Origin of the sequence: Mycobacterium senriense (genome assembly GCF_019668465.1) — a bacterium.
Lineage (GTDB): Bacteria > Actinomycetota > Actinomycetes > Mycobacteriales > Mycobacteriaceae > Mycobacterium > Mycobacterium senriense.
The window spans coordinates 4,228,183-4,685,525 of sequence record NZ_AP024828.1 but is presented as its reverse complement, the minus strand read 5'-3'; the positions used below and the strand labels follow the sequence as shown (position 1 = coordinate 4,685,525).

Sequence of the window (457,343 nt, the reverse complement as noted above, 5' to 3'; positions counted from 1 at the left end):
ACACGGTCGCGGTACAGAAGACCTTCCTCGAGCTGTACAAGCAGCACAAGGGTGAGTACTTCGGCAGCCTGCTGACCGGCATGGTCGAGGGCATGCTGCCGATGATCCAGAACGACGCGCAAGAAGTCGACCTCACGGAAGGCACTTTCAACAAGGGCCTCAACAACGTGGTCAAGGACAACGACATGAACTTCCCGCCGGAGTGGCGCCTCAGCCGCTCGGGCCGCGCGAAGCCCTGACCGTTTTGGCGGGGCGTGCATGTCCGCGCTGACGGGTATCAGGGTCGTTGAGGTAGCCGAATCCGTCGCGGGGGAGTACTGCGGGAAGCTGCTGGCCGACTTCGGCGCCGAGGTCATCAAGATCGAGGCGCCGAAGCGCGGCAGCGCGACCCGCGCCATGGCGCCCCTGCTCGCCGACGGGTGCGAAGGCAGCGCGTTGTTCGCCTACCTCAACACCAACAAGCGCTCCGTCGTCCTCGATCTCGGCTCGACGGCCGACGCCGAGCGCCTGCACCGGTTGATCGAAACCGCGGACGCGGTCATCGATGGCCGGGCCACGGACTGGTCCGCGCGGCACCCGTCGGTGGTCTGCTGCTCCATCACCCCGTACGGCTACGGGGTGGCCGCGGAGTTCGATAATGCCCGGAGCATCAACGTGTTCCACGCGAGCGGGTGGGGGTATCACACGCCGAGCCACCCGGACGTCGGCAAGCCTCCGCTGCAGGGACCGGGCCGCTTTCTGGCCGACTACGAAGCCGGGCTGGAGGCGGCGCTTTGTGTCGCGTCCTCGCTGTGGGGACGGCTGCACACCGGCCAGGGCGAGTTCATCGACATCTCCCAGCAGGCCGTGCTGGTCTCACGCGCCGACTGCATCCTGGGTCGCTTCGTGACCGGCGAGGTACCGGCCGACGGTGAGCGGGGTGATTTCGATCAGGCCGGCCCGGCCTCGTTCTTCGCCTGTGCCGATGGGTTCGTCTACCTCTACATGACCAGCGGCGCGCACTGGGCCGGCATGAAAGCCTTGCTGGGCCATCCCGAATGGCTGGACACGTTCGAGGATGACTGGCTGGAGTTCTCGGTCACCCCCGAGAAGGTCGCCGCGTTTCAGCGGGGCTTCGCCGGCTGGGTCGCCGGGCTGCCCAAAGAGGAGGCCTCGGAACGGGCTCAGCGGCTCGGTGTCCCGCTGGTGCCCGTCAACGGCGCCGCGGACCTGCATCACTCGCCCCAATACCGGCACCGCGGATTCTTCCAGCGGGTTCGCCATCCGGTGCTGGGTGAAGCGGCGTATCCGACCGTGCCGTACGCGTTCAGCGCGTCGCCCGCGCGAATCGTCAGTGCCGCACCCGGTTTCGGTGAGCACACCAGGTCGGTGCTGGAAACCCTCGACTCCCCGCGCACAGGGCCGACGGTCAAGTTGGCGCAACTGAAGCCACCCAGGGATGGCCGGGGCGGACCGCTGGAAGGTGTGCGGGTCGTCGAACTCACCAAGGTGTGGGCCGGTCCGTACGCGGGCAAATTGCTGGCGATGCTGGGCGCCGAGGTCATCAAGATCGAGACGGCCGCCTACCCGGAGGAGATGCGCGCCTACGGCGGCACCGACATCAATCATGCACCGTTTTTCTTGAGCATCAACCCCGAGATCCTCAGCGTGGACCTGGATATCAAGTCGCCCGAGGGAATGGCGAGGCTGCGCGAGCTGATCGCCCGCAGCGACATCGTCATCAACAACCTGCGCCCGGGCGCCATGGAGCGCCAGGGCCTCGGGTACCAACAGCTCGCCGAGATCAAGCCCGACATCATCTCGGTGTCGATCAAGATGTGGGGCAACGACGGGCCAATGGGTCACCAAACCGGTTATGCCCCATGCTTTGCCGCGCTGGCCGGACCGGCCTCACTGGTCGGCTATCCCAGTGGGCCGCCGCTCGGGACCAGCATGCGCTACGGCGACTCGACGGTGGGCGCGGCCGCCGCCTACGCCGCCGTGGTGGCGCTGCTGCATCGGGAACTCAGTGGCGCCGGGCAGTTCGTCGACGTGTCGGCCGTGGAGACCCTGTCTTCGATGATCGGTGACTGCCTGCTGGAGCAATCGCTGACCGGACGACCACTGGGGCCCAGCGGCAACGCCAATCCGGACATGTGCCCGCACGGGTGCTACCCGTGCGCCGATGGCACGTGGATCGCGGTAGCCGTCGCGAACGACGCCGAGTGGCGCCGGTTGTGCGAGGCGCTCGGCGCCGCACCATTGGCCGACGAGCCCCGCTACGCCACGCCCGCGGCGCGACATCGGCACGCCGAAGCGCTCGACGCGGACCTCGCCCGGCTCACCCGAGGCCAGGACGCGGAGCGACTCGCCGAGCAACTGCGCGGGGCGGGGGTGCCGGCCGCCAAGAGCGCCACCGCGGTGGATGTGATTGCCGATCAACGGTTATGGGACCGCGAGCTGTACCGCTTCGTCACGGATCACCGCGAGGGCCAGCGACCGGTGCTGGGTCCATCCTGGCGAATGGCGCGCCGTCCGGCCCGGATCGCGCGTGGTGCGCCGGATCTGGGCGAGGACACCGACTACGTTCTTCACGAGATACTCGGCAGGCAACCGATGGGCGGAACATGACGACACTGGCGCAGACAGCGGCCCTGGTCACCGGCGCCAGCAGCGGCATCGGCGCGGCGACGGCCCGAGCTTTGGCGGACCAGGGAGCGGCGGTGGCCCTGCTCGCGCGCCGTGCCGACCGGTTGGCGGAGCTGAAAGCCGAGATCGAATCCGCCGGTGGCACCGCGCTGGTCGTGACCGCCGACGTCACCGATGCCGAACAGGTGGCGTCGGCGGTGCAGCGCACCGTTGCGGAGCTGGGGCGGCTCGACATCCTGGTGAACAACGCCGGTCTGATGCAATCGGCTCCCGCGACCGAGGCGTCGCTGCAGGATTGGGACCAGATGGTGTCCGTTAATGTGCAGGGTGTCCTCTACGCCACCCGGGCGGGGCTTCCTTACCTGATCGACGCGGCCGCCGACTCGCCGCGCGGCGTGGCGGACCTGGTCACGATCAGTTCCACCGCCGGCTGGGTGGCCCGGCCGAACACGGCGGTGTATTCGCTGACCAAGTTCGGCGTCAACGCCTTCAGCGAGGGTCTTCGCCAGGAGGTGCTCGGGAAGCGGGTGCGGGTCGGAGTGGTGGGCCCCGGAACGGTCGACACCGAAATCTTCAGCCATCTGGCCGAAACGTCACGCGAGGCGTTCGAACGGCAGACCGCCGGTATGGTCATGCTGCGGCCCGAGGACATCGCGGATGCGGTGCTGTTCATGGTGACCCGTGACCGGCGGGTCGCGGTCAATCACATGCTGGTGCGCTCGGCCGAGCAGACCTGGTAGCGGCGTGGACTCGGATTGGGTGATCGGCGATCACCACGGATTGCCGCTGCCGGCTGACCCCGCGGCGTTGCTCGGCGGGGGAGTGTCGTTCCTGACCAACGCGTTTCGGGCCTCCGGCGTGTTCACGGACAACGGCGTCACCCGGATCAGCGAATTCCGGGAGATCGGCGGTGGCAGCACGGGCCGCAAGTCGATGCTGTCGATCGAATACGACCGGCCCGCACCGAATCTGCACACCGAGCTGTTCGTCAAGTTCTCCCGCGATCTCGACAATCCGGTGCGCGACCGCGGAAAGACCCAGATGGAGTCCGAGGTCCGGTTCGCCTCGTTGGCGCGTGCGCCCGAATTCCCCATCGCGGTGCCCAGCCCGCAGTTCGCCGATTACCACGCACAGAGCGGCACCGGGATCTTGATAACCGAACGAATCAGCTTCGGCGTCAACGGGATCGAACCCCAATACCACAAGTGCCTCGACTACGAGATGCCCGAGCCGCTCGAACATTACCGCGCACTGCTGACCGCCCTGGCGCGGCTTGCCGGCACGCACCGCTCCGGCCGGCTGCCCGCGGAACAGACCGAGCACTTTCCGCTGGACGTGCAGGCCGCAACGGTGGGAGAGCGGGCACCGCTGTCGATGGACAAATTGCAGCGACGGGTCAATCAACTCGGTGAATTCCTCGACACCCACCGCGGCCTGGTGCCGGCCGGCGTGGGCTCCCCGGAGTTCCTGGCGCGGTTGGCCGACGAGGCGCCCCTGCTGGCCCTGTTCGAGGACGCGGTCGCGGATCACTTGGCCGCCGACGGCGATTACGTCGCGCTGTGCCACTGGAACGCCAATATCGACAATGCCTGGTTCTGGCGGGATGGCAAGGGCACTCTGCGTTGCGGCCTGATGGACTGGGGCTGTGTGAGCCAGATGAACCTGGGCATGGCCCTGTGGGGGGCGATGTCCGGCGCCGAGAACGAGATATGGGATACCCATCTCGACGACCTGTTGGAACTGTTCGTCGCGGAATTCGAGCGTTGCGGCGGTGCGCGCCTGGAACCGGACCGGCTTCTGCGGCACACGCTGCTGTATGCGGCGGTGATGGGCGTGGCCTGGTTGCTGGACGTACCGGCATTGATACGTAAGCGATTCGACATGGCGCCGAGCAGCCGTACGGACCCGCGGATCAGGGATGACGAGGGCGTGCGCGCGCCCCTGCAGATGCTGTCGAACCTGCTGTTGCTGTGGCACCGGCACCCGCTGGGCGACCTGCTTGACGAGGCGCTGACCGAGGAAGGGCGCGTCGCCTAGGGCGCGTCGTCGTCGCGGTCCTGGAGCAGCTTCTCGGGATGGTGGCGCGGTTGGCTCGTGGCTGCCCATGGTCTGGGTGGGCTGGCGGCCGCCATGCAGTACCCCGCCCGTCAATAACCGTTACCGGACGGAATTGCCAGCAATTCGCACCGCCTTCGTTGGTGAATCACCCGACGCGTCTACGGGGTCAACGCCGCGGGCTGGACCCAGAGTCACAACCCACATCGGGAATTTTCACAATTCCGGATGTAAGTAACCGCGAAAGCGTTTACGCTACCGAATCGGGCAATGTCACTAATACGACAGTCACCAAACAGGGAGGTTTGGAGGCATGTTGTCTCGTGTAAATCTCGTCGCCACAGCTACTTTAGCGGCTGCGGCAGCGATCGCTGGAATCGGGTTCGCACCGCCGGTCCATGCGGACGATGCTGATTTTATACAGTTCCTAACGGAACACGGCCTCGGCTGCGGTGAAGGTTCAATGAAGTGCAAAAGTGCCGACGATCTGATCCAACTTGGCCATTCCGTGTGCTACGACATCGACGTCAACGGTCAAACCCCGGTGCAAGCTGCGGAAAAGGCCGTAGAGAGCGGCGATGGCTGGATCAACAGGGAGCAGGCCGCAGATGTAGTCGCCGCGTCCGTCGTCAACTACTGCCCATGGGATAAAGTCCAAATCTCAAGCGGCACAGGTGACGTCGACACTTAACAGTCGACGGGAGTTTTGGCGGCATGTTCGTCCGCATCATCGGGTTCATCGCGGCTATTATCGCGCCGCTCGGAATTACATCCACTGTTCTGGCGCCCCCGGCCAGTGCGTGCCCGTCAGGCTATTACAAAGCTGCCTCCGGCCACTGCGTTCACCGCCCAGTATGCGCATTGACACCACCACCGGGTGCAACCGCTGAATGCGCTGACGGCTGCTACTCGTTTAGTGAAAACCCGGATGAGGACGACACCTGCCACGGACGCGGGGGCGTTCAGCGGGTGTTGTAGTCGCAGGATCAGCTGCGGGCGTTCGCGTTATTGCCAGACTTCAGTTGCTTGTCGCCGTTGGCCCCTCAACTGACAAAAGCCTGGCTTTGACCACTCGAAATTTGAGTATGCGCCGAAGTGTAGGAAGGCCCTCGATGACGCGACGCACCATGGGCATAGTGACGTTGGCCGGCTCAGAGGAGGTCAATCCGCCTCGTCGTCCTCGTCGCGGTCCTGGAGCAGCTTCTCGGGATGGTGAAACACGTTGACGCGGGGCCTTCCCCGGTCCAGATGCGGAGGCGGAAGCCATTCGGTATCACCCCTGGCATTCTTGCGCGTGGTCCAGCCGCCGGGTCGCAGCAGGCGGTGCTGGGGTCCGCAGGCGAAGGTGAGGTCGTTGACGTCGGTGGTGTGGCACATGGCGTAGTCGGTGACGTGGTGGACTTCGCAGTAGTAGCCGGGCGTGGTGCAGCCGGGCGCCGAGCAGCCACGGTCTTTGGCGTACAACACGATTCGCTGGGCGGGAGAGGCCAGGCGTTTGGTGTGATACAGCGCCAAGGCCTTGCCTTTGTCGAAGATCGCCAAGTAGTGGTGTGCGTGGCGGGCCAGGCGGATCACGTCGCTCATCGGCAGCATGGTGCCGCCGCCGGTCAAACCGCGTCCGGCCGCGGATTCCAGCTCCCGGAGCGTTGTCGTGACGATGATCGAGGCCGGTAAGCCGTTGTGCTGCCCGAGTGTTCCCGATGCCAGCAGCGCGCGCAGACCCGCGTTGAGCGCATCGTGGTTGCGTTGGCCGGCCGATCGCGGATCGCCCTCGATGGCTTCTTGGGTGGGAGCCCCATCCACGCATGGGTTTTCGTCATCCGGATTGCATATGCCCGGCGCGGCGAGTTTCGCGAAGACGGCTTCGACGGTGGCGCGTGCCTCGGGGGTGAGCCAACCGCGCAGCTGCGACATGCCGTCGGCCTGCTGGTTGCCCAGCGTGACGCCACGCTGCCGGGCGCGGTCCTCATCGGTGAAAGTGCCGTCGGGGTTGAGGCAATCGGCCAAGGTGGCGGCCAGCTTGTCGAGTTGTTCGGGCCGATACCGGGTTCCCTCTGTGGCGAGTTTGGCCTCGGCCTGCTCGCGGGTGGTTGCATCTATCCAGCCGGGCAACTGGTGACAGAACTTTCGGATCACCGAGACCTGGCCGGGTCCCAACGTGCCATCCCGTTGCGCGGCCGCGGTGGCGGCCAAGGCCGGCGCCACAGGTTCGCCTGTGAGGCCATGCCGCGGGCCCAGATCCCGCGCCTCCTTGATGCGCCGGAATGCTTCGGAGCGCCTGATCAGCGTGGCCTCGGTGATCGCATGGGTCAGCGTGCCACCGAGTTCTTGGGACGGCGCCTGGCGCGCAAGGGAATTGATCAGGGGGTGCTCGACCGCCGGCAACCGGCGACGCACCTTTTCGGAGCGTTCCAACATCGCCAAACTGCTCGCGGGGGGCCAAGGCTTCGCAGTCGTACCCGACCAGGAAGTCGAGGGCAGCGTCGATGGTGTCAAACGCCGCCGACAAGGCCTCCCGATCTACGCTCACACCCCGAAACTATCGGAGGCCACCGACAAGAATACTGGATTTGTGACCCGTGAAACGAAAGTGGCACACGGGAATTCAGGGTCTCGATCCTCGTGAGCTAGCGGCAGGGGACAGGCTGGCTGCGCTAGCCCCACGATGGACTGTTGGTCAGCACCTCGGCGCCACTCTCGGTGATGTGCACGGTGTCTCGCCGGAACACCGCGCCGTCGCCCTGTTGCCACACATACCCGGTGATCGCCAACACCATCCCGGCCTCGAGCACGTCGTGTTCGCCTGCGGCCACGAGCGATTCGGACACCACGGGCGGGTCGAAACCCAGCCCCAACCCGTGCGCGACCGGCATCGGCGGCACCGGTTCACCCGCCGCCTCGTATGCGGCGAGCAGATCGCGGCTCGACGCGCCCGGACGGCACGCGGCAAGCATCCTGTGGTACAACATGTTCGATCGCTCGAAGAGCGTTCGTGCCTCGCCGGTGACGCTGTCGCCGGCGGGCCACGTTCGGCCGACCTCGGCAACATACCCATTCGCCAGCGCGCCGGCGGCGAACGCGACGAGATCACCCGGACGGATCTCGTGATCGGCCGCGCGACGCCACGGCTGATCCCGCGAGGTGACCCACGCGGCGTCCTGGCTGGCCGGCGTGCTCACCCCGCCCGCGGCCATCGCCTCCATCATCACCCCGGCCAGCGTCCGCTCGGAAACGCCCGGCGCCAATTCGCCCAGGGCGGTGGCCAACCCGTGCTCGGCGACACGCAAGGCCTGATCCATCGCCGCGATTTCGTCGGGCGTCTTGACGCGTCGCGCCGCCCGCATTGCCGGCTCGGCGTCGACGAGCTCGGCATTGGGAAACGCCTCGGGCAGCAGCGCCGCGAAAGTCGGTGTGATCGCGTCGGTTCCGACCCGCCGCGCCGCCTCGGCGCCGTCGATCTTCTTCAGGACATCGATGAGCGTCACCGGGTTCCAGGCCAGCCCGTACAGGTGATCGTGGCCGATCTCCTCCGGAACCCCCTCGTCGTCGGTGCTGTTGAGGTAGATGTCCCCGGTGGCACGTACCAGCACACACATCGGACCGAATGGCCGGGTGCCGGCAATCCACAGCTGCGGCGCGCCGGTGACGTAACGGATGTTGGCCTGCCGGCCGAGCACCAGGATGTCGAGCCCGTGCTCCTGCATTTGGGCGAGCGCCCGTTCCCTGCGGCCCGAGCGCAGTGCGCGTGCGTCGGGCAGAACTTCAGTCGCCATAGGGGGTGTACGGGTAGTCGGTGATCGGCGCGTAGCCGTCTTCGGTGATCACCACGATCTCCTCACTGCGGTAGCCTCCTGTGCCGTCCTCCCACACCACGGGTTCCAGCACCAGCACCATGCCGGGCGGGAAAACGAAGTTGTCGTCGAACTCCTCGCCGAGATCCGTCCCGATCATCGGCGCCTCGGCGGGGTAGGTGCCGATGCCGTGGCCCAGATAGAAATGCGGCAGCCAGGGTTTGCGACCGCCATTGGCCGCGATCGCCGCGCGCGCCAGGTCGCCCGAGGTCACGCCGGCCTTGGTGATCGCGAGCACGGCGTCCAAAATGGTGCGCCACTGCCGGAATTGGTCTTGCTGGCGCGGCGTGGACGACTCGCCGACCACCCAGGTGCGGCCGAAGTCAGAGCAGTATCCGTGGTAGGTGATGCTGATATCGGTCCACAGCACGTCGCCGGCAATCAGTTCCCGATCGGTGGGCAGCAGCGGCAGCGCGAGATCGCCGTGCGTCGTCCACACTCCGGCTTCCCGCGAGGTCGGCATCACCTGCCAGATGGCCTCCAGCATGTTGGTGGTCGCGCCCAGCTCGAACGCGCGGCGCACGAACGTCGCGGAAAGATCGATCTGACGTACACCGGGCTTCAAGGCCTGCTGCACGTCGACGATCGCCCGTTCGGTGATGCGGGCCGACCGACGCAGACAAGACAACTCGTCGCGGGTCTTCACCAGTTGCGCGTCGGCGAGCACGATCGCCGCGTCGGTCGGCGGGCCCGCGGGGAACAGCTTGGCCCCCGCCCGCCGCATCGCACCGGTGAGTTCGTCGACGGCGACGCTGGCCCCCGGCTGGACGAGCCCCGACAACTTCCGCGCGAAATCCTCGACACCATGGTCGAATTCGAGGTAGGCCGGACCGTGCAAATGGTCGTCGGGCACGGGATACTCCGCGGACGCCCCGCTGCGGAACGGCATGAACAGGTGCGGATGCACGTCTTCGGCGAGCACGACGGCGACCGGGCGCTCTACGTGTGACAGGCCGGCGTCCAGGAGCGGCCAGCTGGCACCGGTCGCGTAGCCGACGTAGCCGTTCATCAGCAGGATCAGGGCGTCGACACCGTGTTCGGCCATGGCGGATCGCAGCCGCGCGCCGATCTCGGTGCGCATGCGGGCCCAATCCGGCTCATCCGGGATGTCGAGCACGCGGGCGCGGGCAGTGACCGAATTCGTCATGCGGAGATTCCCAGGAAGTCCTTGATGTTGCCACCGACAACCGCAACGGCATCCTCGGGGCCGACCGCCTCGACCACCGCGGCCAGCGACCGCTCCGAATAGCCGAAAGTGCTTTCGTTGTGCGGGTAATCGGACGACCACATCACCTTGTCGATACCGATCTCGTCGATCTGCCGCAGCCCCAGCGGATCGACCATGAACGAGGCGCACATGTGCGTGTCCCAGTAATGCCGGACGTCACGTGCCGGCTGGTGGGCCAGCATGTGCCGATAGGAGGCCAGAACGTGCTCGGCGTCCTGCAGGGCCGTCGGCACCCAGGCGATTCCACCTTCGAACCAGCCGATCCGCAGTCGCGGATGCCGGTCCAGGATGCCGCCGAAGATGTACTTGGAGAACATCTCCCGAAACGAGTCGATGTTGACCATCATGGCCACCGCGACGCTGTTGACCTCGCTGGGAATCTTGGGCTGACTCTCGCCGATGTGGTGGGTGACGGGCAGCCCGGCCTCCTCGATCTCGTCCCACACCGCGTTCATCGCCGTGCTCGAATAGTCGATGGGCTGCCCGTCGCGATCGTTTCCGGGGTTGATCGGCATCAGAAACGTCGTGAGCCCCAACGCCTTCAGCTCAGCGAGCGTGCGTCGCGCCCCGGCCGGATCCCACCAGTTGATCAGCCCGACCCCGTAGCAATGGCCGTCGGACCGCTCCTGAACGCCGGCGATGTGCTCGTTGTAGACGCGGAAGATCCGCTCACGGATCTCGTGGTCGGGGTGGTGGAACAGCGCGAGCACCGCGTTGGGGAAGGCCAGCTCCTTGTCGACGCCGTCCTCGGCGAGCTCGCGAACCCGGGCGTCGACGTTGTTGGTGGCCGCGCCGGCGAGGTCGTCGTATTGCATGAGCACCGCACTGAAATCGCCCACCACCATCGATTGCCCGGGCGGGCCGAGCAGATAGGCACCGTCCTCGTACCAGATCCGGGGCGCCCGATCCTTCAGCTCGGCGGGAAAGCCTTCGTAGAAGATGTCGTCAGCCACCGAGATGTGATTGTCGGCGGAGAACACCTCGGTGCCCGCCGGCAGGCCGGTGCTGAACTCCGCCGCGTGGCCGCGCCGGTCCTTGGGCGCACCGATCACGCCTTCGGGGTAAAGCGTTGGGGCTGGGCTGGACATCATCGTCCCTTCCTTCGGAGATCGGTTCGCATCAGCGGGTCAGCACACCGATCCGCTGGAGATCGGCCAGGTATTTCTCGATCAGCTCCCGCGACAGGTGTGGGATCGCGCGGCCGGCGGCATGGACGGCCCCCCGGAATCGCTCTCCGGGCACCGGCGATCCCGCCACCGCGGCCATGGGTTCACGGTAGACGTCGAGCACCGCCAACACCGACTGTCCACGCTGATTCTCCGGGAGCGCACGCATCGCCGTCTCGAACCGAGCGAGCCAGGCCGAATAATCGTCGATCTTTTCCACCGGATATCCCGCCGCGATCATCCAGTCGACGAAGGTGTCCAGCGAGATGGCGTCGTCGTGCGGATTGGTCGTGTTGTAGGTGTCCAAGCTGCTGCCATGCTGCGGCCCGATCGCGGCGATCGCGTCGGCCAGGAAGTCGACCGGCAGACCCTCGTAGTGTGGGCGCCCGCCATCCTGGCCTGCAGAGCCCCGATAGAACGAGCGTGGGGCGACTCCGGTGGAGACCAGGCTGAACAGCAGCCGGGTGAAGATATCGGGCACGTTGAGCTGTCCCGCGTAGCGGCTGTCGGCCAGGATCATGCCGGGCCGGAACACCGCAATGGGCACGCCGCACAGGTCGTGTGCCTCGCGCATCAGGACCTCGCCCGCCCACTTGCTGATCCCGTAGCCGTTGGCGTAACCGTCGTCGACCGTGCAGCTGGGCACCGAGCGCCGGATGTCGGTGTCCTCGTCCACGAGCTGATGCGCGACGGCACTGACGCCCATGGTGGAGACGTAGTGAATCGGCTTGAGCCGGCGCGTGATTGCCAGCCGGATGATTTCGGCGGTGCCCACCACGTTCGGCGCGAACAACTGGCGGTAGGGCAGCACGTGGTTGACGTGCGCCGCCGGGTGCACGACGAGATCGACCGTATCCACCAGGCGCCGCCACGTCGCCTCATCCAGCCCGAACCTCGGGTCGCCGATGTCACCCGCGACGACTTCGAGATGATCGGCGGCCAGGGCCCGGAAGCGTTCCAGCAGTGCCGGATCCGAGGCCAGCACCGCTTCGATCCGCTGACGGGCTTGCGCGGCATCGGCGCCCCGGGTCAGACAGATCAGGGTGCCGCCCGATTCGGCGAGGCCCTCGAGCCATTCCATGGCGAGGAACCGGCCCAGGAATCCGGTTGCGCCGGTGAGCAAGACGGTGCGAACTTCGGCCGTCGGCTGCGACAGCAACGTCGCCGATTTCAGGATGTCGTCATCGATGAATTTGTTCAGGGTCAGGTCCTCGGCGTGCACCTCGGTGCTGCCGGTGCCATGCACGGATGCGTACGTGGGCCGGCCGCTGCCCGGAGCGCGCTGCCGTTCGATGTGGCCGGCGATGGTGAGCAGGTCTCCGGTCGGGTCGATCACCACACCGACCGGAACCTCGATGCCATAGATGTCGGCGAGCAGGGTCGAAAAGGTCAGCGCCGAAAGGGAATCACCGCCCAGGTCGATGAACCTCGCCTCCGGCGACACGTCGGCCGCGGCCACGCCCAAAGTGGCCTGAACCGCCTTGGTGACGGTCGCCAGCACCGGCTGATCGGCGCCGCCGGTGCGCAGGACGCGAAGCTGCCCGAGTTGGTCGTCGGCGATGCGCGCATAGAGCTCTTCCAGTCTGTCGCCGCAGCGCGCTTTGAGCTTAGGCCGCAGGAACTTTCCGACGCCGGACAGCAAGCCGTTGGCCAGGCTGAACGGCTCGGTCTCGATGAGGAAGTCGCGGGGGAGTTCGTAGCCGTTGAGCTGGTTGTCGCGGGCGACCTGGCGCAGCGACTGGGCGATCGCGGCCGGGTCGGCGCCGCCGTCGGTCGGCACTACCACGGCGAGCAGGAACGAGCGGGCGCTGTTGCCGTAGATGTAGATCTGGTGGATCAGCGGGCTGGTCGAATACAGCGCCTCCAGGCGGGAGACCGCGACGAACTCACCCTGGGCGAGCTTGATCACGTTGTTGCGGCGATCGACGTAGCGCAACCGGTCCGGGCCGACCTCGGCCATGATGTCGCCGGTCTTGTAGTAGCCGTCCTCGTCGAACATCGTGGCGGTCAGGTCGGGCCGGTTGTAGTAGCCGGCCATGAAGCGCGCCGACTTGACGGCCAATTCCCCTCGCGGATAAGGCTTGTCGGTGGTGAAGTAGCCCAGCTCGGGGACGTCGAGAAGCTTGTAGCCGATGACCGGCGGGCGCAGCACGTGCTCATCGGCCACGATCATTCCGCCGGCGATCTCGGTGGACGAATAGCCGATCAGCAGGTGCTGATCGAGCACCTCTTCCATGAACTCTTTGATCTCCGGCGACAACGCGGCCGAGCCGCAGCCCACCGCCAGCACGCGCCCGCCCAGGATCTCCTCCCGGATGGCCGTGGTGATCTGTGCGCCCGCGGCATCGGGGTCGGCACCGGCCATCAGGGCGCGGTCCAGCTCGCGCTGGTAGTGGTGGAAGAACATCTCGCATACCCGCGGCACCAGGCTCATGGAGGTTGGCCGTACCAGCGCCAGGTCCTCGAACAGGGTCGAGAGGTCGCTCTTGGCGGCGAAATAGCTGGTGCCCCCGTTGGCCAGGGTCAGGATGACGTAGCCGTAACCGATTAGATGGCTCATCGGCATGTAGCTCAAGGTGATCACGGGCTGATCGGACTGCGCCAACCAGGTACCGATACAAAGGCTTTCGGTGAACATCGCGCCCTTGGGTGTGCCGGTGCTGCCCGACGTGTAGAACACCCATGCCAATGGGTCTTCGCCCTCCACGGCGACGTGCAGGGGCGCGGGTGGCAGGACCGCGCCGTGGGTGGCGGCGGCACCGATCGTCTCGATGGTCAGTGCACTGCCCGCCTCGGACAGGCGGGCGACCGCGGCCTCGAAACCGGCCCGCTGGTCGTCGTCGCGCGGTTCGTAGTCGAAGACGATCAGGCGGTCCGGCGCGGTGCCCGCCAGCGTCGCCTCGACGGCGCTCGCGAGATTGTCTATGCCGACGGCCAGGATTCGGGGCCGAGTCTCGGCGATGATCGGCGCGTGTTGCGCGGCCGGCGCGCTGGTCTGCAACGGCACCACCACCGCGCCGAGGTGGATGCAGGCGCACTCGATGGCGGTGTAGTCGATGCTGGCGAATCCAAGCACGCAGACGAAGTCGCCGGCGCGAACCGGGTGGCGTTCGTGGTGATGCCAATCGGCGGCGGTGGCCTGCACGCGCGCCCACAGGTCGGCGTAGGTGATGGTCTCGAAGCGCGGCAGGAAGTGCAGCAGCGAACGCCCGGTTGCCGGGTCGGTGACGATCTCGCGAGCGCGCTGCGCGAGCGCCGGCCGCGCGGCGTAGCCCTGCAGGACGGTGGCCATCACCTCGGCTATCCGCAACCCGGGTGCGCGTGCGGCGGCGGCGATTTCGTCGTCAGGCTTCGTATCGCGGAACTGTTCGTCGTCGGCGTACAACCGCTCGCGTCGGCGCGCCAGCCGTTCCCACTGGTCCTGCTGTGCACCAGGATCTTTGACGTCACTGCGACCGACGAACGCCATCTATCACCACTTTCTGATGTCAGCCCGGGTAGCTGACACCGGTGAGCTGTTCGGAGAGCTGCCACAGCTGTCGCATATTGGCCTCGCTGCGCGCGAGCCGGGGGACACCCGCGAAAGTGACTCCGCCCCTGACCGTTTCGTAGAAGCCGCGAGGTCCGTAGTATTTGGCGCCCTGCGCATCCGGCGACACCGCGGCGTAGAGGGTCGGCTTGATGCCTTCGTCGATGTCGAGCCACATGAACGGCAGCAGCCGCCACGTCAGCCGCGTCAGCCGGGCCTGCAACGTTGGTGCGGTGCGGCCGTACGACGCGCCGCTGAGCAGGTTGGTCTTGGTCAGGCCGGGATGGGCGGCGTTGGATATCAGCCCCCAGTTGCCTGCGCGGCTGCGCCGATCCAATTCGACGGCGAACATCAGCTGCGCCAATTTGGCGACCCCGTAGGAGTGCATGGGTTTGTAGCCTTGTTCCGCGTTGACGTCGCCGAAATGGATACTGTCCTGGGTCGCGGCGATGCTGCTGACCGTCACCACGCGCGCAGATTCCGCCGCCCGCAGCAGACCCAGCAGCCGTCCGGTCAACGCGAAATGCCCCAAATGGTTTGTTCCGAACTGTAATTCGAAGCCGTCACTGGTCTGTTGCCGTTGCGGGGGAGTCATGACGCCCGCGTTGTTGATCAGGATGTCGATCGGGCGACCTTCTGCGGTCAGCTCCTCGCCCAGCGCGGCCACGCTCGGCAGCGACGACAGGTCGAGCTGCCTGATGCTGGGCTTGGCCTCCGGCACCTCCCGGCGGATCTCGGCGACCGCCTGCTCGCCCTTGGCCCGGTCGCGGATCGCCATCACGACGTCGGCACCGGCGGCCGACAGCCGCTTCGCCACCCCGAATCCCAAACCGCTGTTGGCCCCGGTCACTACGGCGAATTTGCCACGCAGATCTGGAACGTCCAGCGACAGATCGGGCTTCACCATGTCACGGGGAGCTCGTAGAGGCCGTACGCCAGTGCGTCATGTTTGAACGGCAGATCATTCAGCGGCACGGCGAGCTGCAGTGTCGGAATACGGCGGAGCAGCGTGGGCAGGACGATCTGCAGTTCCATCCGGGCCAGCTGCTGACCCACGCACTGATGGCGACCGTAGCCGAACCCGACGTGCGGCCCGTCCTCGCGGAGCAGGTCCAGCCGGTCCGGGTTGGGGAACTGGCGGTCATCCCAGTTGGCCGGGGCGACGTCCAGGATGATGCCGTCGCCGGCACGGATGGTCTCGCCGCCGATCTCGATGTCCTCGACGGCGATTCGCCGTTGGCCGGTCTGGATGATGCTCAGGTAGCGCATCAGCTCTTCGACCGCGGTAGCGACGACTTTCGGGTCATCGGTGTCGTGCAGCAGCGCTCGTTGATCCGGGTGTTCGAGCAACGCCGCAATGCTCAGGCTGATCATGTTCGCGGTGGTCTCATGGCCCGCGATCAGCACGCCGGTGGCCAATTGTGCGGCTTCGCGAACGCTGATCTCTTCGCCGTTGACCCGTTCGGCCAGGTCGGATACCAAATCCTCTGAGGGGCTTTGCATTTTGGCGCGAACCAGATTGGCCAGATACTTCGCCAACGAGGCGGCCCCCTGGGCGGTGTCCTCCTCGGTCGCGTAGCGGCCCATGCCCCGCTGGGCCTGGGTTTGGAAGAACTCCGCGTCCTCGTAGGGCACGCCCAGCAGTTCGCTGATGACCAGGGAGGGGACCGGCAGTGAGAGGGTGCTGACGATGTCACCGGGCGTCGGGCCCGCCAGCAGGGCGTCGATGTGGTCTTCGGTGATCTTCTGTACCGCCGGCCGCAGCGCTTCAACTCGCTTGAACGTGAACGGTTTAGACAGCATCCTGCGAAACCGGGTGTGTTCTTCGGCGTCGGAGGTGAACACCGAGCGCGGGCGCTTGTGCACCGTGGCCAGCATGCCGGCGTTCCAGTGCGGATAGCCGGGCAGCCGGTCGTCGACGCTGGTGCGGGAATCGGTGAACAGGGCGCGTATCGCGTCGTAGCCGTGGATGAGCCACGGCGTGCTGTCGTCCCAGATCCGGACCCTGCTCAGCTGCTTGTCGGCGTTGAGCTCCAATACCTTCGGAGGCGGGGCGAACGGGCAGCCTGGCGCCCGTGACATCGGGAAATCCGGGATGTCGGTGGCGGTGGATCCTTCGGTCATCGTGCTCCTCGGTTGTCGGCCTGAGCGGTCGTCTGTGTCGGCTGGCCGCCGGCCGCGCCCACGTGAACCGGCGCGCGCCACAGGCCGACGATCGCGTCGATCAGCCCTTCGCCGGCCACCGGCCACGCCGAACGCGACCGCGGTCCGTGTTCGGCCAGCGCGCCTTCGTGCTCAGCGCAGGTGTGCATGAGCAGGTTGCGCACCATCACCATTCGTTCCGAACGCACCCGCTTGGGCAGCTCCGGCAGGCAGCGGTTGATGCCGTCGAGCGTCTGCACCAGCAACGGCGACGCCAGCGCGTCTTTGGTGACCACATGGTGGTAGGTGGGATCGGCCATGGCCTGCGCGGCGAATCGGGCGTACCAGGTCGGGGTGCCCAGCGCGGACAGGTGATCGGTCAACGGGCGCACCAGGGCGCCGACCCAGTCGCGTAGCTCGGTCGAATCGCCAATGGCGGCCAGCATCTGGGCGCGCAGCTCCTCGATCGGCTCGCGATGCTTGCTTTCGATCGCCCGAAGCAGGTCGACCCTGGTGCCGAAGTGGTAACACGCCGCGGCGTTGTTGCCCTGGCCGGCCGCCTCGCTGATCTGCCGGTTGGACACGGCGTACATGCCGCGTTCGGCAAAAAGCACTTCGGCGGCCGACAAGATCGCCTCGCGGGTGCCCGTCGACCTGTCGGAGCGAGCGGCCCGTTCGGCAGTCATCGCCTCAGTGAACACCTAGCGCCGGGTTAAATCAAGCAATTTATTTATTCCGGTGCGTCGCGCTCCGGTGCTTAACGAAACCTCGGTTCGTCAGCGGCATTTCATCGCCGTGACGCCCTGGCCAGGCGCCCAGCGCCTACAGTCGTGCCCATGAATCCGCTGCAGCGGCTGGCGCGCAACCCGACGGCCTACCGCGTGCTGGTCCTGAACGGTCACCAAATCGTGGAGGGGCTCGAATCCGTGCTTCGGTTCCTGACCGGTGGACGGCTCGGCGCGTTGGATCTGGCCGGCCTGCCCAACGTGCGGATCACCATCTCGGGTCGCAAGACCGGTCTCGCCCGCAGCGCGACCGTGCAGTACGTACCCTTTCGCGACGGCCTGCTGTTGGTCGGATCAAACTGGGGGCGCGTGCGCCACCCGTCCTGGTCGGCGAATCTGAAAGCGGCGCAACGGGTCACCGTGCGCCGTCGGGGCCACCGGTTCGTGGCGGCGGTGCGACTGCTCGGCGGCGAGGAGCGCGCCGATGCGTGGGCCCAGGCGCTGGCGTGCTGGCCGAATTATCGCCTCGCCCAGGAACGCGCCGGCGCGCGCCGGTTCCGGCTGTTTCTGCTCACGCCCGCCCCCTGAGTTTCTCGGCCGGCAGCAGACCGGCGTCGCGCCGGCCCGTGCCGACGGGGCTCCGCCGCGAGGGGCGCCGTCATTCCGGGTGGTTTTTAGTCAGGCGCGCGATCTCGGTGCCCCAGACCGACTGCGCACCGGCGTCGCCCACGCGGTAGATCTGGACCATCGACGCGATCCCGACCGCCAGCACCAGAATCGCGACGAATATCCGGGTAGCGACGCGGCCCTTGTCGGATCGGCCTTCTGTCATGCGCACGACGACCAGCACGACGGCGGCCACCAGCAGTGCGGCGGAGAAGTAGGCCATCAGGCTGCCCCGCTCGGCGTGTTCGCGCAGGATCGGGGTCGGATTCGTTCTCAGGCCGTAGAGCCATCCGCCGGCGTTGATGGTGATGGGCGTCAACACCATGGTGACCACGGCCAGCGCCAGCGTGAGCCACATCAGCTGCCCGCGCCGCGCCGCCGGCCACAACCCGCAGACGATTTCCAGCAGGGCGGTGAGCGGCACCAGCACCAATATGAAATGCAGCAGCAGCGCGTGCGCCGGCATGCCGTTGATGACGTTCATAGCGTCCCCCGGTGGTAGAGGCGCAGCGACTAGCTGCCGAGCCCTTTCTTGATCGCGGCGTCCTGCTTCTGGCCGACGTCGTTGACGAAGTCCGGCGGGGCCAGCGTGTCGGTCGGGCCGTCGAATTCCAGCGTGGCAAACGCCTTACCCTCGGTGAAGAGCAGGATCACCACACCCTTGCTGCGGTCCGGGGTGTTGCCCATCAACATCGTTCCGCCGCTACCGATGTTCGACGGCTGCGTGGAGGGATCCTTGATCAGGCCGCCCTGTTGGCCCTTCGCGGCGTCCAACGCGTTCGTGGCGGAGTCGGGGTCGTCGTAGACCTGGATGGTCACCTTGATCGCGTGGCTACCGTCGTCGTCCTTGAAGGTGGTCGCCACGCCCGGCTGGCCGTTGGGGTTGCCGGTCGGGGGCGCGGCGGTGAAGGGGACCGGGGCGTTGATGTCACTCGGCTGGATGAGCAGCTTGGCGTACTCGTTGGGCTGGGCCGGTGCTGATGACGCCGGTGCCGAGCTGGGGCTGCCGGGGGCCGAGGTTGCCGAGGTGGCCGATCCGGACTTCGACGGCGACGGCTGCGGCTTGTTGCTCCCACAGCCGGCCACCGATACCGCCAGTGCCGTAGTCGCTGCGACACCCGCGATCACCGATCGTGACATCCTCATCGCATCCAGCTCCCTTCCAGGTCTTCCTGGCGACAGTCGGGTTGTCCTTCGGATCGCACAGTACAGGGCTGCGCGGCAGGGTATGCCGCGCAGCGTCCTGGGGGAACTGGCCTGCTATTCGAGTTGATCGCGCAGGCTGCTCAGCGTGTTTGCCAGGATGCGGGACACCTGCATCTGTGACACGCCGATCCGCTCCGCGATCTGGCTTTGCGTCATGGCTTCGAAGAACCGCATGCGCAGCACCTCACGTTCACGCTGCGGGAGGGTGGCAACCAGCACCCGCAGCGCTTCCCGGTTGGTGATGTGCTCGATCTGTGGATCGATGTCACCGACCGAGTCGGCCACCGAGCGCGGCGTTCCCGAACTGTCGGCGCCCAGCGGTGCATCCAGGGAGTCGAGCCGATAGGCGTCGCCCGCGACGAGGCATTCGACGATCTCCTCGTGGGGCACCTCGAGTACCCGAGAGAGCTCGCCCGCGGTGGGCGCGCGCCCGAGCTGTTGGGACAGGTCCGCGGTCGTCCTGCTGATCTGAACGTGCAGCTCGCGCAACCGCCGTGGGACGCGCATTCCCCAGCTGTAGTCGCGGAAGTAACGCCGGACCTCGCCCATCATGGTGGGCACCGCGAACCCGATGAAGCTGGGGCCCTTCGTGGGGTCGAATCGGTTGACGGCGTTCATCAGCCCCAGCCGCGCGACCTGGATCAGATCCTCGAGACCTTCGCCGCGGCGGGCGAAGTGGCTGGCCACGTGGTCCGCCAGCGGCAGGCATCGAGAAACGATGCGTTCGCGCTGGTGGGCGAACTCGTGCGATTCGGCGGGCAACTGGTGTAGCGCCACAAACATGTCGACGACATCGTCGTATGAATCGTCGGTCCTGGTGGTACGCGGTGGCGCGGGACGAGTTGCGGAAATTACATTGGTCATCGGCCGGCGCACCCCGCGTTCACTCGAAAAATCATGTAAACGGTTGCGCGAAAACAAGTTTGCATGCTGACTCTCCTTGAGTCGTGTGCAATGGGAGGTTGCAGATCTGCGCACATCTCGCCCCCACTGCATCTCAATCCGCTGGACGGTCGTTACCCAGCGCACGAAACAAGCGCGGAGATGACTGGGGCTGGTTCGCCGGAGCCATACCAAGCTCGGTAGCCGTGCGGCTGACCGGACCGCTTTTAGCTAAACGGCGACGCGTCCATAGCGACTATACGCCCCTTCGCCTCACCGGGCGATCGCTCGGGGTAGCGGGTCCAGATAAATTTTGAACAGTTTCCAGGGTGTACCACCTGGGCCTCCGCAAACCATCGGCGCGGAGCTGACGGCCTCCCCACAATTGCCCTTATGCTCTGCTAACTGCGACGTTGGCGACGCCGGCCGCTCTGCCGACGAGGAGCCCCGGTGCTGCTGGCAAACGAATTACTCCGAGTCGATGCTACTTCTGAGCGGTGTTGCGTTATTTACCGTTGCCACCCAGGGAGACCGCCGAGGCGATTGCTATCGGGTGCACCGTCGCCGGCATCGAAGTCGACCGCAGGGTGATTACGCAGCAGGACGCCGGCGCCAACTCTTCCGAACGTCGAAGCGGGCAGGGTTGCTGACCGCATCCAGCGCGGTTGCGGCCGGGAAAGCTCGGCTTCCGTTCTCATTTCTGATTCGGCTGGGTACTGTTCGCCTAATGTTCGTGACACCGATCGGCCGCCCGGGCGCCGTTCAACTGCGAGAGAACTTCGCGCGCAACGCATTACGTGATGGCCGGCGGGGCACCCGCGGGAGCGGGCGATGAGCGGCACCGAGGCTGCGCTGGATGGCCGCGGTCTGGTGGTGTCGGGCGGAAGTCGCGGCATCGGACGAGCGGTCGCTGAGCTGCTGGGCAGCCTGGGCGCCGGTGTGGTCGTCAACGGGCGTGACGAACACGCCGTCGAGGAAACGGTCGCGGCGATCACGGCGTCGGGCGGGCAAGCCGCCGCGGTGGTCGGAGCCGCTGACAACGAGACCGTCGCGCGCTCTCTCGTCGACGAATGCCTCAGCGCGTTCGGACGACTAGACACCCTGATCAATTGCGCCGGCATCGCCGAGCCCCCCGGCTCGTCGATCCTGACAATCACCCCGGACGAGTTCGATCGGCTGATCAGTGGCCACCTCGGCACGGCCTTCCACACCTGCCGGGTGGCCGCCCCGGTGCTGGCCGAGCAGGGGCACGGAGCCATCGTCAACACCGGTTCGGTGGCGTATCTGGGTGACTACGGCGGGACGGGATATCCGGCCGGCAAGGGCGCCGTCAACGGCCTGACGATGGCCATCGCCGCCGAACTGAAGCCCTACGGCGTGCGGGCCAACGTGGTCTGTCCCGGCGCCAGGACGCGGCTGTCGACCGGAGCCGCATACGAGCGACACATTGAAGATCTGCACCGCCGTGGGCTGCTCGACGAGATGACCATGCGGGCATCGCTCGACAGCGCTCCACCCGAGTTCGTCGCACCGGTCTACGCTTATCTCGCCGGCGATTTGTCGCGTGACGTGACGGGCCAGATCCTAGTTGCAGCAGGCGGTTTCGTCGGCAGCTTCGACCGTCAGGCCCCGCGGGTGCTGGGCTACCGTGACCACCATCAGGCCGGGCCGTGGTCGGTGCACGACGTGCACAACATGATCGATGGAAGGGCGAATGACGGGCGCGCCTCCGGCGCCTGACGAGAGCGAGTCTTACGAGAGCCGGTTGGCGGCGAAATCGGCCGCCTGGTCCACCATCCCGGCCTCGACGTACTGGCGGTGCGCGGCGGGGTTGCCCGCCCCGGAGCAGACCGGGTCGCCGGGGACACACAACTCGAGCGTTTTCGCCGAATACAGCGGCCCGATGTCGACCGGCGGCTGGTTGATGATGCTCATGAACTGACTCGACGGCTTGCCGAACAGCGTCACCGCGGCCACGTGGCTGGCCACTTCGGCCGGCATCGGCTGGAGCGCCCGCACCAGGTGCACGCCGTCCGGCACAGCGCTTTCGGTCACAAAGCCCATCACCGCGGCGCCCTGCGAGTAGCCACCCAGCACCGTCTTGGTGCGGGGGCAATTCGTCGCCATCTGTTCGACGTGGCTGCCGGCGTCGCTGATGCCGTCGGCGGCGGTGGGGAAGTCGGTGGTGGCCGGATAGTTGACCGGGTACACGCCGACCGACTTACCGCCGACGTGTGAGCGCAAGGTGTCGACGAAGTTCTGGCCGATGCGGCCGACGCCGGGCGGCTCGGTGGTGCCCCGGGCGAACACGACCTCGACGTCGGGGCACGGATCCGCGGACGCCGCCGTGACCGGGCCGATGAGCAGAGTCCAAATCGGCGACAGCACAGCACAAGTCAACACAGCGAGGGGATGTGCCTGCACAGCGCGATCCTGCCACAACACGCCCGGAAGCGCGCGCTGAGCGGTCGGCCATCGCCGCAGATGTGACGGAGACCTCCTGTTCGGCGCCTGTAGACGTGTTCAGGCGGGAGGCGGTCGAGCAGCGGGACACAATGGCGAATACGTATGGCCATGGTTCGCCGCTCCCGCCCGGCCGGTCAGGAGGCTTTCGACGAGCGCCGTCGCGGTCGCGGTGGCTCCGCGGCACCCAGTGCATCCATGGCCCGGACCATCTGCGGGTAGGCGATCGCCGGCCCGATCCAGCGGGTGAGGTAGCGCCGGAGATCGGCGCCGCTGCGCGGCGGCCGTCCCGGGTCGGTCAGGAAGGAATGGAGAACACGCAGCGAGAATTCGTTCAGCTCGTCCAGGCCGGCTTCATCGAAACCGTGGTGCTCCCAGTCGACGTCGTAGCGATGGAGCATCGAACGACCAAAAGCCAGGGCGGTATCGGAGATGATCGAAACCTTCTGGGCGCCGCGGTGGCGCCGGCTGAGCACGAACTCGACCTGGTTGTCCGCGGCCAGCTCCTCGACGGCAAAAGCCATTCCCTCGGTGATGGCCACCACCGGGTCGGTGACGCCCTCCAGGTGGGCCGCCATGCGATCGAGGAAGCCGTCGGCCGACCGCATCGCGGACGCCACCAACAGGGCCTGCGTCCCGGGGAAGTATCGGTAGACGGTCTGCCGGGTCACCCCCAGTGCCCGCGCCACGTCGGCGATCCGCATCGCCGACCCACGTTCGTCGATGATCTTGTCGGCGGCGTCGAGGATGCGCTCGATCGCCTCGGCATCGGACGCCGGCGTGTTTCCTGCCCAACCGTGACTGCGCATGATTAACGGTCGGCAAACCCGCGGCCGGTGAACCCCACAGCTGGATCATAACGTCTGTTGCGACGCCATCGTTGCTGGCCAACCGCTGAGTCGTGCACTGGTGGCGCGGCAGGACAATATGCGCATTATGTATGATCACTGCGGATCCGGAGGGCTCCGGCGCGACAGAGAGGCCGACCGATGCAGTACGACACCGTGATCACCAACGGCCGCTGGTTCGACGGGACAGGCGGGCCGTCGGCGCTGCGGGACATCGGCGTACGGGACGGCCGCGTCGTGACCGTCGCCAAGGGGCCACTCGACACGACCGGAGCCCGGGTCATCGATGCGACGGGCCAGTGGGTGATTCCCGGCATCATCGACATCCACACCCACTACGACATCGAAACACTTTGTGAGCCTGCGCTTTCCGAATCGCTGCGGCACGGCGTGACGACGGTGATGCTGGGCTCCTGCTCGCTGTCCACCGTGTACCTGGACAACGTCGACGCGGGCGACATCTTCGGCCGCGTCGAGGCCATTCCGCGGCGCTACGTCATCGAACAGCTCAACGAAATCCGGTCGTGGAACAGCCCCAAGGAATATGTGGCCTCGCTCGAGCAGCTGAACCTGGGTCCCAACATCGCGGCGTTCATCGGCCACTCCGACATGCGAGCCGCGACGATGGGCCTGGACAGGGCGACCCGCAAGGACACTCGCCCGTCGGCCGCCGAACTCGCGCGGATGGAGTCGATGCTCGAGGAGGCTCTCGACGAAGGCTTCGTCGGGCTGTCCTCGCAGCAACTGATGTTCGACAAACTCGACGGTGAGGTCTGCCGGTCGCGGACCCTGCCGTCGACCTATGCGAAGCCGCGTGAACTCCGGCGCCTGAACGCGATCCTGCGGCGGCGCAACAAAATCCTGCAGTCGGGCCCCGACATCAAGAACCCGCTGTCGGTCGTGTCCCAGCTGGCCACGTCGCTCGGGGTCGGGCGTCGGCGGTTGAAGACCAGCCTGCTGTCGGCCGCCGACGTCAAGTCCCTGCCCCCGGTCATCTATCTGATGGACTGGCTCGCCCGGATGGTCAACGCGCTGGGTGCGGAATTCCGCTGGCAGCACCTGCCCGTGCCGTTCGAGGTCTACGCCGACGGGATCTCGCTGGTGATCTTCGAAGAGTTCGGCTCCGGCGCCGCGGCGCTGCACCTGCAGGACGAGATCACCCGCAACGAGCTGATGCGCGACGAGGACTACCGGCGTCAGTTCCGTAAGGACTACGACCAGAAGTACGGACCCCGGGTGTGGCACCGCGACTTCTTCGACGCCGAGATCGTGGCGTGCCCCGACGAATCGGTGGTCGGTAAGTCCTTCGGACAGGTGGGTCTGGACCGCGGCGGCCTGCATCCGGTCGACGCGTTCCTCGACCTGGTGCTCGAGCACGGCGAAAAGCTCCGCTGGCGCACCACGATCTCCAACCACCGGCCCGAATTGCTCAAGAAGCTCGCGCAAAGCGCAGGCGTTCAGATGGGATTCTCGGACGCGGGCGCGCACCTGCGCAACATGGCGTTCTACAACTCGGGCCTGCGCCTGCTGCGCCACGTGCGCGACGCCGAGAAGCAGGGTAGGCCGTTCATGTCGATGGAGCACGCAGTGCACCGGCTCACCGGTGAACTCGGTGCGTGGTACGAGCTCGATGCCGGCACGCTGCGTGAAGGCGACCGCGCCGACATCGTCATCATCAATCCGGACAAGCTCGACGAGTCACTCGAGCGGTACGCCGAGCATCCGGTCGAGTCCTACGGCGGGCTGTCGCGGATGGTGAACCGCAACGACGAGACGGTCACCGCGGTCCTGGTGTCCGGGAAACTCGCCTTCGGCGCGGGCGAGCCCTCGCCTGAGCTGGGTGAGCAGCGCCTCGGTGAATTCCTCCGGGCCGGCGGCTCGGCACGAAAGCTGGCCCACACGGGCTAGCCGCTCCTATCGCCTTTAGACACAGCGAATTTCACGCGACCGATGCGCCCAGGATGAGGTTGACGGCCTCGTCGAGCTGTCCGGAGATCTCGGCGAAGCTGACGAACCGGGCGGTCATCAGCGCGCCGGAAAAGGTCATCTGCAGCGTGGATTTCACGGCTCGGGGCCAGCCCGGACCGAGCGCGGCCCCGATCCGTTTGGACACTTCTTCGCCGATCTGCTCCCGAAGCGGCGCGACCGCCGGATCGTCGGCCATCAGGGCGGCGCCGCAGGCGGCGGTCAGCTCCGGCTCATCGGCGACCACGACCGCCATGTCCCGCAGGGTGGCGCTGACCCGGGTCTTCGTCGTGTCGTTGACGTCGGTATGCAGCGGCAGGTCGCGCAGGAAGCGCAGGTACACCGCCGCGACCAGCGCGCTCTTCGAGGGAAAGTAGGTGTAGGCGCTGGCCGTCGACACCCCGGCGCGGGTCGCCACCGCGCGCATCGTCAGGTTCGCGTACGAGGATTCCCGCAGCTCCGCCAGCCCGGCATCGAGGACCTTGCGAATGGTCTGCCCAGGGCGGCGATCCGACCGCCGGGCAGCGCCGGCACCCGTCGCCTTCCCGGCGACGACTGGGGACGACGCATCTCTAGACACCCGTCCAGTGTAGAAACGGGACCTGTCGCCAACAACAGCATCCATCCCGGTGGGCTCGCTTGCTTGCGCGACACGGGCGCCGTTTTACGGACAGCTGTCTAAAACGGGACTGACTGTCATCCGCGCACGCCGTTCTAGAGTGGCGCGTATGGGCGAAGCGGACCGGCATCGCTGGGACGAACGGTACGCGGCGAAGGGGCCGCCACTGCTGAGTTCGGTTGCGCCGCCCGCCGTTTTCGCGGGACACACGGATCTGTTTCCCACCGCCGGCAGGGCCCTCGACCTCGCCTGCGGCCAGGGGACCGGCTCGGTCTGGCTGGCCTCCCGCGGCCTGCAAGTGGTGGGGCTGGACGTCTCCCCGGTGGCGATCAGCCACGCGCGCGAGCTGGCCCAGCGCGCCGCGGTGGGCAACCGCTGTCGCTTCGACGTCGTCGATTTCGACGGCGGTCTGCCGGCGGGGGTCCCGGTCGACGTCATCCTGTGCTGCAAGTTCCGCGCCCCCCGCCTCGACCGGGCGATCATCGAACGGCTTGCGCCGGGCGGGCTGCTGGCGATCGCGGCGCTGAGCGAGGTCGGTGCGACCCCCGGCCCCTTCCGCGCCGCGGCCGGCGAGCTGCCCGCGGCCTTCGCCGGCCTGGACCTGCTCGGCGCCGACGAAGGCGACGGTCAGGCGTGGCTACTGGCCCGGCGCTGAGCGTTGACTATCGAGTGCTTCCCTGCGCACGGCTCGAGCGGCGGCGATCCAGCCGTCGCGTGGGCGTTGCCGCACGATGAGATACCACTGACTCGGTGGGGGCGGAATTGCTGTTCGGTGACCGGCTGCCGTTTCGACGGCGCCGTTGCCCGCCGGTGTTCGCTCGGTGCTGCCGAGGCGGCTGCGCGGGAGCCTTGGTGGGAGCGGGCGCCTGGTAGGGCGCGGTCTCACCGACGAGGGCTTGCACCGCCTCCGACGTCGCGGTCACCTGCTGCGGAGCGACCTTGATACCGGCCTTGCGCATCAAGGCCTGGGTGTCGTGCCGCTGCTCGGGCAGGACTACCGTGACGACGTCACCGGCGCTACCCGCCCGCGCGGTGCGTCCCGAGCGGTGCAGATAGGACTTGTGTTCGGCGGGCGGGTCGATGTGTACGACCAGTTCGACCTCGTCGACGTGCACGCCACGCGCGGCGATGTCGGTGGCCACCAGCACCCGGGCCCCGCCCGAGGAGAACATCGCCAGGTTGCGCTCGCGAGCGGGTTGAGACAGGTTGCCGTGCAAGTCGACCGACGGGACTCCCGACTCGGTGAGCTGTTTGGCGAGTTTGCGTGCCTGATGCTTGGTGCGCATGAACAGAATTCGGCGGCCAGTGCCGGATGCAAGCCGGTGCACGACTTCCTTCTTGGCCTCCGCATTGGCGACGTGGAACACGTGATGGGTCATCTCGGATACCGGCGAGTTGGCCTCGTCAACCGAGTGCAGCACCTCGTCTCGCAGGAATCGCTTCACGAGCTTGTCTACGCCGTTGTCCAGCGTTGCCGAAAACAACAGCCGCTGGCCACCATTCGGAGTGGCGGCCAGGATCCGAGTGACGCCGGGCAGAAAACCGAGATCGGCCATGTGGTCGGCTTCGTCGATGACCGTGATCTCCACGGCTTCGAGACTGATCAACCGTTGCTTCATCAGATCCTCGAGCCGACCCGGGCAGGCCACCACAATGTCGACACCGGATTTGAGGGCCGTTACCTGGCGGCTTTGTGAGACACCGCCGAAGATCGTGGTGATCCGCAGGCCGCAGGCTGCCGCCAACGGCTCGAGTGTGGCTGTGATCTGCGTCGCCAGCTCTCGGGTGGGCGCAAGCACCAACCCAGACGGTCGCGAGGGGTTCCGCTTTTTCTCCGACAGGCGGCTGACCAGCGGAATCGAGAAGGCCAGGGTCTTGCCGCTGCCCGTCTTTCCGCGACCGAGCACGTCACGACCGGCGAGCGTGTCGGGCAGGGTCTCGACCTGAATCGGGAATGGGTGTGTGATGCCTCGTTTGGCGAGCGCGTCGATCATCTGTTTGCGCACGCCAAGGTCGGCAAAGGTTTTGTCGGTAGTCACTTTTCGGTGCCTTTCAGGCATCGGTCGTGCCGGACCGCGGCGTTGTCGCGCGCGTCCTCAGCACAAGGTGGCGAGATTGCCGGAGGGCAAAATCGATCGCCGCGAGACAAGCTGGTGCGGATGCACGGATCATCTGAACGTGGTGGCTGAGCCCGAATTGCGGGGCGACACCAGTGGGATGAAGAAGCGTTCCACGACGTGGTTGACATCTTGCTTTGACGCCAACGCTGGTGCCAGCATAGCGCACCCGGTGCACGGCAATGACAAAGCGGCCTGCGCAGAGATGTGATCTCCGTCGCCGAGAGTGATCAGGATTCGAGCCGGGCCCGCACCGCCGCCATGCGTTCGGTGAGTTCGGCCTCGTCGATGACACCGCGTACTAACAGCGAATGCGCCAGCGCAACCAACCGGTTTTCCGGGTACGGCAGGTCGGCGTAAACGGTTGCCGACAGCGCGTCCTCGTCGTTGCGTCGATCGACAAAGGCGAGAACATCTGGGCCGGAAGCACTTCGATCGAGGGCATCGCACATCCCGTCAAGGCTCGTGTGCCACGGCGGTGTTGGATTGTCGACCCCGTACTTCGCGGCCATGCGGCTCCAGACCTGGTTACGCTCAACGATTTTCGTCAGTGACGTAATAGGGGAGACCCCGGTCGAATTCGAGCTTTCGGAACTGACCACCTGTTCACCCACCGAATCACTCGTCGACCGGATGGATGGCGGGTCGGGTTTCGGTGATCGCATTCGTGGTCACCCCGGCCCTGGGTAGTGCTACACCGATCAGGCAATCGCGGGTGACGATGTCGGCGAGCTGGTCCTCTGTCCAGCCATCAGTTCCTTCGGGGCGGACGGGCATCACCATGAATCGATGCTTCTGGTTCGAGTCCTCGACCCGAATCTCTACCGTTTCGGGCAGGAAGAGCCCGAATTCCGCCAGAACTTGGCGCGGCCAGCGCACGATGCGGCGACGGAAGTTCGGCGTCCGATACCACTCGGGGGAGTTGCCCAGGATCGGTCGCGGGTAGCACGAGCACAACGTGCACACGATGACATGGTGCAGCGTCGGCGTGTCGACCAGCACGTGAAAGGCCGTGAAATCGCTTGGCGTGCCAAAACCCGTGGGGTGCAGCCAGTCGACACCGACTTCCTTGCTGGCGGCAAGCGGATCCGAAACGACCATCTCCATGAACGCTGGGTCGAGCCAGGCCCGGGCCACCAGGTGGGCCGCCGGCGTCGGCCCGATCTGTTCGGCGTATTCGGTCATGCGGCGGTGGTCCTCGGCGGTGAAAATCCCTTTCTCGATGCACAATTCGCGAAGGGCGATCTCCAGGACTTCGAAATCGGTGATCTCGTCTACCATCGGCGCGGCGGTGCGATCGTGATCGTGATCGTGAACGGTCATCCTGAGGTCCTTTCGGAGAAACTCACGGCTAGCCTGCCGCTTCGAGCCAGCGCTCGGGGATCTCGGTCTGCAGCGTGTCGTTCGCGGGGCCGGTGTAGCCGTGCCAGAGCTCGGACAGATTGAACCGAACAATGTAGAACCACTCCGGTTTTTGATCGGGGCCTGCCCAGGTCTCGTCCTCGGCGGCCGGGCTTTCGTACGTGACGACGGCGATCTCACCTTTCGCGCCGCGCACGTATTCCTGGGTGCGGGTGTAAAGCAGGATCGGCAGATCCTTCACCACCACCTCGTCGCCTACTCGAAACTTGGGTGCGCCCGCCTGTCCGGCAAAAATCTGCGGATCGCCGGTGCCGACGGCGCGGATGTGGTGTTCATTGCGCGTGACCGTGGTCGGGTCACCTTCGGATTTTGGCTTGGCCTCCAACGGTTTACCCTGCAACCCGCCTTGGTATCGGGCCTTCACCTCGGCCATGCGTTCGGCCAACTCGCTCAGTCCGATGTGGTGTTTCTCGACCAGGACGCGCACGACCGCGAGCAACCAGCGCCCGTAGTAGGGAAGCCCGAGATAGATCGTGCGACCCAGATCCACGTTGCCCATCCGGCGCCGCTCCTCCGACAGCCAGATTCCGCGCCACCCGAGAACCTCGCACATGATGTAGGTGTTCTCTTCCCATATCTCGTACTGCTTGTTCTCGAATTCGAGAGGCGCGTCGGGTTCACCCCCGACGTCGTGTGGGGTCTTGGTGTAAGCGCTGAATCGATCGTGATCAATGAGATCGGGCGTGGGCGCCTCCGGAAGTTCCGGATAGGAAGTCTTCAAGCGGGCCACCAGGTCGAGCTGCCGTACCCGGTCCGAAGGAGTTGTCATAAGAGCTCCATCCGTGGTCGGTGCGCGCTTTGTTACAGCTCACTCCTCGTATCGCGATCACGCAACCGCTGAAAGAGGTACGCGGGGGGTAGTGTCCCGACAATGGAGCGGCGCGAACTCGAAGCTGTCATCTACGAACGCGAACCGCCGATCGCGCGGATCATTCTCAACCGGGTGGACAAGGCCAACACCAAGGATGCGGTCCTGGTCGGCGAGGTCGACAGCTGCCTGCACGAGGCCGACCGCGACAAGGACATCAAGGTCGTGATTCTCAAGGCGAATGGCAAGGGATTCTGCGGCGGCCACGTGGCGCGCTGGGGCCCGGATGAAAATCCCTATCCGGATTTCGGGGACACGTTCGAGGACCTCTACAAAGGCACCGCCGATCTGTTTTTGTGGCCGACCCTGTATCTGTGGGAATTCCCCAAACCGACCATTTCGCAGATCCATGGTTATTGCGTGGGCGGCGGGATCTATCTCGGCTTGCTGACCGACTTCTGCGTCGCCTCCGAGGACGCGTATTTCCAGATGCCACTCGCCCAGAGCCTCGGGGAACCCGGCGGCCACACGATGATCGAGCCGTGGCTGCTGATGAATTGGCATCGCACCATGGATTGGTTGCTGCTGGCGCCGACGCTATCTGCGCAGCAGGCTCTGGAGTGGGGCCTGCTCAACAAGGTGGTCCCGCGCGAGCAGCTCGAGGACACCGTCGAGGAGATGGCGCGCAGGATCGCCCAAATCCCGTTGACCACACTGATGGCGGTCAAGAACAACGTGAAGCGCGCGTGGGAACTGATGGGAATGCGGGTGCATCTGCAGGTCAGCCACATCTTGACGAACATGGTGGGCGCCGCGTCGGATGTGCAGGCGCGGCGGACCGAGCTGATGCAGTCGGGCATGAAGCCGCGTGAATTCGTCGACAAACCCGAGTCGCCGCCAACGTGACGGTGCCCGCTCAGCGGCTCATCTCGCCGGCGAGCCTGCGTCCCGCCGCGTGGCGGGCGGCGACGTACCCGAACACCATCGAACTGGCGATGCTCGCACCGGCCCCCGGATACGTGCGCCCCATCACGGTCGCGGTGGTGTTGCCGGTCGCGTACAAGCCGTCGATCACCCGATCGTCTTCGTCGAGAACCTGGGCGTGCTCGTTGGTGATCACGCCGCCGCACGTCCCGACGTCGGCGGGGAGCACCCGAGTCGCGTAGTACGGGGCGGTGCCCAGCGGACCGATCGCCGCGTTCGGACGGTACCCGGGGTCGCCGAGGCAGTCGTTGTAGGCCGACTGGCCCCGGCCGAAGTCGGGATCCAGCCCCCTGGCCGCGAATTGGTTGAACCGCCGGATCGTGGCCGCCAATTCGTCCGCGGGAAGGTCGATCTCGCGGGCGAGGTCGGAAATCGTCGCGGCGCGCTTGACCGCGCCGGACTCGATCAGCTCGGCGGGCAACGGCTGATTCCGCTTCAGGGGATTGGCGCTGGTGACGTATCGGCGCACGTAGCCCTCGTCGAAGATCATCCAGCACGGCACGGCCTTGTTCGCATACATCGCCTTGCCGACCTCGACGTACGAGTTGGACTCGTTGCAGAACCGCCTCCCGGTCGAGTCGACGTAGATGGCCCCGGGCCGCTGGCGTCCGGACCCCAGTGACGCGGCGACGGCGCCACCGTTGGCGATGAAAACCGAAGGCAGCCACCATGCCTCGTCCAGCAGGTCGGTCTTGGCGCCCAGCCGCATCGCCGCCTCGAGCACCTCGCCGGTGTCGCCGGCGTTGGCGATCGACCACTTCCCTTCGTTGGGCTGGTTACCGCTGTACCGGCGGCGCATCTCCTTGTTGTGGCCGAAACCGCCGGCGGCCAACAGGACTCCCCTCCGGGCCTCGACGTTCACCGGTCTCCCGTCGCGGACGACACGCACGCCGACCACCCGGCCCTCGTCGACGACCAGGTCGGCCATCGCGGCATCGGTCCACAGCGGGGGATTGCCGTCGCTGAGATCGATCAGCGCCTTGAGCATCTGAGCGATCAGCGACGCGCCATTGGTGAGGAGACGGCGTCGCCGGGCCCGCGCCAGCGCGGTGCGCAGGAATACCCGCGATGCGACGGCGAAGGCACCCGGCGCGCGGTTGAAATACTGGACGGACCGCAATTCGTTGGTCAGCACCACATATCCGTAGTTCTTGGCCAGCGGCGGCTGCACCTTGTCGCGCCAGGCGCCGAGCCTCGCGGCATCGAACGGGATACCCTCGACAGCGCGGCCAGAAGCGTTGCCGCCCTTGTGGTTCGGGTAGTAGTCGCTCCAGCCCGCACACCGGATCAGTTGGACACCCTTGCGGGTGAGGAAGTTGATCATCTCGAAGCCGGCGGTCAGGAACATCTCGCGCCGCTCGGGGGAGGAGGGCGCACCGATGTCACCGACCACGTCCGCCAGATAGGCCAGGCCGTCTTCGTGTGAGTCCGCGATGCCGTCGGCCCGCATCAACGGGTTATTCGGTAGCCAGACGATGCCGCCCGACAGCCCCGTCGAACCGCCCACCAGCGGTTGCTTTTCGATGATCAACGGTTGAAGCCCGCAATCCAGCGCGGCCAGGGCGGCGACCATGCCGCCCCCGCCGCTGCCCGCGATGACCAGGTCCGCGGAGTGGTCCCACCGAGTGGTCATGGCGCCTCCGAGCCGAAGCCGAGGTCGGCGATCGGCACATCGATGGTGGTGTTGGTCTTCTGGATGGCCGGCAGCAGGGTGGCATACGGCAGGCCCGCCAGGAAGCCGTCGATGACCCGTTCGAAATTCGAGATCAGGCCCTCGATCTGGTCGGACAGGCGCATGAATTCAAAGCCCTTGGAGTGCAACCCCTTCTGCTGCCGGGGCAGGTTGGAGAAATCCTGAGCGGGGATGGGCGGCCAGCGCGGATCATCGGGCGCCATCGGTTCGGGGGGCGTAGGTTTGCCGGCCGACGCGTCCGCCGGAAACCTGGTGAGAGACCAGATCTCGAACAACGTCTCCTCGGGCCCCAGCGGACGGATGCGATACGAGGACGCGCTGCTGTAGGTCGGCAGGATGAAGTGGTGCGGGAAGGCGAATCCGATCGCGTCGGTGATCCCGCGGCGGACCAGGTCGTTGAGATCGGGCATGGCGCTGCCGCGGGCGCGGTGCCAGTTGACGACGGCATCGTTGAGTGCGCTGCGCCACGCCGCCATCGCCGCAGCGGGGTCGGCCGGCAACTCGATGTTCTGCAGGCCCTCGGCGATCCGGATGTCGTTTTCGTGCGTCATGCCGCCCATGCCGTCGCCGAGCGTGCGCATGAAATACAAGCTGCTCGCGACGACGGGATGCACTGCCGCGGTAGGCTCGCCGGTCTGGGCGGACGGCAGCAGCTGCGGGTGGGTCTGCGGGACATGATAGCCCTCCATGAACGCCGCGCTCGCCAGTTTCCAGTTCACCGGCAGCAGGCACGATTGCCACCACTCCACGCGCAGCGAGTCCACCTGCCACGCGTCGTAGATCGACGCGAACGGCTCCATCCAGTCACGCAAAGCCGGCGCGTCGTCGTCGAGGTTGATCCACGCGCAACCACCCCATAGCTCGCAGCGCACGGACACCAGCCGCAGGTCGTCGTCGGCCATGTTCTCTGCGGCGAACGCGTCGGGCCGCAGGACGAACGTGTTGCGGCCGTCGATGCCCCAGCACCAGCCGTGAAACGGGCACACGAAGGTGCGCCGATTCCCGTTGCCCTCCACCAGCTTCACGCCGCGATGGCGGCAGGCGTTGTGGTAGGCGCGCACGGTGTCGCCGTCCACCCGGGCCACGATGATCGATTCGTCGAGGATTTCGTATTCGACGAAATCGCCGGGCTTGGGGATTTCCTCGAGCCGGCACGCCATCTGCCACACCCGTGGCCAGAACATCTCGGCTTCCAGCGCATAGAATTCCGGGTCGTAGTAGCGCTGCTTGGGGATCCGATCGGCGGTCTGGACCGCCCACGGCACCGGTAGCGGCGTCCAATTCGCCCCGGGCCGGGGCGAGGTTTGTGCGTTGGAGATCTCGTTGCCCATTCCTACAGCCATCTCGTCATCCCTTGTGTCACATCACAAGATCCGCGATACCCGTCCCTGCCAGTAACGGTCGCGGATGCGTCTCTTGTACAGCTTTCCGTTCGGGTCCCGGGGCAGCTCCCGGTCGAACTCGACGGTGCGCGGGCACTTGTACCCGGCCAGGTGAGCCCGGCAGTATTCGATGAGCTCGGCCTCGAGCTCGGGTCCGGCCACCACGCCATCGGCCGGCTGCACGACGGCCTTGACCTCTTCGCCGAAATCGTCATTGGGAACCCCGAAGACCGCCGCATCGACCAGCTTCGGGTGCATGACGAGCAGATTCTCCGCCTCCTGCGGGTAGATGTTGACCCCGCCGGACACGATCGTGAACGTGGACCGGTCGGTGAGATACAGGAACCCGTCTGAGTCGACATAGCCCATGTCGCCGAGCGATCGCCACCCGCGGTCGTTGTATACCGACGCGGTCTTGGCGGGATCCTTGAAGTATTCGAAGTCGGGCCCGCCTTCGAAATAAAGCTCACCGGATTCGCCGGCGGGCAGTTCCTGCCCGTCCTCGCCGACCACGTGCACCGGTGCCATCGGAATCCCCACCGAACCCGGATGCGCGAGCCAATCCTGCGGCCCGATCGTGGTCCCCGCGAATCCCTCGGTGCCACCGTAGTATTCGTGGATGATGGGCCCGAACCACTCCATCATCCGGTGTTTGACCTCGACCGGGCACGGCGCCGCCGCGTGAATGACGCACCGTAGGCTCGACACGTCATAGCGTTCCCGCACCGACGCGGGCAACTTGAGCATGCGCACGAACATCGTCGGCACGAACTGCGCGTGGGTCACCCGGTGGGTCTCGATCAGACGCAACACCGTTTCGGCATCGAACCTGCGCATGATGATCGCCGCGGCGCCCACCCGGTTGGCCGCCATGGTGTAATTCACCCCTGCCGCGTGATACAGCGGCGCGGGGGACAGGTACACACTCGACGGGCTCATCCCGTACTTGTGGATCAGCGCCATCTCGAGCACCGACTGCGCCCAGGATCCGTTGCCGTCGACAGGAAGCGGCCGTCGCACCGCCTTGGGCCGTCCGGTGGTGCCGGACGAATACAGCATCTCCGACCCGTCCGATGCCGGTGGGGCGTCGCCCGCCGCTGCCAACGCGTCCTCGTAGCAGTGCCAGCCCGGCAGGGGTCCGCCGACCGCGATGTGGCTTATCACCGCGGCGTTGGTCTCGCGGATGTGCGCCGCGAATTCGGGCATCGAGGCATCGACGAAGACCGCCTTGGCGTCCGAATCGTCGATGACGTAACCGACTTCGTCGGGCAGGAAATGGGTGTTCACCGCGGTGTAGTAGAGGCCGGAAAGTTGCGCGCCCCAGGTGATTTCGAAGAATTCCGGCCGGTTCGGCAGGACCACTGCCACACCGTCGCCGCGGCGCAGCCCCATCTCGTGCAGCGCCGCGGCCACCCGCTGGCTGCGGGCATGCAGTTCGCCGAACGAGATCGCACCGCCGTCGGTCACCAGTCCCGGCGACTGTGGGGCTGCGCTCGCGTGATCGGCGATGTTCATCGGTGGGCCTATGTTGCTGCGGCGCCGTCGGTCTGAGCGGCGGCCGCGGCCTGGCGGCGGGCGTGCTCGGACGGCAGCACCTTGTCCTTGAACACGGTCTGAATCAGCTGCTGCACGTCCTTGCTGATCGAGGCGAGCGCGACGAGATCGTTGGAGCTCTGCCAGTGCACCCGCATGCCCATCAGCTCCCAGGCCCGCTTCAGGTTGGCCTTGGTGAGCATCAGTGTCGTCAACGGTGCCTGGGCGATGTGGCGGGCGATCGCGTCGACACGGTCGTCGAGTTGGTCTCGCGGGACGACCTCGTTGACGAGGCCGACCTCCAGCGCCTTCTTGGCGTCGATCACCTCCGCGGTGAACAGGTAGTAGGCGGCGCGGCGCCAGTTCATGAACACCCAAGGCTCGATGGAACATTCGCCGGACGGCATGCCGAACCCCTGTAGCGGCGGATAGGAGAAGTACGCGTCCTCCGACGCGATGACGATGTCGGTGGTCAGGCCCATGTGCGTGCCGCCGCCTACGCAGTAGCCGTGCACCTGCGCGATGGTGGGCTTGGAGAACTCCCACAGGTTCAGGGTGGGCTTGACGAACAGGTCCGACTGCGCCTTCCACGGGTGGCCCGTCACCATGGCGTTCTCCACGAACGACGGGTAGTCGACGGCGTTGTTGCCGATCGCGTGGCCGGAGCAGAAGCCCTTGCCGTTGGCCTTGAGTACCAGCACCTTGATGTCGTAGTCGCGGTCGGCGTCCAGCAGTGCGGCGTCGACCTCTTCGGCCAGTTTCTGGTCCTGGGCGTTGGCCTTCTCCGGCCAGTTCAGGGTTATGCGGGCGACGGGTCCCGTTTTTTCGTAGATGATTCTCTCGCGGGTCTCGTTGAGATCCATAGGGCTTACCCTTCCTCGTTAGGACGTGATGACACCGATTTCGGCGCCGATGTCATAGGTGGTCCCGACCTGACCCGTCCAACACACGGTGCCGGACGCTCCCGCTTCGATCTCCTGTTCCACTTTCTCGGTGGCGATCACGTAGATCGGCGTGCCCGCCTCGACGTGCTCACCGGCGCCGACGAGCAGCCCGGTCAGTTCGGCCTCGGACACGGCCACGGAGACCCGGGGTATGCGAATGATGAAGTCAGCCATGCACCTTTGCCTTCTCACATGCGCGCTGGGCCGCCGCCACGATGCGCGCCGGCGACGGATACACCTGTGCCTCGAGCGTCGCCGCGGCCGGGTTGGGCGCGAACCGCGCGGCTACCCGCTCGATCGGCGCGGCGAGTTCGCCGAATAATTCGGTGGACAGCGTCGCGGCGATTTCGGCTCCCGGACCGCCGAATTGGACCGCGTCGTGCACGATGACGGCCCGGCGGGTGCGCCGGACGGATTCGACGATGGTCTCGACATCGAGCGGCACCAGGGTGCGCAGGTCGACGACCTCGGCGCTGACACCCTGCTCGGCCAGCGTGACCGCGGCGGTGAGCGCGTCGTGCACGCAGCGTCCGTAGCCGATCAGGCTCACGTCGGTGCCGGGTCGCTTGATCTCGGCCTGGCCCAACGGAATCGAGAAGCCGGGTTCGACGGGGACGGGACCCTTCTTGCTCTGCAACCGGATGGTCTCGACGAACAGGCAGGGATCGGGGTCGAAGATCGCCGACGTCAGCAGCCCCTTGCCGTCGCGCGGGGTGGACGGCACGATCACCTTCATCCCCGGGATGTGCATGAACCACGCTTCCAGGCTCTGCGAATGTGTCGCGCCGGTCGCCAGGCCGGCGTACACCTGGGTGCGAACGGTGATCGGTGCCGACGTGCGTCCGGCCGTCATGAACCGCAATTTGGCGGCGTTGTTGATCAGCTGATCGGCGGCGATGCCGATGAAATCCATGATCATGATCTCGGCCACGGGCAGCAGGCCGTCGATGGCGGCCCCGATGGCCGCACCCAGGATCGCGGCCTCCGAAATCGGGGTGTCCAGGACACGTTCGTGGCCGTACTTCGTCGACAGCCCCGCGGTCGGACCGGATGCGCCGGGATCGGCGATGTCCTCGCCGAGCAGAAACACCCGATCGTCGGCCGCGAGCGCCTGATCCAGTGCGAGGTTCAGCGCCTCGCGCATCGTCATCTCTTTGTCGTCCATGCCTCTACACCGGGAACTTGATCGGGGTTGCGTACACGTCTCGGTCGAGCTCGGCCTCCGTCGGGGAATCCGCGTTCATCACGGTCTGCAGCGCGGATTCGACCGTCGCCAGCGCCTCGTCGTCGATCCGCGCGAGTTCGTCTTCGCCGCACACGCCGGCGTCGGCGAGATGCCGGCGGAAGCGCGGCACCGGGTCGGCGGCCATCGCCGCTTCGAGTTGTTCCTCAGGGATGTAGGGCATCCGGTCGCCGAAGTAGTGGCCGCGGAATCGGAATGTCACGCACTCGACGAAGGTGGGGCCGGCACCGTCGCGGGCCCGCCTAAGCGCCTCGTCGAGCGTGGCTTTGACCGCCAGTGGGTCGTTGCCGTCGACGCGCACACCCGGCATCCCGTATCCGGCGGCTCGATCGGCCACCCGGTCGAGCTTCATGGTGTCGCCGGTCGGTGTCATCTCGGCGTACAGGTTGTTCTGGCAGACGAACACCATCGGCAGATCCCACAGGGCGGCCATGTTGGCCGCCTCGTGGAAGGAACCGGTGTTGGTGGCGCCGTCACCGAAGCTCACCACGGTGACTCGATCGAGCCGCTTGCGCTTGGCGGCCATCGCCAGCCCCACGGCCACCGGCGGCCCGGCCCCGACGATGCCGGTCGAAAGCATCACGCCGACCTCGGGTTTGGCGATGTGCATGGTGCCGCCCTTGCCCCGGCTCGCGCCGACAGTGCGGCCCATCATTTCGCCGTAGATCTCCTCGAGCGGCACCCCCTTGCCGATGAGATCGTGCAGTCCGCGGTAGGTGGTCACCAGCTGATCGTCGGGCCGCAGCGCGACACCCATCGCGGCGGCGATCGCCTCCTGGCCGCGCGATGGCCAATACACGCACATGAACTCCCCGGTGCCGATTCCCTTGGACAGCCGGTCGTCGGCCGCCTTCATCAGCACCATGAGCGCGTAGAGGCGCCGTTGGACGGAGCGGTCGTCGATCATCGCGTAGTCCCGTTGCGGCGCAGTCTGTTTGGTGCGATGGCGGTCATGCGCCCGACCATGGCTTGACCTTGAGGAAACCGCCGCCGTCCACGCGAAGCTGCTGGCCGGTGATATAGCGGGCGGCGTCGGAGGCGAGGAACAGCACCGCCTCACTGATGTCCTCGGGCTCGACGTAGGGGATCGGCATCGCCTGGACGAACGGGAAGATGGGTTCGGCGTCCTCACGGGTCGGTTCCTTCAGGTCGGGCCGGAAGGCACGGTACATCGGCGGGCTGTGCAACATGTCGGTGTTGACGTTCGTGGGATGCACCGCGTTCATCCGGATGGAGAACGGGGCGAGCGCCAGGGCGAAGTCGTTGACATAGTGCGCAGCAGCCAATTTCGCGAAGGCATAGCCGGCCCCGCCGGGGCCGCCGTCGATGCCGGTGGTGTTCATCGACGACATGAATGCCGCGTTGGAACCGATGACGACGATCGATGCGCCGGCCTGCAGGTGTTTGAGGCTGGCGTGGACGAGGTTGAGCACGCCCACCAAATCCACGTCCACCGCGTCGGCGAAAGCCTTCGGTGGCAGGCCCGCCGTCAGTGGGCAGATGCCGGCGTTGGCCACCACGACGTCGAGGTGCCCGAATTCGGCGACGCCCTCGTCGATGGCCGCGGACAGGGCGACGCGGTCGCGGACGTCGGCGATCGCGGTGTAGGCGCGCTGGCCCTCCTTCTCCACCAGCCGAGCCGTTTCGTCCAGGTCCTCGGGGCGGGCCAGGGGATACTCATTGGTGTCGATGTCCGTGCAGAGGTCCACGGCGATGATGTCGGCACCCTCGGCGGCCAGCATTCGCGCATGTGAACGGCCCTGACCGCGCGCGGCGCCACTGATCACGGCAACCTTGCCCGTCACTCTGCCCATCGCCCGTCCTTCGTCCGTGTGTCTACATCACGACCCGCATTGGGGCCCAACGCCATTCGTCATCACGACTGATACCGCGGCGGGACTGAATCGACTTCTCGCCCGTCTGCGCGGCATCGCGGCGCGCGGTCACCGCGGCGGGCGTCGGAATGCGACCTTCGGTCGGCTCCATCGCATCACTTCCACGAAAAACTGCGCTGACCTGCAGATGGGCTATCACTACGCCCAAGACTAGCTAGAATATCTAAAATAGCAAGGAATGGTCGCGACGAGGGGATTGGCGATGTCTGACGTGCACGGCGGAGTCCTTCGGGGCGTGCGGGTGGTCGAGTTGGCGTCGTGGACCTACGTGCCGTCCGCCGGTGCCGCCCTGTCGGACTGGGGCGCCGACGTCATCAAGGTGGAAGGCGTCGTCACCGGGGATCCCGGCCGCGCGCTGGTCGTCGGCGGATTCACCCGGCAGGCTGCCCGCCCGGACGCCGACTTCATTCTCGAGCTGGGCAACCGGGGCAAGCGCAGCATCGCCATCGACATCAAGTCGGAAACGGGTCGCGAGCTGTTCGGCCGGCTGCTGGCCAGTGCCGATGTGTTCTTGACCAATTGGCTGCCCGGCGCACTCGAGCGGGCCCGGCTGACCGTCGACGACATCCGCGCGTTCAACCCGAAGATCATCATCGCGCGCGGCACCGGGCTGGGGGTCCGTGGGCCCGACCGCGATCGCGGCGGATTCGATGCGGCGACGTATCTGGCGCGCGGCGGGGTCGCCTACACGCTCACCCCATTCGGCAGCGAGACGCCCGCGGTCCAGGGGCCCGGCTTCGGCGACCTGCAGGGCGGGGCGACGCTGGCCGGCGGCGTGTGCGCCGCGCTGTTTCACCGGGAACGCACCGGCGAACCGACGATTGTCGACTCTTCACTGCTGGCGCAGGCGATGTGGTCGATAGCGCCGTCGATATGTGCGGCCGACTTCTTCGATATCGATGGGATCCCGGGCGCACCACCGGGCCTGGCCATCAACCCGCTGGTCAACCGCTACAAGACGAAAGACGACAGGTGGATCCAGCTGGTGTTCTTACAGCCCGACAAATTCTGGGTGGGCTTCTGCGCGCGCATGGGTCTGCCCGAGCTGGCCGACGACGAGCGATTCGTCCCGGCCGGCAACCTGATCGCCAACGCGGCAGCGGCCACCGAGCTGCTGGCGACCACCTTTGCCCGTCACGACCTTGCGCACTGGCAGGCGGTGCTCGCGGACGAGCCGGGCGTGTGGGGTGCGCTGGCAACGCCACGGGAAACCCTCAACGACCCGCAAGTGGAACCCAATGGATATGTGATCACCAATGTCGACGATCACGGTGAGAAATACCGAATCGTCGCCGCGCCAGTCCAATTCGATGAGACGCCACCGTCTCCCGCGCGCGCCCCGGAGCACGGGCAACACACCGAAGAGATCCTGCTGGAACTGGACGTCGACTGGGACGATATCGCCAAGGCGAAGGAGGCCAAGGCGATCCTGTAGCGATCCCGGCGGACGGGGTCAGCAGTTGATCAGGCCGCTTCACCGCCTGTTTCGCTACCATGTGTCGCGAATTTTGTTGATGAGCGGCCGATTTCGAAACGGTCACAGCCGCATATCAATGTCAACGATGGACTGGCACAACCCGACGGATCCGCAAATCATTGCACAGGGCGCCTTTTGGGGATTGCGGCCGCGACGAAGCGTAACGCACGAATTCCTGCCGCTATGCGAATAGTGGTTTCCGCGAGGGCGCAGCAGGAGGTATCAACAACATGACCACGAACTGGGTTCCTGCCCAAACTTCGTGCGGCCCGAACTCCGGCCGCATCCTCGACACCGCTCGGGGCATCCTCATCGGTCTTCGCCGGTGTCCTTCCGACGCCGCTCTGGACGAATTGCACAACGCGGCAATCCGGCACAAAGTACCGGTATTCGCCATGGCGTGGGCGCTCGTCCACCTGGCGGGCGACGGCGAGAAGACTCCCAGCTTCGTCGACGCGCAGTCCGCGGCCCGCCACGAGTGGGGGCCGCTGTTCAAATCCGCCGCGCTGACCTGTTGAGCGCGCGCCAAGACGTTGGGGCGGCCGAGCTTTCGAGGGGTATCCCGGCCGCCTCCAACTACAACTACATCGACGGCAACATCGACCCGAACGCGCGCGCTGAGGGTGGCGCTTTCGGGCTCCGGCTGCACTGGCCGACGCGGGGACGGGGTCTCCGGCGGCGAAGAGGGCGTGCGGTGACCCCACCGGCGTCCGAGATCGACTACGGGATCAGGCTGTTCCGTTAAGGTGCCCCGGTGCGGCGCACCGGAGCACCACGAGGTCTTCGGTTCCCAACAGCGGCAGCCTATTTCGCCGGCGGCAGCTGGCGCGGGCCGTCCGGCGGACCCAGTTCCGGCGGCCCGTCCCGCTTCGTCAGCGCACGCCGACGGCCATCTTCCGCGGACTCCACCGACAAGCGGTCCGCGTCGTTTGCGGCCCGTCGCGGCAAGGACGAGTGGGAATGGCGACCGGTCACCCGCCGGTGCGCCCGGCCGCCGGGCTCCTGCCGCGACGAGGCGACGAAGTCTGTTCGTGGCGAGGGAGTTTCGGCGCTCATCGGCTGTCCGGACAGCTCGGTATCCGAAACCTCGGAGTTGACCGTCACCTTGCGGCTGCGCTTGAGCGTGAACGTGATCTCCTCGGTCTCTTCGAGGACGCCCTCGAACACCTGGCGCGCGCTACGCAATGGCTGGGTGGTGGTGTCGATCACCTTCGCCACGAACGGCGGCACCAGCGGGCGAATCCAGCGGGCCGCGGCCTTGGTGGCGTCCGGAATCGACGGGATCAGCGGGGCATTGCGTTCCTGGTGGGCTTCGACCTCGCCAGCCGGCTGCAGGGGAGCGGGCAGGTTCTCCGGAACGTCGGGCGTCGCAGCATTGCCCAGGCCGGCGGCCGGCTCCGGCGCGGGCAGTTGGGTGAGGGCCCGGCTGGCCGCCTCGGCCTCGGCGGCGATCGGCAGATACACGTCGTCGTCGGCCGGCTCGAAGGCCCGCTGCGACGGCGCGTGCGCCGGAGCGTCGAGGGCTTCCATCACCCGGCGGCGTTGCTGCTCGCGGTCGATCTCGGTCTGCGCCTCGATGGCGAGCCGTGCCTGCGTGAGTTGGTGTTCAGCCCAGAGGATTTCGGCCTCGCGGCGCACCTCGGCCCGTTTGACCGCGATGGCGGTGTCCGCGTCGAGTTCGGCGCGTTCGCGCTCGGCGCGCGAGGTGGTCCGGCGATCGTGGGTGGTCTCACCGCGCCACAACCCGAGGATCAAAGGCGTCAGGTATAGCAGCACGCACAGCGCGACCGTCAGCACCCGCAGGCTCATAGCCCCGGCCTCGGCGAAGGAGAGGTCATTCATCGCGATCCAGCGCGCGCCCAGGCCCCGCCCGGCATCCGCCACGACGGCGTCCCGCGCGTCGCGCAGCGCCGCCTCCCGCCGCGAAATCGTGGCGTCCAGTTCCGGTGCGCGGGCGTCCCGGGCGGCCAGCGCGGTGTCCAGTTCGTGCTGGGCATCGGCGAGAAGGTCGTTGGCCGTGCGTGTTTCGGGACCACCGCCGGGAACGCCGGTGATCCGGGTCTGCGGGCAGTCGGGCGTCGGGTGGTACTCGCAGCGGGCGACGACCAAGGCCTTGTCCTGGCGGTCCCGGGCCTGCGCGACGGCGGCGTCGAGCGCGGCGCGGACATCCCTGGTCTGCTGCAGCGACGCCGATGCCTGCGCCACGGCGGGGACGGATTCGGCGTTGCGCAATGCCTTTTCGTCGAGCCGACGGTCGATGGAGGTGGACAGAATCACCAGTGCCGCGAGCTCACCGACGACGACGCCCACCGCGGCCGCAACCGCGGCGCGCCCGACCACGCCGGAGCGGCTGCGGTCCGGCCCCGGGATCGTGCCGCGGGTGATGGCGCCGACGAGCAGGCCGAAGACGAGGGTCAACCCAACGACCGCCGACAGCGGCCAGCGGGCCGACCCGCAGATCGCCAGGGCCGCGACAACCCAGGCCAGCACCGCGCCCAACAACGCGACCGCTCCCGCGACGGCGTGGGTGGACCGTTCGTGATGCTCACCCAGTTCGCGCCGGTGCCCGCCGCCAAGCCAGATGAGCACCCCCGACACGCGGGCCAGGCCGGTGCGCTGCTCAGATACTTCCTGGGGCATGAGACTGAAAACACCTCCAACATCAAGCCTTGCAGGCCACCGCCCGACACATCGAATCGAAGCGCCCCGCCTGTGGCGCGCTTCACAAAACCGTCGGATCGATGCGGATCGCCCACCGGGTACCGATCGCGTTTGCTGGGTTAACGAGGCGGGATCTGGCGCGGAATCCTGCGACGCGACCAGATCAGCGACCGTTCCGGCAGGTGACATGAGACGGTATAAGCCTATGACGAATCACGATTATGTCACCTACGAGGACTTTGGTCGCAGGTTCTTCGAGGTCGCCGTCACCCCCGAGCGGGTCGCTGCCGCGTTCGCCGACATCGCCGGCAGCGAGTTCGCCATGGAGCCGATCGCGCAGGGGCCGGGCGGGATCGCCAAAGTCAGCGCCAACGTCAAGATTCAGGACCCGCGGGTCACTCGGCGCCTCGGCGACAGCATCACCTTCGTCATCCACATTCCGCTCTCGATCGACCTGCTGGTCGACCTGTGGGTCGATAAGCAGCGATTTGCGGTCTCCGGGGACATCCAATTGCGCGCGACCGCGCGCGCGGCCGAGCCGCTGTTGCTGATCGTCGACGTCGCCAAGCCGCGGCCCTCCGACATCACCGTCAACGTCTCGTCGAAGTCGATCCGCGGCGAGGTGCTGCGGATCCTGGCCGGGGTGGACGGCGAGATCCGGCGGTTCATCGCGCAGTACGTCGCCGCCGAGATCGACGCGCCCCAGTCACAGGCGGCGCAGATCATCGACGTGGCGCAGCAGCTGGAGCAGGCCTGGCCCTGAGCGTCCCGGCCCACGAATACGTGCGACGGTGTCGGGGTACTCAGACACGGATGTGTGTTTGTCGCCGGCACGTGCGGCGACGGCGTAGCTGACTCGCCAGGGGAAGAAGTACTTTGGCTCGCGTAAATGTCTCGGTGAAGTCGCAGGTAGAACCGGAGGCGGCTTGGAAGCTGGCGTCCGACCTGGATCGCTTCGACGAGTGGATGACGATTTTCGCCGGGTGGCGGGGGCCGGTGCCCGACAAGATCGAGAAGGGCACCTGTGTCTCGTCGTGCGTCAAGGTCAAGGGCTTCCGTAACGTCATCCACTGGGAGGTCACCCGGTACGACGAGCCGAAAGCGATTGAGCTGCAGGGCCGCGGACGCGGCGGCATCCGCCTCACGGTGGCGATGACCGTCAGCGACGACCACCCCGGGTCGACGTTCCACCTCAGCGCGGATCTCGGCGGCGGCTTGCTCAGCGGGCCGGTCGGGGGATTGGTCGCCCGGGTGCTGCGCTCCGACGTGCAAAAGTCCGTGAACAACCTAGCCGCCCTGCAGTAGCCGGTCTACCGCGCCACTACCGGGCCGCCGGGTGCCTGATCACCCACTGCCGCTCCGCGTCGCGAATTCGCCTGCGGTCCATCGCAAGCCAGGACAGCCCGGCCCCGAACGCGAGCATCGAGATGATGGCGGCGGCAACACCGGCGCCGGCCTCACCCAGCGCGAAATTCACCACGCACACCGCGAACGCCAGCGCGGCCGCCGCGACCACGACGAGCCCGGGTATTTGCGCAGTGGCAGACACCGATCCGTGCGCATACCGGTCAGTGGTCCGATCCTGGTCGACAGTGTTGTGCCTCATGGCGTCTCCTCTGCTGTCACATCCGTTTCGGCCGATCTGTTGGTGCTACCCGAATGGCCGTTCGGACAAACGACTTGGCGGAGGTGACGCGCGCCGCAGCTCAGAGTGTCTGGTGACGCCCGAAGTACTTGTGGTCTTCGCTGTAGCCGCCATAACCGCTGCCGATGTCGTGGTAGTCGGCGACGAACTCGATGCCCTTGATCCACTTCACCAGTTTGAAACCGTGCTGCAATTCGTTGCGCAGCCGCAACGGTCTGCCGTGCATATAGGGGAGCTGCTGGTCATTCATGTTGTAGGCCAGCATCGTCATATGGTGGTCCATCTGGCCGATGTGGTGGGCGTTGTAGTAGATGCCGCCCGTGGCGCCCAGCCCCATCGAATAGAAGACCGCCCATTTCGCCTCGGGGAGCGGTTTGACGATGTCCATGATCGTTTTCATCTGCACGCCACCCCATTTGGCGACGCCCGACCACGCCTGGATGCAGAAGTGCTGGCTGATCTGCTCGTGGTAGGGCAGCGCCATCAGGTCCTCGAGCGAGAATTCCATCGGGTGTTCGACCAGACCGTAGACGCGCAGCCGCCAGTCCTTGAAGTCGTCGCGCTCCAGCTCTTTGTACTCGACGGTCTCCGGCAGGCGCCCGTTGCGCCAGTGGTGGGGCGAGATGTCCTTTTCGGTGAAGGCGCCGGGCTTGGGGTCCAGCTGCTCGAGCATCCGCTGGAAGGGACCCACCAGCGCGTAGCCGACCCGCTGCACCACTCGGGGATGGCGAATGGTGAAGGGAGTGGCCCACACCCATGCGATCGCGGTCACCACCATGGCCGCGGCGAAGATGCCGAAACCGATCCAGCTGTTGTCATCGCGGGAGGCGAACATGTGGTTGAGGTTTCGTAGCGCGCTGGTCGTCAGGACCATGGTGACGTGCACCAGGATGAAGAACAGGAAGTAGACGAGCACCACGAAGTGCAGCGACCGCGCATGCTGGATGCTCAGCCGCTTGCTGAGCCAGTGCACCCGCTGGGACAGCGCGGGCGACATGCCCAGACCGGTGATCAGCGCGGCCGGGGCGGCGATGAAGACGGTGGTGAAGTAGGACAGCAGCTGCAGGCCGTTGTAGGCGACCCAGCCGTTGTCGGTCGGCCAGTCCAGCGACAGGTACTGAATGGCCACCGACGCCGCGTTCGGGAAGACGTCCCAGCTCATCGGCACGATGTGGCGCCACTGACCGGTGGCGAACAACAGCACGTAGAAGACGGCCCCGTTGACGAGCCACAACACGTCGATGCCCAGATGCCACCAGCGGGCCAGGCCGATGGAGTGCCGGAAGCCGGGCAGCCCCAGCTGCGGTGGCAGGGCGACCGTGTCGGCGTTGGCGGTCCACAGCTCATCGTCCGGAACCGGCGGACCCACCCGCAGCCACTCGTCCTTACCCGGGGTGGCATTGCGGCTGAAGTAAAGCCGGGGATGGTCGCAGAGGATCTGGATCCCCGTCCTGATGATGAACATCATCATGAAGAGGTTGAAAAAGTGCGTCCAGCCGATCCACGCCGGCAGGCCTGGGGGCACGCCGGCGCTGTCCGATCCGGGGTACCGGTGGATGAACGACTGCACCGCCGGCACGTTGTGCAGGCCTTTGCCAACCGCGATCCCGGCGATCAGCACGGCAAACCCGATCGGGATCAACCACAGCAGGTTGAACCATCGGTCGCGGCCGATGCGCAGCTTCGGGGCGGTGGCCCGCCTGGTGAGATCGAAGCCGCCACCGTAGTGCTCCACATCGATGACGTCTTCGGCGGTGTGTATCTCGTTGCGGTAGTCCGGCTTAATCGTCAGCGGCGTGCCGACTGCCAGCGTCGATACCGAGCCGCGCTGCGCTGCTCGCCCTCCACCGGTCCCCGCGGAATCAACGGTGTTCGTCACGCGGCCGAAATTACACGAATGAGCCTGGATTAATTGGAGTCATTCGGGATCGACGGCCCTCGTCGCGGCGCCCACGCGGGGTGCGATGGGCGGTAGGCGCGCCGAGTGCGCAAAAACTGGTCGGACCCGGCAGGTGTTAGCCGCACGTACCCAAAGAAAGCGCCGATTCGCGCCGCAGATACGAACCGATGAGTCTAGCTGTGAGTGTGCGCATAATCTGCTGCCAACACGCTAGGCAGGGTCGTGCGGCAGCACCCGGCGGACCGGGCGGACCTCGATGGCGTGGACCGTCAGTGCCCGGCGGCTGATCCGCCAGCCCGCGTCGGTCAGCACATACTCGTCGTCGTAGCGCAGGTGCCACGCCACGTCCACCAACTCGGCGTCACGCTCATTCCAGTGGTGCGCGACGCACGCGATCCGCCCGCGCGCGGTGCCGGGTTGCGCGGCCGCGTCGTACACCTCACCGATGATCGCGTGCTCGGTGCGCGCGACGGCGGCGACGGCCCCGACCGCTGCGGTGATGGCGTCGCGGCCGCGATGCGAATGGATCGGCAACAGATCGGCCGGCGGCGCCGGCGCCACCAATTCCGCGTCGGCGGCGAAAAGGATTGCAACAGCATCGAATTCGCGATCATCGACGTTGGCGGCATATCGGTGCACCAGATCGCTGAGCGCGGCCCGCTGGTCGGCTGACAGCGTCATGCGTTCAGGGACAGCCGTTGCGCACACGCCGACAAAAGGTCTTTGGCCTGATCGATATCGGTTGTCGGCGGCATGGCCAGCACCAGACGGTCGGCGCCCTGATCGGCGAGGGCGGCCGCGCGCTCGGCATCGATCTTGGCGACGGCATGGCCCAGCGACACCTCGAGCGCCGCCGGATCACGGCCTGACGCCGCCGCCTCGTCGCGCATGAGCGCGATCAGCGACGCGAGACGAGGCCCCGTCACCCCGAGCGGCTGGAAGCCGTCGCCGAGGCGTCCGGCACGGCGCGCGGCGGCTCGGCTGTGCCCGCCAATGTGAATCGGAAGGCCTTCCGCCGTAACGGGTTTCGGGTAGCACATGACATCCTCGAAGTTGAAGAATTCGCCCGCGAACGACGCCCCGCCGGACCGCTGACCCCACAACTCCCGCATCACGGCCAGCTGCTCGTCGGCCCGTCGGCCCCGGCTGCCGAAATCCACATCGCAGGCGGCCAGCTCCTCCTTCAGCCAGCCGACGCCCACACAAAGGCGCAACCTGCCGCCGGACAGGGCGTCGACGGTCGCGGCCCGCTTGGCCAGCACCACCGGGTGGTGGTTGGGCAGGACCAGCACGCCGGTGGCCAGACCCAGGCGGCTGGTCTGGCCGCCCAGAAACGCAAGCAGGTCAAGCGGATCCGGGATGGGGCAGTCCGGCGTTAGTCCGACGCGTCCCGAGTCGTCGTAGGGGTAGACGCTGTCGTAGCGGGTGAGCAATACGGTGTGCTCGACGACGACGATCGACTCGAACCCGCAGGCTTCGAGGTGGCGCGCGAAGGCCACCATCCAATCGGGGTTCGCAGTGACACCGTCGGCGACCGGGGCCACGACTGAGACCTTCATGGCTTTTGAAGCTAACAAGGCACCCGACTCGGTGACTGGCGGGTCGCGCTTTCGGCGGCGACGGGCGCGATCGCGGCGCGCACGGCTTCGGCGAGCGTGGCGGTGCGCGGATCGGTGAACACGTCCTCGAGCAGCACCGCGCTCCCGTCGGGGCCCGTCAGCGGCACCCGCCAGTTGGGGTATTCGTCGGTGGTGCCGGGCTGATTCTGGGTCCGGCGGTCACCCACGGCGTCGGTCAGCGCCACGCCCAGCAGCCGCGACGGCGTCCTGCCCAGGTAGCGGTACAGCGCCAGCACGACCTGCTCGGGGTCCTCCTCGCCCTCCTCGAGCAACCCGACGCGACGCAGCTCGGCCATCCAAGCCGCCAGCTCCGTCCGGTCGGATTCGAGCTCGTCGGCGACGGGACGGGTCAGCAGTCCCAGCGAATCGCGCAGCCGCACATGATCACCCGCCAGATAGCCGGCGGTCGGCGGCAGGTCGTGCGTGGTGACCGAGGACAGGCAGTACTCGCGCCAGCGCTCGGCCGGGAGCGGGCCGCCGCTACCGTCGCGGTCCAGCTCGAACCAGAGGATCGAGGTGCCCAGCAGGCCCCGTAACAAGAGGTAGTCGCGCACCCACGGCTCGACCGTGCCGAGGTCCTCCCCGACGACGACCGCGCTGGCGCGGTGCGCTTCCAGCGCGACGATTCCGATCATGGCTTCGTGGTCGTACCGCACGTAGGTGCCCTCAGTGGGTGAGGTGCCCCGCGGGATCCACCAGAGCCGGAACAAGCCGATGATGTGGTCGATGCGCACGCCGCCGGCGTGCCGCAGCACCGCGCGGATCAGCGCGCGAAACGGCCGATATTCGTGTTCGTCCAATCGGTCTGGCCGCCAGGGCGGTTGGGACCAGTCCTGGCCGAGCTGATTGAACTCGTCCGGCGGCGCGCCCGCCGTGACGCCCAGCGCCATCACGTCCTGCAGCGCCCAGGCGTCGGCGCCATTGGGATGCACGCCGACGGCCAGGTCGTGCATGACGCCCAGCGCCATGCCGGCCCGGATCGCCTGTGACTGCGCCGCGGCCAGCTGCTCGTCGAGCTGCCACTGCAGCCAGCGGTGGAAATCGACTGTGTCCGAATGCTTTTTGACGAAATCCACAACCCCGGACGCGTCCGGGTGCTGTAGCGCCTCGGGCCAGGAGTGCCAGTCGGCGCCATACTTCTCGGCCAGCGCGCACCAGGTGGCGAAGTCGTCCAGCGCGCGGCCCTCCCGGTCGCGGAACGCGGTGTAGGACAGCTCCCGTCCCGCCGACCGCGGTTCCTCGTGCAGCAGCTTGAGCGCTGCCCGTTTGGCCGCCCACGCACTGTCGCGGTCGATGGCGTCGACGCGGGCGGCGCGGTGCTGCACCTCGGAGCGCAGCCTGCGGACCCGGCTGCGCTTGGTCAGGTCGGCGAACTCGGGGATTGCCTCCACGTGAAGATAAATCGGGTTGACGAAGCGGCGCGATGTCGGCAGGTACGGCGACGGCTCCATCGGCTTGGTCGGGGCGGCCGCGTGCAGGGGATTGACCAGGAGATAGTCGGCGCCGTGGCGCGATGCCGACCACAACGCCAGGTCGGTCAGATCGGTCAGGTCGCCGATGCCCCACGACTGTCGCGACCGCACGCTGTAGAGCTGAGCCGCCAGGCCCCACGCGCGCCGGGCGCCGAGCCGCTCCGGTAACCCCAGCCAGTCCGGCGTGACGATCAGTGCGGTGCTGGTCTCGGAGTCGCCGGAGCGCAGGTGCACCCGGTGATAGCCCAGCGGCAGATGGGCGGGCAGCAGAAAGCTGGCCTCGCCCACCCAGCGGCCGTCCAGGTCGAACGGCGGGGTGAAGTTGTCGACCTGTTCGACACCGCCGCGCACCGTGCCGTCTTCGAGCTGCAACCACACCTCGGCGGGATCGCCGTGGGTGACATGCGCCCAGAACCGGATCGGCTCGCCGGTACGCCCGACGATGGTCGCCGGCAACCGGCGCGCCCAATGCGCCCGCAGCTTCGCGGTCAGCGCGACGTTGCGCTCCTGCTCGTTGTCGGCCTCGACGCCGAGAGCACCCAGCACGGCCTTCAGCGTGGTCTCGGAGACCCGCACCCGCCGGCCGGTCCAGTCCTCGTACTCCGTCGCGATGCCGTACCTCCGGGCGAGTTCGATCAGCGACGGTGCGAGTTCAGTCATACGGTCATCTTGCTGCCAGGATTCGCGGCCCTGCGACTCGGACCCGGCGCGAGTTGGCGCATTCTTTGCTGCGTGGTGGCCTGCCATTCATTTACGACTTCTCCCGAGAACGGCGTGGTGCGCTCGACAGGACGAAAGGCCGCGGGGCCACTACGATGCTCCGAGGAGACGAAAAGGATCCGGTCGGCTCGTCCGTGGGGGAAACGAAACTGCCAGCTCAATGGCGCGTGTCGCCGCCGTCGTCGCCGGCGGCCGCGGCGCGGGGAACGCGGCCGGCTCTGGGTGCATAAAGAGATGTAGAAGTGAATGGCTTTGGCGCCGCGTGGCGAGGTCCGCGCAGGTGCCTTACGGTTGTCATGTAATTCGCGATGGATTAGTTCAGCGGGACAATATCCAGGCGCATCAGTAGACCGGATGGTGAAATCAAGTGGCGGAAGAGAGTCGCGGGCAGCGCGGGTCGGGGTACGGCCTCGGGTTGTCGACCCGGACCCAGGTGACCGGCTACCAGTTCCTGGCGCGCCGGACCGCGATGGCCCTGACCCGGTGGCGCGTCCGCATGGAGGTGGAGCCGGGACGGCGTCAGAACCTGGCGGTGGTGGCATCGATCTCCGCCGCGCTGGTGATCTGCCTCGGGGCGCTGCTCTACTCCTTCATCAGCCCGGCCGGCCAGGTAGGGGATTCGCCGATCATCGCCGACCGCGACTCGGGCGCCCTGTACGTTCGCGTCGGCGAGAAGCTGTACCCGGCGTTGAACCTGGCGTCGGCCCGCCTGATCACCGGTCGCCCGGACAACCCGCACCTGGTCAAGTCCAACCAGATCGCCAGCCTGCCGCGCGGTCCGATGGTGGGCATCCCGGGTGCACCGTCCAGCTTCCACCCGACCAGCCCGGACGCCTCGTCCTGGTTGGTCTGCGACACCGTGGCGAACTCGACCGGCGCCGGGGCGCCGTCCGGTGTGACCGTGACGGTGATCAACGGCACCCCCGATCTGAGCAACCACCGGCGGGTGCTGACGGGGTCGGACGCGGTGGTGCTGAATTACGGCGGGGACCCCTGGGTGATCCGGGACGGACGTCGTTCACGCATCGACGGGTCGAACCGTTCGGTGTTGCTGCCGTTGGGTCTCACCCCGGAGCAGGTCAGCATGGCCAAGCCGATGAGCCGCGCCCTGTACGACGCGTTGCCGGTGGGTCCGGAACTGACCGTGCCGCAGATCCAGAATGCCGGCGCCGGGGCGTCCTTCCCGAATGCGCCGGGCCCGATCGGCACGGTGATCGTCACCCCGCAAATCAGTGGGCCGCAACAGTATTCATTGGTGTTGGCCGACGGTGTGCAGACGCTGCCGCCGTTGGTCGCCCAGATCCTGCAGAACGCCGGGCCGGGCAACACCAAGCCGGTGACCGTGGAGCCTTCCGCTCTGGCGAAGATGCCGGTGGTCAACAAGCTGGACCTGTCGTCCTACCCGGACGCGCCCCTGAACGTGATGGACATTCGCGAGAACCCGGCGACCTGCTGGTGGTGGCAGAAGACCTCCGGTGAGAACCGGGCCCGCGTCCAGGTCATCTCCGGCGCGTCCCTTCCGGTCGAGCAGAAGGACGTCAGCAAGGTGGTGTCGCTGGTCAAGGCCGACACCACCGGCCGCGAAGCCGACCAGGTCTTCTTCGGCCCCGACTACGCGAACTTCGTGGCCGTGACCGGAAACGACCCCGGAGCAAAGACGACCGAATCGTTGTGGTGGCTCACGGATGCGGGTGCGCGGTTCGGCGTCGACGACACGCGCGAGGTACGAGAAGCGTTGGGCCTGAAGGCGACGAAACCAGGCCTGGCACCGTGGGTGGCGTTGCGGTTGTTGCCGCAGGGGCCGACGTTGTCGCGGGCGGATGCGCTGGTGGAGCACGACACGCTACCGATGGATATGTCACCAGGAGAGTTGGCGGTACCGAAGTGAAACGTGGATTTGCGCGGCCGACGCCGGAGAAGCCTCCGGTAATCAAGCCGGAGAACATCGTGCTTCCGACGCCGTTGAGCATCCCGCCGCCGGAAGGCAAGCCCTGGTGGCTGATCGTGGTCGGCGTCGTGGTGGTCGGCCTGCTGATCGGTATGGTCGCCATGACCTTCGCCAGCGGTTCGCACGTGTTCGGCGGCGCCGGATCGATCTTCCCGATCTTCATGATCGGTGGCGTCGCCATGATGATGTTCGGCGGCCGGTTCGGCGGCCAGCAGCAGATGAGCCGGCCCAAGCTGGACTCGATGCGCGCCCAGTTCATGCTGATGCTGGACATGCTGCGCGAGACCGCCCACGAGTCGGCCGACAGCATGGACGCCAACTACCGGTGGTTCCACCCGGCGCCCACCACGCTGGCCGCCGCGGTCGGGTCGTCGCGGATGTGGGAACGCAAGCCCGACGGCAAAGACCTCAACTTCGGCGTGGTCCGCGTCGGCGTCGGTATGACGCGCCCCGAGGTGACCTGGGGTGAGCCCCAGAACATGCCGACCGACATCGAGCTGGAGCCGGTGACCGGTAAGGCGCTTCAGGAATTCGGGCGCTACCAAAGCGTCGTCTACAACCTGCCCAAGATGATCTCGGTGCTGGTCGAGCCCTGGTACTCGCTGGCCGGAGATCGCGAGCAGGCGGTGGGACTGATGCGGGCGATCATCTGCCAGCTGGCGTTCTCGCACGGGCCCGACCACATGCGCATGATCGTGGTCAGTTCGAACCTGGACCAATGGGACTGGGTGAAGTGGCTGCCGCACTTCGGTGACCCGCGCCGCCAGGACGCCGCCGGCAACGCGCGGATGGTCTACAGCTCGGTGCGCGAGTTCGCCGCCGAGCAGGCCGAATTGTTCGCCGGCCGTGGCTCTTTCACGCCCCGGCACGCTAGTTCGTCGGCCCAGACGCCTACCCCGCACACCGTGATCATCGCCGACGCCGTCGACCCGCAATGGGAGTACGTGATCAGCGGCGAGGGCGTCGACGGGGTGACGTTCTTCGACCTGACCGGTTCCGCGATGTGGAGCGCCGTCCCGGAGCGCACGCTGCGGTTCGACGAGAAGGGTGTGATCGAGGCGCTGCCCCGCGACCGTGACACCTGGATGGTCATCGACGAGAAGCCCTGGTTCTTCGCCCTCACCGACCACATCAGCACCGTCGAGGCCGAGGAGTTCGCGCAGAAGCTGGCGCGCTGGCGGCTCGCCGAGGCGTACGAGGAGATCGGCCAGCGGGTGGCGCACATCGGCGCCCGAGACATCATGGCCTACTACGGAATCGACGATCCGGGCCGCATCGATTTCGAGGCGCTGTGGGGCAGCCGCAACGACTCGATGGGCAGGTCCCGGTTGCGCGCGCCGTTCGGCGTCCGTTCCGACAACGGCGAGCTGCTGTTCCTGGACATGAAGTCGCTGGACGAAGGCGGCGACGGCCCGCACGGCGTCATGTCCGGTACGACCGGTTCGGGTAAATCGACCCTGGTGCGAACCGTGATCGAGTCGCTGATGCTCAGCCACCCGCCCGACGAGCTGCAGTTCGTGCTGGCCGACCTCAAGGGTGGGTCGGCGGTCAAGCCATTCGCCGGCGTGCCGCACGTATCTCGCATCATCACCGACCTGGAAGAAGACCAGGCGTTGATGGAGCGCTTCCTGGACGCGCTGTGGGGTGAGATCGCCCGCCGCAAGGCGATCTGCGACAGCGCCGGTGTCGACGACGCCAAGGAATACAACTCGGTGCGCAGCCGGATGCGGGCACGCGGCCAGGACATGGCGCCGCTGCCGATGCTCGTGGTCGTCATCGACGAGTTCTACGAGTGGTTCCGCATCATGCCGACCGCGGTCGACGTCCTCGACTCCATCGGCCGTCAGGGTCGCGCGTACTGGATCCACCTGATGATGGCGTCGCAGACCATCGAGAGCCGCGCCGAAAAGCTCATGGAGAACATGGGTTACCGGTTGGTGCTGAAGGCGCGCACCGCCGGTGCGGCGCAGGCGGCCGGTGTGCCGAACGCGGTCAACCTGCCCGCGAAGGCCGGTCTGGGTTACTTCCGCCGCAGCCTGGAAGACATCACCCGGTTCCAGGCCGAATTCCTGTGGCGGGACTACTTCCCGCGCGGCCTCACCGACGACGGAGACGAAGCGCCGGCGCTGGTGCACAGCATCGACTACGTCCGTCCGCAACTGTTCACCAACTCGTTCACCCCGCTGGAAGTCAGCGTCGGGGGACCGGACGTCACCGCTCCCGCCCTCCCCACCGACGGCGACCCGCTTCCGATCGAGGCGGCCGAGGACGACGACTCCGAAGGAATCCGGACGCCCAAGGTCGGCACGGTCATCATCGACCAGCTGCGCAAGATCGACTTCCAGCCGTACCGGCTGTGGCAGCCGCCGCTGAGCCAGCCCGTCGCGATCGACGAATTGGTGAACCGGTTCCTCGGCCGCCCCTGGCAGCAGGACTACGGCACCGCGCAGGATCTGGTCTTCCCGATCGGGATCATCGACCGTCCCTTCAAGCACGACCAGCCGCCATGGACGGTCGACACGTCGGGCCCCGGTGCCAACGTTCTGATTCTGGGTGCCGGTGGTTCGGGTAAGACGACCGCGCTGCAGACCCTGATCTGCTCGGCGGCGCTGACCCACACGCCCGAGCAGATCCAGTTCTACTGCCTGGCCTACAGCAGCACCGCGCTGACCACGGTCGCCCGGCTGCCCCATGTCGGCGAGGTGGCCGGCCCGACCGACCCGTACGGCGTTCGCCGCACGGTGGCCGAGCTGCTGGCGCTGGTGCGGGAGCGCAAGCGCAGCTTCCTCGAGTACGGGATCGCCTCGATGGAGGTGTTCCGGCGGCGCAAGTTCGGCAACGAGCCCGGCCCGGTCCCCAACGACGGCTTCGGCGACGTCTACCTGGTGGTGGACAACTATCGGGCGCTGGCCGAAGAGAACGAGGTGCTGATCGAGCAGGTCAACGTGATCATCAACCAGGGCCCCTCGTTCGGGGTGCACGTGGTGGTCACCGCCGATCGCGAATCGGAGCTGCGGCCGCCGGTGCGCAGCGGTTTCGGCTCCCGGGTCGAGCTGCGGCTGGCCGCCGTGGAAGACGCGAAGCTGGTGCGTTCGCGCTTCGCCAAGGACGTGCCCGTCAAGCCGGGTCGCGGCATGGTGGCGGTCAACTATGTCCGCCTCGATGCCGACCCGCAGTCCGGTCTGCACACGCTGGTGGCGCGTCCCGCGCTGGCCAGCACGCCTGACAACCGATTCGAGTCCGACAGCATCGTCGAAGCCGTCAGCCGCATCACGAGCGCTCAGGCTCCGCCGGTGCGCCGGCTGCCGGCGACCTTCGGGGTGGAACAGCTCCGCGAGCTCGCCGCGCAGGACACCCGCCAGGGCGTCGGTGCGGGCGGAATCGCTTGGGCCATCTCGGAATTGGACCTGTCCCCGGTGTATCTCAACTTCGCCGAGAACGCGCACCTGATGGTGACCGGCCGTCGCGAATGTGGGCGTACCACGACGCTGGCCACGATCATGTCCGAGATCGGGCGGTTGTACGCGCCGGGCGCGAGCAGCGCACCGCCACCGCCGCCGGGGCAGCCCTCGGCCCAGGTGTGGCTGGTGGACCCGCGTCGTCAGCTGCTGACCACGCTCGGCCCCGACTACGTGGAGAAGTTCGCGTACAACCTCGACGGCGTGCAGGCGATGATGGGCGAACTGGCGGCGGCCCTGGCCGGCCGCGAGCCGCCGCCGGGCCTGTCCGCCGAAGAGCTGCTGTCGCGGAACTGGTGGAGTGGGCCGGAGATCTTCCTGATCGTCGACGACATCCAGCAGCTGCCGGCAGGCTTCGACTCGCCGTTGCACAAGGCCGCGCCGTGGGTGACCCGGGCCGCCGACGTCGGCCTGCACGTGATCGTCACGCGGACGTTCGGTGGTTGGTCCTCGGCCGGCAGCGACCCGATGTTGCGGGCACTGGCTCAGGCGAACGCGCCGCTGCTGGTGATGGACGCCGACCCCGACGAGGGCTTCATCCGCGGCAAGATGAAGGGCGGTCCGCTGCCCCGTGGCCGAGGCCTGTTGATGGCCGAGGACACCGGGGTGTTCGTTCAGGTCGCAGCGACCGAGTTCCGCAAGTAAGGCGCGCGCTGCGCTGGGGCCGACCGGGTCAGGTTCAGCCCCAGCGCAGCGGCAATGCCTTGAGCGCGAAACTCTTTGACGGGTAATTGATCTCGGGGGAGTAGTCCTCGGGCAGTTCGAAATCCGGAATCTGGGACAGCCATTCGGCGACGACCACCGTCAGTTCGATGCGCGCCAGGTGGGATCCCAGGCAGCGGTGCGGCCCACCGCCAAACCCCCAGTGCCGGTGGACTTTTCCGTCCATGTTGAGCTCGTTGGTGGACATCGCGTCGCTGTCGTCGCGGTTGACGGCGGCCATGCACAGCCGCACCGACGTGCCCGGGGGCAGTGTCATGCCGCCGACTTCAACGAATTCGGTGGTGATCCGCGGCGCCACCGGGGCCGACGGTTCGAGGCGGACGATCTCCTCGATGAAAACCCTGATCTGCTTTGGCTTGTCGCGCAGCTCTTTGCGCAGCTGCGGCCTGCGCGCCAACTCATACAGCGAGAATCCGATGGCCGCGGTCACCGTGTCCAGACCGGCCAGGATCAGCAGGTGACTCATCCCCAGCAGCTCGAGGTCGGTGAAGTTGCCCTTGCCGGTTATCACCTTCGACAGCATGTCCGACCCCGGGTTCTGCCGGCGCTGCGCGATGGCGTCGGCCAGATACTGCAGCAGTTGATCGGACTTCTCGATGTCGCTCTGGGTGATGAAGGGCTTCTCGCCGACGACGGCGTCCTTCCAATCGATGAGGCGGTCACGATCCTCGACCGGCAGGCCGTAGAGATCCAGGAAGACCTGAAACGGGTACAGGTTGGCGAAGTCCGCCATCACCTCACACCCGCCCCGGCCGGCCAGGTCGCCGATCATCTCGGCGGCGTGGCGCTCCAGCACCGGGCGCGACTTGCTCAACGCGTGCGGGCTGAAATACGGCTGCAGAATCTGGCGGTAGCGGGTGTGCTGCGGGGGATCAAAAGCCAGCGGCAGCACCGGCAATGGGTGGCCGGGGGGCTGCAGCACCGTCGACGAGAAGACCTTGGTGTTGCGCAGTGCGGCCAGCACGTCTTCGCGCCGGGTGATGTAGTAGTGGCCGTTCATGAAGACGACGGGTCCGGCGTCGCGCAAAGTCTTCCACCCGACGCCCCGGTCCACGGTCATCGGCAGCGTGGTGAAGTCGAGTCGGGGTAGGTAGAACGAGCCCTGCTGGCCTTCGCTCATGCGCTTCGATCTCCGGTTGTCTGTAATTGTCCGAAAGCCGCGACGCGATTGCGTTCTCGTCGGACTTGTTCGATATCAACATGTGGCGGCACATCAATATTGCATGCGCGGCAAAGGAACACGAACACGCCTACTCGGGCCGGTCCGGAGCTTCCGGCGCACGGAATCGGCTGGCGAACATCTTCGATACTTTACCGACCGACTAACCTGAGTATCGAACCGCGAAGTGCCAGCCCGGCCATTTCGTGGAGCCGTTCAGGGCCGAACCGGCCGCCTAGGGAGGAAGCCTCGTGAGGGTTCGTCTGGAAAAGTCGAAATGTGTGGGCCACGCCCAGTGCTACGCCGTCGACCCAGACCTGTTTCCCATCGACGAGTCCGGCTATTCGATTCTCGAGGAGCACGAGGTCGCCCCCGAAGACGAGCAAGTGACCCGCGACGGCGTCGCTTCCTGCCCCGAAATGGCACTGATTCTCGAAGAGGACTGACGGCGCAAATCCGTCCTGACGCCTGTCCTGACGCCGTCGGCGAAAGGCAAACGGATGATGAACAATTCGTTGCCTTTTGTGAACTCCCACCGACCGGGAATGAACAGTGGCTGGCCATTGATGAACAGGTGACTTTGGGTGTCGGCGTTTGCCTCGTAACGAACTAATCTCAGTCGCGGGCGGCAGTTCGGGCACACGCGAGCTGTCGCTCGGTTGCTGATAACGGGGATAAGCCGAGGCCAGAAGGTGCATGACGTTCTTGACTGGATGTCCGAGAAGTGCGGTGGCAGACCACCTTTGCGGGCACAGCCAATCGGTCAGTATGCATCGTCCGGCGCGGCTGATGGGGTTGCGGGCGGAAGGCATCGCACAGCGACCCCACCCGGTTTCGGCGGCCGACAAGTGGCGTCGTTTACAGAGCCGTGACCACGACCACTACTGATTCCTATGTGACAGCCGAGATCGCATGCGTTCGCGGCCGACTGAGGAGGACACGGTGTTTGACTTCGCGGCGTTACCGCCCGAAATCAATTCCGGTCGCATGTATGCGGGTCCGGGGTCGGGGCCGATGATGGCCGCGGCCGCCGCCTGGGATGAGATTGCGGCGGAATTGGGTGTAGCAGCCAGCGGCTACAACTCGGTGGTTACCGAGCTCACCAGCGGGCCATGGGTGGGACCGGCATCGATGGAGATGCTTTCGGCGATCACCCCGTACGTGGGCTGGCTCAATACGATGGCCGCGCAGGCCGAGGAAACGGCGGGGCAGGGCCGGGCCGCCGCGGCGGCCTTTGAGGCGGCGTTTGCGATGACGGTGCCACCGCCGGTGATCGCGGCCAATCGAGTGTTGTTGGCGACCCTGGTGGCGACGAATTTCTTCGGGCAGAACACGCCGGCGATTGCGGCCACCGAGGCACAGTACATGGAGATGTGGGCGCAGGACGCGGGCGCTATGGCCGGATACACCGCGTCTTCGGCGGCCGCCTCGACGTTGATTCCGTTCGTCACGCCGCCCAATACGACTACCCCGGAGGCGAGCTCCGACCAAGCGGCCGCGGTGGCTCAGGCCGTCTCCCAGCCGGCGGGCAACACCGCACAGACCACGTCCCAGCTGGTGACCCCACAAGCGTTGTCGGCCAGCACAACTCAGGCGGCGACACAAACGACCGCGGCCACGTCGAATCCGGGACTGCTCTCGAGCTCAATTCAGGACTTGTTGAACTCCGGGCTGCCGACCCCGACCAACAACTGGCTGGGACTGAATCCCACGCTCTACACCGTGATCCTCAAGCAGACCTCGGGCCTTGCCTACTTCTCGAATGGCATACCGACCTTCTGGTCGCAGCTCGCCCAGCAGTTGGTCTTCGGTCCCGGCGGTACTACGGCGGGTGCCAATGGCGCCTGGTTCCCGACCCCGCAGTTCGCGAACCTGGGTCTGGGCAATCTGGGCGGTGTGGGCCACGTGGGTGCGGTCTCGGCGGGGGTCGGCCAGGCCGGCCGGGTGGGGCTGCTCTCGGTGCCCCAGCATTGGGGGACGTTGACCTCGTCGGTCACCCCGGCGGCACTGTCGGAGGAGGCCACTCCGATCCAGGCCGCGGTGACCGGCGGAGCGAACTCCCCGGCCAATGGTCTGTTGCGCGGCATGCCGGTCGGGTCGATGGGGCGGCGCGGCGCGGCCGCCGGTTACGTCAACAAGTACGGCTTCCGCTACAGCGTGCTCACCCGCCCACCATCGGCCGGATAAGAAGAGTCCAGATGAACGGTCAACACAACGCAATGCTCGCCGGGCCCCACCGAAGGGAAGGAAACTAGATGTCCTTTGTGACCACGCAGCCCGAGGCGCTTGCCGCCGCAGCGGGCAATCTGCAGACCATCGGCTCAACGCTGAGCGCTCAAAACGCCGCCGCAGCGGCCCCGACGACGGGGGTGGTGCCGGCGGCTGCCGACGAGGTCTCGGCGCTCACGGCGGCGCAGTTCGCCGCGCACGCGCAGACGTACCAGGCCGTCAGTGCTCAGGCGGCAGCAATTCACGAAATGTTTGTCAACACCCTGAGCACCAGCTCCGGGTCGTACGCGGTGACTGAAGCGGCCAACGCGGCCGCGACTGGTTAAGGAGTCAATGATGTTGGATTACGGAGCGTTTCCGCCGGAGTTCAATTCGGCGCGAATTTATTCTGGTCCGGGGTCGGGGTCCTTGATGGCCGCCGCCTCGGCGTGGAGCGCGCTGGCGGCCGAGCTCAACTCGGCGGCGCTGAGCTACGAGCAAGTCGTCACCGCGCTGAGCAGCGAGGAGTGGACCGGCACGGCCTCGGCGGCGATGGCCCAGGCGGCGACTCCCTACGCCGCATGGATGACCGCCACGGCCGCTCAGGCCGAGGAGGCTGCCACCCAGGCACGTTCGGCCGCCGCGGCCTATGAGACCGCGCTGGCCTCGTCGGTGCCGCCCCCGCTGATCGCCGCCAACCGGATGCAATCGCAGCAGCTGCAGGTGACGAACGTGCTGGGGCAGAACACCCCGCTGATCGCGCAGCTGGAGGCCCAGTACGGCGAGATGTGGGCGCAGGATGCGGGCGCGATGTACAGCTACGCGGGCCAGTCCGCGACGGCGACCAACGTGTCGACCTTCAAGAATGCACCGCAGGTGGCCAACCCGTCCGCTCAGACCACCCAGGCCGCGGCGGTCACCAACGCGACGGCGAACTCGACGGCGACCAACACGTCGAAGACCCTGCAGGCGCTGGCGCAGCCCGCCACAAGCTCGACCGTCAAGGCCGCTGCCGTGACTCCAGCGGCGGCGACGACCACCACCGACCCGCTGTCGGAACTGTGGTTCCTGCTGACCGGGCAGACCAGCCTGCCCACCAGCCTGGGAGCGGCGGTGAACGGCTACAGCCCCTTCGCCAGCCTCTTCTACAACACCGAGGGTCTGCCGTACTTCAGTACCGGTATGGCCAACACCTTCACGCAGATCTCCAAGACCGTCGGCTTGATCGGCGGCGCGCCTGCGGCCGCGGCCAAGGCGCTGCCCGGGCTCGGTGGTTTGGGTGGCATGTTGGGTGGCGCTGCGGGCGCGGCTCACCCGGTGGCGGCGCTGGGCAGCGCGGCCTCGGTCGGTGGCAAGCTGTCGGTGCCGGTGGCCTGGTCGGGTGCTCCTGCGACCCAGGCGCTGGGACATGCGATTCCGGTCAGCAGCATCAGTGCCGCCCCGGAGGCCGCCGGCGGGCCCGGAAACCTGCTCGGTGGTATGCCGCTGGCCGGTGCCGGTGCGGGCGGACACGGAGTGGTCGGTCCCAAATACGGATTCCGGCCCACCGTCATGGCCCGCCCACCGTTCGCGGGATAGCCTCAGCCCGAACAAATCTCGAACGCGCCCCGCCCCGGAAGTACGGGGGCGGGGCGCGTTCGCGTGTGCCGGCGGCAACCTCGGCCCGATGGTTCGGCCCTGCGGCATGCGCAGCGGCGGACGCTCTCACGCGCCGGATCACGGCGCCGTCCTGGGCCACCACCGCAGCGAACCTGGTGCGGCCTTTATCTGCTGCCGGATTTTTATCCCGCGCTGGGGCTTTCGCGTCGGCGCGGTCCCCCCGGAACGGGCCGCGATGCCCGGGCGGTGGGCGGCTCGCGGACGGCGGCACCCCAGTGTTCCCGCAGGTGGTGACCATGGCGGCGGTGCGCGACCGACGTCGGCCCGATCCGGCCGCCGCGACGGACCACCGCCCTCGAAACCGCCGCCGGCGTAGCGGCGGCCGAATCGCGAAGCGGCGATGGGGCGTGTGTCCACCTAGCCTTCCGAAGCAAGCAAATTCTTCAAGGTCATCGCCGAGAGACCAGCTGCGAGGGGATACATGTCGTTCGAGCCCGGTGCTTCGTAACCATGGACTTCGGGGCATTACCGCCGGAGATCAACTCCGGTCGCATGTACGCGGGTCCGGGGTCCGGTCCGATCATGGCCGCGGCCGCGGCCTGGGACGGGCTCGGCGCCGAGTTGGGCTCGGCCGCCAGTGGCTACACGTCGGTGATCTCGGAGCTGACCCATGCGCCCTGGGTGGGTCCGGCGTCGGCGTCGATGTTGTCGGCGGTCACGCCGTACGTGAGCTGGCTGAGCGTCCTGGCCGCGCAGGCCGAGGAGACCGCGGGCCAGGCCAGGGCGGCGGCGGCGGCCTTTGAGGCGGCGTTTGCGATGACGGTGCCGCCACCGGTGATCGCGGCCAATCGAGTGTTGTTGGCGACCCTGGTGGCGACGAATTTCTTGGGGCAGAACACGCCGGCGATCGCGGCCACCGAGGCGCAGTACATGGAGATGTGGGCCCAGGACGCGGCCGCCATGTACGGCTACGCCGGCTCGTCGGCCGCCGCCTCGGAGCTGACGCCGTTCACCTCCCCGCCCAACACGACCACCCCGGAGGCGGACTCCACCCAGGCCGCCGCGGTCGCCAAGGCCGTCGCCGAGCCGGCGGGCAACACCGCGCAGACCACGTCCCAGCTGGTGACCCCACAAGCGTTGTCGGCCAGCACAACTCAAGCGGTGACCCAAGCGTCGACCACGACGACCGCGACCCAGCCGGGGCCGTTTACCTGGCTGCAGAACTTGATCAACGGATTCTTGACTTCCGGGCTGCCCACCCCGACCAACAACTACGCCGGGCTGAACACCGGCATGTACGGCACCCTGCTCAAGCAGACCACAGGACTTGCCTATTTCTCGACGGGCATAACGAGTTTCTGGTCGTCGATTGCCCAACAGTTGACGTTCGGTCCCGGCGGTACTACAGCGGGCGCCGGTGGTGCCTGGTTCCCGACCCCGCAGTTCGCGAGCTTGGGTCTGGGCAATCTGGGCGGTGTGGGCCACGTGGGTGCGGTCTCGGCGGGGGTCGGCCAGGCCGGCCGGGTGGGGCTGCTCTCGGTGCCCCAGCATTGGGGGACGTTGACCTCGTCGGTCACCCCGGCGGCACTGTCGGAGGAGGCCACGCCGATCCAGGCCGCGGCGACCGGTGGGGCCAACTCCCCGGCCAATGGTCTGTTGCGCGGCATGCCGGTCGGGTCGATGGGGCGGCGCGGCGCGGCCGCCGGTTACGTCAACAAGTACGGCTTCCGCTACAGCGTGCTCACCCGCCCACCATCGGCCGGATGAGCGGCGGAATCAGGCATGTATCACCTCACCTTTATCCGCGGCCGGATTTTATCCCCGACCTGGACACATGTGCGCCCGGCTATGCCGGCATCCCGCCGCGGCGCTCGCGTCGCACGGGCGCTGGGCTTGGACCATTCCCGCAGCTCACACCCACTATTACGGCCCCTCGCGGGTGAGTCGGCCGGCATCGAGCGGCCGGCCCTCACAATCGGCGCAACGGCGCGTCGAGCAGCTGCCACTCCACCGACCGGCGTGGCGGTGGCGACCAGCGCATTAACGTCTTTCACTACTCGACGCATCGATTCGAACATCACAGGTTAAGGGGCATATTCGTGGTGGATTATGGGGCGTTCCCACCGGAGTTCAATTCGGCGCGGATCTACTCGGGTCCGGGGTCGGGTTCGTTTGTGGCCGCGGCGTCGGCATGGAGCGCGCTGGCGGCGGAACTCAACTCCGCCGCACTCACCTATGACAGCGTGATCACCTCGCTGAGCAGCGAGGAATGGACCGGCACGGCGTCCGCGGCGATGGCGCAAGCGGCCGAACCGTACGTGACCTGGCTGACCACGACGGCCGCTCAGGCCGAGGAGGCGGCCACCCAGGCACGCGCGGCGGCCGCGGCGTATGAGACCGCGCTGGCCTCCTCGGTGCCGCCCCCGCTGATCGCAGCCAACCGCACGCAATCACAGCAGCTGCAGGCGACGAACGTGCTGGGCCAGAACACCCCGCTGATCGCGCAACTGGAGACCCAGTACGGCGAGTACTGGGCGCAGGATGCGGGCGCGATGTACAGCTACGCGGGCCAGTCCTCCTCGGCGACGAAGGTGACGCAGTTCCAGAAGGCGCCCGAGGTGACCAACCAGTCGGGCCAGGCCACCCAGGCCGCGGCGGTCACCAACGCGACGGCGAACTCGACGGCGACCAACACGTCGAAGACCCTGCAGTCGCTGGCGACCCCGGCCGCGACCACCACCACCACCAACGCGACGACTCAGGCGACGACGGCGGCGACGAGCACCACCGACCCGCTGTCGGAGCTCTGGTTCCTGCTGACCGGGCAGACCAGCCTGCCCACCAGCCTGGGAACCCTCGTCAACGGCTACAGCCCGTTCGCGGGTCTGTTCTACAACACGGAAGGTCTGCCGTACTTCAGTACCGGTATGGCCAACACCTTCACGCAGATCTCCAAGACGGTCGGCTTGATCGGCGGCGCGCCTGCGGCCGCGGCCAAGGCGCTGCCCGGGCTCGGTGGTTTGGGTGGCATGTTGGGTGGCGGGGCGGCCGCGGCTCACCCGGTGGCGGCGCTGGGCAGCGCGGCCTCGGTCGGTGGCAAGTTGTCGGTGCCGGTGGCCTGGTCGGGTGCTCCTGCGACCCAGGCGCTGGGACATGCGATTCCGGTCAGCAGCATCAGTGCCGCCCCGGAGGCCGCCGGCGGGCCCGGAAACCTGCTCGGTGGTATGCCGCTGGCCGGTGCCGGTGCGGGCGGACACGGGGTGGTCGGTCCCAAATACGGATTCCGGCCCACCGTCATGGCCCGCCCACCCTTTGCCGGCTGAGCGCCGCGAGTTGTCCCGACCGCTTCCGGGAGCTGCCTCTGGCGGCCATCGGGCAGTCAAACCGCTGAATGGGCGAAAGGAGGTCCCCGCGACACGCCGCCGGGAATCGTCGTCGCATCGATCCGCTCCGACGAGTAATCGACGACCAGATTTTTATGCCGGGCGACGCGGCCCCGCCATCCCAGGCGCCGATTACCAGCAACTTTTTCGACCGGGGGCTGGTACCGTTTCGTATGACCGCCCTGCGAGGGGCAGCGGTCGAGGTCAGGCGCTGTTACTGTGTCGTTACAAAAAGTGAATTCGCAGTGCCGCTAAGTGAACAATTGCAAACACCGGGCTTCCACACCGACCTGGGAAGCCCCAGTCATCTAGTCTCGCAGAGTCGGGGATTGAACTAGGAGGGAACAATATGTCGTTCGTGACCACACAGCCGGAGGCTTTGGCCGCGGCGGCCGGGAACCTGCAGGCTATCGGGTCGACCTTGAGCGCCCAGAACGCAGCCGCTGCAGCCCCAACGACGGGGGTGGTGCCCGCCGCTGCCGACGAGGTGTCGGCTTTGACCGCGGCTCAGTTCGCCGCACACGCGCAGATGTACCAAGCGGTGAGCGCACAGGCCGCTGCGATTCACGAGATGTTCGTGAACACCCTGTCCACCAGCTCCGGTTCGTACGCTGCGACTGAAGCAGCCAACGCAGCCGCCGCCCTGTAATTCGGACAGCGGTTCGGGGGCTTGGAACAGGTCGTCACCGAAATGGGTGCCAACGTGACCGCCCGACAGGGGACGTGGGCTCTTACCGCGTCTCGAAACGCAACACACACTCCGTCAACTCAAACGTCGCGGTTCGGGTTTGACGTCCGTCTCACCGTGACAGCACCCGGTGGCCGCCGGTTGACGGGAAGGGGGGGTCATTTCTATTCATTCGGCTCGGCGGTTGCGTAACGCGTAAACGATCCGGCCACCGTCTTCACCACATCACCCAATAACCACGTAGCAAGGAGAACAGCCGACATGGCAACACGTTTTATGACCGACCCGCACGAGATGCGGGCGATGGCGGGCCGCTTCGAGGTCCACGCCCAGACCGTTGAGGATGAGGCTCGCAAGATGTGGTCGTCGTCGATGAACATCGCCGGCTCGGGCTGGAGCGGTCAGGCCCAGGCCACCTCGTACGACACCATGGGACAGGTCAACCAGGCCTTCCGCAACATCGTCAACATGCTCCACGGGGTGCGTGACGGACTGATTCGCGACGCGAACAACTACGAGCAGCAAGAGCAGGCCTCGCAGCAAATCCTCGGCAGCTAGCGCTTAAAACCGCAGCTGCGTAACATCTCAAGACATTAGGAGAACACGTTATGAGCATTAACTACCAGTTCGGCGATGTAGACGCCCACGGTGCCTTGATCCGCGCCCAGGCCGCGTCCTTGGAGCAGGAGCACCAGGCCATCGTTCGCGATGTGCTTGCTGCCGGCGACTTCTGGGGCGGTTCGGGTTCGGTGGCATGCCAGGAGTTCATCACCCAGTTGGGTCGCAACTTCCAGGTCATCTACGAGCAGGCCAACTCCCACGGACAGAAGGTCCAGTCCGCGGGCAGCAACATGGCCAGCACCGACAGCGCCGTTGGGTCCTCCTGGGCCTAACCCGCAACTTCAGGCGCGGCAGCACACCACCCGTCGGTGTGCTGCCGCGTCCTGCGGTTACCGTGCAGTTCGGCTTGAGGTAACTAGGGACCAATTGGGGATTTGATGGACCAACAGAGCACCCGCACCGACATCACTGTCAACGTCGACGGCTTCTGGATGCTCCAGGCGTTGCTGGACATCCGGCACGTCGCGCCGGAGCTGCGGTGCCGGCCATATGTATCTACCGACTCGAGCGACTGGCTCAACGAGCATCCCGGAATGGCGGTGATGCGCGAGCAGGGCATAGTCGAGAACGACCAGGTGAATGAGCATGTGGCCGCGCGGATGAAAGTGCTCGCCGCGCCCGACCTCGAAGTTGTCGCCCTGTTGTCCCGGGGCAAGCTGGCCTACGGCGTTCTCGACGACGAAAATCAGCCGCCGGGCTCGCGCGACATCCCCGACAACGAGTTTCGGGTGGTGCTGGCCCGGCGCGGCCAGCACTGGGTGTCGGCGGTCCGGGTGGGCGGCGAGATCACCGTCGACGACGTCGCCGTCGCGGACAGCGCCTCGATCGCTTCCCTGGTGATCGACGCGCTGGAGTCCATCCACCACGCCGAGCCCGCGGCGATCAACGCCGTCAACGTGCCGCTGGAGGAGATGCTGGAAGCGACGAAGTCGTGGCAGGAGTCGGGCTTCAACGTGTTTTCCGGCGGAGACCTGCGCCGGATGGGAATCAGCGCCGCGACGGTTGCCGCGCTGGGTCAGGCGCTGTCCGACCCGGCCGCCGAGGTCGCGGTGTACGCCCGCCAGTACCAGGACGACGCCAAGGGCCCGAGTGCGTCTGTGCTGTCACTCAAGGACGGCTCCGGCGGCCGCATCGCGCTCTACCAGCAGGCCCGCACCGCCGGTTCGGGGGAGGCATGGCTGGCCATCTGTCCCGCCACCCCGCAGCTCGTGCAGGTGGGCGTCAAAACGGTGCTGGACACACTTCCCTATGGCGAGTGGAAAACCCACAGCCGGGTCTGACATTCGCGCGAAACGCAGAGTTCACCAAAGCGATTGCACTCAACATGCGGTTGAGCTGCGAACACGGCATACTTCTCTCAAGACATCAGCAAACGTCAAACCGGTGTCAACGACAACTCTTAATCGCAAGGCGAGGCAGATGGAATTCCAATTACTCGGAATGCACTTTGCGGGGGGCCGCAGCACCTCGGCGAGTACACCGGCGCACGCCCGCGCGCGACTGGCGGCACGGGCTCACACCTTCACCACGATAGGGAGTACAGGGCGATGACTGCGGTAGTTGAAGTACCACAGCCTGACGTAGAGGGAATCTCGCAGCCTCAGGCAGTCGTCGTCGGCGTGATGGCCGGCGCGGGTGTCCAGATCGGCGTCCTGCTGGACGCCAACGCCCCCGTCTCGGTGATGACCGACCCGTTGCTGAAGGTGGTCAACAGCAGGCTGCGCGAGCTCGGTGAGACTCCGCTCGAGGCGTCGGGCCGGGGCCGCTGGGCGCTGTGCCTGGTGGACGGCTCGCCGCTGCGGGTTACCCAATCGCTGAGCGAGCAGGACGTCTACGACGGCGACCGGTTGTGGATCCGGTTCATCCCGGACACCGAGCACCGCTCGCAGGTCATCGAGCACATCTCCACCGCCGTCGCGGCGGATCTCAGCAAGCGCTTCGCCGCCATCGACCCCGTCATCGCGGTGCAGGTCGGTGCGACGATGGTGGCCGTCGGCGTGACGACCGCGGCCGGCCTGCTCGGCTGGTGGCGGTGGCACCACAACTCGTGGCTTCCGACCGTGTACGCGGGCGTGATCGGCGCCGTGGCGCTGGGTGTTTCGCTGCTGTTGTTGATGCGAGCGCAGACCCAACAGGAACGCCGTGTCGCCGACACCATGCTGTTGAGCAGCCTCGCGCCGCTGGCAACCGCTGCGGCGTCGGCACCGCCCGGCGGCGTCGGATCACCGCACGCGGTACTGGGTTTCGGGGTCCTCACCATCGCGGCGATCCTCGCCCTGCGGTTCACCGGACGCCGACTGGCGATCTACACCGCCATCGTCACCGTCAGCCTGATCGCGGCGGTGGCCGCGCTCGCGCGCATGGTCGCCATGACGAGCGCCGTCACGCTGTTCACCTGCGTCGTGCTGGTGTCCGTCATGATCTACCAGAGTGCGCCGGCGATCTCGCGGCGACTGGCCGGCATCCGGCTGCCCGTCTTCCCGTCGGCGACCAGCCGGTGGGTGTTCGAGGCCCGGCCCGACCTGCCCACCACGGTGGTGCGCTCCGACGGTGGCCCGCCGGTCCTGGAGGGGCCCGCCTCGGTCCGCGACGTGTTGACCCAGGCCGAACGCGCCCGCTCCTTCTTGTCGGGTTTGCTGATCGGGCTCGGCGTGCTGATGATCGTCTCCCTCACCGCGCTGTCGGATCCGCACACCGGACAGCGCTGGTTGCCGCTCCTGCTGGCGGGCTTCAGCGCAGGATTCCTGATGCTGCGCGGCCGCTCCTATGTCGACCGCTGGCAGGCGATCACCCTGGCAGGGACGGCGGTGCTGATCGTGGGCGCAGTGGTGTTGCGCTACGCGCTGGTGCTGCAATCGCCCCTGGCGGTCTCGATCAGCGCGGCGATCCTGGTCCTGCTGCCCGTGGCGGGACTGACATCGGCGGCCGTCGTGCCGAACACCGTCTACAGCCCGCTATTCCGCAAATTCGTGGAATGGATTGAATACCTCTGCCTGATGCCAATTTTCCCGCTGGCATTGTGGTTGATGAATGTCTATGCAGCAATCCGCTATCGCTAACGGCAAGGTGTGGCGTGGTCGCGCGTGCGCCGCGACCCTCGCCGCCACGCTTCTCGCGTCGGGCGCCCTAGCCGGCTTGCCGCCCGCGTATGCGATCTCGCCCCCGACGATCGATGCCGGCGCGGTCCCGCCGGACGGTCCGCCGGGACCGGGGGCTCCGATGAAGCAGAACTCGTACTGCACCGAGGTCGGTGTGCTGCCCGGGACGGATTTTCGGCTGCAGCCCAAGTACATGGACATGCTGAATCTGCAGGAGGCGTGGCAGTTCGGTCGCGGTGCCGGCGTGAAAGTGGCCGTCATCGACAGCGGCGTGACGCCGCACCCCAGGTTCCCGCACCTGATTCCCGGCGGTGACTACATCATGTCCGGGGACGGCCTGTCCGACTGCGACGCGCACGGCACCATCGTGGCGTCGATGATCGGTGCGGCGCCGGCCAACGGCGCGGGCGTGCCGCCGGCCGCGCCGCGCAAGCCGGTCACCATTCCCACCACCGAGCCCCCGCCGAAAGCGCCGCCACCGCAGACGGTGACGCTGTCACCGCTGCCGCAGACCGTGACGATGGTCCCGCCGAAACCGCCGGAGGAACAGCAGCAGCAGCAGCAGCCCCCCGGTCCTTTCGGTGCGCCACCGCCGGCACCGGCGGCTCCGCCGCCCGCAGGCCCACCCCCGGGACCGGGACCGGCGCCGGGTGGCCAGGGTCCCAATGGGCAAGCGCCGGCGGCCAGCCACGGCGGCGGCACGGTGACCATCCCCGGCTACGCCGGTGGCGGGCACGTGGCCAACGTCGACAACCTGCGGGGCCCGCGCCCGCTTGACCCGCCGCCACCACCACCGCCGCCCCCTCCGCCGCCAAACGCCGGTCCGGACGCGTTCAGCGGGGTGGCCCCGGATGTCGACATCATCGCGATCCGGCAGTCCAGCCAGGCCTTCGGCCTCAAGGACGCCTACACAGGTGACGAGGATCCGCAGACGTCGGCCAAGATCGACAACGTGCAGACGATGGCGCGGGCGATCGTGCACGCGGCCAACATGGGCGCTCAGGTCATCAACATCTCCGACGTGACCTGCATGAGCGCGCGCAACATCATCGACCAGCGTTCCCTGGGAGCGGCGGTGCGCTACGCGGCCGTCGACAAGAACGCCGTCATCGTGGCCGCCGCCGGCGACACCAGCAAGAAGGACTGCAAGCAGAACCCGACCCATGATCCGTTGCAGCCCAACGATCCTCGCAACTGGCACGCGGTCACCACGGTCGTGACGCCGTCCTGGTTCAGCGACTACGTCCTGACGGTCGGCGCGGTTGACAACGACGGCCGCCCGATGAGCCAGGGCAACCAGGGCCAGGCGTCGACCAGCGTGGCCGGGCCATGGGTCGGGATCGCCGCGCCCGGAACCGACGTCATCGGACTGTCGCCCCGGGACGACGGCCTGATCAACGCGATCGACGGACCCGACAACACGCTGTTGGTTCCGGCCGGTACCAGCTTCTCGGCGGCGATCGTGTCCGGCGTTGCGGCACTCGTGCGGGCCAAGTTCCCGCAGCTGTCGGCGTATCAGGTCATCAACCGGTTGACCCGGACCGCCCGCGCGCCGGCGCGCGGCGTGGACAACCAGGTCGGTCACGGCGTCGTCGACCCGGTGGCCGCACTGACCTGGGATGTACCCGACGGTCCGGTGAAGCCGCCGCAGCAACTGTCGGCACCCCTGAACATTCCGAAACCCGTGCCGCACCGCGATATGGTGCCGGTGTGGGTGGCCGCCGGCGGCTTGCTCGGTGCGCTACTCATCGGCGGCGGAGTGTTCGGTACGGCGATGCTGATGAAGCGATCGCGGAAAGAGCAATAGGGGCGGAGCAGCTTTCATGAAGCGTCAGCGCAGGTTTGGGTTGTCTTTGTCGTGGCCGCGGCTGACCACCGTGTTTTTGGTCGACGTCCTGATCATGGTGGTGGCCAGCCATTGCCCCGAGTCCTGGCAGGGCACCTATCGCATCGCGTTCTGGGTCGGTGTCGGCCTGGCGTTGCTGGTGACGCTGCTGTCGCTGGTCACCTACCACGGCCTCACCGTCACGTCGGGGCTGGCCACGTGGCTGTGGGATTGGTCCGCCGATCCGGGCTCCGCGCTGGCCGCGGGTTGCACCCCGGCCCTGGACTACCAGCGCAAGTACGGGCGCGACAAGGTCGGCGTGCGGCAGCATGACGGCCAGCTGGTCACCGTGATCGCCATCAGCGGCGGTGACGACGACTCGGCCTCCCGCCTTCGTCACCGGCACTCGGCGCCCACGCTGTTGGTGTCAGCCGTCGCTTCGGGCCTGCGCCAGTTCGACGTCCACCTCGATGACGTCGACATCGTGTCGGTTAAGGTGCGCCGCGGCGGCAACGCCGCCGAGTTGTCCAAGCTGGACGACTGGGGCCCCGAAGAGTGGGAGGTGGCCAACGACAAGCCCACCTCGTACATTCGGCGCACCTGGCTGGTGTTGCGGATGAACCCCCAGCGCAACGTCGCCGCCGTCGCGGCCCGCGATTCGCTGGCGTCGACCCTGGTGGCCGCCACCGAACGGCTCGCCCAGGATCTCGACGGGCTGACCTGTGCGGCCCGGCCGCTGACCGCGGAGGAGCTGGCCGAAGTCGACCGTGCGGTCCTTGCCGATCTGGAACCGACCTGGAGCCGTCCCGGCTGGCGCCGACTCAAGCACTTCAACGGGTTCGTCACCAGCCTGTGGTTGTCGCCGTCCGACATCACCACCGAGAAGCTGGATGAGGTGTGGGACGACGAGACCGTCGCCACGGTGCTCACGATCCGGCTCACCTCGCGCGGCGGCAGGCCGCAGGTATCGGCCTGGGTGCGTTACCACACCGAAAAGCGGTTGCGGAGAAACGTCTCGTCGGGCCTCAACCGCCTCACCGGACGCCAGCTGGCCGCGGTGCGAGCCAGCCTGCCCGCCCCAACGGCGCGCCCCCTGCTGGTCGTGCCGAGCCGCCCGTTGCGCGCCGACGATGACGACCTTGCGCTATCCGTCGACCAGCTGCGAGGGAGCTCGGCGGGCGTAGCTGTAACGCAATGACGAGGCCGCAATCAACCGCTGAAGGTGCGCGTAACGCGATGGTCGCGGGCCTGCTGGCCTCGGGCGTCTCGGTCAATGGGCTGCAGCCCAGCCACAATCCGCAGGTTGCGGCGCAGATGTTCACCACCGCGACCAACCTGGATCCGGGGATGTGCGACGCCTGGCTGGCCCGGATCCTGGCGGGGGAGCACAGCATCGATGTGCTGTCCGGTGCGTGGTCCTCGATCCGGACGTTCGGTTGGGAGACCCGCCGCCTCGGGGTGACCGAGTTACAGTTCCGGCCCGAGGTGTCCGACGGGTTGTTCCTGCGGCTGGCCGTCACCACCGTGGAGACGCTGGCGTGTGCGTACGCCGCGGTCCTCGCCGAAGCGAAACGCTACGAGGAAGCCGCGAAACTGATCGACGGCGTCGTACCCCGACAACCGGTCGATGAGGAACTGGTCAGCTACGTGCGCGGCGTGCTGTATTTCCGCACGGCTCGCTGGCCGGATGTGCTGCATCAGTTCGCCGAGGGGAAGACCTGGCGGCAGCCCGAACTGAAGGCCGCGGGCGCGGCGATGGCGACCACGGCGCTGGCATCGCTGGGTGTGTTCGAGGAGGCGTTGCGCCGGGGCCAGGAGGCCATCGAGGGCGACCGGGTGCCGGGCGCGGCCAACATCGCCCTGTACACCCAGGGCATGTGCTTGCGGCATCTGGGCCGCGAGGACGAGGCTGTCGAACTGCTGCGCCGGGTGTACTCGCGGGACCCCAAGTTCACGCCGGCCCGCGAAGCGCTGGACAACCCGAACTTCCGCCTGGTCCTGACCGACCCGGAGACGATCGAGGCGAGGACCGACCCGTGGGATCCGGACAGCGCGCCGACCCGGGCCGAGACCGAGGCCGCCCGTCACGCCGAAGAGGCGGCGAAGTACCTCGCGGAAGGCGACGCCGAACTCAACGCCATGCTCGGCATGGAACGCGCCAAGCGCGAGATCAAGCTCATCAAATCGACGACCAAGGTGAATCTGGCGCGCGCCAAGATGGGCCTGCCGGTGCCGGTCACGTCGCGCCACACGTTGTTGCTCGGCCCGCCCGGCACCGGAAAAACCTCGGTGGCAAGGGCTTTCAGCAAGCAGCTGTGCGGATTGACCGTGCTGCGCAAGCCCGTGGTGGTGGAAACCAGTCGCACCAAGCTACTCGGCCGCTACATGGCCGACGCCGAGAAGAACACCGAGGAGCTCCTGGAGGGCGCGTTGGGCGGCGCCGTCTTCTTCGATGAGATGCACACGCTGCACGAGAAGGGCTACCAGCAGGGCGACCCCTACGGCAACGCGATCATCAACACGTTGCTGTTGTACATGGAGAATCATCGCGACGAGCTGGTGGTCTTCGGCGCCGGCTACGCCAAGGCCATGGACAAGATGCTCGAAGTGAATCAGGGTCTGCGACGGCGTTTTTCGACCGTCATCGAGTTTTTCAGCTATACCCCGGACGAGCTGGTGGCGCTGACCCGGTTGATGGGCCAGGAGAACGAAGACGTGATCACCGACGAATCGGCGCAGGGGCTGTTGCCGTCGTACACGAAGTTCTACCTCGACGAAAGTTATTCGGAGGACGGCGATCTCATCCGCGGCATCGATACGCTCGGCAACGCCGGTTTCGTGCGCAACGTGGTGGAGAAGGCGCGCGATCACCGCAGTTTCCGTCTGGACGACGAAGACCTGGATGCGGTGCTGTCCAGCGACGTGACCGAGTTCAGCGAGCGGCAACTGCTGCGTTTCAAAGAACTGACCCAGGAGGATCTCGCCGAGGGCCTCAGCGCGGCGGTCGCCGAGAAAAAGTCAGACTGAACCGTCGTTGCCGGGTCCGCGTGCCCTCCGCGCCGAGGCCCGCGCAGGTGCCCTGCAGGTGACGGCGGGGTGAACCACTGGGAATGCGTTGTACGTCAGCTTGACTCAGCGCAGGTCGAGTGCCACCATTGCCAATGCAAGCACCTCGCTAGGTGAGGCGTCTGCACGGACATAGGCCACTGACCTCGAACGTCGAAAGACGCCCAGGGTCAGGACAGCTCTTCCCGGATTAAGGGTTGAGCCCAAGTGGCTTCCGGCTTTGGTTGGCCGGATACGCCGTGTGGTGCCGAAGCTCTGACGAGAGGGGTGCCGCAATCGGCTGTTTTGCCTGGTTGTTTCTCCCCAATGTGCAAGGTGTGGCACCCCCGCGTGCCCTGGCTTTGAGGAGGTGAGAGCGAATTAGTCCCGATGACAGTCCGTATGCCAGATCGTTGACCATTTCGCGTCGATCCGACCTCGGCATCGTATTTTCCTGAATTGGCTTGCATTTAGCCGATTTTCGTAGCACGCGCGCTCGCTGACATGTGGCGTAGGCGCGCGCCCGCGGCCGGCCAGAGTCCCTGGCATGCCGACTTCTTCGTGGGGAGATTTGTGATGAACTTTGTTACCGCACAGCCGGAATTGCTGGCCATTGCCGCCGGCCAGCTGCAAGTGATCGGTACGGCCCTGACCGCCCAGAACTCGGCCACCGCCATCCCGATGACGGGAGTGCTGCCCGCCGCCGCCGACGAGGTGTCGCTGGTGACCGCCGCGCAGTTCGCACGGCACGGTCAGATGTTTCAAGCGCTGAGCGCCCAGGCTGCGGCAATACACGAAAACTTCGTGACCACCTTGCAGACCAGCGCCGGATCGTATGCGGCCACCGAGGCGGCCAACGCCGTCGCTGCCCGCTGAGCCCCAAAGGGGGGACCATGTTGGACTTTGCGGCGCTGCCGCCGGAAATCAATTCGGCCAGAATGTATTCCGGCCCGGGATCGGGCCCGATGTTGGCCGCCGCTGCTGCTTGGAACACAATGGCCGCTGAGTTGCGGTCCGCAGCAGCCTCTTACGGCTCGGTGGTCACTGAGCTCAGCAGTGAAGGCTGGCTGGGTCCTTCATCGATGTCGATGTTGGCCGCGGCGACACCCTATCTGGCTTGGTTGGATGGCACCGCCACCCAGGCCGAGGAGGTCGGCGGTCAGGCCTTCGCCGCCGCGACCGCTTACGAGGCGGCGTTTGCGATAACGGTGCCCCCGGCGGTCGTCGCGGCCAATCGCGCTCAGCTGGCGATGCTGGTTGCTACCAACATTTTTGGTCAGAACACCCCTGCAATCGCCGCCACCGAAGCGCAGTATGCCGAGATGTGGGCTCAGGACGCGGGCGCGATGAACGGATATGCCACTGCATCGAGTGCGGCGGCACAATTTACGCCGTTGGCCACGCCGCAGTCGAACACCAACGCCGACGGTGTGGCCGGCCAAACAAACACGGTGGCTCAGGTGGCTCAAACGCCGGCCGGTGCCGTGCAGTCGAACCTGTCGTCGGCAGCTAGCGGTTCCACCTCCTCGTCCTCGGGGTCGGTGTCGTCATATTTGGCGGGCCTGCTGAGCGGCTCGGACAATTCGGCCTTGGGCACCTTCACGAATGGCAACTTCTTCAGTACCGCGGTGGTGAACGGCGCTCTTGCCGGTGGCCCCTTCAACCCGCAATTCATCATCGCATCGCTCCAAGGCGTCCTGGCAGCGCAGCACGCCACGACGCTGGGGGGTCTAGGAGACTTCGCCGCCGACGCCGAAGGCGTCGCGACTGCCGACCTGGCATCGAACACGGTGGGGTCGGCCGGCCTCGGTGGCGCATCTGCGGGGGTAGGCAACGCGCATCTGGTCGGGTCGATGTCGGTGCCGCAAAGCTGGGCGTCGGCGGCCAATATCACCCCCGGCCAATCGGCCGCGCAGGCCACCGGCGTCACCGGTCTCACTGACACGAGGGCAGCCCCCGCGGCAGGCGGGCCCGGAGGCGTCGCGGGGCCGATGGGCGGCACCGGCAGGCGACTGCGCCGCGCCATCCCCAAATACGGGTTCCGACCCGTCGTCATGCCACGTCCGCCGGCTGCCGGCTGAGAACTCTGGAGAAGATGTCATGTCGCTTTATGCGGGATTGCCGCCGGAAATCAACTCGGCCAGAATGTATTCCGGCCCAGGCTCGGAATCAATGCTGGCCGCCGCGGCCGCGTGGAACGCCATTTCTGCTGAAATGCGCTCGGCTGCAACAAACTATGAATCGGTGATCGCAGCGCTTACCAGCGAAGGCTGGTTCGGACCGTCCTCGACGAAGATGTCGGCTGCGGTCGCGCCTTTCATCGAGTGGCTCAACACCACCGCCGCGCAGGCCGAGCGGGCCGGCACACAGTCCAACGCGGCCGCAGCCGCCTACGAGGCCGCGTTTGCCGCCACCGTCCCCCCGGCCGTTGTCGCGGCCAATCGCACCCAGCTGACGAATTTGGTGGCAGGCAACCTCTTCGGCCAGAACACTGGGTTGATTGCGGCCAACGAGGCCCAATACGGCGAGATGTGGGCTCAAGACGCCTCCGCAATGACCAGTTACAGCACCGCCTCGCGCGCAGCAACCGAACTGACGCCGTTTCAACAACCGCAATCCGACACCACCAGCGGCGGAACGGCGCAACAAACCGCCGCGGTTGTCAACGCGGCCAATGGCGCCTCGAGCAGCAGCACCACCCCCTCGGGCGAGAGTCTGCTGGAGTGGCTTGGCCTCGCGCCCAATACGAATACCTCCACCACCGGGCTTGCCGGGTTGATGAACTACCTGGACGGCAGCAATGGGTCACTGTTGGGAAGCTTCCTCAACAACGCCTCGGTCGCCAACTTCTCCAACGCCTTCACCACTAGTGGGCTGCTGAACCCGACGTCGTTCATCGATTCGGCGATGAACATGAACTCCATCTCGGCGTTGAACGCCGTCGACTCGACCACGTCGGGACTGGGAGTTCTGGCCGCCGGCCTGGGGGGTACCGCGAACCTGGCGTCAGTCACCGCGCCCGGCGCTGCGGCGGTGGCGGGCGTCGGGCAGGCGAGCTTGGTTGGGGCGCTGTCGGTTCCGCCGGGCTGGGGTGCAACCGGAGCCGCGATCACGCCAGTGGCGGCGACGACTCAGGTCGGCCTGGGGGCGTATCACGGCTTCGGCTCCGCCACCCCGATGGTGATGGAAGATGCTGGGGCAGTGGGCATGCCGGGTGTGCCCCTGGCGGGCATCCCCGGCGGGCATGCGGACGACTTCGCTGAGCCGATGTACGGGTTCCGTCCCCGCATCATGGGTCGCCCTCCGGCCGCAGGCTAGGACAGCGAACGTGAGGTTCCTAACGTTTCTTGCCGGCGCAGTTGCCTTCGCCCTGATGGCCATACCAGCGCACGCCGACTCCGATGACGACGCATTCATCGCCGCCCTGAACAAGGCTGGCATCACCTATCAGAGCCCCGACCGCGCGATAAAAGCGGGCCAAAAGGTGTGCGACTTGGCCAAGTCGGGCACCACAGAACTCGACATCATCAGAGATGTCCACGAGCTCAACCCGGCATTCACCACAGCAAAAGCCGCCCTGTTCGTCCAGGCCGCCGCCAGCGTCTACTGCCCCGAGCGTCTGTCCAGCGGCGATGGCGGAACAAACCCCCAGAGCAGTAGCTAACCGGCAATACGAGGCCGCGGCTCGGCTGTCGACGTGCGCAAGGCGGGTCGGCGAACTCGGTTTCCGGTCACGGAGCGAGCGGCGCGTGGGATCCATCACCGCCGACCGCCACCAGCGATCGCCGTCACAGCAATGAGTTTTAGGCATTACGCCTGGCTCACAACGGGCCGAAAGCCCTTGTGAGCGCCCAATATCGGCCCACAGGAAATTGTCAGTAGCTAATCAGTGCCACAGCAGACTGACCGCGTCTACTCGTATGGGTGAACCTTGGGAGAACGATGTGGACGATCAACGATCCGTTCGGCGATATGGACGCCCGTCGTCGCCGATGGGTGCCTGGGGCCCGCCGCTCGGGTTCGGTGGCGCGCGACGAGTTCATCAACGGTGCTGGGTCGCAACTTCCAGGTCACCTACCAGCGGGTCAACGCCCACCGGCGGAAAGTCCCGCCCGCGTGCAGCGACCACCGCACCGACAGCGCGGTCGATTCGGGTTGGTCTCATTGACATTACGTCACAAATGGCGGATTTCCGTAGTGAAGTCGCGGTAGGCGACGGCGTCGTCAAGTCCCTGTAATGCTATTCGGGATAGCCGCAGGTATTAGCTTAGTGGGAGGTTGCAAAATTTCGCGGTCGGACAGTTAAAACACAGTTCTGAGTACGTATAAGGCCGCGGCAATGGCGCCGATCTATGGGTGGTAATTCGCCATCCTGCGGATCAATATTCTCACGGGTTATTGATGCGTAGCTGAAGGCTGCCCGTAGGCGTCTCACCAGCCAAAACGGAGATACCGGGCGTTTCAGCCCTCATACGGTCCACGCATCCGGGAGATGAACATTTAACAAACGTTTACCCAACGGGAGCACGCGACGAAATAAGCGATAGGCAGCATCGTCAGTGCAAAAGCAGCGTGGCTTGACTAGTCGTTCGCACGCCATTTAGGCGCCGATTCAGAGCTAGGAGCAGCATGGTTTTGTTGTCTGCAGCACATGGAATCTGCACATGTAACCGGTGGCAGATCTGATGAATTCCCTTAGAGCTGCGACTTCGTCGATGCCGGGGCGGCGAAGCCGTGCCTACCATGGCCGCCAGCAGCGGGACCGGAGGTATTAAATGTTGGATTTCGGGGCTTATCCGCCGGAATACAACTCGGGGCGGATGTACGTCGGGGCGGGGTCGGGGCCGCTGCTGGCCGCGGCCGCAGCGTGGGACGAATTGGCCGCGGAGCTGCAAAGCACTGGGGCGTCGTACAACTCGACGATCGAAACTCTGGCAACGGGTCCGTGGACGGGACCCTCATCCATCGCGATGGCGGCCGCGGCAGCCCCGTACGTGGCGTGGATCCACGCCACCGGCGCGCAAGCCGAGCAGGCGGGCGTCCAGGCCAAACTCGCGGCCGGCGCCTACGAGGCGGCGTTCGCGGCGACGGTCCCGCCGCCGGTGATCGCCGCCAACCGCTCGCTGCTCGCGACCTTGGTCGCCACCAACATCCTCGGCCAGAACACCCCGGCGATCGCCGCCACCGAAGCCCACTACATGGAGATGTGGGCGCAGGATGCCGCCGCCATGTACGCGTACACGGCGGCGTCGGCGAGCGCCTCGCAGCTGACCCCGTTCACCCAGCCGCCTCACACCACCAACGAGTCGGCCGGACCCACCCAAGCGGCCGCGGTCGCCCAGAGCACCGGGCAGTCCAGCGCGAACACCGTCAGCCACCTGTCCCAGCTGAGCACCACGATCCAGCCGGCGGCACAGGCCGTGACGAATGCCAGCTCAACCACCACGGCGGCGTCCGGTTCGTCACTTACCCTGCCGAATGCCGTGACGAACTGGAACGAGTTCTGGTCGGTCCTCACCGGGCCGTACTCCCCGCAGTCATGGAGCAGCATCCCTGGCGGTCCGTTCCTGTCGTTCGGCCAGGCGTACTCCTGGGGCCAGAACGGGCAGGGTGCTGCCGCATATTTGGCTGGGCCCAAAGCCATTTCCGGGGCTTTGGCGCCATTGGCCAGCGGCACCGACGCCGTCAGGCCGATGCTCAGCTCGGCCGTCGGCGCGGGGCAGGCGTCGGGGTCGATGGGCAAAGCCGCTCTGGTGGGCGGCATGTCGGTGCCGCAGGGCTGGACGGAAGCCGCCCCGGCGATCCGAACACTCGCCCAGGGGATCCCGACCGACATGGCGGCGCTGCCGGCCGCGATGGCCGGCGAGGAGGGCGTCTTCAACCAGATGGCCCTGTCCAGCCTGGCTGGACGCGCCGTCGCGGCCGCCGCAACCCGACCCGTCGGGGGCGCCGCCTCGGTGGCGGGTTCGCTGGGCGGCGTCGCCGCCGAAGCCGATCCGGCCGCGGCCACCATCATCGTGATCCCCTGCATCGAGGAGTGACCGCGATGACCAAACCGCATGGCAGCCAGGCGCTGTCGACCCATGCAGGCAGGTAGGGGGTAGCACAGATGTTTTACGGAGCCTTTCCGCCGGAGTTCAACTCGGGCCGGATGTACAGCGGTCCGGGACCGGGGTCCTTGGTGGCGGCGGCGACGGCATGGCAGAACCTGGCCACCGAATTGCATTCCACCGCAACGTCGTACTCGTCGGTGCTCTCCAGCCTGACGGGCGGACCCTGGGTAGGTCCGTCCTCAATCGCCATGGCGAGCGCGGCCGCCCCGTATGTGGCCTGGATGCAGCAAACCGCCACGCAGGCCGCACAATCGGCGACCCAGGCCACCGAGGCGGCCGCCGCCTACGAGACGGCTTTCGCGGCCCACGTGCCGCCCGCGGTGATCGCGGAAAACCGGACCCTGCTCGCACAGCTGGTGGCCACCAACCTGCTCGGGCAGAACACCGCGGCGATCGCCGCGAATGAGGCTCAATACGGCGAGTTTTGGGCCCAGGACGCCACCGCGATGGACACGTACTTCGCCGCGTCGGCGACCGCAGTCAACAACCTGACGGCATTCACCCCCGCGCCCAAGACCACCAATGAAGCTGCCGAGCCGATGCAAGCGGCCGCGGTGAGTTCGGCGGCGAGCACCCCGGCCGCCAACGTCGCGAATACCGCGGCTTCGGCGGCGACGACCACGTTGCCCTACACCGGGGCATTCTCACTGCCGGCCAATCTCGCCTATCTCTACAACAACTTCGTCACTGGCCTATTGAACGGACTCCCAGGGGGGTCCAGTTTTTACACCGGCTTGTACAACGCAGTGAAGGTGCCCCTGGGGCTCACCACGCAGTTCAACGACATCGGGTTGCTGATCAACTTCCCGTTGTCGCAGTGGCTCAAGTTCGCCCCACCCGTCGCGTACGGGGCGTTGCCGAAAGATGCGCTGGGCGCCGGGCTGGGGGCGCTGGGCTTCGGCCGCGGCACGCTATTCAGCGCGATCAACCCGATCGCCGGTATGGGCAACGCCGGCACCCTGGTCGGGAAGCTGTCGATCCCGCCGAGTTGGGCCACGTCCACTCCGGCCATCAGGACCGTCGCCGCCGCGCTGTCGGCCGCCGGAACCGAGGCTGTGCCCGCGGCGGCGCTGGGGCAGGGGAGTCTGTTCAGCTCGATGGGGCTGGCCGGGATGCTGGGTAGCGCCGTGGGCGCGGGCGGACCCACCGTGGCACAGGCGGGCATGCGTAACCGGATGACTCCGATCAAGGATCTCAAAGACAAGCAATCGCCGGAACAGCTGAAACGCCTTGTCGCGCAGATCTCGGAGAAACCCGAAACCGTGCAGCACCACAATGTCGATCAGGAGAACCTCGACGCACTCCTCGAACAGCTGGCCAAGAAGCCGGGCATCCACGCGGTGCACCTGAAAAAGGGCGACAAGTCGAAGGTCATGCCCGCCGATGCCCAGTCAGGTTGACGGCCAAGATAACTCAGCGTGGTTCAGCATGCTTCGGAACAACGGAAGGGCGATAGAGATGAAACCGCTACTGGCGCTACTTGGTGTTTCGGCGATGATCGGCCTTGCCGCACCGGCATACGCCGATCCTCCGCCTGCGCCGGACGGTGACGACGGCGGCTTCGTCGCCGCGCTGCAGCAAGCCGGGTTCAGCTTCAACAGCCCGGGTTCGGCCGCCGCCGCCGGCAGAGCGGTGTGTTCCTGCCTGAACAACGGCGAGTCGGGCCTGGCGGTGGTCCACGACGTGAAAACCCACAATCCCGGGATGGACATGGAAATGGCCTCGAACTTCGCCGTACTTTCCGCGAAGTACTACTGCCCCCAACAGCTCTCCAAGGCCTGAGCCGACGCGGGCGGGTGGTAAACGCGCGGGTCGGTAATCTCGAATACCCTGCGGCGCAGTGGATCTGCGGATCATCGCCGTCCGCTGCGAACATCGCCGCGACATGCGACAATCACCAGTCATGAGACTGCAGCTGGCACTGAGCGTTGGCGTTTCGGTCGCGATCGGAATGGCCCCGCTCGCGCATGGCGACCCAGTGGCACCCAACGGCGACGAGGCCGGTTTCCTTGCCTCGCTGCATGGTGCGGGCATCAACTACTCAACCCCCGAGTCAGCCATCACGTTCGCCAAATCGGTGTGCGTGTCGATGGGCGACGGCGAGGCCGGCCCGCAAATGGTTGACGAACTGAAGAGCCAAAACCCCGGACTCACCAACGATCAAGCCGCATCGTTCTTGGCTATCGCGGCGAAATACTTTTGCCCGCAGCGACTTAACCGAGGGTAGCCCCGGGCCGCTCCCATGTGGCGGCCGGGCAACCGAGTGGCAACGCGCAGGTTTCGCCGATGTGGCGGCCCGGCGCCCGATTCGGCTGCGGTCCATCTGCCGTTCACCTCCACGTGTTTAGCTGCGCCGACTGGCACCACGCCGGGGCCGCCACCGTCATCGCCCGGCACGGCCCGGGGGATACTCGAGAACGAGTCCCAGGGGAGGAGTGAGTCGTTGGAGACGCTGAGCGCTCTCGATTTCCTGCTCCGACTGGGCGTCGGCGTGGGGTGCGGGTCCCTCATCGGCCTGGAACGGCAATGGCGGGCGCGGCGGGCCGGCCTACGCACCAACGCACTCGTGGCCGGCGGCGCGACGCTTTTCGTGCTCTACGCGGCGGCCACCTCCGACACCAGCCCCACCCGGGTCGCCTCCTATGTCGTGTCAGGCATCGGGTTCCTCGGTGGTGGCGTGATCCTCCGGGAGGGGGTCAACGTCCGGGGCCTCAACACCGCCGCGACCCTGTGGTGCTCGGCGGCGATCGGCGTGCTGGCCGCTTCCGGGCACCTGGTGTTCGCGCTGATCGGCACCGGCACCGTCATCGGCATCCACCTGCTGGGGCGCCCACTGGGCCGGCTGATCGACCGCGACAACAGCGCCGAAGAAGACGAGAGCCTGGTGCCGTACCTCGTGCAGGTGGTCTGCCGTCCGAAGCACGAGAAGTACGCGCGGGCCCAGATCGTCCAGCACGCCGGCAGCAACGACATCACGCTTCGCGGAATCCATACCGGCAACCCGGACGGCGACGAGGTCACCCTGACCGCCCACCTCCTGATGAACGGCGACGCCCCGGCCCGGCTGGAGCGGCTGGTGGCGGAACTGTCGCTGCTACCGGGCGTCCGTGCGGTGCAGTGGTATGCCGGAGACGAAGCGCAGTCCGACGATCGTCGCTGAGGGGCGCCCGGCCGATGCAGCGCTCGTCGTAGTCTTACCCGTGTGAGTGCCCTGTCAGGCTTCCTGTCCGCCCTGCCTCCGCAGATGCGGGATCCGGTGCTGGTGGCCATCCCGTTCTTTCTGCTGCTGTTGACCCTCGAATGGACCGCGGCCAGGAAACTGGAACACTTCACGGCCGAGGCCGCCGACACGGCGCGGCCGGCATCGGGGGCGCACCTGACCCGCGATTCGGTGGCGAGCATCTCGATGGGGCTGGTGTCGGTGGCCACCACGGCCGGCTGGAAGACCCTGGCTCTGCTCGGCTATGCCGCGATCTATGCCTACGTGGCACCCTGGCACCTGTCGGCGACGCATTGGTACACCTGGGTCGTCGCGATTCTCGGCGTGGACCTGCTGTACTACGCCTATCACCGGATCGCGCACCGGGTGCGATTGATCTGGGCGACCCACCAGGCCCATCACTCCAGCGAGTACTACAACTTCGCTACGGCGCTGCGCCAGAAATGGAACAACAGCGGCGAGATCTTGATGTGGATCCCGTTGCCGCTGTTGGGAATTTCGCCGTGGATGGTGTTTTTCAGCTTCTCGTTGAACTTGATCTACCAGTTCTGGATTCACACCGAGCGGATCGACAAGTTGCCGCGGCCGTTCGAGTTCCTGTTCAACACGCCGTCGCATCACCGGGTGCATCACGGGATGGACAAGATCTACCTCGACAAGAACTACGGCGGCATCTTCATCGTCTGGGACCGGCTCTTCGGGACCTTCCAGGCCGAGCTGTTCCGGCCGCATTACGGCCTCACGAAGCGCGTGGACACGTTCAACATCTGGACGTTGCAGACCCGGGAATACGTCGCGATCGCCCGCGACTGGCGATCGGCGACGCGCCTGCGCGATCGGTTGGGTTACGTGTTCGGCCCGCCGGGCTGGTTGCCGCGGGCGGCCCGTCACACCGAGGCCGGAACCCCGGCCGTGACCTCCCTGTAACATTTGCGCGGGCCCGCGCGAAAAGCTGAGCGTGGAGGAACGGTTACGCCGTAACCTCGGCCTCCCGTCGGTATCGGCCCGATGGATCGGAGTTCATGGTGCGTCGTCTGGCAACGCGCGCGTTCGCCGCGTCGGCCACGGTCGTGGCCCTCGCCTCCGTTGTGTCGGCCGCGCCGGCCAAAGCCGACGTCGTGGTGTATCCGGGCATGGAGATTCGCCAGGACAACCGCGTCTGCACGCTGGGATACGTCGACCCCGGCCTGAAAATCGCGTTCACCGCGGGGCACTGCCGGGGCGGGGGCAGCGGTGTGGTGACGGATCGGGGCGGTGCCGTCATCGGCCGGATGGCGGCGTTCCGGGACAACACCCCCAGCGGAACCACGGTGTCCACGAGCCAGGTGATCAACGACTACGAAGCGATCGTGCTGGACAACAGCGTCATGGCGAACAACATCCTGCCGGGCGGCCGGCCGTTGGTCTCCGATCCCGGCCTGACGCTTGCGCCCGGGCAGCCGGTCTGCCATTTCGGCGTGATCACCGGGGAAACCTGCGGGACGGTGGAGAGCGTGAACAACGGTTGGTTCACCATGTCGCACGGCGTGCAGAGCCATAACGGGGATTCGGGCGGACCGGTGTATCTGGCGCCCAGTGGCGGTCCCGGCCAGATCGTCGGCATCTTCAACAGCGTGTGGGGGGACTTTCCGGCCGCGGTGTCGTGGGGGGCTACTTCGGAAGAGGTCCGCGAGGACCTCGGAGTGCGCGACAACGCGCACTAGGGTCGGTCAGCCCGTCGGGGTTAGCGCGAAGACCGGAATCGAAGGTGCGCCGGCGCGGAACTGTTCGTCGGTGCTGTCCGGGGTCAACCCGGCGACATAGTCCTTGACCTGCCAATACCATCTGGCCAGGTAGCACCGCAGCAGCTCGGGCTTGGCCGCGTCGTCGACCTCGTCGGCCCGCATGCGTCGCCGGTGCCAGCGAGGACCCACCTCGACGACGGATGCGGCCCGGACATTGCGCGCCCACTGGGTATTGCCGCGCGGCGAGACCAGGTAGTCCACGCCGTCGACGGTCAGCAGGTTGATCACCACCGCGCGTTGTTTACCGGTTTTGCGGCCGCGGACGCGCAGCGCCCGGGTCCCGGCGATGCTGATGCCCGCCTCGGCAAGCCAGCGGATGACCCCGTTGGCGGCGCGGGCGACCCGGTTCGGTTCTTCATAGCGGGTGGACATGATGCGTGCCTCTCAGCGAATTCTGCTCAAACTTTTGAGAGCGGTGCTCTCTGATCTGAACACGCTGCCACAACCCGCCGCGGAAAGCAAGAGCGGTGTTCTCGGTTGTGTCAGACTGGCCGCGTGGGCAAACGTCAGGAATCGCGGGAGCAGATCGAGGCACGCATCATCGAACTCGGTCACCGCCAACTGGCGGAGCGCGGCGCGGCCCGATTGTCGGTCCGGGCCATAGCCCGCGACCTGGGCATGGTGTCCTCGGCGGTGTACCGCTACGTGTCCAGCCGCGACGAATTGCTGACCCTGCTGCTGGTCGACGCCTATTCCGACCTGGCCGACGCCGTGGATCGCGCCCGCGAGAAGGCGGGCGACCTGTGGACCGACGACGTCGTCGCCATCGCGCGGGCGACGCGGGGCTGGGCGATCGCACACCCGGCGTGCTGGGCCCTGCTGTACGGCAGTCCCGTTCCCGGATATCACGCGCCGCCCGAGCGCACGGTCGCGGTGGGGACCCGGGTGGTCGCGGCGTTGTTCGACGCGGTGGCGGCAGGAATCACCACCGGCGATATCCGGCTGACGAATGATCTTGCCCCGCAACCGATGTCATCCGACTTCGAGCGGATTCGTCACGAATTCGGATTCCCCGGTGATGACCGGGTGCTCGCCAAGTGCTTTTTGCTGTGGGCGGGGGTCCTGGGTGCGATCAGCCTCGAGGTGTTCGGGCAGTACGGCGCCGATACGCTGACCGACCCGGAGACCGTCTTCGACGCCCAGCTGCGGCTGCTGGTGGATGTCCTGACCCAGCATTGATGACTCGCGACGACCGCGGGCATTAAGAATTAGAACGTGTTCATCCGACGATTCGACGGCGCGAACGGCTCGTCATGGCAAATTTATCGGGCCCTTTCTGGCGGCCCCGGGACTCGACTATTCTGCGAGGCGATGACGCTTCCCGTTCAATCACCGACGCAGATCGCCTGGGTCACCGCCGACCTTGATGCCACCGAAACGGCCCTCACCGGCCTGTTAGGTGCGCGAAAGTGGGTGCGCATACCCGATGTGCACTTTGCTCCGGACGCGTGCAGCTACCACGGCCGGCCCGCCGACTTCTTTGCCAGCATCTCGTTGAGCTACCTCGGCGACATGCAACTGGAACTGATCCAACCGGTCCGTGGCGAGAACATCTATAGTGACTTTCTGTCCGAGTGCGGGCCCGGTTTGCACCACATCTGCATGGAGGTCGAAAGCCCCGAGCGACTGGAGGCAGCGGTGACCGAGGCCGCCGAGCGGGGCGCCGTGGTTGTGCAGCGAGGCGCGATGCCCGGCGGCATCCAATTCGCCTACCTATCAGCGCCGCAGGCGGCCGTGCCATATGTGGAGCTTGCGTACGTTTCGCCCGAGATGAGGGCGTTTTACGACTACATCAAAAAGGAGCAGCGGTGAGCCGCGCCGGCGACGGCGCGGAACACAGCGATGAAAAGGAGTGGCGCCAATGAGCACGGAGGTACCGGCGACAGTCAGTGCGGACGGCATGACCGAGTGGTCGGACGACGTCGACGTCTTGGTGATCGGTTTCGGCATCGCCGGCGGGTGTGCCGCGGTGAGCGCGGCTGCGGCCGGCGCGCGGGTGCTGGTGCTCGAACGTGCGGCCGCGGCGGGCGGCACCACTTCGCTTGCCGGGGGCCACTTTTACCTCGGTGGCGGGACGGCGGTGCAGCAGGCGACCGGCCAGGACGATTCCGTCGAGGAGATGTACAAGTACCTGGTCGAGGTGTCGCGTGAACCCGAATTGGACAAGATCCGCGCCTACTGCGACGGCAGCGTCGAGCATTTCAACTGGCTGGAAGACCTGGGTTTCCAGTTCGAGCGCAGCTACTACCCGGGCAAGGTCGTCGTCCCACCGGGCACCGAGGGGCTGAGCTACACCGGCAATGAGAAGGTCTGGCCCTTCTGCGAGCGGGCCAAGCCGGCGCCGCGCGGGCACTCGGTGCCGGTGCCCGGCGAATTGGGCGGTGCCAGCATGGTTGTCGACCTGCTGCTCAAGCGCGCCGACGACCTGGGCGTGCAGATCCGTTACGAGACCGGGGTCACCAACCTGGTCACCGACAACGACGGCGCCGTGGTCGGCGTCGCGTGGAAGCATTTCACCGAAACCGGTGCCACCAAGGCCAAGTCCGTCATCATCGCGGCGGGCGGATTCGCGATGAACCCGGAGATGGTCGCCGAGCACACACCCGCGCTGGGCCAGGAGCGACGCACCAAACATCACGGCACGGTGGCGCCCTACATCCTGGGCAATCCCAACGACGACGGGCTGGGCATCCGGATGGGTGTGTCGGCGGGCGGCGCGACCAAGAACATGGACGAGCTGTTCATCACCGCCGCGGCCTATCCGCCCGAGGTTTTGCTGACCGGTGTGATCGTCAACAAGGAGGGCCGGCGGTTCGTCGCCGAGGACTCCTACCACTCGCGGACTTCGGCTTTCGTGCTGGAGCAGCCGGAGCAGACGGCGTATCTGATCGTCGACGAGGCGCACACGGAGATGCCGGCCATGCCGCTGATCCGGTTCCTCGATGGGTACGAGACGATCGCGGAAATGGAAGCGGCGCTTGGCATTCCGGCGGGAAACCTCGCCGCCACGCTGGATCGCTACAACAACCACGCCGCGGCGGGCGAGGATCCCGATTTCCACAAGCAGCCGGAATTCCTTGCACCCCAAGACAATGAACCCTGGGCGGTGTTCGATCTGTCGCTGGGTCGGGCGATGTACTCGGGATTCACCATCGGCGGGCTCGCGGTGACGGTCGACGGTGAGGTGCAGCGGGCCGACGGCAGCGTGGTGCCCGGTTTGTACGCGGCGGGCGCGTGCGCGTCCAACCTCGCCCAGGACGGCAAGGGCTACGCCAGCGGGACGCAGCTGGGCGAGGGGTCGTTCTTCGGGCGCCGCGCCGGAGCGCACGCGGCCCAGCGGGCCGGGGAAGCCTGAGCGCTAGACCTGCGCGGGTTCCTTCTCGACCGGGCCCAGTTGCCAGGGGCCGCCGCCGAGCAGGTGCAGCTGCTGCTCGTGGTGCTGCTCGACGGTGGGCCGGTGGCTCACGCTGACCATGACGCACTCCGGCAGCTCGGCCCGAACCAATTGATACAGCGCGAATTCCAGGCCCTCGTCCAGCGCGGAGGTGGCCTCGTCGAGGAAGACGGCCTTGGGCTTGGTGAGCAGGATGCGCGCGAAGGCGACGCGCTGCTGCTCGCCCGGCGACAGCACCTTGGCCCAATCGTGGTCTTCGTCCAGCCGGCTGATCAGCGGCGCCAGCGCCACCTTGGTGAGCACGTCGTGCAGCTGCTCATCGGAAATCTCGTCCGGCGAATTCGGATAGGCCACCACGGTGCGCAGGTTGCCGAGCGGCACATACGGCAGCTGTGACAGAAACATCGTCGCGTTGTCGCCGTCCGGGCGGCACAGGGTTCCCGAGGCGTACGGCCACAGCTCGGCCAGGCTGCGCAGCAGCGTCGTCTTGCCGGCCCCGGAGCGGCCGGTGATCACCAGCGTGTCGCCGTGATCGAGCTGGATGTCCAGCGAGTCGACCAGTTGGTCGCCGTCCGGCGTGCGCACCTCGATGCCGCGGAGTTCGACGGCCGTCTCTTCGCTGGGTTTGACCAGAATGGCCGGCAGCGCGCGGCCCTTGCTGTTGGCGTCCACCAGCCCGTGCAATCGGATGATCGCGGCCCGAAAGGAGGCGAACGCGTCGTAGTTGTTGCGGAAGAACGACAACGACTCCTCGATCTGCCCGAAGGCCACCGCGGTCTGGGTGACATCGCCGAAGTGAATCCGGCCGGCGAACAACCGCGGCGCCTGAATCACCCAGGGCAGCGGAACGATCGCCTGGGTCATCGACCAGTTCCATCCGTTGAAGATGATGGTTCGGCGAACGAATCTGCGGTAGTTCTCGATGATCGGCGTGAAGCGGCGCCCCAGCTGTCGGCGCTCGACCCGTTCACCGCGGTAGAAGCCCACCGCCTCGGCCGCATCGCGCAAGCGGACCAGCGCGTAACGAAATGCCGCATTGAGCTTTTCGTTGTTGAAGCTGAGCCAGATCAACGGCCGCCCCAGCCAGAACGCGACCACCGTGGCCACCAGCACGTAGACCAACACCACCCAGAACATGGCACGCGGCAGGTTGACGCCCGCGACGGTCAGGTCGCCGGACAGATTCCACAGGATCGCGGCGAATGAGATCACGGAGGCCATCGCGTTGACGGCGCCGAAGAGCAATGTGTTGGTCGTACCGTTGGTCGGGGCGTTCGGAGTGCCGCCGGCATTGGCGGTGAAGATGTCGATGTCCTGCTGGATGCGCTGGTCGGGGTTGTCGATGGTGTTGTCGATGAAGAGGTCCCGGTAGTACGCCCTGCCACCGAGCCAGTCGTCGGTGAGGCTGCCGGTCAGCCAGACCCGCCAGGCGATGATGAAGCGCTGGGTCAGGTAGATGTCCGCCATGACCCGGATGACGAACAGCGTCGCGAGCAGGATGAATATCGCGATCGACACCCAAAAGCCATGCACCCCAGACTGTTTGACGCTCTCCTCGCCGGACGCCATGCCTTGCACCGCTATCTGCACCGCCGTGCTCAAGTCGTTGGACTGATAGCTGAGTAATACGTTGAGCCGCACGGACAGAACGACCGATAACAGCAAGACACCGAGCATCAGCCACACCTTGATGCTCGCCGAGCCGACAAAGTATCCCCGCGTGATCCGCCAGAACTGCTGGCCCCAGGGGGTGAGGTAGCGCAAGCCGACCAGCACAACCAGGAGGCAGACGGCGCCGATCACCCACGCTATGACGATCCACCGCAACGAATCCATGAGTGCCGCCGACCAGTCGATCGATGGCGTGAACGGCTTCGAGCCCACGGTCGTGCCTCCTTAACGTGGCGGTGGTCGGACTCTGGTCGACTTCAAATCCTTCGGCGAAGGTACCCGACGGATCTGGCTAGGCTGCGGTCATGACTACCGACGCCATCCCCGCACAAACATTGCACGCCGGCCGACTTGTCGCGCGGCGCCTGCGGGCCAGCGGCGTGGACACCGTCTTCACGCTGTCCGGCGGCCATCTGTTTTCCATCTACGACGGCTGCCGCGAGGAGGGCATTCGGCTGATCGACACCCGTCATGAGCAGACGGCGACCTTCGCCGCCGAGGGGTGGTCGAAGGTGACGCGGTCGCCGGGCGTGGCCGCGCTGACGGCGGGACCGGGCATCACTAACGGGATGAGCGCGATGGCGGCGGCACAGCAGAACCAATCGCCGCTGGTGGTGCTGGGCGGACGCGCGCCGGCGCAGCGCTGGGGCATGGGCTCGCTGCAGGAGATCGACCACGTGCCGTTCGTGGCGCCGCTTTCCCGCTACGCCGCCACCGCACAGTCGGCCGGCGACGCCGGCCGGCTCGTCGACGACGCGCTGCGGGCGGCGGTCGGTGCGCCGTCGGGCGTGGGGTTCGTGGACTTCCCGATGGACCATGCGTTCTCCATGTCCGACGATGACGGCCGGCCCGGCGCCCTCGTCGACCTGCCGCCGGGCCCGGCACCCGACGGCCAAGCGCTGAGCCGCGCCGCCGCGTTGCTGTCCGGGGCGCAGCGGCCGGTGATCATGGCGGGCACCAACGTCTGGTGGGGACACGGGGAGGCGGCCCTGCTGCGCCTTGCCGAGGAACTCCAGATCCCGGTGCTGATGAATGGGATGGCCCGCGGCGCCGTTCCCGCCGATCATCCATTGGCGTTCTCCCGGGTTCGCGGAAAAGCGTTGGGGGAGGCCGACGTTGCGCTGATCGTCGGCGTGCCGATGGATTTCCGGCTCGGCTTCGGCGCGGTGTTCGGGGCGCAAACCCAGCTCATCGTGGCGGACCGGGTCGAGCCCGAACGCCGCCACCCGCGGCCGGTGCAGGCCGAGCTCTACGGCGACCTGTTGACGATCCTCGCGGCCTTGGCCCCCGCCACGGGGACCGATCACCGGGACTGGATCGGCGAACTGCGAACCGCCGAGACCGCCTCGCGCGCCGCGGAGAAGGCCGAGCTGGCCGACGAGCGCATCCCGCTGCACCCCATGCGGGTCTACGCGGAGCTCGCACCCATGCTGGATCGCGACGCGATCATCGTCATCGACGCCGGTGATTTCGGGTCGTACGCCGGCCGGGTGATCGACAGCTATCAACCGGGGTGCTGGCTGGACAGCGGCCCCTTCGGCTGCCTGGGATCGGGCCCCGGCTACGCGCTGGCCGCCAAGCTGGCCCACCCGGATCGTCAGGTGGTGCTGCTGCAGGGCGACGGCGCGTTCGGCTTCAGCGGCATGGAATGGGACACCCTGGTCCGGCACAACGTGCCCGTCGTGTCCGTGATCGGCAACAACGGCATCTGGGGGCTCGAACACCACCCGATGAAAGCTCTCTATGGCTATTCGGTGGTGGCCGAGTTGCGCCCGGGGACACGCTACGACGAGGTGGTGCGCGCCCTGGGCGGCCACGGCGAGCTGGTCGCCGCACCCGGCGAGCTGCGGCCCGCGCTGGAGCGCGCCTTCGCCAGCGGGCTGCCCGCCGTCGTCAATGTGCTCACCGACCCCGACGTCGCGTATCCACGCCGCTCGAACCTCGCCTGAGTTGCGCGCGGCCTGCAGTGTCGCCCGACTGGCTTGAGCCCGCGCGGGAAGTCACCGCGTACCGTTGACCTGTGCCTAAGACGACCCGCGCTCAACCCGGCCGGCTGAGCAGCCGCTTTTGGAAGCTGCTCGGCGCCAGCACCGAAAAGGACCGCAGCCGCTCCCTCACCCAGGTCACCGACTCGTCGGAGTACGACGACGAGGCGGCCGGGCTGACCGACGAGCAGCTACGCAAGGCGGCCGGGCTGCTCAACCTCGAGGACCTGGCGGATTCCGAGGACATCCCGCAGTTCCTCGCCATCGCGCGCGAGGCGGGCGAGCGGGCCAGTGGGCTGCGGCCGTTCGACGTGCAGCTGCTGGGCGCGTTGCGGATGCTGGCCGGCGACGTCATCGAGATGGCCACGGGTGAGGGCAAGACGCTCGCGGGCGCGATCGCCGCGGCCGGATACGCACTGGCCGGGCGGCACGTGCACGTCGTGACCATCAACGACTACCTGGCCCGTCGCGACGCGGAATGGATGGGCCCCGTCATCGAGGCCATGGGCCTGACGGTCGGCTGGATCACCGCCGAGTCCAGCAGCGAGGAACGACGGGCCGCCTACGGCTGCGACGTCACCTATGCCTCGGTCAACGAGATCGGCTTCGACGTCCTGCGCGATCAACTGGTGACCGATGTCGCCGACCTGGTGTCGCCCAACCCCGACGTGGCCCTGATCGACGAGGCCGACTCGGTGCTGGTCGACGAGGCGCTGGTGCCGTTGGTGCTGGCCGGAACCACCCACCGGGAGACGCCGCGCCTGGAGATCATCGAGCTGGCCGGCCGGCTGGAGGCCGGCACCGATTACGACACCGACGCCGACAGCCGCAACGTGCACCTGACCGAGGTCGGCGCCCGCAAGGTCGAAAAGGCGCTCGGCGGGATAGACCTGTACTCCGAGGAACACGTCGTCACCACCCTGACCGAGATCAACGTCGCGCTGCACGCGCACGTGCTGCTGCAGCGCGATGTGCACTACATCGTCCGCGACGACGCGGTGCACCTGATCAACGCCGCGCGGGGCCGCATCGCGCAGCTGCAGCGCTGGCCCGACGGCCTGCAGGCCGCCGTCGAGGCCAAGGAGGGCATCGAGACCACCGAAACCGGCGAGGTGCTCGACACCATCACCGTCCAGGCGCTGATCAATCGCTACGCGACCGTGTGCGGCATGACCGGCACCGCGCTGGCCGCCGGCGAGCAGCTGCGCCAGTTCTACAAGCTCGGCGTATCCCCAATTCCGCCGAATGAGCCCAACATTCGCGAGGACGAATCCGATCGGGTGTACATCACCGCGGCGGCCAAGAACGACGCGATCGTCGCGCACATCGCCGAGGTGAACGAGACCGGGCAGCCGGTACTGGTGGGCACCCGCGACGTGGCCGAATCCGAGGACCTGCACGAGCGGCTGCTGCGCCGCGGCGTGCCCGCGGTGGTGCTGAACGCGAAAAACGACGCCGAGGAAGCCCAGGTGATCGCCGAGGCGGGCAAGTTCGGCGTGGTCACCGTCTCGACGCAGATGGCCGGGCGCGGCACCGACATCCGGCTCGGTGGCTCCGACGAAGCCGACCACGACCGGGTCGCCGAGCTGGGCGGCCTGCACGTCGTCGGAACGGGGCGGCACCACACCCAGCGCCTGGACAACCAGCTGCGCGGCCGGGCCGGCCGTCAGGGCGACCCGGGGTCGTCCGTCTTCTTCTCCAGTTGGGAGGACGACGTCGTCGCCGCCAACCTCGATTACAACAAGCTGCCGACCCAGACCGACGAGGACGGAAAGATCGTCAGCCCGAAGGCGGCGGGCCTGCTCGACCACGCCCAGCGCGTGGCCGAGGGCCGGATGCTGGACGTGCACGCCAACACCTGGCGCTACAACCAGTTGATCGCCCAGCAGCGCGCCATCATCGTGGACCGGCGTAATACGTTGCTGCGCAACCCGACCGCGCGTGAGGAGCTCGCTGAGCTGGCACCCAAGCGCTACAAGGAGCTGGCCGAGGTGGGGGTACCTCCCGCTCGCGGGGGAATCTCCGAAGAGCGGCTGGAGACGATCTGCCGGCAGATCATGCTCTATCACCTCGACCGCGGCTGGGCCGACCACCTGGCGTATCTGGCCGACATCCGCGAGAGCATCCACCTGCGGGCGCTGGGCCGGCAGAACCCGCTGGACGAGTTTCACCGGTTGGCCGTGGACGCGTTCGCGTCGCTGGCCGCGGACGCGATCGAGGCGGCCCAGCAGACGTTCGAAACGGCCAACGTCCTCGAAGAGGAGCCCGGTCTGGACCTGTCCAAACTGGCGCGGCCGACGTCGACGTGGACCTACATGGTCAACGACAACCCGCTGTCGGACGACACCCTGTCCACCCTGAGCCTGCCCGGGGTCTTCCGCTAGTCCGTCGTGCGGACCGCGGCGCTTCCGCGTTAAGGTCACGGCTCATGGAGCCGGTGCTTCCGCCCAACCGGGTGCTGACCGTACCCAACGTGCTCAGCGCTGTCCGCCTGGCGCTGATCCCGGTGTTCATCTACGTCCTACTGGTCGCGCACGCCAATGGGTGGGCCGTTGCGATTCTCATGTTCAGCGGCGCCTCGGACTGGGCCGACGGGAAGATCGCCCGGCTGCTCGACCAGTCCTCCCGGCTCGGCGTGCTGCTCGACCCGGCGGTCGACCGCCTCTACATGGTGGCCGTGCCCATCGTGCTGGCATTCAGCGGGATCGTGCCCTGGTGGTTCGTCATCGTGCTGCTCGCGCGCGACGGACTGTTGGCTGCGACGCTGCCACTGCTGTGGAGCCGCGGACTGTCGGCGCTGCCGGTGACCTACATCGGCAAGGCCGCGACGTTCGCGCTGATGTCCGGTTTTCCGCTGGTGCTGCTGGGCACCTGGGACGCACTGTGGAGCCGGGTGATCGGGGCCTGCGGGTGGGCCTTCCTGATCTGGGGCATGTACGGCTATCTGTGGGCGTTCGTGCAATATGCGGTCCAGATGGTGCTCGTGGTGCGGCGCATGCCCAAGGTCGACCGCGGTTCTCGCCCGTCGACCGCGGCGAAGGTGGCCGACCATGGCTGACGTGGACCGCCTGCTCGGCGGTTATGACCCCAACGCCGGCCACGCCGCGCATGGGGCGCCGCGGCCCAAACGAATCCCGGTGCCGTCGCTGTTGCGCGCGCTGCTGTCCGAGCACCTCGACCCGGGGTACGCGGCGGCGGCGGCCAGGCGCGAGGCCGCCGGCGCACCGCTTGACGGACGCCGGCGCGTCTTCGGTTGGCTCTGGCAGGCGCTGGCGGCGCTGCTGATCGCGACGGTCTTCGCCGCCGCGGTCACCCAGGCCCGCTCGGTGGCCCCCGGCGTGCGTTCCGAAAAGCAGCTGCTGTTGGGCAACGTGCGGTCCACCGAGGGCTCTGCGGCCAAGCTGAACAAGCGCCGCAGCGAGCTGTCGACACGGGTCGACGAGGTGCAGCGCCACGCGCTGGTCGACGACGCCGAGGGCCAGCGGCTGCTGAAACGCCTTGACGCGCTGAGCCTGCCCGCGGCGAGCACCGCGGTCATCGGACCCGGCCTGAAGGTGACCGTAACCGATCCCGGTGCCAGCCCGAACCTTTCCGATGTGTCCAAGCAACGGGTCAGTGGCAGCAGGCAGATCATCCTGGACCGCGATCTGCAGTTAGTGGTCAACTCGTTGTGGGCGAGCGGAGCCGAGGCCATTTCCGTCGGCGGGGTGCGGATCGGGCCTAATGTGACCATCCGGCAGGCCGGCGGCGCGATCCTGGTCGACAACAACCCGACCAGCAGTCCGTACGCGGTCCTGGCGATCGGGCCGCCGCGCGCGATGCGCGATGTCTTCGACAGCAGCCCCGGCATGCAGCGACTGAGGCTCCTGCAGATCTCCTACGGTGTCGTGGTTACGGTGGACGTCGCCGACGGACTAACGCTTCCTGCCGGATCGATCCGGGATGTCAAGTTCGCCAAGCAGATTGGGCCACAGTGAGAAAAGTCCTGAACAGACACCTCCCCCTGTGTGAGATGCGGGCGGGAAGTCGAGCATGATCGGTATCGCTGCCCTGGCGATCGGCATCGTGCTCGGCCTGGTTTTTCACCCTGCGGTGCCCGAGGTGGTGCAGCCGTATCTGCCGATCGCGGTGGTCGCGGCGCTGGACGCGGTGTTCGGCGGGTTACGTGCATACCTGGAACGGATTTTCGACCCGAAGGTGTTCGTGATTTCGTTCGTGTTCAACGTCTTCGTGGCCGCCCTGATCGTCTACGTCGGCGACCAATTGGGCGTCGGTACGCAGTTGTCCACGGCCATCATCGTCGTGCTGGGCATCCGCATCTTCGGCAACGCCGCCGCCCTGCGCCGCAGGCTGTTCGGGGCGTGAGGCGCGCCGGCGGCGATGCGGAGTAGAAAAGCGATGTGGGGGCACGCCCCCACAGGGAGGTACCCTCACCCGCGTGCGGGGGAGAGGAGCGCCGCCATCACCCCCGTGAGGTCAACGTGAGCCAGGATCCGGAAGACCGCAACGCCGGGCAAAGCGCCGCCGGCGGCCAAAGTGATGACGGACCAACCGGGCCTGGGCGCCCCAGGGCCGGTACGACGCCGGAACAGGGCGCACCGCGCGGCCGTCACGAACTGGCCGCGAAGAGCCCCCGCCCGGAAATCGACCCGCTGCACCGCACCGGGCTGACCGGCATGGTGCGCGGCGGTCGGTCCCGGATGGCGTTCGGGACGCTGGCCGCCATGCTGTGCCTGCTGCTGGGCCTGGCGATCGTCACCCAGGTTCGCCAAACCGAATCGGGTGACTCGCTGGAGACTGCCCGTCCCGCAGACCTTTTGGTGCTGCTGGATTCGCTGCGACAGCGCGAAGGAACGCTCAACACCGAAGTGAACGAGCTACAGAACACGCTGAATTCATTGCAGGCGTCCGGGAACAACGACCAGGCCGCCATCCAATCCGCGCAGTCCAGGCTGGCGGCGCTGTCCATTCTGGTCGGGGCGGTCGGCGCCACCGGCCCCGGCGTCACCATCACCATCGAGGACCCCGGACCCGGGGTTTCGCCCGAGGCGATGCTCGACGTGATCAACGAGTTGCGCGCCGCCGGCGCCGAGGCGATCGAAGTCAATGACGCCCACCAATCGGTGCGGGTAGGTGTCGACACGTGGGTGGTGGGTGTGCCCGGGTCGCTGACCATCGACTCCAAAACCCTGTCCCCGTCGTATTCGATTCTGGCAATTGGCGATCCACCCACCCTGGCCGCGGCCATGAACATTCCCGGCGGCGCGCAGGACGCCGTCAAGCGCGTCGGTGGGCGAATGTCCGTTCAGCAGGCCGACCGGGTGGACGTCACCACCTTGCGGCAACCAAAACCGCACCAATACGCTCAGCCCGTCAAGTGAGCACCACCCGAACAGAACAGGATCACCCGTGAGCGATATCCCGCCCGATCTGCGCTACACCGCCGAACACGAATGGGTTCGCCGAAGTGGGGATGACACCGTGCGCGTGGGCATCACCGATTTTGCGCAGTCGGCGTTGGGCGATGTCGTTTTCGTTCAGCTGCCCGACGTGGGCACCGAACTGACCGCGGGCGAATCCTTCGGTGAGGTCGAATCGACGAAATCGGTGTCGGACCTCTACGCCCCGGTGTCGGGCAAAGTGTCCGCGGTCAACAGCGATCTGGACGGCAGTCCGCAACTGGTGAACTCCGACCCGTACGGGGGCGGTTGGTTGCTGGATGTGCAGGTATCCGATGTCGGCGAATTGGAGTCGGCCATTTCTTCGCTGCTCGACGCGGAGGCCTACCGCGGAACGCTCACCGAATGACGATTGCTAATGTCCCTGCAGCCCCGCGCGGCCAGCGCGCGGTGCAGCCAGGGTGCGGGGAAATCGAAGTTTCGGATCGTCAGGTGGTGGGCGCATTGGAAGCCGGTGCGCGGTACCGTCGACACATCGACCTTTGAAGTCTCTCGAAGATCGCTGAAAGACACGTGAAAGACTCTTGAACGTACGAAACGGCAGTAATCGGCATATCGGGCAAACAAACCTGATGCACAAGCCGGCCGAGCGGCCCGGCCAGACAACGCCACAGCAGCCAGTGAGGAGCAGCGCGTGACGGACATGGACAACGACCAGAATTCGGACGAAGTCACGGTAGAGACGACTTCTGTCTTCCGTGCCGACTTCCTCAACGAGCTGGACGCTCCCGCACAGGCGGGAACCGAGAGCGCGGTATCCGGAGTCGAAGGACTCCCCGCCGGCTCGGCGTTGCTGGTCGTCAAACGTGGACCGAATGCGGGATCGCGGTTTTTGCTGGACCAGCCCACCACGTCCGCCGGCCGCCACCCCGACAGCGACATTTTCCTCGACGACGTGACCGTCAGCCGCCGGCACGCCGAATTCAGGTTGGAAAACAACGAATTCAGCGTGGTCGACGTTGGTAGTCTCAACGGCACTTACGTCAATCGTGAGCCCGTGGACTCCGCGGTGCTTGCCAACGGTGACGAGGTGCAGATTGGCAAGTTCCGCTTGGTGTTTCTGACCGGACCCAAGCAGGGTGAGGATGGAGGATCTTCAGGCTAGTGAGCGCACCCGATAGCTCGGCACTGGCCGGGATGTCGATTGGGGCGGTCCTGGAACTGCTGAGGCCGGACTTCCCCGATGTCACCATCTCCAAGATCCGCTTCTTGGAGGCCGAGGGGCTGGTGACGCCGCAGCGGGCCGCGTCGGGGTATCGAAGGTTCACCGCGTACGACTGCGCGCGGTTGCGGTTCATCCTTACCGCGCAACGTGATCACTACCTGCCGCTGAAGGTCATCAGGGCGCAACTGGACGCCCAGCCCGACGGTGAGCTGCCGCCCGTCAAGGGTCCGTATTCCGTCCCGCGGCTGGTCTCCGTGGCGGGCACCGGGGAAGCCACCGGGGCGGACGTGCGCTCCGACACCTCGGCAGTGGCCCCCAGCCACGTGCGGCTGAGCCGCGAAGAGCTGCTCAACCGCGCGGGCGTGGCGGACGACCTGCTGATCGCGCTCCTCAAGGCCGGAGTCATCACCACCGGGCCGGCCGGTTTTTTCGACGAGCACGCCGTCGTCATCCTGCAGTGCGCGCGGGCACTGTCGGATTACGGTGTCGAGCCGCGGCATCTGCGCGCTTTCCGCTCGGCCGCCGATCGCCAGTCGGACCTGATCGCCCAAATCGCCGGGCCGGTAGTCAAAGCCGGCAAGGCCGGTGCGCGCGACCGCGCAGACGATTTGGCGCGCGAAGTCGCGGCGCTCGCGATCACGTTGCACACGTCGCTGATCAAATCCGCCGTTCGCGACGTTCTGGATCGCTGAGGACTAGACTTCGGTCGACAGCTTGGTTTTCGGCAGCAGGGCGGACTTTTGACCTCGCCGTCCACTGCCGGGCACCAATCCAACCGGCGCACTAATGCGGAGGGCAGACACAAATGGGTGAAGTTCGTGTTGTCGGCATTCGCGTAGAGCAGCCGCAGAACCAGCCGGTGTTGTTGCTGCGCGAAACCAACGGTGACCGTTACCTTCCGATCTGGATCGGTCAGTCGGAGGCCGCCGCCATCGCCCTCGAGCAGCAAGGCGTTGAGCCCCCGCGCCCGTTGACGCACGATCTGATCAGGGATGTCATTGCCGCGCTTGGGCATTCGCTGAAAGAGGTGCGGATCGTCGATCTGCAAGAGGGCACTTTCTACGCTGACCTGGTGTTCGACCGCAACATCACCGTGTCGGCGCGGCCCTCGGACTCGGTGGCGATCGCGTTGCGTGTCGGCGTTCCGATCTATGTCGAAGAAGGCGTGCTTGCCCAGGCCGGCCTGCTGATTCCCGACGAGACCGACGAGGAAGGTGGCACCGCCGTCCGGGAGGACGAGGTGGAGAAGTTCAAAGAATTTCTCGACAGCGTGTCCCCGGACGATTTCAAAGCCACCTAGCGGGCAGTCCGGCCTCGCGCAAACGCGCTACCACAGCGCTTGGGAACGGCGGGTGGCTGGTTTAGCCTGGATGACGACATCACGGATCCATCTCAAACCACACCGTGATGTCGACACGCTGGCGGATAGCCCGCCCACTTGACCCCGCGGCGGCCATACTTTGATCGCGACAACAGGCGCGGCGGCTGTGAAAAAGCGTAAGCTCTACTAGCACTCGGGCCTGAGCAAACGTGGCTGCAATGCAGTGCAGCCTTAGACGCAGCTAACGACGAGAGCGCGATCGCGGAGAGGAACCACCGTGAGCGAGCAGCCACGCCAAGAGCAGCTCAACTTAGCCGACAGCGGTAGCCCGGCGGCCAGTGACCGCCCCGTCACCGTAGCCAGCGCACCCGTGCAGCCGGGGCTTTTCCCGGACGACTCCGTGCCCGACGAGCTGGTCGGCTACCGCGGTCCGAGCGCCTGCCAGATCGCCGGCATCACGTACCGGCAGCTGGACTACTGGGCACGCACCTCGCTGGTGGTCCCGTCGATCCGCAGCGCGGCCGGCTCCGGCAGCCAGCGGCTCTACTCGTTCAAGGACATCCTCGTCCTCAAGATCGTCAAGCGGTTGCTGGACACCGGGATCTCGTTGCACAACATCCGCGTCGCGGTCGATCACCTGCGTCAGCGCGGTGTCCAGGATCTGGCCAACATCACCCTGTTCTCCGACGGCACCACCGTTTACGAGTGCACGTCGGCCGAAGAGGTCGTCGACCTGCTGCAGGGCGGGCAGGGCGTCTTCGGCATCGCGGTCTCGGGCGCCATGCGCGAGCTGACCGGCGTCATCGCGGACTTCCCCGGTGAGCGGGCCGACGGCGGCGAGTCGATCGCCGAGCCCGAGGACGAGCTGGCGTCCCGGCGCAAGCACCGCGACCGCAAAATCGGCTGAGCGGCGCGCCCGCACCTGGCCCGAGCGGCCGAGTAAACTGGGCTGCGCATCGCATTCGAGCGGGAGAGTTCCGTGGCTGCCAGCCACGGACGCCGAAGGAGCAACACCTCTCCGTCAACCTCTCAGGCACCCGGACCGCGCGAAATCATGATGCCTCTGGAAAGCGGCGAGGACCACGGTCTGCGCCCGCCGATGGGGAAAGGCGCTCGGGCAGCATCGGGCACCGAATCTCTCAGGCGCCCGGCGAACGGGTGAAGACAGAGGGAGAGGGCCGTTAGTCCTCTGCCTTCATATGTCTTCGCCCGCCTACCCAGGAGTTTCCAGTGTCCGATCAATTCACTTTCGCGGCTCGGCACATCGGCCCGGACGGCCAGGCTGTGGCGGCCATGCTCGCCGTCATCGGCGTCGACTCGCTCGACGAGCTGGCCGCCAAGGCGCTTCCGGCCGGCATCCTGGACCGGCTCACCGCCGGTGGCGCCGCGCCCGGTCTCGACCAGCTGCCGCCGGCCGCCACTGAGACCGAGGCGCTATCCGAGCTGCGGTCATTGGCCGAGGCCAACACGGTGGCCGTGTCCATGATCGGGCAGGGCTACTACGACACGCTCACGCCGCCGGTGTTGCTGCGCAACATCTTGGAGAACCCGGCTTGGTACACGGCCTACACGCCGTACCAGCCCGAGATCAGCCAGGGCCGGCTCGAGGCGCTGCTGAATTTCCAGACCATGGTCGCCGACCTGACCGGCCTTGAGGTCGCCAACGCCTCGATGCTCGACGAGGGTACCGCGGCGGCCGAGGCCATGACGTTGATGCACCGCGCGGCGCGTGGAAAGGCCACCCGCCTGGCGGTGGACGCCGACGTCTTCGCCCAGACCGCGGCCATCCTGGCCACCCGGGCGAAGCCGCTGGGCATCGAGATCGTGACCGCCGACCTGCGCGACGGGCTGCCGGACGGCGACTTCTTCGGCGTCATCGCACAGCTGCCCGGGGCCAGTGGTCGGGTCACCGACTGGACGGGCCTGGTGGAGCAGGCGCACGACCGGGGCGCGCTGGTTGCCATCGGCGCCGACCTGCTCGCCATGACGCTGATCACGCCGCCCGGTGAGATCGGCGCCGACGTCGCCTTCGGCACCACCCAAAGATTCGGTGTGCCAATGGGATTCGGTGGACCGCACGCCGGCTACCTGGCGGTGCATGCCAACCACGCGCGTCAGCTGCCCGGCCGGCTGGTGGGTGTGTCGCTGGACGCCGACGGGACGCCGGCCTACCGGCTGGCGTTGCAGACGCGCGAGCAGCACATTCGCCGTGACAAGGCGACCAGCAACATCTGTACCGCGCAGGTGCTGCTGGCCGTGATGGCGGCGATGTACGCCAGCTACCACGGCGCCGAGGGGCTGACCGCGATCGCGCGCCGGGTGCACGGTTACGCCGAGGCGATCGCCGCCGCCCTCGGCGATGCGTTGGTGCACGACACGTACTTCGACACCGTGCTGGCCCGGGTGCCCGGACGCGCCGCCGAGGTGATCGCCGCGGCCAAAGCGCACGGCATCAACCTCTGGCAGGTCGACGACGACCACGTGTCGGTGGCCTGCGACGAGGTCACCACCGGCGAGCACGTCGCCGCCGTGCTCGAGGCCTTCGGACTGCACGCCACTGGGCAGGTCGGTGCCGGTGCCGGCATCATCACCCGCACCTCGGAGTTCCTCACCCATCCCGCGTTCACCCAGTACCGCACCGAGACCGCAATGATGCGCTACCTGCGCGCGCTGGCCGACAAAGACATTGCCTTGGACCGCAGCATGATTCCGCTGGGTTCGTGCACCATGAAGCTGAACGCCGCCGCGGAGATGGAGCCCATCACCTGGCCCGAGTTCGCCCGCCAGCACCCCTTCGCGCCGGCGTCGGACACCCCCGGGCTGCGGCGTCTGATCGCCGACCTGGAGACCTGGCTGGTGCAGATCACCGGCTACGACGCCGTCTCCCTGCAACCCAACGCCGGGTCGCAGGGCGAGTACGCCGGCCTGCTGGCCATTCACGACTACCACGCCAGCCGCGGCGAACCGCACCGCGACATCTGCCTCATCCCGTCCAGTGCGCACGGCACCAACGCGGCATCGGCGGCGCTGGCCGGGATGCGGGTGGTGGTGGTGGCCTGCCTGGACAACGGCGACGTCGACCTCGACGACCTGCGGGCCAAGGTCAGCGAACACGCCGAGCGGCTGTCGACGCTGATGATCACCTATCCGTCCACGCACGGCGTGTACGAGCACGACATCGCCGAGATCTGTGCGGCCGTGCACGACGCCGGCGGCCAGGTGTACGTCGACGGCGCCAATCTCAACGCCCTGGTCGGCCTGGCGCGGCCGGGCAAGTTCGGCGGCGACGTCAGCCACCTGAACCTGCACAAAACGTTCTGCATCCCGCACGGCGGTGGTGGACCCGGCGTCGGGCCGGTGGCGGTGCGGTCGCATCTGGCGCCGTTCCTGCCGGGGCACCCGCACGCCCCCGAGCTGCCCCAGGGGCATCCGGTGTCCGCGGCGCCCTACGGCTCGGCCTCGATCCTGCCGATCAGCTGGGCCTACATCAGGATGATGGGCGCCGACGGCCTGCGCGCGGCATCGCTGACCGCGATCGCGTCGGCCAACTACATCGCCCGCCGCCTCGACGAGTACTTCCCGGTGCTCTACACGGGTGAGAACGGCATGGTCGCCCACGAGTGCATCCTGGATCTGCGTGGCATCACCAAGTCCACCGGCGTCACGGTCGACGACGTGGCGAAGCGCTTGGCGGACTACGGTTTTCACGCCCCTACCATGAGTTTCCCGGTGGCCGGCACGCTGATGGTGGAACCCACCGAGAGCGAGACCCTGACCGAAGTCGACGCGTTCTGCGACGCCATGATCGCCATCCGCGGCGAGATCGACCAGGTGGGTGCGGGGGAGTGGACCGTCGACGACAACCCGCTGCGGGGTGCACCGCATACGGCCGAATGCCTGGTGGTCAGCGACTGGGACCATCCGTACACCCGGGAGCGGGCCGCCTATCCGCTGGGCAAGGAGTTCCGGCCCAAGGTGTGGCCGCCGGTGCGTCGCATCGACGGCGCCTACGGCGACCGCAACCTGGTCTGCTCGTGTCCGCCGGTGGAGGCGTTCGCCTAGCCGACGGTTGAGTCAGCCGAACCGATCGATGATCGCCGCGGCGATCTGATCCGGTGCGTCCTCTTGGATGAAGTGCTTGGCGTCGGGCAGTTCGACGAGGACATGGTCGGGAAAGGCCGCGCGCAGCCGCGGGAGGGTAGGGCCGGGCCTGAAGGCGAAGTCCTTCATGCCCCAAACGAACAGGGCGGGTTTGGCGCCTAGCTTGGCCGGCACCTCCCGGGCGAGCCGCGCCAGCAGGGGATGGGCGGCCAAGATCTGCTTGGGCATCTCGGCGACACCCCTGCGCGCCTCGGGGGTGGGCTGCACGGCCCGATAGTGCTCCATCACCGCGTCGCTGGGGCGGTGCTGGGTTCCCGCTGGAACGAGGCGCTCGACGAAGAAATTGTGGCGCAGGATCGCGTACTGCAGCGGCGGGCTGCCCATCACCCGGCTGAAGATCTTGGTGGTCAGCACGTCCGCCGGCCAGAACCAGGTGTTGCCCAGGACGACGCCGCGGACCCGCTCGGCGCGCTCCACCGCGACCGCCATGCCGATGGGGCCACCCCAGTCCTGACCCATCGTGAGGTAGCCGGCGAGGCCCAGATGATCGACCAACTCGCCGACCACCCGGGCGTGCTGGTCCACCTTGTAACCGAACCCCGCGGGTCGATCCGAGAGGCCGAAACCCAGGTAATCCGGTGCGATGCAACGGAACTTGTCGCGCAACGCGATGACGACGTTGCGATACAGAAAGCTCCATGTCGGGTTCCCGTGACACAGCAGGATCGACGGGCCGTCACCTTCGTCGATGTAGTGGATGCGCCCCTGCGAGCTGTCGAACCAGCGGGATTGAAACGGGTACAGGGTGGGGTCCGGCGTGAAATCGATGCTCATGGCGCTCCTTCGGGTAGCGCTCATGATGGTAGGCCCGGGGTGTGACATGACGGAGACCTCGAGTCCGGCCGCGAGCGTAACGCCACTGCGAATTTCAGCCCGATTTTTCGCCGCCAGGTTACGCTCGCGAACGATTTACACCCGGCAAGCGGTTGGTAGCCGCCGTCGGGCGGCGCCGACTCGCGCCGTCAGCTCAGGAAGGCGTTGACCGCCGACGCGAGATCGGGGGACGCCGACGTCGCCAGGTTCTGATAGCCGCCGCCGCTGAGCTGGGCGACCGCTTCCCACGTTGCCCGGTCCGGGTCGGCTCCGAAGTCGATGACATTCACCGCGATGGGTTTGGCCGGATCGGCGCTCTTGCGGATGAAGTCCTGCAGCCCCGGCCCGTCCAGTGACTGGTCGGTGTGCGGTCCCGCGGTGATCAGCAGGATCGAATTGGTCTGTCCCGCATGGTAGTTAGTCTGCATATCTTGGTAGAGCATCCGCAGCGTGGTGAAGGACACCGCGCCGCCGCCCGACGAGTACTGCTTGTCCAGTGCGGCGGTCAGCGCCGCCGAACGCGGCTGGCCGTTGACCGCGTCGGACAGCGGCCCGCTCGCCACCTCGGAGCGGCCCTCGTGGCCGTCGAACGTCCACAGCCCAACCACCGCCGTGCCGGGCAGCGCCTTGATCTTGTCCTGCAGCGTCCCGATCACGTTGGCCAGCCGGGACTTTCCGCCTTCCTGGCCGGGCATCGACTGGTCGAGCATGATGGTCGTGGCCTGTCCGCTCGACGGGCTCGCCATCGCCTCGGCGAGGGTGGCCCGCATCGGCTCATCGCCAACCGACAGCGCGGCCGGCAACGCGGGGAAGTCGGTGACCGGACTGCTGGGCGGTTTGACCCCGTTGACGCGGAAGCCGGCCTTCGCCAGCTTGGCCAGCTGATCGGACTTGTGCATGAAACGCGAGAACTCACTTGCCGCCGAGGCCTGCTCCCGGCTGACCCAGGAGCCACTGAGCAGCACGGTGGGGTAGTCGGCCACCGCGGCAGAGCCGGGCGGCAGCCAGAACCCCAAGGCGCCCTTGGCGTCTGGCAACGATTGGCCGCGCTGGAACAGCTGCTGCTCGGTGGTGACGACCGCGTGCACGGGCGCGGTCGCGGGGTCGCCGGACTTCAGCAGCGTGTTCATCGCCTCGTTGAGCGAGTTGTCGGCCAGCTTGGGTTGGGCGCTCAGCAGGCTGCGCACCGCGCCGGTGCCCTGCGTCACCGGGGCGCCGGGCGGGACCGATGCGGCCGCCACCGCCTCTCCGGCCAGAAACGATGCGTCCCCGTTGCCGTTCATCGGCAGCGCCAGGCGCAGCGAGCCCCACGCGGGTAGGTTCGACCCGGCCAACGCATTCGGGTTGGTTTGCAGCCCGGGCAGTGCCGCCCAGTTCTGGTTGGACAGGGCCGGGGCGAGTTGGGGGCGGATGGCCAGCACCACCGGCGAGGTGACCAGCGAATGGCTCTCGGTGACGGTCTTCTGGGCCGTCGCCCCGGCGAGCCGCGCGGCCGAGATCGAGCTGCCCGGAATCCACAGCGCCGGTTGGCCGCCCAGCTCCGCCGGCCACTTGCCGATGAAGCCGTTCAGCACGGCGTCGGAGTTGGCCGGCTTGACGCTCACCACCACGCAGCGGTCACCGATCGGCCCGGCGGATTTGTTGTAGCTTTCCGCGAATTGCTGAATGGAATCGGCGATCGACGGGTCTGCGACGACGGCCACCGTCTCCTGGCCGCCCGTGCAGCGGCCCGCCGCCGTGTGCGACCGCTTGGACAGCGCGTCACCGAAGAAGCTCCACAGGATGACCGATCCCACCACGACCACGACCGCAACCAGCGCCACGATCACGCCGATGCTGACGCCGCGGCGGCCGCCCTCGCTGCGGTGACCACCCAGCCGATCGGCGAGCCCACGATGCCCGCCCCGGAAGAGCGACGGTGTGGAGGCCGGCGGCTCCTGGCTCGAGGCGGCAGCCGGGCGCGACGGAAACTCCGGGTAATCGTCAGCGGCGCTGTCTTCGAACGAATCCTCGGCCGCGTAGAGATCGTCGCCCGCCGCGAAGCGCCCGTCATCGTCGGGATGGCGACGTTCGTCGGAGTAATAGCCCTCGTCCGAGTACTCACCCTCGCCGGAATAGTCACCCTCGTCCGAGTAGAGGTCGGCTTCTTCGTCGTCGCCCGCATCGCGGTGGCGGTGTCCCGCCTCGTCACCGCGCGACGGCTCGTCGACGCCGTCGTCGTGAGATGGCTCGTCGAGGAAGTCGTCAGGGTCGGGCGCACTGTGCCTACCCATAGCAGTGCCCGCGGCCTTTCCGTCGATCCATCGTTAACTCGGCGCCGATTTTAGTCATCGCCGGCACTATTACACGTTCGAGCCCGATTTGAGCGCAGGCTCAATTCGACTGCGCGGCGTGTGCCTTGGCCTCACGCCGGCGGCGATGCAGGATCGGCTCGGTGTAGCCGTTGGGTTGCTGCGTTCCGGTGAGGATCAGGTCCTGCGCGGCCAGGAAGGCCAGGCTGTCGTCGAAGTTGGGCGCCATCGGCTGGTAGGCCGCGTCCTTGGCGTTCTGCTCGTCGACCAGCGGGGCCATCCGCTCCAGGCTGGCCCGCACGTCCTCCTCGGTGATCACGCCGTGGCGCAGCCAGTTGGCCAGCAGCTGGCTCGAAATCCGCAACGTGGCACGGTCCTCCATGAGCGCCACGTCGTGGATGTCGGGCACCTTGGAGCAGCCGACGCCCTGCGCCACCCAGCGCACGACGTAGCCGAGGATGGACTGGCAGTTGTTGTCGACCTCCTCGCGAATCTCCTCGGAAGCCCACGCCAGTTCCTTGGCCAGCGGGATGGTCAGCAGTTCCTCGATCGTGGTGCGCTTCTTGCCCGCGAGCTCCTCCTGCACGGCACCCACGTCGACGTAGTGGTAGTGCATCGCGTGCAGGGTGGCCGCCGTCGGTGAGGGCACCCACGCGGTGGTCGCGCCAGCCTTCGGCTGGCTGATCTTCTGCTCGACCATGTCGGCCATCAGCTCGGTCATCGCCCACATGCCCTTGCCGATCTGCGCCTTGCCCTTGAAGCCGGCGGCCAGGCCGATGTCGACGTTGGCGTCCTCGTACGCCTTGATCCACGTGGTGTTCTTCATCGCGCCCTTGCGGATCATCGGGCCGGCTTCCATCGAGGTGTGGATCTCGTCGCCGGTGCGGTCCAGGAAGCCGGTGTTGATGAACACGACCCGGTCGGCCGCGGCCTTGATGCAGGCCTTGAGGTTGACGGTGGTGCGCCGCTCCTCGTCCATGATGCCCACCTTGAGGGTGCCCTGGGGCAGGCCGAGGACGTCTTCGACGCGGCTGAACAGCTCGCAGGTGTAGGCGACCTCGTCGGGTCCGTGCATCTTGGGCTTGACGATGTAGATGGATCCGGTGCGGCTGTTGGCCAGGGGTCCGTTCGCGTCACCGGTCTTGAGCCCGTGGATCGCGGTCAGGCCGGTGAACAGCGCATCCATGATGCCCTCGAACACCTCGTTGCCTTCGGCATCGACAATCGCGTCGTTGGTCATCAGGTGGCCGACGTTGCGGACGAACATCAGGCTGCGGCCGGGCAGAACCAGTTCGCCCTCGCCGTCCGGGGTGGTGTAGGTGCGGTCCTCATTGAGCACCCGGGCAAACGTCTTGCCGTCCTTTTCGACGTCCTCGGACAGATCGCCCTTGTTCAGCCCGAGCCAGTTGCGGTAGCCGAGCACCTTGTCGTCGGCGTCGACGGCGGCCACCGAGTCCTCGAAGTCCATGATGGTGGTGATCGCCGATTCCAGGACGACGTCCTTGATGCCCGCGGAGTCGGTCTTGCCGATCGGCGATTCCGGGTCGATCAGGATCTCGATGTGCAGGCCGTGGTTGACCAGTAACACCGACCAGTTGGGGGAGCCGAGCTCGCCGGTGTAGCCGGCGAACTTCTCCGGGTCGGCCAGTCCGACGGAGCCGTCGGCGGTCGCGACCTTGAGCTGGCCGTCGTCGACACTGAGGCCCGTCGCGTCGGCCCACGACCCGGATTCCAGGGGCACGGCCTCATCGAGGAACTTGCGCGCGTAGGCGATCACCTTGTCGCCGCGCACCTTGTTGTAGCTGGTGCCCTTCTCGGCGCCGTCGCTCTCGGGGATGACGTCGGTGCCGTACAAGGCGTCGTAGAGCGAGCCCCAGCGCGCGTTGGCGGCGTTCAGCGCGAACCGCGCGTTGAGCACCGGCACCACCAGCTGCGGGCCGGCGGTGGTGGTGATCTCGTCGTCCACACCGGAGGTGGTGATGGTGAAGTCCGCGGGTTCGGGCTGCAGATAACCGATTTCGATGAGGAACTCACGGTACGCCTCGATGTCGAGCGGCTCGATGACGCGCTGCCGGTGCCACTTGTCGATCTGGGCCTGCAGCTCGTCGCGCCGGCGCAGCAAGTCCTGGTTCTTGGGGGTGAGGTCGGTGACCACCTTGTCGACGCCCGCCCAGAAGCTGTCCGGGTCGATGTCGGTGCCGGGCAAGGCCTCGTTGTTAACGAAGTCGTAGAGCACTCGGGCGACGCGCAAGTTCCCCGCCGACACGCGATCAGTCATGATTCTCCTCCGTCATGGGCCGCACCGGACCATCGTCGGGCCAGATTGGCTATGTCACAAGCCTACCGAGCGCAGCCTGGTGAGCGTTATTTGCCCGACCCGGCAGGCGCAGGTCAGGCGGCGCTGACAGCTCCAGGAACGACGCTGCGGCGAGCACCGGGATCTGTTTCCAGCAACGCATGTTCCGCGCGCCACGGTCCCCTGCCCTCCAGCACTTTCTTAACTGGTAGCCGTGAAAGATCATACGGGCTGCGCAGAGTCGTCCCGGCCGGCCAGTGCCGCTACGCGTCGCGCATGGTGCCGACGAGGTCTTCAACCAGGTCTTCCATGGCCACCATGGCCACCACCGCGCCGGTTTCGTCGGTCACCAACGCCAGATGGCTGTTGCTGCGCCGCATCCGGGACAGGGCATCGGCCAGCGGCAGCGATTGGGACAGTCGCGGCAGCGGGCGCACTTTCGCCAGATCGATCACCGTCTGCGGATCGTCGTCGAGCGTCAGCACGTCCTTGATGTGCAGGTATCCGAGGAAGACGCCGCTGACGCTGGCCACCGGGAATCGCGAGTATCCGGTCTGGGCCAGGGCCTGCTCGACCGCCCCGACGGTGGGGCCCGAGCCCGCCGCGGCGACCGGTACCGCGTGCACGCCGGCGAGGGGGACCGCCACGTCACCGACCACCCGGTGGCGAATTTGCAGCGCCCGGGTGAGCCGGGTGCGTTCCTCGCGGTCCAGCAAGCCCTCGGACTCCGATTCGGCGATCATCTCGCTGAGCTCGACGGGGGAGACTGTGATCTCCAGCTCGTCCTTGGGTTCGACCCCGAACGCGCGCACCACCAGGTTGGCGCACTTGTTGTAGAACACGATGAACGGCCGGGCGGCCCGCACGTAGGCCAGATACGGCGGGACGAGCAGCATCGCGGTGCGTTCCGGTCCGGCCAGCGCGATGTTCTTCGGCACCATCTCGCCCAGCAGCACGTGCAGCGTCACCACGATGGCCAGCGCGATCGCGAACGACAACGTGTGCAGCAGCGCCGGGTGAACTCCGGTGAGCCCCAGCGCTGTTCGCAGCAGATTGGACACCGCCGACTCGCCGATGCGCCCGAGCAGCAGGGACGCGGCCGTGACGCCCAACTGGGCACCGGCCAACATAGACGGCAGCTGTTCCCCGGCGCGGATCACCGTGACCGCGGCCGCCTTGCCCTGTTCGGCCAGCGCCTCGAGGCGGTCGCGCCGCGCCGAGATCAGCGAGAACTCCGCCCCGACGAAGAACGCGTTCACCCCGATCAACAGGCAGGCCACCAGCAGGCCCATGGTGTCGCTCATCGGCGCGCCCCGATCGCAGGGGCGTCACCGTGACTGCTCAGTTCGATCAGCTCGAGCAGGTCGATCCGGCGGCCATCCATCCGGATCACCGTTGCCTGCCAACGCGTCGCCGCGTCCAGCAAGCCGTCGGAGTCCAGCGCGGGCAGCTTGACCGTGTCGCCGGCCACCGGGATGTGACCGATCTCGCGCAGCACTAGCCCGCCGATGGTCTCGTAGGGGCCTTCCGGGGCCCGAAAACCGGTCGCGGCGGCAACCTCGTCGATGCGCAGCAGGCCCGAGACTCGCCAGCCGGAGCCGGCGGGCACCACATCCGGAGTCGCGTCGTCGTGTTCGTCGCGGACATCGCCGACGATTTCCTCGATCAGGTCCTCGACGGTCACCATGCCGGCGGTGCCGCCGTATTCGTCGACGACCAGCGCGGTTTGCAGGTTGTTGGCCCGGATCTCGGCCATCACCGCGTCGCCGTCCAGGGTTGACGGCACCTTGGGAACGGGTTGGGCCACCGTGATCAGCCGAGTGCGGGCGCGTTCGGTCCGCGGGATGGCGAACACCTGCTTGACGTGCACGATGCCGACCGTCTCGTCGAGGTCGCCGTCGACGATCGGGAAGCGGGAGAATCCGGACTCGGCGGCCGCGGTCACCAGGTCGGCGACCGTGTCGTCGGTCTGCAGGGCCACGATCTTGGACCGGGGCGTCATCAGCTCCTCGGCGCTCAGGGCGCCGAACTGCAACGAACGCCGCACCAGGGCCGCCGTCGCGGCGTCCAGGGCGCCGCTGCGCGCCGACGAACGCACCAGCGACAACAGCTCCTGCGGGGACCGGGCCGAGCGCAGCTCTTCGGCCGGTTCGACGCCGAGCCGACGCACGATCCAGTTCGCCGCCCCGTTGGTCAGCCGGATCGCGGGGGTCAGCAGCAACGAAAACAGCAGCTGGGCGCTTACGACGGCGCGGGCCGCCGACAGCGGGCGCGCCACCGCCAGGTACTTGGGCACCAGCTCGCCGAACACCATCGACACCGACGTCACGATCACCAGCACCAGGAAGGCCATGATCGCGTCGCCGACCTTGTCGGGTACGCCGATGGCATCCAGCCACGGATGCGGCAAGTCCTCTACCATCGGATCGGTCAGGTAACCGGCCGCCAGCGTGGTGATCGAGATACCCAACTGGGCGCCCGACAGCTGAAACGACAGCCGGTGGTGCGCGTGACGAATCCAGCGGTCGCGGCGTCCGCCGCCACGCGCGTTGGCCTCGACTGCGCTGCGGTCCAGGGTGGTCAGCGAGAACTCCGCGGCGACGAAGACGGCGTTGCCGAAGATGAGCACCGCGATCGCCACAACGCTGATCACGGTGACGGTGACGTTCATGAACAACGCCGCCGGCCGGCCGACGAGAAAGGCTTCATGAGCGAAGACGGTGCCGAAGGAGGCTCCGCATCGGGCGATTCGGCTGACGGCCCGTGCGCCCGCAAGCCGATGGCTGGCACGGGTGCCTGCGGCACGTCGATCCTTTCGCTGCCTGATGGCTGAGCGGCCGCGGTTGCGTCCGTCTTTGCTGTCATATGCTAGCCCGGGCCGTGGCCGCACGGCGCTGCCCAACCCTGGCCATGGGGTCGCTTATTCGAATTCGGCCGCCGACCGGCCCAACTAAAGTATGGCTAACCTTACTCAGGTACGCTCTGCGCACTATGCCCGACGCTCAGACGCCGTCCATTCAGATCCTTCCGCGCGAACGCTTCGACATTCCCGACGAGATAGCGCGCATCGCCCGGCCACCGGTTCCCACCCTCGATCCACCGTTCGACATCCGCGTGGCGCAGCTCGAGGACGTGGACATGGTGACCGAGTGGATGAACCGCCCGCATTTGGCGCAAGCCTGGGAATACGACTGGCCGGCGCGCCGGTGGCGCCAGCACCTCGGCGCCCAGCTGGACGGGACGTATTCGCTGCCGTTGCTCGGCAGCATACGAGGCATACCGCGCGCCTACCTCGAATTCTATTGGGGCGCAAAGGATCTGATATCCCGATACTACGACGCCGAGCCTTACGACCTGGGGCTGCACGCCGCCGTCGCCGACCTGAGCCTGGTGAACCGCGGCCTGGGCGCGATGCTGTTGCCCCGCATCGTGGCCAGCGTCTTCTCGGCGGAGCCCCGGTGTCGGCGGATCATGTTCGACCCCGATCACCGCAACACCGCCGCGCGCCGGCTGTGCGAGTACGCCGGGTGCCAGTTCCTGGGCGAGTACGAGACGACGAACCGGCGCATGGCGCTCTACGCGCTCGAGGCACCGCTCACGGACTCGTAGCCGCTGCAGTCGGGGGCGCCTACCCCCGCGTCACCAGCCCTGTGGCAGCGGATGCCCCTCGGCGAAGCCGGCGGTCGACTGCACGCCGACCACCACCCGGTCGTACAGCTGCGCCAGGTTGGCCGCGCCGACATAGGTGCAGGTGCTGCGCACGCCCGAGGTGATGTGATCGAGCAGGTCCTCGACCCCGCCGCGTCCCGGGTCCAGCCCCATCCGGGACGTCGAAATGCCTTCCTCGAACAACGCCTTACGGGCCCGATCGAAAGCGCTGTCCGCCCCGCTGCGCGCGACCACCGCCCGTTTGGAGGCCATGCCGTAGCTCTCCTTGTACGGCTGGTCGTCGCGGTCGCGCATCAGGTCGCCGGGCGACTCGTAGGTGCCGGCGAACCACGACCCGATCATCACGTTGGACGCCCCGGCGGCTAGCGCCAGCGCCACGTCCCGGGGATGCCGGACGCCGCCATCGGCCCACACATGTCCGCCCAATTCCCTTGCTGCCGAGGCACATTCAACGACTGCGGAGAATTGCGGGCGGCCGACGCCGGTCATCATCCGGGTGGTGCACATCGCGCCGGGCCCGACGCCGACCTTGACGATGTTCGCCCCGGCGCCCAGCAGGTCGCGGGTGCCCTCCGCCGACACGACGTTGCCCGCCGCCAACGGCACTCCCGATTCGAGTGTCGCGACAGTCCGGATCGCCTCGATCGTCTTGACCTGATGTCCGTGCGCCGTGTCGATCACCAGCAGGTCGACGCCGGCCTCGACCAGCGACCGCGCCTTGGCCCCGACGTCGCCGTTGATGCCGATGGCCGCGCCTATCCGCAGCCGGCCCCGCGCGTCGACGGCCGGCGTGTACAGGCCCGCGCGGATGGCGCCGGTGCGGGTCAGCACGCCGGCCAGCGTGCCGTCGGCATTCGTCACGACAGCGACACCGATGTGCGACTGCTCGAGCAGGTCGAAGACCTTGCGCGGCTCGGTTCCCACCGGGGCCGTGACGAAGTCGGTCATCGCGACGTCCCGCACGCGGGTGAAGCGATCAACCCCCAGGCACGACGATTCGCTCACCAGGCCCAGCGGACGGCCCTCGAAGGCGACCACCGCGACACCGTGCGCGCGCTTGTGGATCAGGGCCGTCGCGTCGGACACCGAGTCGTCGGGCCCGAGCACCACCGGGGTGTCGAGAACCAGGTCGCGACTCTTGACGAACTCGACCGTCTGCTGCACCGCGGTGATCGGCAGATCCTGCGGCAAGATGACGAGTCCGCCACGACGCGCGACGGTTTCGGCCATCCGCCGGCCCGCCACCGCGGTCATGTTGGCGACGACGACCGGGATCGTGGTGCCCGAGCCGTCACCGGTGGACAGGTCGACGTCAAACCGCGACGCGATCTCCGAGCGGTTCGGCATCACGAACACGTCGTTGTACGTCAGGTCGTATGCGGGTCTGTGCCCGTCGAGAAACCTCATCGCAGTCGCCCCACCAATTCAAGCCCCCTTCACGCCCTCTGCTGTCGCCCGGCTAGGCGGGCACTTCGGAGCGGTCTCCGCTCCACAGTGTGTGGAACCGCTTGTCCGGGTCGTCATCGATGCGGCCGTAGGTGTGTGCGCCGAAGAAGTCCCGCAAGCCCTGGGTGAGTGCCGCGGGCAACCGCTCGGTCCGCAGCGCGTCGTAATAGGACAGCGCGGAGGCGAAGCCGGGGATCGGGATGCCGAGTTCGGTGGCCTTCACCACCACGCGACGCCAGCTGTCGATGGATTCCTCGATGGCACTGCGGAAGTAGGGCGCGACAATCAGGGTCGGCAGGTCGGGGTTCTCGTCGAACGCCTCCTTGATCCGGTTGAGGAACTTCGCCCGGATGATGCAGCCGCCGCGCCAGATCGTCGCCATGTCGCCGGGCGTGATGCCCCAGTCGTATTCGGCGCTGCCCGCCTGGATCTGGTTGAAGCCCTGCGCGTAGGCGATGATCTTCGACGCGTACAGCGCCTTGCTCACGTCGTCGATGAATTGCGTTGCGTCGCTGGGCTTCTCGCCGAGCTGCCCGGAGGCCAGCCCGGTAGTGGCCTTGCGCTGGGCGACCGAGCCGGACAGGGCGCGGGCGAACACCGCCTCGGCGATACCGGTCACCGGCACACCGAGATCGAGCGCCGACTTCACGGTCCAGCGGCCGGTGCCCTTCTGCTCGGCCTCGTCGAGGATGAGGTCGACCAGCGGCTTGCCCGTCTTGGCATCGGTCTGGCGCAGCACCTGCGCGGTGATCTCGATCAGGAAGCTGTCCAGGTCGCCCTTGTTCCACTCGGCGAACACGTCGGCGATCTCGGGAGCGGTCTTGCCCAGGCCGTCGCGCAGCAGCTGGTAGGCCTCGCCGATCAGCTGCATGTCGGAGTACTCGATGCCGTTGTGCACCATCTTGACGAAGTGACCGGCGCCGTCGGGGCCGATGTGGGTGCAGCACGGCACGCCGTCGACGTGTGCGGAGATCTCCTCGAGCAGCGGGCCCAGCGACTTGTACGACTCGGCGGGGCCGCCCGGCATGATCGACGGGCCGTTGAGCGCGCCCTCCTCGCCGCCGGAGATGCCTGCACCGACGAAGTGCAGGCCGCGCTCGCGGATCGCCTTCTCGCGGCGGATGGTGTCGGTGTAGAGCGCGTTGCCGCCGTCGATGATGATGTCGCCTTCTTCCATGGCGTCGGCGAGCTCGTTGATGACGGCGTCCGTGGGGTCGCCCGCCTTGACCATGATGATCACCCGGCGCGGCTTCTCCAGCGCGTCCAGAAATTGTTCGATCGTCTCGGAGCGGACGAAGTTGCCCTCGTCGCCATGCTCTTTGAGCAGCGCATCGGTTTTGGCGATCGAGCGGTTGTGCAGCGCCACGGTGTAGCCGTGGTGGGCGAAGTTGCGCGCGAGGTTCGAGCCCATGACGGCCAGGCCCGTGACGCCGATCTGCGCGGTGCCGGTCGTGGAACTGGAGTGGGCATCCGACGAACTCATGTTTTCGCCTCTCAATTTGGAGAACTTTTCCGAAAAGCTTTCGGTGACACTGTGGCACAGCGAACAGCTGGACGCCCGGGGTGATCGGCCCTCGGCTGCGTCAGAGGTTGAACAGGCGTTCCAGCTCGGTGAGCCACGGGACAGCCAGCGCGATGGTGGGCACCACGAATACCGCCGCCGCTGCCAGGTATGCGGCCGCCGAGAGCAGCGGGCTGTTGCCGCGTCCGCCCAGGCGGCGCACTCTGAGCACCGTGCTGGGCCCGCTGGCCGCGAGCGCGCCCGACGGGGCCCGCCCCGATGCGCACGCGACCAGCGCCCGGGCCAGGGGAGCGCGACCGGCGGCGCGGACCGCCGCGTCGTCGGCGAGCAGCTCGACCAGAAGCTGGACCGCGCCGAGCGCGTTGGCGCTGCGGACCAGCCGCGGGAAGGCCGCGTGCACGGCGGTGAAGGCCTCCAGCACCAGGTCGTGCCGCGCCCGCAGGTGGGCGCGCTCGTGGGTGAGGATCGCCTCGACCTCGGGGTCGGCGAGAGTGCTCAGCGTTCCCTCACTGACCACCACCCGGCTGCGCACGCCGGGCAGGCAGTAGGCGAGCGGCTGCGGGACGTCTAGCACGCGCAGGTCGCGCGTGCGGGCGCAGGGCTGCGACAGCGCTGCGCCGTGGCCGACTCCGACCAGGTCGACCACCATGCGGTGGTGGGCCCGTCGTTTGCGGTTGGCGATGGCCACCCGGATCACCGCGACCATCAGCCGGGCGCCGACCAGCACGGTCAGGGCGAAGACGCTGACGTAGACCGTCCACAGCGGCCAGCCGAGGCGGTCGGCGGCGCCGACGATGCTGGTCGTGGGGCGCCCGTCGCGACCGGGCACCAACAACCGGGTGGCGATCGCGATGCCGGCGCTGAATGCCGACAGGACCGCGGCCAGCGCGACGGCTTGCCAGAGCACCATGGCGGCGCGGGGAGCGCGCAGCGGCCAGCGCGCGCGTGCCAACATCGCCGGCACCGGGCCGGTCAGTAGCACCGCGAGAATGGTGAAAGCCAGCGCGGACACACAGTTAGTGTCCCTCAGCCCTCCGGTCCAGCGCCAGCAGATGGCGAGTTATTGCGTTGATTGGCTTCCAGTTCGGCGAGTGCGCGCCGCAGCGCCTCCGCCTCGTCGGCGCCGACGCGTTCGACGAAGTGCACCAGCGCGGCCTGACGGCCACCGGAATCCTCGGCCTGGGCCAGCGCGTCCACCATGAGTCCGGCCACCAGTTCGTCGCGTCCGTGCACCGGTGCGTACCGGTGTGCCCGGTCGTCGCGGATCTGGGAGACGAGGTTCTTCTTGGCGAGCCGTTGCAGCACGGTCATGATCGTGGTGTAGGCCAGGTCACGCTGCGCCGCCAACGCCTCATGGACCTGGCGGACGGTCTGAGGCTCGGGCGTCGACCAGAGATGGTCCATGACGGCCCGTTCCAGGTCTCCCAGCCGAGTCAGTTTGGCCATAGTTGGTTCATCTCCTGAGCGTCGAATCAAGCGTACTCCGGCTTACTACCGACGGTCGTACGGAAGGCTGACAAATCATTGTGTCGGCCGCCCGCGCGCCCCCGCCGCGAACAAGAAGAACAATACCCCTTGCAAAGTTAGGGCAGCCTTGCCTATTCTGAGGGAGTCGAGCGATAACGGACCGTGTGAGAGTCCTGAGGGCTGCAGCGACCCCCGGTCTACTCGATCGGCGAGCCCCGTGCCTTCGAGGCACGGGGTTCAGCCGTTTTCTGGGTCAGAATCCGCCGCGAGAGCGCGCCGGGGCCATGGTGTAGACACATGGACGTGCCAGAGCCGCAGAACACGATCCTCCCGCCGGACTTCGCCGCACCCTTCGACCGCGAGATCGGGCTTCAATTCACCGAACTCAGCCCCGACGGCGCCCGGGCCCAGCTGGAGGTCACGCCCAAGCTGCTGCAGCCGATGGGTTTGGTTCACGGTGGCGTTTACTGCTCGATGATCGAAAGCATGGCCAGCGTGGCCGCCTACACGTGGCTGGCCACCCGCGGCGGTGGGAACGTGGTGGGCGTCAACAACAACACCGATTTTTTGCGCTCCATCGGCTCGGGCATGGTGTATGGCACCGTCGAACCGATCCACCGCGGCCGTAGCCAGCAATTGTGGTTGGTCACCATCACCGACAGCGACGACCGGGTGGTCGCCCGCGGTCAGGTGCGGCTGCAGAATCTCGAGATTCGCCAAGGCTGACCGAACCCGCCGGGCCGCGATGAAATAGGTTGACCGGCAACCTCGTTGGAGGTACCGACGACGAACGGCTAGCTCGCCCGCCTGGCTGCCGGCCGCTTGGTCTCCGCGGCGAGCACCGCCAACTGTTCGAGCCGGGTCCGGGCGAACGCCTGCTGCTCGGTGATGGTCAGCTGGCCGCGGCGGGTGCTCAGGAACGTCACCGTCCAGGACAGCAGCGTGCTGATCTTGGTCTTGAAACCGACCAGGTACACGAGGTGCAGCACCAGCCAGGCGAACCAGGCGAACAGGCCGCTGAACTCGACCGGGCCGATCTTGGCCACCGCGGAGAACCGCGACACCGTCGCCATGGAGCCCTTGTCGAAGTACTGGAACGGTTCCCGGTCGGCCGGGTTCGCACCGCCCAGTTCGGCCTTGATGGTGCTCGCGACGTACTTGGCGCCCTGAATCGCGCCCTGCGCCACTCCCGGCACGCCTTCGACGGCGGCCAGGTCCCCGATGACGAACACGTTCGGGTGGCCGGGGACCGACAGGTCGGGCAGCACCTTGACGCGGCCGGCCCGGTCCAGTTCGACCGACGACTGATCGGCGAGGTCGCGGCCCAGCGGGCTGGCGGACACCCCGGCGGACCACACCTTGCAGGCCGACTCGATGCGCCGGACGGTACCGTCGGAATCCTTCACGGTGATGCCGTTGCGGTCGACGTCGGTGACCATCGCACCCAGCTGGATCTCCACGCCCATCTTCTCCAGCCGGGCCGCCGCGCGCTGACCGAGCTTGTCGCCGAACGGCGGCAGCACGGCGGGCGCGGCATCGAGCAGGATCACCCGCGCCTTCGTCGAGTCGATGTGCCGGAACGAGCCCCTCAATGTGTCCTTCGCCAATTCCGCTATCTGCCCGGCCATTTCGACGCCGGTGGGACCGGCGCCGATCACGGTGAACGTCAGCAGCTTGGCTCGCCGTTCCGGATCGCGAGACCGCTCGGCCTGCTCGAACGCGCTGAGGATGCGCCCGCGCACCTCGAGGGCGTCGTCGATCGACTTCATGCCGGGCGCGAACTCGGCGAAATGGTCGTTGCCGAAATACGACTGGCCGGCGCCGGCGGCGATGATCAGGCTGTCGTAGGGGGTGTCGTAGGTGTGTCCGAGCAAGTCGGACACCACGAACTTGCCCTCCAAATCGATGTGGGTGACGTCGCCCAGCAGCACCTGAACGTTGCGCTGCCTGCGCAGCACGACGCGGGTGGGCGGCGCGATATCGCCTTCGGACACAATGCCCGTCGCCACTTGGTACAGCAGCGGCTGGAAGAGGTGGTGCGTCGTCCGGGCGATCAGTTTGATGTCAACGTTGGCGTGCCTGAGTTTCTTTGCCGCGTTCAGTCCGCCGAACCCGGAGCCGATGATGACGACCTGGTGACGGCGCTCCGGTCCAGCTGTGGTACCTGGCTGGGGGCTCATGTTTCCGCTGCTCCTGACGGGGGCTTCTGGACGCGCGACTGCGATCAGCCACCACGCTAGTCAGGCGGATACCCCCAAACCTAGCTGGCACCATGTGTAATCAAACACAGCACCAGTATCACTGCTGGTCATCGAACGTGATACTCGTCATGTTCGCCCGACCGGTCGGCTGCGGCCCCGAAATCCCTACAGTCCCACGAGCGGACGCAGCGCTGCGCCGGCCGCCTCGATGACGCCGGGCGTGTAGAAGGGCAGGTTGATGATCACGCCGTCGACGCCCGCGTCGATCACCTTGGTCTTGATCTGATCGGCGATCGAATCCGGTGTGCCGACCACCGCGCGCTGCGTCATGTCAGCGGGAAGCTGGTCGAGGCTCGCGTTTTCGTCGATCAGCACCGTGGTCAGCGTGCTGGTCTCCAGGGTTGCGGGGTCGCGGCCCACCTCGGCGCAGGCCCGCCGCACCGCATCCAGCTTGCGCGGCAGCTCGTCGAAACCGGCGATCACGTTGAGATGGTCGAAATGCCGTGCGGCGAGCGGGATCGTCTTCTTCTCGCCGCTGCCGCCGATCATCAGCGGAATGTGGTCCCGGAAGCGAGGATTGGCGAATGCCTCGCTGGCTTGATACCACTTGCCCGAGAAGGTGGCCCGCTCGCCCTTGATCATCGGCAGGATGATTTGCAGGGCCTCGTCGAGCCGGTTGAACCTGTCGGTGAAGGTGCCGAATTCGAAGCCCAGCTGATCGTGCTCGAGCTGGAACCAGCCGGTGCCGATCCCGAGGATCGCCCGGCCCTGGCTCACCACGTCCAGCGTGGTGATGATTTTGGCCAGCAGGGCTGGGTTGCGATACGTGTTGCCGGTGACCAGCGTGCCCAACTGCACCCGCTCGGTGGCGGTGGCCAGCGCCCCCAGGGCGGTGTAGGCCTCCAGCATCGGTTGATCGGGGGTTCCCAACACGGGCAGTTGGTAAAGATGGTCCATCACGAAAACCGAATCAAATCCGGCGGATTCGGCTTCGCGGGCTTGGGCGATGACGGTGGGGAAGAGTTGCTCAACCCCGGTGCCGTAGGAGAAGTTGGGAATCTGCAGACCGAGTCGAATAGCCACGGGATTTACCGTAGCGATCGGCCCGGCCCCGGAGAAGGGTGCGCGCTACGCCTCAGGCGAAACGCGCCAGCGCGCCGTGACTCACATGCAGCGTCTGCCCGGTGATGTGGCGAGCCGCCGACGTGGTCAGGAACAACGCCAACCGGGCGGCCTCCGCGGCCACCGGCGCAGGTGTGCGGGACAGCCCGTCATAGCCGGCCTCGGCGCTGCGCCCACTCGCCACCACGTTGACCGTGATTCCGCGGGTGCCGAAAATGCCCGCCTGCCCGGCGGTCCAGTTCGAGAGCGTGGCCTTTATGGCCGCGTCGGCGCTGCCCGACGGCGGGTTCTCGGGCACCAGACTGATGATGGAGCCGCCCGAGCGCAGGTGATCACCCACGGCCTGCACGGTCAACACTGCCGAAAGCACCGTCGCGTCAAGGGCATTGCGCCAGGCGTTGGCCGTGTCGGCGATCGAATACGTGCGCGGGTCGCCGGCGTCCCAGATGGGGGCCGGCACGTTGACGATGGTGTCCAGATGATGCGGGAACAGCGGACGGGCTTCTTCGAGGCTGGCCGGGTCGGTGGTGTCGCAGACGATCGCCTCGACCTCGAGCTCCTTCGCGGCGATCTCCAGTTCGCTCTTGCGTGCGCCCACCAGGGTCACCTTGTGGCCGTCATCGCGGAAGCTCTCGGCCACCGTGCGCCCCAGGTCCGTGTCTCCGCCGGTAACCAGCACCTCCACTGCCATGACCTCCTCGTGTTCACGCGCGTTATGGCATCAATTCCCACCTATGTTACTGGACAGTAGCTAGTCGGCGAAACTTACGCCGACTCGACGCGCGGATCATTTGCGTAACTATTCGGGCGCCACTTTCTTGCGGCGATTCAACAGCCGAGCGGACCGCATCATCGGCGGGCTAGGGTGCATCCATGCGTCGGATCGGGATCCTGGCCGCTCTAATTTCGACCGTGCTGATGGCAGGCCTGATCGGGTGTGGTTCGAAGTCGCCCTCCTCGCAGACCTCGTCGACTTCCGGCGGCAAGGTCATGGTGTTCGCCGCGGCGTCGCTCAAGCCGTCGTTCACCCAGATCAGCCAGCAGTTCAAGAACCAGAATCCGGGCGTCGGCGTCGACTTCGAGTTCGCCGGCTCCTCCGACCTGGCGACCCAGCTGACGCAGGGCGCGACGGCCGACGTGTTCGCTTCGGCCGACACCGCGCAGATGGACACCGTCAGCAAGGCCGGCCTGCTGAACGGCAATCCGACGAACTTCGCGTCCAACACCCTGGTCATCGTCACCGCGCCGGGCAACCCGAAGAAGATCGGCTCCTTCGCCGACCTGGCCAGGCCCGGCCTCAACGTGGTGACCTGCCAGCAGCCGGTGCCGTGCGGGGCGGCGACACACCGCGTCGAGGACAGCACCGGGGTACGCCTCAACCCCGTCAGCGAGGAACTCAGCGTGACCGACGCCCTCAACAAGGTCACCAGCGGCCAGGCCGACGCCGCGCTGGTCTACGTCACCGACGCCAAGTCCGCCGGCAGCAAGGTCGCGACCGTGCAGTTCCCGGAGGCCGCCAGCGCGGTGAACGTCTATCCCATCGGCGTGCTGAAGAACGCGCCGCTCACCGCGCAGGCGCAGAAGTTCGTCGACCTGGTGACGTCACCGACCGGGCAGCAGATCCTGGCCCAAGCGGGCTTCGCGAAACCCTGACGCCGACCATGCACCGGCCGACGGGTCTGCCCCGCTGGGTGTACGTCCCCGCCGCAGTCGGGACCGTCTTCGTGGTGCTGCCGTTGCTGGCCATCGCGGTCAAGGTCGACTGGCCGCATTTCGGGTCGCTGATCAGCAGCCCGTCGTCGCGGACAGCGTTGTTGCTGAGCCTGAAGACCGCCGCCGCCAGCACGGTGCTGTGCCTGGCTCTGGGGGTGCCGATGGCGCTCGTGCTGGCGCGCAGCGCGGCGCGCGTGATCCGGTTGCTGCGGCCGCTGATCCTGCTGCCGCTGGTGCTGCCGCCCGTGGTGGGCGGAATCGTGTTGCTGTACGCGTTCGGCCGGCTCGGGCTGCTCGGCCGGTACCTGGAAGCCGCCGGGGTCAGCATCGCGTTCAGCACGACCGCCGTGGTGCTGGCCCAGACGTTCGTTTCGCTGCCATTTCTGGTGATTTCCCTGGAGGGCGCCGCGCGCACCGCAGGGGCCGACTTCGAGCTGGTGGCCGCGACGCTGGGGGCGCGCCCGAGCGTCGTCTGGTGGCGCGTCACCCTGCCGCTGCTATTGCCGGGTGTGGCGTCGGGCGCGGTGCTGGCCTTCGCCCGCTCGCTGGGCGAATTCGGCGCGACGCTGACGTTCGCCGGATCTCGGCAGGGGGTGACCCGCACGCTGCCGCTGGAGATCTATCTGCAACGGGTGACCGACGCCAATGCCGCTGTGGCACTATCGATCCTGTTGGTGGTGGTGGCGGCCCTGGTGGTCTTGGGCCTGGGTACTCGCCGGCTGACCGGCACCGGGCAAACATGAGCGAACTGCAGCTGCGCGCGGCCGTCTCGGATCGCCATGTGGACGTGGAGTTCTCCGTGTCCGCGGGCGAGCTGCTCGCGGTGCTCGGCCCCAACGGCGCGGGCAAATCGACCGTCCTGCATGTCATCGCGGGGCTCCTTCGACCGGACGACGGAGTGGTGCGGCTGGGGGACCGGATCTTGACCGACACCGCGGCCGGGATAGATGTGGCGACGCACGACCGCCGGGTCGGGCTGCTACTGCAGGACGCGTTGCTGTTCCCGCACATGAGCGTTGCCGCCAATGTCGCGTTCGGTCCGCACAGTCGGCGCGCGAGGCGGCGCCCGACTCGCGCCGCCCGGGAGGCGACCGCGCTGCGCTGGCTGCGCGAGGTGGACGCCGAGCGCTTCGCCGACCGGAAACCGCGACAGCTTTCCGGCGGGCAGGCCCAGCGGGTCGCAATCGCCCGGGCACTGGCGGCCGAACCCGACGTGTTGTTACTCGACGAACCTCTGGCCGGGCTCGACGTCGCCGCCGCCGCGGCGATCCGGGCGGTGTTGCGCAAAATCATCACCCGCATCGGCTGCGCGGCGATCCTGGTCACCCACGACCTGCTGGACGTGTTCACCCTGGCCGATCGCGTCCTGGTGCTGGAATCCGGCAGGATCGCCGAAGTCGGCCCGGTGCCTGAGGTTCTCACCGCACCCCGCAGTCATTTCGCGGCCCGCATCGCGGGCATCAACCTGGTGAACGGAACCGTCGACCGCGACGGCTCGCTGCGCGCGGCGTCCGGCGACCGCTGGCATGCGGCACCGCCGGGGGGCGTCGTGGCGCCGGACCAGCATGCGATCGCGGTGTTCCCGCCGACGGCCGTGGCCGTCTACCGGGATCGCCCGCACGGCAGCCCCCGCAACACCGTTGAGGTCACCGTGGCCGAGATGGATGTCCGCGGGGCGGCCGTGTGGGTGCGTGGCGCGCAGCAACCCAACGGTGCCCCGGGCCTCGCCGCGGAGATCACCGTCGACGCCGCATCCGAGCTGCAACTGGTGCCCGGGGATCGAGTGTGGTTCTCGGTCAAGGCCCACGAGGTGGCGCTATATTCCGCCGCGCGGTGAGGCGCTGAGTGCGCGCGTCGCACCCTCGAAAAGATTGCACATTGGCAACATCGGTAAATCCGCACCGCATTAGTCCGCAATGCATCCTTGCGTCACAGCGGTAACACGGTAGGTTCGTCGCCATGGAGCAGGTGGATCCGACTTCGACCCGTCGCAAAGGACTGTGGACGACGCTGGCGATCACCACGGTGACCGGTGCCAGCGCAGTCGCCATCGCGTTGCCCGCGAGTTCCAGCGCCGATCCCGAGGTGCCGACCCCGGTCCCGCCGACCACGGCCGCGGCCCCGCCGGGGGCGCCGGCGACCAACGCGCCGCCCGCGGCCCAGGCGCCGAATGGGCAACCGGCACCGGGTGATCCCAACGCAGTCCCGCCGGCGGCCAACCCCAACGCGGTCCCGCCGCCGGCCAACCCCAACGGGGCACCGCCGCCGCCGGTCGACCCGAATGCGCCGCCGCCTCCACCGGCCGACCCGAACGCCGGGCGGATCACCAACGCGGTCGGGGGATTCAGCTACGTCCTGCCGGCCGGCTGGGTGGAGTCGGACGCGTCGCACCTCGACTACGGCTCGGCGCTGCTGAGCAAGGTCACCGGTCCGCCGCCGGCGCCCGACCAGCCACCAGCGGTCGCCAACGACACCCGCATCGTGATGGGTCGCCTGGACCAAAAGCTCTATGCCAGTGCGGAAGCCAACAATGCCAAGGCCGCGGTGCGGCTGGGCTCGGACATGGGCGAGTTCTTCATGCCCTATCCCGGCACCCGGATCAACCAGGACGCCACTCCGCTCAACGGGAGCAACGGAAGCACCGGCAGCGCCTCGTACTACGAAGTCAAGTTCAGCGATGCGTCCAAGCCCAACGGCCAGATCTGGACGGGCGTCATCGGTTCCGCCAACGGTGGGACCGCCCAACGCTGGTTCGTGGTGTGGCTCGGAACCTCGAACGACCCGGTGGACCGGGGCGCGGCCAAGGCGCTCACCGAGTCGATCCAGGCGTGGACACCGCCGGCCGCTCCAGGCGTCCCCGCGGCGCCGGGGGCGCCGGGAACAGCACCGGGTGCCCCTGGAACGGCGCCTGCTCCCGGCGCGCCGGCACCGGCTCCCGCTGCTCCGGCGGCGCCGGGGGCACCCGCGCCCGCTGCTCCGGCGGCGCCCGGGGCACCCGCGCCGGTTCCCGGTGGTGCGCCGGCCTCCTCCGGGGTCAGCCCGACGCCCACACCGACGCCGCAGCAGACCTTCTCGGCCTGACCGCGCCGCTCGCCGGCGCGCTCCTACCCGAAACCGACTGGTCAACCGTCTCCAATTCGGCACTCATTTCGTGACCCAAACTGGGTATACCGAGATGACGGCCCAGCAAATAGCTGGGCCTTGCCAGCGATTGCAAGGAGTCTTCCATGTACGTCATTGCTGCTACCGAATATCTGGCCCGCTCCTCGACGCTGACCAGCGTCGGCTGGATCGGCTACATCATCATCGGCGGTCTGGCGGGCGCGATCGCCAGCCGGATCATCCGCGGTAGCGGTGCCGGCATCCTGATGGACATCGTCATCGGAATTGTCGGCGCGTTGATCGGCGGGTTCATCCTGAGCTTCTTCGTCAACACCGCGGGTGGTGGCCTGATCTTCACCTTCTTCACCGCACTGCTCGGAGCCCTCCTTCTGCTCTGGGTCGTCGGCCTGGTGCGCCACAGGACCTAACCGGCTTAAGGCGTTGCGGCCGTGGTGGTTAGCGGCATGATGGATTGATGCCTCCACCGGTGACCACCACGGCAATGCGCGCCTGGCGCGTGCGTCGGCCCGGGCCGATGAACACCGGTCCACTGGAGCGAGTCACCGCCGAGGTGCCGCACCCCGGCCCCGCCGAACTGTTGGTGGCGGTGCACGCATGCGGCGTGTGCCGCACCGACCTGCACGTCACCGAAGGCGACCTGCCCGTGCACCGCGCCGGGGTAACTCCCGGTCATGAGGTGGTCGGCGAGGTCATCAGGATGGGTGATCAGGCGGGCGACGAATTCCGGGTGGGAGACCGGGTGGGCATCGCCTGGCTTCGCCACACCTGCGGCGTGTGCACCTACTGCCGTCGCGGCGACGAAAACCTATGCCCCGATTCCCGTTACACCGGCTGGGACGCCGACGGCGGTTACGCCGAATTCGCCACGGTCCCGGCCGCTTTCGCCCACCCCTTGCCGAGCGGCTACAGCGACAGCGAGCTCGCACCTTTGTTGTGTGCGGGCATCATCGGCTACCGCTCGCTACAGCGCGCCGAGCTGCCGCCCGGTGGCCGCCTGGGGCTCTACGGCTTCGGCGGTAGCGCGCACATCACCGCGCAGGTGGCGCTGGCGCAAGGCGCCGAGGTGCACGTGATGACCCGTGGGATCAAGCCGCAGGAACTGGCGTTGGACCTCGGCGCGGCGTCGGCGCAGGGTGCGGCCGACCCGCCCCCGGTGCCGCTGGATGCCGCGATTTTGTTTGCCCCGGTCGGTGATCTGGTGCTGCCCGCGCTGGAAGCGCTGGACCGCGGCGGCACCCTGGCGATCGCGGGGATTCACCTGTCCGATATCCCGGCCCTGAACTACCAGCGTCACCTGTTCCAGGAACGCCAGGTCCGGTCGGTCACGTCCAACACCCGGGCGGACGCGCGGGCCTTCCTGGACTTCGCGGGCAAGCACCACATCGAGGTGACGACGCCGGAATATCCGCTCGGGCAGGCCGATCGGGCGCTGGCGGATCTGAGTGCGGGCCGCATCGCCGGCGCGGCGGTGCTGCTGGTCTGATCCCGCGTCAGGTGGACAGGTGCCACACCAGCGCGGCGGCCAGCGCGCCGAGCCCGTTCAACGACCAGTGCAACGCGATGGGTGCGATCAGGCTGCCGCTGCGCCGGCGCAGCCAGCTGAAGACGAATCCGGCGGCCCCGGTCGCCAGGACGGCCCCGGTCACGCCAGCCATCATGCCCACGATTCCGCCACCGAACATCCGGGTGAAGCCAACGTTGCTGCTGGTCAGCCCGAGCGACGTGGCGACATGCCATAGCCCGAACAACAGCGAACCCGCCAGCGCGACACCGCGGAAGCCCCAGGCCCGGTTGAGCGTGCAGTGCAGGACCCCCCGGAAGGCCAGTTCCTCGGGGATGACGGTCTGCAGTGGGATGACGACCATCGAGGCGATCATCGCCCCGGAGATCGTGGCGTAGCGGTTGTTCATGAACAGCGGCCGGGTCTCTGGCAGCAGCACGCCCAGCGCGATCATCGACGCGACTACGGCCACCGCGGCCAGCGCGTAGCCCATGCCGGGCTTCCAGTGCTCGCGGCCCAGGCCGAGGTCCGCCCAGCCCAGACCGCGCCAGCGCATCAAAATGACCAGCCCGACCGCCGCGGCCGGCACGGTGGCGATGCTCGCCCACGGGGTGGTGAAGTGCGCGATCAGGTTGGTCAGCACCAGCACCACGACGACGACGCCGATGTCGAGGTGGATCCGGAATCGGTGCAGCACCGAGAGCTGGGACACCGCGGGGTGGATATCGGCTGTCCCGGTGGCGTCAGGCATCCGACCAGTTTACCGGCGCAGGCGGGACCGCCCGGGTTGCTCGCGTCACTCGGCGGCCCAGTCCGATGGGTCGTCTCGCTCCATCACTGCCTGCGTTCGTTCTGCCCGCTCGACTCCCAGTCTGATGGGTCGTCTCGCTCCCATCACTGCCTGCGTTCGTTCTGCTCGCTCGACTCCCAGGTCCAGCCGGCGATCTCCGGGTCGTCCTCACCGTGCTCGCGGGTGTACATCCGCGCGGCGAGGCGGGCGTCGGCCATCCGCTGCCGCAGCATGGCGGCGCGACTGGCCAGCCCGTCCACCCGGTCGATGACGTCCATGACCAGGTGGAAGCGGTCCAGATCGTTGAGCATCACCATGTCGAACGGCGTGGTCGTGGTGCCGCGCTCCTTGAAGCCACGCACGTGTAGGTGCGCGTGGTTGGTGCGGCTGTAGGTGAGCCGGTGGATCAGCCAGGGATAGCCGTGGTAGGCGAAGATGACCGGCTTGTCGCGGGTGAACAGCGCGTCGAACTCGCGGTCCGGCAGGCCGTGCGGGTGCTCGGAATCCGGCTGCAGCCGCATCAGGTCGACGACGTTGACCACCCGGACGCCCAGCTCCGGCAGCTCGCGGCGCAGGATATCGGCGGCGGCCAGGGTCTCCAGCGTGGGAATGTCGCCGGCGCAGGCCAGCACCACATCGGGCTCGTCGGTGGCGGTGCTCGCCCACGGCCAGATGCCCAGGCCGCGGGTGCAGTGCGCGATGGCCTCGTCCATGTCGAGGTAGGCGAGCGCGGGCTGCTTGCCGGCGACGATGACGTTGATGTAGTCGCGGCTGCGCAGGCAGTGATCGGCCACCGAGAGCAGCGTGTTGCCGTCCGGCGGCAGGTAGACGCGGGTCAGCTCCGGGCGCTTGTTGGCGACGAGGTCGATGAAGCCCGGGTCCTGATGGGACGCGCCGTTGTGGTCCTGACGCCAGACGTGCGAACTGAGCAGATAGTTGAGCGACGCGATCGGCCGGCGCCACGGCAATTCCCGGCTGGTGGCAAGCCATTTCGCGTGCTGGTTGAGCATCGAGTCGACGATGTGCACGAACGCTTCGTAGCAGTTGAACAGCCCGTGCCGCCCGGTCAGCAGATAGCCCTCCAGCCAGCCCTGGCACAGGTGCTCGGAGAGCACCTCCATCACCCGGCCGTCGGGCGCCAAATGCTCGTCGTCGGGTTCGACCTCCGAAAGCCACACCTTGTCGGTCGACCCGAAGACGGCGTCGAGCCGGTTGGAAGCCGTCTCGTCGGGCCCCATCAGCCGGAACCGGTCCCGGTTGCGGGCGATCACGTCGCGCAGGAACGCGCCCAGCACCCGGGTGGCCTCGTGCATGGCCGCCGCCGGCCGCTCGACGGCCACGGCGTAGTCGCGAAAGTCCGGCAGGTCCAGATCGTGCAGCAACAGCCCGCCGTTGGCGTGCGGGTTGGCGCTCATCCGGCGATCGCCTTTGGGTGCCAGCGCCCGCAATTCCTCGCGCAGCCTGCCGTTGTCGTCGAAGAGCTGCTCGGGCGCATAGCTGCGCAGCCAGTCCTCCAGCTGGGCGCGGTGCTCGGGATTGTCGTGCGTCTCGGACAGCGGCACCTGATGCGAGCGCCAGGTGCCCTCGACCTTCTTGCCGTCCACCACCTTGGGCCCGGTCCAGCCCTTGGGCGTGCGCAGCACGATCATCGGCCATACCGGTCGTTGCGACGCACCGCCGCCGCGGGCCGCGCTCTGGATCGCCGCGATGTCGTCGAAGGCGTCGTCGAATGCGGCGGCCAGTTGCCGGTGCACATCGGCGGGGTCGTCCCCGGCGACGGTGATCGGCCGGTAGCCATAGCCGCGCAACAACGACTCCAGCTCGTCGTGCGGGATGCGGGCCAGCACCGTCGGGTTGGCGATCTTGTAGCCGTTGAGCGCCAGGATGGGCAGCACGGCGCCGTCGGTCACCGGGTTGAGGAACTTGTTGGAGTGCCAGCTGGCGGCCAGCGGCCCGGTCTCGGCCTCGCCGTCGCCGACGACGCAGGCCACCACCAGGTACGGGTTGTCCAGGGCCGCGCCGTAGGCGTGCACCAGCGCGTAGCCGAGCTCACCGCCCTCGTGGATGGATCCCGGCGTCTGCGCCGCAACGTGGCTGGGGATGCCGCCGGGGAAGGAGAACTGCCGGAACAGCTTGCGCAGCCCTTCGGCGTCCTCCTCGATGCCGGTGTACACCTCGCTGTAGGTGCCTTCCAGGTAGGCGTTGGCGACCAGCCCGGGGCCGCCGTGACCCGGCCCGGTCACGTAGATGACGTCGGCGTCGCGGTTGCGGATGATCCGGTTCAGGTGGGCGTAGACGAGGTTGAGCCCGGGCGTCGTGCCCCAGTGCCCCAGCAACCGCGGTTTGACGTGCTCGGTGGTCAGCGGCTCGGTGAGCAGCGGGTTGTCCAGGAGGTAGATCTGCCCGACCGACAGATAATTGGCGGCGCGCCAATACTTGTCGAGCAGAGCGAGTTCGTCGTCGGAGAGCGGAGATTCGGTGGGCGCGGAGGTGCGGGTTTCTAGGCTCACCCGCCCGATTGTCCGCGCCTTCGGTGAACAATGCTCGTGCGCCGTTACTCCTCGCCGCGGGCGCGGGCCTCGTACGCCCGGCGCTTGGCGACGTCGACGTCGTCGGTGAAGACGTGATCACCACCGAGCATCCGGTTGAGCCCCTCGGCGATTCGGCGCGGCCAGAATTTCTGGGACACCACCATGGCGCCCGCCGCCTTGGTGATCCGCACCCGGGGTTTGGGGTGGGCCACCAGGTTGACGATCGCGTCGGAGATCTCGGTGGGTTCGGCGTTGCGGAACCCCTTCATGCCGGGAGTTCCGGCGACCAACTCGGTGTTGACGAACGTCGGCAACACAAGCGAGAACTTCACGCCGGCGTCGTGGTACTCGAGGCGGGCCGAGTCGGTGAATCCGACCACCGCGTGCTTGCTGGCGCAGTAGGTGGCCAGCCCGACGATGTTGAGTTCACCGGCCAGCGAGGCGACGTTGATGACGTGCCCCTTGCCGCGTGGCGCCATGCGCTGGGCGGCCAGTTTGCTGCCGACGATCACGCCGTAGACGTTGATGTCGAGGATCCGCCGGGTGACCGCGTCCGGCTCGTCGACGATCTTGCCGACGGGCATGATGCCGGCGTTGTTGATCAGCACGTCGATCGGGCCGAGCCGGCGCTCGACCTCGTCCAGGAAATCGGAGAACGAGTGCGGATCGGTGACGTCGAGCTTCCCGTAGACGTCCAGGCCCAGGTCGGCGCCCGACTCCTTCACGCGCCTCTCGTCGACGTCGCCGATGGCGACCTTGGCGCCCAGATTGTGCAGCGCGGTGGCGGTGGCCAGCCCGATGCCCCGGGCGCCACCGGTGATCACGACGACCTTGCCGCGGACCTTCAGGCCAATCGACGCCGTGTCTGCCATTCCGGTCCCCCCAGCTTCTTGACGGGTGTCAACTAGCCAACGGGCTAAGCACAGCACTCGAAGTCGCCCTAGCGCAACAATCCCCGGTGACCGGGGCGGGCCGTTCAGCGCAGGGCGAACCAGATCAGGCTGGCGCCGCCGGTCAGGGCACAGTAGATCGCGAACGGCGTCAGCGTGCGGGTCTCGAAATACCGTGTCAGGAAACGCACGGCGAGATAGGCGCACACGAATGAGGCGACGCTGCCGGCCAGTACCTGGCCGCCGATTCCGGCGCCGAGCGGCCCGAAGAGTTCCGGGATCTTGTACACGCCCGCGGCCAGGATGATCGGGGTCGCAAGCAAAAAGGAGAATCGGGCCGCGTCTTCGTGCGACAAGCCCCGCCACAGCCCGGCCACGATGGTGATTCCCGAGCGGCTGATGCCGGGCAGTAACGCGAGGATTTGCGCCGCGCCGATCACCACGCCGCGGGGCAGGGAGAGTTGGGCGAGCCGGCGGTCGGAGGCCTCGTCGCCGTGTTCGGGTTCCCCGCGGTCCATCACGGCCTGATCCGGTGCGGGAGCGATGCGCCGGCGCAGCACCTCGCCGACATATAGGGCGATGCCGTTGAGCAACAGGAAGGCCGCCGCGGGTACGGGCTTGCCGAGCGTGGTGCGGAACAGCTGTTCCAGCAAAAGCCCCGCCAGGCCCACCGGGATGGTGCCCGCCACGATCAGCCAGGCGAGCCGTTCGTCGGGCGTCTGGATCCGCCGATGCCGCAGCGAGGTGACAAACCCCGTCAGGATGCGCACCCAGTCGCGCCAGAAGAACACCAGCAGGGCGGCGGCGGTGGCCACATGCAGGCCCACGATGAACGCGAGGTACGGCGACTTGGGCGCGGACACGCTGAGGTCCTGGGCCCATCGCCCGCCTACCAGCGCCGGCACCAGCACCGCGTGCCCCAGGCTGGACACCGGGAACAGCTCGGTCACGCCTTGGAATGCGCCGACCACCACGGCCTCCACGTAGCTCAGGTGCGCGGTCATAGTGATGCCTCCATGCGACGACGGACGGGTCGGGCTGATCGGCCTGTGACGATAGCCGACGCCGACCATCGACTGAACCGTGCGCCAAAGCCGACCACGCGCCCGCCGAATCAGCTTGCCCACCCGGCACTTTGGCTGCCGCGGTGGCCGATCGGCGCCGGCAACGGCCGCCGGGCAAGGCCTGACCAGGCAGGTACGGTGTCCAGATGGCCGACGGATTGCTCGATGCCGTTCGCGTCCTCGACTTGTCGAGCGGCGTCGCGGACGCGGTCACCCGGCTGTTCGCCGACCTGGGCGCCGACGTCCTCAAGGTGGAGCCGCCGGGCGGTGGCCTGGGACGCGATGCGCTGCCCACGCTACGGGGAGCAAGCATTCCGTTCGCGGTGCACAACGCGAACAAGCGGAGCGCGGTGCTCGATCCGTTCGACGACGAGGACTGCGACCGCTTCCTGGACTTGGCCGCCGAGGCCGACATCGTCGTGGACACCGGCGCCGACGAACGCGGAGCCATGTTCGGGACCTCGGGCGAGGAGCTGGCGGCCCGCTATCCGCACCTGGTGGTGCTGTCGATCACCGACTTCGGTGCGACGGGTTCGCGGTCGTCGTGGCGTGCCACCGATCCCGTGTTGTATGCAATGGGTGGCGCGTTGTCGCGCTCCGGTCCCACCACCGGCACCCCCGTGCTGCCGCCGGACGGTATCGCATCGGCGACCGCCGCGGTTCAGGCGGCGTGGGCAGCGCTCGCGGCGTACTATAACCGATTACGTTGCGGCACAGGCGATTACATCGACTTCTCCTGGTTCGACGCCGTCGTCATGGCCCTCGATCCCGCCTTCGGAGCACACGGTCAGGCCGCCGCCGGGGTCCGTCGCAGCGGGCGGTGGCGCGGCCGGCCGAAGAACCAGGACGCCTACCCGATCTACCCCTGCCAGGACGGCTACGTCCGGCTGTGCGTGATGGCGCCGCGGCAGTGGCGCGGCCTGCGGTGCTGGCTGGGGGAGCCGGAGGAGTTCCAGGACCCGAAATACGACGCGATCGGTGCGCGGTTCGCGGCCTGGCCCCGGATCAGCGAACTCATCCGGGAACTGTTCGCCGCGCAGACCATGAAGGACCTGGTGGCCGCCGGACAGGCGAACGGGGTGCCGATCGCCGCGGTGCTGACACCGGCGCGGATCCTGGGGTCCGAGCACTTTCAGGCGGTGGGCGCCATCACCGACGCCGAACTCGTCCCCGGCGTGCGCACCAGCGTGCCGACCGGATATTTCGTCGTCGACGGCCGGCGCGCGGGTTTTCGCACGCCGGCGCCGGCCGCGGGCCACGACGAACCCTATTGGCGGGGCACTCCGTCGGTGGTCCCGTCGTCCTCGGGCCGGCTCGGCGACTACCCCTTTGCCGGGCTGCGGATCCTCGATCTGGGCATCATCGTCGCCGGTGGTGAGCTGAGCCGGTTGTTCGGCGACCTGGGCGCCGACGTCATCAAGGTCGAAAGCGTCGATTACCCGGACGGATTGCGGCAGGCCCGGGTCGGCGACGCCATCAGCGAGTCGTTCGCCTGGACGCACCGCAACAACCGCGGATTGGGACTGGATCTGCGCAGCACCGAGGGCAAGAAGATCTTCGCCCGCCTGGTGGCCGAGGCCGACGCAGTGTTCGCCAACTTCAAGCCGGGAACCCTTACGGCACTGGGGTTTTCCTACGATCAGCTGCGCGCCGTCAACCCGCGGATCGTGCTGGCCGAAAGCAGCGCGTTCGGCGACACGGGCCCGTGGAGCGCCCGATTGGGCTACGGCCCGCTGGTCCGCGCCACCACCGGGGTTACCCGGCTCTGGACGTCCGACGGCGCGCCGGGCGAAGCCGACACCGGCAGGCACGGGTTTTACGACGCGACGACGGTATTCCCCGACCACGTGGTGGGGCGGGTCACGGCGATCGGCGCGCTGGCCGCGCTGATCCACCGCAACCGGACCGGGCGCGGAGCCCACGTGCACATCTCGCAGGCCGAAGTCGTGGTCAACCAGCTCGACACGCTGTACGTCACCCAGGCCGCGCTGGCCGCGGGTGTCGCACAGATCCGCGAGGACACCAGCCTGCATGCGGTCTACCCCTGCGCGGGCGAGGACGAATGGTGCGTCATCTCGATCCGCTCTGACGACGAATGGCGCCGCGCCGCTTCGGTATTCGACCATGCCGGATGGGCAGACGATCCGCGCTTCGCCACCGGTGAAGCGCGGCTGAACCATCGCGACGAGCTGGTGGAGCTGGTCTCCGGCTGGACCCGCACGCGCACCCCGCTGCGGGCGGCCGAGCTGCTGCAGTCCGCCGGGGTGCCCGCCGGGCCGATGAACCGCCCGCCGGATGTGCTCGAGGACCCACAGCTGATCGCGCGGAACGTGTACAGCCCCATGACGCATCCGCTGATCGAGAGCCCGTTGCCGGCCGAGACGGGCCCGGCGCCGTACCGCCACATCCCGGCGGCCCGGCAGGCCCCGGCGCCGCTGCCCGGCCAGGACACCGTCGAGATCTGCCGAAGCGTGCTGGGAATGAACCCCGCGGACATCCAGCGCCTGATCGACGACGGCGTCCTGTCCGTCCCGCCCGACGGCGCGGATTCATAGCCACGCTAAATTCGTTTGCATGAGTGTCGACCCCAGGACCCCGGTGTTGATCGGCTTCGGCCAGGTCAACCATCGCGACGAGATCGACCCGGAGACCCGCTCGGTCGAGCCGATGGACCTGATGGTGGCGGCGGCCGAGCAAGCCGCCGATGCCGCGGTGATCGAGGCCGTCGATTCGATCCGCATCGTGAACATCCTGTCGGCCCAGTACCGCGACGCGGGCCTGTTGCTCGGCCAGCGGATCGGCGCGTCCGACTTCAGCACGCTGTACAGCCCCGTCGGCGGCAACGTGCCGCAGTCACTGGTCAACCAGGCCTGCCTGGACATCCAGCGCGGCCACGCCGGGGTGGTGCTGCTGGCGGGCGCCGAAACCTGGCGTACCAGGCGGGGACTGCGCGCCAACGGCGGCAAGCTGGTGTGGACCGAGCAGGACCGCTCGGTCCCGATGGCCGAGATCAGCGGTGACGACGTCGCGATGGCCGGCGACGCCGAGATCAGGATCTCGCTCGACCGGCCGGCTTACGTCTATCCGATTTTCGAGGAGGCGCTTCGGGTAGCGAACGACGAGTCGATCGACGACCACCTCAAGCGCATCGGGGCGCTGTGGGCACGGTTCAACGCCGTGGCGGTGGACAACCCGAACGCCTGGATCCGCAAAGCGTCGAGCGCCGAGGACATCAGCCAGGCGGGTCCGCAGAACCGGATGATCAGTTGGCCCTACACCAAGCTGATGAACTCGAACAACATGGTCGACCAGGGTGCGGCGCTGGTCCTGACGTCGGTCGGGGAGGCCACCCGGCTGAAGATCCCGGCCGAGCGCTGGGTGTACCCGCACGCGGGCACCGACGCCCACGACACCGCGTCCATCGCCGAGCGCCACCAACTGCACCGGTCGACGGCGATCCGGATCGCCGGCGCGCGGGCGCTGGAGCTGGCCGGGCTCGGCATCGACGACATCGATTACGTCGACCTGTACTCCTGCTTTCCGTCCGCGGTTCAAGTGGCGGCGGCCGAGCTCGGGCTGAGCGACGACGATCCCGCCCGACCGCTGACGGTCACCGGCGGGTTGACGTTCGCGGGCGGGCCGTGGAGCAACTACGTGATGCATTCGATTGCCACCATGGCGGAGTTGCTGATCGCCAATCCGGGCCGGCGCGGCCTGATCACCGCAAACGGCGGCTACCTGACCAAACACAGCTTCGGGGTCTACAGCACCGAGCCGCCGGCCGAATTCCGTTGGGAAGACACGCAACCGGCCGTCGATCGGGAGCCGACGACGGACGCGGTGGTGGAGTGGGAAGGCGTCGGCACCGTCGAGGCCTGGACGACGCCGTTCGACCGCGACGGTCAGCCCGAGAAGGCCTTTCTGGCCGTACGTACGCCCGACGGATCGCGCGCGCTGGCCGTCGTCACCGATCGCGCCGCGGCGCAGGCCTCGGTGCGTGAAGATATCGGTGGCGCCAAGGTTGCCGTCGCCGCGGACGGCAGCGCGACGCTGCGGTAGTCCCGGCCCACGGCATCACGGCAGGTCACCGAACTGTTATCGGACTAACGGTCGCGTAGCCAGTGCCTACTTGCCTATTGTTGAGTACTGAGGGTTGGGGGAGGTGAGCCCAGGTGCACATCCTGGTTACCGACGCCACCGGCGCACTCGGGCGGCTGGTCGCTGGGCAGCTGGTCGCTGCGGGGCACACGGTCACCGGCATTGCTGAGCTTCCCCATCCGTGCCTGGACCGCAACGTCGAGTTCGTTTGCGCGCCGCTGCGCGACCGGGTCCTGCGGGAGCTGACCGACGAGGCCGACGCGGTGATCCACCTGGCCCCCATCGACCCGTCCGTTCCCGGCAGCGCGGACATGGACGGCCTCGCGCGGGTGACCGATGCGGCCGCCCGCGCCGGCTCCCGGCTGCTGTTCGTGTCGCAGGCCGCCGGGCGTCCCGAGCTGTACCGGCCGGCCGAGGACCTGGTGTCCTCGAGCTGGGGACCCACCGTGGTCGTCCGGATCGCGCCACCGGTCGGTCGCCAGCTCGACTGGATGGTGTGCCGTACCGTGGCCACCCTGGTGCGCGCGAAGGTCTCGGCCCAGCCCTTGCGGGTGCTTCATCTCGACGACCTGATGCGCTTTCTGGTGCTGGCACTCAACACCGACCGCACTGGTGTGGTGGACCTCGCCAGCCCGGACACCGTCAATCTGATCACCGCCTGGCGGATGTTGCGAGCCACCGACGCGCGGGCCCGGCTGCATCGGGTGCGCAGCTGGTCGCAGCTGGTCCCGGACATGAATATCTCTGCAGCACAGGAAGATTGGCTGTTCGAGTTCGGCTGGCACGCGCTCGACGCGGTGGCCGACACCGCGCGCGGGCTCGTCGGCCGCCGACTCGATACCGCCGGCGCGATCAACCACGGCGGACGGCTCGCGCTCCCGGTTGAGGTGCTGGCGCACGCCCGGCGGCCGGCCGATGACGCGCACAGCGCGGCGCCCGAAGGCATCGAGGGCGAATTCGACGACCAGATCGATCCGCGGTTTCCGGTCTTCAGCAACTCCGCCCTCAACCGGGCGCTGCCCGGACCTCTCACGCCGATAACGCTGGACGTCCAGCTGAGCGGGCTGCGCGCCGCGAGCCGGGCGTTGGGTCGGGCGCTTGCGCTCGGCGACGCGATCGACGAGGAGTGGGGCAGCAGGGCCATCGCGGTCTTCGGCCACCGCCCCTACGTCGGGGTGTCCGTCAACCTGGTCGCCGCCTCCCAGCTGCCCGGTTGGGACCACGAGGCCCTCGCCCGCGACGCCCTGGTCGGCCGGCCCCACGTCGGGGATCCGCTGCCGTTCGGTGAGCCGGCCTTGGCGAGCGGAGCGCTCGGCTCGGTCGCCAAGGCGGTGGCGGCGGGACGGTCGGTGGGCCTGCTGCGCCATCTGCGGGCCGACACCCGCGCCTACGCCGCCGCGGCCGCCGCGGAGCACCTCGATGCCGGCCAACTCTCGCTGTTGCCGGAGGCGGCACTGGAAGTTCGGCTCCGGCTGTTGCGCGACCGCATCCATCAAGGCTGGATCCTCAACGCGCTGTGGCTGATCGATGCCGGCGTCAGCGCCGCGACGCCGGTACGCAGCCAGGTGCATCGCAGCGTGCCCGGGGTGGGCATGATCACCGACAGCGGCCTCGTCGCCGCCGAAATCGCCGGGTTGGCGGCCGCGCTGCGGTCCGACCCGCCGTTGAGTGCGCTGGCCCAGGAGGGCAACCTCGGGAGCATTCGCGCCTTGTCGCCGAAGACCGCGGCCGTCGTGGATGCCGCCGTCGCACGGATCGGGCACCGCGGTCCGGGCGAGGCCGAGTTGTCCAGCAGGACGTTCGCCGACGACCCGACGATGTTGCTCATCGCCGCCGCGGCCGCCGCCGCAGTGCCCGCACCGTCGCCGACGCCGACGCCGGGCGAACCTCCCGCCGGCGCCCGGGGCTCCCGGGAGCTGGCCCACGACGCCACGATGCGGTTCACGCACGAACTCCGAATGACACTGCGCGCCTTGGGTTCCCTGCGAGTCGAGGCCGATCTGATCGACGACGTCGACGACATGTATTACTTGACCTGCAACGAATTGGTCACCCTGCCCGGTGACGCGCGGCTGCGAATCAAGCGCCGCCGCACCGAGCGGGAACGGTTACAGGTGCAATGCCCGCCTGACGTCATCGACGGGACCTGGGCCCCGGTGCCGCGCAGCGCCGACGCGCCCGACCGCGAGCGCACCGCCGGTTGACACTCAGCCGAGCAGGTCGGCCAGCGGCGACTGCGGATCGCGCAATTTGTCGACGTCGACCGGGGTTTGGGCCCGGATCAGAGCTTTGACGTCGTCGAGCACATCCCAGACATTGACGTTCATTCCGGCCAGTACCCGGTCGTCGCCGTCGAGCCAGAACGCGACGAACTCGCGGCCGGCGACGTCGCCGCGGAACACCACCCGTTCGAATTCGGGTGCGTGCCCGGCGTATTCCATGCCGAGGTCGTATTGGTCGGTGAAGAAATACGGCAGCTCCGCGTATTCGCCTGGCGTGCCCAGCATTCCGGCCACCGCGACCGCGGGTTGCTTGAGGGCGTTGGCCCAGTGCTCGGTGCGGATCCGGGTGCCGAAGAGCGGATGCTGGGCCGCGGCGATGTCGCCGACCGCATAGATGTCGGGGTCGCTGCTGCGCAACGAGGCATCGACGAGTACCCCACCGTCGCCCATGGACAGACCCGCCTGTTCGGCGAGTTCGGTGTTCGGCTTGGCGCCAACGGCCACCAGCACGGCGTCGGCCGCGATCGTGGCGCCGTCGCGGGTGCGCAAGCCGGTCGCGGCTCCGTCTGCCCTGGTGATCTCCTCGACCTGGGTCTCGAGCCGCAGATCCACACCGTGCTCGCGATGCAGGGTGGCGAACACGTCGCCGACGGTTTCGCCCAGCGCGGCCAGCAGAGGTTGGCTGGCCGCCTCGACCACGGTGACGTCGACGCCGCGCTGGCGCGCGCCCGCGGCCACTTCCAGGCCGATCCATCCGGCGCCCACGACGGCCAGCGAAGCGCCTTCGGCCAGAACGGAATTCAATGCCACCGCGTCTTCATAGGTGCGCAGGTAATGGACGCCGCCGGCGTCCGAGCCCGGTATCGGCGGACGCCGCGACGCCGAGCCGGTCGCCAGCAGCAGCTTGTCGTAACCCACGGTGGTGCCGTCGGCAAGACTCACGGTGTGGCCGGCGGCGTCCAGCTCCGATGCGCGGGTGCTCAGCCGCAAGTCGACGTTGTTGTCCCGATACCAGTCGGAGTTCTGCACGGTGAAATCGGTCAATGACTTCTTGCCGGCCAGATACTCCTTCGACAGCGGGGGCCGCTCGTAGGGCAGATGCTCCTCTTCGGCGAACACCGTGATGCGACCGTCGAAGTTGTTGTCGCGCAATGCTTCTACGGCTTTGGCTGCCGCGAGTCCACCGCCGACGATCACGAAGCTGGTCGAGCTGACCATGATGGCGCTCCCTTCTTTCGAAGAATTCCAGCCTACGCGCGAGCGCTCAACCCAAAAGATCGCGCAAGGCCAGCGCGTTGCGGACCGCATGCCCGCCCAGGTCGTTGTTGAAATACATCCACACGTCTCTCCCGTCGCCGTCCCACCCGGCGATGCGATCGGCCCAGCGCCGTAGGTCGTCGTCGGAATAGGAACCGGCATAGTTGGCGTCCGGATCCGGGCCATGCATCCGGATGTACACCAGGTCGGTCGTCGCCCGGGGGATGCACTCCAGCCCGAGGCCGCTCATCACCACATAGGCGGCGCGTCGGCGTTCCAGCAACTCGAACACGGCGGGATCGTTCCACGACGGGTGACGCAATTCGACCGCGACGCGGATCGATTCGGGCACAAGGGCCAGGAACGAATCCAGGCGCGCGTCGTCGCGCTGCTGCTCGGGGTGCAACTGCACGAGCAACACCCCGTGCCGATCACCAAGCAGATTCCAACAACGCTCGAACCGCTCGATCCACGGCTCGGGTGAGGCCAACCGGCGGTAGTGCGTCAAGCCGCGGTGCGCCTTGACCGACATGGTGAAGCCCTCCGGCAACTGCTGGCGCCAGCCGGTGAACGTCGAATCCTGGGGCCACCGGTAGAAACTCGCGTTGAGCTCGACGGTGTCGAACACCTCGATGTAGCGGGCGAGCCGGCGTCCCGACGGCGTTCCGGTCGGGTACAGCACGTTCACCCAGTGGTTGTACGACCACCCCGAGGTACCGATGTGTATGGTCACGGGCCGCTCAGCCGGTCACCCGCTGACGCACATCGTCGTCCAGCGACACCCTGACCAAAGCGGCGGCTAGCCGTGCATTGTCCCGCGGCGCAAGCGATCCCAGTTCCTTCGGCTCGGCGGGCAAGCCCAGCTGCTTGGCGGTGCCGGTGGCGCGGTCGTCGAAGTGCGGCCGCACCCACGTCCACACGTCCTGAACTTCACGAAGGTAGATGTCGGCACCGGTGTCGCCGATCCCCTTGAATTGCTTGAGCATTCGTTTGGCCGCGGCCGGGTCGTGCTGGCTGCGCTCGGCCAGCCGGCGCAGATCACCGGCGTAGTCGTCGCGAACCCGCCCGGCCATATCGGCCAGCCGGGTCGCCGAGCTCTCGTCGTAACGCACATAGTGCGCGCGTCCGAACGCGTCGATCATGGTCTGCCGGTCCGCCTGCTGCACGGCCTTGGGTGTCCGTAGGCCGGCTTTGAACAGTTCACGCGCGGCGGCCATGGCGATGCCCGCATCGATCGGCTTGCTGGCCAGCATGCACAGCACCAAAAGCTGGAACAGCGGCATCGGCTTGTCGCTCATCGTGATACGCGCCTGCGCGGCGTACGTCGTGCCGGCAACGTCGAGCAGTCGTCGCACCCGCTTGTCCATACGCACCCGCGTACCCGCGCCCTGCGCGAACAAACGGACCCGCTATTTGGGCGGCAGGCTGCGCGCGTAACCGACTCCGCGGGCGACCCAACTGTCAAGCTGGCGTTTGGTTTGCACGCCGCCGGCTGCAACGCGCAGTCAGCCGCGGGCTTCCCGCCCGGCCATCACCATCGGGCTGACGTGCGCACGCTCGACGAGCTTGTCGGTGTCCTGCGGCGGCACCCGCACCAGCAGCCCGCCCTGCCCGCTGACGGCCACCGACATGTTGCCGTTGATCAGAAATGCCAGGCCGCCGAACATGCGCTTTTCCTCGACGCCCGATTCGGTGCCCACGAGTTCGCGGATCCGGTTGGCCAGGTCTTCGTCGTAGGCCATGTTGCGACCCTAATCCCGCGGCCCGACATGTGTGGCCGCGTCAGTCCAGATCGACGCGGATTGTCAGCAGGTCGCTGCCCATCAGGCGCACCACCGCACTGTTCAGTCGCGGCAGGTTGCCCAGCCGCTGCACGGCGTCGTCGTCGGGCAGCAGGTGCGCGGTGCCGTTGCGCCACCGGCCGCCGACCCGCACGCGGACGGCGGGATCGGCTTTGATGTTGCGGACATAGTCCGAGTGCTCGCCGTGCTCGGAGACCATCCAGAACTGGTTGCCCACCACGCGCCCGCCCACCGCGGTGCGCCGGGGTTGTCCGCTCTTGCGGCCGGTGGTTTCCAACATGGTCATGGGCAACTGACGACCCACCGGGTTGACCACCAGCCGTTGAACGCGATGGACGACTTGCCGTTTCAGTTTCGCGAAGTCACTCATACCCCGCGATTCTGCCGCAACGGGAACGGCCGCCGCATGCGCGGCGGCCGTCTCGTTGTGCGGTACTACGTCACGTAGGCGACGAATTGACCACCGGGCAGGGAAAACGCCCACTGGTTTACGTCCGGGTCAAATACGCCCGGGTAGTCGCCCGGTTGGCCCCGCCCCGGGGAGACCGAAACCCTCTCGGCATCCGCCGGGGCGCGGCGTCAGCAACGGCTGAACCTGGGTTCAATCGGCGTCAGGCCGCCGCCGTGGCGGCGTTGGCCGCCGGTTCCAGCGCCTGCGCCACGATCTCGGCGACATCGGTCATGGGCCGCACGTCCAGCGTGTCGAGCACCTCGGCCGGCACGTCATCCAGGTCGGGCTCGTTGCGCGCCGGGATGAAAACCGTTGACAGACCGGCACGTTGGGCCGCGAGCAACTTCTGCTTGACGCCACCGATGGGCAGCACGCGGCCGTTCAGCGTGACCTCGCCGGTCATCCCGACGTCGGAGCGAACCTGGCGTCCGGTCGCCATCGACACCAGCGCGGTGACCATGGTGACACCGGCCGACGGGCCGTCCTTGGGCACCGCACCCGCGGGCACGTGCACGTGGATGCGCCGGTCCAGCGCCTCGGGGTCGACACCCAGCTCGGCAGCGTGGGAACGCACGTAGGACAGCGCAATCTGCGCCGACTCCTTCATCACGTCACCCAGCTGACCGGTCAGTTGCAGACCCGGCTCACCGTCGGTTGCGCCGGCCTCGATGTAGAGCACGTCGCCGCCAAGGCCCGTCACGGCCAGGCCGGTGGCTACGCCCGGCACCGCCGTGCGTTCGGCCGATTCCGGCATGAACCGCGGACGACCCAGGTAGTCAACGAGATCCGGCTCGTCGATGGACAGCGGCGCCGGGTCGGCGGCCAGCTTGGTGGTCGCCTTGCGCAGCGCCTTGGCCAGCAGTCGTTCGAACTGCCGCACTCCCGGCTCGCGGGTGTAGTCGGCGGCGATCTTGCGCAACGCGGCGTCTGTCACCGCGACCTCGTCCTCGGTCAGCGCCGCGCGCTCCCGCTGCCGGGGCAGCAGGTAGTCACGCGCGATGGCGACCTTGTCGTCCTCGGTGTAGCCGTCGATCTGCACCAGCTCCATGCGGTCCAGCAACGCCGACGGGATGTTCTCGATCACGTTGGCGGTGGCCAGGAACACCACGTCGGACAGATCCAGGTCCAAATCCAGGTAGTGATCCCGGAATGTGTGGTTCTGCGCGGGGTCCAGCACCTCGAGCAGCGCCGCGCTCGGGTCGCCGCGGTAGTCGGAACCGACCTTGTCGATTTCGTCTAGCAGCACAACGGGATTCATCGACCCGGCCTCGCCGATCGCACGCACGATGCGGCCCGGCAGCGCGCCGACGTAGGTGCGCCGGTGCCCGCGGATCTCGGCCTCGTCGCGCACACCGCCCAGGGCGACGCGAACGAACTTGCGGCCCAACGCCCGGGCCACGCTCTCGCCCAGCGATGTCTTACCGACGCCGGGAGGGCCGGCCAGCACCATCACCGCACCGGAGCCGCGGCCGCCGACCACCTGCAGCCCGCGCTGCGCGCGGCGCGCGCGCACGGCCAGGTATTCGACGATGCGGTCCTTGACGTCGTCCAGCCCGTGGTGGTCGGCGTCCAGGATCTCGCGCGCGGCCTGCAGATCCGTCGAGTCCTCGCTCTTGACGTTCCAGGGCAGGTCGAGCACGGTGTCCAGCCAGGTGCGGATCCAGCCGCTTTCCGGGCTCTGGTCGCTGGAGCGTTCCAGCTTGCCGACCTCACGCATGGCGGCTTCGCGCACCTTTTCGGGCAGCTCTGCCGCCTCCACGCGGGCGCGGTAGTCGTCCGAACCGTCGGGTTCGCCCTCGCCCAGTTCCTTGCGGATGGCGGCGAGCTGTTGGCGCAGCAGGAACTCCTTCTGCGTCTTCTCCATGCCCTCGCGCACGTCCTCGGCGATCTTGTCGCTGACCTCCACTTCGGCGAGATGGTCGCTGGTCCAATCGATCAGCACGCGCAACCGCTCGGCGACATCGACGGTCTCCAGCAGCTGCCGCTTCTGCGCGTTGGTCAGGTAGGACGCGTAACCGGAGGTGTCGGCCAACGCCGACGGGTCGGTCAGCCGATTGACGTAGTCGATGATCTCCCAGGCCTCGCGCCGTTGCAGCATGGCCAGCAGCAGCTTCTTGTACTCCGCCGTCATGGCCTTGATCTCGTCGGTCGTCTCGGCCTCGGGGACCTCGGTCACCTCGACCCACAGCGCCGCGCCGGGTCCGGACGCGCCCGCCCCGATCTGGGCCCTGCGCTCGCCGCGCACCACCGCGGCGGTGCCGCCGCCGGCGATGCGTCCGACCTGCAGGATCTTGGCGATCACGCCGTGTGAGGGGTAGCGGTCCTCGAGCCGGGGGGCGATCAGCAGCTGTCCCGATTCGCTCGCCTGAGCGGCGTCGATCGCCGCGCGGGCGGCGTCGTCCAGGGCGATCGGCACCACCATTCCGGGCAGCACGATGGTGTCAGTGACAAACAGCACCGGCACCGACTTGGCTTCAGCCATCAAATCCTCCAAAAGTTGAGTCTGATGCGCTTAACCCAGCCCGGCCACGGTTTGTTCCCGGCGACGCCTGGCCGTCACGAGTGTGCGGCCAGCCTCACATCGGGCAGCGAGTGTGCGGTTGGCTTCACACTGGCGGCTCGACCGGCCCCAACCGCTGCAGCTGCGTTACGTGGGTGGGCGACAACTCTTCGAGACAGGTGACGCCGAGTAACGCCATGGTCCGCAGAATTCCGCTGCGAAGGATCTCGATCGCGCGGCTCACCCCGGCCTCGCCGCCGGCCATCAGGCCGTACAGGTAGGCCCGCCCGACCAGCGTGCAGTGGGCGCCCAGCGCGATCGCGGCGACGATGTCGGCGCCGGACATGATGCCGGTGTCGACCAGGATCTCGGTGTGATTGCCGACTTCGCGCGCGACCGTGGGCAGCAGGTGGAAGGGGACCGGAGCCCGGTCCAATTGGCGCCCGCCATGATTGGACAACACAATGCCGTCGACGCCGCGGTCGACGACGGCGCGCGCATCCTCGAGTGTCTGAATCCCTTTCACCACGAGCTTGCCGGGCCACTGCGCCTTGATCCACTCCAGGTCGTCGAAGGTGAGGCTGGGATCGAACATGGTACTGAGGTATTCGGCGACCGTGCCCGGCCAGCGATCCAGCGAGGCGAATGCCAGCGGCTCGGTGGTCAGCAGATCGAACCACCATTTCGGGTGTGGCACCGCGTCGAGCACGGTGCGCAGCGTCAGCGTCGGCGGGATCGTCATGCCGTTGCGGTTATCGCGCAGCCGGGCACCGGAGACGGGAACGTCGACGGTGGCCAGCAATGTGTCGAATCCCGCGGCGGCGGCGCGCTTCACCAGCGTCATCGAGCGCTCGCGATCGCGCCACATGTAGAGCTGGAACCACTTTCGGCCCTGCGGGACGGCGGTGACCAGATCTTCGATCGCGCAGGTGCCCAGCGTGGACAGGGAAAACGGGATGCCCGCCCGGGCCGCCGCTTGCGCGCCGGCGATCTCGCCCTCGGTGTGCATCAATCGGGTGAAACCGGTGGGCGCGACCGCGAACGGCAACGCGACCGGCTGGCCCAGGACGTTCCAGCCGGCGGTGACTTGGGAGACGTCGCGCAGGATTGTCGGATGAAATTCGATGTCGCGGAACGCTTGTCGCGCACGTCGGATGGACAACTCGTCCTCGGCGGCGCCGTCGGTGTAGTCGAATGCCGCCCTGGGGGTGCGCCGTTTGGCGATCGCCCGCAGATCCTCGATGGTGTAGGCGGCCTCGAGCCGGCGCCTGGTCGCGTTGAACCTCGGCCGCTTGAATTGCAGCAGGGGCGTGAGGTCGCGCACTTTGGGCACTCGTCGTCGGACTGCCATATGTGCAACCGTAGTCATATGGAATCGGCAGGCGACCCGTTCGGTCTCAAACGATTTGTGGACGCACAGGAGCCGGTGTACGGCGACGTCGTGGCCGAGCTGCGGGCCGGCCGAAAACGCAGTCACTGGATGTGGTTCGTCTTCCCGCAACTGCGCGGGCTCGGCGGCAGCGCCATGGCGGTCCGGTTCGGCATCGCCTCACTCGAGGAAGCCGGCGCATACCTGGACCATGAGCTGCTGGGCCCGCGGTTGCGTGAGTGCTCCCGGCTGGTCACCGCCGTGCAGGGGCGCTCGATCGGCCAGATTTTCGGCTCGCCGGACGACCTCAAGCTGTGCTCGTCCATGACGCTGTTCGCCCGCGCCACCGACGACAACCAGGACTTCGTCGCGGTGCTCGACAAGTATTACGACGGCCGCCTGGACCCGCTGACCCTAGAGCGGCTGCCGACGGCCTGAACCCCGGCCTTAGGCCGGGCTCAGGATCCGCCAGCCCCCGGCCTCGACGATGACGGTGTCGACGACCTCGGGCGGCGGTGCCGCCGATCCGGCGATCACCTGCGCGCGGGCCGTGCCCAGCTTCGGCAGCGAAACGCGCAGCGGTTCGTCGTCGATGTTGAGCACCACCAGCAGCGCATCGTCGCCGTTGCGGGTCTCGTACACGTAGTGCCGGTTTTCCAGCAGCCGTGCGCTGGTGGACGCCGCATGCAGCCAGGGGTAGAGGCGACGCAACCCGACCAGATACTGGTGCAACCGCCAGGTGTCGACACCGAAGTCATCCAGTTGCAGTGGGGGAGAGCCGAACTCGGGTCGCACCGCATCGTCACCGCCGTACCGTTCTTCCTTCACACCACGGAAGCCGAGCTCGTCGCCGGCGTACACGCTGGGCACACCGCCGATGGTCAACAGCAGCACCAGCGCGTGGGCCACGTGCCCGGCGGAGTCCAACCGGCTGACGATGCGGGTGACGTCGTGGTTGCCGATGAACGTCAACGGCGAGAAGCAGGTCAGCAAGTCGTTGTGGCGCTGCAGCGCCCAATCGAGTTCGAAGAAGTTGCCGTCGTTGAGGCTGCTCCAGATCGCCTTCCACAGCTCGTATTGCGTGGCCGAGTCGAAGGTGGCGGCTTGCACGACGGCGGCGTAGTCGCCGTGGATGAGTTCGCCGACGAACCAGGCGTCCGGGTAGCGTTCGCGCACCCTCGGCAGCGTCGAGGCCCAGAAGTGTTGCGGCACGGCGTAAGCCGCATCGAGTCGCCAGCCGTCAGCGCCCCGCCCCAACCAGTGCGCCATCACGTCGACGGTGTAGTCGGCGACCTCGGGGTTGTCGTGGTTGAGGGTGATCAGCCCGGAGTGGCCCTCGAAGGTGTGAAAGCGGCCGGGGCGCCCGCGAAACCAGCGTGCGGCCGCGTCGTCGTCGGCCGCCGCGCGATAGCGTGCGAAATCCTCCCCGACGTGATTGAACACGCCGTCGAGCAGCACGCGCAGTCCGCGGCTATGTGCCTCGGCCACCAGCTGGTCGAAGTCGGCGTCATCACCCAACCGCGGATCGATGCGGTAATGGTCGGTTGTGTCGTAACCGTGTGTGCGCGAGGCGAAGACGGGTCCCAACGCGATGCCGGACGCCCCGAGTTCGATGGCATGGTCCAACCAGTCGACGAGCCGCCGCAACCGGTGTTGCTCCGGTTGCGGCGGCTCGTTTGACTGCGGTGCGGGGAATGCTCCCACGAACCCCAGCGGGTAGACCTGCCACCAGATGGCGTGCTGGACCCAGGCGGGTCCCCTCACGGCATTGGACACGGCGGCGCGATCAGCCGACGGTCGCCAGCGTCTGGGACGCGATGATCGCTTGTGCCACGCCGGAAACGATCGCCGCGGTCTTCAACGCCTCCTGGATGGTTTCCCGGCTGACCCCGGCTTCGCGCAGCGTGTGCTCGTGGGCGGCCACGCAGTCCGGGCATCCGTTGATCGACGACACCGCGAACGACCACAGTTCGAAGTTCACCTTGTCCACGCCCGGATTGGCGATGATGTTCATCCGCAACCCCGCGCGCAGGTCGTCGTACTTGCCGTCCAGGAAGCCGCGGCCACGGTAGAACACGTTGTTCATGCCCATGATCGAGGCGGCTCCCAGCGCCGCGTTGTATGCCTCGGCGGACAGGATGTCGGCCGCCTCGGATCCAATCTCGTTGAGCACCTGCGTATTCCGGGTCGCTGCGGCGCTGGCCAGCAACGTGCCCCACAGCTGCTCCTCGTTGAGCTCGGTGGTGCGGGTGATCGAGCCCAGGTTGAGCTTGAGATCCTTGGCGTACTCCGGTAGCGCTTCCTTGAGGTTTTCTACGCTCATCTCGCCTCCCAATCCGACCTTATGCGATCAGGCCGACTGCTTGAGCAGCTCGGTGGCGTCCAGCGTCGGGTCACCCTTACGCCAGTTGCAGGCGCACAGCTCGTCGGACTGCAGGGCGTCGAGGACGCGCAGCACCTCTTCGACGTTGCGGCCCACGGAACCCGCGGTGACCGAAACGAACTGGATCTCGTTGTTCGGGTCGACGAGGAAGGTCGCCCGGTCGGCCACGCCGTCGGCGTTGAGCACACCGGTGCCCAGGCTGAGCTCCCGCTTGATGTCCGAGAGCATCGGGAAGGGCAGCTTCTTCAGGTCCTCGTGCTGGGCACGCCAGTTGAAGTGCACGAACTCGCTGTCGATCGAGACACCCAGCACCTGCGCGTCGCGGTCTTCGAACTCGTCGTTGAGCTTGCCGAACGCGGCAATCTCGGTGGGGCATACGAAGGTGAAGTCCTTCGGCCAGAAGAACACCACGCGCCACTTGCCGGCGTGGTCCTCGTTGGTGACGGTGGTGAAGTAGTCCTCAGGCTGCTTGGCGTCGACCTTGGACAGATCGCCCGCGATCAACGCAGTGAGCTCGTAGGCGGGGAACTGGTCGCCGATGGTCAGCAGAGGCATGTCGCTCCTTTTTTGGATTTACTCAAGATTAGCTTTCCTTCACCATGCTGCCGCGTACCCTAGTTGAAGTAAAGGTGATATTTCCCACTAGACTTATAGGCATGCCCGATAAGAGTTATCAGCCCACTATTGCCGGCCTGCGCGCGTTCGTCGCAGTCGCCGAGAAGCGCCAATTCAGCAGCGCTGCAACGTTTCTCGGCGTAAGCCAGTCGACGTTGTCGCAGGCACTGGCGGCGCTGGAAGCCGGGCTGGGCACCCAGCTCGTTGAGCGCTCCACCCGGCGTGTCTTCTTGACAGCGGAAGGAGCCCAGCTGCTGGCGCGCGCCCAGGCCGTCGTCGAGGCGGCGGATGCATTCAGCGCCGCGGCCGCGGGCTCGTCGGACCCGCTGCGGGCAGGCATTCGGCTGGGGCTGATACCCACGGTGGCGCCCTATGTGCTGCCGACCGTGCTGGCCGGCGTCGTCGAGGAGCTGCCGGGGCTCACGCTGCGGGTGACCGAAGACCAGACCGAGCGCCTGTTGGCGGTGTTGCGCGAGGGCGCCCTGGACGCGGCCCTGATCGCCTTGCCCGCCGAGGGCGCAGGCGTCACCGCGATCCCGATCTATGACGAGGATTTCGTGCTCGCCCTGCCTCCGGGCCATCCGCTGGCGGGCAAGCGCCGGGTGCCGGCCACCGCCCTGGCCGACCTGCCGCTGCTGTTGCTGGATGAGGGACATTGCCTGCGCGATCAGGCACTCGACGTCTGCCACAAGGCGGGTGTGCGGGCGGAGCTGGCCAACACCCGGGCCGCGTCATTGGCGACCGCGGTGCAATGTGTGACCGGCGGTCTGGGCGTCACGCTCATACCCCAGAGCGCGGTGCCGGTCGAGGCGTCCCGAAGCCGTCTGGGCCTCGCGCAGTTCGCGGCACCGCGCCCGGGGCGGCGGATCGGTTTGGTTTTCCGCTCGTCGAGCGGACGCGACGAGTCCTATCGCCGGCTGGCCGCGCTCATCGGCCGGTTGATCGGCAGCCAGCACCAGGTCCGGCTGGTCAAATAGCCGGCCGGCGACTGTAAGTTCTGCGTATGGAGAAGGTCATCGCTGTGCTGATGCGTGCCGAGCCGGACGACGCGTGGTGCGCCCGGCAACGGGGCCACGTCGCCGACGCGCTGCTGCAACTGGGCGTCGCCGGGCTGCAGTTGAACGTTCGTGACAGCACCGTGCGCCACTCGCTGATGACACTGACAACCTTGGACCCACCGGTGGCCGCCGTGGTGAGCATGTGGACCCAGCAGTGCTACGGCGACCAGACGACGGCGGCACTCAAATTCCTCGCCCAGGAATGTGAGCAGCTGGCCGCTTACCTGGTGACCGAGTCGGTCCCGTTGAGTGCGCCCGCCGTCGAAGCCGGTTCTCGCACACCGGGCTTGGCCAACATCGCACTGCTGCGCCGGCCCGCCGACATGGACCAGGCAACGTGGCTGAACCGTTGGCAACGCGACCACACCTCGGTGGCCATCGAAACGCAGTCGACGTTCGGCTACACCCAGAATTGGGTGGTACGGGCGCTTACCCCGGATGCGCCGGGAATCGCGGGCATCGTCGAGGAGTTGTTCCCGATCGAGGCCATCACCGACCTCCACACGTTCTTCGGAGCCGCCGATGACAAGGAGCTACAGGACCGGCTGGGCCGGATGGTTGCCAGCACAACCGCATTCGGCGCCAACGAGAACATCGACACGGTGCCGACCAGCCGCTACGTGTTCGAGACACCTTTCCGGGAAGTGAGGACCAGCCATGACAACACTTGACGAGGCTGTGGCACTGGCCAAGGGAGAAAGCGGTCTGGCGGTGATCTCCACGGTTCGTGCCGACGGAACCGTGCAGGCTTCGCTGGTCAATGTGGGCCTGTTGCCGCACCCGGCGAATGGCCAACCCGTCCTGGGCTTTACCACCTACGGCCGGGTCAAGCTGGCCAACCTGCGCGCCCGGCCACAGCTGGCCGTGACCTTCCGCAGCGGGTGGCAGTGGGCGACGGTCGAGGGACGCGCGGAGTTGGCCGGCCCCGACGACACCCGCCCCTGGCTGACCGACGCCGACCAGTTGCGATTGCTGCTCCGCGACGTGTTCACCGCCGCGGGCGGCAGCCACGACGACTGGGACGAGTACGACAGGGTGATGGCCGCCGAGGGCCGCGCCGTCGTGCTCATCGCTCCAACCCGCGTCTACAGCAACGGCTAGCCTCGCTAGGCTGCTCGCGTGACGCTGCAAATCGATGACCAGAACCGGGTACGCACCCTCACGCTGAACCGGCCCGAGGCGCTCAACGCGTTCAACGAAGCCCTCTACGACGCCACTGCCGAGGCCCTGCTGGCCGCCGCCGAGGATCCCGAGGTCGCGGTCGTGCTGCTGACCGGCGCGGGGCGCGGCTTCTCCGCCGGCACCGACCTGGGCGAGATGCAGGCCCGCATCACAGACCCCGACTTCACCCTGGGCAAGCACGGTTTCATCGGGCTGATCGATGCGCTCAGCGCGTTTCCCAAGCCCCTGATCTGCGCGGTGAACGGCGTGGGGGTCGGAATCGGGGCCACCATCCTCGGCTATGCCGATCTGGCGTTCATGTCGTCGACCGCCCGGCTGAAGTGCCCGTTCACCAGTCTGGGCGTGGCGCCGGAAGCGGCGTCGTCATATCTGCTGCCCCAGCTGGTGGGCCGGCAGAACGCGGCCTGGCTGTTGTTGTCGTCGGAATGGGTCGGCGCCGAAGAGGCGCTGCGGATGGGCCTGGTCTGGCGTGTCTGCGAACCGGACGAGCTGCTGGCACAGGCCCGTCAGCACGCGGAAATCCTTGCCTCCCGGCCGATTTCGAGCCTGATGGCCGTCAAGCACACCATGATGGAACCCGTCAGGCCGGAGATCGTGGCGGCCACCGCCCGGGAAAACGCGCACTTCGCCGAGTTGATGGGCGCACACGCCAACGCCGCGGCCCTGGCCGACTTCAACAAACGCTGACGCGCTAGATCGACGGAGCCGTCTCCAGCTTCGCCTGGGCGGCGAGGATCGCGCGCAACGTGCGTCGGCAGCGGCCGCAGTCACCGCCGGCGCCACACGCGGCTGCGATCTCTTTGGAGGTCGATGCGCCCTGTGCGACCACGTCGCACACGGTCTGGTTGGTTGCCCCAACACAGAGGCACACGTACATCAGCGCACCTCCTGCACGTCGGAATCCCCTTCGTCGAGAGCTCTGTCCAGCGTGTGCGATTTCGTCCCCGGCTTTGGCGTTCCCAGTCATCGGGCACCATGGCGATGAGGCCGAATGCGCATGCCGCTTATTAGTGGAGTCTAACCTAAGTCCGTAAGCCGAGTCTAACCTAACCAAGGGGCGACTTACTTCACTCGGGACGTCACTGAGTGCAGCCAAACCTTGCTGGAACATTCCAAGCGGCCGTGGCAAAGTGCTGCTACAGCCCAGGTTTGTGCGCTCCAGCCCAGCGCGCCCGCCGCGGAACACACGACAGCCGCTCACACCTTAGGAGTGACAATGCAAGGGGATCCGGAAGTTTTGCGTCTGCTCAACGAGCAGTTGACCAGCGAGCTCACCGCGATCAACCAATACTTCCTGCACTCCAAGATGCAGGACAACTGGGGTTTCACCGAGTTAGCTGAGCACACCCGGGCCGAGTCCTTCGACGAGATGCGACACGCAGAGGCAATCACCGACCGCATCCTGTTGCTCGACGGGTTGCCGAACTATCAGCGCCTCTTCTCACTGCGCATCGGCCAGACGCTGCGCGAGCAGTTCGAGGCCGACCTGGCCATCGAATACGACGTGATGGAGCGGCTCAAGCCGGCGATCATCGTGTGCCGGGAAAAGCAGGACTCCACCACCGCGAACCTCTTCGAAGAGATCGTGGCCGACGAGGAAAAGCACATCGACTACCTCGAGACCCAGCTCGAGTTGATGGACAAGCTGGGCGTCGAGCTGTACTCGGCGCAGTGCGTGTCGCGGCCGCCCAGCTAATTCTCGAAGCGCCGCCTTACGCGGGGGTTTGGTTGCCACCGGTTGACCGTGGGCACTCATTACCATCGAACGCCGTGGGAAGGCAGGCATGACGAGGGCGACACCAGCAGCGGCTCGGGACGGCCACGCTTCGGATTCGCAACCCGGCAATGTCGTGGCCGACTCGCGGCGACGCAATTTCATCTTCGTGGCGATCCTGCTCGGCATGCTGATGGCCGCGCTGGACCAGACGATCGTGGCGACCGCGTTGCCGACCATCGTCGCCAATCTCGGTGGCGCAGGCCATCAATCGTGGGTGGTCACCAGCTATCTCCTCGCTTCGACCATCATCACCGCCCTCGTCGGCAAGTTCGGTGACCTGTTCGGCCGCAAGCGGGTGTTCCAAACGGCCGTCGTGTTCTTTGTCGCCGGATCCGTGCTGTGCGGGCTCTCGAGTTCGATGGGCATGCTCGTCGCGTCGCGCGCACTGCAGGGCATCGGCGGCGGCGGGCTCATGGTGACGGCCATGGCCCTGATCGGCGAGGTGATCCCGCTGCGGGACCGCGGCCGCTACCAAGGCGCGATGGGAGCGGTGTTCGGTGTCACCACCGTGATCGGTCCCTTGCTCGGCGGCTACTTCACCGACCACTTCACCTGGCGGTGGGCGTTCTGGATCAACGTGCCGATCTCGGTCGTGGTCTTCTTCGTGGCGGCCGCCGCCATCCCGGCGCTGACTGAGCGCACCAAACCGGTCATCGATTATGCCGGGATCGTGTTGGTAGGCCTGGGCGCCGCCGGCCTGACACTGGCCACCAGTTGGGGCGGGACCACCTATCCGTGGGGGTCGCCCACGATCATCGGCCTGTTCGTCGGCTCGGTGATCGCGTTGTGCATCTTCGCCTGGGTGGAGAGCCGCGCCGCCGCGCCGATCCTGCCGGTCCGGCTGTTTCGGAGTTCGGTGTTCACCGTCTGCTGTGTGCTGTCTTTCGTGGTCGGGTTTGCGATGCTGGGCGCCCTGACGTTCCTGCCGACGTACATGCAATTCGTCGACGGTGTCTCGGCCACCACGTCGGGCCTGCGCACGTTGCCGATGGTGATCGGGATGCTGACCACCTCGATGGGCAGTGGTGTCATCGTGGGCCGCACGGGCAGATACAAAGTCTTCCCCATCGCCGGCACCGCCGTCATGGCGGTGGCGTTCTTTTTGATGTCGCGGATGGACCCGTCGACATCCGCTGTCGTCCAATCGGTGTTCCTCGTCATCCTCGGCGCCGGGATCGGGATGTGCATGCAGACCCTGGTCCTGATCGTGCAGAACACTTCGAGCTTCGATGACCTGGGCGTCGCGACCTCCGGCGTCACCTTCTTCCGCACCATCGGCAGCTCGTTCGGAGCCGCCATCTTCGGTTCGCTGTTCACGAACTTTCTGCACAGCCGGATCGGCCCGGCGATGCTGGCCAGCCGCGCGCCGGCCGCAGCCGCCGCGTCGCCGGAGGCGTTGCACCGGCTGCCTCGCCAGGTGGCCGCCCCGATAGTCGCCGCCTATGCCGAGTCGCTCACCCAGGTTTTCCTCTGGGCGGTTCCGGTCGCGCTGGTGGGGTTCGTGCTGGCGTTGTTCCTGCGCGAGGTCCCGCTCCAGGAATTCCACGACAGCACAGTCGATCTCGGTGATGCGTTCGGAATGCCGACCAGCGAGACGCCGGACCAGATGCTGGAGAACGCGATCGCACGGATGATGCGCGGTGAAACCGGAATGCGGTTGCGCAGCATCGCGATGCGACCCGATTGCCGGCTCGACGTCGCCGGGCTGTGGGGAGTCCTGCGGATCAATCGGTACACACAGATGTACGGGACCGCCCGGCTCACCGACATGGCCGACTATCTGCAGGTACCGTTCGAGGTTCTCGAGCCCACCTTCGCCCGCTTGGTGTCCGGCGGCTACGTGCAGCGCGACGGCGAGCAGTTGTGGCTCACGCCGGCCGGGGGGCAGCAAGTCGCCTACGTACAGTCGCTGCTGCTGGCGTGGCTCGTCGACAAGCTCGCCCGGTCACCGGGTTTCGAGGGACGCCCGGACCGTCGCGCGGTAGAGGCCGCACTGGAACGTGTTGCGCATCGCGTTCTGGCTCAACGTGATTGGCATGAGGAGCAGCCAACCGTGGCGATCCCGTCGGCCGCTCGCTAGCGGGTACCCATCCGCATTCGCCGACATCCCCGACCGGGGTCTTGACGCGGGCGTACCATCACGCCATGAGCCGAATCGGAACATTTGCTGACGACGACCTGGCCGGCTGGTTTGCGAAGTCTCCGGACATCGGCGGCGCGCTGGGTGGCTTCAGCCAGGCGGTCTACACCAAGAACCGGTTGCCGTTACGCACCCGCGAACTGGCCCGCGCCGTGATCGCCCATCGCAACGAATGCGTCGTCTGCGTCAACACCCGTGACGAAGACGGACCCGCCGCCGGCGTCGACGAGGAGTTGTACGACCACGTCCACGAATGGCCCACCTGGCCCGGCTACAGCGACCAGGAGCGGCTGGCCGCCGAGTTCGCGGACCGATTCGCCACCGACCACACCGCCCTGCGCGACGACGAAGACTTCTGGAGCCGTTGCGCAGAACACTTCTCGGACGAGCTGTTGGCCGACCTGGCCCTGTCCTGCGCGCTGTGGGTGGGCATGGGTCGAGTGCTGCGGACCCTCGACATCGGCCAGGCCTGCAAGCTCACCATCCCCAGCCGCGGCTAGCTTCCCGCCCTCTGAGCCCGGGCAACCCGCGATGACGCGCGCGCCGGGCACAAATGGTGGCGCGGTGATGTTGCGGTGTGGGTGAGAGAACTCAGAGGGAGGCGCGGGTGAAGATTCGCTTCGGCGTCGGCCTGGGTGCCGACACCGCGCCGGATCAGCTGGCCGCCATCGTCGATCAGCTCGAGGCCGGCGGGGTGGACTCGCTGTGGTTTTCCGAACTGGTGTATTCGCCGGCGGTCGATCCGGTGGTCGGCATGGCGTATGCGCTCGCGCGGACGACCCGGCTGAAGGTGGGCACGTCGGTGGCCGTGCTGCCGGGGCGGCATCCGGTGCTGGTGGCGAAGCAATTGGCGTCCCTGGCGGCCGTCGCGCCCAAGCGGGTGCTTCCCGTCTTCGGTCTGCGCTCGGCGATACCGGCCGAACGCGAGGTGTTCGTGGTCCCCGACGGCGAGCGCGCGGCAGTGTTCGACGAGTCGCTGCGACTGCTGCGGGCAGCGCTGGTCGAGGAGTCGGCGACATTCAACGGCCGGTATTTCAGCGTCACCGACGTGGCCGTCGCCCCGAGACCGACACCGCCGCTGGACATCTGGGTGGGCGGTTCGGCGCCGGCGGCGTTTCGGCGCATCGGCGCGCTGGGCGACGGTTGGCTGGGCAGCTTCCTCACCCCGGCGGAGGCCCGGGCCGGGCGCGAAGCGATCGAGCGGGCCGCCGCGGACGCCGGCAGGAGCATCGAACCCGACCACTTCGGGATCTCGTTGGCCGTCGCCGACGCGGAATTGCCCGCCGATCTGGCTGCGGCGGTGCGCCGACGTCGCCCGGACCGCGACCCCGGCGAGCTGATCGCCGCCGGGTGGGATCAGCTGCATCGGCGACTCGACGCCTACATCGAGGCGGGATTGACGAAATTCGTCATCCGACCGGTGGGCAGGCCGCCGGTGGATGGCTTCCTCGATCGGTTCGTCGCCGAATTGGTTACCCGGCAGAACTGAGCGTGCGGGTACGCCGTTTACCGTAGGGCGAGATCCGAGGTTGGGAGAATGACAGCCATGACCGGCACACCGCTTGCCGCCGCGGCCATTGCCCGACTTGAAGCCGAAGGCGTCGACACGGTGATCGGCACCGTGGTCAATCCTGCCGGGCTCACCCTGGCCAAAACCGTGCCGATCCAGCGAATCAACACCTTCGCAGATCCCGGGCTGGGGGCCAGCCCGTCCTGGCACGCGTTCGCCATCGATCAGACCGGCATCGCCTTCACCGCCGACGTGGGCGTGGTGGGGGACCAACGTCTTTGTATCGATCTGTCCGCGTTGCGCATCGTCGGTGACGGTCTGGCGTGGGCGCCCGCCGCGTTCTTCGCTCAGGACGGCACGCCGGTTCCCGCCTGCAGCCGGGGAACGTTGCGACGTCTCGAGGCCGCACTCACCGAAGCCGGGGTAGAGGCCGCGATCGGGCACGAGATCGAATTCCTTCTGGTCGGCCAGCACGGGGACCGGCTGCCGTCGACATTGTGGGCGCAGTACGGCCTGGCCGGCGTGCTGGAGCACGAGGCGTTCGTGCGCGACGTGATCGGGTCGGCGACGGCTGCCGGCATCGCGATCGAACAATTTCACCCCGAGTACGGCGCCAACCAGTTCGAGATCTCGCTGTCACCGCAAAGCCCGGTGGCCGCAGCCGATCAGCTGATCCTGATGCGGCTCATCATTGGCCGCGCCGCCCGTCGCCACGGGCTGCGCATCAGCCTGTCGCCCGCGCCGTTCGCCGACGGCGTCGGATCCGGTGCCCACCAGCACTTTTCGCTGGCGACGTCGGAAGGCCCGCTGTTCTCCGAAGGCCCCGAAACCCACGGCATGACGGAGGAGGGGGAGAACGCGATAGCGGGCGTGGTCCGCGGTCTGCCGGAGGCCCAGGGCGTGCTGTGCGGCTCCATTGTCTCCGGGCTGCGGATGCGTCCCGGCAACTGGGCCGGCGCCTATGCGTGCTGGGGCACCGAAAACCGCGAAGCCGCGGTGCGATTCGTCGTCGGCGGGCCGGGAAATCCGCGCGGCGGCAATGTCGAGGTGAAGATCGTCGACCCGTCGGCGAACCCGTACCTCGCCTCGGCCGCCGTCCTCGGGCTGGCCCTGGACGGCATCAAGTGCCAGGCGGCGCTGCCACCGGAGATCACGGTCGACCCGGCCGTCCTGTCCGATTCCGACCGGGACCGCGACGGCGTCGTGCGCCTGACCGATTCGCAGGCCGAAGCGATTGCGGCACTTGACGGTTCGGAGGCCATGCGCCGTATCCTGGGCGATCCGGCGGTCGACATGGTGGTCGCGGTTCGCCGCCTGGAACAGGAGCGCTACGGCGACCTGGCGCCCGAGCAGCTGGCGGACCAATTCCGCATGGCCTGGAGCCTGTGACCGGTTATGGTCTCCGACACCCGCGCCCTGTCCCAGCACATCGGTCAAGTGGCGCTGGTCGATCAGCATGTCCACGGTTGCTGGCTGACGCCCGGAGACCGGCAGCGATTCGAGAACGCACTCAACGAGGCCAACAACGAACCGATCGATTACTCGGGCTTCGACTCACAACTCGGATTCGCGATGCGCGCGCACTGCGCCCCCGTCCTGGGGCTGCCCAAACACGCCGACCCGCAGGCCTATTGGGAGCGGCGCAGTCAATTCGAGGAGCAGGAGCTGGCGCGGCTGTTCCTGGCAGCCGCCGGCGTGAGCGACTGGCTGGTGGACACCGGGATCGGCAGCAGTGATATCGCCGGGGTCGCGGACATGGCCCGGCTGTCCGGCGATCGTGCGCGCGAGGTCGTCCGCCTCGAGGAGGTGGCCGAGCAGGCCGCACAGGCGCCGGGTGACTACGCCGGCGCGTTCGAGGAGATCCTGCACCGGCGCGCCGTCGGCGCGGTCGGCACCAAATCGATTCTGGCCTACCGCGGCGGGTTTGACGGCGACCTGAGCGAACCGTCGAGGGCGGAGGTCGCCGAAGCCGCGAGCCGGTGGCGCGAGCGCGGCGGCACCCGATTGCAGGACAGGGGCCTGTTGCGGTTCGGGTTGCATCAGGCGCTGCGACTGGGCAAACCGCTGCAGTTCCACGTCGGGTTCGGCGATCGTGATTGCGACCTCCAGAAGGCCAATCCGCTGCTGCTGGTTGACTTTCTGCGCGACACGGCGGACGTCCCGATCGTCCTGCTGCACTGCTATCCCTACGAGCGCGAGGCCGGCTACCTCGCCCAGGCGTTCAACAACGTCTATCTCGACGGCGGCTTGAGCGTCAACCACCTGGGGGCGCGGTCACCAGCCTTCCTTGCTCGATTGCTGGAGATGGCGCCCTTTTCCAAGATCCTGTATTCGTCCGACGGATTCGGCCCGGCAGAACTGCACTTCCTCGGCACGGCCTTGTGGCGCAGGGGCATTGATCGGGTGTTGCGAGAATTCGTGGACCGCGACGACTGGAACGAGGCGGACGCCATCCGGGTGGTCGACCTGATCGCCCGCGAGAACGCCGCGCGCATCTACGACCTGGTACCGCAGGGTTGTCGGTCGTGACAGTGAGCCCAGACCGAACCGGCTCCTGGCGTCGCAGGCCGATGGATGTACGCCGGGGATCGAGGCTCCGTACGGCCAACTGGCTCATGCATCTGGCGTTGCCCATGCTGGCGTTGTGGCTGCTGCTGGACAAACCCCAGATCGACCTGGAGTGGGCCAATCGGGTGGCCCATTTCATCTTGGTGCTGGCCGCCTCGACCGTGAGTGTCGTGTTGGGCGCGCTGATCGCCCGGGCATCACGAGCGCGGGATGACGCCCGCCTCTGGCTGGTGTCGCTGGTGTTCATCACGACCGCCGGCTTTTTCGGAGTGCACGCCGTCTTCACCCCCGGCGTCCTGTTCGACACGTCCGATGCGGATTTCATGTTGCCGACCCGAATGGGCCTGGTGCTGGCGGGAATAGCGGCGCTGGGTTCGTCGATGAGATTCAGCCCCGAGAGAAGCGTCCGCCTGTGGGCACTGCGCCGCTCGTTGATGGTCCTGGTGGGCGCGTCGATGGCAGCCTGCGCGGTCACCATCCTGTTCGGATCGCTCGACCGGCTCCCTAATCAAGAGCTGGTGGAACGCGTGGAGGAGGGTGCGGCGCTGGTTGGTGCCGCTCTTTTCGCTATCGCTGCGCTTGCCTACCTTCCGATCTACCGGCGTCGCCCGGCGGTGGTAGTCATCTCGGTGCTGACGGCGTTCATGTTGCTTTCCGAGTCGGCGGTGGCCCTTGCGTTCGGGATGAGCTGGCATGCCTCCTGGTGGCTGTGGCACGTGCTGATGACGACCGCCTTCTGCTTCATCGCGTATAGCGCCCGAGTCCAATTCCGCCGCGAGGGCACCGTCAAGGGGCTTTTCGATGCGCTTGCCACGCAACAGACCATCGCCACTTTGCGCCGCGACTACACGGCGGCGCTGGAATCGATGGTTGACATGCTGCAGCGCCGCGAGCGGGGTGAGCGGGTGCCGGCCGCCGCGGCCACCGCCGCCCTTGCCGACCGGTTCGAAATCACCGAGCAGCAGATGGCAGTGCTCAAACGCAGCGCCGAAACCGTGGGCGCCGAACGAGAACGCGTCCGCAAGCTCGGCGAGCTCGTGGCTTTGGGCCAGGAAACCAGCGTCATCCAGGACGAGGATGCCTTGCTTGCCCGCGTGCTGGCGGCCCTCGCGGAAGCCTTCCCGGACATCGTTTTTCGGATCGGCCGGATGAGCGCCGGCGAACTCAGCTTTGCGGAGGGGTCCGCCGCCAGGCGTAGCGACAGCTGTCCGGATCCCGCAGTTCTCGAACTTCCACTGACGGTCAAGGGCCAGGTCGCGGGGATGATTGAGGCCCGAACACCGGCCGGCGCCTTCTCGGACGCCGATATCGCACTGCTGTGGTCGTTCGCCATGCAGTCTTCGATGGCATTGGAGAACGCGCGGCTTTACCAGAACCTCGACGGCCTGTTTCGCAGCTACATGTCACCCGCGGTTGCTACCGCCCTGGTCGCGGATCCCGACCAGGCGGGCCTGGGAGGCGCGATCGCAGACATCACTGTGTTGATGGCCGACTTGCACGGGTTCACCGCATTCACCGAAGCGACCTCGCCGGCGCAGGTTGTCGACATGCTCAACGCCTACTATGGCGCGGTCGTTCCAGTCATCCTCGAGGCCGGCGGCACCGTCCTGCCCTTTGCCGGCGATGCGGTGGTGGCGATCTGGAATGCTCCGGTGCGCCAGCCCGATCACGTGTTGCGGGCCGCCCGCGCCGGGCTGGCGCTGCACGCCGTCGTCGAGGAGGTGGCCGCCGGACACGATGAGTGGCCGCGCTTTCGGGTCGGCATCAACACGGGTGCTGCGCTGGTGGGCAACGTCGGCGCGCTGCAGGTACGCAACTTCACCGCAATTGGCGACACGATGAACCTGGCGGCACGGCTGCAGGGCCTGGCCCACCCGGGCCAGGTGGTCATCGGCCCCGATACCGAAGCGGCGCTTGGTGATTCGGCACAAGTAACCATGCACGGATGGGTGGCAGTGAAAGGCAAGCGCGATCCCGTCCGGCTCCGGGTGCTGCACGGGCTCGGGGACTAGCAAAAGCTCTCATCGACCGCCGGCCGAAGGATTTCACGAATTCCCATGTGGTCAGCCGTTCGGACGCATAGGCTTCGAGCGACGAATCGGGAAAACGTCACCAAACTGTCGGTAGAAGACGGAGGTTTGGGCACGTGTTGTCCCGTGCTGCATTCGTCATCGCAGCCATCGTCACAGCCGCCACCGCGTTGGTGCCATCGGCCTACGCGTCACCCAGCGGCGGGTGCTACACCGCCAGTTCAGGTGACTGCGTGCCGTATCCGCAAAAAGGTGGCCCACAACCGCAGGGCGCCACGGCCCAGTGCTCAGATGGAAGTTGGTCTTTCAGCGAACACCCGCATGCCAGTGGCACCTGCCACGGCCACGGAGGCGTCCAGCAGTACTTGTAGCTGACGGTAGAACGTTGGATGGTCAAAATACGAGGGTGACCATCTCCACGTGGTTAGGCAGGGTTCGAACTCAAGGGGTGGTCGATCTCATCGCCCGCAAGAAAGCCGCGCGCACCTACCGCGTTTGACCCCCGGTAACGCCGGGGTATGCCTCCCGTCATGGCGACCGCGAAGGGCGTCCTGAATTGGGCTCGCGACAAGGTTGTGTCGTGGGTGCCCAAAGCCGACCTTGACCAGCGGGATCCGGATTACATTCGCGACCAGCTACCTGGAACCTGGCTGCTGGCGTCGTTCTACTTCAGGGCGGACGTACGGGGCCTGGATCGCATTCCGGCCGAGGGGCCGGTGCTGCTGGTGGGCAACCACAGCGGCGGCAACGTGCCGCCCGACACCTTCGTGTTCACGCTCGCCTTCTGCTCCTATTTCGGCGTCGAGCGGCCGTTCTACCAGTTGGCCCACAACCTGGTCGTCTCCGCACCGCCACTGGGATGGTTGCGCAAATTCGGCACGGTCGCCGCCAATCCCGAGAATGCTCGTCTCGCACTGGATTCCGGCGCCGCGCTGCTGGTCTACCCCGGCGGTGATTACGAGGTGTTCCGACCCTCCTGGGAACGCCACAAAGTCGACTTCGGCGGGCGCATGGGCTATGTCAAGCTGGCCCGCGAGGCCGGGGTACCGATCGTCCCCGTCGCGAGCATCGGTGGGCAGGAAAGCGCGCTCTTCCTCAACCGCGGGCAGTGGCTGGCCAAGTTGCTGATGGCCGACAGGTTGCTCCGACTCAAGAGCATTCCGATATCGCTGGCGCTGCCCTGGGGCCTCAACATCAGCGACCTGGCGGGCCACATCCCGTTGCCCACCAAGATCGTGATCGAGGTTCAAGACCCGATCGAGGTCGACGGCGACGATCAAGCGGTGCACGACAAGGTGATGGCCTCCCTGCAGGGGGGTGTCGACCGGCTGGCCGCCGAACGACGATTCCCGGTGATCGGCTGATGCGCGTCGAACGCCGTTGCGTCATCAACGCCGACCGTGCCGCCGTCTGGAAAATTGTCAGCGACCCGGACTGTTACCCGTCGTTCATGGCGAATCTGGAGCGATGGGAGTCGTCGAACGACCAACCACCCGGCGTCGGTGCGCGGTACACCGTCCACTGGAAGATCGGCTCCGTACCCGTTGGCGGGGTGATCGAGGTGGTCGAGTTCGACGACGGCCGCGACCTCGCCTGGGTGGGAATCACCGGCGTAACGCTGCGCGGGCGAATGCGGTTGCGCGACAGAGGCGACGGCTGCACAAGGGTGACATTTCGGCTGTCGTATCAGGCGCCCGGGGGAATACTTGGGTATATCGCCGATCGGATCGCCGTGCGCCAGGTGGGGCGCACGCTGACCGAAACGTTGAAACGCCTCCGGAAACTGGCCGAGTCATAGCCGCGAAAAGCGTTGTCAGACCAGTGCTGAGGCGTCGAACACCCAACTCACGTCGCCCGTCGCCAAGCCCTCGAAGTGGTTCGGGGGAGCGAAGGCCACCAGGCTGTTCATGTCCCATAGTCTTTCCGTAGCCATGACGAAGCGCAATACCCTGAGCTGCGAAAACAAGGTCGCAAGCGGACGCTGAGGGCCGAACTATTTGGACGTCAGCAAACGATCCTTCGAGGCGATTCACCCTTCCGCCCGCTTGCCCAGCCGGAATGTGCAGTCCTGGGGGCGCTACATGACTGCGGAATCGATTGCAGGAATTTTCACAATTTCCCGTGTGAGCAACTCCGCGGTCGAATACGCTCCCATCGACGAATCGGGCGACGTCACCGAACATCGACGGCACCATAGGGAGGTTTGGGGGTATGTTGCGCCGCGCGATATACCGTGCTGTAGGCATCCCTGTCGCAATCCTGCCGATGTTCGGATTGGGACAAGGCCTCGCCCATGCTGATCCGAATCAGACTTGTACGGCTCCTGTTTGGGTGACCGACATGGGCGTCCCCATCGGTTCGCGCACCACCTGCTTTAACCCGGACGGGAGCTATCAGGTTTGCACCTCCCTGGGAACGGCCGGCAACGGTCCCGGAACGTGCATAAACTACCCGGCTGCCCCCGCCCCCAGTCCTGGGGGACTGATCCCGATAAACCCGCCCGTTCCGGGAGCCCCACCACCTCCTCAGCCGTAGTCACGGGTGAAGATTTGGTCGTGATCTTCCGTCATGCGCATCTGGCATCGCAGCAGCAATCGCCCCGGCCCCTTGGGGTTTGGCGTCATCGGTCCACTGGGTAGGAGGGCGATCAGGTCGTGGCAGGGCGCATAAAGCAGATAATCGCCATCGCCGCCATCGGCCTGGTCGCTGCCGGGTGCGCGCCATGGTTTCCAACGTCACGGCCGAACAGCGCCAAGACAGAAACTGTCATACCGACGACTATGCCGGTCAGTGCGCAGGTCCGCAGGTGGTATGCCGACGTCCAGCCGTACTTCGCAGAATTGGCTGATGCAAGCCGCAACATGGTGACAGCCGCCCAGGCTAAGGATCTGGTCGGCTTCGGGTTTGCGTGCGAGAAGCTGCACGACGCCGCCGGGAATATTCAGGCGCATATGCCGACGCCCGACCTCGATCTGACGAGGGAGTTGCAAGGCGCAATCAGCGATTACGATGCTGCCAGTCGTTTCTGCATCGCCGGCAGTCAGAACCTAAACGTCGGTGAATTGGAGGACAGTCTCCCTCTGCTCCGATCCGCAAGCGTGAAAATGGATACCGCTACCGGCATCCTGCACAGAGATACAGGTGATATCAACGCGATTCCACCCACAAGCACGCAGCCGACCGTCTCAACTCCTTCGTACGGCCTGCCAGGAACTGATGGGCAAGGCTTCGTGGCCTCCTACGCCCGATGCGAACCGGGAAATTCACCGGCTTTGATGGCGCAGACCACCAAATCTCAAGTGGTGGTTTGTCAAACCGGACCAGGCGACTATTACTACCGTGGCGTGCGCATGAGCGACGGAGCCAGTATCGAACTCGCTAACGCCGTCCGCACATCCAGCGGATTCGACATCACCAACCCAGCCGACGGAACGCGCTATCAAGTACGGCCCAATGTGCTCAACATCATCTCACCGGGCGGCCATGTGGACTCGGAACCTATGGTCCAATACGCGCCTAGCTACTTCGACCTGAAAAACGGTTGATGGTCTGAGGGCGCTCGAGCTGACGGCCGAGGCTGGTCGATCGGGCTGCTGGTCTGCGCTGTTCATGCGGCCAGGGCGCTGATCTTGACCAGGTTGTGGGCGAAGACTCCGTGTCCGCACCAGGTTCGAGCTCCCGTCAGGGTGGTCAACTCGGTGCGGTTCCAACCGTAGCTGCGTTTGAGGTGGTTGATCCGGCCTTCACATCCGGTTCGCCATTTGATCTTGGTGCGGAATGCTCTTCGGTGTTCGAACTCCCGGCGGGTGGCACTGGGCTTATTGGCACGCGGGATCGCGACGCGGCGAACCCCGAGGTCGTGCAGTTCGGTTTCCACCGACGCGTATCCATAGCCGCGATCAGCAGTCACCGCTGTTGGTGCACCACCGGTGCGTTCTGTTATGCGTGCGATGGCCGGCACCAATTGCGGTGCATCAGCAGGGTTTCCGGTCTCGACGGTGTGGTCGAGGATGACCCCGTCGGCGTTGTCTACGACCTGGGCTTTGTAACCGAACTCCACCGGCTTACCGAGCCGACCCTTGCGGATGGGGCGGGCATCGACGTCATGGAAACTGACCATCCGGGTCGCTGAATCAGGCATCACTCCGGCCAGCCGGCTGCGGGTCTGAGCCACCACTAGAGCGGTGCGTTGCAACAGCGTATCGAGGTCATTGATCGCTCGGCGCAATTGGCCGCAACGCCGACCGGTCGCGGTGGGCAGACTCCGTCGGGCGTTGCGCAGCACCGCCTGGGCATCACGCACCGTCGATTCGGCGATACCGGCCAGATCCCCGGTAATCCGCAGCACCGCAGCCTGGCCCTCCTCGCGCGCCGCTGCACCGCGCAGACGCAGCTTGGCCGCGATCGAACGGGCCCGCTGCCCCGCGGAGCGACTGCGGTCGCGCACCCGGGTGCGCGTCGCTCCGCCGGCGGCTTGAATACGCGTGATCGTGCCAGCGATGCTGCCCACGGCCTTGGCCAACAAACCCGAGTCGGTCGGATAGGCCACCGCCGCTGGCACCACGGTGGTATCCGCACGGACCTTGTCGGTTCGCAGCAATTTGCGCTCGGTGGCTTTGGCCAACAGCGCATCGTTGAGCCCGGCCACCGCAGCATCGCCGCACCGGCGGGTCAGCTTCATCAACGTGGTCGGATGCGGGACCCGTGTGCCGAACGGGATTCGGCAAAACCGTTGCCAGGAAATCGAATCACCCACCTCACGACACAGCGACTCATAACCCAGCCCGTAACGGAACTTCAGGAACATCATCCGCAGATAGGTCTCCATCGGTACCGACGGACGCCCCCATTCGTGCGTCGAAAAACGACACGAAAGGCGCGAAGAACGCTGGGTCGTCGAGCAGCCTGTCCACCCGCGCCAATTCGTCGGGCAACACCAGCAGCTCCGACGGCAGTATCGCGTCCCACAACGACGGCTGGTCGTTTAAAGTTCTCAGCACGATGGCCTCGATCCCTTCTTGCCCAAGGGTTCGAGGCCATCATCTCGTCAAACAACGGCCACTTCAGCCACCGCCACACCCCGACTTTTTCAGGTCGAAGTAGCTAGGGGATAGCCAGTGACCAACAGGTCCGGTGCTGCTTCGGTAGTTGCCCCAAAATCTCAAGTGCGCGCTATGCTTCCTTGGCATGAACCTAACACCCGAAATACGTTGTGTTGCAGTGCGATTCGGATCTTTCTGTTGATGCGAAACGCATTGCAGGGGTTGGGGATTCGGGCACATTATCCGAAAACGTGGTTCGCACAGCGAACGACCCGGAGGGTCGCGGAAGTGTTGTCCGGCTAGGGATCTTGCCCCACCCCCTGGCCTGAGGGCACCTAACTTTACTTCTGAGGTATTCGATCCGAATCCTCGGTGGTATAGAGGTTGTGAAACGCCTCTCTCATTGTGCCACTTGCTTTCTCATTCGAGTCGAGGATTCCTGTTATGGGTTCTAATCCATGCAGGTGCCTATGACGATTCATGATGATCATCGCGTAGAAGACTACGGCGCTGAGATAATTTACTAGTTGCTGCGTATCGACGGTAACGAGATCCCCTTCGCTGAATCCAAGTCGTTTCGCCTTCTGAACAAACTGCGCATCAGCGATGCCAACGCGGTGTGCCCAGATATGTCTGATCATCTGAGAGTGGTAAACCTGATCCTTGATCTCTGGAGGTACCGGACCACTCAGATCCAGGTACTTCAGGATCGCCTCGCACCGGGAGGCCCCTGCACCTTTCCCGATAGCATCTTTGATTCCGTCCAATACGACTGCTGCCTTGTCCTCACCGTCTGCGAAGAGCTGAGTTATCGGGACCTTGATTCTCGAGATGTCCTTGTCCCTCAGAGCCTCTGGGCGTTCTATGATCAGTCCCTTTACGAAGTCATCAAACGAGGACTCGAATGCGCTCCATATGGCGACGATGATCAAACCATTGCGGCGGGGGTCTTCGCGGTTAGGGTCCAACTGTTGACGCAGCTTCTGTGTGAGCTTGTCGTCCGGACCGGTATCTCCACGCTCTGCCTTTCCCTCATCCATGAGGTACGTGAGGAACGAAGTACCTATCTTCGTCAGGATCCCGCCGATCGTTCCGCCCATTCCGCTTGCGAGCGTGCCCATAATCACCGCCAGGAAGTTGGTGATTGCGTCAGCGGCGGGGGTTTCGAGCCACTCATCTTGTGTCATTTTTGGCACCCTTAGTCCCTGGTAACAAGCACCGCTAATAAGACCACGGTGGCGAATGCGGTTTCTCAGATCTACTTTCAGGTCGTCCCACTATGGTCAACTGCTACGAACATCGCATGATCTGGGAAACCGTGTTCTAGTGGCGCTCCCCATCACCACTCGCCCAAGGCGGTCTGGCCCGGTGAGACGGCCCAGCATCTACGCCGGAATATTGCCGCTCCACCCGGTAGGTAATAACTGTCTCGGGGTCGAGCGCGAGCGCTGGTTCAGCGCCGACGTCACCGTCGAACGGGTCATCTACGTCATACTCGGCGGCTGGATCACCAAGTGTGGCGCACTCCGATCGACTGAAGAAGAGCACGTAGGTGCAGTTTTCTGTCTGCGCACTCGGTAGTGCGATCCCGTCGAGCTTGGGCTCGGGCACCCACCGCAGGTACTCGGTCAGTAGCTGAGTTGGGGCGTACTCGACGTGTTGCCGACCGTCCGGGATCACGGGTGCAGCGATGTAACGGACGAACGACGAAAGGAACCGTCCCATCCGGGCGTGCTCACGCTTTTCAAGGCAGAACGGCGAGATAGGCGCCGGCGAGCTTGTTAGGTCAAGGATTCGGAGTCCCCGCGTATTAGTGAACTTGCCGATGACGGCCAGAGGCTCGACACCATGGCCTGCTATTTCGGCGACGGCGGTCTGCGGATCACCTGACGCGTAGAAGAGTGCAACTCCCGCTGGCGACATCCGATTCGCGGCTGCCTTCTTGGGAGGAGCGGGTCCTAGATCGTCACTGTGTCGGTTGAGTAAATCAGGGTTTTCACAAAGACGGCCACGATAGAACCCTGTTCCGGGTGGCAGCTGTCTAACGAGTCCCAGATCTGACGTCGCGTACAACAGCACGGACTCTAGGAAGCGGGCCAGCCTGGCGGGAGGATCGGTGGGCGAGCCCATGCCGACAACCATCCGAGACTGGTGCATCGCAGTCTGGGCGAACTGTTCCCACGCATAATCGAGGCCGTCGGTGTCGGAGGCCGTGAACCACGATGTCCACGTAGTTTGATAGCCGATAGCCGAACTGATCAGTTCGATGATTCGGTCGGAGTACGCATTGTCGAATGCCCCATCAGCAATGTCTTCGACGACGTCCCATGTGTCGATCTGGGGTCCGACAAGTACACCGTCCTCGCTGTCCCACGGCAACACCGCTTCTGCATCTGCGTAGAAGTGCCTGACGGTTTCGACCACTGCATACATGAGTTTCTCTAGCGGAACGGCGAACGAGGCATTCTTCTCCGAAGGCCGAGCCGTGCCGCAGACCGCGCAGTTGTGCTCCGTGACGAAGTCTTCAAGACGTTGGGACAGGCAGGGATCGGTGATGTGATCAATGCACACGCCACCCTCGATCTCACCAAATCTCCGGTCTTCGAGCTCAGCCGCTCGGTTCTTAACGAGTCCCATGAACTGATCGAAGCATCGATGAGGCCCGCGTGGAGGTATTGACCAAGCCGAGTCACGTCGACGTCGTGAATCCGCGATGTCCGACCACCCTAATTACATAGGGGAGGGCGCGCGCACAGTGTCTCATTTCTAAAGAATTGAGACATCCCCGTCGGGATCGCCCGGCTTTCAGACAGTGCCAGTTCATGATGTCTCATAAGTTGACTCAAAAACATTGTCGCAATACTTGAAGTTCTGAGACTTCTGAGACATCCTCGGTACATGACCGCTTCTGCAACCGCCCCGGGTACTCAACTTGGATACGCCCGTGTTAGCACCGGGCACCAGTCCCTCGACCAGCAAGTCGATGCCCTGACCGCAGCGGGTGTCGATGCCGATCGGGTCTACTCCGACAGACTTTCGGGAACCTCGACGCGGGAGCAGAGGCCAGGCCTCGCTGCGCTCTTGGACTACGCACGGGAGGGCGACGCCATTGTGGTTGTCGGCATCGACCGTTTGGGCCGTAACGCTGCGGAAGTTATGGCGACAATCCGTGAGCTTGGAGAGGGTGGGATCGTTTTGCGCTCTCTCCGTGAAGGTATTGACACGTCCAACGCGACGGGTCGGATGGTGGCCGGCGTCCTGGCGAGTCTCGCGGAACTTGAGCTGGAGTTGGGCCGGGAGCGCCGCTCGGCGGCGCGTGAGGCGCGTCGAGCACGCGGTCAGGCGATTGGTCGGCCCAAAGCGTTGGACGCATCGAAATCTGCGCTGGCGCAGCGGATGCATGCGAGCGGCGAATCGGCCAGCACCATCGCGAACGCGCTGGGTGTCAGTCGAGCCACCGTCTACCGCGTGCTGGGAGAAAAGACTTGACGACTAAAGCTGGGCTTCTGTCTGTCCACGAACGGCCAGTTGGGGTCTGATTTGGACCAGGTGGGTGGCCTTCCGTGCGAGATGATGGTGTCAGGCCAAAAGGTGTCCGGTGAAAGCCGCGACAGCGAGCTGAGCGTCAGCCGCAGCAGTGGCCCTGTCAATTTCGGGATGGTCCAAAGTGATTTGGGTTGCGTAGGCAACAGTTCCCTGTGCGTCGCTAGCCTCAAAGTTGGCTTGGAGATCTAAAACCTGCGTACGGATTGTGCTAATTACGGACGTGCCGAAGACCTCGAACACTCGCTCGGCGGCCGCGGTAGGGCTGCCGTGATCGTTGTTGAGCAGCACGAACGCGATGTCGTACCAGTCCTTTGCTTTACGCCGTCCATGCGCTGCGGCCATCTTGGCAAGCAGAAAACCTGCAAGGCCGGTGACATTGATTTCAGCCTCACGCCAGGTTCCGTGGTCGTTAGCCCCAATTTTGTGAACCGTCGTGTCCTGAGCTGCGTAGCCCGTCCCACGCAGATTCACAGCTCCGAGTTCGTTACATTCCGCGAACTCAATGATGGCCTCGTTCGGTTGGTTGCCAAGGTCGGCGAGCAGTTCGAATTTGACGACGGTCGGCGAATCAGCGAGCTTCCATCGCCAGATGTACTCACCGCCCGGCTTGAATCCGGCGTTAAGCAGAGCAGTTTCGAGCCGACCGGCTTCGACAGAGCCTCCGGCGATCTCGAGATCGACCTGGACATCGACATCGGTTGTACCCGCATGCCGCTGATCGGAGTGGGCGCACAGCAGCGCCGGCACCAGGCCACCAAGCAGGACAAATCCTGGGCGTCCACCGTAATGGTGTGCTACGCGCACGAGGGCAAGCTCGGCGGCTTGCCGCGCCGCCTCTGACCGCTCTGGTTCTTCTTCGCTCATTTGGTCATCTCCTGACGTAGATGTTCAGCGGCGTCTTCTCCGCGTACGCCAGTTGTGCGCAAATCCGCGTAGACACGCGGCCACAACACCGATCTGAACCCGTGGACGTCCTCGACGGTTAACTTATCTCCGGCTGGCGTTGGAAATGGGCGCAATAAGAGTCGGCCGCCATCCATTTCTCGTAGGCCAGCGGCGTAGGCCGCACGGCGAAGGTCGCTCGGCGCACGCCCCGGTAGGTAAATCTCCATGGGAGATACCTCGGTCTGCACGGGTGCCATCACCCTCGCCGACAGAGCGCCGGTGGCGGCCCATGAAATGCGGTTCTTCGTCATGATCTGACCGAAGTCAATCGCGTCTGCGACCGGGTGCCGCCAGAGAACTCCTACACGTAACGCAATTGGTGACCGCAGCCGCTCAGCGGCGACGGCGTAGGCGTCCAGCAACTCATTGCGGTCCAAAATTTGGCGAGCAGACCCAGGGCCGCGAGCCTCAGTTCTGGCGAGGTGTCCATCCTTTTCAAGGAACTTCAGGGCTTCTGCAGCGCTGCCCGTCGAGATGCCTGTGACCTCCACTACCGAGGAGACAGTCGGAAGGGCGACTTCAGCGAGCAGTGCCTCACATACGGCCAGAGTTGCAGGGCGCCAGCCCACTCGACTATCAAGCGGAACAGGCGGGATGCCCTCGGTTTCGATCCTGATGGTCGTTCTCGTTGATGGGTCCCGGTAGTGGAGGAAGGCGGCGCCAGATTCGTCAACCCATCCCATGCCAGCGTCACGCGCCGCCTTTCGTGCACCGGGCGACATCGATGGGGCGACCAATATATCGGGCCGTAGGTCATCTTGCACCGCGTCAGCAACCTGTTGCGGCCAGCCGACCGGCAGCCATCGAACGCGGAACTCTACGTCGTCTAAGGTCACGATCGTGTCGCGCCTGCGGTCCTTTGCCGGACGCCCCCGTACCGCCCCGCGATACACAGCTCGCAGTGCGTTTACAGCTCGGTCAGATGACAGCACAGCAAAATTATACTTCATCTGGGCGCCATACTTCACTCTTACAGTGAAGTAACGCAATACAGTGAAGTATACAAATCGCTTGATCGCTTCTACCAGGTAAATCAGCCTAGAGCTCGTTAATAAGGGGTAGACGGGAGCCTGGATCTCCTGCGATCGCCACAGCATTCAGCTAACTAACCGTTGACCGGGCGCGCCGAACGTGGTCCCGTGCAGGTATCTCTACGTGCGCGGTAACCCCTGCCGCCTCTGTGTCACGATGAAACAAGCCCTGCGATGGTGTCACGACGCTGTCACAAGTAGTGGCGACGGCAACGCCCAATCGTCGACATGCACGGACGCCGAGCTGCAGGTCACCCGACTCCGTCGACAACCGGAAGCCTTCTGGACCTACCAAATCGACTCCCCGAGCTTGGATACGCGGGTTCGATTGCTCTCATCAGCTCTGCCTTGAACGCTGCTAGGCGAGCCAGATGTCGAACGCCGTTCTCCTACAGGCACCGTACCGGTGCTCGGGTTGCCGGCTTGAGTCGAGCGGCGCTGGTAGCGTTTAAGTCGCGATGCACGGCCGCAGCCAAGTCCGTGCGAGGGATACGGCCCGGCAATGTATTCCTATGGCCGTCGAACGCCGTAACAACCAACGATGACCCTCCGCTCCGGTGCGGCAGAGGCAAGTTGTCGGAGGTTGTCCATGCTCACCTGCATCGTCGTCTATGCGGCCGCAACGCTGATCGCAAGGTTGTCCTGGCTCGTCTACTGCGCGTGGGTCTCCCAGAGCCAACCCAAGCAGGCCGCGGCAATAATTTCGGCCGCGGGTCAACACTTTCCGTTCAAGCGTTCTCCGCGGCGGAAGTCCCGCAGCTGACCCCACGCCTTAATCGCGTTGCTCCCCTTAGCAGTCAGCTGGACGAGGACGGCCACCACATCGGTGTACTCCTCGTCCGAGTGGATGGACAAGAGCGCGTTACCTGATTATTTCTCATGGGCGGCGACGCTGGACGCCTCCAAAACGGCGGCGACGGCCTCAAACTCGGCGAGCGCGGCAGTCAGGTCCTCGACGATCTCGCGGGCGATGATTTCAGGGGCAGGGAGGTTATCGGCATCCTCGAGCGACTCGTCGCGCAGCCAGGTGATATCGAGGTTGACCTTGTCACGGGCCAGCAGGTCGCTGTAGGCATATCGCTGCCACCGCTCGGACTCGGCGCGCTCGTCGCGCTTGCCGACGAGGTACGAGTCGACGAACTCGTCGAGGTGATGCCGGCGTAGCGGGTTCTGTTTTAGCGTGAAGCGCTGGTTGGTGCGAAGGTCATAGACCCACAAGGCCGCCGTCCACGGCTTTTCGGAGGCGGGTTTCTTGTCGAAGAAGAGCACGTTCGCCTTCACGCCCTGGGCGTAGAAGATTCCCGTCGGCAGGCGAAGCATGGTGTGTAGGTCGAAGTCGGCCAACAGCTTTCGTCGCAATGTCTCTCCTGCACCGCCTTCGAACAACACGTTGTCAGGGAGAACGACTGCAGCGCGGCCGTTGATGTCGAGGATTGTCATGATGTGTTGCAGGAAGTTCAGCTGCTTGTTACTGGTCGTCACAACGAAGTCCTGGCGCTCGATCTCCACGTCCTCGCGGGCTTCTCGCCCGTCTGCCCCGACCGTCATTAGCGACGATTTGCGTCCGAACGGCGGGTTGGACAGCACCACCGACCAGCGCATGCCGGGGTCGGCGATGAGCGCATCACGGACTTCGATTAGCGAAGCACCGTCGGCGGTGCCGATTCCGTGCAGCAGGAGATTCATCGCCGCCAGTCGCGCGGTGCCGTCGACCAGTTCGTAGCCGCTGACGAACGTGTCGCGCAGATGATCGCGTTGGCTCGGCGTGAGGTCGCCGGCGTCCTCAGCGACGTGCTCGTGGGCAACCAACAGGAAGCCTCCGGTGCCGCAGGCCGGGTCGATAACGGAGTCATCAATCGTCGGATCGACGACATCGACGATGGCGTGGATGAGGTCACGGGGCGTGAAATACTGGCCAGCCCCAGACCCCTTGTCGGAGGCGCCTTTAGCCAGCAGTTCTTCGTAGGCGTCGCCCTTGAGGTCAGTGCCCGAGGCCGACCAGTTCTCATTATTGATGAGGTCCACGATGAGCCGCTTCAGTTTGGCGGGATCCTGAATCCTGTTCTGCGCCTTGCGGTAAATGGTGCCCAGCGTGCCGGGCTGCTGAGCCAGGCCAACGAGGATCTTGGTGTACTCGACTTCTAGATCAACGCCCTCGGTGTCCAGCAGCTTCTGCCAGGAGAACTCGTCGGGGACGATCTTCTGTGGGTTGAGCGCCCGCGTCGCGCGCTCGTGCGCCATCTTGAGGAACAGGAGGTACGTCAACTGCTCTGTGTACTCGATGACCCCGACGCCGTCGTCACGAAGCACATTGCAGTAGGACCACAGCTTGTCGACCAGGCGGCGTGAGTCAGTCATGCGTTCCTCAAGTTTGGTGTGAAGGGTATACGTCCCGCGTCTAAAAATTGACTACGCACTTTTGTCGATACCTGCCGAACAATCACGACTTTGCTAACCGCCCGAGAACGCAGACGCCAGTAGAGAGCGACGAAGGCGACTGGAACGGGTCTCCGTCGTACTCAATTCAGCGTTAAGTCGCCGACGTCGGTCTTCGATTTCATTCAACCGAGAGAGGAGCGCGGTGCGAACGGGCTCAGGCGGGACTGGCACCTGTATTGACCGCACTAGCGATAAGTTGAGGTTGGGCTGTACACCGCCCGCCGCCATCCGCCGCATTGCGCCGTATTTCGCTTCTAGGACAAGCCTTACCCAAGGACGAAGCACTTGATCGTGTAATAACACAGCAGCGCAGGCCTGGTTTGTTGACGCCTCGATCGCCAGCTCAGCGACAGTGCCACGTGTTCGACCTTCGCCATACATTGCGATAAGGAGCGCGCCGGCCGGAACGAGCTTGAGCGAGGTCTCTCGCAATGCGAGTTCGGTAACGAACTGCGAAGCCCCCGTAACTACACCCTTGTGTAGGTCACCGCTCGTGATCCATGGAATTGTTCCGTTCTCGTAGAACGCCGGATTCCCCCTGATCGGAGTAGTACCCGTCATCACCTCCGCAAGTTCACCGAGCGCAACCGCAGATGTACCGGGAGCCGAGCGCGCCTCCTCGACACACCTAGCAAGAAAGCTCTCTCGCATCGACGCAGCACGCTTGGTGCATCGAGTTAGGGCAGCATTCGCGGCATCCAAGCGGGACAGGTGACTCTCAAGGAACTCGACGGTGTGCCGCTGTTCCCCAAGTGTAGGCGGGACTGGCACGGGGAGATTGAGAAACTTAGCCTGCGCCATGCGCATGCCACTGTCACTACTGCCCGTCTTCATCGACTCCAGGCCACGTTGCGCCGCCGGGCTCATTAACCAGAACTGGAGGAACTCTGGTTCGATCAGGTCAGCAGGACGAAACCGAAACATCTTGTCAGACAGAGTAAGTCGCGGGCGTGTTCGACGAACGAATGTAGACACTCCGCAACGAGATCGCGGGCCGCCAGAAGTGATCAGCAGATCACCAGCAGCCACCTCAAGTGCCGGCCGCGGCGCCAAGGACTCAGGCAACTCCTTGTTTTGCGATTCGTCGAAATAACCGGCTTGAATCGCGCTGGTTTTCAAGACTCCCCACGCGTTGGGGCCACGTGCCGCATGCGGAAGGCATCGCGGACTCCAGCCCTGTTGAAGAAGGCGACCGTTAGGCTGCGGGGCGAGAACTTCACCAAGCCGCAGCACTTTCCAGCCTGAGGGGAAATCCATCACGCCGTCAGCTTTGTATTTAACTCATCAATCAACGCCTGCGCCTTCGTTCCCAAATCCCTTATCGCACCGTCGGTCCCACCGCGCTCGGTGAACGGTGCGTCGTCCAGATCCTCGACCCGGATACCCGCGGACGACGCGATCACCGACACCATGCGATCCAACCACCACTGCTCGGTCTTGGTGAACGTTACGCCCGCCTGTTCCTGTTGCGTTAGCCACTCGGCGTACTTCTCGCGCACTCGGTCGCCGTAGGGAACAAGTTCGTCGTCTAGACCGGTCGAGTACCGGATTAACGACACAAGATCTGCGACGGTGTGCGTGGCACACTTGCGCACTTTGCCGGCGTCGAGCGCGGCGTACGCGTCCCAGAGCACATACGGGGTCCAATTATGTGGTGGCCGTGCAATTCTCGCGGCCAGGCTTTCGATGAAGCCGAAATCGATGCGGCGCTCACCGGCCTCGTAGCCAAGCTGAAGGGCGGTGATCTCGTCGCGGTGCTCGTTCAGGTAGCTCTGCCACGACTGCACGATCGACCGGGCCCGGTCTGTGTTGACTACACCACCGGTATCGAGCAACTGATCAGCACTCACCTCGTCAATCACTCGGTCGTGAGCTTCACGCAGCTCCAAAATTCGCGCGCGTAGGTCCGGATTGGACGCGATCGGCTGCAACGCCGCCTCCCTGGCCTCGGGAGTAGTACTCGATGGCTCGACCGCATCGACGAGTTCCTTGACGATGCCGCGCACCGACTGGCCCGCGACCGCATCCAGCTCGGCACGCTCGGCGTCCGTTAGATCCAACTCGAGCTTTGCTAAACGTGAAGCGAGCGTGGCTGCTTCGTCCTCCGTGATCGTCAGGTTAGCGGCCCTATCGAGCAGCTTCTTCAGCGGCACAGACTTATCGCGATTTAGCGGCGGCTCGACAAAGTCGTGCTCGGTGACGCCGACCGCGTCGACGATCACGAACCGGGTCTTCGCCTTCGCATCCGGCGTCACGGCTTGGAAGTCCGCGGGCGAGATGGTGCGCGCACCGCGTCCCTTCATTTGCTCGAAGTACTGAGCCGACCGCACGTCGCGCATGAAGAAGACGCATTCCAAAGGCTTGACGTCGGTACCCGTAGCGATCATGTCCACCGTCACCGCGATGCGCAGAGTGGGACTGGTGCGCAGCGCCTGCAATTGTTCCTTCGGGTTGCGTGCGTTGTAGGTGATCTTCGCGGCGAACTCGTTCCCTTTGCCTAATACTTCCCGCACCTGCTTGACGATCTCCTCGGCATGGTTGTCGTCCTTGGCGAAGATCAGTGTCTTCGGTACCGTGCTACGGCCCGGGAAGATCTCGGTGAACAGCCGATCCCGGAACGCCTCGAGCACCGTGCGGATCTGGTCGGTCGCAGTGACCGCTCGGTCGAGCTGTCCGGAGCCGTATTCGAGGTCTTCGTCGAGTGCTTCGAGCCGCTGCTGGCGTGTCCGCCGGTCGACCTTCGGCACAATCGTCCCAGCGTCGATCGTGGAGCCCTCCTCACTGATCTTCGTGCGGATGCGATACACGTCGAAGTCGACGTTGACGCCATCGGCCACCGACTCCGGGTACGTGTAGTCGGACACCAAGTTCTGTCGGAAAAATGCAAACGTCTGCTTTCCGGGTGTGGCGGTCAGTCCAATTACGTGCGCGTCGAAATATTCGAGCACGCCACGCCACACCCCGTAGATGCTGCGATGCGCTTCATCGACGATCAACAGGTCGAACGATTCCGGCGGCAACGCCTCGCTGTACGACACCGTGACGGGGACGTCCGGCACGTATCCGTCGATGCCCTCGTCGTCCTCGTCGCTGACTTCGCCGGCCTTGATGAACTGAAAAACCCGTTGGATCGTCGAGATCACGACCTTCGTCGCGCCAAGCGACCCGGTGCTCGTCAGCTTGGCCACGTTGTAGAGCTCGGTGAAGCGGCGGCCGTCATCGGGCGTCCGGTAGTTCTGGAACTCGCCCAGCGTCTGCGTACCCAGGTTGTTGCGGTCGACCAGGAAAAGGACGCGATTGAAGCCGCCATGCTTCAGCAGCCGATAGGACTGTGTCACCGCTGTATAAGTCTTGCCGGCGCCGGTCGCCATCTGGATCAGGGAGCGATCGAATTGCTGTGCAGCCAAGCTCTTTTCGGTCCCGTTGATCGCCTCAATCTGCGCGGGGCGCAGCGATGCGGTGTCGAGTTCTGGCAAGTCCTGCACCTTGGCGCGCCATGCCGCCCGCTCCGGGTCCGCCTCGGCGTCCCGCAACCAACGAGCAAGCGTTTCCGGCCGGGGCACGTTGAAGATCAGCCGCGCTCGCGGTTCTGGGTCGAACCCGTTGGTGAAGTGCGTTTCGACTCCCGACGCCTCAAAAACGAACGGCAACCGTCCCGCGCGAGTCCGGGCGGCGAGCCTCCCGTCGGCCGGCAGCCCAGTTGCATACATCGCTGACTGCCACTCAACGCCTGACAGCGGCGTACCCACCGGCTTAGCTTCAATCACGCCGACAACCGCCTTGTCGACATACAGGAGGTAATCAACTCGACCGTGGCCAGGCTTCATGATGACTTCTCGCACGGCGACGCCCTGACCCGCGAAGAGGTTGAGATCTTTCTTGTCCTGCACGATCCAACCCGCCCGTACGAGCTGCTCGTCGATGAGCTTGCGTGCGCGCGCCTCGGCTGCAACACCGATCTCGCTTCCCCCGTCACTCATCGTGGGCAAAGGATAGCGAGTCGTGACCAGGAACGACCCTCGAATGGTTAGCGACTCGCGGATCCGGAGTCGTTGGGAAAGTTTTCATCGCGCTGGGACAAATGGCGACCGCATACTGCCGGTAGCCTTCATCCGGCGTTTCGGTGTCATGACGCTGTCACAGGTGCGGGCGACTTCGCTAGACGACTGCAGACTTCCACGGATGGTTTTCCCAGCTTGACGGTCATGCACAGACGACCGCAGACTCGTCCGAAACGGATGGATCGACTTCCCAAGCTGAATATGCGGGTTCGATCCGTCTGCGATCTATAGGAAACAGCGCCACGCCGCACAGTGGACTCGTCTCGGGCATTTACCAGAAGCCGTGATGGAACCCGCGTCGCTTGCGGAATTCCTCTATCTCGGAGTACCCAGGCTCCTTCACTTTCGGCCGTCGGATGGGCTTTGCGAAGGGGTCGAGCTTCGCCGTGTAGTCCTCACACCAGATCAGCCAGTTGGTCGCCGCGGCGCGATCGTCACTGTCGGCGATCTGTTCGACCCTGGTTGTCATCTCCGCCAAGTAGCGCCGAAGCCGTCCCGCTAGCTCCCACTCCTTGAGGTCTGCCTTGAGCCGTTCGCTGAGCGCCTGCTGGATGTAGGACTCACGGGCAAGTTCTTCTTCGCGTGCCTCGCGTTCCCTCCGCTCGATGTCGGCACGTCGTTCAGCTTCCTTGCCCTCGGCGTCGATAACGGCCCACCGCTCGAACATCATCATCACGTCCGGCAGCCGACTCTGCAGCGACAGCGTCTTTGTCTCGGTCCAGGACTCCTTCGAAGAGAATCTGCTGGTGGTATCGACAGTCAAACTCAGCCGGTTGGATGGCACGTAGTCATAGCGCCGGGGCGGCCAGTCGTACTTCTTGTGGCGGTCCACCTCTTCCCCGGTCGGCGTGTGGTCGATGCGATCCTTCGGCTGCCAGATATTCACAGAGCAGTCAATGTCACCAACCTTGAAGATCAAGTCGCCGCTCAGCTTGGTGTTTTCCTGTTCATATCCGCGATAATTCTGACGAGGCACGCGCACGGAGTGGCCGCGGGCTTCCGCTTCACCCGCCAAAGCATGCAACAGCCGAAAGGCTCTGCCTCGCAACTCTTTTTCGATCGATTCGAGCCGCTTGTCACCGCGGAGCGACGCCACCACAGGGTGCCACCGCCCGATGCGATCAACAGCAACGACTTCAGACGGCGGTTTCGTTTGCCAATTCGACACCGACGACAGCCGGAAGACAATGTGGTGATAAGTCTTGCCGCACAACATGATGACCTCCTGGCCGTCTGGCGCCATCCCTCGTCGATTGATGATGCCGACCAGGCCTCGGTAGCTGGTCTTGTCATTCGTGGTGTCGATCTCCAGCAAGCCGCCCCCATCAACGATGTCCTTGACCAGCTTGCGCGTCGGAGTCAAACCATCAGGTGATGCTTTGTCCTTGGGTCGGCTCGCCACAGCATCTGGTGAAAGTGGTTTATCCGGCCGTCGAGCGACCACCGCCGGCCGAGCTGGGGCGTCGAGATCCAGCTGCTGTCCGCGACGGCGCTTGGCCCAATGGCCGGGCGGATACTGGCCATTGGTCAGGTAATGCTCCCCAGCGGGCAAAACAGTTGCACCCCATAGGCCACCGCGCTTCGAGATCGTTATCAGCCGCCGCGAGGCAAGCGCGGTCGCCGTCGTCTTGAATGTGAAATCCACCCACCGACCATCTGGGCAGCCGTCGCTGATCCAACGCAGGACTTCTACTTGACGATGATTGAGCGGAGTCTCGATTGTCATGTCGGAGATTGTCGGCGAGGCAGTCAAGGCTCGCGAGCGGGGGAGCTGCTCGCATTGGGTGGGCCTCCGACTCCGTCCGCAATAGCTTCACCCAACGTGATCGCAAACCAACGGAATCACGTGTGACACCCGGTAGTCGGGTCCGATCATGGGTTGGGCAACCAGCTGCTGCGGCTGCGCCAGCCCGTTTCCGCGGATCACGAGCGCCGTGTTGTCGCCGCGGAGCTTGCGCCTGGCGGTCTGGCGGACCTGAATCCACGTCCGCGACTTTTGGACAATCACCGACGCGCCCATGGGCGTGGCGCCCGCCACCGATGCCCCGTGCTCGCTCTCGTGGTGGATTATCACGACCGGGACACCGAGATTGGTTAGCCGGGTCAGGCCGTCGAACACGGTCGTGACTGTCTCCGGATTGTTCGTGTCTCCCGTGGCCCCCATGAGGTTATCCAGCACAACGAAGTTGAACCCGTCGTCGACCAGAAGGTCGATTAGGGCCTCCCACTCGCCCGCCGAGACGGTCCGGCCGATATGGAACATGGGGATGTCGACTTCGACGGGTGAATGCTTGCAGATGCGCTCTGCGTACTCCTCGTCGGATCCCGGATCGGTCCACAAAATGGCCGGCTTCCACAACTTGGTGATGTCGGTCGGCTGCATGCGCAGAAACTCGCGTCCGTCGATTAAGAGGGAAAGCAGCATCGCGGCAACCAGGTACGACTTGCCGACATTGGAACGCCCGTAGATCAGCGTGACCGAGGAACAGACGGTTTCCGAGAACACCCACCGTTCAGCACGTTTCGAGCGTTCGTATGCTTCTTGGAGCGATGTCCGGGGGAACCGGATGTCGACCTTGAGGGGGTGAACCCGGACGTTGCTCACGACGCCACCCGCGAGATCTGCGAGCCGTTAGAGGCCTCGCCGGTACCTTGCCTCTCGGCGAGTACTCCTGAGCCGTCTGACGCAAACCCATGCACCGAAAACCGCCACTTGCCAGGATGACCCCAGCATTCGTAGCGCCGGCCAGCACCCACCAGTCCCACGCTCATGGGCTGCAGGCAACGGCCACCTCGGCGGTGCAGATCGAAGGCGCGGATGCCGATGAACGTCAGGTGGCACCGCGAGCAGTGACAGGTGTCGAAGCCGTTCCAGCGGCTGACGCAGCCGTTGCAGTGGTGGGGCAGGTCCGCCACCACGCGCGTGGACGCGGTGATCTCGCTCATGTTCATTAGGCAGCACCGTCCTTGCGAAGGCGACGGGCGCGGGCAGACTTCAAGGCGAGTTGGGCGTAGTACGCCTTCCGCAGGCTCGCGGCACGCTTGGCGCGCTCGGCGGGCATGAGCTTGTTGTCCGGGTCGACCCGATTCTCGAACTTGGCTTCCAGCGCCATGCGCGCCGGAAGTGTGCGGGCGGAACGGTTTTCGGTACGCGCCCAGCTTTCATAGGCGCCGATCTGTGAGCGCAGCCGGCGCTCAGCGAGTGTGGTCACGATAGGAGTACTCCAGAAGGTAGAGATGGCACGAAAGGTCAGAACCATCCGTTTCGCTCAGGCCGGATGGGACCACGGCAACGTGCCTCTGCAGCTTACGGCGGTATGACGCCGCTTCAGCCCTGCGCGGGCCGCTGGCTTACGAGGACCGAGGCTTGCCGTCTCTTCGTGGAGCCGAGGCCACATTACAGCATGGCCGGGACATGTTCTACAGGTCGCCTAAGTTCAGCGTGCGGGCTTCATCGGCGGCGCGTTCGGATGCGCTGGCGCCGGTGTAACGGTCGATCATCTGTCGGTTCGACCATCCGGCTACCGCCATCAACCCGGCCTCGGACCCCTGCGCCCGCAGCCACCGGGTGGCCATCGTGTGCCGCATCAGGTGGACATGGAATCCCTCGATGCCCGCTTCCCTAGCCCGGCGGCGCAACGTCTGCGCCAGCGCCCAATAGCTGAACGTCTTGATGTGCCCGCCGACGAACAGCTGAGTCGTACCGGGACTGACGTGCTGCCGGCGCATGCGGAGATAGCGGTCCAATGCCGTGGCGACCTGGGGGCTGAAGGGAGCGAACCTGCCCTTGCCGCCCTTGCCGCGCCGCACGGTAAGCAGACCTCGCGTCAGATCCACATCGGCGACCTGCAGGTCGACGACCTCGCTGGCCCGCATGCCGGTCTCTGCCAGAAGCCGGATGATTGCCTCGTCACGGCGGTCGCGAAGCGTCTTGCTCGAACAGGTCGCCAGCAGCGCCTTCAATTGGTCATCCGTTAGGGCGTGGGTGACTTTCCGATCGAGCTTCGGAGGCTTGACGCCCAGCAGTGGATCCGACGGGATCTCATCCTCCTCGGCCAGCCATGCCGAAAAGCGCTTCAGCGCACCCAACCACGTTGCCCCCGTGGAGGGTTGGGCGCCGCCTTCGAGCATGCCGGCCACCCAACCTTGCGCGTTCCGCTTGGTCAGTTCTGGGGGAGTGCCGGTGCGGTCGCACCATGAGAGAAACGAGTTGACCCCGGCAAGGTAGGTGGTGATGGTGCGCGGCGATCTGTTGGCCGAACGTAGCGCCAGTTCCCACGAAGGGATTAACGCAGTGATCTTGGGCAAATGTTCAGGCACTTCAGTATTGTGACATACTGCGTTGTGGCGTCCGAATTCGTCCGAGAATCGAGTGCCAGGCCGCTTGATTCAGACCAGCGCTGAAGCGTCAAACACCCAGCTAGTATCCCCATTTGCCAGACCCTCGAAGTGGTTCGGGGGAGCGAAGGCCACCAGGCTGTTCATGTCCCAATAGTCTTTCCAGACAGTCACTTTGCCGTCGACGACCTTGTGCACCGTGACGAATCGCAGCACACCCTGCTCGCCGGTGGAGAATGTCCAGGTCTCGGAGTGCTCGTAGAGCACGTCGGAGCCGTTGGACACCAGCACGCCGGTGTGGTTCTCATAGCCGGCCAGCTGCTCGAGACCCATCCGGAGGCGTTTGACGATGTCTTCCGGACCGCGGGCCGACAACGCGGGAACCGGCATGTCGACATAGAGGCAGTCCTCGGATAGGAAGGTCTTGATCGCTTCCCAATCGCGCCGTGAAAGGGCCTGCCACAGCCCACGTACGACATCCTCGACTGCGATCATAGACACCTCTGTCATAAGGGCAAATAAAACTCTGTTGCCGCCTCGGTGTCAATGAGTTGACCGGGGTTCGTGTCGCGTGGACCGCTAGCCGTCCACCGCAGCCATCGACCGGGCCGGCCCCAGGTTCACCGGCAACGATGACCAGCCCCGCAGCACGCGGGTTTCGCGCCTGCTTCCGGCACCCGCCGCGCGCACCCCGGGGAAGCGTTCGAAAAACGTGCGCAGTCCGACTTCGCCCTCGGCACGCGCGAGGGCGGCGCCAAGGCAGAAGTGCCGGCCACCGGAGAAGGCGAGATGCCTTCCGGCATTCTCTCTCTCGATGTCGAAGCGGTGCGGGTCGGGAAACACGGCGGGATCCCGATTGGCGGCGGCCAGATACACCAGCACCAAATCGCCGCGTTCCAACTGGCGGCCGGCTATCTCGACATCGTTGAGCGCTAACCGTGCGGTGAGTTGCACCGGCGACTCCAGGCGCAGGATCTCTTCGACGGCGTTGGGCCACAGCTCGGGGCGCCGTCGCAGGGTGTCGAGGTGCGCAGGCGCGTCCATCAGCATGCGGATCCCATTGCCGAGCAGATTCACCGTGGTCTCGAAACCTGCCGCCAACACCAGACCGGCGATCGCTCGCAACTCTTTCTCGTTGAGATACGTTTCCGCAGAGCCGCTTTCGGCGGTCTGGATCAGCTGACTCATCAAATTGTCGCTGGGGTCCAGGCGCAACTGCTGCAGGTGTTGGTCAAGCCAGGAACTGAAGCCGGCGATGCCTTGCTGCACGCTGCGGTACTGCCGCCACGGCAATCCGATGTCGAGACTCGGCGCGGCCAGTTCACCGAATTCCAGCACGCGCCGCCGCTCGGGCTCCGGCACGCCGAGGATCTCGCTGATGATCGAAACCGGAAGCTGCGCGCAGTACCGCTGGACGATGTCCACGACACCCACGTCGCCGGCCAGCCGATCCAACAATTCGGCGGCGGTTTCCTCCACCCGATCACGCAGCGCGGCAACCGCTCTGGGGGTGAACACCGCCGATACGGTTTTGCGGTAGCGGGTGTGGTCGGGCGGCTCGACCGCCAGCAACGACGGCGCCCGCAGCGGATGCAGGAAGTCGTCACGGGTGCGGCGCTCTAGCCATCGCAGCGGCGCCGGCAGGTTCGATCCGAAGATCAGCACCCGGAAATCATCGGACCGCAGCAGCTCATAAGCGAGCGCGTGATCCGCCGTCAGATAGGCGACGCGGCCCTTCACCAGCTTGCCCCGCGCCCGAACCTCGTCGTAGTAGGGGACCGGGTCGGCGGTTACCGCCGGATCGGCGATCAGCCTGGCCTGGACATCACCGCGCCGGGCCCCGAGCGCGGCAACTCCCCGGATGAAGCCATGCATCGCGAACCAGTGCAATCGCTCCTTCACTGGCCCCTCCCCGGTCCGGATGTCGTATCGAGCCTAGGCCCCGACCACCCCGAAAGTCAGCACTGCGCGACGATTTTGAAGTCGGTGGTCACCACTTTGTTGGGGTTGCTGCTGTTGATGCCGTAGGCGCTGCCCGTGATTGTGTATGCGTCGTTGGTGAGGTCGACGTGCGCGTCTCCCACCCCGCCTTGCCAGAAGCTTCCGGTGAAGCCGTCGACATTGCGAATCTTCACCCACTGCGGCATCACCCGATAACCGCTGAGCAGCACAACCGCCTCGACTCCGCCATCGCGGTCCGGGATGTTGATGCTGCGGTACATCTGGTCCTGGTGGCACGCCGGGGGGCGCGTCGTGTGGGTGGCGCCGTCGATGGTCAGACGAGCTGCCCGGCGCGGTGTCGTCTGCGCCGCGCTGCACCCCGCCACGTTGGCGACGACCGCCGCCAGGACCAAAGCGACTGTGAGCAACCGATTTTGCACCAGCCGACCTCCTTATTGTTGCTTGGGCGCGAGCTTGGGCAGTGACTTGACGATGCTGCGTCGCACGAATTCCGGACTCAAACCTTTGAAAAAGTCAATCAGGCGAATGCTCTTCGGCACATACCAATGCAACCGCTTCTGATTGTGGTAGGCCTGCCACGCCGTCTCGGCCACGCTGCTTGCCGGCATCAACCGAAGCATGCCCTTCTTGGGCGCGGTGGCCCGCAGTTGCTCGGCCGTTATGGGCGCGCCGCGGTCGTCGGAGTGGTTGGTAGTCGTCGTGAGGATGGCGGTGTCGATCAGACCGGGCAGCACGTCGGCGACGCGCACCCCGTGTCGCTGCCACTCCACGCTCAGGGCTTCGGTCAGACCTTTGACCGCGTGTTTGGTGGACGAGTAGACGGCCAGGCGCGGCATGCCATAGGTACCCGAGGACGACGACGTCGAGAACATCAGGCTGCCGGGGGTTTTCTTGAGGTACGGCAGGGAGGCGTAGGCGCCGGTCAGGACCGCCTTGAAGTTCACGTCGACGACGCGCATCGCGGCGTCATAGGGCACGTCCTCGAACCAGCCGGATTCGCCGATGCCGGCGTTGTTCCACATCATGTCCAGGCCGCCACCGGTGTTGCCGGCGCAGAAATCGGCCAGGGCGCCGTCGAGGGCCGCCTTGTCGGTCACATCGACGGCACGGGTCCACAGCCGATCGCCGCCGAGTTCGTCGGTCAGGGTCGCCAGACCGGCGTCGTTGCGGTCGACCGCGCCCACGCGCCAACCCTTGGCGTGGAACAGCTTTGCTCCCTCGCGGCCCATGCCGCTGGCCGCGCCGGTGATGAAGACCGATTTCACGAGCGTCAGTCCGACTCGGCCACGTCTTTGATGCGGTTCAGCGTCTTAGTCATGTCGCGGACGTTGCGGCGCTTGCGCAGAAAGCCGCCGAACAACCAGTACACGCCGAGCCATGGCGCCGGGTTGAGCCGAAACGACTCGGTGACGTCGGTCCCGCCGCCGCTGGGAGCGAGGCGGTAGTGCCAGTTGTTGACCGGCCTGTCACCGAGCAGCACCGCAAAGCCGAATTCGCGACCCGGTTCGCACGCGGTGACCTGGCACGTCGTCCAATAGACCGGGCCCATCTCGTTGCGCTTGACGTGGCCGCGGAATTTCGCGCCCAGGGCCGGGCCGGACGCGTCGCCCAGCCACTCGGCCTCAAAAACTTCCGGAGAGAACTTTCCGGTGTTGCGGACGTCTGCGATGAGATCCCAGATCTTGGCCGCAGGCGCAGCCATATGAACAGTCGCCGAACCTTCCATGGGCTGATCCAAACACAGCTAGGCGCTGGGACATAGACCACGGGTGCGTTTCATCAGTGCGGGACGGCCGCCTGGATCAGGCCGTTGATGATCTGCTTGATGCCCTGGGCTGGGTGCGAGTACCAGCCGATTGGCAGGCCGGACTGCGCGCCGCACTTTGGCCACGCCTCCACCCCCTCTTCGGCGAAAACCCGGTTGGCCACGGCGATTTGCTGCTCCCTGGATGCGGCAGCGGGGTTACCGACGCCGCCGTAGCGGGTCCAGGTGCTCGGTTTGAATTGCAGCCCACCGTATTCGCCGTTCCCGGTGTTGGCCTGCCAGTTGCCACCGGATTCGCATTGAGCGATCGCGTCCCAGTTGGGAGCGGGTTCCGCGCTCACCACACCCGTGGACGAAGCCATCGACGCTGCAATGAACCCGCCGACCGCTACGGACTTGACGAGAAGCTTGCAGAGATATTTCATGTCCAGGATTTCGGCGCGTGTGGCCAAAGCGTTACCTATTCGAAAATGGCGCGAGATATGCCATCTATCTGCGGAAACCGCTTTTTTCGGCAGGCCAAATCGGACCGTTAGAAATCGGTGAGGAAAAATTAAATTATCGCTGGCAATATGACTGCGTCGCTGATGACAGGGCCTTTTGGTACAGGCTGTCGAGCTGACGGTCCCGGATGACGCCGCTTCGTGCGGCGTCGCGTTCGGCGGCACATTCCGGCGAGTGCAGCAGGTTCCAGTTGGCCAAGATCTGGGTCAGCATCGTCCGGTTGAAGCCGTCGATCGCTGACCGCGACGCCGACAGGTCCGGCGAGTCGGCCGGGGCGCTCGCCGGGTTCAGCTTCCAGTCCGCGAACCGGCTGTATTCGATGGCCTCGGTGGCACTGATCTGGTCCCCGAAAACCCGGGTGACGTAGTCGCGGTCGACGTGCCCGGCGTCGGCCTCGTCGCCCAGCCTGGCCAGCTCCTGCTGGACGCGGGCCGGGTCTTCGATGGCGCCGTGCTGGTTCCATTTGTAGGCGGCGACGGGCTCGGCAACCTGCAGCCGTTGCGCGGCGGCGTCGACCAACGCGGTCAGCGGGCTCGCCGGGTCGGCCCGAACCGGCGCCACGAGCATCGCCAGGGCTCCGATCACGGCACCACAGCGCGCGGCCAGCGGCAGCCGAGTCGAGTCGCCCCTGCGGTGCATGACGACGATTCTGGCGTGTTTGTGGGCCGCGCGGGCTAAGACGCGCTCTGCGAGATAAGGGTATCGACCTCTTAACGCACTACTGCGCCTGACGTTGTCGTCAAGCGCAGTAGTGCTGTTCGGGTCGCGTGGGTTATCCGCCGCCACCGGGGGTGGCGCCCAAGCTGCCCTGCAGGTCGGGCTTCATGGCGTTGAGCTGGGCTCCCCAGTACTCCCAGCTGTGCGTTCCGTTGGCGTCGAAATTGAATGTCGCGTTGTGGCCACCGGCCCCGTTGTAGGCGTCGCGGAACTTCAGGTTGCTGCTGCGCACGAAGTTCTCCAGGAACTCGGCGGGCATGTTGGCCCCACCCAACTCAGACGGCGTGCCGTTACCGCAGTAGACCCACAGGCGGGTGTTGTTGCCAACCAGCTTCCCGACTTGAAGCGTTGGGTCGTTGCGCTGCCACGCCGGATCGCTCGACGGGCCCCACATGGCGTCGGGCTTGTAGCCGCCGGCATCGCCCATTGCCAGACCGATCAGCTGTGGGCCCATCCCCTGGGAGGGGTCCATCAGCGCTGACAGCGAGCCGGCGTAGATGAACTGCCCCGGGTGGTATGCGGCCAGAATCAGCGCCGAGGAGCCGGACATGGAGATACCCACCGCGGCGCTGCCGTTGGACTTGACGCTCTTGTTAGAGGCCAGATACCCGGGCAGTTCGCTCGTCAGGAAGGTCTCCCACTTGTAGGTAGAGCAGCCGGCCTTACCGCACGCCGGACCGTACCAGTCGGCGTAGAAGCTGGACTGGCCGCCGACCGGCATGACGACCGACAGACCCGACTTGTAATACCACTCGAATGCGGGAGTGTTGATGTCCCAGCCGTTGTAGTCATCTTGAGCCCGCAGCCCGTCCAGCAGGTACACCGCGGGAGAGCCGTTGCCGCCGCTTTGGAATTGGACCTTGATGTCGCGGCCCATACCAGCGGACGGCACTTGCAGGTACTCGACAGGCAGACCCGGACGCGAAAATGCGTTCGCTGTCGGGGCGCCGCCGGCAAGACCGATCAGGCCCGGCAGTGTGGCTGCCGCCGCTGTGCCGACCAAAAGCCGGCGCCCCCAGGCCCGGACCTTCTCGCTCAGATCTGTCATACCTGCCCCTTGTCGATGTGGTCAGTGTGATCGTGGTCTCAGAGGAATTTACCGTGTGAGTCCGCGAAATGTCGATTGGGACGCGAACGCGTCTCGTTTCGGCATCTCTTTTCACCTCTTAATTTCGCCACCCGCGCACCCGCGCGGCGACAGCCGACGCGTACCCGCTCGACGTTGGGTCCAACCCGCCGGATCAAATAATTCCAGGCAGCACCGCATTTCAGCGCGGTGAACGCCGAGCACCCCCGCGCGATACGCCGCTTAATAGAAAGCACCCGAAATGAAGGCCGCGCCGGATTCCGGCGCGGATCGGCACCCGACAGCTGCGCGTCGTTTGCAGGCGTCGCCGCCGTACCGTATCGGCCGATAAATATTTTCTCGGCCGATAAAACGATGTGGCTTTTGCGGCCGCGGTTCCCCGCGCCGCACCGTTCATCTGGCGATTCCCAGGCGTTGGCTGGCCGGGGCAGCCGGACTTGCGCCGACCGCGTAGGCTCTCTCGGAGCAAGCCGATGAAGACCACGCTATCCCGTGTCTGTTCCGGCTCTCACGAATCACCGCACCTGCGGCTTCATGGTGCGCGTCGGTGCGACTGAGGGCGTCGGGCGCGGGACCGATTGGGGCATAGATTTTGGACACGGTTCTTGGCCTATCAGTGACGCCGACCGCCGTTGGTTGGGTCCTCGCTGAAGGACACGGCGCCGACGGCACCATCCTGGATCACCAGGAGTTGGCGCTGCGCGCAGGCCACGGCGTGCGCGCGGTGGGTATTGCAGAGCAGGTGGTAGACGAGGTATTGCGGGCCGAGACGGCGGCGGCGGCAAGCGATCACCGCCTGCGTGTCATCGGAGTGACGTGGAACGACGAAGCGTCCGCAGAGGCTGCGCTGGTGCTGGAGGCGTTGACCGACGCGGGATTCGACAACGTCGTGCCGATCCGGTTTCTGGACGCCGTAGAGAGGTTGGCTCAGGCCATCGCGCCCGTCATCGGCTACGAGCAGACGGCGGTCTGCATTCTCGACCACGACGCGACGACCGTCGTCATGGTCGACACCCATGACGGGGAGACGCAGACGGCGACCAAGCACGTGCGCGGCGGCTTCGACGGCCTGACGCGCTGGCTGACCGGCATGTTCGAGCGCAACGGATGGCAACCGGGCGGCGTTGTGGTCGTCGGCGCCCACGACGACATCGACGGACTCTCCTGGCAACTCGAAAAGACTTTGCCGGTACCGGTTTTCGTGCAGTCGATGGCCCAGGTGACGATAGCGCGCGGCGCCGCGCTGTCCGCGGCCCGCAGCACCGAGTTCACCGACGAACAGTTGGTGGAGGATGTCAGCGAACCCGTTCCGGCACCCGCCCAGAAACGGCAGTTGTCCTATGCCGGGGCGGTGACCGCGCTGGCGGCCGGCGCCATCACCTTCGTCGGCTCGGTGTCACTCGCGGTGGGGATTCACGTCGGTCCCGCCAGCGCGGCGCCCGCGCCGAAGCACGCCACGCACCCGCCGACACCGCAAATCGCCGAGGCAGTCACGGCCGCCGCGCCGCTTCCGGCGGCCCCACCGGCCAAGCCGGCGGCCCCTCAGGCCAACCCGTCTGTCGGGGAACCGATTTCGGAGACCAACGCTCCGGAAGAGCTGCCGGGGTCCGGCGGCGACCGACAGCCGTACCTGACCCGGGTATTGGAGCACATTCCCGGCGACACCGGCGAGCCGGCGGCTGATTCAGCCCCGCGCGCGGCGACCGACCCGCAGCCCTGATCTTTCTTCCGACGCGGCGCCGGTAGCTCAATTGCCTTGGGCGCGAACCGCGGAGAAAGTCAACGACACCTCGTCTGCGACCTGGACCGAACCCATCAGCAGCGAGTACGGCTTGATGCCGTAGTCGGACTGACGGATGGTGGATTCGACCGACATCCGCCATGAGTCCCCGAGATCTTCTGTGTGCACGTCGATCACGCGGTCTCGCAATTTTCCCCGGATCTGCAGCGCGCCGGTCAGGCGGTACCCGTCGTCGGACTTCTCGATGACGTCCGCGGTGTAGCGGATTTCGGGGAATCGACTGGCGGACAATGCCTTCAGCGCGTTCGATCGCACCAGTGCCTTCTCGGTCCCGGACAGCCCTTTGACCCCGCCGTCGCCGCGCAGCACCTCGAACGAATCGGTCTCGACGACAAGCTCCGCGCCGACGGGCCGAGAATCCGCCCAGCTTACGGTGACGCGCCAGCGGGTCATCGCGATGGTGAGACGATGCCCCATCCGTGCCGCCCTACCGGCAACACCGGTGTGCAACAACAATTCGCCGTCAGCCTGGCCGATCGTCCACACCGAGTTTTTGTCGGAAGTCACGGAGCGACTGTGTCACATGGTTAAAACGGTGCGATAGTGTGCCCGACCCTCTTCCAGGGCCGCATAGCCCTCCTTGGCCTGCGACAGCGGAAGTTCCTCGATCCACGCCCGCACACCGGACAAGACCGCGAAATGCATTGTGTCTTCGACGTCCTTGGCCGTCCCGGAGGGATGGCCGACGATGCTGATGCCCGGCGTTATCAGCTGCACCGGGCTGATCGGCAGCGGCTCGGGCGTGACCCCGATGGTGACCAGTTCACCTTGGGGGAGTATGCCGCCGACCGTGGCGGCCATGGCTTTTGAATTACCGGCGGTGGCCAGGACAACGGTCGCGCCACCAAGATCCTTCAGCGCCTCGGCGGGATCGTTGGCGGTGGAGTCGATGTAGTGATGGGCGCCCAGCTTTCGGGCATCGTCGGCCTTCCCGGTACCACGGTTGATCGCGATGGTTTCGAAGCCCATCGCCCGGGCGAACTGCACACCGAGATGGCCCAGTCCGCCGACACCGAGAATCGCCACCCGATCGCCGGGCAGCGCCTTGGTGTGCCGCAAGGCGTTGTAGGTGGTCACGCCCGCACAACCCATCGGGGCGGCGTCGGCGTCGGAAAGCTCGTCCGGGATCCGGGCCAGCGCGGTCACCGGCACGGTCACCGACTCCGCGTATCCACCGGGATACTGCCAACTCGGCACCTTGCCGTTCTCGCAGTGAATGAACAGGCCCTTGCGGCATTGGTTGCAGCGCTGGCAACAACCGCCGAACCAGCCGACCGCGACGCGATCACCGATCGCGAAATCCTGTACGCCATCGCCGATCTCGGCGACCTTGCCGGCGATTTCATGCCCGGGAGTCAGCGGCCAGGACATGCCGGGGAACCCACCGTTGACGAAGTGCGCGTCGGTGCCGCAGACGCCGCACGCGGCGACCGTCAGGCGTACCTCGTCGCGACCCGGTGGTTTGGTTTCGGCGTCGACCAGCTCCAAAGCTGCACCTGCGGACGGGACATGGACGGCACGATGAGTGGGCATGACCCTAGCTTGTCACCCCTGCGCCTGATGCGCGACAGGACATTTCTCGGCACCGTTGGTGTGATAGTCGACCTGCCAGTGCTTGATTCCGTTGAGCCAGCCCGACCGGAGGCGCTCGGGCTTGCCCGCCGATTTCAGATCGGGCATGGCGTCGGCGATCGCATTGAACATCAGGTCGATGGTCATCCGCGCCAGGTTGGCCCCGAGGCAGTAGTGCGCGCCGGTGCCACCGAAGCCCACGTGCGGGTTGGGATCCCGCAGGATGTTGAAGGTGAACGGGTCGTCGAACACGTCCTCGTCGAAATTGGCTGAGCGATAGACCATTACGACCCGCTGGCCTTTTTTGATCTGGACGCCGGACAGCTCGTAGTCCTCCAGGGCGGTCCGCTGGAATGAGGTGACCGGCGTCGCCCAGCGCACGATCTCATCGGCTGTGGTGACGGGACGCTCGCGCTTGTACAGCTCCCACTGATCCGGGAAGTCGGTGAAGGCCATCATGCCTTGGGTGATCGAGTTGCGGGTGGTCTCGTTGCCCGCGACCGCCAGCAGTATCACGAAGAAGCCGAACTCGTCGTCGGAGAGCTTGTGCCCGTCGACGTCGGCCTCGATCAGCTTGGTGACGATGTCGTCCCCGGGGTTTTGCTTGCGGTCGGCGGCCATCTGCATGGCGTAGGTGATCAGTTCGACCGAGGCGCCCATCGCGTCGTTGCGGGCGAACTCGGGATCCTGATCGCCCACCATTTCGTTCGACCAGTGGAACAGCTTCATACGGTCCTCTTGCGGCACCCCCATCAGCCCGGCGATCGCCTGCAGCGGCAGCTCGCAGGACACCTGCTCGACGAAGTCGCCGGACCCCTCGGCCGCGGCGGCCGCGACGATGCGCCGGGCGCGCTCGTTCAGGTCGTCGCGCAGGAGCTCGACGGCGCGTGGCGTGAATCCGCGGGAAATTATCTTGCGGAGGTGGGTGTGCTGCGGGGCGTCCATGTTGAGCAATACAAACTTGCCCGTCTCGCGCTGCTCGCGCACCGTGCCCTCTTTGTATCGGGGCAGCGCGGTGTTCTCCAGGCTGGAGAACACGTCGCTGCGCCGCGAAATCTCTTTGACGTCCTTGTGCTTGGACACCACCCAGAAGCCGCCGTCATCCCATCCGCCGACCCCGTCCGGCTGTTCGTTCCACCAGATCGGTGCGGTCCGGCGCAGCTCGGCCAGTTCTTCCACCGGCAGTCGCTCGGCGTGGATGTCCGGGTCGGTGAAGTCGAAGCCGGGAGGCAGATTCGGGACCGGCTTGGCAGTTGGCTCGACGGTTGGCATGGCCCGCTCCTCGATGACGAAGTGGTCTAGTCGTCCTTGTGCAAGGAAACCACTGCTGCACCTTGGTTGGGAAGCATTGACGCAAGATCCCCGGGTGCGAATTGGAACGTGTTCTCCACCGGCGGTTTTTCGCCGGGGAGCGGGTCAAGGCCGGCGATCGCCGTCGTACGCCGGAACGGTCTTGTGGCCGGCGGTCCGACCGATATGCTTTGGTGCAGGTCACCGGCGACGACAGGCGGGGTAGGACATGATTCGGGAACTGTTCAGCGCCGCTGCGATAGCGGGCATCACGATCGGCTTGGCGCCGTGCGCGGCCGCCGGATATGACGGCGACGTACCGGGGATGAACTATCAGGCTTCGTTGGGCGCCCCGTGCGACAACTACGAGCGCTTCATCTTCGGGCGAGGCCCCAGCGGCCAGGCCGAGGCCTGCCACTTCCCGCCGCCCAACCAGTTCCCGGCCGCCACCACCGGCTATTGGGTAGTGTCGTACCCGCTGTACGGGGTCCAGCAGACCGGCGCGAAATGCCCGGGGTCGCAGGCCGCGGCGCAGACTCCGGACGGACTTCCCATGTTGTGCCTGGGAGCCCAGGGGTGGCAGCCCGGATGGTTCACCGGCGCAGGCTTCTTCCCGCCTTCGGGATAACGACGATGCGCGAACGCCCGCAGGCCCGAAATCCGATTCCCCGCTGGCTGCGTTTCGTGCTGACGTCCGATCGCGCCGGGTCGGCGTGGTACATCGGCACGGGGTTCTTCTTCGCGCCGCTGCTCGCCGTGCTCTCGCCGTGGCCCACGGTCACCGCCGTGCTGTGGGGCGTCATCGCGCTGGCCGGGCTGTGGCTGGGACTGCTGGGCATCGCAATGGCCATCGGGCTGGCCCGAATAATGCGCTCGGGGGCCGAAATTCCCGAGGACTACTGGCGTTCGTTGGTGCACTACTAGGTCGCGACGCCGATGAGAAATGGTGCGTGACCCCGTCTAGAGTCAAAGCGACCGCCCTGCAATAAAAGGAGACTCGAGATGGCCTTCAATCCCAAAGATGCAGTCGACGCGGCGAGGGACATCGCGACCAACGCCGTCGAGAAAGCCTCCGACATTGTCGAACACGCCAGCGACATCATTCGTGGCGACCTCGCCGGCGGCGCCAGCGGCATCGTTCAGAATTCGATCGACATCGGCACGTACGCGCTGGACCGGACGAAGGAAGTGTTCACCGGCCGCGACGAAGTCGACGACGTCTAGGCGCGACGCCTCCGCTAAACGGAGGCGGCCTCGTTCAGTTCGTCGAGCCGGTTGGTGGCTTCCAGGTATTCCTGCACCCACCGCTCGATGACCGTTGAGGTCTTCTCCACCTTGGTGAACTGCCCGACCACCTGACCGACGGGGTTGAATGCCACGTCGACGGATTCGTTGGGGTACCTGTTGGTGGCGCGGACGGCCATGCCGGAAACCATGTACTGCAACGGCATTCCGAGCGGCTTCGGGTTGTCCGGCGCCTCCCATGCCTCCGTCCAGTCGTTGCGCAGCATGCGGGCCGGTTTGCCGGTGAACGAGCGGCTGCGGACGGTGTCGCGGCTGCCTGCCTTGACGTAGGCCTCCTGCTGGACCGGGGTGTTCGAGGACTCCTCGACCATCAGCCACTGCGATCCGGTCCACGCGCCCTGCGCACCGAGCGCCAGTGCGGCCGCGATCTGCTCACCGCTGCCGATGCCGCCCGCGGCCAGCACCGGAACCGGGGCGACCTCCTTGACGACCTGCGGCCACAGCACGATCGAGCCCACCTCGCCGCAGTGTCCGCCGGCCTCACCGCCCTGGGCGATGATGATGTCAACGCCGGCATCGGCGTGCTTGCGCGCCTGCGAGGGGGAGCCGCACAGCGCCGCCACCTTGAGCCCGGCGTCGTGGATGTGCTTGATCATCTCGGCCGGCGGGGTGCCCAGCGCGTTGGCGATCATCTTCACCTTCGGGTGCTGGAGCGCCACCTCGACCTGAGGCGTGGCCGTCGCCTCGGTCCAGCCGAGCAGCTGCAAGGTGTCGCCGTCGCTGTCCTCGACCGGCACGCCGTGGTCGGCCAGAATCTTCTTGCCGAAGTCCAAGTGCTCCTGCGGCACCATCTTGCGCAGCGTCTCGGCCAGCTCCTCCGCCGACAGGTGGGAGTCCATGCCCTCGTACTTGTTCGGGATGACGATGTCGACCCCGTACGGGTGGTCGCCGATGTTCTCGTCGATCCACTTCAGCTCGATCTCCAGCTGCTCGGGCGTGAAGCCGACCGCTCCGAGCACGCCGAACCCCCCGGCCTTGCTGACCGCCACGACGACGTCGCGGCAGTGGGTGAAGGCGAAAATCGGGAACTCGATCCCGAGTTCGTCGCAGATAGGGGTGTGCATTACAACTCCTGGGAGCTCGCCGAATTGGAACGTGTTCTAGTTTAGTACGTGGCTCACTGACGTGGCCAGCGGGTCCTGACCTGTGCCTTGTTACTACGCCCCGTCGTGCAGTCAGATCGCAATGCTGGTCGCCACCCAGAGGATGAGAAACGCGAGCATGCAGGCGGCGGATAGCAGATGGTCTCGGCAGATCGATCGCGCCAGGCGCGTCTGCTCGGACGGGCTGTCCGTGCGGCGCCCGAGTTGTACCGCATCGGGAACGGTGTGCGTCAACGCCAGCATGGTCGGGATGCCGGCAATCGGGGCCGAGGTCACCAGCAGCCAGCCTGGGTCGTGTCCGCGCGCGGCCTGCAGCACGAGCGTTCCCAGCAACGTGAGCATGGCGAGCGCTATCAGGCGGTTCATCGGCCGCGACGTGGTGGTCACGCGGTGGTAGTACGCCGCGATGGACGCGAGCACGGGCTCGGGCAGTTCGTCCGAGCTCGTCCGGTGGCGGAGGACTTGGACGTCGAAGATCAAGTCCATCCATAAGACGGCGAACAGGAACCCGCCGCAGGCCATGAGCAGCGAGGCCATGGCTCTCACCCACCTCTGATCCATCCCGGGCACCGCGCCGCAGCACAGTCGCCACTTGGACCCATTGTTCTCGGCAGCGCAAGAGGCACGGGGGCGTCGGCAAGCCTGGGGTCGCTCGTCGCGATTTGCATGCGGGCCGACACTCATGAGCCTAGGGTCTACGAATGAACTGGATGACGCTGGTGGTCAACGCCGTCGTACCGCTTGCATCCGTGATTTCGAGCGCAACCGTCGCGATCTGGACGAAGCGCATCGACGCCAAGAACAAGGCGGAAGACCGCCGCCACGAACGTGTGCTCGACTTCGAGAAGCGGGCGGCCGATGACAAAAAGGCCGTACTGAAGTCGCTTATCTCCGCGACCATATACGTCAAACGCGCGGCCCAATACGAAGGCGTCGGCACCGCCGAGGAGATCGCCAGCCAGCGGCGCGCCGAGGCCATCCGAGAGCTCTATGACTTCCGCATGCGGCTCGGCCTGGACGACGGGATAGCCGAGCTGTTGGTCTACGCCGCACCGCCGGTGCGCGACGTGGTGAATCTGCTACTCGACGAGTGGGATCGTCAGTTCCGCGAGCATGGCTACTCACTAACCCAGTTGGATTCGTGCAAGCGGGAACTGGCGCAGACCACGGCCTGCTCCGCCCCGCGTGAAGACGTGACCGTGTATTACGAGGGCGAACTCAAGTGGTCGGAGCTGAGGAAGGTGGAGACGGTCTGGCTGGAGAGGCTGGGCAGCGAATCGGATCTCGATCTCGACGCGCTCGTGGAGCTATGCGACCGCACTCTAGAGGCCGCGCATAAGGATTTGCGCGGCGGATACGGGCTCGAGTGTTGAACAAAGCGCACCGAAACGCCTCGCACATGGGACCGCGGCGCCGACGGGCTGTCGCGCCGGATCCCTTGATCCGGCGCCGCGCGACCGGGTACGGTAAGGCTGCCAATTACGAAACTACGCGTAGCGTAATTGGCTTCCAAACCATCGAGAGGATCGGCTTGATGCGCAGCCGCTACGCGGGCGATCCCTTCACCACATCCACGTCCGAAATCGCCGCCGCGCTAGAGGATGTCAGCGTCCCCACGCTGTTGCTCTCGCTCGTCCACATCACCGGCGACCCCAGGTTCATCCGCGACTTCAAGCAGATGGGCATCTTCCTCAACGAGGTCCAGGGGTTCATGTCGGAGGAGGACAAGGCGCGTGCCCGCGCCGAAGCCCTGACGGTGATCACCGAGTACCGGGATCGCGGATGCCCCGAACCGCAGCCGCTGAGCCCGGAACTCATCAGGGAGATGATGGATTGGGCGGCGTGCGAGCACGTTCCGGACGACTACCTGCCGCTGGTTGCCGAGGAGCTCGATCTCGACGGCGTCGACCCCCGGCGTCCCGTCGCGTTGCCGGCCGGGCGCGCCGCCGAGCTTCCGGTCCTGGTCGTCGGGTGTGGCGAATCCGGCATCCTGGCCGCTGTGCGCCTCAAGCAGGCCAACATCCCGTTCACCATCGTGGAGAAGAACGCCGGCCCCGGCGGAACATGGTGGGAGAACAGCTATCCCGGCGCCCGTGTGGATGTGGCGAATCATTTTTATTGCTACAGCTTCGAGCCCAACAACGACTGGACACATTTCTTCGCCGAGCAATACGAGCTGCAGGACTATTTCACCAAGGTCATCGACAAACATGACCTGGGTGAGCACGTGCGGTGGCGGACCGAGGTCGTCGAGGCGGAGTGGAATGACGACGACGGCACGTGGAGCGTGTCGCTGCGCTCGGCCGACGGCGAGACGACCACCGTGCGGGCACGTGCGCTCATCACCGCGGTGGGCCAGCTGAACCGTCCCAACATTCCGGCCTTCGATGGATCGGACACGTTCCAGGGACCGTCCTTTCACTCGGCGGCCTGGGATCACTCGGTGGACCTGAAGGGTAAGCGGGTCGCGCTCGTCGGCGCGGGCGCCAGCGGCTTCCAGATCGCCCCCGCCATCGCCGGGGACGTCGAGCACCTCACCGTGTTCCAGCGGACCGCGCAGTGGATGTTCCCCAACCCGATGTATCACGACGAGGTCGGCGACGGGGTGCGCTGGGCGATGCGCCACCTTCCGTTCTACGGCCGGTGGTATCGCTTCCTGGTGCTCTGGCCCGGATCGGACAAAGGCCTCGACGCCGCCGAAGGCGACCCGGGCTACGCCGACCAGGATCACGCCGTCAGCGAGATCAACGCCGCCGCGCACATGATGTTCTCGCAATGGATCACCAGCCAGGTCGGCGAGGATTCAACGTTGCTGGCCAAGGTGATGCCCGACTATCCGGCTTGCGGCAAACGGACCCTGCAGGACAACGGCAGCTGGCTGCGAACGCTGCAGCGCGACAACGTCGAATTGGTGCGCACCGGCATCGCGAAGATCACGCCGCACGGCATCGTCACCGATGACGGCGTGACACACGACATCGATGTCATCGTGTACGCCACCGGGTTTCGGCACACCGAGGTGCTGTGGCCGCTGAAGGTCATCGGTCGAAACGGCACCGACCTGCATGAGATGTGGGGGAGCCGCCCCTATGCCTACCTCGGGATCACCGTCCCGCAATTTCCGAACTTCTTCATCGTCTACGGCCCCGGAACTCACCTGGCGCACGGCGGCAGCCTGATTTTCCAGTCCGAACTGCAGATGCGCTACGTCGATCAGTGCCTGGCGCGACTGGCCGAGCCCGACGTGCACTCCATCGAACCCAAGCCCGGGGCCGCCACCGATTGGCACCGGCGGACGCAGACCCAGATCAAGAAGATGGTGTGGTCGCATCCGGCGGTGAAGCATTCGTACTTCAAGAACGCCGACGGAGAGATCCACACGGTGAGCCCGTGGCGGCTCAACGAATACTGGTCGGCGGTGCGCGAACCCGACTGGTCGGATTTTTCAGTGCGAACGAAAGATTCAGCACGACAAGGAAAGTGAGCACCGCACCATGCGCACCGTAGTCGTCGACGGGCCCCGCAGCATCCGGGTGGACACCCGACCCGACCCAACCCTGCCCGGCTCCGACGGGGCGATCGTCGAGGTGACCGCCGCCGGCATCTGCGGATCCGACCTGCACTTCTACGAGGCCGACTTCCCGATGCCCGAACCGATTGCGCTCGGCCACGAGGCCATCGGCATCGTGGTGGACGCCGGGCCGGACGTGCGCAACGTCAAGGTCGGCGATCAGGTCCTGGTGTCGTCGGTCACCGGCTGCGGCGCGTGCGCGGGATGCGCCACCCACGATCCGGTGATGTGCCACTCCGGCTTTCAGATCTTCGGTGGCGGTGTGCTAGGCGGTGCACAGGCCGACCTGCTCGCGGTGCCCGCCGCAGATTTCCAACTGCTGAAGATGCCCGAGGGCATCAGCACCGAGCAGGCGCTGCTGCTGACCGACAACCTGGCCACCGGTTGGGCCGCGGCGCAGCGGGCCGATCTCCCGTTCGGCAGCACGGTGGCGGTCATCGGCCTGGGCGCGGTTGGTCTGTGTTCGCTGCGCAGTGCGCTTTTCCAGGGTGCGGCAACGGTTTTCGCGGTGGACCAGGTCGATGGCCGACTGGAGCGCGCCGCCCGGTGGGGTGCGACGCCGCTCAAAGCGCCGGCGCTCGAGGCGATCATGGCCGCCACCGGCGGCCGCGGTGCCGACGCGGTGATCGACGCCGTTGCCACGGACGCCTCGCTGACCGACGCGATCAACGCCGTACGGCCCGGCGGTACGGTCTCGGTCGTCGGTGTGCACGACATGAATCCGTTTCCGCTCAACGCGCTGGGCTGCCTGATCCGCAGCACGACGATTCGTTTCACCACCGCGCCGGTGCAACGCACCTGGCCGGAGCTGATCCCGCTGCTGCAGTCGGGCCGGCTCGATGTCGACGGCATCTTCACCACCACAATGCCGTTGGACGAAGCGGCCACCGGCTACGCGACTGCCGAGTCGCGATCGGGCGACGACGTCAAGATCCTGCTGAGGCCTTAATCCCTCTCGCGGCGAACATGATTCGCCAGCTGACGCAGCATCCGCATCGGCCGGCGGCGGCCCGACATCAGGCACATCACCGGCCAGCCGTGCACCGCCGCGTCGGTCCGCGTCCTCACCTGGTCGCCGTGATGTATTGCGACCGCATGAAACTGTCGATCTTCACGTCGACGTCCGGCGGGGTCATGCCGTACCCGGCTTGCAGATCGAGCGTGTTGCGGACGGGCTCGACGTTCCAGCCGTGGGCCGTGAGCCACTCCGCGGGATCCGACTGGGGTTCGTAGGTCAACGCCGAAAAGTCGACGTTGCCCGACACATTGACGCCCGGGTGGTTGGTCTCCAAAGCGTTGAGCTGGTCGTGGTCCAGGCGCGATCCCAGCGCACCGATGGCGATCCGGCTGCCCGGCGCGCTCAGCCCGCTGATCCGGGTGAACAGCGCGTGTTGCGCCTCGTCGGTCAGGTAGGGCAGCAGCCCCTCCACCGACCAGGCGCTCGGACTCTCCACGTCAAACCCGGCTGCTTCCAGCGGCCGCGACCAGTCGGTGCGCAGATCGGCGGCGACCTCGATCCGGCTGGCCTTCGGGGTGGCGCCCTGATCGCCGAGAACCCGGCCCTTGAATTCGAGTACCTTCGGCAGGTCGACTTCGAAGACCCTTGTGCCTTCCGGCCATTCGAGCCGATACGCCCGCGAATCCAACCCCGCGGCGACGATCACCGCCTGCCGGATGCCCGCCGCGCCGGCCGCCTCGAAGAAGTCGTCGAAGAACCGGGTCTGCACGCCGTACAGGCGCGGAAAGGCCAGCTCATCGTCGGAGCTACCCGGGTTGGCAAGCACGCCCGCCAAATACGGGTCCTGCGACGCGGCGATGAAAACTTTCGCGTATTCGTCGCGCACCAAGGGCCGCGGGCTTACGGCATGCAGCGCACGCCATCCCGCCACCAGCAGCGCGGTGTACCCGACGCTGCTGACGATGTCCCAGTTGTCATCGTCGGAACGGAGCGACCCGAATTCGGGTGTCGTGCTCATGCTTGCCCCTCCCATCGGCGTCGGCCGCGAAGTGCCGACGTTCCCACGGTACCTGCCGAGGCGGCCTCAGAGCTCCAAAATCACCGTGACGGGACCGTCATTCACGAGTTCGACCTGCATGTTCGCACCGAACACGCCGGTCTGCACCTCGGCACCGAGTTGCCGCAACGCCTCGGCGAACTCCCCGACCAGCGGCTCGGCGACCGCTCCGGGAGCGGCAGCATTCCATGACGGGCGGCGGCCCTTGGCGGTGTCGGCGTACAGCGTGAACTGGCTGACGACCAAGATTGGTGCCTGGACGTCGGCCGCGGAACGCTCGTCGTCGAGAATCCTTAGCTGCCATAGCTTCTCGGCGAGCCGTCGGGCCTTGTCGCGGTCGTCGCTATGGGTGACGCCGACGAATGCCAGCAGGCCCTGGCCATCCGGACTGATCGCCCCGACCACCGCGCCCTCCACCGAGACGGTTGCCGCCGAGACTCGTTGCACCAACACCCGCATGGGCCTCGATGGTGCCAGATCGGTGTTTCACGGGTTGGGTACGCTCGTGGGGTGTCCGTGCTCGTCGCGTTTTCCGTCACCCCGATGGGAGTGGGCGAGGGTGTCGGCGAGATCGTCGCCGAAGCGGTTCGCGTGGTTCGCGAATCCGGGCTGCCCAACAAAACGGATTCGATGTTCACCGTCATCGAAGGCGAAAGCTGGGCAGAAGTCATGGCCGTGGTGCAGCGCGCGGTGGAGGCCGTGGCCGCCCGCGCGCCCAGGGTCAGCACGGTGATCAAGGCGGATTGGCGTGCCGGAACCAGCGACGCGATGACCCAGAAGGTCGCCACCGTCGAGCGCTACCTCTCCGAGGGTCAGCCGCGTACCGCGGACTGAAACGCCCGTTCGGCCTCCTCGCCGTGTACGGCGAACACCACCTTTCGCAGCGAACCCGGTTGGTGCTGCCGCACAGCTTCGACCATCAGCCGCGCCGCCTCGTCCAGTGGGAAGCCGCCCACACCGGTACCGAAGGCCACCAGCCCGAGCGAGCGGCAACCGAGCTCGTCGGCCTTGCGCAGCGTCGACGCCGTGGCGGCGGCGATGATCTCGGCCGACGTCGGGCCGCCAAGCTCCATCGTCGCCGCATGGATGACATAGCGCGCCGGCATGTCGCCGCCCGTGGTCTCGATCGCTTCACCGAGACCGATCGGCGCCTTCTGGCTCGATTCCCGCTGCACGGCGGGTCCGCCCGCGCGCGAGATGGCCGCGGCGACACCGCCACCATGTCGCAGCTCTGTATTGGCCGCGTTCGTGATCGCGTCGACTTCGAGCTTGGTTACGTCGGCCTGAAGCACCTCTAACTCGATCATGGGCTCATTGTCCTCGCAATGAACGCCCCCGCACCCATGCGTAGGCTCAGGGCGGTGAGCGCACGCGCAGGAATCGTTGTCACCGGAACCGAGGTCCTCACCGGACGCGTCCAAGACGCGAACGGCCCCTGGATCGCCGATCGCCTCCTGGAACTGGGCGTCGAACTGGCGCACACCACCATCTGCGGCGACCGGCCGGCCGACATCGAGGCGCAGCTTCGATTCCTCGCCGACCAGGGCGTGGACCTGATCGTCACCAGCGGCGGCCTGGGACCCACGGCCGACGATATGACCGTCGAGGTGGTGGCCCGCTTCTGCGAACGCGAGCTGGTGCTGGACGCGGACGTCGAAGAGAAGATCGCCAACATCCTCAAGAAGCTGATGGCGCGTAACCCCGCGTTCCAATCCGCCTTGGATCCCGGCACTTTCGAGTCGCTGCGCGCCGCCAACCGCAAGCAGGCCATGGTGCCCACGGGGGCGCAGGTGCTCGACCCGGTCGGCACCGCACCCGGCGTCGTCGTGCCCGGCAGGCCGACGGTGATCGTGCTGCCCGGGCCGCCGCGCGAGCTGCAGCCCATGTGGCACACCGCCATCGAGACACCCGCGGCGCAGGACGCGATCGCCGGCCGAACCGTCTACCGGCAGGAGATGCTGCGCATGTTCGGGCTGCCCGAGTCGGGGCTGGCCGAAACACTGCGCGACGCCGAACAGGCCGTCCCCGGCTTCGGGCGACTCGAGATCACCACCTGCCTGCGGCGCGGGGAGATCGAAATGGTCACCCGCTATGAGCCGGACGCCGCCGACGCGTACACACAGCTGGTCAAGCTGCTGCGGGAGAGGCACGGACATCAGCTCTACTCCGAGGACGGCTCCCGCGTCGACGATCTGGTCGCGCAACTCCTCGCCGGCCACCTGATCGCGACGGCGGAGTCCTGCACCGCGGGACTGCTGGCGGCCCGCCTGACCGATCGGCCCGGATCGTCGGATTATGTGGCCGGCGGTGTGGTGTCCTACTCGAACGAAGCGAAGGCGGAGCTGCTGTGCGTCGACCCGGCGCTGATCGAAGCGCATGGTGCGGTGTCTGAGCCGGTGGCCGAGGCGATGGCGGCGGGCGCGCTGCAGCGCTTCGGGGCCGACACCGCGGTCGCGATTACGGGCATCGCCGGCCCAGGCGGCGGTACGCCGGAAAAGCCCGTCGGGACAGTCTGTTTCACCGTGATGCTCGCCGACGGATACACCGACACCCGGACTCTGCGCCTGCCCGGCAACAGGTCCGACGTCCGCGAGCGCTCGACGACGGTAGCCATGCATCTGCTGCGTCGCGCGCTGAGCGACGCCGAGTAAGGCGGCGAGTAACCTTACCTGGCTTCGGTTGGCAGGAAAGCGCTTTCGGCCGTGCCGAAGCGAATCCCCGTGGCGTCCTTGCCGATCAGCGTCAGGAACGCCACCGCGATCAACACCGGGACGATCGTCGCCGCCAGCGCGAAGGGATAGCCGTGCGACTCGGCCAGGCGCTCCTGGATGGGCAGGTTGAACGCCGCCAGCAGGTTGCCCAGCTGATACGTCACGCCAGGGTAGAGGCCGCGGATCGCGTCGGGCGACATCTCCGTCAGGTGCGCCGGGATCACGCCCCACGCGCCCTGCACACACACCTGCATCAGGAAGGAGCCGAGGCACAGCATCGCCGCGGTGTGCGAGAAGGCGAACAACGGCACGATCGGCAGGCCCAGCAACGCACAGAAGATAATGGTGTGGCGTCGGCCGAACCGCTGCGACAGGGTGCCGAAGACCAGGCCGCCGATGATGGCGCCCAGGTTGTAGACGATCACGATCCACTTGACGGTGACGCTGGACAGGCCTGCGCCGTGGTTCGCGGTCGCCGTCAGGAAGCTGGGGTAGACGTCCTGGGTGCCGTGGCTCATCCAGTTGAAGGCGGTCATCAGCAGGATCAGGTAGACGAACCGGCGGATGATGGCGGCGTCGCGCAGCACGTCGCGAATCCTGGTGCTGGTCAACTTCATCTGGTCCTGGGCGGCCTCCCACACCTCGGATTCCTCGACCCGGTAGCGGATGATCAGGCTGACCAGGGCCGGGATGATGCTCAGCGCGAACAGCCAGCGCCACGACAAGCCAAGCCAGTTCATCACCACCAGCGACGCGACGCTGGCCAGCAGATAGCCGAACGCGTAGCCCTCTTGGAGCAGGCCGGAGAAGAAGCCGCGCCGCTCGACGGGCACCTTCTCCATCGCTAGGGCGGCGCCCAGCCCCCACTCACCGCCCATGCCGATGCCGTACAGCAGGCGCAGGATCACCAGCACGGTGAAGTTGGGCGCGAACGCGCACAGGAAGCCCACCACGGAGTAGAACATCACGTCGACCATCAGCGGCAGCCGCCGGCCGACGCGGTCGGCCCACAACCCGAACAGCAGAGCGCCGACCGGGCGCATGACCAGGGTGGCCGTCGTGACGAAGGCGACCTCGGCCTTGCTGATGTGGAACGTCTTCGCGATGTCGGCATAGACGAGCACCACGATGAAGTAGTCGAAGGCGTCCATCGTCCAGCCCAGCAGCGCGGCGATGAAGGAGTTCCGCTGATCGGCGGTCAACCGTTGTGTGGTCACGTCAGCATCGTGCAGGACGCGGCGCGATAGCGCGACCTGTTCCACCATGCGGGCTCCGGGAGTAAGTTCCGGATACATGCGGATCATCGATGCCGACGGGCATGTGGCCGAGAATTCTTCGCTGGCAATTGAAGCGATCAAACGCTGGCCGCAGCACGTCAAGCTCAGCACGGACGGGCGGCCGGGGCTGACGCTCGAAGGCCGCAATTACCCGGAGGACACGGGCCCGGGCGCGGGTTGCCCGCCCGAGCATGGGATCAGCAAGGCGCCCGACATCAATTGCCGCTCACCCGAGGGCGTGCTGGGCGACGCGGATCGCGATCACATCGACACGATGGTGCTGTATCCGAGCATGGGGCTGTGCGCGCCCAGTCTCGAGGATCCGGAATTCGCCGCGGGATTCTCCCGTCTGTACAACGAGTGGATCGCGGACTACTGCGCCTCCTCGGGCGGGCGGTTGCGCGGCGTCGCCGTGACACCGATCGAGCACGGCCGGGTGGCCATCGACGTCATGACGGAGGCCAAAGAGCTTGGGCTGATTGCGACTTTGGTGCCACCGGCGCTCAAGAGCCGCAACCTCGACCATCCCGACCTGGACCCGTTCTACGCCGCCGCCGTCGAACTCGGCATGCCGCTGGGCGTGCACGGCGCCCCTGGTATCCATCTGCCCAAGATCGGCGTGGACCGCTTCACGAACTACATCCAGGTGCACTGCATCAGTTTTCCGTTCGACCAGATGACGGCGATGACCGCGATGGTCTCCGGCGGCGTCTTCGAGCGCCACCCGCAGTTGCGGGTCGCCTTCCTGGAGGCGGGCGCGGGCTGGGTGCCCTTCTTCATGGATCGGCTGCACGAGCACTACGAGAAGCGCGGCGACTGGGTGGAGCGCGGCTGGCGTCGCGACCCGCACGACTATCTGGCCGCGGGCAACATCTGGGTGACGTGTGAGCCGGAGGAACCGATCCTGCCCGGCGTGATCGACGTGCTGGGCGACGATTTCATCATGTTCGCCAGCGACTACCCGCACTGGGACGGCGAGTGGCCGGAGAGCACCAAGCACCTGCGCACGCGAGGCGACATCAGCGAGGGCTCCCGGGAAAAGATCGGTGGCTTGAACGCGCAGCGCTTCTACAACCTGAACTGAGCGGCCACGCATCCTCGTGGCAGTCGGCCGGATAGCCTGAGGAAGAAAGCCGGGAATTCTTGGAAGGCGACGATCTCAGATGACTGATAAATGGTTCTCCGATAGCAGCGCGCCGGGACAGTTGACCCTCACGGATCTGTGCGACCAGATCGAGCAAAAAATGCACCTCAACGCGGACAACCAGAAAGCCCCGCAAGAGTTCCCCGATTGGCAGTCGTGTGTGGCGGAAAGGGACGCCACCATCAATAAGTTGAGCGCGGCCGTTGTGAACCTGTGCCAGATGGTGAAGTACCTGGCGTCGCAGCGCGGCGACGCTTAGCGAGGAATATCAGCAGTCAACTCAACAGGCCGCTCGTGCACGCCTGGTGAGAGGATCGTGGGCATGGGCCCTTTCCTGCTTCGCGCCGCACTGACCGGTTTCGCGCTATGGCTGGTCACGAAATTCGTCCATGGGATCACGTTCGTGGGTGGCGACACGAAGCTGGAGCGGGTCGGCATCATCTTCGTCGTCGCCGTGATCTTCGGTCTGGTCAACGCCTTCATCAAGCCGATCGTCCAGATCTTGTCGATACCGCTATACATCCTGACGCTCGGCCTGTTCCATGTCGTCGTCAATGCGCTGATGCTCTGGATCACCGCGCGGATCACCGCGCACACCACGCACTGGGGGCTGCAGATCGATCACTTCTGGTGGACCGCGATCTGGGCCGCGATCGTGCTGTCGATCGTTAGTTGGTTGCTGTCCTTGGTGATTCGGCACACCGGCGCGGGGCGCTAATTAGTGTTTGCCAGGTTCACCACGTCGCGCGCGCAGCCCCAGGACAAGGTGACACCGTTGCCGCCGTGCCCGTAATTGTGGACGCAGCGCACCCGGGCCAGCGGCTGTGCCTCCACTCGCACCGACGGACGGTCGGGACGCAACCCGGTGATCACCTCGATCACCTCGGCGTCGTTGAGTCGCGGCTCGATGACACGGCAGCGCTGCAGGATGCGTTCGGTCAACGCGGGGTCGGCTGCGGTGTCCCAGCGACCGGCGATGCTGATGCCGCCGCAGACCACCCGCTCCGGGTGGGGAAAGTAGCAGGTCCATTCGGGACCGTCGTTGATTTGCACAAACGCTTGCCGCAGACCGGGATTGGTGAGCACCACGTGCTGGCCGAACAACGGTCGCACGGTGTCGTCACCGGTCAGCGCGCCCGCAGCGAGCCCGGCGCAGTTGACGACGATTCCGGCGGCGTCGGCGGCCTCGTCGAGAGATTGCACGGGACGATCCTCGATTTCGCAGCCGGCCGACGCCAGCCGCCTCGTCAGATAGTCGAGGTAATGCGGCATGTCGATCATCGGCACGGTCGCGCGAAATCCGGCGCCGAAGCCCTCGGGGACATCGGCCGGGTCGGCCGGGCGCAGGCCGGGGATCAGCGCCGCCGCCGACGATGACATCGCCTGGCTCGCGCTCAGTTCACCGACGGCCAGCGTCGGCGCCAGCTGCACCCCGGAGTCGGGATCCTGGGCAAGATCGGTGAAGACCCGCAGCGAGTGCTCGACCCAGCCCAGCGTCTCGGCCGCACGCTCGGCGGGCCGTGGGGGAAGCCAGATCGCGCCGGCCACCGCCGACGTCGTCTGCTTCAGCGTCGCGGTCGCCCATACCCGGACCGGCCGGCCCGCCTCGGCCAGACAGATGGCCGACGTCAATCCGCTGACGCCCGCACCGACGACGACAATCTGCTGCGAATGTGCCACGGCGCCACGGTAGCGAAAAGAGGCCCGTGGCGCGTTGCGCCGGGGTCAGCGTCGAGTGCTCTCGAGGCGGCTCAGGAATGCGCGGCCTGCGAGGTCGCCGGTGCCTGCGGGGCCGCCGAGGTCGCCGGCGCGGCCGGCGCCTGCGGAGCCGGTGAGGCGGCCGGCGCTTGCGGCGCCGGTGAAGCCGCCGGCGCTTGCGGCGCCGGTGAAGCCGCCGGCGCTTGCGGGGCCGGTGAGGCCGGCCGCGCCTGCTGCTGACCGCCCAGCAGGCTGTTGAGGATGCCGAGCGTGCCCTGCACACCCGCCGGCGGCGCGGTCGAAGGCGGAACGGCGTCCGGCGTCAGCTGCCAGGGCTGGCAGCCCGAGGTCTTGAACGCCTTATCGCCGGGGTCGATCTGCACTACCTGCGGCTTCTTGGACATCGCGTTGTCGATCAGGGCGCCGTCGGGGTTGCTGGTCCGCTTCCAGTAGCAGGTGCCGTTGTCGACGGGGCCCCCGGAGCTGTAGATGCCCGGCACGATATCCGTTCCCACCGCGTAGATGCCGTCCTTGTCGATGGACGTCTTCGGCCCGGCGGGCGCCGGTGAGGCGCCCGGCGCCGGTGACGCCGCTGCCCCCGGTGCCGGCCCCGGTGTCTCGTCCGGATCGGCGTTGGCGACTACGGTGGACGCGGCCCAGCCCGCGACCATCAGGCTCGCAGCAACCAACCTTGCCGCAGTAGGTACTCCACCCATAGACACCGAGGGTACCGGGGTCAAGAACCTAATTCATATCGTTGTGAAATCGGCCCTGCCGCAAATACCGCCTAGGAGAGCCGCCGCACTCGGCCCGCGTAACCGAGCGCGTGCTCGTAGGTCTCGAGGTTGTCGCGGGAAATCTTCGCGTGCACCGGGCGTTCGAGGAAGAAGCGCAGTACCGGGTTGTAGGCGTGATAGGTCTCGTGAAACGTCAGCACCGTGGTGCCGTCGGGCTGCTCTTCGAGCCGGTGATAGCCCTCGGCGCGCGACCACAGCGGGGCGCCGACGGCCACGTAGCGCGACAGCTTGTTGAGTTCTGCCTCGGTCACCGTTTCCCACGATCGCGCCCTGCCGCCGGTCAGCAGGTATTTGGGCACTTCGAAGATGCAGGTGCGGACCAGGCCCTCACCGGCTTCGTTGCCCTCGTTGAGGATTTCCATGCTGCCGGTGGGCCAGGTGAGCACCCGCGGGCGTGGGGCGTTCGGTGGCGCCGGGGGATGCAGCACCCGCCAGACCTTCCGCGGTGGAGCGTCGATGTGGAATCGCACGGTGTAGGACTGCATCAGCCTTCTCCATCAGCCGGTATCCATTTGTTCCAGAGCGTGATGGTCTCGGCGGGGGGCCGCTTGGCCGGCCGGAAGTCGGTGCCGATCGTGTATGCGACGGGGAACAGCGCGGCCTGCGTGACGGTGGGCGGAATGCCGAGCAACTCGGCGACCTCCTGCTCCTTGAACAGATGCATCGTCGTCCACACCGATCCCAGCCCTCGCGACCGCAGCGCCAGCAGAAAGCTCCAGCCCGCCGGGATGATCGAGGCCCAGGCCGCGGCGGCGATGCCCAATTCGGCGCCGTCGATGCGCTGTTCGATACACGGGATGACGTGCACCGGCACGTCGGCCAGCGTCTCGGTCAGGCTCATCGCGCTCTGGTACACCCGCCGCGTCTGAGGATCCGTCGCGTTGTCGGCCGCGTACGCCAGGTATTGCGCGCCGATGCTGCGGTAGATCTCGGCGATCGCGGCTCGCTTGTCCGCATCGGTGATCACCAGCCAGCGCCAGTCCTGCGTGTTGCTGGCCGTCGGCGCCTGCATCGCCAGCTGAATGCACTCCAGGATCACCTCGCGACTCACCGGGCGGGTCAGGTCGAGGCGTTTGCGAACCGACCGCGTGGTGCTCAGCAGTTCGTCGACGGTGGCGATGTCCATTAGTTCCTTCCGAGTCGTCAGAAGGTCGATGGCGCAGGACTGGTCGACGCCCAGCACGCTCAGCGAGCGCCCCAGGCCGAGAAAGACGGCAACGCACAGCGTGAGATCCAGGATCTCCTCGTCGGAGAACAACTCCCGAAGTCGTTGGAAGAAGGCGTCATCCAGAGACGCGTGGTCGGTGGCGAAGCGCTCGGCGTACTCGATGCAAAGGCGTTGGCGCGGCGTGTATCCCGGGTAGCTGGCGTACGCGGCGACGTTGTCGTACAGCTCGGGTGACACACCGGCGTCCAGCACCGACTGGGCACGAAAATCCGCGCAAGCCATGCAGTCGTTGATCTGTGCGATGCGCATCCGGGCCAGCTCCCGCTCGTCGGCCGGAAGGATGCTCTGCTGATAGGCGCCGCGGATCATGTGTTCGACCATGTCGCCGAGTTGCGGCCGCAGACTCCAGATCATGGCGGCTTCGCCGCCGGGGCCATCCGGCACGTTGAGACGGGCCATCAGCGAACTCCTGCCCGGTGAAGAGACGTACTGAGCTGAGCAAACCAGATCGTGGTCGTCGAGGCCAGGCATAGACCGGACAATCGGTTTGGAGTTACCGTCTCGGCGTGCTGTTCATGCACGAGGTGCATAAAGTGCGGGGCCGCCACGAAGACGACTTCGAGGCCGCGTTCCGGGACGGCTGGATGCCCAAGCTCGCCGCCGGCGACGATGCGCGGCTGCTGTGGTACGCCGACCACGCCCAAGGCAGTGGCCCGTCCTACACCGTCGTCACCGTCACCGCCGTCCGGGACGGGTCGGCATGGGAGCGCCTTGCACTCCGGGTCCAAGGAGGCGATCTACAGACCTGGATGCGCGGACTGGACGAACTGCGGTACGACGTCGAGGCCAAACTGCTGGTAGCGCTTCCGTGGTCGCCGATGCAGAACGTGATGTTCCACGAACTCCCGGTCGACGGGCGGAAACACGAACTGAGCCTCTACATGGAAGACACCATGTGGCCCTACCAAGACAAGCTCGAGGAATACATCGACCTCTGCAGCGATGTGTATGCCCCAGGCCTCGAACGGCCCTCCGCAATGCTAACGATCCAGGCGGCTTTCCAGCCCGCTCTGGGTAGCCACCTTCGGCGCGAGGTCATCCTGATGCAGCGCATCCAGCGACCCGAGCAACTCCTCGGACTCCTCCGAACCCGGATTCCCTCTGAGTACCGCGCGCCGGGAACCTGGATGCATGACGCTCTGGACCTGCGCGACCAGTGGAGCAGCCGGCTGTTGCGCACCTCCGCGTGGTCACCCTTGTACTGAACAGGCACCTATGAACATCGGGACGATCCTTGACACCGCCGAAACCAGCGATCCCGCCCGGACCGCGCTGATCGTCGATGGGCAGCCCATCAGTTACAGCGAAGTGGCGCATACGGTCCGCCAGTGCGCTGCCGGCCTGACCGCCGCTGGGGTGCGGGGCGGCCAGCGTGTCGCCGTCCTCGACGGCGGAAGCCTGTTGTCGATCGCGACCTTGCTCGGAGCAGCGCGCATAGGTGCCGCGGCCGCGCTGATGAACCCCGCGCTGACCCCGCCGGAGATACGCAGGCTTCTCGACAACGCCGGTTGCGCCGGCGTGGCTGTGGCGGGCGCGACTTACGCCGACCGGCTCCGCGAAGCCGGCGTACCCACGGTGTTGACCGTCGCGGACCTCGCCGCGATCACCGTCGGGCCCGGCGACGAAGCCGTCGACGCTGTCGACGACCGGGACGCCTTGATCCTTTTCACCAGCGGGACAACCGGACTCCCCAAGGCCGTCGGCATCACCAGCGCGCAGCTCACCAGACGAATCAAAGGCATGGCGGCGCCATTTCGCGCGCAGGCCAAGCCGTCGGTGGGGATGATGTGCGTCCCGTTCTTCCATGTCGGGGGCGCGCTGGGCATCCTCGGCAGCTTGTACTCCGGCAATACCTCGGTGGTTCAGCAGCGATTTGACGCCGGCGAGTGGCTACGGCTGGTGTCACAGCACCGCGTGACGACCACGTTCATGGTGCCGACGATGCTGCAGCGCATCATCGACCATCCCGACTTCGCGGGAACGGATTTGACGTCGCTGGTGGCCATCGCCTACGGGGCCGCCGCCGCGCCCGTCAGTTTGGTGCGCAGGGCGATGACCGCGCTTCCGCATGTGGCCTTCGCCAACGTATTCGGTCAGACCGAGACCCTCGGCGCGTATACGACACTGATGCCTGACGATCACCGAGATCCCGCTCGCGCGGGCTCCGTCGGGCGACCGCTCCCCGGAGTCGAGGTGCGCGTCGTGGATCCCGACACGGGAAGCGACGTCGCAATCGGAACAGTCGGCGAGTTGTGGGTGAACACTACCCAGAACGTCATCGCGGGCTGGTTGCGCACCGGCGATCTCGCTCGCCAGGACTCCGACGGATACATCTTCCCCAGTGGCCGGCTGAGCGACACCATCAACCGCGGGGGAGAGAAGTTCGGCCCGACCGAAGTCGAGGAGGCGCTGCGTTCCCATGCGGCGGTGCGCGATGTCGCGGTTATCGGCGTCGCTGACGAGGAGCTCGGCCAACAGGTGGGGGCCGCGGTTGTGGTATGCGCCCCAGTCACTCTCGAGGAGCTGCGCGCGCACTGTCGTGACTTGATCGCTTACTTCAAGCTGCCCGAGCGGCTGGCGATCGTGGACAACATCCCCTACAACTCAACCGGGAAAATCAACCGCCGCGAGCTCGCCGCGCTGATTGCGACGAACGCCTGAAACCCTGGGAGTTCCAATGCTGTTCCTTCACGAGACCCACAAAGTGGTCGGTGCGCGCCAAGACGACTTCGAGGCCGCCTACAGGGATGGCTGGATGCCGACCTTGGCCAAGGAGGGCGACGCGCGATTGCTCTGGTACACCAACCACGCCCACGGGTCCGGGCTGTCGTACAACGTGGTCACGATCACCGGAATCGCCGACGGCGCGGCCTGGGAGAAGCTTGTCCGCCGCGCGCAGAGCGGTGACCTCCGGCCCTGGATGCGCGAGCTGGACGACCTGCGCCACGAAGTGAGCGGCAAAATCCTGCTGCCGGTCTCCTGGTCACCGCTTCAGACCGTGGACTTGGCGACCGTGCCCACCGATGGCTCCACTCACCCCCTGGCACTGTTCATGGAAGACACCGGGTGGCCCTACGCGCCGCTCGACGACTACATCCGCTCCTGGGACGAGATCTACTACCGGCCGCTGTCTCGGGCACCGGAACGGATGCGAATCCTTGATATTCAGGCCTGCTTTCAGGTCGCGCACGGGAGTTATCGTCGGCGAGAAGCGATGCTCTGGCAACGGATTGACGACTCCAACAACTACGCGGCGCTCGTCCACCTGCTCACCAAGGAGATCCCGCCCGAGCACCGGGCGCCGGGCAGCTACATGTTCGACGCTTTGAAGTTCCGCGATCAATGGGAAAGCCGGCTGTTGCGCACCTCGGACTGGTCGCCCCTTTACTGAGCTGCGGATCCTCCGGACCGATTCAGGATGCGCTTGGCGTCGCCGACCATGTCGGCGACGATGTCGGCGGCCGGACGGACTTCGCGTATGCGGCCCACCCCCTCGCCGATCAGTATGGCGGCGGTGTCGAAATCCTCTGCACCGACGGCTTTTTCGTAGGTGCTGATCGCTTCGGGCAGTTGTGCCGACAGCCCGGCCTCGTTGCCGTGCCAGGTGTCCAGGAAGGCGTTGCTCAGCGCCCGCGCGTTGTATCCGGCGGGCCATTCGAGGCGGCGCACAAGGTCATAGACGCGGGTGCGCACCGTCTCGTCGCCGCCGGCTGCCACAGCGCGTTGCTGCGCGCGCGGTGAGACCAGCGCCTCCGGCGTCGCCCAGAACCGGGTTCCCACGACCACGCCATCGGCACCCAGTGCCAGCGCGGCGGCCAACCCGCGACCATCGCTCACGCCGCCCGCGGCCACCACCAATGTGTCGGGCGAGCGGTCCGCCACGAAATCGACGACCTCGGGCACCAGGGTGAAGGTCGACCGCACGCTCATGCCATGGCCGCCGGCCTCGCCGCCCTGAGCCACGATGACTTCCGCCCCGGCGTCCAAGGCCTGGCCTGCCTGATCGAGGGTCTGCACCTGCGCGAGCAGCGGGACGCCGGCAGCGTGAACGCGGTCGGCGAAAGGTCGCAGCTCGCCGAACGACAACATCACGGCCGCCGGCCGCTGCTCCAGCGCCAGGTCGAGCACCCCCGGGTTTCGGGCCAGGCTCCAGGTGATGAAGCCATATCCGACCCGGGCACCGTCGGCGCGGTCGATCTCGGTTTGCAGCCAATCGGCGTCGGCGTAGCCGCCGCCGATCAGGCCCAGACCGCCCGCCTTCGTCACCGCCGCCGCGAGCCGGCCCCCTGAGGCCAGCGCCATCGGCGCGAGCACGACCGGCTGCTCGATGCCGAACAGCTCGGTGAGCCGCGTCGTCAAACCAATCGCGCTCACTTGAGCTCACCGGTGAGGAACTGCGCCCTACCGTGGCCGAAAGACCAGTCCTCGTCGTCATTTTCGGTGACCGAGACGATCAGGTCGGCAGGGTCGAGCCCGCAGCGGTCCGCGAGACGGGACGCAAGCAACTCATAGAACTTCTGCTTGAGCTCGCGCGGACGTCGCCGGCTCACCACGTGCAAGACCACCTGACGAGACGAACGATCGATGCCGAGACCGGTATCCAGCGTGACGATCTCGTGTGCCGGGTGGGTGTGCACCACCTGGTAGCGATCCCGCTCCGGGACACCGAACGCTTCAACCACCGTCTCGTGGATCGCGTCCAGCAGCGCGCGAACCTCCGACGGCGAACGGCCCTCGACGAGGTCGACATACAACAGCGGCATTTTTCCTCCTACGAAGAACGCGCGGATTGCGCATCCGTTGCAACCGACGGTAGGTCCGCGGAAATCCCGCGTGAAATGCCTTGTGTAGGGCATCTATGCTCATCAGGCATGGACGTGGTGCAGGCCGGCCGAGTCGAGTTACGCCACCTGCGGGCATTCGAAGCGGTGGCACGCCTCGCATCGTTCACACAGGCCGCCCAGGAACTCAGCATCACCCAGCCCGCGCTGAGCAGAACCATCCAGCAGCTCGAGGACGCGCTCGAAGCGACGCTGTTGGACCGGAGTTCGCGACACGTGGCGACCACCCAGGCCGGGCGCATCTTCCTCGACCACGTCGAACGCGTCCTCGCCGAATTGGGCCGCGGTGTGGACGCCGTCCGGCAACAGGCGAGCATTCGCCTCGGGTTCAGCTGGCTGCTGCCCGACCCGTGGGCGCAGGACACCGTCGCGCGATTCGAGCGGGCCGCGCAGACCAGGGTCAGCCTGATCCGCACCGACGACGCGCTCGGGGCCGTCCAGCAGGGGAGGGTCGACGTTGCGCTGGTGCGCGGGCAAGTCACCTCGACCTCCGTTCGGATCGTGCACCTTTTCGACGAGCCACGCGTGGCGGTGTGTTCCGTTCATTCGCCCCTTGCGTTGCGGGCGAAGTTGGACTGGGCCGAGGTGCCACGGTGGCCGCTGGTGGTGAACACCGCCAGCGGCACGACCGGACCCTGGTCGTGGCCCGCGGGTGCGGGGCCCGAAACCGTGGTCGAGACAACGAACTTCGATGAATGGATCGAATCCGTCGCCGCCGACCGGGGCATCGGGGTGATTCCCGACGTCGCCGTCAGACGCAACATCCACCCGGGCGTGCGGTTCGTCGCGCTGCGGGGCGCCCCCGACATTCCCGTCTCACTGGCGTTTTTGAAGCGGGCCAACGCACCCGTGCTGCGCCGCTTCATCGAGGCGGCCGTGGACGCCGCGACCGACTGATGACGGATCGTCGCCGGGGGCTCGAACCGTCAGGCGAGCGACGCCAGACCGGAACGCACCAGATCCAAACTCGCGCTCACGTCTGCGCCGAGGTCGCCGGAACAACCTCTACGTCCCCAATTCTCCACTGCCGCAACGAGAGCCGCGGCAATCGTGGAACCCGCGACCTCGGCGGCCAGGTCGATGTTCGGCAGATCCGGATTGCGTCCCCTGACGAAGTCGGTGAGCACGCGGGCAAACGACGACTGCACGACCCGCAGGTGACCGGCGATCCGCTCGGCGCTGATCAGCTCGGCCCGGGCGGTCGCGGCCTGGCGCACCACTTCGAGGTCGTGCGGGAATGCGGCGACGCTGGCCAGCACCGCGTCGAACAGTGATTCCGAGGCCGGCCGCTGGGCGAGCGCTTCGGCCAGCCACTCCAACTGGGTTTCGTAGTCCTGGAAGAGCACTGCTTCCTTGGTCGGGAAGTGCCGGAAGAAGGTGCGTTCGGTGACACCGGCCTCGCGGGCCAGCTCGGTCACGGTGACGTTCGCAAACCCCTTGTGGGCAAAGCTCTTCAACGCCGCTTGGCGAAGTGCCTCATGCGTCGATCGTCGTCGTTGTTCATGACGGTTGCCCGGGGCGGTCATCTCAGCGGTGATCGTATCCCAGGCGAACGGGTCACGACTGACATCTTTCAATTATGTCAGTACTGACATATTCTGGGCAATGCGATCACCCGACGGAGGCGAGGGCCGACATCATGACCAACACCGAGTACGACGCAATCGTGGTGGGCGCCGGGCACAACGGGCTGACCGCCGCGGCGATCCTGCAACGCGCGGGCCTGCGCACTGCCTGCCTGGAGGCCAACACTTACGCGGGCGGCATGGCCGCGACCGTCGAGTTGATCGACGGTTTCCGGTACGAGATCGCCGGTTCGGTGCAGTTCCCGATGGCCAGCCAGCTCACCAAGGACCTCGGGTTGGACACGCTGCCGGCGGTGGAGCCGGACGTGATGTCCATCAATATCGGCGAACACGGGGAAGAGCCGATGATCTTCTACCGCGACCCGATGCGGCTGATGACGCATCTGAGCGAGAGGCACGGCCTCGAGGCGGTCACCGGCATGGCCGAATTGATCGGCTGGAGTCAGGGGCCGGCGAAGGCGCTGGGCCGGTTCGACGTCCGCCGGCCGCCCAAGACGCTCGATGAGATGTACGCCTGCGCGACCGACGACGCCGAACGCCGGGCGATTCACGAGATGCTGTTCGGCTCGGCCATGGACGTGATCGACCGCTACCTGCCCGACAAAGACAAGCACGCGGTCATGCGCGGAATGCTGGCATTCCTGGCCGTCAACTCGACCTACCGCGGCCCGTACACACCAGGCAGCGCGACCTGTTTGGCCTTTGCTTTGGCGGTGCCCGACGACAGCACCGCGATGATGACGAAGCTGAAGGGCGGCATCGGCGCACTCACCGAACACCTGCGCGAGCTCTTCGTCGCCCACGGCGGCGAGATCCGGTTTCGCACCAAGGCCGAGGAGATCCTCGTCGACCACGGCAAGGTGACCGGTGTGCGACTGCGCGACGGATCGACGATCTCGGCGCCCATCGTGGTGTCCAACCTGTCGCCGGATATCACGCTCACCGAAATGATTGCGCCCGAACACGTTCCGGTACAGCTGGTCTCACGCGTCTCCGGCCGCGACCACCGGGCCTCGTTCGTGCAGATCCACTTCGCCCTGGATGGGCTGCCCGAATTCGCCCCGCCGTATGAGTTCCTCAACGCCGACGGAATGCAACAGTCGGTCGGAATCTTCGGATCGCCCGAATCCCAGCAGCTGCACTGGGAAAACTGCCGGCGGGGGATCGTTCCGGACAACCCGTCGATGGGAATGCAGATCCCGTCGGTGCACGACCCCGGCATGGCGCCGCCCGGCAAGCACGCGGCGAGCGCGTTCGCCTACGCGTTCCCGATCGAGGTCAGCCGCGACCAGCATGGGCATCTCAAAAACGAGATGGCGCAACGGGTTATCGACAAGATCACCCGCCTGGCACCCAACTTCAAGGACATCGTCATACGCCACATCACGTTCGCGCCTTACCACATGAACACCATGTTCGGCGCGCCATCGGGCGACTTCTGCCACGGGCTGCTGCACCCCGACCTGATGGGTCCCAACCGGCCCGGCCCGAAGGGCTTCCTCGATATGCCCATCGGAATCGAGGGCCTGTACCTGGCCGGCGCCGGATGCCACGGCGGACCGGGCATCACCTTCACCCCGGGTTACAACGCCGCCTATCAGGTGCTCGACGACGCGTCCTGAGTTGTCAGGGTTTGCATGCGGCTTCCAGGGGAAGTGCGGGGCCACCGGATTGCAGTGACAACAGATACAGGTAGGTCGCGAGCGAATGTTCGCATGACACCGTGTATTTGACCAGGACCTCGGGCGGAAACGGCACTAACCGGACCGGGTTGAGCTCGACCGGATTGAGCACGTGCTCGTAGTCGAGCGGCGGGGGCAGCGCGGGGACGATGTCCAGCCGGTTTGCCACGCGCCAGGAGTTTTTGACTACCTGGTCGAAGGTGGCCGCAAACAGCGAATCGCCGGTCCGTGGGCTGCCGTAGGTGTAAACGGCGGGGTTGGTAAGCGTTGTGTTCGCGGCTACGTCAAGGGCGAGCAGTGTCGCGAGTGCCCCTCCCAGGCTGTGCCCGCAGATTGTCACCGAGCCGACGGGTTGAGCGAACGTAAGTTTCCCGAGCGCGTCGACCACAGTCGGCGAACCCGGCGCGGTTCCGGTCCGCAGGGACTCGTACATGTCGGTGAAGCCGTCTTCTGTGTGGCCTGCGCCGGCCAGGAACGGGCATGGCACCTGGAGAAAGTCGGCGTCGTGAATCCATTCCAGCCATCCCTCGGTGCCGCGGATTGCGATCGCGACGTCGCCCGTCTTGTCCTCCTGGCAGATCAGCCCAATGGACACTTCGTCGAGGGCGCGGGCCGGGTTCATGTCGGTCGCCAGATCGTTGGCGTAGATCGTGGTGACCACGGTGTAGTCGACGCCGCCTGCGCTCAAGGCCTGACCGGCCTTGTTCGTCAGGTCGCCGGGCGGCGTCCCGTAGGTCGCATTGACGAGCTGGGCGAATTGTATTGCCTGCGTTAGGTCTAACGTCGGTTGTGTTGGCATGGCGGGCCCGCTCGCGTTCAGCCGCCGAACATTCCGGTGAGCTGCGCCTGTGCGGTCGCAGCACCGGCGATCGTCTGCGCCGCCTGAACACCGGCCAGGCCGCCGGGCAGTTGATAGTCGTTGGGCAGCTGGTAGAGGGTGAACCGGTAATGATGCATGCCGGATCCGGCCGGGGGACAGGGCCCCTTGTACGCGGGCTGGCCCGCCGTGTTCGGCAGGGTGGTCGCCCCGGCCGGGGTCTGACCGTCGGCGGTGCTGCCCGAGCCCGGGGCGATCCCCACGACGACCCAGTGGATGTACAGGCCGTTGACGGCGTCGGGGTCGGCGACGACGAGGGCCGCACCCAGCGGCGCCGACCAGGCCAGCGGCGGCGCGATGTCGGCGCCTTTGCAGGTGTACTGCACCGGAATCGGCGCACCGTCGGCGAAAGCCGGGCTGCTGATCGTCAGCGGCCCGTCCGCGGGCGCGTTGGGCGCCGTGCGGCCGAGCGTGGTGATCTTCGGCGTCGACGGTGTGGTCTGGTGGCTATGACCTTGGCCGCCGCAGCCGGCCAGCCCCGGCGTGATCGCCAGCGCACCGATGATCGCCGCGATTTGGTGAAGCGTGCCCGGCGTCGATTCCATGCATAACAGTCTGACTCGCGCGCCCGCGGTGGGGAAGGACCCGATTTTCACCCGGGCGCGGTCATGTTACTTGCCGCGCTTCTCGACTTCGAGCACCCGCTTGCGCAGCCCCTCGGTAGCCGTGTCCATCAGGCTCTTGGCGCCCTTCTTGACCAGGAACCCGGGCACGGGCGCCACCAGGTCCACCGTCAGCTCGAAGTGAACCCGGGTGGAGTCGCCCTCGGGCGTCAGCGTGTACCGACCCTCCTGAGCGCGTTGCTGTTTGGCGCTGATCAGGGTCCAGCCCACGCCGTCGTCGTGAACGGTGTACGCCAGCTCCTGTTCGTCGCTGACCCCGACGAGTTTGACGACCTGGCGAGATCTGGTCGGGTGATTCTGGTCGTCGCGCTCGAGCACTTCGACCATCTTGTGGGCCGACGACCACTCGGTCAGCGACTCGATGTCGAACAGCACGTCCAGGATTTCGTCGGGCGTCGCCTCGATGACGACTTCGCGGGAATCGGTGATAGCCATGCCGGGGAAATAGCCAGTGCGGTGCGGCTCGAAACCAGCCGCACGGCGCGTCAGGGACCTGGTTGGGCGCCGATCCGAGCGAGCCGGGGCAGGACGACGTCGCGCCACCCCGGCCCCATCCGCTCGAACGCCTGCGCCATGCGATTGTCGTCGAGGTCAAAGCCGCTGTGTTCCAAGAACACTCGGGTACCGTTGCCTTCGGCTTCCAATCGCCAGGTCAGTGTCCAGGCGGCGGTGAACGTGTAGACGAACCGATGCGGCGGGTCGACCTCGAGCACCGTGCACGGCTGCTTGCCGTAGCCCGGCATGTCGAGAGTGAACCGATGCCCGACCACCGCGGCCACCTGCCCCTCGGCCCACCACAGCTTCATCAGCGCGGGTTCGGTCAGCAATCGCCACACCTTGGCCGGTGGCGCCGCCACGAATTGATCCACCCGGATTGTCGCGAAGCGTGACGTTTCGGTCATTTCAGCTCCTCTGCCACCTCGGCGAGCTTGGTCAGTCGAGCGCGCCAGAACTTTTCGAAGGGATGCAGCCACTCACCGAGCTGCGCCAACGGCTCCGCGGTCAGGCGGTAGATGCGATGGCGCCCGTGCGGCTGGTCGGCCACCAGCCCTGCTTCACGCAGCACCTTGAGGTGCTCGGCGACCGCGGGCCGGCTCAGCTCGAACCGTTGGCTGAGTTCGCCCGCCGAGAGCGGTTGGTCGAAAAGGATCTCCAGCAGTTCGCGCCGCACCGGGTTGGCCAAGGCGAGAAATACACGGTCGACGCTGGCCACATCCGCCAACATATGTCGGATATACCCGACATGTCAACTATTTCCGACACAATGACGCTGGAGAAATGGCGGTGACGGGCGCGGGCGCCGCTACCTTCGGAGGGTGTGCATCTCGCCTGGGAACGACTGAGCGGCGGTGTGCATCGCTGCCGGCTCCCGTTGTGCGACGTTACCATCGGGCTGGTTTGCGGTAGTGACGGGGCGTTGCTCGTCGACACCGGAACCACGCTCACCGAGGCGGCCGCGATCGACGCCGACGTCCGGCTGCTCGCCGGGCGCCCGGTGAACCATATTGTCTTGACGCACAAGCACTTCGACCATGTGCTGGGTTCGTCGTTGTTCACCGGGGCGCGGGTGCACTGTGCCCCCGAGGTGGCTCAACACCTTTCCTCGGCAACCGACCAGCTCCGCGAGGACGCCCTGCGGCATGGCGCCGACCCCGCCGAGGTAGAGGCGGCGATCGCCGCCCTGCGGCCCGCCCACAGCGGCGGTTACGACGCCGTCGTCGACCTGGGGGACCGGACGGCGGCGATCGCCCACCTCGGCCGTGGCCATACCGCGTCGGATTTGGTGGTGGTCGCGCCTGGGGCCGACGATGGCGAGCGGGTCGTGGTGTTCACCGGTGACTTGGTGGAGGAGTCCGGCGACCCCGCGATCGATGACGACTCCGATGTCGCGGCCTGGCCCGCGACCCTGGACCGGCTGCTGGCGATCGGTGGCCCCGAAGCGATCTACGTCCCGGGCCATGGCGGCGTCGTCGACGCGGGGTTCGTCCGGCGCCAGCGGGACTGGCTGACCCGCCGCGCAGCCGCCCCCTGATCGACACGGCACCGAAAAGTATTGTCTCCCAAGGCATTGACGTCCCACTAGGGCGCGCCATCCCGGTCGGCGAGCGTCACGGGCAGGGAGACCACCCCCACCGATACACCGGCCCGTCGCCGAAAGCTCTCGCAAGTACTGGCTGCGGCAACAGTTTTGGCTCGAGTCCTGCGACCCCTGATTGAACTGCCGTTCCCGGGGATAGACTCACGTTCAGTGGACTCGTGCTGCAGAGGAGCGGAAGACATGGCGATCATCGACAGGGACACGCAAGTCCGGCCATCGTTTGACGACGAGGTCGCTGCCACGCAGCAATACTTCGACGACCCGCGCTTTTCTCGCATCACGCGCCTCTTCACGGCCCGCCAGGTAGCCGAGCAGCGGGGCACCATCCCCACCGACTACACCGTCGCCCGCAACGCGGCGGCCGCCTTCTACGAGCGGCTGCGCGAGCTGTTCGCCGAGAAGAAGAGCATCACCACGTTCGGCCCGTACTCGCCCGGCCAGGCCGTCGCGATGAAGCGCATGGGCATCGAGGGGATCTATCTGGGTGGTTGGGCGACGTCCGCCAAGGGCTCCACCACCGAGGATCCCGGACCCGACCTCGCCAGCTACCCGCTGAGTCAGGTGCCCGACGACGCCGCGGTGCTGGTGCGCGCGCTGCTGACCGCCGACCGCAACCAGCAATACCAGCGCCTGAACATGAGCGAGCAGCAGCGGGCCACCGCCACGCAATACGACTACCGGCCGTTCATCATCGCCGACGCGGACACCGGCCACGGCGGTGACCCGCACGTGCGCAACCTGATCCGCCGGTTCGTCGAGGTCGGCGTGCCCGGGTACCACATCGAAGATCAGCGCCCCGGCACGAAGAAGTGTGGCCACCAGGGTGGCAAGGTGTTGGTGCCGTCGGACGAGCAGATCAAACGCCTCAACGCCGCGCGCTTCCAGCTCGACATCATGAAGGTGCCGGGCATCATCGTCGCCCGCACCGATGCCGAGGCGGCCAACCTGCTGGACAGCCGGGCCGACGAGCGCGACCAGCCGTTCTTGCTCGGCGCCACCAACCTGAACATCCCGTCGTACAAGTCGTGCTTCCTGGCGATGGTGCGCCGCTTCTACGAGCTGGGTGTCAAGGACCTCAACGGTCACCTGCTCTACGCGCTGCCCGAGGGGGAGTACGCCGAGGCCGGCGCCTGGCTCGAGCGGCAGGGCATTCAGGGCGTGATCTCCGACGCCGTCAACGCGTGGCGCGAGAACGGTGAGAAGTCGATCGACGACCTGTTCGACCAGGTCGAGTCGCGGTTCGTGGCGGCCTGGGAGGATGATGCCGGGCTGATGACCTACGGCGAGGCCGTGGCCGACGTGCTCGAATTCGATGCCAGCGAGGGCGAGCCGGCCGACATGAGCGCAGAGGAGTGGCGCGCTTTCGCGGCGCGTGCGTCGCTGTACTCCGCCAAGACCAAGGCGAAGGAGTTGGGCGTCGACCCCGGTTGGGACTGCGAGCTGTCCAAGACCCCCGAGGGCTACTACCAGATCCGCGGCGGCATCCCGTACGCGATCGCCAAATCACTGGCGGCCGCGCCGTTCGCCGACATCCTCTGGATGGAGACCAAGACCGCCGACCTGGCCGACGCCAAGCAGTTCGCCGACGCCATCCACGCCGAGTTCCCCGACCAGATGCTGGCCTACAACCTGTCGCCGTCGTTCAACTGGGACACCACCGGCATGACCGACGAGCAGATGAAGCAGTTCCCCGAGGAACTGGGCAAGATGGGCTTCGTCTTCAACTTCATCACCTACGGCGGCCACCAGATCGACGGCGTCGCGGCCGAGGAGTTCGCCACCTCGTTGCAACAAGACGGCATGCTGGCGCTGGCCCGCCTGCAGCGCAAGATGCGGCTGGTCGAATCGCCTTATCGCACACCGCAAACCCTGGTCGGCGGGCCGCGCAGCGACGCGGCGCTGACCGCCTCCTCGGGCCGGACCGCGACCACCAAGGCGATGGGCGAGGGCTCGACCCAGCACCAGCACCTGGTGCAGACCGAGGTGCCGAAGAAGCTGCTCGAGGAGTGGCTGGCGATGTGGAGCGAGAACTACAACCTCGGCGAGAAACTCCGTGTGCAACTGCGGCCCCGGCGGGCCGGCTCGGACGTGCTCGAGCTGGGCATCTACGGCAACGACGACGAGCAGCTGGCCAACGTCGTCGTCGACCCGATCAAGGACCGGCACGGCCGCAGCATCCTTCAGGTGCGCGACCAGAACACCTTCGCTGAGAAGCTCCGGCAGAAGCGGCTGATGACGCTGATCCACCTCTGGCTGGTCAACCGCTTCAAGGCCGACGCGGTGATCTATGTGACGCCGACCGAGGACAACCAATATCAGACCGCGAAGATGAAATCGCACGGCATCTTCAGCGAGGTCTACCAGGAGGTCGGCGAGATCATCGTTGCCGAGGTGAACCGGCCCCGCATCGCCGAGCTGCTGCAGCCCGACCGGGTCGCGCTGCGCAAGCTGATCACCAAAGAAAGTTAGCCAGCGGATCCACAGCGGCCGCCCCGTCGACCAGCGGGGCGGACGCTCACCGTTGCCATCGGCGCAGGCCGACACGCTTTCGCGGGGTGGCGCGGGCCCCGCTCGCGCCGCTGCGTCGCGCGCGTGTCCGGCCCGCGTCGTTTCGCCACCGCGCCCGATGTCAAAAATTTACCTTGCGAACAGTTGCCCAAGTGTAGAATTAGCTTGTAACAAATGCGCAGTCAGATTTAACAAACACACCCGAACAGACAGGAGCGCCTGATGAGAACCCCGATCACGAAGGCGATCGCCATGTTCGGTGGTGCGGCAGCGGTTGTTTTGACGGTCGGATTCGGTGCCGACGGTGTTAGCCCGACGGGCAGCGCATCGACGATGGCACCGCATCCGTCACCCGGTGTCACGACGACGCAGCCCGGCACACCCGGGCCAGGCGTGCACATCGCCACGCTCGCCGGTTGCATCCCGGGAGCTAACTGCTGACCGTTCACCGTTCGCGATGGCCCATCACACCGGAGTGATGGGCCATCTTCTTCTGGCGCAATCTCGGCGCCGAAATCTGTTTGCGCGGCCACCCCCGGGGGTAAGAAAAAGTGGGCGGGGCGAAGTGGCGCAAGTGGAGATTGGGGATCTGATGAGATCTGGACCGAGGACGACGATCGCGCTGTTCGGCGGTGCGGCGATGCTCGTGCTGTCGGTCGCCTGCGGCGGCGGTCATAAAGGCGGCCCGAGCAGCACCACCACTCCGACGACCACCCCGTCGTCCAGCGTTGCGCCAACCACTGCCCCCGGCGGCGGCGAGCCAGGCGGCCCGAATGGCGGCGGCGGTCCCGGCGGAGGCGGCGGCGGTGTGCCCGGCGGCCCGACCGGTGGCGGCGGTCCCGGCGGAGGCGGCGGCAGCATTCCCGGCGTCGGCGGTGGCGGCGGCGGACCGGGCGGCGGTGGCGGTTGCGTCGGCAACGTCTGCGGCGGCTACTGATCGCCGAGCCGTGTTGAGCAGGCGCTGAAACGAACCACGAAGACTTGTTTCCCTAGCCGGTGGGGCCGGGATTACCTGGCCCCACCGGCTGATCCCTTCTCTGGGGCCTAGGGCGAGCCCGCGATCCGAGTTATGGTTCTCCGCAACTCGGATGCAAAGGGACTTCAATGTCGAAGCTCAGGTTCGGATACTTCATCGCCCCGTTCCACCGCGCGGGCACCAACCCGACGCTGGCCTTGCAGCGAGATCTGGCGTTCGTCGAGCACCTCGACGCCCTCGGCTTCGACGAAGTGTGGTTGGGCGAACACCATTCGGCCGGCAGCGAAATCATCAGTTCCCCAGAGATTTTCATCGCCGCCGCCGCAGAACGGGCAAAGCGGATCCGGTTCGGCACCGGGGTCATCTCGTTGTCGTATCACAACCCGCTCTGGGTCGCGGACCGGCTGATGCTGCTGGATCACCTGACGCACGGACGCATTATCGGCGGAGTGGGGCCCGGCTCGCTGCCCAGCGACTCGTCGATGATCGGACTCACCCCTACCGACACACGAGAGCTGCTGGAAACCAACCTCGACATCGTCGCGCGATTGCTGGCGGGAGAGACCGTCAGCGCCAAGACCGCAACCCACCAACTCTTCGATGCCAAGCTGCAGCTTGCCCCGTACTCCGACGGCGGGATCCCGCTGTCCGTCGCGGCCGTCGCGTCGCCGACGGGCGCGCGGCTGGCCGGCAAGCACGGCATCGGCCTGCTGTCCATCGGCGCAACGCTGACGGTCGAGGGCTTCAATGCACTGTCCTACCACTGGGGCATCGTCGAGGAGCGCGCCGCCGCCTTCGGCACGCAGGTAGACCGCAAGAACTGGAGCCTGGTCGGGCTGTTCCACCTCGCCGAGACCGAGAAGCAGGCCCGTGAAGAGGTCAAGTTCGGCATCGAGCCGTGGTTCCGGTACTTCCAGAAGGTGGCCGCGTTCCCGCAGATGACGATGCCCGGCGAGCAGCTCGACGAAATGATCGACGTCATCAACGAGAACGGGGCGGGCGTGATCGGCACGCCCGAGCGGGCGCGCGAACAGGTGCAGCGGTTGTGGGATCAGTCCGGCGGTTTCGGCTGCATGCTGCAGATGGGTCACGAGTGGGCCAACCCGGCCGCCACCCGGCGGTCGGCCGAGTTGTTCGCCGCCGAAGTGATGCCGCACTTCCAGGGGCAGGCGCAGCCGACGCTGGACGCCGCCGCGCGCGCCGGCCAGGCCCGGGAGAACCTCGCGCAGTCGCAGTTGGACGCGGTGGCGCACATGACCAGGAAGTACCAGGACGAGGTCGACGCGAAGTAGCGCTGCACACCTGCCCGCGCGAATTCTCCTCGCGGCCCGCCTATTTCGCCGGGGTGCGGCGTGGCCCCCGACCACGGCGGGGTGGCGGCCATCGCGCGGCTTCATATCCAGGCGACAGGCGGGTCCCAGGGGGCAGCTAGGGATGCGGCGCATACCTGGAGGATGACCGCCAAGACCCCTCACTCCACGACCGCCGGCGGAGGCCGCCGGCGACTACTGCGCCTCGCTCTCGCGGGCGCCGCGACCCTGGCCGTCCTGGCCCTCTACGACGCGGCGCAGCCCCAGACCCCCGGAAGCACGCTGGGATCCGGATCGGTGCGCCTGGCGGCCGACGGTGACGACGACCAGGCCCAGCTGCAACAGCAGCTGAATCAACAGCAGCTACAGCAGTCGATGCAACAGGCCGAAGAGCAAAACGAGCAGGCCCAGCAGCAATTCAATCAGGACATGCAGCAGCAACAGACCTACGAGAACCAGTTCAACAACCCGTAAAATCGTGATTCGAAGCGTGGCGGCCGCTGTGCGCGGCCGTCATGCGTCTTGCGAGAACCTAACGGCCGCCGGTGGATTCGCGATCGGCCGCCTTCACCAGCCGGCCCGCGAAAAACCGGACCGCCCCGCCCATGGCGGCGCGCATCAGCGGGCCCGTCCCGCGAACGCCTTCGGTGAAAGAGCCGGTCCAGCGGATGTCGGTCCCGCCCGACGCGTTCGGCGTGAGGACCACCTCGCCGCCGTAGTCCTTGGCCGGGGTGGCCGGGCCCACCAGCTTGTAGGCGTGGCGACGGTCCGGCTCGTACTCGACCGTCTCCTCCTGCACATAGACCGGCCACATGCCCACCTTGCGGATCGCCCCGACGCCACCCGGCGCGGGATCGCCCTGGCGAGCCCAACTCGAGTGCATGACAATCGGCTTGGCCCACTGCGACCAGTTGGCGCCGTCGGCTACCAGCCGGAACACGGTCGCGGGGGGCGCGCTGCTGGTGCGGGTGATCTCGAAGGAAAAGTTCCGGCCCGGCATGACAACTCCTGGTGGTAGCAACGGACGGCCCTGGACGCCGCTCGCCGGTAGGCTACCGCCCACGCCGGGCGTCGGCCGGATCGGGTGGACCGCCGCTGTCAGCCCGGTGACCGGACGTCCGCCGGGATCGGCGAATGCGCCCGCCGCTCTTGATGTTTGCCGATTCACCGCACGGGGCCCGTCGCATCGACTTGCCTAGACTGCAGTTATGGATCGCGGTTCGCGGCGGGACGGCCCAAGTGCCGATGGTCTACTTCGGATCGAGGACTGCCTGGACGCGGCCGGTCGGGTCGCGCTGCCGCCCGGGGTCAACCTGATCTCGCTCATCGACCGCAACATCGCGAACGTCGGTGACACCGTGGCGTATCGCTACCTCGACTACAGCCGTTCGGCCGACGGCGATGCCGAAGAGGTGACATGGAGCCGGTTCGGCATCCGGCTGGAGGCCATCGGCGCGCGCATCCAGCAAGCGGCCAGTCACGGTGAGCGCGTTGCGGTCCTCGCGCCGCAGGGCATCGACTACGTCGCCGCCTTCTACGCGGCGGTCAAGGCCGGAACCATCGCCGTGCCGTTGTTCGCCCCGGAGCTGCCCGGCCACGCCGAGCGGCTTGACACCGCGCTGCGCGATTCCGAGCCCACCGTCGTACTCACGACGGCGCCCGCCCGAGAGGCGGTGGAGAAGTTTCTGGCCGGCCACCCGCGCCTGCGCCGGCCGCGGGTGCTCGCGGTCGACCAGATACCCGATTCGGCGGGGGAGTCGTTCGTGCCCACCGAGCTCGGCATGGACGACGTCTCACACCTGCAGTACACGTCGGGCTCGACCCGGCCGCCGGTCGGCGTCGAGATCACCCACCGCGCGGTAGGCACCAACCTGGTGCAGATGATCCTGTCGATCGACTTGCTGGACCGAAACACCCACGGCGTCAGCTGGTTACCGCTCTACCACGACATGGGTTTGTCGATGATCGGCTTCCCAGCCGTCTACGGCGGGCACTCCACGCTGATGTCTCCCACCGCGTTCGTCCGCCGCCCCCAGCGATGGATCCAGGCCCTGTCCGACGGGTCGCGGCAGGGCAACGTCGTCACCGCCGCACCGAACTTCGCCTACGAGTGGGCCGCGCAGCGCGGCCTGCCCGGCCGCGGCGCGGACATCGACCTGCGCAACGTCGTGATGATCATCGGCTCCGAACCCGTCAGCATCGATGCGATCAGGACCTTCAACAAGGCGTTCGCGCCGTACGGGTTGCCGCGGACCGCATTCAAGCCGTCCTACGGCATCGCCGAGGCCACGTTGTTCGTCGCGACCATCGCCCCCGCCGCCGAGGCGACGGCGGTGTACTTCGACCGGGAAAAGCTGGGTGCGGGACACGCGGTACGCGTCGACGCCGTTGATCCCAACGCCGTCGCGCAGGTGTCGTGCGGCCAGGTCGCGCGCAGCGAATGGGCCGTCATCGTCGATCCCGCCAGCGGATCCGAGTTGCCGGACGGGGGGGTGGGCGAAATCTGGTTACAGGGCAACAACGTCGGACGCGGCTACTGGCGGCTGCCCGACGAGACGCGGCGCGCATTCGGTGCCGAGCTGCGATCCCGGCTCGCCGAGGGCAGCCACGCCGACGGCGCCGATCCCGACCGCTCCTGGCTGCGCACCGGCGACCTGGGGGTGTACCTGGACGGTGAGCTGTACGTGACCGGCCGGATCGCGGACCTGGTGACGATCGACGGCCGCAGCCACTACCCGCAACATATCGAGGCCACCGTCGCCGATGCGTCGGAAATCGTCCGGCGCGGATACGTGACGGCGGTTTCCGCACCGGACGGCGACGACCCGGATGCCGCGCGGCTCGTCGTGATCGCCGAACGCGCCGCCGGCACCAGCCGTCAGGATCCGCAACCGGCGATCGAGGCGATCCGCGCGGCGGTCGCGCAGCGGCACGGGCTGACCGTCTCGGACATGCGTCTCCTGCCGGCCGGCGCCATCCCACGCACCACCAGCGGCAAGCTGGCCCGCAGGGCCTGCCGGGCGGAATACCTCGACGGCACGCTGGGCGTCCGCTGACGGACGAACGTTCAAATGGGCCTGCGCACGAACCGGACTGGTTAGTCTCCACTCGGAGGCGCGAGATGGTTCTCAAGTTGAGGGTGTCGCCGGATTTGATCGGCGGCGACGTGGAGGCCGGCTACGGCAGGGTGGCCGACGCTTTTCGCGCGACCTTTCGCGACGGCGCCGAAGTCGGCGCCGCCGTCGCCGTCTACCGCGACGGCGTGAAAGTGGTCGACCTGTGGGGCGGCTACCGCAACGGGCTGACCAAGGATCCGTGGCAGGCCGACACGATGGTGAACATGTTCTCCACGACCAAAGGCGTCGCCGCCCTGGTCGTGGCGGTGGCGGCGTCGCGCGGACTCCTCTCCTACGACGCCAAGGTCGCCGACTACTGGCCGGAATTCGCGCAGGCCGGCAAGGGCGACGTCACCGTCCGCCAACTTCTGGCGCATCAGGCCGGAGTCTGCGCGCTCAAGCCGAAGCCGACGCTGGCCGATGTGGCCGATCCGCAACGGCTGTCGTCGATCCTGGCGGCGCAGGTGCCGGCGTGGCGGCCGGGCACCCGGCACGGCTATCACGCGATCACGCTCGGCTGGTACGAGTCCGAGTTGATCCGCCGGACAGATCCGGCCGCGCGCACACTGGGCCGGTTTTTGGCCGACGAGATCGTCGCGCCGGCGGGACTCGACCTGCACATCGGCCTGCCCGATTCGGTCGACCGCGCCCGAATCGCCCATATTCACAATTGGGCGCGCGCGGAGACGATGCTGCATCTGGGCGTGATGCCCCCTGGCTTTGTCGGCGCGTCGCTGAACCCGGTCGGCCTGACGGCGCGCACCATCGCGGTGCCGCGCGGCGTCAACCCGTTCGACGGGGACTACAACCGCGACGACGTCCGGGCCGTCGAGATCCCGTCGGCCAACGGGATCGGCACCGCCCGGTCGGTGGCGCGGATGTACGCCGGCGCGGCGCGCGGCGGTGCCGAGGTTCCGCTGAGCCCGGGCATCCTCGAGGCGCTGATGGCACCGGCGGTTCCGCCGAGCCACGGCGTGCGCGACAAAGTGATGCACATCGACGTGGCATATTCGCTGGGATTCTGTAAGCCGGTGCCGCAGTTCGTGTTCGGCTCGTCCGACAGGGCCTTCGGCACGCCGGGGTTCGGCGGGTCCTTCGGGTGCGCCGACCCGCATACCGGCATCGGGTTCGCCTACGTCATGAACCGGCTCGGGTTCCACCTGTGGAGCGATCCACGGGAACTCGCGTTGCGGCAGGCATTGTTTCGCGATGTGCTCGGGGCGCGCCCGCAGAGTTGACCGAACGCCGGCCGTCGCGGGTGGCATCCTGGCCAGGTGGGGTTGATATTCCGGTTGGCGGAGCTGTTGATCTTGATCCTGCCGCTGACGGGCGCGGTCGTCGCCGCGGTGCGCGCGTTCGGCGCCTACCGCCGGCGCACGGACGAGCGGTCGCGGGAAATCGACCGGCCACCACTACCCGAGACGCCCGCCGCGGATGCGGCCGGGGTGAATCAGGCCGCCCAGTGGCGCTCGATCCGCCGCGTTCTCGACGAGCACGGCCGAACCGACGCGCGCTGGCTCGAGTACGAACTCGACGTCGCCAAGCTGCTGGACTTCCCACTGATGACCGACATGCGCGACGCACACACGATCGCGTTCCACAAAGCCAAGCTGCGGGCCGACTTCCTGCGCCCCATCAAGGCCGAGGATCTGCTCGACGACCGCGACGGCGCCGCGCGATACATGGCCGCCGTCGAGGACTACGTCACCGCGTTCAACGCCGCCGAGGCCGAAGCGATTCGCCGGCGACGCAACGATTTCTCCCGGACGGATCAGCAGCGAATTGCACGGGCGCAGAGCCTGTTACGGGTCGCGGCCGACCCCGCAGCGGCGTCGCACGAACGCCAGCGCGCCTATGACGTGGCCCGAAACGAACTCGACGGTCTGCTGGTGTTGCCGTCGGCGACACAGGCGAAGCTCGAGCGCGGGATATCCGGCGAGCTGGAGCCATAGCCGGCTGGGCTAGGGGCAGGTGTAGCCGCCGTCGATCACGACGTCCGAACCGGTCATGTAGCTGGAGGCCTCGCTGGCCAGATAGACGTAGAGGCCGGTGAGCTCTTCGGGGCGGCCGATGCGACCGAGCGGGATTTTCGGCTCCCACTGGGGGTGATACTCGGTCAACGGCTCGACGAGCTCGGTGAGGATGTAGCCGGGGCTGACGCTGTTGACCCGAATGTTGTACGGCGCGAATTCGACCGCCATGGCTTTGGTCAGGTGGATGACGGCCGCCTTGGAGGCGCAGTAGTGGCCGACCTGTTGTGGGACGTTGATGATGCTGCCCGACATCGAGGCGGTGGTGATGATGACCCCGCCGCGCCCCTGGGCCACCATCGCCCGGGCCGATGCCTGCGCCGTCAGGAAGACACCGGTGACGTTGGTGTCCTGGATGCGCCGGAATTCTTCGGGCGACATGTCCAGCATCGGGACGACATCGATGACGCCGGCGTTGCAGACCGCGACGTCGATGCCGCCCAGCTCCGCGATCGCCCGGTCCACCATGCCGGTCACCTGGTCGGGCCGGGTCACGTCGCATCGGATCGGCACCACCTTGCCGTCACCGTCCGCCGCCAGCTCGCCGGCGATGCGTTCCAGCGCCTCGACGTTGCGCGCGGCGATGGCGACGTCGGCGCCGGCCTGCAGGTAGGCCTGGGCCACTTTCCTGCCGATGCCGCTGGACGCCCCGGTGACCAACGCCCTCTTGCCGCGCAGGCGGAACAAGTCCATCACGTTCATCTGAGATCCCCATCCATAGGAGCGACCCAAAACCAGAACACGTTCTAGTGTGTCCGCTATGGGCAAATTCACCAGGGCGGAAATCGATAAAGCGGTCGACAACTACACCAAAGTCGTCGAAGGGTGCAGCGCTTCGGGCGACTGGCGGCCGTTCGCGGACCTCTTCACCGAGGACGTCGTCTACACCGAGCACCACTACGGCGTGTTCCACGGGCGCGAGGCGGTCCGCGACTGGATCGTCGCGGTGATGGCGCCCTTCCCGCACATGCGTTTTCCCAATGACTGGGTCGCTCACGACGAGGACAACGACGCCGTCGTCGTCATGATCAAGAACCTGCTGGATCACCCGACCGATCCGAACGGCGAACCCTTCTGGTTCCCGAACTGGACCCGGCTGGTGTACGCCGGCGACGGGCTGTTCTCCAGCGAGGAAGACATTTACAACCCCGAGCGGGACGCTCCCGGCGTCGTTGCGGCGTGGATGCAGGCCGGCGGCCAACTCGCCACCACCGACATCCTGCAGCCCGGCGCCTAGCCTCGGGGAGCGACAGTGCTTGCGCGCGAAGCGCTGTCACCGTCGCCGGCTTTTTTCTGACTCACCTGCCGGACCGGACGCGACTGCCCGCCCGCGGCGCCGCGACCGGACCCTGCCCAGCGCCTGCTCCCAGGCGAGCAGGGTCGTGGCTTTCACGTTGGCGGGCTTCACGCTGTCGCGGGACAGCAGCGCCGTCGCGGCGGCCTTCGTGGTGGCCGACGCCTTCGACATGTGACCCGAGTCGAACGGCGGCTGCGGGTCGTATTCGAGCGCGAGCTGGATTGCCTTCGCGCGGGGTTCGCCGGCGATCTGGCCGGCCAGCCACAGCGCGAGGTCGAGCCCGGCGGACACGCCCGCACTGGTGACGATGTCATCCTGGTGCACGATGCGTTCGTCGGCCACGGGAACCGCGCCGAATGCCTTCAGCGCGGGGACCGTCAGCCAATGCGACGTCGCCCGGCGCCCGTCCAGCAGGCCGGCGGCCGCGAGGATCACCGATCCCGAGCACACCGACGTGGTCCAGCTCGCGCGGTGGTGGGCTTGGCGCAGCCAGTCGAGCAGCGCGTCGTCACGGGCATGGACCGGCGTCGACGGGCCCCCGGGAACGAGAATCACCTCGGGGGAGGGGGTCTCGGCCAGCGAGTGGGTGGCGCCGATGACCAGCACCCCGGAGTCGGCGGTGATCGGCCCGGCTTCGTGCCACACGAAGCGCACCTCGGCGCCCGGCAGATTGCGCAGCACCTCGTAGGGACCGATCATGTCCAGCGCGGTGAATCCGGGATAGGCCACGATGGCGATTTGGGTCATCAGAGTCGTCCTTTCGATGTCAGGCGAAGGCCTTGCGGTATTGGTCGGGCGAAATACCAACGCGGCGAAGGAAATTGCGTCGCATGGTTTCCGCGGTGCCGAAGCCACACCGGGCGGCGATTGCGACGACGGTGTCGTTGGTCTCCTCCAACTGCCGGCGTGCGGCCTCGGTGCGGATGCGTTCGACGTATTGGCCAGGCGCTTCACCGATTTCGGCGGTAAACACCCGGGTGAAGTGCCGCGGGCTCATCGCGGCGCGGCGAGCCAACTCGTCGATGCTGTGCGGACGGCCCGGCTCGGCCTCGATCGTCTCCTGCACCTCGCGGATCAAGTCCCGTCTGGCCCGCGGCATCCACACCGGCGCGGCGAACTGGGTCTGGCCGCCCGGCCGGCGCAGATACAGCACGAGCCAGCGGGCAACCGTCTGCGCGAGCTCGGTGCCGTGGTCGTCTTCGATCAGCGCGAGCGTGAGGTCGATACCCGCGGTGACGCCGGCGGCGGTCCATAGGGTGTCCGTGCTTCGCACGAAGATCGGGTCGGCATCGACGTCGATGGCGGGGAATTCACTCGCCAACCGCTCGGCGAAGGCCCAATGGGTGGTCACCCGGCGCCCATCCAGCAGGCCCGCCTGGGCGGCGAGGAACGCGCCGGTGCACACCGTGACCATCCGGCGCGCATGGGTGGCGACGGACTTGATCCAGGCGACCAGGTCGGCGTCGGAGCGGGCCGCGTCGACGCCGGCCCCACCCGGGAGAACGACCGTGTCGATCGGGTCGCCCGGGTCCGGTAACGGGGTCGCCACGAACGCCAGCCAGGTGGCCGTCTGCACCGGTTGGCCACCGACCGAGGCCATCGCGACGTCGTAGCCGCCGCCCGTCAACAGCGAGGCGCCGGTGAACACGTCATACGGGCCCACCACGTCTAGCGCCTGCACGCCGGGAAAACCGACGATGACCACCTTGCGAGGCATGGATTCAGTGTTGGGCACGCCGGGGTCTGTCGTCTACGCCATGTATCCCACTGATCAGGACATGGGACCTGCCCCACGGCGGCCGCGGCGGCCTTGGCAGACTGTTGCCCATGGCACAGATAACGTTGCGTGGAAACCCGATCAACACTGTCGGCGAGCTGCCTGCCGTCGGATCCAAAGCCCCGGCCTTCAGTCTGGTCGGCGGCGATCTGGCCCCGGTGAGCAGCGAGCAGTTCGGCGGTAAGCCCTTGGTGCTCAATATCTTTCCGTCCATCGACACGCCGGTGTGCGCCACCAGCGTGCGGACCTTCAACGAGCGCGCCGCCGGGGGCGGGGCGACCGTGGTGAACGTCTCGAAGGATCTGCCGTTCGCGCAGGCGCGGTTCTGTGGCGCCGAGGGCATCGAGAACGTCAAGAGCGGTTCGGCGTTCCGCGACAGCTTCGGCGAGGACTACGGGGTCACCATCACCGACGGTCCGATGGCCGGATTGCTCGCCCGGGCCATCGTGGTGATCGGCGCCGACGGCAACGTCTCCTACACCGAACTGGTGCCCGAAATCGCGCAGGAGCCCAACTACGACGCGGCGCTGGCGGCGGCGGGCTGATCTCCGCGCCCGCCTCGGGCTAGGCCTCTTCGAGTTCGGCCCGGCCCACCCTCTCCGACGTGGCCGCCAGCAGCTCGCGGCAGCCTCGCCACATCTCGTTGATGATGTCGGCGGCCGGCGGCAGATCCTGAATGCGCCCGGCCACCTGACCGGTGTTGGCGACGCTGGCATCCAGGTCGCCCTCGAAGTAGAGCCGCTGCACGCGTTGTAGCGCCGCGGCGCCCTCTTCGGCGGATGTCGTGGTGTCGAGCCGCTCGGCGGCCGGGGTGCGGATGACGCGCATCATCCGCGTGCCGTCCAAGGGGAGCATCACCGTGCCGGTCTCGTCGGCGTCGACGACCGCCTGTTTGAGGTTGCCGTGCACCGGCGAGTCCGCCGAGGCCAGCAGCCTGGTGCCCATCTGCACCGCTTCGGCGCCGAGAACAAACGCGGCCGCCATGGACCGCGCGTCGCAGATCCCTCCGGCGGCCACGATCGGGATATCGACGTGCGCGGCCACCAGCGGCAGCAGCACCATGGTCGATGCGCCGAACCGGTTCTTGAATCCGCCCCCTTCGACGCCCTCGACTACCAGCCCGTCCACTCCGGCATCGACGGCCTTCTTGGCCGCGGCCAGTGTGCCCACCACGTGGAACACGGTGATACCCGCGTCGTGGAGACGTTCGGTGAACACCGATGGGCTGCCGGCCGAGGTGGTGACGAACCGAATGTCGTTGGCGACAAGCAGATCCAGCATCGCCGGGTCGCGGTTGAACAGCAACGCGATGTTCGCGCCGACGGTACCGCCGGTCAGTTCGCGCACCCGTCGCAGGTCGGCGCGACCCTGGTCCGAGGTGGTCTCGATGATGCCCAGGGCGCCGGCATTGGATACCGCGGCGGCGAGCTGGGCGCCCGCGATGTAGGTCATCGGGGCCTGGATGATCGGGACGTCGATGTGTGCGAGCCCGCAGACCCGGTTGGGTGCCGGACTCGGGCAGCCGGTGGTCATCGGTCCCGCGGATCGATCAGGTCGCGGAAGGCCTCCGACCGGTGGACCGATGCGCCGAGACTTCGCACTCGCTCGGTCAACGCTCGGTCGGACGTCACCACGCGAATCTCGTGCGGCGCAGCATCGGCCGCGACCAGCCGGACGATCTCGTCGTCGGCCGAATTCGCGGCCGCCCTGGGTGCGTGCGCAACCTCGACCACCGATGACGCGATGGCCGCCGACGGCGGTCGTTCAAAAACCACCGTCACCGTTTCTCCTTGACCCGACGCCCATCGGTCCAGGCTTTCCACCAATGTGACCATGGCACCGTTACGGTCTTTCCACCAGCCATCGGGACGACTTCCGATCACATTCATGCCGTCGACGATCCAGCGCACAACCCACACCGTAAACGACCCGGCGCGACCGATTGATTTTCGTTCGAGAAGCCATCAGTGGTTGATACGGTCACCGTCATGACCTCGCTCGCCGACACCGAAGACCGGGTGATCGCGCTGGCCCGCGGTATGCGGGACCTGGTGCGCGCCGAAGCCGCCGAATCCGAGCGGGCGCGAACCCTCACCCCGGCGATCGTGGACGCGATGTGGGCCAGCGGGCTGATGTCGGCGTTCAACCCGATCGTGGCCGGCGGTGTCGAGCCGTCGTTCACCGAGATGATCGAAACCTGGATCGAAATGGCTTGGCAGGATGGCTCATTCGGCTGGGTCGGGATCGCCAATCTGCCGTCCTCCTTCGCCGCGGCGGCCTACCTGCCCGACGATGGCTTCGCCGAAGTGTTTACCGCGCACGACAACCGGGTCACTTTGGGTGGCCAGTTCTTTCCCAACGGGCAAGGCGCCGCCGTCGACGGCGGCTACCAGGTGACCGGCGCGTGGAACTTCGGTTCGGGCACCGGTCACGCGCAATACGTTGCGGCCGGCTTCCTGCCGATGGACAACGGCGAGATGCGCTGGATCAGTGAGGGTTTCCCGGAGATGCGGGTCGCGGTGATTCCGCGGGAGGAGATCAGTTTCAACGACGGCTGGTTCGTGCAAGGGCTGAAGGGAACCGGCTCCTACGACTACAGCGCTCAGGAGTTGTTCGTGCCCGAGAGCCGCACGTTCGAGCTGTTCGCGCGGCAGCCCTACCGGGGGACCTCGCCGGCCACCCGGATGGGGCTGATGCCCGTGACCGCCGCCGGGCACGCCTCGTGGGCGCTGGGCGTGGCCAAGAGCATGCTCGACGACGTCCAAGAGTTGGCCGCGACGAAATTCCGGATGAGTGACATGGCGTCGCTGGCCAGCCGCCCCACCTTCCAGAAGGGGCTGGCGCACCACCGCGCCGCCTGGCGTGCCGCCCGCCTCTTGGTGCTCGACGCGTTCACCACCGCCGAGGCGGCGGTGGCGTCCGGGCAGGACCTGACGCCGGCGCTTCGCGCCGACATGCGGGTGGCCGCCGTCTATGCCACCGACACCGCCCGCAGCTGCGCCGAATGGGCCCACCTGGTCGCCGGGACCAGCTCGATACGGGAGGGTAGCCGGCTGGAGCGCGCCTTCCGGGACATCTACACCGGAACGCAGCACGCCTTCATCAGCGAGAAGGTCGCCATCGACGTCGCCCAGATCTGGCTGGGCATCATCGACGACCAGCCCGGGTTGTAAGTCACCGACCTCGGCTCGAATCGGCGTCGGCTCGACTGAGCCGGGGCCGAGCACAATGCGCAAAACCCCGAAATCGTGGGTTATCCCGACTATCGCCTAAAAGCGCGACACTGGTGCGGGCGCGCCGTAACTTCGGTTTCACCGATAAGCAGATGAGCAGAATGCGCGAAAGCACGATCATCTCTGTCGGGATGCGCGCCTCCTCGCTACCATTCACCGCATGCGCGGCTCAAAAATCCTGATCACCGGCCCGACCGGTCAAATCGCCACCCCCATAGCCCGGGCGCTTGCCGCCGACAACGAGGTCTGGGGAATCGCGCGATTCACCGACCCCGCCGCACGCGAACGCCTCGAGAAGGCCGGGATTCGTTGCGAGAAGGTCAATCTGGCGGCCGGTGACTTCACCACTCTGCCAACGGATTTCGATTATGTCCTGAACTTGGCGGTGGCCAAGAGCGGAAGCTGGGACAAGGACCTGGCGGCCAACGCGGAGTCGGTCGGCCTGCTGATGGCCCACTGCCGCAACGCGAAGGCTTTTCTGCACTGCTCGTCGGCCGCCGTGTACGACCCGCCGGACGACGACCCCCGCAGCGAGCGATCCGCCCTGGGCGACAACCACAAGCCGTTGTTCCCCACCTATTCCATCTCCAAGATCGCCGGGGAAGTGGTCGCCCGGTCGGTGGCGCGCGTCGTCGGCGTGCCCACCACGATCGCCCGGCTCAACGTTCCCTACGGCGACAACGGCGGCTGGCCGTTCTACCACATGGAGATGATGTTGGGCGGCATCCCGATTCCCGTTCCGCCCGGAGAACCCGCGCGCTACAACCCCATTCACGAGGACGACATCATCGGGACCATCCCGAAGCTGCTCGAGGTCGCGTCGGTCCCGGCGACCACCGTCAACTGGTGCGGCGACCAGACGGTCAGCCTGCAGGAGTGGTGCGACTACCTCGGCTCGCTCGTCGGCAGGGAACCGATCTTCGAGGCGAGCGACCAAGCGCTGCGCGGCAATCCCACCACCATCGACCGGATGCACGAACTCATCGGCGGCACCTCGGTCGACTGGCGCGACGGAATACGCCGCATGGCGGCCAAATTCCACCCCGAGCTCGTCGGCGTTTAGCGGCGGCATCGCAAGTGACCAGCACATCCGAGGCGGCGGCGCAGCGCCTGCGCACGCTGGTCCTGTTGCGCCGCGTCCGCGACCGCATCGACCGGGACTACACGCAACCGTTGGACGTCGAAGCGCTCGCGAGCGGGGTGCACATGTCCGCCGGCCACCTCAGCCGCGAATTCCGGCGCGCCTACGGCGAATCGCCGTACTCCTATTTGATGACTCGCCGCATCGAGCGCGCCATGGCGCTGCTGCGCCGCGGCGACCTGAGCGTCACCGAGGTGTGCTTCGCAGTCGGGTGCTCGTCCTTGGGCACCTTCAGCACCCGGTTCACCGAACTGGTCGGTGTGCCACCCAGCGCGTATCGGCGCCGAGCGGCCGGCGCGCTGGCCGGCATGCCGCCATGCGTGGCCAAACAGGTGACGAGACCGATCAGGAATCGAGAAGCATCCGCCGTCGGGCCGCACCTAGCCTGACCGCATGACCATCACCATTCACTCGAGCTTCCTTCCCCATGAGGACCCCGAAGCATCGCTCGCCTTCTATCGCGACGTCCTCGGGTTCGAGGTTCGCCTCGACGTCGGCAAGGGCACGATGCGGTGGATCACGGTCGGTCCGCCGAACCAACCCGATACGTCCATCGTCTTGAACCCGCCCGCCGCCAACCCGGGCATCACCGACGACGAGCGCCGCACCATCGCCGAGATGATGGCCAAGGGCAGCTACGCCACACTGCTACTGGCCACCACGGACCTCGACGGCACCTTCGAACGGCTGCAGGCGGGCGACGTCGACATCGTCCAGGAGCCCACCGACCAGCCGTACGGGCTGCGGGACTGCGCGGTCCGCGATCCCGCGGGGAATCTCATTCGGATCCAACAACTGCGCTGAGCCGATCGTGCTTGACCAGCCGTGTGCACAATGCTAAGCAAGTGCTCAGCACTGAGCGCATTGGGCGCCGGGGCGCCACGACTGGCGATACGAAGGGGATCAGATGACGGTGCAGGCGGTATTGGATGACATTCGCAAGCGCCCCGGAACGGGTGACGTCATCTCGGTCATCGATCCCGCGACCGAGGAGACGATCACCGAATTCACCGACTGCGGCCAAGAAGCGGTCAACGACGCCGCGGCGAAAGCGAAGGCGACCTTCGAGTCGGGGGTCTGGGCGGACCTTCCCGGCCGCGAGCGGGCCAAGATCCTGTGGCGGATCGGCGAGCTGATCGACGAGCACGCCGAGGAGTTCGCGCAACTCGACTCGCTCAACACCGGCATGCCGCTGATGCAGGCCCAACTGCAGATGTCGACCTGCTCGGAGTTCTTCCGCTACTACGCCGGTTGGTGTTCCAAGATCAACGGCGTCGCGTACGACGTGAAGACCGACGGCATCGCCACCGACAACTACGTCAACATGCACGCCTACACGCTCAAAGAGCCGTACAGCGTGGTGGGCCTGATCTTCCCGTGGAACGGCCCGATCTTCAACGCCAGCGCGAAACTTGCGCCGGCTTTGGCCGCGGGCGGCAGCCTGCTGGTCAAGCCGGCCGAGGAGACGCCGCTGTCGGCGCTGCTGTTGGACAGGCTCATTCACGAGGCCGGCGTGCCCGAGGGGGTCGTCAACCTGTTGACCGGTTACGGCCACACCGCGGGCGCCGCGATCACCGCGCACCCCGATGTCCAGAAAGTCGCCTTCACCGGCTCGACCGAGGTCGGCAAGGAGATCGTGCGAGCCTCGGCTGACAACCTGAAAAAGGTCACGCTCGAACTCGGCGGAAAATCGCCGGTGCTGATCTTCGACGACGCCAACCTGGACAACGCGATCATGATGGCGTCGCTGGGCATCTTCGTGCACTCCGGCCAAGGCTGCGTGTGCGGGTCGCGCATCTTCGCCCAGCGCGGCGTCTACGACCGGGTCGTGGAAGGCATTGCGATGATGGCGAATTCGTTCAAGCTGGGCGCCCCCAGCGAGGAGGGCTGCGTCAGCGGCCCGCTGATCAGCCAGAAGCAACTGACCCGCGTCATGGGCTTCATCGACGAGGGCAAGAGGGACGGCGTCGAGGTGGTCACCGGGGGCCACCGGCTGGACCGCAAGGGCTACTTCGTGCACCCGACGGTGCTCACCAACGTCGACACCAGGATGCGGCTGTACCAACAGGAGATCTTCGGGCCGGTGGTCACCATCCTGCCGTTCGACGACGAGGACGAGGCCGTGGCCCTGGCCAACGACACCACCTACGGCCTGGCGGCCACCGCCTGGACGGAGAACCTGGGCCGGGCCCACCGCATCATGAGGCGGCTGCAGGCCGGCAGTGTCCAGGTCAACTGCCAGTTGGTCTTCGACCACGATGTGCCGTTCGGCGGCTACAAGCAATCCGGCTGGGGTCACGAGTTCGGAAAAGAGGGCCTCGAGATCTACCTGAAGACGAAGTCGGTCTGGGCTCAGCTCTAACCTGTTGTCTCACAACCGAAGGCCCCGGACCCTTTGCAGCGGGTGAGGAACCCGACGGAGGCCACCGCGGCGACGGTCCCGCCGAATATTGGGCGGCGGCCTCGCGGGCGCTCTAGTCTGCACAACAGGGGGAGAAGGGTTGGCCCGATGAACGTGGTGCCCCGGATGGCGCAGGTCTGGATCGCGTTGCCGGCCGCGCTGATGGCGACCTCGACGGCCGGCCCCGCGGGTGCCGATCCGCCGGCCACCCAGGTGATCACCGTGATGGCCGTCGGACCCAGCGGCGAAGCGATCAACGGGTACAAGGTGGCATCCGGGCCGGGCAACGTCGCGCAGGCCGGCGACTGCTCGGAACCGTCACCGTCGGCGGTTGCCGACAACGTCTACCACTGTTCGCCGAGTGCGGCCGGAGCCGGCACCTGCTGGCCGTCGACGCCGGGATCGCTTCTGTGCGTGGACAATCCGTGGGACATGCAGATGCACCGGGTGATGTTCGACGGTCAGCTTCCGCCCGTGCACCCGACCGCCACCCCGGACCCGTTCGCGCTCACCCTCGACGACGGCACCCGCTGCCTGCTGCGCAACGGCGGCGCGTGGGGTGGGCGAGCCGACGGATACACCGGCGTCTACGGATGCGGCAGCGACCTTGCCGTGCTGTGGTTGCCCAGCCAGGGCGCCGGATCCTGCATCGACCGCTCATCGCCGGCGTGGACCGTCAAGGTCGGTCGCCTCGGCGCGCCGGACGCGGCTCTTCCGCCTCCTGCGACCCGCACCGTGACCGAGGCCTGGCTCGCCGGAGGCAGGGCTGGTCAGTAGGGCCCAGACGGTAGTGCTATAACGCAACGTATGTCTGGTCCAGCGCACACCATTACCCACGTTTCCGACACGGCCCGGTGGACGGCGCTGCACCGTGCAACCGAATCGGCCCGCCCCGATGCGCTGTTCAACGATCACCTTGCGGAACGCCTCGCCGGTGAACAGGGCCGCGCGATCGTCGACAACGTTCCATGGACAGATCGCAGCGGTTGGTGGCTGGTCGCACGAACCAAGCTCATCGACGATGCCATTGCCAACGCACTCGCGCACGGCTGTGACCGCGTTCTGAACCTGGCCGCCGGTCTGGACACCCGGCCCTATCGCCTCGACCTCCCACCAAACCTCACCTGGATCGAGGCCGATCTACCCAAGCTGCTCGCCGAAAAGACGCAAGTACTTGCCGATCAGGCCCCGCGCTGCCGGCTCAACCGCATAGCGGTTGACCTGGCCGACCCCCACGCCCGAGACAGCTTCTTCAGTGAAGCGCTGGACGGCGCGACGAAGGCCTTTGTGCTGACGGAGGGGCTGTCGATGTACCTGGAGGCCTCCGACATCGCGGCCCTTTCGGGTGCGATCAAACGACCCCAGGTCGCCTGGTGGATGATCGATTTCGCCTTTCCCGGCCTGAAAAAGCGGATCAACAAGAATGTCGCCGGGATTTCGGAGAACGCACCCTTCAGGTTCGCCCCCGAAAACGGGCTCGCCTTCTTCGAAGACCTCGGCTGGCGAGCCGTCGAAGCGGAATCGCTGCTGGTGGCCGCCAGACGGTTCGGCCGCTTACCGATATGGATGCGCCCGGTTTCCTGGCTGCGATCTGATTTGCGGCATCCGGGTGGCAGGCCCACGACTGCGGTCGCGCTGCTGACGCACTGAGACGTGCCGCCTACCAGACGCGTATCCAGTCGATGAGCATGTCGGCGGGGTAGGTGCCGGGGCCCGGGTCTTCGCCACCAGATCCGGCCACTGCCAGGTTGAACACCGGATAGACCGTGTATCCCGCCCCGTTGAACGGCCAGTCGGGCAGCGAGCTCGCCGGCACGTCGAAGTAGGGCGCAGCGCCGTCGGTGTAGTCCTTCCAGAACCGGATGCCCGCCTCGTCCCACTGAGTGCGCCAGGTATGCCAGGCGCTGTCCACTGCGATGTTGTGCGTCTTCCATTCGCCGCCGTTGGCCTTGGCGTGCACGGTCGTGGCCGACGGCCATTTGCCGTTGCCGTACCACTCCATGACGTCGATCTCGCCCTGATCGTCGTTGCCGAGCCAGTACGCGGGCCAGGCGCCCGGGGTCAGGCAGTTCAGTTTGATCCGGGCTTCCCAGGTGTGGCCGACGCCGCCGCGCCACACGCTTTGCACCTTGCCGCTGTAGTAGGTGGGCCCGTCCTTGGCCGCGCGCAGCACCAGGTTGGAATTGCCGTCGACGAACACGTTGCCACGATCATCGCGATACTGCCCGATGCGCTCGGGCTGCTCCCAAAAGGTCGGGTCCTTGATTGTCTCGCGGGCTTTGGCGATCGCCCATTTCGACGCATCGGGGGCGGAGCCAGCCGGACCGTCGAATTCGTCCGAGAAGATGTAGCTCGCGGATTGGCCGCTGGGCGCCGCCGGCGGCGGTATCCGACCGGCAGGTTCGTCCTGTCGTCGCGGATAGGCCCCGGCTTTCGGGGCCGGCAGCGCGGCTGCCAGCACGCCGATCCCGGTTGTCAGAATCATGCGACGGCGATCGATCTCCGGCATAAGCAATGGACCCTAGCAGCCAACCGGGCATGAGGCTCAAACGGGAATTCTGTCGGTGCCCGTCGCTATGGTTCTGATCGCGGTCGTTCCAGCACGGACGACAGCGCGCAGTGGCAACGGATTACGTTCGCAAATTCATGGCCAATTCTCACCTAGACGGGTGGTTTGGTCTCAGGATTCGGCGGGCATTCTGGAATCACGATCCGATAACCACACTGTTGTAGCTTTTGCGGGTGGTACTGAGAGGAGTGACGATCGTGGCGAATACACAAGAAGGCACGGTTATATTCCTCCAGTCCCATCCAGCATGGGCTGCCGCTCAACGTCGCGAACGCGAACGCAATGAAGCAATGCGCCGTCATCCGTCTTTCCGCGCCCGCCAGCGCGCCGCAGTTGGTAACCCGGTGGTTCCGATGGTCCGTAACTTCAAGCTGTACTCGAGCGGGAACACTCCCGCCTGAATTCGCCGTCAAATTGGCGCGATCCCGTTCGCATCCGGATCCTAAAAGCACGCCGCGGAGCAAATAGTTAATCCGTCGGCGTCGGAGAAACTCTCAAGTCCTAGTTGAGGTATTTAGAGGCGTCCCCAAAGCTACTACCATTCGTAGTAGTCATTGGTTGGGAGCTGACAATGCCCGACGACTCGGACGCGGTGACAACATGGGTGCGCTACCCGCAGCAAAGGGCCTTTGCCGCCGCATTTGACCCGGTGCCGTCGATCATTCGCGGATCGGCTCCGCGGGCCCCGCGAGGCGCGAAGAGGCCTTGATGCGTCGACGCGACCCCGCCGCGAAATGATTTAGCCTACTGACTGGCCGGTGACGCCGACCGTCGACGCGATTGCATACAACCGGCCGGGTGTCCCGGCAACCGGCAGGCTTTCGGTTATTGACACCCGTCAAATCGGCTCTACTGTATACAAAATGGCCGTCTCGCTCGACGCGCTGTCGTCTGCCTCCGAACTCGACGAACTGCGCGCCATGGTGCGCAAATTTGTCAGCAAGCGCCTACCCCTGCACCAAACGCGGCACACCGATCCCGCGGCGGCACGTGAGGCGGGGTGGACCGAGCTCGCCGAATTGGGACTGCTCGGGATCGCCGTTCCGGAGCGGTACGGCGGCAGCGGTGCCGGCCTGGACGAGCAGGCGGTCGTCTGCGAGGAACTCGCGCGCGAGCTGGCGGCACTGCCCTATTTGGCCACCACCTGCCTGGCGGCCGAAGCGCTGCTGGCCTCCGGCGACGACACCGCGTGCGCGGAACTGCTGCCGAAACTCGTCGCCGGTGAGCTGACCGCCACACTGGCCGACGGCACCGGCCGGGCCGAGCGCCAGGGGACGGATTGGGTGATATCCGGCGAATTCCAGCACGTTCCCGACGGCGCCGACGCGCACGTCGTCCTGGTCGCCGCGGATACCGACGGCGGCACCACGCTGTACGCCGTGACAGGCCCCGACGGTATGGACCGCGAGCGGCTGTCCACCCTGGACCCCAGCAGCGGACTCGCGAATCTCCGGTTGACCGCCGCCCCGGCCCGTCAGGTCGGCGCGGCGGGTGCGGCCGAGGCGGTGCTGGCCCGGGTGCGCCTGCGCGCGACGGCACTGCTGGCCGCCGAGCAGGCGGTACTCGCCGAGCATTGCGTCACGCTCACCAAGCAGTATCTGTTGGATCGCCGGCAGTTCGGCCGGCAGATCGGGGCGTTCCAAGCCCTCAAGCACCGCCTCGCCGACGCCACGGTGCGGGCCGAATTGTGCGCCGGTAGCGCCTGGTATGCGATCCGGCAGCTGGCCGACGATGCTGCCGACGCGGAGTTCGCCGTGACGGTGGCCGCGGCGGGGTCCGGGGACGCAGCCGTCCAGAACGCGGCCGAGATGATCCAGCTGCACGGCGGCATCGGCTACACCTGGGAGCATGTCGCGCACCTGTACCTGCGGCGCGCCAAGGCCAACCAGTACGTGTTCGCGACGCCGTCGGCGCACCGCGACCGGCTCGGCGTGGCGGTTGCCGAAAACCGTTCGGCGGCAACGGCAACCGTTTCGGCCGAGGTCCAAGGCCAATCGCCTGCGCTCGACGAGCTGCGCCGGTGGCTGGCCGACAACGCGACCGACGAGCTCGCCAACGACCACACACCGCCGCCACCCGGCGAGAGATATTCGCCCGTGCGGCGCGACTGGTATCGCCGCCTCGGCGAGGCCGGCTGGGCCACGCCGACCTGGCCGGCCGAATACGGCGGGCGCGGCCTGGGCCGCGACGAAGGCGGTGCCGCAGTGGAGGAGCTGCGCCGCCGCGGCATCGACCGGCCCGAGGAGGATTTCGTCGGCGTGTGGCTGGCGGGGCCGACGATTCTGCAGTGGGGCACCGACGAACAGCGTGATACCTACCTACGACCGCTGGCTCGCGGGGATCACCGGTGGTGTCAGCTGTTCAGCGAGCCCGGCGCCGGGTCGGACCTGGCGTCGCTGTCCACCTCGGCCGTGCGGATCGACGACGACCGCTGGCTGGTCAACGGGCAGAAGATCTGGAGTTCGTTCGCCAACACGGCCGACTTCGGGCTGCTGATGGCCCGCACCGATCCGACGCTGCCCAAGCATGCCGGCATCACGTATTTCCTGCTCGATATGCGCACGCGGGGCGTGGAGGTGCGGCCGCTTCGGCAGATGACCGGCGACGCCGAATTCAACGAGGTCTTCCTGACCGAGGTGTACTGCCGGACTCGGCGCGCCTGGGCCCACTGAACGCCGGATGGAAGGTCGGTATCAGCACGCTGATGCAGGAGCGCAACAGCCTCACCGGGCCTCCCGTCGTCGGGCCTGGAGTGGCCGACCAGCTGATCGCCGAAGCGGTGGACAGCGGGGCGTGGCTGCGCGCCGACGTGCGAGATCGCTTGCAGCACATGCTCGTCGACGAACGCGCGCTGCAGAGCGCTAGCTTCCGGGCCAGCGTCGCCGCGGACCGCAACCCCGGGGCCATCGACTCGATCCGCAAACTCGTCAGCGCGGACCTGCATGAGCGCGCGGGCCGCATCCGTATCGACCTGCAGCCCGAACTCACCATGGGCTGGCCCACCGGTACCGAAATGCCGCCGGGCACAAGGTCATTCCTGGAGATGAAGAAATACTGCATCGCAGGTGGCACCTCGGAGATCCAACGCAACATCATCGCCGAGCGCGTGCTCGGACTCCCCCGCGAAGCCGACCCCGACCGTGACAAGCCCTTCAACCAGCGGACCAGTCGATAGAGGAGAGCGCACCGACCATGATGACCGGCGAGCAGTACAAAAATTCACTTCGCGACGGACGGCGGATCTACCAGGACGGCAAGCTGGTCACCGACATGGACACCGATCCGCTGCTGGCGCCCGCGCTCGACGCGGTGGCCGCGGGCTACGACGAGTACTACCGCCCCGACGCCGACGCGGTGAACCCGTTGGTGGAGGCGCCGCGCAGCGTCGAGGAACTGCGCGATCGGGTGCCGATCCTCACCGCCATGGACCTGCTGCTCAACGTCACCTACCAGTCGCTGATGACGCTCGTGGTGGCGGCGGCGCGACTGGCCGACGCCCATCCCGAGTTGGTCGCCCGCATCGATGGCTATGTGGCACAGGCACGCCGGGACGACATCCGAATCGCCGAATGCATCACCGACTCCAAGGGCGACCGATCGAAGGCGCCGTCCGCGCAGGACGACGCCGACCAATACGTGCGGGTGGTGGAGCGCCGCGACGACGGCGTGGTGATCCGCGGCGCCAAGCTGCACATCAGCGCCGCACCGTTCGCCCATCACCTGATGGTGATGCCGACCAAGTCGATGAAGCCGGGGGAGGAGGACTACGCCATCGCCTGCGCGGTCCCGGTCAACGCCCCCGGCGTACACGTCATCAGCCGCACCGTGCAGGCCCGCGGCGGCGACGAGCGCGACTACCCGGTGAGCGCGCGGCGCAGCATGCCCGACGGGTTCGTGATCTTCGACGACGTGTTCGTCCCGACCGAGCACGTCTTCCTCGATGGCGTTGCGACACAGGCCGGAATCTTCGCGCACTCACTGGGCCTGTGGGAGCGCCTCGGCGGCACCGCGGTGATGGTGGAACAGGCCGACGAGATGGTGGGCCTGGCTCAGTTGATGGCCGAGGCCAACGGCACCGCCCGGGTGTCGCACATCCGGGAGAAGATCGACGAGATGATGATCCATGCCACCAACCTGCGGGCCGGCATGGAGGCCGCGATCAGCAACGCGCACACCACGCCCGAGGGCTACTACTATCCCGACGACCTGTACACGAACGCGACCAAATACCTTGGCGCGGCGAACTTCAACTTGATGGTGCGGCACTTACACGACATCGCCGGCGGCGGAGTGATCACCACGCCGTCCATGGCGGACCTGGACAACCCGGACATCGGCCCGCAGTTGCGCAAGTATTTGACCGGGGCATCCGAGGTATCCGGAGACGCGCGCGCCAAACTGTTCCACGCCATCCGTGACACCACCGCCGATTCCTACGGCGGCTGGCACCTGGTGACCAATGTGCAATCCGGCGGCGGGCTGTTCGCGCAGCGGCTCGTGACGCGCAAGCACTACGACATGGAACGCGCCAAGCGCCTGGCGCGGCACGCCGCCGCCCTGGACTAGTGGCGATCGCAAGCGCGGCGTTGCCGGGCGCGGCGGGTCGCCACCATTGGACTTAGGCCGGTACCCCAACCGTGCCCTCGCGCCCGCACGGCACGACCGCTTGCATGAACGTGAACGTAGACGTAGATTCAAGCCATGCGCTTTGGTGTCTTCATCGCCCCGTATCACATGGTCGGCGACAATCCGACGCTCGCATTCGAGCGTGACCTGCAATTAGTCGAGGCCGTAGAGGAGCTCGGCTACGAGGAGGCCTGGTTCGGCGAACACCACTCGGGCGGAACGGAAATCATCGGCGCGCCGGACCTGATGATCGCGACGGCCGCCGCCCGCACCAAGCGCATCCGGTTGGGCACCGGGGTGGCGTCGTTGCCGTACCACCACCCGTTCATGTTCGCCGACCGCATGGTGCAACTCGACCACCTGACCCGTGGGCGCCTGATCGTCGGCGTCGGGCCGGGCGCGCTGCCCGGGGACGCCTACATGATGGGCATCGAGACCACGCGCCAGCGCGACATGATGCTCGAGTCCCTCGAGGCGGTACTTGAACTGTGGCGCGACGAGGCACCGGTGAACCGGCAGACCGACTGGTTCACGCTGCGTGACGCCCGATTGCAGCTGCGCCCCTACAGCAAGCCCAACATCGAGGTCAGCGTGGCGGTGACCGCATCCCCGTCCGGCCCGGTGGCGGCGGGCAAATTCGGCATCGGGCTGCTGTCGATCGCGGCCACCCAGAAGAAGGCCTTCGATGCGCTGGCCCGAAATTGGCGCACCGCAACAGAAACCGCCGCCGCGCACGGAACCACCGTGAGCCGGCAGGGCTGGCGGATGTGCGGGCCGATGCACATCGCCGAATCCGAGGAACAGGCCCGCAAGGACGTCGAAGCCGGTCTGGCGCAATGGGTCGACTACTTCCAGAACGTCGGGGCCATACCGATTCTGGGTGATTTCGATCCCGGCGAAGACATCGTGTCCGCCGTCAACGAGACCGGTGTGGGCGTCATCGGCACACCCGACATGGCGATCGAGCAGCTGCGCCGGCTGGAGAAGCAGTCCGGGGGCTTCGGCACCTATCTGCTGATGGCCCACGAATGGGCCAACCGCGAGGCCACGCTGCGCTCCTACGAGATGATCAGCCGCTACGTCATGCCCGCGTTTCAGGATTCCCTCGAGCCGCTCGAGCGCAGCCGCGACTGGACGATCTTCCATCGTGAAACGCTGATGGGCAACATCACCAACGCGATCGTCGGTGCGACACAGCAATTCCTGGAAGAGCGCGACGCCCGTCGCCGCGCCGAGAACGAGGCCGAGACCGACGCCCTGCACGCGGGCCGGTGACCGACTTCGGAGCGCTGCTGTTTCCCAACGTCGCCTGGGCCACGCTGGCGGCCCGTTGCGAGCGGGCCGAGGAGTTGGGCTTTCGCAGCCTGTGGATCGACGACCACGGCGCCAATCCGCAAGCGCCCCGGTCGAATTGGTTCGACGCCTTCACCACGCTGGCCGGTTTGGCCAACTGCACCCGCCGCATTCTGCTGGGGCCGTTGGTGTCCAATGTCATCCTGCGCCATCCGGTGATGCTGGCCCGTCAGGCCATCACCGTCGAGAACATGTCCGGCGGCCGCCTGCAACTGGGTATCGGAGCCGGATACGCGCCCACCGATCACGAGTTCGTCGGCACCGAACCCTGGGCGCGCGACGAACGCGCGGCCCGATTCGCCGAAGCGGTCGAGCTGGTCGATGGGTTGCTGCGTGCCGAACCGGTGGACTTTTCCGGCGCCCACTACGCCGTACGCAACTTCCGGTTGCGGCCCGCGCCGCTGCAACGGCCCCGGCCGCCGATCTGCGTTGCCGCACATGATCGTTCGAGCCTGCGATTGGCCGCGCGGTTCGGTGACATCTGGAGCTCCTTCGGCGGATGGGGGCTGTCGTCGTCGGAGTTGCTGGACATCACCGCGCGGCGGTCGGCTTCCCTCGACGAGTTCTGCGCCGAATTGGGCCGCGACCCGGCCACCATCCGCCGACAGATCCTGGCCGGCAGCCCGGCCACCACGCCGGATCCGATCTGGTCGTCGGTCCAGGCGTTCGATGAATGGGTGGCCGGCTGGCAGCAGCTGGGCATCGACGAGATTGTGCTGTACTTTCCGCCGGACCTGCTCTACGAGCCGGACCTGATCGACCCCGCCGTCACCGAACACCTGCGGGGCCTGTTATTCGCCCGCCGGTCAGGTGATCAGGGCGCCGCCGTCAACAGGCAGCACCGCCCCACTGACAAATGAGGACGCCGGGCTCGCCAGGAACAACACCGCGGCGGCGACCTCGTCGGGTTCGCCCAACCGCGCCGCCGGTACCCGGGACGCCACGAAGTCGTCGTTGAACCCGTCCGGCGTGAGTTCGGTCAGCCCGGTGGACAGGAACCCCGGCGCCAGGGCATTGACCCGAATACCCTTGCGGCCGGTCCACTGTCGGGCCAGATCGCGGGTGAGTCCCAGCAGCCCGGCCTTGCTCGACACGTAGCCCGCCTGCGGCAGCGTCGTCGTGGTCACCCCCAGGATGCTGCTGATCATCACCACGGCTGAACCGGGCCGCATCACCCGCCCGCACGCCTGGCTCATCCAGTAGGCGCCCATCAGGTTCACCTCGATGGTGTGCCGGAACTGTTCGGGATCTTCACGCGTCGCCGGAGCGGCGGTGCCCACTCCGGCGTTGTTGACCAGCACGTCCACGCCGCCGAACCGATCGACGACCTGATCCGTCGCGGCCGCGCATGATCCGGGATCGGCGACGTTCACCCGGAAGGCCGCCGCGTCGATGCCGTCATCACGCAGCTCCGCGCAGCGCGCTTCGACCTGCTCGAGACGCCGGCTCGCCAGGGCAATCCGCGCCCCCGCGGCGCCCAGCGCCCGCGCGATCGCCAGCCCCAATTCGGACGTCGCCCCCGTCACGACGGCGACGCGATCGTCCAACCGGAACCGCTCGCCGACGCCGACGGTCACGAAGCGTGCGTTTCGGACTCGCGATCGTGCTGCGACCTCAACGAGAGCAGGGAATCGCGGCCCTGCAGGATGTGCTCGGCCATCAGCGCGCCGGCTCGCACCGGCTCACCGACCGCGATGGCGTCGCGCACCATGCGGTGGAATAGGTTCGACCGCTCACGTTCGTCCCGGGTCTGATGCCGAAACACCTGGTATACCAAGGGAATATCGACGGCGTGTTCCAGCAGCGCGGACAATCGCCGATGCTGCGCGCCCACGACGATGGCCTGATGAAAGTTGCTGTTGGCGGTGGTAATACGACGCAGTCCGTCGTCGGCCGAACCGCCGGACATCAGCTCGATACCGTGGTCGAACTCGGCGATCGCGGCGTCGAGCGCCGCGATGCCGTCGGCCCCCATTCGGGTCGCGGCGCGTTCGGCGGCCAGCGACTCCAACCGGGCGCGCAGCTCATACTGGTCACGGATGTCGGTGTCGGACATGGTCGCGACGATCGCACCCCGGTTGCGCTCGATGGTGACCAGCCCGTCTGCCGCCAAGGCCCGCAACGCTTCTCGGACGGGGGTTCGGGACAGGTCGAACATCTCACCGATGCGTTGTTCGACCAGGCGCGACCCCGGCTCGAATTCACCCTCGGCGATGGCACGCCTGATCAGCCGGTACGCCAGCTGCGAGCGGCCATCCATTTCGCTCACGTCAGTCACGCCCGGACGTCGCGGCGCCGATGTCGAGCACACCGCCGCCTTCCGTATCGACAACCTCGACCGTCGGGTCGTCCACGTCGTCGAACTCCAGCCGCAAGGCACGCGACATGATCGCGTGCATCACGTACATCGTGGTGGTGTAGGTGAATTCGAGGATCTCGGTATCGGTGAAGACTTCCCGCAACTGGGTCATCAGCCGCTCCGGCACCCGGCCATGCTGTCCCGCAAGGCAATCCGCGTAGGCCAGCAACAGGCGCTCGGTCTGATCGAAACAATCCGCGGTCTGCCACGACGGAATGGCCTCGATCTTCTCCTCGGACAGCCCCGCGGACCGGCATGCCTTGCAGTGCTGGGAGTAGACGAACTGGCTGCCGACCACCCAGCCCGCCCGGATCTGGCCGAGCTCGCGGTGATCGGCCCGAATGGAGACCTCTTCGCGGTAGAAGCGGAAGCCACGCACGGCGTGGCGCAGGGCGGCGGGGGATTGCGCCATCACCGTCCACCAGTTGCCCGGAGTGCCGCCGAGGGTGCCGGGCTCGGCCACCGGGTCACGATCGCCGAACATGAAGTCGTACATCTTCAGGGTGAACTCGTCGGTGACTTCATCGCGCGGGATCGGCTTCAGACGCGGCATTGCGTCTCCTCTCGGCAGGCAGCAGGGACTCGCGATTGCATTCAATCTTAGGCTCGGTCACCGCGTCAACGCAGCTCGCCGCCGCACAAATCGCGCGATTGCGTACAGTCTGGGGTCAGGGCCGCAAGCCGGAGAGCACCATGGCGGCAAAGGCGTCGCCGATCTCGTTCAGCGAGTTGCGCCCGCCGGGGACATACCACCGGTGAATCCAGTTGTGCATGCCCAGGATGCCGAGCATCGTCAGGCGCGGGTCCAGATCCGAGCGGAACACGCCGCCCGCCACCCCCTCTTCGATGATCGCCAGCAGCGTCTTGCCGTAGGCGTCGGCGTTGGTGACGATGCCCTGCGCCTCGGGAATGGTTGCGATGTGCTGACTTTCGCCGAACAACAGGAAGAGCTCGGGGTAGGTGGCGAGGTCGGTGATGTAGGAGTCCAGTGCGCGACGCAACTTCTCATCGGGTGACGCGTCCGATTCGAGCGCTTCGCGGCAGTGCCGGGTCATCTCGTAGGCCGGCTGCTCGATGAGCGCGACCAGCAGTTCCTCTTTGGTGCCCACGTAGTAGTACAACGAGGCCCGGTTGATGCCCACCTCGGCGGCGACGTCTTCGAGCCGCGCCCGGGCGAAGCCCTCGCGACGGAAGACTTCCGCGGCTCCCTTGAGGATCGTCTGCCACCGCTCGTTGGACGCGCGGCGGTCGGCGTTGCGCCGTTCGTGGCGGCGCCGAGCGTTATCGCTCTGCTGGCGTACGGCTGGAATCGTCGGCCTCCTGGTGTGCGGGTGCTGCGATGTCAAAATACGCCATCGGGCGAGCTGACCTGAGCATTAACACGTTTATCAACGTGAACGTTGACGTTGACAAATCTCGGGCGGCGTCTTAGCGTCGCTACTGATGCAAGCCTCACGCGCGGCCCAGCTTCGCCATCGCGGCGCGGAAATCATCGTGCTCCATGGCGGCCGCCTCGAGGGCCAACGAGAACGGCAGCACCGCACCCGAGGCCATCGCGAGCAGCCGATTCACCGCCGCCTTGGTGCCCTGCACCGCCTGGGGGGCCAGCGCTGCGAGTCGTTGCGCCATCGCCATGGACGACGGCAGAACGTCGGCCGGCGGGACGACGCGGGAGACCAGCCCGAAGCGTTCGGCTTCCGCGGCACTGAGCAACTCACCCGTCATCAGCAGGTATTTGGCGCGGTTGAGCCCGACGAGCAGCGGCCAGATCACCGCGGCCCCGTTGCCCGCCGGCAGCGCGGCGTGCACGTGCAGGTCGCCGAGTTTGGCCGCCTCCGACATGTACGAGACGTCGGCCAGGGTCGCCAGCACCGCACCGAGCCCGATCGCGTGGCCGTTGACCGCGGCGACCAGCGGCTTGGTCAGCCCCACGATGTCGTCGACGATGTGGCGCGCCTCCTCGATAGGGGTTCGCCCCGAGCTGGGCGAGTACTCGCGATCGCTGGATTCGTCGCCGCCGGCGGAGAAGGTTCGGCCCGCCCCGGTCAGCACGACGGCACGCACCCGGACGTCGTCCTGGGCCGCCGCGAACACCCGCGACAGTTCCGAATGCATCACGTCGTCAACGGCGTTGGCCTTCTGCGGGCGGTTCAGCGTCAGCACCGCGACGGCGGTCGCGCCGTTCACGGCGACGTCGATGGTGCGGTACGCGGCGGGATCGAGCATCAGGCGCCCCCTTGCTTGGACATATTGAGCATGAACGTTGACGTAGACTATAGGAGCTGGACGGCATGTTGAGGTTCGGAACATTCATCGCCCCGTACCACCCGGTGCGGGAAAGCCCGCTGACCACCTACGAGCGCGACCTCGAGCTGATCGAGTTGTGCGACCGGTGGGGCTTCGACGAGGCATGGGTGGGCGAGCACCACTCGGCGGCGTGGGAGAACATCGCCGACCCGGCGATGTTCCTGGCGGCGGCCGGGCAACGGACCCAGCGGATCAAGCTCGGTTCCGGAGTGGTCAGCCTGCCGTACCACCACCCGATGATGGTGGCCGACCGATTCGTGCAGCTGGACTACCTGACGCACGGCCGGGCGATGCTCGGCGTGGGCCCGGGGGCGCTGATCTCCGACGCCACGATGATGGGCATCGACCCGAGCACGCAGCGACCCCGAATGAACGAGGCCCTGGGCGTGATCATCCGGCTGCTCGCCGGTGAGATCGTCACGCATCACAGCGACTGGTTCACCCTGAATGAGGCTCGGCTGCAAATGCTTCCGGTGAACGGGACGATGCCGATAGCCGTCGCGTCCAGCACCTCGCCGTCGGGCATGACCGCGGCCGGCACACACGGGGTGGGCGTTCTTTCGCTGGGCGCCGGGCTGATCGGCGGCAAGAAGGACCTCGCGGCGCACTGGGCGCTCGGCGAGAAGGCCGCCGCGGAAACCGGCAAGCAACTCCGCCGCGACGAGTGGCGCCTGGTGATCCGGGCCCACCTCGCGCACACTCGCGAACAGGCCAAGGCCGAGGTGATCGAAGGGCGTGAAGCCGAACGCGTCGGGTACTTCAAGCGGGTCGCCGGGCTGAAGAACGACTACACGCTGGAGCAGGAAATCGAAGAGGACGCCGCGATCGTGGGTACGCCGGACGACATGATCGAGGCGTTGCACCGGCTGCAGAACATCACCGGTGGATTCGGTGGCTTCCTGGTGCTGGCCGGGGATTGGGCGGACCGGGAGGCCACCCTGCGCAGCTATGAATTGATGGGCCGCTACGTGATTCCCGAATTCCGGGGCCACATGGATCCGCTGCGCGCCAGCTACGACATGGTGGTCGCGAAGAAGCGCGACTACGGCGCGCCCGCGATGGCCGCGATCAAGAAGGCCTACGAGGACGCCGGACAGCAGATGCCCGAGGACCTCAACCCCACCAACCTGCGTTAGGCGTGGGCCGGGCTCGGGCAGCCCCGGCGCCGAACAGCGGCCACGCGTGAATCCGCTAGCACATCTGCTAGCGGATTCGAGCCTTGCGTAGTGGTCAAGGGATGCGCCGTTGGGTCAGAGCTTGCCGGCGACGAAGTCGGCGGCCTGGTCGGCCATGCCGGCGTCTATGTAGGCGCCGGCGAGATGCTGTGGCCAGTTTTCCTTCCAGGTGTTCGGGTCGGCCGGGTTGCAGATGGGATCGGCGCCGTGGCACAACTCGATGGTCCGGTCGTTATAGGTCGGGTTGAAGTTGGTGATCGGACCCACCCACTGGCTTCCGTTGCCGAACAGGGCGACGGCGGCGACGTGCTGATCGACCCCGGGCGGTAGCGGGCTGTCGAAACCGAAGGCGCCGATGGGCGCCGCCAGCACGACGTCGGTGACCGCCGCACCCAGCGAGTACCCGCCCAGCACCAGCCGGGTGTCGGGGCAGTTGTTGACCATGTCCTGAATGTGGTGGCTCATGTCGTTGGCACCCTGGGCCACCTCGGTGTCGGCCGGGTATTGCACGGCGTACACGCCGACGGTCCTGTTGACCTTGCTGCGCACGTCACTGATGAACGCATTGCCCAGCACGCCCGGCCCGGGTGATTCGTTACGGCCGCGGGCGAACACGATCTGCACCGGCGGGCAGTTCGCGGCCGCGGCCGGCGGTGCCGCCCCCGGCGTCCCGGGCGGCAGCACCGCGGCGGGCAACGTCAGGGCGGCCGCGGCCATGACCGCGGCAAAGCCCACACCAGCAAATTTACGGATAAGCAACGCGCACACGCAGATGATGTTAGAGCGAACCCGCTCCGCCCGCTGGGCAGGCCGGATACAGATCGCGGGTGATCGCTCAGCGCGAACAACGACCACGGTGTCGGCGGCGTCGATCCAGACGATAGGTTCAGCTGATGAGTCACGTCGACGCGCATGCGCCCGAGCGCTTGTTCGCGCTGGCCGAACAGGTGCAAGGTTTCATGCCGGCCGATGAGGGCCGCGCGCTGTACGACGCCGCGCTGCGGTATCTCGGCGGCGGTATCGGCGTCGAGATCGGCACGTACTGCGGTAAATCCACTCTTTTGCTTGGTGCGGCGGCGCAACAGACCGGCGGCGTGGTCTACACGGTCGACCACCATCACGGTTCCGAGGAGCACCAGGCCGGGTGGGAGTATCACGACGCGTCGATGGTGGATGAGGTCACGGGCCTGTTCGACACGCTGCCGGCCTTTCGCCGTGCGCTCGATACCGCCCGGTTGGACGACCACGTCGTCGCGATCGTCGGCAAGTCACCGCTGGTGGCGCGGGCCTGGCGCGCGCCGCTGCAGTTCCTGTTCATCGACGGCGGCCACAGCGAGGCCGCGGCGAACCAGGACTTCGACGGCTGGGCCAAATGGGTCGACACCGGTGGGGCGCTGGTCATTCACGACGTGTTCCCCGACCCGAAGGACGGCGGCCGGCCACCGTATTACATCTACTGTCGCGCACTTGATTCCGGACAGTTCCGGGAGGTCTCGGCCACCGGGTCGCTGCGGCTGCTCGAACGTGTCAGTGGTGAGCCGGGGGAGCAGCTCTAGCGGAGCAGCGGGTTATCGGCCCGGACCGGTGACAACGCATTCGCAATCGAAGTCGGTCTGCAGGCCCACCGGGAGTTCGTCGCCGCGGAAGATTCCCGCCCCGGCGGTGGTGTTCGATAGGGCGTCCGCCGCCAGGATCATCGCCGCACCGGTCCAGGTGGTGCGCTCCTCGGGCCACCGCTTGCCGTCCGCGAAAACCAGCCCCGTCCAATAAGACCCGTCGTCTTCGCGCAGATGCTGCATCGCCGCGAACTGTTGATGAGCATCCGCATCCTGCCCGATGGCGTCCAGCGCCATCACCAGCTCGCAGGTTTCGGCCCCGGTCACCCACGGACGGTCGCCGACACACCGGATGCCAAGGCCGTCAACCACGAAGGCGTCCCAACGCTGCTTGATGCGCGCGGCCGCCGCCGGGCCCCGCAGGACGCTACCGAGGATGGGGTAGTACCACTCCATCGAGTAACGGTCCTTTTCGGTGAACGCCTCCGGGTGCGCGGAGATGGCGTGACCCAGGCGGCCCAGCGCCAATTCCCACTCCGGCTGCGGGTCCTCGACCCAGGCAGCCAGGGCGAGCGCGCAGCGGATGCTGTGAAAGATGCTCGAGCATCCGGTCAGCAGGGCTTCCGGCAGCACACCGGCTTCGCTTCGCGCCCAACCGATCTCGCCATAGCCGAGTTGCATGTCGATGACGAAGTCGATCGCTTTGTGCACCACCGGCCACATCTCGGCCGCGAACGTCTCGTCGCCGGTGACCAGCACGTGATGCCACACGCCCGCGCCGATATAGGCGCAGAAGTTGCTGTCGCTGTTAGCGTCTTCGATGACACCCGCGCGGAACTGGATGGGCCACGAGCCATCGGGCCGCTGGGTGCGGCGGCTCCAGTCGAAGGCGGCCCGCGCCGGCTCCAACAGACCGGCGGTGGTGAGCGCCATCGCGCACTCGATGTGATCCCACGGATCGGTATGGCCGCCCTCGAACCAGGGGATGGCACCCGATGGTTCCTGTGCGGTGGCGATGGAAAGCGCGGTCTGTCGGCATTGTTCGGGAGTGAGGACCCCCGGAATTGCGGGCACGTTAGACCGATGCAACTGAGTATCCTTCAGTCGCTTCGCTTTTCGCCTCCTGCGGTTTGACGAAGTACATCGCTACGCTCTTGCCCAGCAGCGGATTGAGCAGCGACTCCGCCAGCTGGGTGATCTTGGGCCGTTGCATCAGGTCCCACACCAGCAGCTTGTGGTAGGTGGTCACAGCGCGGTGGTCGGTGTTGTCCACGCCCACAGCGCATTTGAGCCACCAGAACGGGGAGTGCAAGGCGTGGGCGTGATGGGTGTGGGTCAATGCCAGTCCGCCGCCCAGGATCTTGCCGCGCAACTCGTTGGCCCGGTAGATGCGTACGTGGCCGCCCTCGTTGGCGTGGTACTCGTCGGACAACCACCAGCACACCTGCTCGGGCAGCCACCGCGGCACGCTGACCGCCAGCGTGCCACCGACTTTGAGCACCCTGATCAGCTCGGCGATCGCCGCGTCGTCGTGGGGGATGTGCTCCAGGATCTCCGAAGCGATGACGCAGTCGAACGTCTTATCGGCGTAGGGCAGCTTGAGCGCGTCACCGACGACCACCTTCGCCGACGCGCCGGCGGGCGCCTGGCCGGTTTCGGCCATCGCGCGCAGAATGGTGTCCACCGACCGCAGTTCGGCTTCGTCGCGGTCGAAGGCGACGACGTCTGCGCCGCGCCGATACGCTTCGAACGCGTGCCGGCCGGCTCCGCATCCCACGTCGATGACCTTGGTCGACGGCCCGATCCCGAGCCGGTCGAAATCGACCGTCAGCATGGCGCTCCGCCCTGCGTGTTGCGCGCGATCGCGCGCTCGTAGACCCGAACGGTCTGCGCGGCCACCGCTTCCCAGCTGAAGACGTTGACGGCACGGGTGCGGCCCGCCTTGCCGAGGCTGCGGCGCTTTTCCGGGGAGTCCAGGAGTTCACCGAGTGCGTGCGTCAGCGCATCCACGTCGGCGGGCGGCACCAGCTCGGCGCAAGTGCCGTCTGTCCCAAGGACTTCCGGTAGCGCGCCGACCCGGCTGGCGACGATCGGGGTGCCGCTGGCCATGGCTTCCACCGCGGGCAGCGAAAACCCTTCGTAGAGCGAGGGGATGCAGGCGACCTCGGCGGACGCGAACAAGGCGGCCAACTCCGCGTCGGACAGCCCGCTGGTGATGTGCACGATGTCGGAGATCCCGAGTTCGGCAATGAGCTTGTGGGTCGGACCGTTGGGCTCCACCTTGGCGACCAACCGCAACTCGAGATCACGGACGGTGCGCAGCCGGGCGACCGCCTGCAGCAGGGTGCGCACGCCCTTGAGCGGGGTGTCGGCGCTGGCGATCGCGATGATGCGGCCAGGCTCGCGGGGACCGGATCCCGGTTTGAACAGCTCGGTCTTCACCCCCAGCGGCACGACGTGAAGTTGCTCGGGTGCCACGCCGAAGTCGGCGATGATGTCCGAGGCCGACGACGACGAGACGGTCAACAGGTCGGGGATGTGCCGGGCGACCTCTTGTTGCATGTCCAAGAACCCATACCAGCGGCGCACCAACGGCTTTCGCCACCATCGCGCGGCGGCAAGGTCGAGCACGCGATCGCGGGTGATCGGGTGGTGCACGGTGGCCACGACCGGCAGTCCCGCCTCGGCGATGCTGAGCAGTCCGGTGCCCAGGCTCTGATTGTCGTGGACGACATCGAAATCGGCTGTCCGCTGGGCAAGTAACCGCGCGGCCCGCATGGTGAACGTTCGCGGTTCGGGAAAGCCCGCGGTCCACGTGGTGAGCAATTCCAAGAGGTCGATGGAATTACGAATCTCGCTCGGCCGCGGCACCCGGAAGGGGTCGGGTTCGCGATACAGATCAAGGCTGGGCACCTCGGTGAGCCGGACCCGCGGGTCGAGCAGGTCAGGATACGGCTGTCCGGAAAACACCTCGACGTCGTGACCGAGTTCCACCAGACCGTGGCTGAGATGGCGCACGTAGACGCCCTGTCCGCCGCAATGGGTCTTACTACGGTAGGACAGCAGGGCAATTCGCATACTCAACTCTTCTTTGCTGGAAAATGACCGCGGAATGGCGCCGAATCCATCGCGGTCAACGGACTCCCGAACTCCGTGACAGCAAACTGGACATGTGTCCAGACTATAGTTCGATCACCTAAGCGAGCGCAACGAGCCGAAGATCCGCCGTGCCGTCCGTAGGCGGCCCCCAGGATGTCCGACACGCAAAGATCATGCCATTGCCCGACCTCCGCGATCTTTCCGACCGGCCGGTTCCGCCCGCGCGGCACCCGGAGTCGACCCGCGCTGACCGGCGAAATCGGCCGAAAGGGGGTGCGGGCATTTTGTTACCATCGCGCGGTGCGGGATTCGGCCGGACCAGGTGGACGCGGCGATCGTCGATCGCCTTCGAGGCGCGACCTCTTCAAATATGCCGGCGCCTATGTCATGGCGCCGACGTTACTGGGCCTGGGCGCGGGCGCCGAGGCCCCGAAGGCGTCGGCTGCCGGCATGCGGCTGATCGATTTCGCCGAGCGCCGGATCGCTCCCGACGAGATCAAGTCGGCCGGCTACGACGGCGTGGTGAATTACGTATCGCAGTCGCGGCCGGGCGCAAACTTCGAGGCCAAACCGCTCACCCGGGACTACGCCGACGCGCTGCGCGCGGCGGGGCTGCATATCGTCAGCAACTTTCAGTACGGCAAGCCCGGCTGGCCCGACCCGTCGGATTTGACCCGGGGCTATGACGGCGGCGTGGCCGACGCGCGCACGGCCATGCAGTTGCACTCCGCCGCGGGAGGCCCGAACTCGGCGCCCATCTTTTTCAGCGTCGATGACGACATCGACGGCAACGTTTGGAATAACGCTGCGGTCCAATGGTTTCGAGGGATCAACTCGGTGTTGGGTGTGGGCCGTACCGGCATCTACGGAGACGCCCAGGTGTGTAGGTGGGCGATCAGGGACGGCGTCGTCGGTCCGTCCACCAGCGCGGGACACCAATGGGTGTGGCAGACGAGGTCCTGGTCGCACGGCGATCGCGAACCGGCCGCGGTCCTCTACCAAACGGTGGTCAACAGCCCGGGAAATCCGGGGCCGCTGCTGGGCGGCATCAATGTCGATGTCGACGACGTCCTCGCCGCCGATTTCGGGCAGTGGGATCTCGATCGCTGACCCAGACGCGAAAGAACGGCACCCCGCGAGCGGATCGCTCGCGGGGTGCCGCTTTTGATCAAGCCCCTCTTACTTGAGATCGAATCGGTCGTTGTTCATGACCTTGACCCACGCCGCGACGAAGTCCTCGACGAACTTGCCCTGGGCGTCGTCCTGGGCGTAGACCTCGGCCAGTGCACGCAGCACCGAGTTCGAGCCGAACACAAGGTCATTCGGGGTTGCGGTCCACTTGAGCGCGCCGGAGGCCCGGTCATGCCCTTCGTAGACGTTCTCCGCGGTCTCCGACGCCTTCCACTCGGTGCCCATGTCGAGCAGGTTGACGAAGAAGTCGTTGGTCAACTCGCCCGGCCGGTCGGTGAACACGCCGTGCTTGCTGCCGCCGTGGTTGGCGCCGAGGGCACGCAGACCACCGACGAGCACCGTCATCTCCGGGCCGGACACCCCCAGCAGGTAGGCCCGCTCCTGCAGCAGCTGCTCGAGGGGTGCCTTCTCGCCGGGACGGATGTAATTGCGGAACCCGTCGGCCCGCGGTTCGAGCACCGCGAACGACTCCACGTCGGTGTTCTCCTGCGTGGCGTCGGTGCGCCCGGGGGCGAAATGCACCGAGATCTCGTAGCCCGCGTCCTTGGCCGCCTTCTCGACCACCGCCGAGCCGGCCAGCACGATCAGGTCGGCCAGCGAGATCTTCTTGCCGCCGGAGGCCGAGGCGTTGAAGTCCTGCTGGATCTGCTGCAGCACCGGCAGCACCTTGTCCAACTCGGAGGGCTCGTTGACCTCCCAGCTCCGCTGCGGCTCGAGACGCAACCGCGCCCCGTTCGCCCCACCCCGCTTGTCGGTGCGCCGGTAGCTGGACGCCGCCGACCACGCCGTCTTGACCAACTGCGGGACCGACAGACCCGACTCGAGCACCCTGCTCTTGAGCGCGGCGACGTCGCTCTCATCGACCAGTTCGTGGTCGACGGCCGGGACCGGGTCCTGCCACAACTGCGGTTCGGCAACCCACGGCCCAAGGTAGCGGGTGATGGGGCCCATATCGCGGTGCAGCAGCTTGTACCACGCCTTGGCGAACGCGTCGGCCAGCTCCTCGGGGTGGTCCAACCAGCGCCGGGTGATGTCGCGGTAGATCGGCGACTCCCGCAACGCAATGTCGGTGACCAGCATCGTCGGGGCGCGCCCCGGCCCACCGAACGGATCGGGGATGGTCCCCGCGCCGGCGCCATCCTTGGCGGCGAACTGCCAGGCACCCGCCGGACTCTTGGTCAGCTCCCACTCGTAGCCGTACAGCGTCTCCAAGAAAGTGTTATCCCACTTGGTCGGCGTCGGCGTCCAGACGACCTCCAGCCCGCTGGTGATGGCGTCCTTGCCCACGCCGGTCCCGTAGGAGCTCTTCCAGCCAAGCCCCTGCTGTTCGATCGGGGCGCCCTCCGGCTCGGGACCCACCAGGTCGGCGTCGCCGGCGCCGTGGGTCTTGCCGAAGCTGTGGCCGCCGACAATCAGCGCTGCCGTCTCCTCGTCGTTCATCGCCATCCGGCCGAAGGTCTCGCGGATGTCGATCGCGGCAGCGATCGGGTCGGGCTTGCCTTCGGGTCCTTCGGGATTGACGTAGATCAGTCCCATGGTGGTCGCACCATAGGGCTGGGCGAGGTCGCGCTCACCGGAGTAGCGCTTGTCAGTGCCCAGCCAGGTGTCCTCCTCACCCCAAAGGATCTCCTCGGGTGCCCAGACGTCCTCGCGGCCGAAGCCGAACCCAAACGTCTTGAATCCCATCGACTCCAGGGCGCAGTTGCCGGCGAAGATGATCAGGTCGGCCCAGGAGATCTTGTTGCCGTACTTCTTCTTGACCGGCCACAGCAGCCGGCGGGCCTTGTCCAGGCTCGCGTTGTCCGGCCAGCTGTTGAGCGGGGCGAAGCGCTGCATTCCCTGCCCGCCGCCGCCGCGGCCGTCGAAGATGCGATAGGTGCCGGCGGCGTGCCAGCTCATGCGGATGAACAGGCCGCCGTAATGGCCGTAATCGGCGGGCCACCAGTCCTGCGAGGTGGTCATCACCGAGTACAGGTCGCGCTTGAGCTCCTCGACATCGAGCTTGGCGAACTCGTCGGCATAGTCGAAATCCTGGCCGAACGGGCTCGCCTGCGGGTTGTTCGGGTGCAACGTCGATATGTCGATCTGGTCGGGCCACCAGTCCCGGTTAGTCAGCGGCGCATGCTCTTTCGGCTGCGGTGAAGGGATTGCTGGGTTTTCGCTTTCGCTTTTGCTCGCCGTCCCGGCGTCGGGTTGGGGTGGACGGCTTGCGGATGTATCAGATGACACAGCATTCCTTTCGGGGGTGGGTGAATCGGGCTGCGATCACGGCGTGATCTAGGAACCTGTCGCCGAGCAATCGGCACATAGGCCCCAGTAGATGACTTCGGCCTCGTCGAGAACGAAGCCATCAAGAACGTTGTCGTCGTCGGAGGGTGTGAGGCAGGGAGCGTCGCCGACGGCGCAGTCGATGTCGGCGATGATCCCGCAGGACCGGCAGACGACGTGGTGGTGGTTGTCGCCGACACGCGATTCATAGCGCGCGACCATGCCCAGGGGCTGGATGCGCCGCACCAAACCGACGGCGGTCAGCGCATTGAGCACGTCGTAGACGGCTTGGCGCGACACATCGGGCAGGCCGACGCGGACCTCCGAGAAGATCGTCTCGGTGTCGGCGTGCGGATTGGCGTCCACGACCTCCAGCACGGCAACCCTGGGCCGGGTCACCCGCAGATCGGCCATCCGCAGCTTGTCCGCGTAATCGGCCGTCGATGACACGCCACCAATATGACGCACTTATTTGGAACGAGTCAAGAGTTTATTGTGAAGTGGGGCACAACTACCGGTGACAAATGGGTTGGATCACGGTCAGGTCGGCTTCAGCGCGCTGCCTTTGCGCCAGTCGTCCCAGCTGAGCGTCCAGTCGCCGTTCTGCGCCAGCGTCAGCGGAGGCCCGCCGCTGTTGCGGACCTCGACCACGTCGCCGGGCACCGAAAAGTCGAAGAACCATTTCGCGTTGTCGGCATTGAGGTTCAGGCAGCCGTGCGACGTGTCGCGGTGCCCCTGGGCCCATACCGTCGCGTCGAGCTCGTGCAGATAGATGCCGTCCGAGCTGATCTTGGTGGCCCAATTGATGGTCTCGCGGTAGCCGAGCCTCGAGTTCTTGGGCAGGCCGAACGTCGAGGAGTCCATGATGACGGGATTGCCCTTGTCCAGGACGGTGTAGACCCCGGACGGGGTCCACAGCGAGATCGTTTTCCCGCCGACCTCTTCGGTACCGCCCATTCCCATGCTGGTGGGCATCGTGCGCTGCAGGATTCCGTTGCTGAAGACGCTGACCTGGTGGGTGGCGTCGTCGGCGATCGATACGTGCGCATCGCCGACACGGAAGGACACCTTGGTGTCGTCTTGCCCGAACAGGCCGTCGCCCAAGGCGATTCCGTAGATCTTCGCCTCGGCGGTGACGTTCGTGCCCGGCGCGTAGTAGCGCTCGGGCCGCCAATGCGCGTTCTGGCCGTCGACCCAGTACCAGGAGCCCTCGACTTTCGGGTCAGTGGTCACCGACAGCTGCCGCTCGGCGGTGGCGCGATCGGCGATCTTTTCGTCGAAGTGCGCCACGATCACCGTTCCGACGCCGTAGGTGCCGCCGTCGCGCAGCGCGGCTTCCGACGTGGTGGTGAACGACACCTTGGTCTGGTTGGACGGCTTCAGCGTGGAGAACGACGAAACCTGCTTGGCCGCAACGCCACTGACGCCAGTGCTGGTGACCGTTAGCGTGTAGGTGCGGCCATAGCCCAGCGGGACGGTGGGCTTCCACACCGTGTTGTCCGGGGTCATGACGCCCTCGACCGGTTTGCCGCTCTCGTTGACCATGTCGACGCCGGTCAGGGTCCCGTTCTCGGCTTTGACCGTGACCGGGGCAACCGGGTCGACGTCATGGGCACCGGGGCCAGGGGTGATCGATATCTGGGCCGGCCCAGCGGTTTTCGCTGGTGCATCGCTTTGACCGCAGTGGCCGCCGGGGCAATGTGACGTCGACGCAACGTATATCGCGGCGACCGCGGCGACGATCACACACACCGCAAGCAAGAGTCGGCGGGGCCGGCTGACTCGCATGATCCGGCCGACGAGCTGATCACTGTTCTTGGACATCATGAAGCTGCCGAAACCCTGCTTTCTGTTTACTCGCAGGCCGCGAACTTCTGCCCGGCGATGTCGATGTTGTAGAGAGGTATCCCGCGACGTGCGGTTTTTAAACCGTCGCGGGGTTGGGCTTCGTCACTCCGAGCCGCCACCGGCCGTCCACGAGAGATCATGGCCTTATGGCCGATGCGGAACTCGACAGCCTCTACGAGGTGCCACCCAAGGAGTTCACCGCGGAGCGCGCCAGGTTGGCCGCCGCGGCCAGGCAGCGCGGCGATACCGCGGCAGCGAAACGGATTTCCGCCGCCAACAAACCGACGACGGCGGCGTGGATTGTGAACCGCCTGGCACTCCGGCACGCCGACACCCGCCAGCGGCTGACAGACCTGGGGGAGCGATTGCGCGCCGCGCACGCCGCGATGCAGGGCGGGCGCATCCGGGAACTGTCGGCCGAGCAACACGAACTCATCGATGAACTCACCCACAAGGCCCTGCGGGCGGCCGACCTGACGCAACCGTCGGCGACCGTGCGCGAAGACCTGGCCAGCACCCTGCAAGCCGCGATCGCCGACCCGCAGATCAGCGCGCGGTTGGGCAGGTTGACCCGACCCGAGCAGTGGTCGGGTTTCGGCGCCTTCGGCGATGGCGATGCGGTGCCGGAATCGGCGGATACGCCCAGCGAACCGGCGAAGCCGCGGAGCACCCCCGCTCGGAAGCGGCCCGCGAAGCAGTCGGGGGAAGAGAAGGCACAGGCCCGACGACGCGAGAAGCTGAGCGCGGCCGTTACCACCGCCGAACGCGCCAAGGCCGAGGCCGACGACCTGGTGACCGAGCTCCTGAGCCAGCGGGATGCAGCCCGGCAGCAACGCGACGATGCGGCCCGGGCACTGCGGGCGGCCGAGCGGGAACTCAGCGCCGCCGAAAAGCACTACGACAAGGCAAGGGAAGCGGCCCGAACCGCCGCGGACGCCGTGAAAGAGGCGAAAGCCCGGTTGAGGCGGGCGTGAGCGAGTAGCGGCGTTTCCCAGGGCGGGGCCGGGGTATCAGGTCAGCCGTGACTTCTTTATGGATGACCGAACGAACCGACCAGCCTTGGACTGCAAACCAGCTTGACCAAGAGTCCGGGTCCGCCGATGTCATCGTCGTGGGCGCCGGCATTACCGGTCTGATGACGGCGGTGCTGCTGGCCCGCGCGGGCAAGGATGTGCTGGTGCTGGAGGCCCGCACGGTGGGGGCGTGCGCGACCGGCAACACCACCGCCAAAATCAGCCTGCTGCAGGGCAGCCAGCTTTCCAAGGTGCTGCCGCGGCACGGCAGGGACGTGGCACGCGCGTATGTCGACGGCAATCGGGAAGGCCAGGAGTGGGTGCTGAGCCACTGCGAGGCGCACGACGTGGCGGTGCAGCGCGAAGATGCCTACACCTACGCCCAGTCGGTGCGGGGCGTCCCGTCGGCGCGAGCCGAACTCGCGGCGTGTCAGGCGGTCGGCCTGCCCGCGGTGTGGGACGACGACGCCGACGTGCCGTTCTCGTATCACGGCGGTGTGCGGCTGGCGGACCAGGCGCAGTTCGACCCGATGTCATTCCTCGACTCGTTGGTTGTCGAGCTGCTGGGTCGCGGTGGGCGGCTGGTCGAGCACACGCGAGTGCGGCGGGTCTCTTGGCGCGGCAAGAAGGTGCGCCTGCATGTCAACGACGCCGCCCAGCGCGACGTCCAACTTCAGGCCGGCCAGCTGGTGCTGGCGACGGGCATCCCGATCCTGGATCGCGGCGGCTACTTCGCGCGGGTGAAGCCGAGCCGGTCCTACTGCTTGGCCTTCAAGGTTCCGGGCAACATCACCCGGCCGATGATGATCTCCACCGACTCGCCGACGCGGTCGGTGCGCTACGCGCCGGTCGCGGACGGTGAGCGGCTGATCGTGGGCGGGGCCGGCCACACTGTGGGCCGTGAGAAGAGCCCGTCCGAGGCGCTGGACGAGTTATCGAAGTGGACGCGCAAGCACTACCCGGGTGCCGTGCAGACCCACTTCTGGTCGGCGCAGGACTACACGCCCATCGACCATCTGCCCTATGTTGGGCCCATCCTGCCGAACACCGAAAGCATCTTTATCGCAACGGGTTTCAACAAGTGGGGGATGACCAACGGTCCGGCCGCGGCGTCGGCGCTGTCGAGCCGCATCCTGGGTGGGCGGATGGATTGGGCCCGGGCCTTCGCCAGCTGGAGTCCGCACGAGCTGACGGGCCTGGCGACGGCCCTGCAGGCCAACCTCGAGGTCGGCTTCAACCTGACGAAGGGCTGGATCACCCCGGCGGTACGCACCCACCGCCGCAGCCCCGTCGACGGCGAAGGCGGGGTGGTGAGTGGCCCGCCGTGGCATCTGGAGGCCCGCTGCCGCGTCGATGGGACCGAGCACCGCGTCTCACCGGTGTGCCCACACCTGGGCGGCATCGTGAACTGGAACGACGCCGACAACGCGTGGGAGTGTCCGCTGCACGGGTCGCGGTTCGCGCCCGACGGCACCTTGCTGGAAGGGCCGGCCACTCGCGACTTGACCGCCTAGACCCGCGGGTCAACCCGCTTTCTGAAACACCAGCCAGCGCAACTCTATTGGGGAATCGTCGCGCTGAACGTCGAACACATCGAGGCCGCCGGCCCACCCCTCGAACCAGCCCGTCGGCGGCCAGGCGTCCGACGGTAACCGCGCCTTCTCGTATTCGTAGGCGGCGTCGTCGGCGATCGGCTCGAGAGGCAGGCCGGCCGCCGCGGCGGTCACCTCGTCGCGGGTGAAGATCATGCTGTTGCACTGCTGACTGAGTTGCACCGCGACGTCGTCGGGAACGTAGCCATCGCGAGCCAGGAAGGTGTTGAAGACCAAGCGCCCACCTTGGGCCAGGCAATCGGTGGCGAGTTCGAACATGCCGCGCAACTCGTGCGGCGTGCGGAAGTCGGACACCACCTCCGAGAGCACCATCAGCTGATACCGATCGCGTACACCCTCCATCGCCGTGAACACGTCGCTTTGAATGACGTTCACGCCCAACGATTCGCCGGCGGCTTCTGCGACGATGACCTCCGCGAACTTCGCGGTCATCTCGACTGCGTCGACCGGGTGTCCGCGCCGGGCCAGGGCCAGCGCGTTGCGTCCGGTTCCGGCGCCGACGTCGAGCACGCGATAGACCGAAGGATCGGCCGCCTCCGCCGCCAGCGCGAGCACGCGCGCATCGGGCTCGGTCCCGAACAGCGGCGGCGGGCGGATCGCCATCCACTGGTCGTAATCGGCCTCGACCGTGCGCCATTCGGCTTGGACCCGGAAATTCACGCCGGTCCCGAATGGAGCCTCATACGAGATGAGGACCTCGGAACGGGGGGAGGCCTTGAAGGCCTTCGCCAACTCAGCTACCAGCGCGGCCCGCAACTGTGCGGACTGCTCGGGTGGGCACCAGACGCCCAGGGTGGCGCAGACGTTGTTGCACAACTGGACGTACTCGTCGATCAAGCCCGGCACCGCCGGCACCCGGATGTGGCCCTCGGCCGACAATCGTCGATACAGCCGCCTGATCATCGCCTCGCGCAGCATCGACGGGTCGAACGACTTATTCGGCGGATCCTGCACCAGAACCTTTTACATGACCGGCGGGCTTTGCACCACCGCTGGGCGAAACGGGCGGCGCGGCTACACCCGGCGGGCGGCGGATTCGAGAAGATCGGCCGCCTTGGCGACGCTTTCGGCGGGTGTGCTCATTTGGGTGGCCATTTCCCTGGCTCGGCTGAGGTAGTGCGCCGACCGCACCGAGCGCAGGTCGGCGACAAGCGAATCCAAGGTGGAGGCCGAGAACGCCCGCCCCACGCCGACTTCCAACCTGCGGACCGCGTCGGCCCAGATCGGCTGATCGAGCCAGAGCCAGAGAATCAACATGGGCACGCCCGCCCGCATAGCCGCGGCGGTGGTGCCTGCGCCGCCGTGGTGCACGATTGCACGGCACGCCGGAAAGACGGCGGCGTGATTCACCGCCTCCACGATCTTCACGTGATCGGCGGGCGGGATACGGGTGAAATCGTTTGGGCCACTGCAAATCAACGCTCGCTCGCCTATCTGGGTGCAGGCCGCGCTGATCACGGCGACCGTCTCGGCGGGTGAGGTGACCGGCGTGCTGCCGAATCCGAAATAGATCGGTGGCGTCCCGTCGGCTATCCAGGACAGCACCGCGTCGTCCGCCTCCGCCGGCAGCCCCAGGGTCAGCGAACCGACGAAGGGGCGTCGGTATCCCGGCCCGGCCCACTGCTTCGCCAGTTCGGGCGCCCACAGCTCGTCGTAGGTCTGGATCTCGAGCGCCGGCTGCGTCGACGGGTTGTCGGGCAGACCGAGCGCTCGACGCTGGGACGTTGCGGCCGCGCCGGTGACTTCTGACTGCAGCCGGCCGAGTTCCAAGGTCTCGGCGGGAAAGAAGTGCAGCGCGGCCAGCGGTACGCCGAAATGCTCCCCGACGTTGGCGACCAGCCGCTGCTCGTTCATCCCGGCCACCAGTAGGTCGGCGCCGGCCGCCACCGAGGTCAGCGTCTCGCTCTTGCCGGTCCACACCGTGGTGACGCGCTCGATGAGTTGCGGCAACGCGCTCATCGGATTCTGGACGTTGCGGACGAAGTTGGTCGCCATGTTGATCTGCTCGCGGCTGTCGGGCCCGTACGCGACCGCGGCGAGCCCCGCCGACTCGGTCATGCCTAGCTTGTCGGGCGGCACCGCGATCAGGACGTCGTGCCCTCGGCGGTGCAACTCTTGCGCGACGGCGACGCAGGGCTCGACGTCGCCACGGCTGCCATAGGCGGCCAGCGTAATTTTCATCAACAACCTCACTCGCGGGGACGCCACAAATCCAAGCAGAACCGGCACCGCCAGACCCGCTGGGCGCGCCCCCGCGGCTCTGAACTGGCTTCTTGACGAGTCCTGCCGCATGAATAGCGGCCGGCTGACGCTGGGTGGGATCGGTCCGGTCCCGTTGAGAGCCGGCTGAGAGTGATTTGCGCAATACGCGCCTAACCCTTGTGAGTTTCGGCCGTCATGTGCAGGTAACCTATCGTTAACCATCGGCAACAATTTCGCTGTATTCGTTGACGTGGGAGCACCTGCAAACGAGTGAGGCCGGCCCGCTAGCACTGGGGACGGTCACATTCGGTCGTCTTCGTTCGCGGCATTGGCGGCACGGGAGGGAATGCGATTTGTTTGCTGCTGGGTTGGCTATCCCCATACGACGCGCATCGTGGGCGTCGATGCCTTCGCGGCTGACGTAAGCGATCGGAGGAGATCGACATGGACTTCGCGGTACTACCGCCGGAGGTTAACTCCGCGCGGATGTACGCCGGTCCGGGGTCGGGACCGATGCTGGCCGCCGCGATGGCCTGGGATGAATTGGCCGCCGCGCTGCAAACCACCGCGAACTCCTATCAGGCCGAGATCACGGCCCTGACCTCCGGTCCATGGGTCGGCCCATCATCGGCCTCCATGGTCGCGGCGATCACCCCCTATCTGGAGTGGATGAGGACCACTGGCGCCCAGGCCGAAGAGACCGCCAACCAGGCCAGGACCGCGGCCTTCGCCTACGAGACGGCGTTCGCCGAGACGGTGCCGCCTCCGGTGGTCACGGCCAACCGCACCCAGCTGGCGGCGCTCGTCGCGACCAATCTCCTCGGCCAGAACACCCCGGCGATCGCCGCGACCGAGGCGGAGTACGGCGAGATGTGGGCGCGAGACACCGCGGCCATGTTCGGCTACGCGGGTACGGCGGCCTCGGCGACGCGGTTGACGCCGTTCGCTCAACCCGACCCGACCAGCAATTCCGGCGCCGGCCAGTCCGAAGCGGTGGGCCAGGCCACCGGCGCGGCCGCAGGAAGCACGCGTAACGCCGTGCAGCAATCGTTCTCGGCGGTTCCCAACCTGCTGAGCAATTTCTCGGCGGCGCCGCTGGCCGCAGCAGACCCTCCGTCGGTAACGGACGTGCTGGGGCTGGGAAGCGATCTCGTCACATTCTTTCTCGACGCGCCGGCCAGCGTGGCCGGGCTCGGCATCGACGCGCCGGGTACGTTGATCGCCCTTCCCTTCGACATCGCCGGTGCCCTGACCGGTTTCCACACCGACGACATCGTCAGCGGCTGGGCCGGGGTGCAGTCCTGGCCCGGCATGGGCGCGGTGCCGCCATCGCCATTTCCGGTCATCACGAACCCGGCGGGTGGATTCGGAACGTTGGCGTCGGCCGGGCTGGGCCAGGCCAACACGGTCGGCAACTTGTCGGTGCCGCCGGGCTGGACGGCGGCCGCCCCGGCAATTCGTCCGGCCGCCTTGGTGCTGCCGGCCACCGGTGCCGGCGCCCAGGCCGCCGCCGCGGCCGCGGCCGCTCCCGGCGGAACCGGGAGTTTGTTCGGCGAGATGGCTACGGCCAGCATGGCCGGGCGCGCCATGGCCGGTACCGGGGGAGCCCTGGGTCGCGAGCGGGCCCGGGCCGGTGAGATCGAGAAGGCGACGCGCGAGGCGCCGAAGAAGCCGACCACCGAGTCGACGACACCACCGCAGGTTGCCGCAGGCGGACCGATCACGAGCATCGCCGCCGAGCTGCGCGAACTGGCTTCGCTACGAGACGCGGGAATTTTGACGCAGCAGGAATTCGAAGAACAGAAAAAGCGCCTGCTGCCAGGCTGATCCGAGGCCCGGCGCTGTGCGTTCGTCGGTAATCCGGACGAGCACAAAGGTTCACGTTCTTTCGGCAATAGCGGTGCGCTGCAGGTGCTACCGTTTGCTGGCCATTCGACCGTCGACGGCACCTTGCTCGCTGATGCTCACATTTCGGATCGCCCTTACGGCCCGCGCCGCAGTGAACGGCGCATGTATGGCTTTGGCCGCCGCGGCGCTCGTCTCGGGGTGCGGCGGCGCCCCGCCGGCGACCACGGCTGCCACCACCTCGGTGACCACAGTTGTTGCGGCACAGACAAATTCATTGCCCGGGCCAGGAGTCGGCCCCGCGACAACAACCGCTCCCGGCGTATACGGCAACCCCGCCGCCGCTGCGAAATACTGGGCGGCGCAGTCGCTCGAGGACAACTGCGGACTCGTGTCGCTCGCCGACGTGGTGGGCGAGGCCACCGGCAACGCACCCACCGAACGGCAGATGCTGGACCTGGCGGAGTCGACGCCGTCGGGGGCCAATCCCGGACCGATCTACGCGCCGCGGAACGATCCGAGCCACTCCGGACCGAACGCCGGCAACTCGATGTCGGACCTGGTGATCCTGCTCGACCACTTCGGGATCAAATCCGAGATGACCTCCACCTCCGACCGGGACAAGAACGGGCTGCCGCTCCTCGAGCAATACCTGGCCAACGACCGCAAGATCATCGCCTTCGTCAACTCCTCGGTCATCTTGAACGGTGACGACCAGCGCACCACGGCCGACCATTTCCTGGTCGTGACCGGCATCGACACCGGCAAAGAGATCGTGCACCTCAACGACCCCGGCATCGACCACGCGGACGAACAGGTGAGCTTCGGCACGTTCGCGACGGCCTGGCAGACCAGTGATCAGTCGATCGTGGTGACCGCGGTGCCTGGCTGATCCCTGGTGGTGCCAGGCCATTTCGGGCACAGTGAGCAGTGGAACTTCAGTGAAGGCGCGTGATGGACAACTCGACCGCCCAAGCCTCCGACTTCGCCGGGATGCGGGTGCAGGCGTTGCTTCGCTATCCGGTGAAGTCGATGCTCGGCGAAGCCGTAGATCGCTTGCTGGTCGACGAGCGCGGCGCCGAGGGCGACCGGCGGCTGGCGCTCCTCGACGGCGAGACCGGGCACGTGGCCAGCGCCAAGAATCCGCGGCTGTGGCGTGACCTGTTGACGTGCACCGCACATGCCGATGCACAGGGCGTGCGCATCAGCCTGCCCGACGGGACCGATGTGGCCGCCGACGATCCGGGCGTCGACGAGCTGATCTCGCGGCTGACCGGCCGGCGGGTCCGGTTGGTCACCCAACGCCCCGACGGCGCGACACTGGTGCGCCCCGATCCGGAGCAATTGCTGGAACTCGGTCTCGACGCCGAGGTCGACGGCCGCATCCTGCGGATCGCCGCGGCCACCCCGGGCGAGTCGTTCACCGACGAAGCCCCGTTGCATGCGATCACGACGGCTACCCTCGGGCACATCGGCGTGGAGGCGTTGCGCTACCGCCCGAATCTGGTGATCGCGACGCCGCCCGACTATCGGCCCTATGCCGAAAACGACTGGGTGGGCAGTGAAATCGCCATCGGAGAGGCACGACTGCGCGTCCTGACGGCCACATCGCGCTGCGTGGTCCCCACGCTCGAGCACGGGCCGTTGCCACGAGCGCCACAGGCGCTTCGGGTACCCGCGGCCGAAAACCGTTTGAATACAGGCGGTCACGGCGCGCAGCCATGTGCGGGCGCCTACCTGGCGGTGGTGGCCCAGGGCGTTGTCCGCGTCGGTGACCGCGTCACCATCGGACCGTAGCGGCTGCGCAGCAACGCGTCAGCCGCCCAGGTTGCGCAGCGCCGTGTCGAGTTCCTCGGCCTGCTCGGTCACCTCGCGGTCGGATAACTCCGCGTGTCCGACTCGCTGCACCAATTCCTGGCGCGTCGTAACCTGCAGGGCACCTCGGAATTCGGCCGAGTCCAGATCAGCAGGCGCGACGACCGCGGCACGGCCCTCGATCACCACCAGGGTTGCGTCCGCGTCCGGGCTGGCGAGTAGCCGTCGCACGTGCTCGGCATCGATGGTCATGAGCCAGCGCCCCGCCCGGTTCGCTGTTGCAGCTGGTCGAAGAGGCTGGAGGCCTGGGCCTTGGTGAGGTTGTCCGGGATCTCTTCGCCCGCTTCGTGTGCCAGCGTGTTCAAGTAGCTGCGCTGCGGCCCGGTCATGGGTTCGTCGCCGGTCACCCACTGCGATTGGTCCTTTTCCGGATTCTCCTGTGGCGCCTGCGCGGCATCGTCGGCCATGCATGTGGCTATGCCCGCTACCGAGGCGACGTAATCAAGACGTGTCGTGGACGGATTCGGCATGCTAGCCCGTCGCCCCGACCATCTTCATCACCATCAGCACCGCCACCGCGATGAACGCGACGACGAAGATACAGACGGCGACCACGGCGAGCACGGAGCTGGGGGGAATCGCCGGGTGTTCGGCGGTTGCGGCTCGGACACCCCGGAGGTTTGGGGCGCGGCCGGGGGGGTGGTGCCCGGGGCGGCACCTCCTCCTGGCTCCAGCCCGGGTATTTGCGTCGGGTCAGGATCGGGGGGTTGCGCGGTCATGGGTGACACCGGCCCCGTCGTGGTGGGCGGCGCCGCAGGCGTTCGGCCATGTCACCACCCAGAAGCAAGTGTTCTTTTGGCTCGTGAACAGGTCTCATCGCGTGCTCCGTCCGTCGGGGCATGGCGGTACCCGCCCAGGCGCCACCCAAACGGCCCGTGCCGGAGGAGATTGCCGACGCCCCCCGGCGTCAGCGCCCGGCCCTCCGCGATGCGTCGGTGACGATGCGGACGTCAGTCATCGAAAGTACTGTCCGCCAACATGTTCGGCGTGGGCCTGTGCTGACCGGCGGGCCTCAGTTCTCCGAGTTGGGGGTCGGGCTCTGTGCGGATTCCCACTTCGCCCCGAGGGACCGTTTCACCCGGGTGCCGGCCGCCAGATCGAGCTGAAAGGTCTCACCGCCGTCGGTCTCGAATGTGACGAGGTACCCCGCGTCGCTGGTGTCCTTGAAGACGACTTTGTAGGGCTGTTCGCCCGAGCCGCGGTCCACCGCGATGATGTCGCCAGGGGTGACGTCGTCGATCAGGTCGTTGCCGGAGACTTTGGACATACGGTCGACGTTAGCCGAAAAGGCGCGATGGGCGTCCGGTCGGCCGGAGCAGTGACCGACCTCACCTACGGCTGCAGGAAGGCCTTGATGGCGCGGCGCTCATCCATGGCCCGATAGGCGTCGGCGACCTGCTCAAGAGGCAGGCGCAGGTCAAATACCTTGCCGGGGTTGATTTTTCCGTCGAGCACCGAGTCGATCAGCGAGGGCAGGAAGTGCCGGACGGGGGCGGGTCCGCCGCGCAGCCCGACCTGGGTGCTGAAGAGTTGCTCGCCGGTGATGGCGACATCGTGGGGGACACCGACGAACCCGACAAAGGCGCCCGGGCGAGCGGACTGGATGGCTTGTTGCATGGCCTGGCCGGTGCCCACGCATTCCAGCACCGCGTCGGCACCGACGCCTTCGGTCATCTCCTTGATGACCGCCACTCCGTCGTCGCCGCGTTCGGTGACGATGTCGGTGGCGCCGAATTCACGGGCCAGCTTCTGCCGCGGCTCGTGCCGGCTCATCGCGATGATCCGCTCGGCGCCTTTTTCGCGGGCGGCCAGCACCGCGCACAACCCCACCGCTCCGTCACCCACCACGGCGACCGTCATGCCGGCGACGACGTTGGCCGCTTCGGTGGCAAACCACCCGGTGCCCATCACGTCCGAGAGGGTCAGTAAGTCCGGGATCAATTCCCCGTCGGGCTGGTCGGGCAGTGCCACGAGACTGCCGTCAGCCCAGGGGATGCGCACGGACTCCGCTTGGCAACCGCCCATCAGCACGCGGTTTACGCACGAACTCTGGACTCCGTTGCGGCAATTCGGACAGGTGCCGTCGGAGGCGTAGAAAGATCCGATGACGAACTGGCCGGGCTTGACCGAGGTGACGTCGCTGCCGACGGCTTCGACGACGCCGCAGTACTCGTGACCGAACGGCTTGGGCTCGGGAACGGGGTTGATGCCGCGGTAGTCCCAAAGATCCGAGCCGCACACGCACGTCGCGGTGGTGCGGATGATCGCATCGGTGGGGGCGACGATCTCGGGTTCCGGCAGGTCTTCGAATCGGACATCGCCTGCGCCGTAGATGACAGCTCCGCGCATAACGCCTCCCTCTCGCGGTAGTGGAGCCCAGCTACCGAGTCGATGTTTTCAACCGCGCCTCAGCGCCACTTGATGCCGCACCCGATGGACGGGCGCTGTTCGGGATTCACCGGTTGCCCGGCCAATACCGCGTCGACCGCGGCGCGGACGTCCGCGGCCGTGACCGGCCGGCCGTTTTTGGGCCGGGAGTCGTCGAGCTGGCCGCGGTAGACCAGCCGGCGTTCGCCGTCGAACACGAAGTTGTCGGGTGTGCAGGCGGCCGAGTAAGCGCGGGCGACCTCTTGGGTTTCGTCGTAGAGGTACGGGAACGTCCAGCCGTGGCTGCGGGCCTCCGCGACCATCTGATCGGGGCCGTCCTGCGGGTAGGTGCCCACGTCATTGCTCGAAATGCCCACCATCGCAACGCCTTGCCCGGCGAGGTCACGACCGAGCGCGGCGAGCCCGTCGGCGACGTGCTTCACATACGGGCAGTGATTGCAGATGAAGGTGACGACCAGGGCGGGGCCCGTCAGATCGTCGCGACTGAGCATGCGGCCGGTGGCCGGCTCGGGCAGCGTGAAGGCCGGGGCGACGGTACCGAGGGCGAGCATGGTGGACTCGATGGCCATGCCGGCCAGGGTATCGCCATATGACCCGTTCGCGCACTACACGGAGCCGTGACCGCAAAACATGTTGTGTTGCTGGTCAATTCGAATCTATTAGCACGATTTTCGGGTGCGGCGCCCCGTGACGCGTTGAATGTCCGTGTTTGATCGGCCCAGTTCGTGGAATTACACACCTGACACGAACGAACGTTTTGGCCAAACGCCTCAAGGGAGAATGATGAGTGAGCAGAACAAGGCCGATGAAGCGCGTAGGGGCCTGATCGACTCGGTCAAGGGCAAAGCCAAAGAGGTCGTCGGCGCAGTCACGGGCAACGAATCGCTGACCGCCGAGGGGCAGCTCGAGCAGACCCAGGCGCATGAACGCAAAGAAGCGAATGCGACCGAGGCCGTGGCCGAAGCCCAGGCCAAACAGGCCCAGGAAGAGGCTGCCGAAGCCAGGGCCGAAGGCGCCCAACACCGCCTGGCGGCGAACGCTCAGGCCGTGGCCGCCGAGGATTCGATCGAGGCCCAGGAGGCCGCCCAGAAGCGTGCGGCCGACCGGGCGGCGCATCAGCAGGCGACCGCCGAGAAGACCCAGGCCGAGATGGACGCCCAGCGCGACATCCACCTCGCGAAGGCCGAAGAACGCGCGGAGATCCGCGAGGCGTCCGAGGAGATTGTCGATGCCGTCGCCGAGCACCAGAGCTCGGTTCAGGTGGCCCGCAACGAAGAATCAGAGGCCGACCGGCTGCGGCGGCAGGCCCAGAACGTGACCGACCAAGCCGACCTGCCCTGACGGCGGGCCTCACCCAGGAGAAGTTGATGAAAATTTCCGAAGTCCCGCTGGCAGTCCTGCGGTTTCACTACCAACTCGCCCGATTCCCGTTGCAGCTGATCGAGGACCAGGTGGTCAACCGCATCCCCACCGAGGCGCCGGCGCGACTGCTATACGAGCGCTCGCTGGGCAAGCTCGACAGCACCGTCGGAACTGTGCTCGGCGACGCGACGCTCGCCGAGCGGGGAGCCGCCCTGGTCGAACGCAGCGACACGCTGGGCCGCGCGGCTCAGCTGGACGGCCAAGCCGCGGTCCGCAAGGCACAGGCCGACGCCAAGCTCAAGAGCGCCCGCGACGAGGCGATCCAGGAGCGCGAGGAAGCGCACAAAGCCACCCAGCAGCAAGTCAAAGAGGCCCGAATCGGCGCCGAGCAGCGCAAACGCGAGGCGGCGCAGTCGGCGCAACAACAGAGCGCCGCGGCCAAGCGGCGCGCCGACGAGACCGCCTCCCAGCGCAAGCAGACGGTCGAATCGGCCAAGCGCCAGGTGGAAGACAGGACTCGGGCCGCCGAGAAGGCCGCGGCCAAGGCTTCCGCGGCCAAAGTCGATGAGGCCGAGGACAAGCTCGGCGAGGCCGTCGAGAAGCGCGCCGAGGCGGATCGGGTGGCGCAGCTGGCAGCCGCCGAGAAGCGGCAACGCCAGGAGGAGCGGGCTAACGACTGACGGGTGTCAGACGCTCGGGGCACCCTGGTTGATCTTGTTGGCCGCAAACGTCGCGGCCTGGGCGGTCATCCCGGCATCGATGTAGGAAACGTGCGCCATGATGTTGCCGCCGCCCGAGCAGATCGGATCGTCGGGCGCGCAAATGCTGGTGACCTTGGAGCCATATGCCGGGTTGATCGTCGGTAGCGGCTGGCCGCCCCACAGCATGGTGGAGAACTGACTGGTGGGCTCGCCGAAGAGCGCGACGGCCGCGACGTGGTTGGCCACCGAGGGTGGCATCGCGTTGGTGGCCAGGTCGATCACCGTCGAGCCCTGGGAGTAGCCGCCGAGCACGATCTTCGAGTTCGGGCAGCTGGCGACGACGTCCTGGATGTGTGCGCTGGCGTCGTTGGATCCGGCGTTTGCGCTGTTGTGGTAGTCGTCGTTGGCGGGATAGTTGACCGCGTAGACGTCGACGGATTTACCGCCGAGCTGCGACGTGAGCGAGTCGACGAACGCCTGACCGATGTTGCCCAGACCGGGCTCTTGGTGGGTACCCCGGGCGAAAACCACCGATACGTCCGAGCAGCCATCGGCGACGGCGGTGGGCGTTCCGACGGGTGCACTCACCAGCGCCCACGTCGTCACAACCGCGATACCAACCCAGCGAGCTAATCTGCGTGCACTCATGGGAGAAATCCTGTCATATCGTCGGTCATGGACGTGCCGGCGGTTGACGCCAGGACGGGGAGCAGGCGCTCGAGCGGACGAATGACGTTGCAGCGCAACGCCAATGCCTACGACCCGGTGGTTCGGATGCGAATCGGGCCGCCCCAGTCGTCGTCGGGGTCGACGACCTCGCCGCGCTGCGTGATCTCCACGTCGCCCGACCTGGCGAGCCGCCGCGCCGCCGCCCGGGCGTCGTCCATCAGCTCGCGCCAACCGTCGCCGCCGACCGCGCGGGCGGCGTCCGACGGGCAGATGCTGCTCCGTGGGCCACGATGCATGACCAGCGCCCGGATCGACGCTTCGAGCCGCTGCCTGATCGGTCCGTCGCCGAGGGCGGTCTCGGCGTGGTCGGCCCCACGGCCCCCGCCGTCGAGCACACGACTTAGTTCGGCACGCAATCGCTCACCCGCCCGGCTCGTCAAAGCCACGGCGCCGCCGTCGCGACGCCGCCCGCACCGGCCGTCACCGGCCGCGCCACTGCGGTTTGCGCTTCTCGGCCCAGGCGCGCAGCCCCTCGGCGACGTCTTCGGTCGCACCCGCCACCTTGCGCATGGTCTCGCCGAACCGCACGGATTCGATCCAGCCCATGTCGGCGGTTCGCCACGCCACTTCCTTGGTCGCCCGCTGGGCCAGTGGCGCGGCCTCGGTAAGGGTGCGCGCCCAGGACTGGGCCTCGGCCTGCAGCCGCTCGGGCTCGACCAGCTTCCAGACCAAACCGATTTCCTTGGCCCGCTCGGCGCTCATGGGTTTACCGGTCAGCAGCAGCTCCATCGCGTTGGCCCAGCCCACCCGGTGCGGGAGCCGAATGGCTCCGACGATGGTGGGCACGCCGATGGACACCTCGGGAAAGCAGAACGTCGCCTCGGTGCTGGCGATGACGAAGTCGCAGAACAACACGCCGGTCACGCCGTAGCCGATGCACGGGCCGTGCACGGCGGCGATGGTCGGCTTGAACAATTCCATGCCGGACTCGAAGGAGTTGATGGTCGGTTTCTCCCAGAAGGTGCCGCCGAAGGTGCCGACCGAGCCTGCACCGTCCTTGAGGTCGCCGCCCGCGCAGAAAACGCTGCCGTTGGCTGTCAGGATCCCGACCCACGCGTCCAGGTCGTCACGGAAGCGATCCCAGGCGGCGTTGAGGTCCTGGCGCAGCGCGCCGTTGATGGCGTTGCGCGCCTCGGGGCGGTTCAGGGTGATGGTGGCAACGTGGTCTTGCAGCTCATAGGTGACCAGACTCATGACTGCAGACTATTGCGCGGGCCTACAGCCTCGCCAAAAGCCGGGAACAAACCGTTCTCATGGCGTGCGTGGGCGGCGAGAATCATGAAATACCGCAAGGCGCCCAATGGTTTTCGAGGGAAGGCGCTTGACGTCGTCGAAATGCACGTGGACCCGCTCGAAGGCTTTGACCCGCTCGGCTTTGACCTTGTTCGTATAGGTCCGCCGATCCGCCGACGTCAGATCCGCGTCCTCGCTGAATGCGCCGAGCAGCGCGCGCGGGTAGAGCCGCTCCACCAAGACGACATTGATCTCGGCGCACATCACCAGCGCCACCGATGCCAGGAACAGAAATGCCAGCGCCCCCAACACCAGAGCGAACACGCTGTTGGTGGCGCTGGCCCTTCTCACGGTATGTGCGACGTAGCCTGCCCCGAACCACTGCAGCATCTGCCAAATCAACGCTGCTGCAACCGCTCCCGGTAACACCTGCCGGTAGGTCAGGGCCCGCGCGGTCGTCACGCGAAAGGCCACCAGGCAGATCAGTGTGTTGATCGCCACCGCCGCAAGTACGAGGCCGATCTTGCTGAAGACGCCAAGTGCCCCGGTGGCATGGCCGACCGCGGCCAATACCGTCGCCGCGACGCCGGCAGAGCCGAGCACCAACAACAGCATCAGGCTGCGCACGCGGGATCGAATCGGGTCGGGGCGCTTGTGCTTCGGCACCGCCCACACCGTGTCCATTGCGTTTTGCAGCGCCTGTCCCACGCCCAGACCGCCGTACAGCGCGCCGAGCAGGCCCACCACCACGCCCACCGCTCCACCGCTGAGCCCCTGCGGGTGGTGCAGCTGGTCGCCGATCACCGGGAACTGACTCAAGGTGCTGTGCAACACCTGGGCCTGCAGATCGGGCCGGCCGGCCAGCACGACGCCCAGGCCGGTGGTCAACAGCAGCAGCATCGGAAACAGCGACACCAGCCCGTAGTAGGTGATCAGGGCGGCCAGGTAGCCGCCTTGATCGTCGTTGTACTTGTACACAACACCGACGATCACGCCGACGACTCGATTACGTCGCTGCAGCTCGTCCAGCCAACCGACCATCGCCGATCACTTCCCCCGCAAGCCGGCATCCCTTTCGATGCACTCGCCCCCTGATACCCGGATTCGGCTGTCGCCAACCCGGCCGGTCGCCTCGATGCGTTGGGGATGCGGGCGCGCGAGTGCCTATTCTGTGCGGGGTGGCCGAACCGTCTGCAGCGCAGTTGCGCAACCAACTCGACGGTTTGACCTTGCGCGACGCGGCCCGCCTCGGCCGGCGGCTCAAGAACTTGCGCGGCGCCTCGCCCGAAAAGCTGCGACAGCTCGCCGAACAGGTCGCCGCGGCGCACACGGTCGTCGCCGCCCGTCAAGCCGCCGTCCCCACCATCGCCTACCCCGACCTGCCGGTCAGCGACCGACGGCAGGAAATCGCCGCAGCCATCCGGACGCATCAGGTGGTGGTGATCGCGGGGGAGACCGGGTCGGGGAAGACCACCCAGCTGCCGAAGATCTGTCTCGAGGCCGGCCGCGGTGTCCGCGGAACCATCGGCCACACCCAGCCTCGCCGGCTGGCCGCCCGCACCGTCGCCCAGCGCATCGCCGACGAATTGGGCAGCCCACTCGGCGACATCGTGGGCTATACCGTGCGTTTCACCGACCAGGTCAGCGATCGCACGCTGATCAAGCTGATGACCGACGGCATTTTGCTCGCCGAGATCCAGCGCGATCGTCGCCTGCTGCGCTACGACACGCTGATCCTCGACGAGGCGCACGAGCGCAGCCTCAACATCGACTTCCTCCTCGGTTACCTGCGTGAGTTGCTGCCTCGCCGACCCGATCTGAAGGTGATCATCACCTCGGCGACGATCGAGCCGCAGCGCTTCGCGGCGCACTTCGAGAACGCGCCGATCATCGAGGTGTCCGGGCGGACGTATCCGGTCGAGGTGCGCTACCGGCCACTGGAGGTTGCCGTGCCTTCGGCCTCCGACGACGACCCGGACGACCCGGACCACGAGATCGTGCGTACCGAGACCCGCGATGAGGTCGAGGCGATCGTCGACGCGATCGGTGAACTCGAGGCCGAGCCGCCGGGGGACATCCTGGTCTTTCTTTCCGGAGAGCGCGAAATCCGTGATACCGCAGAGGCTTTGAGCGGACTCGAACACACCGAGGTGCTCCCGCTGTACGCGCGGCTGCCCACCGCCGAGCAGCAGAAGGTGTTCGCCCCCCATACCGGGCGCCGCGTCGTGCTGGCGACCAACGTCGCCGAAACGTCGTTGACCGTGCCCGGGATCCGCTACGTCATCGACCCGGGCAATGCCCGGATTTCGCGCTACAGCCGGCGTTTGAAGGTGCAGCGGCTGCCGATCGAGCCGATCTCGCAGGCGTCGGCCGCGCAGCGGGCCGGCCGTTGCGGCCGGGTCGCGCCCGGCGTGTGCATCCGGCTCTACTCCGAGCAGGACTTCGCGGCGCGACCGCGTTACACCGAACCCGAGATACTGCGGACGAACCTCGCCGCCGTGCTGCTGCAGATGGCGGCCCTGCAGATCGGCGACATCGAGCAGTTTCCCTTCCTGGATCCACCGGACCGGCGCAGCGTCCGCGACGGCGTGCAGCTGCTGGCCGAACTCGGCGCGTTCGACCAGCACGGCGCCATCACCGATCTCGGCCGCCGCCTCGCGCGACTGCCCGTCGATCCGAGGCTGGGCCGGATGATTCTGCAGGCACAGACCGAGGGGTGCGTCCGCGAGATGCTGGTCTTGACCGCGGCGTTGACGATCCCGGACCCGCGGGAGCGCCCGAGTGACCGCGAGGAGGCGGCCCGGGCAAAGCACGCCCGTTTCGCCGACGAGCACTCCGACTTCATGTCCTATTTCAACCTGTGGCGCTATCTGCGTGAGCAGCGGACGTCATTATCCGGCAATGCATTTCGCCGGATGTGTCGTTCGGAGTTTCTGCATTATCTGCGCATCCGAGAGTGGCAGGATCTGGTCGGGCAGCTGCGCAGCATCGCCCGCGACCTCGGCATCGTCGAAGACGCCGCATCCGAGGAGCCCGCCGATGCTGCGCGGGTGCACGCGGCGCTGCTGGCGGGGTTGTTGTCGCATGTGGGTATGCGCCGCGAGGACACCCGCGAGTACCTGGGCGCCCGCAACTCGCACTTCGTGCTCGCGCCCGGCTCGGCGCTCACCAAACGGCCGCCGCGCTGGGTCGTCGTGGCGGAGCTGGTCGAGACCAGCCGCCTGTACGGGCGCACCGCCGCCCGCGTTCAGCCCGAGGTCGTGGAGCGGGTCGCCGGCGAGTTGGTGCAGCGCACCTACAGCGAACCGCATTGGGACGCCAAACGCGGCGAGGTGATGGCCTACGAGCGGGTGACGTTGTACGGCCTGCCGCTGGCCGCGCGCCGCCGCGTCGGATACGCGCGCATCGAGCCGGTGGTGGCGCGCGAGTTGTTTATCCGCCACGCGCTGGTCGAGAGACAGTGGCACACCCGCCATCACTTCTTCGCCGACAACGCGCGGCTGCGGGCCGAGCTCGAGGAGCTGGAGGAGCGGGCCCGCCGCCGCGACCTGATGGTCGGCGACGACGACGTTTATGCGCTCTATGACGCCCGCATCCCCACCGACGTCGTCTCCGCGCGGCACTTCGACGCGTGGTGGAAGAAGCAGCGGCACAAGACACCGGACCTGCTGACGTTTACTCGCACCGACCTGCTGCGCACCGACGAGGCCGCCGACGCGGATCGGCCGAGCGCCTGGCGCACCGGCGATGTCGCGTTGCCGTTGACCTACCGGTTCGAGCCCGGTGCCGCTGACGACGGCGTCACCGTGCACGTGCCGATGGACGTGCTGGCGCGCTTGGGCGGCGACGAGTTCGCGTGGCAGGTGCCGGCGCTGCGCGAGGAACTGGTGACCGCGCTCATCCGCTCGCTGCCAAAAGACTTGCGCCGCAACTTCGTTCCCGCTCCCGACACGGCCCGCGCGGTGCTGGCGGCAATCGATCCGGCCGCCGAGCCGCTGCTACCGGCGCTGCAACGCGAATTACGCCGCCGCACCGGCGTTTTGGTGCCCATCGAGGCCTTCGACCTGGACAAGCTGCCCTCGCATCTGCGGGTGACATTCGTGGTCGAGTCCGGCGACGGTGCCGAGGTGGCCCGGGGCAAGGATCTGCGGGCGCTGCAGGAGCGGCTCACGGCGCCGGCCCGGCAGGCCGTCGCGCATGCTGTCGCGGGCGAGCTGGAGCGGACGGGATTGCGTGGCTGGCCCGAGGACCTCGACGAACTGCCGCGTGTGGTCGAGCGCACGATTGATGGACGCACCGTGCGGGGTTTTCCCGCGTTCGTCGACGCGGGCGGCGCCGTCGACCTTCGCGTGTTCGCCACATCGGCCGAGCAGGGCCAGGCGATGGGGCCCGGCATCCGGCGGTTGGTGCGGCTCGGCGTCTCCTCCCCGATCAAAGCCATTGCGCGTCAGCTTGATCCACGGACCCGGCTCGCTCTCGGCACCAATCCCGATGGTGATCTCTCCGCGCTGCTGGACGACTGCGCCGACGCCGCGACCGACGCGCTCGTGTCGGCTCCGGTGTGGACGCGCGCGGAGTTCGTCGCGCTGCAACAGCGGGCCGGAAAGTCCCTGCTGCCCGCCACCGTCGACATCGTGGGCCGTGTCGAGAAGGTGCTGACCGCCGCTCAGGAGGTGCAACTCCTGCTGCCCGCGAGCCCGCCGCCCGCGCACACCGACGCGATCGCCGACATCCGTGCGCAACTGGATCGGCTGTTGCCGGCCGGTTTCGTCACCGCCACCGGGGCCGCGCGGCTCGCCGATCTCACCCGCTACCTGCTCGGGATTCGTCGCCGCCTCGACGGGCTGCCGCGCGCCGCCCAGGCCGATCGGGAGCGCATGCAACGAGTGCACGCCGTGCAGGAGGCCTTCGACGAGCTGGTGCATCAGCTGCCGCCGCCGGCGAGGGCGGCCGTCGAGGTTCGCGATGTCGCCCGGCAGATCGAGGAACTCAGGGTGAGCCTGTGGGCCCAGCAACTCGGCACGCCGCGCCCGGTCAGCGAGCAGCGGATCTACCGCGCGATCGACGCGGTGCGCGAGCGTTGGTGATTGTTTTCCCCGCCACTTTCAACCTATAGCGCATACCGGGGCTTGCCGCAAGACCCGGGTGCTGATGCAAAATCGCTGTCCTCGACCAGAATTCAGGCGAATCGGGGTGGCGAAGTGGATGTTTCGGGGGTAGCGGAAAATGGCGGCACCGAGCAAGCGGTGATCATCGCCGGGGGCGGCCCGACCGGCCTCATGCTGGCGGGCGAGTTGGCTTTGGCGGGGGTCGACGCCGCCATTGTGGAGCGGCGCACCAGCCAGGACCTGATCGGAACTCGGGCCGGCGGCCTGCATTCCCGCACCATCGAAGTTCTCGATCAGCGTGGCATCGCCGATCGGTTCCTGTCCCGGGGCCAGGTCGCGCAGGTCGCCGGGTTCTCCCAGATCCGGCTGGACATCAGTGACTTTCCCACCCGGCACCCCTACGGACTCGCGCTGTGGCAGAACGAGATCGAACGCGTCCTGGCCGACTGGGTCGGCGAGCTCGGCGTGCCGATCTACCGCGGCGGGCAGGTGGCAACGTTTGCCCAGGACGGCAGCGGCGTCGACGTCGGCCTGTCCGACGGCCGCGTGATGCGGGGGGAGTATCTCGTCGGGTGCGACGGAGGACGCAGCGTGATCCGCAAAGCGGCCGGCATCGAATTCCCCGGATGGGACGCGACGACCAGTTATCTGCTCGCCGAGGTCGAAATCGATTTCGGGACCGGACAATCCCCGCAGTGGGGGATCCGCCACGACGCGATCGGCGTCCATGCCCTGTCCAGCGCCGAGGAGGGTGGACCCGTTCGGGTGATGGTCACCGAGGCGCAGCTTGGACCGGCCACCGAACCCACGCTGCGCGACCTGAGCCAGGCGCTCGTCGCCGTCTACGGGACGGACTACGGAATCCACAGTCCCACTTGGCTTTCCCGGTTCACCGACGCGGCGCGGCAGGCCGCCGCCTACCGCCGCGGGCGAGTTCTGCTGGCCGGCGACGCCGCGCATATCCACCACCCGGTGGGCGGGCAGGGCCTCAACACCGGCGTGCAGGATGCGGTGAATCTGGGCTGGAAGCTGGGCCAGGTTGTCAACAAGACGTCGCACGACGGCCTGCTGGACAGCTACCACGCCGAACGGCACCCGGTTGCCCGGCGGGTGCTGCGCAACGCGTTGGCGCAGATGGCGCTCCTTCGCCCCGACGAACGCACCCAGGCACTGCGCGACACCGTGTCCGGCCTTTTCGCCATGGACGAACCCCGCACCTGTTTCGCCGCGATGATGTCCGGCCTGGACATCCGTTACGACCTGGGCGGGGGACACCCGCTGGTGGGGCGCCGCATGCCCGACCTGGACCTGGTCACCACCGACGGGTCGCTGCGCGTGTTCGACCTGCTGCGCGACGCCCGTCCGGTGCTGCTCAACTTCGGCGAGACCGGTCTCATCGAGGTCACGCCCTGGGCGGACCGGGTTCCGACGGTAGACGCGAAACATATTGACCGGTGCGTGCTTCCGGTGCTCGGTGCCGTGACCATGCCGCCCGCGGTGTTGATCCGGCCGGACGGACACGTCGCCTGGGCCGGCACCGGCAACGACCCGGCGCTACGCGACTCCCTCGCCACCTGGTTCGGGCCGGCCGCCGCGACGTGAGGCAGCCAAAAAGGGTGACTTGTGTCGGCCGGCGCAGCGTGTAACGTGCGTGTTCGCTGTTCAAGAGCAGGAAGACCGAGCGTGGACATGGCAACCGAGCAACCGCCGACTCCGCCTATGGATTGGGCCGAGGCCCAACCCTTGCTCCGGCCGGTGCTGCGCCCGCAAAGCTACGTCAACGGCTTGGTCAACACCGGTGCCCAGCCCTGGGTCCGTCCGGTGTTCCCGTTCATCAACGAGATGGTGGTCGTCGATCTCCCCACCGTGCGGACCATCGTGTCGCCGGCGGAAACGGGCGCCTGGGGCATCACCGGCGATCAGGCGTTCGCGGTGGCCAGGGAGAACCTTTCCGCGCGTCAGCAGGCCTTCCAGCCTGGCGAGAAGTACCTGATGAAAGACGCCGACGGCGGCACCTACATCGATTCGATGATCCTGGCCACCGGCTGGCTGGGTGCGCTGGCGGTCGCCGGCGGCCCCCGCCCCCTGGTGTTTTTCCCGGGCGATGGCGTGCTGCTGCTGGGCACCGACGCGCCCGACAACGCAGCGGACCTCTTCGAGGTCGCCGAGCAGATGTACCTCGACGCCGAGCAACCCATCTCGCCGCAGGGCTACACCATCGGAGGCAGCATCATCGCGCCGTTCGATCAGGCCGGTCCCCACCCGTTGCGCGGGTTGGCGTTGAGGGCCCGAACGCTGTTGGCCACAACCGAATACACGCACCAGGTGGAGTTCTTGCGGGAGCATTATGAGCGCGAGCTGTTCCCGCAATATGTCGGCGACGCGCAGATGATCGAGACGGCGTGGGGTCGGCGCACCAATGCGGTGTGGGGGCAGGGGATCCCGTGGGAGCTGCCGCAGACCGATTACGTGACGTTCCTGGTCGGCGACCCGTCCAACGTATCCGACAAGTTCACCGTGCCGTTCCCGACTGTGGTCGATGCGGTGGGCATCCTTCCCGTCGCGGGAATCAATCCGGTCCGTTACCGGGCGGAGGACTGGCCGACGCCCGAGCTGCTGGCGACGCTGAAGGCGCACGCCATCGACGTGCCGAGCGAATGACCTGTTCGGCGACCCGCTAGTCCGGCGGCTCGCTGGTGGTACCGCGGACAGCCGCTTGTTCCCGGTCGCTGCGGTTGCCGGGAACGCCTTCGGCTTCGCTCTCCTCGGTAACCTTTTCCTCGAGCTGATCGACGATGTTTTCCAGCTCCTGAGCGCGGCTCAGCGGGTCTTTGTCGGGTTTGGTCATGTCGCTTTCCATGGGCGTTGGTGGGGGACGGGCCCCGGCGCCGGGAACCCGCCGCTATTCCATACCCGATCGCGCGTTCGCTAACCAGATCCGGCGGTCGCTAAACGAACGAGACACAGCGCCGTGGCGATGGAAGTATCGCAAGAGTGGCTACCGAGAAACCTCAGACCATCGCTTACCCCGCTGCCGACGCCCGCCCGCGTCGCGACCATTCCGATCCGCTCGACCCGCACGTCATCGTCCTTTTCGGGGCGACGGGCGACCTGGCGAAACGAAAACTGATCCCCGGTCTGGCGTATCTGGACCAGTCCGAATTGGCGCCCGATATTCAGATCGTCGCCACGTCGCTCGAAGACCTGAGTCAAGAAGAATTCCGCGATCTCGCCAAGAAGGCGATCGATTCCTTCGGCACGCACAAGCTCACGCCCGAACAGTGGTCGAACTTCGCCGACATCGTCACCTACGTCCCGCAGAGCGCCGGACCCGAGGCGCTGGCCGAGGCGGTGGCGCAGGCCGAAGACAACCTGGGGCCCGACGTCCGGCGGCTGCATTACCTGTCGGTGCCGCCCAAGGCGGCGCGCGCCGTCATCACCATGCTGAGCGACGCCAAGCTGGTCGAACGCTCACGGGTGGTGATGGAGAAGCCGTTTGGCACCGACCTGGCCAGCGCGGTAGCGCTGAACGACTTCGTGCACGAAACCTTCGAGGAAACACAGATTTTCCGCATCGACCACTTCTTGGGCAAGGAGGCCGCGCAGAACATCCTGGCGTTCCGCTTCGCCAACGGCCTGTTCGAGCCGATCTGGAACCGCAACTTCATCGACCACATTCAGATCGACATCCCCGAAGAAAAGGGCCTGGATCAGCGGGCGAACTTTTACGAAGATACCGGCGCTTACAAGGACATGGTGGTGACCCACCTGTTCCAGGTGATGGCGTTCGTGGTGATGGAGCCGCCGACGGCGCTCGAGCCGTTTGCCATCAGCGAGGAAAAGAACAAGGTGTTCCGGTCGATGCTGCCGGTCAAGCCGTCGAACGTGGTGCGCGGTCAGTACAGCGGATACCGCGACGAGGACGGCGTGGCAAAGGATTCCGACACCGAGACGTTCATCGCCCTCAAGGTCGGCATCGACAACTGGCGATGGGCCGGGGTACCCATCTACCTGCGCACCGGCAAGAAGATGGCCGAGGGCATCCGCGTTATCTCCATCGCGTTCAAGGAGGCCCCGCGGACCATGTTCCCGCCCGGATCCGGGGTGGGCACCCAGGGTCCCGATCACCTCACCTTCGACCTTGCCGACAACTCGAAGGTTTCGCTGTCGTTCTATGGCAAGCGGCCCGGCCCCGGCATGAAGCTGGACAAACTGTCCATGCAGTTTTCCTCGCAGGAGATCGATACCGTCGTGGACGTGCTGGAGGCCTACGAACGATTGATTCTCGATGCGATGCGGGGCGACCACACGCTGTTCAACACCGCCGAAGGCATCGAATCATTATGGGAGCGCTCGGAAGACCTGCTCACCGATCCGCCGCCGGCCAAGCTGTATCAGCCCGGCACATGGGGCCCCAACGCGATTCACCAATTGATCGCACCGAACGCGTGGCGGCTGCCGTTCGAGCGGGAGTGGCGCGAGGCCAAGCCTTAGCGAAAGCGCCGAAACTCCTCGGGCTCAGCGCGATTCGGCACTGAGGTAGCTGATTGCGTGACGAAATTGCCTGAGGATTTCGTTGTCCGGCAGCGCGAACCCGTAACCGGCATAGACCTGTTCGGTGGGGTGGCGGGTGACGTCCCAGCCGGTGGCACCCAGGTGCTCAGCGGCGGGGCGGCGATCCCCGAGCCAAATCAGCTCGGCGACATCGATGTCCAGTCCGTGCTGCCGCCAGGCGCTGCGCATCGCCCGCGCCCGTTCGTCGGTGAAGACGCTCATGTCGGTGATGTTCTCGGTGGCCAGCCGGCTGCCCGGCGCGCTGAGCGCGGTGATGTTGTCCAACAGCCGGTCCTGGGCATCGGGCGGTAGATAGGGCAGCAAGCCTTCGGCGATCCACGCCGTGCGGGCGTCGGTGTCAAAGCCGCTGTCGCGCAGCGCCGTTGGCCAATCATCGCGGAGATCGATGGCGACGGTCCGGCGCTCGGCAGCGGGTTCCGCGCCGATCTGGGCGAGCGTGGCGGTCTTGAAGGCGATCACCTCAGGCTGGTCGACCTCGAAAACCACCGTGCCCGATGGCCACGGCAACCGATAGGCCCGCGCGTCCAGCCCGGCGGCCAAGATGACGGCCTGCCGGATGCCTGCGGCGGTGGCGGCGCCGAAGAAATCATCGAAAAACCTGGTCCGCACTGTCATCTGCTCGCGCCGCTGTTGCAGCGTCATCGGCATGTCGTCGGTGTCGAGCGGGATCTGACCGTCCAGCATGCGGGTGAAGAAGGGGTGCCCGACCGCCCGCACCAACGGCTCGGCGAACCGGTCATCGAGTAGTGGATCCGGCTCGCGCGATGCCAGCGCTCGGGAGGCCGCGACCATCGTCGCGGTCGCGCCCACGCTGGAGGCCAGGTCCCAGCTGTCGCCCTCGGTACGCGCCGAGCCAGATGATGACATTCGATTTCCCCTTCCGGGATATACCCGCCGCGTCGGCCAATTCGCCCTCGGGGCCGCTCACCGCCGGCGCCTACAGCACCGATACCGAAGGGTACTTTCTGGCTATGCCGCGCGCACCACGCACCCGTCGCGCGGGCATTTGACTGCCGGCCCGCTGCACGACGACTCCGAAAGTGAATCACTCCATGGCACCGACCCTGCGCCCGCGCCGATCCGCCCTGTACCTGCCCGGCAATAAGCCCCGCGCGCTGGAGAAGGGCAAGTCGCTGCCGGCGGACGTGCTGATATTCGACCTCGAGGATGCGGTGGGACCCGACGCGAAAGCCGATTCGAGGGCGACGGTGTGCGACGCGATCTCGTCGGAGAGCTACCGGCCTCGCGAGGTTGTGGTGCGGATCAACGGGTTGGACACCGAATGGCACCGGGACGACCTGGCCGCGGTGGCCGGGTCTTCGGCCGACGGCGTGCTGGTGCCGAAAGTCGATACGGGCCAACAGGTTCAAGCGCTGGCCGAGGCGCTCGCCGCCTTGGGAGCGCCGAAGTCGTTGCAGCTGTGGGTGATGATCGAAACGCCCCGCGCCTTTCTGCGGGCCGAGGAGGTCGCGTCGGCCAGCGATCGCCTGGCCGGGTTGGTGGTGGGCACCAACGACCTGGTCAACGAGCTGCACGGCCTGCACGTCCCCGGGCGTGCGCCCGCCGTGCCCGCCCTCGGCCTGGCGTTGTTGGGAGCGAGGGCGGCCGGAAAGGTGATCTTGGATGGCGTGTTCAACGACATCACCGACCAGGGCGCATTCCGGGCCGAGGCCCAGCAGGGCCGGGAAATGGGATTCGACGGCAAGACCCTGATCCACCCGTCGCAGATCGCCCCCGCCAACGAGCTGTTCGGTCCGTCACACCAGGAGCTGGAGGACGCCCGCAAGATCGTGTCGGCCTACGAGCAGGCGCAGGCGGCCGGGACCAGCGTGATCACGGTCGATGGCCGCATGATCGAGAGCCTGCACGTCCGCGACGCCAAGCGAATCCTCACCCTCGCGGATTTGATCTCGGAGATGGAATCCGCTTCCTAGGGCAGCGGATACGTCGGGCGCGCGGTGGCGGGTGCGCGACGGCGGCCCGCAACGGGCGTCGGGTGCCGGACACACGGTAGGTTGAACGCGTTCGCGACGACTCGAGAGGAGATAACGTGGGCCAGACCGCGGGCATGGCCGAGGCCGACCGCACCTGGATGATCGACACACTGCTCGCGCTGCTGCAGACCCCGAGCCCGTCGGGACGCACGGATGCGGTGATGCAGGTGATCGGCGACATCTTCGACCATTTCGGGGTGCCGTTCACGCTGACCCGCCGGGGAGCGCTGACCGCCGAATTGCCCGGTGAGTCCGCGACCATCGACCGGGCCCTGGTGGTGCACTCCGACACCATCGGCTGCATGGTCCGCGAGCTCAAGGACAACGGCCGCCTCGAGATCGTTCCGGTCGGCACCTTTTCGGCGCGGTTCGCCGCCGGCGCCCGGGTGCGCATCTTCATCGACGACCCCGACGAGTTCATCACCGGCACGGTCATGCCCCTCAAGGCCAGTGGGCACGCGTTCGGCGACGCGATCGACACCCAACCCACGGACTGGGAGCACGTCGAGGTTCGCATCGACCGCAGGGTATCGACGCGGGAGGACCTGGTTCGGCTCGGCCTGCAGGTCGGTGATTTCGTGGCCTTGATCACCAGCCCTGAGCTCACCGCCGACGGTTTCGTCGTCTCCCGTCATCTGGACGGGAAGGCGGGCGTCGCGATCGCGCTGGCACTGGCCAAGAACTTCTCCGAGAACAAGGTGGTGCTGCCGCACCGCACCACGATCATGGTCACCATCACCGAGGAGGTCGGCCACGGAGCCAGCCACGGCCTGCCCGCGGATGTCGCCGAGTTGGTCTCGGTGGACAACGCGGTGTGCGCGCCCGGCCAGCATTCCCTCGAGGACGGCGTGACGATCCCGATGGCCGACATGCACGGCCCGTTCGACTACCACCTGACCCGCAAACTCTGCCGGCTCGCACAGGAGCAGGGAATTCCGTTCGCCCGCGACATTTTTCGCTACTACCGCTCCGATGCCGCGGCGGCTATCGAGGCAGGGGCCAACACCCGCGCGGCGCTGGTCGGCTTCGGGCTCGACGGCAGTCATGGCTGGGAACGCACGCACATCGATTCGCTGGAGGCCGCCTACAACCTCCTGCACTGCTGGCTGCAGACACCGTTGACGTTCGCCAAGTGGGACGCCAAGCCGACGGGCGATCTGCGCGACTTTCCGTCGTCGGAGCAGCCCGCGCCCAGCGAGCGGTGGGTGCCGCTGGCCCGCGGCGATTTCGAAAGCCCCGGCGACGCGTCGCCCGGAACGGTCTGGCCACCCTCGGAGGGCCCCCAGGCCTGACGCCGCTACATCTGGGCCCACACGATCTTCGTCTGTAGGTAGGTCTCGATGCCGGCCTTGCCGGACTCGTGGCCCCAACCGGACTGCTTGTAGCCGCCGAACGGCATCGAGTGGTCATACGGGAAAGCGCAATTGAGTCCGACGGTTCCGGCCTTGAGCCGCTTGGCCAGCCGGTGCGAGCGGCCGAGGTCCTTGGTCCACACCGTGGCGGCCAGCCCGTAGCTGCTGTTGTTGGCCAACGCGACGGCCTCGTCCTCGTCGTCGAACGGCAGAATCGTGACAACCGGACCGAAGATCTCCTCCTGGAACAATCGGCTGGTGTCGGGGTCGACGTTGGTGACGACCGTCGGGTGCACGAAGTAGCCCTTGCGGTCCAGCCGGTGTCCGCCGGTGACGATCTCCGCGCCGTCGGACCTGCCCTGTTCGAGGTAACCCAGCACGCGATTGAGTTGCTTCTCGCTGATCAGCGGGCCGCTCATGGTGCCTTCTTCTTTCGGCCCGCCCATCTTCATGGCGTTGGCAACCATCGCCATGCCCTCGACGACCTGGTCGTAGACGCCGCGCTGCACCAGGATGCGGGAACCGCACACGCAGGCCTGCCCCGAGTGGACGAAGGTGCCGAACGCCGACATCGGGATCGCCTTCTTCAGCTTCGCGTCGTCGAAGATCAGCACCGGCGACTTGCCGCCGAGCTCCAGGGTGACCTTGTTGAGGTTGCTGTCCGCCGAGGCGTGCACGATCGCGCGGCCGACCTCCGTCGAGCCGGTGAAGGCGACCTTCTCCACGTCGGGGTGCGCGGTGATGGCCGCGCCGACGGTGTGCCCGTAGCCGTTGACCAGGTTGGCCACCCCGTCGGGCACCCCGGCCTGGGCCAGCAGGCGCATCAGGACATGTGCCGAAAGTGGCGTCTCCTCAGCGGGTTTGACCACGCTGTTGCAGCCCGCCGCCAGCGCCGGCGCGAGCTTGGCGCAGAAATTGAACACCGGTCCGTTCCACGGGAAGATTAGCCCGACCACCCCGTAGGGCTCGCGCACCGTGTAGGTGTGCATGTGCGAGTCGACGCCGGTCAGGCCGCCGGTGTTCACATCCCGCGCGATGCCGTCGATCTTGGTACACCAGCCGGCGTAATAGCGGAACCACTCGGCACCGATCTTCACCTGCATCTGGGCCTGAGCGGGATACATTCCGGCGTTGAGCATTTCGAGCTCGGCGAGCAGCTCGGCGTTCTCGTCGATCAGGTCGGCGACGCGCCACAGGATCTTGGCCCGCTCATAATCGGGCTTGCCGGACCAGATTTCGGACTCCGCGCTGGTTTTCGCGCGCGCAACCGCCTCGCCGACGGCTTCGGTGCCACAGTCGGTGAACGAGCCGATCTGTTCCTCGGTGGAGGGATCGAAGATCGGGATCACGTCACCGCTACCGGGGCGTTCCCGAACCTCGTCCAGTACGGATTGCACCGTCATGCGTCTCCTCCTCGCCCGGGCTTGGTTGCGGCAGAAGTTACGCGCTTAACCCCGTGCTGTCTACGACATTCGGAAGAAAGCAGACCCGGGCGCTGCGGCTAGCGGACGCGGGCGATCCGGTCGGCGCGCCAGCACCGGGACTGCATCGGGATGTCGATGGCTTCGGCGCCGGGGAATCGCTCGGCCAGGACGGCTCGGGCGCTGTCGAGCCGCTGCGCGCGGTCATCCGGAGAGGCGATGATCACCCGGCTGTAGGTGCCGAGCATCGCGACGACGTCGTCGATCTTCATGGTCCGCACGAACCCGAACGTCTCCCGCGCGACGTTGTGGAAAATCTGCGGATCGGGCAGGACGACGTTCTCATGGCGCCGGCGGAAGCGGTCGGGCGCATCCAGTTCGGACGTGTCGTCCCTGGGCAGCACCTCGAGGTCGCGGACCCAGTCGACGTCGCGATCTCGACTGGTCCAGATCAGCCCGAACCGCCCGCCATCGCGCAATACCCGGCCGATCTCCGGCACCGCCCGTTCGGGGTCCATCCAATGCCACGCCGACGAGACGAACACCGCGTCGGCGGAATCGTCGGGAAGGGGAATCGCCTCGCCGGTGCCCGCCACGGCGCGAACCCCGGGAGACCGCTCGGCCAGCACCGCACGCATCCGCGCATCGGGTTCGACGGCGACGACCTGCGCGGCCCGGCCGACGAGCGTGCGGGTGAACAACCCGGTGCCCGCACCGACGTCGACGGCCACTTCACAGCCGGATGGCACCAGCCAATCCACCGCCTGCTGCGGCGGGTGCGGCCGCAGCCCGTCATAGTCTTCGGCGATCGAACCGAAGGACAACGCGCGCTCTCGTCGATCAGTCACACGCGACAAGGTAATCCGGCTCGCTGTGCAACAGATGAGAAGGTGTGGCGCATCACCACAGTGCGCTGTGGTTGACGAGTGCATCGGCGATGAGCCCGGTTCCGAAAACCAGGAACAACAGCCGCACCGACATCGGCCCGTAGCGGGTGACGCCGCCGGTTGTCGCCGGTGATGCGGGGGGCGATGGCGGTGGGGCAGGTATTGCGCGGCATTATCGATGCGTCGGCGGCGCGCGTATTTCGGTACCGCGAGCGACGCGGTCAAGCGATCACGGCAATCACGAAGGGGTGCCAACGATGACGACACTCACCACGCAGGATCTACGTGAGTACCTCGTCGGGGCCTGGACGTTGGAGTCCTACGAAAGCTCCGACGTGGATGGCTCGAACGTGCGCTACCCGTTGGGAACCGACGCCCGCGGAATCATCATGTACACCGCCGACGGCTACATGTCCGCCCAGCTCATGCGCGCGGACCGCCCGCCGATCGCCCGCGGCGACCTTCAAATCGCCACGGACGACGAATTGGCCGCGGCAGCCAGGGGTTATCTGGCCTATGCCGGCCCGTACAGCGTTCTCGAAGACGGCGTGATCGCCCACCACGTCGACGTCAGCCTGCTGCCCAACTGGATCGGCGGAACCCAGTACCGCGCAGCGCAAGTCGGTGATGACCGCCTGCAACTCGGCCCCGCCGAGCCGGTGCGCATCAAGGGCAAGCTCCGCAACGGACGCCTGATCTGGCAGCGCGCGAAACGGGGATAGCGGGGGAGCAGAACGCCAACCGGCCGCGCACCGCAGGAGAACCGAATGGGATTGCTCGACAACAAGATCGCCGTCATCACCGGCGCCAACTCCGGGATCGGGCTGGCCACCGCACAGCGGTTCCTTGACGAAGGCGCCGACCGGGTCTTCATCACCGGCCGGCGCCAGCCCGAACTCGACGATGCGGCAAGCAAATTGGGCCCGCGTGCCACCGCGGTGCGCGGTGACGTCGGAAGACCGGAGGACCTGGATCGGCTCTACCTCGAGGTCGCGGCCGCCCGTGGCGGTCTCGACATCGTGATGGCCAACGCCGGATCCACGAGGGTGGCGCGACTGGGGGAGATCACCGACGACGATCTGGATGCGCTGCTGACCACCAACGTCAGGGGAGTCGTCTACACCGTGCAGAAAGCGCTGCCGCTGCTCAACGACGGCGCCTCCATCATCTTGACCGGCTCCACCACGGCAGACCGGGGCCGCGCCGGGCTCAGCATCTACGCCGCCACCAAGGCGGCCGTCCGGTCACTGGCGCGGGCCTGGGCCAACGAACTCGCCGACCGCAACATCCGGGTCAATGTCATCGTGGCAGGCTCGACGGCCACGCCGGGAAGCAACGCGCTGGCCGCGCAGACCGATCCCGACGCCTCGATCGAAGCGTTCCGCGCCGAACGCATCGCCTCGATCCCGCTGGGCCGCTTCGCCGATCCCACCGAGATCGCCAATGCCGCAGTATTTTTGGCCAGCGATCTGTCCAGCTTCAGCACCGGATCCACGGTTACCGCCGACGGCGGATTCAACCAGGTTTGACGGTTCGCTGGGTAGGCCCATGGGCGTGCGTCAGCGCTGGGGTTCCGCGATGCGGTCGGCCAATTCATCGAAGATGGCCTGGTTCAGGCCGAAGGCGAACTTCACCTCGCCGACGATGCGATCGATTTCGCCGGTGTCGGCGCGAAGGGCGTCGAGGCGAGCTCGATAGGCGTCTTTGTAGGGTTTGGGCCGCACCGGGAAGTCGTAGAACGCAAGGCCGACGCCACCGAGATCGAATGTGCGATCCAGGATTTTGCCGATGCCCCGGCCTCCGGAGAGATCCCCGAGATAGCGCGTGTAGTGGTGGGCCACCAACGCCCCACCCCACGTGAGCGCGCCGAGCCGCTCGGCGTAGACCGCCGCCGCGGGGGAGTCGACGTCCCGTGGGGCACCCTGGGGCAGCCAATGCTCGAGGTCGGCATCGATAGCCGTCAGGCGCTCCAGCGCGGGGTCGTACACGGCGGCAACCATGGAATCGTCACGGCGCGCCCGCACGGCGTCCTCCAGGGCGGCGTACACCACGCGCAACCGCAGCAGGTAGTCGGAATAGCCCGGCGCGCCAATCCGTCCGGCGAGCAGCTCGGACATGAACGGACTCTGCTCGGCGGCATCGTGTTCGGCCGCCGAGCCCTCCTTCATCGCGACCGACAGGCGGCGGCTTGCTGGGACGGCGATCGAGCACATGACCTGCTCAGATTACATTGGTGATCGCGGCGGCGCGGGTTACCGCGGCGGATGCGAATCAGTGCCGGGCGAATCCGCTTGGAAGTGCCAACCGCGGCCGACCTGGTCCAGAATGGCGACACACATCGATAACTTGGAGGTCTGGCTGCTACCCCCCATCGATCCGAGAAAGCCGCTCGCGTGACCGACGATGAGCGGTCCGTCCGGCCATCGGCACCCGCGGATCAGTCGATCGACGATCTCGTACCGGTCGGCACCCCGATCGACCTGGACAATTGCGCCCGTGAGCCGATCCACATTCCCGGCAGCATCCAGCCGCGCGGTCTGCTCGCGGTGGTGCGTGAGCCCGCGTACGAGGTGCGCCAGGTCAGCGCCAACGTCGCCGACCTGCTCGGCCGTCCCGTCGACGCCGTCCTGGGCCGGCACCTGTCGGCGCTCATCGGTTCCCCGCAAGCCGCCCGGATCGAGCAGGCCGCGGCAACCTTCGGCAGCCTGCGCCAGAACAATCCGCTCGAGGTCACCATCGAGGTCGCCGGCGAGCCGCGGGCCTTCGACGCGATCCTGCACCGCGAGCCGGGCGGTGTGCTGCTGGTGGAGCTCGAGATCGCCTACGGCGAGCGGCCGTTCTCCTTCCCGAACACGTATCAGGCGGTCCGCGGCGCGGTGGAGGAGTTGAACCGAGCCGCCACGCTGACCGAGCTGTACGCCATAGCCGCGCGCGCCGTCCGCGATCTGACCGGCTTCGACCGGGTCATGGTGTACCGCTACGACGAGGAATACAACGGCGAGGTTGTTGCCGAGTCCAGGCGCGAGGACCTCAACTCGTTCCTCGGCCTGCATTACCCGTCGACCGACATCCCGGCGCAGGCGCGCGCTCTGTACGAGAAGAACTGGATTCGGCTGATATCCGACGTCAACTACACGCCGGCACCGCTGGTGCCGAGCATCGACCCGCTGACCGATACGCCGCTGGACCTGACGTATGCCACGTTGCGCAGCGTGTCGCCCATCCATGTCGAATATCTGCAGAACATGGGTGTGCACGCATCGATGTCGATCTCGTTGTTGCGGCAGGGGAGGCTGTGGGGGCTGATCGCCTGCCACCATTACGCCGGTGCGCACCTGCCGCCGTTCGGCACCCGGGCGGCGGCCGAGTTCCTCGGTTCGACCCTGTCGCTGCGACTCGTCGACCGGTTCGAGGACGAACGACTACACAAGCGGTTGGCCGCGCAGGCCGTCTTGGCCAAGCTCACCGCCGCCACGCTGGACGATGGCGAACCGCTGTCGGCGGCGCTGCTCGGCGCTCCCGACCTGCTCGACCTCGTGCCCGCCGACGGTGTGGTCATCGACATCGGGGGCGATCTGCGGATGCGTGGCTCGGTTCCACCGCCGGACATCGTGTCGGCCGTCGCAGCCTGGGCGCGTGGCGTGGACGACGAGATCGCGAGCAGCGAGTGCCTGTCGGGTGCGCTACCCGAGCTCGATCTCGATCCCCAGGTGGCCGCCGGCGCGCTGGTGCTCAACCTGCCTGACGGCCAATCCGCCATCTGGTTCCGGCGAGAGGTGCTGCGCTCGGTCGACTGGGGCGGCGACCCGTACAACAAGGCGATCGCGGTCAGCGAGGGTGACCAACTTCGGCTCAGCCCGCGCAAATCGTTCGACCGCTGGCGCGAGATCGTCCACCAGCGCAGCGAGCCGTGGTCGCTGAGCGAGACCGAATCCGCGGGATCATTGCGACGCCACCTGGTCGAGTCGCTGTACCGCCGCACGCGCGGGGCGCTGCGCGTGGCCGAGACGCTGCAGCGCAGCCTGTTGCCCGAATGGATCCCGGCGCTCGAAACTTGGGAACTGTCGGCGCATTACGAGCCCGCGGCGGGCGACAACGTCGGCGGCGACTGGTACGACGCGTTCGAGCTCCGCGACGGCCGGCTCATCGTGCTGATCGGCGACGTCGCCGGCCACGGCATCGCCGCGGCCGGCACCATGGCCGCCCTCCGCAACGCCCTGCGGGCGCAATTGTTCGCCGGCGCCGCACCGGCCGAGGCGCTCGCGCAGCTCAACGATTTCTGCCTGCACATGCTTCGCGGCGCGTTCGCCACCGTCATCGCCGCGCGGGTCGATCTCGGTTCGGGCCGGGTGGAGGCGGCGTCTGCCGGTCACTTGATGCCGTACCTGACGAAGCCCTCGGCGCCGGCGGCACCGGCGCCGATCAAGCTCTCGCCACCCATCGGCGTCAAAGGCGTGAAATACGCACCCAGCACCTTCACCGTCGAACCCGGACACGGCATGGTCCTGTTCTCCGACGGCCTGGTGGAACGTCGCGGTGAATCGATCGACGACGGCCTCGACCTGCTGGCCGAAAACCTCGGCCGGGCCGGCGACATCGCGGCGACTGGAATCTGGACGGCGATGGCATCGGCCCACACCGACGACGACGTCACCATCATCACGCTGCGCCGTCCCTAAGCTTCAGTGGCAAACAAACCTTGTGCACTACAAGGGATTTCATCGACACCGGCGACTCACGGCACCATCCACGAGAGGACGAAGGCCTGCAGCCCGGACAGGGCGCAGATGAACGCCAGGAACACCAAGCTCCAGACGACCACGCGGCGGAACAGATCACCTTCCTTGCCGTGCATTTCGACTGCCGCGGCGCCGATGGCGAGATTTTGCGGCGAGATCATCTTGCCCAGCACACCGCCGGAGCTGTTGCTGGCGGCCATCAGCACGGGGGAGAGTCCCGCCTTGGCCGCCGCTGTCACCTGGAGCGCACCGAACAATGAATTCGCCGAGGTATCGGAGCCCGTCACCGCTGTTCCGAGCCAACCCAGTACGGGAGAGATCACGGCGAACGCACCACCCGCGCCGGCCATCCACGTGCCGAGGGTGATCGTCTGGCCGGAGGCATTCATCACGAAAGCTACTGCCAGCACGGCCATTACGGTGACGATTGCCCACCGCAGCTGATATAGCGTCGCGCCGTAGGCTTTGAGTGCAGTCGGTACCGACAGGCGCAGCGCCGCCATGGTGAGAACGCCCGCCACGAGCATCTGGGTGCCTGGGGTGGTCAGTAGGTTCAGGGTGAAGTTCGGCAGGGCCGACGGGCTTCCCTTCGCGGTGTACAGGTGCAGTCCCGGCCAGTGCACGGTGGAGGTCGCGCGGTCGAGGAGTTTGGCGACCGCCGGGATCTGACACACCACAAACACGGCGATGACGATCGCGTAGGGCACGTACGCCCGCAGCACCTGGGCGCGGGTATCAGCAGGAGCGCCGTCCGCAACACTCTCCGCCGTTTGGATGCCGGGACCGCCCGCGGTCACCACCGCGGGAGAAGGTTTCGCACGCTTAGCCTTGACGCGCATCAGCAAAACGAGGGCACACGCCGACAGTAAAGAGGCGATGACGTCGGCCAGTGGCACGGACAAGAAGTTTGACGTGGCGTATTGGCCAAGGCCGAACACCACGCCACCGGTGAGAGCGGCGCCCCAGGTTTCGCGCAGGCCGCGCCTACCGTCGACGATGACTACCAGTACCAGGGGGACGAAGACGGACATGATGGGGGTTTGCCGTCCGACCATGGCGCCCAAGGTGTCCGTCGACAATCCCGAAACGCGGGCGAGGGTGATGATGGGCGTGGCCATCGCCCCGAACGCAACCGGAGCGGTGTTCGCCACCAGAGCCAGCGCCGCCGCCTTGAGTGGCTTGAACCCCAGGCCGAGCAGCATCACCGAGGTGACCGCGACCGGCGTACCGAATCCCGCCAAAGCTTCCAGCAGTGCGCCGAATGAAAACGCGATGATGACCGCCTGGATGCGGTGATCGTCACTGACGGTCGCGAAGCTGCGTCGAAGCACGTCGAAATGACCTGTCTGGACTGTCATCTGGTACACCCAGATCGCGTTGATCACGATCCAGAGAATTGGGAAGAATCCGAAGACGGCTCCCTGGCTGGCGGCCAGCGTAGCTTGGCCGGTCGGCATGCCGTAGACGAGGACGGCGACCGCAATCGCGAAAGCCAAAGACACCACCGAGGCGACCCATGCTCGCACGCGCAACAGACCAAGCAGCACGAACAGCGCCGCCAGGGGTATCGCAGCCACGAGCGAACTCCAACCCAGCGAGTGGGCCACAGGATCAAGGACCTGGCGATACATGGTGGCCACCTTCCGGCTATGTGCGCAGCCCACGGAGCGTCGATTCGACGCTGCCTCATAAGGACTACGAGATTGGTGCGCTCCTGGATCGACGCAAGACCGTCGCCGAGATGTCTTTTCAGTAAACGAAAAGCAACGCTGCGATCAATACGTAACCGTCCACCGCACCTGCCGGGCGCAGGCTGGACAGGTTCTCACCCGCCCTCGCAGTGTTGCAGGGACGAAAGACAATTGGCGGTATTCACTGCGGCCGCGTTCGACGGAGTCAGCCAGAACAGTTGGTGCCGCGCCAATCAGTGAGGCGCAGTACCCGGTAGCTCAGCCCGCGGCACTCAGAATCTTGATCGCGAAGACGAGCGAGTCGCCGGGCTGGATCCCCGCACTGGGCTGGCCTTGGGGGTAGCCGTCGGCGGGGACCATCGCGACGGCGACAGTCGACCCCACCTTCTGCCCTGCGATGGCCTTCTGGAAGCCCGGCACGACTCCGGTCAGCGGGAAGTCGACCGGGGCGCCGCGCTGGTAGCTGCTGTCGAACACCGACCCGTCACGTCCGTTGACGCCCATGTAGCAGACGGAGACCTTAGCGGTGTTGGACACCACCGGCCCGTCTCCGGCGTGCAGCGTATGCACCTGGGTCTGGGCCACGCTGAACGGTGCGGTCACGTTCACCAGCGGAGCGGTCGTGTCCGTGGATCCGGTGACCGCGACGCTGCCGGTGGTGCCTGCCAGAGTCCAGTCGGGCGTTCCGCCGTTCTGCGGCGCCGCCGTGGGGCATGAGCCGGCCGCGATGGCCGTGCCGGCGCCGGCGAGCGCCGTAACGGTGGCCGCGACGGAAGCCGCAAGCGCGACGGAGGAGTACGCCCAGGAGGATTTCACGGCCGTCACGCTACAGCCACGTTGCTTCTCACGAGTCGCGGGGCGCCACAAATCGCCCGGTCAATCATCGGTTGGGCGCGGCGTGAGTTGTTGAAGAATGCGCAAGAACGACTTGCGGTCCGCGGGAGTCAATTGGCAAAGCCAACCCTCTTCGCCACGCTGAATCGCCTGCTGCACCTGTCTTTTGATCGTCCGTCCGCGCTCGGACAGCTCAAGCAGCCGGACCCGACGGTCGTCAGGATCGGGGCGGCGGTCGATGTATCCGAGCTGCTGCAGATTGTCGAGGACGGCGATGATGCGTGTCTTGTCGGCGCCGATAGCCGCGGCCAGGGCGGCTTGAGTGCGCACCGGTGAGTTGTCCAGCTCGGTCAGCACGGTGTAACCCCACATCGATAGGCCGTGGCGCTCGAGGATCGGCAGCTCGGCAGCCACGAGTTCGCGCACCAACGGTCCGAGCATCGCCGCAAGATCAGGTCGGGACTGCCCTTTGGCCATGGCGCGATAGTAGAGTAAACACGATTATATGCGTATGCTTATGGTATGACTCCGCTTATGATAGATGTTCTGCGAACACACCACCGCGAGGCCGTGCTGGCCACCATCGACATCGTTCAGAGGGTCAGCACTGGCGACCTCGAGCGCCCAACTCCATGCAGCGACTGGAATCTGCTGGAACTGGTGGCCCATATGACCGCGCAGCATCGAGGGTTCGCCGCGGCGGCTCACGGTGACGGCGCCGATCCCGCGGTGTGGGAGACCTCTGCGGTGATCGACGCGGTAGCGGCCGACCCCGCAGGCAGTTATGGTGCCGCGGCTTGCGAGTTGCTCACGGCCGTCGCCAAGGACGAGGCGCTCACCCAGCTTTTCGCATTACCCGACTTCGGCCAGGGTGCCGTGTTTCCCTTCGAGCAAGCGATCGGGTTTCACTTCATCGACTACGTCGTGCACGGCTGGGATGTGGCCCGCGCGGTTGGCCTCCCATTCGAGTTGCCCGACAACGTGATTGACGCGGCGCTGGCGCTCGGATTGCAAGTTCCGAGCGGGGACTACCGCACCGGCGCTTCCGCTCCGTTTGGGCCGGCGCTCGAGCGAGTGTCGGACGGCACTGGCTTCGACCGACTATTGCGCCACCTCGGTCGCTCGCCGGCATGGAGCGCACCCGACAAACAGCCGGCGTGACCTCCTGCGGCCAACCGCGTCCGGCCGTCAGGTGCAAAGGCTCGGGGCGTCACACACGTTGCCGGGACAATAGATCGAATGCGCGGCGTTGACCAGGCTTCCGACGTCTAGCAACGTCACGCCCTTGGTGTCCAAGCGGGCGTGCAGGTCGTCGGCGATCTGTTGCGGCGTCCAACCCCAAGTGAGGTCGTAACACACGTCGTGCGCCTCGGCGATGAGTGCCTCATCCGTCTTCGGCGGCCAGGTGAGGCCGACGGCACGCAATTGCGCGAGGTAGGCATCGTCCTGGGGGGAGGCGGCCGCGATGCCGGCGCTACTCACAACTGCAGCGGCAACCATGCTGGGGACTGCGATCCTGGCCAGCCGTCGAGGTGAGGGCATGTGATTCCCGTCCAATCTTCGTGGCGCGATGAAGGCCGCCAAAACTGTCCGGCTGCAGAGCGAGACAGACAGCAGAATAGCCAAAGTTCGCGGCGCCGGCTCGCCGAAATTCCCGGTGCGCACCGGGGCCAGCGGTCAAACCAATTCGCGGGCCACCGCATCGAATGCCCGCAACGTGTCGAGCATGTGCGGTTCGTGCGAGTCCGGCTGAGTGGACAGCTTGGCGGCGACCAGCTGCACGCGACGGTTGATGTAGATCATCTGACCGCACATGCCCTGACACAACACGACGTCGTTGCCCGGATAGGGGAACCACATTTGGTTGCGATACATCCCGCCGGGCATTTCGTTGTCGTCGGGGCTGGCGGCGAACGCCTGACGCGAGTCGGGCCCGCCGTCGAGGGTGTCGGCGATCCACGCCGCCGGCACCACTTGCTGGCCGGTCAACGAAACACCGTCGCGCAGGAACAGCGAACCGAACCGGATCATGTCGGTGAGGCAAGCGCTGATGCCGCCGTCGAAGAACCCAGTGCCCACCGCGTCGACGCCGATGGTGGCATCGCATTGGGCGCCGATGCGGCTCCACAGGAGTTGCGACATGAGTTCGGGCATTCGCCGACCGCCGGCCACCTCGCAGATCCAGCCCAGCACATCGGTTTCACACGAGCGATATTGGAACGGGCCGCCGTGAGTGGACTTCTGCCGCAAGGTCAATAGGAACTCGTGCAGCGTGGCGGGGGCATCGGGACTGTTCGTGGGCGCCCAGCCCATCGCCTGGTCGAGAAGATGTATCTCCGCGGTCGGGTCGTGATAATTCTCCGAGAAGCCGATGCCCGACCTCATGTCCAGCAGGTGACGCACCGTCGCGCCCGCGTAGCCGCAAGACTCTAGTGCCGGAACATATTTCGTGACCGGCGCATCGAGCGCGATCGCACCGGCCTCGTGCAGCGCACCGACGACCGCTCCCACCAGCGACTTGCTCACCGAGAACAGGAGGTGCCGGGTCTGCGCGCCCATCCCGCCGAGGTACTCTTCGGCCACCAACGATCCCCGGTGCGCGACGGCCCATCCGTCCGTCGCGGTGGCGGCCAGCACCCCGCCCACGGTGGTGGCGACCTCGCCCGCGCTGACCAGAGGTATCTCGGTCAGGGGGGAAGGGGTTGAGGGCAACGCCGCGACCGGCCGGGTCCCGCGCGAGATCACCGCGGTCGGAACGAAGTCTTCGACGTGCTGGAAGGACCACTGCGCATAGGGGGCCGACAGCCAGTTGTCCAGTGAGATACCGGCCGGGGCGCTCACGCCCGTGCGACGAGCCGGGAGACGATCGGCGCGGCCGGCGTCAGGGGTGTCGAGACGAACTTCGCCTTCATGCCCTTGACCCAGCGCTGGCAGCGCTCGCTGAGCTTATAGTCGTCCGTCTGCAGGTGTGAGCGAGTGACGAGCACGCCCAGTTGGGCGCCCTCGGAACGTAAGTCGCCAGGCGCCGCGACCCGCATGTAAAAGGCCTCGGAGCCGTCGAGCAGCGTGGCCCAGTCGTTGGCGGTCCGCGAAAACGAGACCCGGCCGTCGTCGTCGATGCGCCATACCCCGGTGCGTGGCGTCGCGGTGAAGATCTCGATATCCGGCGAAGTCTCGGTGAGTATCACCTGACCCCAGACCTCGTCTTCGCCGTAGCCGCGCTCCCAGCGCGAGTTGATCTCATCGATGTCGAGTTCGTACTCCACGTCCATGTACTCGAGCAGGTGAAAGAGGAACAGCGGCATGTCGGCGTAGGCCTCGGTCGTCAAGTTCGTCATCGGGCTGGCGCCGGACAGGCGGGGGTTCACCTCGCCGAGGTAGAGCTCGTTGGAGTCGAGGTCATGCAGAAGGTCCACCTCGAAGTAGCCGAGGTAACCCTCGCGGCGCATGAGGTCGCCCAGCTTTGTCACCATTTCTCGCGCGGCGTGGGTCTGGGCGGGCGGCAGCACCTCGTGCCAGATGTCATTGCCACACCAGCTGCCCCGGCTGGGAGTCAGCTCCGAATAACCGACGAGACTCGTCATCGCGGGGCCGACGACGGTGCCGTGGCGGGTCACGGCACCCTCGAGGCACACCTCGACGTTGCGGATGCGCTTCATGACTTTGACTTCTTGCTGCGAGGTCAGGTCACGGGCATGCTCGTCCCAGTCGCGCTGACCGTGCACAAAGAAAGTTCCGCTGCCGGCGTTGCCGTAAGCGACGGAGACGACGAGGTCATCTCCCAATCCGGCGTTTTGTGCGAGCGCCAGTAGTTCGTCGTAGGAGCCGGCACGTCCGATTGCGTGCGGCACGCTCGGGATACCCGCCTCGTTGGCCAGGCGCGTCATGACGATCTTGGAGCCCAGGCGCTGGCGCAGCTCGATCGGCGGATGCATGACCTCGAGGCCTGCCGAACGGGCGAGGGCCTGGATTTCCTCGTTCAGCATGACAAAGCAGCACTTGCCGCCGGGACCTTTACCGGCGATGAACTCCAGCGTCTCGGGATCGGACAGGAGGTGGCTGCACACCTGGTCCATGGAGTCGAAGTCACGGCGGTCGCGCCGTCGGGGCACGAATACGCGCGAATGTGTGCCCTCGAACGAGTCAAAGTAGGTCAGGTAGAAGAAGTTTCGTATCCAGCGGTCAACGCCGAGCAGATTGAACGGCGTCGGCGAGATGAAGTAGAGCGGCACTTTGTTCGTGTGAAAGAACGCGCGTATGTCCGACAGCCCGTTCAGCGTGCGCGGCGGCCCGGAACCCGTCACGTCGGTCGCGGTGACGTCGAGGTGCGAAACCGGTTCGAGGGTTGCGGCGCGACCAGAGGTGGTGCGGACGACGCAACGCCGCTGGGATGACCTGCCTCCATCCGACAAGTGTGCGCCCTGTCGAAGATTGTGGCCAGCCAACGAGAAGATGGCATTCGCGGCGTTTCCCGGTTTGGGCTCGGTAGGGCGCGGGGAAAGGGGGCTTGCATTGTGCCTCCTTTTCATCGCGCTGATGGCATACCTGAAATGCGGGAGGTGATGCGGCTGTTCGTCAGATCTCTGCTGCCGAGCGCCGCTGCGGAGCGCGGCTGGATTAGACGGCGCCGACGCCGGCGGGTCCCAGATGGACGGGGAGGCACTTGATTCCGTGCAACAGGGTGCTGTCGTTCGGGACTGGTTCGCCCGCCAGAGTGAGATTTGGAAAGCGTTCGAAGAGCGCCGGTAGACCGACGTTCAGTTCCATGCGGGCGAGCGGCGCGCCGAGGCAGGCGTGAACACCGGTGCCAAAGCCGATGTGCTCGCGGGCGTTGACACGGGTGGTGTCGAATTCGTCGGGGCGCTCGAAGACGGCTGGATCGCGGTTGGCTCCGGCGATGCTGAGGAAGACGGTCGAGCCTTCGAGCACGGTGTGACCGTCGATCTGCAGCGTTTGGGTGGCCACCCGGGCGCCGAATTGAGCGACGCAGTTGTAGCGCAGCGTCTCTTCGACGGCGTTGGGCCAGCCCTCGGGATGCGCGTGAAGGCGGGCCAACTGGTCGGGGTGATCGACGAGCGTCACCACGGCGTTACCGAATGCGTGGGTGGTGGTGATGAAACCGGCACCGAGCAGCAGGCCCGCGAACATCCTGACTTCGAGGGCGGTGAGCTCGGTTTCTCGAAGGACCGCAGACAAGATGCTGCGGTCGCCGCCACTGCGGCGGAGCCGCTCGATGTGCGCGTCACTGTAGCGTTCGAACTCGCGCAATGCCGTGAGGGCTGTCTGGAAATCCTCCCACGACGGCACCGTGGTGGTGAGCAGTTTGGCGCCCGGTTCGGCCAATGCGTGTAGATAGGGGATTTCCTCGTCGGGGATGCCCAGCATCTCGGCGATGACCTCGATGGGCACTCGGGAGGCGTAGCCGGCGATCAAGTCGCAGTCAATGTGGTCGGCGAGATCGTCGAGCGCGGCGTCGACAATCTCCTGAATGCGCTCACGCAGTCGGTCGATCGCCCGCGGAGTGAATGCCCGCGACACCAGGCGTCGTAGGCGCTCATGCTCGGGTGGATCGATGACCAGCAGAGACGGCGGCTCCAGACCATTCAGCACGCCGGGATTGGTTCTCGCCAGTGCCCGCTGAGCGATACGAAACGGCGACCGATCGTGGGGTTTAGCCGTCCGGAACCTGTCGTCACGCAACACCTCACGTACGAGCTGCGCATCAGCGGTGGCCCAGCCGCCGATCACCCGCGATATACGCCCCCGCCCACGGATCTGCTCAATCAGGTGGTGCGCTTTATCGGGCTGGTTGTTGTCGATCACCAACTGGGCGAAGGGATCGCCCCGACGAGCGAGCAGCTTCAGCGTCGCGCGAGCAAGTCCGTACCCGAGCAGCCAATGCGACCGGGTTTTGAGAGCCATCCCCGCATTGTTCGCCCCTGCCGTGCCCGATGGGTAGAGGCGCGCGCCGAAGTCGCCGACACCTCATGCTGGCGGGCGATCAGGAATCCCTCTGATATTCGTCGTTCATCAAGACCTCGACACCACGCCAACCCCAATACACCCGGTGGGCCTGGATCAAGCCACCCTCGATCTCCATCACTTCGACGAAGTCCATTTGTTCGCCTCGGGGCGACACACGCGGGTACTCCCAGGTCACTCGCCGACCGTCGGTGAAAAAGCCGGACCGGTGATAGGCGCGCAGCTTCGGAGTGCGAGCTACCACCTCGGCGAGAAACGGCCGTAGCTGCGTATGCCCTCGGCGGATCCCATCGCCGCGGGTGATATGTGCGACCAGCGGACTTTCCAAGGTCGCATCGGGGGCATAACAGGCCAGCAAAGCGTCCAGGTCATGAGCGGCCAGGGCGCTTTCCCACGCCTGCATCACCGCCTTCATCGCGTCGGGCGAGGCAGTCGTGTTTGCCGTGCTGTCGTGGGTGTCCATAACCCCATCGTGACGCCGAATCGCTTCGGCGCGGCCCGAAATGTCCGCCGCCTATCGTGGTGGCATGTCCAGCGATCCCGCCATCACTACCGCCGCCGGGCATGGAGGTGACGCCGATATCGGCGGTGTCGCCGCACTGATCGGCGAGCGTGCTCGTGCCCGGGTGTTGATGGCGTTACTCGATGGCCGCGCACTGCCGGCCAGCGTGCTGGCTGCCGAAGCTGGGGTGGCGGCGTCGACAGCCAGCGAACATCTTGCCCAGCTCGTCGACGCCGGGCTGCTCACCGTGAACCGTCAAGGCCGTGGCCGCTATTTCCGTCTGGCCGGCCCGCCCGTCGCGGAAGCTCTAGAGGCACTCGCCAGGATCTCTGCGCCCGAGCCGATCCGCTCCCTGCGTCAAGGGACCCGTGCGCACGCGCTGCGCCGCGCCCGCACTTGCTACAACCACCTGGCAGGGCGGCTGGGAGTTGCGATCCTGAGTGCGCTGCTCGACCAGGACCTGCTCGTGGGCGGCGACGGACGCCATCACCCCGACGAGGCCGCCGCCGACCGACTGTCGGCTCCCGGAACCGACCTGACTTACCGGCTCACCGCAAAAGGGCGAGACACCTTCAGCGCCTTCGGTATAGACCTGGCCGACCTTAGCCACAGCAAGTCCATGATCCGCTACTGCGTGGACTGGTCCGAACAACGCCACCACCTCGCCGGAGCGCTCGGAGCCGCGCTTACCCGACGCCTGTTCGAACTGGACTGGATCCGTCACATCAATCAACGCCGGGCAGTTGTGCTCACCGACGCCGGACGGCAAGGGCTCAACGAAACCTTCGGACTACCGCAGAACTGGGATTGACCGGACCGGCGGCGAATTCAGCCGCAGGTCAGACAGTCGCGAAATCCGTTGTGCGGCTGTGATTATCGTCGCCTCACCGATCAACTCGACACCGAGCGCTCCAGCTCGGCCAGCGACGCGACGAGGTAATCCTCGCCGAAGATGGGCATCTCGCCGACGCGGTCCCGGAAGGTCTGCGGCGTGCCGCTCCAGTCGTACGTGAGGGTGACGTCGGTGCGATCACCTTTCGGGGCAAGGTCGTAACGCCAGAACCAGCCGCCCGGCGAGTGGTTGCCCGTGTCGTCGAGCACCCCCGGCATCCAGCCAATGGCGCGGTCCGGCTCGAACACGTTGACCAGGTTGTGCGTGATGTAGTCGCCGCCCGCTTGCGTCAGGTACATGTTCATCGCGAACGTCTGTCCCGCGCCGGTGATCGGCGCGGTGTCCACCGAGTCGCGGACCCAATCGGTGGGCTCGGTGTTCCGGTGGCGGGATGGGTCCGCCAGGACGGCGAAAATCTCAGCCGGGGCGGCGGCGATGGTTCGGGTGACGACGTAGCGTTCGGCGTTGGCACTCATGATTCGTCCGGTCCGTACGCGGCCGCGATATCGGGGGAGTCGAGCCACCCCGAGTAGGTGGGCCGCGAGGGCCAACCCTTGGGCGAATCGAGCCATTCCTCTTGGCGACCCCACGGCAGAATGTCGATCAGCCCGAAGGAGTGACTGAGCTGCTCGGTGCCTCGCCCGTTCGTGTGCCACGTGCGGTACACCGTGTCGCCGTCACGTAAGAACACGTTGACTCCGAAACCACCGCCTGGCGGAGCGTCCATGTCGGCGGCAAACGTGCTCTGCGATGAGGAGTACCAGTCCATGCGATTGCCGACCCGGTGCTTGTACGCGAGTGCTTCCTGGATCGGTCCGTTGGTGACGATGACGAATCGAGCGTCGTAGTTGTCGAGGAACTCCAGCCGGGTGAATTGCGATGTGAAGCCCGTGCAACCGCCGCATTGCCACTGCGCGCCGTCGGACCACATGTGGTGGTACACGATCAGCTGCGATCGGCCGTCGAAGACGTCGGCCAGCCGGATTGGACCGTCGGCACCGACCAGCGTGTAGTCGGCCAATTCGACCATCGGCAGCCGCCGCCGCTGGGCGGCGATCGCATCCAGTTCGCGGGTGGCGGCTTTCTCGCGTTTGCGCAATTCGTCGAGCGCGGCCCGCCAGGTGTGGTGATCGACGACCGGCGGCAACGCCGTGTTTTTCGTGGCCATGTCTCCACCTTTGCTCTCGATTTGTCCGTCTGGAAGGTCTGACCGGTGGACGGCGCCAAATTCATCGGGGAAAGGCGCCCCCGCACGGCTCGATCGCAAGAAATGTCCTTGACCCGCATGCCCGGTGCTCGGTTCGATATTGCAAGAACGACGGGAGGCCCACGATGAGGACGTTCATTCGCCACTGTGTAGTCATCGTCATGTTGACGTTCGCGTCGATGGCAGCCGTGACCATCGTGACGCCCGCGGTGAGTAAGGCCGACTGCGGAGACGGCGAGTGGTGGGACCCCACCGGCAAGGTCTGCCGACCGCTCGGAGTCGGGCCGCAACCCCTGGCCTGTGACCCGGGCCAGTGGTGGGACCCGACGGCCAACGTGTGCCGGCCCCTCGGTGTCGGGCCGCAACCGCTGGCGTGTGACAACGGCTGGTGGTGGGATCCAGGCGCCAACGAATGCCGTCCGCCCGCGGTACCGCCGGGCGGCTGATACGAACCCATCTCCACGCCTCGCGGGCATCGCGCGGCGCCAAGCATGACCGGTAGTCACCGCGAAAATGCAAGGCCCGCAACGCCGATGCGGCTGCCGCTGCCGCACCGTTGGCTGGGTAGCAGGCCTGTGCTGCGAGCGGTGTCAGCAGGCGGTGGCGAGACAGCGACTGTAGACTTCTAACTCTTTGAGAGCGCGCGAAAGGCGTTGACCGTATGTCATGCACCCCAGCCCGTGCGCTTACCGCCAAGGCACTGATGGCACCGGACCAGTGGGCGGGTCACCGACAGGTCCTTCCATGGTGATTCGCGAGCACGACCGCGCTGACGACGTGCTGCCGTCTACCTGGGCGCCGTTGCGCAATCGGGTATTTCGCGCGTTGTTCATTGCGCAGTTCGTGTCGAACATCGGCACCTGGATGCAGATCGTGGCCGCCCAGTGGTTCTTGGTGGAAACGCAGAGCAGTGACGTCACCGTTGCCCTGATCCAGACAGCCAGCCTTGGGCCGACGCTGGTGCTGGGATTGTTCGCCGGGGCGCTGGCTGACCTGTTCGACCGGCGCCGTCTCCTCATCGTGCTGCAGTCCTACGCAGTGCTGATGACGCTGGCGATGGCGCTAATGGCTTACCTCGGGCGGCTGAACCCGGCCTCGTTGTTGACGTTCACCGTGGCCATTGGCTGCGCCTCCGCGCTCACCGCGCCCGCCTGGCAGGCGATCCAACCCGAGGTCGTCGCACGCGAGCAGATACACGCCGGCGCAACGCTGGCCAGCGTTTCAATCAACGTCGCCCGTGCGGTCGGGCCTGCCATCGGCGGTGTCGTTGTCGCGCTGGTGGGGCCCGCCGCGGTTTTCGCGATCAACGCTGTGTCGTTCGCGGGCATCATCGTCGCCCTTATGTCGTGGCGCAGATCCACCGAGCCGGCGTCCGTCGAGCGCGAACATCTGAACCAAGCCATCATCAGCGGACTTCAGTACGTCCGCAACGGGCCCATCTTTCGCCGGATCCTCCTGCGCGCCGCGTTGTTCCTCTTTCCTGCGTCGGCATTGGTGGCGCTGTTGCCGGTTGCCGCCGCGCAACGGTGGGAGTCGGGGGCCAGCGGTTATGGTGTCGCGTTGGGCGCCATCGGGTTTGGCGCTGTCTTGGCCGTGGCTGCGGCGGCACCGCTGCACCGGAGGTTCTCGGACAACGTTTTGTTGGCGGCGTGCGCGGCCGTCTATGCCCTGGCTCCGCCGGCCGTGGTATGGCTGCCATTCGCCGCGGCGACGCCGTTTCTGGTGTTGTCGGGGATGGCGTGGTTGGTCACCTTGACCACGCTCAACGCCGCGGCACAGCTGTCGTTGCCGCGCTGGGTTCGGGCCCGCGCGCTGTCGATCTACCTGCTGGTCTTCACGGGCTCCCAAGCGATCGGCTCGTATGTCTGGGGGCTTATCGCCACGCACGAAGGTCTCGACATCGCGATGGTCTGCTCCGCGGTCCTGATGGGGGCGGTGGCCCTCAGCGTCGGCCTGCTCCCGTTGCGGCCGGCCACCGGGAAGGTGAATGTCGTCGACGTTGCCACCACCCTGCCGGTACCGAGACTGGTGTTCGAGCCGTCCCCCAACGATGGGCCGGTGCTGGTGACCGTCCGCTATCAGGTCGAGGCCGACAAAGCACAGGACTTCGTGACGGCGATGAGCGCGGTCAGGCGGTCGAGGCTGCGCACGGGCGGTCACAGTTGGCAGCTGTATCAGAATGTGGGACAACCGGACTCGTTCATCGAGAGATTCACCGTGGCGTCGTGGACGGAATTCGAGCGTCAGCGCACGGAGCGCTGGCTGGCCTACGATTCGCAAGGCACCGCGGAGGCAGTCAGCTATACGGTCGACCACAAGCGCAGACCCGAGTATTACCTCGCGGTGCCTGTGCCTCGCTGACCTCGCGATGGCAGCTCAGTCGACGACGATCCGCCGTGCTCGCGGTGCGTGCCCCATCTGAGCCAAGGGCGTCACACCCCGGCGGGGACCAGCGCGGCCGACGTCCGCATCTCGTGCCGGAGCGCGGTGAAGTCCGTGATCGTCTTGGTGCTCACGGTCGCCACCGGACGAGAGTTGCGGCCGGTGGCTTCGCGCTTGGACACCATCACCACGCTGTCGATGTAGGGCTGGATGGTGGTGGCGTTCTGCACGGTCGCCACGATCACCAGTTGGAAGCCGAACTTGCGGAACGCCTGCAGAGCCTGCTGCGCGAACTGTGGGTCGGACTTGGAGAAGGCCTCATCGAGCATCAACTGCGCGAAAACCGGTTTGTTGTCGGCACTTTCGGGGTTGGCCAGGTTGAAGCTCAACGCACCGGCCAGGCAGAAAGCCATCAGCTTCTCCTGCTCGCCACCCGAGTTGTCTCCGGCATTGCTGTGGGTGCGGATCAGCTCATCGCTGCTGACGTCCCATTCGGCGCAGTCGAAGGTGAATCGGTTGCGGACGTCGAGGGCGTCGCGGGTCCAGGCCTTGTCTTCCGGTGCGGTCGAAGCCAACCGGTTGCGCAGCCGCAAGATGTCGGCGTACTGGTCCAGGATGGCTTGCTTGTCGCCGAGGCCGACCTCGGCGATGCGCCGTGAGATGGCCCGAACGATCTCGGTGAGTTCGGCGACCGCGGTCAGGCTGCGCGAGGTGGCGCGCAGGGTGAGCCGGGTGCCGCGGTTGAACTCCACCGCCCCCAGACCGGTGTTGACCCGTTCGATCTGCTCGCTGATCCGCCGGGCCTCCTGCTCGGCAACCCGGTGCAGGGTCAGGATGGCGTCGGGCGCCTGCTCGGTGACCAGCCGCATCATGCGTTCGTAAGCCTCGGGCAGTTCCCGCTCGTCGATGTGACGGCATAGCGCGACGTAGTCGTGCACGCGTTCGTCGAACACGTCGCTGTCGTTGGGGATCGCGTCGGGGAACGCGGTGTCGAACGTGTTGAGGATGCGCGCGAGCTCATCGTATGAGCGCCTACGGCTTTCGCGCAGTTGCTCACGCTCGCGCCGGATCGCGGTGAAGACCGCGTCGCGGTGCGGCTCCGGGTTGAGCATGTCGAGGGAAACCGGCACGTCGGCGGCGTAGCGGTTCAGCAGGTCGGTCAGCGGTTCGGACACAAATGCCGGAGCGAGCCGATCCTGCAGTTCGAGCAGCTGGGTGCGTCGACCGTCGAGGTCGTCGCGGCGGGTCTGGATGGCGCCTCGACGGGTCATCAGCGCCTGGATTTGTTCCCAGCACTCCTCGGCGCGCGCGGTGAGCGCCTCGATGTCGGGATTGTCGGCCAGCAGCAGCTCGAACTGCTCGCGCAGCCGGTCGGCGTGCCCGTCGGCGGTCTCGGTGTCGACGTGGGTCCACTGCTCGAACTGCTCGCAGATCGTCTTGAACGCCGCGGCCCGGTCGCGCCACTGCTGACGCTCGGCGGCGATCTCGTCGGCGACGCCGCGGGCCCGTCGAAACGCCTCTTCGGCGTTGGCGAGATCCACGGTCAGCGCGTCGACCTTGGCGGCGACATCGCCCTGGTAGATGTAGTCGGCCTGCTTGAGCGGCCGGCGGTCGTCCTTGATGGCCAGGCGCTCGGAGTCCTTGTACAGGCCGGTGTGGGTCACGGCGCGCCGGAACCGGGAGAACACGTCGGGGGTGTCGACGCAGATGTGATCACCGGCCGCGGCGATGACGTCGGCGGCCTCGGCGGCGCAGTGATGCGTCGGGTCGACCACGAACAGCTTGCCCGCCAACGTGTTCGGCTCGGCCTCGGTGATCTCGGCGCCGACGAACCGGGTGCGGACGTGGTGCAGCTGCAGCCGCCCACCCATGTTGGTCTCGTTGACGAACCGCAGCACCGCCGCGTAGTGACTGTCGGGGACGAGCAGCCGCAGGCCCACACCGCGCAGTACCTTTTCGACAGCGACGCGCCACCGGCTCTGTTCGGGCCGCAGATCCATCAGCTCGGCGATATAGGGCAGCTCGCCGGGATCGATATCCACAGCGGCGCAGATGTGTTCGCGCATGGTGAGCGCGAACTCGGGCAGTGCCGAGCCGACGCGCTCGACGCGTTTGAGTTCCTTGGCGGCGTCGTCGCGGGCAATGCGGGCGACCTTCTGGGCGTACTCGGCATCGGTGGAGGCTTCCCGGCCGCGATCCAGTTTGGCCAGCAGCTCGGTGGCCCGCGTGCTGAGTTCCTCGCGCAGGTTCCAGAATTCGTCGGCGGTGTCCGGGATCTCGAGACCGTGCGTGTTGAGCATGGATTCGTACGCGGTGCGCCGGCGCGACACCTGCTCGGCGTGCGCCTCGGCGGCGGCCACCTGTGACTGCAGCGGCCCCAGGCTGGTGCTGGATCCGCTGATCTGTGCGTTCAGCGAATCACCCTCAGCCTTGGCAAGATTGAGCTGGCGGGTGACGTCTTCGTATTCGTTGCCGAGCTGATCGATGGTGGCGTCGAGCGATTCGATCTGTGCGGGGCACTGCGCGAGCCGGACGTGATCGGTGTAGGCGCGGACCATCGGCTGGTCGACGAGATCGATGATGCCCAGGTCGGAGGACTCCGAGGCGTAGCGCTGCTGGATCTTTTCGATGTCGCCGAGGATCTTGCGTTTGCGTTGCGCGACGGCCAGCAGTTCACGGGCGTCGACCAACGGGTCGATCTGCTTGAGCGCTTCGGGCAACCGGCTCAGACTGCTGGGTTCGTCGAGCATGAACTCCCGGACGAACTGCTCAAGCCCACCAACGCTTTTCAGCGATTTGGCCTTGCCGAGCAGCTGCTGCGCGGCGTCGGAGGCGCGGATGCCGATGGTGGCGTACAGCTGGGCAAGGTACTGCGATTCCACTTTGGTGGAGAACCGCCAGTCGTCTTTGAACACCGCGGCGTCGAAGCGGCCCGCAGCCCAGCGGTTGCAGACGCTCTCGATATCGCGGTCGCCGTCGGCCAGCACGAACCGGCTCGAGGAATCCGACCGAGATTCGCCGGTCAGCCACTTGAGCACCAGGCCGGTGACGGTGCGGCCGGTGTTGCTGCGGTAGGTGACGGCGATCGCCGACCACGCGGTGCCGTCACCGCGCAGGTACATGACCTTGCTGGTGCCGGCATCGCTGCGCTGGCCCCAGGCGCCGCGAACGTATTTGTCGACGGTCCGCCGGCCCGCGCTCGACCCGGCGGCGGTGTTGTCGCCCGAGGCGTTGAAGTTACGCCGGTTGAACGGCAGGAAGCCGAGCGAAATAGCGTCCAGCAGTGAGGATTTGCCACTGCCGGAGGCGCCGGCGATCAGTGCGCCGCCTTCGCTGAATCCGATGGAGTGATACCCGTCGAAGACACCCCAGTTGATGACCTGCAGGCGCGACAGGTGGAACTGTTCAGTCATCCTCGCGTTCCTCCTCGTCGTCGAGGCCCTGCTCCTCGGGCACGGCGCCGCCCAGAAGGATCTCGAACTGCTGCTGCAGCTCGCTGATCACCGAGGCCGTCATGACGGCGTTGATGACCGGGCTCACGGTGTAGCTGTCCTCGTCGTCGCGGGTCTTCCGCAAGATCTCCAGCGACGCCAGTCGCGCGATGGCGCCGTCGATGCGCGCGGTGAAGGTGACGGCGTCACGGTCGACATCGTTGAGCACGCCGGAGAACAGCCCGTGCATTTCGTCGCGGCTGATCACGACCGCCTGATCACCCGAGGCGCGCATCATCTGCGCCAGGTGCAGCGCCAGGATCGAGTCATAGGTGCCCAGCGGCTCGCGACGCAAAAGCTTTACCCCCCGGGCGGATTCGTAGCGCGCCTGCTCGACGAACGCGACGTCAGCGCCCTCGACGACGCGTAGCAGAAGATCCAGCTCGGACAGTCTGACCGACAGTTGGGCGCGGTACTCCAGCACCCAGGTGTAGACGTCGCGATCGGCTTCGGCACTGAGGTAGCGGCGAGTCAGCAGCTGCTGCAGCGCCCAGCAGGCCCGGTCGGGCAGCTCGGATACGTCGCCGTCGAACCGGGGTCGGCGCTGGTGCGGGGCGCGGGCCGTCTGGTCGACCTGGGGGAGTGCGGAGAACCCGCTGTAGTCGACGGTCTCTTCGACGGTCACGCGGTAGCCCCCAGCAGGGTGGAAACCGGCTCGGTGAACATCAAGTGCGGCACCTCCATTTCGCGGTCGCGCCCGTCCAGGGACTGAAAGCGGACCGTGACCGACTCGGAACCCTGTGCGGATTCCGGTTGTTTGAGCGCCCAGGACCACAGCACGATGACGTGGCCGAGGTAGGCCGAATCGAGCATCGCGACCGCGTCCGGAAGGGACAGTTTCGCCCCGGAGCTGATTGCGGTGTTGATCATCTCCGACATCGCAGGAGCGTCGACCTGGGTGGTGAGCGCGGCGAAGCTGGTCAGGTCGACCTCGCCCTCGGCGACCTGAGCGGGCTTCGGGTTGGACAGGTCGCCGATCCGGAAGCTCAGCGCGCCAACCGAACTGAACGCGTGGCGGGCCAGGGGGAGTTCGATGTCCAGTCGAGAGTCGGTCAGCGATGCCTTGAGCAGGTTGCGCGCGGCGCCGATAGCCTCGTTGAGCTGACGGGCCACGCCGCGGCTCTGTTCGAGGGTGCCGAACGCGGTGAACCGTTTGACGCGCTGCGCGCAGCGCTGCTGGATGCGTTCCACCTCGTCGATCTGATGGCCGACCAGTTCGAAGAAGCCGGCCATCACCTTGCGCAGGGCGGGGTCGAGCGCGGGCAGAGCCTCGGCGACGGCGGCCACGTCGGCCTCGAACTCGGCGCGTTGGTCGGGGTCGTTGATCATGCACAGGAAGGCGCGGTGCGAGTCACGGCCCTGGGAGTCCCAGGCGGCCTCGTAGTCGGCGTACATGCGCCGCTGCCGGTCGCGGTATTCGACGTTGCTGTCGATTGGCTCGTCCAGGGCGGCGGTTGCGCGTTCGATCATGGTCCCGTACTGGCCGATGTCGGTGATCAGGCGTTCCATCTGCAGGGCGATGGCGTGGGCTTCGTCGTAGGCGTCGGTGAGGTCGACGTCATGGCTGTGGTCGTCTGAGGTGACGCCTTGTTCCAGCGCGTCGAGTTCGGTTTGGAGCACCGCGATTTCGGCTTCGATACCGGCGCGGATGCGATCGGGGTCATTGCCGACGCGCAGCGCGACCTGCTTGAGGCGGGATGCGATGCCGTTGATCGAGCCGCCGGTGGCGATGGTGTCCTGCCTGCGCATGCCGCGCATGAAGTCGAGCGCCCGGCGCGCCTCCTGAGTCAGGTAACAGAGGTTGCGTTCGACGCCGGAGCGCTGGTCGGCGACGCGGTGCAGCCAGCCCTGGCTGGCCCAGGACTTGATCAGGGCCAGGCCGGACTGCTCGCCGGCCTGATCGAGTTCGGCGAGGTCGCGCTCGAGGCGTACGACCAGGTCGGTCTCGGGGACCACGCCGCCGCTGAGTTGACGCTCCATCAGGGTGGCGTAGAGGTTGAGGTTCAGCGTGGCCAGCAGGCGGACCGTCGGCGAGCCCTGAAGGCCACGATTGAGTTCGAGCAGGTCGGCAGGCGACAGCGTGGTGTCGTCGTCCAGCACATGCCCTCCGTCTCGATCGAAGTCTCGGACGATCCAAGATATGGCACGGAGGCGACAATGGGCCTCCAGCGGGTGGGGTGTCGGGGGATGGTTTGGGTGAGTCGGTCCCAGTGGTCTCAGGCATCGCTCAAACCCCAGTGGTCACCGTTTCCGGACCGCCACTCGGTGACATGTTTCGAACAAGTGTGCGATGGCTATTCCGCGGTGGGAGGTGATGCTACATGAGCGAAGACACGCGTCAGGCGCCGAACGAAACGGCGGAAAAGGACCCATCCGAATGGACCACCGGCGATGAGCCGATGACGGGACCACAGCGCAGTTACCTGCACACACTCGCACAGGAGGCCGGCCGGGAAGTCCCCGATGACCTGACCAAAGCCCAGGCGTCCAGCATGATTGATGAATTGCAGCAGATCACCGGCCGCGGGGCGGACTGAGCGCGTCGCACGCCGTTGGCTGAAAGGCCAAGAATCGCGGTGGTATTCGTCGTTCATCAGGACCTCGACGAATTCCATCCGCTCGCCTCGGGGGCGCACGCGGATACTCCCGAGTCGCGCGGCGATCGTTGGTGAAAAGGCCGGCCTGGGCGCCCCGCTGGAGCCCACCCGCCCACGGGCAGGGGAGCGTCTCAGGCCCGCGGACGGCTGGGTCGGCTCGCCACGCGGGTGGTCGAGACCAAATTTCATCACGGTTTCGGTTGAGCAAAGGTATTGCAGCTTACCCGCGAGGCGAGAGTCGATATCGCCTGTTGGACTCTAGTGTTGGCTGCTATGGCCCGACTGAACAATCGCGTGAAGCGCTGGCGCACAGCGCTTCACGTAGCCGTGTCGACATTGATGGTTGCCGCCCTCGGACTCGCCGTCACCCCCGCAGCGCACGCGGCCGCGGCCGCGGCGACGTTCTCGGTGGAACATACGTGGCAGACCGGTTTCATCGCCCGCTTCACCATCACCAACGCGAGTATGGCGCCGCTATCCGATTGGAAGCTTGAATTCGACATGCCGGCGGGACAATCCGTCGTGCACACGTGGAATAGCACCGTCACCCAATCGGGCACGCACTTTGTTCTCGCCCCCGCGAACTGGAATCGCGTCATTGCGCCCGGCGGTTCGGCGACAGGTGGCCTCAGAGGCGTGCTGAGCGGTTCCTACTCGCCACCGGCGAATTGTGTGCTCAACGGGCAATACCCCTGCACCTGACGGCGAAGGCCTACTACGGCTTGATGGCTTGCGCGAACGCCGCCTCCCAGATATCCGCTTAGTAGACGCTAGCGTATATTCTCGCCGCGAAGTATGCATGCGGTAAAATAGTGGACGTAGCCGTCTTCAATTTACGGCGAACGAAGGCATCATGTACACCGCACCATCGCCCTTTGACGAGCCCACGACGCCGATCGACGTTGAAACCTTGCGGGCATGGTGGCAACACCGACGTCCAGACACGCAACCTGTCGAGCGCCGCGCACCAGAGCGTGACTCGTTGATCCCTCGGCGGTAGGAACACTTACCGCGGGCCGGCACCATCGCTCATCACGTCACATATCGATGTCCTATTCCGTCTAGCGAGAAGGGGGGAGAAGCAAGCACTTACGGAAGGACGGCATGATGCCTCGCTCGAGTACGCCGGCGCAGATATACCTGATCACCGTCGCAGCCGCCGTTGGAGCGGTCACCGCGGGGATCGGGGTGTGGTGCCTGGTTGATCCGAATTCCTTCGCCGATGCCGTCGGATTCGGTACGCACCGGCACTTCTTGCATGACGTGGGCGCGTTCCAGGTGGGCCTGGGCGTCACCCTGCTGTTAGCGCTGATCTGGCAGGACGCGCTGGCCACTGCGCTCGCCGGATTTCTTGTCGCGAACACGGTGCATACGGTGAACCATGCTGTCGACCTCGACGTAGGTGGTTCCGTCGGCCAAGCGTGGATTTTGGGTGTGGTGTCGTTTGCGCTGGCGCTTGCGTTCGCGTTGCGGTTACATCAACTCGGCTATGTCTTGGGCTCCGTCGGCACGGCAACCACCTCGACGTTGGCCCCATTCGTGCGCCAGAAGACCATCGCGCTCACCACCTTTCGCAAAGACGGCACTCCGGGTTCCAGTCCGGTCAGCATCGTGGTGGAAGGAGATCGCGCCTACTTTCGAAGTTTCGAACGGGCGGTCAAAGTGCGCCGGATGCGCCGCAACCCAAGCGTCGAATTCGGCCCGGCAACGGCATCGGGCAAGCCGACGGGAGCTGCGCTACCTGGCCACGTCCGTCTGTTGGAGGGGGCGGAATATCTGAAGGCGGCACGTCTGCTGCGGCAGAAATACCCTTTCCTGCATGGTGTGCTCGTGCCATCGGCACACCGGCTCATGCGGTCCAAGTTCGGCCGCACGGTCCACCTGGAGTTGACTCCACTTCCTGAATCTCGGACATCGCCCGTTACCCGCCAGTCAGCCTGATGGCGATGGTGTCCGTTGAATTGACGAGCAGTCAGGTGAGGGTGATGCGCCGTTCACGAAGTGTGACCTCGGATGGGCAGCGCCCAAGATTGAAGTTGCGTGCCCGGCAAAGGACTACCGCACCGAATCCAGCGGTATCGGCGGGCCGACGAGCCGTCGCGGCGGGCGCACGGAAAACGATTGGGACGCTAGGGGTCCGCGGATGGCCGGCGTACCGCGCCAGGCGACGAGGGGGAGTAGTTCGGGCTTGCGGGTCAGGATCTGGCGCAAGGCCACCGTGGTTTCCAGTCTCGCCAGAGCTGCGCCGAGGTAGTAGCGGGCTCCTTAGCCGAATGCCAGGGCTGCGCTCTGGGTGCAGCTGGTCGGGGTGATCGAAGACGGTCGGATCGCGGTTGGCGGCCACGACGATCGCAAGCGCTCGCACGGCAGCCTGTCGATGAACCGAGCGCTGATAGCCGCCGGCCTGGTCGACCGCGTCACGGTTGCGGGTCCATGTGAATCATTGACCAGTCGACCCTGTGACCACTACACCGCTATCGACTTCGTGGACGAACACACAGCTCCGTGCGCTGCGGCGGCGTACAGGCAACCTCACACCACAGGTCGGCGTATTCCGCATCTCGGCTAAGGCTTAAACCTCTTCCCGTTCAATAGATTTCACTTATAAGACGATAAGCAACGCAATATTGACCCGGCGGTTTCGCAGATCCGATAGTGACGACGGGACGAAATTCCCGCCCAGCGACCCGAGACGAGGGATTCATGGCAACCGTTGGTTTGCTCGACCGTTCGCGAATCGTTGCCAACCCCGGATGGAACCGCTGGCTGGTGCCCCCGGCGGCGCTTTCCATCCACTTGGCCATCGGCTCGGTCTACGCCTGGAGCGTATTCAAGATTCCCCTGGAGAAAACCCTGCACATCTCCGGTACCGCCAGCGCGCTGCCCTTCACGGTCGGCATCGTGATGCTGGGTCTTTCGGCGGCAGCGTTGGGCACGCGCGTCGACCACCGCGGCCCCCGCTGGGCGATGTTCGTGGCCACCGCCTGCTTCTGCAGCGGGCTGGTGGTCGCGGCAGCCGGCGTCATGGTGCATCAATACTGGCTTGTTGTGTTCGGTTACGGAGTGGTTGGCGGCGTCGGGCTCGGTATCGGCTACATCTCGCCGGTCTCCACGCTGATCAAGTGGTTCCCAGATCGCCCGGGCATGGCGACCGGCCTGGCAATCATGGGCTTCGGCGGTGGAGCGCTGATCGCATCGCCGTGGACAAGCACCTTGCTCGACGCGTTCGGCCGCACCACTGACGGTGTTGCCAGAACGTTCCTCGTAATGGGCTGCGCCTACGCGGTTTTCATGTCGATGGGCTCGATGCTGGTGCGGGTGCCGGCCCCGGGTTGGACGCCGGACGGCTGGGAACCCACACCCTACAAGCCCAGGACGTTGATCAGCGCCGCCAACGTATCGGCTGCCAACGCGATCAAAACGCCCCAGTTCTGGCTGCTGTGGGTGGTGTTGTGCTTCAACGTGACCGCTGGGATCGGCATCCTCGAAAAGGCTGCACCGATCTATCAGGACTTCTTCCCGACTGTCCCCAAATCGGCTGCGCTGGCGTCGGCCGCCGCCGGGTATGTCGCATTGCTGTCGCTGGCCAATATGTTGGGCCGGATCGGCTGGTCGTCATTGTCAGATCTGCTGGGCCGCAAGAACATGTATCGGTTTTATCTGGGCGGTGGCGCTCTGTTGTACCTGGCCATGGAATTGACGACCAACTCCAATAAGGTGACCTTCCTCGTCTGCACGCTGCTGATTCTGTCGTTCTACGGCGCGGGGTTCTCCACCATCCCGGCCTACCTGCGCGACCTGTTTGGCACGTACGAGGTTGGTGCCATCCACGGCAGACTGCTCACCGCCTGGTCGGTTGCTGGCGTGCTGGGACCACTGATCGTCAACGCGATCGCCGACTCGCAGAAAGCGATGGGAAAACACGGCCCGGATCTTTACGTCGTGTCGTTCGCGGCGATGATCGCCCTGCTACTCGTCGGCGTGGTCTGCAACGAACTGATCAGGCCCGTGGCTACCAAACACCACGAGCTCGCGTTGCCCGAGAACGCCTTACTCGAGCCCACAACCGTCTTCCAACGGCAAACGGAGAAACAACGATGACCGACTCAGATAGCGACCGCCGCGTCCAACCCGCGCTCGTGGCGTTGCCGTGGCTATGGGTCGGCCTCCCGTTCGGGTATGGCGTCGTGGAGCTGGTGACGAAGGCGACCCAGCTGTTCAGCAATTGATGGGCCGCACAGTGGCCGAGGGCAGGGACTACCGCACCGAATCCAGCGGTATCGGCGGGCTGATGAGCCGAAAACTCGATTCATTGCGTTGCATGAACCGGCGCTCGAACATGCCCCTGATCTGCCTGCCGTCCAATTCGCCCGTCAGCTCCAGGTGATCCTTATCTGACTGGGTCGCGCGCAGCAGGACCTGCGCCGAATCGGACTCGCGCGTGCGCAACTCCAGGCGGTCCCCGTTGACCTTGAGCAGCCACGTGGTGGTGTAACCAGCCGGCACCTGGCTGACAAACCTGACCACGCCGATCTCCGGCACCTTGTTGCGGTCGGCGATCGCCACGTTGGCCCACGGCTGCGGGCTCGTCTGGTTCAGCGTTGCTTCGCGTCCGTCGACAGTGAATGACGTTGCGCGCCAGACCCCGTCGAGGGTTGAGGTCGGAGTGTGATAGACGGTGAACAACACGGCACCCCGCGCGGCGGTGAACACCAGCATCATCCCGGCGACGCCGAACTTGGCGGCCACGCCGGTTCGCCGTAGCCAACCTTTGTCCGCGCCGAGCGGTAGCCAGGGCTCGACCGGGCGAGTCTCGCCGCGATTGAACACCACGCGCGCCAGGTTCGACCAGTACGGCACCGTGATACCTACTGCTACCAACAATAATTCGCCGACAGCCAGCTTGACCGGCACATCGTAAGCCATGTTCAGGATGAACACCTGCGCCATGGCCATCACCGACCCGAGCGCCCCCAGCAGCTGCGTACGGTTCCACAGCAGCAGCACTCCCGACACCACTTCCACCAGCCCGGTCGCAACCGAGTACGGCTCAGAGGCCGCCATGAAGCCCCACAGTGTCTCGAACAGGCTGGTATCGCCCACCAACCGCAGCTGGTGATACGGCAGCGCCATGAACCCCATCTGCACGGGAATCACCTTGCCCAGCCCGTAGAGGATCATGACCACCGCTAAGCCGAAGCGCGCGAAGACAATCAGCGATGCGGCCAGACGCCGGTACTCCGAACGCCGCCGATCCATGACCGTCCACACCGCGGCAATTGGCAGTGCCACCACGATCCAACCGAGATGCAAACACCAGAACCACAACAAGTCTGAGCCGGCCGACTTGGTGATCTCGACGCCGCGACCGCGAATCAGGTAGCTGCCGATCTGGGCGAGCAGCCAGATCCCCGATTGGAGTGGATACCGGCCCGCATTGTTGAGCACCACATTGACATCCACTGTGACCAGCAGGATCACACCACCTGTGACCAAAAGCATTCCAGCACCCACGATGAAAAGCAGTCGGAAACCCAACTGCTGAAGCCACGTCCACTGCGGCGCGGCTCCGGCCGGATCGGGTGTTTCAGCGGTCGCAACCGACGAGCGCGCGGCGGTAGTCACGGCAGAGTCCTTTCCAAAGACGGCACGTGATACCGACGATTAGCTCGCCGCGGGCGCATGGAAAACGATTGGGACGCTGAGTGGTCCGCGGATGGCTGGCGTATCGCGCCAGGTGACGGGGTCGAGCAGTTCGGGCTTGCGGGTCAGGACCTGACGCAAGGCCGCCGTGATTTCCAGTCTCGCCAGCGCTGCACCGAGGCAGTAGTGGGCTCCGTAGCCGAATGCCAGGGGCGCGGGCCCGCCGCGGTCTGGGTGCAGCTGGTCGGGGTGATCGAAGACGGTCGGATCGCGGTTGGCGGCCGCGACGATCACAAGGGCCTGCTGGCCGGCCGCGATTACCGAGCCGTCCACGTGCTGGTCCTGGGTGGCGGTGCGGGCGGTGGCTTGTACTGGCCCGTCGAGACGTAGCAGTTCGGTGAGCACCTCCGGGTCGGTTGGGTCGAGGGTGTCAATTTGTCGGTGGCCGTCCGCCATGGGTTCCAAGAGCCGAATCATGGCTGTACCCAACAGGTTTGCGGTGGTCTCGTGGCCAGCGACCGCGATGAGGATTGCAGTGATGACGACGTCGTCGAGCTGCAGTGCTGGGGCGGCGGCGATGAAGCTGAGTAGATCTTCGCCGGGGTGTGCTCGGCGATCCGCGGCTAGTGGCAAGAATTCGGCGACCATTGCCGCAAAGGCCGCCGCGCCGGCGTTGATTTCCTCAGAGTCGGCCAGTGCGCCGAGCATACGGATGATCGCCGGTGACTCTGCGCGTAGCAGTTCGGCCGTGCCGGGATCCAGACCTAACCACTCCGCTGCCACGGTCAGCGGCAGCGGCAGAGCGACCTCGCTCATGAAGTCCAATGGAGCGCCCGCCGTGGGATAGTCGATCACGTTCTGGGCAATGGCCTGGACGCCGTCGGTCAGGCCGGCGATGAAAGCCGGTGTGAACACATCACGCACCGAGTCCCGCAGACGACGGTGGTTGGCCCCGTCGGTGAGCAGCATGGACCGGTCGATCATTTCCGAACCCAAGGCATCTATCGCTGCTCGTGTGTTCGGGTTTGCCCGTGGATCACTGGTCCATCCCGGTTCGCCCAGCACTTGTCGGGCCGCGTGGTAGCCGACTACCAGCCAGGCGTGTGCGGTGTCGTCCCACACCACGTTGCCGTCGCGACGACACCGCTCGTAAAACGGGTAGGGGTCTGCAGGATCCCACGGAAGCCGCGCCGTAGTCGTGGTCTCAGGTGTGTTCATCGGGCATCCAGCCCAAAAGGCAGGCCGCGCTTGCGCACCCACGCGACGTGCTCTTTACCCAGCGGTGTAATCGGCTCGGCCGCACCATCAAGGTCGTCGATCAGGGCGCGAATGTGAACGGTTCCACGCAACGCTGCGCATATTGTGTTGACGCTGAGATTGATCCGGGTCGTGAACACCAAGTCTTGGGGGACCGACATGCGACGGACCAGGTGATCTGGCGACCGGACGTCAATGAACGCACGAATCGCCCGCTGGGCGGTGTCTGGCAAATAGGTGACTGGTTGCGGCGCAAGCAGTTCAAAGAAAATTTCGGCATACCACCGGTACGCCTCCTCGGTGGTAATGGTGGAGTCAATCGTGAAAAACCCGATTGCGATCATCAAGTCGCGTACGTCGTGCTTGCGGCCCTCCGCCATCGCCCGAGCCACCGCGATTACATTGCGGCGTAGCGATTCGGGGAGGACCTTGACGCAGCCAAAGTCAAGGAACCCGACTTGGCCGTCGGGAAGGAACCGGTAGTTGCCCGGATGCGGATCGGCGTGAAATAAGCTCGAGTGCCGATAATTACCCGCAACAAATCGCCAAATCACCTCGCTCCAGGTGTTCTTGAGCCCTTGGTCAGCCTGCTGGGCTGCAGCCCAGTCCATGCCGTCGAGGTAGGACATCGTCAATACCCGATCACCGGACGCCTCGGGAATGACCTCGGGGATGCGGATGAACGGGTGATCGCGGTAGAGCCGGCTGAATGAGGTGATGGTGGCGGCTTCGTGCCGGTAGTCGATTTCCTCGGATATGCGCGCGGCGATCTCCCGCGTCGCCGACCGCAAATCAGGGATGGTGGTACCTGACGTCGAAGCCGCGAATCGATAGAACGTGGTCAACAATTCGGTGTTGGCCAGATCGTCGCGGATCGCTTCTGCCACACCGGGATACTGGATCTTCACGGCGACCTCGCGGCCGTCCGGCAGCACCGCATAGTGGACCTGGCCGATGGAGGCCGCCGCCATAGGCTCATCGCTGAATTTGGCGAACAACTCCTCGACGCTTTGCCCTAAATCGGCCTGCAGGACTTCTCTGGCGAGCTGTGGATCCATCGGTGGCGCATCAGCCTGCAGCCGGGTCAACGCTTTCTGGTAGGGCGACAGTTCGCCATTGCCAACGGCACTGGAGTCAACCATCGAGAAGATTTGCCCGGCCTTCATCAGCACGCCCTTGGAGTGTCCGAGCAGCTGGGCATAACGCTCGGCGGTGCGCTCATGAAAGCGATCCACCGCCCCGGCACTGCCGGCCTTCTCCCGCAGTCCGGCCACAATTCGTCCGCCGGCAGCGCGCGCGGTGAACCCCGCCAGCGGCATGGTGCGCCGGACTCGACCCTGCGGGAGGGGATTTTCCGTGCTCGGCATCAGGATCTCCTAGCAGCGTGTCGACCGGTGCGCTAAAGTAATCTCTGCCTGATATTAAGAGCTCACTTTGGAGTCGTCAATGCCGTCAGCGCCCACACGAGATCGGTTGGTCACCGAGGCCATGCGCCTCTTCGGCGAACAGGGCTTCCAAGCGACAAGCGTCACCCAGATCGAAGCCGCCGCAGGCCTGGCACCGGGCTCTGGAGCGCTCTACCACCACTTCAAGTCCAAGGAAGCGCTCCTCGAGGCAGGCATCGACCGCCAACTCGACCGACGCCGTGCGATGCACGACATCCGCACGCTCTTCGCCGGCCTTGGTGATCTGCGCATCGAACTGACCATGCTCGGCCGCTACGTCCTCACAGTGCTCGACGAAGAAACTCAGCTCCTCCAAATCACCGCGCGCACACCACCAGAGCAATCCCCGCGGCTCAACAGTGCTTACGCCGCTCTTATCGAAGGCCTCTACGCCGAAGTCGCCGACTGGGTCGACGGCTGGGCCCCGAAAGCGAGCCATCAGGACGTTAAGACGATCGCAGCTATCGGCGTAGATGCACTGCTGGGCAAGCAGTCGACAAACACCGTCTTCCGCGTGCCTGCGACGGATACAGACGATGAGCGCTACATCGCCGGGTGGACAGCGATGCTGGCCCGCCACATCGAGTCGCTCAGGACGACGTCCTAACCCCAGCCAGTCTTATGTCGAAACGATGGGCCACTCGTTTGAAGCTGAGTTACATTTTCGCGAGTACACACCTTGGCAGCAGGTTATGTACTTTTAAGTTCGCCGCATATAGACAGCAGGGTGCTCAAATGCTTCCGACACTCGGTTTTTGGCATCTCGACGCCGGATCCAAAAAACCGAAATTCAGTTCGGCATCGCCGATTAGACATCGACGTATCTGCACGTGTTATCCAAGACGCGAGGGGCACCCACATGGCAGACCAAGAACCGAATATCGGGCGTTACCAGGCACGACCCGATTACGAGCTTTACGAGGCGCGTCGTTTACCCAGTCTCTTTGTGTGCAGCGATTGCGGTTCAGTCGTCCATAACATGAAAATCCACGACGCTTGGCATCGCGGGATCGCTGGGCGGCGCTCGCAAGCTACCGATGGTGAGCTCGCCGACAGCCCACCACGATCTGCACGGCGAGCCTGAATAACAAGCGTAGAACCGGCGGGAGAACGGCGGGGGAGCCGTGCCCGGTCCGCGTCGCTGGGCCGAGCGGTGCTCTGGCTCGCCGTCTATGACCGCGGCGTAAGTTCGTTCGGAGCTACGAAGACGCCGACCGCCTGCGCCACTCACGTGGTTCGTCATACGACCCCGCCGGGCGAGGAGGTCATCCGCAACTTGACCCGCAACTACAGCAAGACTGAGAGGAAGCCCATGAGAACGATCGCATACCGCTACCCGGCAGTCGTCGGCCTGGCCGCCGTCGCGCTGATTACCGCCGTCGGCTGCAGTAATGGCAAGAGCGTCGATGCGTCGGCACCGCCTCACGTCGCGGTGAGCGCCACCTCCACGTCCAAATCCCCAGCGCAGCCCACCGAGGTAAAGCTCATCGGGGAGCGCGACATCGAGGTAACTCTCACCGGCCCGATCGCTGCCAAGTACTCGACGGCAACCGAGGACCAGAAGAAGGCTCTCGGCAAGCCGCTGACGGGCGACCGGAACGCGGGAACACGCGACAGCGGCCTGGTATTCCAGCAGTTCCAGGGTGGCGTGATCACCGCCAAGAACGACGAGGCCGGCACGCCCGCATATATCACTTTGGGGAAGATCCGGGAGGCCTGGAATGTCCCACGCGATCCCGATGGCGTGCCTGCGGTCACGGGCACAAACGGTTCGGCAGGTCCGCTGGGCTTTCCCACCAGCGATGTGAACACCGTCAGTGATTTGCTCGTGTCGAATTTCGAGCACGGCAAGATCGAGTTCAATCCGAAGACCGGGCAGGTCGGGGTGACGGTAAATGGCCAAACTGTACCGTCCGGGCTGTAGCCCGAATCAGGCGTTCATCGACCGTGTAGGCGAGTCGCTAGCTTTTCCAGACGACCTTGTCCGTGCCTCCGGCGTCCCGGTAGACGACACTGTCGGGGTTCGTACCGTTGCGCACGTCGAAGTAAATGCGCCCCGTGACGGGGGTGCCCAAGGGGAGGGGCCCCTCAGGAAGGCCGTCGGTCTGGTTGCCCTTCAGCACCGCGAACGTGGAGCTGTTGACGGCCCGGGCGTTGAAGTCGGCAATGTTCGGAGTGGCGTTGCCGCTCACACCTTTGGCCGTGACGTCGGAGTACCACACGCCGTCGTTGTGGCCGCTGGGCTGCAGGTTGCTCACGGTGTAGTCGATAGTGCCACCATTACTGGAAAGCTCGGCCATCTGGCCGAATTGCAGCACTTGCGGATCGGCGAATGCCGGCGTCGCCGCGAGGATTCCGGCTGCCGCCAATACAGCCGTTGCTGCCGTTGTTTTCGATGCAATGTGTGAGAACGCCACGACGGGCTCCCTTCGTGAGGTGCCGGCTATCCAGGAGCGGCAACTTCCTTGAGGTCTATCCAAAGCCCGAAATTTCAAACCCAACGTTTGCTGAATAGCGCTTGCCGATACTGCTCGTTTGTTCCGCTAACCCAGAGAGCCATTCTTGTGTACTTCTGGCATCGCTGAGAAGGGTGCATCACGCGAGATGTACCGCATCCCGCGCATCAGTGAGACGCCCCTCACCGGCAATCGTGGCCGGCGTGGTCATCGTCATCGTCGGGCTGTGCAAAATTGGTCGGCGCCAAACCATGTGGTTCTTTCTCTTTGGCGGCGTCCTTGCCTGGTCGCGGGCACGGTGACTACGGGTCATGATCACCGACTGCTTCGGATTCGGCGGACGCAGCGCGGCGTTGGTATTCGGCGCGCTGTGATCACCCCTTGACCAGTGTGAACTGCCCCAACTCGCTGATTCCCCGGGCGAAGAAGTCGCTGCAGCCCCGCAGATACTTGTTGTACCGCTGGTAGACCTCCTCGGAGGTCGCGGCGACCGCGGCGTCGTGGTGGGCTTCCAGTGCCGAGGCCCACAAGTCGAGCGTGCGGACGTAGTGCTCGTCCAAAAGTTCCTTCTGCTCGACCGCGAACCCCGCGTCCCGCGACAGGTTGACGATGTCCTCGTCGCACGGCACCGACCCGCCCGGGAAGATCTCCTTGGCGATGAACCGCATAAACCGCAGATCGGTCATCGTGATGGGAATGCCCATTTCTGGCCAGCGCTTCAGCGGGTGGCCGAGAATCGCCTGCAACACCATCCGTCCGCCGCTGGGCAGCATCTTGCTGCACGCCTGGAAGAACGGCGCGTACCGCTCCTGGGGAAACGCCTCGATGGCCTCGATGCTGACGATTCGGTCGACGGATTCGTCGAACTGCTCCCAGCCGCGCAACAACACGCGGCGCGAGTGCGCGGAGTCCACCCGATCCAGCAGCTTCTGGGCGAACCTGCACTGGTTCTTGGACAGCGTCAGGCCAACGACGTTGACGTCGTACTTCTCGACTGCACGCTTCATCACCGAGCCCCACCCGCATCCGACGTCGAGCAGCGTCATGCCGGGTTTCAGGTCCAGCTTGCCCAAAGCCAGATCGATCTTGGCGAGCTGCGCTTCCTCCAGCGACATGTCGTCGCGGGCGAAGTACGCGCAGCTATAGGTGCGGGACGGGTCCTGGAAGGTTCCGAAGAAATCGTCGGAGAGGTCGTAGTGCGCCTGAACCTCTTCGAAGTGCGGCTCCATCGCCGTCGCTGATTCTGTCTCGTCCGCCGCTTTCACAGCCGTCTCCACGCCGCTCCGCCATTGCTTAACATGCGCAATAACGCTACGCCATCGGAACCAACCCTGCCTTCACGCAAATGAATTGGCAGACTTCCGATTCGATCGCCTAATCGTTTTTTGCCGCCCGGGTGGGTCCTTGTCGGTGCGATCGAGGACGCAAACTGTCAGTCCACGGCGAGCGAGCATGGTGGCCAGGGGCGAGCCGGCGTCCTTTCACCGGACGGTCAGGATTACCGGGCCGCGGTCGACCGTGTCTACGCCGATGATCCCAACTGCGACGAAGAGGTCGACGCCGAATTAGGCACCCTGGCCAGGAGACTAGCTTTGACGTTGTCACGCGGGGACGTGCGCAGCCGTGAGCAGAAGCACGCGCTGAAACCGGTTGGGGTGCTTTAGTTGTAGTCATTTGCCGCCCGACCACCCAGCCCGCACCGTGTAGGGCCGCGTCAACGGTCGTAGCGGTCGATCTCCTTGGCGGTTTTACGGATATAGGTGATCGTGTCGCCGGTGAGAATGTCATCGACCCCCGCTGCTTCAAGGCTCGTTTCTAGCCCGTCAGCAATGTCGTTCAAGAGTGCAACCAGATCAGTGGGCGGTGGCTCGAGGAGCTTGCGTCGTTGGGTGGCGATCCTTTCCGCCAGATCCTTGCGTCCATTTTCAAGGGCCGTTTTCTCGTCTTCTTCTAGATATTGCAGGACGGCTGCTAGCTCATCGTTTTCGTCGGTCATGGTGGGAATGCTAGGCCAGAAGCGCCGGATCGCGTTTGCGCAGTTGTTCAACGGCGCTGTGTTGTCCGCGTGGGTTCGGTCAAGTTGATGTAGACGGCATTGACGTTGAATTAGCGGCCGCCCGTGACACCCCGGGCAGTTGGGCTGCCTGCGGTCGTCCTAACGTGCCGGCTGAATGGAAAGACTCGTTTGCTCGATCCCGCCGTATTCGTTTCCGCCGTATCCCGCCCGCCAAATAGCCGCCGGGTCGGTCAAAATCCAAGCAGGGGACAGAGTGTCATCTCTCCGGCAGCTCGGCGAACCGCTTCTGACACCGGTCGTACCAGCTCATCGACTTCGGGTGGCGCCAGCGGGCCTTCATGTCGTCGACAGAAGGCGTCTGCACAGACTGATGGCTCAAAGACCGATCAGCTGCGCTAGACGTTCGCGGTGCACCTCAGCCTCCCCTAGCAACAACGGGCTAGACCGCGCCCCCTTGAGGTACAGGTGCGCGGACAATTCCCACGTGAATCCCATCCCGCCGTGGATTGGATCATCTGGTGGGGGCGCAAGGGAGTGGACACCCGGGCCATGGCGATCGTGGCGATCGGGTTCCCTTGTGTCACAACCACGAACTCGCCCAACCTGCCGCTTAGCGGCGCCACGCAATCATTTCCTTGTGCTGACTGAAGTCATAGCCGTCGTCGGTGGGATGGATCTCGGTGGTGAACAGGGTGACGCCTTCGGCGGCGTAGGCGTTGCCGTCGATGCCTGGCAACCAGCCAACGGAGCGTTGGATGTCGGCCGGCGATTCCGTTTCCCTCGTCGATTCGGCCGGCGGCGGGCCTGCACGTCGTCGCTGTCGATGATCGTGACGGTGCCGTCGTACCAGCGGCGGCCACCTTGACGCACACGCGGATTCGCGCTGAGGCTCTTGACGTAGCCACCTCGGCGACTGTGTCAGATTACGTACCCCAAAGCGTTCCCGCCGCACTGCTCCGGGTGGCCGCGCTAATCTCCCCGGTCCCCTCCATTGCCCTTGCCGTGTCCTTTACCAGGGCCGTGCCATGGCGGGGCGGGAGGCTGTTGCGTCGGCGGCGGGTGTGGTGGTAGCTCGGCGTTACCAACGGGGACCGGCGCCGTCGTGCTGGTGGTCGTGGCCGGTTCTCCGGGAGCGTGCGAGGACGACGCATCAAGCGCGAGGGCCAGCGGGACAAGGATCAGTACCGCCAAGACCGCCAGGACGCTCAGCACCTTTCTCCTGCGGCTTGTCGTCGAAGAGACCAGTGCCGGGGAAAAAGTGTTCGTGGGCGGGTCGGGAACCGGCACTTCCAGCAACTTGGTGACCGGGTACGGCGGCGGGGCGACCGGGATGGCTGCGGCCGCGGTATGACGGTGGTGCAGCCCGTCGCGCATCTCCTCTGCACTAACGAACCGCTGGCGCGGGTCGTGCGCCATCGCGCGTTCGATCAGCATGATCAGGCCGGGTTCGACGTCGGGTCGCAGTTCGGCCAGCTTCGGCGGCCGTCCGTGCAGAATGGCACCGGCGAGTTCCGCCATATTTTCTTGTGGGAACGGGCGATGCCCGGCGAGTGCTTCATAGCCCACGACGCCCACCGCGTAAAGATCGTCAGCAACACACGCAGGCGCACCGGCGAGTCGCTCGGGGCTCAGATAAGCAACGGTGCCGAGAATGTGGCCGGTCAGCGTCTTGGTGGCTTCTGGAGTCTTGGCAATCCCGAAGTCTGCAACCTTCATGGTCGCGCCGCCCGGGCCAAGCAGGATGTTTCCGGGCTTGATGTCGCGATGCAAGATGGCGGCGCGGTGTGCCTCAGTCAGCGCGGCCAGGACGTTGTCGAGCATGGCGTGGACCCGCTGCTGTGACAGTGGGCCATGGCACACCTCGTCAGCCAGGGTTCCACCGGGCAACCGCTCCATGACGATGAACGGCCTGCCGTCATGCTCGCCGCTATCGTAGACAGCGACGATATTCGGGTGGTTGAGTGCCGCGGCCGCGTGGGCCTCCGCGTCAAATCGGTTTCGCATGCCGCTTTGGGCGCTCACGGCCGGGTGGAGGAGCTTGATCGCGACCGGTCGGCGCAGTCGGGTATCCCAGCCGTCATAAACCTCGGCCATGCCACCACGACCCAGCCTGCCGCGCACCTCGTAGCGGCCGGCGAGCAACACGCGGGTGTCCATTCGCCCTGCTAACTTCGCGCCCCTGCGGTCACAATTGTGGGCGTCGTGTACCCGAACAGCGGCGGCTCAAAACGCTCCCGTGCTCGACACAGGTAGAGCGAGCGCACAGGCGCGCACATTTGCTCGGCCTGCGGTTTGCGATGGCAGGGCGCCTTGTGCATCGTGCTGGCCCCTTCCGAAGGGGCAAGACATAGGCAGGGATGGGCAACGAAGATCGATCACTGGCATGGCCTATGGGCCACCACCGCCAGCCACCGAGGGCCGTGCGAACCTGCTATGAAAGCGCTTGGCGCGCAGTGTGATAACGAACAAGCTGAGGTTTACTGGTAACCCGGCATATTCGGTTTTTGCATATTGCTCCGGCACGACGTCGCCGGGGGAGAGGACGGGCCGGCGTTGCAATTGGCAATTCGTAACCCTTTAACACATCACCTGACGGAGATCACGGCACACCAGGGCGCCGAAAGATTATCGGCCATAAGCCTTCTCACGCAGTGGGTCGAGGTGTGCGATCTGGTTAAAGCGAAGGAAGCTGGTCAGCTCGACATACCCTGTAACTGAGGACATCGGCTCACTCTATGTAGGACGTCGGGGTCTGGAACCAACCGCTAGCTGCGTTGACAAGATCTCAAACGCAGTGCGGGAGCACGACTGTGTGCTGTGACTGTTAAGGATCGTTACCGCAATCGTGATCTCGCACTTGTATCTTCGGATATACGAGAAGGCCGAAGCTTTCGACCTTCAATAGCGCCTATCGGCGTCCGCAAGCCTGGGGGCTGACATGACCACTGCAACCGCCGCGCACGACCCAGTCGAGACAGACGCGGCTCACGGGCATGACGATGTCCTTTTGGCGGTCGCAAAACTGAACGCGATGGCCTGTCGAGGGGACACCATTCTCGCCGAATTGAAGCCGCGCTGGCGACTCACGGAAGAAGAGATCGTGCGCGCGGCGATCACGGTGATTTTAGTAGCCCTCTTGGCGGTGATCGGCGTCGCCACGGGCGCGATCTTGACAATGGGTTAGCAGCGGATTCGGCGCGTCGCCTTAAGCCACACGAGAGAATTCGGGCAGACCGCACTAAACTCATCGGCATGGCCGAGTAGTTTGAAAGGTGCTGCAGCACAACGTATGTAGATGTGCAGAAAGCCCCGAAAAATCGAGGCTAAACGTGTATTAACGTGCCAGATCACACAGTGCGCCGTCGAAGCGGGCACGCGCCTCATGGATATCGGAATAACGGGTGTCGGCCCAATCGATGAGGCTCGCCATCGGCTCGAGGAGGGATTCGCCCAGCGGGGAGAGGCGATATTCAACGCTCGGCGGCTTGGTCGGAAAGACATGGCGGGTGATCAGTCCGTCTCGCTCCAAATCGCGCAGCGTCTGGGTGAGCATGCGCTTGGAGATGTCGCGAATAGCTCGGTGAAGCTCGCTGAAGCGCTGGGGTCGCGCCGCAAGGGTCATGATCATGAGGATGCTCCACTTGTCGCCAATGCGGTCGAGCACGTCGCGCACCGGGCAATACACGGGTCCTACCGACTCGGCGTCGTCGGATTGGTATCGGCTGAAACGCTCGATCGCGCTCACTGCGGAGTTCACGGAGTTCATACGGGTTCCCTTGATCTCACCTGGTTACAAATAACTGCCTCCTTACGGCGCAGCCTCAGGGTCCATATATTAGACCTGGTCTAGAAGATAGACCAGGTCTAACACGTAGACCATCGTGCGTTAGGAGAGAATGCATGAAGATTCTGGTTTTGGGGGCAACCGGCGCAACCGGTCGACTGATCGTCCGCGACGCCACGGCCAGCGGTCACTACGTAGTGGCGCTGGTCCGTGCGAAGGCGCGCTCTGATCTGCCGGGCGCCGAGGTGATCGAGGGCGATGTCCGCGACGAGGGGACCCTCGCGCGCGCGTTGGACGGCTGCGATGCCGTCGTCAGCGCGTTGGGCACCGGTATGGGCTTGCGCGAGGTCGACCTGCTGACCGTCGCGACCCGAGCCCTCGTCTCGGCGATGACCCGCGCCGGCGTGCGCCGTCTAATCTGTATCTCCGCGCTCGGCGTCGGCGACAGTCGCTACCACGGCGGCTTCGTCTTCGACCGGCTGTTCCAGCCGTTGCTGCTCGGCCGCGCCTATAAGGACAAGGAGCGCCAAGAGGCCGCGATCCGCGCCAGTGCGTTGGACTGGGTTGTTATCCGCCCCGCCATGCTTACCAACGGCTCACCACGTGGCCGCATGCGGGCCACCACCGACCTCGCAGGCGTCCACGGCGGCAAGATAGCGCGCGCCGATGTCGCGCAGTTCGTGGTCGAGCAACTGACGAGCGACGCCTGGTTGCGACGCACACCCGTCATCCTGTGGTGAACGGCGGTTCCGTACATCGCTTTCGAGCCGCAACTACCGGAATAGATGACGGTGTTAAAAAGGGCGCACGGAAAACTAACTCAACACTCGGGGGATTCTCGTTCAGACTGGCGGCGGTGTCTCACTCCGACTGGGGGAGAGATCGGACCTATCGCACATCGCCATTCGGATAACTCGACCGATGGAGGTCCCACTGGCCGCAATCGGGCGCTAGGACATCGTTGACGTCGACTTCGAGTCCGCCGACCCGTGGGCCGGGATTGGACGCGGTGCTCACGACGCGCTGGTAGAGAACAGCGGCGGGGTGGACCCGATTGCCGGACCACGCGCGAGTTTGCCAGGCCCACCGGCGGCCAGCTGTGCTCGAAGACCCGATAACCCCATCGGTCGCGGCCCACTGGCACACATCGATGCCCCCGTAGACTCCGGTGCGTTGAACGCCGAGAACCGAGTTGATTCCCCGAAACCACTGCAGCGCGAAGCGATTCCAGGTGTCGCGGTTGATGCCTTCGTCGATCGTGAAGAAAATCGGCGCACCCTCGCCGCCGCCAGCCGCGGTGTGCAGCTGCCAAGCGGTGCGCGCGTCCGCGATGCCGCCGACGTAGCCCCGCGTGAAGTCGGACGGTGCCGACCCACCTGGCTTGCCGTATTGGTAGTTACTCACGATCACCAAGCCCGCGGCTTTCAATGAGTCGGCGTAGGACCGAGTGATTGGCTTGGCCCCAAAAGACGAGCCAGGGCGTGACAGCGAGACGTAATTGACCACCCCGCTATAGCCGGCAGCTCGGATCTCCTGCGCCGGAATCTGGCGCGCGGCAAAGTCGATCAGTTGAGGAGGAGAAGCGGCGGCCGCCGTATGCGTGCCGCAGGCTACCGATACGGCACCCAGACCGGCCAACGCGGTGGCGTAACGCAGCGCGTCGCGCCGGGAAACCGTGCGCAATCGCACATCGCTTGCCGTTGGAGGCAAATCGTGCATCGCGCGATGTTAACGAGGTGACTGCAGTTGCCGATAGGCCTGTGCCAGCCGAAACACGGGTGCGTTTCCAAATGGATATCGAGCGGTGACCGTTTCGACCGTTTAGGGCCTCGAAAGCCGCGCGCGAACCGACTAGATCACCGGTAGCCCTGCGTATTCGATCCGTGCGTATTTCTCGACCAATCTACAAAAAATATGAGAGGCAGGACCGTCAGAACATTTCTTGCGCGACATTCTTGCGCGCCGTCAGCCTGGGTTACGCTACCGGCCCATTCGTGCGCGATGTAGTAACGATCTACGCACCCAACGGCACAATCAAGACTTCCTTCGCCTGGGCGCTTGCGGATCTATCCGACGGCCACGAGACAGCCGACCACATGTTTCCCGCGCGTCAGAGCGCAGCGTGACCGATGAGAACGGGATCGAGCTCGATTCGAACGGCATGGTTGTCAGAGCAGGAGGTTGCGGCCTGAACTTGAACTCGAAGTGGAGAGAGCGACCTCTTCACCGATGTCTTCGTGCCACCCGTGGCCAACGATTCCGGTTCGGCAATTGGGTACGGCGATTGATGCTCAGCAGGGGGTCGCCGGGGTGATTCATCCGATGAACGCGGCGTACTTAAGTTGACATAATGTCGCTTATCGGCACAAAGCTATTGCGAGCTCACGCCGTCCTGGGCCGGTGACCTGCCGTTTTACGCTGTCGCGTCACCTCCGTACGGTCTCACCTGACGCCGAGGATAAGCGTCATCGACGGGCTGCCGTCGCGGGGCAATGGCGGCGCGATGAGCTCAAGCGCCGACCACCGATGGACCGGTTTCGCCTAGAACGGGCGGCCGCTTACCCCTTCCGCCGTCAGGGCGGTACAGGGATCAATACGTCACTGTGACGAATATCGTTGCGGCGCAGGGGTGTTGAGACGCGGTGTTGGCCGGCGTTAGTTCGGCTTGTGCCTCCACGACCTGGGGCGCGTGCGACGGTGCGTGTCGGTCGACCAGAGATGGCCGCAATCCGAGCACTGCAGATGCACCAGGGTGCCTCTGTTGCTCAGCAGATACTGCCAGTGCGTATCGCAGTTGCGACTGCTCCGACAATCACCACACTCGGCGCGGTGATCGCAGCGCGGGCATGGCAACCATGCGCGACGGCCGCGATCCGCGGTCGGATCAATCGGTAGCACGAGCAGCCGTCCGTTCGGGAAGAACGCCGGCGCGGACCAACTCGTCGTAGACCCGCTGCTGCTCCTCATCGAGATTCGAGTACAGCATGTCGTACGCCCGATCTTCCTCGCTCAGCACAGCAATGGGGTCCCAGTCGTCACCCATCGCTTCGAACATGGCGCTGCGCCTACGCGCCTCGTCGAGGGTCAGATCGTAGGCAAAGTCGAGGTCGGCCATCGTGCTCCCAGCCATTAGATACGCAAACGAAGAAATCAGGATGACCTTATTGACGCTGATAGGTCTATGACCTACGTCACGGTTGCCGGTTGACATTCGTCACACTCGGTGCTGACCACCGACAATTCAGCGGCCGCGGCGCGACGGCGACGACACGGGCGCCAGGTTCCCGCACGCTCGAAGCCGGTCCGCGCCCCCTACTCCCCCTCCCCGCCTATCGCCCGCAATACGTCACTGTGACGAATATCTTTGTGGGACAGGGTCTTTGATGACGGGCTAATGGTTGCCGGCCTAGCGCGATGCAACCCCCGAGGCGGAGTCTCAGCCGGTGTGCGGCGGGAAGTACATCTCTTGTTTGACCGTGCAGACCAGATCGCCGCTGCGGTTGAACATCGTCCCGCTCGCCAGTGCCAGCGAACCCGCGCTACTCGGCGACGAGCGATCGTAAAGAAGCCAGTCCGACAACGCGGCCGGCGCGTGGAACCACACCGAATGATCACGCTGAGCCGACGCCCCAACACCACCGCGTGCGGCGTATGCCGGTTCGGTCAACGTCACCGCCGACAGGTACGCCACCAGGCTGGCGGTGAGCGCCGGATCGTCGGGAACCTCGCCGTCGGGCCGCCACCACATCGGCGCCCGTGCAGGTGGCGCGACGTCGGTGTCGATGATGCGGCGCTCGAACCAGCGCAGGCTCGACCACCGCCCTGGGGCGCTCTCGGCGGACTCCGCCAGATGCGGCGCAACCCACGGCAGGGACTCCGGGCCGCAAGCCTCCGGCATGGGTGGTTGATAGACGACCTGAGTGGGCGCGGAATCGGCGACCTTGAACGACGACATCGCCTCCATCAGAATCTTGCCTTCCTGGCGGGCAGTGACCCGTCGCGCCGAAAACGTCCGGCCTTCCTGGAGGTCGACGACCTCGAAGTCCACCGGCTGACGCGAATCGCCGGGCCGCAGGAAGTACGTGTGGACGCTGTGCGGGGTGCGACCCGGCGCGGTGTGGCTTGCCGCCAACAAAGCCTGAGCGGAGATGTGACCGCCGAGAATGTGGTTGGCGGGTGCAGGTAATTGCTGCCCGACGAAGACCCACTGGTCCACCCTCTCGAGCTCCAAGGTGGCAAGCACGTCGCCCAGCGAAGATGGCATCACGACGTATCTTGCCGGATACCTTCTCACCCGCCGAACCGCCGGTACCTCTGTAGTCGCCGTAGCGCCTGCGCCGACGCCGGCCCGGACGCCGGCTGCAGCGCGTCGTCGAGCCGCGCACGGACGCCGTCGATGTCGAGATGCATCCCGATCGCCACCAGACAATTGGCCGCGACCCCCGGCGGTGTCTTCCCGATATCGATCGCGCTGCCCACCAGGTTGACGACGTAGTCGCGGACGGTCGCGCGGTGGCGCACCGCCACAACGCCTTTCATCCTGAATACCCGCGACGGTGGATCTTCGAGAAGATCGAGCAGGGCATCGGGGTCGACGCAACCGGTGCTGCTGACGGTGATGGCATCGGCATCGGCATGGACGTGGTCGTGGTCGTGCTCGGGCTCCAAATCTAGAAACGAGAGCTGCCCAGTCTGGCCGGGCGCGGCGGGCGCGTCGAAGAGTAACCCCGGGTCTATCCGGCCACCCGTGGCGCCGACGACATGTACGCGCGGATTGCGTTGTGCCGCCCGTTGCGCGACGCGTTGCACCACTGCCGACCGCTCATCCTCAGCAATCTGGTCGAGCTTGTTGACCACGATCAGCGAGGCCGCACCGTAGCGCACCGGCGGCAATGCGCCGCAGTCGACGGTGTCGAAGTGATTCACGGCGTCGATGACATCGACAAGCCCGCCCGCCCGGACGCCGCGGATCTCACTGAAGCCGATGATCCGCGCGATCGCCACCGGGTCGGCCAGACCGCTGGCCTCGACGACGATGGCATCGAGGCCCCGGGCCGGGTCGGCGAGCTTGACCAGCGCTTCATCGAGCCCACCGTCGTCGGGCAGACAGCAGATGCATCCTCCTGCTATCGAGGCCGGCTCGTCGACCTGGCCCGCGACCAGACCTGCGTCGATGTTGATATCCCCGAAGTCGTTGACCACCACACCGATTCGCGTGCCAGGATGCCGCAACAGGTGGTTGAGCAGCGTCGTCTTGCCGGCTCCGAGATGGCCAGTGAGCGCGATGACGGGTATCGCAGCCAAAACTCTTGCCCTCCACATCGCTATCCGGACACCCGATGCTAACGGGCGTACGTTCATGGTCCCCATTCATCCATTAGGCATAGGTAAGCCCGACAGCGGCCCGGGCCGACTATAACAGAGCATGCGCTCTGTTATAGTGGCCGCATGCCACGCCCACGTGTCCACGATCGCGACGTTGTGCTTGACGCCGTCGAGGAGCTGGTGGCGCGGTCGGGCCCAACCGCGGTGACCATCCGGGCGATCAGCGCGGCAGTGGGTATGTCCAACGGCGCTGTCTATCACACGTTTACGTCACGGGGCGGCCTGATGGGCCAGGCTTGGCTGCGGGCCGGTCAGCGATTTTTGGCGGTGCAGACTTCGTTGGCCGACGAAGCACTGGCCGGCGCAGGCCCCATCGATGCCGTGGTCGCCGCCGCCGACGCGGCGGCGGTGTTCGCCCAGCGGTATCCCGGCTCATCGACCCTCGTGCTGCGCGTACGCCGCGAGGAAGTGCTCGCCGACGACGTTCCCGACGACATTGCCGATGAACTGGGGCGACTCGACAAGCTTCTCGTCGCGCTGATGGTGCGGCTTGCCATCGCAGTCTGGGACCGCAAGGACGCCGCGGCGGTGGACGCGATAACGAGCTGTGTCGTCGACCTGCCCACCGCGCTGCTGCTGCGCCGGGACCGGCTCGGGAGTGCCACGGCGCGTGCGCAGCTGAACGCGGCCGTACGCGCCGTGCTGACCGTGGGGCCCCAACCGCCAAAGCGGCGCGGCTGACGAATCATCTTAACTACCAGCGCAACTCAGGAGGAACGCATGACAGTGGTATTGGACTACGCCGACAAAATCGCCATCGTCCGCTTAGGCGAGGACGAGAACCGTTTCTCCCCTAGGTTTCTGGATGACATCGAGGATGCGCTCAACCAAGCCGTCTCCGACGGCGCACAGGGACTGATCACAACCGCCGTCGGCAAGTTCTACTCCAACGGCCTGGATCTGGAATGGCTGGGCGCTCACACCGACCAGGGCCAGTGGTATATCGGCCGGGTGCACCAGCTGCTGGCACGCATGCTGACCCTGCCGCTGCCCACCGCGGCCGCCGTGGTGGGTCACGCGTTCGGCGCCGGCGCGATGCTGGCCGTCGCGCACGACTTTCGCGTGATGCGCGCCGATCGCGGGTACTTCTGTTTTCCCGAGGTCGACATCCGCATCCCGCTCAACCCCGGCATGGCCGCGCTCATCCAAGCCAAACTCACGCCCCGCGCCGCCGTCGTCTCGATGACCACCGGCCGTCGTTTCAGTGGCGCCGACGCGGAAGGATTCGGCATCGTCGACGCCACCTGCCCCGAGGACGCGGTCACCGACACGGCCCTCGGTTTGATCCGCCCCCTGCAGGGCAAAGATCCGGGCACGCTGGGCGCGATTAAGCAGACCATGTTCGATCACGCCGTGCGCGCACTGATCGAAGACGGAGCGAAATCATGACCGGACCGAAAGCCGTCACCGCACCCAGTTTCACCCTGGGGATCTGGAACAGGCTGCAGCAATTCCCCTTCGGCAACAAGATATTCAGCTGGGCAGTGTGTTGGAAGGCGCCATACTTCTCCAGCGTTCACCCCACCATCACCGTGTTGCAGCCCTGCCGCTGCGAAGTGCGCGCGCCCAACCGGCGAGGCAGCCACAACCACTTAGGCACCTATCACGCGATTGCCTCATGCAACCTTGCCGAATTGGCCGCCGGCATGATGACCGAAGCCACCCTGCCAACCACCCACCGCTGGATCCCGGTGGGAATGACTGTCCAGTATTTGGCCAAGGCCGGCACAGACATGCACGCCACCGCGTCGCTGGATTCCATGCCGGAACTCGGCGATGAGCCCACGACGCTGGTCGTGCCGGTGCAGGTCACCACGGCCGACGGAACCCTGGCGGTGCGCGCGGAAATCACCATGCACATCTCACCGCGGCCATCCCGGCGTGGCTGATCCGCCGCTCACCCTCATTGAAGTTTCCGCCTTGGACACTAAGCCCGTTCCTGTATGGTCAGCGATGTCCGCCGGCGCGAGGGAACAGGGGCTTTTCGATGGCAAACAGGCTCCCCGACAACGCCTTCACGTCCCCACATGTTCTAGACCTCAGCCTTCGCAAGGTCGCGCGATTCGTGCCGCGCGGCTACGCCCTGCACCGCGGTATGAAGTTTCAGCGCGCCGTCATGAACCTGATGGGCAATGCGGGACGCCTCCGCAGCGTGCCCGTCGCCGCCGTCAACGAGCACGTCACCGTCCGTCTGCACCGCCCGGCGGGCCTTCCCGAGTGCGCACCCGCGCTGCTGTGGATCCACGGCGGCGGGACCCTCATGGGGCACGCGGCCCAGGACGATAAGTACCTGCGCAAGCTGTCTCACTGCACCGGGTTCGCGATTGCGGCGGTAGAACACCGCTTGGCTCCCGAACACCCCTACCCGATACCGGTCGAAGACTGTTATGCAGCCCTGTTGTGGCTGGCCCGCCAACCGTGGGTCGACCCGGATCGCGTCGCCATCGGTGGCGCCAGTGCCGGTGGGCATTTCGCGGCCGCGGTCGCCCAGCGAGCGCACGACCGCAACGACGTACGAATCGCCTTCCAAATGCTGGTTTATCCGATGCTCGACGATCGCACCGGCGCCAAGCGCGACGGCCCCAGGCGCATCATGTGGACCGAATCCGACAATCAACTCGCCTGGCAGTGGTACCTCAACGGGGCCGATCCCGAAGAGGCGGCACCGGCTCGCCGAAAGGATTTTTCGGGCTTGCCGCCCGCCTGGATCGGGGTCGGGACGCTGGACCTCTTCTATCAGGAGAGCCTGGAGTACGCGCGACGCCTGCGCGAGGCGGGCGTGCCGGTCCACGAGGAGATCGTCCCGGGCGCGTTTCATGCGTTCGATCAGATTGCGGAGAAGGCGCCGATATCGACGCGGTTCTTCGAAAGTCAATGCGATTACCTGCGGGGCGCGCTCGCACCCAGCGGATGACCGCTATCAGCCAACCCTCATCCGCCGCACTCAGACGAACTAGGTTGTGCGACAACGGCTTACGTCCCGATGTCGGGACGGCCCGCGCGTCGCTTCAGCCACCGAGCTCGATCAGCCAAACTTGGCCGCCGGGCATGACCCGCGCCGCCATCGACCCCGAACGCGGCACCTTTTGACTGCAAAGTGTGCACAACGTGCAACTATATGGGGTATGGGCAATCCCGTGGGGCTACGAGAGCGCCGTCGCCGCCAGACGAGCGCCGACATCCGCGATGCCGCGGTGCGCCTCACGCTGCAACGCGGATTCGACAAAGTCACCGTCGACGAGATCTGCGCCGAAGCCGGAATTGCCACACGCACGTTCTTCAACTACTTCCCGAACAAGGAGTCTGCGCTCGCCTACGGCCCCTCGGACATACCTCCCGAACTGGTGGCGGACTTCGTCGCCGCAGGTCCCGCCCCCTACTCGGTGGTGCTGGCGGAGCTGATCACCCTGGCCGCACACCACCTCCGCGACGTGCCGCCGCGACGCGAACACGCGGCCCACATGCTCGAACTCGCCAAGACCTCTCCAGCCGTGTTGGCGGCGTTCCTCGCCGACTTGGAGCGATTTCAGAACCAGTTGACCGACATCATTGTGCGTCGCCAGGCGATGAGACCGGACGACGAGATGGCGGCGCTGATTTCCGCGCTGGCGCTGACGGCGGTGCGTTCCGGCATCGAGAGGTGGGCGAGCGGCGAGGCAAACGAAACCGCCGACACGCCGATGCCCTATGTTGAGCGTGCCGCGGCGCTGGTGAACAGCATCTTCACAAAGTGATCTGAAACACCAGTAGCAAATGTTGCATGCACTGCAAGATATGCACATCATGTACTATGCGCTGGTGGCGGTGCCCGGGGAGGCTTCAGCAACAGGCTGAGCCGGGCATCGGCACCGAGGACGTCAGCCGTTGTGGGTGGGCAGCATTCACCGCGTTTGAGGCTCCAGCGCGCGAACCGTAGCAATCGCCGTACTTCGTTGTTGAGCAATGCGACCTGTGGGCACTCACCTGCCCACGACCTCCGGTCGCGCAAACGCTGACCCGCGTCACGACCGCGTGGCGGGGAAGGGATCACCTAGGTGCAGATATCCAGACTTGTGCGCAACGCCTGGTTGCCGCTGTTGATCGTGGCGGTCGTGGTGGTCGGCGGCTTTGCGGTCGTCAGGGTGAAATCTTTTTTCGGTGCCCACGACACCGGCATTTTGAGCAGCCCGCGGCTCGATGACTCGAAGCCGTTCAAGCCCAAGGTCGTCAAATACGAGGTCTTCGGCTCGGCCAGCCAGGCCAACGTGAACTACTTGGACCTGTCCGCCGATCCGAGGCGGGTCGACGGCGCGCCGCTGCCGTGGACGCTGGTCCTCAGTACCACCGCCCCCTCGGTGTTCCCGAACCTTTCGGCACAAAGCGATGGCAATTCCCTCGGCTGCCGCATCACGATCGATGACGAAGTCAAGGCCGAGAACATCACCCACGGAGTGCACGCCCTGACATTCTGCTTGGTGAAATCCGCATGAGCACAACAGTCGACGACACCCGCACCGACGCCATCCCCGTCGTCAAAGAACCCGTGCATGACAAGATCCCGCGGATCATCCGAACGCTCGCCGTGCCGATCATCCTGGGCTGGATTGCGATCATCGCGGTGCTCAATGTCGCTGTACCCCAGCTGGACGAGGTCGGCAAGATGCGTTCGGTGTCAATGGCACCCGAGGATGCGCAGTCGGTGGTCGCGACCAAGCGCATGGGCGCGATATTCAACGAGTACAAGTCCAACAGCTCGGTGATGATCGTCCTCGAGGGGCAGAATCCCCTGGGCGCCGACGCGCACGCCTACTACGACCAGATCGTCCGCAAGCTCGACACCGACACCAAACACGTTGAACACGTTCAGGATATGTGGAGCGATCCACTGACCGGGGCGGGCGCGCAAAGCAACGACGGCAAGGCCGCCTACGTTCAGGTCTACCTGGCGGGTAACCAGGGTGAGGCCTTGGCCAACGAGTCGGTCGAATCCGTCCAGAACATCGTCAAGAGTGTGCCGACACCCAAGGGGGTCAAGACCTACGTCACCGGCCCGGCGGCGTTGTCGGCTGACCAGCACGAGGCCGGCGACCGCAGCCTGCAACTCATCACACTGGCCACGTTCACCGTGATCATCGGCATGCTGCTGTTGGTCTATCGGTCCATCGTCACGGTGCTGCTGACGCTGGTGATGGTGGTGCTCGAGTTGTCGGCCGCGCGCGGCATGGTGGCGTTCCTCGGCTACTTCAACCTCATCGGGCTCTCGACATTCGCCACAAACCTGTTGGTCACGTTGGGAATCGCGGCCGCCACCGACTACGCGATCTTCTTGATAGGCCGATATCAGGAAGCCCGCGCTATCGGCGAGACCCGCGAAGAAGCGTACTACACCATGTACAAGGGCACCGCGCACGTGGTGCTCGGGTCGGGTATGACCATCGCTGGCGCGACATTCTGCCTGCACTTCACCAACCTGCCCTATTTCCAGACGCTGGGTATCCCGCTGGCCATCGGCATGGTGGTGGTGGTCGCGGCGGCACTGACGCTCGGCGCCGCCGTCATCGCGGTGGCGACGCGCTTCGGCAAGACACTTGAACCCAAACGGACGCAACGGATTCGCGGGTGGCGCAAGGTCGGCGCGCTCGTCGTCCGCTGGCCCGGCCCGATCCTGGTGATGACGATCGGGGTCGCACTGGTCGGCTTGCTGACGCTGCCGGGCTATCGCACCAATTACAACGACCGCAACTATCTACCAGCGGATCTGCCCGCCAACGAGGGCTACGCCGCAGCGGACCGGCACTTCTCCCAGGCCCGGATGAATCCGGAAGTGTTGATGATCGAAAGCGATCACGATCTGCGGAACTCGGCGGACTTTCTGGTGATCGACAAGATCGCGAAGACGGTCTTCCGGGTACCGGGAATCGGCCGCGTGCAGGCCATCACCCGTCCGCAGGGCACGCCGATCGAGCACACCTCGATCCCCTTCCAGATCAGCATGCAGGGCGTCACCCAGCAGATGAACCAGAAGTACCAGGAAGATCAGATGGCCGACATGCTGCATCAGGCCGACATGATGCAGACGACCATCGACAGCATGCAGAAGATGTCGAGCATCACGGCGCAAATGACCAATGACATGCACCAGATGGTCAAAAAGATGCACGACATGACCATCGACATCAACGAATTGCGCGACCACATGGCGGATTTCGAGGACTTCTTCCGCCCGATCCGCAGCTATCTGTACTGGGAAAAGCACTGCTACGACATCCCGGTGTGCTGGTCACTTCGCTCGGTCTTCGACGGCCTCGACGGCATAGACACGATGACCGACGACATCGAGAGCCTGCTGCCGATCATGGATCATCTCGACACCCTGATGCCCCAGATGGTGGCGCTGATGCCTTCCATGATCGAAAACATGAAGGCCATGAAAACGACGATGCTGACCATGTATTCGACCCAGAAGGGTCTGCAGGATCAGCAGAAGGAGGCGCAGAAGAACTCCAACGCGATGGGCAAGGCGTTCGATGCCTCCAAGAACGACGACTCGTTTTACCTGCCCCCGGAAACGTTCAATAATGCCGAGTTTAAAAAGGGCATGAAGAACTTCATCTCCCCCGACGGGCATGCCGTGCGCTTCATCATCAGCCATGACGGCGATCCGATGTCGGCCGAAGGCATTTCGCACATCCCCTTGATCAAGAAGGCCGCCTACGAAGCGTTGAAGGGCACGCCGCTGGAGGGCTCGAAGATCTATTTGGCCGGCACCGCATCCATGTACAAAGACCTCAGCGACGGCAACACGTATGACCTGTTGATCGCCGGAATCGCCTCGCTGTGTCTGATTTTCATCATCATGCTGATCATCACCCGAGGTGTAGTGGCATCGGCGGTCATCGTGGGAACCGTCTTGCTCTCGCTGGGCGCGTCCTTCGGGCTTTCGGTACTGATTTGGCAGCACCTGATCGGCATCGAGCTGCACTGGATGGTGCTGGCGATGTCGGTCATCATCCTGCTGGCGGTCGGCGCCGACTACAACCTGCTGCTGGTGGCGCGGTTCAAGGAGGAGATCCACGCCGGCCTGAACACCGGGATCATCCGGTCGATGGGCGGCACCGGTTCGGTGGTGACGTCGGCGGGGCTGGTGTTCGCTTTCACGATGATGACGATGGCGGTCAGCGAGCTGACGGTGATCGGACAGGTCGGCACCACGATCGGATTGGGTCTGCTGTTCGACACCCTGGTCGTGCGGTCGTTGATGACGCCGTCGATTGCCGCGCTGCTGGGTAAGTGGTTCTGGTGGCCGCAACGGGTCCGTCAGCGCCCGGTTCCGTCGCCCTGGCCCCAGCCGGCGAAGGAACGCGAATCGGTAGGCGCCGCTACGTAACCCAGTCCGGCTGCGCGTCGGTCTCGACGTTGGAGAAGTCCTTGTGTCCCAGGCCGGCGGTGGTGCCGCCGTCGACGACGAACTCCGAGCCGGTGGAATAGCTGGACTCGTCGCTGGCCAGATAGACCACGAGGTTGGAGACCTCCACCGGTTGGGCCGCGCGGCCCAGCGCGGTCTGGAAGATGTCGTCGGGAACCCAATCGGTCATCGGGGTCTTGATGAGCCCGGGATGGATTGAGTTGACCCGGATTCCGCTTGGGCCCAGTTCGAGCGCGGCCGACTTGGTGAGTCCCCGGACGGCGAATTTGGTTGCGGTGTAGCCGTGGCAGGCGATGGTGCCGGCCATGCCTTCGATCGAGGAGATGTTGATGATCGATCCCCGGCCCGCTTCCTTCATGGGCTTGACCACGGCGCGGATGCCGAGAAACACACCCGTCAGGTTGATGTCGAGGATGCGCTGCCATTCCGAGAGCGCGTAATCCTCCAGCGTGCCGATGTTGATGATGCCGGCGTTGTTGACCAGCACGTCGATGCGGCCGAACTCGCCCAGGGCGGTGGCCACCGCCGCATCCCAGTCCTCGGGCTTGGTGACGTCGAGGTGCAGGTAGCGGGCTGCGTCACCGACCTCCGCCGCCACCGCCTTGCCCTCGTCGTCGAGGATGTCGCCGAACACCACCCTGGCCCCTTCGGCGACCAGCGACCGCACGTGCGATGCGCCCATCCCCCGGGCACCCCCACTGATGAGGGCGACCTTGCCCGCCAACCGTCCTGCCACTGCGTTCTCCTGTCGTGTGAGTACGTCTATGCACCATACGTACCGGAGGCTATGTATGGCCATAGCCAAAAGGACTGGGCGGGACGATCTCTTCGGGTCAGGAGTCGTACGCCCGCAGCAGCGCCCGCGTGCGCGCCCGGCCCTCCGGCGATGGATCGAATGCCGCCGCGACGTACTCGTCGACACCCGCGGCACGCAGTTCGTCGAGCCGGCCGCGGACCGTGTCCTCGTCACCGATGATCGCGGCATCCTCCGGCCCCGCGTAGCCCTCGCGGTCGAGCATCGCGCGGTACGACGGCAGCTGGCCGTAGATGGCGAACTGTTCGGCCGCCTGTTTGCGGGCGGCGTCGACGTCGTCGGTGACGCTGACGGGCAACGACGCCGCGACGCGCACCTGACCCTCACGTCCGGCATCGGCGGCGGCCTGGCGCAGCGTCGGCGCGACGTGCCCGGCCAGCGTCGTGGGGCCGGTCATCCAGGTGCAGGTGCCCGACGTGCGCCGCCCCGCGAGCTTCAGCATTTGGGGACCCAGCGCCGCGATGTAGACGTCGGGCCGCGGCGCCCCTGCAATCATCAGCGCACCCCGAGTGGTCACCGTCTCCCCTGCCGCATCGGCGCGTTCACCGGCCAGCAGGGGCAGCAGCCCGTCGAGGTATTCGTTCAGCCTGCGCACCGGCTTGTCCCACGGGATGCCCCACATCCCCTCGGTGACCGCCTGGTGGGTCATGCCGAGCCCGAGCGTGAACCGGCCACCCGAGGCGAGGCTGAGCGTGAGGGCGCGCTGCGCCATCTGCATCGGATGCTGATTTTGGATGGGCACCACGCCGCTGGCCGCCTCAATTGTGTCGACCTCGTGCAAGGCGATGGCCAGGACCGTGAGAAGGTCTGGCTCGTAGGGCAATTGACTCATCCACACGCGTTTGAAGCCTTCATCGCGAAGCATCGCGAGGTTTGCGATGGTCGCGTCGATCGGCGATGCATCGCCAGACCCGCTGAGTTGCCCGAACATACTGACCTGCATGACCACCACGCTCCTCTGCGTCGCCTTCCGCGGTGGAACGTCGTCGTCCGCTGTCCCGCCAGGCTTTCCCCATCATGCTCTCAAGCGGCGGCCGCAATCGCGACAGTGGCGGCGGCGGCCGGCGAACCCGGGCTCAGCCGACGATGTCAAAGACCGCGGCGGCCGAGGTGACGGCCTTGTCGGCGTTGCCCTCGTCATGCAGGAGCATGCGCACGCCGACGCGCCCGGGTCCGCCCGAATGGGCGGTGCCCTCGACCCGGAACGGCCCCACCTTCCCGCGCGACATGAACATCACATGCCAGCTGACGACCTGCAGCTTCTTGGTCCCGGCGACCTCGGCGGCGAGATCGATCGCCGCGGTTTCGAGGACAACGTGCTGAGGCCCGATGTGCAGCGCGGCATCCGGCGACGCGAGTTCGGTGCTGAGCTCGGGCAGTATCCAGTGGCCGTCGCCCCGACGGCTGGCACCGAAGGCCTGCCACATCGGCGGCAAATCGGGAGAGTCCTCGACCACCAGTTCGGTCCCCGAAACATCCATGCGGTCCAGGCCTTCCGGCGGGACGCCGATGATCGCGCCCTGCCCCTCGTTGAAGGCGATCACCCGAGTGGGGTTGTCGGCGTCGACGATGGTGCAGCGCCCGTAGCCCATGGTGCGGCCCTGGTGCACGATGCCCGACCCGACGATCTCGATCCTCTCGACGTCGTAGCCGGGATCGACGATCTGCACCGACGCGATGACCGGATTGGGCACGGCGACCATGTCGGTCTGGCAACCCTCCGGGGAGGAAATGGCCAATGGCGCCACCATGATTCCGCCCGCGTCGTTGCGCATGTCGCGGCGGATGGTGACGGTGTCGTCGGTCTCTCCCAGGTTCATTGACGAATGTTTGCGACCGATGTAGCGGTAACTCAGCAGGCCCGTCCAACGCCGGTACAGTTCGTCGCGGTAGGCGTCGGAGTCTCCCATCAGCTCTCGGATGTCACGAAGTTGGCCGCTCAATTCGTTCGCCTCCTTAGCTTTTGCCGTGGCGCACCTGATTGAAAGGCACACCGCGGTCGTCGGCACGCTCGCGCGGGAAGTTCAGCACCCGCTCGCCGATCACATTGCGCGCCATCTCGGTGGTACCGCCGCCGATGCTGGCGGTCTGGCGGCCCAGATAGCGCGTCCCGATATCGACCAACCCGCCGTCGTCGTCAACCACCGCCGCCGGGCCCGCCACGGCCAGCGCGGTGTCGGTCTCGACGTCGTGCACCTCGGCCATGTACAGCCGGATGATCGACCCGGCGGCGGGCGGAAGCGATCCGCCGGCCACGGCGTGGAAGACGTGTTCACTGAGTTGGCCATGCACGGCCCGGTGTACCAGCGCGCGGCCGACCATCTCCTCGAGTCGTCGGTTCCCAGCCTGATTGGTCTTTTCGAGCAGCGATACCAGGTCGACCGAAACGTCGTGGGCCTCAGCGATTCCCGGCCCGCTGGTGTACTCCGAGCCGTCCCCCATCGTGCGCCGCTCGTGGTACAGCTGCCGTGACGCGACGTCCCATCCCTTGCCCGGTTCACCCACCACCGCGTCGTCGCCCACGTCGACGTCGTCAAAGAACTCTTCGCAGAATTCGATGGAGCCGTTGACCTGCTTTATGCGGTTGATGGTGACGCCGGGATGGTGCAGCGGCACCAGGAACATCGTCAGCCCATCGTGTTTGGGCACGTCCCAGTTGGTCCTGGCCAGGCACAGGCCATAGTCGGCGGCGAACGCCCACGTGCTCCATGTCTTGGCGCCGTTGATGATCCATCGTCCGTCCCGCCGCTCGGCGCGGGTGATGACGCCCGCCAGATCCGATCCCCCGTTGGGCTCGGACAGTAATTGCACCAGCACCTCGTCGCCGCGCAACGCGGCGGCAATGTGCGTACGCTTCTGCTCCGCGCTGCCCATGTCGAGAATCGTTGCGCAGCAGATGGCGAACGACGGGACGTTGAGCAGGAGCGGAGTCTCATACTCCTGGGACTCGACGTCGAACGCCTTTTTGTATTCGTAGCTCAGTCCGAGGCCGCCATACTCGCGCGGGAAGCAGATCCCGGCGAATCCGCCCTCCCACAGCAGCTTTTGCAGTTCGCGAGCCCGATGCCAGGACGGCAACTCATCGCGCTCCAGCTGGGCCGCCTTGGCCGGATCGAGTCGTGGCATGGTCGCGGCCAGCCAGGCCCTGGCCCGGCTCCGAAATTCTGCGACCGACTCGGAAGTCACCGGCTGGCCTCCCGTTCGAGCGTCGACCTTGTGCTGGGCGACTGTACAGCACCGCCCCACGGGTGTACAGGTTGGCGCCTCAGGAGCGGTTCAACGTCACCGCGGCGCGAATGAGGGCCGTCAAAGCCTTCTCATCGATCTTGTCGCCCTCGTGGAAGTCAATCGCGCGCCTGGTGTTTCCGTCCAGGCTGGAGTTGAACAGGCCCGCGGGATCCTGCAGCGACGCGCCCTTGGTGAACGTCATCTTCACGACGTTCTTGTACGTCTCGCCGGTGCAGATCATCCCGTCGTGATACCAGGTGGGAACGCCCCGCCACTTCCACTCTTCGATCACCTCGGGGTCGGCCTTCTTGATCAGTTGCCTGATGCGCGCGAGCATCTCACCGCGCCAATCCCCCAACTCCTTGATCCTGCCGTCGATCAGTTCAGCGGGAGACTTTGCTGCGGCGTCGTCCTTGGGGTTCGCCATCGTGGCTCGCTTTCGGTGAGGTTGTCGCTCGCCGGACCGTACATCAATCGATGGTGTTCGCCACGCCCACACGCCAACACCCAGTGTCCGGCCGCGAGGCCGCCGGCAAGTAATCTGCGGTCGACTCGTGCCAGGGCGTGTGACGATGCGCGGCCCGGCCGTATGGCCGCTGCCCGCCCTGGCGAACAAGGAGCCTCCATGACCGATACACATCCCTTCGACGAAGCCCTCCAGCTCGAGTCGATCGGCGCGGACGTCAGGCGCGGCCGCACGCACCCGGAGTGGGCCAACATGGTCGGACCGTTCGGAGGGATCACCGCCGCCGTCCTGCTGCGCGCCGTCGAGGCACACCCCGATCGCATCGGGGAACCGCTGGCCCTGACCGTCAACTACGCCGCTCCCATCGCCGACGGCGACTTCGACATCACGCTGCGGGCCGCGCGCACCAACCGGACCAATCAGCACTGGATCGTCGAGCTCAGGCAGGAGGAGGTGGTCAAGACGACCGCAACCGCGATCTTCGCGGTACGGCGCGAGAGTTGGGCCGACACGGAGAGCCACCCGCCGAGTGCGCCGGCGCCCGAACAGGTGCCTGCGGTCGATCCGGGCCTCGTTCGATGGACCAGCCGCTACGACACCCGATACGTCGAGGGCGCGATGCCCGGCAAAGGCGGGGATCCGAGCCCGTCGTCGACCTCTACCTTGTGGGTCCGCGACGGCGCGGGACGCCCGGTCGACTATCCCGCCCTCGCCGCGTTGTGCGACATCTTCTACCCGCGGGTGTTCCTGCGCCGCGGCGGCTTCGTCCCGTCCGGGACCATCTCCCTGACCATGTATTTCCACGCCGATCAGCCTCAGCTCGACGCCCTTCACGACGACTTCGTGCTGGCCACCGCGCACGCGAACCGCTTTTCCCGCGGCTATTTCGACCAGAGCGCGAAAGTGTGGACCGCCGACGGCGGGCTGCTGGCCACCACACATCAGATCGTCTACTTCAAAGGGTGACGGGTTTACACTTCGCCAGTGAAACGTCACGCCGGGACGCTTACCGAAAGAATCGAGCCGCAATGACAGAGCACGCGGAGGGCCTGGCGGCCGAGACGCTGCCGGCGATCGAATCCATCAAGCAGCTCAAAGCCCGCTACTGCCGGTACCTGGACACCAAGGACTGGGTGGCATGGCGGACGATCTTCGCCGACGACTTCGTCAGCGACACGTCGGAAGCCGGCGGCAAGGTGATCGCCGGCGCCGACGATTTCGTGGCGTTCACCCGCCGGGCCCTTGGCCGCCCGACGCAGCCCACCGCCCACCAGGTGCACACACCCGAAATCGAGCTCACCTCGGCGACGACGGCGCGCGGAACATGGGCGCTGCAAGACGTGGTCCGATTCGGGCCCGGGGTAACCTTGGTCGGCTACGGCCACTACCACGAGACCTACGAGAGCATCGCCGGCCAGTGGCTTATTAAGAGCTCCAAGCTAACTCGACTCCGCGAGGACATCGTGACGCCGTTCTTCTCGATCTACATTTCGCCCCGGGTCCGCACGGCGATCGGCCGGATCGCCGCCCGGCTGATGGATCGGTGACGCATCCATGACAGTCGACACCGTGTTGGTCACCGGCGCATTCGGGCAAATCGGTAAGCGCTGCACGCAGATCCTGCTGCAGCGGGGACGGACCGTCGTCGCGATGGACCTGCGCAACGACAACACCGTCGCCGCCGAAAAAGAACTCGCCGCCGGCGGACAGCCGGGGACGCTGGTTCCCGCGTACACCGATCTTCTGGACGCCGAGGCGGTGAGCGAGCTCGTCGCCGCTCACAACCCCGGCGCGGTCGTTCACCTGGCCGCCGTCGTCTCCCCGCTTTCGTACCGCAACCCCGCGCTGGCCCGGCGCGTCAATGTCGGTGGGACCGAGAATCTTTTGGCTGCCTGCTCGGCGCTCCCGCGCCCGCCACTGTTCCTGATGGCCTCCAGCGCCGCGGTATACGGATCGCGCAACCCCTACCGTCAGCCCGAGCGCATCACCCCGGACACCCCGGTGAACCCCATCGATCAATATGGCCAGGACAAAGTGCTCGCCGAGGCGGCCATCCGTGGCAGCGGACTGCCGTACGCGCTCTTGCGGCTGGGCGGCGTCATCTCGCCGGACACCCACTCGACCGTCAACGGCGATTCCCTGCTGCTGATGCGGTCGATGCCGGGTGACAACCGCATGCATGCGGTGGACGCGCGCGACGTGGCGCTGGCCTTCGCCAACGGGGTCGATCGCGAGGCGACCATTTCCGGCAGAGTCGTGCTCATCGGCGGCAACGAGTCCTACGTGCTGACGCAGCGCGGGCTCGAAGACAGCCTGATGCGGGCCGTCGGCCTGGGCTCGCTGGGCCCGTCGACCAGCCTGCCCGGCGACCCGGCCGATGACCGAGGCTGGAGTTTCACCGGCTGGTACGACACCACCGAAGCGCAGGCGCTGCTGGACTTCCAGGAGCACGACTGGAGCCAGACGATGGCGTGGGTTGCCGAATCGCAGGGCCACCTGCGCCTGCTGCTGCGGGTGCTTGCCCCGGTGCTGCGGCCGGCGTTGCGTGCGGTTTTGATCGTTCAGCGCCGGCTCGAGGGACGCGGCCCCTACGCCGACCCGTGGACGCTGATCGAAAAGAAGTACGGCACAGCGGCATTGGCGACCGTCGACTAGCGGGGCTAGCGGTCGATCCAGGCCATTTGCGCTTCGGCGTGATGCCCTCCGACGGGCGGGGTGAGTCCATCGAGTCTGGCCAGTTGGTCGGCACTGAGTTCCACCGCGTCGGCACCGACGTTTTCTCCCAGACGCGTGACACGCTTGGTACCCGGAATAGGCACGATGTCAGGGCCTTTCGCGAGTAGCCAGGCCAAGGCGACCTGGGCCGGCGTCGCGCCGACGTCCGCGCTGATGTCGCGCACCTCGTCCGCGCACCGCAGGTTGTGCTGAAAGTTGTCGTCGAAGAACCGCGGGTTGGTCTTGCGGTAGTCGGTATCGGGCAGCTCCTGGGTGGAGCGGATGGCGCCGGTGAGGAAGCCACGGCCCAACGGCGAATAGGCAACAAACCCGATCCCCAACTCGCGCAGCGCCGGCAGGATCTCGTCTTCTTGATCGCGTGTCCACAGCGAGTACTCCGATTGAACGGCCGTAAGTGGGTGCACCGCGTGGGCGCGACGAATCGTGTCCACGCCGACTTCGGACAGGCCGATGTGGCGGATCTTCCCGGCGGCGACCAGCTCGGCCAGCGCACCGACCGTCTCCTCGATCGGGGTCTGGCGGTCGAGACGGTGCTGGTAATACAGATCGATGTGGTCGGTCGCCAACCGTTGCAGCGAACCATCCACGGCCACGCGGATGCTGGCGGGGCTGCTATCGAGGCCGTCGCGACCGGTGTGCGAAATCAGGCCGAATTTGGTTGCCAGGACTACTTGATCGCGTCGCCCCCGCAGGGCACGGGCCAACAGTTCCTCGTTGACGTACGGGCCGTAGACCTCGGCGGTATCGATCAGCGTGACACCCAGGTCGATGGCGCGATGAACGGTGCGGATCGATTCGGCGTCGTCACTGCCCGCGCCGGCATAGGCCACCGACATCCCCATCGCGCCCAATCCGAGGCGACCGACCTGTAATTCGGCGAGTTGAGCCAATTTCATGAGTTGTCTCCTGTTCGACGGTTGCGCGAGACTCCGCTGAGTGCCGGACGGTACCGTGGCGCTGTGTGCCGCGTCGAGCTTCCCCCGATCTGATGGACCGCGCAAACACCGCGCGGCCGGCACGCAATCTGGCGGTCGACTACTACCGGGTATCGGGCGTGGTGCTGATCGTGCTGGGACACTGGCTGGCCGGATCGGTGACCTACCACGACGGGCAATTCGGCCGGCAGAACCCGCTCGTCGACCTGCCCTGGACCCAGTGGCTGACGTGGCCCTTCCAGGCGGTCCCGGCGTTCTTCCTGGTTGCCGGCTACGCCGCCGCGGTGTCCTGGACCCATCGGCACGACGCCGACGGGGTATCGCGTCGAACCTGGGTGCAGCACCGGTTGGCGCGGGTCCTCGGACCGACAGCGGTCTACGTCGTGCTGGTGTCGCTGGTGGTGGTGGTCCTTGGCGCCTGCGGAGTGGCGGGCTCGGTGCTCGAGTACGCCGGCTGGGCGGTGGCGATGCACCTGTGGTTCCTGGCCGTGTATCTGGTGGTGGTATCGCTGACACCGATTGCGATTGCCGCACAACGCCGTTGGGGACTGCTGGTGCCGGGCCTGCTCGGGTTGGCCGTCGCGGCGGTGGATGTCGCCCGGCTCGCCGGGCACGTGCCCCACCTCAACTGGGTGAACTATCTGCTGGGTTGGGGCACCCTGTATCAGCTCGGGATCGCTTGGCATGGCGGGGCATTGGCCGGCCGCAAACCCTGGCTATTGGCCGGCGCTTCCGCGGTGGCGCTGGCGCTGCTGGTTTGGCTCAAGGCTTATCCGGTCAGCATGATCGGCGTCCCCGGACAGACCATCGACAACACGACACCACCGACCGTGGCCCTGTTGGCATTCGGATGCGCCCAAACCGGAATCGCGATGGCGGTCGCGCCCGCGCTCAACCGTGCGCTACGCGCCATCCGCGTGGAGCGCGCGTTGTCCGTCGCCAACAACAACATCATGGCCCTCTACCTGTGGCACATGATTCCCGTCGTGATCGTGGCGATCGTCGGTTACCCGGCCGGGCTGTTGCCGCAGCCGCCCGAAGGTAGCGCGGACTGGTGGCTGGCCCGGCTCGAGTGGGTGGTCATCCTCAGCGTCGTGACCGCTGTCGAGATGGTGCTGCTGTTCTGGGCGCGAAGGCTTTTCGCCGCGCCCCTGCCCCTGCTCGGTGTCCCGCTGACCGAGCGCTGGGTGGAGCCGGTGATGCTGGCCGGTGCCGCGATGGCGGCCTACGCGCTGTCCATGATTGCCGCCGAGGGCTTCGCCCCCGACGGGCGTTTTCCGTGGCTGACCGCCGCGGTCTTCGCGGCCGGAGCGCTATTGGCGGCGTTTCGCCCCACTCGGCAGCCGGGAGCGGCCTGACCCTGGCGTTGACAGCCTCTGGGCTCGCCCGTACCGCGAGGAAGCATTGCGCCGGTGAGGTTGTTACGACGGGTATGACCGCGACGGGATTCCACGAGGGAGAACTCGCAGTGCAGCGCCGAGCGGGTGTCGAAGCCGAGGCCGGGCGGCTCGAGAGCATGCTTGACTCGTCGGATCTGTCCCGAGGCGCCGCAAGCTTTCTCGCGTCGCAGCGGTTCGCCGCGCTGACCGGACGCGACCACGACGGCCTCCTGTGGGTCTCGCCGTTGGCCGCGCCACCAGGTTTTCTCCGCGGTCAAGAAGGTGTGTTGCACGTGTCTGCCGCTCCCCGTGACGGGGATCCCCTGCATGAGATTCAGACCGGTCAGCAAGTCGGACTGATCGCCATCGACTTCGCCACCCGCCGCAGGCTACGGATAAACGGCGAACTTGTCGGTGCTGACCACAACGGCATGACCGTCCGCGTCGACCAGTCGTACGGCAATTGCCCCAAGTACATTCACCGCCGCGCGATTGATGTCGCTAGCCTTGCCGCCCCTCCTTCGAAACGCCCGGGACGCGCAACGGTTCTCGGTCCCTCCGATCGAGCAATGATCGCAACGTCCGACACGTTCTTCTTGGGCACCAGCCATCCCACACGCGGTAGCGATGCATCACACCGCGGCGGACCACCCGGATTTGTCCGCGTCGACTCACCGGATTTGCTGTGGTGGCCGGATTTCCCGGGGAACAACATGTTCAACAGTTATGGCAACCTGGCGGTCGACGACAGAGCCGCATTGCTGTTCCTCGATTTCGATACCGGCGCCACTGTGCAGATCAGTGGGACCGCTTACGTGCGGTGGACCACCGGCGCGGCTGGTGATGAGGGCGATGTTGGCAGGAATGTCGCATTCTCGGTCGACGCCGTCGCAACACTAGCCGGTCCGGCCGTGCATAAATAGCGACGCCCATCGACATGCCTTGAGCCACAACGCGTTCGGCCGTCGGATCCCAACGGCTAAACCTCTCCGAAGATGCTGTCAAGCAACGGACGTCGACACACTGCGCGTGCCTCAGCGGCGCTGAGCCCGAACAGCCGAAGAAGGCTTTCGGTGACCGTGTCGGCGGCGTGAGCGTCGTCGCGGTCCGGCTGATCCCGCAATAGATTGCCCAGGCCCAACAACGCACCCCCGGCCATGGCGAGGGCGAGTTCGGGATCGTCCACGGTGAACCTGCCGGCCTCGACGCCGGCTTTGATGTCGCGCAGAGCGCGTGGCGCCAACCCGTTGGGCGACGACAACAGCGCCAACCCGTTGGCCAACAAAATCTGGCTCTCCTGCGGGCGTCGCCGGAAGAGCCGGCCGGTCAGCCGGAAACTGGTGGCGAACGTCTCGGCCGGATCGTCGAGGGATTCTGTGAGGCGGTCCAGCATCGCACCGTACGCGTCGAGTACGTCGGCGACTGCCGCGTCGAACAGCTGCTCCTTGCTGTCGAAGTGGTTGTAGAACGAACCCATCCCGACGTCGGCGGCCTGGGTGATCTCCAAGACCGGCACGTTGACCTTGCCCTCGGCGATCAGCCGCTGCGCGGCGCTGACCAGCGCCGCTCGGGTGCGCTGCTTACGCCGCGCCAAGCGGTTGGGCGTCTGACTGTCGGGCATCGCGCTCATCTCCAGCAGTATGCATCAGTTATGAGGATTCCATCAGAAACTTGACTGAGCGTTAACTCGCATGTGACGATTTCGTCAGTTAGTGTGGGAGACAGCTGATGAACTTGACCAACAGCGCCCAGCGGGATGCGCACAGCCCGCAGGGCGCGCTACCTGGCGAACACCCCGGCCGGTCGCGCAACCCCGTGATCAAGGTCGTCGACATCGCCTGGCTGGTGTTCGAGCGACCGGACCTGACGCGCGCGGAGGCATTCGCGCGGGCCTTCGGTTTTCAGACGGCCCAGCGCACCCCGGACGAAGTGCAGTTGCGTGGCACATTGCCTGGCGGACCGTGCCTCATCCTTCGTCGCGGCCCGAGGCAATGCTTCGCCGGGGTGACGTTTCGTGCCTGCGACGAGACGGACGTGTCGAGGTTGGCCGACGCCCACGACGCTCTCACGCGGCCGCTGCCCGACGCCGTCGGTGGCATCGCGGTCGATCTGGTCGACCCCAGCGGGACACCGGTCAGCGTTGCCGCCGGCATGATCGATCTACCGGAATTGTGTGCGCAGCAACCTCTTTCGCTCAATTTCGGAGCCGCCCCGCAGCGCCTCAACGAAACCCAGCGTCCGCGACGGGCGCCGGCCCGCGTGTTGCGTCTGGGCCATCTGGTCATGCAGTCGACGAAGTACCGCGAGGCGCTGAACTGGTACCTGGACAACCTGGGGATGATCGTCAGCGACTTCTTGTACTTCCCCGGCCAGCGTGACCGGGGACCGACGATGAGCTTCATCCGCTGCGATCGCGGGCTCACCCCGGCCGACCATCACACGCTCGCGTTGGCGCTGGGCCCGGCCAACCGTTACGTCCATTCGGCGTATCAGGTCAGCGACCTCGACGCCCTGGCCGCCGGCGGCGAATACCTGCGCGAACGCGGCTATTTCCGGTCCTGGGGAATCGGCAGACACATTCAGGGCAGCCAGATCTTCGACTACTGGCGCGATCCCGACGGCTACCTGTTCGAGCACTTCGCCGACGGCGACCTCTTCGACAACACGCTCGAACCCGGATGGGCGCCGTTCACCGCCTCCGGATTGGCCCAATGGGGACCCGCGGCGAGCAGGGACTTCCTCGGCACAGAACTCAAATCTGTTCGACACGAACTAGTTTCGATCGCCACCGCACTGCGAGCACGCAACGAATTCGATTTCGGCCGCCTGGCCGGACTACTGAAAGTGCCAACCTCATGACCGTTTCCGTCCTGCGCACCGCCGACGCCTGGTGGCTCAAAACCCCGAACGGTGCCGCGAAGATCGACACCGCCGCCACCAGCACCGCCGGGCTGCTGGCCGACCGGACCGCTATCGATGCGGCGGCCAACAGCGCCGACATCGTAAAGCTCGACGGTCTGCGATTGGCCTCGCCGGTAACCAGGCCGTGCCGGGTGATCGCCCAGATGACCAACTTCGAGTCGCACGTCAAGGACGCGGGCATGGATTCGTCGTCGGTTCCACTGACCTTCTTTCGCAAGGCGTCGGCGTCGATCAACGGCCCGTTCGACGACATCGTCAAACCGGCACACGTCAAGCTCCTCGACTACGAGGTGGAGATCGGCCTGGTGATCGGGCGCACGATCCCGGTCGGCACCAACATCTCCGATGCCAACCTCGGCGACCTCATCGCCGGGCTGGTCGTCACCAACGACGTCTCGGCGCGCGATGTCCAACTTCCGCAAACCCAGTTCTACGAGGCCAAGTCGTATCCCACGTTCACCCCGGTGGGCCCGGAGCTGGTGCTGCTCAGTGCGGACGAACTCAAGCGGTTCGGCGATCTGCGGCTGCGGTTGAGCGTCAACGGCGACGAGCGCCAGAACGCGCTCGTCGACCCCGACATGCTCTACCGGCCGCTGCAGGCCCTGCAGTCACTGACCCAGTTTCAGGAACTCGCGCCCGGCGATCTGGTACTCACCGGGACCCCGGCCGGAACCGCATTGAGCGCTCCGCCGAAGCCGCTGCAGATCATCGGGAACCTGTTGCCGCCCAAGCTCAAGTGGAAGGTCTTCTTCTCACGCCAGGCGGACAACACGAACTACCTGCACGACGGTGACATCGTGGAGGCATCGATCGGCACCGACGACGGTGCTGTCGATCTCGGAACGCAGCGCGCCACAGTACGATTCGCGTGAGCGGCGGAGACGGTCGGCGTAGCTCGGTTGTCATAGTCGGCGCCGGACCGACCGGCGTCACTGCCGCGACCCTGCTGGCGCAACACGACGTGGATTGCCTGGTGCTCGATCGTTGGCCCGCCGTGTACCCGCAGCCGCGGGCCGTGCACCTGGACGACGAGGTCTATCGCATCCTCGCCCGCCTTGGCATTGCCGACGACTTCGCGTCGATCTCCCGGCCCACGCTCGGGTTGCGGTTGCTGGCCGCGGATTTCGGTGTCCTCGCCCAGTTCAACCGCGACCAATCCCGCGTCGCGAACGGCTTCCCGCCGGCCAACATGTTCGACCAGCCGGAGCTGGAGACGCTGCTGCGCGCCAACCTCGAGCGCTACCCCAACGCGCGATTGCGCGGCAACGCCGAGGTCACCGCGATCACCGACGCCAGCGACGGTATCCGCGTCACGTTCGCCGACCGTGCCGACGGCCGCCTGCACCACGTGGACACCGACTATGTGCTGGGATGCGACGGCGCCAACAGCATGGTGCGTGCCCACATCGATGCCACGATGCGGGACTTGAACTTTGAGCAACGCTGGCTGGTCCTCGATGTCGCCACCGATGCCGATCTGGGCCAGTGGGAGGGCGTGCATCAGGTTTGCGACCCCGCCCGCGCCGCAACCTACATGCGCATCGGAGATGCACGATACCGATGGGAATTCCAGCTGTTGGCCGACGAAAACGCCGAGCAGTACGGCACATTGGACGCAGTGCGGCCGTTGATCGCACCGTGGACGGCAACGGTGGCCGACAGCGAGCTGACCCTGCTGCGCGTCGCCGAGTACACCTTTCGCGCTCAGATCACCGACCGGTGGCGCCGAGGCAACGTGTTCCTTCTCGGCGACGCGGCGCACCTCACTCCCCCGTTCATCGGTCAAGGTATGGGGGCAGGGGTTCGGGACGCGGCGAACCTGGCGTGGAAGCTCGCCGCGGTCCATCACGGCACCATGGGTGCGGACGTTCTGGACAGCTACGAGCAGGAGCGCGCGCCACATACCCGACAGATGATCCGCTTCGCGTTGGGTATCGGCTGGGCGATGACCGGCGGTGGCCGCGCGGGCGACGCGGCGCGGCGGGTGGTGTTGCCGCGGCTGCGCTTCATCCCGGGCCTACGCCACCGGATCGTCGATTCCAGCACGCCGCCGCTGCATCGCTCTGCGCTGGTGTGCAATTCGGGCCGGCTCACCGGCAGGCTCTGCCCGAATCCCTTGCTGCGCGATGGCTGGCGCGTCGATGAAGAGCTCGGCGCGCATTTCGCGCTGATCACCACGGTTCGTCCGTCGGCCACCGACGAAGCATCCCTGCGGCGCCGCGGCGTCGTCGTCCTGATCCCCCAACCCGGTGATGACCTGGCGGCGTGGTTGCGCCGGGGGCGCGCCCGCGCTGCCGTGGTGCGCCCCGACCGGACCGTCGCCCGGGCCGGACGTGATGTTGCGGCATTGTGCGCGTGGACAACCGGAGTGCTGCGCGAGCCGCAGTGACAGGTTTATGCGGACGGTGGCCGAGCGACGATGACCGGTACCCGGACCGAGTGCAGGACCGCGTTGCTGACCGAGCCCAATAGCATCCTGCTCAGACCGCCCCGACCGTGACTGCCGACGACCACCAGCTGTGCAGCACCCGCCTTGTCGATGAGGTGCCGCGCCGCCCGGTCCCGAGCGACGAATCGATGTACGGAGACGTCGGGATAGCGTTCTTGCCAGCCCGCCAGGCTCTCGGCCAGGCTGCGTTGCGCTTCGCCTTCGACCGCCGGCCAGTCGATGTCGAAGACTTCGACCACCGCGGCGTCACTCCATGCGTGAATGGCCACCAGATCCACACCGCGACGCGACGCCTCGTCGAACGCGATTTCCGTCGCGAGTTCGGACGCCGGTGAGCCATCGGTGCCCAACAGGACGTAACCATTCCGCGGATCCGGCAGCTCACCGTCCCGGACAACCGCGACCGGACAATTCGCGTGCCGCACCACCGCCGAGCTCACCGACCCGAGCAGCCCACGTGCCAACAGCCCGCGGCCGGAGCTGCCCATGACGATCAGCTCCGCCGCATCTGACATCTTCAGCAGGGTCGGCACCGGAGGCGAATACATGAGTTTCCGGCCGATGGACACACCGCGGTTGGCCGGCATCGCGTCTTCGGCGACTTTCGTCGCGTGCATGATCGCCTTTTTGCCTTCGTCTTCCAGGCTGGTGACGAGTGACTCCGGGTACGGAACCGGCGGGAATGTCGCGGTGGGAGTCGACACCGCGTGCACGACGGTCAGCGGGATGTTTCTCATCGCCGCCTCCCGGGCCGCCCAGGCAGCAGCGGCGGTTGACGCCGGCGAACCGTCGACCGCGACGACGATACCGAGTTCTTTGACGGGTGCGGACATTACGTTCTCCCTCCATCGTTACCGACGCTATCCCGAGAAGGGCGAGTCAGTCGTGAGGCTTTAGTCCTCAACCGTCGGGCCGGAGGTCTCCCGTCGCCGGCTAGATCTTGCGGCGCTGCAGTTGCGCGATGATCCAGAACGGCAACGCCACGAACACGGTGCCGCCGATGAGGTTGCCCAACGTGGTGATGCCGATGTTGGTGAGCAAACCGTGTTGGCCGAAACCCCAACCAATCGCGCCTCGGGGTGCGACCGGGTGAAAGAGGTTGAGCAACAGGGGAAGACCGAGAAATCCGACATTGGCGATTACGTGCTGGGTACCGCCGATGACGAAGGCGAACGGCCCGTAGAACGCGAATGCCATCCGGGCGACGTCACTGCGGGCCTTGAAGAACATGCACATCGAGGTCTGCAGGAACCACGTGCACACCACGGCGAGCAGCAGCGCCGTCCAGAAGGGTTGGCCGGCCTTCAGCGTGCCGACGGTCGCCGCTCGCTCGGCGAACGCGCCCAGGTAGGGGCCGCCCGCCGCGGCGCACACCGTGACGAACACCAGCGCGCCGAGAATGTTGCCGATGAGTCCGACGGTCACCAGCACGATGTAGCCGCGCACGCTCAGCGTGCGCTTGAGCACTGCGAGAAAGCCGGCGGCCATGTCCGCGGTGATCAGCGACATGCCCGACACCAGGATGAGGACGAAGGACATCCCGAAGGCCAGGCCCATCAAAAGGCTTGCCACACCGGGGGTCTTGACGCCGGTGCTCACCACCAGCGACAGCAGGGCGCCGAACGCCACCATCACACCGCCCACCAACGAGCGCATCAGGAATGCCCAGGGGTGCGCGGCCTTTTCCACCGCCATGGCCACCACCCGATCCACCATGGCGCCCACCGACAGCGGCTCGAACGGATCCGCCGGCGGGCCGCTTGCCGTGACGCCAGAACGGAACGCGGTCACGTTATCCGCAACCACAGCGTCGCTCTGAAGCTGCGGCGCTTCAGCGTTGATCGTCATCCGTGTTCGCCTTTCCTCAAGGTGTTGATCGCGCTGAAGACACCCGCAATGTGGTCCTCGCTGAGCTGCTCCCCGTCGAAGACGTGGCCGAGCAGGATCTTGAGGTCGAGCATCTGCTGCAGGTAGATCAGGCAGGGCGGGCATTCGTCGAGGTGTTTGGCCACGATCGGTCCCCACTGTTGCGGGTCGGCGTCGACGAGATCGTCGACCAGGCGCACGAAGTCGACGCAATCGATCGCGGGAACGGCGTTGTCATGAACGGTCATGGTTGATACCGCTTTTCCAATTCGGCTCGGAGATTTCCCCGGGCGCGATAGAGCAGCGCCCGCTGCGCCTCGGCGGACAGTTCGAGAAGCGCGGCCGCCTCGTCGGCCGAGGTTCCGACGATGTCACGCAAGATGACCAGTTGCCGCTGCCGTTCGGGTAACGCATCCAGCGCCGCCCGCACGTAGCCGAGGAGTTCGCTTTCGACGGTGTGGTCTTCGGGGAGAAAACGCCGCGACGGGGGCAGGCGCCAGTGTCCGGCATCGGGGTGACCGGCGGGATGCATGCGGCCCGACAGGGGGTCGTCGGCTTCACCCTCCGCGGCGGCCAGCACCTCATGGTGGCGAATCCGCGATTCCCGCTGCCGGTGCCGCGATGCGGTGTGTCTGACGATGCCGAACAGCCAGGTGCTCACCGACGAGCGACCCTGAAACGAATCCGACGACTGCAGCACCTGCACCCATGCCTCCTGCACGGCTTCCTCGGCGACCGTCGTTGAATCCACCATGGTGCGAGCGAAATTCACCATTGGCCGGTGAAAGTCGCGCACCAGGCTGGCCAGCGGGACACCGCCGACCAGCCGTTCGGATTCGGTGCCCTCCGGCGGCACCGCCACCGGAGTCACCATCGACCCGCGCTCAGGCGCATCTGGCCAGTTCCCAGCGCAGTTGCCCTTCGGACGGGGACTGCACGGGGATGAACGCGGCCTCCCGATAGCGCCGGCTTGCCGGCGTCCTGCTCGCGTACCCCTTTCCGCCGGCGGTCCGGATCTCCAGGTCAGCGCTGGCGCTGGACAATTCGGCCGCCGCGAGCCGCAGGGACAGCAGCTCCTTCTTAGTCGGCGGTTCGGCTCCTCCGACGGCCGCGGCCAGGTTCACCAGGGTGGCTTCGGCGTCGATCAGCTTCTGCGTGACGCGGTCGACATCGTGACCGAACACCGCGTTGACGCCATCGAGCCCCAACCGGGCCTGATCCAGGGTCGTCCGGGTCAGCCCCAGGCACATGGCGGACTGCAGGACAAGGAAAGTCGGGCGCACCGCCTGCAGGAAGCCATCGAAGTCGCGCGACAGCACCTGTTTGGCGGGAACGTAGGCACCGTCCAGGTTCAGGTAGGAAGAGGCGGTGCTGCCCATGGCCAGCAGATCGAAATGCTCGCCAACGACCACGCCGGGCGTGCCCAGGGCCAGCGCGACGATCAGTTTCTCGCCGGCATCTGTACGCACCGCGGTCACCATCGTCGAGTCGGGATACAGGTTGCTGGCCCACCTGATCGGCCCCGACACCTGGTAGCCGCCCGCCACGGACGTAGCGGTCAACTCCACGCTGCCGCAACCGGCCGCCTCCTTGAACGCCGCGGCCATCGCGGTGACGCCCAGCACCGTTCCCGAAAGCAACGGCGCGACCGCAGCATCACTGAATTCGGTTGCGGCCGTGAGCAGATACTCGATCGCCATGCGATGCGCCCACAACGAGAAACCGGTGCTCATGCATGCCCCGGCGATCAACCGAATCACGTCGGCCATCACCGGAAGCTGGTTGTCGATGTTGCCCGGGGCGCCGATCCCGAGCAGTCCGGCCTCTCCCAGCCCGGTGAAGCTGCGACGGGAATGATCTTCGCCGCGGTCCAGCGCACCGGCGTGAGCCCGAATATCCGCCAACAGTTCGACATCCAGCGTGCCGGCCGCAGGATCGATGGTCGCCGTCATCTCGCTTATTCCGTGCTCAGAGCCGAGTCGACAATCACCGGGTTGCGAAACGTGTTCAGCACCGGTGACCAGGCGATGGCGTTGTCGTGGATCTCTTTCAGCGTGGCATCGTCGGCGTCGCCGGTCAGGCTCACCCTGCAGCGGACCGCGCTGAATCCCAGGCGCTTGTCCTGTGGGGTGTCCCCCACGCCCCATACCGCGGAGATGTCGATGTCGCCTTCCATCTCGACCTCGATCTTGGTCAACGTCACGCCACGATGGGTCGCGTTGGCCAACAGGCCAACCGACACGCATGAGCCCAGCGCGGCCAGCGCGGTCTCCGAAGGATTGGGGGCCGAGTCATCACCCAGCAGCGCGGGCGGCTCGCCCACCAACATCGGCGCCAGGCCGCGGACGTAGGTCATGTTGCGGAACCCGTTCTCGCACACCGTCTTGGCTTTCAGTGTCTTCCTGCCTGTCTCAGGGTTGGCCTTGGCGTTACAGGACAGCCGGTCAAGGCCTTCGGCGTCGATGACGAGCGCATCGGTCATGTGACTCTCTCCGTTTCTCGCTGATTCTGCGGCTTCACGGAGTTAGTGCGCGGCGGGCGCCGATGCGTGACGGCGGGCGCGCTTGAATTACCGGCCCGACACGAAACTTCACCCGTCTGAAACGCTGCCCCGTCGAACGGCCACCGCCGATCGGCGAGATTTGCTCAGCTGAACAGGCTTTGCCCGATGTAGTGGCCTTCAGCCGGCGGCGGCGGCACCGCGAAGATTGCTGACCCGATGTGGCGGATGTATTCGTTGAGCAGGTCGTGTGCGCCCAGCCGGTTCTGGAGGCGAATAAAATCTTGGGGATCTTTTTGGTACGAGATGAACAGCAGACCGGCGTTGAGTTGGCCGTTGGCGTCGAGACCGTCCGTGTAGTTGTAGGAGCGTCGACGGATCATGATGCCGTCGTTGTTCTCCCGGGCGGCAAGGCCGACGTGAGACATCGGATCGATGAGCGGGTTGCCGTCGGTGCCTTTGGCGGCGAAATTCGGTGTGTCGAATTCGTGCTTGCCGCTCAGCGGCGCCCCTTCTTCTTTGGTGCGCCCGAAGATCCTCTGCTGATGGCCGATCCGGTCGACATCCCATGTCTCCATCAACATCCGGATCTTGCGTACGACCTGGTACGTCCCGCCATTCATCCAGGGCTGGTCGCTGTTGTCGACCCAGACGAATTTGGCGTACTCCTCGTCGGTGGCGATGTTGCGGGTACCGTCCTTGAATCCCAAGAGGTTTCGTGGCGTGTGCTGGCCGGGGCCGGCGGAGGCGCGACCGAAACCCAATACCGCCCAGTATGGCGAGACGATGTTGCGGCCGAGCCGGGCCAGGTTGCGCACGGCGTGGTAGCAGACCTGGGGGTCGTCAGCGCACGCCTGCACGGACAGGTCGCCGCCGTGCAGGCGCGGATCCAGGTTGTCGCCGTTGATCGGCGGCAGGTCGGTGAACACGGCGGGTCGCCGGGCGGCCAGTCCGAACCGGTCGCCGAACAGCGACGGGCCCAACCCGATAGTGACGGTGAGACTGGCGGGGCTCAGACCGTAGGCCTCGCCGGTGTCGACCGGCGGCTGCACCTCGACCTGGGGCTGCACGGTTCCTACCGGCTTGCCCTGCTGCAGGATCGCGGCGGCCGCCGACCAGCGTGCCAACAGGGTCTGCAGCTCGGTGCGGCCCGCGCCGCCGGCCACGGAGAACGACATGAACATGGCGTAACGCTGTGGCGGCGTCTCGATTCCGCCTTGGTGGGGCTGACCGTAGAAGGGGTAGCTGCGGCGTAGATCGACGGTGTCATCGTCGTCACCGCGTTGTCCCGCCGCCATCGCGTGACCAGCGAAACCGCCACCGACGGCGCCGAGGGCGGCGCCGCCGAGCCCGGCCAGCATGGCGCCGCCGAGCGCGCGCCGACGCGACACCGTGGTGGCGTCGGCCGGTGTGCCGGCGTTGTTCGCGTCGCCGTCGGAGGGTCCGGTGATGTCGTCGGTCATGATCAGCCGGCCGTGACTACTTTTTGGGCGACGGTGGACAGGCTCTGGTGTAGCGGCTGGATCACCGCGGTCAACTTCGGTGCGTCGCTGGCCTTCAGCGCCGCGGTGTAGGTCTTGTAGCCGCCGAGTGCGGCCGGGTCGCGATACCCGTCCAGCGTGGCGAGCACGGTCTGGAACTGCTGATCGATCTGGTGGACCAGATTGGCATCGATCTTCTCCAGGCCCGGCCGTAGCGACGCATACGCCTGCTGGGCACCTTCGACATTGCCCGAAAAGTCCACCAGGTCAATGTGACTGAAGGCCTCTTCCTCTCCGGTGATCTTGGTGTTCTGGATCTCTTCGATCAGGTCGCTGGCGCCGTTGGCCAGATCCTCGGGCTTGTACTGCAGGCCCGCGACGATGCCGTTCAGTTTGCCGACGTTGCCCAGCAATTCGGTGCTGAGCGCCTTCGTCCCGGGCGTGATCGCGCCACCCTGCCACAGATCGCGCTCGATGGCGTGGAAGCCCTTCCAGCCGACCTTCGCGTCGACCGGCGTCGACTCACGCATGTCGATCAGATAGTCCAGGCTGCCGGCATTGTCGCCGACCGAAAAGCCCGGCAGCACGAAACCCTCCACGGTGGATTCCGAACGCTCCCAAAACAATCGGGCTTTGGCGTAGGCCGTCTTTGCAGCGTCGACGTTGCCCGATTGCACGGCCGCATCGAGTGCCTTCACGCCGTCGTTGAGCTGACCGATCTGGTTCACGATGTAGGCGGCGTAGTCCTTGGTGCCCTGGCCGAGGATGCTGGCCACGGTGCCCGTCGGCGTCGCCGGCGCTTTACCCGTCACCGTCAGGGTCTGGTATTCGGTGCTGGCCCCCGGGCAGTAGAGCTGGTAGGCGCCGCCGTCCAGCGAGACCGTGAACGACACCGGGTCCAGCCCGGGCGCGAGGTTTTCCTTCTCGCCCACAATCCGCTGGTCCCTGAGCAATTCGACCTCACTGATGCCCGGTGCGTTCGTGTTGGCGACCGTGAACGTCACCGGCCCGGCGGGCACGCTGGTGGTGTCCAGTGCGCAGCCGTCCGCGCCGCCGTTGTTGGCCAGGCTCACCTTGACCGCATCAGCGGTCCCCGGCTTCGGCTGCTGAGCATGGTTCGAGTTGTCGCCCGAGTGGCCGCACGCGGTCACCGGCAACACCGCCGTGGCAACAAGAACCGTTGCGGTCAAGCAGAAGTCACGGGACCGGCACGTTGCCGAGGCGATGCGACTCACCATCAATCGATTTCCTCTCATCCTCTTGCCTGCGGTCCACGCGCACCGAGGCTATTGCTGACAGCGCGCACGCCAACGCAAATCCCGCTAACGCCAATGGAAGCCAGACAGTCCAGAGCTGCCGCTCCCCGCGATCGCGGTCGCGGGCGACGATCTGAGCCACCGCCGCGTGGTCTTCGGCAGCGGACGTGGACCAGTCCGTCGCCAGCCCACCGAGACTGACAGTCTTGGCCCCCGTCAAGCCACCGCCGGTCAGAATCGCCGTGCGGTTGCTCGTCGTGTGCGCACTGATCACGGAATCACCCCGCGCGAACACGGTGTACATCGTGGTCGTCGACCATTGACCCTGGAACGGTCCCGGAGTACGGCCGGCCGCGAGACCGACCGGCAGCCGGCCTCCCGCCATGCTCAGCAACTGATCCAGCGTGACGTCTGGCGCGCCGTCGGCCCCCGCCGCGTCGGTAGCCAGCCATACCTGTACCGGCACACCGTCCACCGTCTGGTCGTCTGCGGGGATGAGCACGACGTTGCGGGCGGTCGAGGTGCTGTCCTGGGGGGCGACGGCCAGCTCACGTCCGTGCGGCCCCGTCACCATCGACACCGCAGCGGTGTGGCCGTCGCGGTCGGTGACGGTGCGCACCCGCGGCGTCTGCGACGAGCCGGCGGCGGGCGTCATCAGGGTCAGCCCCGCCCCGACGACGATCAGCACCGCCGACGTCGCCGTCAGCAGCCTGCTCCGGGCTCGCGGCGTGGCGGCGAGCCGAGCGGGCCAGAGAAAGACGACCAGTACCGGCACGGCATAGAGCAGCCAGCCGAGCACCTCGATGAGGCGAGGGTCGGCGGGGATGCCGAACACGCCGGTCGTCGCCGCGCCCAGCACCGAATTGCTGGGTATCCAGCCGGACAGGTCGAGCACCTGTTGCTGGCCGATGGTTACCCATCCGGCCTCGTGCGCGGTGCGTAGCGCACCCAGCACCAGCCCGGCGGCGATCAGCACCAGAAACACCCCGGTGACCCGGAAGAACCGGCCAAGGTTGATCCGCAGACCGCCGTAGTACAGCCCCACCCCGAGCCCGACCGACGTGACGATGCCCACGGCGCCGCCCAGCACGGCGAACCACCGGTTGCCATGCGACGTCTCGGCGGCCGCCAGCAGGAACACCGACGTCTCGAAGCCCTCTTTCAGAACGGCCAGGAACGCCATGACGACCAGGGCGAACGCCCCACCACGGTTGACGGCCTGGCGCGCTTCGCGCTCGAGTTCCCCCTTGAGCTGCGCGGCGTTGCCGTTCATCCAGATGATCATCGACGTCACGAACACCACCGCGATGGCGTTGATGACAGTCTCCATCATCTCTTGCTGGGCCTGCGGCAGGCTGGCGGCGAACAGGTCGAGGCCGACGCCCACGCCGACGCTGAGCAGCACGGCCAGGGCGACACCGGCGAACATCGGGCGGATCGACTGGCCGTTTCGCTTGAGGAAGGCACCGACGATGCTCACGATGAGCGACGCCTCTAGGCCTTCACGAAGACCGATGAGGAACGTGCCGATAAATACGCCGAATACGCCCTGCATACGCCCTGTTTCCGTCCCGCCGATCGGGACTGTCGGCTTAGCGTAGCCTAACTAAGCCATGGGCATTAGCCCTGGTCCGCTGGCTGCCGCATCAGGGGACCGGTGCCGTCACGAAGTCGATCAGTTCTTCGACCCGACTGATCAGTGCCGGCTCCAGATCGTTCCAGTCGCGCACCCGCGAACGGATATGCCGCCATGCCCTGGCGATGTCCGCCTGGTCGTTGTGCGGCAAGCCAAGCGCCTGGCATACGCCGTGTTTCCATTCCACCTGCCGCGGCACCTTCGGCCAGGCGCCCAGGCCCAACCGCTGCGGCTTCACGGCCTGCCAGATATCGACATAGGGATGACCGACGACCAGCGTGTCGCTGCCGCCAGGCCCCCGCCGCACCGCATCGGCGATCCGCGCCTCCTTGGAACCCGCGACAAGGTGATCGACGAGCACCCCCAGCCGGCGCCCCGGCCCGGGGGCGAATTCGGCGACGATGTCCACCAGGTCGTCCACGCCACCGAGTTGTTCGACGACGACGCCTTCGATTCGCAAATCCTCACCCCACACCTGCGCGATGAGCTCGGCGTCGTGGCGACCCTCGACGTAGATGCGGCTGGCCCGCGCGACGCAGGCGCGAACACCGGACACGGCGACCGAACCGGACGCGGTCCTGCCCCCGGCGGTCGACGCCGGCCGGCGCGGCGCGGTGAGGATGACGGGACGCCCCTCGAGCAAATACCCAGGGCCCAAAGGGAAGCCACGCACGTGACCGCGCCGGTCTTCCAGGTCCACTCGACCGTATTCCACGCGCACGATCGCGCCGACATAACCCGTCTCCACGTCCTCGACCACCAGGCCCAGTTCGGCCGGGTGCTCGGTCGAGCGCGGCTTGCGTCGCCCCGCGGCGAGGACATCGGTTCCATAGCGATCCACCACGCGGCAATACTAGAAAGCCTTGCGGCCAAACACCGTTACGGCGCGCCACGTTCGGCGAATCGTCGCCCAAGTCACTCTCGGCGCGCCCGCGGCTGCCGCCGTAAAAAATGCGTTTAACTGTGTGGCGTTACGCAGCTGATGAGCTCGCCGATGGTACGTTGCTAGCTAAGCAAGCACTGCCGCTTACGCGCAACGTGCGGCGGTTAGCGAGGTGGACATATGGACCTGTCGCATTGGGTGACGAGCATTGTGGCTTTTGTGCGGGCCGGCTACCCCGCCGGCATGCCGGCCACCGGGTACGTCCCGCTGGCGGCTTTGACGCGCCGACGGCTCTGCGACGACGACATCAACGACATCGCAAGGGATCTCATCGCGCGTCGGCTCTGGCCGATCGGTTCAGTTGATATCGGCGTCCAGATCACCCGGATCACCAACCAGCTGCCCTCCCCCGACGACGTCGCGCGCATCCAGCGACGCGTTCATGCGCTTCGCTGCTCCCGCGGATAGGCGTCGCCGAACGATTCACCACCGTCACGGTGCTTTACGCAACGGGGCGCCGCAGGCCACCAGGTAATCCGTGTAGCTCCAGGTCCGCAGAAACTGTTGGCCCGCTTGCAATCCTCGCGCGTAGAGGGCCTCGCGTTGCTGCGTGGTGAGGGCGGGATGCCGGGGCCGAACACCAAGTCGGCACGGTTTGCATCCACCCGCAAAGCCCCTCACCGGGTCGAGCCGGACGTGCCTGTACGGCGCGCCGAAAATTACTTCGATGGCGGGAACACGATCAACAGATTCGGCGGCCATCCACACCGAAGAAGTGCAAGTGCCCGGGTTCCGGATGCAGACGTACCCTGCTGCCTTTCCGTGGTGGGTTGCGCCCGTCGGCCCGGGCGACGATGGGCGCGTCGATTACCTTGCCGGAGCCGGTGATTCGCCCATACAGGTAGGCGTCTGCGCCCAGCTCCTCCACCACGTCGACCTCCATCTCGACACCGAGGCCACCCAGCTCGAAATGTTCGGGACGGACCCCGACCACGACCTCACCCGCGCTGCCGGCGATCTCCCGGGGCAGAGTGATGGGCCAATCGCCCAACGACACAGCTGAATCCACGATGGGAAGGGTGAACAGGTTCATCGCCGGCGATCCGATGAAACCCGCCACGAAGACGTTGTCCGGGTTCCGATACAGCTCGCGCGGTGGCGCGAACTGCTGCAGTACCCCGTCGCGCAGGACGGCAACGCGGTCGCCCATGGTCATGGCCTCGACCTGGTCGTGGGTGACGTAGACGGTGGTGGTGCCCAGCCGCCGTTGTAACGCGGCGATCTGGTTACGCGTCTGCACCCGGAGTTTGGCGTCGAGATTGGAAAGCGGTTCGTCCATCAGGAACACGTGTGGCCGGCGCACGATCGCGCGGCCCATCGCCACGCGCTGGCGTTGCCCACCGGAAAGATCCTTCGGCTTACGATCGAGATAGGGTTGCAGGTCAAGCAGTTTCGCCGCATCCAACACCCGCTCACGAATCTGGTTTTTCGGGGTCTTGGCGATCTTCATGGCAAAGCCCATGTTCTGGGCCACCGTCATGTGCGGGTAGAGCGCATAGTTCTGAAAGACCATCGCGACGTCGCGATCCTTGGGGTCTACGTTGGTCACGTCCCGGTCGCCGATCCGGATATGCCCGGAGTCCACGGCTTCCAACCCGGCCACCATGCGCAGCGACGTGGTCTTGCCGCACCCGGACGGTCCGACCAGGACGACGAATTCGCCGTCTGCCACCACGAGGTCCAGGTTGTCCAGGGCCGGGCGGTCGGCTCCCGGGTAGCGCCGCGTCGCTTGCTCGAATGTCACCGAGGCCATGGCTAGCCGCCCATTCCGGTGACGGCGATTCCACGAACAAACGAGCGTTGCGCGATGGCGTAGATGACGACCAGGGGCAGCATGATAAGCATCGAGGTTGCCATCAGAACCGGCCACCGGGCAACATATTCGCCCTTCATCCTGACCAGGCCCAGGGTCAGGGTGGCCAGGCTGTTGCGCTGAATCATCAGCAACGGCCACAGGAAATCGTTCCAGACGTTGACCCAGGTGAGCACGGCGAGCACCATCACCGCCGGCCGTGCGTGGGGCAGCAGGATTCGCCAATAGACCTGCCACGGCGTACAACCGTCGAGTATCGCGGCCTCCTCCAGATCGGTGGGCAGGGTGCGAAAGAACTGGCGCATCAGGTAGGTGCCGAATGCGCTGCCGAAGAAACCCGGTGCGATCATCGCCCACGGGGTGTCGACCCAGCCCAGGGTTCGCATCACCAGGAATTGCGGGATCACAGTCACCGTGAGGGGCACCATCAACGTGCCGAGATACACGACGAACAGCGCATCGCGGCCGCGAAAATCCAGTCGCGCAAAGGCATATCCGGCCAGGGAGCAAAAGAAGACATGGCCCGCGGTGACGCACCCCGCATAGAAGACGGTGTTGAGGAACATCCGCCCGAACGGCATCAGTGCGAACACCTCGGTGTAGTTGGACCACCGCGGGTGGGCCGGCAGCAGCGTGGGCTCGCTAACCTCGCCTTCCGTTTTCAGCGAACCCGACACCGCCCACGCGATCGGGAACAACGCACACCACGCGACGGCGAGCAGCGCGCCATAGACGATGCCGCCGCGCACCACGGTGTGCCTGATGACGCCCTCACTTGAGGCCACGCGAAGTCTCCAAAGATCGTCGATGGCTGACGCGCAACTGCACCACGGTCAGCACCAGCAAGACGGCGAACATCACCCACGCCAGCGCGGATGCGTATCCGAATTCGAGGAACGAGAACGCGTGCTGGAACAGCATGATGCCCAGGACGTAGGTCGCCGATTCCGGCCCGCCGCTGGGGCCGTTGAGGACATAGACCATGTCAAACGCCTGGAAGGCGTGGATGACCGAGATGATGATCACGAACGATATCGACCCGCGGATCAACGGGACGGTGATGGAGACGAATTGCCTTATCTCGCTGGCGCCGTCGATCTTGGCCGCCTCGTAGACCGTTCCCGGTACGCCTTGCATCGCGGCCAACAGGACGACGGTGGCGAAGGGCACGCTGCGCCAGACGCTGACGATGCACAACGAGGCCATGGCCCAGTGCGGGTCGACCAACCACGGGACCGGGCCGAGCCCGACCCAGCCGAGCATGATGTTGAGCAGGCCGTTGTCGGTGTTGAAGACGAACTGCCACACCACCGCCATCACGACCGACGAGATGGCCAGCGGCAGAAAGACGATCGTTCGGAAGAGGCCGATGCCCCGGACCTTCTGATTCAGCACCCCCGCGACGGCGAGGCTGATGAGGACCGTCGGCACCACCGTTCCGAGGGTGAAGATCACCGTGTTGCGGATGGCGATCGGGAAGAGCGGGTCGGAAGTGAACAGGTCTGAAAAGTTCTTCAGGCCCACAAACTTTGGCGGGGTGAACACATCCCATTGCTGAAAACTCATGTACAGCGAAAAGCCCAGCGGAAACAGCATGAACACGGCGACCGCCACCATGTTGGGGGCGACGAACAGCCGGCCGGCCCAGCCGTGTCGGCGCCATGGGCTCGGATCGTCCGGGACCTTTCGCGTCCTCCCGGCCGGGGCGGTCGCGCCAGGTGCGTCCATCGAGGTCATGGGCTGCGCAGCACTTCGTCGACGGAGCGGGACAACCCGCTCAGGGAGGTGGCCGGCTGGCGGCCCCGCAGTACGGGGCCAAAGTTGCGGTCCATCAAGGCGTTGACCTTCTCCCATGCCGGCGTGATCGGCAAGCCCTGCGAGAAAGCCGGCCCTTCGGTGAGCACGCTGAGATTGCCGAGCCGGCGATGGGCCTTGGCGAATCCGTTTGATCGCAGCGCCGACCGCAGCACCGGAACGAACAGACAGGATTCACCGATCAAGGCTTGGCCGATGGGCCCGGTCGCGAACTTCACGAATTCCCACGCCTGCTCCTTGCGGGGGCTGCTCGCCGAGATGGCCAGTCCGGTGGCGCCGATATCGGAACACGCGGCGTGCCCCTTCGGCAGCGCCGGGCCGACGGGCAACGGGGCGACATCGAAATCCAGGTCCTCGGCGCGGATGTAGGTCTGGTAGCGCCAGTGTCCGCCGAGCGCGATCGCCGCCCGCCCCACCGCAAACAAGTTGGGCGTCGACATCGACTGCGTCTCCGATGCGTTCGGCGCAACCCGGTACTTGTTGGCCAGATCGGCATAGAACTGCACCGCTTCCTGGAACGCCGCGTTGTCGAAGTTGAAGTGGGTAGGGTTCAGCCGCGGGTTGGACCAGGCGACGCCGTTGTTCATCGCGAACAGGCCGGCCGAGTAGTAGGAACCCCAGGTGTTGACGAAACCGTACTGCGCGGCCCGCCCGGATGCGTCACGCTTGGTCAGCGCGCGCGCCACGTCCAGGAATTCGGTGAAATCCCAAGGCTGTTCCCACGTCTTGGCCGGTGCGGGCACCCCGGCTTCGGCGAAGAGCCGCTTGTTGTAGAACAAGTAGTTACCCGACCACTGTTCGGGCAGCGCGTACTGCTTGCCGTTGAAGGTGAAGGTTTCGTACAGCGCCGGAATGCTGTCCGCCTTGAGCTGGTCGGCAAACGCCTTGTCGCGCGCCAACAGCGTGTTCATATCCAGCAGCACACCGCGGTCGGCGAGTTCGGCGTAGGACAGTTCCCACGTCATCAGCACATCCGGGCATTTCCCGCCGACACAAAACGTCGAAAGCTGTTGCATGACGCCCGGACCGGACTGCACCGGCCGAACCTTGATATCGGGATGGCGGCGCGCGAACTCGTCGACGATGCGCATCCTGGCGTCACGTTCGTCCGGGTTGGCCGCGAAAAAGAACGTGAGGGCGTCCTCGTCGTCGGAAGCGCACCCGGCCGGCCACGGTGCCAGCGCAGCCGCGGAAAGCGCGCCGGCGCCCCGCAACAGGTTGCGCCGTCCGAACGGCTTATCGAGCATGGCTCTCCCGGTCTTGCCCCGTGGCCGGTTTACCGGCCGACTGTGTCTGACGTCCTTGGTACCCGACGAGCTTGTGATGTTCCTGGATCGGCCACCGCGGCAGCGTCAGCGCGGCCCGACGGATTCGCTCGGCGTTGTCCGTGATGTCGATCGTGTGAATGCGATCGTCGGCGCCGATGCCGATCACCAGCAGGACCTGAGCGCGCCCGCGGGCCGCGAGCACGATGCCCGGTGCCCCGTCGATGAGCATGACAGCGCCGGCGCGCGCCCGCTGAGCGAACCGGCGAGTCTCCTCGGCGACCCGGCGGGCGCCGCGCAGCGTGGTTGGCACGCCCGCCGGAACGAGGGTCGGATCGACCGTGCGCACCACCTCGGGGGCGAGCAGGTCGAGCAGGCCGGCGATGTCACCGCCGCGCGAGGCCGTCAGAAAGGCCTCGACCACCTGCAGGTGGTCGGCCGTGCGACGGGGCGGGGCGGCCGGGTCGCCGTGCAGGCGAACGCGCGCCCTGCTGGCCAGCTTCTTGGTGGCCTCCGGTGACCGATCCATCAGCCCGGCGATCTGCTCGAACGGCATGGCGAAGACGTCGTGCAGCACGAACGCAACACGCTGCGCCGGGGACAGCCGGTCGAGCACGACGAGCAGGGCGCTGCTCACCGACTCCGCCAGCAGTGCGTCCTCGTCGGCCGCCGCCGACGCCGTCTGGGCCAGTCGGTCCAGTTCGTCGGCCCCGCCGAGTGGTTGCTCGGCGCGACGCTTGCGCACCCGAAGCTGGTCGAACGCCTCGCGCGCGGTGATTGTTGTGAACCAGCCGGAGAGGTTGTCGACAGCGTCGAAGTCCGCACGACTGGCCTTGAGCCACGCCGATTGCACGGCGTCGTCGGCGTCGGCCACCGAGCCCAGCAGCTGGAACGCGACGGACCTGAGGTGTCGTCGATCGGCGTCGAAACGCCGTGCAAGGTCCGCCAAATCCTTTGTTGCGCTCATGGGTCACCTTTTCCGCACGGAAGTCGTCAAGAAGATGACCGCGTCCAACGGACTTCCTGTGGCAAAGGAGACAAGCACCATGATCTTACCGATTGTGCGCCGCGGCGCGCACTGCACGCATTGGACTCGCCGCTGCGGAAATCGCTGCGCGACAAGGGATTGATCCAGATGAACATCGCCCTTGTCGTCATCACGGTGATCACCGCCGCCGTCACCGCCGCGATCGCCATCGCCGACTTCGTTCCGGCGCGATTCGTTCTGGCGAACTCTGCGGAGGTAGGGGTGCCGCGGTCGTGGTTACCTGCGCTGGGCGCAGTGAAGCTGGCCGGAGCCGCCGGGATCGTTGTCGGCCTGCTGGGCCTGCGGGAATTGGGCATCGCGGCCGCCGCCGGCCTGGTTGCGTTTTTCGTCGGAGCGGTGGCAACGCACCTGAGGGCCCGCGTCCTGTACAACATCGCCTTTCCCGGCGCGTATTTGTGCCTGTCCGTGGCTTCGCTGGCGCTGATGGTGGTCCGGTGAGGCATGCGGTGCTCAGGCGGGAAAGTACCTGATCCGGTTGATCGCGTTGCCGCGCCAGGCCACATCGGCGAACATGATGGCGCGCCCATGACCCGAGTGGAGCGACACCGCGACGGTGGGGCCCGCGCTGTTCATCTTGGTCGCACCGGCCCCGTCCAGTTGCTCCGCCAGCTCGGCCAGCTCGAGTGGGTCGCGATCGCCCAAAGTTATTGCGGCATCCGAGGACAGCACGCGTGCAGCGGAAAACGTGTCTTTCCGCGCGACGGCGTCGAGGAACGTGGTCACCAGCCGCTGGTGACGGGCTCCCACCCGACGGAATCCGGTCATGAAACCGGCGGTCCCCCGCCAGCCTTGGTTGCTCATCAGCCCCCTGCACAGGTTCAGCGCGGGGCCCACCGCGCCGGAGCCGGTGCGCAGGAACTGCACCATCATGGCGGGAAGCTCCCAGTAGGCTCGTAGTTCGCCAATCTTCCACTCGCCGTTAGTTTCTCGGAGGTCGTAGCGCAGGAACGCCGGAATGTACATCGTCACGGCCGAACCCATCGCCACCTCGAGCTCGAGGTCACGCAGCACCGCCGTGCCGACGACGATGTCGAGATCGCGATGGAACTTGATGTCACGCGGACCGATGAATGTGTCGTAGAAGCGGCCGATCTGCTCATGCCCCACGTGGGGTCGCGAGCCCACCGGGTCCTCGATCCGGCCGTCACCGGTGAACAGACCCACCCACCCGGCGCGGTCATGGGCGGCGGCCGCCTGCGGCGAACGCTCCGCGGCGGCCAGCAGATGCTCCCGATCCAGCGGCACCACCATTACGACCCTCCAACCAACTCGATGCCGGCCGAGCGCATTTCCGCCAGTGCCTCGGCAGTGGAGTCCACCCCCGCGGCCGCGGTCAGGTCCACCAGCACCCGAGTCTTCAGACCCGCCGCCGCCGCGTCCTCGGCGGTTCGGCGGACGCAAAAGTCGGTGGCGATGCCGACCACGTCGACCTCGTCGACCTCCCGCCGCCGCAACCATTCAAGTAGCGTCGTCCCATTCTGGTCGGCGCCCTCGAAACCGCTGTAGGCGGCGGCGTGCGCGCCCTTGCGAAAGACCGCATCGATGCGCCGCATGTCTAGATCGGGCCGAAGATTCGCGCCCGTGCTTCCGGCGACGCAGTGCACTGGCCACGAGGATGTAAAGTCCGGCCGGTCGGAGAAATGATCACCCGGATCGATGTGGAAGTCCTGGGTGGCCACGACGTAGTGGTAGCCCGGATCGCCGGACAGGTAGTCGTTGATCGCGGGCGCCACCGCGGCACCGCGGGCCGTCGGCACGGAGCCGCCCTGGCAGAAATCGTTTTGCACGTCGACGATGATCAACGCTCGCACGCGCTCCACCCTATCGGTGTGCACCTCTATGTCTATCCCGGTCTAGCTGGGGATATCGACGCCGCGGTTTGCTCGACAGGCAGCCGGGTAATACACCGGCCATGGTGCTCAGGAGAATCGCGCGACCCCTGTTATCAGTGGCTTTCATCGGGCAAGGAGTCAATTCACTGCTCAATCCCAAATCCGCGGCGGAGGCCGCGGCGCCGGCGGTGGACGGTCTTCAGGCGTTGCCGGATGCGGTGAGCAGCAGCATTCCGAGCGACCCCGAGACGGTCGCGCAGATCACCGCGGCCGTTCAAATCGGCGGCGGCCTGCTGCTTGCCACCGGCAAACTCCCCCGCATCGCGTCGGCGGCGCTCGCGGTGACGGTGTTGCCGGCCAACCTTGGGACGCACTCGTTCTGGAACGAGAGCGACCCGGTGGCCAAAGCCCAGAAACGTCAACAATTTCTCACCGACCTCAGCCTGTTGGGCGGCCTGTTGATCGCCTCCGCCGACACCGCCGGCAAGCCCTCACTCGGGTGGCGTGGCCGGCGCGCGGCGGAACGGCTCTCCGAGCGGGTGTCGTCGGCGTGGCCCGGTTCTGACGACTCCGCCTTCGATGCCGATTTCTCCGAGCTGGGTGATCGGATCGCACACGGCTTGCAGATCGGCGCCGAGCGGGGCCGCGAACTGGCCAGCACCGCGGCGGAACGCGGCGCGCCCTACGCCGAGGCCGCACTCGAACGCGGCCGCGAACTCGCCAGCACCGCGGCGGAACGCGGCGCGCCCTACGCCGAGGCCGCACTCGAACGCGGCCGCGAACTGGCCAGCACCGCGGCCGACCGCAGCAGGCCGTTGGCGAAGAAGGCGCGTAAGCGCGGCGAGGAGTGGGCTGACGAGGCCGCCGACCGCGCCGCGTACCTGGCCGAGAAGGCCCGCAAGCGCAGCGAAGAACTCGCCGACGAGGCCGCCGACCGGGCCGCGCCGCTGGCCAAGAAGGCCCGCAAGCGCAGCGAGAAACTCGCCAAGAAGGCGCGCAAACGCAGCGAGAAGCTGGCCAGCACGGCGCGGGCGCGTGGCGAGGAATTCGCCGACACGGCCCGGCAGCGCGGCAGCGACTTGGCCGACACCGCGCGCGAGCGGGTCGGCAGTCAGGTCGAGACCGGCCGCCGCAAGTTGTCCTGGTGACCGCGAAAGTCGCGGCCCGCTAGCGCGTCGAGCTAGCCGGGCCAGCGCGCCCGCAGGTTCTCCGGCGTAAACGTCGGCCAATCCGGCGCGCCGATGGTCAGGCCGCCGCTGAGCCGGGCAACGATGCGCGGGCCGCGCAGCCGGCTGTTGTCGTAGACCGTCGCGAGGTCAGACAAGGCGATGGCGTCGGCGACCGGCGTCCACAACCGGCGGTGGCGCTCGCGGATCTTGACTTCCGGCACGTCATGACCGCCGGCCCGCACGCGATGCCGGACGCGTTCCACCGCAAGGTCTTCCGGGATGAGCAGCACATGCAGCACGACGGTGAAGCGCGCGAGGCGTGCGGTGTGGATGAGGTCCAACTTGGACGGATGGGAAAATACCGTCTCGGCGATGAAGGACCGACCCAGTTCGATCAGCTTGGCGCGGGTGTCTGCCGCGATGCGCGCGGCGTCGTAGGAGTGCGAGGCCGGATCCTCCGGCCAGCGTTGCCTCGCGATCTCGTCGGCGTTGACCACCAGGCTTCCCGGCAACAGCGGCGCCAGGGTGAACGCGATGAAGGTGGATTTTCCGGCACCGTTCGGCCCGACTACCAGGTCAAGTCGATCCATCGGGCCGCCGAACCGCCGACAATCGCCGGGTCAGCGCCTACCCGCGAGCACCACCGCGGCGCCGTCGGGGCGGTGCTCGACGATCTCGCCGTCGTCGTTGAGGGCCACCGTGGTGACGCCCTGCCCGGCCAGCGTCGCCCCGTAGTTGGTGCGCGCCAGGCTTTCCTCGATGGCCGCGGAGATCTCGGCGTTGAACACCACGCCCTCCTCGACGGTGAGCTCGCTGGTCGGGACCTGGCCGGCGAGGGCGGCTTCCACCCGTCGCCGCGAGGCGGTGTGCTGGCTGGACACCGCGCGTCCGACCCGAGCCCAGTGGTCGAGTTGCTGCTTGGCCGAACGGCTCTGCCGGGCACCCTCAGCCGCCGCGCTGTCCATCAGGTCGGATGCGACCCGCGTGACACGATCGAGAGCCTCGGCCATGGCTTCCTCCAATGCAACACTCCGTTACAAGCTGTAGCATAATGCTACACGGTGGGCCCGCCCCGGCTACCTGCGAGCCTGCACGACGGTATCCACGATCGCGTCGACGCCGGGGCCGACGTCGACGGTCATGCCGGCCTCGTCGGGACCGAGGGGTTCCAGCGTGTCCAATTGCGAGCGCAGCAGCGCGGCCGGCATGAAGTGATCGGTCCGGGTCGCCAGCCGGCCGCCGATCAGCTCCGCCGAGCCCGAGAGGTGCAGGAACTCCACGCCCGGGCAGTGCGTGCGCAACTGGTCGCGGTATTTCCGCTTCAGCGCCGAACAGCTCACGACGCCGCCGTCGCGGTGGGCCGCCAACCAGTCACCGACCCGCTCCAACCAGGGATAGCGGTCACCGTCGTCGAGCGGTTCGCCGGCCGCCATTTTGGCGATGTTGGCGGCCGGGTGCAGGGTGTCGGCGTCGACGAATGGGACCCGCAAGCGCTGCGCGAGCGCCGCCCCCACCGTCGACTTGCCCGATCCGGAGACGCCCATCACCACGACGGGGGCCGATCCGTTCACCTACGTGTGGTCGCCGAGGTTGCGGTTCCATTCCAGCCAACCCACACCGCTGCGCCCGTCGGCCGTGCTGATCGCGGCCCAGACGCGGGGAAACTGGCTGACCCGCCCGTCCGTCGCGACGAGCCGGACCGGCGCCTGACCGCGCACGTTCACGTCCGCGGTGATCTCCGCCGGAGTGAGCCGCAAAGTCGCGTCAAGCGGTAACCCGTTGTCGGCGAACGACTCTCGCGAATCAACGCTCTGCAGCTCGGTGACCTTGCCGTCGGCGCCCTGTTCGTAGCCGATGCTGAACGCGGGCGCCCCGGGTATCCGGATGTTCACACCGTGCAGGTGGGTGCCGTCGTCCAGGTGCAGCGCGCTCCAGATCCAGTCCATGCCCCACCAATCGCGCACGCCCCATGAGTGATCACGTTGTCCCGGAACGGATTCCACCCGGTATTCGGTGTCGTCGATCGTGACGGTGCCCGAGACGGTGCACGGAATCTCATAACGCGTCGTCAGCCCGTACTTGTACGGCGTGCCGTCGGTGGCCCACACCAGGTTCATGTTCGTAGCGACCGGCGTTCCGGGCTCGCCGCGCAACAACGCGGACGGATCGGCGTAGGTCTGGCCCAGCGCCCGCACGTCAACGCGGTAGGTCTGCAGCGGTACCTCGGCGGAATGGCCGAGCTCGAAGTCCTCGGTGTGCACCGCCCACGGGTCAGACGGCAGCGGCACCTGCGCGTCGACGGCCACGGTCGGCATGTCGGGGCCGCACAACAGCACGTGCACCCAGGCGGTCTGCTCATTGACCACCCGGCCGAGGCGGAACCAGCCGCCCAAACCCTGTGCAGCGTCGGCGAAGTCGGCGTACCAGCTCTCGCTCCACAGCGGTTCGGCGGTGGGTTCGTGGGCGAGTTCGTCCTCGTCCGACGGCTGCAACGGCTCGGGCGCGACCGGCGCGGGCAGCGTCGACAGCGCGTCGGTGTCGAGCACATGGTCGCAGTGCCGTTGCAGCATCGTCATGAACATCCGGTCGCCGCGGTCGGTGCGCTCGACCAGCATGGGCGAGACGATCGCCATCATCACGCCGAAGAAGCTCTGCCGGCGCACCCCGTCGGCGACGTCGGCCAGGGTGAGTGGTGCCCGCGGACCCAGCGCCTCATGGTAGGCGCGCAGCAGCGCGTCGTAGTGCTGCCTGCGGTCCTCGGTGGGCAGCGCGCCACCGAGGAAGTAGGCGAGGTCGGTCAGGGCCGGACCCCACGACACGGTCTGCCAATCGACCACCGTCAGCGCGCGATCGGCGCCGTCGGTACCGAACAGCATGTTGTCCAGGCGGTAGTCGCCGTGCACCAGGCCCTGGAGGCGGCCCCGCTCGGACACCTCCGCGTCCTGGGCCAGGTAGCCGTCGAACGCGGCCACCAGGCGTTCACACACCACGCGGTGCTCCGGCGCGATCTGGTCGCCGTAGCGGTCGACGAAACCCGCGTACAGCGGGGTGATCATGGCCTGGTTCAGCGGAGGCTCACGGTTGAGCCACAGCGCCTCGGCCAGCGAGGCGTCGCCGAGCAACGGCCCATGCAGCCTCCCCAGTTCGACGGCCCCCAGGCGGGCTTGTTCGACTGTGGCGCCAGCGATTTCGTCGCCGACGACGGCCGGCCCGGCATCGCCCAGCAGCAAGTCGAACACGCCCGTCGAGGTGTCGACCGCCGCGTGGTAGCAGGGCGCGATCGGCCCACCCAGCCGCGGGGCGATGTCGCCGTAGAAGCGCACCTCCCGCTCGTAGAGTCCCAGCGCCAGCCCCGTCTGCCGGCTGACCGGGTCGGTGGCCGCGACCTTCAGCACCACCGACTCCGGTCCCTCCGACGGCCCCCCGGCATAGCTGAGCCGGACGCGGTAGCACTCGCTCATCTGACCGGTACCGATGCGTTCTACCGAGAAGTCGGCGATGGGTCCGGTGCCGATGACCGCGGCCAGCCAGGAGGCGGTGAGGTCACTGGGTCGTTCGATGACTTGCTCGGTCTCGGCATGCATGAGGGTTAGCGTGCCAGGTCAACGCGCCAGTGAGAAGCCGTCCCAGGCCATCCGGCGATGCGGATGCGGATCGAACTCGACGCGGGATTTGCGGTCGAAGACCATCACGGCCCGCTCGTCGGCGGTGTAGAGGGGCCAGTCCTCCCCCGGCACGCCGGTGCGGCTGAATGCCCGCCAGCGCCGCTGCACCTGATTGCTCACCCGCAACGCGGCCCGCCGGTCCGCCGCCGCGGTCAACAACGCGCCGAATCTGGTGCGGTAGACGTCGAAAACCGCGAGCAGCTCGGTGGCATGGGTGGCTCCGAAACCCGACCAGCGCAGTGTGCGCGGCGCGTAGTCGTACCGGTAGAGGTAAGTCGGCGCGTGCGTGCCGTGGGCCTCCGCGATCTGCCAGGCCGCCGACGCGAACGCGAAGTCACCGCCGAGCTGGATGCATGCCGCCCGCTCGGGATAGTCGGGATATGCGGCGGTAATGCGTTCGCGGATAGCGGGTTCCGCCTCGGCGAGCAGCTCCTCGACCATCGCCTCGTTGGTCGGCAACATCGCCAGGAACCGGGTGAACAACCGACCTTCCTCGGCGTTCGTGCCCACGATCAGCGGGACCCGGTGGGCCTCGCCGCGCCGCATCGCCTCCACCGGATCCAGCGGCAGGATGTCGTCACCGAAGACGGGGCCGATCGGGAAGGCGCCCAGCCTGTTCCGCATGCCCTCGTCGATCAATTGGTGCTGGGTTTCCACCAGTTGGGCGGCGGACACCGACATCAGCGCGCTGGCCGCGTCCTGCCGGCGCACCCCGGGCAGGTTGGCGAAGCGGTTAGCGAACTCCGCGGCAACCTCTTTCGACCGCACCAGACCCGATGCCGGACTTTCCGAAATCGCCTGTGCGAATAGGCCTTTGGCGGCGGGCACCGCCAGCAGTGAGGCGGTGATGCAGGCACCGGCGCTCTCGCCGAAGATGGTGACGTTGTCCGGGTCACCGCCGAATCCCGCAATGTTGTCGCGAATCCACTGCAGCGCCAGCACCAGGTCGCGCAGGTACAAGTTGCTGTCGATGGTGATCTCCGGCGTCGACAGGGACGAGAAGTCAATGCACCCCAGCGCGCCCAGCCGGTAGTTCACCGATACGTACACGCATCCCCGGCGCGCCAGGGCAGCGCCGTCGTACAGCGGCGTCGCCGAGCTGCCCAGGAAGTAGCCGCCGCCGTGGATGAACACCATGACGGGCAGTGGCCCCTCGGCCGCACCCTCGGGCGCCACGACGTTGAGAGTGAGGCAGTCCTCGCTCATCGGCTGGTAGCGGCCTCCAAAACCCGACATGCCGAGCAGGGTGTAGCGGCGCTGCTGGGGCGCGCAGTTGCCGAAGCCATGGCAGTGCCGGACACCCGACCACGGCTGGGCCGGCTGCGGCGCCCGGAAGCGCAGATTTCCCACCGGTGGGCGGGCGTAGGGGATCGACCGCCACCGAGTGACCCCGTCGCGGGTGAAGCCTTCGACGGTGCCGATGGCGGTGCGTGCGCGGACAGTGCGCTGATGCATAACCCGACGGTATCCGACATGACCGTCGTAACGCGCGCGCAGCGCCTTAATTGCCGGGCGCGCCGGTTAGCCTGACTTCATGCGGATAGCTGCGGTGATCGCCGCGTCATTACTGGTCGCCGGGTGCTCACACACCACGGGCGGCCATTCGGAGCCCACCGGAAGCACCACCCCGGCATCGACGGGCGCCGCGGCTCCGGGCAGCAAATCACCGGGACCGGCGGCCGCGCCGGCCGCGGGAGCGGCAATCTCCGACGTCATTGCGTGGATCGAGGGCGGTCACCAGGCCGATCCGGGCCGCTTTCACACGGCCACGCGCGACGGGGCGGCCACACCACTGGGCGACGACATCGCGCTGACGGCGATGGCGGGCAAGGTCTCCTGCATGACCGATGCCAAACACACCGCCGGCGCGCTGGCCTGCCTGGTGAGTCTGACCAACCCGCCGCCGGCACCCGCGACGGCCTATGGCCAGTGGCAAGGCGGCTGGGTCGGCTTTGACGGGGTGAACCTGCAGGTGGGATCCGCCCGAGCCGATCCTGGTCCGTTCATCAATGGCCACGGCCCGGAACTGGCGAACGGGGATTCGCTGTCGTTCGGTGACTACCGATGCCGCGCCGACCAGTCCGGTCTGTATTGCGTGAACTACGCGCACCAGTCGGCGGCCAAATTCAGCCCCGCCGGCATCGAGCCGTTCGGCTGCCTGAAGCCGGCGCCACCCCCGGACGGTGTCGGCACGGCGTTCAGCTGCTGAGGCCGGCCATGATGGTCGCGAAAAGCTCGCTCCGCTCGTCGGCGGCTCCGCCCCGGCACCGTATAGCCGGTTTCGTCGCGGATTCCCCCGAGGTGATCGTCAAACCTCAGCTCGCCGCTCACCAGCTCACCGGAAGCTCTTTCATGCCATAGATGTTGGCGTCTTTGAACCTCAGCTGCTCCGGCGGCACCGCCAGTCCGAGCCCGGGCAGGCGGCGCGCCAGCGTGGCGAATGCGACCTGCATTTCGACGCGGGCCAGGTTCGCACCGATGCATTGGTGCACGCCATAGCCGAAGCCCAAGTGCCCGCGCGTGTTTCGGTCGACGTCGAAGTTTTCGGGATTGTCGACGAACTCTGCGTCCCAGTTCCCGGCGAGCAGGCTCATCATGACGTACTCCCCCGCCCGAATCAGCTGGCCACCGATTATCAGATCTTCGGTCGCGATGCGGTCGACCTGGCTGTGCACGATGCTGAGGTAGCGCATGAGTTCTTCGACGATGTTGGCGACGACGGCGGGGTCGTCGGTTTGTCCGAGTCGCTCGAACACGTCGGGATGTTCTAGCAGCGCAACCGTTCCCAAAGAGATCATGTTGGCGGTCGTTTCGTGGCCGGCCTGCATCATGATCACACCGTTCATGGCGGTGGTGGCATGGTCGAGTTGGCCGGTCGCCACGTATTCGGTGACCAGCCGGCTGATCAAATCATTTCCGGGTTCGCGCGCTTTGCGCTCCACAAGTTCCTGGATGTAGGCGTACATGGCTCCGAACGCCTGACCCTTGTCCGCATCGGTGGATTTCTGGTCGAGCCCCTTGGTGGTGTTGAACTGGAAGAGTTCGAGGTCTTCGGGCGGCACTCCAAGCAACAACGCGATCACCATTGATGGGACCGGCAGGGCGAATTCACGGACCAGATCGGCCGGCGCACCGTTGTCGACCATCTGGCCGAGATAGTGGTCGACCCATTCCTGAATGTGCGGTCGCATCCATTCGCAACGCCGGAAGGTGAAGTTGCTGGTCATCATGCGGCGCAACCGATGATGCTCGGGATCGTCGGTCCGCGCGAACATCACCGGAACCTTGTTGTCGGCGTCGGTCGGCAAGATCGAGGCCGGAATTGTTTTCGCGGACAAGCGCGGATCGACCAGCGCCGCCCTGATGTCCTGGTAACGGCTGACTACCCAGACCGGGTTACCCTGGAACATCGCCCTGCGGAGCCCGGGTTGTTCCCGCCAGTCCCCGAATTCGGACGGCGGCGCGAGTGGGCAGCGTGCGGGCCGCGGTAGGGGCAGCTCCGGCAAACCGGCGTCGGAGCAGGAGTCGGAAGTCTCGAATGATATTGACATAAGCCGCATTTCCCATTAAGTGTCAGATATCTGCCAGTTGGTCGAGCGTAAAGCGACGGTTGTTGACAGTCAACTGTCAGTTACGCTGTCACCATGACCGCGGTGGAAGACCGGCCGTTGCGGGCCGACGCGGCGCGCAACGTAGAGCGCATCCTGCGCGCGGCGCGTGAGGTCTATAGCGAGCTGGGGCCCGACGCCCCTGTGGAAGCAGTCGCCCGCCGGGCGGGCGTCGGTGAGCGCACCCTCTATCGCAGGTTTCCGGCTAAAGCCGACCTGGTCCGCGCCGCCCTGGATCAAAGCATCGCCGAGAACCTCACGCCGGTGATCGACAAGGCGCGTCGCACCGAGGATCCGCTGCAAGATTTGACCCAGCTGATCGAAGCGGCGATCTCGCTGGGGGCGCGGGAACACAGTCTGCTGACCGCCGCGCGCCGGGCCGGGTCGCTCACGTCCGACGTTTCGGTATCACTCAACGACGCACTCGGCGACCTTGCCCGTGCGGGCCAGCGAGCCGGTCGCATCCGCGCCGACCTGGTCACCGACGACCTGCCTCGCCTGATTGCGATGCTCTTCAGCGTGCTCTCGACCATGGATGCGGGCAGCGACGGCTGGCGACGCTATGTCGCCCTCGTCATCGACGCGATCTCGGTCAACGACCGTCAGCCGCTGCCTCCGGCCGCCGCGTTGCGTTACGAGGTGCAGCCGGACAGCTGGCCACTATGACGACTGGCGGCTCAGCTAGCCGGTAGGCCCGCCTTGACCGCGGCCTCTTGCTTACGGGCGAGATCGAGCATGATGTCGTCCGGCGTGGGATTGCCGATGACACAGTCGGACTCCAGATCGACCATGGCCCTGCCCTCGACGAACACTGCCTCGGAGATCTCCATCGGGTTGGCCGGGTCGGTTCCCTGCCCGATCACCATGAACCCGTTGGTGCCGACGTCGATGGGCTGCTGCTGCCCGTTGACCTTCTTACCGACGACGTCACGCATGTTGGCCGCGGTCTGGGTGGCCGTGGCCGCGTCGGGAAACACCGCGATCGTGTCGATGATGGTGCGCTTGCCGTCGGGGTTCTTGAAAACCTGTCCCACGCCGGTGATGCCGCTGGGATTCTGGCTCGGCGGCCCGTCCGCGGTGGCGTTGGGACCGACGTCGCTGGGCTTGATCAGCAGGTTGCTATAGTCCGCCGGCGCTCCCGGTGACGCGCTGGTCGGGGACCCCGACGAGGCGGCCGAACCGGACGACGTGGCCGAACCCGATGACGCCGTGGGGCTCTTATCCCCGCCGCAGCCCACCACCGCCGCGCCGATCAACATCGCGGTAGCCGTCAAGCCGAGCGCGGAGGTCCGGACCGTATTCATAAGGCTCTCCTTTTAGAAGTCAGCTATTTGTATCCGTTACCGCGCGCGACGGCAGCGCGAACACGCAAAATTCGGCCGCCAGATGAATGCCCATCTGACAGCCCAGCCTATGGGCTTGACGCGATCTCAGTAAGGGTGCGCGTTGACAGGGACCTAGTGTCGTCCTAGTTGATGGTCACTCCCGCGTCGACCTTGAACTCCAGCCCCGTCACATACCTGGACTCATCCGATAGCAGGAAAAGCACTGCGTTACTGACGTCGACGGGCTCGACGGCCGGCGTGGGCATCGCATTGACGAAGATGGGAACCAGGTCGGACCGTTGCTCACCCAAGAGTGGTCCGAACGACGGTGGGACCATCCCGGTGGGGACGCCGGTGGGCAGCACTGTGTTGACGCGCACGTTCTGTGCCGCCAGTTCGTTGGCCAAGGCCAGCGTCAAGCCGACGACGCCGTGCTTGGCCGCCGTGTAGGGCGTCTGCAGCGGAAATCCCTTGATGGCTCCCGCCGAGCTGACGTTGACCAGGCTGCCTCCGCCCCGATCGAGCAAGTGAGGTATCGCCGCCGCGCAGGTGTTCCACACCCCGATGAGATTGACGTCGACCACGGTGCGCCACTGGTCGGCCGTCGTCTGGTCCCAGGCCGCCACCGTGAGCACGCCGGCATTGGCCACCGCGCCATCGAGGCCCCCGAGCTCGCCGACGGCGTCGTCGACCGCAGACCGCAGTTGCGCCTCGTCGCGAACGTCGACGATGCCGCTCACGCAGCGGCGATCGAAACCCCTTACCAATCTTACTGTTTCGGCCAGGTCGTCCCTTGTGGCCAAGGGATATTCGATCTGGGGCAGAGATTCGCATATGTCGAGCAGGATGACGTCGGCGCCCTCCTGCGCAAGCCGCAGCGCATGGCTGCGGCCCATGCCGCGGGCGGCGCCGGTAATCAGAATGCGTTTACCGGCAACGCGTCCCGAAGGTGATGTCGTCATGCCACAAATCCGGCTAGTGCTCGTTCCACATCAGGCCACGCATCGTGGCGGAGAGTGGGATATCCTCCACGCCGATCAGCCCCTGGGGCGCTCGGCACACCCAATCGATCGCATTGACGGCTCGACCGGCCGTCGAGATGCAGCCGGCCTCAGTGGAATCGAATAGCGGGTGCGAAACGTGGGTGTTGATCTCCACTCGCGGTTCGCCCTCCACGACGACGCGGTGCACACCGGTGTGGCCGTCGGGCGGGAACTGCCAGTCGGGCGCCGCGGTCTGGGTGAGCCTGGTGACGTGCTCGAGCGTGATCACCGGCTTGCCGCCGCGCACCCCCTCGGTGGCGAAGCGCACCGCGGCCATCTGCCCGGGCTCGACCGTCATCATCGTGCAGTCGATTCGTTCTGGCGTGTACCAAGGTTCGACGCGCTGGCGCACGTCCTCGAGTTTGATGTCCAAGTTGTCGGCCAGGCTGCGGACCTGGCCTCCCCACATCGACACGATCACTCCCGGCAGAAACATCATCGGCGAATCGTCGTCGGGCGTCGACCCGAAACCCATTGCTGCACCGGTGAATTCGGCATCATCGTAGTTCCCGTAGTCGAAGATCTCCTGCACGGTGATCGAGTCGATCCGGGTGGTCAGGCTGGCCGCCGAGTGCACCAGCGTATCGCCGGAAAAGCCGGGATCGATGCCGTTGACGTAGAGCGAGGCGTTGCCGGCCGCGCAGGCGCGCTCCAAGGGCTCTCGCAACCAGTCGTCGGCGTGGCGCGGCGTGACCAGCCAGACCATCGACGTACCGACGACGTTGATCCCCGCAGCCAGCAACTTGGCCATCTGTTCGATGGCTTCCATCGGGCGCGTTTCGCCCTGCGAGGTGTACACCACGCAGTCGGCGCCGAGGGCCACCAGCGCGTCGATGTCGTCGGTGGCGATGATGCCGGTCGGTTCGTTCAGTCCGCACAACTGCGCCGCATCCTTGCCGATCTTTTCGCCGGTGGCGGCGTGCACGCCGACCAGCTCGAGATCGGGTCTGCCGATGATGGCTCGCAACGAATGCCGGCCCACGTTACCGGTGGAGAATTGAATGACTTTGCGCATGGTTACCCTCGTCCTTCCGGCGGTGGGTGATGACCCATCATGATGTGTTCAATCCCAGCGCAGGTCAGTAATCGGGTATCGGCAGCGGCGAATTGTTCGAGTCGATGCCACCATCGACATGGAACGTCGCATTGGTCGCGTAGCAGTCGCGGGTGGACAGGTACACCGCGAGCCGTCCGAGATCCTCGACGTCGCCCAGCCGATGCAACGGTGTCGCGTCTTGCATCTTTTCCAACGACCCGGGCATCAGGTCCAGGCTGCCCTTGAGACCGTCGGTTGCGAACGACCCCAGGGCGATGGCGTTGACGCGAATCTTCGGGGCGAGTTCTTGTGCCATGGCGCGGGTAAGCGCTTCGAGGCCGCCCTTCGCAACGCAATAGGCGGTCAGCGCCCGGATGCCGAACCGCGCGGAGCCCGACGAGATGTTGATGATGGAACCGTGTCCGGCGCTGAGCATGTGTGGCGCCGCAAGCTGACTCATGATGAAGGCGGAGGTCACACACCAGTCGAACGTGTGCCGGAAGTCTTCGTCGGTGATGTCGAGGAATCGCGCGTAGGTGGACCCGCCAACATTGTTGACCAGAATGTCGATACGGCCGAAACGCTGCATGGCCGTGTTCACGACCCGTTCTCCGTCCGGACGACTCATCGCGTCCGCGACGAGTGCCAGTCCTTTACCGCCCGCCGCTTCGATACCCTCAATCGTGCCAACGATATCCGCCTCGGTCCGTGCGGTCCCAACCACCGTGGCGCCCGCCTCCGCCAACACCCGGGCGATGCCCGCCCCCACACCCTTCCCGGCTCCCGTGACGATTGCGACCTGTTCGTCCAGTCTGAACTGCTCCAATGCCATGCTGGGCTCCTCGGATGTGTGGTGTGGTGCGCCGCCCAATCTATGAAGTATATTGACTGAAGTCAACGAGTTCGTGGGGAGCCGATATCTGTCGGGGCGCTTACGGTCCAACAATAGTCAAGTTGTACAAGCCTTTTTGGCCAGAACACGGCATACTGGTCGAGTTATCTTCGAGACTCTCGCATGAGTTGGGTCAACTGTGAGGAAATATGGCTGTGACGGATCGGCTATCGGCACGAGAAGCTAAGCGCCTGCAGACGAGAGAGCGGTTGATGGGCGCCGCGATCGGCGAGTTCGCCCGCGCCGGGATGGCCGAGGCCGACGTGGGGGCCATTGTGGCGGCGGCCGGCGTCGCCCACGGGACCTTCTTCTTCCACTTCCCCACCAAGGAGCACGTGCTGTTCGAGCTGGAGCGTCGCGAAGAGGACCGCATCGCCAAACTGTTCGCGCAGTTCCTGAGGTCCAAGCACGATCTCGCTTCCGCGCTGAATGAGGCGGTCCGATTGGTGGTCGGATTGGAACGCCGATTGGGCGACCGGCTCTTCAATGACTTTCTCGCGCTGCACTTCTCCCAAACCCGGCCGCAGACCGAAGACGGCAGGGATCACCCGCTGATCGTGCTGGTCGCCCAGGAGATCGCACGGGCCCAAGAACGCGGCGAGACGGATCCGGATGTCAACCCCATGAACAGTGCGGTGTTCTTCTTGCTGGGTCTGTACGCCCTGTTGATCACCACCAACCACTGGCCGACTGGCCGCGCCCTGCTCGAAGACTACGTCGCGAGGACATTGCGGAGCTTGAAAGCATGACACGCGGGCGTTAGGGCCGTATGACGCCACGCAGCGGCATAAGCCCGAGTTCATTGTGGGACATGAACCCCGGCGAAGCGTCGCAGACCGCGGGAATGGCGTTCGCGGGGCCCATCGCGGTCCAGGTGTAGCCGGGCAGCGCGTAGCCACCATTCGGGTCCTGCGCCCCCTGCAGGATCAGCTCCGTGGATGAATCGCCCTCAATCACGATGCGGTAGTGATAATGCTGAGGCCAATCTTCTTGCGGCTCAATGGCATCGAAGGTGTCCATGGTGTATATCTCATGAAAGACCACCAGGGGCCTACCCTCCACCCAAGCCGTCCACTTGTGATGCTGACGAGCGACCCTGCCCTTCTTGATCACGCCCTTGAAGCCCGGCATATCGCTGGTCTCTCCCCCTTCGAAATGGATGTCACGTGTGGCGCACCCTAGCTCCACCTCAGTCGTGTATTTCTCGACTGTCTTACCCATTCCCTCCACAACCATTGCCATCGACTGCGCGAACAATGGCCATGCCTGACCCAACAGATTCGGACCTTCCTCGAACCCGACCGGATCGCTCCCCATTCCCATCTCATACAGGTACTTCAGCGTGTCCCGTCCGAAGTTCACCACCTCGTAAATGTGAATGGTGTCGATCTGACTGACGATTCGGGCCAGCGTCAGAACGAGTAAGTCTCCGGCAAAGCCGGGGTTGACGCCACCGGCATGAAACGACGTCCCACCCTCGTGACAGGCGGCATCGATCTTGTCGATGTCCGCCTTGCTGTGTTCGGTTCGATACCACCAGGCGCCACCTGAGGCGACGACGTTCTTGCCGCCGCGCAGCAAGCGGCACACCTCATCAGGGTCAGACCATAACGGCGCATAGAACACGCAATCGGCGTCGAGCGCCTCGATGGCGGCCTTGTCCGTGGTCGCGCGCACCCCGGTCGGCGCTTTGCCGCAGAGTTCGCCGGCGTCCTTGCCAATCTTCTCGGGACGATTGCACAGCACCCCGACCAGTTCGTAGGCAGGATTGTGCACGAATGACGGAGCGCGATCGTTCCGACATTGCCGACGCCCCACTGGATTACGCGATACTTCTTTTCGGCAGGCAACTTGGGCGTCATTGCCACTCCTTGCATGATCGCAACGGCTGAGCGCTCGCTGAGCGTAGGCGTCGCTGGAAGGTTGTGTCAACGATCCAAAGCTGACTTTCATCAGTAGAAGTGGCTCGGAGTTATGGCTGGCAGTCTCGTGAGTCGCTGCGAATCACGCTGTCTTGCACGTTGGCGCACTGCGAAGTAGTGCGCTGCGTATCCCAGTTGTCTCGAGCCCGGCGCGAACTCGCTCGTCGTCTTTTGCTGACTTTAGTCAGCCTGCTATAGTGCAGACGCCGATCCAATCAGTGTCGATGCCGGGGAGGGTTCGTGAATCTGCCGAAGCTCGAGTCAAGCGGCGCCGGGCAGGCGAGCCTGACCATCGACGAGCACATGGAACGCTCGCAACTCGCGCAGCGCCAGGCCGACAAGTGGCTCATCTCCGGCAGTCTGCTGATCGGCACCGCGGCGCTCGGCATCTTCGGCTTGCCGCTATTCCTCTGGGGGGTTCGGCTGCTGCGTCGCGCCCAACGCGACGGCCTCTCGGTGCGGCCGATGCTGGTCACGTTGCTCGGCTACCTCGTGATCATCGATGCCGCGATCAATACCGTCGGGTGGGCGCTCGACCTGGTGGCAAACCACACGATTCTGGCCCGCGTGCTGCTCAATGGCTGGGGCAACATGTTCGATGCCGGTTACTTCTGGCACTACAACGAACTGTGGGTCGGCGGCGCGGCCGGCCCCGGCGAAAAGGCCTTGGAAGTCGGTTTGATTCTGACCGTCTTCACCATGCGCATCGCCGCCGCCATCGGCTTCCTGCAGATGAAGCGCTGGGGTCATCAGTGGATGGTGGTCACCTGCTGGATGGGCGTGGTGATCTGGATTACCTACGTCTTCAACATGACGATGTTCGCCGACGTGCGCTTCGCCGGCGTCGTGCTGCCGGTGGTCGGCTGGTGGCTATACGACATTTTCTACATCACCCCGTTCCTTGCCATCCCCTACCTGCACACCGTCAACCGCGAACTCTTCTCCGACTGAGATGCGCGAGCCGAAATTCACTACGTCACCGAGGAAGTCACATCATGGGTTATCTGTGGGAGATCCTTCGTTATGTCGCCGCGTGGGGTGGCACCGGACTGATCATCTGGTTCTGGTACTGGCTGTTCTCCAACATCGGCACGTTCTGAGCCGCGGGTCGGGTAGGTGGGACGCGGGGGGTTCGTCCGATGAGTGAGCAGTTTGATGCGCATGCGATGGCGCTGGAACGCAGTTGCGCCGTGACGGCGGTCGCGCTGAGCGAGCAGCGTCGCGAGGGCGTCCGGCTCGTCACGGGCGAACGGCGGGGCTTCGGCTTGAACGCGGGGCTCACCTTCGTCCACATGCCCTATCCCCTGCCGCCGGGCTGGACGCGCCGAACCTTGACCTGCGGTGTGGCCCTGCAATGTTCACCATCGAAGGAACGCATCGCCGAATATCGTCTCAACAAGCTGGCCGCTCGTGAGCTGCGCGCGCTCACACTTGTCGAAGCCGGCGTCGCGCTCGGCTGGCTCGCGTCGCGATGGCCGGGCCTGCTTCCCGACTTTCAGCGGCTGCTGCCCGACCTCCGCGCAGCGTCCGGCGACATGGACGGCGCCGAAATACTCAGCCGGGCAATCGCATTGGCGGCCTCCGGTCAGGCGTTGACGATCCATCCGCTGCTGGGCGCCTTGCCGCTGGCTTATACCGCGCCCCACGGATTGACCGACAAGCTACGGCGCAGCTTCGGCAGGATGCCCTGGACAACGACGCAGAAGCGCATTCCGCGGCCGTATTCGGTTCCGGTCGGCGGCGACGGCGGCGTCCGCAACCCCAACCTGCCGCCACCGAGCCGGCCGCAGGACAACGATCTCGATGTGACACCGGAACACCGACCCGGCATCCCCTATCCCGAATGGAACATGTGGACCCAGCGTTTCATGCGCGACCACGTCGCCGTCGTCGAGCGTGCAGATAGCCGACAGGCCCGCCGCCCGGTGCCGGTGGCCGTCGACGTGCGTAGGTGGTTCGAGGAACACACCCACCGGGCGATGACCAACCGCCTCGAAGACGGCTCAGACCTCGACGTCGACCAATACGTCAACCACTACATCGACCTGTCCACCGGTGAGGCCAAGGAGCCGAGGGTGTTCCGCGACCTGCTGCCCAGCAGCCGCGATGTCACCACGGCCCTACTGCTCGACGGCAGTTCGTCGCTGGGCGTGCACGGCGGTCGCGTGTTCGAGCTTGAATTGTCCTGTGCCGATGCGCTTTCGCGTGCCATGACGCAGGCACGAGAGCGCCATGGTGTTTTCGTATTCACCGGCAACACCCGTCATCGCGTCGAAGTCCGCTGCTTGAAGGACTTCGAAGACCACCGGTTCGTACCGCCGAGCGGGCTGGGCTTGTCTACCCGCGGATACACCAGACTCGGTGCGCCGCTTCGCCATCTGACGAGCCGACTGCTGGCGCAGGCATCCGAGCGCCGCCTGCTGATCGTCATCGGTGACGGCCTGATCTCCGACGAGGGCTACGAGGGCCGGTATGCCTGGGCCGACGCCGCGCACGCCGTCGAGGAGGCCAACGAGGCCGGGGTGTCGATGTACTACGTGGGGGTGGGGCCGACCCGCGTCGATCCCCTCCCCGAGGTGTTCGGGCCTCGCCGATCGCAGCGGATCCGGCGCGTAGAGGAACTGCCGCGGGTGCTGGCCCATGTCCATCGCGAACTGGTCGCCGCATGAACGACGACCGGCTGAGGAAGAGATGACCACCGAAACATACTTCGCCAACGGCAACGAAGTTCAGCTGTTCGAGCAGGCCTTCCACCGGCGCATCCCGGTGATGCTCACCGGCCCAACCGGGTGCGGCAAGACGCGGTTCGTCGAGCACATGGGTTCACTGCTGCAGCGGCCCGTGGTCACCATCAGTTGCCACGACGACCTCACCAGCTCCGATCTCGTCGGCCGCTTCATGGTGACCGGCGGTGACGTCGTCTGGACCGATGGTCCGCTGACCCGGGCGGTCAAGGCCGGCGCGATCTGCTACCTCGACGAGGTCGTCGAGGCCCGCCACGACTCCCTGGCGATCCTCCATTCGCTCACCGATCACCGACGCTCGCTGTATCTCGACCGCGCCGGCGAGGTTGTGCAAGCACCCGAGGGGTTCATGCTGGTGTGTTCGTACAACCCGGCTTATCGCAGCTCGCTCAAGGAGCTCAAACCGTCATTCCGGCAACGCTTCGCCACGCTGGCGATGAACTATTTGCCGCCGGACCGGGAGGCCGAGGTGATCGTCGCCGAATCCGGAATCCCGTCGGCTACGGCCCGGCGGCTGGTCGCGTGCGCGGTCGCGATCCGCACCGCCGACCAAGCCTTCCACTTCGAGCCGCCGTCGACTCGGGTGCTGGTCACCGCGGCCCAGCTGATCGCTGCCGGCGCAACCGAATTCGATGCGTCCGACGCCTGCATACTTGCGCCGCTAAGCACCGACGGTGCCGTCACCGACGGTCTCCGTGAAGTTGCGGCCGCCAGCCTGGGTGCCGCCGACGCCTCGAGCAGTTCTTAGAAAGGAGCAACCGGCATGGACCGACAAGAGGAGAAGCGCAAGAGGGCGCTCATCATCTTCCAGATCTTCATCTACGGCTACCTGCTGGCGATGTTCGGCGTCCAGCTGTACATGTCGTTCGCCCGTGGGTGGTGGGACCTGTGACTCTTTCTGCCGCGCAGGCGGGTTCGGTCGGCCTCGAGGATCACCACGACGAATCACGCAAGGCCCAGCGCCGCGCCGACAAGTGGATGATCGTCGGCGCGGCGCTGATGGGCATGTGGGCACCGGGCCTGATCGGATTTCCCATCTTCATGCGCGGGGTGTGGCTGCAACGCCAGGCCCTGCGCGCCGGCCTGTCGGTTCGGCCCATGATCGTCACCCTGATCGGCTACCTGACCCTGATCGACGGAATGCTCAACAGCCTGGGCTGGGCTCTGGACCTGGTCGCCAACCACACGTTGATCAACCGCGTGCTGATGGTCGGCTGGGGCAACATGTTCGACGCCGGCTATTTCTGGCATTACAACGAGCTGTGGGTCGGGGGCGCGGCGGGACCGGGCGAAAAGGCCTATGTGGCCGGCCTTATCCTCACCGTCTTCTCCATGCGGGTGGCCGCGGCGATCGGCTTCTTGCAGATGAAGCGGTGGGGCCATCAGTGGATGGTCGTCACCTGCTGGATGGGCGTGGTCATCTGGTCGGCCTACGTCTTCAACATGACCATGTTCGCCGACGTGCGCTACGCCGGTGTCGTCTTCCCGGTCATCGGCTGGTGGCTCTACGACATCTTCTACATCACACCCTTCCTCGCCATCCCCTATCTGCACACCGTCAACCGCGAAATCTTCTCCGACTAGCAAGGAGTAGTGCCATGACAAGCCCTTCCGCACCGGCATCCGCCGAAGACAAAGACCCCGCAGCCGATCTCGAGCCCGGCACCACGCCGTACTACGCGCGAATGCACAAATGGATCAAGCGTGCCGTGTTGGTGTGCCTGGTCGCCCTGGTGATCGAGGGTGCCTTCACGCTGCCGTTCATGGCGGTCTACTACGGCTACCCGACCCTGAGCCTGACCCAGATCTGTAGTGAGCTCCTCAAGATCCGGTACTCCAACGACACTTTGGAGTGCAAGTACCCCTACCCGCCGTTCGGACCGCCCGAGGGCGCCGAGGGCAAGGCCACCGCGCAAGACGTCTGGGGCATCCAGCCGATACCGAAGTATCACCGGCTCGGATTCCGCGAACTCGTCAAGATCCACAACGACAGGCTGGCTCGACAGGCCGCGCAACAGCACGCGACGTCGCACCCATGAGAGGATCGGCCCGTTGACCTATCGGGTGGTCCAGTGGACGACCGGTAACGTCGGCAAGAGTTCCGTCAGGGCGATTGCCGCCAACCCGACGCTCGAGCTTGTCGGATGTTACGCGTGGTCGCCGGAGAAGGCCGGCCGCGATGTCGGCGAGCTGTGCGGGATCGCGCCGCTCGATGTCAAGGCCACCAGCGATATTGAGGCGCTGCTCGCGCTCAAGCCGGACTGCGTGGTCTACAACCCGATGTTCGCGGACGTCGATGAGCTGATCCGCATCCTCGGCGCGGGCATAAACGTCGTAGGCACCGCCGAGTTCATCACCGGCCACTTCCTCGGCGCGGGGCGGGAGCGCATCGCCCAGGCGTGCGAAGCGGGCAGATCGACCATCTTCGGCACCGGCATCAACCCCGGCTTCATCCAACTGTTCACCATCGTGTCGGCGGGGCTCTCGGACCGGGTGGACAAGGTGTCGGTACTGGAATCCTTCGATACTACGATCTACAACTCGCCCGCGACCGAAATACCCATGGGCTTCGGCTATCCCATCGATCAACCGGACCTCCCGGCCATCACCGAGAAAGGATCCGGCATCTTCCGCGACGGCGTGTTGCTGCTCGCCGACGCCCTCGGCGTCGAGCTCGACGAAGTCCGCTGCGAAGCCGAGTACGCCCAGACCACGGAGGATCTGCACCTGCCCGGCGACTGGACCATCGCGAAGGGTTGCGTCGCCGGCATCCACGTTCGCTGGAAAGGGATGTTGGCTGGCCGAGAGGTCATCGAAATCGGTGGGCGATGGCGCAAAGGCCAAGCGCTGGAACCGGACTGGCTGCTGGACATGGGCTACACGGTCGAGGTGCAGGGTCGACCGACGATCAAGACCACGCTGAGCTTCCTGCCACCGCCGGACTTTGAGGGCCAGACACTGGACGACTACATCATGTTGGGACTGACCATCACCGCGGTGCCGGCGATCACCGCGATACCCGCTGTCGTCGCCGCCCCTCCCGGCATCGTCACCTACAACGACCTGCCGCTGCTACTGCCGCGCGGGGTGCTGCGCGCTGATCCTCGATAGGGAGAGACCCCGATGCCTCAAGAACCCTCGCTTCACCACGTCGTGTTCGCCGTGGTGCCGGAACGCCATGCCGCAGTGACACAAATGTTCAGCGACCTCGGATTCCTCTTCGAACCCCTGCAGCTGGCCGAGCTCGGCCTGGACATCCACCTCGACTGGAATCGGGGCATCGAACTGATCAGCCCGATCCCCGGGTCGACCGGCGAGGTCGCCGTCACGGTGACGGAGTTCCTCGAGCGCCACGGCGACGGCGTGTTCACCGTGGTGATCGGAGTACCGGAAGCCGCCAAGGCCGACGCCGTCGCCGAGCGCTACGGCGCGACAACGCGATTCCGGCAACACATGGAGGGCGACGGCACCTTCCTCGACGAAAACGACGTGTCGATCCTGGGACTGCCACTGACATTCCTGGCGACCAACATCCCGTGATTGGAGACGGCATGGCTCACGATCTGCGCGAACTTCCGGAGAGCGCCTCATGACCGAGGTCCGCTTTGACGGAAGAGTCGCGATCGTCACCGGCGCCGGGGGCCAGGAGCCGAGCCTGGGGCGCTCGCACGCCAAACTGCTGGCCGAGCGGGGAGCCAAGGTCGTGGTCAACGACCGCGGCGTCGGACCCGACGGACGGAACCTCCTGCGGGCCAACGCCGAGCAGGTTGCCGACGAGATCTGCGCGGCGGGCGGTGAGGCGGTGCCAGACCTGCACAGCGTCGCCGATCAAGACAGCGCGCGCCGGGTTGTCCAGACCGCGCTGGACACGTGGGGTCGCCTCGACATCATGGTGAACAATGCCGGGGTCTGCTTCATGGCGCACTTCGACGAGATCTCCGACACCGACATCCGCAACGTCATCGACGTACACCTGATGGGAACCGTGTGGATGTGCCGGGCGGCATGGCCCCACATGCGGGACGCCGGTTACGGCCGCATCGTGAACACGACATCCGGGGCGATGTTCGGGCTGGAATACCTGTCCATCTACGGCGCCGCCAAGGGTGGAATCTTCGGGCTGACACGTGGTCTCGCCGTCGAGGGCGCTCCACTGGGCATCAAGGTCAACGCGTTGGGCCCGGCGGCAAACACCAGCGCCGTGCGGCATTTCAACGACCCGTCCGCTTTCACGAAGCTGATGGAGGAACACTTTCCGACCGGCCTGGTGTCACCGGCCGTGGCCTTCCTGGTTCACGAGAGCTGTCCGGTGTCCGGCGCCAACCTCGAAGCCGGCGGCGGGAACGTGGGCATCCGGGTCTTCGGCCAGACCACGGGCCACTATGACTCAGGTCTCACCCTCGAGAATGTGCGGGACAACTTCGCTGCGATCGTCGACACGTCCACGGCCAGGTTGATGCCCGACTTGGCGGAGTCCGGGGAGTTGGCCCCCGGTCAAGCCATTTCGGCGCCGATCGAAGTACTGCCAAAGCGCTACCAACCGAGCTGATTTCGGCCGAAGGAGACACGCGATGACCGTCGAGACCGCATCACCCAGCGTCTTCGACGCCGGCCTCCCGAGGCTGCACTACGACATCGCCGACACCGTGCACGAAGTCGCGCCGCGCATCCACGAGGTGCGCAAGCGGTCGCCGATGGCCATCGGGCCGCTGGGACCCGAGGTGCTCGGTTACGAACTCGCCCGCGGGATACTTCGCGACCCCCGGTTCGTTTTCCCGCCCGGCATGCACATGACCGCGCGCGGAATAACGTCCGGCCCGCTCTATGACCGGGTCCTCGGCACCATCCTGGGCATGGAAGGCGAGGAACATCGACGGCTGCGCGGTCTGGTGTCCAAGGCATTCACGCCGCGGGCATCCGCGCGCATGGAAGGCACCATCGACACGGTGATCAACGAGCTGATCGACCAGGTCGCCGACGCCGGCCGATGCGAATTCGTCACCGACATCGCCCGTCCGTACCCGATTCCGATCATCTGCGCGCTGTTGGGCGCGCCTCCGGAAGACTGGGAACAGTTTTCCCTATGGGCCGAGGACATTTTCAAAATCGTCAGGTTCGACTCCGACCTGGCGAATGAGCAGCACATAGTGATGCGAGCGTGGGACCAGTTCGACGCCTACATCGACGACATGATCGCCGAACGGCGCAGCCGGTTGACCGATGACTTGATCTCCGAACTGATCCGCGCCCAGGACGACGGCGACCGGCTGAGCAACGCGGAGATGCGCATGCTGGCGTTCAGCATCCTCAGCGCCGGCACCGACACCACTCGCAATCAACTGGCCGCGTGCATGCACGCGCTGTGTGATCATCCCGATGAGCTGGCGATGTTGCGCGACGATTCCGGCCTCGCGATGCGAGCCGTCGAGGAATGCATGCGCCATTCGCCGGCGGTCTGCACCACCCTGCGCACCGTCCTGGACGACGTCACGTTCGCGGGCTACAGGTTTCCGACGGGCACCTTCATTTCGGTGAATACCTTTGCCGCCAATTGTGATCCAGAGGTCTATCCACACCCGGACCGGTTCGACATCACCCGCGAAGACCCGCCGCCCATTTTGACGTTCGGCGGCGGCGCCCACTATTGCCTTGGCGCCAACCTCGCCCGAACGGAACTCGCTGGAGCTCTCAAGGTCATCGCCCGGCGCATGACCAACCCGCGCCGCGTGGCCATTGCACGGTGGAAACCGATGCTGGGACTGAGCGGGCCGGTAGAGCTCGAGATGGAGTTCGACTAGCTCGGCGCGTCGTCCACGGCGAGCTCCAGGACGTGAATCTCGCCCGTCGCGCCATCGACCTCGACGAGGGCGCCCGACGGCAGTGCCCTGGTGGCGCCCTGAACGTCGACGACGCAGGGGAAGCCGAATTCGCGGGCCACCACCGCGGCGTGCGACATCGGGCCGCCGAGTTCGGTTACGACGGCGGCGGCGTAGCAGAACGCCGCGGTATAGCCGACGTCGGTGACCTCTGCGACAAGGATTTCGCCGGGTTGCAGGTCGTCGATCGTCTCGGGCCGCACGATCCGCACCCGGCCGCGCACCCGTCCCCCGCACACACCGACACCACGCATGGTGTCCCCGCTGGTCAGCGCGTGCGATGAGCTCGCGGTGGGCTGCCAGCTCCCGCTGAAGACCGTTGGCGGCGCCACCGCGACCAGTCGGCGTTGTTCGGCCCGGCGTCGTGCCACCAGCGCGCCCACATCCGCCGGGAGGGCGTCGAGTTCGTCGACGAGCAGATAGAACACGTCATCGGCGGTGTCGAAGATCCCGGCCTCGACCGACCTACGCCCATATTCGCGAAGCAGCCCTCGTAGCACCCAGTTAGCCCGCACCACCTTGTCGCGACGGACTTCTCGGTCGCGCAGTTGTTGCGTGGTCAGAGCCGCAATAGGCCTGGCGTGCAGTGGAATCCGGGGCCGCTCGGGCGCCGGCGCGGACCGGGCGCTCATCGCTCGGGTCACCATCCGGACCAATAGCTCGGGATCGTCAGCGTAGCTGATTGACCGCATCTCGAGCTCGGCCGGACCGCGGTGTCCGATCAACGCCAGCTCGGCCAGCAGCGCCGCGTGGAATTCCGGTGTCTCGACGGCGAGCTTGTCCAGCCGGTCCCCCGGCTCGGCCAGCAGGGCCGTCACTTTCGGATCACGCTGTGCGGCAATCACCAACCGCTGCATCGCCTCGACCGAACGCGCGCTGACCAATTCCGGCCCGCCGGGCGCGGCGATGTCTCGCCCGCACAACCCGCGCAGCAGCACATTGAACGCGGCGCACAACAGGAACGAGCCCGCGGCCAGCACCCAGCCGTGCACCACCTGGTCACGTGCCAACGAGATCAGGCTCAGCAGCCGACGTTCGTCGAGCCGAGTGAGGTCGCCGTCGGACAGGCGTTCCAGGCGATCGACATCGGCAACGAACTCGCGGGTGTCCAAAGATGCGCCGGCACTGAGACCGATCAGGTTGACCCCGAAGACCCCGATGTTGCGGACGGTCCGCAGTTGCTTGCGGATTCGGCTGGTGTCGGAGTGCGGACGTTCCCCACCGAAGATCGGCAGTGCGGCCATACTCGGACCGAAGAACCCGCTGTTGCTCACCACCGTCGCCGGCTTGACGAAAGGCACGGTCTCAGCCATGAAATGCGCGGTCGTGATGGCGCCGTACAGCCGGTGGGCGAACACCGCGACCATGCGCATGGCGATTTCGCGCTGGATCATCCCCCCAGGCCGCAAACGCTCGGCGACGCACACGGCGCTGGCCCGCAGCCCGCGAACCGTCGCCGACGCCGATGCCGGCGAAAACGGTCCGGGCAGCGCCTCCGACAAGTTCGTGGCCAGAAACGTGGGAAAGCGCGGATCAATCGGCGTGTCGAATTCCCCGTTATCCCCTTCTGCACCGGCCCAATTGGGCTTCACGCCGTCGTCGCTGGGCGCGTCGACCGACGGTAGTTCCTGGATGTTGGCCAGTCGCCAGGGTAGCGATACCACCCGCTTGCCCACCGTGACCCGGCCGCGCACCGCCAGCGCGAAATCATGGGCACATTCGCCGGCTTCCCACGCGGGCTGGAACCCCCACTGTTCGCGCAACCGGGCCGTGTCCATGACCGCGGCACTTCGCACCAGCCGCAACTCGGCCGGCTCAAAGCCCAGCCGCATCACCGGTCGGCGCAGCGCGGCGGCGATCTGCCGGAAGGTCAGTTCGCCGGGAGCGGCGAGATTGACCGGCCCGCTGGCGATTTCGGCCTCCACGATGGCCCGGTTGAACAGCCGAAGCGCGTCGTCGAGGTGGACGACCTGCAGGTGGCGATCACCCGACCGGTCAGGGAAGGCCGGTAATGCCAGCAGGCGGCGCACCCAGTTGTCGACGCTTCGGCCCAGGATCAGGGCGGAGCGGATCGCGACCCATTCCGCGCCCGATTCCGCGAGCATCTGTTCCACTCGGGTTTTGAACCGGCCTTCGGCATTGACCGGAGTCGTGTCCTCGTGCTCGGTCTTCGGCGCGTCTGTCCCGCCGTACACATGGGCCGACGACGCGAAAACGATTCGTCTGGAACCGGTCTCGGCCATCGCGTCGAGCACGTTGCGGGTGCCGCCGATGTTGACCTGCTCGTCGTACCGGGACCCCGTCGCCCACGCGCAGTGCGCGACGACGTCCGCACCGGCCAGGGCGCGCCGGACAGCATCCGCGTCGCGGATGTCGGCCGAGACGAAATCCGCTGCACTCGGCCAGCTGTCGGGCCGATGGCGGGCGATCCCCGCGACATCGTGGCCCTGGCTGAGCAGCCGCGTGGCGAGGCCGCGACCGAGCACGCCGCTGGCCCCGGTGACCGCGATTCTCACGTCATGCCTACTCGTCGTCGTCGCGCAATGCCGCGTTGACCAGAGCGTCGAGGTCCATATCCGCGATGTCCTTTTCAGTGGTCACCGCGGAGGCCTGCGCGGCGCCCTCGGCCTCGCTTGCCAACGCCAGCAACAACTCCAGCACGCCGGCCTGGCGCAGCCGCTTGACCGGAATCGACCCGACGACCCGCTGAATCTCGGCTTCGCCCGGTGCGGCCGCCACCGCGGGCTGGTCCGACGAGCCGACCAATTCTCGATACATGTAGCCGGCCAGCGCGGCGGAGTTCGGGTAGTCGAAGATGAGCGTCGGTGAAAGCGCCAGTCCGGTTGCGGCTTTGAGTCGGTTGCGCATCTCGACGGCCGTCAGCGAGTCGAAACCCAGTTCCTGGAACGCCCGGTCCGGGTGGATTGCCTCCGGGCTGGCGCTGCCCAGCACGGTGGCGATGTTGGCGCGCACCAAGTCCAGCAGGATGGCCTGTTGTTCGTCCTCAGGCAAACCTTCGAGGCGTTGCAGCAGAGCGGATTTCGACTTGGCGGCGGCCAGCGAGTCGTCGACCTGGCGCCTCGTCGGCGCGTTGATCAGGTCGACGAACATCGGCGGCAGCGTGCCCCCGTCGAACTTGACCCGCAGCGCCGCGAGGTCGATGTGGGCGGGCAGCATGAATGGCTCGTCCACGATCAGCGCGGTGTCCATCAGGTCCAGCGCCTGGTCCGAGGACATGGCGACGATCCCGTCCCGGCCGAACCGGGCGCGGTCGGCGGCGCCCAACCCCCCGGTCATGGCGCTGGCCTGATCCCACAGACCCCAACCCAGCGAGATCGCCGGCAGCCCGTGCGCCCGCCGGTGCGCGGCCAACCCGTCCAGGAACGAGTTGCCGGCCGCGTAGTTGGCCTGACCCGACGCACCCGCGAGCCCGGCGATCGACGAGAACATCACGAACGCCGACACATCCAGGTCGCGGGTCAATTCGTGCAGGTTCCACGCCGCGTCCACCTTGGAGCGCAGCACGGATTCGATCCGGTCGGGCGTCAGCGACGTCACCACGGCGTCTTGCAGGACCCCGGCGGCATGGATCACCCCGGTCAGCGGGTGCTGCATCGGGATTTCGGCAATCACCTTGGCCAGGGCCTCGCGATCGGCGGCATCGCAGGCCACCGCCTCCACGTGCGCACCGGCCGCGCTGAGTTCGGCGACCAGCTCCGCGGCTCCCGGCGCATCCAGGCCGCGGCGGCTGACCAGCACCAGATTCCGTGCACCGTGGCGGGTTACGACGTGACGCGCGACCGCCGAACCGGCCATGCCGGTGGCGCCGGTGATCAACACGGTGCCGGCCGTCCAGGCGTCGGGCATGGTCATCACGACCTTGCCGACGTGGCGGGCCTGGCTCAGATAGCGCAGCGCGGCGGGCGCGCGCCGCACATCGAACCTGGTGACCGGCAACGGCCGCAGCACGTCTTCGCCGAACATGGCGGCCAGTTCGTCGAGCATCTGCGCGATCCGATCCGGTCCGGCTTCGAACAGATCGAAGGCGCGGTAGCGCACGCCCGAGTGGTCCCCGGCCACGGTCTCGGGGTCGCGGATGTCGGTCTTGCCCATCTCCAGGAAGACCCCGCCGGGGGCCATCAGGCGTAGGGAAGCGTCGACGAAATCGCCGGAGAGCGAGTCGAGGACGATATCCATCCCGCGCCCACCGGTGACCGCCTGGAACTTGTCCTCGAACTCGAGGCTACGCGAGTCGGCGATGTGATCATCGTCAAAGCCCATGTCCCGCAGCGTGTCCCACTTGCCGCGGCTGGCGGTCGCGAACACTTCCAGACCGATGTGACGGGCCAGCTGGACCGCGGCCATCCCGACCCCACCGGCCGCGGCGTGCACCAGCACCCGCTGACCGGGCTTGGCGCCGGCCAGGTCCATCAGAGCATAGTTCGCCGTGGCGAACACCACCGACGCCGTCGCGGCAGCGGTGTGCGACCATCCGGCGGGCACCTTGACGAGCAGGCGCTGGTCAGTCTTGGCGATGGTTCCGGTGCCGTCCGGGAAAAGCCCCATCACGCGGTCGCCGACCGCGAAACGCCGGTCTGTCGAAGCGGTTTCGATCACCACGCCGGAGGCCTCGATGCCCATGATCGCCTCCGGGTCGGGATAGAGCCCCAACGCGATCATGACGTCACGGAAGTTGGCCGCGATGGCCCACAGCGCAACCCGCACCTGACCGGGCCTCAACGGCGCGTCGGCGTCGGGAATGCGCTCTATCCGCAGATTCTCGATGGTGCCGTAGCTGCTCATGCCGAGTCGCCACGGTCCGTCGTCGGGGGGCAGCAACAGATTGCCGACAGCGCGACTGCCGAGCACCCGCGCGGTGTAGACCGTCCCCTTGCGCAGTATCGCCTGCGGCTCGCTGAGCGCCAGAACCGCTGCGATCGCCTCGGAATCCAGGGACGCGTCCGTGTCGACGAGCACGATTCGGCCGGGATGCTCGGTCTGCGCCGAGCGCACCAGCCCCCACACCGCCGCGCCGGCCAGATCGGTGACGTCCTCCCCCGGCAGCGTCATCGCGCCCCGGGTCGCTACCACCAGGGTCCCGGCGCCGTCGCGGGACAACCACGTCTGCAGCACGGGCAGCACCGCTCGCGTCGCCGCGTACACCTCGGTGATCACATCGCCGGACACCGGCTGCGATTCGAACAGCACCGCGGACCGCTCGGCCTCGGCGTCGTCCAATTCCGGTGCACCCCAAGCGGACAGCGATACCGGCTGCACCGCCGCCGACGGCTGCGCTGACCAGATGACCTCGAAGAGCCGGTCCGGTCCCGAATTCGACACCGCGGCCAGCAGTTGTTTGTCGGTGACCGGGCGGGCAACCATCGACGCCACCGAGAGCACCGGCAGCCCCAGTCCGTCGGCCAACTCGATCGACACGGTGGAGGGGCTGACCGGCACGATCCGTGCGCGCACCGCGCCCGCCCCCGCGGCGTGCAACGACACCTGCTGCCACGAGAACGGGACCAGCATCGAGCCTTCGGGCAGTTCGTCGCTGTCGGCGGCCAACATGACCGCGTGCAACGCCGCGTCGAGCATCGCCGGGTGGACGCCGAACCCGGCCGGCGAAACGCCGGCATCGGTGGGCAGCGACACTTCGGCGAAGACCTCGTCGCCGCGACGCCACATCGACGTCAGGCCGCGGAACGCCGGCCCGTACCCGTAACCACGCTCGGCCAGTTGCTCGTACCCGTCGCCGACATCCACCGGGACCGCACCCACCGGCGGCCACGCCGACAGGTCCGCGCTCGGCTGCACCGAGCCCGCCCGCAGCACGCCTTCGGCGTGCAGCGACCAGCCCGAGCCCGCTTCGGTCCGCGAAAACACCGACACCGCACGGGCGCCCGAATCATCCGGGCCGCCGACAACGACCTGAACGGCAACCGACCCACCGGCCGGCAACACCAGCGGCGCCGCCAGATTCAGCTCATCGACCACTCCGCAGCCCACCTCGTCGCCGGCGCGGATCGCCAACTCGACAAATCCCGCGCCCGGGAACAGCACCACTCCGCCGACGGCGTGATCGGCCAACCAGCCCTGGGTGCCGGACGACAGCCGGCCGGTGAGCACCACCCCGCCCGAGCCCGGCAATTCCACCACCGCGCCCAACAACGCGTGCTCACTGGCGGCCAGGCCCAGGCCCGCGGCATCGGCCGGGGCGCCGTCGGCGGCAAGCCAAAAGCGCCGCCTGTCAAAGGCATACGTGGGCAGCTCGACGAAATGGGCGTCGCCCAGGGCACCGCGCCAGTCCACATCCATCCCCGCGACGTACCCCTGCGCGACGGCGTTGACCAGGGCGACCGGCTCGGGGCGGTCCTTGCGCAGGGCGGACATGGTGGTCACCGACGCTGCCGTCGGATCGGAAGCCAGGGTCTCTTCGATGGATGCCGTCAGGCCGCTGCCGGGCCCGACTTCGAGGAAGCGGTTTGCCCCGGCCGAGTGCACGAAACGCACGCTGTCGGCGAATCGCACCGCCTCGCGCACGTGTCGCTTCCAGTACGCGACCGACGCGAAGTCGTCGCCGGCCAGCCGTCCGGTCACGTTGGACACGATCGGAATGGTGGGCCTGCAGACGGTCAGTCCGGCTGCGACGGTGCCGAATTCGTCGGTCATCGGGTCCATCAACGGCGAGTGGAAGGCGCGCGACACGGAGAGCCGATGCACGCGGTGGCCGTCGTCGCGGAGTCGGTCCGCGAGCGCGATCACCGCGTCTTCGGCGCCCGAGATCACCACCGAGGTGGGTCCGTTGACCGCGGCGATGCCAGCGGTCGCTTGTTCGGAGGACACCAGCAGCGCCCGCACCTCGTCCTCGGTGGCCTGCACCGCGACCATCGCGCCGCCCTCCGGCAGCGCCTGCATGAATCGGCCCCGCGCCGCCACCAGCACCGCGGCGTTCTGCAGGGACAACACGCCGGCGACGTGCGCGGCCGCCAGCTCCCCGATCGAGTGGCCCATCACGAAGTCGGGCCGCACACCCCAGGATTCGAGCAGCCGGAATAACGCGACTTCCACCGCGAACAGCGCGGGCTGCGCGAACTCGGTGCTGTTCAACAGGCTTTCATCGTGCCCCCACATCACCTCGCGCAGCGGGCGAAGCAGATGCTGATCCAGTTCGGCCACGACCGTGTTGAACGCCTCGGCGAAGACCGGATAGCCGGCGTGCAATCCCATTCCCATGCCCAATATCTGGGAGCCCTGGCCCGGGAACACGAAGACCGTCTTGCCGGCGGTCGCCGTGCCACGAACGATCGAGCCGGCCAGGTCGTCGCCGACGAGCTCGTCGAGCCCCGCCAGCAGCCGGTCGCGGTCGCTGCCGACGACGACGGCTCGTTGTTCGAAGGCCGACCGGCCCGCCAGCGACCATCCCACATCGGCGATGTTCAGGTCCGGGTGGGCGCGCAGGTGGGTCGCCAGCCGTGCGGCCTGAGAGTTCAACGCCGACAGCGATTTCGCCGAGACCGGCCACGGCACCACCGGTGCCTTCGGGCCGTCCACGATGCGCGGCGACTCGGCCGGCACCGCCTCGACGATGACGTGCGCGTTGGTGCCGCTGATGCCGAAGGACGACACACCCGCCCGGCGCGGACGGCTGCCGGGCCACGCCCGCGCCTCGGTCAGCAACGACACCGAACCGGTCGACCAGTCGACGTGCGGGCTGGGCTCGTCGACGTGCAATGTCGCGGGCAACATCTCGTGGCGCATCGCCAGGACCATCTTGATGACACCGGCCACCCCGGCGGCGGCCTGCGTGTGACCCATGTTCGACTTGATCGAACCCAGCCACAGCGGCTCGTCGCGGTCCTGCCCATAGGTGGCCAGCAACGCCTGCGCCTCGATCGGGTCACCCAATGTGGTTCCGGTGCCGTGTCCTTCGACGACGTCCACCTCCGCCGGCGTCAATCCGGCGCTGGCCAACGCGGCACGTACCACCCGCTGCTGCGAGGGACCATTGGGCGCGGTCAGCCCGTTGGAGGCGCCGTCCTGATTGATGGCCGAGCCGCGCACCATCGCCAGCACCGGATGCCCCAGGCGCTGGGCGTCGGACAGGCGCTCCACCACGAGCATGCCGCCGCCCTCGGAGAATCCGGTGCCGTCGGCCGCGCCGGCGTAAGCCTTGCATCGGCCGTCCTCGGACAACCCGCGCATGCGGCTGAACTCGACGAAGATGTCGGGCGTGGCGTTGACGGTGACGCCGCCGGCCAGGGCCAGGTCACACTCGCCAGCGCGCAGCGACTGCGCGGCCATGTGCAACGCCACCAACGACGACGAGCACGCCGTGTCCACCGACACCGCCGGGCCTTCCAGGCCCAGCACATAGGACACCCGGCCCGACGCCACACTCGACGACTGGCCGGTCAGCCGGAAGCCCTCCGCGGTCGGTGCCGCGCCCATGCCGTAGCCCTGCGTGTACACCCCGGCGAACATTCCGGTGGCGCTGCCGCGCAGCTGGCCGGGCTCAATTCCCGCCCGCTCCAACGCTTCCCAGGACAGCTCGAGGAACATGCGCTGCTGCGGATCCATGGACAGCGCCTCGCTGGGCGCGATGCCGAAGAAGGCCGGGTCGAAGTCCGCGACCCCGTCCACGAAGCCGCCGGTGCGGGTGTAGCAGGTGCCCGGAACATCGGGGTCCGGGTTGTACACGCCGGCCAGGTCCCAGCCACGATCGGTCGGGAATTCGGAGAGCACGTCGCGGCGCTCGGTCAGCATGTCCCACAGGTCCTCGGGGGAATCCACCCCACCCGGATAGCGGCACGCCATGCCGACGATGACGATCGGATCGTCGTCGGTGGCGCGAGCCACCGGGGCATGCTTGACCTCTTGCGGAACTCCGGCGAGTTGGGTGCGGATGTAGCCGGCCAGGCCGTTGGGCGTCGGGTAGTCGAAGATCAGGGTGGGCGAAAGCGCCAGTCCGGTAGCGGTTTTGAGCCGGTTGCGCATTTCGACCGCGGTCAGCGAGTCGAAGCCCAACTCCTGGAACGCCTTGTCGGGGTCGATCGCCTCGGCGGTGGTGTTGCCGAGCACCGTGGCGATGTGTGAACGCACCAGATCCAGCAGCACGGCGTGCTGCTCGGCTTCGGACAGACCGTCCAGGCGATGCGCCAGCGCCGATTTCGATTTCGCGGCGGCCAGCGAGTCGTCGACCCGGCGGCGCGTCGGGGCGTTGACCAGATCGGTGAACATCGGCGGCACCGCAACCGCGTGGGCCCGCAGCGCGCCGAGATCGATACGGGCCGGCGCCAGGAACGGCTCGTCGACGATCAATGCGGTGTCGAAGAGTTCCATGGCCTCGTCCGAGGACAGGGCCAAGATCCCGTCGCGACCCAACCGGGCGAGATCGGCGGCGTCCAGTCCGCCGGTCATGGCGCTGGCCTGCTCCCACAGACCCCAGGCCAGCGAGATCGCAGGCAGCCCGTGTGCCCGGCGGTGCGCGGCCAACCCGTCCAGGAACGAGTTCGCCGCCCCGTAGTTGCCCTGGCCCGACGAGCCGACCAGCCCGGCCATCGACGAAAACATCACGAAGGCAGACAGATTCAGGTCGCGGGTCAACTCGTGCAGATTCCAGGCAGCGTCGACCTTGGCCCGCAACACCGCGTCGAGACGGTCGGGGGTCAGCGACGTGACCATAGCGTCGTCCAGCACGCCGGTTGCGTGAATCACGCCCGACAGCGGCCGCTGCGCCGAAATGTCGTTGATAACGTGCGCCAGTGCCGCCCGGTCGGCCGCGTCGCACGCGACCACCCGCGCCCGGGCACCGGCGGATTGCAGCTCCGCGATCAACTCGGTGGCCGCGGGTGCGTCCGGACCGCGCCGGCTCAGCAGCACCAGGTCCTCGACGCCGTGGTGTGCCACCAGGTGGCGGGCCAACGTCGAGCCCGCCATGCCGGTTCCGCCGGTGATGAGTACCGTGCCTGCCGACAGCCCGGACGGGAGCGTCATGACGACCTTGCCGATGTGGCGGGCCTGACTCAAGTACCGCAGCGCCGTACGGGCGCGTCGCACGTCAAACGTCGTGACCGGCAACGGCTCCAGCACGCCGGCGTCGAACATCCCGGCGAGCTGGTGCATCCACTGATGCATCCGGGGACGGCCGGGCTCGAACAGGTCGAAGGCGCGGTAGCGGACACCCGGGTACTCCTGGGCGACCACTCCCGGGTCGCGGATGTCGGTCTTGCCCATCTCCAGGAACACCCCGCCGGGAGCGACGAGCCGCAGCGAGGCGTCGACGAATTCGCCGGCCAGCGAGTCCAGCACCACATCCATGCCGCGGCCGCCGGTGACCGCCCGGAACTTCTCCTCGAACTCCAGGCTGCGCGAATCCGAGATGTGATCGTCGTCAAAGCCCATGGCCCGCAACGTGTCCCACTTGCCGCGACTGGCGGTCGCGAACACCTCCAGGCCCAGGTGCCTGCCCAGCTGCACCGCGGCCATCCCGACACCGCCGGCCGCGGCGTGCACCAGCACCCGCTGCCCGGGCTTGACGTCGGCGAGGTGGATGAACGCCATGTAGGCGGTGGTGAACACCGCCGAGATGCCGGCGGCTTCGGCGTAGGACCAGTGAGTCGGCTTGTGCTGCAGCAGGCGCACGTCGCCGGGCACCAGCGTGCCGCTGCCGTCGGGGAAGAAGCCGTACACCGAATCCCCGACCGCGAACTCGGTGACTTCCGGCCCGACTTCGACCACCACCCCGGCGCCTTCGCCACCGAGCAGGGCCTCGTGGGTGAACATGCCCAGCGTGATCATGACGTCGCGGAAGTTGGTGGCGATGGCGCGCAGGGCCACCCGAACCTGGCCGGGTTCCAGCGCGGCGCCGGCGTTGGGAACCGGTTCCAATTGCAGGTTTTCGAACGTGCCCGCGCTGCTGATTCCCAGCCGCCAGGGCCCGTCCGACGGGGGCACCATGATCCCGTCGACCGCGCGGCTGCCGCGCACCCGCGCGACGTAGGCCGTGCCGTCGCGCAGCAACACCGCGGGCTCGCCGACTGCCAGGACGGTCGCTATCGCGTTATCGTCAAGCGCCGCATCTGAATCCACCAGCACGATCCGGCCGGGATGCTCGGTCTGCGCCGACCGCACCAGCCCCCATACCGTCGCACCGGCCAGATCGGGGACGTCCTCCCCCGCCAGTCCCATCGCGCCCCGGGTCGCGACGATCAGCACCCCGGCGTCGTGCTCGGTCAGCCACGACTGCACGGCCGCCAGCGCCCGATGCGTGCGCTCATACGATCCGGAGACCGGATCTTCGCCGGCCGCAACGGATTCGAACACCTCGTGTGCGGGCGCCTCGGTGCCGGCGGCCGTCGTCGCGGCCGGCGACCACGCCAGCTCGAACAGCCGGTCCGGGCCCGACGCCGACACCGCCGCGCGCAGTTGCCGCTCGCTCACCGGGCGCGCGACCATCGCGCGCACCGACAGCACCGGCAATCCGAGTCCGTCGGCGAGCTCGATCGAGACCGCCCTCGAGGTCGCGGACGTGGCCTCCGACGCCGCTGCCGGCGCGATGCGTGCACGCACCGCGGACGCGCCCGCGGCGTGCAACGATACGCCCTGCCACGAGAACGGCAGCACCACTTCGTCGGTCTGGCCGATGATGTCGTGGCTGACGACCAGCGCGTGCATCGCCGCATCAAGCAGCGCCGGGTGGACACCGAAACCGTTGACACCCCCGGCCGCGTCGGGCAGCCGCACCTCGGCGAACACCTCATCGTCGCGCACCCACGTCGCGGTCAGGCCGCGGAATGCCGGGCCGTAGCCGTAGCCGAGCGCCGCCAACTGCTCGTAGCCGTCCGCCGCGTCTACCTTGACCGCGCCCGCCGGCGGCCACGCCGACAGATCCGCGCCCGGCTCGACCGAGCCGGTGCTCAGCGTTCCTTCGGCGTGGCACACCCAGCCGGCGCCGCGGTCGGGGCGCGAGAAGATCGACACCCCGCGCTGGCCGGATTCATCCGCGGGGCCGACCACCACCTGCACGGCGACCGATGCCGACCCGGAATCCTTGGCCGGCAACATCAACGGCGCCTGCAGCGTCAGCTCGTCGACCGTCGAGCAACCGACCTCGTCGCCGGCGCGAATCGCCAGCTCCACGAAGCCGGACCCGGGGAACACGACCGTGCCGGACACGGCGTGGTCGGTCAGCCAGCCCTGCGAACTCGGCGACAGGCGGCCCGTCAGCACCACCCCGCCCGAAGACGGCAGCTCGATGACCGCGCCCAGCAGCGGGTGCTCGCTGGTGCCCAGGCCCAGGCCCGAGGCGTCGGCCGCGACGCCTTCCCCGGACAGCCAAAATCGGCGCCGGTCAAAGGCATACGTCGGCAGCTCGACGAAGCCGGCCCCGTCCAGCGCACCGCGCCAGCACACGCTCACGCCCGCGACGAACGCGGTGGCGGCCGACGTCAGGAACCTGTCGAGACCGCCATCGTCGCGGCCCAGAGTCGGGATGACTATGGCCTCGCTGTCGCCGCCGTGGTCGTTGGCGGTGTCCTCGATGCCCGCGACCAGCGCCGGGTGCGGACTGGATTCGATGAACGTCCGGTATCCGTGCTCGCAGGCGCTGCGCACCGCCTGGTCGAACTGCACGGTCTGCCGGATGTTGCGATACCAGTAGTCGGCGTCCAATCCTGCCGTATCCAAACGGTTTCCGGTCACCGTGGAGAAGAACGCGATGCGCGAGGAGCGCGGCTCGATGCCGGCCAGAACCTCGGAGAGGTCGGCGCGGATCGCCTCGACCTCAACCGAGTGCGAGGCATAGTCCACGTCGATCCGCCGGGTCCGCAGCTCGAGGTCGGCGCAGAAGCCGACGAGCTCGTCGAGCGCGGCCCCCTCACCGGACACCACGACGGCCGACCGGCCGTTGACGGCGGCGATGCTGGCTCGACTCCCGTAGGGCGCCAACAACTCCCGGGCCCGTTCGGTGCTGCACGCGATGGACAGCATCCCGCCGGGGCCCGCCAGAGCCGTCAGCAGCTTGCTGCGCAGCGTGACCACCCGGGCCGCGTCCTGCAGCGACAGTGCCCCGGCGACGTACGCGGCGGCGATCTCACCCTGCGAATGCCCGATCACCGCGTCCGGATTCACCCCGACCGACTTCCACAGTTCGGCCAGCGACACCATCACCGCGAAGAGCACCGGCTGCACGACGTCGACGCGGTCCAGTCCCGGAGCATCGGGGACGCCGCGCAGCACACCTGTCAGCGACCAGTCGACGAATTCTGCGAAGGCCTCTTCGCATTCCCGGATCTGTTGGGCGAATACCGGTGCGGTGTCCAGCAATTCAATCGCCATGCCCAGCCATTGGGAACCCTGCCCGGGAAAGACGAACACGGTCTTGCCCGCCGGCGCCGCGGTGCCCCGAATCACCGAGCCGGTGGGGTCGTCGTTGGCCAACTCGTCGAGGCCAGCCAGCAGCCGGTCGCGGTCGCCGCCGACAACGACCGCGCGGTGCTCGAATGTCGCGCGGCCCGCCAAAGACCAGCCGATGTCGGCGACATCCAGATCATTGTGCGCGCGAACGTATTCGGCCAACCGCGCCGCTTGCGCCGCCAACGCCGACGGCGATTTCGCCGACACCGCCCACGGAACCACCGGCCGCACCGGTCCGGCCTCTCGCGCCGGCGCCGCCGGCACAGCCTCGACGATGACGTGCGCGTTCGTGCCGCTGATGCCGAACGACGACACACCCGCACGGCGCGGCCGCTCGGCGTTCCAGGGTTGCGCCTCGGTCAGCAGCGACACCGAGCCCGCCGACCAGTCCACGTGCGGGCTCGGCGCGTCCACGTGCAGCGTCGCGGGCAGCGTCTCGTGACGCATCGCCTGCACCATCTTGATGACGCCGGCTACCCCGGCGGCGGCCTGGGTGTGGCCCATGTTCGACTTGATGGAACCCAGCCACAGTGGCTCGCTGCGGTCCTGCCCATAGGTGGCCAGCAGCGCCTGCGCCTCGATCGGGTCACCCAATGTGGTTCCGGTGCCGTGGCCCTCGACGACGTCGACGTCGGCCGCGGACAACCCGGCATTGGCCAGCGCCGCACGCACTACCCGCTGCTGCGAGGGACCATTGGGCGCGGTCAGCCCGTTGGAGGCGCCATCCTGATTGACCGCCGAGCCGCGGACCACGGCCAGCACCGGGTGCCCCAGCCGCTGCGCATCCGACAGGCGTTCCACGACCAGGAGGGCTCCGCCTTCGGACCAGCCGACGCCGTCGGCCGCGCCCGCGTAGGCCTTGCATCGTCCGTCCGGCGCCAACCCGCGGTGGCGGCTGAACTCCACGAAGACCGTCGGCGTCGCGTTCACGGTGGCGCCGCCGGCCAGGGCCAGGTCACACTCCCCCGAGCGCAGCGATTGCACGGCCATGTGCAAGGCCACCAGCGACGACGAGCACGCCGTGTCCACGGAAACCGCGGGGCCCTCCAGGCCCAGCACGTAGGACACCCGCCCCGAGGCGACGCTGGATGTCATGCCGGTCAGCCGGTAACCCTCGATCTCCTCGGCGAGCATGCCGTAGCCCTGAACGATCAGCCCGGCGAACACGCCGGTGGCGCTGCCGCGCAAGCCGCTGGGGTCAATTCCGGCCCGTTCCAACGCTTCCCACGACAGTTCGAGCAGCATTCGATGCTGAGGGTCCATCGCGAGCGCCTCGCTCGGCGCGATGCCGAAGAAGGCCGGATCGAAGTCCGCAACGCCGTCGACGAAACCGCCGGTGTTCACGTAGCACTTGTGCCGCGCGTCGGGGTCGGGGTCGTAGAGGCCGGCGACGTCCCAACCTCGGTCGGCGGGAAACTCCGAGATGACGTCGCGGCCGTCGGCGACCATTCGCCACAGCGCCTCCGGGCTGTCGACGCCACCCGGGAAGCGGCACGACATACCGACGATCGCGATCGGCTCGTTGGACCGCTCCAGCAGCGCCCGGTTGGTGCGCTTCAGGCGCTCAACCTGGACCAGCGCTTTACGCAGCGCTTCGGTCGCATGCTGGAGTTGATCAACCATTACAAACCTCACCTAACGACGTTCGGCCGTCTTTCACCGCTGGATGCGGTTTTCGCCGACTGACGGACTTTGCTGTACGAGGCGATGCCGTTTCCCGTTCGACCAGCGTCGTGCCGCTCTCCGACCCAAGAATATTGCTGGTGAGTATGGCCAACTCCGCCTGGATTTCAAAACCTCCGCTGCTCCCGGCTGCTACGGGAGGACCGGCGTGGACCGCTGCGCCGCGCCGCGCAAAGAAGTTGTGAGGCCGGGTGCCCGGTGTGCTCGCTGGCCAGCGGTGCGCTGTAGACATGGCCCGACGTCCATGGCGCGACTGTACCCGGCTGACCATAGCTGGTGGTCAGGAGCATGTCGTGGAGGGTCGGGTGCGGCGCCGGGTCCGGGCCGGTGCGGGCGGGCGGTCACACACCCGCTCGGCGCCAGCCGTCGGCGGCCCTGGCGGCTTGGATCAGCGCGTCGCATAACTGACGAAGCTCGGCGGCCCCGGCGCCTTCGTCGACCGCCGTGGCGACGTCCTCGGCCGCGCATCGCACCTGGTAGACGCGATCCGACAGGTCGGCGGCCTCCTCGGCCGACAGGACTACCGCGTCCTCAGGCACGGCTGCCGCGCCGTTCCGGTTCAGCGAGGCCCGTTGTTCGTACGCGCGCTGCCGGCACGACTGCCGGCAGTACTGGCGGCGACGTCCCATTCCCGCATCGGTAACGTCTCGGCCGCACCAGCGACAGGGCTGCGGGTGGGTACGGCGGCTCACGCCTGCCGACTTTAGTCGGGATTTCTCGGCGCTCCCGGTATCATTGAGGGTCGCGTCGCGTATGCCGGTCCCGCCCGGGAACTGCGCAGATCGCCGCAGCGTTTGCTAACTGGACAGATTGCGCTGAACTGCAGTAAGGGAGCCGGAGAGCTCCGAGAAGAAGACCTGAAGGAGTAGCAGCCATGGCTGATCGCGTACTGAGAGGCAGTCGCCTCGGGGCCGTGAGCTACGAGACTGACCGCAACCACGACCTGGCGCCGCGTCAGCTCGCGAAGTACCGGACCGACAACGGCGAGGAGTTCGAGGTTCCCTTCGCCGACGACGCCGAGATCCCCGGCACCTGGCTGTGCCGCAACGGCCTGGAAGGCACCCTGATCGAGGGCGACCTGCCCGAGCCGAAGAAGGTGAAGCCGCCGCGGACGCACTGGGACATGCTGCTGGAGCGTCGCTCGGTCGAGGAGCTCGAAGAGCTGCTCAAGGAGCGCCTCGAGATCATCAAGACCCGCCGCCGGGGCTGACCGCGGCTCGAGCCCGGCCGGACCGCGACCTAAGTGCGGTTGTCTGCCCTGGTGGCCCTGGCACCCGACCGTCGGCCCTGAACACCCCAGCGGGTGACTTTGACCAGGGCTTCGCGGATGTTGGAGCCGCTCATCTTCGACACGCCGAGTTCGCGCTCGGTGAAGGTGATGGGCACCTCGGCGATGGTGAATCCGTTGCAGATCGTGCGCCAGGTCAGATCGATCTGGAAGCAGTAGCCCTTGGAGTCGACGCCGTCGAGGTCGATCGCTTCGAGCACTTCGCGGCGGTAGGCGCGGTAGCCGGCGGTGATGTCGTGCACGCCGATCCCAAGGGCCAGCCGCGCGTAGGTGTTCGCGGTCCAGGACAGCGCCCAGCGCCGCCATGGCCAGTTGCGCACCGTCCCGCCCTCGACGTAGCGCGACCCGATGGCCAGGTCGGCGCCGGCGTCCACGGCGTCCAGCAGGCGGTGCAGCTGTTCGGGCGCGTGGCTGCCGTCGGCGTCCATTTCGACCAGGACCGCGTAGTCACGGCTCAACCCCCACGCGAAACCCGCCAGGTACGCCGCGCCCAGGCCGTCCTTGGCGGTGCGGTGCATGACGTGCGTGCGGCCGGCGTCGGACGCCGCCAGCTCGTCGGCGAGCCGTCCGGTGCCGTCGGGGCTGCTGTCGTCCACCACCAGCAGATGCACGTGCGGGCACGCCTCTTTGAGCCGCCGGTGGATGACCGGAAGGTTCTCCAGCTCGTTGTAGGTGGGGATGATCACCAAGACGCGCTGGCTGGGACGGTTGCTTGGGACTTGGGGCGCCGGCTGGCCGGTGGTCATGTAACTCCTCTGTGTCGCCCGAAATCGAAAGTGTGTCGGCCGTCCTGGTCGGACGGCGGGGTGGTCAGTCGCCGTCGTCTGCCGGCGTGCGGTCCCGAGAGTCGGGCGCAGTGTCTTCAGTCGTGCTCGTCTGGCGGGGGTTTGCCCGAGGTTGCACCGGCCCCGTGCGATTGGCGTGTGGACCTGAGACGTGCCGACCGCGGGAACCATCCATTGTGCCGTATCCCGGCCAGAATCACCGCGACGGCCGCCAGCACCATGACCCACTGCATCAGCGGCCCCCACTGCGTCGCCGGCGTCAGCCTGGTCTTGAGCCGGACCTGCATGTCCAGATAGGCGGGCTGGAAGAAGTCGGTGCGGGCCAGCTCGCCGCCGTCGGGGGCCACCACGGCGCTGATTCCCGTGGTGCCGGAAACCACCACGTACCGGTCGTGCTCGACCGCCCGGACCTTGGCGAATGCCAGCTGCTGCTCGCTCATCCTCTTGTTGAAGGTGGCGTTGTTGGCCGGCACGGCCAGCAGCTGGGCACCGCCGAGCACGGCTTGTCGCGGCACGCGGTCGAAGATCACTTCCCAACAGGTGGCGACGCCGAGCGGCACTCCCGCGATGTGCACCACCCCGGAGCCCTGCCGGGGCACGAAGCTTCCGGCGCGGCCCGCGTAGCCGGACAGGTGTGTGAACAGCCAGGGCATCGGCAGGTACTCGCCGAACGGCTGCACGATTTCCTTGTCGTGGCGGTCCGACGGGCCGGTGGCCGGATTCCACACGATCATGGTGTTGGTGTAGTTCGGATCCTGCGGCGAGCGTCCGGGCACTTCGAGCACGCTGCCGATCAGGATAGGAGCGCCGATCGCCGACGCGGCCTGCGAGATCTCCAGGGCGGCATCGTGGTTGACCAACGGGTCGATGTCCGACGAGTCCTCCGGCCAGATCACGAACTGCGGTTGCGGGGCGGCCCCGGAGCGCACGTCCTCGGCCAGCCGCAGGGTTTCCTGGACGTGGTTGTCCAGCACCGCGCGCCGCTGTTGGTTGAACTCGAAGCCCAGCCGCGGCACGTTGCCCTGCACGGCCGCGACGGTCACCGCCGGCTCGCCGCCCGACCCGGTGCCGGCGTGGCGCACCTGCGGCCAGACGATGAGCGACGCGAAGAGCACCAGGCAGATGCAGACGCCGGGCAGCACCACCGCGGGAGGCGCCTGGTCGGGGGCGGCGGCATCCGCGGCGCCGCTGTCGCCGGCCGCGCGGGGCGCCGGGTGACCGGAGTGCCACCACTTCACGATCTCCAGCGCGATGGCCGTCGCGCTGAAGCCCACCAGCATGATCGCCATCGACAGCAGCGCCACGCCGCCGAGCTGGACCAGCGGCAGGAACGGACCATGCGTCTGACCGAACGCCACCGCCCCCCAGGGGAAACCCCCGAACGGGAGGATCGACTTGAGCCACTCCTGGGCCGCCCAGATCAGCGCGAACCAGATGGGCCAGCCGGGCAGCCGGCGCACGGTGACGGCGCACAGGCCGAAGAGGGCGGGAAACAGCGCGCAGACGGTCGCGAGCGCGATCCACGGGATGGGGCCGACCAGGAGCCCGACCCACGGCAACAGCGGCAGGTAGAAAGCCAGCCCGAACAGGAACGCGTAACCCAGGCCGCCCACCGGCGTGGTCGCGGGGTGCGTCAACACCCACGCCAGCAACGCGGCGGCCACCACGGCACCCCACCACCAATTGAGCGACGGGAAACTGGCGCAGAACAATAGACCGCCCATCACGACGCAACTCAGCCGGGTCAGGCGGGGCAGCATCGCGGCCTGGGCGGCGGGCAGCCGCGCGATCACCGCGGCCAGTAGTCCGGTTACCGCGCCGCGCGCCGCGGCCCCGAGCCGACCACCCGGGCTCGCGCCGCGCGGCGCGTGCCCCTCGGGCGATCCCGGTTCCGCGGCGTCCTGGCCGCTGTCGGGTTCGCCGTCGCGCTCGTCGTCCCCGGCTTCGGGCTCGACGCGGACCTGGGCGGCCTCGTCATCGCGGTCCGACTCTGCCTCGTCGCTGACGGGGTCGGTGTCAGGCCGCCGCGGCAGGTCCTCGCCGGTCGTATCGGTTTGGTCCGCGGGCTCGTCGTCGCCCGGCCGGTACCTAGCCATGGATGACAGCGCCCCGATGCACCGTTCGCCGGCACCGCGGTAGGGCATCATCGTCACCCAATCGCGGCAGCGCCGGCACGCGCGACCGCGGGTCCGTCGACCAGCGCTGGACGGTGTCACGCGGGGCGTGCACCTCGAGGTCCCCGGCATCCCAGACGACGTAGGACGCCGGCGCTCCCGGCACCAACGTGCCCGCCTTGCCGTCGCGGACACCTGCCGCCCGCCAGCCGCCGCGGGTGGCCGCAGCAAACGCGGCCCGCGCCGAGACCCCGCTGCCGGGGGTGCGGTGGTCGACGGCAGCGCGCACGCTCACCCACGGGTCGAAGCCCGTGACCGGAGCGTCGGAACCGAGCGCGAGGGGCACGCCTTGGGATGCTAACAGCGCAAAGGGGTTGAGCCGACTGCCTCGCTGGGCACCGAGCCGTCGCGCGTACATGCCGTCGACGCCGCCCCAGAGCGCATCGAAATTGGGCTGCACGCTGGCGATGACGCCCCACTGGCCCAGTTTGGCGGCCTGATCGGCGCTGACCATCTCGACGTGCTCGAGGCGGTGCCCGCAGCGGGCGACGGCGACCGGCCCGAGGTCGGCGACGACGCGCTCGAAAGCGTCCACCACAGTCGCGACCGCGGCGTCCCCGATGACGTGGAACCCGGCGGTGACCTCGGCCTGGGTACACGCCCGAACGTGCGCCTCGACGGCATCGGGATTCAGATAGCAGGTTCCGGTGCACTCCGGCGCGTCCGTGTACGGCTCGTGCAGCCACGCGGTGCGCGACCCAAGGGCCCCGTCGACGAACAGGTCACCGGCCAGCCCGTGGGCTCCGGTCGCCGCGATCAGCTCGCGCGCCTGTGCGGGGCTGCTCACCGGTTCGCCCCAATAACCGATCACCTCGACGCCGTGATCGAGGGCACGCAACTGCAGCCAGTCGTCGATCCCACCGATCTCCGGGCCGGCGCATTCGTGAACCGCGACGATGCCGGCCGCGGCGGCGGCTCGCAGCGCTGCGGTGCGGGCTTCGGCGAGCTGTTCGGCCGTCAGCAGGCCCCGGGCGACGGCCCGCACCAGATGGTGTGCGTCACCGACCAGCGGCCCCTCGGCGCTGAAACCCGCCGCCGCCGAAAGTTCCGTGACCAGCCGCCGCAGCCCCGTTGACGCCAGCGCGGAGTGCACGTCCACCCGAGCGAGGTAGGCGGGCCGGTCGCCGAGAACGGCGTCCAGGCCCCCGGCGCTGGGTGGGGCGTTCTCCGGCCACGAGGTTTCGTCCCAGCCATGGCCCCACACCGGTTGGCCGGGGTGTGCGGCCGCGTACTCGGCGACCATCCGCAGGCATTGGGCGCGCGAGGCCGCCGGGCGCAGGTCCAGCCCGCTGAGCGTCAGCCCGGTGGCGGTGAGATGGATGTGGCTGTCTACGAACCCCGGTGCCACGAATCCGCCCCGAAGATCTTCGACGTCGGCGTCGGGAAACATGCGGTGGCCGACCTCGTCGCTGCCCAGCCATGCCACCACGCCGTCGCGGACGGCCATCGCGGTCGCATCGGGCTGGGCCGGGCTGTGCACCCGGCCATTGATCAGCAGGGTCACCGGTGCGGGACTAACGGTCACGATCGGTCACAGCCCAAAACTACGTGCAAGTGCTCGGATGGCGATAACGGTCGGCGGGCGCCCCGCGCCCGCGTCAGCGTCCGTCGAATCGTTGCGGCTGCGCCGGCGCCTCGACGTCGTGGACATCGATGACCTCGCCGTCGATGTAGTCGCCGTGGCCGCCGCCGGCCTCCGAGTAGTGCCCGCCCGGATACGACGCCGGGTGAGGCTGCGGGCGAAGGACGCTCGCATAACTGAGTCCCGGCATTTGTTGTTGCAGCTTGCGCACCGCCATGGCCGTCAACCCGGGGCCGACGGCCGACCGCACCGGCGGGATCAGCAGCAACAGGCCCAGCGCGGTGCTGACCAGGCCGGGAACGAGGACGAGGAGTGCGGCCAGGCTGACCAGCGCACCGTCGCCCGCCGCCCGTTGGTCGGTCAGGCCCGAGCGCAGGTGCCCGATCCGGCGGATGAGGTGCGACCCGGCCAGCGGGGCCACGATGCCCCAGCCGAGCACGAAGGTGCCCACCAGCGCCAACAGGGTCCAGCCCCATCCGATCGTCGACACCAACGCGAAGATCACCGCCAGTTCGACGACGGCGTAGATCAGCAGCAGCCGCGACACCATGCCAGACCAACGTGTGCCGACCACGCCCAAGTTCCCGTGGTGCTCGCCGGTGTGATTGCAGTTAGATGACGCTATGACGACGATTGAGATCGACACTCCCGACGGACCGATCGATGCGTTACTGAGCACGCCCTCGGGCCAAGGCCCGTGGCCGGGTGTGGTGGTGATCCACGACGCGATCGGCTACGGCCGGGACAAGCAGTCGATTAATGACCGCATCGCCGCGGGGGGTTATCTGGCGCTCACCCCGAATCTGTATTCGCGCGGTGGCCGCATCCGCTGCGTCACCCGCGTCATGAAGGAGTTGCAGACGCAGCGCGGCCGCGCAATCGATGACATCCTGGCCGCGCGCGATCACCTGAAGGCCATGCCGCAATGTTCCGGCCAGGTGGGCATCGCGGGTTTCTGCATGGGCGGCCAGTTCGCTCTTGTCATGTCGCCCAAGGGTTTCGGTGCCTCTGCTCCGTTCTATGGCACTCCCCTGCCCCGCAACCTGGACAAGACGCTGGACGGCGCGTGCCCGGTCGTGGCCAGCTTCGGCGGCCGTGACCCGCTGGGCCGGGGTGCGCCCGAGAAGCTGAACAAGACGATCGCCGCCAAGAACATCACCGCCGACGTGAAGACGTATCCGGGCGTCGGGCACAGCTTCGCCAACGAGCTGCCCGCCCAACCACTGCTTCGCATCGCGGGTTTCGGCTACGACCGGGACGCCACCGAGGACGCATGGCGGCGGGTGTTCGCGTTCTTCGGCGAGCATCTGGGCACGGGCGCCGCGACGTAACGGGTCAGCGCGTGGCGTTGAGCTTCTGCGCCAACACCGTTGCGAACGTGTGGGTATCACCGGGCCAGCGCGCCGACACGTAGCCGCCGTCATCGACGACGAACGCGGGCCGCGAGTCGGTCGCCGTATCGCGCGCCATGCCCGAGGTTTTCCGCCGCCAGTACGGTGTTCCGCGGGCGACATCGCGGAAGTCAGCGGGATCTTTCAGCGCGCGTGTGACTTCCGACTGCACCGACATGTACCCGGCCGGTTGGCCCGGCTCCTCGGTATAGGTCCGGTAATAGTCGCGATCCCAGAACCGGGTCAATCGGGTGATGCGCCAGGCCGACCGCTCCATCGCCCAAGTCAGCGCGGTCGTCTTGCGTCCGTACAGCACGGAACGGCCGGTTTCGGGATCGACGCTGCGCGCGGCGAGCAGCACCCCGTGACAAATGGCGGCCACCGCGAGCTCGCGGGCGAAGGCCTCCGCCACCAGCCGGTGCAGGATGCCGCTGTCGATGTAGCTACGCATCCCGCGGGCGCGGTGCCCGCCCGGCAACAACAGTGCGCCGACGTCGTCGAGGCTGACCCCCGCCCAGGTGACCGGATGCTGGAACTCGTTGGAGTGCACCATGTCTCGGTAGGCCTCGCGCCCTTCTTTGTTGGCGCGCAGTGTCAAGCCCACCAGCGGGATGGCGCCCAGCAGTGGCAGCGCGGACCAGATGTCGAGTCCACGGCCCGTCACCATGATGCCGTCGGCCACCCCGGGCGTGCCGGTTTCGGTCGCGAAGACCACCCGGTGGCCGCTTCGCGTCAATACCCTCCAGCTGACCGCGACCTCGGTCGGGTCGAAGTCGCGGTCCGGAATCGGGATGAGGACGGTGGCCACGGCGCCTTGGCGTTCAGGCCACTTTCAGTTCGAGGCCGACGTTGTTCTCCATGCCGCCGCGCAGCTTGCTGAAGAAGTTGAACACCTTACCCACGACGCCGTAGCGCTTGCCGATCGCGTCGTAGACGGCGGCGGTTTCCGACTTGTCCAGGATGGCTGCGGTCCCCTCGACGGCCTCGCTGGTCGGGCGGCCGTTCATGGTGCAGGTGGCCAGCGTGACCCGCGGGGTATTGCGGATTCGCTTGACCTTCCACGACTTTTCCTGGGTGATCACCAGAAGTCGATCCCCGTGCTGCTTGTCCAGGGCGGCCCAGATCGGCGTCGGCTTGGGTTTGCCGTCTTTGGTGAACGTGGTCAGCAGGATGTACTGCGTCTTGGCAAGGTCGTCGAAGGTCGGCGTCACGAGAACAACTTACCGCCGCGGGACCTCAACGTTGACATTCTCAGCGCTCGGCTGCGATAGTCATGACAGCTTAAATGAAAACATTATTTTCAATTAAGAGATGCAGAGCACCGATCGAAGTAGGCAATGATGGGCGATCCGAAGAAGCCGCTGGCGTGGTTGCCGTTCACGATCGCCGAGGCGGCCTTGGAATCGTCGGGCGAGGCGAGCAATCCCGATCTGTTTGCGGGGTGGTCACAACTCTTGAACCGGCTCAATGAGGCCGCGCAGACCGTCGAATCCGAGCCGGCAAGCCGCAATCGGATCGATCTCGCCGCCGGAATCCGGCACCTGCTGGTGCTGCTCACCGCGGGTATCGACGAGGCGCTGCGGTTCGATCCAGATCCGGTACTGCGCGTCCAACGTACGAGCACCGATGACATCGTGACCTGGGGAATGGAGTGCCCGGACTGCCTCTACACCCGCGCCGCGCTCCACGGCGGGGAGAGCTATCGGCTGTACGGCAACCGCGGGACCGCTCGCTACGTCGGACTCCAGACGATGAACGGCATCACCGCCACCGCCAACGAGTTGGTCGACGAGCTAGAAACCGATCCCGACGGAAACTTCGAGGTGGTGCTGTCGGCCTCGAAACAGTCGGGGCGAGCGGGCAATTGGATGCGCATCGAAGGTGGGCATCCCACGTTGACGGTGCGGCACTTCTTCTACGACTGGGATACCGAGGTGGCCTCGTCGCTGCGCATCGAGCGACTCGGTGACGCGGTCCGGGCCGCACCCGGTCCAGTCGATTCCTATTCAGCGATGACGCGGCAACTGACCGCGCTCGGCGACTTCGTCGCCGACAACCTGGCGTTCTTTTTGCAGTTCGGGTCGGTCGCACCGCCCAACGGCTTCTTGCCTCCCATCGATCGCACCGACATGGGAGCTGCCGCGGAGAACCGGCCGGTGATCGGCCGGTGGGAACTACATCCGGGCGAGGCCCTCATCGTCGAAGTGGAACCACCACAGGGCATCTATTGGAGCTTCTCGATCGGCAACCCGTGGTGGGAGACGATCCATTACGGGCGCCACCAGTCCAGCCTGAATGCCCATCAGGCCGCGATGGATTCCGATGGATTGGTCCGCGTGGTGCTGTGCGATCGCGACCCCGGGATCGCCAACTGGCTCGACACCGCTGGCCACAGCAACGGGCCCATTATCCTGCGCTGCGTGCGGACTGAAACGGCGCCCACACCGACGACACGAGTGGTGCAGTTCGACAATGTCCACACCGAGTTACCTTCGGACACCGCACAAGTCACCCCCGAACAGCGCGCACCAATCCTTGCGGCAAGGCGCCGCGCTGTGCACGAAAGGTTCGGACGGTGACCTTCGATGCTGATGAGTTGGAGGACGGCGCTCGAACAGCGACCGGCCTCGACGATTTCGGATCGTCCTACTACCGCGAGGGACTCGAACGCATCGTCGACGCGCTGAACAACGAGGCGGACCTCAACGACATCGGGCGGGTCATCCAGCACGCCACCATCAGCAACGCCCTGATCCAACGTCTCAACGTCGAGGACGCCTACCGTCACCACCCCGAGATCGACGACCAGACGGTCGGGGGCCCCGTCTTCGTCATCGGCTTGCCCCGCACCGGAACCACCGCGCTGAGCCAACTGGTGGCCGCCGATCCCCAGTTCCGATCGCTGCGGATGTGGGAGTCGCAAGCGCCTACCCCACCACCGGAGGCCGCGACCGAACACAGCGACCCGCGGATCGCGCAGGCCGAGGCCGGCCTGAAGATGCTCGACGACATGTTCCCGCTGATGAAAACCTTGTATAACTCCGAGGCCACAGCGCCGACCGAATGCCAGGACCTGATGGGAATGAGCTTTCGCACCTTCCACTTTGACGGCGCCGTGCGCGCGCCCGGGTATCTCGCGTGGTTGATGGACTGCGACATGCGCGAGACCTACGTCTTTCATCGACGAGTGCTCCGGCTGTTGCAATGGCACTGTCCGCCCGTGCTGTGGCATCTCAAGACGCCCGTGCACATGTTCGCCCTCGACGCTCTCGTCGAGGCATATCCCGACGCCAAATTCCTTTGGAGTCATCGCGATCCGGCGAAAGTTATGGGTTCGGTCTGCAGCCTGATCCGGTATGTGCGTAGCTGGAGCAGCGACCGCGACGACGCCAGGGAACTCGGCGCCGAGCAGGTCGACAGCTGGGTCGAAGGCGTCCGCCGGGCAATGGATTTCCGCGGCCGGATGGGCGATGACCGATTCGCCGACGTCTCGTTCGCGGACCTGCAGACGGATCCGGTTGGCACGCTGCAAACGAGCTACGAGGCCCTGGGCTTGACCTTCACCGATGCCACCCTCGGCGCGGTCACGCGTTGGGCCTCAGACCACCGGCCGGGCTCCCGCGGCGCACATGGCTACGACCTGGTCGACTACGGCCTGACACCCGAAGGCGTGCGCGGGCGGTTTGGGGACTATCTCGCCGCGTACGACGCGACGGCCTGAAGCGTGAGCACCCCTCGCACGCGGCGACGCGAAAAACTCGGTCCAGACGCAGCGGTGCGCCGTGAGATCCTGGCTGCCGCTTCAACCATTCTGCGGGAGAACGGAATTGGGAAGCTCAGCATCGGCGCGGTGCTGGACCGGGCTGCGCTGGGCACCCGGGCGTTCTATCGGCACTTCGAATCCAAGGACGATTTGGTGGCCGCGCTGTTTCTCGACATGGCCCGCGTGGAGGAACGGCGACTGCGACGCCGGATGGCACCTGCCGCCACGGAGGTCGACGCGGTCGCGGCGTGGATCGATGGACGACTCGACCTGGCGTTCGATGACAAGGTCAAATCCGACTTGCGTCGTCTGTCGATGGAAGCTCAGTCGCAGTCCTTTGCACTTGTTCAGCCCGCGTACGCGGAGATGCTCAGGCCGCTGACCGAGGCGCTGCAACGCGGCCTGCAAAGCGGGGTGTTCCACCACGTCGATCCGATGACGGACGCCCAGTTCATTCACGGGGTGGTCTGGGCGGGCATCAACCAACACTGGGCGACAGGCAATTTCGACCGCAACGTGCTCCGCGAACGCATGCTGCAGTTCTGCCTGCGTGCGCTGGGCGTGCGGGTCACAGAACCAATCAAAGGAGACTAGCGATGGACCTGGGCTTCGCCGGATCGACGGCCGTGGTCACCGGCGGCAGTAAGGGCATGGGACTGGCCATCGCCGAAGCCCTTGCGGCCGAAGGAGCCAGCGTGGCGGTGATGGCCAGGGGCCGCGAGACGCTCGATGCCGCCGTCTCGTCGCTGCGGCGGGCGGGTGCTCCGGATGCCGTGGGCATCAGCGTGGATATGACCGACGCCGAATCCATCACCGCCGGCTTCGCCGCCGTCGCGCAACGCTGGGGGCGACTCAACAGCCTGGTCCACACGATCGGACCGGGCGACGGCTATTTCGAGCAGATGGACGACGCACAATGGGACGAGGCGTTCACCCTCGGCACGATGTCGGCCGTCCGATCGATTCGCGCAGCCTTACCGCAGCTGCGCTCCGCGGACTGGGCCCGCATCGTGACGTTGTCCGCGCATTCGATTCAGCGTCAAAATCCGCGGATCATCGCCTACACGGCATCGAAATCGGCGTTGGCCAGTGTGACCAAGAACCTATCGAAAAGCCTTGCCAGGGACGGCATTCTGGTCAACTGCGTGTGTCCGGGAACTATCGTCACCGCGAGCTTCACCGAAGCGCTCAAGGGGGTCCTCGCCGCCGATGGCCTCGACGCCACCAACCCGGTCGACGTCATGACCTGGATCGACAACAACTTTCACCAGCCCTGTGACCTCGGCCGCGCCGGACTGCCCGAAGAGGTCGCCTCCGTTACCGCCTACCTGGCGTCGCGGCGCAACGGCTATGTCACCGGTGCGACAGTCAACGTCGATGGCGGGTCGGACTTCATCTAGGCCGTCGCGCTCGAGCGTAACAGCGGAGGGCTAGCCTTCCAGATCGCCCTCGGTTTCCAGTAGCGCCTGACGCAGCCCGTCGAGGGTTTCCGGTTGCGGCTCCGCCCACATGCCACGCCCGGCCGCCTCCAGCAGCCGTTCGGCCATGCCGTGCAGCGCCCAGGGATTGGATTCCGACATGAACTTGCGGTTCTCCGGGTCCAGCACGTAGCGCTCGGTGAGCTGTTCGTACATCCAGTCGGCCATCACGCCGGCCGTCGCGTCATAGCCGAACAGGTAGTCCACCGTCGCCGCCATCTCGAACGCGCCCTTGTACCCGTGCCGCCGCATCGCCGACATCCAGCGCGGATTGACGACGCGCGCCCGGAAGACGCGGGTGGTCTCCTCTGACAGCGTGCGGGTGCGGATCGCGTCGGGGCGGGTGTTGTCGCCGATATAGGCGGCGGGCGCCTGCCCGGTCAGTGCGCGCACCGTGGCCACCATGCCGCCGTGGTACTGGAAATAGTCGTCGGAGTCGGCGATGTCATGCTCGCGGGTGTCGGTGTTCTTGGCCGCCACCGCGATGCGACGATATTGGCGGTTCATATCGTCGACCGCCTCGCGGCCATCGAGGTCCCGGCCGTAGGCGAAGCCGCCCCAGGCGGTGTATACCTGAGCGAGGTCGGCGTCGTCACGCCAGTTGCGGCTGTCGATCAGCTGCAGCAACCCCGCGCCGTACGTACCCGGCTTGGATCCGAAAATTCTTGTGGTGGAACGGCGTTGATCGCCGTGCTGAGCCAGGTCGGCCTGGGCGTGGGCGCGGACGAAGTTGTCCTCGGCGGGCTCGTCCAGGTCGGCGACCAGCCGCACCGCGTCGTCGAGCATCGTCACCACGTGCGGGAAGGCATCCCGGAAGAAACCGGAGATGCGCACCGTGACGTCGATGCGCGGGCGGCCCAGCTCGGCCGGCGGAATCGCCGCCAGATCGACGACGCGCCGCGACGCGTCATCCCACACCGGGCGAACACCGAGCAGGGCGAGGACTTCGGCGATGTCATCACCGGCGGTGCGCATCGCCGAGGTGCCCCACACCGACAGCCCGACCGATTGCGGCCACTGGCCGTGGTCGTCTCGGTAGCGGGTGAGCAGCGAATCCGCCAGTGCCACACCGGCTTCCCAGGCCAGCCGGGACGGCACCGCCTTGGGGTCGACGGAATAGAAGTTGCGGCCGGTGGGCAGCACATTGACCAGGCCGCGCAGCGGGGATCCGGACGGGCCGGCCGGGATGAACCGGCCGTCCAGGGCGCGCAGCACCTGCGTGATTTCGGCGGCGGTGCCGGCGAGGCGTGGCACCACTTCGGTGGCCGCGAATCGCAGCACCGCGGCGACGTCGGCGTTGTCGGCGATCCGTTCGGCCGCATCGGCGTCCCAGCCGGTCGCCTGCAAGGCGGCGATGAGTTCGCGGGCCACGGCCTCGGTGTGATCGACCGTGGTCCGGTCGTCGGTGCCGTCTTCGGCCAGACCCAGGGCCTGTCGCAATCCGGGCAGGGTGTGCTCGCCGCCGAACAGTTGGCGGGCCCGCAGGATCGCCAGCACCAGGTCCAGTTCGGCTTGCCCCGTGGGCTTTTGCCCCAGGATATGCAGGCCGTCGCGGATCTGGACATCCTTGATCTCGCACAGCCAGCCGTCGACATGCAGCAGCATGTCGTCGAACGAGTCTTCCTCGGGTCGTTCGGTCAGCCCTAGATCGTGGTCCATCTTGGCGGCCCGCATCAGCGTCCAGATCTGCTGGCGGATGGCGGGTAGCTTGCCGGGGTCCAGCGCGGCGACGTTGGCGTGCTCGTCGAGCAGTTGCTCCAAACGTGCGATGTCACCGTAGGATTCGGCGCGCGCCATCGGTGGAATCAGATGGTCGACCAGAACGGCGTGCGCGCGCCTTTTGGCCTGGGTGCCCTCGCCGGGGTCGTTAACCAGGAAGGGGTAGATCATCGGCAGGTCGCCCAGCGCGGCGTCGGGGCCGCAGGCCGCCGACATGCCCAGCGTCTTGCCGGGCAGCCATTCCAGGTTGCCGTGCTTGCCCAGATGCACCACCGCGTGCGACCCGAAGCCGACGTCCAGCCAGTGATAGGCGGCCAGGTAGTGGTGGCTGGGCGGCAGGTCCGGGTCGTGATAGATGGCGACCGGGTTTTCCCCGAAGCCGCGGGGCGGCTGCACCATCAGTACCAGGTTCTCCGATTGCATTGCGGCGATGACGATTTCGCCGTCGGGATCGTTGCTGCGGTCCACGAACAGGTTACCGGGTGCCGGGCCCCAGTGCTCGGTGACGGCGTCGGTGAAGCCGGTGGGCAGGGTCGCAAACCATTCGCCGTAGTCCTTGGCGGACACCCGGATCGGGTTGCCCGCCAGCTGGCCTTCGGTGAGCCAATCGGGGTCCTGTCCTCCCCGCTCGATCAGCGCGTGGATCAGGGCGTCGCCGTCGTTGGCCTCGACGCCCGGCAGCTCACCCACCCGGTAGCCGTGCTCGCGCATCGCCTGCAGCAGCGCGACGGCGCTCGCCGGCGTGTCCAACCCGACCGCGTTACCGATGCGGGCGTGCTTGGTGGGATAGGCCGAGAACACCAGGGCCACCCGCTTGTCCGCCGGGGCGACTTGGCGCAGCCGCGCGTGGCGGACCGCCAAGCCCGCGACTCGGGCGCAGCGCTCCGCGTCGGCGACGTAAGAGATCAGGCCGTCGTCGTCAATCTCTTTGAAGGAGAACGGCACAGTGATGATACGGCCGTCGAACTCGGGCACGGCCACTTGACTGGCCACGTCGAGCGGGCTCAGTCCGTCGTCGTTCGCGCGCCATTGGGCGCGCGGGCTGGTCAGGCACAGCCCCTGCAGGATCGGGATATCTAGCGCGGCAAGGTGTTCGACGTTCCAGCTGTCATCGGCACCGCCGGCGGCGGCCTCAGCAGGTCGCAGTCCCCCGGCGGCGAGGACGGTGACCACCATGGCGTCGGCGTCGCCCAGCCGTTGCAGCAGTTCGGGTTCGGCGGTGCGCAGGGACGCGCAGTAGACCGGCATCGCCCGCGCGCCGGCGTCCTCGATGGCCCGGCACAGCGCCTCGACGTAGCCGGTGTTGCCGGCCAGGTGCTGCGCGCGGTAGTACAACACGGCGATCGTCGGGCCGTCGGCATCAATTGCGTGCGGCCGCGGCAGATCCCCCCACGTCGGGGTCACGACCGGCGGGGTGAATCCGAACCCGGTCATCAACACGGTGTCCGAGAGGAAGGCGTGCAGCTGGCGCAGGTTGTCCACGCCGCCGTGGGCCAGGTAGATGTGCGCCTGCACCGCGATGCCCGCGGCCAGCGTGGACAGGCCGGTCAATTCGGCGTCGGCGGCCTGCTCGCCGCTGACCAACACCGTGGGCACCCCACTGGCGATCACCGTGTCGATGCCGCTCTGCCATGCGCGGTAGCCGCCGAGGATCCGCACCACCACGATGGCGGCGTCGGCCAGCAGGTCGGGCAGTTCGTCTTCCGACAGTCGCGACGGATTGGCCCACCGATAGTTCTTCCCGCTGGAACGGGCGCTGATCAGGTCGGTATCGGATGTCGACAGCAGCAGGATGGTCGGCTCAGCCACCCGTCATTCGTACCGCAACCAGGCGCACGCGCCCCTACTGGGACCGCTCAACCGCCCAGCATCGCCGCGATCCGGTCGGCGACCTGTTGCGCCACGATCCGGGCCGGTCCGTCCTTCGCCGGTTCGTAGCGGTCCGCGAGGGCGTCGTAGTCGGCGCCGGCGATCGACCCGTGATCGGCCGCCAGTTCGACCATCTCCACCGGCCAGCCGACACTTTCCAGGCGGGCGGCAAATTCTCGGCTGGCGGCCACCGGCACGACGTCATCATCGAGACCGTGCAGCAACGAGAACGGCGAACCGACGCCGGCGGCGTTCAGCCCATCGGTCAGCGGCGCACCGGAGATCGGATCGGGGACCATGAACGCTCCGGCGAGGCAGACCGTGTGCGCGGGAGCGAAGTCGAATTGCGCCGCGTTCAGCGTCACGCCCGCCGCGGCGGCCCCGCCCATCGACCATCCGACAAGCAGGATGCGCTCGGCATCGGTGGCGAGGTTGCGGGTGAACTCCAGCGACCGCAGCAGATCCGCCCGCCCGCCGTCAGCGGCATGGGAGTTCCAGTCCGGTGCCACCACCACGGCGGAGCGCCCGCCCAGCATGCCGGCCAGTGGGCCGACGGCGGCGCGGGCATCGGTTTGCGCGCCATGCCACAACAAGATCGTGGACGGCGCCGGCTCGCCGAAGACATCGGCCAGCCGGCCAGGGGCATATTCCACCGTCCTCACGGGCACGAGGATGCCCGCGCTGACGTGTGTTCAATCCTCGATCAGGCAACGCCCTTGTTGCGCAGGATCGGCAAGACGCCCTCGGCGAACCAGTAGGCCTCTTCCAAATGCGGATAACCCGACAGGATGAATTCGTCGAAGCCCAACGCGTGGTATTCGGCGATGAGGTCGGCGACCTCCTGGTGGCTACCGACTAGCGCGGTCCCCGCACCGCCGCGCACCAGCCCCACCCCGGCCCACAGGTTCGGGTAGATCTCCAGCTTGTCGAGACGGCCGCCGTGCAGCGCGGTCATCCGGCGCTGCCCCTCGGATTCCGAACGAGCATGCTGCTCGGTGGCATTCGCGATCTGCTCGGGGCTCAGTTCGTTGACCAGTTCCTCGGCCACCGCCCATGCCGCCGCGGAGGTGTCGCGGCTGATGGTGTGCAACCGGATTCCGAACCGCATCTCGCGGCCCCGCTCGTGGGCCAGCGTCCGAACCGTGCTGATCTTCTCGGCGGCGGCCTGCGGCGGCTCACCCCAGGTGAGATACACGTCCACGTATTCGGAAGCGATGGCCAGCGCCGGTGGTGAGGATCCGCCGAAATAGATCTGCGGCAACGGATCCGGCGGCTCGGACACGCGCGCGTCTTCGACGTGGTAGTACTTGCCCTCGAAGTCGACGGATTCCTGCCGCCACACGGAGCTGACGATGTGCAGGAATTCGCCGGTGCGCGCGTAGCGCTCGTCGTGGCCGAGCCAGTCACCGAAGCGGCGCTGCTCGCGATCGTCGCTGCCACTGACGACGTTGAGCAGCACCCGGCCATCCGAAAAGCGCTGCAGCGTCGCGGTCTGCTGGGCGGCCAGCGTCGGCGGCACCAGGCCCGGCCGGAACGCGACCAGGAACTTCAACCGTTCCGTCTCGGCGAGCAGCGCCGACGCCGTCAACCACGCGTCCTCACACCAGGTTCCGGTGGGAGTCAGCACGCCCTCGTAGCCGAGCCGGTCCGCGGCGCGCGCCACCTCGGCCAGGTAGCGGCGCGTCGGCTTGCGATGGCTCGCCGGAACCACGTGATGCGACGACGCGTGCGAGCCGCCCACGATGGATCGACTGTCGCCGGTGGTCGGTAAGAACCAGAAAAACTTTGCCGCCATAACTCCTCAGATCAGCTGGCGAGGCCTTGTCGCAACGCCTCGTTGAATCGACGGTCGACCCAGTTGGCAAACCGGGGCGACGACGCGAGCTGGCCTGCGGCCGCGAACAAATCGGCCAGCTTCTGTTCCGACGCGACCACGTCATCACCGAGTTCGGTCGGTAGCCGCAGGCTGCGCGTCGCCGCGACCGCCGCCACTTGGGCATCTAATCCTACTGCGGCGGAATAGTCTTGGGCCCATTCTTGGGGGTGAGCCCTGGCCCACTGCACGGCCTTCTCGAAACGCACCAGCAGGTCGGACAGCGCGGTGTTGCGTTTCGGGTCGTCCAGCGCCCGGTCGGATGCGACGCCCACCCAGTCGCCATTGGTGACGCCCTGCGCCTCGGCGATGCTGCGCACCGGGATCTGCTGTTCGGCCTGGGCCGTATAGGGATCCCAGATGGCCCAGGCGTCGGCCTGGTGCTGGCTGAACGCCGACAGCGCATCGGCGTGCTGCAGGAACACGAACTTCACCTCGGCGGGCTTGAGCCCGGCCTTGTCCAGCTGGGCCAACAGGTTGGCGTGCGACGAGCTGCCCTTGGCAACGGCGATCGCCTTCCCACGCAGATCGGAGACCGATGTGATAGGCGAATCGGCATGCACCAGAACGCGATTGCCCGCGCCACCGCCACCGTACGCGGAGACCGCCTTGATCCTCGCGTTGCTGGCGGCCCCGAAGATCGGCGGCGTGTTGCCGGTGATCGCGAAGTCGATCTTGCCCGCGGTGGCCGCCTCGACTTGCGGCGGCCCGGAGGTGAACGTCGAGAACGCGACGCGGTAGGGCAGGTTGTCCAGCTGCCCGGCGGCGCGCAGCAGCGCTTCGGTGCCACCCTTCTGATCCCCCACCTGCAGGGTCAGACCCGACACCTCCGACAACGGCACCGCGGCCGGCGGCGGCTTAGGCCCCAAACTCGCAGTGCGCGAGACACATCCGGCCAACACGAATACGACCGTCGCGGCCAGCGCGGCGAAACCCCGCGTCAAAGCCGCACACCAAGACGATCCAGCAACTCCGCGCGATGCCGCTCGGTGGCCACACCTGTTCCGCGGCGAGGCTCGTCGATGGTCAGCGTGTGCACGACACGGCCTTCCTCGAGCATCAGCACACGATCGGCCAGCGCGACCGCTTCGTCGACGTCATGGGTGATCAGCAACACCCCGAACCCGTGTCGGCGCCACAAACCCAGCAGCAGGGTGTGCATGGTCAGCCGGGTCAGCGCATCCAGCGCTCCGAAAGGTTCGTCGAGCAGCAGCAGTTGGGGCTCGGCCACCAGCGCGCGGGCCAGCGAAACCCGTTGCGCCTGACCGCCCGACAGGGTCAGCGGCCACGCTCCCGCATGGTCGGCCAGCCCGACGTCGGCCAGCGCCTGGTCGGCGCGCTCGCGGACTCGCGCCCGCGGGATGCGGCTGCGGGTGAGGCCGTAGCCGACGTTGGTCCGCACATCGCGCCACGGGAAGAGGCGCGGCTCCTGGAATGCCAGCGCCGGGGCGCCGGCCACCAAGCGCTGCCCGCTGTGGTCATCCGACAATCCGGCGAGCACTCGCAGCACCGTCGATTTGCCCGAGCCGCTGCGCCCGACCAGAGCGACGATCTCGCCCCGTTGCACCCGCACCGAAACGTCGTTGAGCACTTGCCGGTTTCCGTACCACTTGTCGACGTGGCGCAGCTCGCCGGCGATACCTGTCCGCCCGCGGGTGGTGGCGGCCGTTTCCGCGATGAGTGTCAAGCCTGGACCTTTCAGTGTCGGTAACGCAGCGTGCGGCGTTCGATGAGCCGGACGAGGGCGTCGGTGATGATGCCCAACAGCGCGTAGATGGTCAGCCCGAAGATGATGATGTCGATTCGCAGGAAATCGCGGGCGTTGTTGATCAGGAAGCCAATTCCCTTGTCGGCGTTGATCTGCTCGGCGACGATCAAGGTCAGCCACGCGATGGCCAGCGATTGCCGGAAACCGACGAGCACCTGCGGCGCCGTGCTGGGCACGATGATCCGGGTGAACCGCTGAGCGAACGAAAAACCCAACACCCGAGCGGTTTCCAGCATCTTGGGGTCGACCTGCCGGATCGCCGAAAAGGTGTTGAGGTAGAGCGGGAAGACCACACCGAGGGCGACGAGCAACACCTTGGGCAGCTCGCCGATTCCGAACCAGAGGATGAACAGCGGGATCAGCCCCAGGTGCGGCAGTGCCCGGATCATCTGCATCGGCGGGTCCACGGTCGATTCGATCCAGCGGGACAGGCCGACCGCCGCGCCCGCCACGATCCCGATGATCCCGCCCAGCAGCAGCCCCTCTACAACGCGGACGGTGGAGATGTGCAGCGCATCTGCGAGCTGGCCGTTGCGGGTCAACTCGACGCCCGCCTCGAGGATCAGGGAGGGGGCCGGAAGTACGTCGGCGGGAATCAGGCCGAGGGCGCTGCCCAGCTGCCATAGTGCCAGCACGGCCAGCGGCGACGCGACGCGCACGACTTCCCATTTGCGGCGCGCCCACAATCCGCTCGGGCCGCCGGCTCGGGCTCCGCCCGGCTTGCTCGGCGCAGCGTCAAGCGCGGTGGCAATGCTCACCGTGCCGACGCTATGGCGCGGCCGGGGGTCCGGGTAAGGGTTTACGTCTGGCTGAAAGCAATCGAAGAACACCGGGTCCGGCGGTGGCCGTTAGGAGTAGTACCGCGTAGCTGCTCAAGCAGATTAGTCACCTTGTGCAGAGATCACATGCGTCAACTCAGGTCACGACCCCTACACTGCCGCGCCACCCTGTGGCGAAACCAATGATTCAGCGCGCCAGATCCAGGACCACCGCGCGCAGGCAGGAACGTGTCGGCTGCCCGCGGCAACGTTTCCGGCCTACCAGGAAGGACGCCCCCTCCTACGATGGACAGGAAGCGTCAAAAAGGCGATCGATCAGGAAGCCAAGCCCGGCCGTGCCCCCAGTGCCCCGACTGCCCCCGATGAAGCGGCTGACTACGTCTAAGTGAGCCAGCCGCCAGCGCGTGAGGCCGGCGATGAATACATCGAGCTGCGCGCCGAGATGGAGGCGTTGCCGGCGGTTGCCCCCGTCGCCGTTGCGCCGGTCGGAGACGATTTCGAGTAACGCCGCCACGGGAGCGTGGCGAACGCCGGCCAGTATGGTCGTGAACTGGGGCGACTGTCCGGCGCTCATACCCTGTAAACCAGGCCGGAACCGGTGGAAGTCATTCACCGCAAGGTGTTGTAGGGCATTCTGTGTCGTAACGATCAGTTCAAGCAGGGCGTTGGCGCGCTTCAAACGACCGACCGCTCTGTCGAAGTCCGAACGACGGGCGGACTCAAGTGCAAGGTCAAGGTCGACCAAGATCTGCGACACCCACAGTTCAGAGGCTTGGTGGATGATCTGAAAGTACCTCTCGTCGGCCCAAACAGACCGGTCGGCGTCCCCAGACGAAGGCTGTACCGCGCCGAGCAGCTCGTCGAGGTGCAGGTAATCCGCGTAGCGTAGCTTGGCCTCGGGCCTTCCCTCGGCATCGATGTCGTCGGCCTGGTCTTCCAGATGTCTGAACGGGCAAACGGCGGGAGTTACTTCCACTGAGCTGACACGTTTGTCCAACTGTTCCTGCAACATGCTTGGAGCCGTGGCTACCGGCCACAGGCTGTGCTGCTTTTCGTCGTTGGTCAAGACTAAAAAGCTCCCATTGTCCTCTTCGAACGAATTGATACTCACCATTCCTCCAAAACCTCGATTTGGCATGGGCCGAACAGTTTGGTGCACTAGCTATTTCTGACCCGGGGCCCTAGGACTTGGCCCCGCAACCGTCCCGACCGATTGCATGATCCAGAGCATTGTGAGTTTCAATCATGTTTTCCGGCTTATGAAGCCGGTAGCGTAGTCGGGACGCTTACATAGAGTGGTGGGCGGCAGCAAACTGCAAGCAAACAGAGTGGCGGCTCCGGCAGCCACGGGAAAATTACGCAATCGAAAATGAGCGCACGAGCACGGATTACATTCTGCAACAGCGTTTTTCGTCGATACCACCAGACTTCGACCCTTACGCAGGGATGCGGCCTCGCCTGACGGCCATGAGGGTCGTGACGCCGCCCTTCGCGAACATCGGGCAGAGTTATCCCGCCACCAGCCGCACCGAGACGAGCAACCGATCGCGGGTCCTTCGCCGAAGCATTCCGCTCGCGGTTGCCCGCGGCGCAGGCACCCTGCCCGGGCCGCCGGGTGGCGGTCGCGGTGGCCACCAACGGGAACGCTGACCGATTAGGATTCGGTTCGCGCCGGATTTCAAAGCTTTCAGCAAAAAACCTTGCTCGGCGGTTAGTTCGAAATCGGTTCACTGTCGGGCCTCGAGAGAAACGGCTCCGGCGAAGCTCACGCTGGCGTCAGATTCAGTCCTGGTGTTCAGGAGATCTACGGACCCGTACCGTTGACCGGTGGCCAGGACCAGTGCCGAAGACGCATGCCCGGGTGCGTTGCAGGTGCACCAGGCGGCCGATGGCGCCTTGGCCCGGATCCGGCTGCCCGGCGGCATGATCACCGCCGCCCAGCTGGCCACGTTGGCCGCAGTCAGTAGCCAGTCAGGTTCGGGGTCGCTCGAGCTGACCGCCCGTGGCAACGTGCAGCTGCGCGGGCTGACCGACCTGACCGCGGTGGGCGAGAAGCTCGCGGCGGCGGGCCTGTTGCCGTCGACGACGCACGAGCGGGCCCGCAACATCGTGGCCTCACCGCTGTCGGGCCGCTCCGGAGGACACCTCGACCTGCGGCGCTGGGTCGGCGAGCTCGACGCCGCGCTCTGCGCCGAGCCCAGGCTCGCCGAGCTGGGCGGCCGGTTCTGGTTCAGCCTGGACGACGGGCGCGCCGACGTCTCGGGGCTGCGCGCCGACGTCGGGGTGCACGCGTTCCCCGACGGCTGCGCGCTGTTACTCGCCGGACGCGACACCGGTGTCCGGCTGGTGGCCGGCGAGGTCGTCGAGACGCTGATCACCCTCGCGTCGCGGTTCGTCGACATCCGCGAAACGGCTTGGCGCGTCCAAGAATTGGACGATCTGCGGCGGCTGCTCCCCGGCGCCGAACCGGGCCCCATCTCCTTTGCGGCCGTCACCAAGGCGCCGGTGGGCTGGATCGGCCAGGACGACGGGCGGGTGACGCTGGGCGCGGCGGTGCCGCTGGGTGTGCTGCCGGCGCGCGTCGCGGAGTACCTGGCTGCGATCGAGGCGCCGCTGGTGATCACGCCGTGGCGCTCGGTGCTGGTGTGTGATCTCAGTGAAGAGGTGGCCGACACCGCGCTGCGGGTGCTGGCGCCCCTGGGCCTGGTGTTCGACGAGAACTCGCCGTGGCTGACCGTCAGCGCCTGCACCGGCAGCCCCGGCTGCGCACGCTCGGCCGCCGACGTGCGGGCGGATGCCGCGCGATCGCTGGATGCCGACTCGACGGTGCACCGGCACTTCGTCGGCTGCGACCGGGCGTGCGGCAGTCCGCTCGCCGGTGAGGTGCTGGTGGCCACACCGGACGGATACCGGCAGCTGTAGCCGGGTGCGGCGGGTCGCCGCGTGGGCGAGCCTTAAGGTGGGCGGGTGCTCGACTACATCCGCGACGCGGCGGAGATCTATCGCCAGTCGTTCGCGACGATCCGCGCCGAAGCCGACCTGGCGCGATTCCCCGCCGACGTGGCACAGGTGGTCGTCCGGTTGATCCACACCTGCGGCCAGGTCGACGTCGCCGAGCATGTCGCGTTCACCGACGACGTCGTCGACCGTGTCGGCGCGGCCCTGCGCGGCGGCGCTCCCGTGCTGTGCGATTCGTCGATGGTGGCCGCCGGGATCACCGCCGCACGGCTGCCGGCCGACAACCAGGTGGTGTCCCTGGTGGCCGATCCGCGGGCGGCCGAACTGGCCGCACGCCGGCAGACCACGCGCTCGGCGGCCGGAGTTGAGCTGTGGGCGGACCGGCTGCCCGGCGCGGTGCTGGCGATCGGCAATGCCCCGACCGCGCTGTTCCGGCTGCTCGAACTGATCGACGACGGGCTCGCCCCGCCGGCCGGCGTGCTGGGCGGGCCGGTGGGTTTCGTCGGGTCGGCGCAGTCCAAACAGGAGCTCATCGACGACCCGCGCGGCACCTCGTATCTGGTGGTCCGGGGACGCCGCGGCGGCAGTGCCATGGCAGCCGCCGCCGTCAACGCGATCGCGAGCGACCGCGAATGACCAACCGGGGCGTCCTGTGGGGCGTCGGGTTGGGGCCCGGTGACCCGGAATTGGTGACCGTCAAGGCCGCCCGGGTGATCGGCGAGGCCGACGTCGTGGCCTATCACAGCGCCCGGCACGGCCGCAGCATCGCGCGCGGTATCGCCGAACCCTATCTGCGGCCCGGCCAGATCGAAGAGCACCTGGTCTACCCCGTGACCACCGAGACGACCGATCATCCCGGCGGCTATGCCGGTGCGATCGAGGACTTCTACGTCGAGGCCACCGGGCGCATCGCGGCGCACCTCGACGCCGGTCGCAACGTGGCCCTGCTGGCCGAGGGCGATCCGCTGTTCTACAGCTCGTACATGCACCTGCACACCCGGCTGACGGAGCGGTTCGACGCCGTCATCGTGCCCGGCGTGACGTCGGTGAGCGCCGCCTCGGCGGCCATCGCGACACCCTTGGTGGCCGGCGACGAGGTGCTGTCGGTGCTGCCGGGCACCTTGCCGGTCGAAGAGCTGACCCGTCGGCTCGCCGACACCGACGCCGCCGTCGTGCTCAAGCTTGGACGTTCGTATCACGCTGTGCGGGAAGCCCTTTCGGCATCAGGACAGCTTGACGACGCGTTCTACGTGGAGCGGGCCAGCACCACCACGCAACGCATCCTGCCCGCCGCCGACGTTGACGAGGCCGGCGTCCCGTACTTCTCGCTGGCCATCCTGCCGGGCGGGCAGCGCGGCCGACACAAGCCCGCGGCCGGCAGCGTCACGGTGGTGGGACTGGGTCCCGGCGACCTGGACTGGATGACGCCGCAGACCCGCCGCGAGCTGGCCACGGCGACCGACCTGATCGGCTATGGCGGCTACCTGGACCGCGTCCCGGCTCACGACGGCCAGCAACGTCACCCCAGCGACAACCGCGACGAGCCTGAACGGGCCCGGCTGGCCTGCGCGCTGGCCGAGCAGGGCCGCGCCGTGGCGGTGGTGTCCTCGGGTGACCCGGGTGTTTTCGCGATGGCGACCGCGGTGCTGGAAGAGGCCAAAGAATGGCCGGGTGTGCAGGTCCGGGTGATTCCCGCGATGACCGCCGCCCAGGCGGTGGCCAGCCGCGTCGGTGCCCCGTTGGGGCACGACTACGCGGTGATCTCGCTGTCCGACCGCCTGAAGCCGTGGGAGGTGATCGCCACGCGGCTGCAGGCCGCCGCGGCCGCCGACCTGGTGCTGGCCATCTACAACCCGGCCTCCAAGACGCGAACCTGGCAGGTCGGCGCGATGCGCGACATCTTGCTCTCCCACCGCGAACCCGGCACCCCGGTGGTGATCGGCCGCAACGTCTCCGGCCCCGACGAAGACGTCCGCGTGGTCAGGCTGGCCGATCTCAATCCCGGCGAGATCGACATGCGGTGCCTGCTGATCGTCGGGTCGTCGCAAACCCAGTGGTACTCACACGATTCCACCGACCGCGTCTTTACGCCACGGCGCTACCAGGGCTAGTCGCGGTCCCAGGTACTCGGCATCATCGGCGCAGTGGGGCCGTCGCTCAACCCGTCACGGGTCAACGTCGCCAACCCAGCGGCCCGCGCGGCATCGGATTTGGCTGCGGCACCGGCGAACCCGAGCGGTCCCGCGCTGTCCGCGGAAGGGCTTGCGGCATAGGCATCTTCGGCGTCACCGCTTGGACCGACACCTTCGTCCATGTCCATGAATTCATACCGGTACGCGCGCTCGGTCGCGGTGCCGCCACGGCGACGGCGGGCGCGAGCCTTCTTCTTGGCCGCCGAGGCTGCGGCCGCGGCCTCGGGCGCGTCGAGGTCGTCGGACGACGGTTCCTTCGACTTACGACGTGACCGGCTGCTGGCGCTGCCGCGCGCCGACAGTCCCGAAAGCCCCACCGCATAAAGGGCGTTGGACAGGTTCGCTCCGATTCCGTCGGTCGCGGTCGGACCGAAACCGACCCCGGGTCCCCCACCGACCGGTCCGCCGCCGGTCGAACCGGCGACCGTCGTCGCGGGAGCGGTGGACGGTGTCGGCACGTGGCTCGCGCTGGCCGGCGCGGTCGCGATCGTTGGCGCCGGAGCGGCCACCGGTGCGGGCGCCGCCGCGGCGGCGGGCACCGGCGGAGCCGCCGAGAGCGGGACCGCGACGCTGATCGCGGTGACCGCGGCCGCCGCACCGCCCGCCGCGGCCGCGCCGATGGCGGCAACGACAACCGGCGCGAGAACCACCGCCATCTGGATCGCGGCCTGCATGAAGGGCCAGAAGATCATCAGGGTGTGGAAGATGGCCCAGCCGAGCGCGCTGGAAAGGGCCGGCGAGAAGCCCAATTGGCTGAAGAACGACGCGAGCCCATTGACGAACGGCGCAGGCGGAAACGGCCACCCGCCGGGGTTGAGTTCCTTGGACACCGGCCAGGCGAAATTCTGGGTGTACTGCTGCAGCCACTGCGTGAGCTGGTCCTGCCACGACGGGTAGGTCTGGGTAGCCGTCGTCGCCTGCTGCTGGGCACTCGAGGTATCCGCATTGTTCAGGTTGGAGCCGGAATTCGCCGCCGGGGCCACCGCGGCCGCCTGTACCGCGGCGACGCCGGCGGTGCCCGCCTCCGCACCCGGCACGACGATCGTCGGCGCGGGCGTCGTCGCGGGGACCGCAGCGAGCGCGGATGCGCTGACGGCCTGGTAGGTGGTCATCGTCGTGGCGGCCTGCACCCACATCCGCGCGTAGTCGGCCTCGTTGACGGCGATGGGAATGGTGTTGACCCCGAAGAAGTTCGTGGCGACCAGCGCCCCGTGCACTGCGTGATTGGCTGCGAGTTCGCCGAGCGTCGGCATGGCGGCCAGGGCCGCGGTGTAGGCGGTAGCCGCGGTCTCGTGCAGGCTCGCCGCCGCCGTGCTCTTGGCCGCGCTCTCCAGCAGCCAGGCCTGGTAAGGGGCGTGTGCGGCCACGTACTGGTCCGCGCTGGGTCCGTCCCACGAACCCGCCTGCACGGCACCCAAAACTCCGCTGAGCTCGGCTGCCGCGGTCGCATAGTCGGTGCTCAGCGACGACCATGCGGTTGCAGCGGCCAGCAGCGGCCCGGGGCCGGGGCCGCTGCTGAGCAACGTCGAGTGCACTTCGGGCGGAAACGCGATCCAGATCGGGGCGGTCATCGTCGGGTGCCTTCAGGCAAGAGCACGAATACCTCTTCGGTGAATTTCGGTGAATCTTGGGATGGGCTGGGCGATGCGTTCGATCAGATGTCGGTCGCCGGCGCGAATAAGTTCCCGGCGATTTCGTCGGGCGCCAAATTGCGCGAGTCTTTGCGCGCGGCCGGGCCATGCGCAACGATGCAGGGATGCGGTGTGAGATTGCGCGCGAAGCGCTGTCGGCTCGACTGGACGGCGAGCGCCCACAGGTGCTCGCGCAGCAGGTCGACGCCCACCTCGAATCCTGCCGCAGCTGCCGCTCCTGGCTGATCGGGGCGGCGGTGCAGACGCGCCGGCTGGCCTCGGTGACTCCCGGCGACGGACCGGATCTGGTCGAGAAGATCATGGCCAGCATCGGCGAACAGCCCACCGGCCACCCGGCCCGGATGCGTTGGTTGCGGTCGCACTACCGGCGGTGGGGCCTGATCGCCGTCGGCCTTTTCCAGGTGGCGATCGCCGCCGCCCAAATCAGCGGAATCGATTTCGGCATGGTGTCCGGCCACATGCACGGCGCGATGTCCGGCGAGCACCTGATGCACGAGTCGACGGCCTGGTTGCTGGCGCTGGGTCTGGCCATGATCGCCGCCGGCGTGTGGCCCGCCTCCGCTTCGGGGGTGGCCGCGATCACCGGTGTCTATTCCCTTGCGCTGCTGGGTTATGTGATCGTCGACGCCTTCGACGGCGAAGTCACCGCGACCCGCATCGCCAGCCACATGCCCCTGTTGTTGGGCTTGGCGTTCGCCTTGCTGGTGGCGCGGGAACGGGTGGGCTCGCACCGACGGCGCGGCTCCGATGCCTCGGACGACGCCGACTTTCCCACCTGGGCGGCGGACTCACCCAGTGGCCGGCGGCGCGGGCATCTGCGGCCCATCAACCATGCCGCCCTCGACCCCACCGCGTGCTCTACGACGAGCCGTCGTAGAATCGGAAAACTCGCACAACAAAGGTGGTTGGGCATGACCGCGCTGAGCGACGACGAGGCCGTAACCGAGCTCGCGTTGTCAGCCGCACGCGGAAACTCCCGAGCGCTCGAGTCGTTCATCAAGGCCACCCAGCAAGACGTGTGGCGGTTCGTTGCCTATCTGTCGGATACGGGCAACGCCGACGATCTGACCCAAGAAACTTTCCTGCGCGCCATCGGCGCGATCGAGCGGTTCTCTGGGCGCTCAAGCGCGCGGACCTGGCTGCTGTCGATTGCGCGCCGCGTCGTGGCCGACCACATCCGGCACCTGCAATCGCGTCCCCGCGCCGCCGTGGGCGCCGATCCCGAACACGTAGTGCGCGGGGACCGGCACGCCCGCGGATTCGAGGACCTGGTCGAGGTGACGACGATGATCGCCAACCTCAATGCCGAACAGCGCGAAGCGCTTTTGCTCACCCAGCTGCTCGGCCTGCCCTACGCGGACGCCGCCGCGGTCTGCGGCTGCCCGGTGGGCACCATCCGCTCACGCGTGGCGCGCGCCCGCGACGCGCTGCTGGCCGATGGCGAGCGCGGCCACCTAACCGGCTAGCGCGCCAACCCATTCGGCGGCCTCGGCCACCGTGCCGACGGTCAACACCCGGGCGGGCAGCGGCGGCCGCGCCACCATGACCACCGGAACGTCCAGCGCCGCCGCGGCATCCAGCTTCGCGCGGGTCATGTCCCCGCCGCTGTTCTTGGTGACCAGGGCGTCGATGCGGTGGTCGCGCAACAGCGCGAACTCGTCGTCGTAGCCGTACGGTCCGCGGGACAGCAGCACCCGGTGATGGCGTGGCAGCGCGGACGCGTCGGGGTCGGTGACCGCCCGGATCAGGAACCACGCATCGCTGCCGGCGAAGGCCCGCACGCCCGAGCGTCCAGTGGTGAGAAACACCCGCGAATAGCCTTGCCGGGCCACGGTTTCAGCGGCGTCAGCGTCCGACTCGACGACGATGGCGGCGGCTGGATCCCACGCCGGGCGGGCCAGGATCAGGTGAGGGATCCGCAAGTCGGTGCACGCTGCGGCGGCATGCGCCGTCATGGTCGCCGCGAACGGGTGGGTGGCGTCGACGACGGCGTCGATGCGTTCGTCTTGCAGCCATCGTCGTAATCCGTCGACGCCACCGAAGCCGCCGATGCGCACCGGGCCGACCGGTAGGGCCGGATCCGGAACCCGACCGGCCAGGGAGCTGACGATGTCGACGCGCGGGTGCAGGGCTTTCGCCAGCGCGCGCGCCTCGCCGGTGCCGCCGAGCAGCAGGACGCGCATCAATGTCTGCTCCCCCGGGCACGCTCGGTCGAATACAGGTAGCTGTCGGTGAATCCGCCAGCGGTCAGTGCGTCGCCGACGACGATGACGGCGGTCTTGGTGATGTTCGCCCGATGCATCTGCCCGGCGATGTCCGCCAGCGTGCCGCGCAGCACCGTCTCTTGCGGCCAGCTCGCGAATGCCACGACGGCTGCCGGCGTTTCGGATTGATAGCCGCCTTCGAGAAGCTGCGGGACGATGGCGTCGATCTGGGCTGCGGCCAGGTGCAGGACGAGGGTCCCGCCGGATTGGGCCAGGGTCTTCAGGTCTTCGCCGGGGGGCATCGCCGTCGACAGGGTTGCCACCCGGCTCAGCGTCACGGTCTGCGCCACACCGGGAACGGTGAGCTCGCGCTTCAGCGCGGCCGCCGCGGCGGCGAAAGCCGGTACGCCAGGCACGATTTCGTAATCGATGCTGAGGGAGTCGAGCCTCCGGCATTGCTCGGCCAGCGCGCTGTAGAGCGACGGATCACCGGAATGCAGCCGCGCCACGTCCAGGCCGGCGGCGTGCGCGTCGCTCAGCTCGCCGATGATCTGCTTCAACGTCAGCGGGCCGGTGTCAATCACTTTCGCGTCTGCCGGGCACAACGCCAGCAGATCTTCGGGCATGATCGAGCCGGCATACAGGCACACCCGGCAGGATTGCAGGAGCCGCTGGCCGCGCACGGTGATGAGGTCGGCCGCTCCCGGTCCCGCGCCGATGAAATACACCGTCACTTGGTCACCGCCCACTGGGTGACGGGGTACTGCGGGCGCCAGCCGGTGAAGGCTCCCAGCGGCTCGCTGTGATAGTGCTGGAAGCGTCGCAGCTGACCACCCAGGCGCTGATACGCTTGCGCCAGAACGGCTTCGGACTCGGTGGTGACCACGTTGGCGACGAGTCGCCCGCCGGCGGGCAGGTTGGCCCAGCAGGCGTCGAACAGGCCGGGTTGGGTCAGTCCGCCGCCGACGAAGATCGCCGACGGTGGCTCGGCGCCTGCGAACGCGCCGGGGGCCTCGCCTCGCACATCGATGCAGACCCCGAAGGCCGCGGCATTGACTTCGAGATTGCGCCGGCGTTCTTCGTTGCTTTCGAATGCCACTGCGCTGCAACCGCTTTTACCAAGACACCACTCCACGCTGATGCTGCCCGAGCCCGCGCCGACGTCCCACAGTCGCTCCCCTGGGCGCGGCGCCAGGGCGGCCAGCGTCACCGCACGGATACCCTGTTTGGTGATCTGCCCGTCGTGGGTGAAGGCACCGTCAGGCAGGGGTGCCACACGTTCGTCTGGCAAATACCGCACGGCAATCACGTTGAGGTCGTCCAAGTTTCGATCGTCGACCCAACCGCGGGCGGTGCCATCGCGGCGGTGCTCGTCCGGGGCGCCGAGTCGTTCGAGAACGGTGAATTCCGAATCGCCACGGCCATGCGCGGTGAGCAGTGCGGCGAGCTGCGTTGGTGTGGAGCTGCTTTGCGACAGCACAATCGCCTGGCCGCCGCGGCGCACCGCGGTGTGAGTGGGCGCGGTGACCAGGCTGATCACCTCGGTGTCGTGGACGTTCCAGCCCATCCGCGCGCACGCCAGCGTCACCGACGACACGTGCGGCAGGACCCTGACGTTGTCGCGGCCGTGCAGGCGGATCAGGGTGCCCCCGACGCCGTGCAGCAGCGGATCGCCGCTGGCCACCACGTGCACATCACCCGGGTGTTCGTCGAGCAGCGTTTGCAGGGCGGGCAACATCGGCGACGGCCACTGCCGCCGGGGCGCGCGCACCGTGTCGTCGAGCAGGTCGAGCTGCCGCTTGGAGCCGTATATTATTGCGGCCCTGCGGAGTTCGGCGCGCGGCGCCTCGCCGAGTCCGGCCATGCCGTCGGCGCCGATTCCGACCACGATGATCATCGCGGCATCCTGCGCCAGACGAATTGTGGCAGCAATCGCATCACCGCCGCCACGGGGCCCAGCGCCCACGGGATCCACACGGTGCGGCGACCCTTCGCCAGCGCACGCGCGGTCGCGGCGGCCACCTGCGCGGGCGTGCTGGGCAGCGGTGCGGGCGACATGCCTTCGGTCATGCGGCCGACGACGAATCCGGGCCGGGCGATCAGCAGCCGGACCCCGGTGCCGTGCAGCGCGTCGGCCAGGCCGCTGGCGAAGCCGTCCAGGCCGGCCTTGGCCGAGCCGTAGACGTAGTTGGCGCGGCGCACGCGCGCGCCTGCGATCGAGGAGAACACCACCAGCCGGCCTGTGCCCACTTTGCGCATGGCCGCGGCCAGATGGGTGAGCAGGCTGACCTGGGCGAGGTAGTCGGTGTGGACGACGGCGACCGCGTGCGCGGCGTCGGCTTCGGCGCGGGCCTGATCGCCCAGGATGCCGAACGCCAGCACCGCGGTGCCGATGGGACCATGGTCGGCGAGGATCGAGGCGACCAGCGGGCCGTGCGAGGCCAGGTCGTCGGCGTCGAATTCCCTGGTGTCGACCGCCGTGGCGCCCGCGGCTTTGAGCGTGTTGACCTGCTCAGCGAGCTGATCGGCCCGGCGGGCGGCCAGCACGACCGTCGCGCCCGGCGCGAGGAGTCGCGCCAGCTCGATCCCGATCTCGCTGCGGCCGCCCAGGATTAGTACTGGACCTGCGCCCGTGTCGTCCACGGCTGCGATTATCACCTGCGCTAGCGTGAGCGGTGATGGCGAATACCACTACCAGGCTCACCGACGACGCGTTGGCGTTTCTGTCGGAACGCCATCTGGCCATGCTGACCACGCTGCGAGCCGACAATTCACCGCACGTGGTGGCGGTCGGTTTCACCTTCGACCCCAAGACCCACATCGCTCGGGTCATCACCACCGGGGGTTCGCAGAAGGCGGTCAACGCCGATCGGGGCGGACTGGCCGTGCTCAGCCAGGTCGACGGCGCGCGGTGGCTGTCGCTGGAGGGCCGGTCCAAGGTCAACAACGACGCCGACGCGGTGCGTGACGCCGAGCTGCGTTACGCGCAGCGCTATCGCACGCCGCGACCCAACCCGCGACGCGTGGTCATCGAGGTTCAGATCGAGCGGGTGCTGGGGTCGTCAGATCTTCTGGACCGGGGCGAGTAGGTTAAGCCCGGGTTAGCTCGCTCCAGACGGCTCTGAAGTCCAAAAGCTCGGCCATCAGCGATCTTTCCTTCGGGGGTCATACTCGGTACCCGAAATGTCGTCCCAGAACTTTGGCGAGATCTCTGTCGGCCGGTCTTCCTCGGCAACAGCGTCTATCTTCTCCTGAAACTCGTCGAGAAGTTGCCGCGCACGCGCAAGCTTTTCCGGGCTTGGCGGAGGGACGCCTGCCTCCTCTCTGGTCAAGAAGATCTTTCCCGCAATCTCCCTCACTATTTAAACCTCCTTGAAACGTTGATTAGATTGTTCACTAGTCTTCTACCATGTCGATAATTGTTCGACCGGTCCGCGGATCGGTAGTCCTTCTTAAGACTAGAAATCTCGTATTCGCAGGAAACAGAATCTCTTGCTCTGCGGGGAACATTGAAAACGCGGAAACATCGCGGCCGGTAAAAGACACAATTCGGAACTCAACATTTCCAGCGAACGCGGACGACTGCGCTACGACTGGATCTCTTGTTGTGCTGAGAAAGGCTTTTTCTACGATGTATTCGCCCGGCCGATACTGGGCAAGCACTTCAGCCGGCAGGTTGGTACCACGCACGACGGAGCCCTCGAACGGCGGAAGTTTGCTTAATGCAGCTTTTAATGCTTCGACTCGAGCAATTTGAGACGCGTCCAAAGCTTCGCTCCTTAACGCCTCGTTCAGGTCTGCATAACTCATGCCAGTGTAGTCACCGAGTGCCTTCAAATGTTCTGGGCTCAGCGGGTCATCTGGGCTCAGCGGGTCATCTGGGCTCAGAGGATGGTCGCCGTTGTCGGGACTGTCATCCTGGCCGTGCTTGTCACCGGGATTGGCATCGTCGGGTGGCACTTTCGGTTCGGGCGGATCGCCCCGCCCAGGCTTTGGAGAGCCATTTAGCGGTGGCTTCGCCTCACCGGCAGGAGAGTCGGCGTCACCTGGCAAATGCGCGTTGCGACCCGGCGCCGGCATTTCGGTCGGGCTACCGCTCGGCGGTGCCGAATAGAGCCCCGGTTTGGCTGACCGGACAGGTTGCAACGCGGGCGGAGCGGCGGGTGCCGACTCGACGGGTGGCTCGCTATGCGGTGTTGTCGCACGACCAGGCACATATTCGGCCACATGGGGAATCGCGGACGGCGCTCTTTCTCCTGCTGTGTCGGCTAAGGGCGTAAGAGGTGGACCGGCGGGCACGCCAGCTGGCTCATGTGGGCGTTCGCTCGGCACCTGCCCTGGCTCACGCGGTTCGCTTTGTGGCACCGGCTCATGCGGACTACCCGGCGACACCGGCTCATGCCTGCCCTCCGCCGGTACCGATGCTGGTTCATGCGCGCCCCCTGCTGGCGCAAACTCGTGCGGAGCTTCCGCTGGCACTGACACCGGCTCCCGCGGCCCTTCCGCCGGCACGGAGGAGGGCTCATGCGGACCACCGGCCGGCACCGGCGCCGGCTCATGAGGACCGGCGGCTGGCACCGGTTCATGCGGGCTGCCAGGAACTGCCGGTGCCGACGGAGGAGCGGGCGCCGGTTCGTGCGGCCCGCCCGGGAGGCTTGGGCTTGGGGCCTCCGGAGGTCTAGCCCCCTGCGCGGTCGCCGGCGCGTGGGGCGCACCCGTTGCGCCATCGGGCGGACGGGGCGCCGATTCAACCGGCGCCTCCGGCAATTTTCCTGGCGGCAAGCTCACGGGGCTGCCACTCGGCGGCGCATCGCCTTTCGGCAGGTCTCCGCCGAGATTTTCGAGGTTTTTGGATAAATCGCTGCCGCTTTTGGCGATGCCAGGCAACGCACCACCGGCGCCTTCCGCCTCGGCGGCCGCTCCTTTGGCGCCCTGAAGTACCTCTTCGCCCTCAGTGAGCTCCCCGGTCGCCTCAGCGCCGCCCGCTGCCTCCGCAGCTTTCCCGCCAGCCTTCGCTGCCCCACCCCCGCCGGCCATGGTTGCAAGATCGAAGCCGATCTCACCGAGCCCGACCGCGGGCCGGTCGGAGGTCAAATCGTCCCAGTGGGAAAGGCCCTTCACGAGGCCGAGATCGGTTTTTGCCGCGCCGCCTGGGTCGAATAGCGCGTACGCCGGGATCGATTGAACCGCAGTCTTATCCAGCGCTGCCCAGCTGGCCGCGGCCCCTTTCGGGTCGAAGGCAAAGCGACTCGGATCAAGTTGATCTTCGAGTTCCACAGCGCCAACCGCCCCTTTGAAGACGCCTTCTCCGAAATCGGACCAAGCATCGAAGTAGCCCGCTGTCACACTCCCGACGTCGTCGCCGAAGAATTCGACCAACTGGCCTTC

Annotated in this window: 417 protein-coding genes, 13 pseudogenes and 3 riboswitches (2 of these 433 only partly in view); of the genes and pseudogenes, 201 read left to right on the top strand and 229 right to left on the bottom strand. The window is 66.6% G+C overall.

All coding sequences use genetic code 11. The features are described from left to right. The 6 genes from MTY59_RS21975 to MTY59_RS28025 form a co-directional block, all read left to right on the top strand. Positions 1–239 carry the 3' end of an enoyl-CoA hydratase/isomerase family protein gene (locus MTY59_RS21975; protein WP_221043029.1) on the top strand. It extends 730 nt beyond the left edge of the window, so only the last 239 of its 969 coding nucleotides appear in the window; its start codon lies beyond the left edge, outside the window; the stop codon is at positions 237–239. A gap of 19 nt (positions 240–258) precedes the next feature. Beyond that, the gene (locus MTY59_RS21970; protein ID WP_221043028.1) at positions 259–2,610 is read left to right on the top strand and encodes a CaiB/BaiF CoA transferase family protein; all 2,352 of its coding nucleotides are present in this window, start codon (positions 259–261) and stop codon (positions 2,608–2,610) included. Then, the gene (locus MTY59_RS21965) at positions 2,607–3,368 is read left to right on the top strand and encodes an SDR family NAD(P)-dependent oxidoreductase (protein WP_221043027.1); all 762 of its coding nucleotides are present in this window, start codon (positions 2,607–2,609) and stop codon (positions 3,366–3,368) included. Before MTY59_RS21970 ends, MTY59_RS21965 begins: the two co-directional genes overlap by 4 nt. A 19-nt stretch (positions 3,369–3,387) precedes the next feature. Continuing rightward, positions 3,388–4,665, top strand: coding sequence for a hypothetical protein (locus MTY59_RS21960; RefSeq protein ID WP_221046581.1), 1,278 nt, complete (start codon positions 3,388–3,390; stop codon positions 4,663–4,665). Positions 4,666–4,996: 331 nt separating this feature from the next. Next, positions 4,997–5,374 carry a DUF732 domain-containing protein gene (locus MTY59_RS21955; RefSeq protein WP_221043026.1) on the top strand — a complete coding sequence of 126 codons (378 nt, stop codon included), beginning with the start codon at positions 4,997–4,999 and terminating at the stop codon, positions 5,372–5,374. A gap of 23 nt (positions 5,375–5,397) precedes the next feature. Further along, the gene (locus tag MTY59_RS28025) at positions 5,398–5,661 is read left to right on the top strand and encodes a DUF3761 domain-containing protein (RefSeq protein WP_221043025.1); all 264 of its coding nucleotides are present in this window, start codon (positions 5,398–5,400) and stop codon (positions 5,659–5,661) included. Between the two features lie 183 nt (positions 5,662–5,844). On the opposite strand, the pseudogene MTY59_RS21945 reads toward MTY59_RS28025, so the two are convergent. The 8 genes and pseudogenes from MTY59_RS21945 to MTY59_RS21910 form a co-directional block, all read right to left on the bottom strand. Continuing rightward, positions 5,845–7,213 (bottom strand): annotated as a pseudogene (locus tag MTY59_RS21945) (HNH endonuclease signature motif containing protein). Between the two features lie 124 nt (positions 7,214–7,337). Next, a complete protein-coding gene (locus tag MTY59_RS21940) occupies positions 7,338–8,456 on the bottom strand; it encodes a M24 family metallopeptidase (RefSeq protein WP_221043024.1) in 1,119 nt (372 codons plus the stop codon). Next, entirely contained in the window at positions 8,446–9,681 is a 1,236-nt protein-coding gene (locus tag MTY59_RS21935; RefSeq protein WP_221043023.1) for a M24 family metallopeptidase, read from the bottom strand. The genes MTY59_RS21940 and MTY59_RS21935 overlap by 11 nt, the downstream gene beginning before the upstream one ends. Continuing rightward, positions 9,678–10,850: an amidohydrolase family protein gene (locus MTY59_RS21930; protein ID WP_221046580.1), complete on the bottom strand. Its 1,173-nt coding sequence runs from the start codon at positions 10,848–10,850 to the stop codon at positions 9,678–9,680. The genes MTY59_RS21935 and MTY59_RS21930 overlap by 4 nt, the downstream gene beginning before the upstream one ends. Before the next feature lie 31 nt (positions 10,851–10,881). Then, a complete protein-coding gene (gene car, locus MTY59_RS21925) occupies positions 10,882–14,397 on the bottom strand; it encodes a carboxylic acid reductase (RefSeq protein WP_221043022.1) in 3,516 nt (1,171 codons plus the stop codon). Positions 14,398–14,416: 19 nt separating this feature from the next. After that, entirely contained in the window at positions 14,417–15,364 is a 948-nt protein-coding gene (locus tag MTY59_RS21920) for an SDR family oxidoreductase (protein ID WP_221043021.1), read from the bottom strand. Beyond that, on the bottom strand, positions 15,358–16,581 hold the full coding sequence (locus MTY59_RS21915) for a cytochrome P450 (RefSeq protein ID WP_221043020.1): 1,224 nt from the start codon (positions 16,579–16,581) through the stop codon (positions 15,358–15,360). The genes MTY59_RS21920 and MTY59_RS21915 overlap by 7 nt, the downstream gene beginning before the upstream one ends. Then, positions 16,578–17,300: a TetR/AcrR family transcriptional regulator gene (locus MTY59_RS21910; RefSeq protein ID WP_221043019.1), complete on the bottom strand. Its 723-nt coding sequence runs from the start codon at positions 17,298–17,300 to the stop codon at positions 16,578–16,580. Before MTY59_RS21910 ends, MTY59_RS21915 begins: the two co-directional genes overlap by 4 nt. A 135-nt stretch (positions 17,301–17,435) precedes the next feature. Between MTY59_RS21910 and MTY59_RS21905 the strand changes: the two genes are divergently transcribed. Next, on the top strand, positions 17,436–17,912 hold the full coding sequence (locus tag MTY59_RS21905; RefSeq protein WP_221043018.1) for a nitroreductase family deazaflavin-dependent oxidoreductase: 477 nt from the start codon (positions 17,436–17,438) through the stop codon (positions 17,910–17,912). A 70-nt stretch (positions 17,913–17,982) separates the two neighbouring features. Here the strand turns inward: MTY59_RS21905 and MTY59_RS21900 are convergent, their stop codons facing one another. From MTY59_RS21900 to MTY59_RS21890, 3 genes are all read right to left on the bottom strand, one after another. Next, on the bottom strand, positions 17,983–18,474 hold the full coding sequence (locus tag MTY59_RS21900; RefSeq protein WP_221043017.1) for a DUF2231 domain-containing protein: 492 nt from the start codon (positions 18,472–18,474) through the stop codon (positions 17,983–17,985). Positions 18,475–18,503: 29 nt separating this feature from the next. After that, a complete protein-coding gene (locus MTY59_RS21895) occupies positions 18,504–19,136 on the bottom strand; it encodes a hypothetical protein (protein WP_221043016.1) in 633 nt (210 codons plus the stop codon). Positions 19,137–19,250: 114 nt separating this feature from the next. Further along, positions 19,251–20,060, bottom strand: a complete 810-nt coding sequence (locus tag MTY59_RS21890) for a SigB/SigF/SigG family RNA polymerase sigma factor (protein ID WP_221043015.1) — start codon at positions 20,058–20,060, stop codon at positions 19,251–19,253. Between the two features lie 849 nt (positions 20,061–20,909). Here MTY59_RS21890 and MTY59_RS21885 point away from each other — a divergent pair. Further along, positions 20,910–21,818, top strand: a complete 909-nt coding sequence (locus MTY59_RS21885) for an SDR family NAD(P)-dependent oxidoreductase (RefSeq protein WP_221043014.1) — start codon at positions 20,910–20,912, stop codon at positions 21,816–21,818. 12 nt (positions 21,819–21,830) lie between these two features. On the opposite strand, the gene MTY59_RS21880 is transcribed toward MTY59_RS21885, so the two are convergent. Continuing rightward, positions 21,831–22,466 carry a cutinase family protein gene (locus MTY59_RS21880; RefSeq protein WP_284145234.1) on the bottom strand — a complete coding sequence of 212 codons (636 nt, stop codon included), beginning with the start codon at positions 22,464–22,466 and terminating at the stop codon, positions 21,831–21,833. Positions 22,467–22,678: 212 nt separating this feature from the next. Next, complete coding sequence (locus MTY59_RS21875; protein ID WP_221043013.1) at positions 22,679–23,350, bottom strand: TetR/AcrR family transcriptional regulator; 672 nt, start codon at positions 23,348–23,350, stop codon at positions 22,679–22,681. Positions 23,351–23,530: 180 nt separating this feature from the next. Here MTY59_RS21875 and MTY59_RS21870 point away from each other — a divergent pair, with 180 nt between their 5' ends. Further along, positions 23,531–25,297 carry an N-acyl-D-amino-acid deacylase family protein gene (locus tag MTY59_RS21870; protein WP_221043012.1) on the top strand — a complete coding sequence of 589 codons (1,767 nt, stop codon included), beginning with the start codon at positions 23,531–23,533 and terminating at the stop codon, positions 25,295–25,297. Positions 25,298–25,328: 31 nt separating this feature from the next. On the opposite strand, the gene MTY59_RS21865 is transcribed toward MTY59_RS21870, so the two are convergent. Continuing rightward, a complete protein-coding gene (locus MTY59_RS21865) occupies positions 25,329–25,979 on the bottom strand; it encodes a TetR/AcrR family transcriptional regulator (RefSeq protein ID WP_431190726.1) in 651 nt (216 codons plus the stop codon). A gap of 103 nt (positions 25,980–26,082) precedes the next feature. On the opposite strand from MTY59_RS21865, the gene MTY59_RS21860 reads away from it, so the two are divergent. After that, on the top strand, positions 26,083–26,628 hold the full coding sequence (locus MTY59_RS21860) for a class I SAM-dependent methyltransferase (protein ID WP_221043010.1): 546 nt from the start codon (positions 26,083–26,085) through the stop codon (positions 26,626–26,628). A 7-nt stretch (positions 26,629–26,635) separates the two neighbouring features. On the opposite strand, the gene MTY59_RS21855 is transcribed toward MTY59_RS21860, so the two are convergent. From MTY59_RS21855 to MTY59_RS21840, 4 genes are all read right to left on the bottom strand, one after another. Then, on the bottom strand, positions 26,636–28,012 hold the full coding sequence (locus tag MTY59_RS21855; RefSeq protein ID WP_221043009.1) for a DEAD/DEAH box helicase: 1,377 nt from the start codon (positions 28,010–28,012) through the stop codon (positions 26,636–26,638). A gap of 308 nt (positions 28,013–28,320) precedes the next feature. Further along, positions 28,321–28,602, bottom strand: a complete 282-nt coding sequence (locus MTY59_RS21850; protein WP_250160894.1) for a nitrile hydratase subunit beta — start codon at positions 28,600–28,602, stop codon at positions 28,321–28,323. 106 nt (positions 28,603–28,708) lie between these two features. Continuing rightward, entirely contained in the window at positions 28,709–29,413 is a 705-nt protein-coding gene (gene scnC / locus MTY59_RS21845; RefSeq protein ID WP_221043008.1) for a thiocyanate hydrolase subunit gamma, read from the bottom strand. A 28-nt stretch (positions 29,414–29,441) separates the two neighbouring features. Beyond that, positions 29,442–30,281 carry an SH3-like domain-containing protein gene (locus tag MTY59_RS21840; RefSeq protein ID WP_221043007.1) on the bottom strand — a complete coding sequence of 280 codons (840 nt, stop codon included), beginning with the start codon at positions 30,279–30,281 and terminating at the stop codon, positions 29,442–29,444. Positions 30,282–30,383: 102 nt separating this feature from the next. Between MTY59_RS21840 and MTY59_RS21835 the strand changes: the two genes are divergently transcribed. Then, a complete protein-coding gene (locus tag MTY59_RS21835; protein ID WP_221043006.1) occupies positions 30,384–31,226 on the top strand; it encodes an enoyl-CoA hydratase-related protein in 843 nt (280 codons plus the stop codon). Between the two features lie 10 nt (positions 31,227–31,236). Here MTY59_RS21835 and MTY59_RS21830 read toward each other — a convergent pair whose 3' ends face one another. The 9 genes from MTY59_RS21830 to MTY59_RS21790 are packed head-to-tail and all read right to left on the bottom strand — an operon-like array spanning position 31,237 to position 40,085. Next, a complete protein-coding gene (locus MTY59_RS21830; RefSeq protein ID WP_221043005.1) occupies positions 31,237–32,937 on the bottom strand; it encodes an FAD-binding protein in 1,701 nt (566 codons plus the stop codon). Further along, on the bottom strand, positions 32,934–34,328 hold the full coding sequence (locus MTY59_RS21825) for an aromatic ring-hydroxylating oxygenase subunit alpha (RefSeq protein ID WP_221046577.1): 1,395 nt from the start codon (positions 34,326–34,328) through the stop codon (positions 32,934–32,936). The genes MTY59_RS21830 and MTY59_RS21825 overlap by 4 nt, the downstream gene beginning before the upstream one ends. 33 nt (positions 34,329–34,361) lie before the next feature. Further along, a complete protein-coding gene (locus MTY59_RS21820) occupies positions 34,362–35,894 on the bottom strand; it encodes an acyl-CoA synthetase (protein ID WP_221043004.1) in 1,533 nt (510 codons plus the stop codon). An 8-nt stretch (positions 35,895–35,902) separates the two neighbouring features. Beyond that, positions 35,903–36,775: an enoyl-CoA hydratase-related protein gene (locus MTY59_RS21815; protein ID WP_221043003.1), complete on the bottom strand. Its 873-nt coding sequence runs from the start codon at positions 36,773–36,775 to the stop codon at positions 35,903–35,905. A gap of 18 nt (positions 36,776–36,793) precedes the next feature. Then, positions 36,794–37,030: a biotin/lipoyl-containing protein gene (locus tag MTY59_RS21810; protein ID WP_221043002.1), complete on the bottom strand. Its 237-nt coding sequence runs from the start codon at positions 37,028–37,030 to the stop codon at positions 36,794–36,796. Beyond that, positions 37,023–38,021, bottom strand: a complete 999-nt coding sequence (locus MTY59_RS21805) for an alpha-ketoacid dehydrogenase subunit beta (RefSeq protein WP_221043001.1) — start codon at positions 38,019–38,021, stop codon at positions 37,023–37,025. Before MTY59_RS21805 ends, MTY59_RS21810 begins: the two co-directional genes overlap by 8 nt. Positions 38,022–38,025: 4 nt before the next feature. Then, positions 38,026–39,006: a thiamine pyrophosphate-dependent dehydrogenase E1 component subunit alpha gene (locus MTY59_RS21800; protein WP_221043000.1), complete on the bottom strand. Its 981-nt coding sequence runs from the start codon at positions 39,004–39,006 to the stop codon at positions 38,026–38,028. 43 nt (positions 39,007–39,049) lie between these two features. Then, positions 39,050–39,913 carry a mycofactocin-coupled SDR family oxidoreductase gene (locus MTY59_RS21795; protein WP_221042999.1) on the bottom strand — a complete coding sequence of 288 codons (864 nt, stop codon included), beginning with the start codon at positions 39,911–39,913 and terminating at the stop codon, positions 39,050–39,052. Between the two features lie 22 nt (positions 39,914–39,935). After that, positions 39,936–40,085, bottom strand: coding sequence for a hypothetical protein (locus MTY59_RS21790; protein ID WP_221042998.1), 150 nt, complete (start codon positions 40,083–40,085; stop codon positions 39,936–39,938). A 111-nt stretch (positions 40,086–40,196) separates the two neighbouring features. Between MTY59_RS21790 and MTY59_RS21785 the strand changes: the two genes are divergently transcribed. Both MTY59_RS21785 and MTY59_RS21780 read left to right on the top strand, forming a co-directional pair. Beyond that, positions 40,197–41,429: a CaiB/BaiF CoA transferase family protein gene (locus MTY59_RS21785; RefSeq protein ID WP_221042997.1), complete on the top strand. Its 1,233-nt coding sequence runs from the start codon at positions 40,197–40,199 to the stop codon at positions 41,427–41,429. Between the two features lie 272 nt (positions 41,430–41,701). After that, a complete protein-coding gene (locus MTY59_RS21780; RefSeq protein ID WP_221042996.1) occupies positions 41,702–41,989 on the top strand; it encodes an ANTAR domain-containing protein in 288 nt (95 codons plus the stop codon). A 286-nt stretch (positions 41,990–42,275) separates the two neighbouring features. Here the strand turns inward: MTY59_RS21780 and MTY59_RS21775 are convergent, their stop codons facing one another. Continuing rightward, complete coding sequence (locus tag MTY59_RS21775; protein ID WP_221042995.1) at positions 42,276–44,111, bottom strand: DUF4407 domain-containing protein; 1,836 nt, start codon at positions 44,109–44,111, stop codon at positions 42,276–42,278. Positions 44,112–44,337: 226 nt separating this feature from the next. On the opposite strand from MTY59_RS21775, the gene MTY59_RS21770 reads away from it, so the two are divergent. Next, the gene (locus MTY59_RS21770; RefSeq protein WP_221042994.1) at positions 44,338–44,895 is read left to right on the top strand and encodes a hypothetical protein; all 558 of its coding nucleotides are present in this window, start codon (positions 44,338–44,340) and stop codon (positions 44,893–44,895) included. A 113-nt stretch (positions 44,896–45,008) separates the two neighbouring features. Then, positions 45,009–45,437, top strand: a complete 429-nt coding sequence (locus tag MTY59_RS21765) for a type II toxin-antitoxin system Rv0910 family toxin (protein WP_221042993.1) — start codon at positions 45,009–45,011, stop codon at positions 45,435–45,437. 16 nt (positions 45,438–45,453) lie between these two features. Here MTY59_RS21765 and MTY59_RS21760 read toward each other — a convergent pair whose 3' ends face one another. The 5 genes from MTY59_RS21760 to malQ form a co-directional block, all read right to left on the bottom strand. Then, complete coding sequence (locus tag MTY59_RS21760; RefSeq protein ID WP_221042992.1) at positions 45,454–45,738, bottom strand: LapA family protein; 285 nt, start codon at positions 45,736–45,738, stop codon at positions 45,454–45,456. A gap of 100 nt (positions 45,739–45,838) precedes the next feature. Next, a complete protein-coding gene (locus MTY59_RS21755; RefSeq protein ID WP_221046576.1) occupies positions 45,839–47,587 on the bottom strand; it encodes a molybdopterin-dependent oxidoreductase in 1,749 nt (582 codons plus the stop codon). 300 nt (positions 47,588–47,887) lie between these two features. Further along, on the bottom strand, positions 47,888–48,358 hold the full coding sequence (locus MTY59_RS21750) for a nuclear transport factor 2 family protein (protein ID WP_221042991.1): 471 nt from the start codon (positions 48,356–48,358) through the stop codon (positions 47,888–47,890). Next, positions 48,355–49,236: an LLM class F420-dependent oxidoreductase gene (locus MTY59_RS21745; RefSeq protein WP_221042990.1), complete on the bottom strand. Its 882-nt coding sequence runs from the start codon at positions 49,234–49,236 to the stop codon at positions 48,355–48,357. The genes MTY59_RS21750 and MTY59_RS21745 overlap by 4 nt, the downstream gene beginning before the upstream one ends. 11 nt (positions 49,237–49,247) lie before the next feature. Then, entirely contained in the window at positions 49,248–51,428 is a 2,181-nt protein-coding gene (gene malQ, locus MTY59_RS21740; RefSeq protein ID WP_221042989.1) for a 4-alpha-glucanotransferase, read from the bottom strand. Positions 51,429–51,855: 427 nt separating this feature from the next. Here malQ and eccB point away from each other — a divergent pair, with 427 nt between their 5' ends. Beyond that, entirely contained in the window at positions 51,856–53,376 is a 1,521-nt protein-coding gene (gene eccB / locus MTY59_RS21735) for a type VII secretion protein EccB (protein WP_221042988.1), read from the top strand. Beyond that, the gene (gene eccCa / locus MTY59_RS21730) at positions 53,373–57,539 is read left to right on the top strand and encodes a type VII secretion protein EccCa (protein ID WP_221042987.1); all 4,167 of its coding nucleotides are present in this window, start codon (positions 53,373–53,375) and stop codon (positions 57,537–57,539) included. The genes eccB and eccCa overlap by 4 nt, the downstream gene beginning before the upstream one ends. Before the next feature lie 34 nt (positions 57,540–57,573). Here the strand turns inward: eccCa and MTY59_RS21725 are convergent, their stop codons facing one another. Continuing rightward, entirely contained in the window at positions 57,574–58,737 is a 1,164-nt protein-coding gene (locus MTY59_RS21725; protein ID WP_221042986.1) for a cytochrome P450, read from the bottom strand. A 290-nt stretch (positions 58,738–59,027) separates the two neighbouring features. Here MTY59_RS21725 and MTY59_RS21720 point away from each other — a divergent pair, with 290 nt between their 5' ends. The 25 genes from MTY59_RS21720 (at position 59,028) to MTY59_RS21600 (ending at position 86,279) form a co-directional block, all read left to right on the top strand. After that, positions 59,028–59,222, top strand: coding sequence for a ferredoxin (locus MTY59_RS21720; protein WP_221042985.1), 195 nt, complete (start codon positions 59,028–59,030; stop codon positions 59,220–59,222). Positions 59,223–59,718: 496 nt separating this feature from the next. Next, positions 59,719–60,963 carry a PPE family protein gene (locus tag MTY59_RS21715; RefSeq protein WP_284145233.1) on the top strand — a complete coding sequence of 415 codons (1,245 nt, stop codon included), beginning with the start codon at positions 59,719–59,721 and terminating at the stop codon, positions 60,961–60,963. A gap of 68 nt (positions 60,964–61,031) precedes the next feature. Further along, a complete protein-coding gene (locus tag MTY59_RS21710; protein WP_083099028.1) occupies positions 61,032–61,331 on the top strand; it encodes a PE family protein in 300 nt (99 codons plus the stop codon). A gap of 7 nt (positions 61,332–61,338) precedes the next feature. Continuing rightward, positions 61,339–62,562, top strand: a complete 1,224-nt coding sequence (locus MTY59_RS21705; protein WP_284145232.1) for a PPE family protein — start codon at positions 61,339–61,341, stop codon at positions 62,560–62,562. A 531-nt stretch (positions 62,563–63,093) separates the two neighbouring features. Continuing rightward, complete coding sequence (locus MTY59_RS21700; RefSeq protein ID WP_221042983.1) at positions 63,094–64,350, top strand: PPE family protein; 1,257 nt, start codon at positions 63,094–63,096, stop codon at positions 64,348–64,350. 332 nt (positions 64,351–64,682) lie between these two features. Then, the gene (locus MTY59_RS21695) at positions 64,683–65,906 is read left to right on the top strand and encodes a PPE family protein (protein WP_284145231.1); all 1,224 of its coding nucleotides are present in this window, start codon (positions 64,683–64,685) and stop codon (positions 65,904–65,906) included. Positions 65,907–66,315: 409 nt separating this feature from the next. Continuing rightward, a complete protein-coding gene (locus MTY59_RS21690) occupies positions 66,316–66,615 on the top strand; it encodes a PE family protein (protein ID WP_007771419.1) in 300 nt (99 codons plus the stop codon). 300 nt (positions 66,616–66,915) lie between these two features. Further along, positions 66,916–67,212 (top strand): WXG100 family type VII secretion target, encoded by a 297-nt coding sequence (locus tag MTY59_RS21685; protein ID WP_064881136.1) that lies wholly within the window; start codon positions 66,916–66,918, stop codon positions 67,210–67,212. A 50-nt stretch (positions 67,213–67,262) separates the two neighbouring features. Beyond that, complete coding sequence (locus MTY59_RS21680; protein ID WP_221041830.1) at positions 67,263–67,547, top strand: WXG100 family type VII secretion target; 285 nt, start codon at positions 67,263–67,265, stop codon at positions 67,545–67,547. Positions 67,548–67,652: 105 nt separating this feature from the next. Next, positions 67,653–68,555 carry an ESX secretion-associated protein EspG gene (locus MTY59_RS21675; RefSeq protein WP_007771416.1) on the top strand — a complete coding sequence of 301 codons (903 nt, stop codon included), beginning with the start codon at positions 67,653–67,655 and terminating at the stop codon, positions 68,553–68,555. Between the two features lie 267 nt (positions 68,556–68,822). After that, a complete protein-coding gene (eccD, locus tag MTY59_RS21670; RefSeq protein ID WP_221042982.1) occupies positions 68,823–70,334 on the top strand; it encodes a type VII secretion integral membrane protein EccD in 1,512 nt (503 codons plus the stop codon). Further along, positions 70,312–72,180, top strand: coding sequence for a S8 family serine peptidase (locus MTY59_RS21665; RefSeq protein ID WP_221042981.1), 1,869 nt, complete (start codon positions 70,312–70,314; stop codon positions 72,178–72,180). The genes eccD and MTY59_RS21665 overlap by 23 nt, the downstream gene beginning before the upstream one ends. Positions 72,181–72,196: 16 nt before the next feature. After that, positions 72,197–73,396 (top strand): type VII secretion protein EccE, encoded by a 1,200-nt coding sequence (eccE, locus tag MTY59_RS21660; protein WP_221042980.1) that lies wholly within the window; start codon positions 72,197–72,199, stop codon positions 73,394–73,396. After that, positions 73,393–75,225, top strand: a complete 1,833-nt coding sequence (gene eccA5, locus MTY59_RS21655) for a type VII secretion system ESX-5 AAA family ATPase EccA5 (protein WP_221042979.1) — start codon at positions 73,393–73,395, stop codon at positions 75,223–75,225. Before eccE ends, eccA5 begins: the two co-directional genes overlap by 4 nt. A 137-nt stretch (positions 75,226–75,362) precedes the next feature. Beyond that, a riboswitch (M-box (ykoK) riboswitch) is annotated at positions 75,363–75,538 on the top strand. 281 nt (positions 75,539–75,819) lie between these two features. After that, entirely contained in the window at positions 75,820–76,119 is a 300-nt protein-coding gene (locus MTY59_RS21650; protein ID WP_221042978.1) for a PE family protein, read from the top strand. Between the two features lie 17 nt (positions 76,120–76,136). Next, complete coding sequence (locus tag MTY59_RS21645; RefSeq protein WP_221042977.1) at positions 76,137–77,324, top strand: PPE family protein; 1,188 nt, start codon at positions 76,137–76,139, stop codon at positions 77,322–77,324. 19 nt (positions 77,325–77,343) lie between these two features. After that, the gene (locus MTY59_RS21640) at positions 77,344–78,561 is read left to right on the top strand and encodes a PPE family protein (protein ID WP_221042976.1); all 1,218 of its coding nucleotides are present in this window, start codon (positions 77,344–77,346) and stop codon (positions 78,559–78,561) included. 10 nt (positions 78,562–78,571) lie between these two features. Further along, complete coding sequence (locus MTY59_RS21635) at positions 78,572–78,907, top strand: DUF732 domain-containing protein (protein WP_221042975.1); 336 nt, start codon at positions 78,572–78,574, stop codon at positions 78,905–78,907. A gap of 1,111 nt (positions 78,908–80,018) precedes the next feature. Beyond that, a complete protein-coding gene (locus MTY59_RS21630) occupies positions 80,019–81,284 on the top strand; it encodes a PPE family protein (protein WP_221042973.1) in 1,266 nt (421 codons plus the stop codon). Between the two features lie 68 nt (positions 81,285–81,352). Beyond that, a complete protein-coding gene (locus tag MTY59_RS21625) occupies positions 81,353–82,756 on the top strand; it encodes a PPE family protein (RefSeq protein WP_221042971.1) in 1,404 nt (467 codons plus the stop codon). A gap of 58 nt (positions 82,757–82,814) precedes the next feature. Beyond that, on the top strand, positions 82,815–83,138 hold the full coding sequence (locus MTY59_RS21620) for a DUF732 domain-containing protein (RefSeq protein ID WP_221042969.1): 324 nt from the start codon (positions 82,815–82,817) through the stop codon (positions 83,136–83,138). Between the two features lie 121 nt (positions 83,139–83,259). Continuing rightward, the gene (locus tag MTY59_RS21615; protein WP_221046573.1) at positions 83,260–83,583 is read left to right on the top strand and encodes a DUF732 domain-containing protein; all 324 of its coding nucleotides are present in this window, start codon (positions 83,260–83,262) and stop codon (positions 83,581–83,583) included. Between the two features lie 216 nt (positions 83,584–83,799). Then, the gene (locus tag MTY59_RS21610) at positions 83,800–84,516 is read left to right on the top strand and encodes an MgtC/SapB family protein (protein WP_221042968.1); all 717 of its coding nucleotides are present in this window, start codon (positions 83,800–83,802) and stop codon (positions 84,514–84,516) included. 42 nt (positions 84,517–84,558) lie between these two features. Continuing rightward, positions 84,559–85,503 carry a sterol desaturase family protein gene (locus MTY59_RS21605; RefSeq protein WP_221042967.1) on the top strand — a complete coding sequence of 315 codons (945 nt, stop codon included), beginning with the start codon at positions 84,559–84,561 and terminating at the stop codon, positions 85,501–85,503. A 95-nt stretch (positions 85,504–85,598) separates the two neighbouring features. After that, on the top strand, positions 85,599–86,279 hold the full coding sequence (locus MTY59_RS21600) for an Rv1815 family serine proteinase (protein ID WP_221042966.1): 681 nt from the start codon (positions 85,599–85,601) through the stop codon (positions 86,277–86,279). Between the two features lie 6 nt (positions 86,280–86,285). Here MTY59_RS21600 and MTY59_RS21595 read toward each other — a convergent pair whose 3' ends face one another. Continuing rightward, on the bottom strand, positions 86,286–86,732 hold the full coding sequence (locus MTY59_RS21595) for a nitroreductase/quinone reductase family protein (protein ID WP_221042965.1): 447 nt from the start codon (positions 86,730–86,732) through the stop codon (positions 86,286–86,288). Between the two features lie 123 nt (positions 86,733–86,855). Between MTY59_RS21595 and MTY59_RS21590 the strand changes: the two genes are divergently transcribed. The 3 genes from MTY59_RS21590 to MTY59_RS21580 all read left to right on the top strand — a co-directional run bounded on the left by MTY59_RS21590 (position 86,856) and on the right by MTY59_RS21580 (position 89,715). After that, positions 86,856–87,539: a TetR/AcrR family transcriptional regulator gene (locus MTY59_RS21590; protein WP_221042964.1), complete on the top strand. Its 684-nt coding sequence runs from the start codon at positions 86,856–86,858 to the stop codon at positions 87,537–87,539. Positions 87,540–87,671: 132 nt separating this feature from the next. Further along, complete coding sequence (locus MTY59_RS21585; RefSeq protein WP_221042963.1) at positions 87,672–88,172, top strand: VOC family protein; 501 nt, start codon at positions 87,672–87,674, stop codon at positions 88,170–88,172. A gap of 49 nt (positions 88,173–88,221) precedes the next feature. Further along, a complete protein-coding gene (locus MTY59_RS21580) occupies positions 88,222–89,715 on the top strand; it encodes an FAD-binding protein (protein ID WP_221042962.1) in 1,494 nt (497 codons plus the stop codon). 3 nt (positions 89,716–89,718) lie between these two features. Here MTY59_RS21580 and bacA read toward each other — a convergent pair whose 3' ends face one another. After that, positions 89,719–91,638: a vitamin B12 ABC transporter pemease/ATP-binding protein BacA gene (gene bacA, locus MTY59_RS21575; RefSeq protein WP_221042961.1), complete on the bottom strand. Its 1,920-nt coding sequence runs from the start codon at positions 91,636–91,638 to the stop codon at positions 89,719–89,721. Positions 91,639–91,730: 92 nt separating this feature from the next. Between bacA and MTY59_RS21570 the strand changes: the two genes are divergently transcribed. The 12 genes from MTY59_RS21570 (at position 91,731) to gcvP (ending at position 105,417) form a co-directional block, all read left to right on the top strand. Further along, entirely contained in the window at positions 91,731–93,374 is a 1,644-nt protein-coding gene (locus MTY59_RS21570; RefSeq protein ID WP_221042960.1) for an acetolactate synthase, read from the top strand. A gap of 71 nt (positions 93,375–93,445) precedes the next feature. After that, the gene (gene secA2 / locus MTY59_RS21565) at positions 93,446–95,794 is read left to right on the top strand and encodes an accessory Sec system translocase SecA2 (protein WP_221042959.1); all 2,349 of its coding nucleotides are present in this window, start codon (positions 93,446–93,448) and stop codon (positions 95,792–95,794) included. 44 nt (positions 95,795–95,838) lie between these two features. Continuing rightward, entirely contained in the window at positions 95,839–96,468 is a 630-nt protein-coding gene (locus tag MTY59_RS21560; RefSeq protein ID WP_221042958.1) for a CDP-alcohol phosphatidyltransferase family protein, read from the top strand. Then, positions 96,461–97,387: a DUF881 domain-containing protein gene (locus MTY59_RS21555; RefSeq protein WP_221042957.1), complete on the top strand. Its 927-nt coding sequence runs from the start codon at positions 96,461–96,463 to the stop codon at positions 97,385–97,387. The genes MTY59_RS21560 and MTY59_RS21555 overlap by 8 nt, the downstream gene beginning before the upstream one ends. A 55-nt stretch (positions 97,388–97,442) precedes the next feature. Then, on the top strand, positions 97,443–97,775 hold the full coding sequence (locus tag MTY59_RS21550; RefSeq protein ID WP_007170008.1) for a small basic family protein: 333 nt from the start codon (positions 97,443–97,445) through the stop codon (positions 97,773–97,775). A 251-nt stretch (positions 97,776–98,026) separates the two neighbouring features. Beyond that, on the top strand, positions 98,027–98,791 hold the full coding sequence (locus MTY59_RS21545; protein ID WP_221046572.1) for a DUF881 domain-containing protein: 765 nt from the start codon (positions 98,027–98,029) through the stop codon (positions 98,789–98,791). A 28-nt stretch (positions 98,792–98,819) separates the two neighbouring features. Further along, positions 98,820–99,218, top strand: coding sequence for a glycine cleavage system protein GcvH (gene gcvH, locus MTY59_RS21540; protein ID WP_064881083.1), 399 nt, complete (start codon positions 98,820–98,822; stop codon positions 99,216–99,218). Between the two features lie 294 nt (positions 99,219–99,512). Continuing rightward, a complete protein-coding gene (gene garA, locus MTY59_RS21535; RefSeq protein ID WP_007771376.1) occupies positions 99,513–99,974 on the top strand; it encodes a glycogen accumulation regulator GarA in 462 nt (153 codons plus the stop codon). After that, positions 99,974–100,726 carry a transcriptional regulator FtsR gene (ftsR, locus tag MTY59_RS21530; protein ID WP_221042956.1) on the top strand — a complete coding sequence of 251 codons (753 nt, stop codon included), beginning with the start codon at positions 99,974–99,976 and terminating at the stop codon, positions 100,724–100,726. Before garA ends, ftsR begins: the two co-directional genes overlap by 1 nt. Before the next feature lie 113 nt (positions 100,727–100,839). Then, positions 100,840–101,334 carry a bifunctional nuclease family protein gene (locus tag MTY59_RS21525; protein ID WP_064881078.1) on the top strand — a complete coding sequence of 165 codons (495 nt, stop codon included), beginning with the start codon at positions 100,840–100,842 and terminating at the stop codon, positions 101,332–101,334. Between the two features lie 298 nt (positions 101,335–101,632). Beyond that, positions 101,633–102,262 (top strand): MerR family transcriptional regulator, encoded by a 630-nt coding sequence (locus tag MTY59_RS21520; RefSeq protein WP_064881076.1) that lies wholly within the window; start codon positions 101,633–101,635, stop codon positions 102,260–102,262. Positions 102,263–102,312: 50 nt separating this feature from the next. Next, a riboswitch (glycine riboswitch) is annotated at positions 102,313–102,410 on the top strand. After that, positions 102,411–102,533, top strand: a riboswitch (glycine riboswitch). Positions 102,534–102,585: 52 nt separating this feature from the next. Further along, positions 102,586–105,417, top strand: a complete 2,832-nt coding sequence (gene gcvP / locus MTY59_RS21515) for an aminomethyl-transferring glycine dehydrogenase (protein ID WP_221042955.1) — start codon at positions 102,586–102,588, stop codon at positions 105,415–105,417. Between the two features lie 12 nt (positions 105,418–105,429). Here gcvP and MTY59_RS21510 read toward each other — a convergent pair whose 3' ends face one another. The 5 genes from MTY59_RS21510 to MTY59_RS21490 form a co-directional block, all read right to left on the bottom strand. After that, complete coding sequence (locus MTY59_RS21510) at positions 105,430–106,290, bottom strand: haloalkane dehalogenase (protein WP_221042954.1); 861 nt, start codon at positions 106,288–106,290, stop codon at positions 105,430–105,432. A gap of 188 nt (positions 106,291–106,478) precedes the next feature. Beyond that, positions 106,479–108,602: a substrate-binding domain-containing protein gene (locus tag MTY59_RS21505; RefSeq protein WP_221042953.1), complete on the bottom strand. Its 2,124-nt coding sequence runs from the start codon at positions 108,600–108,602 to the stop codon at positions 106,479–106,481. 100 nt (positions 108,603–108,702) lie between these two features. Continuing rightward, positions 108,703–110,898: a malate synthase G gene (locus MTY59_RS21500; protein ID WP_221042952.1), complete on the bottom strand. Its 2,196-nt coding sequence runs from the start codon at positions 110,896–110,898 to the stop codon at positions 108,703–108,705. 281 nt (positions 110,899–111,179) lie between these two features. Further along, positions 111,180–112,220, bottom strand: coding sequence for a hemolysin family protein (locus MTY59_RS21495; RefSeq protein WP_221042951.1), 1,041 nt, complete (start codon positions 112,218–112,220; stop codon positions 111,180–111,182). Beyond that, positions 112,217–113,587, bottom strand: a complete 1,371-nt coding sequence (locus tag MTY59_RS21490) for a hemolysin family protein (RefSeq protein ID WP_221042950.1) — start codon at positions 113,585–113,587, stop codon at positions 112,217–112,219. The genes MTY59_RS21495 and MTY59_RS21490 overlap by 4 nt, the downstream gene beginning before the upstream one ends. Positions 113,588–113,907: 320 nt before the next feature. Here MTY59_RS21490 and MTY59_RS21485 point away from each other — a divergent pair, with 320 nt between their 5' ends. Beyond that, positions 113,908–114,525, top strand: a complete 618-nt coding sequence (locus MTY59_RS21485) for a GNAT family N-acetyltransferase (protein WP_221042948.1) — start codon at positions 113,908–113,910, stop codon at positions 114,523–114,525. A gap of 30 nt (positions 114,526–114,555) precedes the next feature. On the opposite strand, the gene MTY59_RS21480 is transcribed toward MTY59_RS21485, so the two are convergent. The 4 genes from MTY59_RS21480 to MTY59_RS21465 form a co-directional block, all read right to left on the bottom strand. After that, positions 114,556–115,992 (bottom strand): GuaB1 family IMP dehydrogenase-related protein, encoded by a 1,437-nt coding sequence (locus MTY59_RS21480; RefSeq protein ID WP_221042947.1) that lies wholly within the window; start codon positions 115,990–115,992, stop codon positions 114,556–114,558. Between the two features lie 52 nt (positions 115,993–116,044). Then, positions 116,045–117,514, bottom strand: a complete 1,470-nt coding sequence (gndA, locus tag MTY59_RS21475; RefSeq protein WP_221042946.1) for an NADP-dependent phosphogluconate dehydrogenase — start codon at positions 117,512–117,514, stop codon at positions 116,045–116,047. A gap of 100 nt (positions 117,515–117,614) precedes the next feature. Continuing rightward, on the bottom strand, positions 117,615–118,565 hold the full coding sequence (locus tag MTY59_RS21470) for a M56 family metallopeptidase (protein WP_221042945.1): 951 nt from the start codon (positions 118,563–118,565) through the stop codon (positions 117,615–117,617). Between the two features lie 14 nt (positions 118,566–118,579). Next, positions 118,580–118,999 (bottom strand): BlaI/MecI/CopY family transcriptional regulator, encoded by a 420-nt coding sequence (locus MTY59_RS21465; protein ID WP_221042944.1) that lies wholly within the window; start codon positions 118,997–118,999, stop codon positions 118,580–118,582. 318 nt (positions 119,000–119,317) lie between these two features. On the opposite strand from MTY59_RS21465, the gene MTY59_RS21460 reads away from it, so the two are divergent. After that, entirely contained in the window at positions 119,318–119,746 is a 429-nt protein-coding gene (locus MTY59_RS21460) for a PaaI family thioesterase (protein WP_415823065.1), read from the top strand. A gap of 68 nt (positions 119,747–119,814) precedes the next feature. Here the strand turns inward: MTY59_RS21460 and MTY59_RS21455 are convergent, their stop codons facing one another. The 3 genes from MTY59_RS21455 to MTY59_RS21445 form a co-directional block, all read right to left on the bottom strand. Then, a complete protein-coding gene (locus MTY59_RS21455; protein WP_221042943.1) occupies positions 119,815–121,200 on the bottom strand; it encodes an NAD(P)/FAD-dependent oxidoreductase in 1,386 nt (461 codons plus the stop codon). 186 nt (positions 121,201–121,386) lie between these two features. Further along, positions 121,387–122,304 carry an LLM class F420-dependent oxidoreductase gene (locus tag MTY59_RS21450; RefSeq protein WP_221042942.1) on the bottom strand — a complete coding sequence of 306 codons (918 nt, stop codon included), beginning with the start codon at positions 122,302–122,304 and terminating at the stop codon, positions 121,387–121,389. Between the two features lie 52 nt (positions 122,305–122,356). Then, positions 122,357–123,034 (bottom strand): SDR family oxidoreductase, encoded by a 678-nt coding sequence (locus MTY59_RS21445; RefSeq protein WP_221042941.1) that lies wholly within the window; start codon positions 123,032–123,034, stop codon positions 122,357–122,359. A 182-nt stretch (positions 123,035–123,216) separates the two neighbouring features. Here MTY59_RS21445 and modA point away from each other — a divergent pair, with 182 nt between their 5' ends. The 6 genes from modA to MTY59_RS21415 all read left to right on the top strand — a co-directional run bounded on the left by modA (position 123,217) and on the right by MTY59_RS21415 (position 128,662). Continuing rightward, complete coding sequence (gene modA / locus MTY59_RS21440) at positions 123,217–123,996, top strand: molybdate ABC transporter substrate-binding protein (protein WP_221042940.1); 780 nt, start codon at positions 123,217–123,219, stop codon at positions 123,994–123,996. Positions 123,997–124,004: 8 nt separating this feature from the next. Continuing rightward, entirely contained in the window at positions 124,005–124,799 is a 795-nt protein-coding gene (locus MTY59_RS21435; RefSeq protein ID WP_221042939.1) for an ABC transporter permease, read from the top strand. After that, on the top strand, positions 124,796–125,893 hold the full coding sequence (locus tag MTY59_RS21430; RefSeq protein WP_221042938.1) for a sulfate/molybdate ABC transporter ATP-binding protein: 1,098 nt from the start codon (positions 124,796–124,798) through the stop codon (positions 125,891–125,893). The genes MTY59_RS21435 and MTY59_RS21430 overlap by 4 nt, the downstream gene beginning before the upstream one ends. A 122-nt stretch (positions 125,894–126,015) precedes the next feature. Beyond that, positions 126,016–127,137, top strand: a complete 1,122-nt coding sequence (locus MTY59_RS21425) for an alanine and proline-rich secreted protein Apa (protein WP_221042937.1) — start codon at positions 126,016–126,018, stop codon at positions 127,135–127,137. A 146-nt stretch (positions 127,138–127,283) separates the two neighbouring features. Continuing rightward, positions 127,284–127,586 (top strand): GlsB/YeaQ/YmgE family stress response membrane protein, encoded by a 303-nt coding sequence (locus MTY59_RS21420; RefSeq protein ID WP_221042936.1) that lies wholly within the window; start codon positions 127,284–127,286, stop codon positions 127,584–127,586. 47 nt (positions 127,587–127,633) lie between these two features. Beyond that, entirely contained in the window at positions 127,634–128,662 is a 1,029-nt protein-coding gene (locus tag MTY59_RS21415) for a zinc-binding alcohol dehydrogenase family protein (protein WP_221042935.1), read from the top strand. Between the two features lie 7 nt (positions 128,663–128,669). Here the strand turns inward: MTY59_RS21415 and MTY59_RS21410 are convergent, their stop codons facing one another. The 4 genes from MTY59_RS21410 to MTY59_RS21395 all read right to left on the bottom strand — a co-directional run bounded on the left by MTY59_RS21410 (position 128,670) and on the right by MTY59_RS21395 (position 133,895). Continuing rightward, positions 128,670–129,431, bottom strand: coding sequence for a CPBP family intramembrane glutamic endopeptidase (locus MTY59_RS21410; protein ID WP_221042934.1), 762 nt, complete (start codon positions 129,429–129,431; stop codon positions 128,670–128,672). A 143-nt stretch (positions 129,432–129,574) separates the two neighbouring features. Continuing rightward, positions 129,575–131,980: a phosphoketolase family protein gene (locus tag MTY59_RS21405; protein ID WP_221042933.1), complete on the bottom strand. Its 2,406-nt coding sequence runs from the start codon at positions 131,978–131,980 to the stop codon at positions 129,575–129,577. A 44-nt stretch (positions 131,981–132,024) separates the two neighbouring features. After that, positions 132,025–132,873: an SDR family oxidoreductase gene (locus tag MTY59_RS21400; RefSeq protein WP_221042932.1), complete on the bottom strand. Its 849-nt coding sequence runs from the start codon at positions 132,871–132,873 to the stop codon at positions 132,025–132,027. A gap of 104 nt (positions 132,874–132,977) precedes the next feature. Then, positions 132,978–133,895, bottom strand: coding sequence for an undecaprenyl-diphosphate phosphatase (locus tag MTY59_RS21395; RefSeq protein WP_221042931.1), 918 nt, complete (start codon positions 133,893–133,895; stop codon positions 132,978–132,980). Between the two features lie 206 nt (positions 133,896–134,101). Between MTY59_RS21395 and MTY59_RS21390 the strand changes: the two genes are divergently transcribed. The 3 genes from MTY59_RS21390 (at position 134,102) to MTY59_RS21380 (ending at position 140,257) form a co-directional block, all read left to right on the top strand. Next, positions 134,102–136,510, top strand: coding sequence for a CaiB/BaiF CoA-transferase family protein (locus MTY59_RS21390; RefSeq protein WP_221042930.1), 2,409 nt, complete (start codon positions 134,102–134,104; stop codon positions 136,508–136,510). Positions 136,511–136,529: 19 nt separating this feature from the next. Continuing rightward, positions 136,530–138,014 (top strand): acetyl-CoA acetyltransferase, encoded by a 1,485-nt coding sequence (locus tag MTY59_RS21385; RefSeq protein WP_221042929.1) that lies wholly within the window; start codon positions 136,530–136,532, stop codon positions 138,012–138,014. Between the two features lie 113 nt (positions 138,015–138,127). Beyond that, positions 138,128–140,257 (top strand): NAD-dependent epimerase/dehydratase family protein, encoded by a 2,130-nt coding sequence (locus MTY59_RS21380; protein WP_221042928.1) that lies wholly within the window; start codon positions 138,128–138,130, stop codon positions 140,255–140,257. Positions 140,258–140,260: 3 nt separating this feature from the next. Here MTY59_RS21380 and MTY59_RS21375 read toward each other — a convergent pair whose 3' ends face one another. The 7 genes and pseudogenes from MTY59_RS21375 to MTY59_RS21345 all read right to left on the bottom strand — a co-directional run bounded on the left by MTY59_RS21375 (position 140,261) and on the right by MTY59_RS21345 (position 147,636). Next, positions 140,261–141,493, bottom strand: a complete 1,233-nt coding sequence (locus MTY59_RS21375) for an NAD(P)/FAD-dependent oxidoreductase (RefSeq protein ID WP_221042927.1) — start codon at positions 141,491–141,493, stop codon at positions 140,261–140,263. Positions 141,494–141,539: 46 nt separating this feature from the next. Further along, positions 141,540–142,265 carry a DUF72 domain-containing protein gene (locus MTY59_RS21370; RefSeq protein WP_221042926.1) on the bottom strand — a complete coding sequence of 242 codons (726 nt, stop codon included), beginning with the start codon at positions 142,263–142,265 and terminating at the stop codon, positions 141,540–141,542. 7 nt (positions 142,266–142,272) lie between these two features. Then, positions 142,273–142,899, bottom strand: a complete 627-nt coding sequence (locus tag MTY59_RS21365; protein WP_221042925.1) for an endonuclease — start codon at positions 142,897–142,899, stop codon at positions 142,273–142,275. 42 nt (positions 142,900–142,941) lie between these two features. Further along, positions 142,942–143,274: pseudogene (locus MTY59_RS21360) on the bottom strand (TfoX/Sxy family protein). A gap of 40 nt (positions 143,275–143,314) precedes the next feature. Then, positions 143,315–143,704, bottom strand: coding sequence for a nitroreductase family deazaflavin-dependent oxidoreductase (locus tag MTY59_RS21355; protein WP_221042924.1), 390 nt, complete (start codon positions 143,702–143,704; stop codon positions 143,315–143,317). Positions 143,705–143,945: 241 nt separating this feature from the next. Then, the gene (gene lon, locus MTY59_RS21350; protein WP_221042923.1) at positions 143,946–146,267 is read right to left on the bottom strand and encodes an endopeptidase La; all 2,322 of its coding nucleotides are present in this window, start codon (positions 146,265–146,267) and stop codon (positions 143,946–143,948) included. Between the two features lie 124 nt (positions 146,268–146,391). Then, positions 146,392–147,636 carry an alpha-hydroxy acid oxidase gene (locus MTY59_RS21345; protein ID WP_221042922.1) on the bottom strand — a complete coding sequence of 415 codons (1,245 nt, stop codon included), beginning with the start codon at positions 147,634–147,636 and terminating at the stop codon, positions 146,392–146,394. A gap of 18 nt (positions 147,637–147,654) precedes the next feature. Between MTY59_RS21345 and MTY59_RS21340 the strand changes: the two genes are divergently transcribed. Next, on the top strand, positions 147,655–148,092 hold the full coding sequence (locus MTY59_RS21340) for a DUF1810 domain-containing protein (RefSeq protein WP_221042921.1): 438 nt from the start codon (positions 147,655–147,657) through the stop codon (positions 148,090–148,092). A gap of 9 nt (positions 148,093–148,101) precedes the next feature. Here the strand turns inward: MTY59_RS21340 and MTY59_RS21335 are convergent, their stop codons facing one another. Genes MTY59_RS21335 through MTY59_RS21325 form a run of 3 tightly spaced genes read right to left on the bottom strand, consistent with a single transcriptional unit; the run spans position 148,102 to position 150,592 of the window. Next, positions 148,102–149,418 carry an alpha-amylase family glycosyl hydrolase gene (locus MTY59_RS21335; RefSeq protein WP_415823071.1) on the bottom strand — a complete coding sequence of 439 codons (1,317 nt, stop codon included), beginning with the start codon at positions 149,416–149,418 and terminating at the stop codon, positions 148,102–148,104. Between the two features lie 22 nt (positions 149,419–149,440). Further along, on the bottom strand, positions 149,441–149,977 hold the full coding sequence (locus MTY59_RS21330) for an alkyl hydroperoxide reductase (protein ID WP_221042919.1): 537 nt from the start codon (positions 149,975–149,977) through the stop codon (positions 149,441–149,443). A gap of 27 nt (positions 149,978–150,004) precedes the next feature. After that, positions 150,005–150,592, bottom strand: a complete 588-nt coding sequence (locus tag MTY59_RS21325) for a peroxiredoxin (RefSeq protein WP_221042918.1) — start codon at positions 150,590–150,592, stop codon at positions 150,005–150,007. A gap of 101 nt (positions 150,593–150,693) precedes the next feature. Here MTY59_RS21325 and MTY59_RS21320 point away from each other — a divergent pair, with 101 nt between their 5' ends. The 4 genes from MTY59_RS21320 to MTY59_RS21305 are packed head-to-tail and all read left to right on the top strand — an operon-like array spanning position 150,694 to position 153,579. Further along, entirely contained in the window at positions 150,694–151,629 is a 936-nt protein-coding gene (locus tag MTY59_RS21320; RefSeq protein ID WP_221042917.1) for a hydrogen peroxide-inducible genes activator, read from the top strand. Positions 151,630–151,655: 26 nt separating this feature from the next. Next, positions 151,656–152,381 carry an EthD domain-containing protein gene (locus MTY59_RS21315; RefSeq protein WP_221042916.1) on the top strand — a complete coding sequence of 242 codons (726 nt, stop codon included), beginning with the start codon at positions 151,656–151,658 and terminating at the stop codon, positions 152,379–152,381. Next, positions 152,368–152,811 carry a PPOX class F420-dependent oxidoreductase gene (locus MTY59_RS21310; RefSeq protein WP_221042915.1) on the top strand — a complete coding sequence of 148 codons (444 nt, stop codon included), beginning with the start codon at positions 152,368–152,370 and terminating at the stop codon, positions 152,809–152,811. Before MTY59_RS21315 ends, MTY59_RS21310 begins: the two co-directional genes overlap by 14 nt. A gap of 18 nt (positions 152,812–152,829) precedes the next feature. Continuing rightward, positions 152,830–153,579, top strand: a complete 750-nt coding sequence (locus MTY59_RS21305) for an enoyl-CoA hydratase/isomerase family protein (RefSeq protein WP_221042914.1) — start codon at positions 152,830–152,832, stop codon at positions 153,577–153,579. 4 nt (positions 153,580–153,583) lie between these two features. On the opposite strand, the gene MTY59_RS21300 is transcribed toward MTY59_RS21305, so the two are convergent. Then, the gene (locus MTY59_RS21300) at positions 153,584–153,769 is read right to left on the bottom strand and encodes a (2Fe-2S)-binding protein (protein ID WP_221042913.1); all 186 of its coding nucleotides are present in this window, start codon (positions 153,767–153,769) and stop codon (positions 153,584–153,586) included. A 339-nt stretch (positions 153,770–154,108) separates the two neighbouring features. Here MTY59_RS21300 and bfr point away from each other — a divergent pair, with 339 nt between their 5' ends. From bfr to MTY59_RS21250, 10 genes are all read left to right on the top strand, one after another. Next, complete coding sequence (bfr, locus tag MTY59_RS21295; RefSeq protein WP_221042912.1) at positions 154,109–154,588, top strand: bacterioferritin; 480 nt, start codon at positions 154,109–154,111, stop codon at positions 154,586–154,588. 88 nt (positions 154,589–154,676) lie between these two features. Continuing rightward, complete coding sequence (locus MTY59_RS21290; protein WP_221042911.1) at positions 154,677–156,749, top strand: MDR family MFS transporter; 2,073 nt, start codon at positions 154,677–154,679, stop codon at positions 156,747–156,749. Positions 156,750–156,814: 65 nt separating this feature from the next. Beyond that, positions 156,815–157,309 (top strand): carboxymuconolactone decarboxylase family protein, encoded by a 495-nt coding sequence (locus MTY59_RS21285; RefSeq protein WP_221042910.1) that lies wholly within the window; start codon positions 156,815–156,817, stop codon positions 157,307–157,309. A 107-nt stretch (positions 157,310–157,416) separates the two neighbouring features. Then, entirely contained in the window at positions 157,417–158,298 is an 882-nt protein-coding gene (locus MTY59_RS21280) for a TIGR03854 family LLM class F420-dependent oxidoreductase (protein ID WP_221042909.1), read from the top strand. Between the two features lie 57 nt (positions 158,299–158,355). Then, a complete protein-coding gene (locus MTY59_RS21275) occupies positions 158,356–159,708 on the top strand; it encodes a type I glutamate--ammonia ligase (protein ID WP_221042908.1) in 1,353 nt (450 codons plus the stop codon). 6 nt (positions 159,709–159,714) lie between these two features. After that, the gene (locus MTY59_RS21270; RefSeq protein ID WP_221042907.1) at positions 159,715–160,848 is read left to right on the top strand and encodes an amidohydrolase family protein; all 1,134 of its coding nucleotides are present in this window, start codon (positions 159,715–159,717) and stop codon (positions 160,846–160,848) included. An 86-nt stretch (positions 160,849–160,934) separates the two neighbouring features. Further along, entirely contained in the window at positions 160,935–162,899 is a 1,965-nt protein-coding gene (locus MTY59_RS21265; protein ID WP_221042906.1) for an adenylate/guanylate cyclase domain-containing protein, read from the top strand. A gap of 134 nt (positions 162,900–163,033) precedes the next feature. After that, positions 163,034–163,288 (top strand): DUF3761 domain-containing protein, encoded by a 255-nt coding sequence (locus MTY59_RS27855; protein ID WP_221042905.1) that lies wholly within the window; start codon positions 163,034–163,036, stop codon positions 163,286–163,288. Positions 163,289–163,447: 159 nt separating this feature from the next. Beyond that, positions 163,448–164,281 (top strand): lysophospholipid acyltransferase family protein, encoded by an 834-nt coding sequence (locus MTY59_RS21255; protein ID WP_221042904.1) that lies wholly within the window; start codon positions 163,448–163,450, stop codon positions 164,279–164,281. Beyond that, the gene (locus tag MTY59_RS21250; RefSeq protein WP_221042903.1) at positions 164,281–164,715 is read left to right on the top strand and encodes an SRPBCC family protein; all 435 of its coding nucleotides are present in this window, start codon (positions 164,281–164,283) and stop codon (positions 164,713–164,715) included. Before MTY59_RS21255 ends, MTY59_RS21250 begins: the two co-directional genes overlap by 1 nt. Before the next feature lie 15 nt (positions 164,716–164,730). Here MTY59_RS21250 and MTY59_RS21245 read toward each other — a convergent pair. Then, positions 164,731–164,832: pseudogene (locus tag MTY59_RS21245) on the bottom strand (nuclear transport factor 2 family protein); the annotation flags it as partial. A 739-nt stretch (positions 164,833–165,571) separates the two neighbouring features. Between MTY59_RS21245 and MTY59_RS21240 the strand changes: the two are divergent. Further along, complete coding sequence (locus MTY59_RS21240) at positions 165,572–166,462, top strand: hypothetical protein (protein ID WP_221042902.1); 891 nt, start codon at positions 165,572–165,574, stop codon at positions 166,460–166,462. A gap of 62 nt (positions 166,463–166,524) precedes the next feature. Here the strand turns inward: MTY59_RS21240 and MTY59_RS21235 are convergent. From MTY59_RS21235 to MTY59_RS21225, 3 genes and pseudogenes are all read right to left on the bottom strand, one after another. Further along, positions 166,525–167,917, bottom strand: a pseudogene (locus MTY59_RS21235) (ISNCY family transposase). A 383-nt stretch (positions 167,918–168,300) separates the two neighbouring features. Then, positions 168,301–169,146, bottom strand: a complete 846-nt coding sequence (locus MTY59_RS21230; RefSeq protein ID WP_221042901.1) for a hypothetical protein — start codon at positions 169,144–169,146, stop codon at positions 168,301–168,303. A 136-nt stretch (positions 169,147–169,282) separates the two neighbouring features. Then, positions 169,283–170,596: a HEPN-associated N-terminal domain-containing protein gene (locus tag MTY59_RS21225; protein ID WP_221042900.1), complete on the bottom strand. Its 1,314-nt coding sequence runs from the start codon at positions 170,594–170,596 to the stop codon at positions 169,283–169,285. Between the two features lie 261 nt (positions 170,597–170,857). On the opposite strand from MTY59_RS21225, the gene MTY59_RS21220 reads away from it, so the two are divergent. Beyond that, a complete protein-coding gene (locus MTY59_RS21220) occupies positions 170,858–171,448 on the top strand; it encodes a recombinase family protein (protein WP_221042899.1) in 591 nt (196 codons plus the stop codon). 90 nt (positions 171,449–171,538) lie between these two features. On the opposite strand, the gene MTY59_RS21215 is transcribed toward MTY59_RS21220, so the two are convergent. From MTY59_RS21215 to ag85B, 18 genes are all read right to left on the bottom strand, one after another. Then, complete coding sequence (locus tag MTY59_RS21215; protein WP_221042898.1) at positions 171,539–172,369, bottom strand: nucleotidyl transferase AbiEii/AbiGii toxin family protein; 831 nt, start codon at positions 172,367–172,369, stop codon at positions 171,539–171,541. Beyond that, a complete protein-coding gene (locus tag MTY59_RS27850; RefSeq protein WP_347881626.1) occupies positions 172,366–173,400 on the bottom strand; it encodes a hypothetical protein in 1,035 nt (344 codons plus the stop codon). The genes MTY59_RS21215 and MTY59_RS27850 overlap by 4 nt, the downstream gene beginning before the upstream one ends. A gap of 951 nt (positions 173,401–174,351) precedes the next feature. Beyond that, the gene (locus MTY59_RS21210; protein ID WP_221042897.1) at positions 174,352–175,839 is read right to left on the bottom strand and encodes a class I SAM-dependent DNA methyltransferase; all 1,488 of its coding nucleotides are present in this window, start codon (positions 175,837–175,839) and stop codon (positions 174,352–174,354) included. A 93-nt stretch (positions 175,840–175,932) separates the two neighbouring features. After that, positions 175,933–177,177, bottom strand: coding sequence for a restriction endonuclease subunit S (locus MTY59_RS28020; protein ID WP_415822892.1), 1,245 nt, complete (start codon positions 177,175–177,177; stop codon positions 175,933–175,935). Then, positions 177,177–179,900 (bottom strand): type I restriction endonuclease subunit R, encoded by a 2,724-nt coding sequence (locus tag MTY59_RS21200; RefSeq protein ID WP_221042895.1) that lies wholly within the window; start codon positions 179,898–179,900, stop codon positions 177,177–177,179. Before MTY59_RS21200 ends, MTY59_RS28020 begins: the two co-directional genes overlap by 1 nt. A gap of 352 nt (positions 179,901–180,252) precedes the next feature. After that, complete coding sequence (locus MTY59_RS21195; RefSeq protein WP_221042894.1) at positions 180,253–181,707, bottom strand: hypothetical protein; 1,455 nt, start codon at positions 181,705–181,707, stop codon at positions 180,253–180,255. Between the two features lie 87 nt (positions 181,708–181,794). After that, positions 181,795–182,586, bottom strand: coding sequence for an AAA family ATPase (locus MTY59_RS21190; protein WP_221042893.1), 792 nt, complete (start codon positions 182,584–182,586; stop codon positions 181,795–181,797). Continuing rightward, positions 182,583–182,927 carry an FDXHR family putative zinc-binding protein gene (locus MTY59_RS21185; protein ID WP_221042892.1) on the bottom strand — a complete coding sequence of 115 codons (345 nt, stop codon included), beginning with the start codon at positions 182,925–182,927 and terminating at the stop codon, positions 182,583–182,585. The genes MTY59_RS21190 and MTY59_RS21185 overlap by 4 nt, the downstream gene beginning before the upstream one ends. A gap of 5 nt (positions 182,928–182,932) precedes the next feature. After that, the gene (locus tag MTY59_RS21180; RefSeq protein WP_250160618.1) at positions 182,933–183,193 is read right to left on the bottom strand and encodes a hypothetical protein; all 261 of its coding nucleotides are present in this window, start codon (positions 183,191–183,193) and stop codon (positions 182,933–182,935) included. A gap of 208 nt (positions 183,194–183,401) precedes the next feature. Beyond that, positions 183,402–184,301, bottom strand: coding sequence for a tyrosine-type recombinase/integrase (locus MTY59_RS21175; protein ID WP_221042891.1), 900 nt, complete (start codon positions 184,299–184,301; stop codon positions 183,402–183,404). Positions 184,302–184,370: 69 nt separating this feature from the next. After that, on the bottom strand, positions 184,371–184,814 hold the full coding sequence (locus MTY59_RS21170; RefSeq protein ID WP_221046569.1) for a nuclear transport factor 2 family protein: 444 nt from the start codon (positions 184,812–184,814) through the stop codon (positions 184,371–184,373). An 84-nt stretch (positions 184,815–184,898) separates the two neighbouring features. Continuing rightward, positions 184,899–186,221 carry a cytochrome P450 gene (locus MTY59_RS21165; protein WP_221042890.1) on the bottom strand — a complete coding sequence of 441 codons (1,323 nt, stop codon included), beginning with the start codon at positions 186,219–186,221 and terminating at the stop codon, positions 184,899–184,901. A 56-nt stretch (positions 186,222–186,277) separates the two neighbouring features. Next, a complete protein-coding gene (locus MTY59_RS21160) occupies positions 186,278–186,700 on the bottom strand; it encodes a lipoprotein LpqH (protein WP_221042889.1) in 423 nt (140 codons plus the stop codon). A 12-nt stretch (positions 186,701–186,712) separates the two neighbouring features. Next, positions 186,713–187,546, bottom strand: coding sequence for an SDR family oxidoreductase (locus MTY59_RS21155; protein ID WP_221042888.1), 834 nt, complete (start codon positions 187,544–187,546; stop codon positions 186,713–186,715). Between the two features lie 5 nt (positions 187,547–187,551). Then, positions 187,552–188,025 (bottom strand): SRPBCC family protein, encoded by a 474-nt coding sequence (locus MTY59_RS21150; protein WP_221046568.1) that lies wholly within the window; start codon positions 188,023–188,025, stop codon positions 187,552–187,554. 35 nt (positions 188,026–188,060) lie between these two features. Beyond that, the gene (rpfC, locus tag MTY59_RS21145; RefSeq protein ID WP_221042887.1) at positions 188,061–188,498 is read right to left on the bottom strand and encodes a resuscitation-promoting factor RpfC; all 438 of its coding nucleotides are present in this window, start codon (positions 188,496–188,498) and stop codon (positions 188,061–188,063) included. Positions 188,499–188,604: 106 nt separating this feature from the next. After that, positions 188,605–189,189 (bottom strand): chorismate mutase, encoded by a 585-nt coding sequence (locus tag MTY59_RS21140; RefSeq protein WP_221042886.1) that lies wholly within the window; start codon positions 189,187–189,189, stop codon positions 188,605–188,607. A gap of 133 nt (positions 189,190–189,322) precedes the next feature. Then, the gene (gene ag85B, locus MTY59_RS21135; RefSeq protein ID WP_221042885.1) at positions 189,323–190,315 is read right to left on the bottom strand and encodes a diacylglycerol acyltransferase/mycolyltransferase Ag85B; all 993 of its coding nucleotides are present in this window, start codon (positions 190,313–190,315) and stop codon (positions 189,323–189,325) included. A gap of 631 nt (positions 190,316–190,946) precedes the next feature. On the opposite strand from ag85B, the gene MTY59_RS21130 reads away from it, so the two are divergent. Next, positions 190,947–192,074: a DUF7159 family protein gene (locus MTY59_RS21130; protein WP_221042884.1), complete on the top strand. Its 1,128-nt coding sequence runs from the start codon at positions 190,947–190,949 to the stop codon at positions 192,072–192,074. 27 nt (positions 192,075–192,101) lie between these two features. Here the strand turns inward: MTY59_RS21130 and MTY59_RS21125 are convergent, their stop codons facing one another. From MTY59_RS21125 to MTY59_RS21115, 3 genes are read right to left on the bottom strand one after another with little or no spacing between them, the layout of a single operon-like run. Beyond that, complete coding sequence (locus tag MTY59_RS21125; protein ID WP_221042883.1) at positions 192,102–192,662, bottom strand: YceI family protein; 561 nt, start codon at positions 192,660–192,662, stop codon at positions 192,102–192,104. Positions 192,663–192,674: 12 nt separating this feature from the next. Next, a complete protein-coding gene (locus MTY59_RS21120) occupies positions 192,675–193,688 on the bottom strand; it encodes an alcohol dehydrogenase (protein ID WP_221042882.1) in 1,014 nt (337 codons plus the stop codon). A gap of 12 nt (positions 193,689–193,700) precedes the next feature. Then, on the bottom strand, positions 193,701–194,999 hold the full coding sequence (locus MTY59_RS21115) for a cytochrome P450 (RefSeq protein ID WP_221042881.1): 1,299 nt from the start codon (positions 194,997–194,999) through the stop codon (positions 193,701–193,703). A 247-nt stretch (positions 195,000–195,246) separates the two neighbouring features. Here MTY59_RS21115 and MTY59_RS21110 point away from each other — a divergent pair, with 247 nt between their 5' ends. From MTY59_RS21110 to MTY59_RS21100, 3 genes are all read left to right on the top strand, one after another. Then, entirely contained in the window at positions 195,247–195,645 is a 399-nt protein-coding gene (locus tag MTY59_RS21110) for a hypothetical protein (protein WP_221042880.1), read from the top strand. 5 nt (positions 195,646–195,650) lie between these two features. Then, the gene (locus MTY59_RS21105) at positions 195,651–195,941 is read left to right on the top strand and encodes a hypothetical protein (RefSeq protein WP_221042879.1); all 291 of its coding nucleotides are present in this window, start codon (positions 195,651–195,653) and stop codon (positions 195,939–195,941) included. Between the two features lie 78 nt (positions 195,942–196,019). After that, positions 196,020–196,241: an Rv1893 family protein gene (locus MTY59_RS21100; RefSeq protein WP_221042878.1), complete on the top strand. Its 222-nt coding sequence runs from the start codon at positions 196,020–196,022 to the stop codon at positions 196,239–196,241. A 14-nt stretch (positions 196,242–196,255) separates the two neighbouring features. On the opposite strand, the gene MTY59_RS21095 is transcribed toward MTY59_RS21100, so the two are convergent. Next, positions 196,256–197,386, bottom strand: a complete 1,131-nt coding sequence (locus MTY59_RS21095) for a nitronate monooxygenase (RefSeq protein WP_221042877.1) — start codon at positions 197,384–197,386, stop codon at positions 196,256–196,258. 111 nt (positions 197,387–197,497) lie between these two features. Further along, positions 197,498–197,962: a hypothetical protein gene (locus MTY59_RS21090; RefSeq protein WP_221042876.1), complete on the bottom strand. Its 465-nt coding sequence runs from the start codon at positions 197,960–197,962 to the stop codon at positions 197,498–197,500. A 164-nt stretch (positions 197,963–198,126) separates the two neighbouring features. Between MTY59_RS21090 and MTY59_RS21085 the strand changes: the two genes are divergently transcribed. The 3 genes from MTY59_RS21085 to MTY59_RS21075 all read left to right on the top strand — a co-directional run bounded on the left by MTY59_RS21085 (position 198,127) and on the right by MTY59_RS21075 (position 201,945). Then, a complete protein-coding gene (locus MTY59_RS21085; protein WP_250160617.1) occupies positions 198,127–198,798 on the top strand; it encodes a hypothetical protein in 672 nt (223 codons plus the stop codon). 161 nt (positions 198,799–198,959) lie between these two features. Continuing rightward, positions 198,960–200,909 carry a flavin-containing monooxygenase gene (locus MTY59_RS21080; protein WP_221042875.1) on the top strand — a complete coding sequence of 650 codons (1,950 nt, stop codon included), beginning with the start codon at positions 198,960–198,962 and terminating at the stop codon, positions 200,907–200,909. Between the two features lie 10 nt (positions 200,910–200,919). Then, positions 200,920–201,945, top strand: coding sequence for an alcohol dehydrogenase catalytic domain-containing protein (locus MTY59_RS21075; RefSeq protein ID WP_221042874.1), 1,026 nt, complete (start codon positions 200,920–200,922; stop codon positions 201,943–201,945). On the opposite strand, the gene MTY59_RS27750 is transcribed toward MTY59_RS21075, so the two are convergent. The 3 genes from MTY59_RS27750 to dtd all read right to left on the bottom strand — a co-directional run bounded on the left by MTY59_RS27750 (position 201,942) and on the right by dtd (position 203,470). Then, complete coding sequence (locus MTY59_RS27750) at positions 201,942–202,064, bottom strand: hypothetical protein (protein WP_284145230.1); 123 nt, start codon at positions 202,062–202,064, stop codon at positions 201,942–201,944. The two genes, MTY59_RS21075 and MTY59_RS27750, sit on opposite strands and share 4 nt — an antisense overlap. Then, positions 202,061–202,972, bottom strand: coding sequence for a class I SAM-dependent methyltransferase (locus MTY59_RS21070; protein WP_221042873.1), 912 nt, complete (start codon positions 202,970–202,972; stop codon positions 202,061–202,063). Before MTY59_RS21070 ends, MTY59_RS27750 begins: the two co-directional genes overlap by 4 nt. A 66-nt stretch (positions 202,973–203,038) precedes the next feature. After that, positions 203,039–203,470: a D-aminoacyl-tRNA deacylase gene (gene dtd / locus MTY59_RS21065; RefSeq protein ID WP_221042872.1), complete on the bottom strand. Its 432-nt coding sequence runs from the start codon at positions 203,468–203,470 to the stop codon at positions 203,039–203,041. 51 nt (positions 203,471–203,521) lie between these two features. Here dtd and MTY59_RS21060 point away from each other — a divergent pair, with 51 nt between their 5' ends. Next, on the top strand, positions 203,522–203,845 hold the full coding sequence (locus tag MTY59_RS21060; RefSeq protein ID WP_085289620.1) for an MTH1187 family thiamine-binding protein: 324 nt from the start codon (positions 203,522–203,524) through the stop codon (positions 203,843–203,845). Here the strand turns inward: MTY59_RS21060 and MTY59_RS21055 are convergent. Further along, a complete protein-coding gene (locus tag MTY59_RS21055; RefSeq protein WP_221042871.1) occupies positions 203,824–204,318 on the bottom strand; it encodes a macro domain-containing protein in 495 nt (164 codons plus the stop codon). The genes MTY59_RS21060 and MTY59_RS21055 overlap by 22 nt on opposite strands. 54 nt (positions 204,319–204,372) lie before the next feature. Here MTY59_RS21055 and MTY59_RS21050 point away from each other — a divergent pair, with 54 nt between their 5' ends. After that, positions 204,373–205,662, top strand: coding sequence for a competence/damage-inducible protein A (locus tag MTY59_RS21050; RefSeq protein WP_462937578.1), 1,290 nt, complete (start codon positions 204,373–204,375; stop codon positions 205,660–205,662). A 14-nt stretch (positions 205,663–205,676) separates the two neighbouring features. Here the strand turns inward: MTY59_RS21050 and MTY59_RS21045 are convergent, their stop codons facing one another. After that, positions 205,677–206,939 (bottom strand): sialate:H+ symport family MFS transporter, encoded by a 1,263-nt coding sequence (locus MTY59_RS21045; protein WP_221042870.1) that lies wholly within the window; start codon positions 206,937–206,939, stop codon positions 205,677–205,679. A gap of 76 nt (positions 206,940–207,015) precedes the next feature. On the opposite strand from MTY59_RS21045, the gene MTY59_RS21040 reads away from it, so the two are divergent. From MTY59_RS21040 to MTY59_RS21030, 3 genes are all read left to right on the top strand, one after another. Continuing rightward, positions 207,016–208,083: an amidohydrolase family protein gene (locus tag MTY59_RS21040; RefSeq protein WP_221042869.1), complete on the top strand. Its 1,068-nt coding sequence runs from the start codon at positions 207,016–207,018 to the stop codon at positions 208,081–208,083. 79 nt (positions 208,084–208,162) lie between these two features. Next, entirely contained in the window at positions 208,163–208,402 is a 240-nt protein-coding gene (locus MTY59_RS21035) for a hypothetical protein (RefSeq protein WP_221042868.1), read from the top strand. 63 nt (positions 208,403–208,465) lie between these two features. Continuing rightward, positions 208,466–208,861: a phage holin family protein gene (locus MTY59_RS21030; protein WP_221042867.1), complete on the top strand. Its 396-nt coding sequence runs from the start codon at positions 208,466–208,468 to the stop codon at positions 208,859–208,861. Here MTY59_RS21030 and MTY59_RS21025 read toward each other — a convergent pair. From MTY59_RS21025 to MTY59_RS27745, 5 genes and pseudogenes are all read right to left on the bottom strand, one after another. After that, positions 208,858–209,823 carry an FAD-dependent oxidoreductase gene (locus tag MTY59_RS21025; RefSeq protein WP_221042866.1) on the bottom strand — a complete coding sequence of 322 codons (966 nt, stop codon included), beginning with the start codon at positions 209,821–209,823 and terminating at the stop codon, positions 208,858–208,860. The genes MTY59_RS21030 and MTY59_RS21025 overlap by 4 nt on opposite strands. A gap of 260 nt (positions 209,824–210,083) precedes the next feature. Continuing rightward, a pseudogene (locus MTY59_RS21020) lies at positions 210,084–210,557 on the bottom strand (Rv1352/Rv1906c domain-containing protein); the annotation flags it as partial. A gap of 71 nt (positions 210,558–210,628) precedes the next feature. After that, positions 210,629–211,123: an SRPBCC family protein gene (locus tag MTY59_RS21015; protein WP_221042864.1), complete on the bottom strand. Its 495-nt coding sequence runs from the start codon at positions 211,121–211,123 to the stop codon at positions 210,629–210,631. Then, positions 211,123–211,764 carry a nitroreductase family protein gene (locus tag MTY59_RS21010; RefSeq protein ID WP_221046565.1) on the bottom strand — a complete coding sequence of 214 codons (642 nt, stop codon included), beginning with the start codon at positions 211,762–211,764 and terminating at the stop codon, positions 211,123–211,125. Before MTY59_RS21010 ends, MTY59_RS21015 begins: the two co-directional genes overlap by 1 nt. Positions 211,765–211,965: 201 nt before the next feature. Beyond that, positions 211,966–212,220: pseudogene (locus tag MTY59_RS27745) on the bottom strand (carboxymuconolactone decarboxylase family protein); the annotation flags it as partial. A gap of 161 nt (positions 212,221–212,381) precedes the next feature. Between MTY59_RS27745 and MTY59_RS21000 the strand changes: the two are divergent. Genes MTY59_RS21000 through MTY59_RS20990 form a run of 3 tightly spaced genes read left to right on the top strand, consistent with a single transcriptional unit; the run spans position 212,382 to position 215,257 of the window. Further along, positions 212,382–213,071 carry a hypothetical protein gene (locus MTY59_RS21000; protein ID WP_250160890.1) on the top strand — a complete coding sequence of 230 codons (690 nt, stop codon included), beginning with the start codon at positions 212,382–212,384 and terminating at the stop codon, positions 213,069–213,071. A 10-nt stretch (positions 213,072–213,081) separates the two neighbouring features. Next, entirely contained in the window at positions 213,082–214,527 is a 1,446-nt protein-coding gene (locus MTY59_RS20995) for a class I adenylate-forming enzyme family protein (protein ID WP_221042862.1), read from the top strand. Positions 214,528–214,543: 16 nt separating this feature from the next. Beyond that, positions 214,544–215,257, top strand: coding sequence for a hypothetical protein (locus MTY59_RS20990; protein WP_221042861.1), 714 nt, complete (start codon positions 214,544–214,546; stop codon positions 215,255–215,257). Here MTY59_RS20990 and MTY59_RS20985 read toward each other — a convergent pair. Then, a complete protein-coding gene (locus MTY59_RS20985) occupies positions 215,251–216,231 on the bottom strand; it encodes an NAD(P)H-dependent flavin oxidoreductase (protein ID WP_221046564.1) in 981 nt (326 codons plus the stop codon). The genes MTY59_RS20990 and MTY59_RS20985 overlap by 7 nt on opposite strands. Before the next feature lie 5 nt (positions 216,232–216,236). Then, positions 216,237–216,629, bottom strand: a complete 393-nt coding sequence (locus MTY59_RS20980; RefSeq protein WP_221042860.1) for a tautomerase family protein — start codon at positions 216,627–216,629, stop codon at positions 216,237–216,239. Positions 216,630–216,737: 108 nt separating this feature from the next. Here MTY59_RS20980 and MTY59_RS20975 point away from each other — a divergent pair, with 108 nt between their 5' ends. After that, positions 216,738–217,604 carry a LysR family transcriptional regulator gene (locus MTY59_RS20975; RefSeq protein ID WP_250160616.1) on the top strand — a complete coding sequence of 289 codons (867 nt, stop codon included), beginning with the start codon at positions 216,738–216,740 and terminating at the stop codon, positions 217,602–217,604. 29 nt (positions 217,605–217,633) lie between these two features. Here the strand turns inward: MTY59_RS20975 and MTY59_RS20970 are convergent, their stop codons facing one another. Further along, positions 217,634–218,233, bottom strand: coding sequence for a TetR/AcrR family transcriptional regulator (locus tag MTY59_RS20970; protein ID WP_221042859.1), 600 nt, complete (start codon positions 218,231–218,233; stop codon positions 217,634–217,636). A 113-nt stretch (positions 218,234–218,346) separates the two neighbouring features. Between MTY59_RS20970 and MTY59_RS20965 the strand changes: the two genes are divergently transcribed. Next, a complete protein-coding gene (locus MTY59_RS20965) occupies positions 218,347–219,915 on the top strand; it encodes a phytoene desaturase family protein (RefSeq protein WP_221042858.1) in 1,569 nt (522 codons plus the stop codon). 4 nt (positions 219,916–219,919) lie between these two features. Here the strand turns inward: MTY59_RS20965 and MTY59_RS20960 are convergent, their stop codons facing one another. The 5 genes from MTY59_RS20960 to MTY59_RS20940 form a co-directional block, all read right to left on the bottom strand. Then, the gene (locus MTY59_RS20960; protein WP_221042857.1) at positions 219,920–220,774 is read right to left on the bottom strand and encodes a lipase family protein; all 855 of its coding nucleotides are present in this window, start codon (positions 220,772–220,774) and stop codon (positions 219,920–219,922) included. 17 nt (positions 220,775–220,791) lie between these two features. Further along, entirely contained in the window at positions 220,792–221,397 is a 606-nt protein-coding gene (locus MTY59_RS20955; protein WP_221042856.1) for a YbhB/YbcL family Raf kinase inhibitor-like protein, read from the bottom strand. Positions 221,398–221,463: 66 nt separating this feature from the next. After that, positions 221,464–221,910, bottom strand: coding sequence for an SRPBCC family protein (locus MTY59_RS20950; RefSeq protein ID WP_221042855.1), 447 nt, complete (start codon positions 221,908–221,910; stop codon positions 221,464–221,466). Between the two features lie 50 nt (positions 221,911–221,960). Further along, positions 221,961–222,377, bottom strand: a complete 417-nt coding sequence (locus MTY59_RS20945; protein ID WP_221042854.1) for an SRPBCC family protein — start codon at positions 222,375–222,377, stop codon at positions 221,961–221,963. After that, on the bottom strand, positions 222,374–222,700 hold the full coding sequence (locus tag MTY59_RS20940) for an ArsR/SmtB family transcription factor (RefSeq protein WP_221042853.1): 327 nt from the start codon (positions 222,698–222,700) through the stop codon (positions 222,374–222,376). Before MTY59_RS20940 ends, MTY59_RS20945 begins: the two co-directional genes overlap by 4 nt. Before the next feature lie 93 nt (positions 222,701–222,793). On the opposite strand from MTY59_RS20940, the gene MTY59_RS20935 reads away from it, so the two are divergent. The 6 genes from MTY59_RS20935 (at position 222,794) to MTY59_RS20910 (ending at position 228,841) form a co-directional block, all read left to right on the top strand. Further along, positions 222,794–223,507: an MBL fold metallo-hydrolase gene (locus MTY59_RS20935; RefSeq protein ID WP_221042852.1), complete on the top strand. Its 714-nt coding sequence runs from the start codon at positions 222,794–222,796 to the stop codon at positions 223,505–223,507. 246 nt (positions 223,508–223,753) lie between these two features. Next, a complete protein-coding gene (gene aceA / locus MTY59_RS20930) occupies positions 223,754–226,042 on the top strand; it encodes an isocitrate lyase ICL2 (protein WP_221042851.1) in 2,289 nt (762 codons plus the stop codon). Between the two features lie 261 nt (positions 226,043–226,303). Beyond that, positions 226,304–226,522: a hypothetical protein gene (locus MTY59_RS20925; RefSeq protein ID WP_221042850.1), complete on the top strand. Its 219-nt coding sequence runs from the start codon at positions 226,304–226,306 to the stop codon at positions 226,520–226,522. A 151-nt stretch (positions 226,523–226,673) separates the two neighbouring features. Then, a complete protein-coding gene (locus MTY59_RS20920) occupies positions 226,674–227,018 on the top strand; it encodes a hypothetical protein (RefSeq protein WP_221042849.1) in 345 nt (114 codons plus the stop codon). Positions 227,019–227,185: 167 nt separating this feature from the next. Further along, entirely contained in the window at positions 227,186–228,349 is a 1,164-nt protein-coding gene (locus MTY59_RS20915; protein WP_221042848.1) for an LLM class flavin-dependent oxidoreductase, read from the top strand. A 162-nt stretch (positions 228,350–228,511) separates the two neighbouring features. Then, complete coding sequence (locus MTY59_RS20910; protein ID WP_221042847.1) at positions 228,512–228,841, top strand: hypothetical protein; 330 nt, start codon at positions 228,512–228,514, stop codon at positions 228,839–228,841. Positions 228,842–228,899: 58 nt separating this feature from the next. Here MTY59_RS20910 and MTY59_RS20905 read toward each other — a convergent pair whose 3' ends face one another. Then, complete coding sequence (locus tag MTY59_RS20905) at positions 228,900–229,367, bottom strand: SRPBCC family protein (protein ID WP_064881324.1); 468 nt, start codon at positions 229,365–229,367, stop codon at positions 228,900–228,902. Between the two features lie 208 nt (positions 229,368–229,575). Between MTY59_RS20905 and MTY59_RS20900 the strand changes: the two genes are divergently transcribed. From MTY59_RS20900 to MTY59_RS20890, 3 genes are all read left to right on the top strand, one after another. Beyond that, positions 229,576–231,423, top strand: coding sequence for a fatty acyl-AMP ligase (locus tag MTY59_RS20900; RefSeq protein WP_221042846.1), 1,848 nt, complete (start codon positions 229,576–229,578; stop codon positions 231,421–231,423). A 65-nt stretch (positions 231,424–231,488) separates the two neighbouring features. Continuing rightward, positions 231,489–232,721, top strand: a complete 1,233-nt coding sequence (locus MTY59_RS20895; protein ID WP_221042845.1) for a serine hydrolase domain-containing protein — start codon at positions 231,489–231,491, stop codon at positions 232,719–232,721. Positions 232,722–232,757: 36 nt separating this feature from the next. Further along, the gene (locus MTY59_RS20890) at positions 232,758–233,435 is read left to right on the top strand and encodes a hypothetical protein (RefSeq protein WP_221042844.1); all 678 of its coding nucleotides are present in this window, start codon (positions 232,758–232,760) and stop codon (positions 233,433–233,435) included. Positions 233,436–233,444: 9 nt separating this feature from the next. Here the strand turns inward: MTY59_RS20890 and MTY59_RS20885 are convergent, their stop codons facing one another. After that, entirely contained in the window at positions 233,445–234,215 is a 771-nt protein-coding gene (locus tag MTY59_RS20885) for an SDR family oxidoreductase (RefSeq protein ID WP_221042843.1), read from the bottom strand. A 58-nt stretch (positions 234,216–234,273) separates the two neighbouring features. On the opposite strand from MTY59_RS20885, the gene MTY59_RS20880 reads away from it, so the two are divergent. After that, positions 234,274–234,750, top strand: a complete 477-nt coding sequence (locus tag MTY59_RS20880) for a nuclear transport factor 2 family protein (RefSeq protein WP_221042842.1) — start codon at positions 234,274–234,276, stop codon at positions 234,748–234,750. Between the two features lie 36 nt (positions 234,751–234,786). On the opposite strand, the gene MTY59_RS20875 is transcribed toward MTY59_RS20880, so the two are convergent. Together MTY59_RS20875 and MTY59_RS20870 are read right to left on the bottom strand one after the other, a co-directional pair. Continuing rightward, positions 234,787–235,557 (bottom strand): DJ-1/PfpI family protein, encoded by a 771-nt coding sequence (locus tag MTY59_RS20875; RefSeq protein ID WP_221042841.1) that lies wholly within the window; start codon positions 235,555–235,557, stop codon positions 234,787–234,789. A gap of 19 nt (positions 235,558–235,576) precedes the next feature. Then, positions 235,577–236,527, bottom strand: a complete 951-nt coding sequence (locus MTY59_RS20870; protein WP_221042840.1) for a GlxA family transcriptional regulator — start codon at positions 236,525–236,527, stop codon at positions 235,577–235,579. A 110-nt stretch (positions 236,528–236,637) separates the two neighbouring features. Between MTY59_RS20870 and tpx the strand changes: the two genes are divergently transcribed. Continuing rightward, positions 236,638–237,132, top strand: a complete 495-nt coding sequence (gene tpx, locus MTY59_RS20865) for a thiol peroxidase (RefSeq protein WP_221042839.1) — start codon at positions 236,638–236,640, stop codon at positions 237,130–237,132. A gap of 19 nt (positions 237,133–237,151) precedes the next feature. Here tpx and MTY59_RS20860 read toward each other — a convergent pair whose 3' ends face one another. Together MTY59_RS20860 and MTY59_RS20855 are read right to left on the bottom strand one after the other, a co-directional pair. Continuing rightward, the gene (locus MTY59_RS20860; RefSeq protein ID WP_221042838.1) at positions 237,152–238,120 is read right to left on the bottom strand and encodes an NAD(P)H-dependent flavin oxidoreductase; all 969 of its coding nucleotides are present in this window, start codon (positions 238,118–238,120) and stop codon (positions 237,152–237,154) included. Then, entirely contained in the window at positions 238,117–238,497 is a 381-nt protein-coding gene (locus MTY59_RS20855) for an NYN domain-containing protein (RefSeq protein ID WP_221042837.1), read from the bottom strand. The genes MTY59_RS20860 and MTY59_RS20855 overlap by 4 nt, the downstream gene beginning before the upstream one ends. A 78-nt stretch (positions 238,498–238,575) precedes the next feature. Here MTY59_RS20855 and MTY59_RS20850 point away from each other — a divergent pair, with 78 nt between their 5' ends. The 7 genes from MTY59_RS20850 to MTY59_RS20820 all read left to right on the top strand — a co-directional run bounded on the left by MTY59_RS20850 (position 238,576) and on the right by MTY59_RS20820 (position 245,012). Next, a complete protein-coding gene (locus tag MTY59_RS20850) occupies positions 238,576–239,760 on the top strand; it encodes an acyl-CoA dehydrogenase family protein (RefSeq protein ID WP_221042836.1) in 1,185 nt (394 codons plus the stop codon). Positions 239,761–239,980: 220 nt separating this feature from the next. Then, positions 239,981–240,883, top strand: a complete 903-nt coding sequence (locus tag MTY59_RS20845; RefSeq protein WP_221042835.1) for an NAD-dependent epimerase/dehydratase family protein — start codon at positions 239,981–239,983, stop codon at positions 240,881–240,883. 14 nt (positions 240,884–240,897) lie between these two features. Continuing rightward, positions 240,898–241,350, top strand: a complete 453-nt coding sequence (locus tag MTY59_RS20840) for a helix-turn-helix transcriptional regulator (RefSeq protein ID WP_221042834.1) — start codon at positions 240,898–240,900, stop codon at positions 241,348–241,350. 4 nt (positions 241,351–241,354) lie between these two features. Next, positions 241,355–241,765 carry a VOC family protein gene (locus tag MTY59_RS20835; RefSeq protein WP_221042833.1) on the top strand — a complete coding sequence of 137 codons (411 nt, stop codon included), beginning with the start codon at positions 241,355–241,357 and terminating at the stop codon, positions 241,763–241,765. A 103-nt stretch (positions 241,766–241,868) separates the two neighbouring features. Next, positions 241,869–243,323 (top strand): aldehyde dehydrogenase family protein, encoded by a 1,455-nt coding sequence (locus tag MTY59_RS20830; protein ID WP_221042832.1) that lies wholly within the window; start codon positions 241,869–241,871, stop codon positions 243,321–243,323. Between the two features lie 147 nt (positions 243,324–243,470). Continuing rightward, positions 243,471–244,139: a hypothetical protein gene (locus MTY59_RS20825; RefSeq protein WP_221042831.1), complete on the top strand. Its 669-nt coding sequence runs from the start codon at positions 243,471–243,473 to the stop codon at positions 244,137–244,139. A gap of 30 nt (positions 244,140–244,169) precedes the next feature. Beyond that, positions 244,170–245,012 (top strand): class I SAM-dependent methyltransferase, encoded by an 843-nt coding sequence (locus tag MTY59_RS20820; protein ID WP_221042830.1) that lies wholly within the window; start codon positions 244,170–244,172, stop codon positions 245,010–245,012. 10 nt (positions 245,013–245,022) lie between these two features. Here the strand turns inward: MTY59_RS20820 and MTY59_RS20815 are convergent, their stop codons facing one another. Then, a complete protein-coding gene (locus tag MTY59_RS20815; RefSeq protein WP_221042829.1) occupies positions 245,023–245,871 on the bottom strand; it encodes a glycoside hydrolase family 16 protein in 849 nt (282 codons plus the stop codon). Between the two features lie 923 nt (positions 245,872–246,794). Between MTY59_RS20815 and MTY59_RS20810 the strand changes: the two genes are divergently transcribed. The 5 genes from MTY59_RS20810 (at position 246,795) to MTY59_RS20790 (ending at position 252,770) form a co-directional block, all read left to right on the top strand. Further along, positions 246,795–248,603 carry an acyl-CoA dehydrogenase family protein gene (locus MTY59_RS20810; protein WP_221042828.1) on the top strand — a complete coding sequence of 603 codons (1,809 nt, stop codon included), beginning with the start codon at positions 246,795–246,797 and terminating at the stop codon, positions 248,601–248,603. Continuing rightward, the gene (locus tag MTY59_RS20805; RefSeq protein WP_284145700.1) at positions 248,543–249,106 is read left to right on the top strand and encodes an acyl-CoA dehydrogenase family protein; all 564 of its coding nucleotides are present in this window, start codon (positions 248,543–248,545) and stop codon (positions 249,104–249,106) included. Before MTY59_RS20810 ends, MTY59_RS20805 begins: the two co-directional genes overlap by 61 nt. Before the next feature lie 17 nt (positions 249,107–249,123). After that, the gene (locus tag MTY59_RS20800; RefSeq protein ID WP_221042826.1) at positions 249,124–250,497 is read left to right on the top strand and encodes a 4-hydroxyphenylacetate 3-hydroxylase N-terminal domain-containing protein; all 1,374 of its coding nucleotides are present in this window, start codon (positions 249,124–249,126) and stop codon (positions 250,495–250,497) included. Positions 250,498–250,632: 135 nt separating this feature from the next. Further along, complete coding sequence (locus MTY59_RS20795) at positions 250,633–251,832, top strand: LLM class flavin-dependent oxidoreductase (RefSeq protein WP_221042825.1); 1,200 nt, start codon at positions 250,633–250,635, stop codon at positions 251,830–251,832. Beyond that, positions 251,829–252,770: an LLM class flavin-dependent oxidoreductase gene (locus tag MTY59_RS20790; protein ID WP_221042824.1), complete on the top strand. Its 942-nt coding sequence runs from the start codon at positions 251,829–251,831 to the stop codon at positions 252,768–252,770. Before MTY59_RS20795 ends, MTY59_RS20790 begins: the two co-directional genes overlap by 4 nt. Here the strand turns inward: MTY59_RS20790 and MTY59_RS20785 are convergent. From MTY59_RS20785 to MTY59_RS20765, 5 genes are all read right to left on the bottom strand, one after another. Further along, positions 252,717–253,487, bottom strand: coding sequence for an SDR family NAD(P)-dependent oxidoreductase (locus tag MTY59_RS20785; protein WP_221042823.1), 771 nt, complete (start codon positions 253,485–253,487; stop codon positions 252,717–252,719). The two genes, MTY59_RS20790 and MTY59_RS20785, sit on opposite strands and share 54 nt — an antisense overlap. Continuing rightward, complete coding sequence (locus MTY59_RS20780; protein WP_221042822.1) at positions 253,484–254,188, bottom strand: GntR family transcriptional regulator; 705 nt, start codon at positions 254,186–254,188, stop codon at positions 253,484–253,486. The genes MTY59_RS20785 and MTY59_RS20780 overlap by 4 nt, the downstream gene beginning before the upstream one ends. Continuing rightward, a complete protein-coding gene (locus MTY59_RS20775) occupies positions 254,181–254,822 on the bottom strand; it encodes a carboxymuconolactone decarboxylase family protein (protein WP_221042821.1) in 642 nt (213 codons plus the stop codon). The genes MTY59_RS20780 and MTY59_RS20775 overlap by 8 nt, the downstream gene beginning before the upstream one ends. A 115-nt stretch (positions 254,823–254,937) precedes the next feature. Further along, a complete protein-coding gene (locus MTY59_RS20770; protein WP_250160615.1) occupies positions 254,938–255,615 on the bottom strand; it encodes a TetR/AcrR family transcriptional regulator in 678 nt (225 codons plus the stop codon). A 106-nt stretch (positions 255,616–255,721) separates the two neighbouring features. After that, complete coding sequence (locus MTY59_RS20765) at positions 255,722–256,495, bottom strand: enoyl-CoA hydratase/isomerase family protein (RefSeq protein ID WP_221042820.1); 774 nt, start codon at positions 256,493–256,495, stop codon at positions 255,722–255,724. A 65-nt stretch (positions 256,496–256,560) separates the two neighbouring features. Between MTY59_RS20765 and MTY59_RS20760 the strand changes: the two genes are divergently transcribed. After that, positions 256,561–257,712, top strand: coding sequence for an LLM class flavin-dependent oxidoreductase (locus MTY59_RS20760; RefSeq protein ID WP_250160614.1), 1,152 nt, complete (start codon positions 256,561–256,563; stop codon positions 257,710–257,712). Positions 257,713–257,826: 114 nt separating this feature from the next. Here MTY59_RS20760 and MTY59_RS20755 read toward each other — a convergent pair whose 3' ends face one another. Next, complete coding sequence (locus MTY59_RS20755) at positions 257,827–258,468, bottom strand: cutinase family protein (RefSeq protein ID WP_221046560.1); 642 nt, start codon at positions 258,466–258,468, stop codon at positions 257,827–257,829. Positions 258,469–258,644: 176 nt separating this feature from the next. Here MTY59_RS20755 and MTY59_RS20750 point away from each other — a divergent pair, with 176 nt between their 5' ends. Further along, complete coding sequence (locus tag MTY59_RS20750) at positions 258,645–259,307, top strand: class I SAM-dependent methyltransferase (RefSeq protein ID WP_221042819.1); 663 nt, start codon at positions 258,645–258,647, stop codon at positions 259,305–259,307. Between the two features lie 12 nt (positions 259,308–259,319). Here the strand turns inward: MTY59_RS20750 and mmpH are convergent, their stop codons facing one another. The 3 genes from mmpH to manT are packed head-to-tail and all read right to left on the bottom strand — an operon-like array spanning position 259,320 to position 262,385. Continuing rightward, complete coding sequence (gene mmpH / locus MTY59_RS20745; protein ID WP_221042818.1) at positions 259,320–260,396, bottom strand: MMP endo-(1,4)-3-O-methyl-alpha-D-mannosidase; 1,077 nt, start codon at positions 260,394–260,396, stop codon at positions 259,320–259,322. Next, positions 260,383–261,141, bottom strand: a complete 759-nt coding sequence (locus MTY59_RS20740; protein WP_221042817.1) for a class I SAM-dependent methyltransferase — start codon at positions 261,139–261,141, stop codon at positions 260,383–260,385. Before MTY59_RS20740 ends, mmpH begins: the two co-directional genes overlap by 14 nt. Then, positions 261,135–262,385, bottom strand: coding sequence for an MMP alpha-(1->4)-mannosyltransferase (gene manT, locus MTY59_RS20735; protein ID WP_221042816.1), 1,251 nt, complete (start codon positions 262,383–262,385; stop codon positions 261,135–261,137). Before manT ends, MTY59_RS20740 begins: the two co-directional genes overlap by 7 nt. Positions 262,386–262,706: 321 nt before the next feature. Here manT and MTY59_RS20730 point away from each other — a divergent pair, with 321 nt between their 5' ends. Continuing rightward, complete coding sequence (locus MTY59_RS20730) at positions 262,707–263,516, top strand: DUF1906 domain-containing protein (RefSeq protein WP_221042815.1); 810 nt, start codon at positions 262,707–262,709, stop codon at positions 263,514–263,516. A 69-nt stretch (positions 263,517–263,585) separates the two neighbouring features. On the opposite strand, the gene katG is transcribed toward MTY59_RS20730, so the two are convergent. The 3 genes from katG to MTY59_RS20715 all read right to left on the bottom strand — a co-directional run bounded on the left by katG (position 263,586) and on the right by MTY59_RS20715 (position 267,692). Continuing rightward, positions 263,586–265,826, bottom strand: coding sequence for a catalase/peroxidase HPI (gene katG / locus MTY59_RS20725; protein WP_221042814.1), 2,241 nt, complete (start codon positions 265,824–265,826; stop codon positions 263,586–263,588). A 48-nt stretch (positions 265,827–265,874) separates the two neighbouring features. After that, the gene (locus tag MTY59_RS20720; RefSeq protein ID WP_221042813.1) at positions 265,875–266,315 is read right to left on the bottom strand and encodes a Fur family transcriptional regulator; all 441 of its coding nucleotides are present in this window, start codon (positions 266,313–266,315) and stop codon (positions 265,875–265,877) included. Positions 266,316–266,405: 90 nt separating this feature from the next. Further along, the gene (locus tag MTY59_RS20715) at positions 266,406–267,692 is read right to left on the bottom strand and encodes a L,D-transpeptidase (RefSeq protein ID WP_221042812.1); all 1,287 of its coding nucleotides are present in this window, start codon (positions 267,690–267,692) and stop codon (positions 266,406–266,408) included. A 167-nt stretch (positions 267,693–267,859) separates the two neighbouring features. On the opposite strand from MTY59_RS20715, the gene MTY59_RS20710 reads away from it, so the two are divergent. Together MTY59_RS20710 and MTY59_RS20705 are read left to right on the top strand one after the other, a co-directional pair. Further along, the gene (locus MTY59_RS20710; protein ID WP_221042811.1) at positions 267,860–268,687 is read left to right on the top strand and encodes a hypothetical protein; all 828 of its coding nucleotides are present in this window, start codon (positions 267,860–267,862) and stop codon (positions 268,685–268,687) included. Between the two features lie 62 nt (positions 268,688–268,749). Next, positions 268,750–270,240: an FAD-dependent oxidoreductase gene (locus MTY59_RS20705; RefSeq protein ID WP_221042810.1), complete on the top strand. Its 1,491-nt coding sequence runs from the start codon at positions 268,750–268,752 to the stop codon at positions 270,238–270,240. Positions 270,241–270,249: 9 nt separating this feature from the next. Here MTY59_RS20705 and MTY59_RS20700 read toward each other — a convergent pair whose 3' ends face one another. Continuing rightward, entirely contained in the window at positions 270,250–271,293 is a 1,044-nt protein-coding gene (locus MTY59_RS20700; RefSeq protein ID WP_221042809.1) for a class I SAM-dependent methyltransferase, read from the bottom strand. Positions 271,294–271,353: 60 nt separating this feature from the next. After that, the gene (locus MTY59_RS20695; protein WP_221042808.1) at positions 271,354–272,520 is read right to left on the bottom strand and encodes a glycosyltransferase; all 1,167 of its coding nucleotides are present in this window, start codon (positions 272,518–272,520) and stop codon (positions 271,354–271,356) included. 465 nt (positions 272,521–272,985) lie between these two features. Here MTY59_RS20695 and MTY59_RS20690 point away from each other — a divergent pair, with 465 nt between their 5' ends. The 3 genes from MTY59_RS20690 (at position 272,986) to MTY59_RS20680 (ending at position 276,183) form a co-directional block, all read left to right on the top strand. After that, the gene (locus MTY59_RS20690; RefSeq protein ID WP_221042807.1) at positions 272,986–274,368 is read left to right on the top strand and encodes a PPE family protein, SVP subgroup; all 1,383 of its coding nucleotides are present in this window, start codon (positions 272,986–272,988) and stop codon (positions 274,366–274,368) included. Positions 274,369–274,501: 133 nt separating this feature from the next. Next, positions 274,502–275,278, top strand: coding sequence for a C39 family peptidase (locus MTY59_RS20685; protein ID WP_221042806.1), 777 nt, complete (start codon positions 274,502–274,504; stop codon positions 275,276–275,278). A gap of 62 nt (positions 275,279–275,340) precedes the next feature. Next, positions 275,341–276,183, top strand: coding sequence for an MOSC domain-containing protein (locus tag MTY59_RS20680; RefSeq protein WP_221042805.1), 843 nt, complete (start codon positions 275,341–275,343; stop codon positions 276,181–276,183). 18 nt (positions 276,184–276,201) lie between these two features. Here the strand turns inward: MTY59_RS20680 and MTY59_RS20675 are convergent, their stop codons facing one another. The 6 genes and pseudogenes from MTY59_RS20675 to MTY59_RS20650 form a co-directional block, all read right to left on the bottom strand. Further along, on the bottom strand, positions 276,202–276,453 hold the full coding sequence (locus tag MTY59_RS20675; RefSeq protein WP_221042804.1) for a hypothetical protein: 252 nt from the start codon (positions 276,451–276,453) through the stop codon (positions 276,202–276,204). Beyond that, positions 276,450–276,668, bottom strand: coding sequence for a DUF3072 domain-containing protein (locus tag MTY59_RS20670; RefSeq protein WP_221042803.1), 219 nt, complete (start codon positions 276,666–276,668; stop codon positions 276,450–276,452). The genes MTY59_RS20675 and MTY59_RS20670 overlap by 4 nt, the downstream gene beginning before the upstream one ends. A 231-nt stretch (positions 276,669–276,899) precedes the next feature. Continuing rightward, a pseudogene (locus MTY59_RS27845) lies at positions 276,900–276,980 on the bottom strand (DUF6480 family protein); the annotation flags it as partial. A gap of 293 nt (positions 276,981–277,273) precedes the next feature. After that, positions 277,274–277,528 carry a hypothetical protein gene (locus MTY59_RS20660; protein WP_221042802.1) on the bottom strand — a complete coding sequence of 85 codons (255 nt, stop codon included), beginning with the start codon at positions 277,526–277,528 and terminating at the stop codon, positions 277,274–277,276. Between the two features lie 65 nt (positions 277,529–277,593). Beyond that, positions 277,594–278,610 carry a zinc-dependent alcohol dehydrogenase family protein gene (locus MTY59_RS20655; protein ID WP_221042801.1) on the bottom strand — a complete coding sequence of 339 codons (1,017 nt, stop codon included), beginning with the start codon at positions 278,608–278,610 and terminating at the stop codon, positions 277,594–277,596. 59 nt (positions 278,611–278,669) lie between these two features. Beyond that, positions 278,670–279,218 carry a thioredoxin family protein gene (locus MTY59_RS20650; RefSeq protein WP_221042800.1) on the bottom strand — a complete coding sequence of 183 codons (549 nt, stop codon included), beginning with the start codon at positions 279,216–279,218 and terminating at the stop codon, positions 278,670–278,672. Between the two features lie 214 nt (positions 279,219–279,432). On the opposite strand from MTY59_RS20650, the gene MTY59_RS20645 reads away from it, so the two are divergent. Further along, positions 279,433–279,990 carry a CsbD family protein gene (locus MTY59_RS20645; protein WP_221042799.1) on the top strand — a complete coding sequence of 186 codons (558 nt, stop codon included), beginning with the start codon at positions 279,433–279,435 and terminating at the stop codon, positions 279,988–279,990. A 26-nt stretch (positions 279,991–280,016) separates the two neighbouring features. Further along, positions 280,017–280,691, top strand: a complete 675-nt coding sequence (locus MTY59_RS20640) for an IF2 family translation initiation factor (RefSeq protein ID WP_221042798.1) — start codon at positions 280,017–280,019, stop codon at positions 280,689–280,691. A gap of 6 nt (positions 280,692–280,697) precedes the next feature. Here MTY59_RS20640 and MTY59_RS20635 read toward each other — a convergent pair whose 3' ends face one another. The 4 genes from MTY59_RS20635 to MTY59_RS20620 form a co-directional block, all read right to left on the bottom strand. Then, the gene (locus MTY59_RS20635) at positions 280,698–281,360 is read right to left on the bottom strand and encodes a cutinase family protein (protein ID WP_221042797.1); all 663 of its coding nucleotides are present in this window, start codon (positions 281,358–281,360) and stop codon (positions 280,698–280,700) included. 107 nt (positions 281,361–281,467) lie between these two features. After that, the gene (locus tag MTY59_RS20630; protein WP_250160612.1) at positions 281,468–281,827 is read right to left on the bottom strand and encodes a DUF3253 domain-containing protein; all 360 of its coding nucleotides are present in this window, start codon (positions 281,825–281,827) and stop codon (positions 281,468–281,470) included. 34 nt (positions 281,828–281,861) lie between these two features. After that, complete coding sequence (locus tag MTY59_RS20625; RefSeq protein WP_221042796.1) at positions 281,862–282,635, bottom strand: enoyl-CoA hydratase/isomerase family protein; 774 nt, start codon at positions 282,633–282,635, stop codon at positions 281,862–281,864. A 57-nt stretch (positions 282,636–282,692) separates the two neighbouring features. Beyond that, entirely contained in the window at positions 282,693–283,715 is a 1,023-nt protein-coding gene (locus tag MTY59_RS20620) for a YihY/virulence factor BrkB family protein (protein WP_221042795.1), read from the bottom strand. A 137-nt stretch (positions 283,716–283,852) separates the two neighbouring features. On the opposite strand from MTY59_RS20620, the gene hrpA reads away from it, so the two are divergent. The 3 genes from hrpA (at position 283,853) to MTY59_RS20605 (ending at position 290,443) form a co-directional block, all read left to right on the top strand. After that, on the top strand, positions 283,853–287,761 hold the full coding sequence (gene hrpA, locus MTY59_RS20615) for an ATP-dependent RNA helicase HrpA (RefSeq protein ID WP_221042794.1): 3,909 nt from the start codon (positions 283,853–283,855) through the stop codon (positions 287,759–287,761). Positions 287,762–287,875: 114 nt separating this feature from the next. Then, a complete protein-coding gene (locus MTY59_RS20610; protein WP_284145229.1) occupies positions 287,876–289,384 on the top strand; it encodes an FAD-dependent monooxygenase in 1,509 nt (502 codons plus the stop codon). Between the two features lie 81 nt (positions 289,385–289,465). After that, positions 289,466–290,443 carry a DUF1444 domain-containing protein gene (locus MTY59_RS20605; protein ID WP_221042793.1) on the top strand — a complete coding sequence of 326 codons (978 nt, stop codon included), beginning with the start codon at positions 289,466–289,468 and terminating at the stop codon, positions 290,441–290,443. 16 nt (positions 290,444–290,459) lie between these two features. On the opposite strand, the gene MTY59_RS20600 is transcribed toward MTY59_RS20605, so the two are convergent. Next, positions 290,460–290,642 (bottom strand): hypothetical protein, encoded by a 183-nt coding sequence (locus MTY59_RS20600; RefSeq protein ID WP_040629827.1) that lies wholly within the window; start codon positions 290,640–290,642, stop codon positions 290,460–290,462. Positions 290,643–290,776: 134 nt separating this feature from the next. Between MTY59_RS20600 and zwf the strand changes: the two genes are divergently transcribed. Beyond that, positions 290,777–292,276, top strand: a complete 1,500-nt coding sequence (zwf, locus tag MTY59_RS20595) for a glucose-6-phosphate dehydrogenase (protein ID WP_221042792.1) — start codon at positions 290,777–290,779, stop codon at positions 292,274–292,276. A gap of 24 nt (positions 292,277–292,300) precedes the next feature. Here the strand turns inward: zwf and MTY59_RS20590 are convergent, their stop codons facing one another. Then, positions 292,301–293,224, bottom strand: a complete 924-nt coding sequence (locus MTY59_RS20590; protein WP_221042791.1) for a class I SAM-dependent methyltransferase — start codon at positions 293,222–293,224, stop codon at positions 292,301–292,303. Between the two features lie 185 nt (positions 293,225–293,409). Between MTY59_RS20590 and MTY59_RS20585 the strand changes: the two genes are divergently transcribed. Then, on the top strand, positions 293,410–294,291 hold the full coding sequence (locus MTY59_RS20585) for an HpcH/HpaI aldolase/citrate lyase family protein (protein WP_221042790.1): 882 nt from the start codon (positions 293,410–293,412) through the stop codon (positions 294,289–294,291). Between the two features lie 116 nt (positions 294,292–294,407). After that, positions 294,408–295,643 (top strand): osmoprotectant NAGGN system M42 family peptidase, encoded by a 1,236-nt coding sequence (locus tag MTY59_RS20580; protein WP_221042789.1) that lies wholly within the window; start codon positions 294,408–294,410, stop codon positions 295,641–295,643. A gap of 5 nt (positions 295,644–295,648) precedes the next feature. Here MTY59_RS20580 and MTY59_RS20575 read toward each other — a convergent pair whose 3' ends face one another. The 3 genes and pseudogenes from MTY59_RS20575 to MTY59_RS28015 all read right to left on the bottom strand — a co-directional run. After that, positions 295,649–297,106 (bottom strand): aldehyde dehydrogenase family protein, encoded by a 1,458-nt coding sequence (locus MTY59_RS20575; protein ID WP_221042788.1) that lies wholly within the window; start codon positions 297,104–297,106, stop codon positions 295,649–295,651. Positions 297,107–297,204: 98 nt separating this feature from the next. Next, complete coding sequence (locus MTY59_RS20570; protein ID WP_221042787.1) at positions 297,205–297,972, bottom strand: class I SAM-dependent methyltransferase; 768 nt, start codon at positions 297,970–297,972, stop codon at positions 297,205–297,207. A gap of 52 nt (positions 297,973–298,024) precedes the next feature. Then, positions 298,025–298,123 (bottom strand): annotated as a pseudogene (locus MTY59_RS28015) (GAP family protein); the annotation flags it as partial. 145 nt (positions 298,124–298,268) lie between these two features. Between MTY59_RS28015 and MTY59_RS20565 the strand changes: the two are divergent. Next, entirely contained in the window at positions 298,269–298,733 is a 465-nt protein-coding gene (locus MTY59_RS20565) for a lipocalin-like domain-containing protein (protein ID WP_221042786.1), read from the top strand. Between the two features lie 45 nt (positions 298,734–298,778). Beyond that, a complete protein-coding gene (locus MTY59_RS20560) occupies positions 298,779–299,540 on the top strand; it encodes an SDR family NAD(P)-dependent oxidoreductase (protein ID WP_221042785.1) in 762 nt (253 codons plus the stop codon). A gap of 30 nt (positions 299,541–299,570) precedes the next feature. Here the strand turns inward: MTY59_RS20560 and MTY59_RS20555 are convergent, their stop codons facing one another. Continuing rightward, positions 299,571–300,224, bottom strand: coding sequence for a biliverdin-producing heme oxygenase (locus tag MTY59_RS20555; protein WP_221042784.1), 654 nt, complete (start codon positions 300,222–300,224; stop codon positions 299,571–299,573). A 180-nt stretch (positions 300,225–300,404) separates the two neighbouring features. On the opposite strand from MTY59_RS20555, the gene MTY59_RS20550 reads away from it, so the two are divergent. Next, positions 300,405–302,690: a SpoIIE family protein phosphatase gene (locus MTY59_RS20550; protein ID WP_221042783.1), complete on the top strand. Its 2,286-nt coding sequence runs from the start codon at positions 300,405–300,407 to the stop codon at positions 302,688–302,690. Between the two features lie 56 nt (positions 302,691–302,746). Here MTY59_RS20550 and MTY59_RS20545 read toward each other — a convergent pair whose 3' ends face one another. The 3 genes from MTY59_RS20545 to MTY59_RS20535 all read right to left on the bottom strand — a co-directional run bounded on the left by MTY59_RS20545 (position 302,747) and on the right by MTY59_RS20535 (position 305,752). After that, on the bottom strand, positions 302,747–304,381 hold the full coding sequence (locus MTY59_RS20545; RefSeq protein ID WP_221042782.1) for an L-lactate permease: 1,635 nt from the start codon (positions 304,379–304,381) through the stop codon (positions 302,747–302,749). A 318-nt stretch (positions 304,382–304,699) separates the two neighbouring features. After that, a complete protein-coding gene (locus tag MTY59_RS20540; RefSeq protein WP_221042781.1) occupies positions 304,700–305,266 on the bottom strand; it encodes an FKBP-type peptidyl-prolyl cis-trans isomerase in 567 nt (188 codons plus the stop codon). 51 nt (positions 305,267–305,317) lie between these two features. Then, positions 305,318–305,752, bottom strand: coding sequence for a MarR family winged helix-turn-helix transcriptional regulator (locus MTY59_RS20535; RefSeq protein WP_221042780.1), 435 nt, complete (start codon positions 305,750–305,752; stop codon positions 305,318–305,320). A gap of 45 nt (positions 305,753–305,797) precedes the next feature. Between MTY59_RS20535 and MTY59_RS20530 the strand changes: the two genes are divergently transcribed. Then, the gene (locus MTY59_RS20530) at positions 305,798–306,436 is read left to right on the top strand and encodes a TIGR03086 family metal-binding protein (RefSeq protein WP_250160611.1); all 639 of its coding nucleotides are present in this window, start codon (positions 305,798–305,800) and stop codon (positions 306,434–306,436) included. A gap of 27 nt (positions 306,437–306,463) precedes the next feature. On the opposite strand, the gene MTY59_RS20525 is transcribed toward MTY59_RS20530, so the two are convergent. The 5 genes from MTY59_RS20525 to MTY59_RS20505 form a co-directional block, all read right to left on the bottom strand. Continuing rightward, complete coding sequence (locus tag MTY59_RS20525; protein ID WP_415822531.1) at positions 306,464–306,757, bottom strand: DUF732 domain-containing protein; 294 nt, start codon at positions 306,755–306,757, stop codon at positions 306,464–306,466. Between the two features lie 195 nt (positions 306,758–306,952). Next, on the bottom strand, positions 306,953–308,116 hold the full coding sequence (locus tag MTY59_RS20520) for a serine hydrolase domain-containing protein (protein WP_221042778.1): 1,164 nt from the start codon (positions 308,114–308,116) through the stop codon (positions 306,953–306,955). Continuing rightward, positions 308,113–309,579 (bottom strand): biotin carboxylase, encoded by a 1,467-nt coding sequence (locus MTY59_RS20515; RefSeq protein WP_221042777.1) that lies wholly within the window; start codon positions 309,577–309,579, stop codon positions 308,113–308,115. Before MTY59_RS20515 ends, MTY59_RS20520 begins: the two co-directional genes overlap by 4 nt. Before the next feature lie 313 nt (positions 309,580–309,892). Beyond that, entirely contained in the window at positions 309,893–311,197 is a 1,305-nt protein-coding gene (locus MTY59_RS20510) for a cytochrome P450 (RefSeq protein ID WP_221042776.1), read from the bottom strand. A 79-nt stretch (positions 311,198–311,276) separates the two neighbouring features. Further along, positions 311,277–311,720, bottom strand: coding sequence for a nuclear transport factor 2 family protein (locus MTY59_RS20505; protein WP_250160610.1), 444 nt, complete (start codon positions 311,718–311,720; stop codon positions 311,277–311,279). 40 nt (positions 311,721–311,760) lie between these two features. On the opposite strand from MTY59_RS20505, the gene MTY59_RS20500 reads away from it, so the two are divergent. Beyond that, entirely contained in the window at positions 311,761–312,570 is an 810-nt protein-coding gene (locus MTY59_RS20500) for an ArsR/SmtB family transcription factor (protein ID WP_250160609.1), read from the top strand. Positions 312,571–312,650: 80 nt separating this feature from the next. On the opposite strand, the gene MTY59_RS20495 is transcribed toward MTY59_RS20500, so the two are convergent. Then, complete coding sequence (locus tag MTY59_RS20495; protein WP_221042775.1) at positions 312,651–313,127, bottom strand: SRPBCC family protein; 477 nt, start codon at positions 313,125–313,127, stop codon at positions 312,651–312,653. Further along, positions 313,124–313,819 (bottom strand): DUF899 domain-containing protein, encoded by a 696-nt coding sequence (locus tag MTY59_RS20490; protein WP_221042774.1) that lies wholly within the window; start codon positions 313,817–313,819, stop codon positions 313,124–313,126. Before MTY59_RS20490 ends, MTY59_RS20495 begins: the two co-directional genes overlap by 4 nt. Before the next feature lie 164 nt (positions 313,820–313,983). Here MTY59_RS20490 and MTY59_RS20485 point away from each other — a divergent pair, with 164 nt between their 5' ends. Both MTY59_RS20485 and MTY59_RS20480 read left to right on the top strand, forming a co-directional pair. Then, a complete protein-coding gene (locus MTY59_RS20485) occupies positions 313,984–314,304 on the top strand; it encodes a hypothetical protein (RefSeq protein WP_221042773.1) in 321 nt (106 codons plus the stop codon). Positions 314,305–314,602: 298 nt separating this feature from the next. After that, positions 314,603–316,219: an MFS transporter gene (locus MTY59_RS20480; protein WP_221042772.1), complete on the top strand. Its 1,617-nt coding sequence runs from the start codon at positions 314,603–314,605 to the stop codon at positions 316,217–316,219. Between the two features lie 71 nt (positions 316,220–316,290). Here the strand turns inward: MTY59_RS20480 and MTY59_RS20475 are convergent, their stop codons facing one another. From MTY59_RS20475 to MTY59_RS20465, 3 genes are read right to left on the bottom strand one after another with little or no spacing between them, the layout of a single operon-like run. Then, the gene (locus tag MTY59_RS20475; protein ID WP_221042771.1) at positions 316,291–319,653 is read right to left on the bottom strand and encodes an ATP-binding protein; all 3,363 of its coding nucleotides are present in this window, start codon (positions 319,651–319,653) and stop codon (positions 316,291–316,293) included. Continuing rightward, positions 319,646–320,356: a DUF4194 domain-containing protein gene (locus MTY59_RS20470; protein WP_221042770.1), complete on the bottom strand. Its 711-nt coding sequence runs from the start codon at positions 320,354–320,356 to the stop codon at positions 319,646–319,648. The genes MTY59_RS20475 and MTY59_RS20470 overlap by 8 nt, the downstream gene beginning before the upstream one ends. Then, positions 320,353–321,828: a DUF3375 domain-containing protein gene (locus MTY59_RS20465; protein ID WP_221046554.1), complete on the bottom strand. Its 1,476-nt coding sequence runs from the start codon at positions 321,826–321,828 to the stop codon at positions 320,353–320,355. Before MTY59_RS20465 ends, MTY59_RS20470 begins: the two co-directional genes overlap by 4 nt. Before the next feature lie 224 nt (positions 321,829–322,052). Here MTY59_RS20465 and MTY59_RS20460 point away from each other — a divergent pair, with 224 nt between their 5' ends. The 6 genes and pseudogenes from MTY59_RS20460 (at position 322,053) to MTY59_RS27740 (ending at position 326,557) form a co-directional block, all read left to right on the top strand. Further along, on the top strand, positions 322,053–322,268 hold the full coding sequence (locus MTY59_RS20460; RefSeq protein ID WP_221042769.1) for a DUF3072 domain-containing protein: 216 nt from the start codon (positions 322,053–322,055) through the stop codon (positions 322,266–322,268). Between the two features lie 333 nt (positions 322,269–322,601). Beyond that, the gene (locus MTY59_RS20455) at positions 322,602–323,030 is read left to right on the top strand and encodes a cellulose-binding domain-containing protein (RefSeq protein ID WP_221042768.1); all 429 of its coding nucleotides are present in this window, start codon (positions 322,602–322,604) and stop codon (positions 323,028–323,030) included. Between the two features lie 402 nt (positions 323,031–323,432). After that, positions 323,433–324,269, top strand: coding sequence for a PPOX class F420-dependent oxidoreductase (locus MTY59_RS20450; RefSeq protein ID WP_221042767.1), 837 nt, complete (start codon positions 323,433–323,435; stop codon positions 324,267–324,269). 415 nt (positions 324,270–324,684) lie between these two features. Next, positions 324,685–324,753 (top strand): annotated as a pseudogene (locus MTY59_RS27470) (dihydrofolate reductase family protein); the annotation flags it as partial. A 344-nt stretch (positions 324,754–325,097) separates the two neighbouring features. Beyond that, positions 325,098–326,429, top strand: a complete 1,332-nt coding sequence (locus MTY59_RS20445; protein ID WP_488656273.1) for an L-lactate MFS transporter — start codon at positions 325,098–325,100, stop codon at positions 326,427–326,429. Further along, a complete protein-coding gene (locus MTY59_RS27740; RefSeq protein WP_284145228.1) occupies positions 326,426–326,557 on the top strand; it encodes an MFS transporter small subunit in 132 nt (43 codons plus the stop codon). The genes MTY59_RS20445 and MTY59_RS27740 overlap by 4 nt, the downstream gene beginning before the upstream one ends. 28 nt (positions 326,558–326,585) lie before the next feature. Here the strand turns inward: MTY59_RS27740 and MTY59_RS20440 are convergent, their stop codons facing one another. From MTY59_RS20440 to MTY59_RS20430, 3 genes are read right to left on the bottom strand one after another with little or no spacing between them, the layout of a single operon-like run. Beyond that, positions 326,586–327,953 carry a hypothetical protein gene (locus MTY59_RS20440; protein ID WP_221042765.1) on the bottom strand — a complete coding sequence of 456 codons (1,368 nt, stop codon included), beginning with the start codon at positions 327,951–327,953 and terminating at the stop codon, positions 326,586–326,588. 39 nt (positions 327,954–327,992) lie between these two features. Beyond that, on the bottom strand, positions 327,993–329,189 hold the full coding sequence (locus tag MTY59_RS20435) for a cytochrome P450 (RefSeq protein ID WP_221042764.1): 1,197 nt from the start codon (positions 329,187–329,189) through the stop codon (positions 327,993–327,995). Next, positions 329,186–330,595 (bottom strand): ABC1 kinase family protein, encoded by a 1,410-nt coding sequence (locus MTY59_RS20430; protein ID WP_221042763.1) that lies wholly within the window; start codon positions 330,593–330,595, stop codon positions 329,186–329,188. Before MTY59_RS20430 ends, MTY59_RS20435 begins: the two co-directional genes overlap by 4 nt. 79 nt (positions 330,596–330,674) lie before the next feature. On the opposite strand from MTY59_RS20430, the gene MTY59_RS20425 reads away from it, so the two are divergent. Together MTY59_RS20425 and MTY59_RS20420 are read left to right on the top strand one after the other, a co-directional pair. After that, a complete protein-coding gene (locus MTY59_RS20425; RefSeq protein WP_221042762.1) occupies positions 330,675–331,280 on the top strand; it encodes a TetR/AcrR family transcriptional regulator in 606 nt (201 codons plus the stop codon). A 705-nt stretch (positions 331,281–331,985) separates the two neighbouring features. Beyond that, positions 331,986–332,597, top strand: a complete 612-nt coding sequence (locus tag MTY59_RS20420; RefSeq protein WP_221042761.1) for an LGFP repeat-containing protein — start codon at positions 331,986–331,988, stop codon at positions 332,595–332,597. 37 nt (positions 332,598–332,634) lie between these two features. On the opposite strand, the gene MTY59_RS20415 is transcribed toward MTY59_RS20420, so the two are convergent. The 5 genes from MTY59_RS20415 to MTY59_RS20400 all read right to left on the bottom strand — a co-directional run bounded on the left by MTY59_RS20415 (position 332,635) and on the right by MTY59_RS20400 (position 337,303). Next, positions 332,635–333,090, bottom strand: a complete 456-nt coding sequence (locus MTY59_RS20415; protein WP_221042760.1) for an MPT63 family protein — start codon at positions 333,088–333,090, stop codon at positions 332,635–332,637. Positions 333,091–333,503: 413 nt separating this feature from the next. Further along, complete coding sequence (locus MTY59_RS20410; RefSeq protein WP_221046553.1) at positions 333,504–334,358, bottom strand: cyclopropane mycolic acid synthase family methyltransferase; 855 nt, start codon at positions 334,356–334,358, stop codon at positions 333,504–333,506. A gap of 485 nt (positions 334,359–334,843) precedes the next feature. Continuing rightward, on the bottom strand, positions 334,844–335,125 hold the full coding sequence (locus MTY59_RS20405; protein WP_221042759.1) for a hypothetical protein: 282 nt from the start codon (positions 335,123–335,125) through the stop codon (positions 334,844–334,846). Between the two features lie 631 nt (positions 335,126–335,756). Continuing rightward, positions 335,757–335,882 carry a hypothetical protein gene (locus tag MTY59_RS27735; protein WP_284145227.1) on the bottom strand — a complete coding sequence of 42 codons (126 nt, stop codon included), beginning with the start codon at positions 335,880–335,882 and terminating at the stop codon, positions 335,757–335,759. Positions 335,883–336,115: 233 nt separating this feature from the next. Next, entirely contained in the window at positions 336,116–337,303 is a 1,188-nt protein-coding gene (locus MTY59_RS20400) for a serine/threonine-protein kinase (RefSeq protein ID WP_221042758.1), read from the bottom strand. A 781-nt stretch (positions 337,304–338,084) separates the two neighbouring features. Here MTY59_RS20400 and MTY59_RS20395 point away from each other — a divergent pair. Next, entirely contained in the window at positions 338,085–338,330 is a 246-nt protein-coding gene (locus MTY59_RS20395) for a hypothetical protein (protein WP_221042757.1), read from the top strand. Between the two features lie 150 nt (positions 338,331–338,480). Here the strand turns inward: MTY59_RS20395 and MTY59_RS20390 are convergent, their stop codons facing one another. Continuing rightward, the gene (locus MTY59_RS20390; protein WP_221042756.1) at positions 338,481–338,912 is read right to left on the bottom strand and encodes a winged helix-turn-helix transcriptional regulator; all 432 of its coding nucleotides are present in this window, start codon (positions 338,910–338,912) and stop codon (positions 338,481–338,483) included. A gap of 134 nt (positions 338,913–339,046) precedes the next feature. Here MTY59_RS20390 and MTY59_RS20385 point away from each other — a divergent pair, with 134 nt between their 5' ends. Then, positions 339,047–339,670 carry an NAD(P)-dependent oxidoreductase gene (locus MTY59_RS20385; RefSeq protein ID WP_221042755.1) on the top strand — a complete coding sequence of 208 codons (624 nt, stop codon included), beginning with the start codon at positions 339,047–339,049 and terminating at the stop codon, positions 339,668–339,670. Positions 339,671–339,818: 148 nt separating this feature from the next. Here MTY59_RS20385 and MTY59_RS20380 read toward each other — a convergent pair whose 3' ends face one another. The 4 genes from MTY59_RS20380 to MTY59_RS20365 form a co-directional block, all read right to left on the bottom strand. Beyond that, positions 339,819–340,649 (bottom strand): DUF1906 domain-containing protein, encoded by an 831-nt coding sequence (locus MTY59_RS20380; RefSeq protein WP_221042754.1) that lies wholly within the window; start codon positions 340,647–340,649, stop codon positions 339,819–339,821. Positions 340,650–341,814: 1,165 nt separating this feature from the next. Beyond that, the gene (locus tag MTY59_RS20375) at positions 341,815–342,045 is read right to left on the bottom strand and encodes a DUF6400 family protein (protein ID WP_250160607.1); all 231 of its coding nucleotides are present in this window, start codon (positions 342,043–342,045) and stop codon (positions 341,815–341,817) included. A 321-nt stretch (positions 342,046–342,366) separates the two neighbouring features. Next, positions 342,367–343,194, bottom strand: a complete 828-nt coding sequence (locus MTY59_RS20370) for an acyl-CoA thioesterase (protein ID WP_221042753.1) — start codon at positions 343,192–343,194, stop codon at positions 342,367–342,369. A gap of 26 nt (positions 343,195–343,220) precedes the next feature. After that, positions 343,221–344,234, bottom strand: coding sequence for a CobW family GTP-binding protein (locus MTY59_RS20365; protein WP_221042752.1), 1,014 nt, complete (start codon positions 344,232–344,234; stop codon positions 343,221–343,223). A 144-nt stretch (positions 344,235–344,378) separates the two neighbouring features. Between MTY59_RS20365 and MTY59_RS20360 the strand changes: the two genes are divergently transcribed. The 7 genes from MTY59_RS20360 to MTY59_RS20330 all read left to right on the top strand — a co-directional run bounded on the left by MTY59_RS20360 (position 344,379) and on the right by MTY59_RS20330 (position 351,681). Beyond that, positions 344,379–344,996 carry a TetR/AcrR family transcriptional regulator gene (locus tag MTY59_RS20360; RefSeq protein ID WP_221042751.1) on the top strand — a complete coding sequence of 206 codons (618 nt, stop codon included), beginning with the start codon at positions 344,379–344,381 and terminating at the stop codon, positions 344,994–344,996. Between the two features lie 39 nt (positions 344,997–345,035). After that, positions 345,036–345,704, top strand: a complete 669-nt coding sequence (locus tag MTY59_RS20355) for an enoyl-CoA hydratase-related protein (RefSeq protein WP_221042750.1) — start codon at positions 345,036–345,038, stop codon at positions 345,702–345,704. Further along, complete coding sequence (locus tag MTY59_RS20350) at positions 345,701–346,204, top strand: hotdog fold domain-containing protein (RefSeq protein WP_221042749.1); 504 nt, start codon at positions 345,701–345,703, stop codon at positions 346,202–346,204. The genes MTY59_RS20355 and MTY59_RS20350 overlap by 4 nt, the downstream gene beginning before the upstream one ends. Positions 346,205–346,302: 98 nt before the next feature. Beyond that, positions 346,303–347,229, top strand: coding sequence for an alpha/beta hydrolase (locus tag MTY59_RS20345; protein WP_221042748.1), 927 nt, complete (start codon positions 346,303–346,305; stop codon positions 347,227–347,229). A gap of 211 nt (positions 347,230–347,440) precedes the next feature. Next, complete coding sequence (locus MTY59_RS20340; RefSeq protein ID WP_221042747.1) at positions 347,441–348,049, top strand: TetR family transcriptional regulator; 609 nt, start codon at positions 347,441–347,443, stop codon at positions 348,047–348,049. A gap of 300 nt (positions 348,050–348,349) precedes the next feature. Continuing rightward, positions 348,350–348,784 carry an MmpS family transport accessory protein gene (locus MTY59_RS20335; protein ID WP_284145226.1) on the top strand — a complete coding sequence of 145 codons (435 nt, stop codon included), beginning with the start codon at positions 348,350–348,352 and terminating at the stop codon, positions 348,782–348,784. Beyond that, entirely contained in the window at positions 348,781–351,681 is a 2,901-nt protein-coding gene (locus MTY59_RS20330; protein WP_221042746.1) for an MMPL/RND family transporter, read from the top strand. The genes MTY59_RS20335 and MTY59_RS20330 overlap by 4 nt, the downstream gene beginning before the upstream one ends. Here the strand turns inward: MTY59_RS20330 and MTY59_RS20325 are convergent. The 5 genes from MTY59_RS20325 to MTY59_RS20305 all read right to left on the bottom strand — a co-directional run bounded on the left by MTY59_RS20325 (position 351,674) and on the right by MTY59_RS20305 (position 356,189). Further along, positions 351,674–352,456, bottom strand: a complete 783-nt coding sequence (locus tag MTY59_RS20325; RefSeq protein ID WP_221042745.1) for an SDR family oxidoreductase — start codon at positions 352,454–352,456, stop codon at positions 351,674–351,676. The two genes, MTY59_RS20330 and MTY59_RS20325, sit on opposite strands and share 8 nt — an antisense overlap. A gap of 97 nt (positions 352,457–352,553) precedes the next feature. Beyond that, positions 352,554–353,477: a TIGR03564 family F420-dependent LLM class oxidoreductase gene (locus tag MTY59_RS20320; RefSeq protein ID WP_221042744.1), complete on the bottom strand. Its 924-nt coding sequence runs from the start codon at positions 353,475–353,477 to the stop codon at positions 352,554–352,556. 133 nt (positions 353,478–353,610) lie between these two features. Continuing rightward, positions 353,611–354,477 carry a hypothetical protein gene (locus tag MTY59_RS20315; protein WP_221042743.1) on the bottom strand — a complete coding sequence of 289 codons (867 nt, stop codon included), beginning with the start codon at positions 354,475–354,477 and terminating at the stop codon, positions 353,611–353,613. Between the two features lie 13 nt (positions 354,478–354,490). Then, positions 354,491–355,720, bottom strand: a complete 1,230-nt coding sequence (locus MTY59_RS20310) for an acyl-CoA dehydrogenase family protein (protein WP_221042742.1) — start codon at positions 355,718–355,720, stop codon at positions 354,491–354,493. A gap of 79 nt (positions 355,721–355,799) precedes the next feature. Continuing rightward, positions 355,800–356,189: a DUF1801 domain-containing protein gene (locus MTY59_RS20305; RefSeq protein WP_221042741.1), complete on the bottom strand. Its 390-nt coding sequence runs from the start codon at positions 356,187–356,189 to the stop codon at positions 355,800–355,802. A gap of 198 nt (positions 356,190–356,387) precedes the next feature. On the opposite strand from MTY59_RS20305, the gene MTY59_RS20300 reads away from it, so the two are divergent. The 3 genes from MTY59_RS20300 to MTY59_RS20290 all read left to right on the top strand — a co-directional run bounded on the left by MTY59_RS20300 (position 356,388) and on the right by MTY59_RS20290 (position 358,883). Further along, the gene (locus MTY59_RS20300) at positions 356,388–357,194 is read left to right on the top strand and encodes an acyl-CoA thioesterase (RefSeq protein WP_221042740.1); all 807 of its coding nucleotides are present in this window, start codon (positions 356,388–356,390) and stop codon (positions 357,192–357,194) included. A gap of 62 nt (positions 357,195–357,256) precedes the next feature. Beyond that, on the top strand, positions 357,257–357,775 hold the full coding sequence (locus MTY59_RS20295) for a nuclear transport factor 2 family protein (RefSeq protein WP_221042739.1): 519 nt from the start codon (positions 357,257–357,259) through the stop codon (positions 357,773–357,775). 7 nt (positions 357,776–357,782) lie between these two features. Beyond that, the gene (locus MTY59_RS20290) at positions 357,783–358,883 is read left to right on the top strand and encodes an NAD-dependent epimerase/dehydratase family protein (protein ID WP_221042738.1); all 1,101 of its coding nucleotides are present in this window, start codon (positions 357,783–357,785) and stop codon (positions 358,881–358,883) included. A gap of 5 nt (positions 358,884–358,888) precedes the next feature. On the opposite strand, the gene MTY59_RS20285 is transcribed toward MTY59_RS20290, so the two are convergent. Next, entirely contained in the window at positions 358,889–359,860 is a 972-nt protein-coding gene (locus tag MTY59_RS20285; protein WP_221042737.1) for an aldo/keto reductase, read from the bottom strand. A gap of 92 nt (positions 359,861–359,952) precedes the next feature. Between MTY59_RS20285 and MTY59_RS20280 the strand changes: the two genes are divergently transcribed. Next, the gene (locus MTY59_RS20280; protein ID WP_221046550.1) at positions 359,953–361,257 is read left to right on the top strand and encodes an acyltransferase family protein; all 1,305 of its coding nucleotides are present in this window, start codon (positions 359,953–359,955) and stop codon (positions 361,255–361,257) included. Positions 361,258–361,331: 74 nt separating this feature from the next. After that, complete coding sequence (locus tag MTY59_RS20275; protein WP_221042736.1) at positions 361,332–362,201, top strand: pyridoxamine 5'-phosphate oxidase family protein; 870 nt, start codon at positions 361,332–361,334, stop codon at positions 362,199–362,201. A gap of 56 nt (positions 362,202–362,257) precedes the next feature. Here the strand turns inward: MTY59_RS20275 and MTY59_RS20270 are convergent, their stop codons facing one another. Continuing rightward, on the bottom strand, positions 362,258–362,908 hold the full coding sequence (locus MTY59_RS20270) for a TetR/AcrR family transcriptional regulator (protein WP_221042735.1): 651 nt from the start codon (positions 362,906–362,908) through the stop codon (positions 362,258–362,260). A gap of 98 nt (positions 362,909–363,006) precedes the next feature. Here MTY59_RS20270 and MTY59_RS20265 point away from each other — a divergent pair, with 98 nt between their 5' ends. From MTY59_RS20265 to mhpA, 3 genes are read left to right on the top strand one after another with little or no spacing between them, the layout of a single operon-like run. Next, on the top strand, positions 363,007–364,137 hold the full coding sequence (locus MTY59_RS20265; RefSeq protein ID WP_221042734.1) for a VOC family protein: 1,131 nt from the start codon (positions 363,007–363,009) through the stop codon (positions 364,135–364,137). Further along, complete coding sequence (locus MTY59_RS20260) at positions 364,134–365,072, top strand: fumarylacetoacetate hydrolase family protein (RefSeq protein ID WP_221042733.1); 939 nt, start codon at positions 364,134–364,136, stop codon at positions 365,070–365,072. The genes MTY59_RS20265 and MTY59_RS20260 overlap by 4 nt, the downstream gene beginning before the upstream one ends. Continuing rightward, positions 365,069–366,589 (top strand): bifunctional 3-(3-hydroxy-phenyl)propionate/3-hydroxycinnamic acid hydroxylase MhpA, encoded by a 1,521-nt coding sequence (mhpA, locus tag MTY59_RS20255; protein WP_250160606.1) that lies wholly within the window; start codon positions 365,069–365,071, stop codon positions 366,587–366,589. The genes MTY59_RS20260 and mhpA overlap by 4 nt, the downstream gene beginning before the upstream one ends. Before the next feature lie 5 nt (positions 366,590–366,594). On the opposite strand, the gene MTY59_RS20250 is transcribed toward mhpA, so the two are convergent. The 10 genes from MTY59_RS20250 to MTY59_RS20205 all read right to left on the bottom strand — a co-directional run bounded on the left by MTY59_RS20250 (position 366,595) and on the right by MTY59_RS20205 (position 376,232). Next, on the bottom strand, positions 366,595–367,482 hold the full coding sequence (locus MTY59_RS20250) for a universal stress protein (RefSeq protein ID WP_221042732.1): 888 nt from the start codon (positions 367,480–367,482) through the stop codon (positions 366,595–366,597). A gap of 100 nt (positions 367,483–367,582) precedes the next feature. Further along, entirely contained in the window at positions 367,583–368,497 is a 915-nt protein-coding gene (locus tag MTY59_RS20245; protein ID WP_221042731.1) for a formate/nitrite transporter family protein, read from the bottom strand. Further along, positions 368,494–368,763 carry a hypothetical protein gene (locus MTY59_RS20240; RefSeq protein ID WP_221042730.1) on the bottom strand — a complete coding sequence of 90 codons (270 nt, stop codon included), beginning with the start codon at positions 368,761–368,763 and terminating at the stop codon, positions 368,494–368,496. Before MTY59_RS20240 ends, MTY59_RS20245 begins: the two co-directional genes overlap by 4 nt. Further along, complete coding sequence (locus tag MTY59_RS20235) at positions 368,760–369,389, bottom strand: RNA polymerase sigma factor (RefSeq protein WP_221042729.1); 630 nt, start codon at positions 369,387–369,389, stop codon at positions 368,760–368,762. The genes MTY59_RS20240 and MTY59_RS20235 overlap by 4 nt, the downstream gene beginning before the upstream one ends. 10 nt (positions 369,390–369,399) lie before the next feature. Further along, positions 369,400–370,467, bottom strand: a complete 1,068-nt coding sequence (locus MTY59_RS20230) for an acyl-CoA dehydrogenase family protein (protein WP_221042728.1) — start codon at positions 370,465–370,467, stop codon at positions 369,400–369,402. A gap of 5 nt (positions 370,468–370,472) precedes the next feature. Then, positions 370,473–370,997, bottom strand: a complete 525-nt coding sequence (locus tag MTY59_RS20225; protein ID WP_221042727.1) for an OsmC family protein — start codon at positions 370,995–370,997, stop codon at positions 370,473–370,475. Positions 370,998–371,161: 164 nt separating this feature from the next. After that, the gene (gene efeB / locus MTY59_RS20220; protein WP_221042726.1) at positions 371,162–372,478 is read right to left on the bottom strand and encodes an iron uptake transporter deferrochelatase/peroxidase subunit; all 1,317 of its coding nucleotides are present in this window, start codon (positions 372,476–372,478) and stop codon (positions 371,162–371,164) included. Between the two features lie 2 nt (positions 372,479–372,480). After that, positions 372,481–373,656 (bottom strand): iron uptake system protein EfeO, encoded by a 1,176-nt coding sequence (gene efeO / locus MTY59_RS20215; RefSeq protein WP_221046548.1) that lies wholly within the window; start codon positions 373,654–373,656, stop codon positions 372,481–372,483. Positions 373,657–373,693: 37 nt separating this feature from the next. Continuing rightward, positions 373,694–375,307 carry an iron uptake transporter permease EfeU gene (efeU, locus tag MTY59_RS20210; RefSeq protein ID WP_221042725.1) on the bottom strand — a complete coding sequence of 538 codons (1,614 nt, stop codon included), beginning with the start codon at positions 375,305–375,307 and terminating at the stop codon, positions 373,694–373,696. 91 nt (positions 375,308–375,398) lie between these two features. Continuing rightward, complete coding sequence (locus tag MTY59_RS20205) at positions 375,399–376,232, bottom strand: DUF3097 domain-containing protein (RefSeq protein WP_221042724.1); 834 nt, start codon at positions 376,230–376,232, stop codon at positions 375,399–375,401. Positions 376,233–376,451: 219 nt separating this feature from the next. Here MTY59_RS20205 and MTY59_RS20200 point away from each other — a divergent pair, with 219 nt between their 5' ends. Further along, a complete protein-coding gene (locus tag MTY59_RS20200; RefSeq protein ID WP_221042723.1) occupies positions 376,452–376,739 on the top strand; it encodes a DUF3349 domain-containing protein in 288 nt (95 codons plus the stop codon). Positions 376,740–377,013: 274 nt separating this feature from the next. Here the strand turns inward: MTY59_RS20200 and MTY59_RS20195 are convergent, their stop codons facing one another. The 5 genes from MTY59_RS20195 to MTY59_RS20175 all read right to left on the bottom strand — a co-directional run bounded on the left by MTY59_RS20195 (position 377,014) and on the right by MTY59_RS20175 (position 382,191). Next, on the bottom strand, positions 377,014–378,084 hold the full coding sequence (locus MTY59_RS20195; RefSeq protein ID WP_221042722.1) for an ABC transporter ATP-binding protein: 1,071 nt from the start codon (positions 378,082–378,084) through the stop codon (positions 377,014–377,016). A gap of 2 nt (positions 378,085–378,086) precedes the next feature. Beyond that, a complete protein-coding gene (locus tag MTY59_RS20190) occupies positions 378,087–378,908 on the bottom strand; it encodes a carbohydrate ABC transporter permease (RefSeq protein WP_415822606.1) in 822 nt (273 codons plus the stop codon). A 7-nt stretch (positions 378,909–378,915) separates the two neighbouring features. After that, complete coding sequence (locus tag MTY59_RS20185) at positions 378,916–379,761, bottom strand: carbohydrate ABC transporter permease (RefSeq protein ID WP_221046547.1); 846 nt, start codon at positions 379,759–379,761, stop codon at positions 378,916–378,918. A 116-nt stretch (positions 379,762–379,877) separates the two neighbouring features. Then, positions 379,878–381,206: an ABC transporter substrate-binding protein gene (locus tag MTY59_RS20180; protein WP_221042720.1), complete on the bottom strand. Its 1,329-nt coding sequence runs from the start codon at positions 381,204–381,206 to the stop codon at positions 379,878–379,880. Then, positions 381,196–382,191, bottom strand: coding sequence for a sigma-70 family RNA polymerase sigma factor (locus tag MTY59_RS20175; protein ID WP_221042719.1), 996 nt, complete (start codon positions 382,189–382,191; stop codon positions 381,196–381,198). The genes MTY59_RS20180 and MTY59_RS20175 overlap by 11 nt, the downstream gene beginning before the upstream one ends. 168 nt (positions 382,192–382,359) lie before the next feature. Here MTY59_RS20175 and MTY59_RS20170 point away from each other — a divergent pair, with 168 nt between their 5' ends. Next, the gene (locus MTY59_RS20170; RefSeq protein ID WP_221046546.1) at positions 382,360–382,710 is read left to right on the top strand and encodes a DoxX family protein; all 351 of its coding nucleotides are present in this window, start codon (positions 382,360–382,362) and stop codon (positions 382,708–382,710) included. Between the two features lie 12 nt (positions 382,711–382,722). On the opposite strand, the gene MTY59_RS20165 is transcribed toward MTY59_RS20170, so the two are convergent. Further along, the gene (locus MTY59_RS20165) at positions 382,723–383,523 is read right to left on the bottom strand and encodes a nuclear transport factor 2 family protein (RefSeq protein ID WP_221042718.1); all 801 of its coding nucleotides are present in this window, start codon (positions 383,521–383,523) and stop codon (positions 382,723–382,725) included. Further along, positions 383,523–384,083, bottom strand: coding sequence for a pyrazinamidase PncA (gene pncA / locus MTY59_RS20160; RefSeq protein ID WP_221042717.1), 561 nt, complete (start codon positions 384,081–384,083; stop codon positions 383,523–383,525). The genes MTY59_RS20165 and pncA overlap by 1 nt, the downstream gene beginning before the upstream one ends. Positions 384,084–384,184: 101 nt before the next feature. Between pncA and MTY59_RS20155 the strand changes: the two genes are divergently transcribed. Beyond that, positions 384,185–385,252 carry a DoxX family protein gene (locus tag MTY59_RS20155; protein WP_221042716.1) on the top strand — a complete coding sequence of 356 codons (1,068 nt, stop codon included), beginning with the start codon at positions 384,185–384,187 and terminating at the stop codon, positions 385,250–385,252. Between the two features lie 32 nt (positions 385,253–385,284). On the opposite strand, the gene MTY59_RS20150 is transcribed toward MTY59_RS20155, so the two are convergent. The 5 genes from MTY59_RS20150 to MTY59_RS20130 form a co-directional block, all read right to left on the bottom strand. Beyond that, positions 385,285–385,863: an ATPase gene (locus tag MTY59_RS20150; RefSeq protein ID WP_221042715.1), complete on the bottom strand. Its 579-nt coding sequence runs from the start codon at positions 385,861–385,863 to the stop codon at positions 385,285–385,287. Positions 385,864–385,893: 30 nt separating this feature from the next. Beyond that, a complete protein-coding gene (locus MTY59_RS20145) occupies positions 385,894–386,283 on the bottom strand; it encodes a ParD-like family protein (protein WP_221042714.1) in 390 nt (129 codons plus the stop codon). Positions 386,284–386,349: 66 nt separating this feature from the next. Further along, positions 386,350–386,844 (bottom strand): gluconokinase, encoded by a 495-nt coding sequence (locus MTY59_RS20140; RefSeq protein WP_221042713.1) that lies wholly within the window; start codon positions 386,842–386,844, stop codon positions 386,350–386,352. Further along, positions 386,845–388,857 carry a DUF7064 domain-containing protein gene (locus MTY59_RS20135; protein WP_221042712.1) on the bottom strand — a complete coding sequence of 671 codons (2,013 nt, stop codon included), beginning with the start codon at positions 388,855–388,857 and terminating at the stop codon, positions 386,845–386,847. Positions 388,858–388,875: 18 nt separating this feature from the next. Further along, entirely contained in the window at positions 388,876–390,393 is a 1,518-nt protein-coding gene (locus tag MTY59_RS20130; protein WP_221042711.1) for a carboxylesterase/lipase family protein, read from the bottom strand. 79 nt (positions 390,394–390,472) lie between these two features. Between MTY59_RS20130 and MTY59_RS20125 the strand changes: the two genes are divergently transcribed. Further along, on the top strand, positions 390,473–391,147 hold the full coding sequence (locus MTY59_RS20125; protein WP_221042710.1) for a hypothetical protein: 675 nt from the start codon (positions 390,473–390,475) through the stop codon (positions 391,145–391,147). A 118-nt stretch (positions 391,148–391,265) separates the two neighbouring features. On the opposite strand, the gene MTY59_RS20120 is transcribed toward MTY59_RS20125, so the two are convergent. After that, positions 391,266–392,489 carry a cytochrome P450 gene (locus tag MTY59_RS20120; protein WP_221042709.1) on the bottom strand — a complete coding sequence of 408 codons (1,224 nt, stop codon included), beginning with the start codon at positions 392,487–392,489 and terminating at the stop codon, positions 391,266–391,268. A 93-nt stretch (positions 392,490–392,582) separates the two neighbouring features. On the opposite strand from MTY59_RS20120, the gene MTY59_RS20115 reads away from it, so the two are divergent. Beyond that, complete coding sequence (locus tag MTY59_RS20115) at positions 392,583–393,212, top strand: TetR/AcrR family transcriptional regulator (protein ID WP_221042708.1); 630 nt, start codon at positions 392,583–392,585, stop codon at positions 393,210–393,212. An 11-nt stretch (positions 393,213–393,223) separates the two neighbouring features. Here MTY59_RS20115 and MTY59_RS20110 read toward each other — a convergent pair whose 3' ends face one another. The 4 genes from MTY59_RS20110 to MTY59_RS20095 form a co-directional block, all read right to left on the bottom strand. Continuing rightward, positions 393,224–393,850 carry a hypothetical protein gene (locus tag MTY59_RS20110; protein ID WP_221042707.1) on the bottom strand — a complete coding sequence of 209 codons (627 nt, stop codon included), beginning with the start codon at positions 393,848–393,850 and terminating at the stop codon, positions 393,224–393,226. Positions 393,851–394,014: 164 nt separating this feature from the next. Further along, positions 394,015–394,833 (bottom strand): mycofactocin-coupled SDR family oxidoreductase, encoded by an 819-nt coding sequence (locus MTY59_RS20105; protein WP_221042706.1) that lies wholly within the window; start codon positions 394,831–394,833, stop codon positions 394,015–394,017. A 13-nt stretch (positions 394,834–394,846) separates the two neighbouring features. After that, the gene (locus MTY59_RS20100; RefSeq protein WP_221042705.1) at positions 394,847–395,929 is read right to left on the bottom strand and encodes an NAD(P)H-dependent amine dehydrogenase family protein; all 1,083 of its coding nucleotides are present in this window, start codon (positions 395,927–395,929) and stop codon (positions 394,847–394,849) included. 64 nt (positions 395,930–395,993) lie between these two features. Continuing rightward, on the bottom strand, positions 395,994–396,782 hold the full coding sequence (locus MTY59_RS20095) for an SDR family NAD(P)-dependent oxidoreductase (protein ID WP_221042704.1): 789 nt from the start codon (positions 396,780–396,782) through the stop codon (positions 395,994–395,996). Between the two features lie 209 nt (positions 396,783–396,991). Between MTY59_RS20095 and MTY59_RS20090 the strand changes: the two genes are divergently transcribed. Continuing rightward, positions 396,992–397,591: a TetR/AcrR family transcriptional regulator gene (locus MTY59_RS20090; RefSeq protein ID WP_221042703.1), complete on the top strand. Its 600-nt coding sequence runs from the start codon at positions 396,992–396,994 to the stop codon at positions 397,589–397,591. A 10-nt stretch (positions 397,592–397,601) separates the two neighbouring features. On the opposite strand, the pseudogene MTY59_RS20085 reads toward MTY59_RS20090, so the two are convergent. Further along, a pseudogene (locus MTY59_RS20085) lies at positions 397,602–398,704 on the bottom strand (NAD(P)H-dependent amine dehydrogenase family protein). 363 nt (positions 398,705–399,067) lie between these two features. On the opposite strand from MTY59_RS20085, the gene MTY59_RS20080 reads away from it, so the two are divergent. The 10 genes from MTY59_RS20080 to MTY59_RS20040 all read left to right on the top strand — a co-directional run bounded on the left by MTY59_RS20080 (position 399,068) and on the right by MTY59_RS20040 (position 407,306). Beyond that, positions 399,068–399,715, top strand: coding sequence for a hypothetical protein (locus MTY59_RS20080; RefSeq protein ID WP_221046545.1), 648 nt, complete (start codon positions 399,068–399,070; stop codon positions 399,713–399,715). A gap of 188 nt (positions 399,716–399,903) precedes the next feature. Then, positions 399,904–401,433, top strand: coding sequence for a nitric oxide reductase activation protein NorD (locus tag MTY59_RS20075; RefSeq protein WP_221042702.1), 1,530 nt, complete (start codon positions 399,904–399,906; stop codon positions 401,431–401,433). Positions 401,434–401,455: 22 nt separating this feature from the next. Next, the gene (locus MTY59_RS20070; protein WP_221042701.1) at positions 401,456–402,256 is read left to right on the top strand and encodes a CbbQ/NirQ/NorQ/GpvN family protein; all 801 of its coding nucleotides are present in this window, start codon (positions 401,456–401,458) and stop codon (positions 402,254–402,256) included. 15 nt (positions 402,257–402,271) lie between these two features. Beyond that, on the top strand, positions 402,272–402,400 hold the full coding sequence (locus MTY59_RS27730) for a hypothetical protein (protein WP_007770904.1): 129 nt from the start codon (positions 402,272–402,274) through the stop codon (positions 402,398–402,400). Then, a complete protein-coding gene (locus tag MTY59_RS20065) occupies positions 402,397–403,092 on the top strand; it encodes a hypothetical protein (protein WP_221042700.1) in 696 nt (231 codons plus the stop codon). Before MTY59_RS27730 ends, MTY59_RS20065 begins: the two co-directional genes overlap by 4 nt. A gap of 14 nt (positions 403,093–403,106) precedes the next feature. Further along, on the top strand, positions 403,107–403,547 hold the full coding sequence (locus MTY59_RS20060; RefSeq protein ID WP_221042699.1) for a hypothetical protein: 441 nt from the start codon (positions 403,107–403,109) through the stop codon (positions 403,545–403,547). 13 nt (positions 403,548–403,560) lie between these two features. Next, positions 403,561–404,619 carry an NAD(P)H-dependent amine dehydrogenase family protein gene (locus tag MTY59_RS20055; RefSeq protein ID WP_221042698.1) on the top strand — a complete coding sequence of 353 codons (1,059 nt, stop codon included), beginning with the start codon at positions 403,561–403,563 and terminating at the stop codon, positions 404,617–404,619. Between the two features lie 12 nt (positions 404,620–404,631). Continuing rightward, complete coding sequence (locus MTY59_RS20050) at positions 404,632–405,048, top strand: VOC family protein (protein ID WP_221042697.1); 417 nt, start codon at positions 404,632–404,634, stop codon at positions 405,046–405,048. Positions 405,049–405,097: 49 nt separating this feature from the next. Further along, positions 405,098–406,057: an SDR family NAD(P)-dependent oxidoreductase gene (locus tag MTY59_RS20045; RefSeq protein ID WP_221042696.1), complete on the top strand. Its 960-nt coding sequence runs from the start codon at positions 405,098–405,100 to the stop codon at positions 406,055–406,057. Between the two features lie 22 nt (positions 406,058–406,079). After that, entirely contained in the window at positions 406,080–407,306 is a 1,227-nt protein-coding gene (locus tag MTY59_RS20040) for a cytochrome P450 (protein ID WP_221042695.1), read from the top strand. Here MTY59_RS20040 and MTY59_RS20035 read toward each other — a convergent pair. The 3 genes from MTY59_RS20035 to MTY59_RS20025 form a co-directional block, all read right to left on the bottom strand. After that, positions 407,303–409,900 carry a sugar epimerase family protein gene (locus tag MTY59_RS20035; RefSeq protein ID WP_221042694.1) on the bottom strand — a complete coding sequence of 866 codons (2,598 nt, stop codon included), beginning with the start codon at positions 409,898–409,900 and terminating at the stop codon, positions 407,303–407,305. The genes MTY59_RS20040 and MTY59_RS20035 overlap by 4 nt on opposite strands. Before the next feature lie 7 nt (positions 409,901–409,907). Continuing rightward, positions 409,908–422,420 carry a type I polyketide synthase gene (locus MTY59_RS20030; RefSeq protein WP_221042693.1) on the bottom strand — a complete coding sequence of 4,171 codons (12,513 nt, stop codon included), beginning with the start codon at positions 422,418–422,420 and terminating at the stop codon, positions 409,908–409,910. Between the two features lie 401 nt (positions 422,421–422,821). Beyond that, complete coding sequence (locus MTY59_RS20025; RefSeq protein ID WP_221042692.1) at positions 422,822–423,172, bottom strand: hypothetical protein; 351 nt, start codon at positions 423,170–423,172, stop codon at positions 422,822–422,824. A gap of 182 nt (positions 423,173–423,354) precedes the next feature. Here MTY59_RS20025 and MTY59_RS20020 point away from each other — a divergent pair, with 182 nt between their 5' ends. After that, the gene (locus MTY59_RS20020; RefSeq protein ID WP_221042691.1) at positions 423,355–423,690 is read left to right on the top strand and encodes an RNA polymerase-binding protein RbpA; all 336 of its coding nucleotides are present in this window, start codon (positions 423,355–423,357) and stop codon (positions 423,688–423,690) included. A 29-nt stretch (positions 423,691–423,719) separates the two neighbouring features. Here MTY59_RS20020 and MTY59_RS28010 read toward each other — a convergent pair. From MTY59_RS28010 to MTY59_RS20000, 4 genes and pseudogenes are all read right to left on the bottom strand, one after another. Further along, positions 423,720–424,541 (bottom strand): annotated as a pseudogene (locus MTY59_RS28010) (polyprenol monophosphomannose synthase); the annotation flags it as partial. A 160-nt stretch (positions 424,542–424,701) separates the two neighbouring features. Further along, positions 424,702–426,313, bottom strand: a pseudogene (gene lnt / locus MTY59_RS28005) (apolipoprotein N-acyltransferase); the annotation flags it as partial. Positions 426,314–426,641: 328 nt separating this feature from the next. Next, positions 426,642–428,231 carry an amidohydrolase gene (locus MTY59_RS20005; RefSeq protein WP_250160887.1) on the bottom strand — a complete coding sequence of 530 codons (1,590 nt, stop codon included), beginning with the start codon at positions 428,229–428,231 and terminating at the stop codon, positions 426,642–426,644. Positions 428,232–428,325: 94 nt separating this feature from the next. Then, complete coding sequence (locus MTY59_RS20000; protein WP_221042687.1) at positions 428,326–428,859, bottom strand: FxsA family protein; 534 nt, start codon at positions 428,857–428,859, stop codon at positions 428,326–428,328. Positions 428,860–428,932: 73 nt separating this feature from the next. Between MTY59_RS20000 and MTY59_RS19995 the strand changes: the two genes are divergently transcribed. After that, positions 428,933–429,640 (top strand): dienelactone hydrolase family protein, encoded by a 708-nt coding sequence (locus tag MTY59_RS19995; RefSeq protein ID WP_221042686.1) that lies wholly within the window; start codon positions 428,933–428,935, stop codon positions 429,638–429,640. Between the two features lie 4 nt (positions 429,641–429,644). Here the strand turns inward: MTY59_RS19995 and MTY59_RS19990 are convergent, their stop codons facing one another. Together MTY59_RS19990 and MTY59_RS19985 are read right to left on the bottom strand one after the other, a co-directional pair. Continuing rightward, the gene (locus MTY59_RS19990) at positions 429,645–430,508 is read right to left on the bottom strand and encodes a type 1 glutamine amidotransferase domain-containing protein (RefSeq protein ID WP_221042685.1); all 864 of its coding nucleotides are present in this window, start codon (positions 430,506–430,508) and stop codon (positions 429,645–429,647) included. A 13-nt stretch (positions 430,509–430,521) separates the two neighbouring features. Continuing rightward, positions 430,522–430,911, bottom strand: coding sequence for a PPOX class F420-dependent oxidoreductase (locus MTY59_RS19985; protein ID WP_221042684.1), 390 nt, complete (start codon positions 430,909–430,911; stop codon positions 430,522–430,524). 129 nt (positions 430,912–431,040) lie between these two features. On the opposite strand from MTY59_RS19985, the gene MTY59_RS19980 reads away from it, so the two are divergent. The 4 genes from MTY59_RS19980 to MTY59_RS19965 are packed head-to-tail and all read left to right on the top strand — an operon-like array spanning position 431,041 to position 434,863. After that, a complete protein-coding gene (locus MTY59_RS19980) occupies positions 431,041–432,279 on the top strand; it encodes a DUF1214 domain-containing protein (protein ID WP_221046544.1) in 1,239 nt (412 codons plus the stop codon). After that, on the top strand, positions 432,276–433,421 hold the full coding sequence (locus tag MTY59_RS19975) for a sulfotransferase family protein (protein WP_221042683.1): 1,146 nt from the start codon (positions 432,276–432,278) through the stop codon (positions 433,419–433,421). The genes MTY59_RS19980 and MTY59_RS19975 overlap by 4 nt, the downstream gene beginning before the upstream one ends. 3 nt (positions 433,422–433,424) lie before the next feature. Next, on the top strand, positions 433,425–434,057 hold the full coding sequence (locus tag MTY59_RS19970) for a TetR/AcrR family transcriptional regulator (protein ID WP_221042682.1): 633 nt from the start codon (positions 433,425–433,427) through the stop codon (positions 434,055–434,057). Between the two features lie 2 nt (positions 434,058–434,059). Further along, positions 434,060–434,863 (top strand): SDR family NAD(P)-dependent oxidoreductase, encoded by an 804-nt coding sequence (locus MTY59_RS19965; RefSeq protein ID WP_221042681.1) that lies wholly within the window; start codon positions 434,060–434,062, stop codon positions 434,861–434,863. Between the two features lie 30 nt (positions 434,864–434,893). Here MTY59_RS19965 and cobN read toward each other — a convergent pair whose 3' ends face one another. The 7 genes from cobN to MTY59_RS19930 form a co-directional block, all read right to left on the bottom strand. Then, a complete protein-coding gene (gene cobN / locus MTY59_RS19960) occupies positions 434,894–438,469 on the bottom strand; it encodes a cobaltochelatase subunit CobN (RefSeq protein WP_221042680.1) in 3,576 nt (1,191 codons plus the stop codon). Between the two features lie 47 nt (positions 438,470–438,516). Next, the gene (locus MTY59_RS19955) at positions 438,517–439,191 is read right to left on the bottom strand and encodes an alpha/beta hydrolase (RefSeq protein WP_221042679.1); all 675 of its coding nucleotides are present in this window, start codon (positions 439,189–439,191) and stop codon (positions 438,517–438,519) included. 41 nt (positions 439,192–439,232) lie between these two features. Continuing rightward, a complete protein-coding gene (locus tag MTY59_RS19950) occupies positions 439,233–440,324 on the bottom strand; it encodes an LLM class flavin-dependent oxidoreductase (RefSeq protein ID WP_221042678.1) in 1,092 nt (363 codons plus the stop codon). 11 nt (positions 440,325–440,335) lie between these two features. Beyond that, the gene (locus MTY59_RS19945; protein WP_221042677.1) at positions 440,336–441,346 is read right to left on the bottom strand and encodes an ABC transporter substrate-binding protein; all 1,011 of its coding nucleotides are present in this window, start codon (positions 441,344–441,346) and stop codon (positions 440,336–440,338) included. After that, positions 441,343–442,089 (bottom strand): ABC transporter ATP-binding protein, encoded by a 747-nt coding sequence (locus MTY59_RS19940; RefSeq protein WP_221042676.1) that lies wholly within the window; start codon positions 442,087–442,089, stop codon positions 441,343–441,345. Before MTY59_RS19940 ends, MTY59_RS19945 begins: the two co-directional genes overlap by 4 nt. An 11-nt stretch (positions 442,090–442,100) precedes the next feature. Further along, positions 442,101–442,928 (bottom strand): ABC transporter permease, encoded by an 828-nt coding sequence (locus MTY59_RS19935; protein ID WP_221042675.1) that lies wholly within the window; start codon positions 442,926–442,928, stop codon positions 442,101–442,103. Between the two features lie 301 nt (positions 442,929–443,229). Then, on the bottom strand, positions 443,230–444,063 hold the full coding sequence (locus tag MTY59_RS19930; protein WP_221042674.1) for a tryptophan 2,3-dioxygenase family protein: 834 nt from the start codon (positions 444,061–444,063) through the stop codon (positions 443,230–443,232). A gap of 713 nt (positions 444,064–444,776) precedes the next feature. Here MTY59_RS19930 and cobG point away from each other — a divergent pair. The 3 genes from cobG to MTY59_RS19915 are packed head-to-tail and all read left to right on the top strand — an operon-like array spanning position 444,777 to position 448,018. After that, a complete protein-coding gene (gene cobG, locus MTY59_RS19925) occupies positions 444,777–445,871 on the top strand; it encodes a precorrin-3B synthase (protein WP_221042673.1) in 1,095 nt (364 codons plus the stop codon). 45 nt (positions 445,872–445,916) lie between these two features. After that, on the top strand, positions 445,917–446,543 hold the full coding sequence (locus MTY59_RS19920; protein WP_221042672.1) for a precorrin-8X methylmutase: 627 nt from the start codon (positions 445,917–445,919) through the stop codon (positions 446,541–446,543). Then, the gene (locus MTY59_RS19915; protein WP_221042671.1) at positions 446,540–448,018 is read left to right on the top strand and encodes a precorrin-2 C(20)-methyltransferase; all 1,479 of its coding nucleotides are present in this window, start codon (positions 446,540–446,542) and stop codon (positions 448,016–448,018) included. Before MTY59_RS19920 ends, MTY59_RS19915 begins: the two co-directional genes overlap by 4 nt. Here MTY59_RS19915 and MTY59_RS19910 read toward each other — a convergent pair. Next, a complete protein-coding gene (locus MTY59_RS19910; protein WP_221042670.1) occupies positions 448,015–449,670 on the bottom strand; it encodes a PPE domain-containing protein in 1,656 nt (551 codons plus the stop codon). The genes MTY59_RS19915 and MTY59_RS19910 overlap by 4 nt on opposite strands. 167 nt (positions 449,671–449,837) lie before the next feature. Between MTY59_RS19910 and MTY59_RS27725 the strand changes: the two are divergent. Beyond that, positions 449,838–450,548, top strand: a pseudogene (locus tag MTY59_RS27725) (DUF2275 domain-containing protein); the annotation flags it as partial. Between the two features lie 114 nt (positions 450,549–450,662). Beyond that, positions 450,663–451,217 (top strand): RNA polymerase sigma factor SigC, encoded by a 555-nt coding sequence (gene sigC / locus MTY59_RS27450; RefSeq protein WP_250160885.1) that lies wholly within the window; start codon positions 450,663–450,665, stop codon positions 451,215–451,217. Here the strand turns inward: sigC and MTY59_RS19900 are convergent. Genes MTY59_RS19900 through dprE2 form a run of 4 tightly spaced genes read right to left on the bottom strand, consistent with a single transcriptional unit; the run spans position 451,206 to position 454,598 of the window. Continuing rightward, a complete protein-coding gene (locus MTY59_RS19900) occupies positions 451,206–451,934 on the bottom strand; it encodes a cobalt-precorrin-6A reductase (protein WP_221042668.1) in 729 nt (242 codons plus the stop codon). The genes sigC and MTY59_RS19900 overlap by 12 nt on opposite strands. Beyond that, the gene (cobM, locus tag MTY59_RS19895) at positions 451,934–452,689 is read right to left on the bottom strand and encodes a precorrin-4 C(11)-methyltransferase (protein ID WP_221042667.1); all 756 of its coding nucleotides are present in this window, start codon (positions 452,687–452,689) and stop codon (positions 451,934–451,936) included. The genes MTY59_RS19900 and cobM overlap by 1 nt, the downstream gene beginning before the upstream one ends. After that, positions 452,686–453,852 (bottom strand): precorrin-6y C5,15-methyltransferase (decarboxylating) subunit CbiE, encoded by a 1,167-nt coding sequence (cbiE, locus tag MTY59_RS19890; RefSeq protein WP_221042666.1) that lies wholly within the window; start codon positions 453,850–453,852, stop codon positions 452,686–452,688. The genes cobM and cbiE overlap by 4 nt, the downstream gene beginning before the upstream one ends. Beyond that, positions 453,849–454,598: a decaprenylphospho-beta-D-erythro-pentofuranosid-2-ulose 2-reductase gene (dprE2, locus tag MTY59_RS19885; RefSeq protein ID WP_221042665.1), complete on the bottom strand. Its 750-nt coding sequence runs from the start codon at positions 454,596–454,598 to the stop codon at positions 453,849–453,851. The genes cbiE and dprE2 overlap by 4 nt, the downstream gene beginning before the upstream one ends. A gap of 35 nt (positions 454,599–454,633) precedes the next feature. Between dprE2 and MTY59_RS19880 the strand changes: the two genes are divergently transcribed. Continuing rightward, on the top strand, positions 454,634–455,044 hold the full coding sequence (locus tag MTY59_RS19880; protein WP_221042664.1) for a F420-dependent biliverdin reductase: 411 nt from the start codon (positions 454,634–454,636) through the stop codon (positions 455,042–455,044). Positions 455,045–455,098: 54 nt separating this feature from the next. Here MTY59_RS19880 and MTY59_RS19875 read toward each other — a convergent pair whose 3' ends face one another. Together MTY59_RS19875 and MTY59_RS19870 are read right to left on the bottom strand one after the other, a co-directional pair. After that, the gene (locus MTY59_RS19875; protein ID WP_250160605.1) at positions 455,099–455,314 is read right to left on the bottom strand and encodes a hypothetical protein; all 216 of its coding nucleotides are present in this window, start codon (positions 455,312–455,314) and stop codon (positions 455,099–455,101) included. Between the two features lie 37 nt (positions 455,315–455,351). Continuing rightward, on the bottom strand, positions 455,352–457,343 hold the 3' portion of the coding sequence (locus tag MTY59_RS19870; protein WP_221042663.1) for an ADP-ribosyltransferase. It continues 894 nt past the right edge of the window; only the last 1,992 of its 2,886 coding nucleotides appear in the window; its start codon lies off the right edge, out of view; it ends in the stop codon at positions 455,352–455,354.

What these genes read in the sequence shown, in the direction of transcription:
- MTY59_RS21290 (WP_221042911.1), top strand. Translation starts at nt 154,677, where the DNA reads ATGACGAGGGCGACACCAGCAGCGGCTCGGGACGGCCACGCTTCGGAT.
- cbiE (WP_221042666.1), bottom strand. Translation starts at nt 453,852, where the DNA reads ATGATCATCGTGGTCGGAATCGGCGCCGACGGCATGGCCGGACTCGGC.
- MTY59_RS21500 (WP_221042952.1), bottom strand. Translation starts at nt 110,898, where the DNA reads ATGACTGATCGCGTGTCGGCGGGGAACTTGCGCGTCGCCCGAGTGCTC.
- MTY59_RS21915 (WP_221043020.1), bottom strand. Translation starts at nt 16,581, where the DNA reads ATGACCGAAGGATCCACCGCCACCGACATCCCGGATTTCCCGATGTCA.
- MTY59_RS21665 (WP_221042981.1), top strand. Translation starts at nt 70,312, where the DNA reads ATGCAGCAATCCGCTATCGCTAACGGCAAGGTGTGGCGTGGTCGCGCG.
- MTY59_RS19900 (WP_221042668.1), bottom strand. Translation starts at nt 451,934, where the DNA reads ATGCGCGTCCTGCTGCTCGGCGGCACCGGCGAGGCGCGCGCGCTGGCG.
- MTY59_RS21710 (WP_083099028.1), top strand. Translation starts at nt 61,032, where the DNA reads ATGTCCTTTGTGACCACGCAGCCCGAGGCGCTTGCCGCCGCAGCGGGC.
- MTY59_RS21285 (WP_221042910.1), top strand. Translation starts at nt 156,815, where the DNA reads ATGAGCCGAATCGGAACATTTGCTGACGACGACCTGGCCGGCTGGTTT.
- MTY59_RS21185 (WP_221042892.1), bottom strand. Translation starts at nt 182,927, where the DNA reads ATGAGCGAGATCACCGCGTCCACGCGCGTGGTGGCGGACCTGCCCCAC.
- MTY59_RS21385 (WP_221042929.1), top strand. Translation starts at nt 136,530, where the DNA reads ATGAGTGTCGACCCCAGGACCCCGGTGTTGATCGGCTTCGGCCAGGTC.
- MTY59_RS21100 (WP_221042878.1), top strand. Translation starts at nt 196,020, where the DNA reads ATGGCCTTCAATCCCAAAGATGCAGTCGACGCGGCGAGGGACATCGCG.
- MTY59_RS20185 (WP_221046547.1), bottom strand. Translation starts at nt 379,761, where the DNA reads ATGGTGGCGGTCGCCGTGTTCATGCTGTTTCCGCTGGGCTTTTCGCTG.
- MTY59_RS20490 (WP_221042774.1), bottom strand. Translation starts at nt 313,819, where the DNA reads ATGGCCACGAAAAACACGGCGTTGCCGCCGGTCGTCGATCACCACACC.
- MTY59_RS20940 (WP_221042853.1), bottom strand. Translation starts at nt 222,700, where the DNA reads ATGTTGGCGGATGTGGCCAGCGTCGACCGTGTATTTCTCGCCTTGGCC.
- MTY59_RS21795 (WP_221042999.1), bottom strand. Translation starts at nt 39,913, where the DNA reads ATGGGCAGAGTGACGGGCAAGGTTGCCGTGATCAGTGGCGCCGCGCGC.
- MTY59_RS21750 (WP_221042991.1), bottom strand. Translation starts at nt 48,358, where the DNA reads ATGACGCTGTCAGCCGACCAGCGGGCCGCGCTCAGCGATCTGGTGCAC.
- MTY59_RS20880 (WP_221042842.1), top strand. Translation starts at nt 234,274, where the DNA reads ATGGGCAAATTCACCAGGGCGGAAATCGATAAAGCGGTCGACAACTAC.
- MTY59_RS21495 (WP_221042951.1), bottom strand. Translation starts at nt 112,220, where the DNA reads ATGAGCGACACCATGGGCCTGCTGGTGGCCTGCCTGTTGATCGGGGTG.
- MTY59_RS20075 (WP_221042702.1), top strand. Translation starts at nt 399,904, where the DNA reads ATGAGTGAGCAGTTTGATGCGCATGCGATGGCGCTGGAACGCAGTTGC.
- MTY59_RS20905 (WP_064881324.1), bottom strand. Translation starts at nt 229,367, where the DNA reads ATGCCGGGCCGGAACTTTTCCTTCGAGATCACCCGCACCAGCAGCGCG.
- eccE (WP_221042980.1), top strand. Translation starts at nt 72,197, where the DNA reads ATGAAGCGTCAGCGCAGGTTTGGGTTGTCTTTGTCGTGGCCGCGGCTG.
- MTY59_RS20815 (WP_221042829.1), bottom strand. Translation starts at nt 245,871, where the DNA reads ATGCCGGAGATCGATCGCCGTCGCATGATTCTGACAACCGGGATCGGC.
- malQ (WP_221042989.1), bottom strand. Translation starts at nt 51,428, where the DNA reads ATGACTGAACTCGCACCGTCGCTGATCGAACTCGCCCGGAGGTACGGC.
- MTY59_RS21840 (WP_221043007.1), bottom strand. Translation starts at nt 30,281, where the DNA reads ATGACAACTCCTTCGGACCGGGTACGGCAGCTCGACCTGGTGGCCCGC.
- MTY59_RS21580 (WP_221042962.1), top strand. Translation starts at nt 88,222, where the DNA reads ATGAGCACGGAGGTACCGGCGACAGTCAGTGCGGACGGCATGACCGAG.
- MTY59_RS21920 (WP_221043021.1), bottom strand. Translation starts at nt 15,364, where the DNA reads ATGGTGAAGCCCGATCTGTCGCTGGACGTTCCAGATCTGCGTGGCAAA.
- tpx (WP_221042839.1), top strand. Translation starts at nt 236,638, where the DNA reads ATGGCACAGATAACGTTGCGTGGAAACCCGATCAACACTGTCGGCGAG.
- MTY59_RS20530 (WP_250160611.1), top strand. Translation starts at nt 305,798, where the DNA reads ATGACTCCGCTTATGATAGATGTTCTGCGAACACACCACCGCGAGGCC.
- MTY59_RS20660 (WP_221042802.1), bottom strand. Translation starts at nt 277,528, where the DNA reads ATGTCCAAAGTCTCCGGCAACGACCTGATCGACGACGTCACCCCTGGC.
- MTY59_RS20145 (WP_221042714.1), bottom strand. Translation starts at nt 386,283, where the DNA reads ATGGCCGAGGCTCTCGATCGTGTCACGCGGGTCGCATCCGACCTGATG.
- MTY59_RS20130 (WP_221042711.1), bottom strand. Translation starts at nt 390,393, where the DNA reads ATGCATCAGCGCACTGTCCGCGCACGCACCGCCATCGGCACCGTCGAA.
- MTY59_RS20800 (WP_221042826.1), top strand. Translation starts at nt 249,124, where the DNA reads ATGATGACCGGCGAGCAGTACAAAAATTCACTTCGCGACGGACGGCGG.
- MTY59_RS21820 (WP_221043004.1), bottom strand. Translation starts at nt 35,894, where the DNA reads ATGAACATCGCCGATCACGCGAGCGCAGCCCCACAGTCGCCGGGACTG.
- MTY59_RS19880 (WP_221042664.1), top strand. Translation starts at nt 454,634, where the DNA reads ATGGCGAATACCACTACCAGGCTCACCGACGACGCGTTGGCGTTTCTG.
- MTY59_RS20845 (WP_221042835.1), top strand. Translation starts at nt 239,981, where the DNA reads ATGCGCGGCTCAAAAATCCTGATCACCGGCCCGACCGGTCAAATCGCC.
- MTY59_RS20300 (WP_221042740.1), top strand. Translation starts at nt 356,388, where the DNA reads ATGACCGATACACATCCCTTCGACGAAGCCCTCCAGCTCGAGTCGATC.
- MTY59_RS20115 (WP_221042708.1), top strand. Translation starts at nt 392,583, where the DNA reads ATGACCGCGGTGGAAGACCGGCCGTTGCGGGCCGACGCGGCGCGCAAC.
- MTY59_RS20910 (WP_221042847.1), top strand. Translation starts at nt 228,512, where the DNA reads ATGACCGCCAAGACCCCTCACTCCACGACCGCCGGCGGAGGCCGCCGG.
- MTY59_RS20385 (WP_221042755.1), top strand. Translation starts at nt 339,047, where the DNA reads ATGAAGATTCTGGTTTTGGGGGCAACCGGCGCAACCGGTCGACTGATC.
- bfr (WP_221042912.1), top strand. Translation starts at nt 154,109, where the DNA reads ATGCAAGGGGATCCGGAAGTTTTGCGTCTGCTCAACGAGCAGTTGACC.
- MTY59_RS21890 (WP_221043015.1), bottom strand. Translation starts at nt 20,060, where the DNA reads ATGACCAATGTAATTTCCGCAACTCGTCCCGCGCCACCGCGTACCACC.
- MTY59_RS20760 (WP_250160614.1), top strand. Translation starts at nt 256,561, where the DNA reads ATGTTGAGGTTCGGAACATTCATCGCCCCGTACCACCCGGTGCGGGAA.
- MTY59_RS21615 (WP_221046573.1), top strand. Translation starts at nt 83,260, where the DNA reads ATGAGACTGCAGCTGGCACTGAGCGTTGGCGTTTCGGTCGCGATCGGA.
- MTY59_RS21815 (WP_221043003.1), bottom strand. Translation starts at nt 36,775, where the DNA reads ATGGATCTCAACGAGACCCGCGAGAGAATCATCTACGAAAAAACGGGA.
- MTY59_RS21000 (WP_250160890.1), top strand. Translation starts at nt 212,382, where the DNA reads ATGCACGAGGTGCATAAAGTGCGGGGCCGCCACGAAGACGACTTCGAG.
- MTY59_RS21010 (WP_221046565.1), bottom strand. Translation starts at nt 211,764, where the DNA reads ATGGACATCGCCACCGTCGACGAACTGCTGAGCACCACGCGGTCGGTT.
- MTY59_RS21095 (WP_221042877.1), bottom strand. Translation starts at nt 197,386, where the DNA reads ATGCACACCCCTATCTGCGACGAACTCGGGATCGAGTTCCCGATTTTC.
- MTY59_RS20945 (WP_221042854.1), bottom strand. Translation starts at nt 222,377, where the DNA reads ATGACCGAAACGTCACGCTTCGCGACAATCCGGGTGGATCAATTCGTG.
- MTY59_RS20650 (WP_221042800.1), bottom strand. Translation starts at nt 279,218, where the DNA reads ATGGCCATCGAGTCCACCATGCTCGCCCTCGGTACCGTCGCCCCGGCC.
- MTY59_RS20110 (WP_221042707.1), bottom strand. Translation starts at nt 393,850, where the DNA reads ATGAATACGGTCCGGACCTCCGCGCTCGGCTTGACGGCTACCGCGATG.
- MTY59_RS21085 (WP_250160617.1), top strand. Translation starts at nt 198,127, where the DNA reads ATGAACTGGATGACGCTGGTGGTCAACGCCGTCGTACCGCTTGCATCC.
- MTY59_RS21365 (WP_221042925.1), bottom strand. Translation starts at nt 142,899, where the DNA reads ATGGACAAGCGGGTGCGACGACTGCTCGACGTTGCCGGCACGACGTAC.
- MTY59_RS20395 (WP_221042757.1), top strand. Translation starts at nt 338,085, where the DNA reads ATGACCACTGCAACCGCCGCGCACGACCCAGTCGAGACAGACGCGGCT.
- MTY59_RS21080 (WP_221042875.1), top strand. Translation starts at nt 198,960, where the DNA reads ATGCGCAGCCGCTACGCGGGCGATCCCTTCACCACATCCACGTCCGAA.
- MTY59_RS21685 (WP_064881136.1), top strand. Translation starts at nt 66,916, where the DNA reads ATGGCAACACGTTTTATGACCGACCCGCACGAGATGCGGGCGATGGCG.
- MTY59_RS21770 (WP_221042994.1), top strand. Translation starts at nt 44,338, where the DNA reads ATGACGAATCACGATTATGTCACCTACGAGGACTTTGGTCGCAGGTTC.
- MTY59_RS20230 (WP_221042728.1), bottom strand. Translation starts at nt 370,467, where the DNA reads ATGACGGCGACCATCGATCCTGCGGCCGGCACGCTGGATGTCGAACTG.
- MTY59_RS21690 (WP_007771419.1), top strand. Translation starts at nt 66,316, where the DNA reads ATGTCGTTCGTGACCACACAGCCGGAGGCTTTGGCCGCGGCGGCCGGG.
- MTY59_RS20245 (WP_221042731.1), bottom strand. Translation starts at nt 368,497, where the DNA reads ATGACGATCAACGCTGAAGCGCCGCAGCTTCAGAGCGACGCTGTGGTT.
- MTY59_RS21900 (WP_221043017.1), bottom strand. Translation starts at nt 18,474, where the DNA reads ATGAACGTCATCAACGGCATGCCGGCGCACGCGCTGCTGCTGCATTTC.
- MTY59_RS21965 (WP_221043027.1), top strand. Translation starts at nt 2,607, where the DNA reads ATGACGACACTGGCGCAGACAGCGGCCCTGGTCACCGGCGCCAGCAGC.
- MTY59_RS21640 (WP_221042976.1), top strand. Translation starts at nt 77,344, where the DNA reads ATGTCGCTTTATGCGGGATTGCCGCCGGAAATCAACTCGGCCAGAATG.
- MTY59_RS20340 (WP_221042747.1), top strand. Translation starts at nt 347,441, where the DNA reads ATGGGCAATCCCGTGGGGCTACGAGAGCGCCGTCGCCGCCAGACGAGC.
- MTY59_RS21825 (WP_221046577.1), bottom strand. Translation starts at nt 34,328, where the DNA reads ATGGGCAACGAGATCTCCAACGCACAAACCTCGCCCCGGCCCGGGGCG.
- MTY59_RS20410 (WP_221046553.1), bottom strand. Translation starts at nt 334,358, where the DNA reads ATGGAGCCGCACTTCGAAGAGGTTCAGGCGCACTACGACCTCTCCGAC.
- MTY59_RS21225 (WP_221042900.1), bottom strand. Translation starts at nt 170,596, where the DNA reads ATGGGACTCGTTAAGAACCGAGCGGCTGAGCTCGAAGACCGGAGATTT.
- MTY59_RS20240 (WP_221042730.1), bottom strand. Translation starts at nt 368,763, where the DNA reads ATGACCGTTCATGACAACGCCGTTCCCGCGATCGATTGCGTCGACTTC.
- manT (WP_221042816.1), bottom strand. Translation starts at nt 262,385, where the DNA reads ATGCGAATTGCCCTGCTGTCCTACCGTAGTAAGACCCATTGCGGCGGA.
- MTY59_RS20105 (WP_221042706.1), bottom strand. Translation starts at nt 394,833, where the DNA reads ATGACGACATCACCTTCGGGACGCGTTGCCGGTAAACGCATTCTGATT.
- MTY59_RS20425 (WP_221042762.1), top strand. Translation starts at nt 330,675, where the DNA reads ATGCCGTCAGCGCCCACACGAGATCGGTTGGTCACCGAGGCCATGCGC.
- MTY59_RS20070 (WP_221042701.1), top strand. Translation starts at nt 401,456, where the DNA reads ATGACCACCGAAACATACTTCGCCAACGGCAACGAAGTTCAGCTGTTC.
- MTY59_RS21875 (WP_221043013.1), bottom strand. Translation starts at nt 23,350, where the DNA reads ATGCGCAGTCACGGTTGGGCAGGAAACACGCCGGCGTCCGATGCCGAG.
- MTY59_RS20825 (WP_221042831.1), top strand. Translation starts at nt 243,471, where the DNA reads ATGAACGTGGTGCCCCGGATGGCGCAGGTCTGGATCGCGTTGCCGGCC.
- MTY59_RS20045 (WP_221042696.1), top strand. Translation starts at nt 405,098, where the DNA reads ATGACCGAGGTCCGCTTTGACGGAAGAGTCGCGATCGTCACCGGCGCC.
- MTY59_RS21785 (WP_221042997.1), top strand. Translation starts at nt 40,197, where the DNA reads ATGTCTGACGTGCACGGCGGAGTCCTTCGGGGCGTGCGGGTGGTCGAG.
- MTY59_RS21070 (WP_221042873.1), bottom strand. Translation starts at nt 202,972, where the DNA reads ATGAGCACGACACCCGAATTCGGGTCGCTCCGTTCCGACGATGACAAC.
- MTY59_RS20895 (WP_221042845.1), top strand. Translation starts at nt 231,489, where the DNA reads ATGGTTCTCAAGTTGAGGGTGTCGCCGGATTTGATCGGCGGCGACGTG.
- MTY59_RS20835 (WP_221042833.1), top strand. Translation starts at nt 241,355, where the DNA reads ATGACCATCACCATTCACTCGAGCTTCCTTCCCCATGAGGACCCCGAA.
- MTY59_RS21320 (WP_221042917.1), top strand. Translation starts at nt 150,694, where the DNA reads ATGCCCGATAAGAGTTATCAGCCCACTATTGCCGGCCTGCGCGCGTTC.
- MTY59_RS21970 (WP_221043028.1), top strand. Translation starts at nt 259, where the DNA reads ATGTCCGCGCTGACGGGTATCAGGGTCGTTGAGGTAGCCGAATCCGTC.
- MTY59_RS20280 (WP_221046550.1), top strand. Translation starts at nt 359,953, where the DNA reads ATGGACCGCGCAAACACCGCGCGGCCGGCACGCAATCTGGCGGTCGAC.
- MTY59_RS21630 (WP_221042973.1), top strand. Translation starts at nt 80,019, where the DNA reads ATGTTGGATTTCGGGGCTTATCCGCCGGAATACAACTCGGGGCGGATG.
- MTY59_RS21625 (WP_221042971.1), top strand. Translation starts at nt 81,353, where the DNA reads ATGTTTTACGGAGCCTTTCCGCCGGAGTTCAACTCGGGCCGGATGTAC.
- MTY59_RS20900 (WP_221042846.1), top strand. Translation starts at nt 229,576, where the DNA reads ATGGATCGCGGTTCGCGGCGGGACGGCCCAAGTGCCGATGGTCTACTT.
- MTY59_RS20565 (WP_221042786.1), top strand. Translation starts at nt 298,269, where the DNA reads ATGACGACACTCACCACGCAGGATCTACGTGAGTACCTCGTCGGGGCC.
- MTY59_RS20870 (WP_221042840.1), bottom strand. Translation starts at nt 236,527, where the DNA reads ATGCCTCGCAAGGTGGTCATCGTCGGTTTTCCCGGCGTGCAGGCGCTA.
- MTY59_RS20740 (WP_221042817.1), bottom strand. Translation starts at nt 261,141, where the DNA reads ATGCTGACGGTCGATTTCGACCGGCTCGGGATCGGGCCGTCGACCAAG.
- MTY59_RS21055 (WP_221042871.1), bottom strand. Translation starts at nt 204,318, where the DNA reads ATGATCGAGTTAGAGGTGCTTCAGGCCGACGTAACCAAGCTCGAAGTC.
- MTY59_RS20875 (WP_221042841.1), bottom strand. Translation starts at nt 235,557, where the DNA reads ATGACCCAAATCGCCATCGTGGCCTATCCCGGATTCACCGCGCTGGAC.
- MTY59_RS20270 (WP_221042735.1), bottom strand. Translation starts at nt 362,908, where the DNA reads ATGAGCGCGATGCCCGACAGTCAGACGCCCAACCGCTTGGCGCGGCGT.
- MTY59_RS20965 (WP_221042858.1), top strand. Translation starts at nt 218,347, where the DNA reads ATGACCAACACCGAGTACGACGCAATCGTGGTGGGCGCCGGGCACAAC.
- MTY59_RS20590 (WP_221042791.1), bottom strand. Translation starts at nt 293,224, where the DNA reads ATGTCATCATCTGGCTCGGCGCGTACCGAGGGCGACAGCTGGGACCTG.
- MTY59_RS21675 (WP_007771416.1), top strand. Translation starts at nt 67,653, where the DNA reads ATGGACCAACAGAGCACCCGCACCGACATCACTGTCAACGTCGACGGC.
- MTY59_RS27850 (WP_347881626.1), bottom strand. Translation starts at nt 173,400, where the DNA reads ATGAAGTATAATTTTGCTGTGCTGTCATCTGACCGAGCTGTAAACGCA.
- MTY59_RS21895 (WP_221043016.1), bottom strand. Translation starts at nt 19,136, where the DNA reads ATGAGGATGTCACGATCGGTGATCGCGGGTGTCGCAGCGACTACGGCA.
- MTY59_RS20285 (WP_221042737.1), bottom strand. Translation starts at nt 359,860, where the DNA reads ATGAAATTGGCTCAACTCGCCGAATTACAGGTCGGTCGCCTCGGATTG.
- MTY59_RS20360 (WP_221042751.1), top strand. Translation starts at nt 344,379, where the DNA reads ATGCCACGCCCACGTGTCCACGATCGCGACGTTGTGCTTGACGCCGTC.
- MTY59_RS21850 (WP_250160894.1), bottom strand. Translation starts at nt 28,602, where the DNA reads ATGGCCGCGAAGTACGGGGTCGACAATCCAACACCGCCGTGGCACACG.
- gndA (WP_221042946.1), bottom strand. Translation starts at nt 117,514, where the DNA reads ATGAGTTCGTCGGATGCCCACTCCAGTTCCACGACCGGCACCGCGCAG.
- efeU (WP_221042725.1), bottom strand. Translation starts at nt 375,307, where the DNA reads ATGCAGGGCGTATTCGGCGTATTTATCGGCACGTTCCTCATCGGTCTT.
- MTY59_RS21465 (WP_221042944.1), bottom strand. Translation starts at nt 118,999, where the DNA reads ATGGCCAAACTGACTCGGCTGGGAGACCTGGAACGGGCCGTCATGGAC.
- MTY59_RS20640 (WP_221042798.1), top strand. Translation starts at nt 280,017, where the DNA reads ATGAAAATTTCCGAAGTCCCGCTGGCAGTCCTGCGGTTTCACTACCAA.
- MTY59_RS20345 (WP_221042748.1), top strand. Translation starts at nt 346,303, where the DNA reads ATGGCAAACAGGCTCCCCGACAACGCCTTCACGTCCCCACATGTTCTA.
- MTY59_RS20290 (WP_221042738.1), top strand. Translation starts at nt 357,783, where the DNA reads ATGACAGTCGACACCGTGTTGGTCACCGGCGCATTCGGGCAAATCGGT.
- MTY59_RS20620 (WP_221042795.1), bottom strand. Translation starts at nt 283,715, where the DNA reads ATGGTCGGTTGGCTGGACGAGCTGCAGCGACGTAATCGAGTCGTCGGC.
- MTY59_RS20795 (WP_221042825.1), top strand. Translation starts at nt 250,633, where the DNA reads ATGCGCTTTGGTGTCTTCATCGCCCCGTATCACATGGTCGGCGACAAT.
- modA (WP_221042940.1), top strand. Translation starts at nt 123,217, where the DNA reads ATGCGTCGGATCGGGATCCTGGCCGCTCTAATTTCGACCGTGCTGATG.
- MTY59_RS21680 (WP_221041830.1), top strand. Translation starts at nt 67,263, where the DNA reads ATGAGCATTAACTACCAGTTCGGCGATGTAGACGCCCACGGTGCCTTG.
- MTY59_RS20705 (WP_221042810.1), top strand. Translation starts at nt 268,750, where the DNA reads ATGACCGAACGAACCGACCAGCCTTGGACTGCAAACCAGCTTGACCAA.
- MTY59_RS20250 (WP_221042732.1), bottom strand. Translation starts at nt 367,482, where the DNA reads ATGTCCGCACCCGTCAAAGAACTCGGTATCGTCGTCGCGGTCGACGGT.
- MTY59_RS19910 (WP_221042670.1), bottom strand. Translation starts at nt 449,670, where the DNA reads ATGACCGCCCCGATCTGGATCGCGTTTCCGCCCGAAGTGCACTCGACG.
- MTY59_RS20420 (WP_221042761.1), top strand. Translation starts at nt 331,986, where the DNA reads ATGAGAACGATCGCATACCGCTACCCGGCAGTCGTCGGCCTGGCCGCC.
- MTY59_RS21810 (WP_221043002.1), bottom strand. Translation starts at nt 37,030, where the DNA reads ATGGCTGACTTCATCATTCGCATACCCCGGGTCTCCGTGGCCGTGTCC.
- MTY59_RS21310 (WP_221042915.1), top strand. Translation starts at nt 152,368, where the DNA reads ATGACAACACTTGACGAGGCTGTGGCACTGGCCAAGGGAGAAAGCGGT.
- MTY59_RS20995 (WP_221042862.1), top strand. Translation starts at nt 213,082, where the DNA reads ATGAACATCGGGACGATCCTTGACACCGCCGAAACCAGCGATCCCGCC.
- MTY59_RS20750 (WP_221042819.1), top strand. Translation starts at nt 258,645, where the DNA reads ATGAGTCACGTCGACGCGCATGCGCCCGAGCGCTTGTTCGCGCTGGCC.
- MTY59_RS20450 (WP_221042767.1), top strand. Translation starts at nt 323,433, where the DNA reads ATGATGCCTCGCTCGAGTACGCCGGCGCAGATATACCTGATCACCGTC.
- MTY59_RS21745 (WP_221042990.1), bottom strand. Translation starts at nt 49,236, where the DNA reads ATGAAGGTCTCAGTCGTGGCCCCGGTCGCCGACGGTGTCACTGCGAAC.
- MTY59_RS20920 (WP_221042849.1), top strand. Translation starts at nt 226,674, where the DNA reads ATGAGATCTGGACCGAGGACGACGATCGCGCTGTTCGGCGGTGCGGCG.
- MTY59_RS21595 (WP_221042965.1), bottom strand. Translation starts at nt 86,732, where the DNA reads ATGTCCACCCGCTATGAAGAACCGAACCGGGTCGCCCGCGCCGCCAAC.
- MTY59_RS20265 (WP_221042734.1), top strand. Translation starts at nt 363,007, where the DNA reads ATGAACTTGACCAACAGCGCCCAGCGGGATGCGCACAGCCCGCAGGGC.
- MTY59_RS21885 (WP_221043014.1), top strand. Translation starts at nt 20,910, where the DNA reads ATGAGCGGCACCGAGGCTGCGCTGGATGGCCGCGGTCTGGTGGTGTCG.
- MTY59_RS21250 (WP_221042903.1), top strand. Translation starts at nt 164,281, where the DNA reads ATGCGCGTCGAACGCCGTTGCGTCATCAACGCCGACCGTGCCGCCGTC.
- MTY59_RS19995 (WP_221042686.1), top strand. Translation starts at nt 428,933, where the DNA reads ATGACGACGATTGAGATCGACACTCCCGACGGACCGATCGATGCGTTA.
- lon (WP_221042923.1), bottom strand. Translation starts at nt 146,267, where the DNA reads ATGGCTGAAGCCAAGTCGGTGCCGGTGCTGTTTGTCACTGACACCATC.
- MTY59_RS19915 (WP_221042671.1), top strand. Translation starts at nt 446,540, where the DNA reads ATGACCAACCGGGGCGTCCTGTGGGGCGTCGGGTTGGGGCCCGGTGAC.
- MTY59_RS19965 (WP_221042681.1), top strand. Translation starts at nt 434,060, where the DNA reads ATGGACCTGGGCTTCGCCGGATCGACGGCCGTGGTCACCGGCGGCAGT.
- MTY59_RS21930 (WP_221046580.1), bottom strand. Translation starts at nt 10,850, where the DNA reads ATGTCCAGCCCAGCCCCAACGCTTTACCCCGAAGGCGTGATCGGTGCG.
- MTY59_RS20485 (WP_221042773.1), top strand. Translation starts at nt 313,984, where the DNA reads ATGAGGACGTTCATTCGCCACTGTGTAGTCATCGTCATGTTGACGTTC.
- MTY59_RS21805 (WP_221043001.1), bottom strand. Translation starts at nt 38,021, where the DNA reads ATGGACGACAAAGAGATGACGATGCGCGAGGCGCTGAACCTCGCACTG.
- MTY59_RS20560 (WP_221042785.1), top strand. Translation starts at nt 298,779, where the DNA reads ATGGGATTGCTCGACAACAAGATCGCCGTCATCACCGGCGCCAACTCC.
- MTY59_RS20545 (WP_221042782.1), bottom strand. Translation starts at nt 304,381, where the DNA reads ATGTATCGCCAGGTCCTTGATCCTGTGGCCCACTCGCTGGGTTGGAGT.
- MTY59_RS20090 (WP_221042703.1), top strand. Translation starts at nt 396,992, where the DNA reads ATGGCTGTGACGGATCGGCTATCGGCACGAGAAGCTAAGCGCCTGCAG.
- MTY59_RS21140 (WP_221042886.1), bottom strand. Translation starts at nt 189,189, where the DNA reads ATGCACCGCAGGGGCGACTCGACTCGGCTGCCGCTGGCCGCGCGCTGT.
- MTY59_RS21790 (WP_221042998.1), bottom strand. Translation starts at nt 40,085, where the DNA reads ATGGAGCCGACCGAAGGTCGCATTCCGACGCCCGCCGCGGTGACCGCG.
- MTY59_RS20060 (WP_221042699.1), top strand. Translation starts at nt 403,107, where the DNA reads ATGACAAGCCCTTCCGCACCGGCATCCGCCGAAGACAAAGACCCCGCA.
- MTY59_RS20460 (WP_221042769.1), top strand. Translation starts at nt 322,053, where the DNA reads ATGAGCGAAGACACGCGTCAGGCGCCGAACGAAACGGCGGAAAAGGAC.
- MTY59_RS20500 (WP_250160609.1), top strand. Translation starts at nt 311,761, where the DNA reads ATGTCCGCCGCCTATCGTGGTGGCATGTCCAGCGATCCCGCCATCACT.
- MTY59_RS20915 (WP_221042848.1), top strand. Translation starts at nt 227,186, where the DNA reads ATGTCGAAGCTCAGGTTCGGATACTTCATCGCCCCGTTCCACCGCGCG.
- sigC (WP_250160885.1), top strand. Translation starts at nt 450,663, where the DNA reads ATGACCGCGCTGAGCGACGACGAGGCCGTAACCGAGCTCGCGTTGTCA.
- MTY59_RS20390 (WP_221042756.1), bottom strand. Translation starts at nt 338,912, where the DNA reads ATGAACTCCGTGAACTCCGCAGTGAGCGCGATCGAGCGTTTCAGCCGA.
- MTY59_RS21835 (WP_221043006.1), top strand. Translation starts at nt 30,384, where the DNA reads ATGGAGCGGCGCGAACTCGAAGCTGTCATCTACGAACGCGAACCGCCG.
- MTY59_RS20030 (WP_221042693.1), bottom strand. Translation starts at nt 422,420, where the DNA reads ATGGTTGATCAACTCCAGCATGCGACCGAAGCGCTGCGTAAAGCGCTG.
- MTY59_RS21780 (WP_221042996.1), top strand. Translation starts at nt 41,702, where the DNA reads ATGACCACGAACTGGGTTCCTGCCCAAACTTCGTGCGGCCCGAACTCC.
- MTY59_RS20625 (WP_221042796.1), bottom strand. Translation starts at nt 282,635, where the DNA reads ATGAGTCTGGTCACCTATGAGCTGCAAGACCACGTTGCCACCATCACC.
- aceA (WP_221042851.1), top strand. Translation starts at nt 223,754, where the DNA reads ATGGCGATCATCGACAGGGACACGCAAGTCCGGCCATCGTTTGACGAC.
- MTY59_RS21215 (WP_221042898.1), bottom strand. Translation starts at nt 172,369, where the DNA reads ATGAGCGAAGAAGAACCAGAGCGGTCAGAGGCGGCGCGGCAAGCCGCC.
- MTY59_RS21220 (WP_221042899.1), top strand. Translation starts at nt 170,858, where the DNA reads ATGACCGCTTCTGCAACCGCCCCGGGTACTCAACTTGGATACGCCCGT.
- MTY59_RS21090 (WP_221042876.1), bottom strand. Translation starts at nt 197,962, where the DNA reads ATGGCCTCGCTGCTCATGGCCTGCGGCGGGTTCCTGTTCGCCGTCTTA.
- MTY59_RS21555 (WP_221042957.1), top strand. Translation starts at nt 96,461, where the DNA reads ATGGCTGACGTGGACCGCCTGCTCGGCGGTTATGACCCCAACGCCGGC.
- MTY59_RS20675 (WP_221042804.1), bottom strand. Translation starts at nt 276,453, where the DNA reads ATGACCATCGATGCCGAGCACGTGCGACGGCTACTCGCCAGCCCGGAC.
- MTY59_RS20670 (WP_221042803.1), bottom strand. Translation starts at nt 276,668, where the DNA reads ATGGCCGACGATGCCGCGCAGGCGCCACAGGAGAATCCGGAAAAGGAC.
- MTY59_RS20535 (WP_221042780.1), bottom strand. Translation starts at nt 305,752, where the DNA reads ATGGCCAAAGGGCAGTCCCGACCTGATCTTGCGGCGATGCTCGGACCG.
- MTY59_RS20200 (WP_221042723.1), top strand. Translation starts at nt 376,452, where the DNA reads ATGGACCTGTCGCATTGGGTGACGAGCATTGTGGCTTTTGTGCGGGCC.
- garA (WP_007771376.1), top strand. Translation starts at nt 99,513, where the DNA reads ATGGACAACGACCAGAATTCGGACGAAGTCACGGTAGAGACGACTTCT.
- MTY59_RS21550 (WP_007170008.1), top strand. Translation starts at nt 97,443, where the DNA reads ATGATCGGTATCGCTGCCCTGGCGATCGGCATCGTGCTCGGCCTGGTT.
- MTY59_RS20195 (WP_221042722.1), bottom strand. Translation starts at nt 378,084, where the DNA reads ATGGCCTCGGTGACATTCGAGCAAGCGACGCGGCGCTACCCGGGAGCC.
- MTY59_RS28020 (WP_415822892.1), bottom strand. Translation starts at nt 177,177, where the DNA reads ATGGATTTCCCCTCAGGCTGGAAAGTGCTGCGGCTTGGTGAAGTTCTC.
- MTY59_RS21600 (WP_221042966.1), top strand. Translation starts at nt 85,599, where the DNA reads ATGGTGCGTCGTCTGGCAACGCGCGCGTTCGCCGCGTCGGCCACGGTC.
- MTY59_RS20180 (WP_221042720.1), bottom strand. Translation starts at nt 381,206, where the DNA reads ATGCTCGATAAGCCGTTCGGACGGCGCAACCTGTTGCGGGGCGCCGGC.
- MTY59_RS21170 (WP_221046569.1), bottom strand. Translation starts at nt 184,814, where the DNA reads ATGATCGCAGTCGAGGATGTCGTACGTGGGCTGTGGCAGGCCCTTTCA.
- MTY59_RS21015 (WP_221042864.1), bottom strand. Translation starts at nt 211,123, where the DNA reads ATGCAGTCCTACACCGTGCGATTCCACATCGACGCTCCACCGCGGAAG.
- MTY59_RS20960 (WP_221042857.1), bottom strand. Translation starts at nt 220,774, where the DNA reads ATGCCAACACAACCGACGTTAGACCTAACGCAGGCAATACAATTCGCC.
- MTY59_RS21110 (WP_221042880.1), top strand. Translation starts at nt 195,247, where the DNA reads ATGATTCGGGAACTGTTCAGCGCCGCTGCGATAGCGGGCATCACGATC.
- MTY59_RS21455 (WP_221042943.1), bottom strand. Translation starts at nt 121,200, where the DNA reads ATGAGCCCCCAGCCAGGTACCACAGCTGGACCGGAGCGCCGTCACCAG.
- MTY59_RS21040 (WP_221042869.1), top strand. Translation starts at nt 207,016, where the DNA reads ATGCGGATCATCGATGCCGACGGGCATGTGGCCGAGAATTCTTCGCTG.
- MTY59_RS21485 (WP_221042948.1), top strand. Translation starts at nt 113,908, where the DNA reads ATGCCCGACGCTCAGACGCCGTCCATTCAGATCCTTCCGCGCGAACGC.
- MTY59_RS20135 (WP_221042712.1), bottom strand. Translation starts at nt 388,857, where the DNA reads ATGCATGCCGAGACCGAGCAAGTCATCGAACGACCCAGTGACCTCACC.
- MTY59_RS19930 (WP_221042674.1), bottom strand. Translation starts at nt 444,063, where the DNA reads ATGGTGAGTATCAATTCGTTCGAAGAGGACAATGGGAGCTTTTTAGTC.
- MTY59_RS21705 (WP_284145232.1), top strand. Translation starts at nt 61,339, where the DNA reads ATGATGTTGGATTACGGAGCGTTTCCGCCGGAGTTCAATTCGGCGCGA.
- MTY59_RS20505 (WP_250160610.1), bottom strand. Translation starts at nt 311,720, where the DNA reads ATGGACACCCACGACAGCACGGCAAACACGACTGCCTCGCCCGACGCG.
- MTY59_RS20375 (WP_250160607.1), bottom strand. Translation starts at nt 342,045, where the DNA reads ATGGCCGACCTCGACTTTGCCTACGATCTGACCCTCGACGAGGCGCGT.
- MTY59_RS20040 (WP_221042695.1), top strand. Translation starts at nt 406,080, where the DNA reads ATGACCGTCGAGACCGCATCACCCAGCGTCTTCGACGCCGGCCTCCCG.
- efeB (WP_221042726.1), bottom strand. Translation starts at nt 372,478, where the DNA reads ATGACCGACGACATCACCGGACCCTCCGACGGCGACGCGAACAACGCC.
- MTY59_RS21390 (WP_221042930.1), top strand. Translation starts at nt 134,102, where the DNA reads ATGGCCGACGGATTGCTCGATGCCGTTCGCGTCCTCGACTTGTCGAGC.
- MTY59_RS21905 (WP_221043018.1), top strand. Translation starts at nt 17,436, where the DNA reads ATGAATCCGCTGCAGCGGCTGGCGCGCAACCCGACGGCCTACCGCGTG.
- MTY59_RS20260 (WP_221042733.1), top strand. Translation starts at nt 364,134, where the DNA reads ATGACCGTTTCCGTCCTGCGCACCGCCGACGCCTGGTGGCTCAAAACC.
- MTY59_RS21195 (WP_221042894.1), bottom strand. Translation starts at nt 181,707, where the DNA reads ATGACAATCGAGACTCCGCTCAATCATCGTCAAGTAGAAGTCCTGCGT.
- MTY59_RS20150 (WP_221042715.1), bottom strand. Translation starts at nt 385,863, where the DNA reads ATGGATCGACTTGACCTGGTAGTCGGGCCGAACGGTGCCGGAAAATCC.
- MTY59_RS21760 (WP_221042992.1), bottom strand. Translation starts at nt 45,738, where the DNA reads ATGAGGCACAACACTGTCGACCAGGATCGGACCACTGACCGGTATGCG.
- MTY59_RS20635 (WP_221042797.1), bottom strand. Translation starts at nt 281,360, where the DNA reads ATGAGTGCACGCAGATTAGCTCGCTGGGTTGGTATCGCGGTTGTGACG.
- eccD (WP_221042982.1), top strand. Translation starts at nt 68,823, where the DNA reads ATGACTGCGGTAGTTGAAGTACCACAGCCTGACGTAGAGGGAATCTCG.
- MTY59_RS20095 (WP_221042704.1), bottom strand. Translation starts at nt 396,782, where the DNA reads ATGGCATTGGAGCAGTTCAGACTGGACGAACAGGTCGCAATCGTCACG.
- MTY59_RS20170 (WP_221046546.1), top strand. Translation starts at nt 382,360, where the DNA reads ATGAACATCGCCCTTGTCGTCATCACGGTGATCACCGCCGCCGTCACC.
- MTY59_RS21375 (WP_221042927.1), bottom strand. Translation starts at nt 141,493, where the DNA reads ATGGTCAGCTCGACCAGCTTCGTGATCGTCGGCGGTGGACTCGCGGCA.
- scnC (WP_221043008.1), bottom strand. Translation starts at nt 29,413, where the DNA reads ATGACCGTTCACGATCACGATCACGATCGCACCGCCGCGCCGATGGTA.
- MTY59_RS21330 (WP_221042919.1), bottom strand. Translation starts at nt 149,977, where the DNA reads ATGAGCGTAGAAAACCTCAAGGAAGCGCTACCGGAGTACGCCAAGGAT.
- MTY59_RS21800 (WP_221043000.1), bottom strand. Translation starts at nt 39,006, where the DNA reads ATGATCGACGACCGCTCCGTCCAACGGCGCCTCTACGCGCTCATGGTG.
- MTY59_RS21275 (WP_221042908.1), top strand. Translation starts at nt 158,356, where the DNA reads ATGACCGGCACACCGCTTGCCGCCGCGGCCATTGCCCGACTTGAAGCC.
- MTY59_RS21830 (WP_221043005.1), bottom strand. Translation starts at nt 32,937, where the DNA reads ATGACCACTCGGTGGGACCACTCCGCGGACCTGGTCATCGCGGGCAGC.
- MTY59_RS21870 (WP_221043012.1), top strand. Translation starts at nt 23,531, where the DNA reads ATGCAGTACGACACCGTGATCACCAACGGCCGCTGGTTCGACGGGACA.
- MTY59_RS21325 (WP_221042918.1), bottom strand. Translation starts at nt 150,592, where the DNA reads ATGCCTCTGCTGACCATCGGCGACCAGTTCCCCGCCTACGAGCTCACT.
- MTY59_RS20830 (WP_221042832.1), top strand. Translation starts at nt 241,869, where the DNA reads ATGACGGTGCAGGCGGTATTGGATGACATTCGCAAGCGCCCCGGAACG.
- MTY59_RS20080 (WP_221046545.1), top strand. Translation starts at nt 399,068, where the DNA reads ATGGAACGCTCGCAACTCGCGCAGCGCCAGGCCGACAAGTGGCTCATC.
- MTY59_RS28025 (WP_221043025.1), top strand. Translation starts at nt 5,398, where the DNA reads ATGTTCGTCCGCATCATCGGGTTCATCGCGGCTATTATCGCGCCGCTC.
- dtd (WP_221042872.1), bottom strand. Translation starts at nt 203,470, where the DNA reads ATGCGGGTGTTGGTGCAACGAGTCTCGGCGGCAACCGTCTCGGTGGAG.
- MTY59_RS20000 (WP_221042687.1), bottom strand. Translation starts at nt 428,859, where the DNA reads ATGGTGTCGCGGCTGCTGCTGATCTACGCCGTCGTCGAACTGGCGGTG.
- MTY59_RS20430 (WP_221042763.1), bottom strand. Translation starts at nt 330,595, where the DNA reads ATGCCGAGCACGGAAAATCCCCTCCCGCAGGGTCGAGTCCGGCGCACC.
- MTY59_RS20585 (WP_221042790.1), top strand. Translation starts at nt 293,410, where the DNA reads ATGGCACCGACCCTGCGCCCGCGCCGATCCGCCCTGTACCTGCCCGGC.
- MTY59_RS21115 (WP_221042881.1), bottom strand. Translation starts at nt 194,999, where the DNA reads ATGCCAACCGTCGAGCCAACTGCCAAGCCGGTCCCGAATCTGCCTCCC.
- MTY59_RS20320 (WP_221042744.1), bottom strand. Translation starts at nt 353,477, where the DNA reads ATGCAGGTCAGTATGTTCGGGCAACTCAGCGGGTCTGGCGATGCATCG.
- MTY59_RS20165 (WP_221042718.1), bottom strand. Translation starts at nt 383,523, where the DNA reads ATGGTGGTGCCGCTGGATCGGGAGCATCTGCTGGCCGCCGCGGAGCGT.
- MTY59_RS20955 (WP_221042856.1), bottom strand. Translation starts at nt 221,397, where the DNA reads ATGGAATCGACGCCGGGCACGCTTCACCAAATCGCGGCGATCATCGGT.
- MTY59_RS21775 (WP_221042995.1), bottom strand. Translation starts at nt 44,111, where the DNA reads ATGCCCCAGGAAGTATCTGAGCAGCGCACCGGCCTGGCCCGCGTGTCG.
- MTY59_RS20475 (WP_221042771.1), bottom strand. Translation starts at nt 319,653, where the DNA reads ATGACTGAACAGTTCCACCTGTCGCGCCTGCAGGTCATCAACTGGGGT.
- MTY59_RS20680 (WP_221042805.1), top strand. Translation starts at nt 275,341, where the DNA reads ATGGACAACTCGACCGCCCAAGCCTCCGACTTCGCCGGGATGCGGGTG.
- MTY59_RS20020 (WP_221042691.1), top strand. Translation starts at nt 423,355, where the DNA reads ATGGCTGATCGCGTACTGAGAGGCAGTCGCCTCGGGGCCGTGAGCTAC.
- MTY59_RS21865 (WP_431190726.1), bottom strand. Translation starts at nt 25,979, where the DNA reads ATGGATGCTGTTGTTGGCGACAGGTCCCGTTTCTACACTGGACGGGTG.
- MTY59_RS21505 (WP_221042953.1), bottom strand. Translation starts at nt 108,602, where the DNA reads ATGGGTAGGCACAGTGCGCCCGACCCTGACGACTTCCTCGACGAGCCA.
- MTY59_RS20755 (WP_221046560.1), bottom strand. Translation starts at nt 258,468, where the DNA reads ATGGCCGCGGCCGCCCTGACGTTGCCCGCCGCGGTGCTGCCGCCCGGG.
- MTY59_RS21935 (WP_221043023.1), bottom strand. Translation starts at nt 9,681, where the DNA reads ATGACGAATTCGGTCACTGCCCGCGCCCGCGTGCTCGACATCCCGGAT.
- MTY59_RS20925 (WP_221042850.1), top strand. Translation starts at nt 226,304, where the DNA reads ATGAGAACCCCGATCACGAAGGCGATCGCCATGTTCGGTGGTGCGGCA.
- MTY59_RS20885 (WP_221042843.1), bottom strand. Translation starts at nt 234,215, where the DNA reads ATGAACGTGATGGACTTGTTCCGCCTGCGCGGCAAGAGGGCGTTGGTC.
- MTY59_RS21585 (WP_221042963.1), top strand. Translation starts at nt 87,672, where the DNA reads ATGACGCTTCCCGTTCAATCACCGACGCAGATCGCCTGGGTCACCGCC.
- MTY59_RS21415 (WP_221042935.1), top strand. Translation starts at nt 127,634, where the DNA reads ATGCCTCCACCGGTGACCACCACGGCAATGCGCGCCTGGCGCGTGCGT.
- MTY59_RS20330 (WP_221042746.1), top strand. Translation starts at nt 348,781, where the DNA reads ATGAGCACAACAGTCGACGACACCCGCACCGACGCCATCCCCGTCGTC.
- MTY59_RS21940 (WP_221043024.1), bottom strand. Translation starts at nt 8,456, where the DNA reads ATGGCGACTGAAGTTCTGCCCGACGCACGCGCACTGCGCTCGGGCCGC.
- MTY59_RS21420 (WP_221042936.1), top strand. Translation starts at nt 127,284, where the DNA reads ATGTACGTCATTGCTGCTACCGAATATCTGGCCCGCTCCTCGACGCTG.
- MTY59_RS20125 (WP_221042710.1), top strand. Translation starts at nt 390,473, where the DNA reads ATGCGGATAGCTGCGGTGATCGCCGCGTCATTACTGGTCGCCGGGTGC.
- car (WP_221043022.1), bottom strand. Translation starts at nt 14,397, where the DNA reads ATGGCGTTCGTCGGTCGCAGTGACGTCAAAGATCCTGGTGCACAGCAG.
- MTY59_RS20645 (WP_221042799.1), top strand. Translation starts at nt 279,433, where the DNA reads ATGAGTGAGCAGAACAAGGCCGATGAAGCGCGTAGGGGCCTGATCGAC.
- MTY59_RS21030 (WP_221042867.1), top strand. Translation starts at nt 208,466, where the DNA reads ATGGGCCCTTTCCTGCTTCGCGCCGCACTGACCGGTTTCGCGCTATGG.
- MTY59_RS21525 (WP_064881078.1), top strand. Translation starts at nt 100,840, where the DNA reads ATGGGTGAAGTTCGTGTTGTCGGCATTCGCGTAGAGCAGCCGCAGAAC.
- MTY59_RS21480 (WP_221042947.1), bottom strand. Translation starts at nt 115,992, where the DNA reads ATGAGGTTTCTCGACGGGCACAGACCCGCATACGACCTGACGTACAAC.
- MTY59_RS20495 (WP_221042775.1), bottom strand. Translation starts at nt 313,127, where the DNA reads ATGAGTGCCAACGCCGAACGCTACGTCGTCACCCGAACCATCGCCGCC.
- MTY59_RS20400 (WP_221042758.1), bottom strand. Translation starts at nt 337,303, where the DNA reads ATGGACACCCGCGTGTTGCTCGCCGGCCGCTACGAGGTGCGCGGCAGG.
- MTY59_RS20455 (WP_221042768.1), top strand. Translation starts at nt 322,602, where the DNA reads ATGGCCCGACTGAACAATCGCGTGAAGCGCTGGCGCACAGCGCTTCAC.
- MTY59_RS27740 (WP_284145228.1), top strand. Translation starts at nt 326,426, where the DNA reads ATGACCGACTCAGATAGCGACCGCCGCGTCCAACCCGCGCTCGTGGCG.
- ag85B (WP_221042885.1), bottom strand. Translation starts at nt 190,315, where the DNA reads ATGACAGATCTGAGCGAGAAGGTCCGGGCCTGGGGGCGCCGGCTTTTG.
- MTY59_RS21490 (WP_221042950.1), bottom strand. Translation starts at nt 113,587, where the DNA reads ATGAACGTCACCGTCACCGTGATCAGCGTTGTGGCGATCGCGGTGCTC.
- MTY59_RS20235 (WP_221042729.1), bottom strand. Translation starts at nt 369,389, where the DNA reads ATGGTGACTCCGGTGGCGGTGCCGCCGGAGGGCACCGAATCCGAACGG.
- MTY59_RS20980 (WP_221042860.1), bottom strand. Translation starts at nt 216,629, where the DNA reads ATGCCGCTGTTGTATGTCGACCTCGTCGAGGGCCGTTCGCCGTCGGAG.
- MTY59_RS21230 (WP_221042901.1), bottom strand. Translation starts at nt 169,146, where the DNA reads ATGACACAAGATGAGTGGCTCGAAACCCCCGCCGCTGACGCAATCACC.
- MTY59_RS20685 (WP_221042806.1), top strand. Translation starts at nt 274,502, where the DNA reads ATGCTCACATTTCGGATCGCCCTTACGGCCCGCGCCGCAGTGAACGGC.
- MTY59_RS20600 (WP_040629827.1), bottom strand. Translation starts at nt 290,642, where the DNA reads ATGGAAAGCGACATGACCAAACCCGACAAAGACCCGCTGAGCCGCGCT.
- MTY59_RS20510 (WP_221042776.1), bottom strand. Translation starts at nt 311,197, where the DNA reads ATGGCTCTCAAAACCCGGTCGCATTGGCTGCTCGGGTACGGACTTGCT.
- MTY59_RS21120 (WP_221042882.1), bottom strand. Translation starts at nt 193,688, where the DNA reads ATGCCCACTCATCGTGCCGTCCATGTCCCGTCCGCAGGTGCAGCTTTG.
- MTY59_RS20850 (WP_221042836.1), top strand. Translation starts at nt 238,576, where the DNA reads ATGACCTCGCTCGCCGACACCGAAGACCGGGTGATCGCGCTGGCCCGC.
- MTY59_RS21645 (WP_221042977.1), top strand. Translation starts at nt 76,137, where the DNA reads ATGTTGGACTTTGCGGCGCTGCCGCCGGAAATCAATTCGGCCAGAATG.
- MTY59_RS20860 (WP_221042838.1), bottom strand. Translation starts at nt 238,120, where the DNA reads ATGACCACCGGCTGCCCGAGTCCGGCACCCAACCGGGTCTGCGGGCTC.
- MTY59_RS21355 (WP_221042924.1), bottom strand. Translation starts at nt 143,704, where the DNA reads ATGAGTGACTTCGCGAAACTGAAACGGCAAGTCGTCCATCGCGTTCAA.
- MTY59_RS20305 (WP_221042741.1), bottom strand. Translation starts at nt 356,189, where the DNA reads ATGGCGAACCCCAAGGACGACGCCGCAGCAAAGTCTCCCGCTGAACTG.
- MTY59_RS20820 (WP_221042830.1), top strand. Translation starts at nt 244,170, where the DNA reads ATGTCTGGTCCAGCGCACACCATTACCCACGTTTCCGACACGGCCCGG.
- MTY59_RS21345 (WP_221042922.1), bottom strand. Translation starts at nt 147,636, where the DNA reads ATGGCAGTCCGACGACGAGTGCCCAAAGTGCGCGACCTCACGCCCCTG.
- MTY59_RS21430 (WP_221042938.1), top strand. Translation starts at nt 124,796, where the DNA reads ATGAGCGAACTGCAGCTGCGCGCGGCCGTCTCGGATCGCCATGTGGAC.
- MTY59_RS21510 (WP_221042954.1), bottom strand. Translation starts at nt 106,290, where the DNA reads ATGAGCATCGATTTCACGCCGGACCCCACCCTGTACCCGTTTCAATCC.
- MTY59_RS27730 (WP_007770904.1), top strand. Translation starts at nt 402,272, where the DNA reads ATGGACCGACAAGAGGAGAAGCGCAAGAGGGCGCTCATCATCTTCCAG.
- MTY59_RS20380 (WP_221042754.1), bottom strand. Translation starts at nt 340,649, where the DNA reads ATGCACGATTTGCCTCCAACGGCAAGCGATGTGCGATTGCGCACGGTT.
- MTY59_RS21315 (WP_221042916.1), top strand. Translation starts at nt 151,656, where the DNA reads ATGGAGAAGGTCATCGCTGTGCTGATGCGTGCCGAGCCGGACGACGCG.
- MTY59_RS21650 (WP_221042978.1), top strand. Translation starts at nt 75,820, where the DNA reads ATGAACTTTGTTACCGCACAGCCGGAATTGCTGGCCATTGCCGCCGGC.
- MTY59_RS20435 (WP_221042764.1), bottom strand. Translation starts at nt 329,189, where the DNA reads ATGAACACACCTGAGACCACGACTACGGCGCGGCTTCCGTGGGATCCT.
- MTY59_RS20975 (WP_250160616.1), top strand. Translation starts at nt 216,738, where the DNA reads ATGGACGTGGTGCAGGCCGGCCGAGTCGAGTTACGCCACCTGCGGGCA.
- MTY59_RS20100 (WP_221042705.1), bottom strand. Translation starts at nt 395,929, where the DNA reads ATGCGCAAAGTCATTCAATTCTCCACCGGTAACGTGGGCCGGCATTCG.
- MTY59_RS19980 (WP_221046544.1), top strand. Translation starts at nt 431,041, where the DNA reads ATGGGCGATCCGAAGAAGCCGCTGGCGTGGTTGCCGTTCACGATCGCC.
- MTY59_RS21395 (WP_221042931.1), bottom strand. Translation starts at nt 133,895, where the DNA reads ATGACCGCGCACCTGAGCTACGTGGAGGCCGTGGTGGTCGGCGCATTC.
- MTY59_RS21105 (WP_221042879.1), top strand. Translation starts at nt 195,651, where the DNA reads ATGCGCGAACGCCCGCAGGCCCGAAATCCGATTCCCCGCTGGCTGCGT.
- MTY59_RS21460 (WP_415823065.1), top strand. Translation starts at nt 119,318, where the DNA reads ATGGACGTGCCAGAGCCGCAGAACACGATCCTCCCGCCGGACTTCGCC.
- MTY59_RS21265 (WP_221042906.1), top strand. Translation starts at nt 160,935, where the DNA reads ATGCATCTGGCGTTGCCCATGCTGGCGTTGTGGCTGCTGCTGGACAAA.
- MTY59_RS21075 (WP_221042874.1), top strand. Translation starts at nt 200,920, where the DNA reads ATGCGCACCGTAGTCGTCGACGGGCCCCGCAGCATCCGGGTGGACACC.
- MTY59_RS21435 (WP_221042939.1), top strand. Translation starts at nt 124,005, where the DNA reads ATGCACCGGCCGACGGGTCTGCCCCGCTGGGTGTACGTCCCCGCCGCA.
- MTY59_RS20355 (WP_221042750.1), top strand. Translation starts at nt 345,036, where the DNA reads ATGACAGTGGTATTGGACTACGCCGACAAAATCGCCATCGTCCGCTTA.
- MTY59_RS21700 (WP_221042983.1), top strand. Translation starts at nt 63,094, where the DNA reads ATGGACTTCGGGGCATTACCGCCGGAGATCAACTCCGGTCGCATGTAC.
- MTY59_RS20775 (WP_221042821.1), bottom strand. Translation starts at nt 254,822, where the DNA reads ATGCCGCGTCTGAAGCCGATCCCGCGCGATGAAGTCACCGACGAGTTC.
- MTY59_RS21300 (WP_221042913.1), bottom strand. Translation starts at nt 153,769, where the DNA reads ATGTACGTGTGCCTCTGTGTTGGGGCAACCAACCAGACCGTGTGCGAC.
- MTY59_RS20695 (WP_221042808.1), bottom strand. Translation starts at nt 272,520, where the DNA reads ATGAAAATTACGCTGGCCGCCTATGGCAGCCGTGGCGACGTCGAGCCC.
- MTY59_RS21255 (WP_221042904.1), top strand. Translation starts at nt 163,448, where the DNA reads ATGGCGACCGCGAAGGGCGTCCTGAATTGGGCTCGCGACAAGGTTGTG.
- MTY59_RS21725 (WP_221042986.1), bottom strand. Translation starts at nt 58,737, where the DNA reads ATGAGCGAAGGCCAGCAGGGCTCGTTCTACCTACCCCGACTCGACTTC.
- MTY59_RS20555 (WP_221042784.1), bottom strand. Translation starts at nt 300,224, where the DNA reads ATGTGCTCGATCGCCGTCCCAGCAAGCCGCCGCCTGTCGGTCGCGATG.
- MTY59_RS21560 (WP_221042958.1), top strand. Translation starts at nt 95,839, where the DNA reads ATGGAGCCGGTGCTTCCGCCCAACCGGGTGCTGACCGTACCCAACGTG.
- MTY59_RS20405 (WP_221042759.1), bottom strand. Translation starts at nt 335,125, where the DNA reads ATGACCGACGAAAACGATGAGCTAGCAGCCGTCCTGCAATATCTAGAA.
- MTY59_RS20950 (WP_221042855.1), bottom strand. Translation starts at nt 221,910, where the DNA reads ATGGCTATCACCGATTCCCGCGAAGTCGTCATCGAGGCGACGCCCGAC.
- MTY59_RS20655 (WP_221042801.1), bottom strand. Translation starts at nt 278,610, where the DNA reads ATGCGCGGAGCTGTCATCTACGGCGCAGGCGATGTCCGATTCGAAGAC.
- MTY59_RS20690 (WP_221042807.1), top strand. Translation starts at nt 272,986, where the DNA reads ATGGACTTCGCGGTACTACCGCCGGAGGTTAACTCCGCGCGGATGTAC.
- MTY59_RS20295 (WP_221042739.1), top strand. Translation starts at nt 357,257, where the DNA reads ATGACAGAGCACGCGGAGGGCCTGGCGGCCGAGACGCTGCCGGCGATC.
- MTY59_RS21340 (WP_221042921.1), top strand. Translation starts at nt 147,655, where the DNA reads ATGGAATCGGCAGGCGACCCGTTCGGTCTCAAACGATTTGTGGACGCA.
- MTY59_RS19950 (WP_221042678.1), bottom strand. Translation starts at nt 440,324, where the DNA reads ATGGCGGCAAAGTTTTTCTGGTTCTTACCGACCACCGGCGACAGTCGA.
- MTY59_RS21400 (WP_221042932.1), bottom strand. Translation starts at nt 132,873, where the DNA reads ATGGCAGACACGGCGTCGATTGGCCTGAAGGTCCGCGGCAAGGTCGTC.
- MTY59_RS20715 (WP_221042812.1), bottom strand. Translation starts at nt 267,692, where the DNA reads ATGATGTCCAAGAACAGTGATCAGCTCGTCGGCCGGATCATGCGAGTC.
- MTY59_RS21620 (WP_221042969.1), top strand. Translation starts at nt 82,815, where the DNA reads ATGAAACCGCTACTGGCGCTACTTGGTGTTTCGGCGATGATCGGCCTT.
- MTY59_RS20575 (WP_221042788.1), bottom strand. Translation starts at nt 297,106, where the DNA reads ATGACGGTGCAATCCGTACTGGACGAGGTTCGGGAACGCCCCGGTAGC.
- MTY59_RS21425 (WP_221042937.1), top strand. Translation starts at nt 126,016, where the DNA reads ATGGAGCAGGTGGATCCGACTTCGACCCGTCGCAAAGGACTGTGGACG.
- MTY59_RS21570 (WP_221042960.1), top strand. Translation starts at nt 91,731, where the DNA reads ATGACTACCGACGCCATCCCCGCACAAACATTGCACGCCGGCCGACTT.
- MTY59_RS21200 (WP_221042895.1), bottom strand. Translation starts at nt 179,900, where the DNA reads ATGAGTGACGGGGGAAGCGAGATCGGTGTTGCAGCCGAGGCGCGCGCA.
- MTY59_RS20050 (WP_221042697.1), top strand. Translation starts at nt 404,632, where the DNA reads ATGCCTCAAGAACCCTCGCTTCACCACGTCGTGTTCGCCGTGGTGCCG.
- MTY59_RS20710 (WP_221042811.1), top strand. Translation starts at nt 267,860, where the DNA reads ATGGCCGATGCGGAACTCGACAGCCTCTACGAGGTGCCACCCAAGGAG.
- MTY59_RS20810 (WP_221042828.1), top strand. Translation starts at nt 246,795, where the DNA reads ATGGCCGTCTCGCTCGACGCGCTGTCGTCTGCCTCCGAACTCGACGAA.
- MTY59_RS20765 (WP_221042820.1), bottom strand. Translation starts at nt 256,495, where the DNA reads ATGCTCGATCCCGCCGCGTACCGCACCATCGACGTCGCCGTGAACGGC.
- MTY59_RS21860 (WP_221043010.1), top strand. Translation starts at nt 26,083, where the DNA reads ATGGGCGAAGCGGACCGGCATCGCTGGGACGAACGGTACGCGGCGAAG.
- eccA5 (WP_221042979.1), top strand. Translation starts at nt 73,393, where the DNA reads ATGACGAGGCCGCAATCAACCGCTGAAGGTGCGCGTAACGCGATGGTC.
- MTY59_RS20970 (WP_221042859.1), bottom strand. Translation starts at nt 218,233, where the DNA reads ATGACCGCCCCGGGCAACCGTCATGAACAACGACGACGATCGACGCAT.
- MTY59_RS21410 (WP_221042934.1), bottom strand. Translation starts at nt 129,431, where the DNA reads ATGCCTGACGCCACCGGGACAGCCGATATCCACCCCGCGGTGTCCCAG.
- MTY59_RS21270 (WP_221042907.1), top strand. Translation starts at nt 159,715, where the DNA reads ATGGTCTCCGACACCCGCGCCCTGTCCCAGCACATCGGTCAAGTGGCG.
- MTY59_RS20350 (WP_221042749.1), top strand. Translation starts at nt 345,701, where the DNA reads ATGACCGGACCGAAAGCCGTCACCGCACCCAGTTTCACCCTGGGGATC.
- MTY59_RS20275 (WP_221042736.1), top strand. Translation starts at nt 361,332, where the DNA reads ATGACCGCGACGGGATTCCACGAGGGAGAACTCGCAGTGCAGCGCCGA.
- MTY59_RS21445 (WP_221042941.1), bottom strand. Translation starts at nt 123,034, where the DNA reads ATGGCAGTGGAGGTGCTGGTTACCGGCGGAGACACGGACCTGGGGCGC.
- MTY59_RS21035 (WP_221042868.1), top strand. Translation starts at nt 208,163, where the DNA reads ATGACTGATAAATGGTTCTCCGATAGCAGCGCGCCGGGACAGTTGACC.
- MTY59_RS20175 (WP_221042719.1), bottom strand. Translation starts at nt 382,191, where the DNA reads ATGAGCGCAACAAAGGATTTGGCGGACCTTGCACGGCGTTTCGACGCC.
- MTY59_RS20155 (WP_221042716.1), top strand. Translation starts at nt 384,185, where the DNA reads ATGGTGCTCAGGAGAATCGCGCGACCCCTGTTATCAGTGGCTTTCATC.
- MTY59_RS20225 (WP_221042727.1), bottom strand. Translation starts at nt 370,997, where the DNA reads ATGACCGATGCGCTCGTCATCGACGCCGAAGGCCTTGACCGGCTGTCC.
- MTY59_RS20480 (WP_221042772.1), top strand. Translation starts at nt 314,603, where the DNA reads ATGGTGATTCGCGAGCACGACCGCGCTGACGACGTGCTGCCGTCTACC.
- MTY59_RS20120 (WP_221042709.1), bottom strand. Translation starts at nt 392,489, where the DNA reads ATGTCAATATCATTCGAGACTTCCGACTCCTGCTCCGACGCCGGTTTG.
- MTY59_RS21210 (WP_221042897.1), bottom strand. Translation starts at nt 175,839, where the DNA reads ATGACTGACTCACGCCGCCTGGTCGACAAGCTGTGGTCCTACTGCAAT.
- MTY59_RS20370 (WP_221042753.1), bottom strand. Translation starts at nt 343,194, where the DNA reads ATGCCATCTTCGCTGGGCGACGTGCTTGCCACCTTGGAGCTCGAGAGG.
- MTY59_RS21955 (WP_221043026.1), top strand. Translation starts at nt 4,997, where the DNA reads ATGTTGTCTCGTGTAAATCTCGTCGCCACAGCTACTTTAGCGGCTGCG.
- MTY59_RS20990 (WP_221042861.1), top strand. Translation starts at nt 214,544, where the DNA reads ATGCTGTTCCTTCACGAGACCCACAAAGTGGTCGGTGCGCGCCAAGAC.